The sequence below is a fragment of the Oceanobacillus manasiensis genome (assembly GCF_000724085.1).
Classification (GTDB): Bacteria; Bacillota; Bacilli; order Bacillales; family Amphibacillaceae; genus Oceanobacillus_B; species Oceanobacillus_B manasiensis.
In genome coordinates, this window is the sequence record NZ_CCDL010000002.1 from 1 (window position 1) to 461,373 (window position 461,373).

General features: G+C 37.6%; 475 protein-coding genes, 7 tRNA genes, 1 rRNA gene, 1 other RNA gene, 3 riboswitches and 6 other annotated features (1 of these 493 only partly in view). Of the genes, 401 read left to right on the forward strand and 83 right to left on the reverse strand.

Annotated elements, in window-relative coordinates:
- The first annotated feature begins 44 nt into the window (after positions 1–44).
- Positions 45–160 (forward strand): 5S ribosomal RNA (gene rrf / locus BN985_RS09145).
- Between the two features lie 83 nt (positions 161–243).
- On the opposite strand, the gene BN985_RS09150 is transcribed toward rrf, so the two are convergent.
- Both BN985_RS09150 and BN985_RS09155 read right to left on the reverse strand, forming a co-directional pair.
- Entirely contained in the window at positions 244–444 is a 201-nt protein-coding gene (locus tag BN985_RS09150) for a hypothetical protein (protein WP_042223126.1), read from the reverse strand.
- A 98-nt stretch (positions 445–542) separates the two neighbouring features.
- A complete protein-coding gene (locus BN985_RS09155; protein WP_042223129.1) occupies positions 543–1,793 on the reverse strand; it encodes a BaiN/RdsA family NAD(P)/FAD-dependent oxidoreductase in 1,251 nt (416 codons plus the stop codon).
- Positions 1,794–1,981: 188 nt separating this feature from the next.
- On the opposite strand from BN985_RS09155, the gene BN985_RS09160 reads away from it, so the two are divergent.
- The 5 genes from BN985_RS09160 (at position 1,982) to BN985_RS09180 (ending at position 6,732) form a co-directional block, all read left to right on the forward strand.
- A complete protein-coding gene (locus BN985_RS09160) occupies positions 1,982–3,604 on the forward strand; it encodes a putative polysaccharide biosynthesis protein (RefSeq protein WP_042223130.1) in 1,623 nt (540 codons plus the stop codon).
- An 11-nt stretch (positions 3,605–3,615) separates the two neighbouring features.
- Positions 3,616–4,332, forward strand: a complete 717-nt coding sequence (locus tag BN985_RS09165) for a pseudouridine synthase (RefSeq protein ID WP_042223132.1) — start codon at positions 3,616–3,618, stop codon at positions 4,330–4,332.
- A gap of 13 nt (positions 4,333–4,345) precedes the next feature.
- Positions 4,346–4,924, forward strand: a complete 579-nt coding sequence (gene thpR / locus BN985_RS09170; protein WP_042223134.1) for an RNA 2',3'-cyclic phosphodiesterase — start codon at positions 4,346–4,348, stop codon at positions 4,922–4,924.
- Positions 4,899–5,834 (forward strand): hypothetical protein, encoded by a 936-nt coding sequence (locus tag BN985_RS09175; protein ID WP_084157514.1) that lies wholly within the window; start codon positions 4,899–4,901, stop codon positions 5,832–5,834. Before thpR ends, BN985_RS09175 begins: the two co-directional genes overlap by 26 nt.
- Before the next feature lie 79 nt (positions 5,835–5,913).
- Positions 5,914–6,732, forward strand: a complete 819-nt coding sequence (locus BN985_RS09180) for a phosphotransferase family protein (RefSeq protein ID WP_042223137.1) — start codon at positions 5,914–5,916, stop codon at positions 6,730–6,732.
- Here BN985_RS09180 and BN985_RS09185 read toward each other — a convergent pair.
- Positions 6,719–7,009, reverse strand: coding sequence for a YtzH-like family protein (locus tag BN985_RS09185; protein ID WP_332257480.1), 291 nt, complete (start codon positions 7,007–7,009; stop codon positions 6,719–6,721). The genes BN985_RS09180 and BN985_RS09185 overlap by 14 nt on opposite strands.
- A gap of 73 nt (positions 7,010–7,082) precedes the next feature.
- On the opposite strand from BN985_RS09185, the gene trmB reads away from it, so the two are divergent.
- Positions 7,083–7,727 carry a tRNA (guanosine(46)-N7)-methyltransferase TrmB gene (trmB, locus tag BN985_RS09190; RefSeq protein WP_042223139.1) on the forward strand — a complete coding sequence of 215 codons (645 nt, stop codon included), beginning with the start codon at positions 7,083–7,085 and terminating at the stop codon, positions 7,725–7,727.
- A gap of 105 nt (positions 7,728–7,832) precedes the next feature.
- Positions 7,833–8,678: a YtnP family quorum-quenching lactonase gene (locus tag BN985_RS09195; RefSeq protein ID WP_042223141.1), complete on the forward strand. Its 846-nt coding sequence runs from the start codon at positions 7,833–7,835 to the stop codon at positions 8,676–8,678.
- Between the two features lie 55 nt (positions 8,679–8,733).
- On the opposite strand, the gene BN985_RS09200 is transcribed toward BN985_RS09195, so the two are convergent.
- On the reverse strand, positions 8,734–9,048 hold the full coding sequence (locus BN985_RS09200) for a PepSY domain-containing protein (protein ID WP_042223142.1): 315 nt from the start codon (positions 9,046–9,048) through the stop codon (positions 8,734–8,736).
- 252 nt (positions 9,049–9,300) lie between these two features.
- On the opposite strand from BN985_RS09200, the gene BN985_RS09205 reads away from it, so the two are divergent.
- On the forward strand, positions 9,301–10,371 hold the full coding sequence (locus BN985_RS09205) for a M42 family metallopeptidase (protein WP_042223144.1): 1,071 nt from the start codon (positions 9,301–9,303) through the stop codon (positions 10,369–10,371).
- Positions 10,372–10,448: 77 nt separating this feature from the next.
- Positions 10,449–10,952 carry a DUF84 family protein gene (locus BN985_RS09210; RefSeq protein ID WP_042223145.1) on the forward strand — a complete coding sequence of 168 codons (504 nt, stop codon included), beginning with the start codon at positions 10,449–10,451 and terminating at the stop codon, positions 10,950–10,952.
- Positions 10,953–11,029: 77 nt separating this feature from the next.
- Here BN985_RS09210 and BN985_RS09215 read toward each other — a convergent pair whose 3' ends face one another.
- Complete coding sequence (locus BN985_RS09215) at positions 11,030–11,470, reverse strand: YtoQ family protein (RefSeq protein ID WP_042223146.1); 441 nt, start codon at positions 11,468–11,470, stop codon at positions 11,030–11,032.
- A gap of 262 nt (positions 11,471–11,732) precedes the next feature.
- Between BN985_RS09215 and BN985_RS09220 the strand changes: the two genes are divergently transcribed.
- From BN985_RS09220 to BN985_RS09255, 8 genes are all read left to right on the forward strand, one after another.
- The gene (locus tag BN985_RS09220; RefSeq protein ID WP_042223148.1) at positions 11,733–12,047 is read left to right on the forward strand and encodes a thioredoxin family protein; all 315 of its coding nucleotides are present in this window, start codon (positions 11,733–11,735) and stop codon (positions 12,045–12,047) included.
- A gap of 62 nt (positions 12,048–12,109) precedes the next feature.
- Positions 12,110–12,916 (forward strand): DUF1444 domain-containing protein, encoded by an 807-nt coding sequence (locus BN985_RS09225; RefSeq protein ID WP_042223150.1) that lies wholly within the window; start codon positions 12,110–12,112, stop codon positions 12,914–12,916.
- A 17-nt stretch (positions 12,917–12,933) separates the two neighbouring features.
- Positions 12,934–13,536: a YtpR family tRNA-binding protein gene (gene ytpR / locus BN985_RS09230; RefSeq protein WP_042223154.1), complete on the forward strand. Its 603-nt coding sequence runs from the start codon at positions 12,934–12,936 to the stop codon at positions 13,534–13,536.
- A 150-nt stretch (positions 13,537–13,686) separates the two neighbouring features.
- Positions 13,687–15,960, forward strand: a complete 2,274-nt coding sequence (locus tag BN985_RS09235; protein WP_042223156.1) for a DNA translocase FtsK — start codon at positions 13,687–13,689, stop codon at positions 15,958–15,960.
- 70 nt (positions 15,961–16,030) lie between these two features.
- Positions 16,031–17,140, forward strand: a complete 1,110-nt coding sequence (locus BN985_RS09240) for a nicotinate phosphoribosyltransferase (protein ID WP_042223157.1) — start codon at positions 16,031–16,033, stop codon at positions 17,138–17,140.
- Positions 17,141–17,271: 131 nt separating this feature from the next.
- Positions 17,272–18,576: a UDP-N-acetylmuramate--L-alanine ligase gene (murC, locus tag BN985_RS09245; RefSeq protein ID WP_042223160.1), complete on the forward strand. Its 1,305-nt coding sequence runs from the start codon at positions 17,272–17,274 to the stop codon at positions 18,574–18,576.
- 333 nt (positions 18,577–18,909) lie between these two features.
- Positions 18,910–19,311 carry a DUF948 domain-containing protein gene (locus tag BN985_RS09250; protein ID WP_042223162.1) on the forward strand — a complete coding sequence of 134 codons (402 nt, stop codon included), beginning with the start codon at positions 18,910–18,912 and terminating at the stop codon, positions 19,309–19,311.
- A gap of 29 nt (positions 19,312–19,340) precedes the next feature.
- Positions 19,341–19,772 (forward strand): YtxH domain-containing protein, encoded by a 432-nt coding sequence (locus tag BN985_RS09255; RefSeq protein ID WP_042223164.1) that lies wholly within the window; start codon positions 19,341–19,343, stop codon positions 19,770–19,772.
- Positions 19,773–19,921: 149 nt separating this feature from the next.
- Here BN985_RS09255 and BN985_RS09260 read toward each other — a convergent pair whose 3' ends face one another.
- On the reverse strand, positions 19,922–22,048 hold the full coding sequence (locus BN985_RS09260) for a cell division protein FtsA (protein WP_042224048.1): 2,127 nt from the start codon (positions 22,046–22,048) through the stop codon (positions 19,922–19,924).
- A 132-nt stretch (positions 22,049–22,180) separates the two neighbouring features.
- On the opposite strand from BN985_RS09260, the gene BN985_RS09265 reads away from it, so the two are divergent.
- The 4 genes from BN985_RS09265 (at position 22,181) to motS (ending at position 26,054) form a co-directional block, all read left to right on the forward strand.
- The gene (locus BN985_RS09265) at positions 22,181–23,254 is read left to right on the forward strand and encodes a bifunctional 3-deoxy-7-phosphoheptulonate synthase/chorismate mutase (RefSeq protein WP_042223166.1); all 1,074 of its coding nucleotides are present in this window, start codon (positions 22,181–22,183) and stop codon (positions 23,252–23,254) included.
- 138 nt (positions 23,255–23,392) lie between these two features.
- Positions 23,393–24,385 carry a catabolite control protein A gene (ccpA, locus tag BN985_RS09270; protein WP_042223168.1) on the forward strand — a complete coding sequence of 331 codons (993 nt, stop codon included), beginning with the start codon at positions 23,393–23,395 and terminating at the stop codon, positions 24,383–24,385.
- A 72-nt stretch (positions 24,386–24,457) separates the two neighbouring features.
- Positions 24,458–25,282: a flagellar motor protein MotP gene (gene motP, locus BN985_RS09275; protein WP_042223170.1), complete on the forward strand. Its 825-nt coding sequence runs from the start codon at positions 24,458–24,460 to the stop codon at positions 25,280–25,282.
- Complete coding sequence (motS, locus tag BN985_RS09280; RefSeq protein ID WP_042223172.1) at positions 25,272–26,054, forward strand: flagellar motor protein MotS; 783 nt, start codon at positions 25,272–25,274, stop codon at positions 26,052–26,054. Before motP ends, motS begins: the two co-directional genes overlap by 11 nt.
- A 32-nt stretch (positions 26,055–26,086) precedes the next feature.
- On the opposite strand, the gene BN985_RS09285 is transcribed toward motS, so the two are convergent.
- The 4 genes from BN985_RS09285 to BN985_RS09300 form a co-directional block, all read right to left on the reverse strand.
- A complete protein-coding gene (locus BN985_RS09285) occupies positions 26,087–27,241 on the reverse strand; it encodes a histone deacetylase (RefSeq protein WP_042223174.1) in 1,155 nt (384 codons plus the stop codon).
- Complete coding sequence (locus BN985_RS09290; RefSeq protein ID WP_042223176.1) at positions 27,238–27,891, reverse strand: acetoin utilization AcuB family protein; 654 nt, start codon at positions 27,889–27,891, stop codon at positions 27,238–27,240. The genes BN985_RS09285 and BN985_RS09290 overlap by 4 nt, the downstream gene beginning before the upstream one ends.
- Positions 27,892–28,548 carry a GNAT family N-acetyltransferase gene (locus BN985_RS09295; RefSeq protein ID WP_042223179.1) on the reverse strand — a complete coding sequence of 219 codons (657 nt, stop codon included), beginning with the start codon at positions 28,546–28,548 and terminating at the stop codon, positions 27,892–27,894.
- Positions 28,549–28,820: 272 nt separating this feature from the next.
- On the reverse strand, positions 28,821–31,799 hold the full coding sequence (locus tag BN985_RS09300; protein ID WP_042223182.1) for a transglycosylase domain-containing protein: 2,979 nt from the start codon (positions 31,797–31,799) through the stop codon (positions 28,821–28,823).
- 117 nt (positions 31,800–31,916) lie between these two features.
- Positions 31,917–32,130 (forward strand) — a binding site (T-box leader).
- Between the two features lie 176 nt (positions 32,131–32,306).
- On the opposite strand from BN985_RS09300, the gene tyrS reads away from it, so the two are divergent.
- Positions 32,307–33,578: a tyrosine--tRNA ligase gene (tyrS, locus tag BN985_RS09305; RefSeq protein ID WP_042223183.1), complete on the forward strand. Its 1,272-nt coding sequence runs from the start codon at positions 32,307–32,309 to the stop codon at positions 33,576–33,578.
- A 214-nt stretch (positions 33,579–33,792) separates the two neighbouring features.
- Here tyrS and rpsD read toward each other — a convergent pair whose 3' ends face one another.
- Positions 33,793–34,395: a 30S ribosomal protein S4 gene (gene rpsD, locus BN985_RS09310; RefSeq protein ID WP_042223185.1), complete on the reverse strand. Its 603-nt coding sequence runs from the start codon at positions 34,393–34,395 to the stop codon at positions 33,793–33,795.
- Between the two features lie 338 nt (positions 34,396–34,733).
- Here rpsD and BN985_RS09315 point away from each other — a divergent pair, with 338 nt between their 5' ends.
- On the forward strand, positions 34,734–36,563 hold the full coding sequence (locus BN985_RS09315; RefSeq protein WP_052360664.1) for a sensor domain-containing diguanylate cyclase: 1,830 nt from the start codon (positions 34,734–34,736) through the stop codon (positions 36,561–36,563).
- 77 nt (positions 36,564–36,640) lie between these two features.
- Here the strand turns inward: BN985_RS09315 and BN985_RS09320 are convergent, their stop codons facing one another.
- Positions 36,641–37,126 carry a GAF domain-containing protein gene (locus tag BN985_RS09320; protein ID WP_042223187.1) on the reverse strand — a complete coding sequence of 162 codons (486 nt, stop codon included), beginning with the start codon at positions 37,124–37,126 and terminating at the stop codon, positions 36,641–36,643.
- 125 nt (positions 37,127–37,251) lie between these two features.
- On the opposite strand from BN985_RS09320, the gene refZ reads away from it, so the two are divergent.
- The 6 genes from refZ (at position 37,252) to BN985_RS09350 (ending at position 44,346) form a co-directional block, all read left to right on the forward strand.
- Complete coding sequence (gene refZ / locus BN985_RS09325; protein ID WP_042223189.1) at positions 37,252–37,884, forward strand: forespore capture DNA-binding protein RefZ; 633 nt, start codon at positions 37,252–37,254, stop codon at positions 37,882–37,884.
- Positions 37,885–38,095: 211 nt separating this feature from the next.
- Positions 38,096–39,787 carry a septation ring formation regulator EzrA gene (gene ezrA / locus BN985_RS09330; RefSeq protein WP_042223191.1) on the forward strand — a complete coding sequence of 564 codons (1,692 nt, stop codon included), beginning with the start codon at positions 38,096–38,098 and terminating at the stop codon, positions 39,785–39,787.
- Positions 39,788–39,915: 128 nt separating this feature from the next.
- On the forward strand, positions 39,916–41,055 hold the full coding sequence (locus tag BN985_RS09335) for a cysteine desulfurase family protein (protein WP_042223193.1): 1,140 nt from the start codon (positions 39,916–39,918) through the stop codon (positions 41,053–41,055).
- Positions 41,056–41,061: 6 nt separating this feature from the next.
- Complete coding sequence (gene thiI / locus BN985_RS09340) at positions 41,062–42,264, forward strand: tRNA uracil 4-sulfurtransferase ThiI (RefSeq protein ID WP_042223195.1); 1,203 nt, start codon at positions 41,062–41,064, stop codon at positions 42,262–42,264.
- 96 nt (positions 42,265–42,360) lie between these two features.
- Entirely contained in the window at positions 42,361–42,561 is a 201-nt protein-coding gene (locus tag BN985_RS09345) for an alpha/beta-type small acid-soluble spore protein (protein ID WP_036572074.1), read from the forward strand.
- A gap of 180 nt (positions 42,562–42,741) precedes the next feature.
- Positions 42,742–44,346, forward strand: coding sequence for an amidohydrolase (locus BN985_RS09350; RefSeq protein WP_042223197.1), 1,605 nt, complete (start codon positions 42,742–42,744; stop codon positions 44,344–44,346).
- A 53-nt stretch (positions 44,347–44,399) separates the two neighbouring features.
- Here the strand turns inward: BN985_RS09350 and BN985_RS09355 are convergent, their stop codons facing one another.
- On the reverse strand, positions 44,400–45,200 hold the full coding sequence (locus tag BN985_RS09355) for an NAD kinase (RefSeq protein ID WP_042223199.1): 801 nt from the start codon (positions 45,198–45,200) through the stop codon (positions 44,400–44,402).
- A 147-nt stretch (positions 45,201–45,347) separates the two neighbouring features.
- Between BN985_RS09355 and BN985_RS09360 the strand changes: the two genes are divergently transcribed.
- The 5 genes from BN985_RS09360 to BN985_RS09380 all read left to right on the forward strand — a co-directional run bounded on the left by BN985_RS09360 (position 45,348) and on the right by BN985_RS09380 (position 49,377).
- Positions 45,348–45,935, forward strand: coding sequence for a DUF2953 domain-containing protein (locus BN985_RS09360; RefSeq protein WP_052360665.1), 588 nt, complete (start codon positions 45,348–45,350; stop codon positions 45,933–45,935).
- Between the two features lie 14 nt (positions 45,936–45,949).
- Positions 45,950–46,402 (forward strand): GerW family sporulation protein, encoded by a 453-nt coding sequence (gene ytfJ / locus BN985_RS09365; RefSeq protein ID WP_042223201.1) that lies wholly within the window; start codon positions 45,950–45,952, stop codon positions 46,400–46,402.
- 146 nt (positions 46,403–46,548) lie between these two features.
- Entirely contained in the window at positions 46,549–47,049 is a 501-nt protein-coding gene (gene tpx / locus BN985_RS09370) for a thiol peroxidase (protein ID WP_042223203.1), read from the forward strand.
- Between the two features lie 153 nt (positions 47,050–47,202).
- On the forward strand, positions 47,203–48,189 hold the full coding sequence (locus tag BN985_RS09375; protein WP_042223206.1) for a class I SAM-dependent methyltransferase: 987 nt from the start codon (positions 47,203–47,205) through the stop codon (positions 48,187–48,189).
- A gap of 6 nt (positions 48,190–48,195) precedes the next feature.
- Positions 48,196–49,377, forward strand: coding sequence for an acetate kinase (locus BN985_RS09380; RefSeq protein ID WP_042223208.1), 1,182 nt, complete (start codon positions 48,196–48,198; stop codon positions 49,375–49,377).
- Between the two features lie 102 nt (positions 49,378–49,479).
- Here the strand turns inward: BN985_RS09380 and BN985_RS09385 are convergent, their stop codons facing one another.
- Positions 49,480–49,908 (reverse strand): universal stress protein, encoded by a 429-nt coding sequence (locus BN985_RS09385; protein WP_042223210.1) that lies wholly within the window; start codon positions 49,906–49,908, stop codon positions 49,480–49,482.
- 217 nt (positions 49,909–50,125) lie between these two features.
- On the opposite strand from BN985_RS09385, the gene BN985_RS19225 reads away from it, so the two are divergent.
- Both BN985_RS19225 and ald read left to right on the forward strand, forming a co-directional pair.
- The gene (locus tag BN985_RS19225; protein ID WP_182858829.1) at positions 50,126–50,287 is read left to right on the forward strand and encodes a hypothetical protein; all 162 of its coding nucleotides are present in this window, start codon (positions 50,126–50,128) and stop codon (positions 50,285–50,287) included.
- Between the two features lie 175 nt (positions 50,288–50,462).
- Complete coding sequence (gene ald / locus BN985_RS09390; protein ID WP_042223212.1) at positions 50,463–51,581, forward strand: alanine dehydrogenase; 1,119 nt, start codon at positions 50,463–50,465, stop codon at positions 51,579–51,581.
- A gap of 49 nt (positions 51,582–51,630) precedes the next feature.
- On the opposite strand, the gene BN985_RS09395 is transcribed toward ald, so the two are convergent.
- Entirely contained in the window at positions 51,631–52,728 is a 1,098-nt protein-coding gene (locus BN985_RS09395; protein WP_042223214.1) for a M24 family metallopeptidase, read from the reverse strand.
- A 144-nt stretch (positions 52,729–52,872) separates the two neighbouring features.
- Here BN985_RS09395 and BN985_RS09400 point away from each other — a divergent pair, with 144 nt between their 5' ends.
- From BN985_RS09400 to BN985_RS09425, 6 genes are all read left to right on the forward strand, one after another.
- Positions 52,873–53,385: a DUF4178 domain-containing protein gene (locus tag BN985_RS09400; protein WP_042223216.1), complete on the forward strand. Its 513-nt coding sequence runs from the start codon at positions 52,873–52,875 to the stop codon at positions 53,383–53,385.
- Between the two features lie 11 nt (positions 53,386–53,396).
- Complete coding sequence (locus BN985_RS09405) at positions 53,397–54,062, forward strand: PspA/IM30 family protein (protein WP_042223218.1); 666 nt, start codon at positions 53,397–53,399, stop codon at positions 54,060–54,062.
- 79 nt (positions 54,063–54,141) lie between these two features.
- Positions 54,142–54,777, forward strand: a complete 636-nt coding sequence (locus BN985_RS09410; RefSeq protein ID WP_042223219.1) for a DUF4247 domain-containing protein — start codon at positions 54,142–54,144, stop codon at positions 54,775–54,777.
- A 17-nt stretch (positions 54,778–54,794) separates the two neighbouring features.
- Entirely contained in the window at positions 54,795–55,190 is a 396-nt protein-coding gene (locus BN985_RS09415; protein WP_042223221.1) for a DUF350 domain-containing protein, read from the forward strand.
- Between the two features lie 102 nt (positions 55,191–55,292).
- Entirely contained in the window at positions 55,293–56,843 is a 1,551-nt protein-coding gene (locus BN985_RS09420) for a polyamine aminopropyltransferase (protein WP_042223223.1), read from the forward strand.
- Between the two features lie 72 nt (positions 56,844–56,915).
- Positions 56,916–57,596, forward strand: a complete 681-nt coding sequence (locus tag BN985_RS09425; protein ID WP_042223224.1) for a metal-dependent hydrolase — start codon at positions 56,916–56,918, stop codon at positions 57,594–57,596.
- Between the two features lie 72 nt (positions 57,597–57,668).
- On the opposite strand, the gene BN985_RS09430 is transcribed toward BN985_RS09425, so the two are convergent.
- A complete protein-coding gene (locus tag BN985_RS09430; RefSeq protein WP_042223225.1) occupies positions 57,669–58,562 on the reverse strand; it encodes a PulJ/GspJ family protein in 894 nt (297 codons plus the stop codon).
- Positions 58,563–58,625: 63 nt separating this feature from the next.
- Here BN985_RS09430 and BN985_RS09435 point away from each other — a divergent pair, with 63 nt between their 5' ends.
- From BN985_RS09435 to BN985_RS09490, 12 genes are all read left to right on the forward strand, one after another.
- Positions 58,626–59,066 (forward strand): prepilin-type N-terminal cleavage/methylation domain-containing protein, encoded by a 441-nt coding sequence (locus tag BN985_RS09435; protein ID WP_042223226.1) that lies wholly within the window; start codon positions 58,626–58,628, stop codon positions 59,064–59,066.
- Between the two features lie 2 nt (positions 59,067–59,068).
- Positions 59,069–59,506: a hypothetical protein gene (locus BN985_RS09440; protein ID WP_042223227.1), complete on the forward strand. Its 438-nt coding sequence runs from the start codon at positions 59,069–59,071 to the stop codon at positions 59,504–59,506.
- A gap of 16 nt (positions 59,507–59,522) precedes the next feature.
- On the forward strand, positions 59,523–61,148 hold the full coding sequence (locus BN985_RS09445) for a GspE/PulE family protein (protein ID WP_042223228.1): 1,626 nt from the start codon (positions 59,523–59,525) through the stop codon (positions 61,146–61,148).
- 12 nt (positions 61,149–61,160) lie between these two features.
- On the forward strand, positions 61,161–62,201 hold the full coding sequence (locus BN985_RS09450; protein ID WP_042223229.1) for a type IV pilus twitching motility protein PilT: 1,041 nt from the start codon (positions 61,161–61,163) through the stop codon (positions 62,199–62,201).
- A 1-nt stretch (position 62,202) separates the two neighbouring features.
- Positions 62,203–63,402 carry a type II secretion system F family protein gene (locus tag BN985_RS09455; RefSeq protein WP_042223230.1) on the forward strand — a complete coding sequence of 400 codons (1,200 nt, stop codon included), beginning with the start codon at positions 62,203–62,205 and terminating at the stop codon, positions 63,400–63,402.
- A gap of 44 nt (positions 63,403–63,446) precedes the next feature.
- Positions 63,447–63,529: riboswitch (cyclic di-GMP riboswitch) on the forward strand.
- Positions 63,530–63,565: 36 nt separating this feature from the next.
- The gene (locus BN985_RS09460; protein WP_042223231.1) at positions 63,566–63,934 is read left to right on the forward strand and encodes a prepilin-type N-terminal cleavage/methylation domain-containing protein; all 369 of its coding nucleotides are present in this window, start codon (positions 63,566–63,568) and stop codon (positions 63,932–63,934) included.
- Positions 63,935–64,019: 85 nt separating this feature from the next.
- Positions 64,020–64,775 (forward strand): prepilin peptidase, encoded by a 756-nt coding sequence (locus tag BN985_RS09465; RefSeq protein WP_042223232.1) that lies wholly within the window; start codon positions 64,020–64,022, stop codon positions 64,773–64,775.
- Between the two features lie 12 nt (positions 64,776–64,787).
- On the forward strand, positions 64,788–65,693 hold the full coding sequence (gene pilM, locus BN985_RS09470; RefSeq protein ID WP_042223233.1) for a type IV pilus biogenesis protein PilM: 906 nt from the start codon (positions 64,788–64,790) through the stop codon (positions 65,691–65,693).
- A 5-nt stretch (positions 65,694–65,698) separates the two neighbouring features.
- On the forward strand, positions 65,699–66,253 hold the full coding sequence (locus BN985_RS09475; RefSeq protein ID WP_042223234.1) for a PilN domain-containing protein: 555 nt from the start codon (positions 65,699–65,701) through the stop codon (positions 66,251–66,253).
- Positions 66,234–66,773: a hypothetical protein gene (locus BN985_RS09480; RefSeq protein ID WP_042223235.1), complete on the forward strand. Its 540-nt coding sequence runs from the start codon at positions 66,234–66,236 to the stop codon at positions 66,771–66,773. The genes BN985_RS09475 and BN985_RS09480 overlap by 20 nt, the downstream gene beginning before the upstream one ends.
- A gap of 95 nt (positions 66,774–66,868) precedes the next feature.
- Complete coding sequence (locus BN985_RS09485) at positions 66,869–67,096, forward strand: hypothetical protein (RefSeq protein ID WP_042223236.1); 228 nt, start codon at positions 66,869–66,871, stop codon at positions 67,094–67,096.
- 72 nt (positions 67,097–67,168) lie between these two features.
- Positions 67,169–68,476, forward strand: a complete 1,308-nt coding sequence (locus tag BN985_RS09490; protein ID WP_042223237.1) for a DRTGG domain-containing protein — start codon at positions 67,169–67,171, stop codon at positions 68,474–68,476.
- A gap of 52 nt (positions 68,477–68,528) precedes the next feature.
- On the opposite strand, the gene BN985_RS09495 is transcribed toward BN985_RS09490, so the two are convergent.
- A complete protein-coding gene (locus tag BN985_RS09495) occupies positions 68,529–68,930 on the reverse strand; it encodes a YtpI family protein (protein ID WP_332257482.1) in 402 nt (133 codons plus the stop codon).
- 73 nt (positions 68,931–69,003) lie between these two features.
- Here BN985_RS09495 and BN985_RS09500 point away from each other — a divergent pair, with 73 nt between their 5' ends.
- A complete protein-coding gene (locus BN985_RS09500; RefSeq protein ID WP_042223239.1) occupies positions 69,004–69,948 on the forward strand; it encodes a DHH family phosphoesterase in 945 nt (314 codons plus the stop codon).
- 88 nt (positions 69,949–70,036) lie between these two features.
- On the opposite strand, the gene BN985_RS09505 is transcribed toward BN985_RS09500, so the two are convergent.
- From BN985_RS09505 to BN985_RS09515, 3 genes are all read right to left on the reverse strand, one after another.
- On the reverse strand, positions 70,037–70,228 hold the full coding sequence (locus BN985_RS09505; protein WP_042223240.1) for a hypothetical protein: 192 nt from the start codon (positions 70,226–70,228) through the stop codon (positions 70,037–70,039).
- Between the two features lie 73 nt (positions 70,229–70,301).
- On the reverse strand, positions 70,302–70,820 hold the full coding sequence (ytrI, locus tag BN985_RS09510) for a sporulation membrane protein YtrI (RefSeq protein WP_232225580.1): 519 nt from the start codon (positions 70,818–70,820) through the stop codon (positions 70,302–70,304).
- Positions 70,793–71,125: a YtrH family sporulation protein gene (locus BN985_RS09515; RefSeq protein WP_042223242.1), complete on the reverse strand. Its 333-nt coding sequence runs from the start codon at positions 71,123–71,125 to the stop codon at positions 70,793–70,795. The genes ytrI and BN985_RS09515 overlap by 28 nt, the downstream gene beginning before the upstream one ends.
- A gap of 138 nt (positions 71,126–71,263) precedes the next feature.
- On the opposite strand from BN985_RS09515, the gene dnaE reads away from it, so the two are divergent.
- The 8 genes from dnaE to BN985_RS09555 all read left to right on the forward strand — a co-directional run bounded on the left by dnaE (position 71,264) and on the right by BN985_RS09555 (position 81,995).
- Complete coding sequence (gene dnaE / locus BN985_RS09520; protein ID WP_042223243.1) at positions 71,264–74,617, forward strand: DNA polymerase III subunit alpha; 3,354 nt, start codon at positions 71,264–71,266, stop codon at positions 74,615–74,617.
- Between the two features lie 104 nt (positions 74,618–74,721).
- The gene (locus tag BN985_RS09525) at positions 74,722–75,960 is read left to right on the forward strand and encodes an NAD(P)-dependent malic enzyme (RefSeq protein WP_042223244.1); all 1,239 of its coding nucleotides are present in this window, start codon (positions 74,722–74,724) and stop codon (positions 75,958–75,960) included.
- 12 nt (positions 75,961–75,972) lie between these two features.
- Positions 75,973–76,617, forward strand: a complete 645-nt coding sequence (locus BN985_RS09530; RefSeq protein ID WP_232225581.1) for a FadR/GntR family transcriptional regulator — start codon at positions 75,973–75,975, stop codon at positions 76,615–76,617.
- A 125-nt stretch (positions 76,618–76,742) separates the two neighbouring features.
- Positions 76,743–77,603, forward strand: a complete 861-nt coding sequence (accD, locus tag BN985_RS09535; protein WP_042224053.1) for an acetyl-CoA carboxylase, carboxyltransferase subunit beta — start codon at positions 76,743–76,745, stop codon at positions 77,601–77,603.
- Positions 77,600–78,556, forward strand: coding sequence for an acetyl-CoA carboxylase carboxyl transferase subunit alpha (gene accA / locus BN985_RS09540; protein WP_042223245.1), 957 nt, complete (start codon positions 77,600–77,602; stop codon positions 78,554–78,556). The genes accD and accA overlap by 4 nt, the downstream gene beginning before the upstream one ends.
- Positions 78,557–78,730: 174 nt before the next feature.
- Entirely contained in the window at positions 78,731–79,690 is a 960-nt protein-coding gene (pfkA, locus tag BN985_RS09545) for a 6-phosphofructokinase (RefSeq protein WP_042223246.1), read from the forward strand.
- Positions 79,691–79,712: 22 nt separating this feature from the next.
- Positions 79,713–81,476, forward strand: a complete 1,764-nt coding sequence (gene pyk, locus BN985_RS09550; RefSeq protein ID WP_042223247.1) for a pyruvate kinase — start codon at positions 79,713–79,715, stop codon at positions 81,474–81,476.
- A gap of 132 nt (positions 81,477–81,608) precedes the next feature.
- The gene (locus BN985_RS09555) at positions 81,609–81,995 is read left to right on the forward strand and encodes an FxsA family protein (protein ID WP_042223248.1); all 387 of its coding nucleotides are present in this window, start codon (positions 81,609–81,611) and stop codon (positions 81,993–81,995) included.
- An 11-nt stretch (positions 81,996–82,006) separates the two neighbouring features.
- Here the strand turns inward: BN985_RS09555 and ytvI are convergent, their stop codons facing one another.
- Entirely contained in the window at positions 82,007–83,116 is a 1,110-nt protein-coding gene (gene ytvI / locus BN985_RS09560; RefSeq protein WP_042223249.1) for a sporulation integral membrane protein YtvI, read from the reverse strand.
- A gap of 263 nt (positions 83,117–83,379) precedes the next feature.
- Here ytvI and citZ point away from each other — a divergent pair, with 263 nt between their 5' ends.
- From citZ to BN985_RS09670, 22 genes are all read left to right on the forward strand, one after another.
- Positions 83,380–84,495: a citrate synthase gene (gene citZ / locus BN985_RS09565; RefSeq protein WP_042223250.1), complete on the forward strand. Its 1,116-nt coding sequence runs from the start codon at positions 83,380–83,382 to the stop codon at positions 84,493–84,495.
- Positions 84,496–84,569: 74 nt separating this feature from the next.
- Positions 84,570–85,841, forward strand: coding sequence for an NADP-dependent isocitrate dehydrogenase (gene icd, locus BN985_RS09570; protein ID WP_042223251.1), 1,272 nt, complete (start codon positions 84,570–84,572; stop codon positions 85,839–85,841).
- A gap of 280 nt (positions 85,842–86,121) precedes the next feature.
- A complete protein-coding gene (mdh, locus tag BN985_RS09575; RefSeq protein WP_042223252.1) occupies positions 86,122–87,060 on the forward strand; it encodes a malate dehydrogenase in 939 nt (312 codons plus the stop codon).
- Between the two features lie 199 nt (positions 87,061–87,259).
- A complete protein-coding gene (locus BN985_RS09580; RefSeq protein ID WP_042223253.1) occupies positions 87,260–87,736 on the forward strand; it encodes a MaoC/PaaZ C-terminal domain-containing protein in 477 nt (158 codons plus the stop codon).
- 382 nt (positions 87,737–88,118) lie between these two features.
- Entirely contained in the window at positions 88,119–88,814 is a 696-nt protein-coding gene (locus BN985_RS09585) for a response regulator transcription factor (protein ID WP_042223254.1), read from the forward strand.
- Positions 88,811–90,187 carry a two-component system histidine kinase PnpS gene (gene pnpS, locus BN985_RS09590; protein ID WP_042223255.1) on the forward strand — a complete coding sequence of 459 codons (1,377 nt, stop codon included), beginning with the start codon at positions 88,811–88,813 and terminating at the stop codon, positions 90,185–90,187. Before BN985_RS09585 ends, pnpS begins: the two co-directional genes overlap by 4 nt.
- Before the next feature lie 161 nt (positions 90,188–90,348).
- Positions 90,349–92,988 carry a DNA polymerase I gene (polA, locus tag BN985_RS09595; RefSeq protein ID WP_042223256.1) on the forward strand — a complete coding sequence of 880 codons (2,640 nt, stop codon included), beginning with the start codon at positions 90,349–90,351 and terminating at the stop codon, positions 92,986–92,988.
- A 15-nt stretch (positions 92,989–93,003) separates the two neighbouring features.
- On the forward strand, positions 93,004–93,834 hold the full coding sequence (gene mutM, locus BN985_RS09600; protein WP_042223257.1) for a DNA-formamidopyrimidine glycosylase: 831 nt from the start codon (positions 93,004–93,006) through the stop codon (positions 93,832–93,834).
- A gap of 12 nt (positions 93,835–93,846) precedes the next feature.
- Entirely contained in the window at positions 93,847–94,452 is a 606-nt protein-coding gene (gene coaE, locus BN985_RS09605; RefSeq protein ID WP_042223258.1) for a dephospho-CoA kinase, read from the forward strand.
- Between the two features lie 126 nt (positions 94,453–94,578).
- Complete coding sequence (locus tag BN985_RS09610; RefSeq protein ID WP_042223259.1) at positions 94,579–95,610, forward strand: glyceraldehyde-3-phosphate dehydrogenase; 1,032 nt, start codon at positions 94,579–94,581, stop codon at positions 95,608–95,610.
- 268 nt (positions 95,611–95,878) lie between these two features.
- On the forward strand, positions 95,879–96,259 hold the full coding sequence (speD, locus tag BN985_RS09615; RefSeq protein WP_042223260.1) for an adenosylmethionine decarboxylase: 381 nt from the start codon (positions 95,879–95,881) through the stop codon (positions 96,257–96,259).
- A 297-nt stretch (positions 96,260–96,556) separates the two neighbouring features.
- Positions 96,557–96,946 carry a hypothetical protein gene (locus tag BN985_RS09620; protein WP_042223261.1) on the forward strand — a complete coding sequence of 130 codons (390 nt, stop codon included), beginning with the start codon at positions 96,557–96,559 and terminating at the stop codon, positions 96,944–96,946.
- 40 nt (positions 96,947–96,986) lie between these two features.
- Positions 96,987–97,469, forward strand: coding sequence for a transcriptional regulator NrdR (nrdR, locus tag BN985_RS09625; RefSeq protein ID WP_042223262.1), 483 nt, complete (start codon positions 96,987–96,989; stop codon positions 97,467–97,469).
- Between the two features lie 30 nt (positions 97,470–97,499).
- Positions 97,500–98,822: a replication initiation and membrane attachment family protein gene (locus BN985_RS09630; RefSeq protein WP_042223263.1), complete on the forward strand. Its 1,323-nt coding sequence runs from the start codon at positions 97,500–97,502 to the stop codon at positions 98,820–98,822.
- 27 nt (positions 98,823–98,849) lie between these two features.
- Complete coding sequence (gene dnaI, locus BN985_RS09635; protein ID WP_042223264.1) at positions 98,850–99,779, forward strand: primosomal protein DnaI; 930 nt, start codon at positions 98,850–98,852, stop codon at positions 99,777–99,779.
- Between the two features lie 185 nt (positions 99,780–99,964).
- On the forward strand, positions 99,965–100,822 hold the full coding sequence (ytxC, locus tag BN985_RS09640) for a putative sporulation protein YtxC (protein WP_042223265.1): 858 nt from the start codon (positions 99,965–99,967) through the stop codon (positions 100,820–100,822).
- A gap of 53 nt (positions 100,823–100,875) precedes the next feature.
- Positions 100,876–101,099: a binding site (T-box leader), on the forward strand.
- Between the two features lie 53 nt (positions 101,100–101,152).
- Positions 101,153–103,096, forward strand: a complete 1,944-nt coding sequence (thrS, locus tag BN985_RS09645; protein WP_042223266.1) for a threonine--tRNA ligase — start codon at positions 101,153–101,155, stop codon at positions 103,094–103,096.
- Positions 103,097–103,505: 409 nt separating this feature from the next.
- Positions 103,506–103,630 (forward strand) — a sequence feature (ribosomal protein L20 leader region).
- A 72-nt stretch (positions 103,631–103,702) separates the two neighbouring features.
- Positions 103,703–104,206, forward strand: coding sequence for a translation initiation factor IF-3 (infC, locus tag BN985_RS09650; protein ID WP_042223267.1), 504 nt, complete (start codon positions 103,703–103,705; stop codon positions 104,204–104,206).
- 31 nt (positions 104,207–104,237) lie between these two features.
- Entirely contained in the window at positions 104,238–104,435 is a 198-nt protein-coding gene (rpmI, locus tag BN985_RS09655) for a 50S ribosomal protein L35 (protein WP_042223268.1), read from the forward strand.
- 60 nt (positions 104,436–104,495) lie between these two features.
- Complete coding sequence (gene rplT, locus BN985_RS09660) at positions 104,496–104,852, forward strand: 50S ribosomal protein L20 (RefSeq protein ID WP_036572175.1); 357 nt, start codon at positions 104,496–104,498, stop codon at positions 104,850–104,852.
- A gap of 226 nt (positions 104,853–105,078) precedes the next feature.
- On the forward strand, positions 105,079–105,354 hold the full coding sequence (locus tag BN985_RS09665; RefSeq protein ID WP_042223269.1) for a DUF1294 domain-containing protein: 276 nt from the start codon (positions 105,079–105,081) through the stop codon (positions 105,352–105,354).
- Between the two features lie 105 nt (positions 105,355–105,459).
- Positions 105,460–106,032 carry a TVP38/TMEM64 family protein gene (locus tag BN985_RS09670; protein ID WP_042223270.1) on the forward strand — a complete coding sequence of 191 codons (573 nt, stop codon included), beginning with the start codon at positions 105,460–105,462 and terminating at the stop codon, positions 106,030–106,032.
- Positions 106,033–106,076: 44 nt separating this feature from the next.
- Here the strand turns inward: BN985_RS09670 and BN985_RS09675 are convergent, their stop codons facing one another.
- Positions 106,077–106,469, reverse strand: coding sequence for a hypothetical protein (locus BN985_RS09675; RefSeq protein WP_042223271.1), 393 nt, complete (start codon positions 106,467–106,469; stop codon positions 106,077–106,079).
- Positions 106,470–106,693: 224 nt separating this feature from the next.
- Between BN985_RS09675 and dut the strand changes: the two genes are divergently transcribed.
- The gene (gene dut, locus BN985_RS09680) at positions 106,694–107,128 is read left to right on the forward strand and encodes a dUTP diphosphatase (RefSeq protein ID WP_042223272.1); all 435 of its coding nucleotides are present in this window, start codon (positions 106,694–106,696) and stop codon (positions 107,126–107,128) included.
- A gap of 89 nt (positions 107,129–107,217) precedes the next feature.
- Entirely contained in the window at positions 107,218–108,303 is a 1,086-nt protein-coding gene (locus BN985_RS09685) for a M42 family metallopeptidase (RefSeq protein ID WP_042223273.1), read from the forward strand.
- Between the two features lie 107 nt (positions 108,304–108,410).
- Here BN985_RS09685 and BN985_RS09690 read toward each other — a convergent pair whose 3' ends face one another.
- From BN985_RS09690 to sspI, 6 genes are all read right to left on the reverse strand, one after another.
- The gene (locus BN985_RS09690) at positions 108,411–109,058 is read right to left on the reverse strand and encodes a lytic transglycosylase domain-containing protein (protein WP_042223274.1); all 648 of its coding nucleotides are present in this window, start codon (positions 109,056–109,058) and stop codon (positions 108,411–108,413) included.
- Positions 109,059–109,132: 74 nt separating this feature from the next.
- A complete protein-coding gene (locus BN985_RS09695) occupies positions 109,133–109,801 on the reverse strand; it encodes an ABC transporter ATP-binding protein (protein WP_042223275.1) in 669 nt (222 codons plus the stop codon).
- Positions 109,785–110,930: an ABC transporter permease gene (locus tag BN985_RS09700; RefSeq protein ID WP_042223276.1), complete on the reverse strand. Its 1,146-nt coding sequence runs from the start codon at positions 110,928–110,930 to the stop codon at positions 109,785–109,787. Before BN985_RS09700 ends, BN985_RS09695 begins: the two co-directional genes overlap by 17 nt.
- Complete coding sequence (locus BN985_RS09705) at positions 110,927–112,138, reverse strand: ABC transporter permease (protein ID WP_198029996.1); 1,212 nt, start codon at positions 112,136–112,138, stop codon at positions 110,927–110,929. The genes BN985_RS09700 and BN985_RS09705 overlap by 4 nt, the downstream gene beginning before the upstream one ends.
- A 34-nt stretch (positions 112,139–112,172) precedes the next feature.
- Entirely contained in the window at positions 112,173–113,756 is a 1,584-nt protein-coding gene (locus tag BN985_RS09710) for a flagellar basal body-associated FliL family protein (protein ID WP_042223278.1), read from the reverse strand.
- Positions 113,757–114,254: 498 nt separating this feature from the next.
- Entirely contained in the window at positions 114,255–114,476 is a 222-nt protein-coding gene (gene sspI / locus BN985_RS09715; RefSeq protein ID WP_042223279.1) for a small acid-soluble spore protein SspI, read from the reverse strand.
- A 170-nt stretch (positions 114,477–114,646) separates the two neighbouring features.
- On the opposite strand from sspI, the gene BN985_RS09720 reads away from it, so the two are divergent.
- From BN985_RS09720 to pheT, 3 genes are all read left to right on the forward strand, one after another.
- The gene (locus BN985_RS09720; RefSeq protein ID WP_042223280.1) at positions 114,647–115,384 is read left to right on the forward strand and encodes a TrmH family RNA methyltransferase; all 738 of its coding nucleotides are present in this window, start codon (positions 114,647–114,649) and stop codon (positions 115,382–115,384) included.
- A gap of 418 nt (positions 115,385–115,802) precedes the next feature.
- Complete coding sequence (gene pheS, locus BN985_RS09725; RefSeq protein WP_042223281.1) at positions 115,803–116,837, forward strand: phenylalanine--tRNA ligase subunit alpha; 1,035 nt, start codon at positions 115,803–115,805, stop codon at positions 116,835–116,837.
- 15 nt (positions 116,838–116,852) lie between these two features.
- Positions 116,853–119,279, forward strand: a complete 2,427-nt coding sequence (gene pheT, locus BN985_RS09730; protein ID WP_042223282.1) for a phenylalanine--tRNA ligase subunit beta — start codon at positions 116,853–116,855, stop codon at positions 119,277–119,279.
- A 176-nt stretch (positions 119,280–119,455) separates the two neighbouring features.
- Here pheT and rnhC read toward each other — a convergent pair whose 3' ends face one another.
- Positions 119,456–120,391, reverse strand: a complete 936-nt coding sequence (gene rnhC, locus BN985_RS09735) for a ribonuclease HIII (RefSeq protein ID WP_042223283.1) — start codon at positions 120,389–120,391, stop codon at positions 119,456–119,458.
- 148 nt (positions 120,392–120,539) lie between these two features.
- Between rnhC and zapA the strand changes: the two genes are divergently transcribed.
- The 12 genes from zapA (at position 120,540) to uvrC (ending at position 133,930) form a co-directional block, all read left to right on the forward strand.
- Positions 120,540–120,803, forward strand: coding sequence for a cell division protein ZapA (zapA, locus tag BN985_RS09740; protein WP_042223284.1), 264 nt, complete (start codon positions 120,540–120,542; stop codon positions 120,801–120,803).
- 2 nt (positions 120,804–120,805) lie between these two features.
- Complete coding sequence (locus BN985_RS09745) at positions 120,806–121,360, forward strand: CvpA family protein (protein WP_042223285.1); 555 nt, start codon at positions 120,806–120,808, stop codon at positions 121,358–121,360.
- A gap of 204 nt (positions 121,361–121,564) precedes the next feature.
- A complete protein-coding gene (polX, locus tag BN985_RS09750) occupies positions 121,565–123,283 on the forward strand; it encodes a DNA polymerase/3'-5' exonuclease PolX (RefSeq protein ID WP_042223286.1) in 1,719 nt (572 codons plus the stop codon).
- A 26-nt stretch (positions 123,284–123,309) separates the two neighbouring features.
- Positions 123,310–125,658: an endonuclease MutS2 gene (locus tag BN985_RS09755; protein WP_042223287.1), complete on the forward strand. Its 2,349-nt coding sequence runs from the start codon at positions 123,310–123,312 to the stop codon at positions 125,656–125,658.
- A gap of 21 nt (positions 125,659–125,679) precedes the next feature.
- Positions 125,680–126,087 (forward strand): DUF350 domain-containing protein, encoded by a 408-nt coding sequence (locus BN985_RS09760; protein WP_042223288.1) that lies wholly within the window; start codon positions 125,680–125,682, stop codon positions 126,085–126,087.
- Between the two features lie 173 nt (positions 126,088–126,260).
- Positions 126,261–127,970, forward strand: coding sequence for a long-chain-fatty-acid--CoA ligase (locus BN985_RS09765; protein ID WP_042223289.1), 1,710 nt, complete (start codon positions 126,261–126,263; stop codon positions 127,968–127,970).
- A gap of 135 nt (positions 127,971–128,105) precedes the next feature.
- Complete coding sequence (locus BN985_RS09770) at positions 128,106–128,693, forward strand: TetR/AcrR family transcriptional regulator (RefSeq protein ID WP_042223290.1); 588 nt, start codon at positions 128,106–128,108, stop codon at positions 128,691–128,693.
- Between the two features lie 19 nt (positions 128,694–128,712).
- On the forward strand, positions 128,713–129,486 hold the full coding sequence (locus BN985_RS09775; protein WP_042223291.1) for an enoyl-CoA hydratase: 774 nt from the start codon (positions 128,713–128,715) through the stop codon (positions 129,484–129,486).
- Between the two features lie 28 nt (positions 129,487–129,514).
- On the forward strand, positions 129,515–130,288 hold the full coding sequence (locus tag BN985_RS09780; RefSeq protein ID WP_042223292.1) for an electron transfer flavoprotein subunit beta/FixA family protein: 774 nt from the start codon (positions 129,515–129,517) through the stop codon (positions 130,286–130,288).
- Between the two features lie 29 nt (positions 130,289–130,317).
- A complete protein-coding gene (locus BN985_RS09785; protein WP_042223293.1) occupies positions 130,318–131,292 on the forward strand; it encodes an electron transfer flavoprotein subunit alpha/FixB family protein in 975 nt (324 codons plus the stop codon).
- A 448-nt stretch (positions 131,293–131,740) separates the two neighbouring features.
- The gene (trxA, locus tag BN985_RS09790) at positions 131,741–132,055 is read left to right on the forward strand and encodes a thioredoxin (RefSeq protein ID WP_042223294.1); all 315 of its coding nucleotides are present in this window, start codon (positions 131,741–131,743) and stop codon (positions 132,053–132,055) included.
- Positions 132,056–132,142: 87 nt separating this feature from the next.
- Positions 132,143–133,930 (forward strand): excinuclease ABC subunit UvrC, encoded by a 1,788-nt coding sequence (gene uvrC, locus BN985_RS09795; protein WP_042224055.1) that lies wholly within the window; start codon positions 132,143–132,145, stop codon positions 133,928–133,930.
- A gap of 133 nt (positions 133,931–134,063) precedes the next feature.
- On the opposite strand, the gene BN985_RS09800 is transcribed toward uvrC, so the two are convergent.
- On the reverse strand, positions 134,064–134,501 hold the full coding sequence (locus tag BN985_RS09800) for a DUF2507 domain-containing protein (protein WP_042223295.1): 438 nt from the start codon (positions 134,499–134,501) through the stop codon (positions 134,064–134,066).
- Positions 134,502–134,817: 316 nt separating this feature from the next.
- Between BN985_RS09800 and BN985_RS09805 the strand changes: the two genes are divergently transcribed.
- The 4 genes from BN985_RS09805 to BN985_RS09820 all read left to right on the forward strand — a co-directional run bounded on the left by BN985_RS09805 (position 134,818) and on the right by BN985_RS09820 (position 138,528).
- Complete coding sequence (locus BN985_RS09805) at positions 134,818–135,438, forward strand: succinate dehydrogenase cytochrome b558 subunit (RefSeq protein WP_042223296.1); 621 nt, start codon at positions 134,818–134,820, stop codon at positions 135,436–135,438.
- Positions 135,439–135,466: 28 nt separating this feature from the next.
- Positions 135,467–137,230, forward strand: coding sequence for a succinate dehydrogenase flavoprotein subunit (sdhA, locus tag BN985_RS09810; RefSeq protein ID WP_042223297.1), 1,764 nt, complete (start codon positions 135,467–135,469; stop codon positions 137,228–137,230).
- Positions 137,231–137,232: 2 nt separating this feature from the next.
- Complete coding sequence (gene sdhB, locus BN985_RS09815; RefSeq protein WP_042223298.1) at positions 137,233–137,997, forward strand: succinate dehydrogenase iron-sulfur subunit; 765 nt, start codon at positions 137,233–137,235, stop codon at positions 137,995–137,997.
- 87 nt (positions 137,998–138,084) lie between these two features.
- The gene (locus tag BN985_RS09820) at positions 138,085–138,528 is read left to right on the forward strand and encodes an acyl-CoA thioesterase (RefSeq protein ID WP_042223299.1); all 444 of its coding nucleotides are present in this window, start codon (positions 138,085–138,087) and stop codon (positions 138,526–138,528) included.
- A gap of 138 nt (positions 138,529–138,666) precedes the next feature.
- On the opposite strand, the gene BN985_RS09825 is transcribed toward BN985_RS09820, so the two are convergent.
- Positions 138,667–138,891 carry a helix-turn-helix domain-containing protein gene (locus tag BN985_RS09825; RefSeq protein WP_042223300.1) on the reverse strand — a complete coding sequence of 75 codons (225 nt, stop codon included), beginning with the start codon at positions 138,889–138,891 and terminating at the stop codon, positions 138,667–138,669.
- A gap of 353 nt (positions 138,892–139,244) precedes the next feature.
- Here BN985_RS09825 and BN985_RS09830 point away from each other — a divergent pair, with 353 nt between their 5' ends.
- The 8 genes from BN985_RS09830 to BN985_RS09865 all read left to right on the forward strand — a co-directional run bounded on the left by BN985_RS09830 (position 139,245) and on the right by BN985_RS09865 (position 144,586).
- Positions 139,245–139,649, forward strand: coding sequence for a MarR family winged helix-turn-helix transcriptional regulator (locus BN985_RS09830; protein ID WP_198030008.1), 405 nt, complete (start codon positions 139,245–139,247; stop codon positions 139,647–139,649).
- Between the two features lie 22 nt (positions 139,650–139,671).
- The gene (gene racE, locus BN985_RS09835; RefSeq protein WP_042223302.1) at positions 139,672–140,502 is read left to right on the forward strand and encodes a glutamate racemase; all 831 of its coding nucleotides are present in this window, start codon (positions 139,672–139,674) and stop codon (positions 140,500–140,502) included.
- A 299-nt stretch (positions 140,503–140,801) separates the two neighbouring features.
- Entirely contained in the window at positions 140,802–141,869 is a 1,068-nt protein-coding gene (locus BN985_RS09840; RefSeq protein WP_042223303.1) for a GerMN domain-containing protein, read from the forward strand.
- A gap of 157 nt (positions 141,870–142,026) precedes the next feature.
- Positions 142,027–142,776: a ribonuclease PH gene (gene rph / locus BN985_RS09845; RefSeq protein ID WP_042223304.1), complete on the forward strand. Its 750-nt coding sequence runs from the start codon at positions 142,027–142,029 to the stop codon at positions 142,774–142,776.
- 13 nt (positions 142,777–142,789) lie between these two features.
- Positions 142,790–143,398 (forward strand): XTP/dITP diphosphatase, encoded by a 609-nt coding sequence (locus BN985_RS09850; protein WP_042223305.1) that lies wholly within the window; start codon positions 142,790–142,792, stop codon positions 143,396–143,398.
- A 59-nt stretch (positions 143,399–143,457) separates the two neighbouring features.
- Positions 143,458–143,967, forward strand: a complete 510-nt coding sequence (locus BN985_RS09855; protein WP_042223306.1) for a metallophosphoesterase — start codon at positions 143,458–143,460, stop codon at positions 143,965–143,967.
- Positions 143,968–144,429: 462 nt separating this feature from the next.
- Positions 144,430–144,503, forward strand: a tRNA-Gly gene (locus BN985_RS09860).
- Positions 144,504–144,512: 9 nt separating this feature from the next.
- A tRNA-Arg gene (locus BN985_RS09865) sits at positions 144,513–144,586 on the forward strand.
- A gap of 235 nt (positions 144,587–144,821) precedes the next feature.
- On the opposite strand, the gene BN985_RS09870 is transcribed toward BN985_RS09865, so the two are convergent.
- The gene (locus BN985_RS09870) at positions 144,822–145,172 is read right to left on the reverse strand and encodes a hypothetical protein (RefSeq protein WP_052360666.1); all 351 of its coding nucleotides are present in this window, start codon (positions 145,170–145,172) and stop codon (positions 144,822–144,824) included.
- Positions 145,173–145,681: 509 nt separating this feature from the next.
- Here BN985_RS09870 and BN985_RS09875 point away from each other — a divergent pair.
- The 8 genes from BN985_RS09875 (at position 145,682) to BN985_RS09910 (ending at position 155,674) form a co-directional block, all read left to right on the forward strand.
- Entirely contained in the window at positions 145,682–146,668 is a 987-nt protein-coding gene (locus tag BN985_RS09875) for a tetratricopeptide repeat protein (protein WP_042223307.1), read from the forward strand.
- A gap of 145 nt (positions 146,669–146,813) precedes the next feature.
- Positions 146,814–148,100 (forward strand): trigger factor, encoded by a 1,287-nt coding sequence (gene tig / locus BN985_RS09880; protein WP_042223308.1) that lies wholly within the window; start codon positions 146,814–146,816, stop codon positions 148,098–148,100.
- 345 nt (positions 148,101–148,445) lie between these two features.
- On the forward strand, positions 148,446–149,723 hold the full coding sequence (gene clpX / locus BN985_RS09885; protein WP_042223309.1) for an ATP-dependent protease ATP-binding subunit ClpX: 1,278 nt from the start codon (positions 148,446–148,448) through the stop codon (positions 149,721–149,723).
- Positions 149,724–150,058: 335 nt separating this feature from the next.
- Entirely contained in the window at positions 150,059–152,392 is a 2,334-nt protein-coding gene (gene lon / locus BN985_RS09890) for an endopeptidase La (RefSeq protein WP_042223310.1), read from the forward strand.
- Positions 152,379–152,960, forward strand: coding sequence for a ribosome biogenesis GTP-binding protein YihA/YsxC (gene yihA / locus BN985_RS09895; protein ID WP_042223311.1), 582 nt, complete (start codon positions 152,379–152,381; stop codon positions 152,958–152,960). The genes lon and yihA overlap by 14 nt, the downstream gene beginning before the upstream one ends.
- 425 nt (positions 152,961–153,385) lie before the next feature.
- Complete coding sequence (locus BN985_RS09900) at positions 153,386–154,198, forward strand: transporter substrate-binding domain-containing protein (protein WP_042223312.1); 813 nt, start codon at positions 153,386–153,388, stop codon at positions 154,196–154,198.
- A gap of 51 nt (positions 154,199–154,249) precedes the next feature.
- Entirely contained in the window at positions 154,250–154,918 is a 669-nt protein-coding gene (locus BN985_RS09905; protein WP_042223313.1) for an amino acid ABC transporter permease, read from the forward strand.
- Positions 154,919–154,933: 15 nt separating this feature from the next.
- The gene (locus tag BN985_RS09910) at positions 154,934–155,674 is read left to right on the forward strand and encodes an amino acid ABC transporter ATP-binding protein (protein WP_042223314.1); all 741 of its coding nucleotides are present in this window, start codon (positions 154,934–154,936) and stop codon (positions 155,672–155,674) included.
- A 43-nt stretch (positions 155,675–155,717) separates the two neighbouring features.
- On the opposite strand, the gene BN985_RS09915 is transcribed toward BN985_RS09910, so the two are convergent.
- Positions 155,718–156,200 carry a LiaI-LiaF-like domain-containing protein gene (locus tag BN985_RS09915; protein ID WP_042223315.1) on the reverse strand — a complete coding sequence of 161 codons (483 nt, stop codon included), beginning with the start codon at positions 156,198–156,200 and terminating at the stop codon, positions 155,718–155,720.
- A 228-nt stretch (positions 156,201–156,428) separates the two neighbouring features.
- On the opposite strand from BN985_RS09915, the gene hemA reads away from it, so the two are divergent.
- The 8 genes from hemA to BN985_RS09955 all read left to right on the forward strand — a co-directional run bounded on the left by hemA (position 156,429) and on the right by BN985_RS09955 (position 165,396).
- Complete coding sequence (gene hemA / locus BN985_RS09920; protein WP_042223316.1) at positions 156,429–157,799, forward strand: glutamyl-tRNA reductase; 1,371 nt, start codon at positions 156,429–156,431, stop codon at positions 157,797–157,799.
- 18 nt (positions 157,800–157,817) lie between these two features.
- Complete coding sequence (locus BN985_RS09925; protein ID WP_042223317.1) at positions 157,818–158,636, forward strand: cytochrome C assembly family protein; 819 nt, start codon at positions 157,818–157,820, stop codon at positions 158,634–158,636.
- Positions 158,637–158,657: 21 nt separating this feature from the next.
- Entirely contained in the window at positions 158,658–159,587 is a 930-nt protein-coding gene (gene hemC, locus BN985_RS09930) for a hydroxymethylbilane synthase (protein WP_042223318.1), read from the forward strand.
- Positions 159,587–160,351 carry a uroporphyrinogen-III synthase gene (locus tag BN985_RS09935; protein ID WP_042223319.1) on the forward strand — a complete coding sequence of 255 codons (765 nt, stop codon included), beginning with the start codon at positions 159,587–159,589 and terminating at the stop codon, positions 160,349–160,351. The genes hemC and BN985_RS09935 overlap by 1 nt, the downstream gene beginning before the upstream one ends.
- Before the next feature lie 5 nt (positions 160,352–160,356).
- Positions 160,357–161,340 (forward strand): porphobilinogen synthase, encoded by a 984-nt coding sequence (gene hemB, locus BN985_RS09940; RefSeq protein ID WP_042223320.1) that lies wholly within the window; start codon positions 160,357–160,359, stop codon positions 161,338–161,340.
- A 48-nt stretch (positions 161,341–161,388) separates the two neighbouring features.
- A complete protein-coding gene (gene hemL, locus BN985_RS09945) occupies positions 161,389–162,678 on the forward strand; it encodes a glutamate-1-semialdehyde 2,1-aminomutase (RefSeq protein WP_042223321.1) in 1,290 nt (429 codons plus the stop codon).
- Positions 162,679–163,045: 367 nt separating this feature from the next.
- Positions 163,046–164,203: a stage VI sporulation protein D gene (gene spoVID / locus BN985_RS09950; protein WP_042223322.1), complete on the forward strand. Its 1,158-nt coding sequence runs from the start codon at positions 163,046–163,048 to the stop codon at positions 164,201–164,203.
- Between the two features lie 179 nt (positions 164,204–164,382).
- Positions 164,383–165,396 carry a phosphotransferase gene (locus BN985_RS09955; protein ID WP_042223323.1) on the forward strand — a complete coding sequence of 338 codons (1,014 nt, stop codon included), beginning with the start codon at positions 164,383–164,385 and terminating at the stop codon, positions 165,394–165,396.
- Here BN985_RS09955 and BN985_RS09960 read toward each other — a convergent pair.
- Positions 165,393–165,581, reverse strand: coding sequence for a hypothetical protein (locus BN985_RS09960; RefSeq protein WP_042223324.1), 189 nt, complete (start codon positions 165,579–165,581; stop codon positions 165,393–165,395). The genes BN985_RS09955 and BN985_RS09960 overlap by 4 nt on opposite strands.
- Positions 165,582–165,719: 138 nt before the next feature.
- Positions 165,720–165,963 (forward strand) — a binding site (T-box leader).
- Between the two features lie 155 nt (positions 165,964–166,118).
- Between BN985_RS09960 and BN985_RS09965 the strand changes: the two genes are divergently transcribed.
- On the forward strand, positions 166,119–168,764 hold the full coding sequence (locus BN985_RS09965; RefSeq protein ID WP_042223325.1) for a valine--tRNA ligase: 2,646 nt from the start codon (positions 166,119–166,121) through the stop codon (positions 168,762–168,764).
- Between the two features lie 172 nt (positions 168,765–168,936).
- Here BN985_RS09965 and BN985_RS09970 read toward each other — a convergent pair whose 3' ends face one another.
- Both BN985_RS09970 and BN985_RS09975 read right to left on the reverse strand, forming a co-directional pair.
- Positions 168,937–169,812, reverse strand: coding sequence for an ATP-grasp domain-containing protein (locus BN985_RS09970; RefSeq protein WP_042223326.1), 876 nt, complete (start codon positions 169,810–169,812; stop codon positions 168,937–168,939).
- A complete protein-coding gene (locus BN985_RS09975; protein WP_042223327.1) occupies positions 169,805–170,722 on the reverse strand; it encodes an ATP-grasp domain-containing protein in 918 nt (305 codons plus the stop codon). The genes BN985_RS09970 and BN985_RS09975 overlap by 8 nt, the downstream gene beginning before the upstream one ends.
- A gap of 78 nt (positions 170,723–170,800) precedes the next feature.
- On the opposite strand from BN985_RS09975, the gene BN985_RS09980 reads away from it, so the two are divergent.
- The 27 genes from BN985_RS09980 to yajC all read left to right on the forward strand — a co-directional run bounded on the left by BN985_RS09980 (position 170,801) and on the right by yajC (position 192,829).
- Positions 170,801–172,078, forward strand: a complete 1,278-nt coding sequence (locus BN985_RS09980; RefSeq protein ID WP_042223328.1) for a bifunctional folylpolyglutamate synthase/dihydrofolate synthase — start codon at positions 170,801–170,803, stop codon at positions 172,076–172,078.
- Between the two features lie 136 nt (positions 172,079–172,214).
- Positions 172,215–173,120 carry a hypothetical protein gene (locus BN985_RS09985; protein ID WP_042223329.1) on the forward strand — a complete coding sequence of 302 codons (906 nt, stop codon included), beginning with the start codon at positions 172,215–172,217 and terminating at the stop codon, positions 173,118–173,120.
- A gap of 182 nt (positions 173,121–173,302) precedes the next feature.
- Entirely contained in the window at positions 173,303–173,992 is a 690-nt protein-coding gene (gene radC / locus BN985_RS09990; RefSeq protein WP_042223330.1) for a RadC family protein, read from the forward strand.
- Positions 173,993–174,098: 106 nt separating this feature from the next.
- On the forward strand, positions 174,099–174,362 hold the full coding sequence (locus tag BN985_RS09995) for a hypothetical protein (protein ID WP_042223331.1): 264 nt from the start codon (positions 174,099–174,101) through the stop codon (positions 174,360–174,362).
- A gap of 409 nt (positions 174,363–174,771) precedes the next feature.
- Positions 174,772–175,812, forward strand: coding sequence for a rod shape-determining protein (locus tag BN985_RS10000; protein ID WP_042223332.1), 1,041 nt, complete (start codon positions 174,772–174,774; stop codon positions 175,810–175,812).
- Positions 175,813–175,824: 12 nt separating this feature from the next.
- Complete coding sequence (gene mreC, locus BN985_RS10005) at positions 175,825–176,712, forward strand: rod shape-determining protein MreC (RefSeq protein WP_042223333.1); 888 nt, start codon at positions 175,825–175,827, stop codon at positions 176,710–176,712.
- Entirely contained in the window at positions 176,709–177,248 is a 540-nt protein-coding gene (gene mreD / locus BN985_RS10010; RefSeq protein WP_042223334.1) for a rod shape-determining protein MreD, read from the forward strand. The genes mreC and mreD overlap by 4 nt, the downstream gene beginning before the upstream one ends.
- Before the next feature lie 105 nt (positions 177,249–177,353).
- Positions 177,354–178,037, forward strand: coding sequence for a septum site-determining protein MinC (gene minC / locus BN985_RS10015; RefSeq protein WP_042223335.1), 684 nt, complete (start codon positions 177,354–177,356; stop codon positions 178,035–178,037).
- Positions 178,030–178,827: a septum site-determining protein MinD gene (gene minD / locus BN985_RS10020; protein WP_042223336.1), complete on the forward strand. Its 798-nt coding sequence runs from the start codon at positions 178,030–178,032 to the stop codon at positions 178,825–178,827. The genes minC and minD overlap by 8 nt, the downstream gene beginning before the upstream one ends.
- A 116-nt stretch (positions 178,828–178,943) precedes the next feature.
- A complete protein-coding gene (locus BN985_RS10025) occupies positions 178,944–179,717 on the forward strand; it encodes a M23 family metallopeptidase (RefSeq protein WP_042223337.1) in 774 nt (257 codons plus the stop codon).
- Entirely contained in the window at positions 179,701–180,567 is an 867-nt protein-coding gene (locus tag BN985_RS10030; RefSeq protein ID WP_042223338.1) for a site-2 protease family protein, read from the forward strand. Before BN985_RS10025 ends, BN985_RS10030 begins: the two co-directional genes overlap by 17 nt.
- A gap of 79 nt (positions 180,568–180,646) precedes the next feature.
- Positions 180,647–180,722: a sequence feature (ribosomal protein L21 leader region), on the forward strand.
- A 14-nt stretch (positions 180,723–180,736) separates the two neighbouring features.
- Positions 180,737–181,045, forward strand: coding sequence for a 50S ribosomal protein L21 (gene rplU / locus BN985_RS10035; protein ID WP_042223339.1), 309 nt, complete (start codon positions 180,737–180,739; stop codon positions 181,043–181,045).
- A 12-nt stretch (positions 181,046–181,057) separates the two neighbouring features.
- Positions 181,058–181,381, forward strand: a complete 324-nt coding sequence (locus BN985_RS10040; protein WP_042223340.1) for a ribosomal-processing cysteine protease Prp — start codon at positions 181,058–181,060, stop codon at positions 181,379–181,381.
- A 14-nt stretch (positions 181,382–181,395) separates the two neighbouring features.
- Positions 181,396–181,686: a 50S ribosomal protein L27 gene (gene rpmA / locus BN985_RS10045; protein ID WP_036572294.1), complete on the forward strand. Its 291-nt coding sequence runs from the start codon at positions 181,396–181,398 to the stop codon at positions 181,684–181,686.
- A 228-nt stretch (positions 181,687–181,914) separates the two neighbouring features.
- Positions 181,915–182,454, forward strand: a complete 540-nt coding sequence (locus BN985_RS10050) for a Spo0B domain-containing protein (RefSeq protein ID WP_052360667.1) — start codon at positions 181,915–181,917, stop codon at positions 182,452–182,454.
- A gap of 11 nt (positions 182,455–182,465) precedes the next feature.
- On the forward strand, positions 182,466–183,746 hold the full coding sequence (obgE, locus tag BN985_RS10055; RefSeq protein ID WP_042223341.1) for a GTPase ObgE: 1,281 nt from the start codon (positions 182,466–182,468) through the stop codon (positions 183,744–183,746).
- 35 nt (positions 183,747–183,781) lie between these two features.
- A complete protein-coding gene (gene pheA, locus BN985_RS10060; protein ID WP_042223342.1) occupies positions 183,782–184,636 on the forward strand; it encodes a prephenate dehydratase in 855 nt (284 codons plus the stop codon).
- A gap of 176 nt (positions 184,637–184,812) precedes the next feature.
- Positions 184,813–185,739 (forward strand): SafA/ExsA family spore coat assembly protein, encoded by a 927-nt coding sequence (gene safA, locus BN985_RS19345; protein ID WP_052360668.1) that lies wholly within the window; start codon positions 184,813–184,815, stop codon positions 185,737–185,739.
- 295 nt (positions 185,740–186,034) lie between these two features.
- On the forward strand, positions 186,035–186,778 hold the full coding sequence (gene nadE / locus BN985_RS10070) for an NAD(+) synthase (RefSeq protein ID WP_042223343.1): 744 nt from the start codon (positions 186,035–186,037) through the stop codon (positions 186,776–186,778).
- Positions 186,779–186,847: 69 nt separating this feature from the next.
- Positions 186,848–187,354, forward strand: a complete 507-nt coding sequence (locus tag BN985_RS10075) for a YhcN/YlaJ family sporulation lipoprotein (RefSeq protein WP_042223344.1) — start codon at positions 186,848–186,850, stop codon at positions 187,352–187,354.
- 185 nt (positions 187,355–187,539) lie between these two features.
- Entirely contained in the window at positions 187,540–188,271 is a 732-nt protein-coding gene (locus BN985_RS10080) for a YebC/PmpR family DNA-binding transcriptional regulator (protein WP_042223345.1), read from the forward strand.
- Positions 188,272–188,441: 170 nt separating this feature from the next.
- On the forward strand, positions 188,442–189,047 hold the full coding sequence (ruvA, locus tag BN985_RS10085; RefSeq protein WP_042223346.1) for a Holliday junction branch migration protein RuvA: 606 nt from the start codon (positions 188,442–188,444) through the stop codon (positions 189,045–189,047).
- A 15-nt stretch (positions 189,048–189,062) separates the two neighbouring features.
- Positions 189,063–190,064 (forward strand): Holliday junction branch migration DNA helicase RuvB, encoded by a 1,002-nt coding sequence (gene ruvB, locus BN985_RS10090; protein ID WP_042223347.1) that lies wholly within the window; start codon positions 189,063–189,065, stop codon positions 190,062–190,064.
- Positions 190,061–190,258, forward strand: a complete 198-nt coding sequence (locus BN985_RS10095; RefSeq protein WP_042223348.1) for a DUF2905 domain-containing protein — start codon at positions 190,061–190,063, stop codon at positions 190,256–190,258. The genes ruvB and BN985_RS10095 overlap by 4 nt, the downstream gene beginning before the upstream one ends.
- Before the next feature lie 15 nt (positions 190,259–190,273).
- Complete coding sequence (queA, locus tag BN985_RS10100) at positions 190,274–191,302, forward strand: tRNA preQ1(34) S-adenosylmethionine ribosyltransferase-isomerase QueA (protein WP_042223349.1); 1,029 nt, start codon at positions 190,274–190,276, stop codon at positions 191,300–191,302.
- A 90-nt stretch (positions 191,303–191,392) separates the two neighbouring features.
- Positions 191,393–192,532: a tRNA guanosine(34) transglycosylase Tgt gene (gene tgt / locus BN985_RS10105; protein WP_042223350.1), complete on the forward strand. Its 1,140-nt coding sequence runs from the start codon at positions 191,393–191,395 to the stop codon at positions 192,530–192,532.
- Between the two features lie 39 nt (positions 192,533–192,571).
- Positions 192,572–192,829 carry a preprotein translocase subunit YajC gene (gene yajC, locus BN985_RS10110; RefSeq protein WP_042223351.1) on the forward strand — a complete coding sequence of 86 codons (258 nt, stop codon included), beginning with the start codon at positions 192,572–192,574 and terminating at the stop codon, positions 192,827–192,829.
- 164 nt (positions 192,830–192,993) lie between these two features.
- On the opposite strand, the gene BN985_RS10115 is transcribed toward yajC, so the two are convergent.
- A complete protein-coding gene (locus BN985_RS10115) occupies positions 192,994–193,377 on the reverse strand; it encodes a TIGR04086 family membrane protein (protein ID WP_042223352.1) in 384 nt (127 codons plus the stop codon).
- A 142-nt stretch (positions 193,378–193,519) separates the two neighbouring features.
- On the opposite strand from BN985_RS10115, the gene BN985_RS10120 reads away from it, so the two are divergent.
- On the forward strand, positions 193,520–194,812 hold the full coding sequence (locus tag BN985_RS10120) for an ArsB/NhaD family transporter (protein WP_042223353.1): 1,293 nt from the start codon (positions 193,520–193,522) through the stop codon (positions 194,810–194,812).
- Positions 194,813–195,108: 296 nt separating this feature from the next.
- Here BN985_RS10120 and spoVB read toward each other — a convergent pair whose 3' ends face one another.
- A complete protein-coding gene (gene spoVB, locus BN985_RS10125) occupies positions 195,109–196,662 on the reverse strand; it encodes a stage V sporulation protein B (RefSeq protein ID WP_042223354.1) in 1,554 nt (517 codons plus the stop codon).
- A gap of 130 nt (positions 196,663–196,792) precedes the next feature.
- Between spoVB and BN985_RS10130 the strand changes: the two genes are divergently transcribed.
- The 7 genes from BN985_RS10130 (at position 196,793) to dtd (ending at position 205,832) form a co-directional block, all read left to right on the forward strand.
- A complete protein-coding gene (locus BN985_RS10130; RefSeq protein WP_042223355.1) occupies positions 196,793–197,095 on the forward strand; it encodes a post-transcriptional regulator in 303 nt (100 codons plus the stop codon).
- A gap of 95 nt (positions 197,096–197,190) precedes the next feature.
- On the forward strand, positions 197,191–199,443 hold the full coding sequence (gene secDF, locus BN985_RS10135; protein WP_042223356.1) for a protein translocase subunit SecDF: 2,253 nt from the start codon (positions 197,191–197,193) through the stop codon (positions 199,441–199,443).
- Positions 199,444–199,660: 217 nt separating this feature from the next.
- The gene (locus tag BN985_RS10140) at positions 199,661–199,990 is read left to right on the forward strand and encodes a LapA family protein (RefSeq protein ID WP_042223357.1); all 330 of its coding nucleotides are present in this window, start codon (positions 199,661–199,663) and stop codon (positions 199,988–199,990) included.
- 68 nt (positions 199,991–200,058) lie between these two features.
- Positions 200,059–202,377, forward strand: coding sequence for a single-stranded-DNA-specific exonuclease RecJ (recJ, locus tag BN985_RS10145; protein ID WP_042223358.1), 2,319 nt, complete (start codon positions 200,059–200,061; stop codon positions 202,375–202,377).
- A complete protein-coding gene (locus tag BN985_RS10150; protein ID WP_042223359.1) occupies positions 202,367–202,879 on the forward strand; it encodes an adenine phosphoribosyltransferase in 513 nt (170 codons plus the stop codon). The genes recJ and BN985_RS10150 overlap by 11 nt, the downstream gene beginning before the upstream one ends.
- 260 nt (positions 202,880–203,139) lie before the next feature.
- On the forward strand, positions 203,140–205,344 hold the full coding sequence (locus BN985_RS10155) for a RelA/SpoT family protein (RefSeq protein WP_042223360.1): 2,205 nt from the start codon (positions 203,140–203,142) through the stop codon (positions 205,342–205,344).
- Positions 205,345–205,388: 44 nt separating this feature from the next.
- The gene (gene dtd / locus BN985_RS10160) at positions 205,389–205,832 is read left to right on the forward strand and encodes a D-aminoacyl-tRNA deacylase (RefSeq protein ID WP_042223361.1); all 444 of its coding nucleotides are present in this window, start codon (positions 205,389–205,391) and stop codon (positions 205,830–205,832) included.
- Positions 205,833–205,994: 162 nt separating this feature from the next.
- Here dtd and BN985_RS10165 read toward each other — a convergent pair whose 3' ends face one another.
- Positions 205,995–207,038, reverse strand: a complete 1,044-nt coding sequence (locus BN985_RS10165; protein WP_052360669.1) for an N-acetylmuramoyl-L-alanine amidase — start codon at positions 207,036–207,038, stop codon at positions 205,995–205,997.
- A 112-nt stretch (positions 207,039–207,150) separates the two neighbouring features.
- Between BN985_RS10165 and BN985_RS19230 the strand changes: the two genes are divergently transcribed.
- From BN985_RS19230 to ssrS, 4 genes are all read left to right on the forward strand, one after another.
- The gene (locus BN985_RS19230) at positions 207,151–207,324 is read left to right on the forward strand and encodes a hypothetical protein (protein WP_198029997.1); all 174 of its coding nucleotides are present in this window, start codon (positions 207,151–207,153) and stop codon (positions 207,322–207,324) included.
- A 51-nt stretch (positions 207,325–207,375) separates the two neighbouring features.
- Positions 207,376–207,594 (forward strand) — a binding site (T-box leader).
- Between the two features lie 101 nt (positions 207,595–207,695).
- Positions 207,696–208,985 carry a histidine--tRNA ligase gene (gene hisS / locus BN985_RS10170; RefSeq protein ID WP_042223362.1) on the forward strand — a complete coding sequence of 430 codons (1,290 nt, stop codon included), beginning with the start codon at positions 207,696–207,698 and terminating at the stop codon, positions 208,983–208,985.
- Positions 208,978–210,753: an aspartate--tRNA ligase gene (gene aspS / locus BN985_RS10175; RefSeq protein WP_042223363.1), complete on the forward strand. Its 1,776-nt coding sequence runs from the start codon at positions 208,978–208,980 to the stop codon at positions 210,751–210,753. The genes hisS and aspS overlap by 8 nt, the downstream gene beginning before the upstream one ends.
- A gap of 80 nt (positions 210,754–210,833) precedes the next feature.
- A non-coding RNA gene (gene ssrS, locus BN985_RS10180) (6S RNA) lies at positions 210,834–211,023 on the forward strand.
- Positions 211,024–211,249: 226 nt separating this feature from the next.
- Here ssrS and BN985_RS10185 read toward each other — a convergent pair.
- Both BN985_RS10185 and BN985_RS10190 read right to left on the reverse strand, forming a co-directional pair.
- Positions 211,250–211,912 carry an RsfA family transcriptional regulator gene (locus BN985_RS10185; protein WP_042223364.1) on the reverse strand — a complete coding sequence of 221 codons (663 nt, stop codon included), beginning with the start codon at positions 211,910–211,912 and terminating at the stop codon, positions 211,250–211,252.
- A gap of 214 nt (positions 211,913–212,126) precedes the next feature.
- Entirely contained in the window at positions 212,127–213,401 is a 1,275-nt protein-coding gene (locus BN985_RS10190) for a replication-associated recombination protein A (RefSeq protein ID WP_042223365.1), read from the reverse strand.
- 237 nt (positions 213,402–213,638) lie between these two features.
- Between BN985_RS10190 and cymR the strand changes: the two genes are divergently transcribed.
- The 15 genes from cymR to greA all read left to right on the forward strand — a co-directional run bounded on the left by cymR (position 213,639) and on the right by greA (position 228,722).
- Positions 213,639–214,058, forward strand: coding sequence for a cysteine metabolism transcriptional regulator CymR (cymR, locus tag BN985_RS10195; protein WP_042223366.1), 420 nt, complete (start codon positions 213,639–213,641; stop codon positions 214,056–214,058).
- An 88-nt stretch (positions 214,059–214,146) separates the two neighbouring features.
- On the forward strand, positions 214,147–215,289 hold the full coding sequence (locus BN985_RS10200) for a cysteine desulfurase family protein (RefSeq protein ID WP_042223367.1): 1,143 nt from the start codon (positions 214,147–214,149) through the stop codon (positions 215,287–215,289).
- A 15-nt stretch (positions 215,290–215,304) separates the two neighbouring features.
- Complete coding sequence (gene mnmA / locus BN985_RS10205; protein WP_042223368.1) at positions 215,305–216,417, forward strand: tRNA 2-thiouridine(34) synthase MnmA; 1,113 nt, start codon at positions 215,305–215,307, stop codon at positions 216,415–216,417.
- A gap of 15 nt (positions 216,418–216,432) precedes the next feature.
- A complete protein-coding gene (locus BN985_RS10210) occupies positions 216,433–217,095 on the forward strand; it encodes a tetratricopeptide repeat protein (RefSeq protein ID WP_042223369.1) in 663 nt (220 codons plus the stop codon).
- A gap of 19 nt (positions 217,096–217,114) precedes the next feature.
- The gene (gene recD2, locus BN985_RS10215) at positions 217,115–219,427 is read left to right on the forward strand and encodes an SF1B family DNA helicase RecD2 (protein ID WP_042223370.1); all 2,313 of its coding nucleotides are present in this window, start codon (positions 217,115–217,117) and stop codon (positions 219,425–219,427) included.
- Between the two features lie 66 nt (positions 219,428–219,493).
- Positions 219,494–219,682, forward strand: a complete 189-nt coding sequence (locus tag BN985_RS10220) for a hypothetical protein (RefSeq protein ID WP_198029998.1) — start codon at positions 219,494–219,496, stop codon at positions 219,680–219,682.
- A gap of 48 nt (positions 219,683–219,730) precedes the next feature.
- The gene (locus BN985_RS10225; RefSeq protein WP_042223372.1) at positions 219,731–220,819 is read left to right on the forward strand and encodes an AI-2E family transporter; all 1,089 of its coding nucleotides are present in this window, start codon (positions 219,731–219,733) and stop codon (positions 220,817–220,819) included.
- A gap of 425 nt (positions 220,820–221,244) precedes the next feature.
- Complete coding sequence (gene alaS, locus BN985_RS10230) at positions 221,245–223,884, forward strand: alanine--tRNA ligase (RefSeq protein WP_042223373.1); 2,640 nt, start codon at positions 221,245–221,247, stop codon at positions 223,882–223,884.
- 178 nt (positions 223,885–224,062) lie between these two features.
- Positions 224,063–224,332 carry an IreB family regulatory phosphoprotein gene (locus BN985_RS10235; protein ID WP_042223374.1) on the forward strand — a complete coding sequence of 90 codons (270 nt, stop codon included), beginning with the start codon at positions 224,063–224,065 and terminating at the stop codon, positions 224,330–224,332.
- Positions 224,333–224,746, forward strand: a complete 414-nt coding sequence (gene ruvX, locus BN985_RS10240) for a Holliday junction resolvase RuvX (RefSeq protein WP_042223375.1) — start codon at positions 224,333–224,335, stop codon at positions 224,744–224,746. It begins immediately after the preceding gene.
- Between the two features lie 14 nt (positions 224,747–224,760).
- A complete protein-coding gene (locus tag BN985_RS10245; RefSeq protein ID WP_042223376.1) occupies positions 224,761–225,048 on the forward strand; it encodes a DUF1292 domain-containing protein in 288 nt (95 codons plus the stop codon).
- Positions 225,049–225,300: 252 nt separating this feature from the next.
- Positions 225,301–226,419 carry an endolytic transglycosylase MltG gene (mltG, locus tag BN985_RS10250; RefSeq protein ID WP_042223377.1) on the forward strand — a complete coding sequence of 373 codons (1,119 nt, stop codon included), beginning with the start codon at positions 225,301–225,303 and terminating at the stop codon, positions 226,417–226,419.
- A gap of 353 nt (positions 226,420–226,772) precedes the next feature.
- Positions 226,773–227,411 (forward strand): O-methyltransferase, encoded by a 639-nt coding sequence (locus BN985_RS10255; RefSeq protein ID WP_232225582.1) that lies wholly within the window; start codon positions 226,773–226,775, stop codon positions 227,409–227,411.
- Positions 227,412–227,426: 15 nt separating this feature from the next.
- A complete protein-coding gene (gene udk / locus BN985_RS10260; protein WP_042223378.1) occupies positions 227,427–228,065 on the forward strand; it encodes a uridine kinase in 639 nt (212 codons plus the stop codon).
- Positions 228,066–228,245: 180 nt separating this feature from the next.
- Positions 228,246–228,722 carry a transcription elongation factor GreA gene (greA, locus tag BN985_RS10265; RefSeq protein WP_036572387.1) on the forward strand — a complete coding sequence of 159 codons (477 nt, stop codon included), beginning with the start codon at positions 228,246–228,248 and terminating at the stop codon, positions 228,720–228,722.
- Positions 228,723–228,784: 62 nt separating this feature from the next.
- On the opposite strand, the gene BN985_RS10270 is transcribed toward greA, so the two are convergent.
- A complete protein-coding gene (locus BN985_RS10270) occupies positions 228,785–230,224 on the reverse strand; it encodes a zinc ribbon domain-containing protein (RefSeq protein WP_042223379.1) in 1,440 nt (479 codons plus the stop codon).
- A 779-nt stretch (positions 230,225–231,003) separates the two neighbouring features.
- On the opposite strand from BN985_RS10270, the gene BN985_RS10275 reads away from it, so the two are divergent.
- From BN985_RS10275 to BN985_RS10290, 4 genes are all read left to right on the forward strand, one after another.
- Positions 231,004–231,729 carry a DUF4352 domain-containing protein gene (locus BN985_RS10275; RefSeq protein WP_042223380.1) on the forward strand — a complete coding sequence of 242 codons (726 nt, stop codon included), beginning with the start codon at positions 231,004–231,006 and terminating at the stop codon, positions 231,727–231,729.
- 412 nt (positions 231,730–232,141) lie between these two features.
- Complete coding sequence (locus tag BN985_RS10280) at positions 232,142–232,828, forward strand: YrrS family protein (protein WP_042223381.1); 687 nt, start codon at positions 232,142–232,144, stop codon at positions 232,826–232,828.
- A gap of 24 nt (positions 232,829–232,852) precedes the next feature.
- Positions 232,853–233,542 carry a 5'-methylthioadenosine/S-adenosylhomocysteine nucleosidase gene (gene mtnN / locus BN985_RS10285; protein ID WP_042223382.1) on the forward strand — a complete coding sequence of 230 codons (690 nt, stop codon included), beginning with the start codon at positions 232,853–232,855 and terminating at the stop codon, positions 233,540–233,542.
- 70 nt (positions 233,543–233,612) lie between these two features.
- On the forward strand, positions 233,613–233,843 hold the full coding sequence (locus tag BN985_RS10290; protein WP_042223383.1) for a YrhC family protein: 231 nt from the start codon (positions 233,613–233,615) through the stop codon (positions 233,841–233,843).
- Between the two features lie 20 nt (positions 233,844–233,863).
- On the opposite strand, the gene sigK is transcribed toward BN985_RS10290, so the two are convergent.
- The 9 genes from sigK to BN985_RS10335 form a co-directional block, all read right to left on the reverse strand.
- Complete coding sequence (gene sigK / locus BN985_RS10295; protein WP_042223384.1) at positions 233,864–234,568, reverse strand: RNA polymerase sporulation sigma factor SigK; 705 nt, start codon at positions 234,566–234,568, stop codon at positions 233,864–233,866.
- 134 nt (positions 234,569–234,702) lie between these two features.
- Positions 234,703–236,172 (reverse strand): UDP-N-acetylmuramoyl-L-alanyl-D-glutamate--2,6-diaminopimelate ligase, encoded by a 1,470-nt coding sequence (locus BN985_RS10300; RefSeq protein WP_042223385.1) that lies wholly within the window; start codon positions 236,170–236,172, stop codon positions 234,703–234,705.
- A gap of 127 nt (positions 236,173–236,299) precedes the next feature.
- Positions 236,300–236,689, reverse strand: coding sequence for a monovalent cation/H(+) antiporter subunit G (mnhG, locus tag BN985_RS10305; protein ID WP_042223386.1), 390 nt, complete (start codon positions 236,687–236,689; stop codon positions 236,300–236,302).
- Complete coding sequence (locus BN985_RS10310; protein WP_042223387.1) at positions 236,670–236,981, reverse strand: monovalent cation/H+ antiporter complex subunit F; 312 nt, start codon at positions 236,979–236,981, stop codon at positions 236,670–236,672. The genes mnhG and BN985_RS10310 overlap by 20 nt, the downstream gene beginning before the upstream one ends.
- Entirely contained in the window at positions 236,978–237,454 is a 477-nt protein-coding gene (locus BN985_RS10315; RefSeq protein WP_042223388.1) for a Na+/H+ antiporter subunit E, read from the reverse strand. Before BN985_RS10315 ends, BN985_RS10310 begins: the two co-directional genes overlap by 4 nt.
- An 8-nt stretch (positions 237,455–237,462) precedes the next feature.
- A complete protein-coding gene (locus tag BN985_RS10320; protein ID WP_042223389.1) occupies positions 237,463–238,944 on the reverse strand; it encodes a Na+/H+ antiporter subunit D in 1,482 nt (493 codons plus the stop codon).
- Positions 238,937–239,275 carry a Na(+)/H(+) antiporter subunit C gene (locus BN985_RS10325; protein WP_042223390.1) on the reverse strand — a complete coding sequence of 113 codons (339 nt, stop codon included), beginning with the start codon at positions 239,273–239,275 and terminating at the stop codon, positions 238,937–238,939. The genes BN985_RS10320 and BN985_RS10325 overlap by 8 nt, the downstream gene beginning before the upstream one ends.
- Entirely contained in the window at positions 239,275–241,596 is a 2,322-nt protein-coding gene (locus BN985_RS10330) for a Na+/H+ antiporter subunit A (protein ID WP_042223391.1), read from the reverse strand. Before BN985_RS10330 ends, BN985_RS10325 begins: the two co-directional genes overlap by 1 nt.
- Before the next feature lie 284 nt (positions 241,597–241,880).
- Entirely contained in the window at positions 241,881–242,027 is a 147-nt protein-coding gene (locus tag BN985_RS10335) for a sporulation histidine kinase inhibitor Sda (protein ID WP_036572456.1), read from the reverse strand.
- Between the two features lie 570 nt (positions 242,028–242,597).
- On the opposite strand from BN985_RS10335, the gene BN985_RS10340 reads away from it, so the two are divergent.
- The 11 genes from BN985_RS10340 (at position 242,598) to BN985_RS10390 (ending at position 251,267) form a co-directional block, all read left to right on the forward strand.
- Positions 242,598–243,113: a YqeG family HAD IIIA-type phosphatase gene (locus tag BN985_RS10340; RefSeq protein ID WP_042223392.1), complete on the forward strand. Its 516-nt coding sequence runs from the start codon at positions 242,598–242,600 to the stop codon at positions 243,111–243,113.
- A gap of 2 nt (positions 243,114–243,115) precedes the next feature.
- A complete protein-coding gene (yqeH, locus tag BN985_RS10345; RefSeq protein WP_042223393.1) occupies positions 243,116–244,219 on the forward strand; it encodes a ribosome biogenesis GTPase YqeH in 1,104 nt (367 codons plus the stop codon).
- 11 nt (positions 244,220–244,230) lie between these two features.
- Positions 244,231–245,073: a shikimate dehydrogenase gene (gene aroE, locus BN985_RS10350; protein WP_042223394.1), complete on the forward strand. Its 843-nt coding sequence runs from the start codon at positions 244,231–244,233 to the stop codon at positions 245,071–245,073.
- Between the two features lie 4 nt (positions 245,074–245,077).
- Positions 245,078–245,368 carry a ribosome assembly RNA-binding protein YhbY gene (yhbY, locus tag BN985_RS10355; RefSeq protein WP_042223395.1) on the forward strand — a complete coding sequence of 97 codons (291 nt, stop codon included), beginning with the start codon at positions 245,078–245,080 and terminating at the stop codon, positions 245,366–245,368.
- A 15-nt stretch (positions 245,369–245,383) separates the two neighbouring features.
- Positions 245,384–245,950 carry a nicotinate-nucleotide adenylyltransferase gene (locus BN985_RS10360; RefSeq protein ID WP_042223396.1) on the forward strand — a complete coding sequence of 189 codons (567 nt, stop codon included), beginning with the start codon at positions 245,384–245,386 and terminating at the stop codon, positions 245,948–245,950.
- Positions 245,940–246,515, forward strand: a complete 576-nt coding sequence (gene yqeK / locus BN985_RS10365; RefSeq protein WP_042223397.1) for a bis(5'-nucleosyl)-tetraphosphatase (symmetrical) YqeK — start codon at positions 245,940–245,942, stop codon at positions 246,513–246,515. The genes BN985_RS10360 and yqeK overlap by 11 nt, the downstream gene beginning before the upstream one ends.
- Positions 246,516–246,866: a ribosome silencing factor gene (gene rsfS / locus BN985_RS10370; protein WP_042223398.1), complete on the forward strand. Its 351-nt coding sequence runs from the start codon at positions 246,516–246,518 to the stop codon at positions 246,864–246,866. It abuts the gene before it with no gap.
- Positions 246,867–246,869: 3 nt separating this feature from the next.
- Positions 246,870–247,628, forward strand: coding sequence for a class I SAM-dependent DNA methyltransferase (locus BN985_RS10375; RefSeq protein WP_042223399.1), 759 nt, complete (start codon positions 246,870–246,872; stop codon positions 247,626–247,628).
- Positions 247,629–247,738: 110 nt separating this feature from the next.
- Entirely contained in the window at positions 247,739–248,332 is a 594-nt protein-coding gene (locus tag BN985_RS10380) for a helix-hairpin-helix domain-containing protein (protein WP_042223400.1), read from the forward strand.
- A 73-nt stretch (positions 248,333–248,405) separates the two neighbouring features.
- Positions 248,406–248,981, forward strand: coding sequence for a ComE operon protein 2 (locus BN985_RS10385; RefSeq protein ID WP_042223401.1), 576 nt, complete (start codon positions 248,406–248,408; stop codon positions 248,979–248,981).
- Between the two features lie 3 nt (positions 248,982–248,984).
- Positions 248,985–251,267, forward strand: coding sequence for a DNA internalization-related competence protein ComEC/Rec2 (locus BN985_RS10390; protein WP_042223402.1), 2,283 nt, complete (start codon positions 248,985–248,987; stop codon positions 251,265–251,267).
- A gap of 183 nt (positions 251,268–251,450) precedes the next feature.
- Here the strand turns inward: BN985_RS10390 and BN985_RS10395 are convergent, their stop codons facing one another.
- Positions 251,451–251,585, reverse strand: coding sequence for a YqzM family protein (locus tag BN985_RS10395; RefSeq protein WP_036572483.1), 135 nt, complete (start codon positions 251,583–251,585; stop codon positions 251,451–251,453).
- Between the two features lie 311 nt (positions 251,586–251,896).
- On the opposite strand from BN985_RS10395, the gene holA reads away from it, so the two are divergent.
- Positions 251,897–252,913 carry a DNA polymerase III subunit delta gene (gene holA / locus BN985_RS10400; RefSeq protein ID WP_042223403.1) on the forward strand — a complete coding sequence of 339 codons (1,017 nt, stop codon included), beginning with the start codon at positions 251,897–251,899 and terminating at the stop codon, positions 252,911–252,913.
- A gap of 55 nt (positions 252,914–252,968) precedes the next feature.
- Here the strand turns inward: holA and rpsT are convergent, their stop codons facing one another.
- Positions 252,969–253,235: a 30S ribosomal protein S20 gene (rpsT, locus tag BN985_RS10405; RefSeq protein ID WP_042223404.1), complete on the reverse strand. Its 267-nt coding sequence runs from the start codon at positions 253,233–253,235 to the stop codon at positions 252,969–252,971.
- Positions 253,236–253,456: 221 nt separating this feature from the next.
- Here rpsT and gpr point away from each other — a divergent pair, with 221 nt between their 5' ends.
- From gpr to BN985_RS10600, 39 genes are all read left to right on the forward strand, one after another.
- Positions 253,457–254,557, forward strand: a complete 1,101-nt coding sequence (gpr, locus tag BN985_RS10410) for a GPR endopeptidase (protein ID WP_042223405.1) — start codon at positions 253,457–253,459, stop codon at positions 254,555–254,557.
- A gap of 107 nt (positions 254,558–254,664) precedes the next feature.
- Positions 254,665–255,852, forward strand: a complete 1,188-nt coding sequence (gene spoIIP / locus BN985_RS10415; protein WP_042223406.1) for a stage II sporulation protein P — start codon at positions 254,665–254,667, stop codon at positions 255,850–255,852.
- A 3-nt stretch (positions 255,853–255,855) separates the two neighbouring features.
- A complete protein-coding gene (locus BN985_RS10420; RefSeq protein WP_042223407.1) occupies positions 255,856–256,176 on the forward strand; it encodes a hypothetical protein in 321 nt (106 codons plus the stop codon).
- Between the two features lie 281 nt (positions 256,177–256,457).
- A complete protein-coding gene (gene lepA / locus BN985_RS10425; RefSeq protein ID WP_042223408.1) occupies positions 256,458–258,266 on the forward strand; it encodes a translation elongation factor 4 in 1,809 nt (602 codons plus the stop codon).
- 75 nt (positions 258,267–258,341) lie between these two features.
- A complete protein-coding gene (hemW, locus tag BN985_RS10430; RefSeq protein ID WP_042223409.1) occupies positions 258,342–259,499 on the forward strand; it encodes a radical SAM family heme chaperone HemW in 1,158 nt (385 codons plus the stop codon).
- 152 nt (positions 259,500–259,651) lie between these two features.
- Positions 259,652–260,683, forward strand: coding sequence for a heat-inducible transcriptional repressor HrcA (gene hrcA, locus BN985_RS10435; protein WP_042223410.1), 1,032 nt, complete (start codon positions 259,652–259,654; stop codon positions 260,681–260,683).
- Between the two features lie 82 nt (positions 260,684–260,765).
- Positions 260,766–261,347 carry a nucleotide exchange factor GrpE gene (gene grpE, locus BN985_RS10440; protein ID WP_042223411.1) on the forward strand — a complete coding sequence of 194 codons (582 nt, stop codon included), beginning with the start codon at positions 260,766–260,768 and terminating at the stop codon, positions 261,345–261,347.
- 30 nt (positions 261,348–261,377) lie between these two features.
- A complete protein-coding gene (gene dnaK / locus BN985_RS10445; protein WP_042223412.1) occupies positions 261,378–263,210 on the forward strand; it encodes a molecular chaperone DnaK in 1,833 nt (610 codons plus the stop codon).
- Positions 263,211–263,447: 237 nt separating this feature from the next.
- Complete coding sequence (gene dnaJ / locus BN985_RS10450) at positions 263,448–264,575, forward strand: molecular chaperone DnaJ (protein WP_042223413.1); 1,128 nt, start codon at positions 263,448–263,450, stop codon at positions 264,573–264,575.
- Positions 264,576–264,669: 94 nt separating this feature from the next.
- Positions 264,670–265,608 (forward strand): 50S ribosomal protein L11 methyltransferase, encoded by a 939-nt coding sequence (prmA, locus tag BN985_RS10455; RefSeq protein WP_042223414.1) that lies wholly within the window; start codon positions 264,670–264,672, stop codon positions 265,606–265,608.
- A 202-nt stretch (positions 265,609–265,810) separates the two neighbouring features.
- Entirely contained in the window at positions 265,811–266,581 is a 771-nt protein-coding gene (locus BN985_RS10460) for a 16S rRNA (uracil(1498)-N(3))-methyltransferase (RefSeq protein ID WP_042223415.1), read from the forward strand.
- The gene (gene mtaB / locus BN985_RS10465; protein WP_042223416.1) at positions 266,569–267,915 is read left to right on the forward strand and encodes a tRNA (N(6)-L-threonylcarbamoyladenosine(37)-C(2))-methylthiotransferase MtaB; all 1,347 of its coding nucleotides are present in this window, start codon (positions 266,569–266,571) and stop codon (positions 267,913–267,915) included. Before BN985_RS10460 ends, mtaB begins: the two co-directional genes overlap by 13 nt.
- Positions 267,916–268,035: 120 nt before the next feature.
- A complete protein-coding gene (deoC, locus tag BN985_RS10470; protein WP_042223417.1) occupies positions 268,036–268,707 on the forward strand; it encodes a deoxyribose-phosphate aldolase in 672 nt (223 codons plus the stop codon).
- 141 nt (positions 268,708–268,848) lie between these two features.
- The gene (rpsU, locus tag BN985_RS10475) at positions 268,849–269,025 is read left to right on the forward strand and encodes a 30S ribosomal protein S21 (protein WP_010650937.1); all 177 of its coding nucleotides are present in this window, start codon (positions 268,849–268,851) and stop codon (positions 269,023–269,025) included.
- 14 nt (positions 269,026–269,039) lie between these two features.
- The gene (locus BN985_RS10480) at positions 269,040–269,486 is read left to right on the forward strand and encodes a GatB/YqeY domain-containing protein (protein ID WP_042223418.1); all 447 of its coding nucleotides are present in this window, start codon (positions 269,040–269,042) and stop codon (positions 269,484–269,486) included.
- Between the two features lie 242 nt (positions 269,487–269,728).
- Positions 269,729–271,057 carry an NfeD family protein gene (locus BN985_RS10485; RefSeq protein WP_052360671.1) on the forward strand — a complete coding sequence of 443 codons (1,329 nt, stop codon included), beginning with the start codon at positions 269,729–269,731 and terminating at the stop codon, positions 271,055–271,057.
- A 37-nt stretch (positions 271,058–271,094) separates the two neighbouring features.
- Entirely contained in the window at positions 271,095–272,087 is a 993-nt protein-coding gene (gene floA / locus BN985_RS10490; protein ID WP_042223419.1) for a flotillin-like protein FloA, read from the forward strand.
- A gap of 31 nt (positions 272,088–272,118) precedes the next feature.
- Positions 272,119–272,634 (forward strand): hypothetical protein, encoded by a 516-nt coding sequence (locus tag BN985_RS10495; protein ID WP_042223420.1) that lies wholly within the window; start codon positions 272,119–272,121, stop codon positions 272,632–272,634.
- Positions 272,635–272,780: 146 nt separating this feature from the next.
- A complete protein-coding gene (gene yqfC / locus BN985_RS10500; protein ID WP_084157523.1) occupies positions 272,781–273,062 on the forward strand; it encodes a sporulation protein YqfC in 282 nt (93 codons plus the stop codon).
- Between the two features lie 19 nt (positions 273,063–273,081).
- Complete coding sequence (yqfD, locus tag BN985_RS10505; protein WP_042223422.1) at positions 273,082–274,305, forward strand: sporulation protein YqfD; 1,224 nt, start codon at positions 273,082–273,084, stop codon at positions 274,303–274,305.
- 2 nt (positions 274,306–274,307) lie between these two features.
- Complete coding sequence (locus tag BN985_RS10510; RefSeq protein ID WP_042223423.1) at positions 274,308–275,276, forward strand: PhoH family protein; 969 nt, start codon at positions 274,308–274,310, stop codon at positions 275,274–275,276.
- A gap of 107 nt (positions 275,277–275,383) precedes the next feature.
- On the forward strand, positions 275,384–277,525 hold the full coding sequence (locus BN985_RS10515) for an HD family phosphohydrolase (RefSeq protein ID WP_042223424.1): 2,142 nt from the start codon (positions 275,384–275,386) through the stop codon (positions 277,523–277,525).
- 1 nt (position 277,526) lies between these two features.
- Positions 277,527–277,991 (forward strand): rRNA maturation RNase YbeY, encoded by a 465-nt coding sequence (gene ybeY / locus BN985_RS10520; RefSeq protein ID WP_042223425.1) that lies wholly within the window; start codon positions 277,527–277,529, stop codon positions 277,989–277,991.
- Positions 277,981–278,340 carry a diacylglycerol kinase family protein gene (locus tag BN985_RS10525; protein ID WP_042224065.1) on the forward strand — a complete coding sequence of 120 codons (360 nt, stop codon included), beginning with the start codon at positions 277,981–277,983 and terminating at the stop codon, positions 278,338–278,340. The genes ybeY and BN985_RS10525 overlap by 11 nt, the downstream gene beginning before the upstream one ends.
- A gap of 230 nt (positions 278,341–278,570) precedes the next feature.
- Positions 278,571–279,473 carry a GTPase Era gene (era, locus tag BN985_RS10530; protein WP_408634688.1) on the forward strand — a complete coding sequence of 301 codons (903 nt, stop codon included), beginning with the start codon at positions 278,571–278,573 and terminating at the stop codon, positions 279,471–279,473.
- Between the two features lie 94 nt (positions 279,474–279,567).
- The gene (locus tag BN985_RS10535) at positions 279,568–279,711 is read left to right on the forward strand and encodes a YqzL family protein (protein ID WP_084157525.1); all 144 of its coding nucleotides are present in this window, start codon (positions 279,568–279,570) and stop codon (positions 279,709–279,711) included.
- A gap of 43 nt (positions 279,712–279,754) precedes the next feature.
- Positions 279,755–280,498: a DNA repair protein RecO gene (gene recO, locus BN985_RS10540; protein WP_042223427.1), complete on the forward strand. Its 744-nt coding sequence runs from the start codon at positions 279,755–279,757 to the stop codon at positions 280,496–280,498.
- 386 nt (positions 280,499–280,884) lie between these two features.
- Entirely contained in the window at positions 280,885–281,763 is an 879-nt protein-coding gene (gene glyQ / locus BN985_RS10545; protein ID WP_042223428.1) for a glycine--tRNA ligase subunit alpha, read from the forward strand.
- Positions 281,764–283,848, forward strand: coding sequence for a glycine--tRNA ligase subunit beta (glyS, locus tag BN985_RS10550; RefSeq protein WP_042223429.1), 2,085 nt, complete (start codon positions 281,764–281,766; stop codon positions 283,846–283,848).
- A 193-nt stretch (positions 283,849–284,041) separates the two neighbouring features.
- A complete protein-coding gene (locus tag BN985_RS10555; RefSeq protein WP_042223430.1) occupies positions 284,042–284,671 on the forward strand; it encodes a helix-turn-helix transcriptional regulator in 630 nt (209 codons plus the stop codon).
- 21 nt (positions 284,672–284,692) lie between these two features.
- Positions 284,693–285,496: a pyruvate, water dikinase regulatory protein gene (locus tag BN985_RS10560; protein ID WP_042223431.1), complete on the forward strand. Its 804-nt coding sequence runs from the start codon at positions 284,693–284,695 to the stop codon at positions 285,494–285,496.
- 508 nt (positions 285,497–286,004) lie between these two features.
- Positions 286,005–287,822, forward strand: coding sequence for a DNA primase (dnaG, locus tag BN985_RS10565; protein ID WP_042223432.1), 1,818 nt, complete (start codon positions 286,005–286,007; stop codon positions 287,820–287,822).
- 29 nt (positions 287,823–287,851) lie between these two features.
- Entirely contained in the window at positions 287,852–288,976 is a 1,125-nt protein-coding gene (gene rpoD, locus BN985_RS10570; protein WP_042223433.1) for an RNA polymerase sigma factor RpoD, read from the forward strand.
- A 99-nt stretch (positions 288,977–289,075) separates the two neighbouring features.
- Entirely contained in the window at positions 289,076–289,606 is a 531-nt protein-coding gene (locus tag BN985_RS10575; RefSeq protein WP_052360672.1) for a hypothetical protein, read from the forward strand.
- Between the two features lie 103 nt (positions 289,607–289,709).
- Positions 289,710–290,105, forward strand: a complete 396-nt coding sequence (gene cccA, locus BN985_RS10580) for a cytochrome c550 (RefSeq protein WP_042223434.1) — start codon at positions 289,710–289,712, stop codon at positions 290,103–290,105.
- Positions 290,106–290,198: 93 nt separating this feature from the next.
- Entirely contained in the window at positions 290,199–290,924 is a 726-nt protein-coding gene (locus tag BN985_RS10585) for a tRNA (adenine(22)-N(1))-methyltransferase (protein WP_042223435.1), read from the forward strand.
- The gene (locus tag BN985_RS10590; protein WP_042223436.1) at positions 290,902–292,017 is read left to right on the forward strand and encodes a Nif3-like dinuclear metal center hexameric protein; all 1,116 of its coding nucleotides are present in this window, start codon (positions 290,902–290,904) and stop codon (positions 292,015–292,017) included. Before BN985_RS10585 ends, BN985_RS10590 begins: the two co-directional genes overlap by 23 nt.
- A 31-nt stretch (positions 292,018–292,048) precedes the next feature.
- Positions 292,049–293,362, forward strand: coding sequence for a DEAD/DEAH box helicase (locus BN985_RS10595; RefSeq protein WP_042223437.1), 1,314 nt, complete (start codon positions 292,049–292,051; stop codon positions 293,360–293,362).
- Between the two features lie 23 nt (positions 293,363–293,385).
- Entirely contained in the window at positions 293,386–294,279 is an 894-nt protein-coding gene (locus tag BN985_RS10600; RefSeq protein WP_042223438.1) for a deoxyribonuclease IV, read from the forward strand.
- A 40-nt stretch (positions 294,280–294,319) separates the two neighbouring features.
- On the opposite strand, the gene BN985_RS10605 is transcribed toward BN985_RS10600, so the two are convergent.
- On the reverse strand, positions 294,320–294,604 hold the full coding sequence (locus BN985_RS10605; protein ID WP_042223439.1) for a DUF2624 domain-containing protein: 285 nt from the start codon (positions 294,602–294,604) through the stop codon (positions 294,320–294,322).
- Positions 294,605–294,766: 162 nt separating this feature from the next.
- Between BN985_RS10605 and BN985_RS10610 the strand changes: the two genes are divergently transcribed.
- Positions 294,767–295,165: an MATE family efflux transporter gene (locus tag BN985_RS10610; protein ID WP_042223440.1), complete on the forward strand. Its 399-nt coding sequence runs from the start codon at positions 294,767–294,769 to the stop codon at positions 295,163–295,165.
- A 96-nt stretch (positions 295,166–295,261) separates the two neighbouring features.
- On the opposite strand, the gene BN985_RS10615 is transcribed toward BN985_RS10610, so the two are convergent.
- A complete protein-coding gene (locus BN985_RS10615; RefSeq protein ID WP_042223441.1) occupies positions 295,262–295,570 on the reverse strand; it encodes a hypothetical protein in 309 nt (102 codons plus the stop codon).
- A 71-nt stretch (positions 295,571–295,641) separates the two neighbouring features.
- On the opposite strand from BN985_RS10615, the gene BN985_RS10620 reads away from it, so the two are divergent.
- The 11 genes from BN985_RS10620 to phoU all read left to right on the forward strand — a co-directional run bounded on the left by BN985_RS10620 (position 295,642) and on the right by phoU (position 304,507).
- Positions 295,642–296,268: an NfeD family protein gene (locus tag BN985_RS10620; protein WP_042223442.1), complete on the forward strand. Its 627-nt coding sequence runs from the start codon at positions 295,642–295,644 to the stop codon at positions 296,266–296,268.
- 232 nt (positions 296,269–296,500) lie between these two features.
- Positions 296,501–298,129: a Na/Pi cotransporter family protein gene (locus BN985_RS10625; RefSeq protein ID WP_042223443.1), complete on the forward strand. Its 1,629-nt coding sequence runs from the start codon at positions 296,501–296,503 to the stop codon at positions 298,127–298,129.
- A 324-nt stretch (positions 298,130–298,453) separates the two neighbouring features.
- Positions 298,454–298,530: transfer RNA gene (locus BN985_RS10630), tRNA-Met, on the forward strand.
- Between the two features lie 19 nt (positions 298,531–298,549).
- A tRNA-His gene (locus BN985_RS10635) sits at positions 298,550–298,625 on the forward strand.
- A 17-nt stretch (positions 298,626–298,642) separates the two neighbouring features.
- A tRNA-Ile gene (locus BN985_RS10640) sits at positions 298,643–298,719 on the forward strand.
- A 9-nt stretch (positions 298,720–298,728) separates the two neighbouring features.
- Positions 298,729–298,821, forward strand: a tRNA-Ser gene (locus tag BN985_RS10645).
- Positions 298,822–299,229: 408 nt separating this feature from the next.
- A tRNA-Phe gene (locus BN985_RS10650) sits at positions 299,230–299,305 on the forward strand.
- Between the two features lie 239 nt (positions 299,306–299,544).
- Positions 299,545–300,156 (forward strand): superoxide dismutase, encoded by a 612-nt coding sequence (locus tag BN985_RS10655; RefSeq protein ID WP_042223444.1) that lies wholly within the window; start codon positions 299,545–299,547, stop codon positions 300,154–300,156.
- A 130-nt stretch (positions 300,157–300,286) separates the two neighbouring features.
- The gene (locus tag BN985_RS10660; protein ID WP_042223445.1) at positions 300,287–301,558 is read left to right on the forward strand and encodes an MFS transporter; all 1,272 of its coding nucleotides are present in this window, start codon (positions 300,287–300,289) and stop codon (positions 301,556–301,558) included.
- Positions 301,559–301,629: 71 nt separating this feature from the next.
- The gene (locus BN985_RS10665; RefSeq protein WP_042223446.1) at positions 301,630–303,726 is read left to right on the forward strand and encodes a peptidoglycan D,D-transpeptidase FtsI family protein; all 2,097 of its coding nucleotides are present in this window, start codon (positions 301,630–301,632) and stop codon (positions 303,724–303,726) included.
- Between the two features lie 124 nt (positions 303,727–303,850).
- Positions 303,851–304,507: a phosphate signaling complex protein PhoU gene (gene phoU / locus BN985_RS10670; RefSeq protein WP_042223447.1), complete on the forward strand. Its 657-nt coding sequence runs from the start codon at positions 303,851–303,853 to the stop codon at positions 304,505–304,507.
- A gap of 34 nt (positions 304,508–304,541) precedes the next feature.
- Here phoU and BN985_RS10675 read toward each other — a convergent pair whose 3' ends face one another.
- Positions 304,542–305,117, reverse strand: a complete 576-nt coding sequence (locus BN985_RS10675) for an MltG/YceG/YrrL family protein (RefSeq protein WP_042223448.1) — start codon at positions 305,115–305,117, stop codon at positions 304,542–304,544.
- 39 nt (positions 305,118–305,156) lie between these two features.
- A complete protein-coding gene (locus BN985_RS10680; RefSeq protein WP_042223449.1) occupies positions 305,157–305,372 on the reverse strand; it encodes a hypothetical protein in 216 nt (71 codons plus the stop codon).
- Between the two features lie 372 nt (positions 305,373–305,744).
- Between BN985_RS10680 and rpmG the strand changes: the two genes are divergently transcribed.
- The 6 genes from rpmG to BN985_RS10710 all read left to right on the forward strand — a co-directional run bounded on the left by rpmG (position 305,745) and on the right by BN985_RS10710 (position 310,299).
- Complete coding sequence (gene rpmG, locus BN985_RS10685; RefSeq protein WP_011066322.1) at positions 305,745–305,894, forward strand: 50S ribosomal protein L33; 150 nt, start codon at positions 305,745–305,747, stop codon at positions 305,892–305,894.
- A gap of 67 nt (positions 305,895–305,961) precedes the next feature.
- Positions 305,962–306,504, forward strand: a complete 543-nt coding sequence (locus BN985_RS10690; RefSeq protein WP_042223450.1) for a 5-formyltetrahydrofolate cyclo-ligase — start codon at positions 305,962–305,964, stop codon at positions 306,502–306,504.
- A 76-nt stretch (positions 306,505–306,580) separates the two neighbouring features.
- Positions 306,581–306,775, forward strand: coding sequence for a hypothetical protein (locus BN985_RS10695; RefSeq protein WP_042223451.1), 195 nt, complete (start codon positions 306,581–306,583; stop codon positions 306,773–306,775).
- 105 nt (positions 306,776–306,880) lie between these two features.
- Entirely contained in the window at positions 306,881–308,419 is a 1,539-nt protein-coding gene (locus BN985_RS10700) for a rhomboid family protein (RefSeq protein ID WP_042223452.1), read from the forward strand.
- A gap of 45 nt (positions 308,420–308,464) precedes the next feature.
- Positions 308,465–308,959, forward strand: coding sequence for a GNAT family N-acetyltransferase (locus tag BN985_RS10705; protein WP_042223453.1), 495 nt, complete (start codon positions 308,465–308,467; stop codon positions 308,957–308,959).
- A 128-nt stretch (positions 308,960–309,087) separates the two neighbouring features.
- Positions 309,088–310,299: an ISL3 family transposase gene (locus tag BN985_RS10710; protein WP_084157556.1), complete on the forward strand. Its 1,212-nt coding sequence runs from the start codon at positions 309,088–309,090 to the stop codon at positions 310,297–310,299.
- Between the two features lie 105 nt (positions 310,300–310,404).
- On the opposite strand, the gene BN985_RS10715 is transcribed toward BN985_RS10710, so the two are convergent.
- On the reverse strand, positions 310,405–311,271 hold the full coding sequence (locus tag BN985_RS10715) for a hypothetical protein (protein ID WP_042223455.1): 867 nt from the start codon (positions 311,269–311,271) through the stop codon (positions 310,405–310,407).
- 130 nt (positions 311,272–311,401) lie between these two features.
- Here BN985_RS10715 and BN985_RS10720 point away from each other — a divergent pair, with 130 nt between their 5' ends.
- The 4 genes from BN985_RS10720 (at position 311,402) to BN985_RS10735 (ending at position 316,449) form a co-directional block, all read left to right on the forward strand.
- Positions 311,402–312,868, forward strand: coding sequence for a spore germination protein (locus tag BN985_RS10720; protein ID WP_042223456.1), 1,467 nt, complete (start codon positions 311,402–311,404; stop codon positions 312,866–312,868).
- Positions 312,869–312,978: 110 nt separating this feature from the next.
- The gene (locus BN985_RS10725) at positions 312,979–313,191 is read left to right on the forward strand and encodes a YqgQ family protein (protein WP_042223457.1); all 213 of its coding nucleotides are present in this window, start codon (positions 312,979–312,981) and stop codon (positions 313,189–313,191) included.
- Position 313,192: 1 nt separating this feature from the next.
- Positions 313,193–314,173: an ROK family glucokinase gene (locus BN985_RS10730; RefSeq protein ID WP_042223458.1), complete on the forward strand. Its 981-nt coding sequence runs from the start codon at positions 313,193–313,195 to the stop codon at positions 314,171–314,173.
- A gap of 368 nt (positions 314,174–314,541) precedes the next feature.
- Positions 314,542–316,449: an LTA synthase family protein gene (locus BN985_RS10735; RefSeq protein WP_042223459.1), complete on the forward strand. Its 1,908-nt coding sequence runs from the start codon at positions 314,542–314,544 to the stop codon at positions 316,447–316,449.
- A 145-nt stretch (positions 316,450–316,594) separates the two neighbouring features.
- On the opposite strand, the gene BN985_RS10740 is transcribed toward BN985_RS10735, so the two are convergent.
- On the reverse strand, positions 316,595–316,771 hold the full coding sequence (locus BN985_RS10740; protein WP_084157526.1) for a DUF2759 family protein: 177 nt from the start codon (positions 316,769–316,771) through the stop codon (positions 316,595–316,597).
- A gap of 165 nt (positions 316,772–316,936) precedes the next feature.
- Between BN985_RS10740 and BN985_RS10745 the strand changes: the two genes are divergently transcribed.
- Positions 316,937–317,563 carry an MBL fold metallo-hydrolase gene (locus BN985_RS10745; protein WP_042223460.1) on the forward strand — a complete coding sequence of 209 codons (627 nt, stop codon included), beginning with the start codon at positions 316,937–316,939 and terminating at the stop codon, positions 317,561–317,563.
- Positions 317,564–317,607: 44 nt separating this feature from the next.
- Here the strand turns inward: BN985_RS10745 and BN985_RS10750 are convergent, their stop codons facing one another.
- From BN985_RS10750 to comGA, 8 genes are all read right to left on the reverse strand, one after another.
- The gene (locus BN985_RS10750) at positions 317,608–317,850 is read right to left on the reverse strand and encodes a DUF2626 domain-containing protein (protein ID WP_042223461.1); all 243 of its coding nucleotides are present in this window, start codon (positions 317,848–317,850) and stop codon (positions 317,608–317,610) included.
- 201 nt (positions 317,851–318,051) lie between these two features.
- Entirely contained in the window at positions 318,052–318,432 is a 381-nt protein-coding gene (locus tag BN985_RS10755) for a hypothetical protein (RefSeq protein ID WP_042223462.1), read from the reverse strand.
- On the reverse strand, positions 318,401–318,859 hold the full coding sequence (locus BN985_RS10760; protein WP_042223463.1) for a ComGF family competence protein: 459 nt from the start codon (positions 318,857–318,859) through the stop codon (positions 318,401–318,403). The genes BN985_RS10755 and BN985_RS10760 overlap by 32 nt, the downstream gene beginning before the upstream one ends.
- Positions 318,804–319,154 carry a type II secretion system protein gene (locus BN985_RS10765; RefSeq protein WP_042223464.1) on the reverse strand — a complete coding sequence of 117 codons (351 nt, stop codon included), beginning with the start codon at positions 319,152–319,154 and terminating at the stop codon, positions 318,804–318,806. The genes BN985_RS10760 and BN985_RS10765 overlap by 56 nt, the downstream gene beginning before the upstream one ends.
- Positions 319,141–319,560 carry a competence type IV pilus minor pilin ComGD gene (comGD, locus tag BN985_RS10770; RefSeq protein WP_042223465.1) on the reverse strand — a complete coding sequence of 140 codons (420 nt, stop codon included), beginning with the start codon at positions 319,558–319,560 and terminating at the stop codon, positions 319,141–319,143. Before comGD ends, BN985_RS10765 begins: the two co-directional genes overlap by 14 nt.
- A gap of 13 nt (positions 319,561–319,573) precedes the next feature.
- Complete coding sequence (gene comGC / locus BN985_RS10775; protein ID WP_042223466.1) at positions 319,574–319,879, reverse strand: competence type IV pilus major pilin ComGC; 306 nt, start codon at positions 319,877–319,879, stop codon at positions 319,574–319,576.
- Between the two features lie 236 nt (positions 319,880–320,115).
- Positions 320,116–321,159, reverse strand: coding sequence for a type II secretion system F family protein (locus BN985_RS10785; RefSeq protein WP_042223468.1), 1,044 nt, complete (start codon positions 321,157–321,159; stop codon positions 320,116–320,118).
- Positions 321,110–322,132: a competence type IV pilus ATPase ComGA gene (gene comGA / locus BN985_RS10790; RefSeq protein WP_042223469.1), complete on the reverse strand. Its 1,023-nt coding sequence runs from the start codon at positions 322,130–322,132 to the stop codon at positions 321,110–321,112. Before comGA ends, BN985_RS10785 begins: the two co-directional genes overlap by 50 nt.
- A 148-nt stretch (positions 322,133–322,280) precedes the next feature.
- On the opposite strand from comGA, the gene BN985_RS10795 reads away from it, so the two are divergent.
- Positions 322,281–322,454 (forward strand): YqzE family protein, encoded by a 174-nt coding sequence (locus tag BN985_RS10795; RefSeq protein WP_084157529.1) that lies wholly within the window; start codon positions 322,281–322,283, stop codon positions 322,452–322,454.
- 69 nt (positions 322,455–322,523) lie between these two features.
- Here BN985_RS10795 and BN985_RS10800 read toward each other — a convergent pair whose 3' ends face one another.
- Together BN985_RS10800 and BN985_RS10805 are read right to left on the reverse strand one after the other, a co-directional pair.
- Positions 322,524–323,303, reverse strand: coding sequence for a YqhG family protein (locus BN985_RS10800; RefSeq protein WP_042223470.1), 780 nt, complete (start codon positions 323,301–323,303; stop codon positions 322,524–322,526).
- Positions 323,293–324,945 carry a DEAD/DEAH box helicase gene (locus BN985_RS10805; protein ID WP_052360673.1) on the reverse strand — a complete coding sequence of 551 codons (1,653 nt, stop codon included), beginning with the start codon at positions 324,943–324,945 and terminating at the stop codon, positions 323,293–323,295. Before BN985_RS10805 ends, BN985_RS10800 begins: the two co-directional genes overlap by 11 nt.
- Before the next feature lie 152 nt (positions 324,946–325,097).
- Positions 325,098–325,210: riboswitch (glycine riboswitch) on the forward strand.
- 3 nt (positions 325,211–325,213) lie between these two features.
- Positions 325,214–325,310, forward strand: a riboswitch (glycine riboswitch).
- A 145-nt stretch (positions 325,311–325,455) separates the two neighbouring features.
- Between BN985_RS10805 and gcvT the strand changes: the two genes are divergently transcribed.
- The 3 genes from gcvT to gcvPB are packed head-to-tail and all read left to right on the forward strand — an operon-like array spanning position 325,456 to position 329,380.
- A complete protein-coding gene (gcvT, locus tag BN985_RS10810; protein WP_042223471.1) occupies positions 325,456–326,568 on the forward strand; it encodes a glycine cleavage system aminomethyltransferase GcvT in 1,113 nt (370 codons plus the stop codon).
- A 12-nt stretch (positions 326,569–326,580) separates the two neighbouring features.
- A complete protein-coding gene (gene gcvPA / locus BN985_RS10815) occupies positions 326,581–327,930 on the forward strand; it encodes an aminomethyl-transferring glycine dehydrogenase subunit GcvPA (protein ID WP_042223472.1) in 1,350 nt (449 codons plus the stop codon).
- Positions 327,923–329,380: an aminomethyl-transferring glycine dehydrogenase subunit GcvPB gene (gene gcvPB, locus BN985_RS10820; RefSeq protein ID WP_042223473.1), complete on the forward strand. Its 1,458-nt coding sequence runs from the start codon at positions 327,923–327,925 to the stop codon at positions 329,378–329,380. The genes gcvPA and gcvPB overlap by 8 nt, the downstream gene beginning before the upstream one ends.
- Before the next feature lie 58 nt (positions 329,381–329,438).
- Here the strand turns inward: gcvPB and BN985_RS10825 are convergent, their stop codons facing one another.
- Positions 329,439–329,810, reverse strand: a complete 372-nt coding sequence (locus tag BN985_RS10825) for a rhodanese-like domain-containing protein (protein ID WP_042223474.1) — start codon at positions 329,808–329,810, stop codon at positions 329,439–329,441.
- Between the two features lie 205 nt (positions 329,811–330,015).
- Between BN985_RS10825 and mntR the strand changes: the two genes are divergently transcribed.
- Positions 330,016–330,435: a transcriptional regulator MntR gene (mntR, locus tag BN985_RS10830; RefSeq protein WP_042223475.1), complete on the forward strand. Its 420-nt coding sequence runs from the start codon at positions 330,016–330,018 to the stop codon at positions 330,433–330,435.
- 265 nt (positions 330,436–330,700) lie between these two features.
- Entirely contained in the window at positions 330,701–331,591 is an 891-nt protein-coding gene (locus tag BN985_RS10835) for a patatin-like phospholipase family protein (protein WP_042223476.1), read from the forward strand.
- 14 nt (positions 331,592–331,605) lie between these two features.
- Here the strand turns inward: BN985_RS10835 and BN985_RS10840 are convergent, their stop codons facing one another.
- The gene (locus tag BN985_RS10840) at positions 331,606–331,986 is read right to left on the reverse strand and encodes an SA1362 family protein (RefSeq protein WP_042223477.1); all 381 of its coding nucleotides are present in this window, start codon (positions 331,984–331,986) and stop codon (positions 331,606–331,608) included.
- Positions 331,987–332,234: 248 nt separating this feature from the next.
- On the opposite strand from BN985_RS10840, the gene BN985_RS10845 reads away from it, so the two are divergent.
- From BN985_RS10845 to spo0A, 26 genes are all read left to right on the forward strand, one after another.
- Entirely contained in the window at positions 332,235–332,750 is a 516-nt protein-coding gene (locus BN985_RS10845; RefSeq protein WP_042223478.1) for a YqhR family membrane protein, read from the forward strand.
- Between the two features lie 118 nt (positions 332,751–332,868).
- Positions 332,869–333,930: a M24 family metallopeptidase gene (locus BN985_RS10850; protein WP_042223479.1), complete on the forward strand. Its 1,062-nt coding sequence runs from the start codon at positions 332,869–332,871 to the stop codon at positions 333,928–333,930.
- A gap of 31 nt (positions 333,931–333,961) precedes the next feature.
- On the forward strand, positions 333,962–334,519 hold the full coding sequence (gene efp, locus BN985_RS10855; protein ID WP_042223480.1) for an elongation factor P: 558 nt from the start codon (positions 333,962–333,964) through the stop codon (positions 334,517–334,519).
- Between the two features lie 169 nt (positions 334,520–334,688).
- On the forward strand, positions 334,689–335,666 hold the full coding sequence (gene spoIIIAA, locus BN985_RS10860) for a stage III sporulation protein AA (RefSeq protein WP_042223481.1): 978 nt from the start codon (positions 334,689–334,691) through the stop codon (positions 335,664–335,666).
- Positions 335,611–336,123: a stage III sporulation protein SpoIIIAB gene (gene spoIIIAB, locus BN985_RS10865; protein ID WP_042223482.1), complete on the forward strand. Its 513-nt coding sequence runs from the start codon at positions 335,611–335,613 to the stop codon at positions 336,121–336,123. Before spoIIIAA ends, spoIIIAB begins: the two co-directional genes overlap by 56 nt.
- A gap of 120 nt (positions 336,124–336,243) precedes the next feature.
- Positions 336,244–336,450 carry a stage III sporulation protein AC gene (gene spoIIIAC / locus BN985_RS10870; RefSeq protein WP_042223483.1) on the forward strand — a complete coding sequence of 69 codons (207 nt, stop codon included), beginning with the start codon at positions 336,244–336,246 and terminating at the stop codon, positions 336,448–336,450.
- A gap of 6 nt (positions 336,451–336,456) precedes the next feature.
- Positions 336,457–336,849 carry a stage III sporulation protein AD gene (gene spoIIIAD / locus BN985_RS10875; protein WP_042223484.1) on the forward strand — a complete coding sequence of 131 codons (393 nt, stop codon included), beginning with the start codon at positions 336,457–336,459 and terminating at the stop codon, positions 336,847–336,849.
- A gap of 41 nt (positions 336,850–336,890) precedes the next feature.
- Entirely contained in the window at positions 336,891–338,072 is a 1,182-nt protein-coding gene (gene spoIIIAE / locus BN985_RS10880; protein WP_042223485.1) for a stage III sporulation protein AE, read from the forward strand.
- A gap of 10 nt (positions 338,073–338,082) precedes the next feature.
- Positions 338,083–338,706: a stage III sporulation protein AF gene (gene spoIIIAF / locus BN985_RS10885; protein ID WP_042223486.1), complete on the forward strand. Its 624-nt coding sequence runs from the start codon at positions 338,083–338,085 to the stop codon at positions 338,704–338,706.
- Positions 338,703–339,332, forward strand: a complete 630-nt coding sequence (spoIIIAG, locus tag BN985_RS10890) for a stage III sporulation protein AG (protein ID WP_052360674.1) — start codon at positions 338,703–338,705, stop codon at positions 339,330–339,332. The genes spoIIIAF and spoIIIAG overlap by 4 nt, the downstream gene beginning before the upstream one ends.
- 15 nt (positions 339,333–339,347) lie before the next feature.
- The gene (locus tag BN985_RS10895) at positions 339,348–339,929 is read left to right on the forward strand and encodes a SpoIIIAH-like family protein (protein ID WP_042223487.1); all 582 of its coding nucleotides are present in this window, start codon (positions 339,348–339,350) and stop codon (positions 339,927–339,929) included.
- A 304-nt stretch (positions 339,930–340,233) separates the two neighbouring features.
- Positions 340,234–340,821, forward strand: coding sequence for a hypothetical protein (locus BN985_RS10900; protein ID WP_042223488.1), 588 nt, complete (start codon positions 340,234–340,236; stop codon positions 340,819–340,821).
- A gap of 156 nt (positions 340,822–340,977) precedes the next feature.
- Positions 340,978–341,475: an acetyl-CoA carboxylase biotin carboxyl carrier protein gene (accB, locus tag BN985_RS10905; protein ID WP_042223489.1), complete on the forward strand. Its 498-nt coding sequence runs from the start codon at positions 340,978–340,980 to the stop codon at positions 341,473–341,475.
- Positions 341,476–341,488: 13 nt separating this feature from the next.
- A complete protein-coding gene (accC, locus tag BN985_RS10910) occupies positions 341,489–342,847 on the forward strand; it encodes an acetyl-CoA carboxylase biotin carboxylase subunit (protein WP_042223490.1) in 1,359 nt (452 codons plus the stop codon).
- 31 nt (positions 342,848–342,878) lie between these two features.
- Positions 342,879–343,277, forward strand: coding sequence for an Asp23/Gls24 family envelope stress response protein (locus BN985_RS10915; RefSeq protein WP_042223491.1), 399 nt, complete (start codon positions 342,879–342,881; stop codon positions 343,275–343,277).
- A gap of 175 nt (positions 343,278–343,452) precedes the next feature.
- Positions 343,453–343,833 (forward strand): transcription antitermination factor NusB, encoded by a 381-nt coding sequence (nusB, locus tag BN985_RS10920; protein WP_042223492.1) that lies wholly within the window; start codon positions 343,453–343,455, stop codon positions 343,831–343,833.
- An 18-nt stretch (positions 343,834–343,851) separates the two neighbouring features.
- Complete coding sequence (gene folD / locus BN985_RS10925) at positions 343,852–344,703, forward strand: bifunctional methylenetetrahydrofolate dehydrogenase/methenyltetrahydrofolate cyclohydrolase FolD (RefSeq protein WP_042223493.1); 852 nt, start codon at positions 343,852–343,854, stop codon at positions 344,701–344,703.
- Positions 344,703–346,055: an exodeoxyribonuclease VII large subunit gene (xseA, locus tag BN985_RS10930; RefSeq protein WP_042223494.1), complete on the forward strand. Its 1,353-nt coding sequence runs from the start codon at positions 344,703–344,705 to the stop codon at positions 346,053–346,055. Before folD ends, xseA begins: the two co-directional genes overlap by 1 nt.
- The gene (locus BN985_RS10935; RefSeq protein ID WP_042223495.1) at positions 346,045–346,278 is read left to right on the forward strand and encodes an exodeoxyribonuclease VII small subunit; all 234 of its coding nucleotides are present in this window, start codon (positions 346,045–346,047) and stop codon (positions 346,276–346,278) included. The genes xseA and BN985_RS10935 overlap by 11 nt, the downstream gene beginning before the upstream one ends.
- 59 nt (positions 346,279–346,337) lie before the next feature.
- Positions 346,338–347,162, forward strand: a complete 825-nt coding sequence (locus tag BN985_RS10940; protein WP_042224071.1) for a polyprenyl synthetase family protein — start codon at positions 346,338–346,340, stop codon at positions 347,160–347,162.
- Between the two features lie 746 nt (positions 347,163–347,908).
- Complete coding sequence (locus tag BN985_RS10945; RefSeq protein ID WP_042223496.1) at positions 347,909–348,520, forward strand: hypothetical protein; 612 nt, start codon at positions 347,909–347,911, stop codon at positions 348,518–348,520.
- Positions 348,517–349,344: a TlyA family RNA methyltransferase gene (locus BN985_RS10950; RefSeq protein ID WP_042223497.1), complete on the forward strand. Its 828-nt coding sequence runs from the start codon at positions 348,517–348,519 to the stop codon at positions 349,342–349,344. Before BN985_RS10945 ends, BN985_RS10950 begins: the two co-directional genes overlap by 4 nt.
- A 51-nt stretch (positions 349,345–349,395) precedes the next feature.
- On the forward strand, positions 349,396–349,845 hold the full coding sequence (gene ahrC / locus BN985_RS10955; RefSeq protein WP_042223498.1) for a transcriptional regulator AhrC/ArgR: 450 nt from the start codon (positions 349,396–349,398) through the stop codon (positions 349,843–349,845).
- Between the two features lie 33 nt (positions 349,846–349,878).
- Positions 349,879–351,594 (forward strand): DNA repair protein RecN, encoded by a 1,716-nt coding sequence (recN, locus tag BN985_RS10960; RefSeq protein WP_042223499.1) that lies wholly within the window; start codon positions 349,879–349,881, stop codon positions 351,592–351,594.
- 565 nt (positions 351,595–352,159) lie between these two features.
- Positions 352,160–353,452 carry a SpoIVB peptidase gene (gene spoIVB, locus BN985_RS10965; RefSeq protein ID WP_042223500.1) on the forward strand — a complete coding sequence of 431 codons (1,293 nt, stop codon included), beginning with the start codon at positions 352,160–352,162 and terminating at the stop codon, positions 353,450–353,452.
- A 274-nt stretch (positions 353,453–353,726) separates the two neighbouring features.
- Complete coding sequence (gene spo0A / locus BN985_RS10970; RefSeq protein WP_042223501.1) at positions 353,727–354,503, forward strand: sporulation transcription factor Spo0A; 777 nt, start codon at positions 353,727–353,729, stop codon at positions 354,501–354,503.
- Between the two features lie 89 nt (positions 354,504–354,592).
- Here spo0A and BN985_RS10975 read toward each other — a convergent pair whose 3' ends face one another.
- Together BN985_RS10975 and BN985_RS10980 are read right to left on the reverse strand one after the other, a co-directional pair.
- Complete coding sequence (locus BN985_RS10975) at positions 354,593–355,939, reverse strand: aspartate kinase (protein WP_042223502.1); 1,347 nt, start codon at positions 355,937–355,939, stop codon at positions 354,593–354,595.
- Between the two features lie 223 nt (positions 355,940–356,162).
- Positions 356,163–356,405 carry a DUF2627 domain-containing protein gene (locus BN985_RS10980; RefSeq protein ID WP_042223503.1) on the reverse strand — a complete coding sequence of 81 codons (243 nt, stop codon included), beginning with the start codon at positions 356,403–356,405 and terminating at the stop codon, positions 356,163–356,165.
- A gap of 135 nt (positions 356,406–356,540) precedes the next feature.
- Here BN985_RS10980 and BN985_RS10985 point away from each other — a divergent pair, with 135 nt between their 5' ends.
- From BN985_RS10985 to BN985_RS11030, 10 genes are all read left to right on the forward strand, one after another.
- Complete coding sequence (locus BN985_RS10985; protein ID WP_042223504.1) at positions 356,541–358,604, forward strand: sigma 54-interacting transcriptional regulator; 2,064 nt, start codon at positions 356,541–356,543, stop codon at positions 358,602–358,604.
- A 115-nt stretch (positions 358,605–358,719) separates the two neighbouring features.
- Positions 358,720–359,631 carry a phosphate butyryltransferase gene (gene yqiS, locus BN985_RS10990; RefSeq protein ID WP_042223505.1) on the forward strand — a complete coding sequence of 304 codons (912 nt, stop codon included), beginning with the start codon at positions 358,720–358,722 and terminating at the stop codon, positions 359,629–359,631.
- A gap of 12 nt (positions 359,632–359,643) precedes the next feature.
- Positions 359,644–360,738, forward strand: coding sequence for a branched-chain amino acid dehydrogenase (gene bcd / locus BN985_RS10995; RefSeq protein WP_042223506.1), 1,095 nt, complete (start codon positions 359,644–359,646; stop codon positions 360,736–360,738).
- 11 nt (positions 360,739–360,749) lie between these two features.
- Entirely contained in the window at positions 360,750–361,883 is a 1,134-nt protein-coding gene (gene buk / locus BN985_RS11000) for a butyrate kinase (RefSeq protein WP_042224073.1), read from the forward strand.
- Positions 361,867–363,288, forward strand: coding sequence for a dihydrolipoyl dehydrogenase (lpdA, locus tag BN985_RS11005; protein WP_042223507.1), 1,422 nt, complete (start codon positions 361,867–361,869; stop codon positions 363,286–363,288). Before buk ends, lpdA begins: the two co-directional genes overlap by 17 nt.
- 12 nt (positions 363,289–363,300) lie before the next feature.
- Positions 363,301–364,314 carry a thiamine pyrophosphate-dependent dehydrogenase E1 component subunit alpha gene (locus tag BN985_RS11010; protein ID WP_042223508.1) on the forward strand — a complete coding sequence of 338 codons (1,014 nt, stop codon included), beginning with the start codon at positions 363,301–363,303 and terminating at the stop codon, positions 364,312–364,314.
- A gap of 15 nt (positions 364,315–364,329) precedes the next feature.
- The gene (locus BN985_RS11015) at positions 364,330–365,313 is read left to right on the forward strand and encodes an alpha-ketoacid dehydrogenase subunit beta (protein ID WP_042223509.1); all 984 of its coding nucleotides are present in this window, start codon (positions 364,330–364,332) and stop codon (positions 365,311–365,313) included.
- A gap of 20 nt (positions 365,314–365,333) precedes the next feature.
- Positions 365,334–366,605 carry a dihydrolipoamide acetyltransferase family protein gene (locus tag BN985_RS11020; protein ID WP_042223510.1) on the forward strand — a complete coding sequence of 424 codons (1,272 nt, stop codon included), beginning with the start codon at positions 365,334–365,336 and terminating at the stop codon, positions 366,603–366,605.
- Positions 366,606–366,718: 113 nt separating this feature from the next.
- Positions 366,719–367,150 carry a BrxA/BrxB family bacilliredoxin gene (locus BN985_RS11025; RefSeq protein WP_042223511.1) on the forward strand — a complete coding sequence of 144 codons (432 nt, stop codon included), beginning with the start codon at positions 366,719–366,721 and terminating at the stop codon, positions 367,148–367,150.
- 153 nt (positions 367,151–367,303) lie between these two features.
- Positions 367,304–368,287 (forward strand): aromatic acid exporter family protein, encoded by a 984-nt coding sequence (locus tag BN985_RS11030; protein ID WP_084157530.1) that lies wholly within the window; start codon positions 367,304–367,306, stop codon positions 368,285–368,287.
- 140 nt (positions 368,288–368,427) lie between these two features.
- On the opposite strand, the gene prli42 is transcribed toward BN985_RS11030, so the two are convergent.
- Entirely contained in the window at positions 368,428–368,538 is a 111-nt protein-coding gene (prli42, locus tag BN985_RS19040) for a stressosome-associated protein Prli42 (protein ID WP_156960123.1), read from the reverse strand.
- Between the two features lie 180 nt (positions 368,539–368,718).
- On the opposite strand from prli42, the gene mce reads away from it, so the two are divergent.
- From mce to BN985_RS11050, 4 genes are all read left to right on the forward strand, one after another.
- Positions 368,719–369,192: a methylmalonyl-CoA epimerase gene (gene mce / locus BN985_RS11035; RefSeq protein WP_232225583.1), complete on the forward strand. Its 474-nt coding sequence runs from the start codon at positions 368,719–368,721 to the stop codon at positions 369,190–369,192.
- Positions 369,179–370,720 (forward strand): acyl-CoA carboxylase subunit beta, encoded by a 1,542-nt coding sequence (locus BN985_RS11040; protein ID WP_042223513.1) that lies wholly within the window; start codon positions 369,179–369,181, stop codon positions 370,718–370,720. Before mce ends, BN985_RS11040 begins: the two co-directional genes overlap by 14 nt.
- A gap of 22 nt (positions 370,721–370,742) precedes the next feature.
- Entirely contained in the window at positions 370,743–371,870 is a 1,128-nt protein-coding gene (locus BN985_RS11045; RefSeq protein ID WP_042223514.1) for a M20/M25/M40 family metallo-hydrolase, read from the forward strand.
- A 175-nt stretch (positions 371,871–372,045) separates the two neighbouring features.
- Positions 372,046–373,299 (forward strand): DNA polymerase IV, encoded by a 1,254-nt coding sequence (locus BN985_RS11050; protein WP_042223515.1) that lies wholly within the window; start codon positions 372,046–372,048, stop codon positions 373,297–373,299.
- 61 nt (positions 373,300–373,360) lie between these two features.
- Here the strand turns inward: BN985_RS11050 and BN985_RS11055 are convergent, their stop codons facing one another.
- Genes BN985_RS11055 through BN985_RS11070 form a run of 4 tightly spaced genes read right to left on the reverse strand, consistent with a single transcriptional unit; the run spans position 373,361 to position 377,462 of the window.
- The gene (locus tag BN985_RS11055) at positions 373,361–374,731 is read right to left on the reverse strand and encodes an aldehyde dehydrogenase (RefSeq protein ID WP_156960124.1); all 1,371 of its coding nucleotides are present in this window, start codon (positions 374,729–374,731) and stop codon (positions 373,361–373,363) included.
- Between the two features lie 13 nt (positions 374,732–374,744).
- A complete protein-coding gene (gene rnz / locus BN985_RS11060) occupies positions 374,745–375,671 on the reverse strand; it encodes a ribonuclease Z (RefSeq protein ID WP_042223517.1) in 927 nt (308 codons plus the stop codon).
- A gap of 19 nt (positions 375,672–375,690) precedes the next feature.
- On the reverse strand, positions 375,691–376,704 hold the full coding sequence (gene namA / locus BN985_RS11065) for an NADPH dehydrogenase NamA (RefSeq protein ID WP_042223518.1): 1,014 nt from the start codon (positions 376,702–376,704) through the stop codon (positions 375,691–375,693).
- Positions 376,705–376,730: 26 nt separating this feature from the next.
- Positions 376,731–377,462 (reverse strand): glycerophosphodiester phosphodiesterase, encoded by a 732-nt coding sequence (locus tag BN985_RS11070; RefSeq protein WP_042223519.1) that lies wholly within the window; start codon positions 377,460–377,462, stop codon positions 376,731–376,733.
- Between the two features lie 69 nt (positions 377,463–377,531).
- On the opposite strand from BN985_RS11070, the gene BN985_RS11075 reads away from it, so the two are divergent.
- From BN985_RS11075 to BN985_RS11090, 4 genes are read left to right on the forward strand one after another with little or no spacing between them, the layout of a single operon-like run.
- On the forward strand, positions 377,532–379,169 hold the full coding sequence (locus BN985_RS11075; protein ID WP_042223520.1) for a M20/M25/M40 family metallo-hydrolase: 1,638 nt from the start codon (positions 377,532–377,534) through the stop codon (positions 379,167–379,169).
- A gap of 60 nt (positions 379,170–379,229) precedes the next feature.
- Positions 379,230–380,204, forward strand: coding sequence for an MBL fold metallo-hydrolase (locus tag BN985_RS11080; protein WP_042223521.1), 975 nt, complete (start codon positions 379,230–379,232; stop codon positions 380,202–380,204).
- Entirely contained in the window at positions 380,179–380,976 is a 798-nt protein-coding gene (locus BN985_RS11085; RefSeq protein ID WP_042223522.1) for an SDR family NAD(P)-dependent oxidoreductase, read from the forward strand. The genes BN985_RS11080 and BN985_RS11085 overlap by 26 nt, the downstream gene beginning before the upstream one ends.
- A gap of 19 nt (positions 380,977–380,995) precedes the next feature.
- Positions 380,996–381,319 (forward strand): iron-sulfur cluster biosynthesis family protein, encoded by a 324-nt coding sequence (locus tag BN985_RS11090; protein ID WP_042223523.1) that lies wholly within the window; start codon positions 380,996–380,998, stop codon positions 381,317–381,319.
- Positions 381,320–381,359: 40 nt separating this feature from the next.
- On the opposite strand, the gene BN985_RS11095 is transcribed toward BN985_RS11090, so the two are convergent.
- The gene (locus BN985_RS11095) at positions 381,360–382,274 is read right to left on the reverse strand and encodes an aldo/keto reductase (RefSeq protein ID WP_042223524.1); all 915 of its coding nucleotides are present in this window, start codon (positions 382,272–382,274) and stop codon (positions 381,360–381,362) included.
- Positions 382,275–382,416: 142 nt separating this feature from the next.
- Here BN985_RS11095 and BN985_RS11100 point away from each other — a divergent pair, with 142 nt between their 5' ends.
- The 20 genes from BN985_RS11100 (at position 382,417) to BN985_RS11195 (ending at position 399,205) form a co-directional block, all read left to right on the forward strand.
- A complete protein-coding gene (locus BN985_RS11100; protein WP_042223525.1) occupies positions 382,417–382,962 on the forward strand; it encodes an NUDIX hydrolase in 546 nt (181 codons plus the stop codon).
- The gene (locus BN985_RS11105) at positions 382,963–384,138 is read left to right on the forward strand and encodes an endonuclease Q family protein (protein WP_042223526.1); all 1,176 of its coding nucleotides are present in this window, start codon (positions 382,963–382,965) and stop codon (positions 384,136–384,138) included.
- 92 nt (positions 384,139–384,230) lie between these two features.
- Positions 384,231–384,869 carry a stage II sporulation protein M gene (spoIIM, locus tag BN985_RS11110; RefSeq protein WP_042223527.1) on the forward strand — a complete coding sequence of 213 codons (639 nt, stop codon included), beginning with the start codon at positions 384,231–384,233 and terminating at the stop codon, positions 384,867–384,869.
- 111 nt (positions 384,870–384,980) lie between these two features.
- The gene (fur, locus tag BN985_RS11115) at positions 384,981–385,439 is read left to right on the forward strand and encodes a ferric iron uptake transcriptional regulator (protein ID WP_042223528.1); all 459 of its coding nucleotides are present in this window, start codon (positions 384,981–384,983) and stop codon (positions 385,437–385,439) included.
- 237 nt (positions 385,440–385,676) lie between these two features.
- The gene (locus BN985_RS11120) at positions 385,677–385,889 is read left to right on the forward strand and encodes a YqzK family protein (protein WP_042223529.1); all 213 of its coding nucleotides are present in this window, start codon (positions 385,677–385,679) and stop codon (positions 385,887–385,889) included.
- Between the two features lie 4 nt (positions 385,890–385,893).
- Positions 385,894–386,787, forward strand: coding sequence for a site-specific tyrosine recombinase XerD (gene xerD / locus BN985_RS11125; protein ID WP_042223530.1), 894 nt, complete (start codon positions 385,894–385,896; stop codon positions 386,785–386,787).
- A 121-nt stretch (positions 386,788–386,908) separates the two neighbouring features.
- On the forward strand, positions 386,909–388,090 hold the full coding sequence (gene deoB / locus BN985_RS11130; protein WP_042223531.1) for a phosphopentomutase: 1,182 nt from the start codon (positions 386,909–386,911) through the stop codon (positions 388,088–388,090).
- Positions 388,091–388,102: 12 nt separating this feature from the next.
- Complete coding sequence (locus BN985_RS11135) at positions 388,103–388,927, forward strand: purine-nucleoside phosphorylase (protein ID WP_042223532.1); 825 nt, start codon at positions 388,103–388,105, stop codon at positions 388,925–388,927.
- Between the two features lie 15 nt (positions 388,928–388,942).
- Positions 388,943–390,247: a pyrimidine-nucleoside phosphorylase gene (locus BN985_RS11140; protein ID WP_042223533.1), complete on the forward strand. Its 1,305-nt coding sequence runs from the start codon at positions 388,943–388,945 to the stop codon at positions 390,245–390,247.
- Positions 390,248–390,442: 195 nt separating this feature from the next.
- Positions 390,443–391,624, forward strand: coding sequence for a D-alanyl-D-alanine carboxypeptidase family protein (locus tag BN985_RS11145; protein WP_042223534.1), 1,182 nt, complete (start codon positions 390,443–390,445; stop codon positions 391,622–391,624).
- Between the two features lie 106 nt (positions 391,625–391,730).
- Entirely contained in the window at positions 391,731–392,084 is a 354-nt protein-coding gene (gene spoIIAA, locus BN985_RS11150) for an anti-sigma F factor antagonist (RefSeq protein ID WP_042223535.1), read from the forward strand.
- Positions 392,081–392,521 (forward strand): anti-sigma F factor, encoded by a 441-nt coding sequence (gene spoIIAB, locus BN985_RS11155; RefSeq protein ID WP_042223536.1) that lies wholly within the window; start codon positions 392,081–392,083, stop codon positions 392,519–392,521. The genes spoIIAA and spoIIAB overlap by 4 nt, the downstream gene beginning before the upstream one ends.
- A gap of 13 nt (positions 392,522–392,534) precedes the next feature.
- A complete protein-coding gene (sigF, locus tag BN985_RS11160; protein ID WP_042223537.1) occupies positions 392,535–393,287 on the forward strand; it encodes an RNA polymerase sporulation sigma factor SigF in 753 nt (250 codons plus the stop codon).
- A 393-nt stretch (positions 393,288–393,680) separates the two neighbouring features.
- Positions 393,681–394,298 (forward strand): stage V sporulation protein AA, encoded by a 618-nt coding sequence (locus BN985_RS11165; RefSeq protein WP_042223538.1) that lies wholly within the window; start codon positions 393,681–393,683, stop codon positions 394,296–394,298.
- Complete coding sequence (locus BN985_RS11170) at positions 394,276–394,704, forward strand: stage V sporulation protein AB (RefSeq protein WP_042223539.1); 429 nt, start codon at positions 394,276–394,278, stop codon at positions 394,702–394,704. The genes BN985_RS11165 and BN985_RS11170 overlap by 23 nt, the downstream gene beginning before the upstream one ends.
- A 25-nt stretch (positions 394,705–394,729) precedes the next feature.
- Positions 394,730–396,211, forward strand: a complete 1,482-nt coding sequence (locus BN985_RS11175; protein WP_042223540.1) for a spore germination protein — start codon at positions 394,730–394,732, stop codon at positions 396,209–396,211.
- A gap of 100 nt (positions 396,212–396,311) precedes the next feature.
- Positions 396,312–397,619, forward strand: a complete 1,308-nt coding sequence (gene lysA / locus BN985_RS11180) for a diaminopimelate decarboxylase (protein ID WP_042223541.1) — start codon at positions 396,312–396,314, stop codon at positions 397,617–397,619.
- Positions 397,620–397,687: 68 nt separating this feature from the next.
- Entirely contained in the window at positions 397,688–398,125 is a 438-nt protein-coding gene (locus tag BN985_RS11185) for a peptidylprolyl isomerase (protein WP_042223542.1), read from the forward strand.
- Between the two features lie 36 nt (positions 398,126–398,161).
- Entirely contained in the window at positions 398,162–398,617 is a 456-nt protein-coding gene (locus tag BN985_RS11190) for a M50 family metallopeptidase (protein ID WP_042223543.1), read from the forward strand.
- Between the two features lie 228 nt (positions 398,618–398,845).
- On the forward strand, positions 398,846–399,205 hold the full coding sequence (locus tag BN985_RS11195) for a GNAT family N-acetyltransferase (RefSeq protein WP_042223544.1): 360 nt from the start codon (positions 398,846–398,848) through the stop codon (positions 399,203–399,205).
- Between the two features lie 94 nt (positions 399,206–399,299).
- Here the strand turns inward: BN985_RS11195 and BN985_RS11200 are convergent, their stop codons facing one another.
- Positions 399,300–399,383 (reverse strand): YjcZ family sporulation protein, encoded by an 84-nt coding sequence (locus tag BN985_RS11200; protein WP_042223545.1) that lies wholly within the window; start codon positions 399,381–399,383, stop codon positions 399,300–399,302.
- Positions 399,384–399,530: 147 nt separating this feature from the next.
- On the opposite strand from BN985_RS11200, the gene BN985_RS11205 reads away from it, so the two are divergent.
- From BN985_RS11205 to BN985_RS11280, 16 genes are all read left to right on the forward strand, one after another.
- Entirely contained in the window at positions 399,531–400,268 is a 738-nt protein-coding gene (locus BN985_RS11205) for a segregation/condensation protein A (RefSeq protein ID WP_042223546.1), read from the forward strand.
- Positions 400,269–400,270: 2 nt separating this feature from the next.
- Complete coding sequence (gene scpB / locus BN985_RS11210; RefSeq protein ID WP_042223547.1) at positions 400,271–400,867, forward strand: SMC-Scp complex subunit ScpB; 597 nt, start codon at positions 400,271–400,273, stop codon at positions 400,865–400,867.
- Between the two features lie 155 nt (positions 400,868–401,022).
- On the forward strand, positions 401,023–401,892 hold the full coding sequence (locus BN985_RS11215) for a superoxide dismutase (protein ID WP_042223548.1): 870 nt from the start codon (positions 401,023–401,025) through the stop codon (positions 401,890–401,892).
- Between the two features lie 145 nt (positions 401,893–402,037).
- Positions 402,038–403,138: a D-alanyl-D-alanine carboxypeptidase family protein gene (locus tag BN985_RS11220; protein WP_042223549.1), complete on the forward strand. Its 1,101-nt coding sequence runs from the start codon at positions 402,038–402,040 to the stop codon at positions 403,136–403,138.
- Position 403,139: 1 nt separating this feature from the next.
- A complete protein-coding gene (locus BN985_RS11225; RefSeq protein ID WP_042223550.1) occupies positions 403,140–403,727 on the forward strand; it encodes a nucleoside recognition domain-containing protein in 588 nt (195 codons plus the stop codon).
- Complete coding sequence (locus tag BN985_RS11230; protein ID WP_042223551.1) at positions 403,728–404,258, forward strand: spore maturation protein; 531 nt, start codon at positions 403,728–403,730, stop codon at positions 404,256–404,258.
- Positions 404,259–404,636: 378 nt separating this feature from the next.
- Positions 404,637–405,371, forward strand: a complete 735-nt coding sequence (locus BN985_RS11235) for a pseudouridine synthase (RefSeq protein WP_042223552.1) — start codon at positions 404,637–404,639, stop codon at positions 405,369–405,371.
- Between the two features lie 63 nt (positions 405,372–405,434).
- On the forward strand, positions 405,435–406,013 hold the full coding sequence (gene resA / locus BN985_RS11240) for a thiol-disulfide oxidoreductase ResA (RefSeq protein ID WP_042223553.1): 579 nt from the start codon (positions 405,435–405,437) through the stop codon (positions 406,011–406,013).
- Positions 406,014–406,041: 28 nt separating this feature from the next.
- The gene (gene resB, locus BN985_RS11245) at positions 406,042–407,685 is read left to right on the forward strand and encodes a cytochrome c biogenesis protein ResB (protein WP_042223554.1); all 1,644 of its coding nucleotides are present in this window, start codon (positions 406,042–406,044) and stop codon (positions 407,683–407,685) included.
- A gap of 17 nt (positions 407,686–407,702) precedes the next feature.
- The gene (ccsB, locus tag BN985_RS11250) at positions 407,703–408,896 is read left to right on the forward strand and encodes a c-type cytochrome biogenesis protein CcsB (RefSeq protein ID WP_042223555.1); all 1,194 of its coding nucleotides are present in this window, start codon (positions 407,703–407,705) and stop codon (positions 408,894–408,896) included.
- A gap of 135 nt (positions 408,897–409,031) precedes the next feature.
- On the forward strand, positions 409,032–409,745 hold the full coding sequence (locus BN985_RS11255) for a response regulator transcription factor (protein ID WP_042223556.1): 714 nt from the start codon (positions 409,032–409,034) through the stop codon (positions 409,743–409,745).
- Positions 409,745–411,511, forward strand: coding sequence for an ATP-binding protein (locus BN985_RS11260; RefSeq protein ID WP_042223557.1), 1,767 nt, complete (start codon positions 409,745–409,747; stop codon positions 411,509–411,511). The genes BN985_RS11255 and BN985_RS11260 overlap by 1 nt, the downstream gene beginning before the upstream one ends.
- Positions 411,512–411,557: 46 nt before the next feature.
- Positions 411,558–411,992, forward strand: coding sequence for a DUF4430 domain-containing protein (locus BN985_RS11265; protein ID WP_042223558.1), 435 nt, complete (start codon positions 411,558–411,560; stop codon positions 411,990–411,992).
- A 3-nt stretch (positions 411,993–411,995) separates the two neighbouring features.
- Positions 411,996–412,493, forward strand: a complete 498-nt coding sequence (locus tag BN985_RS11270) for a DUF6580 family putative transport protein (protein WP_042223559.1) — start codon at positions 411,996–411,998, stop codon at positions 412,491–412,493.
- Positions 412,494–412,696: 203 nt separating this feature from the next.
- Complete coding sequence (gene sigX / locus BN985_RS11275; RefSeq protein ID WP_042223560.1) at positions 412,697–413,230, forward strand: RNA polymerase sigma factor SigX; 534 nt, start codon at positions 412,697–412,699, stop codon at positions 413,228–413,230.
- Complete coding sequence (locus tag BN985_RS11280) at positions 413,231–414,391, forward strand: hypothetical protein (RefSeq protein ID WP_042223561.1); 1,161 nt, start codon at positions 413,231–413,233, stop codon at positions 414,389–414,391.
- A gap of 110 nt (positions 414,392–414,501) precedes the next feature.
- Here BN985_RS11280 and BN985_RS11285 read toward each other — a convergent pair whose 3' ends face one another.
- Complete coding sequence (locus BN985_RS11285) at positions 414,502–414,756, reverse strand: ferredoxin (protein ID WP_042223562.1); 255 nt, start codon at positions 414,754–414,756, stop codon at positions 414,502–414,504.
- A gap of 146 nt (positions 414,757–414,902) precedes the next feature.
- Between BN985_RS11285 and BN985_RS11290 the strand changes: the two genes are divergently transcribed.
- From BN985_RS11290 to BN985_RS11325, 8 genes are all read left to right on the forward strand, one after another.
- Entirely contained in the window at positions 414,903–415,973 is a 1,071-nt protein-coding gene (locus tag BN985_RS11290) for a helix-turn-helix domain-containing protein (protein ID WP_042223563.1), read from the forward strand.
- Positions 415,960–417,492: a RecQ family ATP-dependent DNA helicase gene (locus BN985_RS11295; RefSeq protein ID WP_042223564.1), complete on the forward strand. Its 1,533-nt coding sequence runs from the start codon at positions 415,960–415,962 to the stop codon at positions 417,490–417,492. The genes BN985_RS11290 and BN985_RS11295 overlap by 14 nt, the downstream gene beginning before the upstream one ends.
- Positions 417,489–418,076: a CPBP family intramembrane glutamic endopeptidase gene (locus BN985_RS11300; protein WP_042223565.1), complete on the forward strand. Its 588-nt coding sequence runs from the start codon at positions 417,489–417,491 to the stop codon at positions 418,074–418,076. Before BN985_RS11295 ends, BN985_RS11300 begins: the two co-directional genes overlap by 4 nt.
- Positions 418,066–418,374, forward strand: a complete 309-nt coding sequence (locus BN985_RS11305) for a hypothetical protein (protein ID WP_042223566.1) — start codon at positions 418,066–418,068, stop codon at positions 418,372–418,374. Before BN985_RS11300 ends, BN985_RS11305 begins: the two co-directional genes overlap by 11 nt.
- 323 nt (positions 418,375–418,697) lie before the next feature.
- Positions 418,698–419,282 (forward strand): genetic competence negative regulator, encoded by a 585-nt coding sequence (locus tag BN985_RS11310; RefSeq protein WP_042223567.1) that lies wholly within the window; start codon positions 418,698–418,700, stop codon positions 419,280–419,282.
- Between the two features lie 77 nt (positions 419,283–419,359).
- Positions 419,360–420,283, forward strand: coding sequence for a D-alanine--D-alanine ligase (locus tag BN985_RS11315; RefSeq protein WP_042223568.1), 924 nt, complete (start codon positions 419,360–419,362; stop codon positions 420,281–420,283).
- Between the two features lie 114 nt (positions 420,284–420,397).
- The gene (locus tag BN985_RS11320) at positions 420,398–421,678 is read left to right on the forward strand and encodes a Glu/Leu/Phe/Val family dehydrogenase (protein WP_042223569.1); all 1,281 of its coding nucleotides are present in this window, start codon (positions 420,398–420,400) and stop codon (positions 421,676–421,678) included.
- Between the two features lie 151 nt (positions 421,679–421,829).
- Positions 421,830–422,810, forward strand: a complete 981-nt coding sequence (locus BN985_RS11325) for a YpdA family putative bacillithiol disulfide reductase (protein ID WP_042223570.1) — start codon at positions 421,830–421,832, stop codon at positions 422,808–422,810.
- 26 nt (positions 422,811–422,836) lie between these two features.
- Here BN985_RS11325 and BN985_RS11330 read toward each other — a convergent pair whose 3' ends face one another.
- Positions 422,837–423,811, reverse strand: coding sequence for an asparaginase (locus BN985_RS11330; RefSeq protein WP_042223571.1), 975 nt, complete (start codon positions 423,809–423,811; stop codon positions 422,837–422,839).
- An 83-nt stretch (positions 423,812–423,894) separates the two neighbouring features.
- Here BN985_RS11330 and prsW point away from each other — a divergent pair, with 83 nt between their 5' ends.
- The 37 genes from prsW to BN985_RS11515 all read left to right on the forward strand — a co-directional run bounded on the left by prsW (position 423,895) and on the right by BN985_RS11515 (position 455,633).
- Positions 423,895–424,572 carry a glutamic-type intramembrane protease PrsW gene (gene prsW, locus BN985_RS11335; protein ID WP_042223572.1) on the forward strand — a complete coding sequence of 226 codons (678 nt, stop codon included), beginning with the start codon at positions 423,895–423,897 and terminating at the stop codon, positions 424,570–424,572.
- A gap of 183 nt (positions 424,573–424,755) precedes the next feature.
- Entirely contained in the window at positions 424,756–425,535 is a 780-nt protein-coding gene (sleB, locus tag BN985_RS11340) for a spore cortex-lytic enzyme (RefSeq protein ID WP_232225590.1), read from the forward strand.
- Between the two features lie 15 nt (positions 425,536–425,550).
- Positions 425,551–426,894: a germination protein YpeB gene (ypeB, locus tag BN985_RS11345; RefSeq protein WP_042223574.1), complete on the forward strand. Its 1,344-nt coding sequence runs from the start codon at positions 425,551–425,553 to the stop codon at positions 426,892–426,894.
- A 96-nt stretch (positions 426,895–426,990) separates the two neighbouring features.
- Positions 426,991–427,647: a flagellar brake protein gene (locus tag BN985_RS11350; RefSeq protein WP_042223575.1), complete on the forward strand. Its 657-nt coding sequence runs from the start codon at positions 426,991–426,993 to the stop codon at positions 427,645–427,647.
- A gap of 178 nt (positions 427,648–427,825) precedes the next feature.
- The gene (gene cmk, locus BN985_RS11355) at positions 427,826–428,509 is read left to right on the forward strand and encodes a (d)CMP kinase (protein WP_042223576.1); all 684 of its coding nucleotides are present in this window, start codon (positions 427,826–427,828) and stop codon (positions 428,507–428,509) included.
- Between the two features lie 333 nt (positions 428,510–428,842).
- Positions 428,843–429,973 carry a 30S ribosomal protein S1 gene (rpsA, locus tag BN985_RS11360; protein WP_042223577.1) on the forward strand — a complete coding sequence of 377 codons (1,131 nt, stop codon included), beginning with the start codon at positions 428,843–428,845 and terminating at the stop codon, positions 429,971–429,973.
- Positions 429,974–430,135: 162 nt separating this feature from the next.
- Positions 430,136–430,735: a YphA family membrane protein gene (locus BN985_RS11365; protein WP_042223578.1), complete on the forward strand. Its 600-nt coding sequence runs from the start codon at positions 430,136–430,138 to the stop codon at positions 430,733–430,735.
- Entirely contained in the window at positions 430,732–431,622 is an 891-nt protein-coding gene (locus tag BN985_RS11370; protein ID WP_042223579.1) for a YIEGIA family protein, read from the forward strand. Before BN985_RS11365 ends, BN985_RS11370 begins: the two co-directional genes overlap by 4 nt.
- A 2-nt stretch (positions 431,623–431,624) precedes the next feature.
- On the forward strand, positions 431,625–431,810 hold the full coding sequence (locus BN985_RS11375) for a capping complex subunit for YIEGIA (protein WP_042223580.1): 186 nt from the start codon (positions 431,625–431,627) through the stop codon (positions 431,808–431,810).
- Positions 431,811–431,894: 84 nt separating this feature from the next.
- On the forward strand, positions 431,895–433,205 hold the full coding sequence (der, locus tag BN985_RS11380) for a ribosome biogenesis GTPase Der (RefSeq protein WP_042223581.1): 1,311 nt from the start codon (positions 431,895–431,897) through the stop codon (positions 433,203–433,205).
- 13 nt (positions 433,206–433,218) lie between these two features.
- Positions 433,219–434,259 carry an NAD(P)H-dependent glycerol-3-phosphate dehydrogenase gene (locus BN985_RS11385; RefSeq protein WP_042223582.1) on the forward strand — a complete coding sequence of 347 codons (1,041 nt, stop codon included), beginning with the start codon at positions 433,219–433,221 and terminating at the stop codon, positions 434,257–434,259.
- 59 nt (positions 434,260–434,318) lie between these two features.
- Positions 434,319–434,579 (forward strand): stage VI sporulation protein F, encoded by a 261-nt coding sequence (locus tag BN985_RS11390; protein ID WP_042223583.1) that lies wholly within the window; start codon positions 434,319–434,321, stop codon positions 434,577–434,579.
- 369 nt (positions 434,580–434,948) lie between these two features.
- Positions 434,949–435,146 carry a DUF2768 domain-containing protein gene (locus tag BN985_RS11395; RefSeq protein ID WP_042223584.1) on the forward strand — a complete coding sequence of 66 codons (198 nt, stop codon included), beginning with the start codon at positions 434,949–434,951 and terminating at the stop codon, positions 435,144–435,146.
- A gap of 18 nt (positions 435,147–435,164) precedes the next feature.
- A complete protein-coding gene (locus BN985_RS11400; RefSeq protein WP_042223585.1) occupies positions 435,165–435,890 on the forward strand; it encodes a hypothetical protein in 726 nt (241 codons plus the stop codon).
- A 201-nt stretch (positions 435,891–436,091) separates the two neighbouring features.
- Positions 436,092–437,570: a stage IV sporulation protein A gene (gene spoIVA / locus BN985_RS11405; protein ID WP_042223586.1), complete on the forward strand. Its 1,479-nt coding sequence runs from the start codon at positions 436,092–436,094 to the stop codon at positions 437,568–437,570.
- A 419-nt stretch (positions 437,571–437,989) separates the two neighbouring features.
- Positions 437,990–438,262: an HU family DNA-binding protein gene (locus tag BN985_RS11410; protein ID WP_036572809.1), complete on the forward strand. Its 273-nt coding sequence runs from the start codon at positions 437,990–437,992 to the stop codon at positions 438,260–438,262.
- A 150-nt stretch (positions 438,263–438,412) separates the two neighbouring features.
- Positions 438,413–438,637 carry a trp RNA-binding attenuation protein MtrB gene (gene mtrB, locus BN985_RS11415; RefSeq protein ID WP_042223587.1) on the forward strand — a complete coding sequence of 75 codons (225 nt, stop codon included), beginning with the start codon at positions 438,413–438,415 and terminating at the stop codon, positions 438,635–438,637.
- A gap of 102 nt (positions 438,638–438,739) precedes the next feature.
- Entirely contained in the window at positions 438,740–439,522 is a 783-nt protein-coding gene (locus BN985_RS11420; RefSeq protein WP_052360675.1) for a heptaprenyl diphosphate synthase component 1, read from the forward strand.
- A gap of 4 nt (positions 439,523–439,526) precedes the next feature.
- The gene (menG, locus tag BN985_RS11425) at positions 439,527–440,234 is read left to right on the forward strand and encodes a demethylmenaquinone methyltransferase (RefSeq protein ID WP_042223588.1); all 708 of its coding nucleotides are present in this window, start codon (positions 439,527–439,529) and stop codon (positions 440,232–440,234) included.
- 59 nt (positions 440,235–440,293) lie between these two features.
- Positions 440,294–441,265 (forward strand): heptaprenyl diphosphate synthase component II, encoded by a 972-nt coding sequence (gene hepT / locus BN985_RS11430; protein ID WP_042223589.1) that lies wholly within the window; start codon positions 440,294–440,296, stop codon positions 441,263–441,265.
- Positions 441,266–441,348: 83 nt separating this feature from the next.
- On the forward strand, positions 441,349–441,795 hold the full coding sequence (ndk, locus tag BN985_RS11435) for a nucleoside-diphosphate kinase (RefSeq protein WP_042223590.1): 447 nt from the start codon (positions 441,349–441,351) through the stop codon (positions 441,793–441,795).
- 80 nt (positions 441,796–441,875) lie between these two features.
- A complete protein-coding gene (locus BN985_RS11440; protein WP_084157532.1) occupies positions 441,876–442,649 on the forward strand; it encodes a CheR family methyltransferase in 774 nt (257 codons plus the stop codon).
- Between the two features lie 100 nt (positions 442,650–442,749).
- Entirely contained in the window at positions 442,750–443,919 is a 1,170-nt protein-coding gene (gene aroC / locus BN985_RS11445; protein WP_042223591.1) for a chorismate synthase, read from the forward strand.
- Positions 443,919–444,998 (forward strand): 3-dehydroquinate synthase, encoded by a 1,080-nt coding sequence (gene aroB, locus BN985_RS11450; protein ID WP_042223592.1) that lies wholly within the window; start codon positions 443,919–443,921, stop codon positions 444,996–444,998. Before aroC ends, aroB begins: the two co-directional genes overlap by 1 nt.
- Complete coding sequence (gene aroH / locus BN985_RS11455) at positions 444,995–445,369, forward strand: chorismate mutase (protein WP_042223593.1); 375 nt, start codon at positions 444,995–444,997, stop codon at positions 445,367–445,369. The genes aroB and aroH overlap by 4 nt, the downstream gene beginning before the upstream one ends.
- A gap of 3 nt (positions 445,370–445,372) precedes the next feature.
- Positions 445,373–446,479: a histidinol-phosphate transaminase gene (gene hisC / locus BN985_RS11460; RefSeq protein ID WP_042223594.1), complete on the forward strand. Its 1,107-nt coding sequence runs from the start codon at positions 445,373–445,375 to the stop codon at positions 446,477–446,479.
- Positions 446,476–447,576 (forward strand): prephenate dehydrogenase, encoded by a 1,101-nt coding sequence (locus BN985_RS11465; RefSeq protein WP_198029999.1) that lies wholly within the window; start codon positions 446,476–446,478, stop codon positions 447,574–447,576. Before hisC ends, BN985_RS11465 begins: the two co-directional genes overlap by 4 nt.
- 29 nt (positions 447,577–447,605) lie before the next feature.
- Complete coding sequence (gene aroA / locus BN985_RS11470) at positions 447,606–448,889, forward strand: 3-phosphoshikimate 1-carboxyvinyltransferase (RefSeq protein WP_042223596.1); 1,284 nt, start codon at positions 447,606–447,608, stop codon at positions 448,887–448,889.
- Positions 448,890–449,094: 205 nt separating this feature from the next.
- On the forward strand, positions 449,095–450,363 hold the full coding sequence (locus tag BN985_RS11475) for a tetratricopeptide repeat protein (RefSeq protein ID WP_042223597.1): 1,269 nt from the start codon (positions 449,095–449,097) through the stop codon (positions 450,361–450,363).
- A 41-nt stretch (positions 450,364–450,404) separates the two neighbouring features.
- Positions 450,405–450,980, forward strand: coding sequence for a ReoY family proteolytic degradation factor (locus BN985_RS11480; protein WP_042223598.1), 576 nt, complete (start codon positions 450,405–450,407; stop codon positions 450,978–450,980).
- Positions 450,981–451,201: 221 nt separating this feature from the next.
- Positions 451,202–451,663, forward strand: a complete 462-nt coding sequence (locus BN985_RS11485) for a YpiF family protein (RefSeq protein WP_042223599.1) — start codon at positions 451,202–451,204, stop codon at positions 451,661–451,663.
- Positions 451,664–451,820: 157 nt separating this feature from the next.
- Positions 451,821–452,333 (forward strand): QcrA and Rieske domain-containing protein, encoded by a 513-nt coding sequence (locus BN985_RS11490; protein WP_042223600.1) that lies wholly within the window; start codon positions 451,821–451,823, stop codon positions 452,331–452,333.
- A gap of 6 nt (positions 452,334–452,339) precedes the next feature.
- Complete coding sequence (gene qcrB, locus BN985_RS11495) at positions 452,340–453,014, forward strand: menaquinol-cytochrome c reductase cytochrome b subunit (RefSeq protein WP_042223601.1); 675 nt, start codon at positions 452,340–452,342, stop codon at positions 453,012–453,014.
- Between the two features lie 15 nt (positions 453,015–453,029).
- Complete coding sequence (locus tag BN985_RS11500) at positions 453,030–453,806, forward strand: menaquinol-cytochrome c reductase cytochrome b/c subunit (RefSeq protein ID WP_042223602.1); 777 nt, start codon at positions 453,030–453,032, stop codon at positions 453,804–453,806.
- 165 nt (positions 453,807–453,971) lie between these two features.
- Positions 453,972–454,553, forward strand: a complete 582-nt coding sequence (gene lhaT / locus BN985_RS11505; protein ID WP_042223603.1) for a lipoprotein heptaprenylglyceryl N-acetyltransferase LhaT — start codon at positions 453,972–453,974, stop codon at positions 454,551–454,553.
- A 68-nt stretch (positions 454,554–454,621) separates the two neighbouring features.
- A complete protein-coding gene (locus BN985_RS19495; protein WP_042223604.1) occupies positions 454,622–454,882 on the forward strand; it encodes a sporulation protein YpjB in 261 nt (86 codons plus the stop codon).
- A gap of 64 nt (positions 454,883–454,946) precedes the next feature.
- Positions 454,947–455,633 carry a zinc metallopeptidase gene (locus BN985_RS11515; protein ID WP_042223605.1) on the forward strand — a complete coding sequence of 229 codons (687 nt, stop codon included), beginning with the start codon at positions 454,947–454,949 and terminating at the stop codon, positions 455,631–455,633.
- 85 nt (positions 455,634–455,718) lie between these two features.
- Here the strand turns inward: BN985_RS11515 and BN985_RS11520 are convergent, their stop codons facing one another.
- Complete coding sequence (locus BN985_RS11520) at positions 455,719–456,594, reverse strand: YitT family protein (protein ID WP_198030000.1); 876 nt, start codon at positions 456,592–456,594, stop codon at positions 455,719–455,721.
- A gap of 278 nt (positions 456,595–456,872) precedes the next feature.
- Here BN985_RS11520 and BN985_RS11525 point away from each other — a divergent pair, with 278 nt between their 5' ends.
- The 6 genes in view from BN985_RS11525 to BN985_RS11550 are tightly spaced (at most 35 nt apart) and all read left to right on the forward strand, a layout consistent with a single transcriptional unit that may run on beyond the window.
- Complete coding sequence (locus tag BN985_RS11525; protein ID WP_042223606.1) at positions 456,873–457,172, forward strand: nucleotide pyrophosphohydrolase; 300 nt, start codon at positions 456,873–456,875, stop codon at positions 457,170–457,172.
- Between the two features lie 35 nt (positions 457,173–457,207).
- The gene (dapB, locus tag BN985_RS11530) at positions 457,208–457,999 is read left to right on the forward strand and encodes a 4-hydroxy-tetrahydrodipicolinate reductase (protein WP_042223607.1); all 792 of its coding nucleotides are present in this window, start codon (positions 457,208–457,210) and stop codon (positions 457,997–457,999) included.
- Positions 458,000–458,010: 11 nt separating this feature from the next.
- Positions 458,011–458,433, forward strand: a complete 423-nt coding sequence (gene mgsA / locus BN985_RS11535) for a methylglyoxal synthase (RefSeq protein ID WP_042223608.1) — start codon at positions 458,011–458,013, stop codon at positions 458,431–458,433.
- A complete protein-coding gene (gene bshA / locus BN985_RS11540) occupies positions 458,430–459,551 on the forward strand; it encodes an N-acetyl-alpha-D-glucosaminyl L-malate synthase BshA (RefSeq protein WP_042223609.1) in 1,122 nt (373 codons plus the stop codon). Before mgsA ends, bshA begins: the two co-directional genes overlap by 4 nt.
- 17 nt (positions 459,552–459,568) lie before the next feature.
- On the forward strand, positions 459,569–460,771 hold the full coding sequence (locus BN985_RS11545; protein ID WP_042223610.1) for a CCA tRNA nucleotidyltransferase: 1,203 nt from the start codon (positions 459,569–459,571) through the stop codon (positions 460,769–460,771).
- Positions 460,747–461,373: the 5' portion of a biotin--[acetyl-CoA-carboxylase] ligase gene (locus BN985_RS11550; RefSeq protein ID WP_042223611.1), read on the forward strand. 357 nt of this gene lie beyond the right edge of the window; only the first 627 of its 984 coding nucleotides appear in the window; the start codon lies at positions 460,747–460,749; its stop codon lies beyond the right edge, outside the window. The genes BN985_RS11545 and BN985_RS11550 overlap by 25 nt, the downstream gene beginning before the upstream one ends.

Consider the following 461,373-nt stretch of genomic DNA (forward strand, 5'->3'; position numbering starts at 1 on the left):
AGGGTATAAGGTATACCTAATAGGGTTCATGAAGGACCTGTAGGTCTGGTAGTAATAGCGGAGAGGTCACACCTGTTCTCATGCCGAACACAGAAGTTAAGTTCTCCAGCGCCGATGGTAGTTGGGGCTTTGCCCCTGCAAGAGTAGGACGCCGCCAGGCAAATTAAAAAGGGTTAAGTACAACTATGTACATAACCCTTTTTTTAGTATGAAAAAATAGCGTGCCTTTTTGGCACGCTATTTTTAACTCATTCCGTAAGGACCGAGTTGCTCGGTATTATTTCCCTCTTGTACCTTGCTATCTCCACTCATCTGTGTAACCAATGGAACCATTTTTTCAATGGTTTGACTGAAATTTTGATTATTTTTCGTCATCGTATAGTACGTTGCAGCACCTACTCCGACGGAAGCCAATAAAGGTAACCACATTCCGTTTTTCTGCATGTCTAACCATCCTTTCTAGAATCCAAATGTGTTATCAGACATACTTAGCTTAAACGTAATACGATAAGTCATACAAGGTAGCAAATACCAAATGAATATTAGTCTGCAGCATTGCTGCCAGCAAGCCGTCCTGTAACTAATGCAGAAGTAATATTATATCCACCTGTATATCCATGAATATCTAATATCTCCCCGCAAAAGAATAACCCATCCATTAACTTAGACTGCATTGTATTGGGAACAATCTCCTTTATAGACACCCCGCCACCTGTAACAAACGCTTTTTCGAGTGGTAAGGATCCATTCACCTTAAATGTAAATTGTTTCATGTCAGAGATTATATTTCTGATACCCTCATGAGGGATATTTGCCCCGTTTTGTTCAGCTGCAATTCCGTTAATTTGTAATAGATAATCTAGAAAGCGTTCGGGTACTAAACCTTTTAATATTGTCTTTATCGAGCGTTTCGGGTGTTCTTTTATTGCCTTTAATGTTTCATCCAATAAGACATGCTCTTTCTTTGTGGGTATTGCATCTAGGTGCATTTCTACTTGGTCACGGCCCTTCATTAGTTCTTTTACCACAAATTGCGAACAGCGAAGAACGGCAGGCCCTGAAACGCCAAAATGGGTGAAAAGCATGTCCATCTGGTGTGTAATGATAGGCTTGCCCTTTTTGTTAAGAACAGAAAGCGAAATATCCCGAAGTGACAATCCTTGTAAAGCTTTATTCTGGATAAACTTTTCCTTAGAAGTAAGGGCCACTTCTGTTGGATAAAGCTCTGTTATAGTATGACCAGCTTTTTTCGCCCAGGCATAACCATCTCCTGTACTTCCTGTATGAGGTACAGCTTTACCTCCGACTGCAATTACCACAGAGCTTGTAGAATAAGCATGTTTGTTTTTTAGAATAACTTGATGAGGCTCCTCAAATGAGAAATGAACAGCTTCCACTTCGGTTTCTAATTTTATGTTTACCTTTAGTTCTTCAAGTTTGTTTATCAATGCATCTACTACTGTTTTCGCAGAATTTGATACAGGAAACATCCGACCGTGATCTTCTTCTTTCAATTCTACTCCTAGCTTTTCAAAAAACGAAATAATATCATAGTTATTAAAGACAGAAAATGCACTATATAAAAACCTTCCGTTACCTGGAATATGTTTTATAACTTCCTCTTCTGGTAAGCGATTCGTCACATTACAACGTCCACCGCCAGAAATCGCCAATTTCTTACCTAATTTCTTACCTTTTTCAATAAGCATGGTTTTAGCACCTTTTTCGGCTGCAGCAATGGCCGCCATTAAACCTGATGGGCCTCCGCCAATTACGATTACATCATATTTCAATTTCTTCATTCCTTTCCTATGTATCATACCACTCGCATAAGATGATCTCAATGAACAAAGTGCGATAGTAAGGTGTTTTCGTGTACAAACATTTTTAGAATTCAGGTCTCTAGAAAATATCGTTATTAGAAACCTACCTATGTATGATAAAATAACAGGTAGAATAGAAATTAGATGCAGGTGAAAAAATGTCGAATATTATCAGAGGCACCATGTTGTTAACAGGTGCTTCCTTTTTATCAAAACTACTTGGCATGCTTTATGTCATTCCATTTAATGCTTTGGTCGGAGAGAGGGGGGGAGCGCTATTTCAATTTGCGTACATACCCTACAGTATATTTATCAGTATTTCAACCATAGGCGTCCCTCTAGCTGTTTCAAAGTTTGTTTCCAAGTATAATTCGGTAGGCGATTATGAAACAGGAATGAGGATGTTCAAAACAGGAATGACTATGATGGCGGTGACAGGGCTGCTTTCTTTTCTAGCTCTGTTTTTTAGTGCGGAATTACTTGCTAATCAAATGATTACAAGCAAGGAGCCTGAGGGTATTACAGTGCAAGATGTGACCTTCGTTATTCGGATGGTCAGTGTTGCGTTAATTGTCATACCTGCGATGAGTATTGTCAGAGGTTTCTTTCAAGGGAATAATTCGATGGGACCAACTGCTGTTTCACAGGTGGTCGAACAAATTGTTCGTATTGTAGTTCTGTTAGGTGGAGCCTTTGTGATTTTGAATTTTTTAAATGGTTCCATTACAACGGCGGTTGGTTTTGCGACATTCGCTGCCTTTATTGGTGCTTTAGCGTCCTGTGTAGTTTTATATATTTACTGGCGAAAGCGAAAGTCACACTTCACAAAGCAAATGGAACAGCAGAAGTTTACGTACGATGTACCGACAAAGGATCTGTTAGCCGAGTTGTTTCGTTATGCAGGGCCATTTGTACTAGTTGGTTTAGCTATCCCCTTATATCAACTAGTTGATTCCTTCACTTTTGAAAGAGCAATGGTTGCATCAGGTAGAAAGGATATATGGGAATTCTCTTTTGCTGTTATTAGTAATTATGGTCATAAGCTTGTTATTATACCGATAACACTGGCTACCGGTTTATCGCTTGCGATCATTCCTGCCATGACCAAATCTTTCACTCAAAAAAATACGGAACTACTGACTAGACAGATTAACCAAACGCTGCAAATTGTAATTGTTATCGTTATTCCTGCTGTCATCGGTCTGTCTTTGCTTTCCGGCGAAGCATATGGTTCATTGTTTGGTGCAATGGGTCAGGTAGATGTCTCAGGCTCTTTATTAGGGCTTTATGCACCAGTTGCACTGTTTTTTGCATTGTACAGTGTAACTTCTGCCATATTACAAAGTGTAAATCAGCAGAATTATGCTGTCATTAGTTTGCTTGTTGGTTTGTTAGTAAAAGTTCTATTTAATATCCAGCTTATTCATATGTTTGGTGCAAAAGGGTCTATTTACGGTACCGCCCTAGCTGCTATAATAGCTGTTGCACTTAATATATATCGTATTAATACATCTATTGATTTTTCATTTAAGCAAACATTCAAGAGAACATTGCTTGTGTTGATTTTTGTGATATTTATGGCCATTACAATCTGGCTGACCAAGCTTATAGCAGGTCCGTTTATTCCTTATGAGGAAACTAGAGCTGGGGCTACCATAATGCTAGCGTTAGGTGTGTTAACTGGTGGTACTGTTTATATGTGGTTTGCTTACCATTCCACTTTACTTGAACGTGTACTGGGGAACCGGGTCCGTGTTTTGGATCGAATTTTCCGTAGATAGGAGAGACAAGGATGCGAGTTGATAAACTTCTTGCGAATAGTGGATACGGTAGCCGTAAGGAAGTGAAAAGCCTGTTGAAAAGTAAACAGGTAACATTAAACGGCGTAACTGTTAAAGATGGAAGTACTCATCTAAATCCAGATACTGACAATCTTGAAGTGAATAACAAAAAAGTAAATTACGAAAAATATATCTATCTCATGATGAATAAACCGCCTGGCTATCTTTCTGCAACAAAAGATGCACGTGATAAAACAATTATTGATTTACTAAATGAGGAAGCAAAAGTATATCAGCCTTTTCCTGTAGGGCGTCTTGACAAAGATACGGAGGGATTGCTTCTCTTAACTAATGATGGCCAGCTTGCACATGATTTAACTTCCCCAAAAAAGAATGTTAAAAAAAAGTATGCTGCTACGATTGATGGGGAAGTACTTGATGAGCATGTTGAGCAATTTCGTGCAGGTATAGTTTTAAAAGATGGGTACCAGGCAAAGCCTGCAGAGTTAGAAATAATCCATGCTGACAAAACATCAGAGATCATTGTTACGATAACAGAAGGAAAATTCCATCAAGTTAAGCGCATGTTTGAGGCGATTGATCAAAAGGTCCTTTACTTGAAGCGTTTAAAGATGGGGGAATTGGAATTAGATAAATCCCTTGAACTTGGCTCGTATCGACCACTTACTGAACAGGAAAAAGCCTATTGCTTGTCCATTAAACGTTAGATGAGGTGTATAGATGGGAAATCATTATTTTATCGCTGTTCCTTTGCCTAATAGCATAAAGGGAGAGTTGGCAAAACTTCAAGAGAGTCTTAAACAAGAACTTACGTATAGGCAATGGCCATACCCTGAAGATTTTCATATAACCCTTAAGTTCTATGGTGATTTACCCGATAATAAAGTACAAGAATTAAAAGATACTCTACAACGAATCCAAAACCTAGAGGCTTTCTCAATAGAAGTGGGCGGTGTTGGCTATTTTGGTAATCCGTCAAAGCCGCGTGTGTTATGGACAGGGGCTCGAAAGACAAATGAACTTCAGACCCTCTATACAAGAGTTGAGGAGATCTCCAAAGAATGTGGTATAGCCAATGAAAATAGACCATACCGTCCTCACATTACGATTGCTAAAAACTGGTTAGGAGAAGCAAAAAAAGAGCAAGTTAATAACCTGGCAAAAATAAAAAATGAAGAAAAGATCTTGACAGTGGATAAAATAGTACTATATCAAATTTTTCCGCAACAGCAACCCAAATACCATCCGGTTGCCAGCTTTGAATTAAAGGGAGATGGTGATACTGGCTCAGTTAATTAAATTGCATGATTATATTACACGCTATGAATGGGACACATTTCGATATCCCAGTCAGTATATTAGGTTAAAACAGGATAATTGGAATAAATTATATGATCGATGGCTTCACCCACATGAAGAGCAGGAAAGTATAGAAATTCAAGAGGAAAGCAGCTCCCGGCTCAATAAACTAAAGTCTTTGCTGAAGAAAGATACCGTAACCACAGAAGAACTGAATCAGAAGCCACAAGAGATACTTCCGGATACTGAGGCAGAATTAAAGCAATACTTTTTAGATGAACTATTTGACTTCCAACTTAAGTGGGCCACTTCTACTGTTACAGAGCGTTCTATTATGAATAAAAAATACAGTGAAGACCCTCTATTAAAATTTTTCCTGCAACGGTTCCCAGATTCTTATTTGCTTCTTTACTTTCCCATTTTCTCGATTAAAAAAGCCCCAATGGACGGAGAGATTCTGCTAGTAGGTCCATTGGGAATTGAGATAATATATTTAGCGGAAACCACAGATGGGGCGACTTTTGTTGCTGGAGAAGAAAGAACTTGGACGATACAAGGAGAAGAAGATAGTAGAAAAATTCTAAACCCATTAATCGCATTGAAACGTACGGAACAAATCGTAAGAAGTATTCTTCGTACCAAGGATATTGATTTCCCCGTACACAAAACGGTACTATCAAGAACAAACTTAATCATAAATCATTATGAGCCGTACCAAACAAGAATGATTGATAAACGAACATTCGAGGAATGGTTTAAAGAAAAACGTAGTCTTTCTTCTCCGCTGAAAAGCCGTCAGCTTAAGGCTGCAAGCACTTTACTAATGCATTGTCGTACAACATCCGTTAAGCGCCCTGAGTGGGAAGAAGAGGCAATAACGTTTCGATTTGCAGATGATGATAAAAAATAGAAATAAAAAGTTGTATTTTTAAATCAATCCCTATAAAATAAGTAGTTGAACGCTATTTTTTGAAAGATGTGAGGAATATATGGTGAACTGGCTGAAGCAAGTTCTAGGAAAAGGCTGGGAAGTAACTCCAGCTGGTGGGCTAACTGGCGACGCATATCTAGCAACAAAAGAAAACAGGCGGTTGTTTCTTAAGCGAAACTCTTCCCCTTTTTTAGCTGTATTATCAGCAGAGGGTATTGTCCCTAAATTAATATGGACAAAACGAATGGAAAACGGCGACGTTATTACAGCCCAGGAATGGCTTGATGGAAGAGAACTGAAACCTGCTGAGATGCAGCGCTACCAGGTAGCTGAGTTGCTTCGTAAAATTCATGATTCCTCTGAATTATTGCATATGTTAATGCGCATTGGTAAAAAACCCGTTTCCTCGGACGAGGGATTTCTTTATATAACAGAACGACTGGAACAATTAGGGATTGCAGAAAAGTATGCATCTGTTGCTACTGCAATGCATTATCTAGAACAAATGCTGCCTGTTACGAGATTCCAACAACAGGTTGTTTGTCATGGTGACTTAAATCATAATAATATTCTTTTAACGAATGAAGGTCACCTTTATTTAATTGATTGGGACAATGCGCTAATTGCTGATCCTGTAATTGATTACGGGATGGTATTAAAATGGTATATACCACAGTCAGAATGGGATAATTGGCTGCATCAATATGGCATATCAATGAATCGAGAGCTTGTTGAGAGAATGTTTTGGTATTTACTTATGGATGCATTGCATTACGTTTGCTGGCATAGCGAGCGAAATGAACAAACTAAAGTTTCAGAAAGACTTAGAAATCTCGATGAGTTAAATAATTATATTGAAACATCTATTTTGCTGTAAATTGGTGAATAGCATTAACCCAATGTTCAATATTTGCTTGGTTCGCGGTTATATGATCAGGGACATTTGGAGAGTTTTCTCCCTGGTTACCATAATTATATATATCAGGTAATAATTGGGTTAGTTCTGTATTTGTAATACGATTGTCTGCTAACATGGATTGAACCAATCTTTTAATTTGTTGGTATTCTGCTACATTTCCGCAACATTCTCCCGATTGTTCGTCTAGAATGTCCAATAGTAGTACTAATTGATGGTTGGTTGTTAAAGACATCATGAATCACCTCTTCACTTATTTTCAGCAATTTTATTATTTCTATACCCATTATAAATAAAGAAAGGTGCTATCTATGCGTCAACGAAACAAGCCTTGGGCAGATACATTTCTACAAGAAAATGAACATTTAGTAATACCACAAGCTCAGCAACATAGGGGTAAGTGGAAAGAACTTTTTGGGAACAATAACCCTGTACACGTAGAGATCGGAACAGGAAAGGGCCAATTTTTAGTTGGAATGGCTGAACAACATCCAGATATTAATTTTATCGGTATAGAGCTTGCTAAAAGTATTGTTGTTACGGCAGCTCAAAAGGTGTTGGATGCTGAACACAAGAATATTTTATTGCTTAACGAAAATGCAGCTGATTTCCGGGAAATTTTTGCAGATGGGGAAATAGCCTGTATCTATCTGAATTTTTCAGATCCATGGCCAAAAAATCGACATGAAAAAAGAAGGCTTACATTCCGTAGCTTTTTAGAACAATATCAAGAAGTTCTGGCTTCAGACGGAGAAGTTATCTTTAAAACGGATAATCGAGGTCTTTTTGAATATTCTCTTGTTAGCTTTTCTCAATTTGGAATGAAATTAGATGAAGTGAGACTAGATCTTCATGAGATCGAGGATCCTTTAAATGTTATGACCGAATACGAAGAGAAATTCTCTGCAAAAGGACAACCAATTTACAGATGTCGTGCTTATTTCTCAGACAATTAAGAACCTCCTAGTAGGTTCTTTTTTTGTTTTTATAAAAATGGTAGCGTTTGCAGGTTTTCTGGGATATTTGGTAAACTTATTACGATAAAGATAGGGGGAAGGGTAATGGAAAAACTACAAGTGGGCAGAGCGACATTGACTTGGTTACATGGCGGAGTGACACATATGGATGGTGGGGCGATGTTTGGTGTCGTGCCTAAAGCTTTATGGAGTAAAAAATACCCCGTCAATCAAAAAAATCAAATAGAGTTGCGTACAGATCCGATACTACTGCAACTTGATGGGAAAAATATTTTAATTGATAGTGGAATTGGAACGGGTAAATTTACTGATAAGCAAAAACGAAACTTTGGTGTGCTTGAAGAATCTTTTATTGAACAGTCGTTTGAAGAATGTAATTTATCAGTCTCAGATATTGATGTGGTTCTTATGACACACTTACATTTTGACCATGCCTGCGGATTGACAATAAAAGAAGGGGACACCTTTACGTCCGTATTTAAAAATGCAGTAATTTATACAACAGAAACAGAATGGAAGGAAATGAAAAACCCTAATATCCGTTCTGTTAACACCTATTGGAAGGAAAACTGGGAGGCAATAACAGAACAAGTTCAGACCTTCTCTAAAGAAGTTGAGATTGTAGAAGGGCTACGAATGATACATACGAGTGGGCATAGTGACGGACATGCTATTATTTATTTTCAAGATGGAAAAGACAGTTTTCTACATATGGCAGATATAATGCCTACACACGCTCATCAAAATAAGCTCTGGGCACTTGCCTATGACGACTATCCTGTCACAAGCGTTCATGAAAAGGAGAAGTGGATGGCCACAGGATATGCCGATAGATCATGGTATACCTTTTACCATGATGCATTATACAGAGCTATAAAGTTTAACGAAGATGGTGAAAAGATTGATTGTGTGGAAAGGGAAAATAGTTAGAGAAGTAATAGAAAAACCAGACAAGTTATTCTACATGTCTGGTTTTGCTATTTTACTATGCAGTTTGTGTTGCTCCTAGAACAGCGCCTGTATCCACGTCAACATGAAACTCATATTGTTTGTTTTCTCCGTCAATGGTACGGGTTACACCACCACGGTACGCATTATAGAGCAAGCCGTCTTTTTCAATTTCTTCTGGTTTCATATAAATCCAGGATCCACTTATAGGGCCTTGCTTTTTAAATGTTTCTTTTGCATGTTTTAGTGCTTTTTCGGGTGTAACCTTTTGATAGTTATCAAATTGTTGTTTTGCCATATAGCCGACAACTGCACCGATTCCAGCGGCAAAGACTACTCGTCTTACACTCATTATTAATCACCTCATGCCAAATTTTGTTTCTTCATCTCGTATATTATTTTCAATTAATAGTATACCTTATCCATTTGAAAATATAAAACAATAAATCTATAAGGTGAATTCTTAACGAAGAGGTATTTCTACTGTTTTGCAATCAAAGGGTGATCCTTTTAACCATTTAGGTGCTAGATAAAAGTGAATAGTGGAAAGAGACCGACATTTTCCGTTATACTAGCTATATTACATATCTAAAGGTGGGGTAAAATGAAACAGGATACACTAGAACTTTTTAGAAACTTGACTGAGTTACAGGGTGCACCAGGAAATGAACATGCTGTAAGGTCTTTTATGAAGCAAGAGCTAACAAAATATTCGGATGAAATTATACAAGATAATCTTGGTGGTGTGTTTGGAGTGAAAAATGGGGATGAGAACGGCCCCAAAGTAATGGTCGCAGGTCACATGGATGAAGTCGGCTTTATGGTCACACAAATAACCAAAAACGGTATGATCCGGTTTCAAACCCTTGGTGGCTGGTGGAGTCAAGTTCTTCTAGCACAGCGAGTTCAGGTTATTACCGAAAATGGTCCAGTAGTGGGAGTTATTGGATCTATTCCACCACATAATCTAACAGATGCACAACGTCAAAAACCGATGGAAATAAAGAACATGCTAATAGACATTGGAGCGGATGACAGGGAAGATGCAGAGAAAATAGGTATTAAGCCTGGACAGCAAATTGTCCCATTGACTCCTTTTACACAGATGGCTAATGAAAAGAAAATACTTGCTAAAGCTTGGGATAATCGCTACGGATGTGGATTATCCATTGAATTACTAAAAGAACTCCAAGGTGAGAAGCTGCCGAACCAACTTTTCTCAGGTGCAACTGTTCAGGAAGAGGTAGGTCTTCGCGGTGCTCAAGTAGCTGCTAATATGATTAACCCAGATATTTTTTACGCACTAGATGCTTCCCCGGCAAATGATGCGTCTGGTGATAAGGAAGAATTTGGACAGTTAGGTCAAGGAGCTTTATTACGTATCTTTGACCGTTCAATGATCACACATCAGGGTATGAAAGACTTTGTACTTGATACAGCAGAGTCCAATAAAATACCATATCAGTATTTTATTTCCCAAGGAGGAACAGATGCTGGACGTGTCCACTTGTCTAACAATGGTGTACCTTCAGCTGTCGTTGGGATATGCTCTCGTTATATTCACACTTCTGCTTCTATAATCCATGTTGATGATTATGCAGCAGCAAAAGAATTGATTGTAAAGCTTGTTAAACAAACGGATGCTAACACAGTAGAGCAGATTAAAAAGGCATAATTATAAACATAAAAGGCTCTGCTCGGATAACGATGCAGAGCTTTTTGACGATGCTATTTTTTTTGAAGGAGTATAATATGAAAATTGTAGTAGGATCAACGAACCCAACAAAAGTAAAAGCAGTTAGGGAAGTATTTACGTCACATGACATAGAACCACAAGCTGTCCCATCACACGTGTCTCCACAGCCAATGTCTGATGTAGAAACTCGCAAGGGAGCAATAAATAGGGCAAGTCAGTGTGTTTTAAGCGAGGGGGCAGATATAGGTATCGGCCTTGAAGGTGGCGTAATGGAAATAGATGGTCAGCTATTTGTATGTAACTGGGGAGCTCTAGTTACGAAGAATCAAAAATTATATACGGCAAGTGGAGCCCGCATCGTTTTACCAATTGAGTTTGCTAAGCAGTTAAAGGCTGGCAAGGAACTTGGAGACTTAATGGACACCTATGCCAGTAGGGAAGGTGTTAGAAAAAAGGAAGGTGCGATAGGTATATTTACAAACGATCATGTTAGTCGTCAGGAGATATTTGAGCATGTCTTAACACTGTTGCGTGGTCAATGGGAGTATTGGTCTTCATAATAAAAGCAGCGGAATTCCGCTGCTTTTTATTTTTCCTGATTAAACTGGAAGTTAAAGCTCAAAAATGAAGTTTCACTTTAGGCATAGATATAGGCAAGTACATCTAGAGCTTGGTCAATCGTCTCGACTGTCACGTTAGCTTTATTGCTTAATTCTTTTAATGGATGGATTAAAGATTCTGGTCTGACGATAATGGTTGGTTTGTTCAGGGCAAGGGCGGTACTGGCATCCATTGCTGTATTCCATTGTTTATATTGCTCTCCAAACAATGCAATAACAACATCTGACTTGTTCATTAGCACTTCAGTACGCAAATTATTAACACTAGAAGCAGCATCGTCTTTGTATAAATTGCTTGGCTGTTTACCTAAAATATCTTCCCCAATATTATCTGATTTCTCATGATTTGTTTGGGGATAGACAAATTGAAGTGGAAGGCTTTTGTCCTCTGCTTTTTGTTTCAATTTGTTTCGCCAATCATCATGAATTTGCCCTGCTAAATAAACGGTTAGTTCCATTACAATCCTCCTCTAATTTTTAAATGTCTTTACTTTTCTTTATCCTAACGAAAATGTTAGCACTTGCAAAGAAATTAGTCCTCGTTTTCTTTAAATAGAGTGAAACTTCATTTTATTCGTTTCTATGATAAGCAGCATCAGACTATATTTTCGATCGAATGTGGCATAGTAGGTAAGAATTATAAATTTGTCTATTATACATAGCCTTGATAATTGAATCTAAAGCAAAAGAAAGATATGATATGTAAGGGAGTTGATATAAATGAAAAATCTTGAAACAGTAGAGCAATTTAATGAATGGAAAAATAAAGAGAATGTTATCATGTATTTTACTGCTGGATGGTGTCCGGACTGTGTAGTAATTGAACCGGTTCTTCCAGAGATAGAGGAAGAATTTCCTGCCTATACGTTTATAAAAATAAACCGGGACAATTTTATTGAAATCTGCCAGGAACATGACGTTTTTGGGATTCCTAGCTTCCTTGCTTTTTCTAATGGGAAAGAGACAGGAAGGTTTGTCAACAAGAATCGTAAAACAAAAGAAGAGATAGTGGAATTTATACAGGGACTTTCGTAAGCAATATACTAAATCTTTCCCTGTCCTAAGATAGAGGAAGTTTGGGCAAAGGAGGATGTAATATGAAAATGACATCTTTGAAACTAAAACAGATCTTGCAAGAACGCTTGTCGAACTCACAATATCACACGTCCTATAATCGGGATAAGGATACTTTTCGAGTAGAGTGGAAAGAATCACGACAGGGTATTACCATTACATTGCCTAGTGTTGTGGCAAAATATAATCAGCGTGGCGAAGAAGCAATCGAAGAACTCGTTGAACATATCACAGAGGCACTAAAAATTATGAATGAGGAACACCATTTAGCTGGAAAGGAAAAAAACATCTTTCCAGTTATTAGAGCGACCTCATTTCCTAGTAAAACAAAAGCTAATAAAGAGCTGATTTACAAGGAACATACTGCAGAAACTCGTATCTACTATGCCTTGGATTTAGGTAAATCCTATCGTCTAATTGACAGGGAATTGCTTGATAGTGAAGGATGGACAGAAGATAGAATTAATGAGATAGCAACATTTAATTTGCGATCTCTTGACTGTGATTATAAAAAAGACACGGTAGCCGATAATGACTTTTATTTTATCGCGAAACAAGATGGCTATGATGCAAGTAGAATATTAAATGAAGCTTTTTTAGAAGAGATGAAAGCAAACTTTACAGGAGAAATGGCTGTGGCTGTTCCTCACCAAGACGTTATGATTATAGCCGATATTCAAAACAAAACAGGCTATGATGTTTTGGCACAAATGAATATGAAGTTTTTCGCAGAAGGGCGAATACCGATCACGTCTCTACCGTTTATTTATGAAGACAAGCAATTAGAGCCGGTATTTATTCTTGCAAAAAATAAACCAGAGAACCAATAGGGAAGGATAGTTGTTAAATGGACGTATTTTATAATCCAGATGGAATTGGTGATATCCTCATCATACCACTAAAAACGGGTAATCGATATGAGCTTACACATGAAAAGACAGGAGATATTACAAGAATAACGGATTCAGAAGGGGAAATATTAGGTTACAATATTTTTCAAGCTTCTAGTCATTTCTCTAAGCTGACAAACGGAAAAAATACTATGACAGAAGATTTGCTAAATGAACTTAAGGATTTATTTTCAAAAGAGAATGTGACAGACTCATTAGACTTTGATCTCTCGCCAAAATTTGTAGTAGGTCATGTCTTAAGTAAAGAACAACATGAAAATGCAGATAAACTTAGTGTTTGTCAAGTAGATGTTGGGACTGAAACATTACAAATAGTCTGTGGGGCACCTAATATTGATAAAGATCAGTATGTAGTGGTTGCAAAGGTCGGTGCTACGATGCCAAGTGGGTTGCAGATTAAACCGACAGAATTACGTGGTGTACCATCGAATGGTATGATATGTTCGCAAAAAGAGTTGGGCCTACCAAATGCTCCAAAAGAGAAAGGAATTTATGTCTTGGAGAAAACTTATAAACCAGGGGATACGTTCACTTTTTAACTGGGAGACTATGTGTCAAAACACATTGGAAAGCCAAACGAGAACAACCTTTGTTAATACATAGGTTGTTTTTCTTTTTGAGATCTACAATCCAAATAAAAACTGTTAGAATGGTATTATACGACTTATGTATGAAATGAGTGATTAAACATGTGGGATCAGTGGAAAAAAAAGATAAAAGCAATCTTTGCAGAAGAGGAAGAGAAGGAACAACCAGAGAATAAACAACAGAACAGGCAAACACAGGATTTGCAGGCAAAGATGATGTATCAATATCCAAATAAACCAGCTTTTCGATTTCCTGTAATCCCAGATCAACGTGACGAATCCGTGTCAGACTCGACTGTTTCCTCAAAACCTGAAGTGAGGAAAAGAGAGGTAAATGTTGAACATAAACGACCTATAAAAAAAGAAGAAAGTAATACAAATTACGGAAACAAAGTCCAAAAGAAAGACATTGACACTCCATTTAAACGGACAGAGGTTCCTTCGCCAATTTATGGGTTTCAACAACGCAAAAAAAATAAACATATTGAAGATGTTCCTGCATTCAAGCGGAAAGAGGAAAGAGATACACCACAATTACCAGTTATAAATGAAGAAGTGGATAAGGCGGAAGAAATACAAAAAACAGAGTTTGAAGATAGAGAAAACGTAGTGGAACAAGTGGCGGCAACTATGGAACAGATTTCACCTGTAGAAAGTGAGCAGAAAAAGGAATCTGCAGATAAGTCGCTTGAGGAATCATTTTCACAACCCAACTCTGTGCGCGAAGAAGATCTGTCGGAATCGTCTTTACCTAAAGAAAAAGAGAGCAGGCGTCGAAACAGTACAGGATCTGGAAATAGAACATCTAGTCAAGGTCCATTTAATGTAATCATGACACCAAGGGATAAGAAGCAACTATTCGAAAAAAGAAAACAACAGGAACAACAAATGAAATTGAAAGCAATGAACAACACTTCTACGACTACAGAACCTGTCGTGGAAGAGAATGTTGGCTCTACCAATGCTTCCATTCCTGTTCACCTTTTAAATGATCCAATTCAAAAAGAAGATTCGGATCATGAGTGGATAGAAGGACAACAACAATTACTTGAACAAACATTAAAGCACTTTAATGTTCGAGCTAAAGTAGTAAATGCTACACAAGGACCTTCTGTTACTCGATTTGAAGTACAACCAGAGCTTGGAGTAAAAGTGAGTAAGGTGAAAAACCTTAGCGATGATCTGAAATTAAATATGGCTGCTAAGGATATCCGAATTGAGGCACCAATACCTGGTAAAAATACTATCGGAATAGAAATTCCTAACCCCAATCCAGAGATGGTTGGATTACAAGGAATATTTGAATCAAAAGCATTTAAAGAAAACGCATCGCCCTTAACCATTGCCCTTGGGTTAAGTATTGAAGGTCACCCGTTAATAACAAACATTCAAAAAATGCCACATGGGTTAATTGCTGGTGCGACAGGTTCTGGAAAAAGTGTCTGTATTAATACTATTTTAATTAGCCTTTTGTATAAAGCCAGCCATGAGGATGTTAAGTTTCTACTTATTGACCCTAAAATGGTGGAATTAGCTCCTTATAACGGGATTCCTCACCTTGTTTCTCCTGTTATTACAGATGTCAAAGCAGCTACTGCTGCCTTAAAGTGGGCGGTTAGTGAAATGGAATCACGTTATGAACGCTTTGTTCAAGAAGGAGTGCGAGATCTTGAGCGGTTCAATCAAAAAGTATTGAAACAGGGAAGACAAGCTGAAAAAATGCCATACATTGTTATTGTTATCGATGAGCTTGCAGATTTAATGATGATGTCTCCACAGGATGTTGAGGAAGCAATTAGTCGTATAGCACAAAAGGCCAGAGCTTGTGGAATTCATTTGCTATTAGCTACACAACGCCCGTCAGTTGATGTTATAACTGGTTTGATTAAATCAAACATTCCAACCCGTATAGCGTTTAGTGTATCTTCTCAAGTGGATTCACGAACAATTCTAGATACAGCTGGCGCAGATAAATTGCTAGGTAAAGGGGATATGCTGTTTATCGAGAATGGGGCAGGGAAAAGCATTCGGCTGCAGGGTCCTTTTGTTTCAGATGAAGAGATTGAGCGGGTTACAAGTTTTGCTAGAGGGTTAGCTGAGCCGAACTATTTATTTGAACAGGAACAGCTCCTGGAGCAGCTTGCAACAGATGAAGAAGAAGATGAACTAACGGAAGAGGCCATCCAGTTTGTCTTAGAACAGAATAGTGCAAGCACTTCACTTCTCCAACGACATTTTAAGATTGGTTATAATCGTGCAGCCCGTCTAATTGACGCGCTTGAAATGAAAGGGATAATATCCGGGCAAAATGGTAGCAAGCCACGAGATGTCTTGGCAACGAAAGCGCAGATTGAGGAATGGCAGCTGAACGATTAGCCTTGTTTCCTATAACCTTTTTCTATATGATAAGAGAAAACAGATTACTAGAAGTAAGGAGAAACAACTAATGAAGGAAATCTCACAGAAATTACAAGGGAAAATCAACCGTTTAACGAATAAAACGTTTAAATTTGATGAACGAATTCGTGAAGGTTGGTTCTCCGCAGTATATTTTTTAAAAACAAAGGAAATAGCAGAAAACAAACTACCGGATAATAGTGTCACAATGCAATTTTTTCAAAAGGAGAACGCAGTATTATGTGGGACGGATGAAGCGATCGCATTGCTACATACTTTTGCAAAAGAACCCGAGACACTAGAAATACATTCTCTTAAAGATGGTGACAAAATCAGTCCATTTGAAACGGTGCTTACAATCACTGGAGCATATCAACAATTTGGTTTTCTGGAAGGAATTATTGATGGAATATTGGCAAGAAGAACATCTGTCGCCACAAATGTATACAATGTCGTAAAAGCAGGCAGAACCTCCGGTAAGCAGAAACCTGTCATCTTTATGGGGGATAGGGATGACCACTATACACAGCAGGCTGGAGACGGTTATGCTGCATTCATTGGCGGATCATCTGCACAGGCTACACATGCTATGAATGAATGGTGGGGAAAAGAAGGGATGGGAACAATGCCGCACGCAATGATTCAGATGTTCCGCGGTGATATTGTTGCAGCCTCAAAAGCCTATCATGAAATGTATCCAAACGATGATCTTGTCGCACTTGTTGATTATAATAACGATGTTATAACTGATTCTTTAAAGGTTGCGCATGAATTTGGCAGGGATCTAAAAGGCGTACGTCTAGATACTTCCAGAACCCTTGTTGATAAGTATTTTTTGAGGAATCACCATGTTATGGGAACCTTTGACCCTCGTGGTGTAAACCCTGAACTTATTTTTGCACTTAGAAAAGCATTAGATGATGAAGGATTTGATTACGTAAAAATTATGGTTAGCGGTGGATTCACTGAAGAACGTATTACCTCTTTTGAAAAAAACGGAGTGCCTGTTGATTTGTATGGAGTTGGTGGCAGCCTATTAAAAATTAACATAGGGTTTACCGGTGATAACGTATTACTAAACGGGACACCTGAGGCAAAAGAAGGTAGGCGCTATCGACCAAATCCCCGACTTGAGAAGGTAGAATTTCAGGAAATATAAGTGTATGGCCGTTGTAGCAACTTATTATTTAATTCCTTCTCTCATTTTGATATAATAACAAAATAGGTGTGAAAATTTATCAGCAAGTTAGTTAAATAATCCTTTTTACGCACAATTTGGAGGTTCTTTTTATGACAACTTACCATTTTATTGGTATAAAGGGGACGGGAATGAGTGCTCTCGCCCAGATTCTTCATGATTCAGGGGAAAGAGTACAGGGCTCCGATGTGGAAAAGCATTTTTTTACACAGGAAGCATTGGAGGCTAAAAACATTCCGATTCTCCCATTTTCAGCAACAAATATTAAAGAAGATTGTACAATAATTGCAGGGAACGCTTTTTCTGATGACCAAATTGAAATTAAAGAAGCAAAAAGACAAGGTTTAACATTCTATAGATATCATGAGTTTCTAGGAGAGTGGCTAAAACAATATACAAGCATAGCTGTTACAGGTGCACATGGTAAAACGTCAACAACTGGGCTACTGGCACATGTTTTAGATGAAACGTTTCCGATATCCTATTTGATTGGTGATGGTACTGGCAAAGGACACGTCGATAGCCGCTATTTTGTTTTTGAAGCGTGCGAATATCGTAGGCATTTTCTTAGATATGAACCTGACTATGCTATTATGACCAACATTGATTTCGATCATCCAGATTATTTCACAAGCATAGATGATGTATTTGAAGCATTTCAATCTATGGCAGATCAGGTGAAAAAGGGAATTATTGCTTGTGGAGACGATGAAGAGCTTCAGAAGATTCAAGCAAAGGTACCGGTTGTTTATTACGGATTTGCTACTACAAATGATTTCCAGGCCCAAAATGTGGTTGAAACGGATGCAGGAACGACATTTGATGTCTTTGTACGAAACACGTATTATGAAACATTTACAATACCGATGTACGGGAACCATAATGTTTTAAATGCACTATCTGTTATCGCGATTTGTCATTATGAAGAGATTAATGCCCAAGATATTAAAAAAATGGCAACTTTTGGTGGTGTTAAACGTAGATTTACGGAGAAAACGTTAGCCAACCAAGTATTGATTGATGATTACGCTCACCATCCAAAAGAAATTACGGCAACCATCGATTCAGCAAGAAAGAAATATCCAAATAAAGAGGTTGTCGCTATCTTTCAACCACATACGTTTACAAGAACAAAAACGTTTTTGGACGAATTTGCTGAGAGCCTTTCACTAGCCGATCATGTGTATTTATGTGATATATTCGGATCTGCAAGGGAAGAAGCGGGTAAATTAACGGTAAATGATTTACAAAAACGAATTGAAGGTAGTTCTGTCCTACAGCTTGACAATACAGATGTATTAGAACAATACGAGGATGGAGTACTTGTTTTCATGGGCGCTGGAGACATACAAAAATTCCAGCAAGCATATGAAGAAAAGAAAAACGTACGTAATTAATTGGGAAATAAAGAATCTGATTTTCAGGTTCTTTTTTCTTTTGGTTAAAAAGAGGAAATAGCAATTATGTTCATAGCATAAACCTGATATACATGTAGATATTAATATTAGCAATGATATTAAAGGATTCGTTACATATTTGTCGAATTAATTGTTATAGACATTTAGTTAAGCATGTTTAGTACTTTTATGTTAGGGTATTTATAATAAAGGATTATTGTTGGTATAATTAATACGATTAATTTATACTTAAATGGCTTAATGGTTTACCTTATTAACTATATCCAGTCCAGTAGCCATACTAATCATGACAGAAGGGGTTGATACTACAAAATGGAAATAATGCTTTATATTGCTGCCTTGATTGCCGCGGTAGCGTTTGCAGTACTTGTAATTTATGCAATTATTACCATGAAAGCAGCAAAACAAACAATGGAAAATGTTCAGAACTCACTGGACGGATTAAATACGCAAATGAAGGGTATTACAGATGAAACAACCCAGCTTTTAACAAAAACAAACAGACTTGCTGATGATGTACAACAGAAGTCTTCTAAGCTAAATGGTGTTTTTGATGGTGCGAAGGGATTAGGGGAGACTGTGAGAGATTTTAACAACTCTTTAAAACAGTTATCTGGAAGTATTTCTCGTACAGCAAATCAAAACCCTGAGAAAGCAGCACAAGCAGTGAAATGGGCTTCTACCCTAATGGAATTTTGGAAAAAGAAAAAATAAATAGATAACTATTACAAGGAGGATATCGCATGGCTGAGAACAACAATATTAACACTAAAGACTTCATCATCGGTACATTAATTGGAAGTATGGTAGGTGCTGCTGCAGCACTATTGTTAGCGCCTAAATCCGGTAAGGAATTGAGAAGTGATATTAATGAAGGAGCGGGCCAGGTAAAAGAACGTGCTTCTGAATGGAAAGATACTGCACAGGAAAAAAGCGCAGGCTGGAAGGATAAGGCATATACTACGAGTGCAGAGCTTAGACAAAAGGCCATGGACACTACCTCACAGCTATCTAAAAGTGCATCAACAAAAACAAAAGAGATGACTAGCTCTGTAAAGACAAAGCTAAACAAAAAAAAATCAAAAGAAGAACAAGCACAACAGGCAGCTGAAGATGTAGCAGACGCAATTCAAGAGGCTACAGAAGAATTAGAAGCAGCAAAGAGACAAGGTTAGTTATAAAAAAATAATAATGTACAAATGCCGAGTGATTTTTTTAGTTTCAAGCTAAAATAACCACTCGGCATTTTATAATTCAAGTATTTAACTGGATAAAACGACTTAAGGATTGAATAGAATGCTAGATTCTACTCATTTTGGTCCAATCACCACGTGATTTGAAGCTGATCACCATCTTTTATTTCCCCATCGAAGGAAGCAGGTCTTTCATTTACATATAGTTTGAAATCCCCGCTGACTTTACTAATATCAATATCAATGTACCGGAAAATATCCTGAAAAATAAAAGCTTCTTCTATCTTAGGCTCCATTTTTATATGATTTTGGTCTTGTAATTCAGTATCTGGTCCAATCTGCTCTCCATTTCTTTTTATCGAATAACAGGGTCTTTCCATCTTGATAAACTGCCCATTAAAGTGCACATGTATAGTTTTTGAAAGTTCTTTACCTAACACGGAAAACAGGTCGGATACTAGTGGCGTAGTAGCTGGTTCTATATTCAATTTATCATTATTATGAAGAAGCTGGGTATCATCTGTTTGGTTATGATTAACAAATATCCTCGTTTTCCCCATAGGGAGTGTCACTTTTTCGTTATTTACATATACCGAAAAAGCGTTAGTCTGTTGGACTTTTTCCTTGCCGGTAATTCGTATTAAATCTTTTACCGTTGTTTCATGTTCATACGTGATGATATCTCGATCTTTTATCTGATAGGTTTTCGCTTGCTTCCTACCATTTACATAGTAATTAGCATAACACTTAATAGGTTGTTTGTTGAAGTAGATGACTTTTGTAGGAAGTTCACCTATAAGCTCTTCCAACGTCATTTGTGCAGGTAAACCGTCTTTTCCTCTCTCGATTTGTACACATTCGTTATTTTGAATCATGTGATCAACAGTTGCCTTTTTCTGATTAACAAACAACTGTGGAGTCTGCCCAAGTTGACCAGGTATCGTAATTTCCTTCCCGTTAACAGTGACCATCATAGCTGTTCCGGGACGACCATACATCTTATGTATGTCTAAACCAGCCTGAATGAGAGTATCCCCTACAGTTAGCTGTTTCATTTCAAACATACGAACTTTTTGTTTATTTACATTTACTGTTACATAATGTACAGGATTTTGTTTGGCTGCAATTGCAATTCCTATTGGTGTTACAAAATCTGGTCCCTTCGGCAATGCTTCAGATGGAACTAGGTTTTGAATCGCATCGATTCCTCTAACTGCCACGCGGTTTTCCGGTAATTTTAATTTATGTGCAAGGAGTTTGGTAATCTCAGGAGTCAGACTACCACCACCAACTAACATGACAGCTTTGGGAGGGGTAGCGTTTAATAAAAGTATTTCTTCAGATATTTTTGATGCAAGGTTTTCTACCTTACTACGTATTTCTTCAACCAAAGAATCATACGTAATGGTCGTTTCAAATCCGAGAATATCTGCAACTATTGCTTCACCTTTATTAACAATATCCCTTTTCGTTTGTTCAGCTAGAGGAAAGTCAAGTAGATACGCGTCACTTATTGCTTCTGTGATTTCATCACCAGCGACTGGGACCATGCCATAAGCAGCAACTGTCCCAGCATTTGTGATTGCTATATCACTTGTACCCGCCCCTATATCAACAAGAGCTACATTGAGCCTCCTCATTGACTCAGGAACGAGGACATGTATAGCTGCAATTGGTTCTAAAGTAAGAGCCTCCATCTCGAGCTCAGCACGTCCTAAAGCTGCCAACAGAGATTCCACTACAATTTTAGGGAGAAACGTGGCAATTATTTCTACCATAGCTTTCTCCCCACTCTGATCAATTAGGGAGCCAATTTTCTCTTCATCAATTTGATAATGTAATATCGAATAGCCAACACAGTAATAATGATGGTATTCCTCAGATTTACTACCATGTGCTAGTTTAACTTGTGCAGCTTGGACGGCACTTAATTCTAAATGCTTTATCGTTTCCTCTTCCATAATCGGCTGTTGATTTAGCTCAATTGTAGCAGTTGCCTGTGTAGTTTTTAGTGCTCTTCCGGCTGCAGCTACACAAACTTTTTGAAGAGTTCCGTGAGTCTGTTCAAGCTTTTTTTTTACCTCACGGATAATATCCGATACGGCTACTACATTATGTATTTGGCCATCCCGCATTGATCTTTCGGTATGCTCCTTTGTATAAAAATCTACTACTTTATAATTGGTATCTTCTTTTTCTAATATAATCCCCGTTACGGAACGTGTACCGATATCTAAAGCAAAAATACGATCGTCCATCATTAAATAACCCTTTCCCTCATAAACTGACTCTATTATAAACTTTTATAAACTTTTTATCGACAAAGAAAAAGATATTAGCTATAATTGTCTCTAATTATTAAAAAACTGCAAATACAAGGGGAGTAGTATATGAGTGAAATGGAACAATTAAGAGAGCAAATGGATAGTGTGAATCTAGAAATCTTGAAGCTTATTAACCAACGTGCTGAGATTGTACAACAAATCGGTCAGGTGAAAGCAAAGCAAAGCATGAATCGGTTTGATCCAGTACGTGAAAGAGATATGCTGAATCAAATTACTAACAAGAATGATGGTCCATTTCAAAAAAGTACAATTGAACACATTTTCAAAGAGATTTTTAAGGCGAGCCTTGAATTGCAGGAGGATGACCATAGTAAAGCATTATTAGTATCAAGGAAGAAAAAGCCTGAGGATACAGTGATTACAATTAATGGAGCGGCTATTGGGGACGGGAACACCCACTATGTGATGGGTCCATGTGCTGTAGAGAGCTACGATCAGGTAGATCAGGTTGCAGAGGCTGTGAAAAACAAAGGCATTAAGCTATTGAGAGGTGGCGCATTTAAACCACGTACATCTCCATATGATTTCCAAGGCCTTGGTATAGAAGGATTACAAATTTTAAGAAAAGCTGCCGATAAGCATGGCTTAGCTGTTGTTAGTGAAATAGTAAATCCTGCACATCTTGAAGAAGCACTTGAATACTTAGATGTGGTTCAAATTGGAGCGAGGAATATGCAAAACTTTGAACTGTTAAAAGCAGCCGGTGATTTAAATAAACCAGTCTTATTAAAACGAGGATTGTCAGCTACGATTTCCGAATTCATTAATGCAGCAGAATACATTATCTCCAGAGGAAATGGAAATATTATTCTATGTGAGCGTGGAATCCGCACATATGAAAAAGCTACACGAAATACACTTGATATCTCAGCAGTGCCTATACTGAAGCAAGAAACACACTTACCAGTAATGGTGGATGTAACCCACTCTACTGGTAGAAGAGACATTTTGCTTCCAGCTGCTAAGGCGGCTATTGCAATAGGGGCTGATGGAGTAATGGCAGAGGTTCATCCAGATCCTGCAGTGGCATTATCGGATTCTGCTCAACAGATGGATATACCAATGTTCAACTCCTTTATGGATGATATTATGAATGTAGCAAGTAAATTTAATCGATAAAGAAAATCAAACTGGGTATCGATTTAAAGGCTGAACCATCACCATGATGATTCAGCCTTTAAATTTTTTGTAATTTTATTCATTGTAGAGTATGATAAAAAAATATAGGATGTATAGTTAATTAGGAGGTAAATGAAATTGAATATTACAATATATGATGTAGCGAGAGAAGCAAACGTCTCTATGGCAACAGTATCTCGTGTCGTAAACGGGAATCCGAATGTGAAACCTACCACAAGGAAAAAAGTGCTTGCAACAATAGAGCGTCTTGGTTACCGTCCAAACGCTGTAGCAAGAGGACTAGCAAGTAAAAAAACAACTACTGTCGGTGCTATTATCCCCGATATTTCAAGTATCTTCTTTGCTGAGCTGGCTCGAGGAATAGAAGATATTGCCACCATGTATAAATATAATATTATATTAAGCAACTCCGATCAAAATAAAGAAAAGGAATTAGGCTTAATTAATACGATGCTAGAGAAACAGGTAGACGGAATTATTTTCATGGGTGGAGATATTTCCGAAGAGCATGTGCAACAATTTAAAACATCTTCTGTACCAGTGGTATTGGCTGCTACCTATGATGAAGGTGGAGAGATTCCATCAGTCAACATTAATTATGAAGAAGCAGCTTATGAAGCAACTAAATACTTGCTTGAACGAGATAGCTTACCTGCTTTTGTTTCAGGCCAAGAAGATTCACATATTAACCTTCTTAAATACACTGGCTACAAGAAGGCCTTAAAAGAAGCATCCGTAGAGTTAGATGAATCGCTCGTGGTAAAAGGAGACTATTCTTATGACTCAGGAATTGATGCCGTTAATCAACTGCTTGCACTGGACAAAAAGCCAACCTCTATTTTTGTAGCTTCCGATGAAATGGCACTTGGTGTCATCCATGGCGCACAAGATAAAGGATACAACGTACCAGAAGATATAGAGGTCTTTGGGTTTGATAATACGAGACTATCTACAATGGTAAGACCAACCTTATCTACAATCGTACAGCCAATGTATGATATTGGGGCTGTAGCAATGCGTTTATTGACGAAGTTTATGAATAAAGAAGAAGTAGAAGATAAAAAAGTTGTGTTGCCACACCGAGTTGAAAAAAGAAACTCAACAAAGTAAAAAAGATGCCGATATAAAGAATAGAGAGAATCTTCATTCCCTTATTCCATAGTGACTTTGAGGAGAGAGAATATGAGAAAACGCGATATATTAACTCCTATCGGCATCACGTTAGGTTTTATCATGATCATGCTTGCAATCATGTCAAAAGGTGGTACAAGCGGCGCTGCATTATTCTTGGATGTTTCGTCTATCTTTATTGTAATCGGCGGTTTAGTTGCGTCCATGCTGATTAATTTTAAAATGGAGGAAATAAAACTTACTAGAAAAATTATTAGTGAGGCCTTTCACAAGAAGGATCAGCGTCTTCATGAATTAATCAATATGTTTATAAGATTATCCGAGCGAGCCCGTCGGGAAGGGATCCTAGCTTTGGAAAATGGACTGGAAGAAGTAGAAGAGCCTTTTGTAAAAAAAGGGGTGCTACTAGCTGTTGATGGGATGGAACCAGAAGTGATCAGCGATATTATGAACGCGGAAATAACGGCAATGGAGGACAGGCACTATAAAGGAAGAAATCTAATAGAAAAAGCTGGGGAGTATGCACCGGCTTGGGGAATGATTGGTACCCTAGTAGGTCTAGTGCTTATGCTAAATAATTTACAAGACCCTGCCAGTCTAGGTCCGAGTATGGCTGTCGCTCTCCTTACAACCTTATATGGTACTGTCTTAGCAAATTTAGTTTTCGTTCCTATGGCAAATAAATTAGAGAGCAAGACAGAAGAAGAAGTTTTTATCAAACAGGTTATTATTGAAGGGGTTATGGGTGTTCAGTCTGGACAAAATCCACGTATTCTCGAAGAAAAACTATCTGCATTTCTTTCCAGTGATATCAAGAACAAGCAGGCAGCTGTTGAAGATCCAGGATTTGTAGGAGAGAGAGTCAATGAAGCGTAGGCAGATAAGACGGAGCAAAAACAAAGGTGCACCGAAATGGATGGTTACATATTCAGACATGGTAACCTTAATCCTTGTGTTTTTTATTCTGCTATTTTCCATGTCGCAAATTGACTCAGTCAAATTTGAAGCGATCTCAGAATCATTTCGCAATCGGATGATATTTGACTTTTATCCCTCTCCCGTTCCTATGGAAAATCCTACAGAACATACACGAGACGAGGAAAGTGGAAAGAATTCCAATGAATTTGAGAATCCCACACAGTTGGAAAATAAAACCGATGATGATGATACAACCCGACAGGATTCCTTAGACAATCTTATGGAAAATGTTGAAAAATACTTAGAAGAAAATGAATTAAACAATGTAATTTCAGCTAACCGTACAGAGCAAGGAGTAGTTCTTGTACTACAAGAAAGTATATTTTTTAATTCAGGAGAAGCAGAAATACTGGAGAGAGGGCAACCTTTTTTAACAAAAATTGCTTCCATGTTAGACAGTCTTCCGAACAATGTTAAAGTAGAAGGACATACAGATGATAGACCGATAGAGAGCTTTAGATATCCATCTAACTGGGAACTTTCTAGTGCAAGGGCAAGCAGTGTTATTCGTTATTTAATAGAAGAATATGACTTCGACGAATCACGCTTTACTTCGGTAGGTTATGGAGATACGAGGCCTATTGTCGATAATACGTCCGAAGAGAACTGGGCAAAAAACCGTCGTGTAGAAATTGTAATATTAGAAGAAAGTAAGGGAGATGATGAATAAGCATCTCCCTATTTCTATGTCAATTAAAGTATTTACATTATCTTTTTTGTATACTTCAACATGCTTTGTAAAAGCTTTTTATTTTTTTCAGTAATTTCTTCCTTACGAGGAATAGATACAATTTCTTTGTCGTCCTGCCAGTATTCTGGAAGGGTGGTAGGTGCTTCTTCACTCCATTGTTTCAACCAGCTACTAGGAAGCTTGCCAGTAAGGTGTTGCCCCTCTTGCATAACATTCCATAGTTGGCCCCATGCTCTCGGTACAACCCGCCACATATCATACCCTCCACCGCCAAGTGCAACCCATTTGCCGCCACAATAGTCATGTGCAATTTCATGCGCTATCTTAGGGATGTATTCAAAAGTCTTCATTGTACTACATAAATGGGTTAATGGGTCGTAACAATGTGCATCAGCTCCGTTTTGTGTCACGATAATATCAGGTCTAAAAAATTCTGCTACTTCTTTGATAGCGCTATCATAAACAGAGATAAAAGAATCGTCCTCTGTAAAAGCGTCCAATGGTAAATTAAATGTATAGCCATGCCCTTGCTTTATTCCGCGTTCATTCACATTTCCGGTTCCGGGAAAAAGGTATCTACCAGTCTCGTGGATGGAAAGGGTGCAAACATTTGGATCATCGTAAAAACCCCATTGTACACCATCACCATGATGAGCATCTGTGTCTACATATAACACTCTTAAATCATATTTTTCACGAAGGTATTTTATTGCCACCGCTCCATCGTTATATATACAAAACCCAGCTGCTTTTCGTTTAAATCCATGATGTAAGCCGCCACCTAAGTGAAGGGCATGCATTGTCTGGTTTTGCATAACTGCATCAACTGCAGTAAGTGTACCGCCTACAACATAACTTGCTGCTTCGTGCATGTTTGAAAAGATTGGTGTATCTTCCGTTCCAAGACCAAATTGTAATGCTTCTGATTCTAAGAGTTGAGACTTGCCCGCTTTTTTAACTGCTTGAATGTATGCTATATCATGAAAAAGTGCGATTTCCTCTTCGGTTGCCATTCGTGGAGATATAATCGATTGTGATGGTAGTAGATTTGCAGCTTCGAGTAGTTCCTTTGTTAGCATAACACGTTTTTGGTTTAGCGGATGATCTTCATGAAAATGGTAGTTTAGTGTATTTTCCGAGAAAACGAAACCTGCAGAACATTTCATTGTTTTGGCCCCGCGATATTATTAGGCCACATTAAATCATAGCCTGCGTCTCTCAAATCCTGAATTACAGGTAAGGGATTCATCGTTTGAATTCGGAAAACAAGTATTTTGTAGCTAGGATCGTCTCTATACGGGTACACTAAAACAGAAACAATATTTACTTTTCTTTTACCAAATATAGAAGTGACTTCAGGAAGAATACCTGGTCTATGGGGCACTCTAACTTCGATATGGGAAGAAGGAACATTTGTGCCGGTAAGCTGAATTAATGTTTGCAGCATATCTTTTTCTGTAACAATGCCAACAAGTCTATTATCCTTTCTTACTACAGGTAGACAAGCAAATTCTTCATCATAAAAGATTCTTGCGATTTCTTCCACAAAGTCAAGTGGATGAACGGTAACTACTGGACTACTCATTATGGTGTGAATCTCATTTTTCAATTCTATTGCTTGTGTACTGTTCTTAAATATGGAGGGAGCTGCATCGCGAATATCCCTGTCAGAGATAATCCCAATTACGTCCTTATTTTTATCTACAATTGGAATATGGCGAATACGGTTCAATTGTATGATGTGCAATGCTTTTTCAATTGTATCTGCCGGTGATAATGTAATCACATCTCTATTCATGATTTCCTCAACTAGCATCTATAGTCCCTCCCTCATATTTCGATATTGATGACGTTGTAAAAACCGAAGTTTATCAAATGTTTCGATGGAGTCTTCCGATACGTTTTGGCCTATTCTTACCATTAAGCAATTTGCCGGATGTGATATAATTTCAGGATCATCTGTTGGAGCAGGAAGAAGTCCGCCTGTAGCCATCATTTTTTCCATCACCTTACGGTAGTCCCAAATACTAAGTTTCGTTCCATCTAAATCCCAGTGCCAATAGTATTCTGTTGATATTATAATATAGTTTTCCATATAGTCATCCATCATGGAAACCTCCAGCAAACCTGAGGCTACCTTAGCGCCTCGATATGATGGCACTACCTCAATGGCTCCAAGCTCAAGGAGATCCTCCATTTTAAATTCAGACCATCGCTCTAAAGGATCAGGATGCAAATAGGTGACATAACCGATAATCGTATCCTCGTTACGAGCGACAATAATTCTTCCTTCAAGAAAATCTGCAATACTTTTTAAAGCTTCAAATTGATTTGGAGCAGGTCTGAATGCAGTGAGATGTTCATGAAAGCGGTAGTTTCCTAGCTCTTCGCTAGATAGGGGACCTTCAATCGTAATCCTTTCCTCCTGACTACTTTCACGGCTTAAAGCATGGTAGGTTTTTGTATGTTCCAACTTAATCACCACCTATTCTGTAAAACTTATACGCTTACATTCATTATACTAGAAAAAGGAACTTTTTTCTCACTTTAACTGGCAGGAAGAACCGCACTAAGTACAGTTTCACATTGTCCCGCTTTGAATTTGAAAAGTGTAAAACTTATTTTTTTGTAATGAAAAAATTAAAATCCCTCGTGCGTAAGCCTACACAGTTATGCATAAAAAAGCTGAGCGAATTCGAATCTCCCAGGGAGTTCCAAACACGCTCAGCTTGTTGATGAAGAGGATTAGCTATCGCTACCGTTTTCTTCTTCCTCGTTCTCATTTTGGTTATTTTCCTCTTCTTCACTGCTTTCATTTTCGTCCTCATTATTGCTATCGTCCTCTTGTTGCTCATCTACATTTTCTTCGTTATCATTACCTTCATTATTTGATTCCTCATTAGTTCGATCGCTTTCTTCATCTGTATCAGGTGTTTCGGGTTCTGGTTCAGAAGTATCACCGACCAGTATTTCCTTTGAGGCTGAGGATTCTCTGCCAAAATAGTCAACAGCTTTTACATGGTAGACAGCAGCGTCATCACCAATGGTATAACTTGTATCAGTAGTACTTCCTATACGGCTAAACTTTCCTCCAGCACCTGTAGCACGATATACCCGATAGCCTACTACATCATTACTCCCGGATTTTTTCCAAGTCAGTTTATTACCAGATTTGCTTAACGAGGTTGGAGCGGAAGGTGCTTTGCCGTCATCCTCGATAGCATCTCCTACTTCTGCTCCTGGGATCCCAATTTTTTCCCATTTTTCTCTCTCCGTTCGAGGGTACAATTGTGTTAGGTCTGAAAGTTTATCATAACCATTTCTTTTTAGAAAATCAGGACTAAACATTAGACCATCCCCTGTTACAAATTCGTCAGGAGTATTTGGACCTGCTAGTACTGCTTTGCCATTTACGATTACAGATGTACCACTCACTAGGCTATCATCTTTTTCAGTAGGCACAAACTTCTCGTTAAATAGATCTGATTTAACCAATCCGGCTTTTTCGCACAGGTCAGATGGAAGCATTCCAGAAATCGCACAATAACTCCGTTGCACGATACCATCTGGACGTTTGAATGTTTCGCTAGGTGTTACTAACTCTGGATTAATTGCAGCTGCACTATTGATCAGTTCAGCCCAAAGTTTAATGTTTCGATGACTATAACTCGTACTACCATTATTAATAGAACGTGGTTGGTCATATCCAATCCAAGTACCAAATGTAACGTTTGGATTTGTTGCAACAAACCAGGCATCTCTGTAATCATTTGATGTTCCCGTTTTACCTGCCCAGTCCACGTTACCGTTTGATAGCTGTGGTTTCAGGTATCCAGCTGTTCCAGAATTAATGACATCGCGCATCATATCTATGGTTAAGTACGTTGTTTGCGGACTGAAAACTTCTACTGGTTCTGCTTCATGCTCATAAACAACATCGCCATCTTGATTTGTTATCTTTTCAATCATATACGCGTCAGCAAATTTGCCGTTATTACCAAAGGTAGCATATGCATTAATATTTTCCTCTATGGTTACATCTGCTGTACCAATTGATAGGGTAGGATAAGCATGCTGTTCTTCAGTTAATGTGCTGATACCCATCTTCTCAAGGTATTTAGTTGCAGGATCCAGGTCGATGATTTTAGAATAAATCTCTGCTGCAGGCACATTATACGAGTGCTGCAAAGCGGTTCTGGCAGAGACGATACCATGATAACCACCACCGTAGTTTCCGGGTTTCCCAGCTGGCCAGCCAGGGATTTGCTTTTTCACATCAGCAAAGGCGCTACCTGGTTGTATTACTCCTTCTTCCATCGCTGGCGCATAATCTAACAGAGGTTTCATTGTACTACCATTGGAACGAACCACATTATCCGATATATAGTTTATATTGTTATTTTCATCATAACCACGTCCACCGACAAAGCTGATGATTCTGCCAGTACTGTTTTCAATAAGCATTCCACCAGTCTGAACTCTTTCCTGTACTTCTTCCATTTCGCCAGTTTCACTATTTTCTCTTCTGACAGTCACTGTAGGGCCATAGTTTTCATATTTTGTAGCAACATCCTGAAAGACCTCATAGATTTCTTTATCGATGGTTGTGTGAATATTGTAACCATTTTTTCGTAAGTTTCTTTCAGCCTTTACTTGATAGTCTTCCTTTAAATCACTATCTTTCTCAAGGTCTTCTTCAGTGTAGCCATCTTTCTCGGCAAGTTGCAGCATAATAACTTCTGTTGCCTTTTTTTCCACTTCGAATGTTAAGTAAGGATATTTCTCAACAGTGGAAGGGGAAGCTTCTCTAAAATCAGCTACAATATCATAATCGATGCTTTCATCATATTCTTCCTGTGTGATATAACCCGATTCAAGCATTCGATTAAGTACAGTTTTCATACGGTTAATTCCTCGCTGCAAGCTGTCTTTGTCTTTTACATCTCCACCATTAAGGAAGGGAGTATATGCTGAGGGACTTTGCGGTAGCCCTGCAAGATATGCAGCCTGTGCAATATTAACATCTTTTGCATTGACCCCAAATATGCCCTGTGCAGCAGTTTGTACACCAGCAATGTTGTTGCCTGAAGCGTCTCTTCCATACGGTACAATGTTTAAGTATGCTTCAAGGATCTCATCCTTTTCAAAAAAACGTTCCAATCGTAAAGCAAGCAGTATTTCTTTTGCTTTTCTTTCGAATGACACTTCGTTAGTCAAGATTTGATTTTTTATTAGCTGTTGTGTCAAGGTACTACCACCGGTTTTTACCTCTGAATTTGTAACCTCCTGCAATACAGCACGTAATATTGCCTTAGGCACAACACCTTGATGTTTTTCGAAGTTTTCATCTTCTGTGGCAATAACGGCGTTGAGTAGGATTGGAGAGATATTTTCTAGAGTTACCTCTTCTCTATGTAAGTCCGACCTAACATCCCCAAAATACTTTTTATCAGCAAAGTATAGCTTGGATGTCTCCTCATAATTATAAATATCCTGTTGCATTGTTTTATAAGGGAGAACAGGCTCATCTTTAACTAATGATGCAAAATACCCTGCAGCTACTCCACCAGCAAAAAACATACCAATAAAGCCAATAATTAAGAAAAATAACAAGACATTCCATCCAACGTCATAGGAAATCCGTGAAGAACGTTGAAGTTTTCCTGATTTCCAAAAAGATTTAATTTTCCCTTTATATTGATGAAGCCGTTGTTTCCAATTCATCGCAAAACCTCCTAAAATACCCTTCTATTATACCATACTAATAGAGGGGGAGTAACGAATTTTTCATTCTTCCATTGCTTTTCTCAAACAAGTATGGTATGAATAGTAATTATATAATTATTTGCCTTGAAGGAACGAAGTAGTCATGCAAATCCCTTTTTTAGAGAACCGACGGTTGGTGAAAGTCGGGAAACATTTGCAGGCAAATTACATTCTGGAGCAATTTTGATTGTTTTTAGCAATCAAAACGGTGACATCATCGTTAACAATCCGAAGTGGCAAATTTTAATTTGCAACAAGGGTGGTACCGCGTTTAGAACTCGTCCCTTTTATAGAGGGAGGGGTTTTTTGTTTTTACACTTTGGAAAGTATAAAATTTTAATTAGGAAGCATTGACAACGAAGTTGAAATTTTGAAAACCGAAGTATAAGAAATACTTACACTTTCGCTTAAAGACGAGTGGATGCGAGTTTTTCTAATCTAGATTATTGATGGAGTGTGACGAATATGGATATTTTGCAGGATTTAGAAACAAGAGGATTAATTCATCAGACAACAGATCGGAAGGCACTTGAAAAGCAGCTAAGCGAAAAGCAAGTGACACTTTATTGCGGGTTTGATCCGACAGCAGATAGTCTGCATATCGGGCATTTGCTACCTATTACCATGCTTAGACGTTTTCAAAAAGCAGGACACCGACCTATCGCGCTAGTAGGTGGTGGAACAGGGATGATTGGAGATCCGAGTGGTAGAACAAGCGAACGCTCTCTTAATGAGAGTTCGGTCGTAAAAGGATACAGCGAAAAAATTAAGCAGCAAATTGCAGGATTGCTTGATTTTGATAAAGGAGAAAATCCTGTTATAGCCAGAAATAACCATGACTGGCTCTCAAACATGACAGTAATTGATTTTCTTCGAGATGCAGGGAAGCATTTTGGAATTAATTATATGCTTGCAAAGGAATCCGTCTCGGCGCGTATTGAGCAGGGGATTACGTTTACAGAATTTAGCTATATGATCTTACAGTCACTTGACTTCTTAAAGCTTTATGAACAGGAAAACTGTACACTACAAATTGGTGGTAGTGATCAGTGGGGGAATATAACAGCTGGAATGGAGCTTATTCGTCGCTCGCGTGAAAACCAGGAAGAAGAGATGAAAGTATTTGGTTTGACTGTACCACTTATTACGAAGGCGGATGGTACCAAGTTCGGAAAAACTGCTGGTGGAGCAGTGTGGCTTGACCCGGAAAAAACGTCTCCATATGAATTTTACCAATTCTGGTTAAATACAGATGACAGAGATGTTATTAAATTCCTTCGCTACTTCACCTTTTTATCTGAAGAAGAAATGGAGCAGCTAGAAAACGAAATAAAAACTCAACCAGAAAAACGGGAAGCACAGAAACGTCTTGCTGAAGAAATGACGATTATCGTTCATAGCCAAGAAGCATTGGAGCAGGCGAAGAAAATTTCCGCATCCTTATTCAGCGGGGATTTAAAGAACCTATCTGCAGCAGAGATTAAACAAGGATTTAAAGATGTACCAACACACGATATATCAAAAGAAGAAGTTGGACTAATCGATTTTTTAGTTCAAGCTAAAATCTCATCTTCAAAAAGACAGGCAAGGGAAGATATTCAAAACGGGGCCATTTACATAAATGGGGAAAGAGTACAAGACTTACAGTACACTGTTGGTCAAGATGACCGTATTGAGGATGAATTTACAATCATACGAAGAGGTAAGAAGAAATATACGTTGATTCGTTACAGTTAATAAGAATATCTTTAAAAATGCACGGAGGTTGCTGACTTATCAGCAGCTTCCTTTTTCTTATGGTGGATAATGATTACTCTCAAGTTAGGATAATATCGATAATAGCGTTGGGAAAACCTTTACTCGAAAAGGAAATGTAAACAAAAAACCCTTGAAAAGTTGATTTAACAACAATTCAAGGGGATTTCTTTTGTTAACCTGTAGACTTAATAGATTAACGAGAATAGAATTCAACGATAAGTGCTTCGTTGATTTCAGCTGGAAGTTCAGAACGCTCAGGGTAGCGAGTGAACGTACCTTCCATTTTATCAGCGTCAAATGTTAAATATTCAGGTACGAAGTTGTTTACTTCCATAGCCTCTTTAACGATATCTAGGTTTTTGGATTTTTCACGTAAACCAACTACTTGACCTGGTTTAAGACGGTATGATGGAATATCAACACGTCCTCCATCTACAGTAACGTGACCATGGTTTACAAGCTGACGAGCTTGTCTGCGAGTACGAGCAAGACCCATACGATAAACGATATTATCAAGACGAGAATCTAGAAGGATCATGAAGTTTTCACCATGAATACCTTTCATTTTCCCAGCTTTAGCAAACATAGTACGGAATTGACGTTCGTTCAATCCATACATAAAGCGAAGTTTTTGCTTCTCTTGTTGTTGCAACCCATATTCTGAGATTTTTCTGCGTTGGTTTGGTCCATGTTGACCAGGAGCGTAAGGACGTTTATCTAATTCCTTACCAGTTCCAGTTAATGAAATGCCAAGACGACGTGATTTTTTCCATACTGATCCAGTAAAACGAGCCATAGGACATTTCCTCCTTTTTATTTTATTTGCATAAAATAAGTGAGCGTGTTCCTGTACGTTGTCCATTTTGTTTTCATGTACCATCGCTCCAGCAGCTAAGAGTTACGCGATACACCTCAAAGTTTGAGGAACAAAATGGGTTCAAGCGTCGGTTCACATAGGCTACTTTATTATTTTACACAAGGAATAGTATATCTTTTCTAAGTATAGAAGTCAACATTTATTTAGAAAATGAAATTCACATACTATTTGATAGGAAAATAGAACTAGTTCGTTTATAATTAAAAAGAGTAAATTAGACTGCAAACTTAACCGAAATTAAGATAATAGGTGATATTATGAAAAAAACAGAGTTGCTTGTGGACAGATTACGTAGTTTGTATTTTGATTTGGTGACAAAGCCCCTCGAGCAAAGTGATGCTATTGTACTCTGTCACATTACTGAATGTATAAGTGAGATCTTACCTATTTCCAATTTAGAGTTTTATATGTTTAACGAGTGGCAGAGAGAATACGAGCTTTGTAATTTTGAAAGAGCTACCAAGGAAGTACCTCTTGATAAACAAAGATTATCAGAAGGCTTTATGTCAGGAGAAACGATTTACCTCAAACTATTACCCGAAAAGCAAGTATCCTTTATAGACCTTGAACCGAAAAATGGTCCGAAAGCGATATTATGTATTGAACATAAGCTCCCTATAATGAAAGAAGCGTTAGAAATGGTTAAAGTGGAGACGGAGAAGTTAATCTCTGTCTTACAATTAGATGGAGTACGTATGACCAGAAACCGAGCGTATTTGTTTGAATTAACTTCCCAGTTACTATCAATGACTTCCAAGGAAAAAATACTAAGTGAGATCATTCATGGGCTTTCCAATCTATATCCAGAACTTTCTTATAATCTATTACTTTCACAGGATACGGAGGTTGATTCGGGACTCCCAGTAAAAAAGATAGAGTACAGTGATGGTGTAACCAAGCGTGTAAGTACAATGGCATTTATAACTGGAGAGGTACAGTTAGAAAAACAATTAGATGATGCGTGTTGTGCTCTGTATGCACCACTTATAGGAAAACAAGGAGTCTACGGTGTTTTACAGGTGATTAGTTACAAAGGAATGTATTTTCCAAAAAAAGAAGTTGATTTTATTTCACAAATCGCAAGTACAGCAGGTAAGGCAATTGAAAATGTAACCCTATATGAAAAATCAAATCTACTTGTGTCAGATCTAAAATTAATTAATGATGCAACACATAAATTAAACTCGAATCTTGAAATGAAAGAAATAATTAGACATGTTAGAGATAAAGTGATGGATGTTTGTCACGCTACCGAAGTTGGATTTATTTATTATAATGAAAAAAACGAAAAAAAGTATGACGTTTTAGGAGGGAGCACAGCATATTTTAATTCCGCCGAAGGAAAGGAATTCGCTGAATACTTGCTAAATTACCCCGTGTGTAGTGGGGAGCCGATTTTTAAAGGTGATTATAATGAAACAGAAGATTTCCCTTACCGATCTCTAATGGTTATTCCAATGAGCCATTCGGGCACGGAACATGGTCTAGTTGTAATTATGCACCAGGAACCGTATTTCTTTTCATTTAGTACGTTTAAACTAATGCAAACACTTATCCAGCATTCAGCCTTAGCACTAACTAATACTATTTTAAAAGAAAAGCTTGAAAAGGCAGTAATAACAGATTTTCTAACTTCGCTATATTCACGCAATTATTTAGAAGAACAAATAATTTGTCATATGGAGACAGGAGAGAAGGGAACCTTAATACTCTTTGATATAGATGACTTTAAATCTATAAATGATACGTATGGTCACCATGTCGGAGACGAAGTTCTCCAGCAGGTCTCAAATCTCATTATTAGTATTGTTAGCAAACAGGATATTGCGGCAAGGTGGGGTGGAGAAGAGTTAGCTGTCTATATGCCGACCCTTGCTATTGATGAAGGTGTACAAGTTGCAGGTATAATTCGAAGTCAAGTAGAGAAATATACACATCCAACTGTAACGCTATCTTGTGGCGTTTCTTCATGGAATTACGAAATAAGCGATACAGTAAGCGAGCTCTTTATCAGGGCTGATAAGGCGCTGTATAAGGCGAAGAACACAGGAAAGAACAGTGTTGTAAAATATAGAAAAACACTGTAAGTTGTCACGAAAAGCCGCACGATCTTATTGATCGAGCGGCTTTATTTATCTTACCGGATTGAAAATAGAAATTCTTATCAAGCTGCTAAATGCTTTTCTAGAACGCTAACAAACTGTTCTAGATATGTTTGATCCAGTTCATCAAAACGATCAAAATTAGGACTATCTATGTCAAGTACGCCATAAATACTATCATTTAGTAGAATGGGAACAACGATCTCCGAGTTGGAAGCACTATCACAAGCAATATGTCCAGGAAAAGCGTGAACATCTGCAATGCGTTGAGTCGCTTTTTCTTTAATAGCCGCACCACATACTCCTTTTCCATACCCGATACGGATACATGCTGGTAAGCCTTGGAAAGGCCCTAATACAAGTTCGTCTTCTTTCCAGACATAGAATCCTACCCAGTTTACATCTGAGAGAAATTGATTCAATAATGCAGAGGCATTTGCGAGTAAAGCAGTAGCATCACGCTCACCTTCACTGAGAGCATCCAACTGTTTAATTAGTAATTGGTAGTCCTTTTCTTTTTTTCCTGAGTATGCTGTTGATTGAAACATATGCACACTCCTTTCATCATAGTTTATTGAATCAGTAAATTCGACATCGTTAATTATTTTGTCGAGCAAAAAATGCAGGATAACCCGTCTCTTTGTCGTAAAGGACATGTAAGGAGTTGAATAGGATGAAACAAAACACATCAAAACAAAAAGTGATTGACGCTGCCTCGTCCCTGTTCTTTCAAAAAGGCTTTCACGGTACATCGGTTCGTGATATTGCAGAGCGTGCTTCTGTTAACGTGTCGCTCATAAGTTACTATTTTAAAGGAAAGCAAGGCCTATTAGAATACGCAGTTTCCCATTACTATGAAGCATATTTGAAAGCGATAGAAGAAGCTTTGCTCGAAACAGAACAGCTATCTGCACTTGATCAATTGAAAGAGTTAATTTCAACTATTATACATTATAAACAATTGCATCATCAATTCTCCTGTTTTATTCATCGAGAGTTATCACTAGATTCCGTATTTGTAAGGGAAATGGCGGTAACATATTTAGCAAAGGAAAACTTCTACGTCAGTAAGACATTTGAAGCTGTAATTCTTGTTAATAAAAGAACAGACCCAGAGGAACGCAGTTTTTTACTAATGCAGTTTAAAGGAATGCTAACCACCCCTTATATATTACATAATGAATGGAAAAATCAAGTCATCGGTCAATACTCTCATAGACAATTTGCTGAAAAATATGTAAAGAGTATTCATCACTGGATCGACTTTGTCGCAAAAGAACCTACTGGCAAGACAACATCTCCCTAAAAACCTGTTTCTTCTATGACAATATGATAAAAAATGAAGCATTATATGTCGAAGCTGCAAATTATTTGTTTTTTTTTAGCCAAAAACACTACTAACATGGTATTATTAGTACTATCATAAAAAATAACGGATTTTATAAAAGCTACCTGTTCTTCAAGAGGCTCTTCAATGTTTCATCCTCTTAAATAGGAATATAGTTAGGAGGCAATTTATGGCATACTTCATAGGAATTGTACTAGTTATCATCACATTAATAATTATCGGTCTTATTCTTAGAAAACGTGTATATGATCTCGTGGACCGCTACGAGGCTTGGAAAATGGACATCATGGGACGGAATATTGCCTCACAGCTGGGAAGAATTAAGACATTAAACTTATCTGGCGAAACACAGGAAAAATTTGAATCCTGGAAGGAACGCTGGGAGCATATCTTAACAAAAGAACTTCCTGATATTGAAGAACATTTATTTGATGCAGAAGAAGCTGCAGACAAGTATCGCTTTTCTAAAGCTAAAAAGACATTAAGTAATGTAGAAGAAATTTTGCAAACGATCGAGTCGAACATCGAAAAGCTGCTTAAAGAAGTAGATAATCTATTAGAATCAGAAGAACAAAGCCGAAAAGAAATGGATGATTTAAGCCCTAAGATAAAAGCAATGAAAAAGTCACTTTCACAAAATCGCTATCAATTTGGGAAGGCTGAACAATATTTTGACAAAGAGCTAGATACACTACAGGAAAAGACTATAGTTTATGAACAATTGACACAGGCTGGCGATTATATGGAAGCTAAACAGATTGTTGATGAGCTTACGATCGAAATTCATTCATTAGAGGAACAATTTGATGCATTTCCTACTTACTTTAAAAAATGTAAACATGAGCTACCAGCACAATTAGATCAATTATTTTCGGGTCTTAAGGAAATGAAGAATGAGGGCTATCATGTTGAGCATTTGGCATTTGAGAAAGAGATACGTACATATCAAGAACGACTCGCAAGTACTGTGGAAGCAATGGAAAAAGGCGAAACAAAAGAAGTCGATAAGATAATGGAAGAAATGGACGAACGTATTAAGGAAATGTATGAATTGCTGGAAAAAGAGGCACTTGCAAAGAGCTATCTTGATACACAGGTTCCGAGTTATCAACAGGCGGTAGAAGATATGAATCAAGCTTTTCTAGAAACGAAATCAGAAGTAGAGCAATTAAGAAAAGCTTATCACTTTGAAGATGGAGATATGGAACGTTATATGTCTCTTGAAAAGTCAATAGGAAAGTTAAGTTCAGAGCTTGAAGAACTATCAGAAAAGCTTACAAATGACAAAACGTCACACTCTGAACTACGAGACCTTGTAGAAGAAGGGTATTCTCAGTTGGAGGGAATGAAAGAAAACCATGAAGCCTTTAAGGTGCGAATCCGAAACCTTCGTAAGGATGAGCTTGAGGCAAAAGAAAAGTTGACGGAAATGCGAAACCAATTGTATGATATACAACGTAAATTAAAGAAGAGCAATGTACCTGGAATACCGACATTTATTTGGAATTCCATGGAGACTGCTTCTGAGAAAAATAATCGTGTTATTAAGACATTGGAAAAGCAACCGTTGGATATGTCAGCAGTACAGCAAGCGTTAAGCGATGCAGCAATCTCCGTCGAGCAAGTAGCAGAACAAACAGATATGATGCTAGAACAAGCTTATCTTACCGAACAAGTTATTCAATATGCAAATCGCTATCGCAGCCAATATCCATTACTGGCCGCAAAGCTCACTGAATCTGAACGTTTATTCCGTTCCTATGAATATGAATTATCATTGGAGCAAGCAGCAAAGGCTATAGAAGAAATTGAGCCTGGTGCATTGAAACGTATAGAAGAATTTCAACTGACTGCAAATTAACAATAAGAAGTTTTAAATAAATATTCATTAAGAAGAAAAGGATATTATAGAAAATATCCTTTTCTTCTGTGTTTAAAAGATTAAACGTACAAAGACTACGACATGTTTCACTGTAAGGAGTATGTAAGATGATTTATTTAGATAATAGTGCAACAACAAAGCCTGACCCTGGGGTGCTAAAAAGTTTTGAACAAATATCAAGCCACTACTTTGCAAATCCCTCTTCTATTCATCCTTTTGGTGGGGAAGCTGAAAAATTGTTAAATATGGCTAAAAAACAAGCAGCGGAACTGCTGAAGGTGAGGCAGGAAGAAGTGGTCTTCACCTCTGGTGGAACTGAGGGGAATAACATGGCCATTAAAGGAATTGCCTTACAGCATCAACAACGGGGGAAGCATGTCATCACAACAGAGATTGAGCATCCCTCTGTATTCGAGGCATGTAAGAGCCTAGAAACACTCGGATTTGATGTTACGTACTTACCAGTTGACCAATCTGGAGTCGTATCTGTAAAAGATATTCAAAAAGCAATTAGAGAAGATACCATCCTAATAAGTGTTATGCATGTGAATAATGAATTAGGTAGTATTCAACCAATAAAGGAAATAGCTGATCTTGCTGCAACCTATCCAAAGATATTTTTCCATGTGGATGATGTACAAGGACTGGGAAAAGTTCCACTTAGTCTATCACATCCAGGCATTAATTTATGTACCATTTCCGGTCATAAAATAAATGGTCTTAAAGGTACAGGGATATTATATGTAGATAATCGAACTACATTATTTCCCCTGTTTCATGGTGGTGAACAAGAGCGTAATCTACGTTCTGGTACCGAAAATGTGGCAGGTAGTGTCTCCATAGTGAAAGCACTTCGTCTCATTAAGGATAAAGAAACATCAATGCTTGACCATTTGTATGAAGTTCAAGCGTTTCTTCTTCATCGTTTGAAGGATATCTCTGAGGTAGACATAAACACTGCGGAAAAAGCAGCTCCACATATTGTTAATTTCTCTGTGCCGGGTATTAAACCAGAAGTAATCATTCATATGCTTGCTGAAAAGGAAATTTTTATTTCCACTAAATCGGCTTGCTCTTCAAAACAGTCAGATGAAAGTAAAATTTTAGCAGCATGTGGTTTCTCGCGCGCTCGAACCATCTCTGCTTTACGAGTAAGTTTATCGTTTGAGACTACTAAAGAAGAGATTCAACACTTTATAGATAATCTAAAAAAGGCAATAAATCAATTTAAAAAGGTAATGGAGTAGATAATAATGGAATATGATCACATATTAATTCGCTATGGCGAAATGGCTTTAAAAGGAAAAAACATCAAAAAATTTACTGTGAAATTACAGGAAAATGTTCAGCAAAAGCTTAAAGCCTTTCCTAAAGTAAAGGTGAAACGTACCCAGGGGAGAATGTTCATTATTCTAAATGGGGAAGAACCCACACCAATTATTGAGAAGTGTAAAGATATATTTGGTATACAAAGTTTAAGCCTTGCAATAAAGGTGAAAAATGAACCTGAAGCAGTGAAAGAAGCAGCTCTTTTTGCTCTGCAAAACAGTGAAGACGTTAAAAAGTTTAAAGTGACAGTTAAACGAATAGACAAGAACTTTCCTATTCGTTCTCAGGACCTAAACCAAGTTCTAGGAGGACATCTTTTATCCAATACGGAAGGATATACTGTGGATGTTCATAATCCTGATTTAGAAATTAAGGTAGAGATTAGACTAGAAGCAACGTATATTACGTCAAGTGTTGTTAAAGGACCTGGAGGCTTGCCTGTAGGAACTTCTGGTAAGTCACTGCTTTTATTATCTGGCGGTATTGACAGCCCTGTTGCCGGGTATTTGGCAATGAAACGTGGAGTTCAATTGGAAGCTATTCATTTTCATTCACCACCCTTTACTAGTGACCGTGCAAAACAGAAGGTAATGGACTTAGCAAAACAGCTAACCGCTTTTGGTGGTTCGATTAATATCCATGTCGTTCCGTTCACAAAATTGCAACAAGAAGTATTCAAGGAAATTCCAGATGGATATGCCATGACAATTATGCGACGTATGATGATGCGGATAAGCGAGAAAGTATGTGAGCAGGAGTCCATTTTATCAATGACGACAGGAGAAAATCTAGGTCAGGTTGCAAGCCAAACGATGGAAAGTATGAATACAATTAATGAAGTGACCAATTATCCTGTTATCCGTCCACTCGTTACGATGGATAAATCAGATATAATAACGATTTCTCAGCAAATTGGCACGTACGACACCTCTATTTTACCTTATGAGGATTGCTGTACTATCTTTGTGCCAAAGGCTCCGAAAACAAAACCCAAAAGGGATAAAGCAAACTACTATGAATCAACAAAGGATTTTTCTTCTCTAATAGAGGAAGCAGTATCAGGAATAGAAAAAGTTAAGATTACTGCTGAAACAACGATAGAACCAACATTTGAAGATTTGTTTTAGGGGAAACTAAATTTCTTCTAAGATATACCAGTAAAAGTCGTGCATGGTTTTCCTTCTAGTAACACATTCTATAGTTACCAAGGGAGGTGAACTAACATGGCAAGTAACAATTCTTCAAATCAATTATTAGTTCCTGGTGTTCAACAAGCGTTGGACCAAATGAAGACTGAAATCGCTAGTGAGTTTGGTGTACAACTTGGTGCTGATACAACTTCTCGTGCCAACGGTTCTGTTGGAGGAGAAATTACAAAACGTCTTGTACAAATGGCTGAACAGCAATTTGGCGGACAGAAATAACAATTAAAATTTTATAATTTATGGTTTGGACTGTCCGGAATCGGGCAGTCCTTAATTTTGGGCGAAATGAAAGAAAGAATAATTTTAAAAATTAGATAGAAAAAGCTATATTACTTGCTAAACTGAAATATTCTTCTTAAAGTAGAACTTAATAAACATATCAAGAGAGGGAGAGCATCTATGGGTGTACTTTGGTTCGGTGGGAACATTTACACAATGGAAAAAGAAGGAACAGCAGTGGAAGCAGTATACACGGAGGAAGGCGTAATTAAGGCTGTTGGAACATATGAAAAGCTATATCATAGCTATTCAGCCTATATAGAACGGGAAGAGAACCTTCAGGGAAAGACAATGCTTCCAGGTCTCGTTGATAGTCATTTACATATTATCGGCCATGGAGAAAAATTACTTCGTTTGGATTTATCTCAAATGAAGTCAGCAGAAGAGGTAGTGGAAGCACTGAATAATCGTACGGCTAATTTAAGTGAAGGTGAATGGCTAATTGGTGAGGGGTGGAACGAAAACCAGTGGCAAGATCCTTCCATTATACATAAAGAAGTACTTGATAGTATCAGTCCTCATAATCCCATGATGTTATCTAGGGTTTGTAGGCATGCCATACTGGCGAATACGAAGGCAATGGAGCTAGCAGGAATAACAGAGGAAACTTCAGATCCACAAGGCGGCATTATTGTAAGGGATGAATTCGGAGAGACCACAGGTTATTTTCTAGATACAGCACAAGAGCTTATAAAGGATGCGATGCCAGGTGTTTCACAAGATTATCTTGAACAGGTTATCAAAATAGCGACAGATGATCTCATGTCTAAAGGGTTAGTAGGAGGGCATAGTGAAGATTTAAATTATTATGGTGGTTTTAATAAAACGTACGGGGCATTCAAAAAGGCTATAGATGGGGAAAATAGAAAATTCAAGGCACATTTACTTGTTCATCATGAAGTGATGGCAGATATGATTGAGGAAGGGCTTGGCTATCTTGGAGGAACAGAATATGTGGAATTAGGTGCTGTTAAAATTTTTTCTGATGGTGCGCTCGGTGGCAGAACAGCCTGGTTAACAGAAGAATATGCTGATGAAAAAGGAAATAAAGGTGTAGCCATTCATAACCACGAAAAGCTAGAGGAAATTGTTAAAGAGGCGCGAAGATATGAACTACCAATTGCCGTCCATGCTATCGGAGATCAAGCTGTTGATGCTATAACAGATGTCATAAAAAAGCATCCATTAACAAACGGAGCAAGAGACAGAATTATACACGGACAAATCTTGAATCAGCATTCTTTAGACATGCTAAAAGAGCTTCCTGTTGTCGTCGACATCCAGCCATCCTTTGTCTCTTCTGATTTCCCTTGGGTGATAGAGAGAATAGGTGATGAACGACTGGCTTTATCCTATGCATGGAAAACCATGATAAGAGAAGGTGTGGAGTGTGCTGGAGGTTCAGATGCACCAATAGAGGAAGTATCTCCATTACTTGGTATAGAGGCAGCTGTAACAAGGAAATCAGGTATAGATCATAAGGTTTATTGCGCTGAGCAATGTTTAAGTGTGTTTGAAGCTGTAAAACTATATACGTTAGGAAGTGCCTACGCCATTAACCAAGAGGAAGCGAGAGGCAAAATTGCCACAGGTTTTAGCGCAGATTTTACAGTGCTTGAAGAAGATATTTTCCAGGTGAATCCAGAAACTATTCATGCAATCACGATAGCTAAGACAGTGATCGATGGAGATATCGTCTACCAAAACAACCCCACTCTGTTATAGGAGAATGGGGTTGTTTTTTTGAATTATTTTGGTGCTAATTTTAGTAAAATATATTACAAGAATGTTCGTTTTACCCGATCCCAATAAGAATTGTTTTTTAGTTTCACTGTTTTTATTGCTTTGTCACTAAGTGTTACGCTCAGATCACGGATATTTCGAATAGAATAGGCTTCATTGTCTAATCCGATAATAGGATAGTCATTTCCATCTTGTATAATCTCTAATGATAATTTCCTATCGCTGTTAAGTACAAAAGAAGATCCAAGTGTCCGATATCGGTTGTTATTTATCGATGCTAGCTCAGATACTTGAAAACAAGGAATTTTAGGGTCAATAACTGCGCCGTTCGTTGACTTGTTATAGCCTGTACTACCTGTTGGCGTGGCAATGATTAGGCCATCCCCCCTGAAGGTTTCAAAATACATATCGTCAATTTTTACATCCATTACAATCGATTTGATTAATGTAGAACGTACACTAAGCTCATTTAGACATTCGAAATATGTTTCGCCATTAACTTCCACATTGATAACTGGGAAACGGCGTACTTCCATTTCTGCATGTCTCATCGTATCTAGCATGTCATCAAAGTTATCCATATTAAAATCGCAATACAGGCCAGACTCGTTAGAGCGAGTGATACCTGTGTAGAGGCAATCATCGCGGAATCCTGTTTTTCGAACGGCTTGTAAGAACATGCCATCTCCGCCAATACTTACAATAATATTTGCATTTTTTGCGTCATCCACAATATTGAAGCCGTTTTCTTTTGCTAGGTCAAATAATGCTTCTAGTTTATTCTGTAGTTCCTCATCCTGTTTGTAGTAAAAAAAGATATTTCTACGCTGCTCCATTTCCTTCCATACCTCCCATGCGGATTAAATACAAATATATCATACCATTTCATAACAAATTAACCAAAAAGAGTGACAGTTTATGAGTAAAATTGGAAAGGTGTAGCAAAATAGTTATAGCTAACCAAATGTGAAATGAGGTTTCTAATGATCTGGGCGATACTTTCTATTATATTATTTATCTTACTAGTGCTAATTACGCGGGTCTACCTAACTGCTAACCTTATCTATACTACGGATCATCATTGGTTAGAGCTGCAGATCCATGTGCTCCATATATGTTTATTTCGCAAAAAAATACCTTTAGACCCAAACTCCTCCCAGGACGCTTCTTCCAATGTTTCCTTTTCCAAAATGAGAGGTATTTTAAAAAATGAATTTTATATTTTTAAGGAACTTGGTAAATCAGCGAAAAAGGTATTGAATCGCATGCACTTTCATAAGCTAGTCTGGCATACAGAGGGAGGGACAAGCGAGGCTGGTAGTACAGGACTCGTAGCGGGTGGAGTATGGTCCATAAAAGGAGTTATTGTTTGTTATTTGATGCAGAACAGTACGATGAAATGCAAGCCAATTATAAAAGTAGTGCCTCATTTTCAGCAGCAATGTTTTTATACAAGGGTAGAATGCATTGCATCTATAAGAATTGGGCAAGCTATTCACGCTCTCGTTCATACATTTAGAAATACAGTAATAAAGGGAGACATCTCATTTCACCCTAAAACAGAGGTATAGGAGGCAACTCAACTATGGAAGAACATCCAATTCAAGGATTAATGACGACTGCAATGGAAAATTTAAAGGACATGATCGAAGTAAACACTATTATTGGAGATCCAGTCGAATCTCCTGATGGGAGTGTCATTATCCCAGTTTCTAAGCTTGGCTTTGGTTTTGCAGCTGGTGGTAGTGAATTTAGTGCTGGAAAATCACAGGGAGATAGTGATGTAGAGTTACCATTTGGTGGTGGTAGTGGTGGTGGTGTTTCCATTACACCGGTAGCATTTTTGATCGTAAGTGAAAGAGGAATCAAAATGGTGCACCTTGACCAGAATACCCACATTTATGAAAAGATGCTTGATTTTGCTCCACAGGTAGTCGAAAAGGTTCAGCAAATTATTAAGGATTCCACGCAAGGAAAGAAACCGAAAGAACAACAGTCAAAAAAGTCAAAAGAGGCCCCGTCACAGTACGACATTTAAATGGTTGGGCTTTCAATTTACAGAGTTAATTGAATGTAATGGTTTTCAGTAATTTATTCTGTTTTTATGGCATAAATTGTTGGACATGACCTGTATTTATATTCATAATACTAGAGGAATACAATTATTTAGGAGGAATGCTTCATATGGCAAATGTTACATTCCATCAAGACCCTGTCACATTAATTGGGAATGAAGTAAAGGTTGGGGACAAGGCACCAGATTTTAGTGTGCTTAACAATGACCTTAATGCTGTATCCCTTGGTGATTATGACGGGAAAGTAAAACTTATCAGCGTCGTTCCTTCGATTGATACAGGGGTATGTGCTGAACAGACAAAAAGGTTTAATGATGAAGCGGATAAGATAGGTAATGTGAAAGTTTTAACAGTAAGCATGGATCTCCCTTTTGCTCAAAAGAGGTGGGTCAACAAGCATGAAATTAACAGCCTCGACACCCTATCTGATCACCGTAAAGCTGATTTCGGTCATAACTATGGTGTATTGATAGAGGAATTGCGATTGTTGGCGAGATCGATTTTTGTTGTAGATTCGAGCAACAACATCACATATGTTGAATATGTCAGTGAAGTTAGTAACCACCCTGACTATGATGCTGCATTGGATGCTGCGCGGAAAGCAAAATAATCGACTCAATCTCTCTCGATCTTATTTGAGAGAGATTTTTACTGTGAAAACTCTTTCAGTAAAAAAACGTTAATTGAAAAGCTGCCACTGCTTTGTACATAACCATTTGTTTTGGTACAATAGAAACGCTTTAGGAACGAATGGAGGATTGTAATGGGGAAATCAAATGTAGAGCTATTATATGAATGGCTGGATCAGACAACGAACCTTATTCAACAACAACGTCATGAACCTTATTTGGACAGCCTGGCACTGACAATGGAACTTTTGTTTTTGCAGGAAATACCAGAGGATCAAGATGACATTAATTCACATAAATTACAGCAGTCCATAGCAGATCTAGATCTTGCCGCTTTTTCAAAGGAAGATATCCGTAAAGCGACACAGCTGGTTATGTTAAAAGGTATGAAGGATTCTACACAGCAGCAACATCTAATGACACCAGAAACGGTTGCATTGCTTGTTGCGTACTTTGCAGAAAAGGTAATGCTTGCAAATGAGAAGGTGCGAGTGTTTGATCCGGCAGGTGGTACAGCTAACTTGCTTACAACAGTTCTCGATCGATTAAATCAACCTGTTGAGGCATTTGCTTCAGAAGTGGATCCAACTTTGATACAGCTTGCTGTAATGAATGCGAATCTGCAAGAAAAGCAAATCGAGTTCTTCCATCAGGACAGCATTCGACCATTTTTACTGGATCCTGTTGATTTGGTAGTGGGAGATCTGCCTGTGGGCTATTACCCAGACGATGTGCAGGCTGCTCAATACGAATTGAAGGCAGAGGAAGGACATTCATATGCCCATCACCTGTTTATTGAACAAGGACTGAATTATACTAAACCAGGCGGTTATATGATATATGTCGTGCCTGATTTCTTGTTTGATAGTGATCAATCGGACAAGCTCCACCGATTTATCCAGGAGTATGCCCACATTATTGGGGTTGCGCGGTTACCGGAAAGTGTCTTTAAATCTGAGAAAAATGTAAAAAGTATTCTCATTCTGCAGAAAAAATCGCAGGACACTCGTCCGCCAAAACAGCCTTTGCTAGTGCAAATCCCATCATTGAAAAACACGAACGCAATGGCAGATATTTTAGGACAAATGAATAATTGGTTCCAAACGTATAATAAGGAGTGAGCAACAATGAGTAATGTATTAGCAATTAATGCTGGTAGTTCATCTTTGAAATTCCAATTGATTAAAATGCCCGAGGAAGAAGTAATGGCAAAAGGGTTAGTAGAACGTATAGGTCTTCCAGAAGCTATTTTCGCTATTGAAGTAAATGATAACGAGGACAAATTTGTCGGTGATATTCCAAACCATGAAGTGGCCGTAAAGAAATTGTTGGCTTCATTAACAGATTCTGGTGTTATTTCGTCACTAGATGAATTAGATGCTATTGGCCATAGAGTAGTGCATGGTGGAGAAAAATTCAGTGATTCTGTTAAGCTAACTGACGAAGTTATAAAAAGTATTGAAGAAGTTTCAGAATTAGCTCCACTGCATAACCCTGCCAACTTGACTGGTATTCATGCATTTAAAGAAATTTTACCGAATGTACCGATGGTAGCAGTATTTGATACAGCATTCCATCAAACAATGCCCGAATCATCTTACCTATACAGTCTTCCATATGATTACTATGAAGACTATGGTATACGTAAATATGGTTTCCATGGTACATCTCATAAGTATGTATCACAGCGTGCTTCGGAACTAATGGGAGTGCCACTTGATCAATTAAGACTTATTTCTTGTCATTTAGGTAATGGAGCAAGTATTGCTGCCATTCAAGGTGGAGAATCTATAGATACATCTATGGGCTTCACACCACTAGCTGGTGTTACGATGGGAACACGTTCTGGTAACATTGATCCGGCCCTTATTCCATATATTATGGAAAAAACTGGTAAGACAGCGGAAGAAGTAATGGACGTATTAAATAAAGAAAGTGGTATGCTTGCATTGTCTGGTTTCTCCAGTGATTTGCGTGATATTGAGCAACAATCAGGAGAAAACAAGCGTGCGGAACTAGCACTTGAAGTATTTGCTGGCCGTATTCACAAATACCTTGGTTCCTATGCTGCTAAAATGTCTGGTGTAGACGCGATTATCTTTACAGCAGGTGTCGGGGAAAATAGTGCAACAATCCGTGAGAAGGTGTTACATGGTCTAGAATTTATGGGGGTATATTGGGACCCTGCATTAAATCAGATTCGTGGAAAGGATCAGTTCATTAACTATCCGCATTCTCCAGTTAAAGTAATTGTTATCTCAACTAATGAAGAAGTTATGATCGCTCGTGACACATTGCGATTAGCTTAAATTTTCTTAAAGGTTTTGCCATCATGTGAGGTGGCAAAACCTTTTTTTATGGTTCGTAATAATTATAAGTCAATTAATCGTTTTTCGATTTTTAGTATCTGTTTAGCGAACAACTAACACGTCACAAGACGCATATCGGGTTATACTTTCAGAAACACTGCCAATTAGAAACCTTTCCACAGCACTCATCCCTGTAGCACCGCAAATAATGAGATCTGCATCAAAATCCTGCGCAATATCTTTTGCAATTTTTATTTTTGGAGAGCCATATGCTATCGAACGTGTAATGTCGGTGAGACCAGCAGTTTGAGCATTTTCTACGTAAGTGTCAAGTAATTCTTTAGCATAGCTGTCAGCTCTTTCGGAAAGGGTGCGATCATAGGCCTCTGCAGAAGCAAAAGTACGGGAATCCACCACATGTGCAAGGATTAAGCTTGCGTGATTGCGTTTTGCAATTTCAAGTGACTTTTTAAAAGCTTTTTCAGACGCTTGAGAGCCATCTACAGCTACCACAATGTTTTTATATTCCATGCTACATATCCCCTTTTTCTTTTAGTATATACCCTTACATTTCGAATCACAATTGAAATCTTCTATGTTGCAATAATTTTCGTTTAATTTTCAAAAGATGAAACAGAGCAAGAAATTGGTGCCTGCGTATTACCTATACATAATTGGGTTTACTGGAAAGAACTATGCAAGATAACATTCCGTAAGGGTGGACACCCTATAAATGGAGGTGATAATCTTGAGCAAACAAAAGAAAGATAATTCTCCAGAAAATATTTTTGAAGACGAAAAGGGCGTAGCAGCTGTGCAAAACCAACTAAATGAAAGTTATCAAAGTGGGGTTGTAGAACAGTTGCATAACAACAAAAATATTCACACCTTTAATAATCGCAGAAGATAACCTTTAACAATAAGTGGGGGAGAACAAAAACCCCCACTTATTAAAGTTTCACTTAATTCTTCTTTCCCTTTGCTAATAAATTTGGTAATGTAGTTTTAGGTACATAATGTAGTATAATCAAAGTGTTGTAAGTGCTTTCATAATTATTTATTGCAGAAATTGGAGGGCTAGATCGATGAGAATTGGGATCCCAAAGGAAATTAAAAACAATGAAAACAGAGTAGCTATGGCGCCATCGGGGGTACACACTTTATCTGAAGCAGGTCATGAGGTATATGTGGAAACAGAAGCAGGCCTGGGGTCTGGCTTTACAGATGGTGATTATAAAGAAGCTGGTGCAATTATTGTAGGTTCTGCACAAGAAGCTTGGAATCAAGAAATGGTTATGAAGGTTAAAGAGCCACAACGAGAGGAATATGACTATTTCTATGAGGGGCTTATCCTCTTCACCTATTTACATCTTGCTGCAGAGCCTGAATTAACTAAGGCCTTAATTGAGAAAAAAGTTGTCGGAATAGCGTATGAAACCGTGCAATTGGACAATCGTTCGCTACCACTCCTTACACCAATGAGTGAGGTAGCAGGAAGAATGGCTTCTCAAATTGGTGCACAATTTTTAGAGAAACCTAAGGGAGGAAAAGGCATTTTATTAGCTGGGATCCCTGGAGTTAAAAGAGGTAAAGTCACCATTATTGGGGGCGGAGTAGTTGGCACAAATGCGGCGAAAATAGCTGTAGGATTAGGAGCAGATGTCACCATTATTGATCTTAGTCCAGAACGCTTACGCCAGCTTGATGATATTTTTGGTTCTAAAATAAATACAATGATATCAAACCCTTTAAATATTGGACTAGCCATTTCTGAATCAGATCTTGTAATTGGTGCTGTTCTAATACCGGGCGCTAAAGCTCCGAAGCTTGTAACAGATCAAATGGTAAAACAAATGCCTGAAGGGTCTGTAATTGTAGATGTTGCAATTGACCAAGGTGGTATTTTTGAAACGAGTAACCGTATTACCACACATGACGATCCAACATACACGAAGCATGGTGTGCTCCATTATTCTGTTGCAAACATGCCTGGTGCTGTTCCACGTACATCAACCATAGGTTTAACGAATGTAACAGTACCGTACGCCCTACAGCTGGCAAATAAAGGTTACAAGAAAGCATGCTTGGACAATGAAGCTCTATGTAAAGGAGTCAATACTTTAGATGGCTTTGTGACGTACGAAGCAGTTGCTGCTTCACACGGTCTTGAATTTGATGATGCACACTCATTACTGGAAAGCTAAATACAAAAAGCAAAGCCTGTAGGATGTCCTGCAGGCTTTGCTTTATTAATTAATCAAGTATCTGTAATTCCTTTGGATAGGCTGTCAATACTTCAGCACCCTTGTCTGTCATGTATACCATGTCTTCGATTCGCACACCACCTTGTCCTGGTACATAAATACCTGGTTCAATCGTATAACACATGCCGGATTTTAATGGCAATGTATTATTGCTATGCATCGATGGATATTCATGAGTTTCAATGCCAAGTCCGTGTCCTAAACGATGTGTGAAATAGTCGCCATAGCCTGCAGTTTCAATATGTCCTCTCGCAATTTGGTCAAGCTGACCGACAGAGGTCCCGACCTTTGAAGCTTCAATGGCTTTTTGTTCAGCTTGCAATACCGTTTGGTAGATGTTTTCTTGTTCTTGCGTTATAGATTTATACGCTACTGTTCTCGTAATATCTGAACAATATCCTTCAAAAATAACTCCAAGATCAAATAAAACAATATCCCCTTTTTCTATCTTTTTCATATTTGGCGTACCGTGAGGAGAAGCCGTTTTTGTCCCAGATAACGCCATTGTATTGAACGACATTTCTTGAATACCTTGTTTTTTTAGCTCGTATTCGATTTTGGCAATCAGTTCTAATTCACTTACACCTTCCTGAATTGCTTTCACTCCTGTTTCAACACCGAAATCGGCAAGTGCTGCTGCTTGTTTTAACAAGGTATACTCTTTTTTATCTTTTATCACTCTTAAGTTTGCCAATATCTCTTTTCCATCACGAATTGCTGTGTTGGATAGATACTCCTTAATGGCTTCATATCTTTCCAATGTAATATGATCATGTTCCAGTCCAATGGAGGCTGGTACTTGATTCGATGCTTTAAGTCTTTTCGAGAAAAGCTCCCAAGGATTTTCGTGGTCACGGTAACTAATTATTTCAAATTGCCAACCTGCCTCTTTTGCATCTTCTACTTCCATTGCTGGTACAATAAGGATTGGATCCATAGTGTGGGATACATAGACTGCAATTAAACGCTCATGGGGCTCCGTATAGTAATTGCTTAAGTAATAAAAGTTTGCCTTCGATGTTACAAACATACTATCAAGGTCTTGTTCCTTCATGCTTTTTAATAATGCGTCTATTCTACTTGTCATATATAGGCACTCCTTCATATGTAATGATATACTAAAGTATAACAGACAATCACAAATGTAAAAAAAATTATATTTTGAAACCAATTTCTCTTTAGAACGTAATACCTACTAGCAACAAAAGATATAATGATGTGAGGTGAGTGAATGGGGCTATTTTCCAAGATCTTTTCAAAAAAAAAGAATGAAACTGCTGTACCGGAAGAAAGAACGGTGCTTTCCATCAAAATCGGCGACATTATTACCTATGATCTCACAGACTATGAGGTCGTTGGGAAGATAACATATAGAGATGGGGGCTATGAATGGTATAGTTATCAATTACTGGAGGGAAATGATACTATATGGTTATCAGCAGAAATGGATGATGAGCTTGAACTTGGCATATATAGGAAAGTTCAGTTTCCGATCCAGAAGCCATTCCCGAAAGAAATTACGTACGAGAACAGCACCTATTACCTGGAGGAAACAGGATCAGCAAGGGTAACTGGAGAAGGAAGAAGCAATTCTTTAACCGGTTCAGAAACACAATACGCTGAATATATGGATACAAAAGAAGAAAGCTATCTCAGCTTTGAGTCATGGGGAACTGAAATAGAAGCCAGTCATGGCTACTCCATTGAAGCTTATGAAATAAAAATATTAGCAGGATCTAAATAGGAGGAGAATATATGTTTAAATTTTTTGGTCGTATGAAGACAGTGGTAAGTTCAGAATTAAATGCAATGCTTGATAAAGCCGAAGATCCGGTGAAAATGCTTGATCAGTTTATGAGAGATATGGCAGAGGATATTCGCGAAGTTGAAGCGGCTGTTGCCAAGCAAATAGCGAATGAAAAAATGTTAAAGAGAAAAGCTAATGATGCACAAGCAATGGTTGATAAAAGACAAAAGCAAGCAGAGCAAGCGATTGAGGCAGGGAATGAGGATCTAGCAAGACGTGCCCTGCAAGATAAGAAAGACCATGAGGCTACTGCAACAACGTTGAATGAGTCCTGGGAGCGAGCACAACAAGACGCTACATCACTTCGTTCCAAACTTGATGAAATGAAAAAAGAATACCAGGAAATGAAGTTGAAAAAGGATTCGTTAAAAGCACGTGCTGAATCTGCAAAAACAAGAACCAAAATGAATCGTACAATGTCATCTATTGGGAATGATGAGTCTAAGCGTGGTTTTGAGCGTATGGAAGAGAAAGTAATGCAATTTGAAGCAGAAGCTGAAACGAGTGAAGATATGTCACAAGCAAGCCGTACATTGGATGATGAATTTGAAGATTTGGATAAAAACGGCGTAGATGATGAGTTAGCAGAACTAAAAAGAAAGATGGGTAAATAAACTAGTTAGTGGATGGCAGGAGCGGCCTCGCTGCTCCTGCCAACTTGATTAACTACTATACAGGGAGAGGGGGATCTTATTGTCCAAAAAATGGCTGTTACTAGGAATTGTAATCATTATGTTATGTATACTTGCAGCATGTGGACCTGGAGGAATGGAACAAGATGCCAATGTTAGTGCCGGAGATATGCCAGATGAACCAAGCAAAGCAGATCTTACTGCAGACATAGAAGCAGATAACAGTAATGAAATTGATGATTTAGTAGAGGCGCATTTCCCTCTGCTTGATGTAGTGAATGGTGATACATATGACGCTGAGGTTTACGCCACACAACGTTTTAATAAAGAAGAGCTTGTATCATTGTTTTCTTCTGCTATAGAGCCAGAAAATATAAGTGAAGAAAAAGATAATCAACAAATTATGGTTTATCCAGATGATTTTGTTACATTAAAGCACAGTGAAAACGATGATAATGTGATTTTGATTGAAGTTGCCAGTGAGGAATTTGTACGAAATAATTACTCACCAAGTTTTCTGCAGACATATTTTACCTATCGACTACTCGATAGTTTCCTTGGGAATGGCTGGAGTAATCGTAGGGCACGTGCTTGCCAATCAGGAGATTGCTATGGTGGATATACAAGTGGAGGCTACGGAACGCCAAGTCGTGGAAGTGGAACATTTCGTGGAGGCGGTCCAGGTTCCGGAAAATAATAAAAGGAGGGTTTTGCATGCAACCATTTATTGATTCACTCATGTATTTTGCAATATCGGTCGTAATCGTATTAATCGGACTTATTATATTTGAGAACATGACAAGAAAATATAAAGACATGGAAGAAGTTAAGAACGGCAACCAGGCAGTAGCGTTATCTATTGCCGGAAAAATTATTGGGATCTGTATTGTATTAGCATTTGCCATTTATCACAGTATTCAGATACAGGAAACCATTATTTGGGGACTGTTTGGTGTGCTACTGCAAATGATTGCTTACGGGATATTTGATCTATTTACTAGAAAGTTTTCTGTGGAGGAGCAATTACGCCAAAATAACCTTGCTGTAGGTATTATTTCCATGGCGGTGTCTATTGGCTTGGCTTTAGTTATCGGTGCATCTATAACATAGTATTATTGTGACAGTTATAAACATATCAAAATGGCTTCCGCTGGAACATGTCGCGGAAGCCTCATTTATTTACAGGGAAACAAGGAAGTGGAGTGATCAAATTTGAATGATGCAGCTGTGAGAAAGAGTACAATTATTTATTGGGCATCGGGGATTGTCTCCATTTGCGGCATAATATTTGAAGTCTTGTTCGGTGCATTGGGTTCCTATATATTAGGTGATGGCGTAAAGCAATACACGTTAATCATTTCTCTTTTCCTTACTGGTATGGGGATTGGAGCAAGTTTAAGTGAAAAAGTGATGAAAAACCTTATTATATCTTTTATCTGGGTTGAGTTTGGAGTTGCGATAATTGGTGGCTTCTCCAGTTTTACGATGTTTGGGATCACTGCTATTGCACCTGATGGAACAGATGCGTTTTATCTTTACTTTATCACTGCGTTAGTGGGTGCATTGACTGGTTTTGAATTGCCAATATTAATCAGGAAAGCAAACGAGATTGGTGTATCCCTTAATCGAAGTACTGCAAGAGTCTTATTTTCTGATTATGCCGGAGGCCTTGTTGGTGGACTTTTATTTGTTTTCTTACTGCGTCCACAATTTGGCATGGTAAAATCAGCATTCTTAGTTGGTTGTATTAACGTAACCGTTGCTTTAATCGTGTTATGGCTGTTCCGTAAAGAAATTAGGAACTTTTCTGTTCATGCCGCTTGTGGTGGAATCATTGCATTGTCATTAATTCTTGGCCTGTTTTTTGGAGAAGAGCTTGCTTTTAGCTTTGAACAGAAGCTTTATAAAGATCCAATTTTACATATGGAGGAAAGCAACTATCAAAAAATAATCCTTACTCAGGATCAGGATGATGTGAGACTTTATTTAGATGGTTCGTTGCAGCTGAGTTCAACAGATGAGCATCGTTATCACGAAACACTTGTTCATCCTGCGATGTCCTTTGTGAATGAGCCTAAAAACGTGCTGATTTTAGGTGGCGGGGACGGTGTCGCAGCAAAAGAAGTGCTAAAATATGATTCTTTAGAAAATCTCACATTAGTGGATCTTGACCCAGCAGTAGTGGAGCTCGCAAATGAAAATCGCCAATTATTAGAGTTGAATGAAGGGGCATTAATGGATCAAAGGGTTACTGTTCATAACATGGATGCCTATGAATACCTCGAGGATAGCGAAGAGTGGTTTGATGTGATTCTTATTGATTTGCCAGACCCAAATAATGAGAGTTTAAACAAGCTATATACAAAGGAATTTTACTCGTTGGTAAGGAACCATATGACGGCAGAAGGGGTAATGATGGCGCAGGGGACGAGTCCCGTTTTCGCAAGAGAGGTATATTGGACGATCTCTGAAACCATTGCTTCAACTGGGCTGAATACGGAAAACCTTCATGTAGATGTTCCTAGTTTTGGAAATTGGGGTTTTGTCATGGCGAGCAGAGAAGAGATTAAACTTGAAGATGTCACAATTGAACCGGAAACAAAGTTTTTGGATAAGGATATGTTAGGTAGTTTAACGCAGTTTGGGAAAGACGAAGATGCCAGTATGGTAGATAAAGACGGTGAGGAAATCACACTGAAACCAAACACCTTGATAGATCCTCATTTAATTCAAATTTATGAACGTGCATGGGAAAATTACTAAACGGGTAAAGGAATAGAGAACTCTTTATAGAAGTAGTAGGGAGACAATCTTTAATAAAAGGAGCGAAATATGATGAAAGTATCTTATCATGGACATTCTGTAGTTAAGGTTGAGACCGGAACAAAAACGATTCTCTTTGATCCATTTATCTCAGGTAATGAGGCATGTGATTTGGATGCAGACACGATTAAGGCAGATGTTATTTTACTCACACACGGACACAATGATCATGTGGGTGATACGTTTGAAATTGCCAAAAGAAGCAATGCCTTGGTTATAGCGCCAAACGAACTTGCAGAGTACTTAGGGAATAAAGGGTTAAAGACACATCCGATGCATATTGGTGGGAAACACAATTTTGATTTCGGACAAGTGAAATTCACCCAGGCATTTCACGGATCTGCATACACCCAAGAGGATGGTTCAACAGTTTACACAGGTATGCCAGCAGGTATTTTACTAACAATAGATGGCAAAACCATCTATCATGTGGGAGACACAGGCCTATTCTCTGACTTGAAATTAATTGGTGAGATGAATGATATCGATGTCGCATTCGTACCAATTGGTGACAACTTTACCATGGGGCCAGAAGATGCCCTCGTTGCGACGAAATGGATAAACGCTAAAACCACCGTGCCAGTGCACTACAATACCTTTCCTGTAATCGAACAAGATCCTGACGCATTTGCTGAGAAAGTAAGTGTAGGAGAAGGGAAAGCGATGAAAATTGGCGATGTTTTGGAGTTGTAGATAAAACCATAATGAAAGGCTTGGATGTTGTATCCAAGCCTTTTTTCACGATATAAATTTCCAAATTTCTTATTATGGAAGATAATGTTGCCAGCCATTTATTGTAATGGTTGCCCCTTTATGGAGTGCTAACCTTTTTTCATCCCTAATTACTATTGGTCCCCCCGTTTTTAAGCGACTGTCTTTCTTTAATTTAAGATCATGATTAAATGTTCCAGCCCCGCCAATATCCAAAAGGCTATTTTTAGCAAGGTCTACTTTTCCATCAAATTGTGCAGATCCACGTACTATTAAGGTTACACCATCATGCTGAAGGGAGAGAGACTCTGTTGCATGTAATGCCCCAGTTATTTCATACGTATCATTTGGACAAATTCCTTTCATTAATTTAACTTTCTTTGTCAGCATCAAGGAACCTTCTACTTTACATGATAGCGTGTCGCCAGGTTCTTCATCTGGCTCTGGTTCAGTTTCTTCTTCAGGGTCTGGTTCACTAGGCTCTTCTTCCGGATCCGGATTGCTAGGTTCCTCTTCTGGTTTTTGTTCTATCGGTATATCTAGAGAAACAGTTTTTTTCTTCCAGCTTGTTTTTATTTCGGTAGAACCGCCTTGATCACTAGTGGCAGTTATCACAATTGGTAGTGTATTCTGTCCCTCTTTAATAATAATACAACCCTCTTCATCAACATCTAGTATATCTTCACTGTCAAATGATATAGTAATTCCTTTTAGGGGATCTCTAGCACAGATTCTCTCTTCTCCTTTAAAAAAATCATGCTTCATTTCAGCAGCTATAACATTTAATGTCTGTTTTGTTCTTATATCGCCTTCTGATTTTTCTTCCGCACTAAACATCTGTGTGAAAATTGTGGAAGATAGTGCAATAACAATTGCTAGTAACCCGATGGCAGCAAGAAGTTCGACGAGTGTGATTCCTTTTTCATTATTAAGTTGACGAAAATTCATATTTTCACATCCAATTAAGTGCTATAATAGGATAAAAGTCACACGTGAGGCGTGAATATTGTAATGTATAAAAAAACATTTGATAATAATAGTGGTTTTACCCTTATAGAAATTATAGCATCAATCGCACTGCTCGCACTAGTTATAACTTTACTCTTGCCAATATTTCCACAAATTTTGCAGTGGACTAGTAATACGGAAAATAAACTTACTGCTAGTAATTTAATAGGACAAGTGGCCTATGATTTAGAAAAGGAAAGTATCGATTTTTCTAATATAAATGAATGTGAAGAAAAAACAACTGGACATGAAACACAAATCTCTTCAAGTTATAAAATTAATAGCAAAGATTATATAGGTACATACCAACTGTGCGAGGGGACCGAGGAAGAAATGTTTTTAGGGCTCTACCGAGCAAGAATAAAAGTGTATGAGAAAGGTGGAAAGACTCCTATAAATGAGTCCTTTACATACTTAATAGAAAATGAAGAAGGTGTGGATTAGCTATGGGCTTAAAGGGTGAAAAAGGTGCAGCACTTGTATTAACACTTTTAATAATTACTTTAATATTACTATTTATAACAACATTGTCTGGACAAGTTATTCAAACAACTAAGCAGATTACAACAGTGGAAAAACGAACTGACGCAGAATTAGTAGCACAAATGGGGATTGATTATGTACAAGCTGTATTGGATATGTACACATATAATGAAGAACAGAATGCCTTAGAATATTTACAAGAAAGATTAGAAGGCACTTTGTCAATATCTAGTTTAGAGCACCCAGAAGTTATTCTTGGGGATGGTAGACGGTTTGAAATTAACTTGCCTGACCCACCAGCTAAAGTAGAAGATGGTTTAGAGGTAGAGTACAAGATTTATGGCACTGCTCAAGGTCAAACAGTTAGAACAGATGATACCATCACCATTAATAAAGAATAGAAAGGACTGAACCACAATGATCACACGTAAACGCCTAGGTGACTTACTCCGCGATGCGGGACTCGTTAATGAACAACAAATTAATGAGGCACTGGAAAATAAAAAAAGCAATCAAAAGCTTGGTGACGCGCTCTTAGAACACGGATTTATTACAGAGAAACAGCTCATTGAAGTGCTGGAATTCCAGCTTGGTATTCCGCATGTTTCGTTATATAGGTATCCGATTGATGAAAATGTCCTTCAATTTGTAACAAGGGAGTCAGCCCAGCAAAATTTAATTATGCCATTACAAATTAGTGGGACGGAATTAATGGTTGCGATGAAGGATCCAATGGATTACTTTGTTATCGATGATTTGGAAATGGAAACAGGGTTTAGTATTTCCCCGGTAATAGCTGCCAAGGATGATATTCTTTTTGCCATCAACAAATACTACTATAAAAATGAACCCGAAATGATAGAAAATCAGAATAATGGTGAAGCTGAGGCGCCAATTATTCAATTATTTGACCAGCTGCTTACGACTGCTGTTCAGCTGAAAGCAAGTGATATACATATCGATCCCCAGGAGGCTGCGGTTCAGGTACGCTACAGAATTGACGGGAAGCTGCAAACAGAAAAAATTGTTGCCAAGCAGATGCAAAATGCACTCATTGCTCGCATAAAGATTTTGGCTAACTTAAATATTACCCAGACAAGACTACCTCAGGATGGAAGAATTAGAACAACGGTAGGGCTAACACCAGTTGATTTACGGATTTCTTGTTTACCCACAGTGTTTGGAGAAAAAATTGTAATCCGGCTTCTAGACTTAAATCAAGCATTAAAGAAGGTTAATGAGTTAGATTTCTCACAGGCAAACTTGAAAAAATATGAAGATTTGATACACCGTCCTTCAGGCCTGGTGTTATTGACAGGCCCTACAGGTTCGGGAAAAACTTCCACTTTATATGCCGCGTTACATCAATTGAATTCTGATGAAGTTAATATTGTAACAGTAGAAGACCCTGTAGAGTATCAATTAGAGGGGATCAACCAGGTACAAGTGAACAGTTCTGTTGGTTTAACCTTTTCAAGTGGCTTACGTTCTATTTTGCGGCAGGATCCTAACATCATTATGGTGGGAGAAATTCGCGACCAGGAAACAGCAGAAATTGCGATTCGTGCTTCCTTAACAGGTCACCTCGTTTTTAGTACCTTGCACACGAATAGTGCTGTGGATGCAATTCCTCGATTAATTGATATGGGAATTGAGCCATATTTAGTTGTTTCTTCTTTGTCGGGTGTCGTCGCCCAGCGGCTAGTTCGTAAGCTGTGCAGAGATTGTTTGATAGAGCGTCCAGCAACAGATATGGAAAGAGAGATCTTTGAGAAAAATGAAATGAATGTAGAACACGTCTACGATAGTGAAGGGTGTTCGGTTTGCCACCAGAGGGGCTATCGAGGAAGAATTGCTGTCCAAGAGGTTGTCGTCATTGATGATACAATCAGAGGAATGCTCTTGAATAGTGGCTCAATGAATGATATTAGAGCGTATTTAGACAAGCAAGGGACGGCTTTTCTTATAAAAGATGGGCTACAAAAAATTAAAGAAGGTAAAACGTCGATGGAAGAAATTATGCAAGTATCCATTCGACTATAGGGAGTTGATAGAATGCGAGAAATAATTGAAGGATGGCTTACAGATGCTTATAATCAGAATGCATCTGATGTACATTTAACCATCGGAAAAGCGCCCATTTTCCGGGTGAATGGTAGGTTAATGGAACAGGACATGCCTCGAATTAAGCCATCTGAGACGAAACAAATCCTGCAAGCCATCCTACCACAAGATTTATGGGACACATTGGAGAGGAATAGAGAATTAGATTTTTCTTACGGTATACAGGGTGTCTCCCGTTTTCGTATAAATACCTTTTATCAGCGCGGAGAACTGTCATTGGCGATTCGAATTATCCCGAATCACATCCCATCAATTGAGGAACTAAATCTTCCTGTTGTTGCAAAAGAAATTGTCCAAGAACCCCAAGGGCTTGTGTTGGTTACTGGTCCTACAGGAAGTGGAAAAAGTACGACGCTTGCTTCCATGATTCATTATATTAATCAAACAATGGAAAAGCATATCATCACATTAGAAGATCCGATTGAATACATGCATTCCCATAATAAATCAATTATTGATCAACGTGAGATTGGGTTTGATACGAATAGTTTTGTAAATGGTCTAAGGGCTAGTCTTCGACAGGATCCCGACATCATTTTACTTGGAGAAATGCGAGACTTAGAGACCATTTCGACTGCTATTACTGCTGCAGAAACAGGTCATCTCGTATTAGGAACATTACATACTACAGACGCCGTTTCAACAATCGAGCGAATTATTGATGTTTTCCCGCCAGCACAGCAGACGCAAATACGAATTCAGCTGTCTACTATTTTAAAGGCAGTCATTTCTCAGCGATTACTAGTAACAAGAGACGGATCTGGAAGAAGAGCAGCAACAGAGGTGCTTCGGAATACTTCAGCTGTCAAAAACCTAATACGAAACGAAAAGTTACATCAAGTTCAAAATGTGTTACAGACTTCTAGAGACCAAGGGATGCATACATTGGAGATGGAATTAAGACGACTTCTGCAAGAAGACCAAATTTCCATGGAAGCTGCAGCGCCGTATATGCAAGGAGGGAACTCCTAGTATGGACTTTCAATATGTTGGCAAACGAATGTCCGGAGAGCGGATAAAAGGAAAAATTGATGCCGATTCCAAACAGTTAGCGTTAAATGAGCTGGAGAAACAAGGTCTACTCATTACGCAAATTGAGGAAACAAAACCTTGGAACAAAGATATTATTTTAAACAAGCGTGTTAAAAACAAAGATTTTGTTCTGTTTCTGAGACAATATTCCACATTGATTCATGCTGGTATACCCATTTCTGAAGCAACCATTACAATGTCAAAACAAACCGATAATTATGCGCTTCGTACAACTTTAGAAGATATGGTAAAACAATTGGAGCAGGGAGTCTCTCTATCTACTGCAGCAGCAAAGCATCCTAACATTTTTCCCATGTTAATCGTAAACATGATTCATGCAGGAGAAGTGAGCGGTAAGCTAGATGAAATTCTTAACCAAATGGCAGATTACTATGAAAAAGAATATCGAAATAAACAAAAAGTAGTTTCTGCACTGCTTTATCCAAGTGTAGTAGGTGTCATAACCTTGATGTTGAGTATTTTTTTACTCGTGTTTATCGTGCCGCAATTCGTTACCATGTTTAATTCCTTTGGAGAAGAAATACCACCTTACACGCAATTTATTTTGAACCTTAGTGATTGGCTAGCGGTATATTGGTGGAGCATTGCCCTCTTAATCGTATTATTAGTTTTTCTTGGCAAATATATGCTAAGATATGATAGTTTTCGCTATCGAATTGATACATATAAGCTGCGCTTTCCTTTCCTTGGCGTGCTTGCACATAAAGGCGCATTAGTGCGGATGACGCAAACACTAAGCACATTGGTGAACAGTGCTGTTCCTATTTTGGAAGCAGTAGAAATAACGGAAAAGGTTGTTGGGAACAGGGTGATTCAGGATGTGTTATCTTCCTCTAAGGAAACCCTTCAACAAGGTGAATCGATTACAAAGCCGATGAAAAATCACTGGGTAATACCACCTTTAATTATTCAAATGATGCAAATTGGCGAAAGAACAGGTACATTGGACCAGATGCTAGCAAAAGCGGCTTCCTTTTATGAAGAAGAAGTAGAGCAGCTGTCAAACCGGATTAAAACATTGATAGAGCCACTTATGATCATCGTACTTACTGTCATAGTAGGGGGCATTATATCTGCAGTCGTTATTCCAATGTTTTCTATGTTCGAAAATTTACAATAAAAATGTGGTAAATTGTAGTTTTATATAATATAATAGAACTAGGTAAATAGACGGATGCTTTGAAGGGTTATCTCTATCTGGGCACTTTGATAATCTGGAGCAAGTAGTGCAACCGACCTGACTGTGTTACTAAATATACATATTTAGAGAGGCGGGGATTTTTATGCTTACACGCATGAAAAAAATGTTGAAAAAAGAAAAAGGATTTACGTTGGTAGAGTTACTAGCTGTAATTGCAATTTTAGCTATTATACTAGCGATTGCTATTCCATCAGTAGGGAAGATAATTAGTAATTCAGAGGCAAAAGCGGAGAAAGCAAATGTGGAACTAATTAAGAATGCTGCTAGGCTTGCTGACGTTTCTGATCCTGAAAAGGAAGGTGATTACACAGTAAGTGTAGCTGATCTTAAGAGTGCAGGCTTTTTAGATTCTAGTGAAAGCGATGAAGATGAACTGGTTGGTTTTGTTAAAGTAGAAACATCTACTAATGGTGTTAAAACGTATACTTACAGTAAAACAAAACCTGAATAAATTTCACAACACAACCAACGCCCTTGCCCCAAAAGCAGGGCGTTTTCTTCAATATTCAATATCTTTAACATGAAGGAGTACATAAATGGATAGTGTCATGATTCTATTGTTTTTCGGTTTAGGCTTGCTCTTTGGGTCTTTTTTTAATGTGGTCGGACTTCGGGTCCCAAAGAAGCTTCCTTTTGCAAATGACCGTTCCAGATGTCCACAATGTAATCATCAACTAGCTTGGTATGATAATATACCGCTTATTTCATTCGCTATTCAACAAGGCAAATGCCGATATTGTAAGGGCAAGATATCATACATATATCCAGTCGTTGAATTTTTAACAGGCTTTTTCTTTGCCCTAAGCTATATACAAATAGGGCTGGAGATGGAACTCGTTACAGCATTGCTACTCGTTTCCTTGCTCATGATCATCCTTGTATCCGACCTTGCTTATATGCTCATACCAAACAAAGTTCTGTTGTTTTTCTTACCATTTCTTGTGATGATGCGCTTTCTTGTGCCGCTTGATCCATGGTGGAGCAGTATAGTGGGAGCCGTGGTAGGGATAGCAGTACTTATGCTTGTTATTATCATTAGCAGAGGAGGCATGGGCGCAGGGGACATGAAACTTTTCGGCGTACTTGGCATTGTGCTTGGACTACAAGGTACCTTGTTGGCTTTTTTTCTTTCCTGCATTATTGGCGCAATCATTGGTGTGATATTAATCGGATTGAAGATCGTTGATCGAAAACAGCCCGTACCTTTCGGGCCATATATCGTGATTGCTTCCTTTATCACCTACTTCTTTGGCGAAAGATTAATAGACTGGTATTTTACATTACTTTTATAAGGACGTGACAGCATGGGCTTTATATCTAATGGTAGGGTTAATATTGTAATTACAAATCGAAAATTACGATATACCTTTCATAAAAATAATAAGTTAGAAGGATTACAAGAACATGGTGAATTGGAGCTCCCTCCATCCGTTTTAGAAGAGGGGAAGATAATGGATAAGGCTGGATTTTCTGAACTAATAAGAAAACTTGTCCAAGAGCACAAATGGAAAAGGAAAAAGCTTTTATTTGCAGTACCTGATGATACGGTGGTCATCCGGCAAATAGAAGTCCCTGCAGCTTTATCAAGAGAAGAAGCTAGGGATTATATCGAGACACAGCTTGGAAATAGTATCTATTTACCCTTTGCTAATCCTTCCATAGCAATAGATTTTCTTGAAAAACAAGGTGATAAGCAACATATCTTATTATTTGCCTATCCAAAAGAGAAAATAAATGATTTTGTAGAGGTGTTTGAACAACAAGGGTTGCGTCCAGTAGTGGCAGACTTAACCTCCTTATCTGTTTATCGATATTACATGGCTACACGGAAGGAAACAACAACACAGAATCACATTTTGCACGTTCACTGGAACGCGGAAGCACTTGTGCTGACAGCTTTCAAAGAAAATAAGCCAATTTTCACAAGGCATATGAAAATGGAAAAAGCTATGGAAAACTCCGATATGGACCGGACAATTAATGAGTATTTAATAGAAATAAATCGCATCATAGATTTCTATCAATATTCCATTACAAAAGGCACTTCCCAAATAGAGCTTCTTTTACTATCTGGTGATTACGCTGGTCTACCAGCGTTAAAACAACGCTTTATAGAAGGTGAAACCTTAGCAGTTGAGGATTTTTCAAATGGTGAGCTACCATCCAAATATACAGACGTATTAGGTCTGGCTATGAAGAATGAGGTTTAAACGGTATGAGTACAGAAATAAACTTTATTAAAAAGCAACCAAATAAAAAGCTATTCTTCATCATATCTGGAGGGGCTTTCCTTATTTTAGCCTGTTGTATAATGGCCTTTTTGCTTGTCCAGAAAAACAGTATAGATAAGGAAATCTCTGCTGCTGAAACACAATTAACAGAGTTGGAAATCACCATTGCTGAGCAACAAAACGATGCAGCGGGAACAAGAGAAATGGAGCAACTAATTGTTGAAACCCAAAGAATTAGAAGTGAAGCTTCACCTACTATACCTCTTTTCCATGCTGTGACCGATTTATTGGTATCGAGCGAACAGCTGATAAGCTATGCAAACGATTCTATAACTTCTTTTGTTGTAACAGCAAGCTACCCTAGTATGGAGGAAGTTGCAGATTTTGTGGCAGAAGCTTCTGACTTAGCCTACGTAACAGAGGTACAACTAACTAGTGTTGTTGCAGTAGAAGAAGACTATGAAGCTGTGTTGACGGTACAATTGCATGAGGAAATGCTGAAGGAGGAGCTTGGCACACATGATGAAATCATTGAATAAAACGCATATACTCGTGTTGGTCGGCTTGCTCGTTGTATTAGGATTAGTGTATTTAGTAGGATATCACTATTTAATAAAGCCACAAAAAAGTGAAGCAGAAAATCTACATAATCAAGTGTCAATGTTTGAAAACCAGGTTGCGCGTAATGCTGATGACAACAAAGAAGAAGCGACAGGAGATTCTGAAGCTATTGCACAACTTATTCCCAACCGTCTCGCAATCGATTCCTTATTACGAGAAATACATGGGTTGGCAAATTCATCTAATGTTCAGATCGATTATATAGGCTCAGCAACTGGAAATGGTGAGGGAGCTGATGAAACAACTGAGGAGACGTCAGAAGTTCAGGAAGCTACATATTCACTAGATGTTACAGGAGAGAGCTTAAAAGATGTAAATCAGTTCTTAGATGCAATGCTAGAAGGAGAAAGATTAATTACGATTGAAACTTTAAATGTGGACGAAGATGGAGAGTCTTTTTTTGCATCCATTTCATTTTCTACTTACTATGCCGAATAGCCTTTAAAAGGCTATTTTTTTTGCCTTTTTTCGTTCTCAACTAATGTTCTGTTTGGTGGACTTTTTTCATACATTGGTCAATAGGAGGAGATATAATGCGACATTATGCTATTTTGCGATTATTGCTTGCAGCGTTTTTACTTTATTTTGCATGGCCGGTAATCCCCTATGCCAACACAACAATAGAAATGGTTTTTTGGGGAGGTTGGCTAGGGTTTCTATTCTTAGTAGTAGGTTCAAACCTTGCTACGTTATTAAAAATGACTAAGCCACCAATTATGGAACAGCAGGAACCTCAACAGCGCAGGTCCCATAACTATTGAGTTTACTAACAATCAACTGTATAATAAAGTTTAAATAATGTACTAGTACAGTTGAAGGTTGGTGGAACACCATTGGCAACGAAACACGAGCAGATTATCCAACATATTCTATCCCTTTCTGTTGGTCACAAAATTTCAGTGAGGCAAATTGCAAAGGAATTAAATGTTAGTGATGGGACAGCATATCGAGCAATTAAAGAAGCAGAAAACCAAGGGATTGTAAGCACCATCGAACGGGTAGGGACCATACGAATTGAGAGGAAAAATAGAGAGAACTTTGAGAGGCTCTCCTTTGCTGAGGTTATTAATATTATTGATGGACAAGTTCTTGGTGGCAAAGCTGGTCTTCATAAAACATTAAACAAATTTGTGATCGGGGCTATGCAGCTAGATGCCATGATGCGGTATACCGAGGCAAACTCTCTTTTGATTATAGGGAACCGTGTGGAAGCACATGAATTGGCATTGAATGAAGGCGCTGCAGTCCTGATTACCGGTGGGTTTGATACAGAGGAACATATAAAACGACTGGCAGATGAAAAAGAATTGCCGATCATTTCCACAAGTTATGATACGTTTACTGTTGCTGCCATGATTAACCGGGCTATATATGACCAACTCATTAAAAAGGAAATTGTCTTTGTCGGAGACATTTTCACACCTTATGAAGCATCCTGGTTCCTCCAAGCAGGGGATACAGTTAGTGACTGGTATAAGTTAAATGAGCAATCAAGCCATACAAGATTTCCGGTTATTGATGACAGCAATAGGGTATTAGGAATGGTGACCTCTAAAGATGTGGTAGCGAAGGAAGCAGATATGCTTATAGAGAAGGTGATGAGTAAGAATCCTCAGGTGGTGCAGGCAAAAACGTCACTAGCATCGGTAGCTCATATGATGGTTTGGGAAGGCATTGAGGTAGTGCCTGTAACCGATCAGGCTTCTCGGTTACAAGGGGTTATTTCCAGGCAAGATGTGCTTAAAGCACTACAGCAGATACAGCGGCAGCCTCAGGTCGGAGAGACAATTGATGACATAGTATCAAGATCATTAATTGATTCTGACGATGACATACCTGAATACCATGCGGATGTAACACCACAGATGACGAATCAACTTGGAACGCTTTCTAATGGAGTGTTTACCGCCTTAATCACGGAAGCGAGCAGTCGGCTGTTAATGTATTACAAAAAAGGAGATTTGGTCGTAGAAAATCTAACGGTGTATTTTTTAAAGCCTATGCAAATTGACAGTAAGCTAGTGATTAAACCAAAGTTGTTAGAAGCGGGAAGAATGTACGCGAAAATAGAAATTGAAGTATACAATGAACGTAAAATTGCAGGGAAAGGGTTAATCATGGCCCAATTAATTGATCGCTAAAGACTAAAGCTTTGAGCGGAATTTCTAAGGTAATCATTAAAAAAAGCTGACTCTATTCGTCAGCTTTATAACCTGCAGGATTTAACCGCCGGTATTCGTTTTTGTAATGCCTTGCTTCCTTAAATCCAGTATAAAGTTGTAGACCGCCTAATACGAAAAATAGAAGTCCTATAAAAAGAGATAACTGGGTTAGATAGTAAACATATTGATTAACACCAAAGAATAGTACGAAGCTACCTAGGCACATACGAGACCTTGCGTTAAAATAGACTTGTGTAAGCCGATCCCTCGTTTTTAAGATCGCAACCTTATAGTACACATAGAACACAACGGATAGGATGATAATAACCGGGAAAATAAACATAATTTCACTCCTAGATGTATGTATAATTGGAAAGTATATTAATTTCGTTAAATAATGCTCCAAACCAAGCACAACTGTATGGGCTGGCAAAGCACCTTCTTCTATTGTAACTTTTTTATGCATGTTTAGCCAGAACGAAATGAAAACTGTGGAGGTAACAAATATGTCGATTCAGCAAATAATAGACACGATTAAATCCTATGATACCATTATTATTCATAGACATGTTCGTCCAGACCCAGATGCACTTGGGTCGCAAGGTGGACTTAAAGAGATCATCCAAGCTTCTTATCCGGAAAAAAACGTGTACGCTGTAGGAGAAGTTGACCCCTCCTTAGAATTCTTATTGAAAATGGACGTGATAGCTGATGACGTATACAAGCAGGCGCTTGTTATCACGTGTGATACAGCAAATACAGATAGGATAAGTGACTCTCGGTATAACCTTGGAGATAAATTAATTAAAATTGATCACCATCCAAATAATGACGCGTACGGTGACATTTTGTGGGTAGATACCCAAGCCAGTTCCACTAGTGAAATGGTTTATGAGTTGTACCTTCACGGTAAAGACCAGGGATTACAATTAAATGATAAATCTGCTGCATCTCTCTATGCTGGTATTGTTGGGGATACAGGGAGATTTTTATTTCCTAGTACAACTAAAAAAACCTTTGAATATGCTTCAGACCTTGTAACATATGATTTTGACCGAAGCTCACTTTATGATGGGATATACAATGTTAAACAAAACATAGCAAGGCTTCGGGGTTATGTTTTACAACGTTATGAACTTTCACCAAATGGATTAAGTACAATTAAGTTGACCCAGGATATTTTAGCTTCCTTTAAAGTAGACCCAATTGAAACAGGGCAACTTGTGGGCATACTTGGCGAAGTGGAAGGAATAAAAGCATGGGTGTTTTTCATTGAGGAAGAGGATTTAATTCGTGTAAGATTAAGATCCAAAGGGCCAATTGTGAACGAGGTTGCAGCAAAATACAATGGCGGAGGCCATCCTATGGCATCTGGGGCCACGGTATATAGCTGGGAAGAAGCAGAGCAAGTCGTTCAAGATTTAGAGGAAGTATGCAAGGCATTTAAGTAAGAGCCAAGCCTTAATTATCTTCATTACTTAAACGGAAACGAAGCCAGACAGTTCCATTGACTGTTTGGCTTTTACGTTAAGTAATGTTTTACTTCTCACCTGAAATTGGAATGATCCAGCATCCCTTTTGGGTTTCATCATAGTGAACCTGTAGCTGCTCTTTTTCGATGCAGCGTTTCAACATTCTAATGAGCTCATTTGATTCAGCATAAGCAGTGTGTCCATTTCTCAATTGGGCAAGCTTTACATCGCGCATTTTATTATAAGGCAATATTAGCATGGAGAACCACCCTTTCTTATTATGTATAATATATGTAGTGGGATGGTTAATGGGCACTGTCCGCTTTCAAAATCTAATTCAAAGCTTCTACTTCTAAGAAGGCCTTCACTGTTTCAGAAATGACTAGCATTCGAACGGTAAATTGGTAACGAAGATCGTCTACGGTAAACTCTTTATTTTCTATTGACGAAATGAGAAGCTGGTCGATTTCTTCGACAATGGACACACTTTGCCCAGTAATATGGCTTATCTCATCCTTTACTAGCTCTTGAAGCTTTGGAACAACAAGGCTGTCCAGCGATAATTCCTCTGCGTTCTCAATCTTTATTTCAATAACAGACACCTTAACAGGGGCCTTTAAGTTCTCCGTATCCTTTAAAAGGGCTTCGTTCTGGTTTTTTAAATCATTCACCCGAGAAGTAAGCTCAAGATTTTCTTTTAATTTATTTTCATACATGCTGCCAAACATGAAAATAAAAACGATGTAAGCGATAATACCGCCAACAAGGGCACCTGCAATAAAACGTTGCCAAGTATTTTTTTTATGGTAGGGAGGAACATGCATTAGGACACTTCCTCTTGGATAAGCCATTCAATAAGCACTACTGCAGTTTTTACGCCACCCATGGCACATAAAATCAAGACAATCTGCCGGAAAATATCCATGGTTGATCCATCAAAAATCCCTCTTTCAAAATTGCTAAGCGCGTCGAATGTTCCTCCAATCGCTGCAGCAATAGCCCAAATTCGTAGCTTTTTTGCAATAGTACCTATTGCCGAGAGAGGAGCATCTCCTGTAGCAAATTCACCAATACTTCCAATAATAGATCCACCCACCATTACACCGAAGGCGATGAAGAAGCAATGTATGGCAGTAGCAAAAAAACGTTCTTCCATGAAAACGACTCCTTCCAAGGCATGTCCCTATTATTTTATGAAATGTAATGAAGGGTTATGATTAATTATCAACATTTACGTATGCATGTTCTATATAGATTGTTATAATAGGAATGAAAGAATAGAAGGCGGGATACTATGTCATATACCCATTTGCAAGTAAGAAGTGGATATAGTTTTTTTAATAGCACCATCACGATTGAAAAGCTCGTAAAGAAAGCGAATGAATTAAAATTTGATGCACTTGCATTAACGGATGAAAATGCGCTGTATGGGGTCATTCCTTTTTATAAAGAATGTAAGAAGAAAGGGATAAAGCCGATTATTGGCATGATTATCCAAATAGAAGATGAAGAACGTAACCAAGAGCAATGTATTTTGCTAGCAAAAAATAATACAGGCTATCAAGCACTCATAAAAATAAGTACTTGGCTTCAGCAAGAGGAACGAGAAACAATTGATGTGGCAACCTTACGTCATTTAGTAGAAGATGTGGTTGCGATATTCACACTTACCAACTCTACCTTTAGAACACGGATGGAAACAGATACGGTTGATCAATTACAAACCTACATAAAAAAGTGGGAAGGTCTTGTTGAAAAGGGTGACTTTTATTTAGGAATCCAGGAAAGAGATATTCCAAGCATGGAAATTCTTCAGGAGCTGCAGAAACAATATGGGTTAAGTGTCACAGCATTACATGACGTACGATACCTGAATGCAAAGGATGATACCGTATTTGATTGCTTGCAGTCCATGAAAAGTGGAGATAGCTGGGAAGTCAGTCAGCATGGTTCTGATCCTTTAGAGAGACATCTCAAATCCTCTGAGGAAATAGCTAACACCTTTCAATCTGTTTGGCCAGAGGCTTTACTTGAAACGAAGAAGATTGTTGAAAAATGTAATGTAACCATACAATTTGGGAAGCGATTATTGCCGTCCTTTCCACTTCCGTCCAGTACAGACGCAGAAACATATTTAAAAACGGTATGTTTTGAGAATTTGCCTAAGAAATATAACCCGGTAACCGAAGAAGTCAAAACTCGGTTGGAAGAAGAATTACGGATTATCGCAAATATGGGATTTAATGATTATTTTTTAATTGTGGCTGACTTCATTGAATATGCAAAAGTAAATGGAATTATGGTTGGTCCGGGCAGGGGATCGGCAGCAGGTTCTCTAGTTGCCTATTTACTTGGGATTATAGATGTAGACCCTATTAAATATAACCTCTTATTTGAGAGGTTTTTAAACCCTGAAAGACAAACAATGCCAGATATAGATATAGACTTCTCCGATACAAGAAGAGATGAAGTCATGGAATATATAAGGGATAAATACGGGGAAGACCATGTAGCTCAAATTATTATCTTTGGAACGTTTGGAGCAAGATCAGCCTTAAGAGAAGTGATGAAGACAATGGAAATAGATCAGCAGGATTCTGCATATCTATTAAAACACATTCCGTTGCAATCCAAGCTGCCCATTCCAGAACTTGTAAAGCAATCAACTGAACTTGTTTCCTATATAAAACAATCGCCTACTTTGAAAACACTATTTTCTATAGCTGCAAGATTAGAGGGATTGCCTCGCCATGTATCGACACATGCTGCGGGGGTAGTCATAAGTGAACAAGCCCTTGTAGAACATATTCCCTTAAGGTCAGGTACAGGCGATATAATGCTCACACAGTTTCCGATGAATGAGCTTGAGGAGTTAGGCTTACTTAAAATAGATTTACTAGGCTTAAGAAATTTGTCCTTGATCGAGCGAGTTACTCGCAATATTCGCTATTCTTATAAAAAGCAGGTTGATGTTCATAACTTGGAACATGGTGACGAAAAGACATTCGCTTTATTAAGACAAGGAAAAACGAATGGCGTCTTTCAGCTTGAATCACAGGGCATGCAGCAAGTATTGCATAATTTGCAGCCTACTTCTTTTGAAGACATAGTGGCAGTAAATGCTCTTTATCGTCCAGGTCCAATGGAATATATTCCAACGTATATTAAAAGAAAGAATGACATAGATTCAATTAGTTATCCACACCCAGACTTGGAGCCCATACTGTCAAACACGTATGGTGTACTCGTCTATCAAGAACAAATCATGCAGATTGCAAATAGAATTGCTGGCATGTCCCTAGGTGAGGCGGATATTCTACGTCGTGCTATAAGTAAAAAGCAAGAACATGTTTTACAAGAGCAAAGACAGATATTTGTACGAGGCTGTGTGCAAAATGGGTATGATGGGGCCATTGGTGAGGAAATTTTCACCTGGATCGTCCGATTTGCGAATTATGGGTTTAATCGCAGTCATGCCGTAGCCTATAGTATAATATCCTACCAACTTGCTTATTTAAAGGCACACTATCCTGCAGCTTTCTTCACGGAATTGTTAAGTTCTGTTGCCAATCAGCAGGAAAAAATGCACCAGTATATACAAGAAATTAAAGATTTGGGAATAAGTCTTGCAGCACCCTCCATTAACTCCAGCTTTGGTCGCTTTTCCGTGGAAGGTTCTGATATACGGATGGGGCTTTCTTCGATTAAAGGAGTAGGTAATCAAGTAGTACAAGAGATTATTCGTGTTAGGAAAGAGGCTCCTTTTAAAGACCTCTTTGATTTCTGTCTACGTGTATCTCAAAAGGTAGTGAACAGAAAGACTATAGAATTACTAATTATGGCGGGGACATTCGATGAGACAAAGCCAAACAGAGCCAGTCTTTTAGCATCTATTGACCGTGCACTTGATCAAGGCGAATTGTTTAAGGAGTTTCAAGACCAGCCAAGTTTATTTCAGGATAAGATAGAACTAGAGGCAGATTATGTCGAAATAGAGGACTTCAGCCCCCTGAAAAAATTGTCAGATGAAAGGGAACTTCTCGGAATTTATGTATCCAGTCATCCATTACATACATACCGAGAGTTACTTAGAGAAAATGGACAATTGTCTATATCTGCGGCATTTTCTATAGAAGCAAAAAAGGAAATACAGAGTACAGTTATGATTCAAAGCATTAAAACAATACGCACCAAGCGTGGTGAAAATATGGCATTCCTTACACTGAATGATGAAACGGGGGACATAGATGCAGTGGCGTTCCCAGAGCTATACAGAAATAGTAGAAAGTTGATGGAGGAAGAAAGTATGGTTACGGTTAAAGGAAAAGTGGAGGAACGTAACGGTACGAAGCAATTATTATTAAGCAGTTTAACTTCCTTTGATGAAATAACCTTACAGAACGTTAAAAATCACGAGAGACTATTTATTAGGACTACAGGTGAGGAAAATGAGAAAGATCTTCATGCAATTCGCGAAATTGTAGTGGAGCATCCTGGTGCAGTTCCCATTATTGTGTACAGGCAAAAGCAAAAAAGGTCATATAAGCTAGACAGTGAATACTTTATTGAGCCTTCGTATAAATGCTTAAAAGCTTTAAAGCAATATTTCGGTGAGGAAAATGTTGTACTGGATAAACAAGCAAAATAAACTATACTTTACAGAGCTTAACCATCTGTTATAATGTAATGGTTAAGGGTGGTCTGACCACTTTACGGCGATTTCTACTGCAAATAAAGGAGCGATAATCTAATATGGCAAGCTTAAGAGACGAAGCATTGCACATGCACAAAGTGAATAAAGGAAAGCTAACTACCCAGTCTAAGGTACCTGTTACAAATGCAGAGGAACTTAGTTTGGCCTATTCTCCAGGTGTAGCTGAACCTTGTAAAGAAATTTACGATCGCAAGGAAACAGTCTATGATTACACAATGAAAGGGAACATGGTGGCAGTAGTCAGTGACGGATCTGCTGTATTAGGATTAGGAAATATTGGACCAGAAGCTGCATTGCCGGTTATGGAAGGGAAATCAGTCCTTTTTAAAAGCTTTGCAGGAGTCGATTCATTTCCTATTTGCCTGGCGACACAGGATGTAGAAGAAATTGTTCAGACTGTAAAATTAATGGAACCAACCTTTGGCGGAGTTAATCTTGAGGATATCGCCGCACCGAATTGTTTTATTATTGAAGATCGACTAAAAAAGGAAACGAACATACCTATTTTTCATGATGACCAGCACGGAACAGCAATTGTTACAGTTGCTGGATTAATTAATGCACTAAAACTAGTTGGAAAAAGCTTTTCTGATATTAAAGTTGTTGCCAACGGGGCAGGTGCTGCTGGGATTGCAATTATTAAACTTTTATATAACTTCGGCGTTCGTAATATGGTTATGTGTGATTCGCGTGGTGCTATATTTGAAGGGCGTTCCTATGGTATGAATGACATTAAAGAACGTGTCGCGACCTTTACTAATCAAGATAAAAAAGAAGGCAGTTTGGAAGAAATGCTGGAAGATGCAGATGTCTTTATCGGCGTTTCTGTTGGAGGAGCCTTGTCTAAAGAAATGGTAAGTAAAATGAATGATGATGCTATCATTTTTGCCATGGCTAACCCAGAACCAGAAATCATGCCAGAAGATGCTAAAGCAGCTGGTGCAAGGGTTATCGGTACAGGCCGTTCTGACTTTCCAAACCAGGTGAATAATGTATTGGCATTTCCAGGGATTTTCCGCGGGGCTTTAGACGTTCGTGCGACCAGAATTAATGAGCGCATGAAGGTAGCAGCAGCAAACGCGATTGCTTCGTTGATTTCAGACGATGAGCTCAATGAGGATTACGTGATCCCTGCTCCGTTTGATTCCCGTGTTGCACCAATTGTTGCAAAAACAGTTGCCAAGGCAGCAATGGAATCAGGGGTTTCCAGAATTGATGTAGATCCAGAGGAAATTGCAGAGAAAACAAGAAGGCTAACGCAAATAGATAATAAATAGGTGGTAGAAGGAGTGGGCAGCTCAGTGGTTATGTCATCGAAGCAAAAGGTATACCAGGGCGTTTTACAGAAGATACGTCAATACATTGATCACCAACACTTAATGCCCGGGGATAAACTTCCTTCAGAAAGAGAGCTCGCTGATACACTGCAAGCAGGCAGATCCTCCGTAAGAGAAGCATTGCGAGCGATGGAATTGCTTGGCCTTATAGAAACAAGAAGGGGAGAAGGTACGTTTCTCAGCACTTATCGCCCTTATGAAACAGTTGAGCTATTATCGTCGTTCATTTTAAAAGAAGCCAGAACAAGGAAGGACTTGTTTCTTGCCAAGAAAATACTTGAAAAGGAAGCGGCAAAGCTAGCATTTAGCCGGATAGACGGTCAGGATTTGGACAAGCTGGAGCATCTACTTCACGATTCACTGATGGGACCGACTGATCGACATGTCGCTTTCTTTAAATATTTATTTGCAAAATCGGAAAATCTATTATTGGCTAGGGTTTGGCAACTAATGGAAGAGTTCTCCCATACGATTAACAAGCTTTACTACAACAAAGTTTTTTACATAGAGCTAGTACAGCTGTATTCTACGAAGAATTACCAGTTAATCGAACCATTATTTGATTCATTCGCAATAGTAGACGATCAAATGGAATAATTTATATTTACTATTCATTTTTATAATTTTAATAAAGACGTTCATAAAGCTGAGCAAGCTCGGCACTAGCACTTGACAGGAATAAAGGTATGATGCCAAGTGGTGTAGAAAAAGGAGGAGTTACCTTGCTTAAAGATCTTTTTGGCAAGCGAAAGAAATATGCGACCATTCCAAATCACCAGGCAAAAACAGATGTGCCGGAAGGTTTAATGCAAAAATGCGATGGGTGTCACAAAATTTTTTACCGCAAGGAAATGAAGAAAAACTTAAATGTTTGTCCTAACTGCGGTCATCATCACACGTTATTGGCATGGGATAGAATAGAGTGTCTTTTTAATATGGATTCTTTTGAGGAATGGGACAAAGATTTAATTACGAGTAATCCTTTACAATTCCCAGGCTATGAAGAAAAAATGGAACAAGACCGCCTGAAAACTGGGTTGAACGAAGGGATTATAACAGGTAAAGGATTTATAGAGGACCAAGCTGTTGCAGTAGCTGTAATGGATTCAAGTTTTCGCATGGGAAGTATGGGCTCCGTCATTGGCGAAAAGATTGCAAGAGCAATTGAAAATGCTAGAGAACAATCCTTACCTTTTATCATATTTACTGCTTCTGGCGGGGCTAGAATGCAAGAAGGTGTTCTTAGTCTAATGCAAATGACGAAAACATCTATAGCAATCAAGCGTTTTAGTGATGCTGGTGGTTTAATGATCTCTGTTATGACACACCCAACAACAGGTGGAGTTTCGGCTAGCTTTGCTTCACTCGGAGACTATAACTTTGCTGAACCAGGCGCACTCATTGGATTTGCCGGAAGAAGAATTATTGAACAAACAATTCGGGAGAAATTACCTGATGACTTTCAAACGGCTGAATTCCAATTAAAGCATGGCCAATTGGATAAAGTGGTTCATCGCCATGAGATGAAAGCTTTATTCACAACGCTACTTGACATGCATAAGGAAGGCGGCGAAATTTCATGAAGCAAGTAATGGAATTTGAAAAACCAATTGTTAACTTGAAAGAAAAAATTGCGGAGTTAAAAAATTTCACGAAAGATAGTGAGATTGATTTAACAGAAGAAATAAACACCTTGGAAAAAAGATTGTCCGTTCTTGAAGATGATATTTATGGAAATCTTAAACCATGGCAGCGTGTTCAGATGGCACGTCATCAGGACAGGCCTACTACATTAGAATATATCGAGAAACTATTCAGTAATTTTATTGAATTTCATGGTGACCGTTTATTTGGTGATGACGAAGCAATTGTTGCAGGTATCGCCTATTACAAGGATCGTCCAGTAACGGTCATTGGCCATCAACGGGGGAAAGACACCAAAGAAAATATAAGACGTAATTTTGGTATGCCACATCCTGAAGGTTATAGAAAAGCATTGCGGCACATGAAGCAAGCAGAGAAATTCAACCGTCCAGTTATCTGTTTTATCGATACAAAAGGAGCTTATCCAGGGAAAGCTGCAGAGGAACGGGGACAAAGTGAAGCAATTGCCAGAAACCTAATGGAGATGGCAGGCCTAAAAGTGCCTATTATCTGTATTGTAATAGGTGAAGGAGGAAGCGGCGGAGCACTCGCTCTTGGGGTAGGTGACCACATCCACATGCTGGAAAATTCTACATATTCTGTGATCTCCCCGGAAGGAGCAGCCGCACTTTTGTGGAAAGACTCGGGATTAGCACAAAAAGCTGCTGAGACAATGAAAATTACCTCTTATGATTTGAAACAACTAGGAGTTATTGATAATATAATTCCAGAACCAAAAGGTGGGGCGCATAGAGATGTAGATCAGCAAGCTGTCTACATGGACCACATCATTGAGGAATCGCTTAGAGTATTAAAAGATCACACACCAGAAGAGCTATTAGAAAAGCGCTGGGAAAAGTATAAGCAAATTGGAGACTTTGCAACATTGTGAGCTTAAATTTGTCTTAGATTATGATAATACTTGAAAGAGGTTGACTTTGAAGTCAACCTCTGATTGTTTTCATCAACAAAGTGGAATCAGTATAATTAATTGCTATTTTTCCTTTTTCCCATTATCTTTGATAGTGAAGGAATAATTAGCAGTAAGGACAGAGGTGGCACAAAAATGAAGAGAATAGGTGTATTGACAAGTGGTGGAGATGCTCCTGGAATGAACGCGGCAATTCGAGCTGTCGTTAGAAAAGCCATTTACCATGATATTGAAGTGTACGGTATAAAGTATGGTTATCAAGGTTTAATGGAAGGTAATATTGAAAAAATGGAGATTGGCTCTGTAGGAGATATTATTCACCGCGGAGGCACTATTATTTATTCAGCAAGAAGTGAAGAATTTAAAACAGATGCTGGCCAACAAAAAGGCATTGAGCAACTTAAAAAGTTTGGTATTGAAGGATTAATCATCATTGGTGGAGATGGAAGCTTCCGAGGTGCCCAGAAGTTAACAGAAAAAGGATATCCTTGTATTGGTATACCAGGTACAATAGATAACGATATTTCTGGAACTGATTTTACAATTGGTTTTGATACAGCACTAAACACAATCATCGAAGCGATTGATAAGGTGCGGGACACGGCTACTTCTCATAAAAGAACGTATATAATTGAAGTTATGGGTAGAGACGCGGGGGACCTTGCGTTATGGGCAGGTCTTGCTGATGGTGCAGAGAGCATCCTTATCCCCGAAATAAAAGACGATTTCAATGAAGTAATTGAACGATTAAAACGTGGACATGAGCGTGGTAAGAAGCATAGTATTATCGTCCTTGCGGAAGGTGTAGGCAGTGGCTTCGATTACGGGAAAAAAATTGAAGAAACCACAGATTTGGAAACAAGGGTAACTGTACTAGGATATATACAACGTGGAGGATCGCCTACTGCTTCTGATCGAGTACTGGCAAGCAGACTTGGTGGCTATGCAGTTGATTTACTTCTCAAAGGGGAAGCTGGGCGTATGGTAGGTATCCAAAATAATAAATTGGTTAACCACGATATTTTGGAAATTCTATCACAGCCACACACCATTGATAAAGACATGTATCAGCTTTCCAAAGAATTATCTATATAAGGAACATTAGGAGGTAAGTAGAATGAGAAATACAAAAATCGTTTGTACGATAGGACCAGCTTCTGAGTCTATTGATAAGCTAGAGCAATTAATTGAGTCTGGAATGAATGTAGCGAGACTTAATTTTTCCCATGGAGATTTTGAAGAACATGGTGCACGAATTAAAAATATAAGACAGGCTGCTGAAAACACAGGTAAAACAGTAGCGATTTTATTAGATACAAAAGGCCCAGAGATCCGTACAGGAAAATTCCGCGATGGCGAAGCAGAGCTAGTACAAGGAAAAGAAGTATATGTGTCCATGAACGAAGAGCTTGAAGGCACTGCAGAAAGATTCTCTGTTACATACAGTGGTCTGGTTAATGATGTGAACGAAGGCTCTAAAATCTTATTAGATGATGGGCTAATTGAATTGGAAGTTTTAAGTGTTGATCATGAAAATAACGAGCTTAAAACAGTAGCGTTAAATTCAGGAACTATCAAAAATAAAAAAGGTGTCAATGTTCCAAATGTATCTGTGAATTTACCAGGTATTACGGATAAGGATGCCAGTGATATTACATTTGGTATTGAGCAAGATGTAGATTTCATTGCAGCATCTTTTGTTCGTCGTCCATCTGATATTTTAGAGATTAAAGAGTTACTTGATAAACATGATGCCGCACATATTCAAATAATCCCTAAAATTGAAAACCAAGAGGGTGTTGATAATATTGATAGCATCCTAGAAGTGAGTGACGGTCTTATGGTCGCTCGTGGTGATTTAGGTGTGGAGATACCTCCTGAAGATGTACCCCTTGTTCAAAAGCAATTAATTAAAAAGTGTAACACAGCTGGTAAACCGGTTATTACTGCAACACAAATGCTTGATTCCATGCAACGTAATCCTCGTCCAACAAGAGCAGAAGCTTCTGACGTAGCAAATGCTATTTTTGACGGTAGTGATGCGATTATGCTATCTGGAGAAACAGCTGCTGGAATTTATCCTGTAGAATCTGTTCAAACCATGAGCAATATTGCAGTGAAAGCTGAGACAGCACTAAACCATGAAACCATCTTGAAAGATCGCTCCAAACATGTTGATATGACGATTACAGATGCAATTAGTCAATCTGTAACACATACAGCAATGAATTTGTCTGTAAGTGCAATTATTACACCAACTGAGAGTGGACATACTGCAAGAATGATTTCTAAATACCGTCCTCAAGCACCAATTGTTGCAGTAACCTTTGCAGATCGTGTTAAACGACAACTTTCCCTTGTGTGGGGAGTACATGCTGTACCTGGCGAAAAAGCGAATTCTACAGATGAAATGTTAGACATTGCTATTGAAAAAGGTTTGGAAACAGGCGTTGTAGAGCATGGTAGCAGAGTGATAATTACAGCAGGTGTTCCAGTAGGACAAAGTGGTACTACGAATCTGTTGAAAGTACATGTAATTGGAGATGTTATTGCAAAAGGACAGGGCATTGGAAAACGCAGTGCTCACGGAAAAGCTGTTCATGCAAAAAGCTCTCAAGAAGCCATTGATAAGGTGGAGGATGGAGACATTCTTGTAACATATGGCACAGATAGAGAGATGATGCCAGCAATTGAAAAAGCCGGTGCGATTGTAACAGAAGAAGGAGGCCTAACCTCACATGCTGCAGTCGTAGGATTAAGCCTTGGAATTCCGGTAATCGTAGGTGTGAAAGATGTCTTTGATTTTGTTTCAGACGGACAAGTTATTACTGTTGATGGTACAAAAGGAGATATCTATAAAGGACATACAAGAGTCCTTTAATTCATTAGGAAAAAAGAAGGGATTACCTTCTTTTTTTCATATGTCAAAAGGTATTTGATTCTACAATATGTTGGTAGAGCGCCCAAAAATAGGCGCTCTACGCTTTTATATTACAATAAGGGAGGGAATGACATGCGTTGGTTATTACTCAGCATGCTCCTGTTATCCGGGGTGGAAATAGGTGTGTTTATTTGGGTAGGTGGGATGATTGGTCCATGGTGGGTTGCGCTTTTGATTATCCTTACTGGTATTATTGGGGTTTCTCTCGCAAAACAACAGGGTGTGGAAACTTGGAAGAAAGCCCAGATCTCCATGAGAAATGGAGCAGCCCCAACCTCTTATATTATTGATGGTATTTGTATCTTGATTGGTGGGATTTTCCTGTTCACGCCTGGTTTTGTTACGGATATCGGTGGTTTTATCCTTGTTATTCCATTTACAAGAGCTCCTTTTAAGACTTATATAGGCAAATTGATAAGTAAGATGATGAGTAATAATACGATTATCTATCGAAAATGATAAGTGAAACTTTACCCTTTTAAAATAAAGTGCCATATCCTTTGAGGAATTTCAGCTTTGTAAAAAGCATTTACTAGAATTAAAAGTATGGGTGCTATTAGGAACCCAAGCATACCTAGCATTTGTACACCAACAAATAAGATAATGAGTGCTGCAAGTGGGTGTAAACCAATGCTTGTAGCCAGTACTTTTGGCTCTAGAATCTGCCTTAAAATAACTATTATCATATAAATGATAATTAATCCGATTGTCAGTGGGAAGTTCCCTGTCATATATAAGTATAAAATCCAAGGAATAAACAAAATTCCGGTCCCCACATATGGCAAAAGATCAACACATGCTGCCAAGAAAGCAATGGTTAGTGGATGATCAACTTGAAGTATGATAAGGCCAATAAGTATAATCACAAATGTTATAAATATAAGCGTAATTTGTGCTTTTATATATCCTACAGTCGCTTTTTTAAGTTGTATCATAATCTGTTTCCCTGAATCATTGAAACGGTTTGGAAGAATAGACTTTACTTTGATTCTCAACGTATCCCAGTCATTCGTTATAATATAGGCAGCGAAGACAATGAATATTATAATCGTAACTGAATTTGGAAGCGTACTTATAAAAGCGGGTATAGTTAATAGTAGCTGTTGCAGAAACTCTGCAGCAGCTACTGCTATATTATTAGCGAAATCTGTAATTTTTTCTCTGATAGTAATTTGTTGCTCCTCGTCTAAGGTATGAAGTAAAGAAGCTAATTTTTGATAAAAGGGTAAAAGATAGGTTGTGGTAAGGTTGTCCAATACCTCTGTGCCCTTAGAGAAATAGCCAGGAATTTTATCTGCAATGGATATGACCCCATGTACGATTTCATTTACTAAAAAAAAGATGAAGCTTATAAACGTAAGAAAACCAGCAACAAGGACAGTTAATGTTGCTATAACACGTGGGAATTTAAATCGCTTCTGTAAAAAAGTCACTGCAGGATGCATACCTAGCGATAATGCAACTGCAATGATAAGTGGGTAGATGAATTTTGCTGCATAATGAAAGATCAAGAGAAGAACCGTACAAAGTATGATGACAATAAAGAAGCGCATTAGTTGATAAGGAAGCTGCTTGTACATAAAACGACCCCATTCAATAAAATAATACATACTTAAATTTATGCGAATATCCGATGAATTAGAAGTAATTAGTAGGTGTAATTGTAAGGAAAATATTAACTTTTTTTAAATTTAATCTGTAATTTAATCGGTTTCAATTCACATTACATTCGAAATACTTTATAATTAGCCTTGGGGATGACAATATTTACACTATGAAAATATTGTCGATAATAAATGGTCCTAATGATTGGAACAATTAATAGAAAAAGGAGAGGTTTTCAATGACAACAACGAAAGGGCTTGAAGGCGTTGTAGCAACACAATCTTCCATAAGCTCCATCATTGATGATCAACTAACTTATGTTGGTTACAAAATCGATGATTTGGCAGAAAACTCTAGCTTTGAAGAAGTTATTTATCTACTATGGAATCAAAAACTACCTAATAAGTCAGAGTTGGATGCTTTTAAGTCAGAAATAGCAGAAAACATGACATTACCAGATGCAGTTATATCACATTTACGTTCCTATGACCTATCTACTGTTCATCCGATGGCTGCATTACGTACAGCAATTTCTCTACTAGGATTGTATGATGAAGAGGCAGATGTAATGGACGAAGAGGCCAATAAGCGGAAGGCATTGCGAATTCAAGCAAAGATATCAACAATTGTAACTGCTTTCGCAAGAATTCGTCAGGGTAAGGAGCCAGTCCAGCCTAAGCATGACTATAATTATGCTGAAAATATTTTATATATGCTAAATGGCAAGGAACCGGAAGCTATTGAGGTTGAAGCGATAAATAAAGCGTTAGTTCTTCACGCAGATCATGAGCTTAATGCCTCCACCTTTACAGCCAGAGTATGTGTTGCGACATTATCTGACGTATATTCAGGTATTACGGCAGCAATTGGCGCATTAAAAGGGCCATTGCATGGTGGTGCCAATGAACGAGTAATGCAAATGCTTACAGAGATTGGCGAAGAAGAAAATGCGATCCCTTACATTAAACGGATGTTAGATAACAAAGAAAAAATCATGGGCATGGGGCACCGTGTATACCGTGATGGCGACCCACGTGCAAAATACTTGAGGGAAATGTCCAGACAGCTTACAGAGCTTACAGGACAATCCAAATGGTACAATATGTCACTCGAGATTGAAGAATATATTAAAGAGCAAAAAGGTCTCCCTGCAAATGTAGATTTCTATTCTGCTAGTGTTTACCATAGCTTGGGAATCGACCATGATCTATTCACACCAATCTTTGCTGTGAGTCGTACATCAGGATGGCTTGCACATATTCTTGAGCAATATTCAAATAACCGACTGATCCGTCCACGTGCTGACTATAATGGACCAAGATCACCAAAATACGTACCAATTGAAGAAAGATAGACAAGATAGCTAGACACATATACTAGGGAATACGTTATACTAGATTTGATAAATGATACAGGAGGTTTATTACAATGACACAAGGAACAAAAATCACAGTTGAAAACGGCAATATGAATGTACCTGACGTTCCGGTAATTCCATTTATTGAAGGTGATGGTACAGGACCAGATATTTGGGCTTCAGCGAGTAGTGTAATTGAGGCTGCTGTTGAGAAGGCTTACAATGGCACTAAAAAGATCGAATGGTTGGAAGTGCTAGCAGGTCAAAAAGCATTCGACCAGACAGGGGAATGGCTACCAAAGGATACACTTGATAAAATTAATGAATACAAAATTGCAATTAAGGGACCGCTTACTACACCAATTGGTGGTGGTATTCGATCATTAAACGTTGCATTACGTCAAGAACTTGACTTATTCACATGCCTGCGTCCTGTACGTTATTTTGAAGGTGTTCCATCACCAGTTAAACGACCAGAAGATGTAGATATGGTAATCTTCCGTGAAAATACAGAAGATATCTATGCAGGGATCGAATGGCAAAAAGGTTCGGATGATGTTAAAAAGGTTATTGAATTCCTTAAAAACGAAATGAATGTAAGCAACATTCGCTTCCCTGAAACATCTGGTATTGGTGTAAAGCCAGTATCTGAAGAGGGTACTAAACGTCTGGTACGTTCAAGTATTGAATATGCTCTGAATGAAGGACGTAAGAGTGTTACTTTAGTACATAAAGGTAACATTATGAAATTTACTGAAGGTGCTTTTAAAGCATGGGGATATGAAGTGGCAGAAGAAGAATACGGTGATAAGGTCTTCACTTGGGCCGAATATGATCGTATTGTTGAAAAAGACGGGAAAGACGCTGCCAATAAAGCACAAGACGAAGCTTTAGCATCAGGCAAAATCTTGGTTAAGGATTCCATTGCCGACATTTTCTTACAACAGATTTTAACGAGACCGAAAGAATTTGATGTTGTAGCTACAATGAATCTAAATGGTGACTATATTTCAGATGCCCTTGCAGCACAGGTTGGTGGAATTGGTATTGCACCAGGAGCAAACATTAATTACGATACAGGGCATGCCATTTTTGAAGCTACTCATGGTACAGCACCTAAATATGCAGGACTGGACAAAGTAAATCCGTCTTCTGTAATTCTATCAGCTGTATTGATGCTTGAACACTTAGAGTGGAGAGAAGCAGCTGACTTGATCACGAAGGCTATGGACAAAACAATTGCTTCAAAGGTAGTAACATACGATTTTGCTCGACTTATGGACGGAGCAACTGAAGTAAAATGTTCTGAGTTTGGTCAAGAACTTATTAAGAATATGGACTAAATATAAGCTATAGAATCTCTGAGGTCGGGACATAACAAAAAGTTTTAGCCAAAAGACGGATGATAGCTAGAATAAGCGTAAGAAATATACGGAGACTCCTATGGGAGGAAGGCCTAGGCGAGACCCCGGAATGCGAAGCATCCGGAGGCTCACCAGCCGCCCATGGAAAGCGGAGTATATTTCTGAAGCGGTTTTTCAAAGTTCATTCTTTCGGATTTATCTTTTGCGTAAATACTTTTGTCCGGCCCTCACTGCAAATATTGTAAAAGGGGACGTTATAATGGCTATAAAAAGAAGTAAAGTATCAGTAATCGGGTCAGGATTCACTGGAGCAACAACTGCTTTAATGCTAGCACAAAAAGAATTGGGAGATGTCGTACTCGTAGATATTCCAGATATGGAGGATCCAACAAAAGGGAAAGCGTTGGATATGCTTGAGGCGAGCCCAGTGCAAGGCTTCGATGCGAATATTATTGGAACATCTAACTATGAGGAGACAAAAGATTCTGATCTTGTCATTATTACGGCAGGTATCGCAAGAAAGCCAGGCATGAGCCGTGACGATTTAGTTAATACAAATGCTAAAATCATGAAGACCGTTGCAAAGGAAGTAGTTAAATATTCACCTGACACTTACATTGTTGTATTAACAAACCCTGTTGACGCTATGACGTATACAGTCTTTAAAGAATCTGGCTTACCTAAAGAGCGTGTTATTGGCCAATCAGGTGTATTGGATACTGCTCGTTTCCGTACCTTCGTTGCACAAGAATTAAACCTTTCTGTTAAAGACGTAACAGGCTTTGTATTAGGAGGACATGGTGATGACATGGTTCCATTAATCCGTTATTCCTATGCAGGAGGAATTCCATTAGAAAAGCTTATTTCCAAAGAACGCCTTGATGCTATTGTAGAACGTACGCGCAAAGGTGGGGGAGAAATTGTAGGTCTTCTGGGTAATGGAAGTGCTTATTACGCTCCTGCTGCTTCCCTTACAGTTATGGCAGAAGCTATTCTTAAGGATCAGCGTCGGGTCATTCCATCTATCGCTTACTTAGAAGGGGAATATGGATATAACGACATTTACTTAGGAGTGCCGACTGTTCTCGGTGGAAAAGGTATCGAAGAAATAATTGAACTTGATTTGACGGATGAAGAAAGAGCTGAGCTTGATAAATCAGCAGATTCAGTTAAAAATGTCCTTAGTATTTTAGAATAGAAACTTAAAACCCTTCCCCTGTGTTATATACTATATAGCTGGGAAGGGTTTTTTAGATGACTAAACACAATCCGATTAAAGGCTATCAAATGTTTGAGTCATTTCATGTTTTCTTTGTAGGCTCTTTGTTCATTTAGTCTGGCGAAATCAGCTAAGGTTTGATATAATAGAAAGCGCTTACAAATCGGAGGTGGTTGCAATGTTAGGGAAGAAAAGAAAGTTAGGGATGATGATGAAAGATATTAAAATTGGGGAAACGTACCAAGCAATCAAAGTAATTGAAGATAAAGAATTGTTGCTCTATCTTGGGTTAACAAATGATGCCAACCCATTATATATACAACACGATTATGCCTCACAGACTCCATATAAAGCACCAGTTGTTCCATCCGTATTACTTTTTGGAATGATATCCTCAATTGTGTCTATGCACCTTCCTGGACCAGGTAGTCATATTACACAGCATGAGATGACTTTTCCAAAGCCTGTTTTGCATCAGTCAGAAGTGAGATTTAACTTAGAAGTAATAGCTATAGATGAAAGGGATCATACTGTTTCCATTAACGTAACAGGGTATGATATGGATGGAGATACGGTTATCGTTGGAAAGTTACAAGTTTGTCCACCCTATAAGCCTAATTCTTTGACTGCTACATCGCTCGAGAACTTTTTTTAATAAATATATATAAATAGTAAGGTCGAACATTTTCTTCTGAATTGTTCGGCTTTTTTAGTTAGTTGCTGTTAAAGTTACTATAAAAACTGGGATTCATTTAATTGCATGTCTCTATGAAGAACCAATAGACTAGCGAGGCTCTATAACCTTAACTTTCTCTAAGTATTACAAATATGTCTCGCTATCTAAGAGATATTTCCCTCCTCAAGAAACAACAAAATACTTTCATAAAAAAGGCTATAATTTAAATTTTTTTGTAAATTTTAATTAACAAAGACTTTAATATATTCACTTTGTCGCTTATTCATTGTAAGATGAGAATAGATCAAACATGATCAAATCGTAAAATTCACGATATTCTCTAGAGAAATGGGGATTTATAATGAAGCAAAATATTTTGATTGTAGATGATGAGAAGTCTATTGTGACACTTCTCAATTTCAATATTGAGAAAGCGGGATTTCAGACAGATGTGGCATATGATGGGGCGGAAGCGATTAAAAAGGCGGAAGCTAACGATTATGATCTAATTATTCTTGATCTCATGCTACCTGAAATGGATGGTATGGAAGTATGTAAGTATCTACGTAATAACAAAATTGACACACCTATTTTAATGTTAACTGCCAAAGATGAAGAATTCGATAAAGTACTTGGACTGGAGCTGGGCGCGGATGATTATTTAACAAAGCCATTTAGTCCCAAAGAAGTTATTGCTAGAATGAAAGCTATACTAAGACGGTCAAAAAAGGAGAGCAAAACAAACTACTCTTCTTTGAAGGTTGGGGAACTAATTGTCTATCCTGAGCGCTATGAAGCGGAAATTGGGGATAAAATAATTACTTTTACAAGGAAAGAATTTGAATTGCTCCATTATTTGGCTAACAATAAAGGAAAGGTAATTTCACGTGATCAACTATTAAGTGGTGTATGGGACTATGACTTTGTTGGAGATACAAGAATAGTAGATGTTCATGTATCGCATTTGCGAGATAAAATTGAACCTGATACCAAAAAGCCAAAATATATTAAAACAGTTCGAGGTCTTGGATATAAATTGGAGGAGCCTGTTACATGAAGGCACTATTTAAGAAACCACTAGCTACTTATTTATTTGGCATTTTTCTTGTGGTTTTCGCTACAGGACTTGTCCTGTATCAGATTGTGGATAACATATTGGTTTTAGGTTCTGTCCTGCTTACCCAGTTTATTATACTTACATTATTTCTACTGCATCTTTATGAAAGGTACATACGTCCAATAAAGAAAGCGACACGAACTGTCGAAGAAATAGTCAAGGGAAATTATCGAGCAAGATTCCATTATCCGAGCGACGATATAATTGGTGTGTTAAGTGCAAAAATAAATTCTCTTGCCCGAAATATTGGGGAATTTGCTAGACACGAGAAAATGCAATCAGAGCAATTATCAACTGTAATTGATAACACGCAAAGTGGCCTAGTTCTTATTGATGCAAAAGGGTACATCCACTTTGTAAATCGTAAATTTATTAACATTTTTGGTGGGGTGCCTAAGGACTATAAAGGACACCTTTATTATGATATCTTAGAAAATGAAATTATTCATGAAACAGTACAAAAGACATTTTTATATGAAAAAAATGTTAAAGAAGCATTTACCCGTTATAAAGGTATTGAAAAAATCTATTTAGAGGTTGTTGGAGCTCCGATTTTCAATGAAAAAGGGATACTTAAAGGTGCTGTGTTAGTAATCTATGATATTACTGAAATGAAAAAACTGGAGTTAATGCGTAAGGACTTCGTTGCCAATGTATCGCATGAACTGAAAACACCTATCACATCCATTAAAGGATTCGCGGAAACACTGCTGGATGGAACAATAGATGATAAGGAAGCCAGTAAGGAATTCCTCGGTATTATTTATAATGAGAGTGAGCGATTGCAATTATTAATTGAAGATCTTCTTGTGTTATCTCGCTTGGAGAAGGAAGATTTTCAGCTTGTATTATCTGAAATCAATTTGAGGCAAATTATCGGGGAAGTTGCCATATTAATGAAGCATAAGTTAGATAAGAAACAACTCTCCTTATCTCTCGATATTAGTGAAAATGCCATCTTAAAAGCGGATAAGGAAAGGTTAAAACAAGTTATTATTAACCTAATAGATAATGCGATAAACTATACACCAGTAAACGGTCAAATTTGGATCAAAGGTATAGATACAGAGGAAGAAGTTATCATTGAAGTAAGGGATACAGGTATCGGTATCGCACAAGAGGCATTACCACGTATATTTGAACGGTTTTACCGTGTTGACAAGGCGAGGAGCAGAAACACTGGGGGCACCGGCCTTGGGCTAGCTATAGTAAAGCATATAGTTGAAGTCCACAGAGGTGATATTCGAATTACTAGTGATTTGAATAAAGGAACAACCGTTTCTGTAATATTTAAAAAAGAATTGTTCGATTGATGAACGATATAAAAAATTATACCTGAAGAAAGAGGATGACCTTTATTGATAAAGGGTCATCCTTTTATTTCATATAAGACTATCCTGTATATTTTTTCACTTTCACCGAAGAGAATGATACTATAGACATAATGAAGATTCAGGAATGGAGGATTATTACGATGTCTGAAAAGCTTGTTTTAATAGATGGAAATAGTATTATATATCGTGCTTTCTTTGCACTTCCCTTACTAAACAATGACAAAGGTGTTTATACAAATGCCGTATATGGATTTACAACAATGTTACTAAGGATATTAGAAGAAGAGAAACCAACCCATATGCTGGTTGCATTTGATGCTGGGAAGACCACTTTTCGTCATAAAACCTATAAGGAATATAAAGGTGGTCGTCAGAAAACACCTTCTGAGCTATCTGAACAATTCCCTCTTTTGAAAGAAGTACTGGATGCCTTCCACATACCACATTACCAGCTGGAAAATTATGAGGCAGACGATATTATAGGTACGCTTTCCAAAACGGCTGAAGAAAATAAATGGGATGTCACCGTTATCTCAGGAGATAAAGACTTGCTTCAGTTGGTTTCCGATTCGGTAACTGTCCGCTTGACAAGAAAAGGGATAAGTGACGTAGAAGAGTATAATCCAAGCTTCTTAAAAGAGAAAATGGAGTTAAGCCAGGATCAGATTATTGATTTGAAAGCACTCATGGGTGATAGTTCTGATAACATTCCAGGGGTCCCAGGTGTAGGTCAAAAAACAGCTACCAAGTTGCTGAAGCAATACCATACCTTGGAGGCACTGTATGAAAATGTCGATGAGGTAAGTGGAAAAAAACTTCAAGAAAAGCTAATTACATACAAAGATGAAGCATTTATGAGTAAAGAGCTTGTGACAATTAATCGCACATCACCGATAACAGTTAAGGTAGAAGATATTGTGTTTAACGGTTATCAGCCAAGTGACGTCAGTGGAATATTCAAGGAATTAGGTTTTCAGTCATTACTGGACAAGCTTGAAGGTGATGTACCAGCGAAGGAACCTGCAGAAAGTGAATTACAGGACATTGAATTTCAAGTTATAGAAGAAGTGGAACAGGCGATGTTTTTAGGGGATGAAGCGATCGTCGTGGAGACACTTGGTGAAAATTACCATCAAACAGCCATTGAAGGTTTTGGTGTAGTAAATCAGGAAAGGGCATATTTTATTCCAACAGAAATTGCCGTTAAGTCAGAAGCATTTAAAGCTTGGTTGGAGGACAGTAGTAAAAAGAAATCTGTGTTTGACGCGAAAAAAACATTAGTTACACTTCTTAGAAATGGCATACACATGAAAGGCATCACATTCGATATGCTTCTTGCATCATATTTACTAAACCCATCAGATAATAATCACGATATTCCGGCGATCGCAAATAGAATGGGGAAACAGGTCGTACTATTTGATGAAGAAGTATATGGTAAAGGCGCGAAACAAAAAATCCCGGAACAGCCTATCCTGGCAGAACATGTTGTTCGTAAAACAAAAGCGTTATTCGAATTAACGGATAAAATGAATCAACAACTAATAGATAATGAACAAAAGGAATTATGTACCGAACTTGAAATGCCACTAGCTTTAATTCTTGGTGAAATGGAGCATTATGGGGTAGAAGTAGACGTTGAGCGATTAGAAGAAATGGGTGTTGATTTAAAAGCTAGGCTAGCCGATTTAGAAAGAGAAATCCATGAACTTGCGGGTGAAACTTTTAACGTAAATTCACCAAAGCAATTGGGTCCTATTTTGTTTGAAAAACTACAATTACCTGTAGTGAAAAAAACAAAGACAGGGTATTCAACTGCTGCAGATGTATTAGAAAAATTAGAGCAGGAACATGAAATTATACCGAAGTTATTGCTATACCGTCAGTTAGGTAAACTCCAGTCAACTTATATCGAAGGGTTATTGAAAGTAGTAAACAAAGATACAAATAAAATCCATACACGTTTTAATCAGGCACTAACACAGACAGGACGATTAAGTTCTATTGATCCAAATTTACAAAACATCCCGATCAGACTAGAAGAGGGGAGGAAAATTAGAGAAGCTTTCATCCCTTCTAAAGAAGATTGGATCATGTTTGCGGCCGATTATTCTCAAATTGAATTACGTGTACTAGCCCATATAGCAAATGATGAAAAATTAGTTGCTGCCTTTAAAGAGGACACCGATATTCATACTCAAACAGCTATGGAAGTTTTTCATGTTGACAAAGATAGCGTAACAAGTAATATGCGCCGCCAAGCCAAGGCAGTAAACTTTGGAATAGTATATGGAATAAGTGATTTTGGCTTATCACAAAGCTTAGGTATCACTCGAAAGGAAGCAAAACAATTTATTGAACGCTACCTGGAAAGTTATCCTGGAGTAAAAGCTTATATGGAAGAAATTGTTCAAGAAGCAAAACATCAAGGCTATGTCACGACATTAATGAAGCGGAGAAGGTATCTACCAGATATTACAAGCAGGAACTTTAATTTGCGTAGCTTTGCAGAGAGGACAGCAATGAATACACCTATCCAGGGAAGTGCAGCAGATATTATTAAAAAAGCAATGATTGATTTACACGAGAAGCTTAAAGAAGAAAAATTACAGGCTCGAGTCCTTTTGCAGGTTCATGATGAATTAATTATTGAAGCTCCAAAAGAAGAATTAGAAAAGTTAAAAGAAGTAGTACCAGAAATGATGGAAAATACTGTGGATCTTAATGTACCTTTAAAAGTAGATTATGCGTACGGTTCCAGCTGGTTTGATGCGAAATAAGGAGAGACGAACAAGATGCCTGAATTACCAGAAGTAGAAACAATAAGAAAGACACTTAAACAATTTGTAATTAATAAAACAATTAAACAGGTTGATGTTTATTGGCCAAATATAATAAAACAGCCAGATGATGTGCAACAGTTTCAAACATTACTAACTGGACAATCAATTACAGACATAACAAGAAGAGGGAAGTTTTTGCTTTTTCAGCTTGATGATTATGTAATGGTTTCCCACTTGCGGATGGAAGGAAAGTATAGTGTAGAACCACCTGGCGAACCAATAAAAAAACATACCCATGTTATCTTTCGTTTTACAAATGGAGAAGAGCTTCGATATAACGATGTTCGCAAATTTGGAACCATGCATTTATACCAACGTGGTGAAGAGCTTCAAAATAAGCCATTAAATCAATTAGGCCCAGATCCATTTGATGCTGCCTTTACATTTGATTATTTTTATCAAAAGCTTAAGAAAACAGAGCGGGTCATTAAATCCGCTCTCCTTGACCAAACAATCGTTACAGGTCTTGGAAATATTTATGTGGATGAAACGTTATTTAAAGCGGGAGTACATCCATTAAAAAAAGCAAGCAAGCTAACAAAAAAAGAAGTAAAGGCTATCCAGGAGCAAGCAATTGAAACGTTATCTGAAGCTGTTGAGCTAGGTGGAACAACTATTCGTTCCTATGTAAATGGTCAAGGTCAGATGGGAATGTTTCAACAATCGCTTTTTGTATACGGTCAGGAAAATAAAGCGTGTAAAAAATGTGGAAAACCGATTATGAAAATGAAGGTTGGAGGACGTGGTACACACGTTTGTAGCAGCTGTCAAAAAAATGAGTAAGGTAGGATAATTATGACGCTTATAATTGGACTAACTGGAAGTATAGCCACTGGAAAAAGCACTGTTTCGCACATGTTTGAAGATCTAAATATTCCAGTTATTGATGCAGACAAAATATCAAGAGAAGTTGTAAATCCACATGAGGCTGCATACAATAAAATTGTAGATACATTTGGTGAGCGTATACTACAAGATGATAAAATGATTGACCGGTCAAAGCTAGGGTCCATTATTTTTAATGATGAATCAATGCGCAAGAAGCTTAATAACATTGTGCACCCAGCGGTACGAGAAAAAATGATTACCAAGAGAGATGCATATGTAAAAGAGGGTCTTCCTATTGTCGTTCTGGATATTCCCTTACTATTTGAAAGTAAGCTAACACATCTAGTTGATAAGACGGTTGTTGTTAGCGTTAAAGAAGAGGTTCAGCTTGAGCGATTAATGAACCGAAATAATTATACAGTGGAAGAGGCTACCCAACGCATACAATCTCAACTTTCTATTATTGAAAAAGAAGAAATGGCTGATATTGTAATTGATAATAATGGTACAAAGCAGCAAACGTATGAACAGCTCGAACAGTTGCTGCAACAATGGAAATCAATATCCACTTGAATAACAGCAAAAACCTGACTATTTTGTCAGGTTTTTTCTTTAAATATGACACTCTAATTACGTTTTGTGTTATACTTATTTAGAAATACACATTATAAAAGTATAGCTTAACGGGAGGTTGTCACAATGGGGAAGACTAGAGTCGCGATTAATGGGTTTGGAAGAATTGGCAGAATGGTTTTTCGGCAACTAATAGTGGACAAAGAAATAGAAGTTGTTGCGATCAATGCCAGTTATCCTGTAGAGACATTGGCACACCTAGTTAAATATGATAGTGTACATGGTATTTTTTCCGGTGAAGTGAAAGCGCTTCAAAACGAAATGCAGGTAAATGAAAAGAACGTTAAAATTGTAAATTCAAGAGAACCTGAAAAGCTTCCGTGGGATAGTTTAGAAATTGATATAGTTATTGAAGCTACAGGTAAATTTAAAACAAAAGAAACGGCTGGAAAACATATTCAAGCAGGAGCTAAAAAGGTGGTCATTACGGCACCTGGAAAAGACCTAGACAGAACAATTGTTATGGGAGTTAATCAGAGCGAATATGACCCTCATACCGATAAAATTCTATCTAACGCTTCTTGTACAACAAACTGCTTAGCACCTGTTGTGAAGGTGTTGGATGATCATTTTGGTATTAAAAATGGTCTTATGACAACCGTTCATGCTTTTACAAATGATCAAAAAAATATTGATAATCCACATAAAGACCTTCGGAGAGCGAGAGGGTGCACACAGTCCATTATCCCAACCTCTACAGGGGCTGCTAAAGCACTAGGAGAGGTTCTGCCACATTTGAATGGTAAATTACATGGCATGGCACTTAGAGTACCAACCCCAAATGTTTCTTTAGTAGACTTAGTAGTAGACTTGGAAGAACAAGTCACAAAGGAACAGGTAAACAAGGCATTTGCCGATACTGCAAATGGAGATATGAAGGGTATTTTGCATTATAGCGAAGAACCACTTGTCTCCATTGATTACACGACAACAAATTATTCAGCTATTGTTGATGGTCTTTCCACAATGGTAATGGAAGGGAACAAATTAAAAGTACTAGCATGGTATGACAATGAGTGGGGGTATGCAAGACGAGTTTGTGACCTTGCAAAATATGTTGGCAAATATATGTATAACACTTCCGCAGTTGTTTCATAGTTTCACTTTATCTATCGGAGGGGGCAACCGGTACGATGTAAGACATAACGAAAATAATTAAAGATATAGAATTCATAACAGTTATCAAGTTTTAACTTTCCCTTTTTAAAAACGTGTTGCAAATCGGCAAAAAAACATATATACTTTTCGTTGTACTTCCTGATTAAATGGTTTATCCGCTTAAAGGGTTAGGACCTCATCGGACTAACTTTCCCCCGTGGCGGTTGTTGGAAATCAGGAGGGATCACCATAAATAAGGGGGATTTATATGGACACAATGGGAAGACACGTTATTGCCGAACTATGGGAATGTAATATTGATAAATTAAATGATATGGGATTAATAGAAAGAATCTTTGTAGATGCTGCACTGAAAGCAGGTGCGGAGATCCGTGAGGTAGCATTTCACAAATTTGCACCACACGGAGTGAGCGGTGTTGTAATTATTTCAGAATCACACCTAACCATTCACAGTTTTCCAGAACACGGTTATGCAAGCATCGATGTCTATACTTGTGGAGACATCATTGATCCGAATGTTGCTGCAACCTACATTGCAGAAGCACTTGAATCAAAAACGTTTGAAAAGGTCGAAGTGCCCCGTGGTATGGGACCTGTGAAAGCCGGAAAATTTCAAAGTGTATTATAATAAAAAAGGTTGACTGATTCAGTTATCGTATACTGCTAATTGGTCAACCTTTTATTTTCCTTATAAATCTACGAAATACTTTCTGTGAATTTTCCTGCCAGAAAAAGTCCGATTCGGTCAACTACGCTTTGACGGGAGAGGCCCTCCTTACAGAATGAACATCACTTTATACACTCACTCTAGAGGATTTAGCTGAAACATGTTAAGATTAATAGTAATCTATTAACAATGTATCTATTACATAGTTCAGTATTGTTTTATTCAGTAAAAGAATATATTCATGATGAGGTGTACGAGATGGGTGTTAGGAATACGATTGGAAAATATTTAAGTAATCATGCGGAAACAAAGGAAAATCACTGGGACGAATCCCTAAACACACATTACTACAAAACAACAAAAGACAAAGGGTTGCGTACTCTAGAAGATATAGTTAAAAACTCTCCATCCTATGAAATTAATGCTGTTTCAGCAGAACATGGGGAAATTAGTATGTATGTAAAAAAAGGAAAGAAGGCATTTGTGGTAGCGACCGTTATCATGGTGAGGCCATATTATACAGCTGTTGATTTTTCTGTTACAACAGAGTCTCTTCTACCTTTTGATCTTGGCTATAGTTCAAAATTAATCAAAACACTATACAGTGAAATGAACAAACATTTGCAGCTAATAACAGATAAAAAATAGAGATTCTTTATGATGAAACATAAAGGGGGGACATCACGACATGAGATGCTCAAATTGTGAATATAAGAGTACCAAAGTGTTGGATTCACGGCCGATAGAAGAAGGCCGTTCTATCCGAAGACGACGAGAATGTGAAGCATGTGGTTTTCGTTTTACTACGTTTGAAAGAATAGAAGAAGTACCGATGGTCATTGTGAAAAAGGATGGAACTAGGCAGGAATACAGTAGAGAAAAGCTTATTCGTGGTTTAATTAAGGCATGTGAGAAGCGACCAGTTCCCATTGAAAAAATTGAAACAATAGCAATCGATGTAGAAAAAGAGCTTCGTAATACAGGTATGTCCGAAATTGACAGCAACGAAATAGGTGAAATGGTAATGGACAGGCTTTCGGAAGTCGATGAAGTAGCCTATGTCCGTTTTGCATCTGTTTATCGCCAATTTAAAGATATTAGTGTGTTTTTTGATGAGTTAAAAGATCTTATCAAAACAGACAAGAATGACGGTTCAGGATCTAAACCGTAGTAAACTGGTTTAAGCGAAAGGGTTATTATGATGAACTATATTGGTAAAATTTTGCCTATCGAAGGTTATTACGTGGTGGTTAAATCGCCTTTGCCTGAAGACTATGCAAAATCATTGACCCATTTGTATCAGCCACTTATCGGGATACAGGCTGTTACATTATATTTGACATTGTTACATGAAGTAGAATTACAAAAGGAAGGTTTACCTCAGACACATCACACGTTAATGAACTATTTAAATCTCCCTCTTGATGAAATATATCAGGCAAGGTTGAAGCTTGAAGGAATCGGCCTGTTAAAAACATACGAGAACAAGGAAGAAACTGAAAACAACTATACCTATGAAATCCAAAGCCCGTTCTCTCCACAAAGTTTTTTCTTAGATGGGATGCTTACACAATTACTTTACCATCACATTGGTAAGGATAAATTTGAGCTGTTACAGGAACATTATACTAAACAATTTATACAAAAAGGGACGAATATTACGGTATCCTTTAATGAAGTATTTCAGACCTTTCAGCCACAGGCTCCTGCCAGTCACGTGAAATCAAATAAGGAATCAGCTTCAAATGAAGAAGTAGTTGATTTTACGTGGATTGAACAAATGCTTAGGCAGCGCATGATACCAGCAAAGCGTGTTTTGACTGGTGAGAACAAACGATTAATTACGCAAATGATGCAACTTTATGATTTAGAAACGTTTGAAATAGAAAAGTCTCTTTTATGGGCACTAACAGAGGATAATGAATTAAACATAGACGAATTTAAAACAGCTTGCCATGATCTGTTTAAATCCAAATACAAGGAAACGGATATTCAATTAACTGAAAAGCAAGCTCCAACACAGATGCCAACCCAGAAAGTGACGACGAAGGAAGACCAATTAGTGATGGAACTTGAAAAGATTTCACCCAAACAGCTATTGGAGGATCTCTCAAGCGGAAATCACGCTTCAGACCAGGACATGAAAGTGATCAGGGAAGTTATGACAACACAGGGGCTGCCTTCCCCAGTCATGAATGTATTAATTCATTATGTACTACTACAGACCAATATGAAGCTATCAAAAGCGTATTTGGGGAAAATAGCCAGCCATTGGTCGCGAGCCAATTTGAAGACAGCAAAAGAAGCAATGGAATTTGCTAAGAGGGAATCAAAGAACCTTCAAAAAGGAAATCAATCTACCTCAACGTACAAAAAAACAGTCTCTAAGGAGATTATTCCTGATTGGTTTAAAGATCGGAAGAAAAAACAGCCTACAACTGACACGGAACAGAATATAGATAAAGAAAAAGAGCAAAAGGAGATTGAAGCTTTATTGCGTCAATTCTCTAGTGAAAATGGATAAAAATAATCATTTGCAAGGATGATTGAGATGAAACCAGTACAGTCTGAATTAAAACGTTGGATGGAACAAAACAAGAATTTCCAAGAGAATTATAACCGAATTAGACAGGAAGTATTAACTGATCCGGAAATTAAGGAATTTCTAGCTTCACATCCAGAACTTACACAACAAGAAATTAATAAGAACTTAATAAAGCTTCATGAATATAAAACACAGTCCAAGCAGTGTGATCGCTGTAAGTCTTTTGGTGGGTGTCAGAACATGTTACAGGGCTACTCCCCGATTTTACATGTGGAAAGTAAGGAAATTCACCTTACCTATGAAAAATGTCATAATAGACTTGATCATGAGAGACAGCAAAAGCAGCAAAAATTAATTAAAAGTCTTTACATGCCCAAGGAAATTATGCAAGCAACAATCGCAGATATTGATAGTGATCCTGTGCGAAGCGAGGCAGTTAGAGAGCTTCTTCAATTTGTAAGACAGGTTCAGGAAGGCCTACCCAAAAAAGGAATCTATTTTTATGGTCCATTTGGAGTAGGGAAAACATATTTTCTTGGGGCTTTAGCAAACAAGCTTAAAGAGCAAAATATTTCTTCTACTTTAATTTATATGCCAGAATTTGTAAGAGAAATAAAAGGTTCCTTCAAGGATGATTCAATTAACGATAAAATTGACTATTTTAAAAAGGCAGATGTCTTAATGCTCGATGATATTGGAGCAGAACTACATTCAGCCTGGTTCCGTGATGAAATTCTTGGTTCCATCTTGCAATATCGCATGATGGAAGGCCTACCCGTATTTTTCACCTCTAATTACAGTATGGATCAGTTAGAGGGGCATCTGGCTACTACTAGAGGTGGCGTGGAGCAAGTAAAAGCAGGTAGAATAATGGAACGAATAAAACAAGTAAGCAAAGAAGTACGAATCGCAGGTGACAACCGAAGAGATGCGTAACTAAAAACGCAAAGCGTTACGCTAAAACGAGTGATTTCACTACTTAAAAAAGGTGTTGATAGAGTTTACAAACTCTGTCAGCACCTTTTTTAGTTACTATATTGACTAGTTTCAGTTGTTTACTCATTTTTTGTTCTCCTCGTCCATATAATGTAACAGTTTGGTGTTGGTGAGGGTGATGATGATTGCTTGAAGTATATTTTGAGTCTGATAAAGAAGTAATCCGATTTTGTGAACAGCTTTTCCGTTATAATAAGAAGATTGAGTTACACTGGAAAACGAATAAAGATTGGGGGAATCATTTATTATTTGAAAAAGAAATAAATACAAATGAATTATTTGATGCCGTTTCAAAAGCAATGGTTGAAGTATTTGTTACTCACCGTTTAACAGCAATGATTAATGCTATTATTGAAGGTTATTATTATTATACGGATCGTGATGAAAAAGAAAAAATACTTGAGTTGACACAATGGATTTTTGCCGGGGAAGATGATGACAGTCTCCGGGTTAGGAAGGATAAAGACCCAAGACAACTATTAATGTCACTTTTTATCTCAAACATTAAAAACACTTCAACGGTGCATTATGATTCCATTGTGAAGTTTCGTTTAAACTCATTTAAAGACAAGCTTGTTCATTATGTTGGCCTAGCAATAGATGAATTTAAACGGGAAGAGGATCATCAGGAGTTTGTTTATCAGCTTCGGGAATATGTTGAGAAAAAAAATCCAAGCTTTAAAATAATTCACATCCTACAAGGCGATCCTTTTTCTTTTTTTAAACAGAATGGAAAACGATTATCGAAAATGGAGCTACGTATGCTAATGCAAAAAGAACCTTTGTATATTGTCGGGCTTGATGAGGAAGAACTTAATTTGGCACCGCTTGTAGCAATGGCCCCAGAAAAAATTAAAATTTATGGAGACCATCCGTCAGAACCTAAAACGTTAACCGTTATTAATGTTTTTCAGGAAAGAGTGGATTTTGAGCCGTATAGTAATTTTCCTTTTTCTTTTTACTTAAACAATCGACAAAAATAGGCTTGCATTTCTGGATAGCAACAGATATAATACTGATTATAAATTAACTTAACTCAAAGGTATTGAGAAGGATATGGTTAGTTGAACTGCGTTAGTACAGAGATGGGAGCCTTGGCTGTAAGCTTCCTCTATACCATCAGCTGATTACCCCCTTTGAACCCTGCTATCGAATTGAAGTAAATAGCAGCGTATAATCTGCGTTAAAGATGTTATAAGCCGTAATGAATTATTACGGGAACTTGGGTGGAACCACGACGTGTCAGCGCTCGTCCCTTTGCAACAAAGCAGAGGGATGGGCGCTTTTTAATTGTATAGAAGGAGTGAGCAAAAATGGCAGAAGAAATAAACATTATTTTCCCTGATGGAGCAGAAAAAAAGTTTGCAGCAGGAATTACAGGTGAAGATATTGCAGGATCTATTTCCAGTGGATTAAAAAAGCAAGCAGTTGCAATCAAATTGGACGGAGAGCTTGTTGACTTAAAAAGAGAACTTCATCATGGTGGCAAAATAGAAATCGTCACTTATAAAAATGAGGAAGGTATCGAAGTAATGCGCCATTCTACTGCGCATTTAATGGCTCAGGCTATTAAGCGTTTATATGGCGATGTTAATTTTGGTGTTGGACCAGTAATTGAGGAAGGGTTCTATTATGATGTGGAAATGGATCACTCCATTACACCAGAAGATCTTCCGAAGATAGAAAAAGAAATGAAACGTATAGTGGATGAAAGCTTGGAAATTGAAAGAATTGAAGTGTCACGTGACGAGGCTAAGGGAATGTTTAAAGACGACCATCTTAAACAAGAATTAGTTGACGCTATTCCTGAAGGGGAACAGGTAACTATCTATAAACAAGGTGAATTTTTTGATCTTTGTCGTGGTATTCACGTCCCAGCTACAAACAAAATCAAAGCATTTAAATTGCTAAGTATTTCTGGTGCTTATTGGCGTGGAGATAGTAATAACCAACAGTTGCAACGTATTTATGGAACAGCTTTTGAAAAGCAAGGTCAAGTGGACGAGTACCTTCAAATATTGGAGGAACGTAAAGAAAGAGACCATCGTAAACTAGGCAAAGAGCTTGAGATTTTTACTGTGTCACAAAAAGTAGGACAAGGGCTTCCTTTATGGCTTCCAAAGGGCGCTACCATTCGCCGTAACATAGAACGTTATATTGTAGACCTTGAGGAACGTCTAGGCTATGATCATGTGTACACACCTGTACTGGGAAGTGTTGATCTTTATAAAACAAGTGGACACTGGGATCATTATCAGGATGACATGTTCCCTGTAATGGAAATGGATAACGAAGAATTAGTTCTTCGCCCTATGAACTGCCCACATCATATGATGGTATATAAAAACCAACTATATAGTTATCGTAATCTGCCTGTAAGGATTGCAGAGCTTGGAACAATGCATCGTTACGAAATGTCAGGAGCTCTAGCTGGCTTGCAGCGAGTCCGTGCGATGACATTAAATGATGCTCATATTTTTGCACGTCCGGATCAGTTGAAGGATGAATTTATCCGAGTAGTAGAGCTTGTACAAAAGGTGTATGAAGACTTTGGAATCAAGGATTATTATTTCCGTCTTTCTTACCGTGACCCAGAGGATAAAGAGAAGTATGTGGATAATGATGCCATGTGGGAAAAAGCACAAGCAATGTTGAAAGAAACAATGGAAGAAATGAATGTAGAGTATGTAGAAGCTGAAGGAGAAGCAGCATTTTACGGACCAAAGCTTGATGTTCAGGTGAAAACGGCTCTCGGCAAAGATGAAACACTTTCCACAGTTCAATTGGACTTCCATTTGCCAGAACAATTTGACCTAACTTACATTGGAGAAGATGGAAAAGAGCACCGTCCTGTTGTTATTCACCGAGGTGTAGTATCAACGATGGAACGCTTTGTTGCATTTTTAATTGAGGAATATAAAGGAGCGTTCCCTACTTGGCTAGCTCCAGTTCAAGTAAAAGTAATCCCTGTATCCCCACAAGTACATCTTGACTATGCGAAAAAAGTGGCCGATGAGCTTCGTTTAGAAGGGGTACGTGTATCTCTTGATGAAAGAGATGAGAAAATTGGTTACAAAATTCGTGAAGCGCAAACTCAAAAAGTTCCATTTGCACTCGTCCTTGGTGACAATGAGATCAATGAAGGTGCCGTAAATGTAAGACGTTACGGAGAAAAAGAATCCAACACTTTATCCTTTGACACATTTAAGCAGATGATTAAAGATGAGATAGCAGAGAAAAAACTTTATAAAAAGTAATTAAAAAAGAGGCCTGGAATAAGTTTTTATAGTCGCTCGTTAAGAATATGATTCGTGATGTTTAAACATTATAAGTGATTCGAAAATCCGCAATCAAGCGGAGGAAAATACGTAGACTCCTCGGGGAGGAAAGGCCTAGCTAAGACCCCGTAGTGCGTAGCACAAGGAGGCTTAGCAGCCGCCCCGGGAAAGCGTAGTTTTTTCCGTAGCGCCGTATTAATACTTTCATATATAATGTTTAGTGCGTATCTTTCTTAGCGAGTGGTGCTATATTATGTTTCTGCCTCTTCCTTAATGGGTGAGTCTATGATACAATATAACTTGTTCAATAAATCAATGTTGTTTACCATGTGTTGACAGCAGTTTTATAAAATGCTATGATAATAAAGTTGAAAACATTATATGATCTTAAGACAAGAAGAAGCACCCGCTTCTCACCTGCTCGACACCCTCTGGTAGTTGACTGGTTCCGAACTTTTTTAAAAACGATTGGAGACGTGTGGGTGCATTTAGTACCGACGCTTTTTTAATGTATATCGATTCGCTTGTCAATAAAGATCAGAAACACGCAAATAATTTTGGAGGTGGCTGGCTATTAGCAAAGATATGAATGTTAATGAGAAAATCCGTGCTAGGGAAGTACGTCTTATTGATTCAAACGGTGATCAGCTTGGAGTAAAATCTCGTCAGGAAGCACTGGAGATTGCTCAAACAAGAAACCTGGATTTAGTTTTAGTTGCACCGAATGAAAAACCGCCTGTTTGTCGGATTATGGATTTCGGTAAATTCCGTTTTGAACAACAAAAGAAAGAAAAAGAAGCACGTAAGAAACAAAAAATCATTAATGTTAAAGAAGTACGCTTTACTCCAGGGATTGGCGATCATGATTTTGAAACAAAACTCAAGAACGCTAGAAAATTCCTCGAGAAGGGTGACAAGGTAAAAGCAGCAGTCCGTTTCCGTGGACGTGCTATTACTCACAAGGAGCTTGGCCGTGAAGTGTTGGATCGTTTTGCTGAAGAAGTAAAAGATATTGCAACAATCGAAACCAAGCCAAAAATGGAAGGTCGTAATATGTTTATGATGATCGCTCCAGTTAACGAAAAATAATATTTGGACAGCTTACGAGGAGGAAATCACTATGCCAAAAATGAAGTCCCATAAAGGTTCTCAAAAACGTTTTAGAAAAACGGGTACCGGAAAACTTAAACGCGCACATGCTTACACAAGCCATATGTTTGCAAACAAATCTCAAAAGCAAAAACGTAAACTTCGTAAAAGTAACGTTGTATCTGCAGGAGATTTCAAACGTATTAAAACAATGCTTCCTTACAAATAAGTTAAGAAGCACCTACGAATAAAAAGACTACTATGATATGTATTTTAGGAGGGAATTTATATGCCACGTGTAAAAGGTGGAACAGTAACGCGTCAACGTCGTAAACGCGTCCTTAAATTAGCAAAAGGTTATTATGGTTCAAAGAGAACGTTATTTAAAACAGCAAAACAACAAGTAATGAAATCAGGTCAGTATGCTTATCGTGACCGCAGACAGAAAAAACGTGACTTCCGTAAACTATGGATTACACGTATTAATGCTGCAGCTCGTCTAAATGACCTTTCTTATAGCAAATTAATGCACGGTTTAAAAGTTGCTGGTATTGATATTAACCGTAAAATGCTTTCAGACCTTGCTATCAATGATGAACAGGCATTTGCCCAATTAGCTGAAAAAGCTAAACAAGCAGTTAAGTAATAACAATAGGTGAGCCATTCTTTAGGAGTTAATTCACCATTCGAATCGGCTTACATGAGAGAAGACCAAATCTTTTATTCTATAAGAGATCTGGTCTTTTTTTACAGGCTGATATCTATCTTTTTGTCCTTCATAATTGTTTTTTTATGGAAGGATAGAAACATCACGTGCACACAGATCAATAATACATAATTAACATTTAGTATTTAGAAGGAAGGTTTATCTTATGGATGAATGGAAAGGAATGCTGTTATATCTTGTAGTAGCTAATATCATAACATTTATTATGATGGGACTAGATAAGCAAAAAGCTAGAAAAAAGCAATACCGTATACCAGAAAGGACTTTTTGGTTGTTAGCTCTCGTTGGTGGATCGCTAGGCGCAATTTTTGGAATGCGGCGCTATAGACATAAAACCAAACATAAGACATTTGTTTGGGGAATGCCTATTTTGCTTCTAGTCAATATAACTTGTGTCTTTTATATCCTATTTTTTTATTAATCCGTCATATGTACTCTAGTGAGTCATAGGGGATCTAGTGCTTTCATATAATGAGGTGAGGAGGTGGGTAAAGAATACACGGGCTCTGAATTGAGGAGGTTAGTTATGGAGCTGTTTGGAAACTACTTGATGGCGTTTATTGAAACAGGAGGATTTTTAGCACCTTTGTTATTCATCAGCTTTCATTTATTAAGGCCGTTATTTTTCCTTCCAGTTGTTTTCATTTGTATCTCCGGAGGGGTGCTGTTTGGTGCAGTTGCTGGTAGTGTCTATTCTTTAATTGGTATCACGTTATCTAGTGTAATGTTTTACTACATGATTCGTTGGATGCCAGGAACCTTTGATAAATTAGTTCGTGTTAAACAAAAATTGATTGGAAGAGAAACTTCATTTACACCTTCGCAAATTGCCTTGCTTAGGCTTGTGCCCTTTATACATTTTCATTTACTTTCCCTATGCTTAATGGAAGTATCGGCTAACTTTAAAGATTATACAAAATCTGCGTTATTAACTAATATTCCATTAGCCTTTGTGTATACGTCCATTGGTCAGTGGATTTCTAACTTAACCCCTCTTCATATCTTCATATTCTTAGCTGCTCTACTGCCATTTCTTTATCTATTAAGACGTAAAGAGATCATCATTAAATGGAACGATTTTTTTCATCCAGCAACATAAATAAAGTAGAGGCTGGGACGTTATGTCCCAGCCCCATATTATTTCTATTCAATACTCGTTAGGAGCAGTTGGTTGATAGGGTGTTTCCATTCAATACTTGCAAAAGGGTACCTCATTAGTATCTCTTTCTCCATAAAATAAAGGTCATCCCTTGTAAGTCCTTTTAGCTCAATCGGGTCTCGTACAGTAACATGGATATTAACTACTTCAAAAGCATCCTCTGTCGTGCCTAAATACTTTTCACCTTCGAATAGACAACCTTTATAGACAAACTGTACATTTTTTTTGCTATTTTGAGGTTCATCCAAGAAGAAAAAATCATTGGTTTCCTTAGCAAGACGCAACCGCCGTGAAGGATTGCGAAAATATTGTATTAACGTATAAACAAGGAGTGCCAGTGCGATGATAACTAGTACCCGAAATAGGATCACAATCATAAAGATACACGTCTCCCTACAGATTAATACTTGATATACGAATGATCAGCAAAAAAGGTTTCACTTTTTTGTATAAAAATAAAATACTTTATTCCATACTGTAGTGTTTAATATTTTCTGTCCAAACATGTTAGAATGGATTGGATGAAGTGTAAATGCACACGTGTCTATTTATAAGAAATAGGGAATATATAGCTATTGGAAAGCGAGAGAAGAGGTTTAATATGACGTATACAGTAAAAGTAATGTTAGTTGATAAGGAAGCAAAATTACCTTACCGAGCTAACGAAGGTGATGCAGGGATGGATCTGTTTTCTATTGAGGAAAAGACAATTAAACCTGGTAAGACAGAATTGATTAGAACAGGTATTAAACTAGAACTTCCGCATGGAACAGAGGCACAGGTTAGGCCCAGAAGCGGCTTAGCTCTCAAACATTCTATAACCGTATTAAATAGCCCTGGAACCATTGATGAAGGATACAGAGGGGAAATAAAGGTCATCTTAATTAACCATGGATTAGAGGACTTTAGTGTAAATAAACAAATGCGGATTGCTCAAATGGTCATAGCTCCAGTAGCACAAGTAAGTCTTGTTAAGACAGAAGGTTTAACCGAATCAGCTAGAGACATAGGCGGTTTTGGATCCTCAGGGAGCTGAATTAATATAAATGTTTTCTGTTTTGTTATTTTTCAAAAAACGGTTATACTAAAGAAGTACATTATAATACAGGAGGTACGTATACATATATGACAAAATTAGATGAAACACTAACCATGTTAAAGGATTTAACAGATGCAAAAGGTATTTCTGGTAACGAAAAAGAAGCAAGAGAAGTAATGGAAAAGTATATTTCGCCGTATGCAGATGAGGTGTATACTGATAATCTTGGAAGTCTGATTGCTAAAAAAACTGGAAATGAAAATGGTCCAAGCATCATGGTTGCTGGCCATTTGGATGAAATTGGCTTTATGGTAACACGTATTGATGATAACGGATTTGTTTACTTTCAGACAATAGGCGGATGGTGGAATCAAGTTATGCTTGCACAACGTGTGACCATTATGGGGAATAAGGGAGACGTAACGGGTGTAATTGGTTCAAAACCGCCACATATCCTATCTGCAGAGGCACGTAAGAAGCCAGTAGACATTAAAGATATGTTTATTGACATTGGTGCTTCAAGTAAAGATGAGGCAAAAGAATTTGGGGTAAAACCTGGAGATTCCATTGTTCCTTATTTCGAATTTACTCAAATGAACAATGACAAATTGCTGATGGCGAAGGCTTGGGACAATCGAATAGGCTGTGCTATTGCAATTGAAGTTCTAAAACAATTAAAAGATACTGACCACCCAAATGTAGTATACGGAGTAGGAACTGTTCAAGAAGAGGTTGGTTTGCGTGGGGCTAAAACAGCTGCGAATACAATAAAACCGGATATTGGATTTGGTGTGGATGTAGGTATTGCTGGAGATATGCCGGGTGTATCAGACAAAGATGCCGACAGCAAGCTAGGAGAAGGTCCGCAGATTGTACTTTACGATGCTTCTATGATCTCTCACAAAGGGGTAAGAGACTTAGTGTTAGCAACAGCTGATGAGAACAATATCCCATATCAATATACTTCAATCGCTGCAGGTGGTACTGATTCGGGATCAATTCATTTAACTGCTAACGGTGTGCCGTCATTATCAATCACAGTAGCTACACGCTATATTCATTCTCACGCGGCAATTTTACACCGTGACGACTTCGAAAATGCAGTAAAGATTATTGTAGAAACGATTAAAAAACTAGATGCAGATACAGTGAAAGATATTGTTTTAAGTTAAATAAATGGAAGTTGATGCATATAAAGTAAATGAAAGCTGATATGAATTAATGAAAAAACAAGAACCTTCTACCAAAGGTTCTTGTTTTTCTTTTAAATATAAAATCTTTATGCTAAATAGCTACTCATTACTTTGGTTACATAGTTTTGTGTTTCTTTGAAGGGTGGGATGCCTTGATGTTTGTCTACATTACCAGGTCCGGCGTTATATGCTGCTAAAGCTAACTCTAAATTCCCATTATATCGACTAAGCATTTGGCTTAAATATTTAGCTCCACCTTGTATGTTTTGTTGTGCATCAAATGGGTTGGTTACCCCAAGGCCTCTTGCGGTCCCAGGCATGAGCTGCATGAGACCTTGTGCCCCAGCAGTACTGCGTGCATTCTGGTTATAGTTCGATTCGTTTTTTATAACAGCGTGGATTAGCTTTCCATCAAGACCAAATTTGGTAGCTGCCTCTTGTACATATGTATCATATTGTGAAGCACCAGCAGAAGCTCCAACACCAATAGAACCAGCTGCAATAGATGAGGTAGTGCTCGATTGTACAGCGGTATTTAAAGTATTCAAATTAGAAAAGGTTTTATTTAGATTAGGGCTTTGAATCGTCGCTTGGTTAATTCTTTCCTGAAGCATTTGTTTAAATGCTAATTCCATCATGGGGGAACCATTAGAGAAAGGACTTGGGCCTGATGATGATGTTATCGTACCCATTGCCTGTGATTGGATTATTTGTTGTAACTCTCTTATCTCCATAGGAACTGCCCCCTTTCTTTTAAGGTAGCTTACATCATTATTTTACTATAATCTACCTATTATGCAATATATATTTAAACGGGGATAATAGACTTTCCAGCTTTTTGTAGTAAGTCCTGGTAGAAAGGATCTTCCCCAATGCATACAATGCGATCGCATAATGTAATGATTTCATCCATGTCATGTGAAGTGTATAGTATGATTTTACCTTTATCTGAAGCTAACCTTTGTAAATAGTTACCGATCTCTTTTCGCGATTTTAAATCAATTCCTACTGTTGGTTCATCAAGCAATAGTAGATTTGGATCATGGATTAAACTAATAGCTATGTTTAGTTTACGTTTCATACCACCAGATAATGATGTTACGGGCTCTTTCCATCTATCAAGCTTCATATCTAGACAGAGCTTTTTTAATTGGTCCTTCGTTTTATTACCCCAGGCTAGCTTTTCAAAAAAGACCATGTTTTCTTCTACTGTAAATTCATCCCATATAGCTATATCTTGGGGGACGAATCCGATTTCTTTTCGCAACTTTTTCTTGTTTTCATAACTTTTATCATATAATGTAATGGACCCACTTGTTGGTCTTTGTAAGGTTGCAAGTATTTGTAGCAAGGTTGATTTCCCTGCACCGTTTTCTCCAACCAATCCGATTACTTCTCCTTCTTTAACATTAAAACTAACATCATTTAATACGCTACGTGATCCATAGTTTTTTGATAAGTTATGCACCTTTAACATTTCTCTTCTCCTTTCGTACAAACCATATACCAATTAGAGAGCCAAACACAATGAACCAGCCATACCCAATTTCTCTAGATAGAAAAGGTGCCAGTGGATTAGCTATCTCAAGCCATGGATATTGAGTCATAAGCCCTTCGTTTGGAAGAATGGCGCCACTTATGATAGCTATTATTAGTGTAAGAATAAACGAGATACCGTAATAGGTTGGCAGTCTAGTTGACAATATGGCTAATAAAAATGCCCCCATTAAAAGGATTAAGCGAAATGATAGGATCGAACCAATTAAATCTTGGGTAATTACTTCTCTCATATTGAATTTAAATAAGATGAGTGTCATGATGTCAACAATTATAAATAACAACAGATACAACCCAGCATTCTTTAAAAGATAAGATTTTAGGGAGATATGCATAAAGGAAAAACGTGGTGTCAGACTCTTGCGCCGTTCCTTTATAATCCAATCCATAATCATACATGTTGAAAGGAATGCAAATACAGCCCATAATCCCCAGGGGTTGAAAAGGACAAATTGATTTGCATCTGCCTCTGTATCAGCATTAAAAAACCTAAAGGTAGTGTAAAGTAGGTTTTCTTCTTTTTCTATATCCTTGCTTTTTTCTATTATTTCACCCCAAGTCCAATTTTGAGTACTATTGGAATATTGCTTATTTAATTCTTGGATGGTGTAAGCAGCTTTTGTTCTGCCTGTATCCTGTTGCACATAGGAGATAATCATTTCAGCAATAGGAGTGTAGGCGAAAGATAGATCTGATCGATAGCTCTTAATTAATCGGTTTCTGCTACCTTTCATAATTTGTTCCTCATATCCATCCTGTATGATAAATACACTATCAAGCTTGTGTTGTTGCAGTTGGTATAATGCTTCCTCCTCTGACAATTGATAAACCTGAATGATAGGTGTTCGCTTAATAGAATCAACTAATGTAGTTGCAAGAGGAGTAGTTTCTTCTAATACAATGCCGACAGGAACTTTACTATCCTGCTGCAGCGAATTGGTAAGTCCCATTATAGCTACAGTGGCAATGACAGGAAAGGCTAGCCAAAAAATAAGGGAGACCCAATGTTTCTTCAAATGAATGAGACGTGTTTGAACAATTGCTTTCATTCTTGTAATCGCTCCTTTCCTAATGCTGTGCCGACAAAAACAAAGAGGCTAGCAATAGTTAAAAGTAAGAGCGGGAAATAGTCTATATAGTCTCTATTAGCTAATACAATTTCTTGTATCCAATGGAGTGCTTCCACAGGTGCGATGTATTCTAGCGTCTCCTGTAAAGACACTGGAAAATAAATTGTCGGAATGACTGCTCCGCTTATTAGCAGGTATAACCCGCTTAAAATACTTTGTGTAAGCAGGCGTAATTTATGGGAGAAGATACATACATCCACAAAACCTAAAATGAAGAGAAACTGAGCACCATAGAGCATGCTAATCAGCAGAATAGATCCCAAATCTTTAATTGTTAAATCCCAATTGAGCAATGTATGAAAAACAAAAAGGGCTATTGCCGAGAAAAATGTGGTCAATGTTAGTGTGACAATCATTTTTGCGATTGTCTGTTGTAACATTGTTACACCATATAACTTCATTCGCTGTCGTAGGCGTTCTGTATTTTCCTTCGATAGAAAATTATATATGACGAACAACCATAGTGTTAAAAACGTAAACCAAAGTGACAAGCTGTAATAATTTAACGGATTTGAAGTGGCCGCATTATTAACTTGGTTTTCATTTACTATTCTGTCTTTTCCGATTGTATAAAAAAAGTATTCCTTAAAATTCTCAAATAGTAGATCGTTTCTTGTTTCTCCATCGATCTCTAATTGCTTTGCATAATGATTAATTGTAAGAATATTAGCCTGAGCGGCGCTTATGTGCCTTGCTACACTATCTATTAATTCTCTTACTAATTGGCTTTGAGCTGGCTGGTTTGGATTTCCGATTATTGGAAAGTCTACAGATTTTCCTTGATAAAGATTCTCGGTAAAACCTTGTTGGATAACGATATAGGTGCTTAATTCGTCCGCTTCTATCATTTCGTTTGCTCGTTGTTTTTCCATGCCTTCTAGTTCAAGAAAAGAACTTAGGGGAGTCTCTTCAATTAATTGGCTGACTAGCTGTGTTTCTTCCGATTGATCAAGATCCACAATGCCTACTTTTACGGGCGCTTGCTCTTCGTTAATAAAAAATTGAAGAATAACAAATAACACGAGACCTGATAATAGAACGGGGAAAAGCAAAAGAAGAGGAAGTGAGAGCCACTTCCTCTTAAACTGCAGTACGTTATTTGTTACAAATAATTGTACATTCCTCATGAAATGCATTCTAGCACTTCCATTTCTTTAAATATTAAAACCCTGATCCTTGGAACATAAGGTTTGATAACCACTGTTGCATTTGAGGTGTTACATCTGTATTGAAGTATTGTGATATTTCGTCTATGCTCATACTTCCAATATCTTTTACATTATCCTCATTTGGTAGTTCGACACTATCTATTGTTGTGCCTTCCACAGCGGCATGTAAGGCAAACATATCTTGGTTCATATCTGGAGTACTTACAGAGAAGGAGTGTTCGGAATTCATTTTATCACCTTCATAATTTGCGTTTCCAGACCAGATTAGGCTACCTTCGCCGTTCATTGGATCCTCCATGGAGAAAATACGCTCAAAATCTCTCGCACTTCCATCTACTGTTTCATTCCCTTTATAAGAAAGAACAGTTTCTCCGAATGTTAGGGCAAGGGAGTCGGTTGCTTGATTATCTTCCCAAGCTAGGTCACCAGTAAAGTTCATCGTACCTTCAGAATATCCATCATCAAAGCTGAAATCGTAATTAAAGGTTTGCTGTGTATCTTCAAGTAGTTGTGTCCCTTTAACAGCAAAAGCAACTGTGCTATCATTTTCTGTTGTACCTAGTTCCACCGAGAAGTCTCGTTGGGCAATTACATCATCTTTTACCCAGATTGTGGAGTTTAATCCGTCAGGAATACTTAGCTTATCGATTTCATTTATACCTTCTTCTAATCCGGATTCAAAATCATTGATTAGCTGGTCAACATCAGGGGACATAGCTGTACCACCAAACTGTTGCAGACTCATTTGTTCGCGAATCATTTCTTTCAGTTTTTCATCATCTTTCATTTTTTCTAATGTTGTAACAATAATTTCTTTAACCTGATCTTCCGTGAGATGCATCGTAATTTTTTCAGTATTTAAAGATTGATCTTGAATTTTAATTGTTTCGTCCGCTTGTTCGAAAGCATCTTCAGGAAGCTCGTCATAGATCATTTTTCCGTATTCCTCTATAAAATAATCTAATTCTTCCGAGTTTGTTCCTTCAAATAATGCTTCTAGATTCATAGATTCTTCGCCAGTAAAGGATTCAGGATCTACTTCTTTTAATAACGGCCCAAGATCTTCATCTTTTAACTGTAGTATTTCTTCGATAAACGGTAGGCCGAGAAGGATTTTTTCTGCAGTTACATGAACATTAATTCCGTCTATTTCCATCCCACCAAATGAGGCAGCAATTTCTGTAGATAGGAGTTTTTCTTCCATATCCGCAGCACTCTTTAAGGTAATCGTCGAGTTGTTAATGATCTGACTCGGGTCCATCCCCATTCCATAACCTGTTCCACCACCATATGGATCATTGTATTCTGCGGATAATTCTACAGTTGATTCAGTAGGATTTTCTTTTGATGTTTCTAACCAATCCATTTCTGGTTGATATCGTTCTTCGAATTTCTCGCTTATGTAGTCAAGTGAGTTTTTCTCCGCTAAAAAGTATTGTGCCTTGGAAGAATTCTCTAGTAATATGAATGCAGCGACACTCCCTCCAATTACTAATACTGCGGCAACGATAATTGCAATTAGGCCTTTGGATACTCCTTTCTTTTTCTCTGGAGTATTGTTTACTGTTTCATCCATTATCTTGCTCCTCTCCTTTAGTGCTTTATTCCGGCTTTACTGCCAGTAAAGGCACGGTTCGTTTAACTAATAATTGGTGGGGGTGACAGAGCAACCACCGCCAACTGAAGTCTTACTTTATCATTATATATGTTTGGATAAATAAAACATAACGATAAAGTATCTTCATTATTTTTAGCAGATTAAAAAAATATAGTCAAATGGTTTTACAAACGGAAGGAAATAGATTGTCATAGCAAGGCTTGTAATACTTTGACTTCAAGATAATTTGGAGGGTAATTAGTCCTTTCCTTGTTACATTTTATGGAAATAAAATTGGTAATTTCAAGAAAATAATACAAAGCTCATAGGTCTAATTATTCATTTTAAAATTTTAAAAAAATAGATGCGATTCGCATCTATTTTTTAGTAGTTGTTTCATTAATATATGGCTCTATTGTCGTTTCGGCTTACTTTAAGTCCTAAAACTAGGAGACTCTGCACAGTCTTTTTTAGAATTTAGCTGTTTGTGGCGTTTTTAACTCCTTGTTCTAGCGCATCGATCATTTCTTGCTTATCCTGTTCATCGGATGCTTTCCAAATTAACTCAAATAGTACTCCCAAACCAGGGAGCATTTTTTCTTCTCCGTCTTGAATAGCATCAACAATGGTTGCTTCTAGTTGGGATTGATCGTTTGTTGCAATATTTGTGAGTATTGCTTTCCGTAGATTTAAATCCATTCTTTTCACCTCTTTTTATAAATTAAAGCTAGGGATAGTTTGACCCAGATGTGAAAAAATATGTATGATGTTAAAGACAGAAATTACGCTTATAATGCCCTATTATATATTACGTAATAAAAAACAACCGTTTTGGTCAAAATTAAATAATTATGAAGGATGAAAATCAAATGATTACCTCAGCAAAAAACGATAAAATAAAAGCGATACGTAAGCTACATAAGAAGAAGGAAAGAACAGAGTCCGAGACTTTTATAGTCGAAGGCCATCACTTGGTGGAGGAAGCACGTAAAAGCAATTGGACTATATTAGAAATAATTGCCCAGGAAGGTATACAGCTACCTGAATGGTGTGGATCGTTACCTGTTACTATTGTAACAGAGCAAGTATTTCAGCAAGTGTCTCAGACAAAATCTCCTCAAGGTATTGCTGCGGTCTTAAAAATCAATGAAGCAGAAGTAAATTTAGATGCTCATCTGCTATTAATTGATGCTATTCAGGATCCAGGGAATTTGGGCACCATTATTCGTACTGCAGATGCGGCAGGATTCGGCGGTATAATTCTTGGGGAGGGAACCGTTGACCTTTTTAATGATAAGGTAGTTAGATCTACACAAGGTTCTCTATTTCATATCCCAATAAAGGTAGCTTCATTAGATACAGAAGTGGAGCAATTAAAACAAAATGATTACAAAATATGGGCTACAGCTTTGCAAAATGCACATAATTTCAGTGAGAGCAATAGGGATAAAAAGGTAGCGCTTATACTAGGAAATGAAGGGGCCGGAGTTCAGCGTTCTTTACAAGAGGCAGCAGATAAGGTCGTTAAAATTCCAATTCATGGAGAAGCTGAATCACTTAATGTTAGTATTGCAGCAGGGATTTTAATGTATTATATTAAAGGATAATGTTGCACAACTATTTTAAATTGCATATAATAAGTGTATTCTTAATAGAAAAGCGTAGAAAGAGCTAGATAGCAGACTCATGTGGGAAAGGGAAAGGATGCCCTAGACTGAAAGCATCTTAACCATACTATCTGTTATTATTTCACTCTTGAGCTGACACCGGGACCCTGTTATTCACCTTACAGGTAAAGGTGATCCGGAACAGTCCGTTATCATGTTTGAGCAGGATGCATGTTTATAGTGCGTCAATTAGGGTGGTACCGCGAATTAATAGCCTCGTCCCTGTTTTATGGGATGGGGCTTTTTGTATTCTTTTTTAGATGTGCAGCTTCCTGTTGCTAAATGCAATGTAATATAAGAAGGGCATTTATTAGAGAACGAAGGTGGCACTTGAGATGATAAAAGGAGGTAGAACAGAATGAAGGAGCAATTAGAAGCAATTAAACAAGAAGCACTTGGAAGAATTGTAAGTGCTGAAGAGTTAAAGGAATTACAGGATATTAAGGTTGCATACTTAGGTAAAAAGGGTTCGCTTACAACGGTTTTGCGGGGAATGGGTAAGTTGTCTAAAGAAGAGCGCCCAGTTGTAGGAGAGTTAGCTAATCAGGTGCGTGAATCCATTACTTCAGCACTTGAAGAAAAAGGGCAAAAACTTGAAGAACTTGAATTAGAAAAGCAATTGGAAGAGGAAGCAATAGACGTTACCCTTCCAGGTCGTCCAGTTAGTGTGGGGGGAGAGCATCTCCTAACGAAAATTGTAGAAGAAATTGAAGATTTATTTATTGGAATGGGCTATGAAGTAAGAGAAGGTCCCGAGGTGGAAACAGATTACTATAACTTCGAAGCATTAAATTTACCAAAAGGTCATCCAGCAAGAGACATGCAGGATACTTTCTATGTAACCAATGAGCTTTTAATGCGGACACATACTTCACCAGTGCAGGCGAGAACAATGAAGCAATTTGATGGAGATCAGTCCGTGAAAATGATTTGTCCAGGAAAAGTGTACAGAAGAGACACAGATGATGCGACACATTCTCATCAATTTACTCAGATAGAAGGACTTTATGTAGGTAAAGACGTCCGAATGAGTGATTTGAAAGGGACGCTTGATCAGTTTGCGAAAAAAATGTTTGGAGAAGATCGTGAAATCAGATTGCGTCCTAGTTTCTTCCCTTTCACTGAGCCATCAGTAGAGATGGATATTTCTTGTAAAGTATGTAATGGGCATGGATGCTCTGTTTGTAAGGGGACTGGCTGGATTGAAATTTTAGGTGCAGGTATGGTTCACCCAAATGTATTAGAAATGGCTGGGTATGATCCGAAAGTTTACACTGGATTTGCTTTTGGGATGGGGCCAGAACGTATTGCCATGTTGAAATATGGCGTGAATGATATTAGACAGTTCTATACAAACGATAAAAGATTTTTGAAACAGTACCATAACGCGTAAGGAGGTAAAAAAATAATGTTAGTATCACTTAATTGGTTAAAGAATTATGTAGACATTGGAAAAATAAGTCCGGAACAGTTGGCTGAAAAAGTAACGAAATCAGGCATTGAAGTGGAAAGCGTAGAATATATTGCAGAAAAAAGTGAGAATGTAGTTGTGGGATACGTGCAATCCTGTGAACAGCATCCCAACGCTGATAAGCTTAATTTATGTCAAGTGGATACTGGGGAAGACACACTTCAAATTATTTGTGGAGCTCCGAATATTGCTCAAGGGCAAAAGGTTGCTGTTGCAAAACCAGGAGCGGTTTTACCAGGTAACTTCAAAATTAAGAAAGTTAAATTACGTGGTGTTGAATCTAACGGTATGATTTGTTCCTTACAAGAGCTAGGAATTGAAGAGAAATATGTACCCAAAGATGCAGCGGATGGAATCTTTGTTTTCCCGGATGATGTTACAGTAGGGGAGAGCGTTGAACCTTTATTAAACCTTAATGACGCTGTTTTAGAATTTGAACTTACACCGAACCGTGCAGATTGTCTTTCCATGTTAGGCGTATCCTATGAAGTTGCTGCATTGCTTGATCAACCACTTCAACTCCCTAGCGAAGAAGTTATTAGTACAGAAGAGTCTGCAGAAGATTATATAAACGTAGAAATTGAAGCGAAAGACTTAAATCCTTACTATGGTGCTTTTGTTATTAAGGATATCGAAATAAAAGACTCCCCGCTTTGGATGAAAAATCATTTAATCGCTGCTGGTATTAGACCGATAAATAATGTGGTGGATATTACGAATTTTGTCATGCTAGAATATGGCCAACCTTTACATGCATTTGACTATGATCAATTGGAATCAGACAAAATTGTTGTACGTCGCGCTGCAAAAGGGGAAACATTGGTAACATTAGACGAACAGGAGAGAACTCTTTCAGAAGATCATCTCGTCATTACTAATGGTAAAAAGCCGATTGCGTTAGCAGGCGTGATGGGTGGAGTGGATACAGAAGTTAATGAACAAACAACTACTGTATTGCTTGAGGCTGCTTATTTTGTTTCCTCCACGGTAAGAAAAGCTGTGAAAGATACTGGTTTGCGTAGCGAATCAAGTACACGTTTTGAAAAAGGAATCGATCCGAACAGGGTAAGAGAAGCAGGCCTGAGAGCATGTCAACTCTTAACACAATATGCAGGTGGAAAAGTACTTTCAAATGTTGTAGAAAGTGACGAGCTTGATAGAACTGAAAAAGAAATCAAACTTGTGACACAAGAGGTTAATAAGCGACTAGGTACTGCGGTGACTGCAGAAGATATCGCGACCATTTTTCGTAAGCTTCGCTTTGATTATGAGCAGAACCAAGATGAATTTACGGTATACGCACCAACACGCAGAGGCGACATTACGATTTTTGAAGATTTACTAGAAGAAATAGCGCGTATTTACGGGTACGATAATCTACCATTTACATTACCAGAAGGTGCTTCTCATGCTGGCGCTCTTACCGAAACACAACAATTAAAACGAGATGTTAAGCGTTACTTACAAAGTGCTGGACTTATGGAGACAATTACGTATTCTCTTACAAGCTCCTCGAAGATTGACCAATTAATCAGTCCAGAGATTCAAGCTTTAGATCCAAAACCAGTGGCGCTCTCTATGCCTATGAGTGAGGATCATAAATATTTAAGGTTAAGTATACTGCCTGAACTACTAACCACTATTTCTTATAACCAGGCAAGGAATCAGACAGATCTGTTTTACTTTGAGCTAGGTAAAATCTTTGTTTCTAAGGAAGAGATTGTAACAAGTCAACCATCAGAGCAATTACGAGTGTCTGGTGCCCTTTCTGGAAAATGGCTTGATCATCCGTGGCAACAAGAGAAAAAAGAGGTTGATTTCTATGTAGTTAAAGGCATAATTGAAGGATTGTGTGATTACCTTAAACTACCAGTATCCTTTAAAAAAGCAAGCATTCCACATACGCATCCAGGTAGAAGTGCTGCCATAATAATTAATGGAAAAGAAATCGGTTTTCTTGGTCAAGTACATCCTGCCTTGCAAAAGCAGAATGGCCTTAAAGATACCTATGTATTTGATGTGAATATGGAAGAGGTTATTGCAGAACATAATGCAGTCCCTTCATATAGTCAAATACCTAAATATCCTTCTGTTACTAGGGATATCGCCTTTATTATGGATAAGCAAATTCCTGCGGGTGATGTGAAGCAGACAATTGTTGATTTAGGTGCCCCACTAGTTAAACAAGTAGATATATTTGATGTCTATCAAGGTGAAAATATTGGGGGAGACAAAAAATCCGTAGCATATAGCCTCGTCTACCAGGATCCTGAAAAAACTCTAACAGATGAAGAGGTAGAAGCGTCTTATACAAACATTCTTAATAGTGTAAATGAAAAATATAATGCGTTTGTAAGATCATAAGATTTATCTAAATAAAAGCCGGCAAGGAATCAATCTTTTAAAATTGATATCTTGCCGGCTTCTCTAATTTAAAATTAAGCTAAGAAGTAATTACAATGTGTTTAAAAACGTTAATCCTCAGGTGAAAGGAAATATTCACATTCGTTAAAAGAGTGGTTAAGACTAGTTGTTTTCACCTACAAATAGGCTTTTGCCTTACTAGTGTTTGCAAAATGGGTCTTAGCGTACAAGTTTAATGCTTCTTCACCGTGTTCTGTAATCAGCTTGGCAATGACCTGGTCAACTTTTTTAGAAGCACCTTTTGGAATGGTTATACCAAGCATATCGGATAGACGGTCTATCTCATCTAGAAAACGACTTCTAGCAATAATTGAACCTGCTGCAACAGCAATGGAATAGCTTTCCGCCTTGGTCATAAAAAAGGTCTTCTCAGCAAGTGATTGTTTTTCAGAAGCGATGTGGCGCTTATAAATTGCAGGTTCACAAAACTGGTCGATTAAAACACCTTCCAATGGTTTGCCTTCCACTTTTTTTAGAAGGCTTTTAATGACAGAGTGGTGTAGCATTGCTTTCATTTTTCCTTGAGACCAACCTTTAGCCTGAAGCTTGTTATACTTCTCGTTTGCTAGCACCATGAGCGTATACGGTACATTCAATTTTACAATTTCCCTTGAAAGCTTTCTGATCGTATCATCGTGCAGATTTTTCGAATCTTTAACGCCCATTTTCTTTAGTTGTTCAATTTGGCTTTCCTTCACATAAACACCTGCTACGGTGATAGGTCCGAAATAATCCCCTGTTCCTGCTTCATCAGTTCCAATATGGCTCTGAATGAATAAAGTAGATGGAGGGGCATAGATAGATTGCTGCGAACTTGGTTTTTTTTCGTTTTTTGTCGCTATTTGCACATCAACTTTTGCCCACTTTCCTGCTTCCGTTTCTGGACTCTTACCTTGAAATAAAACCTTTCCAGATTTGTAGGCTGTTATGACTGCATGCTCTGTCTTTGCCCGGAAAATGGCTCCTTGGGGGGTGTTTGTCAGGGAACTCTGGTAATGGGTTTTCATGTTTTGAATTGTATTATCTGGTAACGTGTACACAGATTGTGGCATTTACTCAACTCCTATTTCTCCGATAGATTGACTATAGCAAAATCTGAGGCATAAGAAAACGTCTGTAACCCATGATATCTCGGTTTCCTTATTCATTAACTTCATGTTAATATAAGATGTACAATTTTTTAGGCAGGAGGGTAATCCCGTGACCCAAAATAATAAATCGAGGATCACTGTTGATATACATAATAAATCATATACGATTGTTGGGGAAGAATCTGCGAGTCAGGTTCGCCTTGTTGCCAGCCTTGTTGATCAAAAAATGAGTGAAATTCAAGAGGCTAATAGGCACCTTGATACAACTAAACTTGCGGTACTTACAGCGGTAAATACAATGAATGATTACCTGAAATTAAAAGAGGATTATGCAGCATTATTAGGCTCATTAAAAAAGAAAGAGGATAACTAGATATGTTTGATCTTATCATACTGATTATATTAGTTTTTGGTTTATTAATGGGATTGAAGCGAGGATTTATACTTCAGCTATTCCATTTACTAGGGTTTATTGTGGCACTAATTGTTGCAGCCCTTTACTACGATAAGTTGGGGCCCAAGTTAACTCTATGGATTCCGTATCCAGAATTATCGAATGAAGGAGCATGGGCAGAATTTTTACAAGCACTTCCGCTAGAAAGCGGATTTTATAATGCAATTGCCTTTGTTGTCATATTTTTTGCAGTAAGAATAATATTACAGATTATTGCTTCGATGCTTGATGTCGTTGCATCTTTGCCTGTCTTAAATTCAGTAAATAAATTACTTGGTGCAGTGCTAGGTTTTGTAGAGGTTTATCTTCTACTGTTTATTGTGTTATATATTATGGCACTCACTCCGATTGAAAGCATTCAATCATGGATAAATGACTCTTCAATCGCTTTGGCAATGTTAGAGAATACTCCATATCTATCAGAAAAGCTTAAAGATCTTTGGTTTAATACTGTGGCTCAATTAGACTTGAAATAGAAACGTATGTTAAAAAAGTAGTAGAGGTACCATAGCAGACTGGTTCAAGTAGTAGTGATACAGTTGTATGTCATGTACAATAGGTATTAACTAGTTTGGATCAGTCTTTTTTAGATCGAAATCTGTTAAAGTTATATTTAAAGGTGAAATAAAAAAATAAATTAAACGGTAATAAAAGACTATGGATAAATGTAGGTGAGGATAATGAAAGTAAATAAAAAAGATGTTATTAAATTACTTGAGAAAATAGCTATCTATATGGAATTAAAGGGTGAGAACACTTTTAAGATATCTGCATATCGAAAAGCAGCCCAAGGTCTTGAGACGGACGAAAGATCCCTTTCAGCCATTGAGGATTTTCAAAAAATTAGTGGTATTGGTAAAGGAACCAGTGCAGTAATTGAAGAATATGTAGAAAAAGGTACATCGGAAACGTTAGCTCAATTGAAAAAGGAGGTTCCAGAAGGACTAATTCCGTTATTGGACCTCCCAGGGCTTGGTGGGAAAAAACTAGCCAAGCTATATCAAGAGCTTGGTGTAAGGGATGCTGCATCTTTAAAAGAATCCTGTGAAAATGGACAGGTCGAGGCCTTAGCTGGTTTTGGAAAAAAAACCGCCGAAAAGATTCTTTCAGCTTTAGAGGATGCTGGAAAGCGTCCCGAACGTCTACCAATTGCCATCATGCTTCCTATTGCAGAAAAGATTGAAGCATATCTTAGTCAGGTTAAGGAAATAGACGAGTTCTCCCGAGCTGGTAGTCTACGAAGGATGAGAGAGACCGTTAAAGATATTGATTTTATCATTGCAACGGAACAACCAGAAATGGTTAGAGAGGCCTTACTAAATATAGAGAATGTAAAAGAAGTGATAGCAAAAGGTGATACGAAGGTGTCTGTTACACTTGAAGACATTTACGATATTAATGTTGATTTTCGCTTGGTTGCACAGAGCGAATTTGCTTCCACTTTACATCACTTTACAGGATCAAAAGACCACAATGTTGCGATGAGACAGCTTGCTAAATCCCGTGGAGAGAAAATTAATGAGTATGGGGTCGATGTGGAGGAAACAGGGGAGACATTACACTTTCCTACAGAAAAAGCATTTTTCAATCACTTTGGCATGCCCTATATTCCTCCAGAGTTAAGAGAAAACACAGGAGAAGTCGAGGAGTTTCACGCTTCTAATAGTCTTCTTGAACTTAGTGATATACGTGGTGACTTGCATATGCATACAACAGCAAGTGATGGCGCACAGACACTAGAGGAAATGGTGGAAGAGGCAAGAAGAAAAAACTATCGCTTTATCGCGATTACCGATCATTCTAAGTACTTACGGGTGGCAAACGGTCTTGATGAAGACCGCTTAAGGAAGCAACGAGAAGAAATAGAAAAATTTAAAGAGACATATAAGGACATCCATATTTTTGCAGGAGTGGAAATGGATATACGGCCAGACGGAACTCTGGATTTTTCTGACGACTTTTTGAAGGAAATGGACTTTGTGATAGCAGCAATCCATTCCAACTTTAATCAGTCGCAAGAGAAAATAATGGAACGGTTGCAGTCAGCACTTGAAAATCCTTACGTGTCATTAATCGCCCATCCTACAGGAAGACTTATTGGAAGACGTGAAGGTTATAAAGTAGACGTTGAACAACTTATCAAAAAAGCAAAAGAAACAAATACTGCTTTAGAAATAAATGCTAATCCAAATCGCCTTGATATAGCTGCTGAATGGGCAAGAAAAGCCCAAGAAGAAGGGGTGACCCTTGCAATAAATACAGATGCACATAACTATCAAATGCTGGAACATATGCAGTATGGAGTAGGGATTGCAAGAAAAGGTTGGATTGAAAAAGACACCGTAATGAATACGTGGTCCGTTGAAAAGCTTCAAGATTACTTTTCAAGAAATAAATAAGTAAGAGAAAAAGGAGTCACACTTTTATGAATGAACGAATCCTTCGGGTAATGGAATTCGATAAAATTATAGATCAATTAAAAGACCATGCTGCTACATCTTTAGGTAAACGTCTTGCTGGACAAACAAAGCCATCGACTGATATGGAAGAAGTCATACAACGACAGAAAGAAACGGATGAGGCAGCTCAAATTGTTCGTCTTAATGTGGAAGTACCACTTGGAGGCGTTTCTGATATACGTGCAAGTATTAAACGTTCCGTGATTGGTGGTAGTCTAGGAACAGATGAATGCCTGAACGTTGCCAATACTATTTACGGTGGAAGACAAGTAAGAGACTTTGTAGGAAAGCTAGAAGAAAAGTATCCTATACTAGAAGAACTTGTAGAACAAATCACCCCATTAAGAGAACTTGAACAGTTTATAAAAAGCTGTATTGATGACCATGGCTATGTAATGGATAGTGCCTCCCAAAAATTGCGCAGTATCCGTTCCTCTATCAGAACCTATGAAAGCAGGCTACGAGATAAGCTGGACAATTATACAAGGACAAATAGTAATATGCTTTCAGATGCTATCATCACTATTCGTAATGACCGTTATGTATTGCCTGTAAAGCAAGAGTACAGAGGAGCAATAGGTGGCATTGTACATGACCAATCATCATCAGGACAGACACTGTTTATGGAACCCAAAGCAGTAGTAGACCTAAACAATCAACTACAAGAAGCTTCGGTAAGAGAAAAGCAAGAAATCGAAAGAATACTGCAGGAAATTACTGAACAAATTGCGATAGAGGAAGCACCATTATTAATCAATGTGGATGTATTATCAGAGATCGATGTCATGTTTGCTAGAGCAAAATTAGGTAAACAAATGAACGCCTCCATGCCAAAAATGAATGATAATGGAGTTATTAAAATGCAACAAGCAAGACATCCACTCATTTCAAAGGATGAGGTGGTGCCAAATGATGTAGAAATCGGTGAAACGTATACTTCCATAGTCATAACAGGACCGAATACAGGTGGGAAAACAGTCACTTTAAAGATGATTGGGTTATGTACCTTGATGGCGCAATCTGGTTTACAAGTTCCCGCTTTGGATGGATGTGAACTTGCCGTATTCCAACATGTGTTTGCAGATATTGGTGATGAACAATCTATTGAGCAAAACTTAAGTACCTTCTCTTCCCATATGACTAACATTGTAGATATTTTAAAAAAGGTTGATTATAAGACACTCGTCTTATTCGATGAGCTAGGTGCAGGTACTGACCCTCAAGAAGGGGCAGCACTTGCTATGTCCATCTTAGATGATGTTATAAGTAGAGGAGCCAGAGTAATCGCCACAACACATTACCCTGAATTAAAAGCCTATGGGTATAACCGAGAACAAGTTGTGAATGCTTCTGTGGAATTTAATGTGGAGACACTTAGACCAACCTATCGTCTATTAATCGGTGTCCCAGGCCGCAGTAATGCCTTTGAAATATCGAAAAGATTAGGCTTGGAGAGCGATGTCATTGAACAGGCGAAAGGGCTAATCGGAGTCGATTCAAAGAGTGTGGAAAACATGATCGCATCCTTGGAAGACTCACAGCTTTCAGCTGAAAAAGAATATGAAGAAGCACATCGAACGCTTCTCGAGAGCGAGGAATTACATCAGGAAATAAAAAATGCTTGGAAGCAATTTGACCAGAAGCGGGAATCCCTTTATCAAAAGGCCGAGGAAAAAGCAGAGAAGGCATTAGCTAAAGCACGTGAAGAAGCGGAACTCATCGTGGGTGAAATTCGGAAAATGAAGACGGAAACGAAGTTGAAGGAACATGAATGGATCGAAGCAAAAAAAATGCTAGAGGACGCACAGCCTAAGCTGCAGAAAAAACAAAAGGAAAAGCAAGCCTCCACAGTGGCGTCCCAATCTAAAAAGGAAATTAAAGTAGGGGACGAAGTAAAACTTCTAACACTAAATCAGAAGGGTACGATAGTGGAAAAAGTTAGTGATAAAGAATATCTCGTTCAGGTAGGGATTATGAAAGTGAAAATGAAGCGTGAGGATCTTCAGCCACTAGGCAAGCAAAAGCAAAACTATGAAAAACCCCTAACAACAATCCGTGGATCAAATTACCATGTTAGTACAGAACTGGATCTCCGCGGAGAGAGATTTGAGGATGCTCTTTTAAAACTGGAAAAATATATTGATGACAGCTTACTTGCCGGATACGGTAAGGTATCAATCATACATGGTAAAGGAACAGGCGCTTTACGCAATGGTGTAAAAGAATTCGTCAAGAAGCATCCGAGAATTGCGGGGCAGAGACCTGGAGAAGCGGGAGAAGGAGGAAGTGGAGTTACCGTCATAGAATTACGTTAGTGACAAATAGGAGGTAGTGCTGTGAGTACATTTTGGGAAAATGTTATTGTTATAACGGCTGCTAGATACAGTGTGGTTATATTAGCCACACTTGTATTTCTAGCCATATTTGAAACCGTAACATCTTATAGAAATTGGGAAGAGATTAAAAAGGGAAATTTAGCAGTGGCAATGGCGACCGGGGGGAAAATCTTTGGGATAGCTACCATTTTTCGATTTTCCATTGAGCATAATGACACGGTGCTTCAAAGCATTGGCTGGGGTACGTTTGGATTTTTACTATTATTATTTGGATATGTTATTTTTGAATTTCTAACTCCAACGATTAAGGTTGATGAAGAAATTGGAAAAGGAAATAAGGCAGTAGGATTCATTTCTATGGTAATTTCTATCGGATTAGCATATGTCATTGGTGTAAGTATAGAATAGGGGAGCGTTATTATGATATTAGACAGACTGGCAAAAATATTAATCGTTGTGGCAATCATTTTTCTAATTGTCGGTATTTATTATTTGTTAAAATAAAAGTTACATAAAATTTTCAAAAATTGAAATTTAACGCTATAATGAAAATAGTATAGTAATAAAGGAGGAGATAAAGAATGGGGCAAAGTAAAATATGGTTGAAGCATTATCCCACTGAAATACCTACCAGTATTACGTATGACAGGAAGCCCTTGCATGTATTTTTTGAGGAAAGTGCTTCCCGATTCGCAAAAAAGAAAGCGCTTTATTTTATGGGTAAGGAGATGAGTTACGAAGCGTTATATGACGAAACAAAAAAACTCGCATCCTTTTTTCAGAAGAAGGGATTAAAAAAGGGCGATAAGGTTGCCATTATGCTTCCAAACTGTCCACAAGCGGTAATTAGCTATTATGCAACACTCATGGCGGGAGCTGTCGTAGTGCAGACGAACCCACTATATAAAGAAAGAGAGCTAGAATACCAGCTTAATGACTCAGAGGCTAGCTTTATCATCAGCTTGGATATCCTTCTACCTAGAATTACCAATGTACTTCCTAAAACAAACGTCACCCATTCGATCATTACAAGCATAAAAGATTACTTACCATTTCCCAAAAATATGCTTTACCCTTTTATTCAAAAAAGACAATATAACATGGTTGTTAAAGTAGAAGAAACTGAGAGCACACATAGCTGGCAAAAGGCAATTTCTGAATCGGATGGTTCTTATGATAAGGTGGACGTTGATCCTGTTGAAGATATAGCCTTATTGCAATATACTGGAGGAACAACTGGCTATCCTAAAGGCGTTATGCTAACTCATTACAACTTAGTATCCAATGTGCAAATGTGCGATGCTTGGTTATATAGGACAAAGGGTGAAGAAGATGTAATTCTCGGTGTTTTACCATTCTTTCACGTTTACGGGATGACCACGGTTATGAACAATGCTATTATGTTAGGTTCTAAAATGGTTTTACTTCCTAAGTTTGATGCAAAAGAAGTATTAAAGACAATCGATAAACAAAAGCCCACGCTTTTTCCTGGGGCACCTACCATCTATATAGGCTTACTTAACCATCCTGACCTATCCAACTATGATTTATCCTCAATACAAGCCTGCATTAGTGGATCTGCTCCACTACCTATCGAAATACAAGAGCAATTTGAAAGGATTACAGGCGGCAAATTGGTGGAAGGCTATGGTCTCACAGAAACTTCCCCTGTTACACATGCCAACTTTGTATGGGAGAAAAGAATTAATGGAAGCATTGGTGTTCCATGGCCAGACACAGAGTGTAAAGTTATGATATTAGAAACAAATGAAGAAGCTGATATCGGAGAAATAGGTGAAATTGTAGTAAAAGGACCACAAGTAATGAAAGGGTATTGGAATAATCAGGAGGAAACAGATCTGGTATTAAGAGATGGTTGGCTTTATACAGGAGACTTAGGGTATATGGATGAAGAAGGTTATTTCTATGTAGTGGACCGTAAAAAAGATATGATTATTGCAGGTGGATATAATATCTATCCTAGAGAAGTGGAAGAAGTTTTATATGAGCATAAAGATATTCAGGAGGCAGTGGTAGCTGGGGTGCCAGACGCTTACCGGGGTGAAACAGTAAAAGCTTACATTGTTCTCAAAGAGGGTGCAACCCTAAATGAGGAAGAACTAAATCATTTTTGTAGAAAGCATTTGGCAGCTTATAAAGTACCAAAGGTTTACGAGTTTAGGGAAGAACTCCCGAAAACAGCGGTCGGAAAGATACTTAGACGTAGCTTAGTAGATGAAGAAAAAGAAAAACGTTTGAAGGAAGAAGCAGCGCAAGTTAATAAAGCATGAGCCTTTCTGGCTCTTGTTGGGAAAAATTTGGACAACCTATATTGTTGACAGGATTCTTCTTAGATCGTACAATGAAATAAATATGAATGACGATTCATTCATTTGGTTATTTCTTGTACAGATTGGGAGATTAAGATGAATAAACGAAAACCAAAGTATAATCAAATTATTGAGGCAGCAGTAGAAGTAATAGCTGAAAATGGCTATCATGCCTCCCAGGTTTCAAAAATAGCGAAAAAGGCTGGTGTTGCCGACGGTACCATCTATTTATATTTTAAAAACAAAGAGGATATATTAGTATCTGTTTTTGAAGAGAAGATGGGACAATTCATTGAACAAACAGAGAAATCCATTGAGCAAATGGAAAATGCTAACGTAAAGCTTTTAGCACTTATTGAGATGCACTTCCAGCAATTGGCAAGCAATCAGCATTTGGCTGTTGTAACTCAGTTAGAACTTCGTCAATCAAATCCGGCCTTAAGGGTAAAAATTAATCAAGTTTTAAAGCCGTATTTGACTGTCATTGACAATATAATTAAGGAAGGGATGCAGGAAGGATTGTTTCGTGAAGATCTCATTTTGCCACTTGTTAGGCAAATGATATTCGGTACACTTGATGAGACCGTTACCAACTGGGTTATGAAGGAAAAGAAATATGATTTGGTTAACCAGTCGAAAGACGTGCATCGGTTACTGTCGAACGGCCTTACTGTATCGAAGTAAACAAAGGGGGCGAGTATAGATGTCTGTATTAGCTTATGAGGTAAGTGATGGGGTAGCATATTTAACAATTCAAAGTCCACCAGCTAATGCGCTTTCTAGTACATTGTTACAAGATCTGGAAGAAAAATTGCAGAAAGTGGAAGCTGATGAGAGTGTGAAGGCTATTGTGCTAAAGGGAGAAGGCAGATTTTTTTCAGCAGGGGCTGATATAAAAGAGTTCACTTCTTTTCAGAATTCAAGTGATTCAAAAAATCTTGCTCAAAAAGGGCAGCAGCTGTTTAATAAAATTGAACATTTTCCAATACCAGTCATCGCAGCGATCCATGGGGCAGCGCTTGGTGGAGGCTTGGAACTAGCAATGTCTTGTCATATTCGGATTGTTACCAAGACTGCTAAGTTAGGATTGCCTGAGCTAACGTTGGGTATTATTCCCGGATTTGCAGGGACCCAGCGTTTACCACAGCATGTAGGAAATGCCAAGGCATATGAGATGATCTTATCAGGTGATCCAATTTCGGGAGAGGAAGCATACCATTTTGGTCTTGCCAATAAGGTTGTGGAAGATGAAGAATTGGAAAAGGAAACTACTAAACTGGCAGAAAAAATAGCCCAGAAAAGCAAGCCTTCCATTCAGTATGTTATGAGTCTAGTTCCTTATGCAAAAACAGAACTCTTTGACAGAGGGTTAGAAGCAGAAGCAAAGGCTTTTAAAGAGGTCTTTAACTCACACGATGCGAGGGAAGGTATTCAGGCATTTTTGGAAAAACGTAAACCAAACTTCACAGATAAGTAATCCACTTTTAATTAAGGAGGAACAAAAATTGGATATATATGTATTACTAAAAAGAACGTTTGATACAGAGGAAAAAATTAATGTGTCATCAGGAAAAATTGAAGATGACGGAGCGGAGTTCATCATTAATCCGTATGATGAGTACGCAGTCGAAGAAGCGATAAACCAACGTGATGTGCATGGTGGTGAAGTTACAGTTGTAACAGTTGGAGAAGAAGAATCTGAAAAACAGCTTCGAACAGCTCTAGCTATGGGTGCAGATAAAGCTGTATTGATAAACACAGAAGAAGATTTGGATGAAGGGGATCAATATACAACTTCCCGAATTTTAGAAGCATATTTTAAAGACAAAGAAGCAGATCTTATACTCGCTGGCAACGTGGCTATTGATGAAGCGAGCGGACAAGTCGGGCCTAGATTAGCGGAACTGTTGGGGATCTCATTTATTACTACAATCACCAGTTTAAAGATTGAAGATAATAATGCTTTCATAGAAAAGGATATTGAAGGTGACGTTGAAGTCGTTGAGTCTTCACTACCTTTATTGGTTACTTGTCAGCAAGGATTGAATGAACCAAGGTACCCATCACTCCCAGGAATTATGAAAGCTAAAAAGAAGCCGCTTGAAGAATTGGAAATAGACGACCTAGATCTTGATGAAGACGACATTGAAGCAAAAACAAAAACGGTCGAAATCTTCCTTCCACCAGAAAAAGAAGCGGGCAGAGTACTTGAAGGAGATATAGGCGACCAGGTTGAAGAGTTAGTTTCTTTACTTAAAAACAATGCTAAAGTGCTATAAAAGCGATCAGTCAGAAAGGGGAAGTCGCAATGAGTGATAAATGTTTAGTAATAGGAGAAGCAAGAGAAGGCACACTACGAAATGTGTCTTTTGAAGCAATAGCAGCAGCTCAGAAGCTTCAATCAGATGGAGAAATTATTGGAGTAATATGCGGAAATACAGACTTAGAAAACCAGGCAAAGGAAATGATTTATTACGGTGCTGATAGAGTAATTACATTAAAACACGAAAATTTGGAAGCGTATACTTCCGAGGGATATGGTCAGGCACTACTTAAAGTAATTAAAGATGAAAACCCATCAGGCATTGTTATGGGCCATACTTCAGTTGGAAAGGATCTAACACCGAAGCTTGCAAGTAAACTTGACAGTGGATTGGTTTCCGACGTAGTAGATTTGGAATTGGACAATGGTAAAGCTGTTTTTACACGGCCAATCTACTCTGGAAAAGCCTTTGAAAAGAAAATAATTACAAGCGGCTTAACCTTCATAACGATTAGACCAAACAACATTCCTGCACTAGAACGGGATGAAAGCCGAAGTGGTGGCATTTCTACGAAAGAGATAGATATTGCAGGTATTCGTACTGTAATCAAAGATGTTATTCGGAAAGCAGCTGAGGGAGTGGACCTTTCAGAGGCAAATGTAATTGTTGCTGGTGGGCGCGGTGTTAAAAGTGAAGAAGGCTTCAAACCATTGTATGAATTAGCTGAAGTGCTTGGAGGAGCAGTTGGAGCTTCACGTGGAGCTTGTGACGCGGAGTATTGCGATTATTCTTTGCAAATCGGTCAGACAGGAAAAGTCGTTACACCAGACCTGTATATTGCAGTAGGAATTTCAGGGGCAATTCAACATCTAGCTGGAATGTCGAACTCTAAGGTCATTGTCGCTATTAATAAAGACCCAGAAGCGAATATCTTTAATATTGCAGACTATGGAATCGTTGGTGACCTCTTTGAAATCATACCATTGTTAATTGAAGAAGTTAAGAAAATAAAACAATAAAAATTACTGCCAGTTATTATGCGCTTCGCTTTTCTTATGTAGCTATGAGCGCCAAAAACTAGGTAACTTTGCGACTCGCCCTACGATAAAGAAGACTTGCCGATTGGTGACAACCAGAGGCCTAGTCGCACTTATACCCGGAGGGTGAAAGTCATCATCGGTTCGTTAATAAAGGTCGGTAGACTAAAACCGGCCTTGCCGGCCAACGTCGACATACCCCTTTTGCAGGGGCATGATTCCTTTATCTCGGTTGCTTCGGTCCAGTTACTACGTGGGCCCGGAGGAACCGGGTCATGCCGACGTTGACCCAGGACGGGTCGGTCCTAGTCGGCGTACCTTAGTACGGCGCTCTTCGCTTTTCCTATGTATAAGCAAAGTATTCGCAAGGAAATAATAACGATGGTATACTCGGTGTATGATTCAAAGCTTCACATAAGGAGGAATTAGAATGGCAATAACAAACGTAACAGATCAAAACTTCGCTAAAGAAACTTCTGAAGGTCTAGTACTAGCTGATTTCTGGGCACCATGGTGTGGACCTTGTAAAATGATTGCACCAGTATTAGAAGAAATTGATGGCGAAATGGAAGATAAAGTACAAATCGTCAAACTTGATGTTGATGAGAACCAGGAAACTGCTGGTAAATATGGTGTTATGAGTATCCCTACACTACTTCTATTCAAAGATGGTAATGTAGTAGATCAAGTTATCGGTTTCCAACCTAAAGAAGCGCTTGTAGATCTAATTAACAAGCACGCTTAAAAATGGTATAGTAACTATAAAGAAAATCAAAATCCCTTGTTGCCTATGTAACAAGGGATTTTCTAAGTGATAAAAGGAATGGATAACATGAATCAGACAATTAAAGAAAAACTGTCCGTCCTGCCATTGCAGCCGGGCTGTTATTTAATGAAGGACAAACATGCTACCGTAATTTATGTTGGAAAATCAAAGGCTTTACGTAATCGTGTCCGCTCTTATTTCACAGGTGCTAATGACCGAAAAACACAGCGGCTAGTTCAAGAAATTGTTGATTTCGAATATATAGTAACTTCTTCTGAGATTGAAGCACTTATATTGGAAATGAATCTAATTAAAAAGTACGATCCCAAGTTTAATGTGATGCTAAAAGATGATAAATCCTATCCTTATTTGAAAGTAACTTCTGAAAGACATCCTAGATTACTTATAACTCGAAAGGTTAAAAAGGATAAGGGTAAATATTTTGGACCATATCCTAACGTGATTTCTGCACGGGAAACGAAGAAGCTCCTTGATCGTATGTATCCACTAAGAAAGTGCAATAATCCGCCAGGTCGGGTTTGTTTATACTATCATTTAGGGCAATGCAAAGCCTGCAGCGAAAATCCTCCGACAAAAAAAGAGTATTTTTCAATTGTCCAAAGTATTTCGTCCTTTCTACATGGTGGGTATAAAAAGATTAAGGCAGAACTCAAGCAGAAGATGCTACAAGCCAGCGAGCAGCTTAATTTCGAGCGTGCAATGGAACTTAGGGACCAAATTGAACATATCGAAATTGTCATGGAACAACAGAAAATGACCCTGAATGATACTGCAGATCGTGATATTTTTGGGTACAGCTATGATAAAGGCTGGATGTGTGTTCAAGTATTCTTTATTAGGCAAGGAAAGCTGATCGAGCGTGACGTTGCAGTCTTTCCTTTCTTTGACGATGCAACAGACACCTTCATTAGCTATATTGGAAGGTTTTATTTACACCAAAATCATCCTAAACCGAAGCAGATACTTGTGCCCATTGGAATAGATAATGATCTTGTGAAAGAGCTATTAGAAGTGGATGTCCACACACCGTATAGAGGTCGAAAGAAAGAATTGGTGGAATTGGCATCCAAAAATGCAAAAATTGCTTTGGAAGAAAAATTTTCTATTATTGAACGTGATGAGGCGCGTACCATTGTGGCTGTGGAACAATTAGGTCAAACACTTCATATTGAAACCCCACACCGAATTGAAGCTTTTGATAACTCCAATATTCAAGGGACGGATCCAGTTTCAGCAATGGTTGTCTTTATAGATGGCAAACCGAATAAAAAGGAATACAGAAAATACAAAATTAGAGATGTAAAAGGTCCAGATGACTATGATACGATGCGTGAAGTAATTCGTCGCAGATACACCAGAGTGCTCAAAGATGGGCTGCCACTGCCTGATATGATTATAGTAGACGGTGGGAAAGGGCAAATGAGTGCGGCACTAGATGTGCTGGAAAACGAACTAGGGCTAGATATTCCTTTATGTGGATTGGCTAAGGATGATCGGCACAAAACGAGTGAACTATTATACGGATTTCCACCAACTGTTATACCTTTAGAACGTCAATCTCAAGAATTTTATCTCGTTCAAAGAATTCAAGAAGAGGTCCATCGCTTTGCAATTACATTCCACAGACAATTAAGGGGTAAAAACCTGTTTCAGTCAGAGCTCGATAAAATACCTGGAATTGGTGAAAAGCGAAGGAGATTGCTGCTAACTCACTTTAAATCTATAAAAGAAATTAAGAAAGCTACCGTAAATGATATTACAAAATTAGGCATCCCAACAAACAATGCGAAGGATATTCTTGCACACTTGACGAAAGAAGAGAAAGAAGAATAAAGCCCATATATTTTTTAATTCTAAATATAAAAGCCACGAAGCTCTTATAAAGTGTCCCTGTCTTAAGGTACATTTATATGATTCGTGGCTTTTTTCAATTATAGTATCTTTCTGACCAATAAGGTTTGTACAATTAATTCATATATAAAATATTAAATTGAACCTGGTGGATTTTCCGGTGAATTTCTTCAGTACATTCACACTCTTTTCCTACAACCGTTTGTACAGCTTCAGCAAGAAAACCTGCTTCGAGACGAAAATCTGTATTTAAGGGGGATTGTAGTCGTTGAGCCACACTGTCAGCCATCAACTGAAAAATTAGCTCTTTCTTTTTTTCTTTTATAAGTTCTAGTTTACCCCAACCCAGTTTCTCTACAATATCGTAAATATCTTCCATTGTCTCAAAAGAAAACTTTCGAGAAAGTTTTCGGCCCATAAAGTACAGCAATGTATCTGATTCATTACCAAATAGTTCAGGTAAACCAATATAGCGAAGTATATCATATAAGGCGACGGTGATTTGAAGATTAGTTAATAAAGTATTATCAAGTGTATCTTGTTCCTTTGACATAAATGTCATCCTTTCCAAGTAGGTAACCTGCTTGTTATGTAAGTAAAAGTAAATTGCTAGTCTTATTATCTATATAATTAGCGATTTTAGCAAGTCTACCGCGGGAAGTTCTTCATAGAATTTTTAACATAAGCTTAGAAGACTTTCTTTAGTTTACGGTAACGTTTTCTTGACGCTTTTTCTAGTTAGAAGTACAATAAATATGTTGCAAATTGTACATTATTCAAATAAATAATATAACTTCTTAAAAATATTATTATTTGGTAATGTTACTAGCTATGAAAATCGTAAACTTTGAAACTAAGGGGGGTAACACATGGCAGAGCATCGTGAGTTTTTTTACAGGAGATTACACTCACTGTTAGGCGTCATACCAATTGGGCTTTTTCTAGTACAGCATTTGGTAATAAATCATTTTGCTGTGTATGGTGAAGAAAGTTTTAATAAGGCAGCAGGTTTTATGCATGGACTACCATTTAGATTATTACTTGAAACCGTAGTCATTTATCTGCCAATTCTGTTTCATGCAATCTTAGGGGTATATATTGTATTCGTCGCCCGTAATAACATGAAAAGATACAACTACTTCAGAAATTGGATGTTCTACCTACAACGCTTCACGGGCATAGTTACACTTGTTTTTATCGCCTGGCACGTATGGGAAACACGGATTCAGCTTGGAATGGGCAATGTAGATCTTGATTATAGCTTAATGGAAAATATTTTAACCAATCCAATTATGTTTTGGTTTTATATTGTTGGTGTCATTTCTACTACTTTCCATTTTGCAAATGGTTTATGGAGTTTTCTAGTAACATGGGGCTTTACACAGTCACCAAAATCTCAAAAGATCGCTACATATGCAACATTGCTAATTTTCTTAGCGACAAGTTATTTAGGGGTAAGAACATTAATTCAATTTGCTTACGGGGTTTAATTTATAGAAATAGGAGTGAGTGTTCATTATGAGTAATCGCAAAATTGCTGTTGTAGGCGGTGGACTTGCCGGCTTAATGGCAACAATTAAAGCAGCTGAAGCGGGTGTGAATGTAGATCTATTCTCTATTGTACCTGTTAAACGTTCTCACTCTGTTTGTGCACAAGGTGGTATCAATGGTGCAGTTAATACAAAAGGAGAAGGAGATTCTCCTGATATACACTTTGATGATACTGTCTACGGAGGAGACTTCTTGGCAAATCAGCCTCCTGTAAAAGCAATGTGTGATGCTGCACCAAGTATCATCCATATGCTAGATCGTATGGGAGTTATGTTTAACAGAACACCAGAAGGACTACTTGACTTTCGCCGTTTTGGAGGTACACAGCATCACAGAACTGCATATGCTGGAGCTACCACAGGGCAGCAGTTGTTATATGCATTAGACGAACAGGTTCGTCGTTATGAAGTAGAAGGTCTTGTGAATAAATTTGAAAGCTGGGAATTCGTTGGTGCCATCATTGATGATGAGGGAACTGGAAGAGGAATCATGGCACAGGATATTAAAACGCACGAAATTAAATCCTTCCCTTCCGATGCCACAATAATTGCAACTGGTGGCCCAGGAATCATCTTTGGTAAGTCAACGAACTCTATTATTAATACTGGTTCCGCTGCTAGTGTGCTTTATCAACAGGGCGCAAAATACGCTAATGGCGAATTTATCCAAATTCACCCAACCGCTATACCAGGTGATGATAAGCTACGTCTAATGAGTGAGTCTGCTCGTGGGGAAGGTGGCCGGGTTTGGACTTATAAAGATGGAGAGCCTTGGTACTTCCTTGAAGAAAAATATCCAGCCTATGGGAACCTTGTACCACGTGATATAGCAACGCGTGAAATTTTTGACGTTTGTGTGAATCAAAAACTTGGTATCAATGGTGAAAACATGGTTTATCTGGATCTTTCGCATAAAGATCCTAAAGAACTTGATGTAAAACTTGGTGGGATAATAGAAATCTATGAAAAGTTCGTTGGTGAGGACCCGAGAAAAGTACCTATGAAAATCTTTCCTGCGGTACACTATTCAATGGGTGGTCTTTGGGTCGATTACGATCAAATGACGAGCATTCCAGGAGTCTTTGCGGCTGGTGAATGTGATTATTCCCAGCATGGAGGGAACCGTTTAGGTGCCAACTCTCTGCTTTCCGCAATTTATGGTGGGGCGGTTGCTGGCCCTAACGCAATTAAATACATTGACGGACTGGACAAACATGTAGATGATCTTTCTCCAGAGCTATTTGAGAGAAGTGAGAAGGAAGAGAAAGAAAAGTTCGAAGCACTTATGAATATGAAAGGTACAGAGAATGCTTATCAAATTCATAGAGAATTAGGCGAATGGATGACAGACAACGTAACAGTAGTTCGAGATAATGAAAAACTATTAAAGACAGATGAGAAAATAAAAGAGTTGCTAGAGCGTTGGGAGAACATCAATATAAATGATACGTCTCGGTGGAGCAATCAAGGTGTAATGTTTACCCGTCAGTTAAAGAACATGTTGCATTTAGCACGTGTTATAACAATCGGGGCATATAACCGTAATGAAAGCCGCGGAGCACATTACAAACCAGAATTCCCTGAACGTAATGATGAAGAGTGGTTGAAAACAACAATTGCGGCATTTAATCAAGAAACAAATGACCCTGTATTTACATATGAACCTGTAGATACTTCGTTGATCAAACCACGAAAGCGCGATTATACGAAAAAAAGTGAAGGGAGTAAGTAATAATGGCTGAACAACAAACTGTAACGTTTATTATTACCAGACAGGATAGTCCAGAATCTGCTCCTTATAAAGAAACCTTTCATGTACCATATCGTAAGAACATGAACGTTATCTCTGGCTTAATGGAGATACGACAAAACCCTGTAAATGCGGATGGTAAACAAACTACACCAGTATACTGGGACATGAACTGTTTAGAAGAAGTTTGTGGAGCTTGTTCGATGGTTATTAACGGAACAGCCACACAATCGTGTGCTGCGCTTGTAGACAAATTGGAACAACCAATCCGTCTTGAGCCGATGTCGACTTTTCCCGTTGTAAGAGACCTTATTGTAGATCGTGAACGCATGTTTGATGCTTTGAAACAAGTAAAAGCTTGGATACCGATAGACGGAACGCATGATCTAGGACCTGGTCCACGTATGCCTGAAAAGAAACGCCAGTGGGCTTATGAACTTTCAAAATGTATGACGTGTGGTGTTTGTCTAGAAGCATGTCCGAATGTTAACGATAAATCCAACTTTATCGGACCTGCGGCGCTATCACAAGCACGTCTTTTCAATGCACATCCAACTGGGGAAATGAATGCAAGCGAAAGATTAAATGGCTTAATGGATGATGGTGGCATTGACGGTTGTGGTAACTCACAAAACTGTGTGCAAGTTTGTCCAAAAGGTATCCCTTTAACCACATCGATTGCAGCAATGAACCGTGCAACGAACATTCAGGCATTTAAAAACTTCTTTGGAAGTGACCATGCACATTAAGTTGTAGTAAAGCCCCCTTTAGCCTTTATGGGCACAAGGGGGCTTTACGTTATATTTCTTAAATTAAGTAGAAGGGAGTCAGTAATTATGAAAGCGATACCATATATCGATGATATGGAGAAATGGAGGAAGTCATTCTCCTTTTCCACACCTATAAAAATACGTTTTTCCGAGACAGACATGTTTGGACATGTTAACAATGTCTCCCCCTTTATATATTTTGAACAAGCTAGAATAGAGTTTTTAAAATCTGTAGGTTTATTTAACAGCCATTCTAAGGAAGATAATGGCATACCAGTGGTAGCAGATCTACAGTGCAATTATTTACAACAAATGTATTTTAACGAGGACTTAACCATGTATGTAAAGGCAAATCATATTGGCAATACATCTATCGATATTCATTATATGGGCATCGTGAATGAAGAGATAGCACTGACTGGGAGAGGCAGGCTCGTGCATGTACATCCAAAGACCGGACGACCATTGTCTATTAGTGAGGATATGAAAGAAAATCTGTTAAAAAAATAAATTTCACAAACATTAAGGTTCAGGTTATAACCCGTAAGTTAGTGTACATATCATTGAAAATGCCCTTTTGTCTCGGATACCTAACGTGTACCTGAACCATACAAAACCGACTTCCAGTGGAAAGTCGGTTTTTAAAAACTAGAGCTTTAATTCCCCCATACGAAGGAGCTCTACAACAGCTTGTGATCGCCCCTTAACTCCTAACTTTTGCATAGCATTTGAAATGTGATTGCGGACAGTTTTCTCGGATATAAATAGCTCCTGAGCAATTTCTTTCGTTGTTTTATCCTGTACTAACAATTCGAATACTTCCTTTTCTCGTTTTGTTAGTAGTTGCTTCGGCTTAAACTCATTGTCCTTCAAATGTTAACCCCTCCTTGCTCTTATAGAGCTGCCTGTTGAAGGGAAATTATTTAGTCCCTATAAAGTATGAATGAAACAGTAAAACGGTGCGTACGATTCCAACTTCTTCAATGTGAAATAGGTTAAATTTTGATATAATAGGTTAATCGTTTATTTTTACAACATTTGTAGCTATAATGGGAACGGTGGACAAGTTTATCAAGAAACATTACGGTTGTTTTCTGAATAATATAGGTTATAATACCGTTTGATTTATAGTTCTATAACTTTTATTAGCATGGAAAGATCATTAGGAGGTTACATTATTGAAAACCGATGCATCTGCACTCACAATAAATAAAATTGAAAGACGTATGCGCTATATATCAGGTATTATTAAACAAAACGGACGTAAGATTTTAAACAATTATCCAATTACTTCGCCCCAATTTGTGGCACTTCAGTGGCTACTTGAAGAAGGCGATTTAACAATTGGCGAATTATCAAATAAAATCAGTTTAGCTTTTAGTACAACAACAGATCTCGTGGATCGTATGGAAAGAAATGAGCTTGTAGAACGAGTTCGAGATTCAAAGGATAGAAGAGTGGTCCGAATCCATGTGTTAAAAAAGGGTGAAACTATTATTGAGGAAGTCATCCAGAAACGACAAGAGTATCTTGGGGAAGTGCTTGATAAATTTTCTCTAGAACAAACAGAACAATTAAGTGAACTACTCGATTTTTTACATGAAGAAATGATACTGGTAGACAAAAAATAATAGAAAAGTAGAGGGGATATCTGTGGAGCAGGCAATCGGGGTCATCGACTCTGGGGTAGGGGGACTTACGGTGGCATATGAATTGATGAGGCAGCTGCCTAAAGAAAAATTGATCTATCTTGGAGACACAGCTAGATGCCCATATGGTCCTAGATCGGAAGAAGAAGTGAAACAATTCACTTGGGAGCTAGTAGATTTTTTATTAGAGAAAAATATTAAAATGCTTGTGGTAGCGTGTAACACAGCAACAGCTTTTACACTGCAGGAATTGCAAGGAAAATTAGATATACCGGTTATCGGGGTTATTCAACCGGGTGCAAGGGCTGCAATTAAATTTACGAGAAATAATAATATTGGGGTTATTGGAACAGAAGGAACCATTCGCAGTGAGGCTTATACAAAGGCGCTTGAAAGCATCCATTCGAACATTAAAGTGAATGCACTAGCCTGCCCATTATTCGTACCGATGGTAGAGCAGGGGATCTTAACAGGAACTAAAGCTCAAGAAGTTGTAGAGTCATCACTTTTGCCACTAAGGGATGATAAGGATATGGATACACTAATACTTGGTTGTACTCACTACCCCTTGCTAAAACCAACTATACAAGATGTGATGGGAGAGCAAGTGACAGTAATTTCTTCCAGTGAAGAGACGGCCAGGGAAACAAGTACTATATTAGATGTTCATAAGATTATTAATACAAGTGAGGTCATTCCAGTTCATCAATTTTATACTACTGGAGAACTGGAAATATTTGTTGAGATTTCTAAAAGTATATTTCAAGACCCATATTTACAAATGGTTACGATAAAACAAGCACAGATTGGCCTAGGTCAAACCCAGAACTCCTGATTTATTAGGTTTCTGGGTTTTTATTTTGCAATAACTAGCATTATCCCCCACTTCAACCATGAACGGGGGGATTAAGCATTCTAAATGAGGGATCAACTGTGTCTGAATCGTTCAATTAACAATTGGTGGGGAGGTAGGTGGCGCCTACCAATTGAAGTTTAACTTTATTTTTAATGCAAGGTTTGTCGGGAACTATAATTTCTAAGACTACCTTTTAGCGTAATTTTTATTTTGTTTTGGTCTATTTTCTTTGGAGGCTCGTATACATAATAGTACAAACCATCCTAGGGGGGAAAGACATGCATAAGCGCGGAATATTAATAACGGGAAGTATAACGATGGCTATTTTATTATCAGGTTGTTTTCAAGGAGAACAATCACTGGAGGATATGGATCCTCCACAAAACGCCGAGCCTGTTGATAGTCTAGAAAACGGTGAGAAGAATGAAGATGAGTCAGTTGAAGGGGAAGGAACAGCTGTAAATGAGACGGTGCCAAGAGAGTTGTACTTAGTGGATGCGAACGGTATGGTAGCGGCACAAACAATCGAGCTACCTAATCCTGAATCAAAAGAGGTAGCGTCTCAGGTTTTAGAATACTTGGTTAAAGGTGGACCGGTTACTTCCATGCTACCAAATGGATTTCAGGCTGTGCTGCCAGAAGGAACACAAATTCTTGGCGTAAACCTTCAGGAAGATGGAACTATCGTAGTCGATTTCTCTAAGGAATTTGAAGATTATGAAGCAAAGGAAGAGCTTCAAATTCTTGAATCGATAACCCATACACTGACCCAGTTTGAAAATGTGAATACTGTTCAATTACAGATTAATGGACATGAGGTAAAAGAAATGCCGGTAAATGGAACACCGATCGGCGAAGGATATTCTAGGGCAAATGGGATAAATGTAACAGACACAGACACAGTCGATTTGATTAACAGTAAGGCTGTAACCATGTACTATCCAACTGAGCATAATAAGAATCGTTATTACGTACCGGTAACGCAATATGTTGAAACAAAGGACGAGGATATGTACGCCTCGATTGTACAGTCATTGTTGGAAGGCCCTGGCTTTAATACAAATGTACAGCACGTCTTTAATCCCTCTGCTTTGCTGACTGGAGAGACAAAGCTTAGTGACGGAGTGCTTAACCTTACATTTAATGAAGACATCCTTGTTAAGGATGGGAATGGTGTCATCTCGGACGAGGTTATGGAAACTATTGTTAGAACACTAACAGAACAGGATGGGATTGAAGCTGTTGATGTAAAAGTTGAGAATATTGAACAACTTGTGAATGAAAACGGCGAGACATATGAGGAACCTGTAACCAAACAGCAATTCATTCCAAGTGAGAAGCTATAAGAAAAGAGGCTGAGCTTTATAGCCTCTTTTTTGTTTACTCTTCGTTCTAACCGCTAAGTTTTTAAGCGGTCGCTCGCTACTTTTTATAGAATGTATTAACGTGTTTCTTTGGTGCAAAATATGTTAAGCTTATGGTTGAAACAAGGAGGAGACATACATGAGAAACGATGAGAGAAAAATAAATAGTTTACGTTCTGTAAACATTACAGCAGATTATATATCACACCCAGAAGGATCTGTTTTAATTGAAGTAGGTAATACAAAAGTAATATGCAATGCAAGCATTGAAGACAGAGTTCCACCATTTCTTCGAGGACAAGGAAAGGGATGGATTACTGCCGAATATGCAATGCTACCTAGAGCTACAGAACAACGCAACATTCGTGAATCATCCAAAGGAAAAGTTAGTGGAAGAACAATGGAAATTCAGCGTCTAATCGGGAGAGCATTACGATCGGTTGTGGATTTGGATAGCATCGGCGAGCGCACTGTTTGGGTAGATTGTGATGTGATTCAAGCAGATGGTGGCACACGAACTGCGTCGATTACAGGAGCTTTTGTAGCGGTTGTCTTGGCTTTCGGTAAGCTATTAGATAATAAAAAAATAAAGAAAATGCCTGTCACCCAGTTTCTTGGTGCAATTTCTGTTGGTGTTTTACCTGATGGTACGGAGATTTTGGATTTGAATTATGAAGAAGATTCTCAAGCGAATGTTGATATGAACATTGTCATGACTGGAAAGCAGGAATTTGTGGAGATACAGGGTACAGGTGAGGAAGCAACCTTTACAGCAAATCAATTACAAACAATGCTGCAACTTGCTAGTGAGGGCATGGAAGAGATCTTTAAGATTCAGCGTGAAACGATAGGGGAACTAGCTGGAAGAATTGGAGAGACATTAGAATAATGGAGTGAATGGTATGGAACAAGTTCTCATAGCGACAAGGAATGCGGGAAAAGCAGCTGAATTTAAGCAATTCTTTTCCCGTTATCAAATCACCGCATTGTCTATGCTTGATCTAGAAGAAGAGTTGCCGGATGTGGAGGAAACTGGTGTCACCTTTGAAGAAAATGCAGCACTAAAAGCCGAGGAAATCTCTTCAAAGCTAGGTATACCTGTGCTTGCAGATGATTCAGGTTTAATGATTGATGCACTTTATGGAGAACCAGGAGTTTTCTCAGCGAGATATGCTGGCACTGATAAAAATGACCGTGCAAACATACTTAAAGTATTGCAAAAACTGCAAGGAGTACCGGAGTCTGAGCGGACTGCCCGATTTGTTTGTGTTATTGCATTATCTAAACCTGGGGAAAAAACGGTTTTTCGCACTGGCTATTGTGAGGGAAACATTGCAGAAGAACAAAGTGGAGAAAATGGATTTGGTTATGACCCAATCTTTATACCAAGTGACCAGAAAAAGACAATGGCTGAGTTAACTGCCGAAGAAAAGAATCGTATTAGTCATAGAACAAAAGCGATAGAGCAGTTTGATGAATGGATAAAAGGGTATAAGGAAGGACAAGCCTAATAAACGAAACCTATTTTTCCTTTTTCGTTTTAAAGATCATACATAGATTGGGTGGTATAATGACAAAGGTACTTATTATAAGTGATAGTCATGGTTTAACAGATGAATTACTTCAAGTAAAAAATGAGCATAAGTTGGAGTACATGATTCATTGTGGTGATTCCGAACTGGATATGGATACTATAGAAATGGATGGTTTCTTTAAAGTAGCAGGTAACTGTGACCTTGATACAAGGTATCCAGAGGAACAAACATTAGAAGTTAATAACGTTAAATTCCTTGCTGTGCATGGACATTTGCATAATGTGAAGCAAAATTTGCTTACTGCAGGATACCGTGCTGAAGAATTGGGGGCAAATGTCATCTGTTTTGGACATACACATGTAGCTGGTGCGCAACAAGAGAATGACCAATTATTTATAAATCCTGGAAGTATTCGTCAACCTAGAGGTCGCTTAGAAAAGACTTATGCAATTATGGAATGGGAAAACCCTCAAGAAATTGAGGTTACATTTTACACGCTGGACGGAAATGAAGTAAAAGATTTATTCTACAAAGCTTCCTTATAAGCTAGAATTAAGAGACCTACCAGGCTCAATTATTCCGACTGTCTGGTAGGTTTTAAACTTTTTTTTATAAAGTGTTGACAAATAATCCATTTATGCATATAATATTTCTTGTCCGTTAAAAAAGTAACTAACAAAAACGGCGATAAATTACATAGGTAATGCGGGTGTAGTTTAGTGACGAGCAAAGCTACTGCCGAGTACGCATCGAGTTGCCTCGAAGCACAAACAACTGAGAATAAGCTAGTAGATGTAGAGGCAGTTAAATTATTATAAAGAGCGTACAAAAATCAGGATATTTTTTACATAATCATGCGGGTGTAGTTTAGTGACGAGCAAAGCTACTGCCGAGTACGCAACGAGTTGCCTCGAAGCACAAACAACTGAGAATAAGCTATTAGATGTAGAGGCAGTTAAATTATTATAAAGAGCGTACAAAAATCAAGATATTTTTTACATAATCATGCGGGTGTAGTTTAGTGGTAAAACCTCAGCCTTCCAAGCTGATGATGAGGGTTCGATTCCCTTCACCCGCTCCATACATACTTGTCCCAGTAGCTCAGCAGGATAGAGCAACAGCCTTCTAAGCTGTGGGTCGCAGGTTCGAATCCTGCCTGGGACGTCAAAGAGAAGCCTCACAAACATTTTGTTTGTGAGGTTTTTTATGTATCAATAAGTTATTCTTATAGAAACCAGTTACAAAATAATAATCTGGTTATTCTAACTGCTTTAGCTTTATAACCATTTCGTTCCCATGTTAAATAAAAATCTAATTCTATTAAGTAGATTTAGAAGAGAGCCTGCTTTCTTTTCAATAAAGAAAGCAGGCTCAGCTTCATTTCACATAAGAACACAAATTAATTTCTGTATTTTTTGTTACGTTGATTTGCACCGAGTACATTGTTTCTATTTCTGCATTTTCTCTTAGGTTGTTGTGCTGCTTCTTCCTCTTCTTCTTCTTCCACTTCTTCAGCTTCTGCATCTGCTTCTCCATTTTCGCCAGCAGCTCCAACGCCCCAACCATTAACATAAACTTTTACGATGTTATAATTATTGTTTTTGTTTTTCAAATCATTCTCATTGTCATTATCGTTGTCCACGTCGATGTCGCTGTCGAAATCCACGTTTGCATCTGCATTCGCTTTAGCAAAGTAATATTCTTGGTTTCCATTATGATCAAAGCTTCTATTTTGACTTTTTCTTTTCATTATTTTTCCCTCCTTTAATCTTGATAATGTATCTTATTCGATATAAAACGTTTTGGAATGGCAAGTGGCTTATGGCAAACGCTTGTTTTTTAATAGGGTGATAGAAAACACTAGTTAAGTGTGTTAGAATTCCTAGAAAAGCTTAAAACTTGGTATATATGACGATAGTAAACCTGTTGGTCAAATTCCATGGTATAATAATTATGATGAACAGTGAAATTACTATCATAAGAGCTTTTCTAGATAAATGGTTACTCTTCATCGAACAATATGTCTATCTTTTAAAAAATAATCCTATTTAATGACGCGATAAGCAATATTGAAGTTTTAACCAGTAGTATTAGTGCATCGTTAACGACGCACCGTGTTTTCGTAAATGTAGAGTAGATCTTTGAAATAGCAGATAAGATTATTATTCATATAAAAATAGGTTTATTTTTTTGGAATCAGGGTATGTATCTCTATTGACTGTTTCATAATAGAATGAATACATTGAAAGGAGGAAATAGATGCAGCAACAATCAGAAAAGGAGAATGTCATTCTCTTTCCAAAGTGGAAAGACGTTTTGGAAGAGGAGAGCGTACAGGCTCTAAAAGAAAAAAGATATGAAGAAGCACTTACAAAGTTGGATCAACTGTTGAGTTATCATGTAAGATCCCATGAAATTATTATAGGGAAACTTATTTGTCTAATAGAATTAAACCGACATACCGAAGCACAAAACATATGTGAAGAACTACTTACTGAGAAAGATGAACATTATTATCACTATGTACATATTTATTTGACGATTTTATTTCAGACTAATCAATATGAACTGTTAATGGAGCAAGTCGAGTATGAATTGGAAATGGGCGAGATTCCACCACAAATGGAAGAACAGTTTCAACAGCTGTATAAAATGAGCAGTAAGATGAAGGCAGATTTAACTGTTGAAAGGTCAAGTACTCACCTAAGTGGATTAACTCAAGCAGTTGAGGAAGAGAATCATAGTGAACAGTGGAGAATATTAGAGAATTTAAGGCAGATGTCTGCATTGCCCACTAAAAATATTCCTCAAATGCTTACTGATGAGAAAGTTCACCCCGTAACCAAGACGGTTATAATACAATGGCTGGCAGAATCTGATTATGATCAAGATGTAAGCATACATAAGTTTGGAAGAGAACTTACCGTAATACCTTCTGTTTTAGAGAAGCTTGAAGATATTACAATATTGCACCAAGCTAAAAGCTTATTAGAAGAAACGGAGCAAAAAAATCCAACACTATTTGAAATGCTGGAAAAACTGTTATTTCGTTATTTATATGTTCAATATCCAATACTCCCACCATCAGAGGAAGTTTTTCAGCTGGCAGAGGCTATTAAACATGTTGGGCAGGAATACCTTGGTATACATATGGAAGAAGATGCACCACAATCCGACAAAATGCAGCAGTTTAGTAATGAGATAAAAATCTGTGACTCCCTTTATTTAAGTATTATTGAAGAGTAGGATTATGCGGGCTTGAAATGCTTGAAAGGCATAGTAATTATGTTATAATAAGATGGTTGTAAATTTAGATCATTATATAAGTAGTTATATTAATGAACGTGTAAAATGATTGGAAACAATAGATTAGATTTTGGAGGGAAATTTTATGTCAGTAAAATGGGAAAAACAAGAAGGAAATGAAGGGGTACTTACATTTGAAGTATCTGCAGAAACATTTGATCAAGGCTTAGATCAAGCTTTTAAAAAAGTTTCCAAGGATGTTCAAATTCCTGGATTCCGTAAAGGGAAAATCCCACGTAAAATCTTTGAAAACCGCTTTGGTGTAGAAGCATTGTATCAAGATGCTGTAGACATTGTACTACCAGATGCGTATGTAAGTGCTGTTGAGGAAGCAGGTATTGATCCAGTAGCACAACCAGAAATTGACATCGAGACAATCGAACAAGGTCAGCCGCTTGTTTTCACTGCAAAAGTAACTGTTAAACCTGAAGTAACTCTAGGTGAATACAAAGGTCTTGAGGTAGAAGAACAATCTGTTGAAGTGACAGATGAAGATGTAGACCATGAACTAGAGCATCAGCGTCAGCATCATGCAGAGCTAATTGTAAAAGAAGAAGGTAGCGTTGAAGAAGGCGACACTGTTGTTATGGATTTTGAAGGTTTCCTTGATGGCGTAGCTTTTGAAGGCGGAAAAGGTGAAGATCATTCATTAGAAATTGGCTCAGGTCAATTTATACCTGGATTTGAAGAGCAGCTAGTTGGAAAAACACCTGGGGAAGAAACGGAGATCGAAGTTACATTCCCTGAAGATTACCATGCGGAAGAACTTGCAGGTAAAACAGCTACATTCAAAGTAAAACTAAATGAAGTTAAAACGAAAGAGCTTCCAGAACTTGATGATGAGTTTGCTAAAGATGTAGACGAAGAAGTGGAAACTCTTGAAGAATTAAAGAACAAGAAAAGAGAAGAGCTAGAAACTCAAAGAAAACAAGACGCAGAAAATCAAACAAGAGAAACTTTAATTGAAAAAGCTTCTGAGAATGCAGAAGTTGAAATCCCAGAAGCAATGGTTAACACAGAGCTTGACCAAATGGTTAAAGAGTTTGAACAGCGTCTACAAGCTCAAGGGATGACCCTTGAGATGTATTCACAATTCTCTGGTCAAGATGAGAATGCTTTAAAAGAACAAATGAAAGAAGATGCTGAAAAACGCGTTAAAACAAATCTTACACTTGAAGCAATTGTCTCTGAAGAGAACCTTGAAGTTACCGATGAAGATGTTGAAGCAGAGCTTGAAAAAATGGCATCTATGTACGGAACTGAATTGGATCAGCTGAAGCAAATGCTTGGTGGAAATACGGATGCTATAAAAGGCGATCTGAAAATGCGTAAAGCAATTGAATTTCTTGTTGAAAATAGCAAAACTGTCTAATTAAGATATTGTTAGTTTAGACATAGGTCGATAGGTAAATACTAAAACAAGGTGCTGTGAAGTAGCACCTTGTTTTCTCATATAACTCCCCATTTATTTTCTTACTTTTTAGAATAAGAATTATGGTGGATTATCTTTTTTAATAAGAATACTTAATTGTAACAAGCTACATATAATATAAGTAGTATGATTTGACTTTTATGAATTATTATCCATAATTAGATTATGCTAACGTTATGAAAGTGTATCGTTTTGTTTTTTAAAATTGATCTGATATGATGACTATGAAGTTGAATCCTGAAAATTCCATTCAGGTGGAGATTTAAACTTTTAGGGGTGAAATTAATGTTTAAGTTTAATGAAGAAAAAGGACAACTGAAATGTTCGTTTTGTGGAAAGAGTCAAGAACAAGTACGTAAGCTAGTAGCCGGACCAGGCGTTTATATATGTGACGAGTGTATAGAACTTTGCACAGAGATCGTGGAAGAAGAATTAGGTACAGAAGAAGATACTGAGCTTAAGGAAATTCCAAAGCCTAAAGAAATCTGTGAGATTCTAGATGATTACGTTATTGGACAGGACAAAGCAAAGAAAAATCTTTCAGTTGCTGTGTATAACCACTATAAACGGATCAATTCACCGAAAGTCACTGGTGATGATGTGGAATTATCCAAAAGTAATATTTCAATGATTGGTCCAACAGGAAGCGGGAAGACACTTCTTGCTCAAACATTGGCAAGAATTATTAATGTACCGTTTGCAATGGCGGATGCTACATCACTAACTGAAGCAGGTTATGTAGGGGAAGATGTTGAAAACATACTCCTTAAACTGATTCAGGCAGCGGATTACGATGTGGAAAAAGCTGAAAAAGGTATCATTTATATTGATGAAATTGACAAAGTAGCACGTAAATCTGAGAATCCTTCTATCACTAGAGATGTTTCTGGTGAAGGGGTACAGCAGGCGTTATTAAAAATTCTAGAAGGTACTGTAGCGAGTGTCCCTCCACAAGGAGGACGTAAGCATCCACACCAAGAGTTTATTCAAATTGACACAACGAATATCCTGTTCATCGTCGGTGGAGCATTTGATGGTATTGATCAGGTGATTAAACGTCGTCTTGGTAAGAAAGTTATAGGATTTGGTTCTAATGAAAAACAGAAGGATTTCGAAATGGGAGAACTACTCTCAAAAGTGTTACCTGAAGACTTACTGAGATATGGCCTCATTCCTGAATTTATAGGTCGTATACCAGTAATTGGTAGCTTAACCCCACTAGATGAAGAAGCTCTTGTTGAGATTTTGACTAAACCTAAAAATGCACTTGTGAAACAATATGAAAAACTATTCTCTATTGATAATGTAGAATTGGAAATTGAAGAAGAAGCATTAAGAGAAATTGCAAGAAAAGCGATAGAACGAAAAACAGGAGCACGTGGTCTACGGTCCATTATTGAAGGAATTATGCTTGACGTAATGTTTGAGCTACCTTCAAGAGATGATATAGAAAAATGTGTTATTACGAAAGACACCGTAATGGAGGAAAACGGCAATCCAAAACTTATCTTCCGCGATGGAACCGTCAAAGAAGGAAACAAGGAGCCGAAGGAAAGCGCGTAAAACTTTCTTAAGCTTGTTGCTGACTTACGATATACGGACTGGGTAACACAAGACTGTCTTGAGTGATTTAGTTGCCAAGACAGTCTTTTTTTGCATATTACTACATAGACACCTTGCATAGTTGTTACACTTTGGATATAAGATAAATACACCCGCTTTTCACTTTTTACAGCGTTATTTTTCTGATTAGCTAGAGTTCAGGTAGGGAATGCTAAAACAAAAGCAAATGTATTGGATTTCACGTTTACAAATGGTTCAGCTTTATATAAACTTTAAGAACACATAGAAGGCTTTAACTTGATCTTTACATATTATAGAAATACGGAGGTCGTTTCATGACAAAAGAGACAATTCAGCTCCCTCTCCTTCCATTGCGTGGATTGCTGGTCTTCCCATCAATGGTAATCCATTTGGATGTGGGAAGAGATAAATCTATTGCAGCACTTGAGCAGGCAATGATGGGGGATCAGACAATTTTCCTTGTCGCACAAAGGAAAATAAGCATGGATGATCCTGAACCCCAAGATATATATTCAATTGGTACAGTGGCAGTAGTAAAGCAAATGTTAAAGTTACCTAACGGTACAATGCGCGTATTGGTTGAAGGAACTCATCGTGGTGAGATTATTCAATTCTTAGAAAATAGTGGCGATGCTTTTGAGGTAGAAATCGAAAAGCGTGAAGATATTCATGGAGAGATGAACGAAGAAGAAGCGCTTATGCGCTCATTACTTGGGCTTTTTGAACAATATGTATCTGTTTCTCGAAAAATAAATAAAGAAACCTTTGCGACGGTTGCTGATATAGATGAGCCATCAAGATTAGCTGATATTATTACCTCTCATTTATCCCTAAAAATAAAAGAGAAACAGGAACTGCTTGAAATGGAAAACGTAGTAGCTAGGCTTAAGTACCTTATTAAGCTTATTACAAATGAAAAAAAGGTTCTTGATCTTGAAAAGAAAATTGGTCAGCGTGTAAAGACTTCAATGGAAAAGACACAAAAAGAATACTATTTGCGTGAACAGATGAAAGCTATCCAAAAAGAGCTTGGAGAAAAAGATGGTAAAACAGGTGAAGTTGGTCAGTTAAGAGAAAAAATAATTAATTCTGATATGCCTGAAAATATTATGGAAGTAGCATTAAAAGAATTAGATCGTTATGAAAAGGTGCCTCAAAGTTCTGCGGAGAGCTCAGTCATTCGAAATTATTTAGAATGGTTAATTGCTTTGCCGTGGACCCAGCAGTCTGAGGATACTATAGAGATAAACAAGGCGGAAGACATTCTTAACACAGACCATTATGGTTTGGATAAAGTTAAGGAGAGAATATTAGAGTACCTTGCTGTACAAAAATTAACAAATTCGATTAAGGGGCCAATCCTATGTCTTGTGGGTCCTCCTGGTGTTGGAAAAACTTCACTAGCGAAATCTATTGCACGTTCAATAAATCGAAATTTCGTGCGTATTTCATTAGGAGGCGTCAGGGACGAAGCGGAGATTCGCGGACATCGCCGTACGTATATCGGTGCAATGCCTGGGCGAATTATTCAAGGAATGAAAAAAGCAAAGACCATTAATCCCGTCTTTCTTTTAGATGAGATTGATAAGATGTCCAATGATTTCCGTGGGGATCCGTCTTCAGCAATGCTAGAAGTACTTGACCCTGAACAAAACAGTAACTTTAGTGATCATTTTATTGAAGAAACATATGACCTATCAAACGTGTTATTTGTTGCGACAGCGAATTATGTAAACAATATACCAGGACCATTACTTGACCGGATGGAGCTTATTTCTATTGCAGGTTATACTGAGGTTGAAAAGCTGCATATTGCGAAAGAACATTTATTACCAAAGCAATTAAGAGAAAATGGACTTAAAAAAAGCACTTTACAAATGAGAGATGAAGCTCTATTAAAACTAATCCGAAGATACACTCGAGAAGCTGGTGTAAGAAATTTAGAAAGACAACTTGCTACAATTTGCAGAAAGGCAGCTCGAGTCATTATTTCTGAAGAGAAAAAGCGTGTCATTGTAACCGAGAAGAGTCTTGAGGAATTATTAGGTAAACCAATGTATCGTTATGGAATAAGAGAAAAGGAAGATCAGGTAGGAACAGCAACAGGACTTGCATATACTGCTGCAGGCGGAGATACGCTGTCTATCGAAGTATCGCACTATCCTGGTAAAGGAAAGCTCACATTGACTGGAAAACTTGGTGATGTGATGCAGGAGTCAGCACAGGCTGCATTTAGCTATATTCGCTCACGAGCGAAAGAACTAAAAATAACTCCTGATTTCTATGAAAAGTACGATATTCATATTCACGTGCCTGAGGGAGCAACACCTAAAGATGGTCCGTCTGCAGGTATTACAATGGCCACAGCCTTAGTGTCAGCTCTTACTGGACGGGCTGTTAAGAAAGAAGTCGGGATGACAGGGGAAATCACGCTACGTGGCAGAGTCCTGCCAATCGGTGGTTTAAAAGAAAAATCGTTAAGTGCACATCGTGCAGGGATTACGACCTTTATTATTCCTGCTGACAATGATAAAGATATAGAGGATATTCCGGAGAGCGTGCGAAGCGAATTAACCTTTATCAAAGTATCCCACTTAGATGAGGTACTGAAGTATGCACTGGTGGAGGAGAATAATGAAAGTAAATAATGCAGAAATCGTAATAAGCGCAGTAAGTCAAAAGCAATATCCAGGTGATCGCCTTCCAGAGATCGCATTGGCTGGAAGATCAAACGTTGGTAAATCTTCCTTCATAAATAAGCTCATTAATAGAAAGAATCTTGCCAGAACCTCATCCAAACCTGGTAAAACCCAGACCCTTAATTTCTATAAGATAAATGAAGCATTCTATTTTGTAGATGTACCAGGATATGGCTATGCCAAAGTATCCAAAAAGGAAAGGGAAAAATGGGGAGTTATGATGGAGGAGTATTTCGAAACACGTGAAACCCTTCAGGCAGTTCTTTTAATAACAGATGTTCGTCATGAGCCAACGAACGATGATATCCAAATGTATCATTTTCTTAAGCATTATGACCTTCGGGTGATTATAGTTGCTACAAAGTTAGATAAAGTACCTAAAAATAAACGTGCAAGCCATGTGAAAAGAACAAAACAAGCGTTTGAAATGGATGAAGCAGATTATCTTCTGCCCTTTTCTTCTGAAACCGGAGAAGGAAAAGATGATGCATGGAGATTGCTAAGTCAATTCATATAGTATAGTTAAATAAAGTGTTTAAGGTTTACAGGAATAGCTAAACGATTTCGAACTTATTAAAAGGGTTCGAATGCGTTTGGCTTTTTCTTTTTTTGTGATGATTACTCACTTTAACAAAAGGTTAACCAGAAGTTATTGAAAAAATTTTTCTGAGTGTCTAAGATACAAATTAACGACTTTTTTAGAATTTTTTAAGTATTTAGGAGTATTCAGGAGGTAAATCGGGTATGTATAAGAAGGGAAGAGATAATAACACCATAGGAAAATATTTATACATACATGTGGTGAAATGAATGGATAGGGGGTTGGTAGTAAGAAGCTTAAATTGCTATAATTTTAGTTATCGGTGCGCCACAATAAAGCGAAAACAAGTGTGTATCCGGAATAAAAACAACGTAGTATGTTAAAGAGAGGGAGATTAACGAATGAAAAGACTGAATATTGCGATTTTTTCTGTTTTACTTTTTTTATTATTGGCAGCTTGTGGATCAGAAGAGGGTAGTACAAGCACTGGTTCAGGAGAAGCAGCAGCAGGTGGAGACTATAATCTGATAAAGGATGGCAAGCTTACATTTGCTGCTTCAGGAGAGTTTAAGCCGTTTAGTTACATGGAAGGCAGTGAGATGATTGGTTACGATATCGCAGTTGGGGAAGCAATTGCTGAAAAACTGGGATTAGAACCGGTACAGCAAAAGGCTAAATTCTCGGGTATTGTTACAGGTGTAAATGAGGGGCGTTACGATATTGCGGTAGCTAGTCATACCATTACGGACGAGCGGAAAGAGCAGGTTCATTTCACTGAACCCTATTATTACTCAGGTCCGGTTATTTACACACGTCCTGACAGTGATATAACTTCGGTAGATGACCTTAATGACAAGGAAATATCTGTATCAAGAGGCTCTTCTTATGTATCTATAGCGGAAGATTATACGAATAATATTCCTCAAGTTGACAGTGATGTAGTAGCACTACAGTCATTAGCAAGTGGCCATCATGATGCTGTCATTACTGATGATATAACAGGTATCACGGCGATCGAAAATGGGCTGGAAATTGAAAATCGTGGCCAACTTGGTGTTAGTAATCAAGCAATTGCCGTTAACAAAGAAAATGAAGAGTTGCTTAAAGCAATTGATGAAGCACTTCAAGATATGAAAGACAGCGGGGAACTGGCAGAGCTAGCTGAAGAGTGGATCGGTGAAGATATTACAGAAGAACCAGAAACAGTGGAATAAAGAGAAAATGTGCGCATACTGTGCGCACATTTGCAGCGAATAAGGAGATGAATGTTGTTGTCGCCACTTTTAGAATTTTACGATATATTCGTAGGAAGTTTTGATTTATTTTTAGAAGGATTATGGATTACCTTCAAATTATCAATCGCTTCACTATTAATTGCATTTGTGATTGGTTTATTTATTGCTATCTTAAAAATTTCGAACATTAAAATCTTACAATGGATTGCAGATGCGTATATCTGGATTGTACGTGGTACGCCATTGGTAGTTCAAATCTTTATTTTGTTTTACGGACTAACAGATATATTTTTAATACCAATGTTCTGGGCGGGCGTCGCAGGTTTGGCATTTCATAGTGGTGCATATATTGCTGAGATCATTCGTGGGACAATCCAGTCAATTGATAAGGGCCAGCGGGAAGCAGGTCGCTCTCTAGGTATGACAAGTGGTATGACTATGCGGAGAATCATTTTACCGCAAGCGTTTCGCAGAGCAGTCCCCTCCTTGGGGAATCAATTCATTATTGGCATAAAGGATTCTTCACTTGTTTCCTTTATCGGAATGCAGGATTTATTTGGTGTGGCAAGTTCAATGGGGTCAAATACGTTTAACTATTTACCATATTTCATTACGGTTGCCATCTACTACCTTTTCATTGTTTTAATTCTTACATTAATAGTAAATAAAATTGAGAAGAAATTAGCACAGAGTGATTGATTCAGGAGGTCAACGATGAGTGAAGTAAGAGAGATGATTCGAGTAGATAAGCTTAATAAATCCTTTGGGGATTTACATGTACTGAAGGACATAGATATGACAGTTAAAGAAAGTGATGTTGTCGTTTTAGTTGGGGCTAGTGGCTCAGGTAAGAGTACATTATTGCGCTGCTTAAATTTCCTCGAAATCAAAAACAGTGGGACTATAACGATTGAGTCAGAGAAAGTTGAGAAAGAAACTCACAATTTAAACAAGATTAGAGAAAAAGTTGGAATGGTATTTCAACATTTTAACTTATTTCCTCATAAAACGGTTCTCGGTAATGTTATAGAAGCACCTATACAGGTGAAAGGGCTTAGTCGACAGCAGGCAGAAAAGGAAGGGAAAGAAATGCTGGATAAAGTTGGCCTAGGAGACAAATATAATGTTTACCCGTCAACATTGTCTGGCGGCCAAAAGCAACGTGTTGCGATTGCTCGTGCGCTTGCCATGAAACCTGATGTAATGTTGTTTGATGAACCAACTTCTGCACTAGATCCTGAGTTAGTAGGAGAAGTACTGGCTACCATGAAAGAGTTAGCGGTGGAAGGAATGACAATGGTCGTCGTAACACATGAAATGGGCTTTGCCCGGGAAGTTGGAGATTGGGTGGTATACATGCATGATGGTAAAATTGTGGAAACTGGCAAACCATCTGATTTATTTGATCATCCACAAGAGGAGCGGACAAAAGCATTTTTAAGCTCAATCTTATAAGGGAGTTAAAAAAGGGGAAATCAGCTAACAAGGCTGATTTCCCTTATTTCCTTTTCATAAGTAAATACAATCCAATTACAATTAATACAACCGGCCAAAACTGCTCCAGTGTATCAATCACCAGATAGAACCAATCAAACCAAGGGGGAAGTGAAACCGAGAATATAAGCAGGATAGAAAGGGCAGTAAGAATGACACCTGGGAAAAGCCCTTGTTTCACTTTTGTACGTCTGACAAGGAAGGCAATGCCGATAATTAGAAGGTATACAGCCCAATGATCTATCCAAAAATCATAATGCTGAATGCCGTGTAAATGAATGCCGATGCCAAGTAAAATGGTACCACTGAATAGATTATGATAGCTTTTGGAAGTATAACTATGTATAAGAAGAGCTAAACCGATAATAATGATAATGGTCTGCCAAGAATAGAAATCGGTTATAATCGGAAGTTTTAATTGTCTCAGTAAGAAAAAGATACCGATTCCTATTAGTATATATGCTGGAAGTGCGTTTTGTTTTTTCACTATCTCACAAACCTTTCCTTATATAGGTTGATTCCTTGCCTATTCATTCTTATTTATGATACAGTACATTCGTACTAATTCATATACGTTATATCCTAACACATTGTTTCAGAATCTGTTCACATTTCTCTACGATGTGACTGGATACACATGTTATAATATAGTTAATATGTCTAAAGCCATGGCACGAAAATGGACTGGCTTGAAAGTTTTTTGGGGGTAGATGTGATGCATATACTGAAGGTTGGGTTTAACTACAAAACAGCCCCAGTCGAAATTAGGGAAAACCTTACTTTTTCTGAGGATGCACTCTCAGATGCAATGGTAAAGTTAAATGAACAAAAGAGTGTATTGGAAAATGTTATTGTTTCCACTTGTAATCGTACGGAAATATACGCTGTAGTGGATCAAGTCCATACAGGACGTTATTATATTAAAAAATTTATGACTGACTGGTTTGATATTGATAAAGCAGAACTTTCCACCTATTTGCGAATTGCTGAGGACGATGCTGCTATTGAACAGTTATTCCGTGTCACAACTGGTCTCGATTCCATGGTCGTTGGGGAGACGCAAATCCTTGGTCAGGTAAAGCATGCCTTTTTAACTTCCCAAGAGGGCGATACAACGGGAACCGTTTTAAATGAGTTGTTTAAGCAAGCGATCACATTTGGGAAACGCGCACAGAAAGATACAGCTATAGGACAAAACGCTGTATCAGTTAGTTATGCTGCAGTCGAGCTTGCTAAGAAGATATGTGGTGATTTGCAGAACAAGCATGTAGCAATTCTTGGTGCTGGAAAAATGGGTGAGCTTGCTGCTAAAAACCTGCAAGGTTCTGGAGCAACGGAAATTACGGTATTAAATAGGACATTGGAAAAAGCAGAATTGCTTGCAGAAAAATTTGCAGCAAAAGCTATTCCATTAAATGGGTTATCAGATGTCCTGCTTGATGCTGATATCTTGATTACGTCAACAGGTTCCGATGATGTAGTAATGACTAAGAGTATGCTTGCTCCGATCCAGAAAAAACGCAAAGGCAGTCCGCTATTTTTAGTGGACATTGCGGTCCCAAGAGATTTGGATCCTGCGATAAGTGAATTGGACAATGTATTCTTATATGATATAGATGATTTACAGCATATTGTGGATGAAAACCTTGCATCAAGGAAGGCTGCAGCAGAGCAGATCGAGATAATGATTGAAGGGGAAATTGTTACTTTTAAAGAATGGTTAAAAACACTTGGAGTGGTACCTATTATTTCCGCGCTACGCCAAAAAGCTCTTTCTATTCAAGCTGAAACGGTACAAAGTATTGAGCGGAAGATCCCGGACTTAACAGAAAGGGAGAAAAAAGTAATTAACAAACATACCAAAAGCATCATTAATCAGCTTTTAAAGCAGCCAGTTACACAAGCAAAAGAAATGGCTGGCAGCGGCAAATCAAAAGAATCATTGGATCTGTTTGTAGAGATATTTGGAATAGAGGATGAGTTACAGGAAGAACTTGCGAAACAGGTAAAAAAAAATAGTACTTCCAACAAAATAAATAAGAACGAAGTATCCTTTCCAATGCTGGACAGTATGACAACCATTTGATGAAAGGATTTTCAGATGATGTTTGAGCTGAAATGGGTTTATGAATTCATTTTAATTATTTATGGACTAAGTTTGATTGGGTACTTTATTGATTTCATTCAGAACAACCGGAAGGCAAATAAAACAGCTTTCTGGTTGCTTTGTATGGTATGGGTTATTCAAACGTTATTCTTGCTGTTTGAAGTCATTTCAGATCATAATTTACCAATTTTTACGTTTACAGATAGCCTTTTCTTTTATTCCTGGGTTCTCCTCACATTATCACTTATCGTTAATGCATTATTTGCGATTCATTTTATTTTGTTTTTCATTAATTTATTTAGTTTCTTTATTCTATTACTCTATATTTCCACAAAAGCCCAGGAAAGTTTCACAACAGGTGGAGTGCGAATAGTAAATGAGATGCTGGCGGCCCATATTTCCTTGGCTATTTTATCTTACGGCTTCTTTACGCTTTCCTTTTTTTGCTCACTTATGTATATTGTGCAATATCGAATACTAAAGGAGAAGAAAGGTCTAAAATGGATATGGCGTCTAGGTGATTTAAAAATGCTGGACCGGTACGCGCTACTCGCCATTACGATAGGAGTTCCTTTGTTATTAATTGCCATCATACTAGGCGTTGTGTGGGCCTATGTGTCCAACTCAGAGTTTTATTGGTTTGATCTGAAAACAGCGGGATCCATTCTTGTATTGCTCGTCTATATCGTGTATCTATTATTGCGGGTAGGCCGTGGATATAATGGGAAGCGCATTGCAATATATAATTCTGCAGCATTTCTGATGTTATTGGTAAACTTCTTTTTATTTAGTTTACTTTCAAATTTTCACTTTTAAGGTTCATATAGGAGGATATTTATGCGAAAAATTGTAGTCGGTTCAAGGAAAAGTAATCTAGCCCTTACTCAAACAAACTGGGTAATTGAACAATTAAAGAAAGCGGGCGTACAGAATGAGTTTGAAGTAAAAAAAATAGTAACGAAGGGCGATCGAATTCTCGATGTTACGCTATCTAAGGTTGGAGGAAAAGGGCTATTTGTAAAAGAAATCGAGCAGGCAATGTACGACAAAGAAATTGACTTTGCAGTACATAGTATGAAAGATATGCCATCAAGCATGCCAGAGGGGCTGACGATCTCTTCTATACCAGTTCGTGAAGATCACCGTGATGCCTTTATTTCAAAAGGAAACGTTGCTTTAAAGGATCTTCCAGAAGGGGCGACCATCGGTACAAGTAGTTTAAGACGATCGGCACAAATGCTAGCTGAACGTCCTGACGTAACAATTAAATGGATACGTGGGAATATTGAAACACGAATTCGTAAGTTGCAGGAAGAGGATTATGATGCCATTATTCTGGCTGTTTCCGGCTTGAAGAGGGTGGGCTTGAGTGAAGAACTCATTACAGAATACCTTGAACCGGAAGTATGTGTACCAGCTGTAGGACAAGGGGCACTTGCAATAGAAAGTCGAGAAGATGATCAAGAGCTGCATACACTTCTAGATCTAATTAATGATCAATATACAACAAGGACGGTAACAGCAGAAAGAACTTTCCTTCATTTATTAGAAGGTGGTTGCCAGGTTCCAATTGGCGGATATGCTTATTTGGATAAGGACGAGATAATACTGACAGCATTGGTAGGAACACCAGACGGTACAACCATCTTGAAAGAGGTTGTACGAGGCACAGACCCTTATAAAGTTGGGGAAGAAGCTGCACGTCTACTTGCCGACCAAGGGGCTAAAGAAATAGTGGAGAGGGTAAAAGAGGAGCTGGACAGCTAATGTCTTTTTCCCTTAAGCAAAAAAACATTTTGGTTACAAGGGGAGCAGAACAGGCGGATCTCTTTGCTGATAAAATTACCCAATACGGGGGGAATCCAGTGGTCGTTCCTCTGTTAGAAATCGTGTGTAAAGAATCAAATTTTACTTGGGAAGTATTGAGAAATCTATCCCAATATGACTGGATTTTGTTTACAAGTGCTAATGGAGTCGATTGTTTTTTTGAGTTAAGGAAAAAGCTAGAGAACGCTTCTGCTTGTATTTCCTCCAAAATTGCGACAGTAGGGGAAAAAACAAGTAGTACTCTGAAGCGATATGGGTATGAGGAAACCTTTACACCAAAAACATATAATGCGGACTCAATGGCGAGCGATTTTCTAAAGAGATTTCCTGATCCTGGGAAATTGTTACTGATTCGGGGCAATCGATCCAGGAAGGTGTTACCTGAGAAATTTCGCCAAGCTGGGTTGGATTTTGATATGCTGGAGGTATATGATACACATTTCAGTTATAAAAGAAGACCACAGCTCATCGAAGCAGTAAGTGAGAAAAAGTTAGACTATGTTAGCTTTACTAGCCCGTCAACCGTTGAAGCTTTTTGTGAAATGGTGGAGATTATTCCATATAACATCCCCTGTGTATGTATAGGGAGCACAACGAGCAAAAGGGCAAGCGAGCTTGGGTTTCAATATATTTTAACACCAAATAAATTCACTATTGATGGAATGATAAAAAGCATACATGATCACATTTCAAGGAAGGGATAGATAATATGTCAAATACATCTGAGTTCAAACGACATCGCAGGCTACGTAGTTCTGCTTCCATGCGTTCATTAGTAAGGGAGACAAAATTGAGCACCGATGATTTTATATACCCTTTATTTATATTAGAAGGAACAAATATTAAAAACGAGGTTCCTTCTATGCCTGGAGTTTTTCAGGTAACCCTGGATCGTTTAGAAGAAGAACTTACAGAGATTTATGATTTAGGAATTAAAGCAATTATGCTGTTTGGTGTACCGAACGAAAAGGATGAAGAAGGAACAGGCGCATTTATTGCTGATGGAATTGTACAACAAGCTACGAGAAAGGTTAAAGAAGCCTATCCGGAAATACTCGTTGTTGCAGATACATGTCTCTGTGAATACACGTCACATGGCCATTGCGGTCTAATTCATAATCATGATGTTGATAACGATGCTTCCCTTCCACTGTTAGCGAAAACAGCTGTCTCACAGGCTGAAGCAGGTGCAGATATCATTGCACCATCTAACATGATGGATGGTTTTGTTGCCGTTATTCGTAAAGCATTAGATGAGGCTGGGTATACAAATATTCCGATCATGTCTTATGCTGTAAAATATTCATCCGCTTTTTATGGTCCATTCCGTGATGCTGCGGACAGTACACCGCAATTTGGGGACCGTAAAACGTATCAAATGGACCCTGCAAACCGCCAGGAAGCATTAAGAGAAGCTGAGTCGGATATTGCAGAGGGTGCAGACTTTTTAATTGTAAAACCCGCCCTTTCTTATTTGGATATTGTACGTGATGTGAAAAATTATACGAATTTACCTGTCGTAGCATATAATGTGAGCGGCGAGTATTCCATGGTCAAAGCTGCTGCCTTAAATGGCTGGATTAACGAAAAAGAACTTGTGATGGAGAAATTGACTTCTATGAAGCGTGCAGGTGCAGATTTAATTATCACATACTTTGCAAAAGATGTAGCAAAATGGTTGAATGAAAAGTAAGAGCGACCTGCAGGTCAGGAAAAATTTCGGATAGAGGTGATTGTCATTATGCTTAATTTAACAAATTCACAGGATGCGTACAAAGAAGCAGTTGATCTTATGCCAGGAGGAGTAAATTCTCCTGTACGTGCTTTTAAATCAGTTGGTATGTCACCAGTGTTTATGCAATCAGGAAAAGGTTCCAAGATTTTTGATATCGATGGAAATGAGTACATTGACTACGTGCTTAGCTGGGGCCCCCTAATTCTCGGTCATGCCGATGAGCGGGTAGTTGGGAAGCTAAAAGAAGTAGTTGAAAACGGGACAAGCTTTGGTGCACCAACTATACTAGAAAATAAGTTGGCTCAACTGGTGATTGACCGTGTACCGTCTATCGAAATGGTAAGAATGGTTAATTCTGGTACAGAGGCTACTATGAGCGCGTTAAGACTCGCTAGAGGATATACTGGAAGAGATAAGATACTTAAGTTTGAAGGAAATTATCATGGCCATGGTGATTCCTTGCTTATAAAAGCCGGTTCTGGTGTAGCTACCTTGGGTCTACCGGATAGTCCAGGGGTGCCAAAGGGAATAGCGGAAAATACGATCACAGTACCTTATAATGATATGGAAAGTGTTCGCTATGCATTTGAACGTTTCGGTGAAGATATTGCAGCAGTTATTGTTGAGCCAGTTTCTGGAAACATGGGGGTTGTTCCTCCACAAGAAACGTTCTTAGAGGATTTACGTTCTATAACTGAAGAAAATGGTTCCCTGCTTATCTTTGATGAAGTAATGACAGGTTTTCGTGTTGGTTTTCATTGTGCTCAAGGGCATTTTGGGGTCACGCCAGATTTAACCTGTCTCGGAAAAGTGATAGGTGGCGGCCTTCCAGTAGGAGCATATGGTGGAAAGCGTGAAATCATGGAGAAAGTCGCTCCAACCGGGACTATTTATCAAGCAGGTACCTTATCAGGTAATCCACTTGCAATGACGGCAGGGCTTGAGACACTGAGTGCGTTAGATGAATCATCCTACGAGCAAATTAACAAAAAGGTAGATCGCTTAATAGAAGGCTTTAAAAATGCTGCAAGAGAGCATGAGATCCCACTCCAAATTAATAGGGCGGGATCTATGGTTGGTGTATTCTTTACAGAAAAAGATGTTATAAATTATGAAACAGCCCAATCTGCAAACTTAGATTATTTTGCTCAATATTACAGGGCCATGATGGAGCAGGGTGTTTTCCTTCCACCTTCTCAGTTTGAAGGATTATTCCTTTCCACCTCACACACTGATGAGGATATTGAAAGAACGATTAAGGCTGTTAATCATGCATTTGCATCAATAAAAAAGTAGTAAGTTTAACTAGATATAAAATATCTTACAGGCTATGCCAATTGGTTATTCGAATTCTCTCTAGAATTCGAAACCTCTTGGCTTTTTTGTTGTCTAAGAAACGTTAAAGAAAAGGTTTTAAATAAGTTTAAAAATGGATGGACAAGAAAGTTTGTGTTCTCTCTATAAAAACATGATAGACTACTGTACAGTAAGTGGTTGGCATGGACTCCCGAGCATTCTAATTTGTGTTATTTATTATAGTGGTTCTAAGCTTTTTTTCCTGGAAAAATCGGAATCAGGTAAATGAAGCATATCCCTAAATCATTGTTCATATAGATGAATAAGACATATAAACATATGGAATATGTTGAAGGGAGGAAGCTAGGTGTCAAATGATCGCGCAGTTTTTAGCTTTGAATTGAATGAAGTTCTTTCATTTGAAAGAGGGCAAGAAGTAGCAGAAATGAAAGGCATCTCGTTAGAACCTGATATTTCGATCCAGCCTTTTAATGAATATATTTCCATAAGGGGAGTTATTGAATTAAAAGGTGAATATCAGAAGGTTGCTTTACAAAAAGAGGATACGATTGAATTAGAAGACTATCAAGCAAAACGTTTTGTGGAAAAAGTTGAGGAACTAACGGATGGTAGAGTGGAATTTACACACCGCTTTCCTGTTGAAATTTCTGTTCCTACCTATCGTGTAAACAACCTTGACGATGTTTCAGTCTATATTGATTCCTTCGATTATGAGATTCCGGATGATAGTAGTCTCAAGTTATATTCTACTATAGAGATATACGGAATTAGTGAAATGAAGGAAGCACCTAGAAGTAAAGAAACTGACACATATGAAGTAGAAGAGGTTAGCTCACAGGAAGAATCAAGTGATGATACTGAAAAATCAGATTCAGTGTTTATGAACCATGAAGAGCAGGAACAGAGGGAAGAACCATTTCTAGAAGATGTAGAAGATACGCAGGAAGAAGAAGCAAGTCTTGAATTGGAACGAGAAGAGTTGGATTTTCAGTTTGAGTTTAAAGAAAAGGGAGAGACATCATCAGAAGAAGTAAAGTCTACTCCGTTTACTCCTCCTGAAATTCCAGAGCTTAATCAAGCGATAGAAGAAGAAAAAGAGGAAGATAGATGGAAATACAAAGAGACCAAGTCCTTTAGTGAATTTTTTAACAAGCCTACAACTGAAGAAGAAAGTAGTAGTGAAAATGATGCGGATCTAATGGAAACGGAAGAAGTTGGTGAAACAGATACTGAAGAATCCACAGTAGAATACGAAGCAAATGAAAATTCAGACAGTCGCGAAGATCCTGTTTCGGATGTTAGTTACCTATCAGACATGTTCCGTGGCAACGAAGAGGAACAGTATACCAAGATGCGTCTTTGCATTGTTCAGGAAAAGGATACAATTGAATCGATTGCAGAGAGGTATCAAATTACAACACTTCAGCTTATTAAGCAAAATCACCTTGATGATGCTTATGAAGTATCGGAAGGGCAACTTCTATACATTCCAAGAAAAAGATAAAGCTACATCACTGCCCCTTGACTAACAAACAAGGGGTAGTACTTTTTACATGTATTTTAACCTCTAAAAAGTTTTGTTTAGGGATTTAATTACAGACGAATCTTAATGTCTAAATATACAACAAAACGCTCCTTCGCTAAAGAAGGGCGGAAGCACTATTCCTAAGGTGGTGAAATAGGTTGGAAATCGAAAAAATATTGAAGTTGTATTCTGTATATCCTTTAACAGTAGAAAACATTACAACACATCTATGGAAAATATATGATGGAAATCGCTCCTATGCGCTTAAAGAAAGTAAGCTGTCTTCGGGCGCGATAGCAAATTGGGAAAGAGCCCTTAAACTGGCAGATTACCATCAACTATCTTCTTTTTTGCCAGTATATATGACAAGAAATGGGCAGTTATATCAAGAGCATCTCGGTAAATATTATTATTTGATGCCATGGATTGAACAAGATAGCAACAGAGGTGATTCACGAAACCTGGCAGATTTTTATAGTAGTATTGGTTTGGTGCATGCCAAAACGAAACAATCTAAACAAATTGATAAAGACACTTTTATACGAGAATTCGGTACATACGAGCAGGCTTGTGAAACGCTGTTTAATGAACTAAACAGAACGGTTGCCCGTTTTGAACAATCACACTATATGTCACCTTTAGAGCTCATGGTGTGCACGCAATTCCGTGATATGGAGTTGGTGTTTCAGAATCTGACGAAGCGTTTGAAACAACTCGTATATGTGTCTGATGATGAACAATTAACTTGGAATACTAGCATGTGTCACGGTCAATTAAACAGAGATCACTTGTTGTATCATCACCATACACAGTTTATAAATTGGGAGCAAGCACGTTATGAAAATGCCACGATGGATCTAGTACACTTCTTTCGTGCAGAAACACTTGACTACGATGCCCCAACTTCTGCTTACACAGAGCAATTTGATTCTTACATAAAGGAAAATAAACTATCTGAAAAGGAATTACAGCTTTTGACAATTCATTTATTACACCCATTTTCCTATTGTCGACTAATTCAGGAATATGTTGAAAATGCTTCAAGCCAATCGATGATCGTAACGACTCGACAACTACAGCGAGCATACAGACAGTTGACCTTTGGTCTGGAATGGTCTGATTATGTGGAAAAACAGTATGAGACAATCACATTTGATGACCTAGAAGGTTAAATCCACTCTAAATAAAAGGCAATAAAAACACCAACTATTAAACCAAGTAAAAAGACATCCAATGTTGTAGGGAAAAATAATGTTCGGACTAATTGAAAAAGCAAGATAGGCAGAGTCACTTTTTCAGCTACAATTAAACAATTTCTTGCCCAAGGGGGTAGTTTGTAGCGATAATAACGAGCCAATATGATCATCTCCTTTCTATTCCTTCACTTTTTACGTATGTTTTAATATACTATGTATAAACATAGGGTATTTGTGCAACCATGCTAAATAATAGTTGACGTAAAAACAGCTTAACTATAAAATGTATCTAGATATTATAAAAGGCAATGATGGAGAAGAGTACGGAATGAACTGTCTAAAGAGAGGGAAATACTTGGTGAAAGTTTCCCGGCTGAGCTTATTCTGGAAGGTCGCTCCTGATGCTGCATCTTTGAACACGATGTGTTAGTAGAAGAATGCCGGTTACAAACCGTTATCAATTAATGAAGTGTACAGGTCTGTCTGCGAGTGGCCTGTAAACAAAGGTGGTACCACGGAAATTAAAACCTTTTCGTCCTTTTTAACAGGATGAAAAGGTTTTTTTACGTTAGAAAAGTATTTTAGCTAGGTAGATATGACGACGTAGTTAAATTCTTGGAGTACCAAGTAAAGAAAAACGAGCACATTCGCTACTAACGAATGCCAGTTTTTCTAAAATGAAAAAAGGAGGAGTTAGTATGAGTCAAGAAGAAAAACAAACACTTTCTGCAAAGTATAATCCCCAGGAAGTAGAGGAAAACAGATATCAATTTTGGTTAGAAGGAAAGTATTTTGAAGCAGAGGGAGGAGCGTCTGAAAAAGAACCTTACTCCATTGTCATTCCACCACCAAACGTAACTGGAAGGCTTCATCTTGGCCATGCATGGGATACAACCATGCAGGATACTATTTCAAGAATGAAGCGAATGCAAGGATATGATGTTCTATGGCTTCCAGGTATGGACCATGCTGGTATTGCAACACAAGCAAAAGTAGAAGCAAAACTAAAGGAGCAAGGGACAAATCGTTACGAGCTAGGAAGAGAAAAATTTCTTGAAACTGCTTGGGAATGGAAATCCGAATATGCAGACTTCATTCGATCACAGTGGGAAAAGTTAGGCTTAGGACTAGATTATTCTCGTGAACGTTTTACGTTGGATGATGGCTTGTCTGAGGCAGTCAAAGAAGTATTTGTTAAGCTTTATGAAAAAGGCTGGATTTATCGCGGTGAATATATTATCAATTGGGATCCAAAAACGAAAACAGCATTATCAGATATTGAAGTTATTTACGAGGAAGTTCAGGGGAAATTCTATCACTTTCGTTATCCAATAAAAGATAGCGACGAATATATTGAAATTGCGACTACACGTCCAGAGACAATGCTCGGAGATACAGCTGTTGCAGTACACCCGAAGGATGAGCGTTATAGTCATTTAATTGGGAAGAAAGTAGTATTACCTATTGTGGGCAGGGAAATAGAAATAGTTGCCTATGACTATGTAGATAGAGAATTTGGTTCAGGAGCTGTCAAAATAACTCCTGCACATGATCCAAACGACTTTGAAATAGGTAATCGTCACAACTTAGAAAGAGTTCTTGTCATGAACGAAGACGGCACGATGAATGATAAAGCTGGAAAATATGAAGGCTTAGATCGTTTTGTCTGCCGTAAACAGATTGTCAAAGATCTACAGGATATGGGCGTGTTATTTAAGATTGAAGAACACACACATCAGGTGGGGCATTCTGAGAGAAGTGGAGCAGTTGTAGAGCCTTATTTGTCCACACAGTGGTTTGTAGACATGCAGCCATTGGCTGATGCTGCTGTGGAAATGCAACAAACAGAAGATAAAGTCAACTTTGTACCAGATCGATTTGAACGCACTTACCTGAATTGGATGGATAATATTCGAGACTGGTGTATCTCTCGACAGCTATGGTGGGGCCATCGAATTCCTGCATGGTATCATAAAGAAACAAATGAATTGTATGTAGGAAAAGAAGCTCCTGAAGACAGTGAAAACTGGGTACAGGATGAGGATGTACTTGATACATGGTTCTCTTCTGCATTGTGGCCATTTTCTACAATGGGCTGGCCAGATACAGATTCAGACGATTTCAAACGATATTTCCCAACAGGTGTATTGGTAACTGGATATGACATTATCTTTTTCTGGGTTGCTCGAATGATCTTCCAGTCAAAGGAATTTACCGATGTGAAGCCATTTAATGACGTACTTATTCATGGTTTGATACGAGATGCAGAAGGACGTAAAATGAGTAAGTCCCTTGGGAATGGCGTTGATCCAATGGATGTAATTGAAAAATACGGAGCAGACTCTCTACGGTACTTCTTATTAACAGGATCAACCCCTGGGCAGGATCTGCGTTTTCACTGGGAAAAAGTTGAATCAACCTGGAATTTTGCCAATAAAGTATGGAATGCTTCCAGATTTTCACTAATGAACATGGAAGGCTTTGCTTATGATGATATTGATTTGTCAGGAGAAAAATCACTCGCAGACAAATGGATATTAGCAAGGCTTAATGAGACAATTGGACATGTAACAAAAAATAATGAGAAATATGAGTTTGGGGAAGCAGGACGACACCTTTACAATTTTATTTGGGATGATTTGTGTGATTGGTATATAGAGATGGCAAAACTTCCTTTATACGGTGAAGATGAAGAACGGAAGAAAACCACTCGTTCCGTACTTGCGCATGTTTTAGATCAAACGATGCGTATGTTACATCCATTTATGCCGTTTATTACAGAAGAGATTTGGCAACAGCTTCCACATGAAGGACCTTCTATCACCATTGCACAGTGGCCTATAGAAAACCCTGAATTTGATGACGAAAAAGCAGTAAATGAAATGAAGCGACTTGTAGCAATTATTAAATCAGTACGGAACATTCGGGCAGAAGTAGACACACCAATGTCTAAACAAATTAAGTTATTAACCCAAACTGAATCTGCTACGATAACAGCTGAATTGGAAAATAACCGCGATTATCTTGAACGATTCTGTAATACAAGTGAGCTAGAAATAGCTGAGAAAGTTGCGGTGCCTGAGAAGGCTATGAGTGCAGTGGTAACAGGAGCGGAGCTCTTCCTCCCACTTGAAGGTTTAATTGACTTTAATAAGGAAAGAGAACGGCTTGAAAATGAGCTTGCTAAATGGACAAAAGAAGTAGAACGTGTTCAGAAAAAGCTAGCAAACAAGGGATTCGTAAGCAAGGCTCCAGAACATGTAGTAGCAGAAGAGAAACAGAAAGAAACTGATTATCTAGATAAGCAGGCAAAAGTAAAAGCTAGATTGCAGGAATTAAAATAATTTAAACAAAATCCAGTAATATAGCTGAAATTATATCCGAACTATGATTAAGTTTTCATTAATCTAGTTCGGATTTTTTGAGTATCGGACTTATAATTAGCGAGTATTTCGGAACAATAATTAGAAACCTTTCTATATCTACATCGCCTGTCATTTGACTCAATAAATTGAGTTAAGTATAATCCCTGTTTTTCATTATTTCATCCTTTATAAATTGAATGTAGATTTGTAGTATGTTGATATCACTTACAGCGCTAAGTGTCCTTGAACCGACAATATCTTCTATTTCATTAAAAAGCAGATTACCTTCCTCATCAAGTAAGAAATCAATCCCAACCATCCCAAAATCAAAATATGAAATGATCCTCTCAATTTGTATTCGTTCCTGCTCATTTAACAGGTATAGTTCGGCAGATCCACCAAGCTTATAGTTAGCGCGAAAGTCACTATCGCTCTGCCTTAAAACCGCCCCGACTATTTTCTTTCCTACTACAAATACACGTATATCCTTACCGCGTTGTACATTGCATGGCTGGACCAACATGTAATCCGAATGTATATAGGAAATGGATTGCTTAAACATAAATTCATCTTCTATCATGTACACCTGCGAACCACCTCTACCATGCGGCTCTTTTAAGACGAACGGATAATCAAGAGGAGGTACTTCGTTCTGAGTATCTTCCTTTTTAAGAAAAAAACTGTCCAGCATTGGGATGTCTAAACGCTGTATGGTGAGATGAGCCAGGGCCTTGTCATTCGCAATTTCTGACACGGTCGATGAGTTAAAGACATGGCAACCTCCTTCCTCCAAGTGTTTGCTTAAGAAGGGATCGATTGTTCGTACAACTGCGAAGACAGGGAAAGAAATCATGTTGCCTTTCCACCATGTAGTAGGCTGATTATCCTTAATTCCAATGGTAAGGTCTTCTCGATAAATGAGGGAAAGCGAGATATTTTGCTGGGAAGCTTCTGATAAAAACCAATCTATGTACGATCGGTTTTCATCTGCTTTGTCCTTATTATAAATAAGCCATCCACTAAGCATGGTCTTCACCAATTTTGTTATGCTCAAGAACCATTAAAATATATTGCATTATATAATCAGCAACGTTAATGCCGGTACAGTCGAACATATTACGTATATGGGCATTAGAATTAATTTCGCAAATGATGGGCTGTCCATCAACACCCAACAACAGGTCAACTCCAGCAAAATTTGCACCAATAGCTTTAGTAGCTGCTACTGCTAATTTTTCTTCTTGTGCTGAAGGCACGTATGCTTGCATGCTACCACCTGCAGATACATTCGCACGAAAATCATTTTTCGATTGGCGTTTCATGGCAGCAACTACTTTATCCCCCACAACATGTAGTCTGAGATCTTTTCCAAAACTGGAGGAAATAAACTCCTGATAAAGATAAGGTTTCCCTTGAAGTTCAAGTGCTTTATTCATTAACTCTTTCTCATCTTTAATAAGATAGACTTGTTCGCCAAATGAACCAAAAGCCTCTTTCATTATTAAAGGGAATCCTAGTGCCTCCGAAACCCCATGTAAGTCTTCTAAATTGGTATTTCCTTTCATGAAAACCTTTGGAGCCACAAACGTTTGGGGAATGGGAAGGTCGTATTTGGCTAATTCTTGAAATGTGGCAATTTTATCATCACTTATCTCAATGGACCGAGATGGATTAAACACTGGTATACGAAGTAATTCCAATTGCTTTGCCAAGTAGATGTCTTTATCTGCAAAAACGACATAATCGGGCAATTTTGGCGACCCATCTGATAGAATTTTAAGCTCATTAGTTTGTAATGAAACTAATAGCTCATTGTTTTTGTAAATACTTGTAGTGCTTCCTTGCTTTAGTGCGGAACTTTGTATCCATTCAGCAAAATCTAAAAATTTGTTTCCTTTTAAACTTCCGTTATAAATTATCCAACCATGTAAATTCATGAAGATGTTCCTTTCTGCTATACTAATTCTAGTTTAAATTTATACAACTAATACTTTAATTAGAGGTAGGGGATAAATATGTTTACTACATTTGATCAGGTGATTAATTTTATTGAAAGTAGAAAGAGCTATGGGATTAAGCCCGGTCTTGATCGAATCAAAACACTACTTCATTTATCTGATGAACCACAAAAAAGTATGAAAGCAATTCATATTGCGGGTACGAATGGCAAAGGATCAACCTCTCAATATATAAGAGACGCACTTATAGCAAATGGTTACAACGTAGGGCTTTTTTGTTCACCCAGCCCTAATTTAACAGGGCATATTTGGAATCAAGAAGGACCCATAACCGAAAGAGAGTTTCTTATTGAGTTAAATAGACTTTATTCAAGTATAAAGAAACTGGATCAGCAAGGTATGCATCCTACAGAATTTGAAATCATTACAGCACTTGCGTTTCTTTATTTTTCCCAGCATAGCGATATTGCAGTTATAGAGGCTGGGATGGGGGGGAGAGAAGATACTACCAATTGTTTTGAGCCACTCTTATCCATTATAACAAATGTGGCAATGGACCATACTGGCTTTTTAGGTGATCACTTGAAAGATATTGCTTACCATAAGGCTGGGATTATTAAATCAGATGTACCGGTTATAACGGGTGAACTGAAGCCAGATGCGAACCATGTAATTGTAAATGAAGTAGACCTGCGTCAAACTGCTTTATATCAACTCGGATCTGATTTTACAATTCATACTGCATCAATAGAAAACGGGGTTCAGAATTTAGAGTGGAAGGATGGTACTGATTATTCCCAAAAATTAAAATTACAGATGAAAGGGTCCCAACAGGCAGAAAATGCAGCATTGGCAATAAAGGCAATTTCGTTGCTTATACGGGAAGGTTACGCAATTGAGATGCCTAGAGCGTTAAACGCTATCAGTCATACGACAGTACCGGGAAGATTTGAACTAGTTAATGAATGGCCAAACGTTATTTTGGATGGTGCTCATAATCCAGATGGAATCAATTCTTTTCTTTCTTCTGTTCTGAACTATTACCCTAACAAGGAAAGACATCTTTTATTTGGTGTGTTTAAGGATAAGGATATGGAAACAATGCTTGACTTGCTCAGCCCTCATTTTACATCTATCACCCTAACAACTTTTGACCACCCTCGAGCAGCTGAGAAAAACGATCTTCAAGTTTATCTTAATAGAGATCGTTCTTTGCAATATGCCCACTGGCATAATGCAGTCAAATTTATGAATGAGACTAACCAAGTATACTTTATTACAGGTTCGCTTCATTTTATTATGCAAGTAAGAAATTTTTTTGAAATCAAATCTTGAATGTAACGGATACTCTTAGCATCTTTCTCGATATATGTCTAAAGATTTTCTGCTAGTGTGACAGGATTCTTCTTACTTTGCAAACTTCGTATGCTAGAGTGTGTATATCTACCATTCCAGTAACGGAGGGGAAAATGTGGACAAGGATAAACTAGTCGTTTTGTGGGAAGACGGAAAGCAGGTCAAAATAAAAGTCAACACCACTTCAAGAAAATTATCTGAGCCTCAATCAAAAGAAGAAACCGCTGCCTCTGTAGAAAGAATTCAGAGGCCTGAGGAGGTCCCACTTTATACGAGGAAAGTGACAAATCAATACGAATCAAAATCGAATAAACGTAACCGGTGGGTAGCTTTAAAGCCAATTTTGATTACCATTGCTTCTGCGTTGGGGGTCGGGACGCTTTTGGGAGTAATTTTGCTACAAATGTTCAGCTCAATTGATCCAGAGCTACCTACAAACAGTAATGCTGCTGTCCCGGCAGAAGTAGAAACCGCAGATGAAGAGAATAAAAATGCCGAGATAGCATTTGAATCGATGAGTGCTTTTGTTCTCCAAGCAGGGGTTTTTTCGGGTAGGGAGAATGCTGCAGAGTGGGCAGAAACATATAAAGAATCTGGTGTGTCGACAGTTTTGTGGGAAAAAGACAACCAGTTCTATCTCTTGGCTGGTATTGCCCAAGATAAAGAAGGGGCAATAGAGCTTCGGGATGAAATTACTAAAGACGGCTTAGAATTCTATGTTAAACAATGGAGTACAGAAGCAGGAAAGCTAAAAGTATCTGAGGAGAATAAAGGCTGGTTAGAGCAGCTTCAAACAAACTGGTTGGAAGCGAGGAATGAGCTTACCAATGAACGACCATTGGATAAGGAAGTCTGGGAAAATCTTAATCAAGCTTTACCTACCGATCCCAGTCCTTTCACCTCGCTAGCAGATGAAGTGAGAAACACAGCTAAACTAGCAGAGAGTCTAACAGCGCAGGAAGCACAACATCAACTACTACTGCTTTGGAACCTCTATACCAACGCAGTGGAAATGCAATAATGGGATTGGTATAAAGAATTGAATTATCTAGTAATTCACCTAGCCCATAAACCCATTTTATCTAGCAGAAAAACCATATTTGCCAGGAGGAATAATGACTAAATCATCATTTCGGGTAGTTGTTCTACTCGCTAGGAGATATATAATGGAGGATATCAATAGCAAAGGAAGGATGATAGATAATGACAGTTTCCTCCATTATGATAAAAAATGTTCCAAAAAATGATCGTCCCCGTGAGAGGCTGCTGGAAAATGGTGCAGATCACCTATCAAATCAAGAGTTGCTGGCTATTTTACTTGGTAGTGGCACGAAAGCTGAATCTGTAATGGCCCTTTCTAATCGCGTTCTTATGCATTTTGAAGGGCTTAAGTTGTTACATGACGCGACCATTGAAGAGTTAACAGCAATAAAAGGTATAGGTACTGCCAAAGGTGTCCAGCTCCTATCCTCTATTGAATTAGGCAAAAGAATGAGTCAATACAAGCCAGAAGTTCGTTATGTCATTCGCTCTCCAGAAGATGGTGCTAACTATGTTATGGAAGAAATGCGAACCTTGAGACAAGAACATTTTGTTGTATTATTTTTAGATACAAAGAATCAGGTTATCCATCGCCAAACAATATTTATTGGAAGCTTAAACGCTTCTATTGTTCATCCAAGAGAAGTTTTCAGAGAAGCTGTCAAACGATCAGCTGCCTCCATTATTGTAATCCACAACCACCCTTCAGGCGACCCCACCCCATCTAAAGAAGACATTCATGTAACGAGAAGACTAGTTGACTCTGGGAAAATGATTGGTATTGAGCTTTTAGACCACCTAATTATTGGAGATAGAAAGTTTGTCTCTTTAAAGGAAAAAGGATATGTATAAAGGGAGAGGTAAATTAATTTTACTGAATTAGTAAATATGTTAACGGGAAATGCCCAACTCGAATATTCTATTTATAAGTTGATGATTGACATAGGGGTTGGCAGAAATGAACGAGAAATACAAAAATGTTGCGAAAAAGTCTGAGGGCGAACAGGAGTTACAGCTGGCTGCAAGTTTAAAAATCGCCTGGATTGCAGGAATATTCAGTACATTAGGGGATGCTTTAGGAACATATGCCGCCACATTGGCTATTGAAGAAGCAGTAGAGGAAGACGCTATGCAGAAGGCAAAAGATCAACAATTAGAAAAAAGACTTGAGCATTTAGAAAAACAATTAGAGACAATTCAAGAGTCGTTAGGGTCGAAATGAATAACCTTAATAAACATCCATCAGCATTAAAAAGATGAAGGTCTGGGTCCGAAAAACTTTTGGACTCAGACCCTTATTTCTTTAATAATTAATTTAGGTTAGAATTTTCAATAATTTTAATGGATACATAAGGTGGCATTAAAATCACTATTTAATATACACCGTAATTTGAAACATCTTAAAAAAGCTAATATAGGATATGGATAACACTATCTATTTTATTAATTTTCTCGTATAATTATATTGACGAACATATAGACAGCGCCATTTTTCGATTTTCATTTGAAAGTGGCGCTTATTAAGATTGTTACCTAACAGTCTTATGCTAGTGATGTATTTAAGGTTAGAACCCTACAGTACATAACATATAAATAATTGATATAGTGTAATATTGGAGAGGAAGATTTGATTGGGAATTTTTAATTTATCTCAAGATTTAGGGATAGACTTGGGTACTGCTAATACGCTTGTATTTGTTAAAGGAAAAGGCGTGGTAGTACGTGAACCGTCTGTTGTATCAAAAAACATTCAAACAGGAGATATAGAAGCTGTTGGAAACTCTGCACGTAATATGATTGGCAGAACACCAGGTAATATTACTGTTATCCGTCCAATGAAGGATGGAGTCATAGCAGACTATGATACGACAGCAGTTATGATGAAATATTATATAAAAAAAGCAATGAAGAATCGGTCTTATTTTGCAAAAAAACCAAATGTTATGGTCTGTGTTCCTTCTGGCATAACGATGGTTGAGGAGAGAGCTGTCATTGATGCGACTAAACAGGCAGGTGCAAAAGAGGCATATCCTATTTCTGAGCCATTCGCTGCAGCAATTGGAGCAGGTCTCCCGGTATGGGAACCAACTGGAAGTATGATTGTAGATATTGGCGGAGGGACAACGGAGGTAGCTGTTATTTCTTTAGGTGGTGTGGTGACAAGTCAGTCCATCCGTGTTGCAGGTGATGATATGGACGAAGCCATTATATCTTATATTAAGAAGAATTATAGCCTATTAATAGGAGAGCGATCTGCTGAATCGATTAAAATGGATATTGGAACTGCAGGTGAAGTAGAGGGAAATGATGAGATGGATATACGTGGTCGAGATCTGTTGACTGGATTACCAAAAACCATCACCATTACTGCAAAAGAAATTGCCCATTCACTTGAAGATACGGTAACAGCTATTGTAGAATCAGTGAAGACAACACTCGAGAAGACGCCTCCTGAACTTGCAGCTGATATTATGGACCGTGGGATTGTTCTTTCGGGTGGAGGATCTCTACTAAAAAACATTGACCAGGTGATCAGTGATGAAACAAAAATGCCTGTATTTGTAACAGAGGATCCGCTGGAAAGCGTAGCAATTGGTACTGGTAAATCTCTAGATTACATTCAACATTTTCGTTCCCATCCAAATGTATCATCACGTCCGACAATAGATTAAGCAGGTGTTAAGATGTCTTTTTTACGTAGAAGAAAACTATTTATTTTTTTGATAGGGTTTATTGTTCTAGTCGCTTTAATTGGTTATTCACTAAGAGACAGGACGAATTTGACAATAGCCGAACAATTTATACATGACACAGTGGGGTTTGCACAGAAAATTGTACACACTCCAGTTAACTTTATAACCGAGATCTTTACAAATATTGATGATCTTCGTGATACATATACGGAGAATCAAGTATTAAAAGAAAAATTAGCAGAATATAAAGGGCTAATTTACGAAGTACAAGGATTAAAAGAAGAGAATGAAGAACTTAGAGAAATTGCCGATTTAAAAGAATCTGATCTGTTGCGTAACTTTACACCTATCCAGGCAACAGTCATGTCTAGGTCACCGGAACGCTGGATCGAACAGGTTACCATTAATAAAGGTAATGATGATGGTGTTGCAGAAAATATGGCTGTCATTACACCGGACGGAATGATAGGAAAGGTGCTTACAACATCTCCTTCTACTGCCAAGGTCCAATTATTGTCTGGATTTGATCAATTTAATCGTATCTCAGCTTCTGTTTCCCGTGAAGACGGTAGTGAAATAGTAGGGATGATAGAAGAGTATGATCAAGATTCCGGATCCCTTTTGTTTCGCATAATTGAAGAGTCTGAGAAAGACCTTGAAGAAGGTGAGTTAGTATTCTCCTCTGGTCTGGGTGGTGTTTTCCCTTCTGGTCTCCCTATTGGTGAAGTAAAAGAAGTTGTTCCGGATCAATATGGTTTAACTCGAACAGCTCTAGTAGAACCAGCAGCCGATATGTACGATATAAATCAGGTGATTGTTGTTGACCGAGCAATGAAAAATGAAAGTGACACGGAAGTCAGTGAGGAGGAAGCTGAATGAAACGCTTATACCTCCCACTAATTCTCTTTCTTTTTCTTGTTTTGGAGGGTGTGGCATTGGATCTATTGCCAGGAAGACTCTTGACAGGAGATTTGCTTATTGTGCCACACTGGGTCCTGATTTTTTTAGTGTTTATCACGATTTTTTATGAAAATGAGAGAACCTACTATTCTTTCATCTATGCCCTCGTGTTTGGTTTGCTAATTGATGTTGTATATACAGGTATATTGGGTGTATATATGTTTTCTTATGCCTTTGCTATATATATTGTCCACCTATTAAACAAATTGGTACACGCTAATATCCATGTGAGCATTTTATTGGGCGTTGTGGCGGTAGTCCTTTCTGACATTTCTATAAATGTTATTTATTTGGTTGCTGGGGTAAACGATATGATATGGCAGGATTATTTTATGACTCGTTTGCTGCCTACACTCATTTCCAACCTTGTTTTCTTGGTAATACTTTATCCTTTGTTTGTAAAACGCCTTACTACATGGGGGCAGGAACAATTATCAGGAAACAATACATTATAAAGAGGTTTGTTTTAATATTTTTAATCGCTGTGGAGGTTTTGTAACGAACATAGCGTTATGTAAGTTGAAACTATTGCTAAGGTAACAGTAATGAGGTGAGTAATCGTGCTTGATAAAAAACAATTTATAACAATAAAGGGTACAAAGGAAGGACTCACTTTATTTATTGATGATTCCTGTACTTTTGAACATGCTTTAAACGAATTGCGAGAAAAAATACATGCAAGTCGGCCAAAGCATGATGAACCGGTTGTATCTGTGAAAGTAAAGCTTGGTAATCGATATGTACAGGAAGAACAGAAGGAAGTATTACGTGAAATCATTGCCAAAGATGAGAGATTTACAATAGACTCAATTGTTTCTGATGTGGTACGCAGAGAAGAGGCCTTGCTCTGGCAAGAGGCGAGTGAGGTCAAGACAGTAAATCGTATCATTCGTTCAGGCCAGGTACTTGAGGTTACCGGTGATCTACTTTTAATAGGTGATGTAAACCCTGGAGGAAAAGTTGTCTCGACAGGTAATATCTACATAATGGGAAGGCTGAATGGGATCGCTCATGCAGGAATAAATGGTGACAAACAAGCATTTATTACCGCTTCCTATATGAAGCCAAGTCAGCTTAGAATTGCAGAATATATCAGTCGTGCTCCAGATTATGAATCTGATGGTGTGTATATGGAATGTGGTCTTATAGATGAAGAACAAGATAAAATTGTAATAGATCGACTACAAGTTCTTTCACATAAAAGCGAAATAAGCGGATTCGGAAGGAGAATGCAAAATGGGTGAAGCAATTGTAATTACATCGGGTAAGGGTGGTGTAGGAAAAACAACTACAACTGCTAACATTGGTACAGGTTTAGCGCTTATGGACAAAAAGGTGTGCTTGATTGATACTGACATTGGCTTACGGAACTTAGATGTGGTGATGGGACTTGAAAATCGTATAATTTACGATATTGTTGATGTAATTGAGGAGCGTTGTAAGCTAAAACAAGCCTTAATAAAGGACAAGCGTTTTGATTACTTATCGCTATTGCCTGCAGCTCAAACTAGCGATAAATCTGCTGTAACAGAAGAGGGCATGAGAAAAATCGTTGCAGAGCTGAAGCAGGAGTATGATTATGTAATCATCGACTGCCCTGCAGGTATTGAACAAGGATTTAAAAATGCTATTGCGGGTGCGGACAAAGCAATTGTAGTAACAACTCCAGAAAAGTCTAGTGTTAGAGATGCTGACCGAATTGTTGGCCTATTAGAACAGGAAGATATTGACCCACCACTTCTAGTTATAAATCGTATTCGTAACCATATGATGAAAAACGGCGACATGATTGAAATAGATGATATTGTACAAATTTTATCCATTAATTTAATAGGAATTGTGGTCGACGATGACGATGTTATAAAGGCATCGAATAGTGGGGAGCCCGTGGCTCTTCAGCCAAACTCAAAAGCATCTATTGCATATCGTAATATTGCTAGGAGAATTCTCGGCGAAACGGTGCCACTCCAATCCCTTGAGGATGAAAAAGGTGTCTTTCAGAAAGTGAAAAAGTTTTTAGGTATCCGTGCATAATAGTAAACTAGTAACCTGAGCTTACGAGTATTATACTTGTGGACTCAGGTTTTTAACATATCTGGCAAAAATCCCTCATAAACTTGTACAAAAGATTGTGAAGGATTGTGAGGACAATGAATAATGGTGTAAAAAAAGTTAGGCAATCTATTAATCAACGAAAAAAAGCACGCGGCATGTCAACAGCGAAAGAAGGGGCAAAGAGGCATGTTTTACCTGTTTTTCCCCAAGATGAAGAGAAACATGGATACATGCCTATTTACGATGGTCAGGGGGCTGTAGGGGACAAAAAGAACAAGGTGATAACAGCTGTTTTGCTAAAAGGAATATTATCTATTATGTTATTTTTTGGTGTTGCGCTCATCTGGGAGACTAATGCCCCTCAGTTGCAATCAACGAAAGAATGGACAAGCGGTGTTCTCACAGAGGAATTTCCGTTTGCAAAAGTAAACCAGTGGTATCAGGAATCATTTGGGACCCCATTGGCTTTACCGCCAAATAGGGACACTTCAGAGAGTGTTACAGAAGGAGCGTTGGCTTTACCTGTATCTGGAAATGTAACAGAGTCCTTTCAAGCTAATGGGACAGGGATTAAAATTGCCCCGGAAAATACATCAGCAGTTTCAGCTTTGCATGATGGCGTGGTTGTTTTTGCTGGAAATGATAGCAATACAAATAAAACGGTTAAGATACAGCATGCGGATGGAAGTGTATCCACTTATGGCGAGCTTAGTGATTTAAATGTTCATTTGTATCAATTTGTTAAAAATAATCAAGCAATCGGACAATTTACTCCACAACCGAATAGTACTACCCTTTATTTTTCCATTGAAAAAGGTAAGGACTATATTGACCCTGTGCAGGTAATTAAAGTTGACGACAGCGAGTAAGTACTTGCCAAAAATTCATTTTCATCCAATTTTGCTTGTATTCTTCTTTATATCTTTTTTGACTGGTACCTTTGTAGAAATGACGGTTATTTTACTTATTGTCTTAATCCATGAACTTGGGCATTTTACTATGGCTAAAAGATTTGATTGGAGAATTGGCGTGATTATGCTTTGGGTGTTTGGTGGGGTAATGAAAACAGATGAGCATGGCACCAAGCCGATTGTCGAAGAAACACTTGTGACAATTGCTGGACCATTGCAACATGTTCTGATTTATGCAGGAATATTTGCTCTTTCGTATAGTGGGCTGGTGCCAACCTCATTTATAGATATAATGTTATACTATAATACAGTTATTTTACTATTTAATTTACTACCTGTATGGCCGCTTGATGGTGGAAAGCTATTATTTTTGTTTCTTGCTAGGTTTCTCCCATACAAGCGGGCTTATCATATAATTATACTCTTTTCAATGACCCTGGCAGTAATCTTTCTAACTGTACAACTAATACTTCCATCTTTTACATTAAGCACCTTTCTAATCGCGCTCTTTTTGTTTATGGAAAGCCAATCGGAATGGAAACAGCGTCAGTATGTATTTATGCGTTTTCTATTAAAACGTTTCGAGAAAAAGCCTATTGTCTTGAAGAATCAGCCACTCTATGTTTCACCGGATAGTTCTTTAATGAGCGTTTTCTCAGCCTTTAATCAGGAAAAAAAACATACGATCTATGTGACAAATAAACTGGGCAAGCATACAGTGTTAGAGGAAGACGAATGTTTAAATGCATATTTTAAAGAAAAAAAATATCATCTTTCGGTTGGAGAAATTGCAGAGAATAGTGCATGAAATAGAAAGAATTTGTCATGCATTGTCTTGACAGACTTCCTTGTTAGATGGTAACATTAATACGTTATTCATCGTAGCACCAGTGCTACAACCGCACAGAACAGGTTTGGATAAACTCTTAAGAGAGTACCTGAATGGCGAGTCTGAGTTAATTAAGGAGGTGCAAGGTATGTACGCAATTATCGAAACAGGCGGTAAGCAAGTTAAAGTTGTGGAAGGCCAAGAAATTTACGTGGAGAAAGTAGTAGCTGATGCAAATGAAGCTGTAACTTTCGAAAAAGTTCTATTCGTAGGTGGAGACGATGTGAAAGTAGGTGCACCATATGTTGAAGGTGCAACAGTCACTGCTAAAGTGGAAAAGCATGGTCGTCAGAAAAAGGTAACAGTATTCAAATATAAGCCTAAAAAGAACTATCACCGTAAACAAGGTCATCGTCAGCCTTATACAAAATTAGTTATTGATAAAATCAATGCATAAAGGTTTTTCTCTATGATTCAGGTAACAATTAATCGTATGGACAATCGAATAACTGCATTTAAACTTTCTGGACATGCAGATAGTGGCCCTTATGGCTATGATCTTGTATGTGCAGGGGTCTCAGCAGTTTCAATTGGTACAGTAAATGCTGTTGTGTCACTATGCGGTGCTGATTTACTAATCGAGCAGGGTGAGGATGGCGGATATCTTTATGTCCAGATTCCAGATGAAGTGCGCAACATGGAACAGGTTCAACTCCTGTTTGAAGGTATGCTGGTCTCATTACAATCTATTGAGAATGAATATGGGGAATTTATTAGAATTCGTACATTATAAGGAGGTGCAGTGGTATGCTACGTCTTGATTTGCAGTTTTTCTCACAGAAAAAAGGTGCTGGTAGTACAAAGAACGGTCGTGATTCAGAATCCAAACGTCTTGGTGCTAAACGTGCTGATGGCCAATTCGTAACAGGGGGTTCTATTCTTTACCGTCAACGCGGTACAAAGATTTACCCAGGTGAAAACGTTGGTCGTGGTGGAGATGACACACTTTTTGCAAAAGCTGACGGCGTTGTTAAATTTGAACGCTTTGGTCGTGACCGTAAGAAGGTTAGTGTTTATCCAGTGGCACAGGAAGCATAACATTTTGCATTTACTCAAAAACTCCAACTTTCTTAAGGTTGGAGTTTTTTTAATAGAGGAAGTAAGGTAATTCATCTCCTTTTATATGAGCTTTATACATCATTAGTTCGCTAGTAAGTTCGCAAAAATCGGTGCGCAGTGTTTTTCTAATTACATATAGTACTTTCTCTGGATAGGAAGTCTACTGGTTTTTTGCTATACTTTTTATATGTAATGGAGGGGGAAGACATGAACGAGAAAGATGTTATCTTATTACTTCAGCATTATCGTCATGATTTAATGAACCATTTACAGATTATTCATGGTTATTTAAGTATGAATAAAACAGACAGGGTAGAGAGTAAAGTTCAGGAAAGTCTGGAATATTATAATGAAGAAAGAAAACTAATGCATTTACAGGGTACTTTATTAACATTGTGGGTTATTCAATTTAGCAGCTATTATAATGATTTTCGTCTTACGTACCAAATACATACCGAAAATAAGAAAATAATGCAGTCTGATGAACAATTGGTAAGAATATGCAACCGAGTGATATCACTTATTAGCCAGATGCATGCGGGAATGGAACTATTTGAAGTGCATCTACTTCTCGAGGAAACGGAAATTCCAGAATTTTTACGTGTCAAATTGTCTATTGATGGGAATTTTATAAATAAAGAGGAAGTAATTGATAAGCTTAATAACATGGAAGTAGATTTTCAAATGAGTACAGAAAATACCAAAGACGGAATCGTGTGTATCTTTACAATTCCGTGTGAAATATGAGGTGAACAGCAATGTTTGTAGATCAGGTTAGTGTGTATGTGAAAGCTGGTGACGGAGGGAATGGACTTGTCGCCTACCGTCGGGAAAAATATGTACCAAAAGGTGGTCCTGCTGGCGGTGACGGCGGGAATGGTGGAGATATTGTTTTTGAAGTAGATGAAGGATTAAATACCTTAATGGATTTCCGATATAACCGTCACTTTAAAGGCAAGCGTGGAGAAAACGGAATGAGTAAAACACAGCACGGAAAAAATTCTGCACCTTTAGTTATACCCGTGCCCCCAGGAACTTCCGTAATAGATGAGGAAACAGAAGAGGTTATTGCCGATTTAATAGCCCATAAGCAGAGAGCGGTTATTGTAAGAGGTGGTCGTGGAGGCCGGGGGAATACGCGGTTTGCCACACCTAGAAACCCTGCTCCAGACATGGCGGAGAATGGTGAGCCAGGACAGGAACGGAATATAAAAGTCGAACTAAAGCTAATTGCTGATGTAGGGTTGGTCGGTTTTCCAAGTGTTGGTAAGTCGACGTTTCTATCTGTAGTAAGTGCTGCGAAGCCAAAAATTGCTGATTATCATTTTACTACACTTGCTCCAAATTTGGGTGTGATTGATACCAGTGACCATCGTAGCTTCGTTATGGCAGATTTGCCAGGTTTAATTGAAGGAGCCCATGAGGGAATTGGACTAGGCCATCAGTTCTTGCGCCATGTTGAGCGGACTAGATTAATTGTTCACGTTATTGATATGGCTGGGACGGAAGGAAGAGATCCTTTCGAAGATTTTGTGAAAATAAACCAGGAACTTAAAGAGTATGATATGAAACTAACAGAACGTCCACAAATCATTGCGGCAAACAAAATGGACATGCCGGGTGCTTCAGATAACTTGACTTTGTTTAAAGAGCAGCTTGGTGAAGACATACCCGTATACGAAATATCTGCTTTGACAAAAGAGGGCTTGCGCGATATTTTATTCGCAATTGCAGACCAGTTGGATGCTATTCCAAAAGTAGCTCCAAAAATGGAGGAAGTTGAGGAAAAGGTAATTTACCGTTATACGAAGGAAGATGCACCATTTAAAATTACGCGTGATGATGACGGGGCATATGTGCTTTCTGGAGATAAGATAGAGAAGTTATTTAAGATGACAGACTTTGCAAGAGATGAAGCTGTCCAGCGTTTTTCTAGACAAATTAGAGGAATGGGTGTAGACAAGGAACTTCGTGAACGTGGTGCAAAAGATGGCGATATAATTAGACTGCTTGACTTTGAATTCGAATTTATTGAGTAATAAATATAGTATCCGGGGAAATAGGGGGAGAAACTTTGTCAGCAACAATTGGTTATTTAGGACCTAAAGGAACCTTTACAAAACTAGCTGTCGACACAGCATTTAACGGAGAACATAAAGAAAGCTTTGCCACCATTCCAGAATGTATTGATGCAGTGCAACAAGATCAGATAGATATAGGGGTTGTTCCACTAGAAAATGCAATCGAAGGTACGGTTCAACTTACAATTGATTATTTGGTACACCAAGTGAGGTTACCGATTATGGCTGAGATAGTTGTTCCTATACAACAACACCTATTAGTGCATCCTGATTTTAATGGAAGCCTACGTGATATTACCGAGGTACACTCTCATAGTCATGCGATAGCGCAATGTCACCAATATCTTCATCAGTCGTTGCCTGAGGCGAAGATCCAATACACAACCTCTACGGGAAGAGCAGCTGAGATTATTAGTAAAAGTAATTCTCCGATTGCTGCGATCGGGAACAAATTGGCTGCAGAAGTGTATGGTCTTAAACTTGTAGAGGAAAATATTCATGACTATTCAAATAACCACACACGTTTTGTGGTACTCAGTAAAGATGAAAATAAACTAAAAATTAAGCATCCCGTCAGCACAGAAAAGACAAGCATGCTTATTTCATTACCTAGTGATCAAGCGGGGGCATTGCATCAGGTGTTGTCTGCGTTCGCTTGGAGGAAAATGAGTTTGTCCAAAATTGAATCCAGACCAATGAAGACAGGTCTGGGCAACTATTTCTTTATAATTGACGTTGATCAGGCTTATGATGATGTTTTATTCCCTGGTGTTAAAGGGGAACTTGAAGCGTTAGGATGTAATGTAACCATTATGGGTACATATCCTGTTTATAAGTTAACGATTTAAATACAGCCAAAAAGCCACCTATTACCGTGAGAGGCGGCTTTTTTGGTTAAAAAAAGTTGTCACAATCGATCAATCCAAATAGTTTTGCAAAATATGTTTCAACTTTTTCTATATGCTTGCATATCTTGATATAGAGTAATTAGCCCAGTTCTATATCGAAAGGAGATCGGTTCGTTTTGAAAATACACATTGTTCAAAAAGGAGATACACTCTGGGAGTTATCAAAGAAATACGGGGTGAATTTTGAGGAACTAAAACAAATGAACAGTCAATTGTCGAGTCCAGATATGATCATGCCCGGAATGAAAATAAAGATTCCTAGCGGCTCTAAAGCAGTAAAACAAGAAAGTATGCCAAAAAAGGAAACGGTTAAGCAATCATACAAGGACACCTCCCCGAAACCAATGCCGGTAATGAAAGAAGACGAAAAAGAAATGCCTAAACCGCAGATGCCTCAAATGCCACAGATGCCACAGATTCCAAGCCAGCCGATTATGCAAATGCCCATTTTAGAACAAGAATTTCAAAATTACACAACAATTAACTTCCCGGAGCCTCAACATCATGAAAAACCAAAGAAAGAAGTAAAAAAAGAAATGCCAAAAGAGAAACCAAAAGTTGAAGCTCAAAGCTATCACACCCCAAAACCACAAGTACAAATGCAGCCGCAGATGCAACCGCAACCGCAACATGTACCAACGCATATGGTACCAATGTGTTGTCACATCGTACATCCATGTTATCCACCTGTTCCGTTTCAAGTAATGGCACAGGTTTCGGATTGGCCAAATGGTCATGTCCATGGTATGGATCATCATGGCATGGCACCTGCTCATATGCACCATATGCAACCTATGCACCATATGCATATGCATCAAGGGAAAGAGGACTGTGGGTGTTCGGGGCCCAAAATACATGGTGCTCCGCAACAAACCATGTTTGATCCAATGCAACAGCAGATGCACATGGGGCAGCAACCATTTCAACCACAAATGTATCCACCACAATTTGAGGGAATGTCAAACTTTGCTCCAACACCCCCTGGCTATCCTGATTTTAGTAACCGCGATAAAGATAAAAAGGAATCACCCAAAAGTGAATAGATTTAACTCTAGAGGCGACGTTTGTATCGTCTCTTTTTTATTATTTTCATGTAAAAGGTCAGTTTTTTACATATTTGTTTAAAAAACCTCTCGTCGTATAAGACAAATTGTAACTTCTTTCACATGTTTCTATATCCTTTTATGTTTGTTTTATTAAGAGACGGGAATAAAAGTCTGTAGGAAATAGTATAGACTATTTAAATGCGGAGCATTTATTTGTCTGGCATTATTTTTTTAAAAAATAATGAAATAGTGATAAAATGTACAATATTGAACATTAAAAGGAGAGATTGCAGTGGAAAAACAAGTAGACCAAATTGTACAATGGTTACGTGATCAAGTGGAACAAGCTGGAGTTAATGGCCTTGTTGTAGGGATTAGTGGTGGATTAGATTCTGCCGTTGTATCGCACCTAATTAAACGAGCTTTACCAGATAATTCTTTAGGTGTTCTACTACCAATTTACACAAGCGATGATAATTTAGATGATGCTAAGCAAGTTGTTGAGAGTAGTGGAATTCAATCGATGACTGTAGATTTAACTGAAACGCATAAGATCATGTATTCTGAAATTAAGAATAGGTTAAATGAAAGCGATGAATTTATAGAAGAAAACGATAGGTTAGCTGGTGCGAATCTTCGTGCACGCCTCCGTATGAGCACATTATACGCACTTGCTACAAATTATAACTATATGGTAGTAGGAACAGATAACGCTGCAGAATGGTATACAGGCTATTTCACTAAGTATGGTGATGGCGGAGTAGATATTCTTCCAATCGTTGAATTTACAAAGCAGGAAGTTCGTGAAATGGCAAGTTACCTTGGGGTGCCTGGGCATATTGTAGAGAAGAAGCCTAGTGCTGATCTATGGGAAGGACAAAGTGATGAAGATGAGATGGGTACAAGTTACGACACCATTGATGCTTATCTTCAAGGGAAAGAAATCCCTGACAAAGATAAAGAAATAATTGAGTCCCTGCATAAAAAATCTGCACACAAACGTGATGGTTTACCACAATTTAAACGAGAGCAATAATTCTTTCCCTAAAATTAACTGTGTAAAAAAGCCTTCGTTATCCAAACTATGGATAAAGGAGGTTTTTTTATGAAAAGGAAAGTAATTGTGGGATTGATACTAACAATTCTAACTGGGTGTAATTTAGGGATGGAAGAGCAAGGGCAACAACGTAATGATCAACAAAATACAGAGTATGTACATTATGAAACAGAGAAGGAACGTAAAGAACAAGGAGAGGGGCCTTCTATAGGTGAGCGTGGGGGCTATCCGCAAAGCCAGCAAGAAGGAGCCAATGATGCGGATTTCAAACGAGGATATTCAGATCAATACACCAACGAAGAAGCTTTATGGCTATCCGAAGAATTGGAAAATCGTAAAGATATTGTTACAGCACAGGTTGCTTCGACAGAAGATCAAATTTTAGTTGGACTTGTACAGCGCGAATATGCTGGAGAAGACGTCCCTCAACAGGTTAAGAAAGAAATACAAAGGTTGCTCCCAGATAACAAAAAAGAAATTATTGTCTTCACAGATAATGCGTATTGGGAGTATATGAAAAACCGCGATGCAAAGCCAGATGGTAACACACCTTAATACTGTTTATTCGTTATTAAAGATTTATTATTTATAGCTAGCCCTTTCCCCTGGCATAGCTGGCAGTAAAGGTTCGTTGCGTCCAACTAACACTTTGTTACCTTCCACAAAATGAAGTTTCACTTTATGAAATCTCTTTTTTTTGATATAGTAAAAAAGGAAATTTCTAGAGAGGAGAATGTCCGATGGCTGGTCATTCTAAATGGAAGAACATACAAAGAAGAAAAAATGCACAAGATGCAAAAAAAGGTAAAATTTTTATGCGCCACGCAAAGGATATATACACTGCAGCGAAGCAGGGTGGCGGCGATATTTCGACAAATGCGTCTCTTCGCTTGGCGGTAGATAAGGCCAAAGCCGATAATATGCCGAATGATAATATTGATCGAGCGATTAAAAAGGCTACTGGGACACTTGATGGTGCTAGTTTTGAGGAAATAACGTATGAAGGGTATGGACCAGGTGGCGTGGCGGTTATCGTTAACGTCTTAACTGATAATAAAAACCGTACGGCAGCAGAAGTTCGTCATGCTTTTAAAAAAAATGATGGGAATCTTGGGGAAAACGGCAGTGTTTCCTTCATGTTTGATCGCAAAGGCTATATCATTATCGCAAATGAAAATGATGAAGTAGATGAGGATGAGCTTACACTAGAAGCCCTTGAGGCAGGAGCTGAAGACATAACTACAGAAGAGGGCGCTTATGAAATTTTCACCGAACCAGAAAATTTCCAAGCGGTTTTGGAACACTTAACAGAAAAGGCTTATGAAATAGCTGATTCAGAAGTAACACTTATTCCACAAACCTACAGTGCTGTTAATGAAAACGATGAAAGCAAAATGTTATCACTTATTGAAACGCTAGAAGAGAGCGAAGATGTTCAGGACATTCATCATAATCTAGAGGAATCTAATTAATTTAGTTGTGCATTAGCGTTAATATAAAAGACACTTAAGTGGGAGCTTCTAATTCCTGAAAGGAAATAGAAGCTTCTTTTCATGAATAGAAATCGAGTGAAGGGACTGTAAGTTTCACTCTACATGAAGTTATGATAAAATAATGAATGGAATGTAAAGGAGTAAAGTGAATGATTGCATATATTAGAGGAATGCTTACATATATTTTAGATGATTCAATAATCATGGACGTTCAAGGTATTGGCTACGAACTATTTTGTGCCAATCCTTTTGTATTTCAGTCATCATTACATAAAGAGGTAAAGATTCATACCTATCATCATGTTCGGGAAGACGCTCAGATATTGTACGGTTTTAAGACTGAAGATGAAAAATTTTTATTTACTAAGTTAATCTCTGTGTCTGGCATCGGCCCCAAAGGTGCACTGGCAATTCTAAGTGGTGTAGATGTAGCAGGTATCGCGGCAGCAATCGAACGTGAAGATGACAAGTTTTTAACAAGCTTTCCTGGTGTTGGAAAGAAGACAGCAAGACAAATTATCCTAGATTTGAAAGGGAAATTGACGAACGTCCTTTCGATCACCGAAGTGGAAACCGAGATGACTAGCGCAAATCAAACGAACCCAGAAGGTTTAAAAGAAGCTGCCGAAGCATTAAAGGCACTAGGATATACGGATAGAGAAATAAAAGGTGTTATGCCAGAATTAAAGGCAACCGAAAGTAAAACAGCGGATGAACTTATTAGAAAAGCATTATCTCTACTAATGAAAAAATAGGAGAGGGGGAGAATAATGGAAGATCGTATGGTTACAGGAGAATTTCAGGAAGAAGATTCCGTCGAACTCAGTCTTCGTCCTTCTGCCCTAAACCAGTACATTGGTCAGCATAAAGTTAAAGAGAATCTTAATATTTTTATTAAGGCAGCTAAAATGAGAGAAGAACCACTGGATCATGTTCTATTATATGGCCCTCCAGGTTTAGGGAAAACGACATTGGCAGCTATCATTGCCAATGAAATGGGAGTGCAATTTCGTTCAACGTCTGGACCAGCCATTGAGCGAGCTGGAGACCTTGCAGCAATATTATCTTCCTTAGAGCCTGGTGATGTTCTATTTATTGACGAGATTCATCGACTTCCACGGTCAGTAGAGGAAGTTCTATATCCTGCAATGGAGGATTTTTTCCTAGATATCGTTATTGGCACTGGGCCAAGTGCCAGATCAGTGAGGATCGATTTGCCTCCGTTTACCTTAGTTGGTGCTACCACACGGGCAGGATTATTATCAGCACCATTGCGAGATCGCTTTGGTGTGCTCAGCCGCTTGGAATTTTATGAAGCAAAAGATTTATGCTCGATCATTGAACGGACCGCTGAGATTTTTCAAACTTCTATTTCAAAGGAAGCTGCAGCGGAGGTAGCTAGACGTTCTAGGGGAACGCCTAGGATAGCGAATCGCTTGTTAAAGAGGATCCGTGATCTTTCCCAAGTAAAAGGGGAGACAGAAATAAGCGTGGACACGACTGGAGCAGCTTTAAAAATGTTACAGGTGGATGATGAAGGACTTGATCACATTGATCATAAATTGCTTAAAGGAATGATCGAAAATTTTCAGGGTGGTCCTGTTGGATTAGATACTATAGCCGCAACAATTGGAGAGGAATCCCAAACTATTGAGGATGTATACGAGCCTTATTTGTTACAAATTGGATTTATACAAAGAACACCAAGAGGAAGAATTATTACCCCAAAAGCTTATCAACATTTTGGAATGAAGGTGCCTGGTGCAGAATGAATATAGGTAAATTACTAATCATTTCAGGGATAGTTATTGTCTTGGTAGGAGTTATATGGACTTTCATTGGCAAATTACCTGGTGATTTTAGCTTCAAAAAAGGAAATGTGACAGTTCACTTTCCAATTATGACTTCCATTATCGTAAGTATTATACTTTCTGTAATATTTTTCGTTATAGGAAGGTTTCGTTAAGTAAGGAGATGTAGCATGAATATAGAAGATTTTGATTTTCATTTACCAGAAGAATTAATTGCACAAACACCACTTGAGGATCGTACGTCTTCAAAATTGCTTGTATTAAACAAAGAAACAAAAGAAATCTCACATAAAAGGTTTAAAGAAATTAAGGATTATTTTAAACCTGGTGATTGCCTTGTGTTGAATGACACCCGCGTATTGCCTGCAAGGCTTTACGGTGCAAAAGAAGACACAGGGGCGAATATTGAGGTACTTTTATTACACCAAGAAAAAGGGGATACGTGGGAAGTACTTGCAAAACCAGCAAAAAAAGTGAAGCAAGGTACTGTTATATCGTTCGGGGATGGAAAACTGCGTGCTACGTGCGTAGGGATAAAAGAACACGGGGGGCGCATTATGGAATTTTCCTATAAAGGAATTTTCTATGAAGTTTTAGACGAACTGGGAGAAATGCCACTTCCCCCATATATTAAAGAAAAGCTACCTGAAAAGGAAAGATACCAAACGGTTTATGCGAAGGAAGAAGGATCGGCTGCAGCCCCTACTGCAGGCCTGCATTTCACCAATGAATTGCTTAGTGAACTTGAGACACTAGGTGTAACGGTGACTTTCATCACGTTACATGTTGGGCTAGGCACATTTCGCCCAGTTAGCGTAGAGAATATAGATGATCATCAAATGCATGCGGAATTCTACCAAATGTCGAAAGAAACAGCTGATACTCTAAATCAGGTAAAAGCCCAGGGTGGTAGAGTCATCTCAGTCGGTACGACATCTACGAGAACATTGGAAACAATTGCAAGAGACCATGATGGCACATTTGTTGAAACAAGTGGGTGGACAGACATATTTATTTATCCACCGTATCAATTTCGTGCAGTAAATGGTCTTATCACTAACTTTCATTTGCCTAAGTCCACCTTAATAATGTTAGTTAGCGCCTTAGCAGATAAAGAATCCATTTTACATGCTTATGAAGAAGCAGTGAAAGAAAGGTATCGTTTCTTTAGTTTTGGCGATGCCATGTTAATTATATAACCACAACCATGTTCACTATATAAATAGTGATTACTGCATGAAAAATAAACCTCTTCATGCGCTTAATATATAAAAAAGGACGAATACTTTATGACACCTATAACATATGAATTAATTAAAACATGCAAACAAACAGGTGCGAGATTAGGACGAGTTCATACACCCCACGGCTCCTTTGATACTCCAACCTTTATGCCTGTTGGAACACTCGCAACCGTGAAAACGATGAGTCCCGAAGAACTTCAAGAGATGAATGCAAATATCATCTTATCCAATACGTATCACCTATGGCTTCGACCTGGAGAAGATATCGTAAGGGAAGCTGGAGGCCTTCACAAGTTTATGAACTGGGATGGGGCTATATTAACTGATTCTGGCGGTTTCCAAGTGTTTAGTTTAAGTGATATGCGTGAGATCAAAGAGGAAGGGGTCCATTTTAGAAATCATCTAAGTGGAGAGAAACTTTTCCTTTCACCAGAGAGGGCAATGGAGATTCAAAACGCACTTGGGTCAGACATCATGATGGCTTTCGACGAATGTCCGCCATATCCAGCAACCTATGACTATATGAAGTCCTCTGTAGAACGAACCTCTCGATGGGCAGAACGTTGTCTTGAAGCGCATCAACGCAAAGATGTACAAGGCTTATTCGGTATTATTCAAGGTGGGGAATATGAAGATCTACGTAAAATGAGTGCGCAGGATTTAGTTTCCTTAGATCTACCTGGTTACGCTATTGGAGGTCTATCTGTTGGAGAACCAAAAGATGTAATGAACCGTGTATTAGATTTTACTACACCACTCATGCCATCTAACAAACCTCGCTACTTGATGGGGGTAGGTTCACCTGATTCCTTGATCGATGGAGCTATGAGAGGAATCGATATGTTTGATTGTGTGCTTCCAACAAGAATAGCGCGAAATGGGACATGCATGACGTCAAATGGCAGGCTTGTTGTTCGAAATGCGAAATATGCAAGAGACTTTGGACCGATCGATGAGAACTGTGATTGTCATGTATGTAAAAATTATTCAAGAGCCTATATCCGCCATTTGATAAAATGTAATGAAACATTCGGATTTAGGCTTACTACTTATCATAACCTCTATTTTCTGTTAAAATTAATGGAGCAAGTCCGAACAGCAATTGCTGAAGATAGACTTGGTGATTTTAAAGAAGAATTCTTTGAACAATATGGTCTAAATAAACCGGATGCAAAGAACTTCTAAAGAGGTTTTTATATATATTGAAAGGGGGGGAATACAGAGATGGAAATGCTTATATCACTTTCACCGATTATCCTTATGTTTGTAATCTTCTATTTCTTGCTAATACGTCCACAACAAAAACGTCAAAAGCAAGTAAAGCAGATGCAATCAGATTTACAAAAAGGTCAATCCGTTATTACAATTGGTGGCTTCCATGGTGTTGTTCACGCAATTGATGAAAGCACTGTTGTCATTCAGGCTGGTGACGGTACAAAGCTGACATACGATCGTTCAGCTATCCGTGAAGTAAAACAATAGTAATAGTCCTAGGTGCCACCATAGGCATATCTCCTGTGGTGGAATGGCTTTAAGAAACATTATGTAGAGAGTACATAGAAAAACGAAGTTAACAGAGTTTCTGTTAACTTCGTTTTATTTTTAGGCTCTTATTTAGAACTCTTATTCTAACAAAACAATTTTTGTTAGTTTTCAACTTGCTCCCCCGTAATATTTACCCCTATGATTCCTCCAAACAATGCTACTAGAATATATGCAGCATGATGGATGGTCTGTTCTAAGTCGAAGGAGACCTGATAGCCTAAATACTGTACTAGAAATGTAAACAGCGTAAATCCTATTCCAGTTAATGCTCCAATAATCCAGCCCTTTGCTTTACTTTTGGCTCCCGCAACCATTCCACCAATGAATAATGAAATTAATCCTATTACTAGTGTCACCCATGTTAATGCTGGTTCATTGAACGTAGAAAAACGAAGCAATAATGCAAGGATAAAACTGGCAAGCAAAATAAGCCCTAACACGATAATCCACCCATATAACAAGGCGGTAAATTGTTGTCTTTTCACTCAAGATCCCTCCCTAAGATTGTCCACTTACATTAATAGTATTCAAGAAAAATTTAAATAGACGAAAAATATTTTAGCTTTTCTTCTCATAGGAATAGTATGAAAGGAATATTTATTTTGAAATGGTGAAAGTAGGTGAGAAATGGATGTCGTTCTAGCAACTGTAATCTTCATAATAAGCTATTTTTTCATCATGTCTGAGAAATTTAACCGTGCAGTCGTGGCATTATCCGGTGGAGCTCTATTACTTTTAACTGGGATATTTACTACACAAGAACTATTTACAGAGTATATTGATTGGGCAACGATTGCATTATTATTTTCGATGATGGTACTAATTTCGATTACAGAAAAAACCGGCCTATTTACTTTTATTGCGATACGCTTTGCACAGCGGGTTGGAGGAAGACCTATTCCATTACTTTTTGGTGTAGGGCTACTAACCGCTTTAGGATCAGCAATGCTAGATAATGTGACTACCGTACTGATTTTTGTACCAATCATCTTAAAGATCACGAAATTATTAAATATAGTAGCTTTACCTTATTTATTAATGATTATTTTTAGTTCAAATATTGGCGGAGCAGCAACATTAATTGGTGACCCTCCAAACATTATGATAGGACAAGCTGTAGACCATCTAACCTTTTTGTCCTTTTTCATTCATGTCGGGCCAGTAGCCTGCATCATGTTCATTTTCATGGTTCTCTTTATTTATCTTTGTTTCAGAAAAAAGCTTAAGAATTCAATAATTGATGCAAGGGAACTTGATAAAATGGATGCTTCATCACATTTACATAAGACGCCTATGCTTTATAAGTCAATTGGTGTCCTCGGAGTAACGATAACAGGCTTTTTGCTTCATGCTTTTGTGCATATTGATCTTACCGCCATTGCATTGTCGGGAGCACTTCTACTACTATTCCTCACACAGAACGAACTAGAAGCTGAAATTATTTTTGAAAAGGTAGAATGGGTAACGTTATTCTTTTTTATTGGCTTATTTACGCTTGTTGGAGGTCTCCAGGAAGTTGGAGTTATTGATGAAATGGCAAGAGCGATTGTTCTTTCAACGGAAGGGGATTATGTGAATACGGCTTTACTGGTTCTATGGGTATCAGGAGTCTTTTCAGGTGTAGTGGATAATATACCGTTTGTAGCAGCAATGATACCAGTAGTACAAGAGTTTGAAAGTTATGGAATGGTATACTTGGATCCGATTTGGTGGTCTCTATCTCTTGGGGCCTGCTTAGGTGGGAATGCGACCTTAATTGGTTCTTCTGCAAATGTTGTCGTTGCTGGCCTAGCTGAACGAGCGGGTGAAAGAATTTCTTTCCTGCGTTTTATGTTATTTGGAGTACCACTCGTTTTATTGTCTCTGATTATTTCCACCTTTTATATTTATGTACGGTATCTATTACCATATAGTAGTTGAAAAAAACCTGCCAGCTGGCAGGTTTTTTATATATAGAAAATGGTCCATTTAATTAGTTTACCTGTTGGATTCGGGTCATGGCGACGTTGACCCAGGACGGGTCGGTTTTAGTCGGCGTTCACCAATACGGCACTCTTCGCTTTTGTATCGTCTAGCTCAGAGTGCCAAAAACTAGGTGACTTCGTGTTGTTCTGTGCGATAAGTCATCATTGATTCGTACCTCATCATGATTCCTTTATCTCCGTCTCAACACTCCAGCCACTACGTTTTTAAGCGGCACTCTTCGCTTTTGTTGTTTACTTTAACCATTTTCGGAATAGGGGCAGCTGTATTAGCTCTTCTCTTGAGACAAATCGAAGGATAAAGAGTGTGATAATATAAAAGATAACAAGCGCGATAAGAGCGAGGGAAAACAGTATTAGATTAGGCCCGAGTGTTTCGTAAATATTCCTAATCCAAGACCCAATCATCCAGGTTACAACAATTAAAAGAACCATTTTACAAATATCTTTAAACGGAATGGAAAATTGGATAGCCTTTTGTAAAGCAGCAAAATGAAGTAAAGTAACGAGCACCACGCCCACTGACATTGCAATGGCAACACCTTCAATCCCGAAACTTGGATTCGAGGCGAGTAAAAATAATATACTTAGCTTACATATTGCTCCAATCAAGCTGTTCCACATAGCTGGCTTTGCTAAATCAAGAGCCTGTAAAGCAGCTTGTAATGGTGATTGAACATAGAGTAAAATAAAGAAAGGTGCCATTAATACTAATAAGTTGCTGGCCTTGTCCGTACCATACATATACGTGAGTATAGGGGAGGAGAATAAACATAGCACCACTGTTGCAATTGCGCCAGATGCAAAAGACAGTCGAATCGATTGATGAATCCGGTAATGGACTAATCCTTTGTTTAAATTGGCCTCGGCTTCTGAAATAGATGGAACGAGCGCTATGGATAAAGAATGTGTGATAAACGTTGGCAAAAACAATAGTGGAAATACATAGCCTGTAAGCTCTCCGTATTGCTTTGTCGCTAGTGAACTAGAAATTCCAGCAATAGCAAGACTTTGGGCAACAAGAATTGGTTCTAAGAAATTTGTAAAAGAGCCAATCATCCTACTACCAGTGCTTGGAAGGGCAATCGAGAAAAGTTCTTTTACAGTAGAGCGGCTTGATTTTAAATAGCTGAAAAACTTTGTACGTATTTTAATTTTTTTCTTTCTTTTAAAAACATAGATCATATATAACAGGGAAATAAATTCTCCCAGAATGACACTAATCATAGCACCAGCTGCCGCAAATTCTACCCCATATGGTAACAGGATTTTTACGAAAGTAGCCACACATGTTATTCGAACTATTTGCTCAATTACCTGTGCATAGCTCTGTGGCTTCATGTTCTGCTTCCCTTGAAAATATCCTCTTAAGACGGAAGATATAGCAACAATAGGGATAATTGGGCTAATGGCAAGTAAAGGGTATAGTGTCCGCTCATCTGTTAAGAGAGAGGTTGCAACAAAAGGCGCAACAAACATTAGACCTATAGTAAATACAACACTTGTAATTCCCGTAGCAATTAACGAGACGATTAAGATTCGCTTTACTTTCTGTGAGTCATTTTTAGCTTCCGCTTCTGCTACCCTTTTGGAAATTGCGACAGGAAGCCCCAGTTGAGTTAGCGTCATTACCATAAATAGTGTAGGGAGGGCCATCATGTAAAGGCCGACACCTTCCTCACCCATTAGACGTGCTACGACAATTCGATTGATAAAACCTAAAAATCGGGTGATCATACCAGCTAAAATTAAAATAAGTGTACCTTGAAGAAATGTTTGTTTGGTCATTATAGCCGACCTGCCTTCTCAAATAATAATTTTTCATATACAATGATATATATGCTTGCAAGTGGGCCAAGCATGACAAGAAGGAATAAACTAGAAATAGATTCTATTCTCCGTGTAAGGAGGGACACAAATGGAAATTGTACAAACTGTATCAGAATGGAAAGCCATGATTTTACCAACATTAGAGAGCAAAGCTAACGAATTTCAAATGATGGGTTATACGAGAGCTAACGCTGAGGAAGTCTGGGATTGTTTAGTTAAAAAGGTTTGGAAAGGTGATCCAGAAAAAAGAATATACGAAGTCGTGCAGGATATTTTCCACCTTGGTTCTGGTACTTATATTAGCTATCTAACTGTAGCGGCTTACCAGGATGATAATTTATTTGCATCCATTTCCGCATTGACTGGAGAAGATCAAAAAGATGGTGGTTAGTCTTACATATTTTAAAAAAGGTGTAATTACTTAAAAATAATTTGTAAAAAGTATTGGTTGGATTACTCCAGCCAGTTGTTTGGAGGCATAGATAAATGAAAAAGAGAGGCAGAATCGTCGCCTTTTTTCTGATCGTACTTATTTTTGGAGGTCTGATCGGATCAACGGTTACTGGTGTAACAAAGGATATTAATTTAGGGTTGGATCTTCAAGGTGGTTTTGAGGTGCTCTATGAAGTAGAGCCGGTTGATGAAAGCCAGGAAGTAGATAATAAATTACTGGAATCAACGGTGCAAACATTGAATGATCGAGTTAACCGTCTTGGGATCAGTGAAGCGAGCATTGATATTGAAGGAGAAGACAGAATACGTGTACAACTTGCGGGTGTACAAGATCAAACAGAGGCAAGGGAAATCCTGTCTACCTCTGCAAGGTTATCTTTCCGAGATGTCAATGACACGGAATTACTAGATGGGAATGACGTGAAAGAAGGAAGTGCGAGACAGGATTTTGATCAGAACACAAATGCTCCAATCGTTACTTTGCAATTAAAGGATGCATCTAAATTTGGAGAAGTCTCAACACAGATTAAAAACATGGGGGCACCAGATAACTTACTAGTTATCTGGATGGATTATCAGGAGGGTGATTCCTTTGCAGAAGAGTCTGCGAAAGAGGATCCCAAATATATTTCCGCACCGAGCATTAGAGAGACACTAAACACTACAAATGTTATGATATCCGGGGATTTCTCGGTAGAATCTGCTAAGCGTTTAGCTGATATCATAAACTCCGGTTCATTGCCTGTTCATATGACGGAACTTTACTCTGAATCCGTGGGAGCACAATTCGGTGAAATGGCACTAGATAAAACAGTTTTTGCTGGCTTTGTTGGTGTAGCATTGGTTTTTATATTTATGATCATCGTTTATCGATTACCGGGATTTGTAGCGGCAGTTAACTTAAGTATTTATATCTATTTAATTCTTGTTATCTTTGAGCTTATGAATGGTGTGTTGACGTTGCCAGGAATTGCCGCGCTTATTTTAGGTGTTGGTATGGCAGTGGATGCCAATGTTATTACATTTGAACGAATTAAGGAGGAATTGCGTACAGGTAAGTCTGTTATTGCAGCATTTAAAACAGGCTCTAAAAACTCCTTGTCTACTATTTTTGATGCAAATATAACAACGTTGATAGCAGCATCTGTTCTCTTTATCTTTGGTACAAGTTCGGTGAAAGGTTTTGCCACCATGCTGATCGTAAGCATCGTTGTAAGTTTCTTAACTGCCGTGTTTGGCACGAGATTGCTATTAAGTCTATGGGTGAAAAGTAAATTACTAAACAAACGAATAGGTTGGTTTGGGGTTAAAAAAGATTCGATTCAGGATATCTCAGTTAAAGATGAGCCTGAACCAGAATTCATGAATAGAAAACCTAACATTGTGAAGCATCGTAAAAAATTCTTTGCTATCTCCATTGCTATGGTAGTTGTTGGAATAGCATCATTACTTCTGTTTAAGTTAAATCCAGGGATTGATTTTACTAGTGGTTCTAGAGTAGAAGTAATGTCGGAGAACAGCCTGACAGAAGAACAAGTTACAGCTGATCTTGAAAATCTTGGCTTAGAAGCTAGCATCGTAATTTCTGGGGACAATAACGAGCGGGGTGTAGCTAGGTTTGATGAGGTGCTTTCAGAGGATAAGGTCACCGAAGTAACGACATATTTTGAAGAAGAGTATGGAAGTGCACCTAATGTAAGTGTGGTATCTCCGCTAGTTGGTAAAGAATTAGTTAAAAACGCGTTGTATGCTGTTTCGATCGCTTCTATATTTATCATTATTTATGTAGCGTTTCGTTTTGAATTATTTTTTGCAATTACAGCGATCATTGCATTACTACATGATGCATTTTTCGTCCTTGTTATCTTTAGCATCACTCGTATTGAGTTTGATGTTACTATTGTAGCTGCTATTCTAACAATTGTCGGGTATTCGATTAACGATACCATTGTAACCTTTGATAGAATAAGGGAGAACCTGCGCAAAGAGAAGCGGGTGAAAACCTTTAAGGATCTTGCAGTTATTGTGAATAGAAGTCTTGTACAAACCTTAACAAGAAGTATGAACACTACTATTACCACATTGATTGCAGTTCTGGCATTCTTGTTCTTAGGAGCATCACCTATAACAGGATTTGCTATTGCATTAGCAGTAGGATTATTAGTTGGAACATACTCTTCTCTATTCTTAGCTGCGCAAATCTGGTTAGCATGGAGAGGGAAAATGATTAATGAAAAACCTGTTGATTTTACGAAGAAGAAACGAGTAGAAGGGCCACAGGTATAAGATAACTGATATTTACGTAGCGTATTTTCAGAGTCGAACAGGATTGAAGTTTCACTAGACTTCGTTCCTGTTCGATTTTTTATTTTAAGACAAATAATGTATAATAAATGGATTCGATTTTCCCCTGGTGTCGTTATAGAAATTAGTCCTTTGCTTAAATATATTTAATAGAGGGTATGATACTTAGGAAAACAATATAAGTAGAAGGAGGTATAGCATGAAAGGGCAAGGATATGTTATTCTGGCAATTATTTTCGTAATTATTGTAGCAGTATTTGCAGTAACCAATGTAAATCCAGTGGAAGTTAATTATTTATTTTGGACAGCGGAATCCCCGCTTATACTTATTATCCTTTTCTCAGTTTTAATGGGAGGAATTATTACTGCTGCAGTTGGTGTTATTCGAATGTTTCGCTTACAGCGTCAAGTTAGAAGTTTGCAAAAGGAAAATGAAACCCTGCATACACAATTGCAAGAAAAAGGCTTAGATTCTGGTGATAACTTTCAGAAAGATTCTGATATAAACCAAGCAGATGAAATAAAATAGCACTGGAAGAAAACAGCATTGCTACCCTTGGCTTACTCTTGTATAATAGATTAGTCAGGGGTGAATTTATGTTACAAAGTAAGGCAAAATGGAAGAGCAATAGAATAACTAATATAGAAGATCAATGGATGGATGACTCCACGTTATCGCCAATTGTAAAAGAACTTTTATTACAACGTGGGATAGCCAGCGGAGAAGCTGCCAGACAATTTCTATCACCTGATATAAGTACATTACATAACCCTGCAGAACTTGATTCAATTGATGTAGCTGCGGCTCGTGTTCACCAGGCTATTGAGCAACAAGAGAAGATTCTTGTGTATGGGGACTATGATGCTGATGGAGTTAGCTCTACGACCGTGCTACTCCTTGCATTAAAAGAGCTAGGTGCTGAGTGTGATTACTATATTCCGAACCGTTTCACAGAAGGCTATGGCCCTAATGAAGCAGCTTTTAGAGAGATCAAAGCACAGGGCTATACACTTGTTATAACGGTAGATAATGGCATAGCAGCAGTACATGAGGCATCAATAGCCAAAGAAATAGGTTTGGATTTAATTATAACGGATCACCATGAAGTACAGGATGAACTTCCTGATGCTTACGCTATTATACATCCGAAGCGTTCCACTGCTAATATATTTTCTGAGCTGGCAGGTGTAGGTGTTGCTTTTAAATTTGCAGAATACTTATTAGGATATTTTCCTAAACAATTTCTTTCTTTTGTGGCTATTGGCACAATTGCAGATCTTGTACCACTGATAAGTGAGAATCGTGTTTTAGCTTATCATGGTCTTCGGGCACTTTCTCAAACCGACAATATAGGTTTACAAGCGCTGATGCGTGTTTGCAAAATTGAGGGGGACGTGTCTGAAGAAGATGTTGGCTTCTTAATTGGTCCGAGAATCAATGCTGTAGGTAGATTACAGGATGCCGATCTTGCTGTGCAGCTTTTGATGACTGAAGATATAATGGAAGCTGAAGAGATTGCTACAGAGATTGATCAGATTAATGTAAAAAGACAACAAATTGTAAATGATATAGTAAAAGAAGCCGAAAAAATGGTGGATCCAAATCAAGAAAAAGGTGTCATTATTGTAGCAAAAGAGGGCTGGAATGAAGGTGTACTAGGTATTGTTGCATCAAAGCTAGTACGAAAATTTGATCAGCCTGCAATTGTATTAACTAAAAAGCCGGAAACCTCCCAAGTTAAAGGTTCTGCTCGAAGTATCCCTGCTTTTGATTTATTTAAAAATTGCATGACTGTTAGGGACTTATTTACTCATTTTGGGGGGCATTCACAAGCGGCTGGTATGACATTACCACTTGAGAATTTGGAGGAACTGCAAATTCGGTTAAATGAACTTATCCGCAACGAATTAACAGAAAGTGATTTTAAACAGCTGTTAGAAATCAGTAGTGAAGTGAATATACTAGATGTTAATGAGAAGCTTGTTGACGAAATAGGGAAACTTGCTCCTTTCGGTATGAAAAATCCTAAACCAATTTTTCAATTAACTTCTATCCCCTCAGAGTTAAGACAGATAGGGAGTACGAAGCGGCACTTAAAACTATTGTTTAAGGAAGATGGAAAGAATTTAGAAGGAATAGGTTTTGGATTTGGGGAACTGTTCCCACATATATCTCCTAATACTCCGGTTACGATTGTTGGCGAACTTGGAATAAATGAGTGGAATGGCATAAGGAAACCCCAAATTGTATTGCAGGATATGGAAATTAAGCAGTGGCAGTTATTTGATCACCGTGGGAGAAAGAATATAAATCTCACCCCATATATTGAGCACCACAACTCCAACCTAGTAGTTGGTAATCCGCGAATTGATTTGGGGAGCGAAGTACAATATATTCAATATGACGCTATGGAAGAGGTGCCTGCTACAGATGCACTCTATATCTATGAAATGCCAAAGGATCTTTCTAAATTAAAAGAGTTAATACAAAAAGCTAAGCCGCAAAATATTCACGCGTGTTACTATATCGAAAACAGTGCATTCTTAAATGCATTACCTTCACGTGAAGATTTTAAATGGTATTATGCTGTTTTATTAAAGAAAAAGATACTAGACCTAAATACGGATATAAACGTTATCATGAATGCTAAAGGCTGGAATAAAGAACGCATCTTTTTCATTTCTGAGGTGTTTTTTGAACTAGGCTTTGTTAAAATAGATAACGGTGTTATTACAGTTAATTCGAAACCAGCTAAAAAAGATCTTTTGGAGTCTACCGCATATCAGGCACAATTAGAACAAGCTGAAATAGAAAAGACTTTGTATTACTCAAATTACAACGAATTGAGAAACTGGTTCAATAATTGTATGGACCATGTGGAAAGCCCCAAGGAGGAACTAAGTTATGGATTATAAACAGTATGTAAAAATAGTGGAAGATTGGCCTAAAGAAGGTATACGTTTTAAAGACATTACACCTTTGATGGATAATGGTAAAGCTTTTAAATCAGCTGTTGACGAAATTGTGTCGTTTGCAAAAGAGAAGGAAATTGATATCGTAGTAGGTCCAGAAGCACGTGGATTTATTGTTGGCTGCCCGGTTTCTTATGCATTAGAAGTAGGTTTTGCACCAGTAAGAAAAGAAGGCAAGCTTCCACGTGAAGTAATAAAAGTAGATTATGGTCTTGAGTATGGAAGCAATGTACTGACTATTCACAAGGATGCAATCAAACCAGGTCAACGTGTTTTAATTACGGATGATCTGCTTGCAACCGGCGGTACAATTGAAGCAACCATTAAGTTAGTTGAAGAATTAGGTGGCATTGTAGTTGGGTGCGCTTTCATAATAGAGTTAAGTTACTTGGATGGAATGCAAAAACTTGACGGATATGAGGTACTCTCTTTAATGAGCTATTAATTACTAGAATGAAGAACAGGTCTGATGGAATAAACTCATCAGACCTGTTCTTCTAAATTTTACAGCTATTTAACTCAAATAGGGTTTTACTTTAATCATTGTACTTACGACATGGAAAAGCATATAATATGCATTATATGGTTTTTGCAAACTGTTTTATATGTTATATTAACATGAAGCTAATTGATTCAATGAATGAAACATTAACTATATTTAAACTCAATTAAAATAGAACGAACTTTTCTAAACAAGGTGATTATATGGCAAAGGATAATATAGTATCAATAGAAGACATCATAAAAAAAGTGCGCGATTATCTAACAGATGAAGATGCTACTTTTATTCGGCATGCTTATAAGTATGCAGAAAATGCACATGCAGAGCAGTTCCGTAAATCAGGAGAACCATATATTATACATCCTGTTCAAGTAGCAGGAATTCTCGCGGACTTAGAGATGGATGCTGAAACAATCGCTGGAGGATTTTTACACGATGTAGTGGAAGATACTGATGTTACGGTAGATGAATTGGAGACTGCTTTTAATAAAGAAGTAGCCATGCTAGTGGATGGGGTTACAAAACTAGGTAAAATCAAGTATAAATCCAAAGAAGCGATACAGGCAGAAAACCATCGTAAAATGTTCGTAGCAATGGCAAAGGACATTCGGGTTATTCTAATCAAACTTGCAGATCGTCTTCATAATATGAGAACCCTAAAACACTTGCCTCAGGAAAAACAACGCCGAATTTCTAATGAAACCCTTGAAATTTTCGCCCCATTAGCACACAGGCTTGGGATTTCAACAATTAAGTGGGAATTAGAAGATACGGCACTTCGTTATTTAAATCCACAACAGTATTATCGAATTGTCCAATTAATGAAACAAAAAAGGGATCAACGTGAATCCTATATAGAGGAAGTAATGAACGAGGTATCTGACCAATTGGCTGACGTTAATATACATGCCGAAATGTCTGGAAGACCGAAACACTTATATAGCATTTACCATAAAATGGTGGAACAAAATAAGCAGTTTAATGAGATCTATGACCTCCTTGCTGTCCGCATTCTTGTGGATAGTATTAAAGATTGTTATGCAGTCCTTGGAATTATTCACACATGCTGGAAGCCTATGCCAGGCCGGTTTAAGGATTACATTGCAATGCCTAAGCCAAACTTGTACCAGTCCCTTCACACAACAGTAATAGGACCAAAAGGTGATCCTTTAGAAGTCCAGATTCGTACAAAAGAGATGCATGAAATAGCAGAGTACGGAATTGCAGCACATTGGGCTTATAAAGAAGGAAAACAGGTTCATAATAGCAAGAAATCATTTGAAGAAAAGCTCACATGGTTTAGAGAGATACTTGACTGGCAGAATGAAACACATGACGCAGAAGAGTTTATGGAAACATTAAAAGTCGATCTTTTCGCTGATATGGTTTATGTTTTTACACCTAAAGGTGATGTCATCGAGTTGCCATCAGGGTCTGTTCCACTTGATTTTGCTTATAAAATTCATACAGAAATAGGTAATAAAACAATTGGTGCGAAAATCAATGGTAAAATGGAACCTTTAGATTATGTATTAAAAAATGGCGACATCATTGAAGTCATGACTTCTAAACACTCTTATGGCCCATCACAGGATTGGCTCAAAATCACACAAACTTCTCAAGCGAAAAGCAAGATAAAGCAATTTTTCAAAAAGCAACGACGTGATGAAAATATTGCCAAGGGGAAAGAAGCGGTAGATCGGGAAATTCAGGCTTTAGCTTTGGAACCGAAAGAAGTACTGACACAAGAAAATTTACAAAGAGTATATGAGAAATTTAATTTTATGAATGAAGATGACATGTATGCTGCTGTAGGGTATCAAGGTATAACAGCTGCACTTATCGCTACAAGGCTTACTGATAAAATTAGACAAACGAAACAAAAAGAGCAAGATTTAGCTCAGACAATTGAAGAAGTAAAAACGACAGAGGTTAAAGAGAAAAAGCCACATAAACGTGATTCAGGTGTACGAGTAGAAGGTGTTGATAATTTATTAGTTCGTCTTTCTAAATGCTGTAACCCTGTTCCAGGAGATGAAATCCTTGGTTACATCACAAAGGGTAGAGGTGTATCTGTTCACAGGTCTGATTGTCCGAATGTGCAAACAGAAGAGGCTAAACAACGCTACTTGCATGTAGAATGGGAAAAGAACCATTCTGTTCAAAAGCAATATCATGTGGAATTGGAAATCTCCGGCTACGACCGTCGTGGACTTGTAAATGAAGTATTACAGGCAGTGAACGAAACCAAAACCAATATTACGTATGTAAACGGTAGATCAGATAGAAATAAAATGGCGCTAATCCAGATAACGATATTAATTCATAATACCGGTCATTTACGCAAGATTGTAGAGCGAATTAAACAGATAAAGGATGTATATACCGTTACTAGAACCTTGCAATAAACCATGCGAAAGCACACTTTAAAAAGCTTGATAGGGGGATAGTAATGAAAGCAGTAATACAAAGAGCCAGAGAAGCCAGCGTTTCTGTAGATGGCGAGGTTGTTGGAAGAATTGACAACGGCCTCGTAGTATTAGTAGGAATAACGCACGATGATACTATAGAGGATGCTAAATACCTTGTGAAAAAAATTAGTTATCTCAGAATATTTGAGGATGACGATGGGAAAATGAATTTGTCATTAAAAGATATTGATGGGAGTCTCCTCTCTATTTCGCAATTCACTTTATATGGGGATACAAGAAAAGGTAGAAGACCAAATTTCATGCAGGCTGCCAAGCCCGATGCTGCATTAAAGCTTTATAAACAATTTAATGAGCTTGTTAGAGAAGAGAATATTCAGGTAGAAACAGGTAAGTTTGGCGAGATGATGGATGTACAATTAACAAATAGTGGCCCAGTAACGCTTCTTATTGATAGTAAAGAGTAAGCGTAATAAAGGATCTTAAGGAAAAAATTATGAAAAAGCAAAAGCTGAACGATTGTTCGAGTAATCATTCGAATTCGTCCAGCTTTTTTTATATCTTATCGTCTGTACCATACATTTTTTAGCGTTGTATTTTCCTTAAGCCAATAATAAATCGTCTTTCGATCACTCATTTGCAAAGTATTTACCTAAGCCGTTAACAATACCGGTTACTAGTTTCTTTTGGTAAGCAACGGTTCCTAGTAAGGATTCTTTTTCAGGATTGGAGAGGAAACCAAGTTCTAGCAATACAGATGGCTGCAAGGTTTGTCGGATGACAAGAAAATTGCCATGTGCTACCCCTCTGTCTTTTGCCTCCGTCTCCTTCACTATTCCTGACTGAATATAAGAGGCAAGCACTTCATTTTTTCCTTTATAAAAATAGGTGTTGATCCCAGTGACATCAGGATGTTCAGGTATGCTATTGTAATGAATGCTAATAAAAGCGTCTGTATCTATCATGTTGGCATAGCTTACTCTACTTCCGAGTGAAATAAATTCATCTTCGGATCTGGTCAGCAATACTTCTGCCCCGAGCATCCTAAGTTCACTTGCCAATTCCTGTGCAGTGAGAAATGTTATATCCTTCTCCAACACGTCGGTAGCGCCAATCGCTCCCACATCTCGTCCCCCATGTCCAGCGTCGATAACTATGGTTTTATTTTTAAAGTCCGAAGTTGATGAAACAGATCCCTTTTCTATAAGTCGTTTCGAAATAAAGCCGGTTAAGGAATCATTGGTTACCTCGATCCACTCTTTCTGTTCGTCCAAAACATCAAATGAATCCCCTTTTTCAGCAAAGCCCACTATTTCTCCATCTGTGGACGGTTCGGAGCGGATATGAGTATTGTCATGAGGGATTGATAGGCTACTTACTGACTCAGAACTAGCTTCAGTGATTTCATCCTTTATCAACGCTGTAAATGAGCTTGATACCCACCCCTCTGCATTTTCAAGTTTAATTTTCACCCAATCTCCTTGCTCTTCAAGTAACTCGTAAGTATCTCCGGAAACTCCGCTCCCGATTACATCATGTTCCGTACCAGGACCGCTCCGTATATTTATTTCGTCCCCTGTAAGTTCTACTTCATCAGCTGTTATTGTAAAAGGAAAAGCAACCCAAATTACTGCTAAACTGATAAAAGCGAACCATTTTTTATCTATACGCAAAATAGTTCCTCCTAAATTATGTACTCTTACACAAAGTATAATAAAAACAGACCGTTTAGGCAAAACTAATGTTAAGCAAGGAAATTTTAGACGATCTTGGAGGGGAAAATGCATGCGATATGGTGAGAAACAATGGACTTCAACCAATAACAAAGAATGGGTTGGTGTGAATCTGCATCAATTTGTAGAGATGGAAGGACACGCTAATCATATGGAAATAGCCCAAGAATTTGGAATTTCCTTGGGTGAAGTGAAAATGCTGAAGAAAAAATTGAATCGTGCTTGACAATCCTCCATGTAGCAATTAATATAATAATCATTCCATAATACACGAATATTAGAACCGATGACGGAAAAAGTAGTGGAGTTCCACATAAACAAGAGAGAAAATGCCATAGGCTGAGAGCATTTTCACTTGATGGCTCAACGAAAGACACTCCCGAGGCTTTATGCTGATATGTAAGTATAAACGTTTTGCAGGCGTTAACTGTGAAGAGCGGGTGCAGCATAATTGCATCAACTAGGGTGGCAACGCGGGTAAACTCCCGTCCCTTATTTATAAGGGACGGGAGTTTTTTATGTTTTTTTAGAAGATACGCGAGCTTCACAGAAAAATAATAGTGTTTTATTAAATGATCTTATATAGGAGGATTAGCAATGAATATGAAGGCTCCAAGAGGTACCGTGGACTTACTTCCAGAAAATACGAGGAAATGGCAGTATGCCGAGAAGAAAATAAAAGATATTTGTGATCGTTACAATTTTAACGAAATCCGAACACCAGTTTTTGAGCACACCGAAGTATTTCAACGCGGTGTAGGCGATTCTACAGACATTGTCCAAAAGGAAATGTATACCTTTGAAGATAGAGGAGGTCGGAGTCTAACCCTCAGACCAGAAGGGACAGCATCTGTTGCCCGTGCATATGTGGAAAACAAATTATTTGGTAATCCTATCCAGCCAACAAAACTATATTATTTCGCGCCAATGTTCCGTTACGAACGCCCACAAAAAGGAAGAATGCGTCAATTAAACCAGTTCGGGGTAGAGGTGCTTGGAAGTGCTGATCCTGCAGTGGATGCAGAGGTGATTGATTTGGCCATGACTTGTTATAAAGAAGTCGGATTGAGTTCCCTGAAATTAGTCATAAATTCACTCGGTGATAGTGAAAGCAGAGACAACCACCGTAACGCGCTAGTAGAACACTTCACACCTGTAAAGAATGAACTATGTGAAGATTGCCAAACAAGACTGAAACAAAATCCACTAAGGATTTTAGATTGTAAAAAAGACAGGGAACACCCTGCGATGAAAAATGCTCCATCTATCTTAGACTACTTAAATGATGAATCAAGGGAATACTTTGAACAGGTTAAAAGCTATTTAACTATGATGGACATTGAGTATGAAGTTGATAAAAATCTTGTTAGAGGACTTGATTATTATAATCACACAGCTTTCGAAATCATGAGTGAAGCGGAGGGCTTTGGTGCAATTACAACTTTAGCGGGTGGCGGCAGATATAATGGCCTTGTTGAAGAACTAGGCGGTCCTGACACACCGGGAATTGGCTTTGGAATGGGATTTGAACGCCTTCTAATGGCACTTGAAGCTGAAGGTAAGCAAGTCGCAATAGAGGAGCAATTAGATTGTTATGTTGTCGCTTTGGGCGAACAAGCTGAAAAAGAGTCTGTAAGAATTCTTCATGAACTTCGAGCTGTTGGAATCAAAGCAGAAAAGGATTACCTCGGACGTAAAATGAAGGCGCAATTTAAATCTGCTGACCGCTTTAACAGTAGCTATGTGCTAGTGCTAGGAGATGGGGAGTTAGAGAAGCAGATGATAAATGTTAAAAACCTGGAGACAGGCGATCAAATAGAAGTCAAGCTACAAGAAGTTGTTTCATACATGAAAGAAACGTTGCAGGGAGGCACAGGAAATGAGTGAAAGAGTTTATGCAGGAACGCTACGCGATGCTCATATTGAGCAATCCGTATTACTAAAAGGTTGGGTACAGAAAAGACGGGATCTTGGAGGCCTCATTTTTATTGATCTTCGTGATAAGTCAGGACTCGTACAAGTTGTTTTTAATCCAGATATTTCAAAGAATGCATTGGAGACTGCCGAGGCAGTAAGAACGGAATACGTAGTTGAAATAAAAGGAAATGTAGTAAAAAGAGACCCATCCACGGTAAACCCGAATATGAACACTGGAACAATCGAAGTACTTGCAAATGAACTAACTATTATTAATAAAGCAAAAACACCTCCTTTTGTTATCCAGGATGAAACAGATGTATCAGAGGATTTGCGATTGAAGTATCGTTACATGGATCTGCGCAGAGGGCCACTTCAAGAAACATTTAAGCTGCGTCATAAAACAACACAGGCAGTGAGAAATTATTTAAATAACAATGATTTTCTTGAGATGGAAACACCGATTTTAACAAAAAGCACACCAGAAGGAGCAAGAGACTATCTTGTGCCAAGCAGGGTTCATGCAGGAGAATTTTATGCTTTACCCCAATCTCCCCAATTGTTTAAGCAGTTAATTATGATGGGTGGATTTGAAAAGTATTACCAAATTGCACGCTGTTTTCGGGATGAAGATCTAAGAGCAGACCGTCAACCAGAGTTCACACAGATTGATATTGAAACATCCTTTATGACAAGTGATGACATTATGGCTATGACAGAGGAAATGATGAAACAGGTCATGAAAGAAGTCAAGGACCTTGATATCTCTCTACCACTTCCAAGAATGCCATATAATGAAGCGATGGCTAGGTATGGATCTGATAAACCAGATTCACGCTTTGGAATGGAACTTACACATGTGACAGATGTGTTAGCAAACTCTGACTTTAAAGTGTTTAAAAGTGCTATCGAATCTGGTGGGAAAGTTTGTCTGTTAAACGTAAAAGGGCAGGCAGCTAATTATTCAAGAAAAGATATTGATAAACTAACAGAATTTGTTAAGGTGTATGGTGCAAAAGGAATGGCCTGGCTGAAAGCAGAAGATAATGCATTAAAAGGACCAATTGCTAAGTTTTTAACTGAAAATGAAGTAGAAGGGCTTAAAAAGGCGGCAGAGGTTGAAGATGGAGATTTACTTCTATTCGGATCTGATAAAACCAGTATCGTATACGACAGTCTTGGTGCTCTACGCTTAAAACTTGGAAAAGATCTCGATCTTATTGACAATCGTTTATTTAACTTCCTATGGGTAACAGATTGGCCACTGCTTGAGTATGATGAAGAGCTTGGTAGATATTTCGCTGCACATCATCCATTCACCTCACCTGTTGAGGAAGATGCTTCCTTGCTGGAGACAGACCCAGGAAATGTCCGGGCCAATGCTTATGATCTTGTATTGAACGGTTATGAGCTTGGAGGTGGATCCGTTCGTATTCATAAAAAGGAACAACAACAGCAAATGTTTCGTGTCTTAGGTTTTACTGAGGAAGAAGCAAATGAACAATTTGGTTTCTTAATGGAGGCACTGGAATATGGTGCACCTCCACATGGTGGTGTGGCACTAGGATTGGATAGAATTATAATGCTATTGGCAGGAAGAACGAATTTACGGGACACCATCCTGTTTCCGAAAACAGCTTCTGCATCTGACTTACTTACAGAAGCACCTAGTCGAGTAAGCCATGTGCAGTTAGATGAGCTTTCAATTGGATTAACTGAAAAAGCAACTACAGAATAAGTGTAAGATCTAAAACAATATAATTCCGTTGAAAAGCAATGGGATGTATGTTAAGATAAATTTACAATTGAATGAAGCGAATAATCCTGATGTGTTCGTCTGAATAAAGTGTTTGACCGAACAACTGATTATTTGGGAGCTTGTTTTCGTTTCTGTATTGCGTGCATGCCTCCCTTTTGTGGCGAGGAAGCATAACACATGCAGAACAGAGCACCCACCTGCCATGAGCGGGATCAAAACTTGTTACCGGACGGCACAATCGGGATTACATAAATAAACCCCCTGTAGATTTTCTACAGGGGGTTTCGTTTTTCATCATATCATTCTATGAGGGGATCAGCAGTGTCCACTCTCATAGCCTAGAAACGATGCGACTTCTCAAAACGCCCAACGATAAAGAAGACTTTTCGACTGGTGAAATAGAGGTCTAGTCTCCCTTTATCCTAGTTGATTCGTTCCACTTGCTACGCTTCTAAACTGCCGCTTACTCTATTTATTAATTTCCTTGCGCAAGCTGCTGGAGGTTTCCATTTTTGTCCATCCGGAATGTGGGGGAAGATGACACTCCGCTTTCCTCCAAGACAGTCATTTTTCTGGCCCTATCCATAATCTGGATAAACACCTGGTAATCCTCTTGAACTGTTGCTAGCTGACTTTCTGTTTGTTTTAATTGCTGACTTAATTCTTTTACTTCTTCTTTTAGTTTCGTATTCTCTTGTTGCATTTGTGCAAGAGAAGCTTTTGATTGATTAGAAGCATAGTAGTCTTTTTTTACATCTTTTAAAAAGCGTATCACAGTATCCATTGTGATTGGCGCATTTTCAACTACTGATGGTGTTTGCTCTAGAGGTTGGTAGTCACTCTCGGTTGAGGGTGCAGTGATCTGTGCAACGGGTTTAATAACACGTGTAGAATGCCCAGCCAATGCACGTTTCTTCTCTTTTCTCTGTCTTTTTGCCAGATCAATAGCATTGTCATACTTTGTACGAACCTCTGCATTCCAGCGAAATCCACATGCAGCTGAAGTGCGGTTTAATTTGTCCCCAACCTCTTCAAAAGCATTTAATTGGGTGCTACCTTCTCTAATATGACGCAAAACAGTCTCTGCTAACAATAAGTCATCCTCATGTGACCAAGCATCTTGTCTTACCTTAACCATTTGGTTCAACTCCTTCATCGATAAAAATAATCATAGATTTCTTGTTTTATAATGTTAGCTTTACCGATAAGGAGTATTTTTATACCTTTATTATGAGTACTAATCTAAATAATGTAAGCTTTTAAACAACATTTTTTCTATTCGTGGCCTCTATTGCAGAGAGGAGAAAACAGGTAGAACACTATAAAAGCTACTTGAAAGCAATAGAAGTTTCTTATTTTTTCTCGCTTTGAAGTTTCTCATGAACTTGTTTCATGGCCGCCTCGAATTTTCCTGTAGATTTCGGATGATAGTAGTGTTTGTTTTTAATAGAATCTGGTAAGTATTGCTGGTCTACCCAAGCTTGTTCATAATTATGAGGATACTTATAATCAATCCCACGTCCAATCTTGTTAGCCCCCTGATAATGTGAATCTTTTAAATGTGCTGGGATTTCTCCGCTTTTTCCTGCATGAATATCGGCAAGTGCTTCATCCAACGCTTTATAAGCTGTGTTCGATTTGGGGGAAAGACATAATTCTACTATAGCAACTGACAAGGGAATACGAGCTTCTGGGAAGCCTAAACGCTCTGCTGCCTGTACTGCTGCGATTGCACGCGGACCAGCTTGTGGATTGGCAAGACCGATATCTTCATAGGCAGTCACAATCATTCTACGTGCAATACTGTCAAGATCTCCTGCTTCAATTAACCTACCTAAATAATGGAGCGCCGCATCGACATCACTACCACGTATTGATTTTTGAAATGCTGAGAGCACGTCATAATGGGCGTCACCACCTTTATCATGAGAAAAACTTTTCTTCTGCATACACTCTTCCGCTATATTTAAGTCAATTGCGATTTGCCCGTCGCTGTTTGCAGGAGTGGAAGCAACAGCGAGTTCAAGGCCATTTAACGCTGAACGCATATCTCCATTAGCACTCCCGGAGAAATGACTTAATGCCTCATCTGTTAGCTCTATTGATAGGTCACCAAAGCCTTCCTGGTCATCTTGAATTGCTCTCATGATGGCTACCTTGACGTGGTCCTGGGATAACCGATGAAGCTCGAATAAATGACACCTACTCCTGATCGCTGGATTAATCGAATGGTAGGGATTGCTCGTTGTGCAGCCAATCAGTGTAATCAAATTACTTTCTAGGTGAGGAAGTAGAAAGTCCTGTTTGGCCTTATCCAATCGATGTACTTCATCTAAAATTAAGACAAGCTGACCACGCATTTTTGCTTCTTCTACAGCAATTTCCATATCTTTCTTCTTATCTGTCACAGCGTTAAGTTTTTTTACAGGTAATCCAAGGCTTTTAGCAAGAGCCTGGGCCATAGAAGTTTTTCCAGTACCGGGTGGGCCAAATAATATCATGGATGCTAATCGGTTAGCTTCTACCATTCTAAAAATTATTTTTCCTTCTCCTACCAAATGCTCTTGTCCAATTATTTCATAAATGTTTGCAGGCCTCATCCGATAGGCAAGTGGTTTCTGTTTCATTTATACCGCCCTCTATAGTAAAATAGTAAATTCTTCTCAAAAAAGCTACATATTCTATTGCTTTATTCTACCTCAGTAGACCAGTCAGACACCTACCGGTTAAAGTGTTACATGAGTAATAGATATGTCTAATCTTAGCTTAAGCATGATGCCGATAAAATGCAAGAAAGACAAGATTCGTGCTATACTATCATGTATAAATAGGATAGCATTGTACTTAAAATAGAGGTGTAACAAGTGAAGATATCAACTAAAGGAAGATATGGTCTAACCATTATGATTGATTTAGCTAAAAAGCACGGTAATGGGCCGACCTCATTAAAAAATATTGCAAAAGAAAATGATTTATCAGAGCACTATTTGGAGCAGTTAGCATCCCCCTTAAGAAACGCGGGGCTTATTAAAAGCATTCGAGGTGCATATGGAGGATATATCCTGGCAAAGGAACCAAACACTATTAATGCAGGAGACATCATCCGAGTTTTAGAAGGGCCAATCACCCCAGTAGAAGGCATTGAAGACGAGGAGCCTGCAAAGCAAGCACTGTGGATGCGAATTAGAGATGCAGTGAAAGATGTTTTGGATACTACAACACTAGAGGATTTGGCGAACCATAATGGGGAGCAGCCTGAAGAAGGCTACATGTTTTATATATAAGGTGAAACTTCAGTTGGTGCGGGTATTACTCTCTCACCATCTGTTAGGTGAACCAATTTGAGATAAATTGTTGGAAGGATCGATTACAATGGAACAAATTTATTTGGATCACGCTGCCACAAGCCCGATGCACGAAGATGTAATTGCTGCTATGAATCCGATATATACAGATGTTTTTGGTAACCCGTCCAGTGTTCATTCGTTTGGCAGAAAAGCGAGACAGCAACTGGATGAAGCAAGAAGGGTATTAGCAGGAAGCATCCATGCTAATGAAAAAGAACTCACTTTTACAAGTGGTGGTACAGAGGCAGATAATATGGCTTTAATTGGGACGGCCTTAGCTAACCAGCATAAAGGAAAACATATTATCACGGTAAGCCAGGAACATCATGCAACATTGCATACTGCAAATAAACTGGAGCAAATGGGGTTTGAAGTTACCTATTTACCGATTTATGAGGACGGTAAAATAGCTGTTGAGGATTTACGTTCCTCTCTTCGTGAGGATACGATTCTAGTGTCTATTATGTTTGTAAATAATGAGACGGGAATTATACAGCCAATTGAAGAAGCCGCAAAACTAGTGAGCCAACATCAGGCATACTTTCATACAGATGCAGTCCAAGCATATGGACTACTGGACTTGAATGTAAAGGAAATGAGCATTGATATGCTCACCGTTTCTTCCCATAAAATAAATGGCCCTAAAGGAATCGCCTTTCTTTATGTGAAGGAAGGTATTGCAATACAGGCATTGCAATTTGGTGGAGAACAGGAACGGAAACGTCGTCCAGGAACAGAAAATGTTCCGGCTATTGTTGGCTTTAAACGAGCAGTTGAAATAGCTATGGAGAAACGGCAGGAGAGAAATAAACTTTATCGAAGCTTTAAGGATCACTTCGTACAAACACTAAAAAATAATGAAATAGATTTTGCTATAAATGGCGATCCGGAATCTGCGATTGCTTCTATTATAAATATTAGTTTTCCTGGAACCAATGTCGAAGCGCTTCTCACTAATTTTGATCTGAGCGGAATAGCTGCTTCAAGCGGCAGTGCTTGTACGGCAGGTTCAGTTGAGCCCTCCCACGTACTTAGTGCGATGTTTGGAGAAGGACATCCATGTACAACTAATTCTATACGATTTAGCTTTGGCCTTGCGAATACAAAGGAAAATGTAGAAGAAGCTGCAGAAAGAGTGTCCAAAATAGTAAAACGGTTAGTTTCATAAAAAGGATGAATGAAAATGAAAAGAAAAGAAGATACAAGAGTTGTAGTAGGAATGAGCGGTGGAGTAGATTCCTCTGTTGCAGCTTTATTATTAAAACAACAAGGTTATGATGTAGTCGGGATATTTATGAAAAACTGGGATGACACCGATGAATTTGGAGTTTGTACAGCAACAGAGGATTATGATGACGTTGTACGAGTGTGTAACCAATTAGATATTCCTTACTATGCGGTTAACTTTGAGAAACAATATTGGGATAAAGTATTCACTTATTTCTTGGATGAATATAAAGCTGGTAGAACACCAAACCCAGATGTGATGTGTAATAAAGAAATAAAGTTTAAGGCTTTTCTAGATCACGCTATTTCACTCGGTGCAGATTATTTGGCAACAGGTCATTATGCACAAGTACGTGAAACAGATGGACGAGTTGAAATGCTTCGTGGTGTGGACGACAATAAAGATCAAACATACTTCTTAAACCAATTGACAGAAGAAGTGTTAGAGAAAGTGATGTTCCCACTAGGGCACCTTCCAAAATCTGAGGTTAGAGAAATAGCGAAAAAACATGATCTAGTAACGGCAGATAAAAAGGACAGTACAGGAATTTGCTTTATTGGCGAACGGAATTTTAAAGAGTTTTTGAGTGAGTACTTGCCAGCACAACCCGGGGAAATGAAGACATTATCTGGAGAAACAAAAGGAAAACATGATGGCTTAATGTACTATACAATTGGTCAACGTCAAGGCCTTGGAATTGGTGGAGCTGGAGATCCTTGGTTTGTCGTCGGTAAAAATCTGAATGATAACATTCTCTATGTTGAGCAAGGATATTCTCATGAGTCCCTGTACTCTGACGGACTAATAGCAACTGATTTAAATTGGATTAACAAGGATAGAGTAGAAAACACATTCACATGTACGGCTAAATTTAGATACCGTCAAAAAGATAGCAAGGTTACGGTTTCAGTGCTGGAAGATGGTAAAGTAAGAGTTGATTTTGCTGAAATGGAACGTGCTATTACACCAGGGCAAGTTGTTGTATTTTATGATGGTGAAGTTTGTCTAGGTGGCGGTACCATAGATGAGATTTTAAAAGATGAAAAAGCACTAAATTATGTTGGATAAGTAAGGGGTTTTACGATGGATAAAAATAAGCAGGCCATTGCTCATATGCAAGAGAATAAGTTTGAAGAGGCAGCCGCTCTTTTTACGGAAGTAATCGAAGAGAAGCCGAATGATCCTGTTGGATACATTAACTTTGGTAATTTACTATTGCACGTAAATGACCAAGAACGTGCCCAACGTTTTTTTGAAAAGGCCATCGAACTAGATGAGCAGGCTGCTACTGCTTACTATGGCTTAGGTAATTTATATGTTGAACAAGCTAATTACGGAAAAGCACAGGTGAATTACCAAAAGGCTATTGAACTTGGTTTAGAAGAAGCAGACGTGTACTATATGCTTGGTATGACATTCTTGCAACAGGAGCACGATAAGCTAGCACTTCCTTATTTGCTTAGAGCGTCTGAACTGGCACCAGAGGATGAGGAAATTCTCTTTCAATACGGACTGGCACTAGCACAAAGTGATCACATCTCGGATGCTGGTTCGGTTTTCGGCAAAGTCATCCGTTTGAATGGTGCACATAGTGATGCACACTATAACCTTGGAGTTATTGCGCTATTTGAAGATAAGATAAATAAAGGGTTGGAGCATTTTGAACGTGCGCTTGAAGCTCAGCCGGATCATGTTCTGGCACAGAACGGAAAGAAAAACGCAGAACAGTTATTAAGTGAAATGTAAGATTGTGGGGTTGTGTTAAATGGAAATGGGCAGGCATTCCGAGGAAGAAAAAGTTGGCTATATAAAAGGAGAACTAGTCTACACCATTTTTCATAATGAGTCAGAGCATTTTTCTATTGCCAAAATTAGAATACTGGAAACAGATGAAGATTTTCAAGAGAAGGATGTTGTTGCAAAGGGATATTTTTCAACTCTCCAGGAAAATACACCTTACTTTTTTTACGGAGAATTTGAAAAGCATGCTAAATTTGGACTGCAGTATAATGTTCATTCCTATAAAACGTTCATTCCAGATACGAAGGATGGGTTGGTAGCATATCTTTCCAGCGATATTTTTTACGGGATTGGCGAAAAAACAGCCGAAAAAATAGTAGGAAAGCTTGGAGAAAGTGCTATCTCAAAAATCCTGAATGATCCCAAGGTTTTAGAGGGGGTCCCAGGGATAAAAAAAGAGAAGGCGGAATCTCTTGCTAGAACACTGCAGGAAAACCAGGGCTTTGAACATGTCGTTGTTCATCTTGCAACCTATCATATTGGTTTGAAAATGGCACAGAAAATTTATCAGGCTTATAAAGAAGAAGCAATTGACATTTTGGAAGAGGATCCTTATCGTTATGTGTTTGATATTGAAGGGTTTGGATTTCAAACCGCTGATGAGATAGCCGGAAGAAATGGGCTTGCCCCCACACATCCTAATCGTATTGGAGCAGGCTGTATTTATGTGTTGCAAAAAAGCGTTCAGGAAGGCAACGTTTATATGCCAATGGATGAATGTACGGCGCGAGTTCTCGATTTGCTAGCAACAGTGGACTTAACACATGATGTCATTCACAACAGACTGACAGAGTTAAACACAGAGAAAAAGATTATCCTTCAAGAGGGCAATGTTTATTTGCCTTCACTTTATTATGCAGAAGATGGTTTTGCTGCACAGGTAAAACGAATTATGAGTGAAGAGACGGATCATGAGACACCAACCGCAGAATTAATGAAGATCATCGGATCGATGGAAGAAGAGGAAGTGTTAAGCTACGGAAAAGAACAGTTTGAAGCGATCAATCAGGCAATCCATTCTAAAATGATGATATTGACTGGTGGGCCGGGGACAGGGAAAACAACCGTAGTGAAAGGTATATTAAATGCGTATGCCACCATTCATAATCTCTCGTTAAATAAAGAGGATTATGAAGATCGATCAGATTATCCGTTTATCCTTACAGCACCAACTGGCCGTGCAGCAAAGCGATTAACAGAATCAACAGGGCTCCCCGCTGTTACCATTCATCGCCTGCTTGGCTGGGATGGGGTAAGTGGTTTTGAAAAAGGAGAAAGCGAACAACTTGATGGGAAATTTTTAATTATCGATGAATTTTCTATGGTAGATATTTGGCTTGCAAATAGTTTGTTTAAAGCAATCCCTAAGGACATGCAGGTATTAATTGTTGGAGATGAGGATCAGCTACCGTCGGTAGGGCCGGGCCAGGTACTGTCTGATTTGCTTAGTAGTGGATATATTCCCTTTGTGCGCTTAACAGAAGTTTATCGACAAAAAGAAGGTTCCAAAATCATTCAACTTGCCCACGAGATTAAAAATGATCAGGCGACTAACCTGGAAAATGATAAAGATTTTAGCTACATCTCTTGCTATGAGCCACAGCTACTAGACGTCATTGTAAAGATTTTCTCTAAGGCAATGGGTAAAGGTATTGAGGTACGAGATATCCAGGTGCTTGCACCAATGTATCGGTCTCAGGCAGGCATAACAATGATTAACAAAGAGCTTCAAAAGTTAATAAACCCAAAAACTCCACAAAAGCGGGAGGTCCGCACACAGGATGCAGTGTTCCGCGTAGGAGACAAAGTGATTCAGCTCGTTAACCAACCTGAGGACGGGGTATATAATGGAGACATCGGTGAGGTTGTGGCCATTTTTACAGAAGATGAAAACACAGATAATGTGGAACAACTTGTCATCGTTTATGATGAAAAAGAAGTGGTGTATGAAAGGAAAGACTATACAAATATTATGCATGCCTACTGTATTTCAATTCATAAATCACAAGGTAGTGAATTTCCGATCGTTATTTTGCCAGTAGTGTCTGCATATAACCGTATGCTACGAAAGAATTTATTGTATACAGCAATTACTAGAAGTAAACAATCTCTTATTATTTGTGGGGAGCAGCGTGCGTTCGTTCGCGGCATTGAAACAATGGACACTAACAAGCGCTATTCTGCTTTAAAAGAACAACTGCAAGCAAGACTTGAAAAACCGTTGGATGTCAGTGAAGAACACGAAGAAGACAATATTTCGCCCTATGATTTTATGTAATGTATATTTTCAAGCAATTCGGGAAAGCCTAGCTTAATAAGTTTTATGTTGAAGGGGCTTGAGGTAATGCGTTGTCCGAATTGTAATGGCAGGGATATTGGCAAAATTGGTGTACAGCAGTATTATTGCTGGACGTGTTTTATTGAAATGTCGATTGTTAACGATGAGTTAACCGTTCACCAGGTTGAAGCGGATGGCTCGCTTAGTTCGTTAGATGATCTATTTTCCCAGGAAGAAAGAAAAATACAATGGTAGCCACCTCACGTATGAAATGGTGTATGTAATATGTGAGGGGGACTGACTATGTTCAAAGACAGGAAGGGATTAACTATTCTCTACTGGTTAATCTTTGGTATTTTTCTTTTTTTATTTGTATATTTAATGGTAAAGTTATTTCCATTATATGGAGCTGTGTTTTCATTTTCATGGCATTTATTCGCCCCATTTATAATTGCTTGTTTTATAGCATACTTACTTTTCCCTGTCATTAATCGTATTCATAGACTCGGAATACCACGTGGCTTGGCAATTTTACTGATATATTTATTATTCTTTGGCGGTGTAGGCTATCTAATCTATCGAGTTTTCCCCGTCATCTTATTACAAATTAAAGATTTGAATGAACAGCTGCCTCAATTTATCAGGATGTACGAAACTCTTATCTATCAGATGTATGAATATACTTCCTTCTTACCTGAAGCAGTACATGATAAGATTGATGAACTTATCATTAGACTCGAAGGTTATGTGAATGAATTGCTTTCCAATATCGTAGAAAGCACGACAAAAATATTTGATATGATGGTAGTAATAACGGTTATTCCGGTTCTTGTATTTTATTTCCTCAAAGATGACAATAAAATCAAATCCTACATTAAAAAATATATACCTGCAAAGCATAAATCTAGGGCTGGTAAGATGGTAAGAGCTGTAGATGAAACTATCGGTAATTATATTCGAGGACAGTTAATTGTTTGCCTATTTGTAAGCATAACCTCTTTTATACTGTTTCAACTGCTTGGCCTGCAATATGCTCTGCTACTAGCAATTATAATGGGCATTACAAATATCATTCCTTATTTTGGACCTATAATTGGTGCATTGCCAGCGGTTGCGATTGCCTTAACAATGTCAGGAAAAATGGTGTTATTTGTTATTCTATCGGTGTTCGTATTACAATTAATTGAAAGTAACTTACTTGCACCATATATTGTTGGGAAGAGCATTAACATGCACCCAATTGCCATTATTTTTGCATTACTACTAGGTGGTCAGCTGTTCGGTGTACTTGGTATGATTCTTGCTGTACCATTATTTACGACGTCTAAGGTCATCATAAAACATCTGTTTTATAGCGATCATGACGTCAATGATAGAGAGAAAGGACCTTAGTTATTGACCATTATAAGAATGCCCTGCGCTTTTGCTCTTGACATTGCTTATAAAGTTATCTATACTATCGCTGAACTCTAATAAAAAGGAAGTAGTAAATAGGAATTTTTATTTTCTTTTCTACACTGCTTTTCTTTCAATACTTATAAAACCATTACGTTGAAGGTTCTCAGTACATGAAGGTCGATTGATAAGAGAGGGTTTCCCCAGGCTGAAAGGAAACCTGAATAGAGACGCATGGAATGCTAAACCAGAGTACGGTTAATCCCCGTCGGTTTCATACCGTTACCATGATGAAGTGATAAGCAGGCTAATAGCTTGTTTATAATAAGGGTGGTACCGCGATTTAGACTCGTCCCTGCATGTATGCAGAGAGGAGTTTTTTTGTTTTTAAGTAAAAAAACAAACACATAGGAGGTAAAATGATGAAACAATTAACATCAGCAGAAGTAAGACAAATGTTTATTGATTTTTTTAAGGAAAAAGGACACCGTGTAGAACCAAGTGCATCACTTGTTCCGCAAGAAGACCCGACACTGTTATGGATCAATAGTGGTGTAGCTACACTCAAAAAATATTTTGATGGTAGAGTGATACCGGATAATCCCCGTCTTGTAAATGCACAAAAATCTATTCGGACAAATGATATTGAAAACGTTGGGTTCACAGCTAGACATCATACATTTTTTGAAATGCTTGGTAATTTCTCAATTGGAGATTATTTTAAAAATGAAGCTATCGAGTGGGCATGGGAGTTTCTAACAAGTAGTAAATGGATTGGATTTGACCCTGAATTGCTTTCCGTTACGGTTCACCCGGAAGACGATGAAGCCTATAATATTTGGTTGAATGATATAAAGCTACCAGAACAGCGTATTATTCGATTGGAAGAAAATTTCTGGGACATAGGTGAAGGACCAAGTGGCCCGAATACAGAAATTTTCTATGATAGAGGTGAAAAATATGGAAATGACCCAAACGATCCGGAACTTTATCCAGGTGGGGAAAACGATCGTTACTTAGAAATATGGAATTTAGTGTTCTCCCAGTTTAACCATAATCCTGACGATACGTATACACCACTACCTAAGAAAAACATTGATACAGGTATGGGATTAGAACGAATGGTTTCCGTAATACAGGATGTGCCAACAAACTTTGAAACAGATTTATTTATGCCAATTATCCAAAAAACAGAAGAGCTTTCTAATACGAAGTACGGAAAAACATCTGAAGCTGATACAGCATTTAAAGTAATTGCCGACCATGTCCGTACAGTTAGTTTTGCAATTGGAGACGGAGCAGTCCCTTCAAATGAAGGAAGAGGCTACGTTTTAAGGCGATTATTGCGTCGTGCTGTGCGGTTTGCGAAGGAGATTGGCATAGAAAAACCATTCATGTACGGTCTTGTCGGAACAGTAGGCAACATCATGAAAGATTTTTATCCTGAAGTATTAAAACAGCAGGAACTTATTGAAAACATCATAAAAGTAGAAGAAACAAGGTTCCATGAAACGCTAAATGATGGGCTTGAAATACTAAGTACTATAATTGAAAAGGAAAAAACGAAGGGGAGCAATGTGTTTCCTGGTGTAGAAGTTTTCCGTTTATATGATACGTATGGTTTTCCAAAAGAATTAACAGAAGAGTACGTAGAAGAACAAGGGTTTACGATTGACCTTGAAGGCTTTGAAAAAGAAATGGAGAAACAACGAGAGCGCGCTAGAAATGCCAGACAAAAAGTAGACTCCATGCAAGTTCAAGATAGTCTACTAGGAGATATTGAAGTAGAAAGTGAATTCGTTGGTTATGAAGAGTTAGAAAAAGAAACAAGTCTTGCTGCTATTATTAAGGAAAATGAAAGAACAGAATTAGCAAAAGAGGGAGAAGAAGTGTTTTTACTACTTGATCGTACTCCTTTCTATGCTGAAAGTGGCGGACAAGTAGCTGACAAAGGTTGGCTCTACTCAGAAAATGGAACTGCCTACGTTAAAGACGTGAAAAAAGCTCCAAAAGGACAGCATGTTCACCATGTTACTATAACGGAGGGAGAGTTTCATACAGGAGATGTTCTAAAGGCTAAGGTTGATAATCCTTTCAGAGCTGCTGTAGTTAAAAACCATACTGCAACACACTTGTTACATCAAGCATTAAAGGATGTGCTCGGAGATCATGTTAATCAAGCAGGTTCCTTAGTAAGCACAGACCGTTTACGCTTTGACTTTTCTCATTTTAATGCAGTTTCGGAGAATGAATTACAGCAAATAGAAACAATTGTTAATGAGAAAATATGGGAGTCAATTCCAGTGCGTATTGAGAGCATGAAGAAGGAAGAAGCTAAAGAAATGGGTGCAATGGCCTTATTTGGTGAAAAGTACGGGGATGTTGTTAGAGTAGTACAAATGAAGGATTATAGTATTGAACTATGTGGTGGTTGTCATGTTGCCAATACTTCTGAAATCGGATTGTTCAAGATCAGTTCAGAAAGTGGTATCGGGGCTGGCACAAGAAGAATTGAAGCAGTTACAAGCAAGCATGCTTATACTTTCCTTAATAACAAGCTACATGTATTACAACAGGCAGCTAACCAATTGAAATCAGCAGATGAAAATGTTCCTGAGCGTATTGAGGGGCTCTTCCAAGAGATTCGTTCATTACAGAAAGAGAATGAATCATTAAACGCGAAAATCTCCAATGCGGAAGCTACTTCGATTTTAGACAAGGTGGAAAATGTTCAGGATATTCCATATCTTGCTCAAAAAGTAAGCGTAAAGGATATGAACCAGCTACGAAATATGGTGGATGAACTAAAACAGAAATTGGGCACAGGAGTTATCTTATTAGCTGCTGAAAACGATGGAAAAGTTCAACTAGCGTCAGGTGTTTCGAAAGATTTGATTGAACGTGGCTTACAGGCAGGGCAACTTATTAAATTAGCTGCTGGAGTTTGTGGTGGCGGCGGTGGTGGCCGCCCAGATATGGCTCAAGCAGGTGGAAAAGATACAAGCAAAATTGGTGACGCACTATCCATAACAAGTCAATACATTGCTGATAACCTGAAATAATTTTCTTTCAGCTTGTAACAAACGATGTGAATAAGTATAATGAAACACACAGATATGTTAGTATGAACTTAATGGTGATTGACAGGTTCGGAAAAATCTGGTTACAAGCTGATTGCTACAAAGTATATCGAACTAACAATGTACTAAAAAAGCGTTATTCTAAGATCGAGGTGTCATGATGAGTTCAATTGATAAAACGATGAAATTTAATTTTTCGGAGGAACCTTTTGATGAGGATATCAAGGAAATCCTTTTCACGGTTCACGAAGCATTACGCGAAAAAGGGTATAATCCAATCAATCAGATTGTGGGCTATTTACTATCTGGTGATCCTGCTTATATCCCACGATATAATGATGCAAGAAATTTGATTCGTAAAATTGAACGAGATGAAGTCATTGAAGAGCTGGTCAAATTTTATCTTGAACAACAGCAAAGGAACAACTAAATGAAAATATTAGGACTAGATGTAGGTTCCAAAACGATTGGTGTCGCTGTAAGTGATGCATTGGGCTGGACAGCTCAAGGGCTAACCACCATTCAATGGAACGAACAAGATATTACTTCTGCAGATACAAAGCTTGCAGAGATAATAGCAGAGCACGAAATTGGAAAAGCTATCATTGGCCTACCAAAGAATATGAATGGATCGATTGGAGAACGCGGAGAAGCATCACAGCGGTACGCAGCACATATGGAAGAGGTCCATAACATTGAAACTGTATTATGGGATGAGCGTTTAACTACTGTAGCTGCGGAACGTGTTCTTCTGGAAGCAGATATGAGTAGAAAAAAGAGGAAAAAGGTAATTGATAAGATGGCAGCCATTATGATATTGCAAGGCTATCTTGATCGAAAATAAAGGAGTGAATCTAAATGGCATTAGAAGAAAAAGAGCGAATTATTATACCAGATGAAAATGGGGAAGAGCATTTATTTGAGGTTTTGTTTACCTTTGATGTGGACAAGACAAGCCATTCTTACATCGCTGTTACTCCTGTGGAACAAGCAGAAGACGAAGAAGTTGAAGTATATGCTTTCCGCTATGAAGAAAAAACAAAAGATGATGATGACTTATCGCTATTTCCAATAGAATCGGACGAGGAATGGGAAATGGTTGAAGAAATGCTTCACACACTAGCAGATGAAGAAAACAATGAGTAGAACAAGTAAGAAATAAGGAAGCAGTTGATATCCTGCCAAAGGGTATCAGCTGTTTCTTTATTTTGTCAATAAGGCATCTAAATTAAAGACGTTAGTAAAATTCGTCTTTTTCACATATTCTAACTATTTTTACGGGGTAATTGTAAGCATTCTAGACTTAGAAAAATAAACAGTATCTGTCGAATCTTAGGATTATAATGGCATATCATCGTATATTTTAGTATAATATACCGGATGAGAGGGGGATACTTGATGTCCAAGAAGAAAAAGAATGGCAATTTTAAGGACAATCTCATTACTCGAAGTGAAGAAGCTAAAACTGTAAGAAAAATAGTAGCAATTATCATCATTTCATTGCTTCTTATTCTTGTTATTGGCGGTATATCTGGTTATTTGTATGTTAAATCGGCTTTAGAACCGGTAGATTCTTCTAGTGATGAAGAGGTCAAAGTTGAGATACCAATTGGTTCTTCAACCTCTACAATTGCCACAATTCTTGAAGATAATGGGGTAATAAAAGATGATCGTATATTTCGTTTTTACATAAAGTTTAAAAACGAATCAGACTTTCAAGCTGGGGAGTATACATTCACACCTTCTATGTCAATTGATGAAATAATTGAATCACTCAAAGAGGGCCGTGTAATTGCTGATCCGGTACATACTGTTACTGTTCCTGAAGGTAAAACGATTGAGGAAATTGCTGAAATATATGCTAAGGAACTTTCGTTTACAGAAGAGGACTTTTTGAATGCAGTAAATGATACAGAATATATTGAACAACTGATCGAAGCATATCCTTCGATATTAACAGAAGATATACTGGACCCAGAAATAAAAACACCTCTAGAAGGATATTTGTTTGCCGCAACGTATAATTTCTATGTAGAATCGCCTACCGTAGAAACAGTGATCGAAGAAATGCTGATTAAAACAGACAATATCGTTGCAGAATACCGAGAAGCGATTAATGAGTCGGATTTTAGCATCCATGAGGTGCTAACCTATGCATCACTTGTTGAAAAAGAATCTGGAAATGAGGAGCAACGCAAGAAAATTTCTGGGGTATTCGTTAATCGGATGGAAGAAGGGATGAAGCTTCAGACAGACCCTACTGTTCTATATGCTTTAGGAGAACATAAAGATAAAGTACTAAATAAAGACTTGGAAATTGAATCGCCTTATAATACGTACTATGTAGACGATCTCCCTATAGGCCCTATTGGCAATTTTGCAGAGAGCTCACTGGATGCTGCATTACATCCAGAGGATTCAAATTTTCTCTACTTTTTACATGATGGTGATGGCGAAATCTATTACGCTGAGACATACGAAGAGCATTTGCAATATAAGGATGAACATATTAATTAAATCTAAAAGAGGTTGTTCAAAAAGTCCGGTAAAAATGACACATCGGTACTGATGACCTTCGACTAGATTCCGACACGTCCTGTGTCGAACGTCGAAGTCACCACATCCTGTGGAAGCTCGTTGGCTTGCTTTTTTGTTCCTCACGTATTAATTGCATACGTTCCGGTACTCAAAGCTACGCCGCCTCGAACTTCTCGGTCCTTTATATCCTCCTTTTTGAACACGCACTAATAGGGAGTGTGAATGAGACGTTCACATTTCCCTTTTTTAAACAAAAACTCATATAAATTTTTATAGCAAGGTTAAAAGTTTATAATGTGATGTTTTAGAGTATAAGAAAAAGAGGTAGTTGCATGTATTTAAAAGAAGAAATGAACAACTATTTAATTGACCTGTTACCAGATAAGGAAGCATGGATAGAAGAAATGGAAGCCGAGGCACTTACTGATCGTGTCCCGATTATGGATAAAGTCAGTATGCATTTTGTAACCCAATTAATTCGGATGTATCAACCAAAAAGAATATTAGAGGTTGGGACGGCCATAGGTTACTCTGCATTACGTATGCTACAAGCAAATCCTGAAACAAGCATTATAACGATTGAGCGTGACGAAAAAAGATATAAACAGGCTGTTGAAAATATCCATCAGCAGGGAAAGGAAGACAATATCTCCGTTATTCTTGGTGATGCCTTAGAAGAAATTGCTAAATTGGATGGGATGTTTGATTTAGTATTTATTGATGCGGCGAAAGGACAATACAAACGTTTCTTCGAGCTTTCTAAGCCCCTGCTGTCTTCGAGTGGCGTTATTCTTTCAGATAATGTATTATTCAAAGGGTATGTTGCAGAGCCTGAAAAGGCAACAGGTCGACACATAAAAATGGTGGAGAAAATAAGAGATTACAACAAGTGGCTTATGCAGCATCCAAACTTTTCAACGTCTATAGTCCCCATAGGGGATGGTGTGGCAATTAGTGTACGTAAGCCCTGAAAGGAGTAACAAAGAATGCAAGATAGACCAGTAGTAATTGGAGTAGCAGGGGGGAGTGGCAGTGGAAAAACCTCTGTTACCAGATCTATATCCCAGCGCTTTACCGATAAGACAGTGCTCGTTATTGAACAGGATTATTATTATAAAGACCAAAGTGATCTACCACTAGAGGAACGGTTAAACACAAACTATGACCATCCCTTAGCTTTTGATAATGACTTATTGATTGAACATTTACACGAGTTATTGAGAAATAAACCAATAGAAAAGCCTGTTTATGATTACAAGCTACACACACGTTCAAGTGAAGTAATTCCTGTAGAGCCTAAGGAAGTTATTATCTTAGAGGGAATCTTAATTCTAGAAGACCCTAGACTGGTTGATTTAATGGATATAAAGGTATTTGTCGATACAGATGCAGATTTACGTATTATTCGTAGACTATTAAGGGATATTAAGGAGCGCGGTAGAACACTTGATTCCGTGATTGATCAATATATCCAAAATGTCCGACCATCTCACTTGCAGTTTATTGAGCCAACCAAGCGTTATGCCGACATTATTATTCCAGAGGGTGGGCAAAACCATGTTGCGATAGATCTTATGGCAACTAAAATTGAGAATATACTAGAAAAAAACAAGCAGCCTAAGTAAATCTTTGTAACCTCAGGAAGACAAACTAAGGAAAATTTTAGAAAATAATAAGAAAAGTATTGAAAATATAAATAAAATCTGCCATAGTATTGTTTAGTATATTTTTACTTATCATGAGAATTATTCTCAATTGATATAGCTAATTATTTCCAAGGAAGTCAGAAAAGGAGTGTTTTTTTAATGGCAATAGAGAAAAGCTTTTATATGACACAAGAGGGGAAAGAAAAGTTAGAGCAGGAATTACATCATCTAAAAACAGAACGTAGACAAGAGGTTGTGGAACGGATTAAAGTTGCTCGTGACTTCGGTGACCTTTCTGAGAACTCCGAGTACGATGCAGCAAAAGATGACCAAGCCTTTGTTGAATCCCGAATAGCCCAAGTTGAAAAAATGATACGTAATGCCGTTATAATAGAAAATGATAACGATAACCCGGACATTGTTTCACTAGGTAAATCTGTAACGTTTCAGGAATTGCCAGATGGTGATGAAGAAACCTACACCATTGTTGGTAGTGCGGAAGCCGACCCATTTGAAGGGAAGATTTCAAATGATTCCCCAATGGCAAAGAGTCTATTAGGACATGAAATAGGTACAGAAGTTTCTGTAGCAACTCCTGGTGGAGACATTCAGGTGAAAATTACAAAAGTAGAATAGATAAAAGCGAAAAAGCGGGGGCATCCCCGCTTTTTTGCTTTAATATTTATAAGTGCATATACCTACAAATCAAATGCTTTTTCAACACTTGGAGTAATTACAAAATACTCGGTTTCATAAGTATCCAGCTTCCATTGCTCTGCATCCTCGTCGTAAACTAACGTAAGTTCTTTACTGCGTGTAAATTCTTCTTTTTCCCTGTCAACTAGTAACCAACCAAGGTCCTCCCCTGGTTCATAAAAAATATAGTGGGCTCTCATTGTAATCGTGTAGGAATCTAATTCCTCGTCGAAAACTGGGTTAGAGATTTTTGAGAGATCATATTCCGCACGTATAAGTTTACCTTCATATTCAGGATACTTTTTCGCGATTTCTGCCTGTCTCTTTTTTAGTGTTTCCTTCATCTTATCGGTAACACCCGTTTCCATTATGGAGACGTCCTTTTCAGCCAATGCCTGATGGTATTCTGCTATTGTAGTGTTAAGCTGTTCCATTATATCTGTTTGCATTTCAGGTGTTAACGCATTTACTGTATCTAGTCCAACATAGCGCCTCTCTAAAGGTTCTTCCTCACTGCTAACCTCTCCCCACGGGAAATCTTTATGGAAGGAATAAGAAACCGACCCATCTGTTGGTAATATTCCAACAGTCTGTTCTCCCTCTTGAATTTTAATATCGGTTTTCTCCCCGTTGATAGCTAACGTATAGCCATCTAATAAGGATTCAACAGAGATCTCGCTTATTGGTAACTTAAAAGACTCCTCTACAGTGTCCTGTCTCATCGTAAAAAGCTCTAATTCTACTTTTTCCTCTACTTGAGAATAGTCATTTTCAAAATTTGCCATTACTTCATAGGATCCAGGCATAAACGGCCCATACGTATCCGTAAAGTCTTCTTCAGTTGATGTTCCCGCCACTTCTCCGTTTATAAGTAATTGGACATCTTTATTTTCTGTATTTAACTTTAGGAATGCTGGTACAACTTGTAACTGGTAACTATCAAATAGGAGCCATTCCTTACCGTCTTGCTTGATATTAACGGTTCCATACATATCATCTAAGTATGCAGTTCCATTTATCTTTTCAGACGTAGACTTAATAAAATCGACCTGGTTATGTAGTCTATTTAAAAGCTCCTCATACTCAGTAGGGTGATCTTTTAAATAGCTTATGAATAAGGCAGTATTCTCTTCCGTAATTTCAAGAGAATCATGTGCGGGTGTCAACAAATTAACTAACTTGGCCGCATCTTCCTGTTCTACCGACTCTTCAAAGGAAGCAACAGTATTTTCTGCTGTGAATTTTTCTTTTGCAACTAAAAAGAAGATGGTAAGTATTGAAATGGGGACAAGAACGGAGACTAATATGATTATAGTCTTTTTATTTCTTCTTCTTTTCATTTTTTCTTCTTTTGCTTTTTGTTCTGTAAGATCTGCTCCACACTCCGGACAAAATTTATTCGAATTGCTTTTTAAAATAGCATTACAATGGTTGCATTTCACTTGATAAACCCCTCCTTAAACGAATTGTAATAGTATGTAATTAATCGTAACATAAACAAGTTGATTAATTATGAATCAATTTTACTGTTTAGAAGTTTTTTACCTGGGTATATATTATTAATCTAGAAAGTCCCTAGCGTTATGTAAAAGGGTAATAGGTAATAACTATTACAAATTAATTGTCCTACATCATGAGAAAAATCTTCAATTTTCCCCAATAAAAAATTACATTTTTGTTACAATCCCGGTTTATTTTTGCAGTGAAACAAAACTAGATAATAAGAATCAGGCATATGGTCTTCATGCTCTTCCATATAATTACAATCGTACATTTCCGACTAACTATTCAAAACAATTGATTATTCAGTCAAAGAGCGTTTTTTTGTTAAAAATGCTCTTGATCCGAACTTTGTACGTAAAATTTATTTTATTATATGTCTTTAAGTTGACTATTATAAACTAATCCAAAAAAGTATCTTGAATTTAAGATAATAAACTAAAGACAATGGGTACATGGAACTGTTTTTGTTTAAAGCTCTTAATTTCATGTGACAAATTTAGTAATATTTAGAAGTAACAAAGACGATAGTGAAACGACGGTGGTGAATTTATGAAAAAGTTACGAATAGTCATATTGGATGATAACAAAGATTACTTGGAGTCATTAATAGCATATGCTGTGTAGGTTAGTTGAAACTATACAGCATTTTTTCTTAATTGAGACTAGTAGACAAAATTTAAGTATACTTAAAAAAAATTTTAGTAAAGAGGTGGTAATAATGAAAAGTAAACTAACGAGTTTTTTAATAATTGTAAGTAGTATATTGATATTGGGTGCCTGTGCAAATGAAGAGGATACGAAAGCCAATGAGGATGAGCAAAATTTAAATGAAACGATGGAAGGAAATAGTAATAAAGGTGAGGATTCTTCGGATTACGATGCGAGTGAAGCTAGTACTGAAGATAACAATAAGTTAGAGGAAGATCCTGAGAAATCCGAAGTAGTTCTTGATAATCAGAGTGATTCTGTTGAAATTAGTGAAACGACAGCAGGGTATGGGATTGAAACTCCTGATCAAATAGGATTAAAAGTAGGGGATACTGGTTATTTTGAAGATACAGCAGGTACTTATGATATAACAGTAAATTCTGCTGAGTTGTTAGATGAATTAGATGGTGAGGAGTCTCAAGCAGATCACTTCTTTTTAATGAATATAACAATTAAGAATACTGGAGAAGAAACATGGAATGCACAAGATTTTCTATATGGTTTTAGAGTGACAGATGATTTAGAGAGTACTGGTTATGGTGATTATGCAGAGAGTTTTGATAGTGTGGAACAGATGACTGATGACATTGCACCAAATGAGGAGTCTACTGGTCAATTTGTAACAGAAGTCTATGATGGAGATACGTATTATTTTAAATTGAGATCAGGTATAACAGAAGGAGCCGGAGATAGTAATAACGTTGTTTGGGAGATTGCAAAAGAGGAATTACAGTAATTGATTTTGTAAGTTTAACACACTTTAGATAGTTAGTTTAGACTATTTAGAGGAGAGTGTGTTTTATTATGTGGTTTAAAGTGAAGTGTTTAAATTAATGGTATTGGGGTTGTTATTTATTAGTTAAAGGGGTATTAGGTTGTTAATAGTGAAAATAGAAATAAGAGAAGTCAGTATGTGACTTTTATATTTTAAAGGTAACTATTATTTCAGAAAAAAAGTTGGCAATATTGCTGCGGAAACCAGTAACCAGGTTATCTGGACTATTCCTGCAGATGAAGCAAAGTAGTAAACTACTTATTAGAAGAAGTATGATAGACACTAATTAAAATAATTTTGTAATATCCCTATCATATTACTCTATATTAAAAATATGATACTATAGTAGAGTAAAACATAGGGAGGGAAAGCCGTGAGTGATTTTGATAAAGATTCGAGAGTTAATAAATTTGAGAAAAGAAGGAAGAATACAAAATCCATTACTGTTTTAATGATAGGAGGTTCTCTTCTTCTTTTAGTTTTACTTGGTATGTGGATTTTTGGTGGTGGCAACGACGATCAACCGCCAGAAGAAGAATCTACCAATACGGAGGAAACAAATGAATCAAATAATAACGACACTGAGGAATCAAATGAAGAGCAAACCGAAACAGATGAAAACAACTCCTCTAATTCAGATGAACAAGGAAACGAAAGCAACGAAGAGGAATCAAATGATGAAACGGATGAAGAGGAGAGCCAGTCTGCTAATGATGTCGAAACAGAACAGGTTGAGCCTACCGGGGAAAATGTAAAAGAAGCTTACACTGGAAATTGGGAGCCTGTTGGAACAGAACAAGAGGGGCCTCATACTACAAACTATGATAGTGGCTCGCAGGATAGACAGGAGATAGCAAGGGCTGTTGAACTAGCCACAGGACTTAATGCTAGTACGTTGACTACACATTGGGTCGGAAATGATGGAGATCAAAAAGTAGTGACTACTGTTTATAATGAGGATCAGTCAGAGATTTATCGTGTTTATTTATCATGGGTTGATAATGAGGGGTGGCAACCAACCAAAGTAGAAGCCTTGAACAATTTACCACCTATTAACTAATTCGCACAAATTGGAGGCATAATCATGACAATAGGTATTATCGGCGCAATGGATGAAGAAGTTGCATTACTTTTACAAAATGTAATGAATCAACAGGAAGAAACCATTGCCGGTTGCAAATTTGTAAAAGGACAATTAAACGGGAAAGAAGTTGTTATTCTTCAATCAGGTATCGGGAAAGTGAATGCAGCAATGGCGACTACCATTATGCATGAGAGATATGCTCCCACGCATATTATTAATACCGGTTCAGCAGGAGGGTTCGCTGAGAAATTGGAAGTAGGCGATGTTGTTATTTCTACACAAGTAGTACATCATGATGTTGATGTAACGGCTTTTAATTATGCTTACGGACAGGTTCCCAGCATGCCGGCAATGTATGATGCCGATACAGATCTTGTATTAAAAACGAGTGCTTCAGTAAAAGAAATAGGTCTTAATTATCAAGAAGGGATCATTGCTACAGGCGATTCCTTCATGCAGGACCCAGAGCGAGTAGCATTCGTTAGAGAGAAGTTCCCTGAGATGATCGCAGCAGAAATGGAAGCTGCCGCTATCGCACAGGTCTGCTATCAATACGGAAAGCCATTTGTTGTTATTCGTGCTCTTTCAGATATTGCTGGGAAAGAATCGTCTGTTTCCTTTGACCAGTTCCTTGAGAAGGCAGCGAAAAACGCAGCTACTTTAATTATGACCATGCTCAAAAGTATGTAATTTGTCCATTATTTACCTTCCAACTATATGCATAATTTATGTTATGATGCGTTATAGAGGAGGGGACGTATTGGATAAACAAAAGAAATTAGAGTTGAAATCAAAGGATTATCACAGATTTATTGCTGTATTACTAATATTAAGCAGTTATCTTTATATGGGTGCCATTATAAATACGTATATGAAACCCTCAGGCAATGGGGATTTGTTATTCGTATTGTCACTTGGTGGTATTGCAACGGGTATAATCTTAGCTATAAAGCAACTTAATATAAAAAAAGAAATAGAAAATGAGCGCTGATTTGAATCAGCGCTCATTTTCTAACTTCTACGTTCTTTACGGTAATACTCATGAAACACTTTCATCAAGGCCCGTTTTTCAATACGTGATACATAACTTCTGGATATATTCAGCATCTTGGCAATCTCTCTCTGCGTCATTTCTTTATGATCATTTAAGCCATAACGGTAGATAATGACTTCCTTTTCCCGCTTATCTAAGATCGTAAAGTATTCCTGCATCTTGGCAATTTCCATATTTAACTGGATGTATTCAATAATATTATCATTCTCAGCCTCTAGAATATCAATAAGGCTAATTTCGTTTCCTTCTTTATCCTGCCCGATCGGATCATGGAGGGAAACATCCTTTTTCACTTTTTTTAATGCCCGTAGATGCATTAAAATTTCATTTTCTATACAACGGGCTGCATATGTCGCAAGCTTTGTGCCTTTATCAACAGAAAAACTCTCCACACCTTTGATTAAACCAATTGTGCCTATGGAAATCAGATCTTCAACATCCTCACCTGTATTCTCAAACTTTTTTACGATATGTGCCACTAAGCGTAAATTATGTTCAATAAGTTTGTTACGAGCAGTCTCACTTCCTTCTTTCATTTCCTTCAAGTATTTTATTTCATCTTCTGGAGGGAGTGGTTGGGGGAAGGCATGGTTTTTTACATAAGAGACAAAGAAAACAGCTTCTTTTATTAGAAGAGCAAGCACGCTTAATATTCCGGACAAATATATCCACCTCCTAAAAGTGCTGGCTGGGCTATTGCCTATAATTCGATTTTATGTAGAATAAGTGGTTTTCGTGTCTGTCCTTCTAAATATAATAAAAAAAGCACTTCCGGAAAGAAGTACTTTGTAGTTCATCATTTATTATATTTTCGATTTAAGTATGATGTTACTATCGTTTCATCACTGTGGGGGTGCTTTGTATTTCCTATGATCTGGTAATGTTCTTTACCTTTCCCAGCGATAATTAGGATGTCACCAGGTTCGCTAATTTCTACCGCATGTTCAATGGCCTCTTTACGATCAGAAATCATACTATAATTCTCATGTTGCATGCCTTTTTCCATATCGTGGAGAATGTTTGTAGCATTTTCGTTCCGCAAATCGTTAATGGTTAAGATGACGATGTCAGCAAGGGATGCTTCTTTCGCCATCAGGGGCCGTTTTTCTTTATCTCGGTCACCACCCGTTCCGGCAACATAGATAAGGCGGTTTCGTTTAAAAGTTGATACGGTTCTAATTGAACTTCGAATAGCGTCAGGTGTATGTGCATAATCTATATATACCTTTAATGGAAACTCATGCTGTATTCTTTCCATTCTGCCTTCAATCGGATTGATGGACTTAAGTAGATCCACTGCCGTTGAAAGAGGAACACCTTTGACAAATAATGCTGCCAATGCTGCGAGAACATTGTAAACATTAAATTCCCCAAGCAACTTAGTCTCTACCTCTATTTCTCCGTCAGGGCTAAGTAAAGTGAACAATGTTTTATCCTCAAGATAACGAATATGCTTAGCTTGAAAATCAGCTTTTTCCAAAATACTATAGGTTAACACCTCAGCAGGGGTCATGTTTTCATAGATCTTTGACCAGGAATCATCTTTATTTAGGATCGCATATTTGGACCTTTTTGCATTATTACCTAATTGAGCAAACAATAAGCCTTTAATATAACCATATTGCTCCATGCTCTGATGATAATCAAGATGGTCTTGTGTTAGATTGGTGAAAATAGCTATATCAAAATCAATCCCCCAAACACGTCCTTGGGCTAGTCCATGTGAGGATACTTCCATTACCACATCTTCTACGCCTTGATCATATGCCTCCTTTAATAATTCCTGGTTTCCTAAGACATCGCACGTTGTGTTGTCTGTATGTTTCACCTTGCCATCAATTGTTATTCCGTTTGTTCCAGCCAATGCTGTTTTTTGTCCTAATCCTTTAAGTAAGTTATTTATAAGGCTTGAGACACTTGTTTTACCGTTTGTACCGGTAACGCCGATAATTTCCATGTTTGTTGACGGATAGTCATAAAATCTATTTGCTAGATGTGCAAGTGCTTTGGCAGTATTAGATACAATAACCAATGCTGTATTTGAGAATTCTATATCTGGTTTTTCTTCTACTACTATAGTGGTGGCCCCACGGTCAATGGCTTCTTGAATAAATTGGTGCCCGTCTACAGTATATCCTTTTATACAAACGAACATAGTATCCTGTTTAACTTTTCTAGAATCCTGTTCAATTGATTGGATGTTTCCTGGAAGTGACCCCAGAATTTGTTTAACTTGGAGACATTCTATTAAGTGTAGTGTATTCATTTGCCGTCACCTCAAATCCTTCTTCGTTGTCTTATTTTATCCGTTAGTAATAAAATCTATTTATAATTCTTTTTTCTTGAATTGGTATTACATATTAAATAAAAAAGCGACTAGTAAATAGTCGCTTTTAATTTGTATCAGAGGGATGTTGCTTAATATACTCATCTTTTGCTTCTTGATAGGCATCCCCACGGTTCTTCAAAAAAGGTTTTATACCATTTGCATGTGCTGCTCTGCCGATCATATGGGCTGAGACAGGTGCAGTTAACAGGATAAATACAATAGCAAGTAAAAGCTTTCCACTTACAATAGAGTGCGCTGCATAAAGAAATAGAAAGGCACCTATTAATATGAAGGCCACGCCTAAAGTAGCAGCTTTAGTTGCAGTATGCAATCTTGTATAAACATCTGGAAACCGCACAATTCCTATTGATGAAGACAGAATAAAGAATGTACCTGCCAACAGGGAGAGAATAACGAGTATATTAATAATGATATTAATCCATGTCTCTATCAATGATTACACCCTTTTCTAAGTATTTAGCAATAGATAATGTTCCAAGAAATGCTAGTATTCCAACCAGTAGAACGACATCATTTAGTCTAGATGTTACTAAATAGACTGCCATAAGCCCCGCCATAGCCATGATATTTATTCCAATAGCATCTAAAGCTACAGCACGATCTGGCTGAGTTGGCCCAACAATAACCTGATATAGCAACAGTAGGAGAGAGATTGCGATCCCTGCAAAACAGACTAGGACTGCAATATCTAATATATTCTCAGTTATTGATAAAACATCTGTCATCTTGACACCTCCAGGATTGCTTTCTCAAAGGTATTTTTTATTTCAGATATAGACTTTTCACTGTCCTGAATATGCATGGCATGAATATATATCTTCGTATTATCATGAGAAATTGCAACAGATAAAGTACCAGGAGTTAAAGATATTAGATTTGCAAGCAATGTAATTTCCCAGTTACTTTTTACATCTATAGGCAATGCAAAAATTCCTGGCTCAAAGTCCTGCTTTCGTTTATAAACAAGTTTAACAATTTCCCAGTTTGAAGATAACAATTCTTTTATAAATAAAAGAACCAATGCACCTATTTTCAAAAATCGTTTTAAATAGAAAGTATCTGGAACAAAACGGCGTAAAACAAAGAGCAAAAGTAAACCTAATAAGTATCCAGCGATAAAACTTGGTGCAGAATACGATTCACTTAAGAACATCCATAAGAACGCAATGATTAAATTTATAACAATTTGAAATGCCATTTAGTTCACTACTCCTTTAACACAGAATCGATATAAATTTGTGGATCCATTAGGTATGCAGCTATCGAGTCTGCAACAGGATAGAAATACTCAGCACCAACACCCATAATGACTGAAAGGGATAGTAGAAAAACAATTGGTGCAACCATGCCTTTGGTTGACTTTTTCTTTATCTGACCCATTGCATCTTTGTCGCCCCAGAAAGCATTGATAAATATCTTCGCAACAGAGTACAAAATGAGTAGGCTTGTTAAAAGCCCAATGAGAATGATCATAATATGTTCGCCCTCGAATGCTCCTTGTAGTAACAAAAGTTTACCAATAAAACCACTGAACGGTGGAATACCGGCAAGAACAAATGCGGAAATAAATAATAACCAGCCGAGGAGCGGATAGGTATGAATAAGACCACCCATTTTCTTTAAATCGGAGGTACCAGCAACGTAAGTTATTACTCCAACGAGTAAAAACAGTGCTGATTTAATGACCATATCATGGATTAAATAGTATACAGATCCACTTATTGCTGTCTCATTCATCACACCAATACCTAGTAAGATGAAACCAATAGCAGGGATAATATTGTATGCTACGATAAGTTTAATATTGGAGGTTGATAGCGCACCAATTATTCCGAATATCATGGATAGTCCAGCAAACCAAATGAATATTTCATGTGTTAACTCCACACGGTGAACAAAAATAAGTGTGAAAACACGGAAGATCGAGTAAATACCTACTTTTGTTAACAGAGCACCGAATAGTGCCGAAATAACTGGGTTAGGAACAACATAAGATTTTGGAAGCCAGTAGTAAAGGGGGAACAATGCCGCCTTTGTAGCAAAAACAAAGAATAGTAAGATACCAACAGTAGTTAGTATTCCTTGCTGATCTGCTTCCTGAACACGTTGTGCAATTTGTGCCATATTAACTGTGCCTAATGCACCGTAAACGAAGGCGATTGCTGTTACAAATAGCATTGAAGAAAATAAGTTAATAAGCAAGTATTTAAGTGATTCCCTTAATTGTACTTTGTCTCCACCAAGTACGATAAGTGCATAAGAAGCCATTAACAAGACTTCGAAGAACACGAAAAGGTTAAATAAATCTCCGGTAATAAATGCTCCTGTAACTCCTGAGATCAGGAAAAAGAAAAAGGGATAAAAATAATATTTTTCTTTCTCGCCAAGCCCAGCGGAAGGGGCATAAAAAGCACAGGCAACTGCGATAATGTTTGTAGTTAAGACAAGGACGGCTGCAAGTGAGTCAACTACTAAAACAATTCCATATGGTGCGATCCAGTCTCCTGTTTCCATTATAATTGTACCATTATTGATAACTTCCCACATGATATATCCAGTTAAACCTAGCCCAACAAGGGAAAAAACCTTTGTTAAAGCGCGGGAAACGTGTACTTTTGAATTGAAGAATATTAATATAATAGCTGCCACAAGTGGCAGTATGATTGGTAGAACTGCTAAATTACTCATTGGCCTTACCCCTTAATTGTTCCATATTATCTGTTTTATTTTCTTGTGTTGTCCGATATGCCAGTACAAGAAGCAGACTGGTCACACCAAAACTGATTACAATGGAAGTTAAAATTAATGCTTGTGGAAGGGGATCTGTATATTCAGATACCCCATCCGTGAGAATTGGTGGCTGCCCCGTTTTTAGCTTCCCCATCGTTAAAATAAATAGATGAGCACCATGTGAAAGTAGCGCAGTTCCAATAACAATACGTAATAACTGCTTTTGCAGTAAATTGTAAATGGCTGTAGCAAATAGTATACCTGATAAGATAAGGATAATTATCTCCATTATTCTGCCTCCTTGTTTTTCTTAAGTTTAATGAGGCTAAAGATGGCAAGTGCAGCAATACCTAGCACTGCAATTTCAAAGAGTGTATCAAGACCACGCATATCTACTAGAATCACGTTAACGACATTATCGCCGCCTCCCAATTTATAGGATGTCTCCAAGAAGTAATCTGAAATAACATCAAACAAGTTGGTACTATGAGCAGATATACCAATTAGCGTCATCATAGCCCCGAAGCTAATTGCTATTACTGCATTCATTAGTTTTGAACCGCCAGAGTCATCCGTTTTACGCAATTTTGGCAGATGATAGAAGCATAAAATAAACAAGGCTACAGTAATTGTTTCAACAACAAACTGTGTAAGCGCAATGTCTGGTGCACGGTAGATAACAAATAATAGAGCAACTCCGTATCCAACCACACCAAGTATTAGAAGTGCAGCCATATTATGTTTCGTGAAAATAGTTGCAATCGCAGCCACTGCCATAATAATAACGACAGACACTTCAATAACAGTAATGTCAGCAAGGTTACTAGCCGAAAATGTAAATCCATTTGTAAACAACATAATACTTGTCGTAACAACAATCATTGTCACAAGAATTAAGGACATGTATAGCTTTAATGAACCAGTCATATAAGAATTTGTAATTCCCGCAGAGTAGGTATCCAGCTTACTAATGAGACTATTATAAACACGATTAAAGCTTAATTTACCAGGAAGAACCTTGTAAATGCCGCTCCATTTTTTCCTGGTTAAGAACAGTGCTAGCCCTAGTACGACCACTATGAGAGACATTATAAGTGGTGGATAAGCCCAACCGTGCCAGAAACTTATTTTATGGTATTCTGCATTACTGTTAACTGCTTCAGCAGCATGTTGAATAAAAGGTGCATTAATCATACTAGGGAATAATCCGATTAAAATTACTCCAAGTACGAGAATAATTGGTGATACTAACATACCAAAAGGTGCTTCATGCGGTTTTTTCGGTAATTGATTAAGTTGTTTTGGACCTGTGAAAACACCGAAAAAGAAATACATAGAGTATACAAACGTAAAAATACTTCCAAGAACTGCTAAATAGGGAATCAACTCTGCTAAAAGAGAAGCACTCTCTAAATCCAATGTAGCATCAAAGAACAATTCCTTACTATAGAAACCATTTAGGAACGGCAAGGGAACACCAGCCATAGAAAATGTTCCAAATAAAGCCAACGTAGCAGAGATAGGTAGGAGTGTAAATAATCCACCCAGTTTCCTAATATCTCTTGTACCTGTTTCATGATCGATGATTCCTGCTACCATAAAGAGGCTTCCCTTAAATGTAGCATGGTTTAGAATATGGAAGACTGCTGCAAAGACTGCGGCAGTTGTACCAAATCCAAGCATTGCCATAATCATACCTAATTGACTAATAGTAGAAAATGCAAGAATGGCTTTAAGATCTGTTTGTCTAACTGCCATGTAAGAACCCCAGCAAAGTGTAACAATCCCGACAAGACTTACCGTGATAAAAAAGCCTTCATAACCAGAGAATATTGGTGAAAATCTTGCAATCAAAAATATTCCTGCCTTTACCATCGTCGCAGAGTGCAAGTAGGCACTAACTGGTGTAGGTGCCTCCATAGCATCCGGCAACCAAATATGAAATGGAAATTGAGCAGACTTGGTAAAAGCACCCAACAGAATTAAAGCCAGTATTAACGGCAAATAATCACTTGAAAGTATAACATCCGCTTGGCTAATCATTGCTTGAATGCTTGTTGTGTTCGTTATAACTGAAAGTAAAATGAATCCACCAAACATACTTAATCCACCAAAAATGGTGATTAGCATGGATTTCAATGCGCCATACCTTGATCTTTCTTTAAAATGCCAATACCCAATAAGCAAGAAAGAAGAAATAGAAGTTAGCTCCCAGAATGTATATAAGACAAATACATTATCTGAAAGAACTACACCAAACATTGCCGTCATAAAAAGTAATAAATAAACGTAAAAATGACCTAATCGCTCTTGTTTATCCAAATAGAAAATGGAATATAGAACAACAAGAGAACCAATGCCGCTTATCAATAGAACAAATAATAAGCTTAAACCATCAAGATAGAAATCTAAATTAATGCCTAGTGATGGAATCCAATTGTAGGTTTGTCGAATAGGTGTGAAGTCTTCCCCTACGAATCTAATGAAATAAAGGAAGATAAAAAAGGGAACAAAGAAAGTAAATATTCCAGTATGTATCTTACTTTTAGCCTTGCTAATTGTTGGAATAAAACAAGCAACAAGAAGTGGTATTAATACAGCAAATATCATCTAATGGTACTCCTCCTTAAATTTATCTTAGGTGTTTTCTTTATATGAAAATCCTCTGTTCTATTATTGAGAAATTGATTTTCAAATGGCAACAAGCTCAATTGGATATACTTCATTTTAGTGGGTTTATTCTCTTGTTATATTGGGGATAGCTGTAGCCTGGGTGGGTTCCAATATTCAATGAATAGTTTAACACAATATAAATCCAAGCAAAATAAATAACCCCTGTTATTTCGCAAAATAATAGGGGTTAACGCGTTTCTTCATATTTAAATATAAAATTTTTAAACGGGTCTTTTTTCTGTGATTTTATGGGATAATCTTCTTCTGTGTATTTCTTCTTCAATTAAGTTTAAAAAGTCAGGGCTTAAATTTAATTCATTTGCTGTGTAATACGATTCAATTAACAGTTCATCTGACAAATGTTCCATCAACTTAGCCCTCCTAAAGTTTGTAATTTTCCCAATTAGGTTATTAATAACTTACCACTTTATATATAGCAGGACAAGATGGAAGTTATCTACAAATGCTTGTAGATAAAGTGTGTATAATTACTTTTTTTTGTAGACAAATGTTGTAGTGGCAATCATTTTAATGTTAGTAAAGTTATCCACAAACGCGGTTTATAGGGATATTTGTCGAACGATTCTTGGAATGTTTACTTCTATATACATTATTCTGCAAAGATTCATTTGCTTTATGTAAATAAAATAGATGAGTACTGCAAAATTCCATGAAAATACTCTAATGAAGGTTTTCTTTGAATTTATGCCTAATTAACCGGGTACGTTTTTTTTTCAGTTGAAGGACTTTAAAATCAGGGAAATTATAGTATCAAACTGCAAGCAAGTGTCCAATTTTGTCCACCGTGAAATTAGTTACAGATAAATAAATTCGCCCATGATTGAAGTTTCGCTTTATAGAATGTTATTATAAGATAGGTTTACAATGGCGATTCGTATGAAGTTCGAACTGATGATAGAGAATATGAGGTGTGAAGGTTGTTAAAAAAGTTTTTGCCAAATGAACATGTAAAAAGCGTTTTTGATATTAGTCCAGAAGTATTAAAAAGCAAAGGTATTAAAGGAATAATTACAGATCTTGATAACACGCTGGTCGCATGGGACGTAATGGATGCTACTCCAGAAGTAATTGAATGGTTTAAACAAATGAAAGAAAATGACATTAAAGTAACCATTATTTCAAACAATAAGCAGGAACGAGTGAAAGTATTCTCGGAACCATTAGACACGCCATTTGTTTTTAGTGCAAGAAAGCCGTTAAGTAAAGCTTTTAAATCGGTAGCAAAACAAATGGGTATGAAAAAAGAAGAAATTGTAGTAATTGGAGATCAGTTGCTTACAGATGTGTTAGGTGGGAATATTGCTGGATTTTATACCATTTTAGTGGTTCCAATTGTACAAACTGATGGGAAGATTACAAAGATTAATCGAAAAATTGAACGAAGGATTTTACATTATATGAGGAAAAAGGGAAAAATCACTTGGGAGGAATAAGGATGGAAGAATTATATTGTCAGGGCTGTGGTGTCCTTATTCAAACAATAGACCCGCAAGCCCCTGGATACACACCAACTTCATCATTGGAAAAGGAGAATATCCTTTGTAAACGTTGTTTCCGCTTGAAACATTACAATGAGATTCAAGATGTTGCAATAACAGATGATGATTTCTTGAAAATGGTAAGTTCAATAAGAAATGCAAATGGCCTAGTTGTACATGTTATCGATATTTTTGATGTGCATGGTAGTCTAATTAAAAGTCTTCCAAGAATTGTTGGAAATAATCCAATTGTTTTAGTTGGTAATAAGGTAGATCTATTGCCTAAATCGACGAACAAGAGGAAACTCGAGCATTGGTTACGCGCTTCAGCTAAAGAAGCTGGTATAAATGTAAAGGAAGTTTGTCTCATTTCTTCGACAAAGGGCTATGGAATGAAGGAATTAGCAGAAGTTATTGAGGAACAGCGAGAACAACGGGATGTGTATATAGTAGGTACTACGAATGTTGGTAAGTCCACATTTATAAATCGCTTGATTAAACAATCTACAGGATATAGTGAAGTAATTACGACCTCTTATTTCCCTGGTACAACGCTAGGATTTATTGAGATCCCACTTGATGATCATACATCGCTGATTGACACTCCGGGTATAGTGAACAGACAGCAAATTGCACATTATGTCTCTGATCAAGACCTAAAGCTTATTACACCGAATAAAGAAATTAAGCCAAGAGTATATCAATTAAACAGTGGTCAAACTCTTTATTTTGGCGGTTTAGCAAGGTTAGACTTTGTTAAAGGTAAACGAACTTCCTTTATATGTTATTTCTCTAATCAGATTCCTATACACCGAACTAAATTAGAAAACGCAGAAGAATTATATGAGCAACATATTGGGGACCTCTTATCTCCACCTGATGAAAAGACGTTAGAAGTTTTACCTGAATTAAAAGAGAGTGCATTTAAACTAACAGGCGGAGACAAAACGGATGTTGTATTTCCAGGTTTGGGCTGGGTAAGTGTTGTTGCGGATGATATAACAGTAACGGTTCATAGTCCAAAAGAGGTATCTGCCTCTATTAGAAAATCTTTATTGTAGGGGGGTAGCATATGGACTATCAACTTGGTTTGATTGGTTTCCCAATTGAACATTCTCTTTCGCCATGGATTCACGAGTCATTTATGGAGCAAGTAAATGTAAAGGGGAGTTACAGACGTATTGAAATCCAACCTGATACAAATTTCCAAGAGCAGTTTTCCATGTTGAAGGAAAAAAAATTAGATGGTTTCAACATAACAGTACCTTATAAACAAGAGATTCTCCCGTTTCTAGATAAGATTGACCCTGTAGCAACTGATATAGGTGCTGTTAATACAGTTAGTGTAGAAAATGGATGTTGGGTAGGATACAACACCGACGGAATTGGATATCTACGTTCGCTTGAAAAAGCCTATCCAAAAATAATGAAGCAAGAAAAAGCTCGTATCTTATTGCTTGGTGCGGGAGGTGCCTGTAGGGGAATATATCATGCATTTTTAAATGCAGGCTTTAGTCATATTGATATTGCAAACAGGACAATAGAAAAAGCGGAAAATATTACAACACTAAAAAATGAAGAAACAGTAACTAAAGTAATGACGTTGGAAGAAGCGGAAAGTCTTATTGACCGCTATGATCTTATTATTCAAACATCGTCAGTAGGTATGAAGCCTGAGACCGATAGATCAATAATTCAACTGAAAAAAATAAAAAAGGGTGCAATCGTAAGTGATATTGTCTACCAGCCAATTCAAACAGCATTTTTACATCAAGCCAGAAATCTTGGTGCATTAATCCATAACGGACACACAATGTTATTGTACCAAGCCCAGTATGCATTTGAGATATGGACAGGCAAACGTGTACCAATAGGTGATATGGAAAGTAAATTAAAATTAATATTGGAGGGGTAACATTATGTTAACAGGAAAGCAGAAACGTTTTCTACGAGCTGAAGCAAACCAGATAAAACCCATTTTCCAAGTCGGAAAAGATGGGGTTAATGATAATATGATAGAACAAATTGGAGATGCACTTGAAAAAAGGGAATTACTTAAGGTTAGTATCTTACAAAATTGTTCCGAAGATAAACATACTGTCGCTGAAAAATTAGCAGAGGGTACTGGTGCAGAAATAGCGCAAATAATTGGAAACAATATTGTTTTATATCGTGAGTCTGAAGAGAATAAGCAACTAATACTTCCCTAAAGAGGGGTGTGCACAATGAAAAAGATAGGAATTCTTGGGGGAACGTTTGACCCTCCTCATTTAGGTCATCTTTTGATTGCTGAGGAAGTGCGTGAGAAACTTGACTTGGAAGAAGTCTGGTTTATACCTTCTTTTACTCCGCCACATAAAGAGGATTTGGGTACTACTCCAAATGATCGAATGAATATGGTTAAATATGCAATTAGTAATAATCCTTTTTTTAAACTGAATACAATAGAAATAGAAAGGTCAGGAAAGTCCTATACTATTGATACGATAAAGCGTTTGAAGGAACTTCATCCTGATCATGATTTCTATTTTATAATCGGTGCTGATATGGTGGAATTTTTACCTAATTGGTTTAAAATTGAGGAATTAGTTAACTTAGTGCAATTTGTAGGGGTAAAAAGAGCTGGTTCTAGCTTAGTTACTGATTGGAATGTACGGTCAATAAAAATTCCTGGAATTGACATTTCTTCAACGGAATTAAGGAAAAGAGTAAAAGAAAAACAGCAGATTACCTATCTGACAACAGATTCAGTTCAGGCGTATATTAAGGAGAATCATTTATATGAAAATTAGTAAGGCCATGGAGCTTGTAGAGCCTCAGCTAACGAAGGAAAGGTATGAACATTCGCTTAGGGTAGCCAAAACAGCGCGTTACCTTGCGAAGTTATATGATGGTCCTGAAGAAAAGGCAGAGCTAGCCGGGGTTTTACATGATTATGCTAAATACCGCTCTTTGGAAAAGATGGCAGAGGAGATTAAAACATTTAACTTACCGGCAGATTTATTGGACTTCCATTCTGAATTATGGCATGCGCCAATTGGGGCTATTCTCGTTGAAGAGGAATGTGGTTTGAAAGACGAGGATATTCAGTATGCTATTAGGTACCATACGACTGGGAGAGCTAATATGTCGAAGTTAGAGAAGATTATTTTCCTTGCAGATTATATTGAACCAGGTAGAAATTTTCCGGGAATAGAAGAAGTTAGGGAAGTAGCCGAAACAAACTTGGAATATGCATGCTGGCTAGCGGTGCGTAATACAATCAATTATCTTATTAGCAAGAGAGCTAAAGTCTACCCAGATACATTCCATGCTTACAATGATCTAAGTAAACACATAAATGGAGGTAATGAATGAATGGAAAATAAAGAAATTGTAAAATTGGCTGCAAAAGCTTGTGATGACAAACGTGCAGAAGATATAGCAGCACTAGATATGAATGAGGTTTCCTTAGTTGCAGACTACTTTTTAATATGTCATGCCAATACAGAAAGGCAAGTTCAGGCGATTGCCCGTGGAATAAAAGAAACAATGGACGAAGCAGGAGTTTCAGTAAACCGAATTGAAGGTTTGGAACAAGCTAGATGGGTTCTTGTCGATTTAGGTGATGTTGTATGTCATGTTTTCCATAGAGATGAACGCATCTATTATAACCTTGAAAGGCTTTGGGGAGACGCAGATCGCCTTGAGTTTGATCACGAGGATTGATATATGGCGTATAAACAGATGGCCAATGTATACGATCGCCTTATGGAGGATGCACCGTATGATAAGTGGCTAGAATTCACAGAATACATCATCAAAAAGTATAACAAATCTGTTCAACACATAGCTGACTTAGGCTGTGGTACTGGAGAGATTACTAAACGACTTGCGATGAATGGATATCAGGTAACTGGAGTTGATTATTCATCTGACATGCTGACTTTTGCTGAGCAGAAGTGCAGTAATGAAGGTTTAACAGTACAATGGCTTAACCAGGACTTAAAAGAATTGCAAGGACTTAAGGATTTGGATGCTGCTATTAGTTACTGTGATGTGATTAACTATATTACAGAGGAAGAGGATTTGACGGACGTCTTTCAAAGAGTTGCTGATAGCTTAAAGGAAGATGGGTTGTTTATCTTTGACGTTCACTCCGTCTACCAAGTAGAAAATAATTACGTAAACCAATCCTTTGCTGATGTAATGGAAGATGCCTCTTATATTTGGTTTTGCCACCAGGGAGATGTGCCAGGTGAGATGTATCATGAGTTAACTTTTTTCCAGTCTCAAGAACATAATACGTACACTAGATTTGACGAAATGCATCACCAACGGACATATACACCGAATTTTTATATAAATTTATTACAACGGACAGGCTTTAAAAATATAAAAGTATACGGGGATTTTCAGGAAAATAACGAGCTCGAACTAGAATATGCTGAAAGAATCTTTTTTTCGGCTGAAAAAGGGACGGATAATTAAATTATCCTCCTCTTTTTTTATTAAAAGGATTAATAAGTTGTGTATCGAATATAGAAGGGAGCATTCATTATACTATTTCAAAAAACCTTACAAAAAGGAGGTGGTTTATCGTGCTCGATTTAGTTAAAAAGGCAGGGATCTTTATTGTTGCTGCAAGTGTAATGGTGCTGTTTTTGTTTCTCTCTAAGGATAAATCCTCTAAAGTTGATAACACGCTCCACCAAGTTCACTCCTCCCCAATTGAAAACTCTCCTGAAAATACGGAAGGTGATTCGCAAGAACCAGAATCAATATTCATCGATATAAAAGGTGAGGTAAACCAACCTGGGGTTATTGAAGCTGCTCCTGGTGACCGAGTACACGACATGGTTCAAAAAGCTGGAGGATTTACAGTAGATGCGGATCAAACCCAAGTAAATCTTGCTCAGAAAGTCCATGATGAAATGAGTATTCTTGTCCCTGAAATAGGAGAGCAGGCTGAAGGTCAGCAGAGTAATGGTTCTAACACAGAGAAAGTAAAGTTAAACTATGCCAGCAAAGAAGAGATCGAGACACTAAGTGGTATTGGACCTTCTAAAGCGGAAGCTATTATAGCTTATCGTGAAGAAAATGGATACTTTCAATCATATGAAGACTTACTTAATGTTTCGGGTATAGGGGAAAAAACAATAGAGCAGCTACAAGAGTATATTCAAATACCATAGATAGTTTATTGAGGTACGAAAATAATTAAAAAAATAACTACTAATAGCTTAAAAGTCAAAGGGGACCTGAATGATGGAAAGAATTTCTTGGGATCAATATTTTATGGCTCAGAGCCAGCTGCTTGCACTCAGAAGCACGTGTACAAGATTAATGGTAGGCGCTTCAATTGTAAGGGATAAACGAATTATCGCAGGTGGTTATAATGGGAGTGTGTCTGGTGGAGTGCACTGTATTGATGAAGGCTGCTATGTAGTTGATGGTCATTGCGTTCGTACAGTTCATGCCGAAGCAAATGCATTGTTGCAGTGCGCGAAATTTGGGGTACCAACTGAAGATGCAGATATATATGTCACCCATTTTCCATGTCTTCAATGCTCCAAACAGTTAATTCAGGCAGGTATTAAAACGATCTATTATAAAGAAGATTACCGAAATAATGAATATGCAATTCAGTTATTTAAAGAAGCTGGTGTCTCCCTGAAGAAGGTTACAGTAGATTATTTAGCTGTTGATCTAAATTATCGTGAAAAACAAGACTATGTTGATGAGCTACTTGATAGGTTGTCGGAGAGTAAGAACACAAAAGAAGTAGAAAAACTAAAAGAAAGAGCGGATGTATTATTTTCCGCATCTCCAAATAGGAACTAGAACTTGAAGGGAAATTGGCACATTGTTGCACTTGCTGTTACGGTAAGTATTATTACTGTCTTGACAGCAAGCTATCTTTTCGCCATTTGTTATATAGCCTGGATAGGTTTTTTGTTTTTACAAAGAAGGCTGGGTAAGATGGTTCTACTATTGGCTTCAGCCTTTCTTTGTTTTTTTCTACTTTACATTCCAAAAATACATGATTTGTCACCTGTTTTTTCTGAAGAGTCGTTTCCTGAACAAACCTTTAATGGTCAAATTATCGGACCAATAGAAGAAAGCTCTTCTAGAATTCAATTCACCCTCAAAGACACCCCCAGCAATAAAACCTACCTTATTCTCTATTTTAAAAATGACACCACAGAAATCGCAAGATACCCTCACTTACGAACGGGAGCAACTTGTAAATTCCAAGGTATACCAGAACGCCCTGATCCAAGTACTAATCCAGGAGAGTTTGATTTCAGAAACTACTTAGCATCAAAAAAAATAACATATCAAGTATATTTGGAATCATTGCAAGAGATTACCTGCACTGGTCAAAATTTATTACATCGCTTCTACACCTTACGTAAGAATATAACCACATATTTAGATAAAAGAGTGTCAACAGGTACAAGTTCGTGGATGAAGGGACTGGTGTTAGGGGACGATTCTGCCATAGAAGAAGAGACAATAGAATTATTTCAAAGATGGAGTTTGTCCCATCTTCTGGCCATCTCTGGATTGCATGTTGGTCTATTTGTTGGGTTTCTTTATCTTGTGTTTATTAAATTTAACGTGCTTACAAAAGAAAAAGCGCAATGGCTCATTCTTTTTATACTTCCTGGATATGCGGTTGTAGCCGGTGGTGAACCATCGATATGGCGTGCTAGTATGATGGTGGTATGTTTTGTCATTTTAAGAAAGTTAAATAGTACATTTAACTACACGGATGTCCTCAGTTTCGTATTTATCTCGTTCGTTATTCTTAACCCTTATTTGGTTTATCAAGTTGGGTTTCAACTCTCTTTCCTTGTTACTTTTGGCCTACTTCTTTCCCAAAGATGGATCGCCACGTCCAATTCGCTGATTGTACAAGGATTTAAAATTAGCTTTGTAGCCCAAATGATGATCCTTCCTATGTTACTTCATCATTTCTATACCTTCCAGCCGCTTTCTATTTTGGTCAATACGCTAATCGTTCCTTATTTTTCCTTATTAGTCATACCATCTATGTTTATGTTTGTAATTGTTTCACCCTTTCCTATTATTCAGGTTTTGGACAAAATATTTCTTATGGCACAAAATCTTTTATTAACTTTTTTACATTTTTTAGACAAGCATTTTAATTACCCTTGGACTATAGATGGTATGTCAATTGAGGCAGTTGCTGTTTATTACATGTTAGTCATTTGGTTTATGTATTTTGTACAATTAAAACACAATTTGAAAGCATTTTTTTCAGGTACGTTAATTACGGTTTTGATATCATATTTTGCGGCTATACCTTATTTTTCATCATATGGAATTATAACAATGCTTGATATTGGGCAGGGAGATGCCTACGTTGTTGAATTACCATATCGCAGAGGAGTTTTTCTAATAGATGCAGGCGCAGGTGTAACATTTCCTGAACGAATACCAACCAATTCGAAATATAAAAAAATCATACAACCCTATTTAAAATCGCGAGGAATTACCAAGCTCGATGCAATTATTGTGACACATAAGGATGTGGATCATTCAGGCAGTGTAAACTATTTGGCAGGGGAATACAAAACAGACATGATTATAGTGAGTGATTATTATGAAATTGAACAGGCATCAAAAGACTTATGGGCACAGGAAAATATTGCAGTTCATCACGTTAAACAAGGTGATCAAATTAATGTGGGCGGTCAAATCCTACATGTGATGGCACCAAACAAAGACAAAGGATCTCCAAATGAAAATTCAATTGTATTACTAACAGAATTTGGTGGTCAATCATGGCTATTCACAGGGGACATTGGCAGGGAGGAGGAAAAGGAATTTATCAATACTTATGAACATTTATCAATTGATGTTTTAAAAGTGGCGCATCACGGTAGTAGTTCCTCATCGGATGAAACATTTTTAGAACAAATAGAGCCGGCATTTGCATTGATATCAGCTGGTAGAAATAATAGGTATGGCCATCCAACTGAGGAAGTCATCGCTGGATTGGAGAAGGTAGGAGCCATGATTTTACGAACAGACAAAGATGGTGCTGTACAATTTGTATTTAACCGAGAAGCAGGAACCTTTTATAAATTCTTACCATAGGATAACGTATAAGCATGAACAAAAGCACAGTGTGGTGTAAGAATGAGCTAGCCTGGAAATGCATCAGTAGATGATTCAAATGTACATTATTATAAACCAAGAAAAAAGAGACTGTAGCAGATCAGTCTCTTGGTTAATCAGCACGGCGTATGGCTGATATTCTACTGGTTCTTTCATTCACGTCTAACGGCCGGCTACGCTAATAATGACACCGATCGCAAAAATTAAAGTGAAGAAAATAAATGAAAAAGCAAAGCCTTTAATGGAGTCAACTACATCATTGTTTTTTGATTGTACATTTTTTTCAAAATCATTCACTTTTACCCCTCCTATATCACCATTTAGTATAAATTAAAAACGTTAAAAAATCCACTTATGGCTAAATATTTGTTACAGATGATTTATACGTCTCCAATTATAGAAAGACTTAACAACCATACTTTCACCATTGATGGATATTCTATAAAGGAGAACAAATATCGTTTTGCCGATAGTTCCTAGGCCTTGAAGCAAAGCGTTTATATAGATATCGGAGGGAAATAATGAAGTATATTTCCCTCTAAAAATTCCTTGCTATTCCACCTTTGAAGACGTACCATTATGGTATACATAGTAGTGGAGTGAGTGGAATGAGTTATCAGGAAGTCATGAAAAGTTTGAAAAAAGAAGTTTCTCCGGTTTATATGATTTACGGAACGGAAACCTATTTTATCGAGAAGCTTAAAAAGGAACTAATAAAGCAGGTGTTAGGACAAGATAAAGAAAATCTTTCGATATATGAATTAGATGAGACACCGATTCAAGAGGTCGTCACAGATACGGAAACTTATCCTTTTTTTGGGGGTAGGAAGTTAGTCTTTGCAAACAACCCAGTCTTTTTAAAAGCAAAGCCTGATAAAATATCGTTTGAACATGAAGTAAACGTGTTGGAAAAATACCTATCTCATCCAGTTGACTATACTGTTCTTGTGTTAATAGCACCGTATGAAAAAATAGATGAGCGAAAAAAAGTAAGTAAGCTGCTTAAAAAGCAAGCAACAGTAGCAATCTGTAATCCGATTAAAGAGTATGAGGTAAACAAATGGATTAAAGACTTGGCAGTTCAATTTAATATAACCATCGACCAAGATGCTTTGGAAATATTTGAAACGGAGCTGTCTACAAACTTACAAATGCTTGAAAATGAACTAACGAAGCTAGCGTTATATGTTGGAGAGAATGGGATCATCACAAGAGAGGTTGCAGAAAAGCTAATTGCACATACTGCTGACAATTCTTCACTTCGCCTAGTAGATGCCGTTATTGAGGGAGACCTTTATAAGGCGATCGCTATTGCTAAAGATTTGCAGAAATTAAAAGAAGAGCCGATTGCCTTAATTGGCTTACTCAGTTTTCAATTTCGTACTATTTTAAGAGTGAAACTATTGAAGCAGAAGGGTTACACACAGGCTCAAATGCAAAAACAGCTTGGTGTACACCCATATGTAATTAAAATAGCTTTAAGCAGGGAGCGACGATTCCAATTACACGTATTACAACTAATTATGGATAAGCTCGCTAATGCGGATGCTGCGATGAAAGTAGGCGGGATGGAAAAAGAGCTTACGCTAGAATTACTGCTGTATGATTTGGTTCAAATTAGATGATAGTTTATGTAAGGTAAAAAAACGATCCTAAAAGGATCGTTTTTAATTTTGGTTATTATGCACCAATATTATTCACTTTTTTACTCAAACGGGATTTTTGACGATCTCCGTTATTTTGATGAATAATTCCTTTTTGAACAGCTTTGTCAATGTGTTTAACTGTTGTTTGTAAAGCAGCTTGTGCGTTTTCCGCATCATTTGCTTCAATCAACTTTTCAACACGTTTGATTTGAGAACGCATTTCTGATTTTTGAGCGTTATTTTGCAAGCGTTTTTTGTTGCTTGTGTCTACGCGCTTCATTGCAGATTTAATATTAGCCATTATTTCACCTCCTAATAGTACTTCAACTTACATGTCTTTCTTGTGTATCCGTATCTAATTTAAGTAAAGGCAATGCCTTCATTACTTTGTTAGTGGACAAGAGACATTTTACCAAAGGAACCGATTGTTTTCAATAGCTTTGTTGTCTTCTTCGGCAATTTGTATGATTTACATGAAATTGTTAATTCTAATAACTAATGAGTTTCGAAAGGATGAGATGGATGAGAGAGCAAGAAAAAGTTGCATTCCAGGTTCGTACAGATTTAGCAGTTGAAGCAAAGGACATGTACGTGGAGCAAGATCAAACTGATGAGAAAAAACTTACAGGCGTTACCATTAAAGAGAGAGAACAAGATAATATTAAAATCTCCTATGTTGATATTGACGAGGTTGGCGCTGAAATGTTAGGAAAGAAACCTGGATCTTATATTACTATTTATGCTGATGGCGTAAAAAAACAGGATACGGCGAGACAGGAAGCAGCAGCTAAAATTTTGGCTAAGGAATTAGAAGAGCTCATTGCGAAAAATAATATAGCACCAGATAGTACTGGCTTAATAGTAGGATTGGGAAATTGGAATGTTACACCCGACGCATTGGGGCCTATGACAGTGGAGAAGATTCTTGTCACAAGTCATCTATTTAAGCTACAGCAGGAGACGGTATCAGAAGGGTATCGTCCTGTTGCTGCCGTAACTCCAGGGGTAATGGGTGTTACTGGAATTGAAACAAGCGATATTATCTTTGGAATCGTTGAAAAACTAAAGCCTGACTTTGTGCTAGCAATTGATGCACTTGCTTCACGTTCTATCGAAAGAGTAAATGAGACCATCCAGTTGTCGGATACGGGTATCCACCCCGGATCAGGAGTTGGGAATAAAAGAAAAGAGCTTAGTAAGGACACCCTGGGGGTCCCTGTGATGGCAATAGGTGTTCCTACAGTAGTTGATGCCGTAACAATCGCCAGTGATACGATTGACTTTCTTTTGAAACATTTTGGAAGGGAATTTAACGAAAAAGATCGTCCCTCTAAAGCATTAGCACCCGCAAGTTTGAATTTTGGTAATAAAAAATTTACCGAAGAAGACCTTCCAGATGACGAAAAAAGACAGACCTTTCTTGGAATTGTCGGCACACTTTCTGATGAAGATAAGAGAAAACTGATATCAGAAGTACTGACACCAATTGGACACAATCTAATGGTGACACCTAAAGAAGTTGATGGTTTTATGATCGATATGGCAAGTGTTATTTCAAATGGAATAAATGCAGCACTTCATGAAAAGGTTAATGTGGACAATTTTGCTTCCTATTCGAGGTAGAGACGTTACCCTCTATTAAGATAGTTTCCTTATGAAAGAATTAGTTCTACTTCCGAATACCAACTCATAGAGTTAACTATAGAGTTGGACTTCGGGAGGTTAGGGGTATGCTGAAGAAAACAAAAAGGTTCCAGTCTATATCTAAAAGAAGTGGTCTCTACTTGCTTGGAATTCTAGTGCTTTTTATTGTTATTGGAGTACTTACTACAATTAAGCCAGCATATAGATTATCATCAGAGGCTATAACAAATTTAACAAGTGATATAGATAGCTCTACCTTTCTCTATCTATTAGGAATGGAAAATAGAGTTTTTAAAGAGGCTTATCCAGATGACAAAAGCATGCCAAAGATTTCTTCAACCCTATTACAAGTTGCAACAAGCGTGAAGCCTAATGACCCAAGAAGCTTACTTGGTAATGAGTTACCTGGTTTTTCTGAGTTTGACAGACGCATTTTGATCGCGGGAGAAGGAACAAATTATACAAACCTACCGATTGAGTCATCTCCTCCTTTAGAAGATGTACTAAAGGACCGTGAGGCAGTAGTAGACGAGAGTGAGACAGACGAAAATCAAGAGGCACAAGAGGACAAGGAAAAAGATGAAGAAAAGGAAGTAACTCCTACGACAGGTGACAGAGATGTTGTTTATATATATAACACACATAACAGAGAGTCTTTCTTGCCACATCTTCCTGGTGTGACAGATCCTAATCAAGCAAACCATAAAGAAGTGAATATCACGAAGGTTAGTGAACGTCTTGCGCAATCATTAGAGAAAAATGGCATTGGTACCAGTGTAGACGATAGCGATATTAGTAGTATTGTAAATAATAAAGGTTGGGGTTATGGAAAGTCATATGATGCCTCAAGAGAAATAGCGGAAGAAGCTCTAGCGACAAATAAAGATATCCAATATGTTTTTGATTTGCATCGAGACTCCCAGCCAAGGGAAATTACGACAAAAACAATAGATGGAAAAGATTATGCTCGGATTATGTTTGTAGTAGGTATGGAACACGTTAACCACGAGAAAAATTTAGAAATTGCTTCAGAGTTACATCATCTTATTGAAAAGAAGTACCCAGGGCTTAGTCGTGGAGTGATACCAAAGGCTGGGGCTAGAGTAAATGGTGTTTATAACCAAGATTTGACTGAAAATGCTTTATTAGTTGAATTTGGCGGTGTAGGAAACAATCTAGATGAACTTTATCGATCAGCTGATGCAGTTGCCGATGTATTTGGTGAATTTTATTGGGATGCCGAAAAGGTCGACGCTAATGCGGAGGGGGAGTAAGTCATGTTACGTTCTATTATTGTCGTGTTATTGTTAGCAGTTTTCTTTTTGACAGGAATGTTATATGGCTTACATAAGGACGAAGCATCAACCCTTCTAGAGCCAAAAGCAGAACAACTTGATGAGCCTGAGGCAGAGGTTACTGCTACTTCGGATGAAGATGAGGAAGAAATAGAAGAAACTAAAAAACCTGCCTCTACCATTCAGATGGCTGAGCCTTCAAACCTTACGCAAAAAACTGCGTCTGTATTGGAGGCTGGCGTGAAAGGATTCTATGAAGCCATTGTACAAATTATGTACCACATCTCTCAGATATTTTTTTAATAAGAAGCAAAGGGGAAGCCCAAACCCCTTTGCTTTTTTACTTTATGGTTATTTGATGGAGTTTAATATTTCTTGAATATACGGCAGGCTATTGCTATAATCAATGCTAGTCCTTATCGTTGTAGGAAGTGAGATTCAGATATCTAAAAAGCTGACTTATTTAGTTTGAAGTAGTTTTAATTATGAAAAACACGGAAGAAATGTTCCTTATAAAAATTCAACGATAAATTTGGAGCTTTTATCTATGCTAGATAAAAGTCGTGTAGGAGTGAACACCAATAATGGCAAAAAAACAGAGAAATGTCCGTAACTTTTCCATTATCGCCCATATTGACCACGGAAAATCTACGTTGGCCGATCGGATTTTGGAAAATACCAAAGCGATAACGCAACGTGAAATGAAGGATCAGTTATTGGACGCGATGGACCTTGAAAGAGAACGCGGTATTACAATTAAATTAAATGCAGTTCAGCTGGAATATACGAGTAAAAGTGGAGAAGAATTTATATTTCATCTAATTGACACCCCGGGCCATGTAGATTTTACATATGAAGTTTCTAGAAGTTTGGCTGCCTGCGAAGGAGCAATCCTAGTAGTGGATGCAGCCCAAGGGATTGAAGCACAAACATTGGCCAATGTTTATCTAGCATTAGATAATGAACTAGAAATAATTCCAGTAATTAATAAGATTGACCTCCCAAGTGCGGATCCAGAGCGTGTGAAGCAGGAGTTAGAAGATGTTATCGGAATTGATGGGGATGATGTTATTCTAGCTAGCGCTAAGTCGAACATAGGAATTGAAGATATTTTAGAAAGAATTACGGAAGCAGTACCAGCGCCAGCTGGGGATGCGGAAGAGCCACTTCAAGCCCTTATTTTCGATTCTCTTTATGATTCATACCGTGGGGTTATTGCGTATGTGTGTATAAAGGAAGGCTCGGTAAAGGTTGGAGACAAAATACAAATGATGGCAACTGGTAAAACCTTTGAAGTAAATGAGCTTGGTGTGTTTGGACCAAAGCCAATTAGTAAAAAGGAACTTTCAGTTGGAGATGTTGGTTTCCTAACAGCCTCTATAAAAAATGTTGGAGATTCTAGAGTCGGGGATACCATTACGCTTGCTAACAGACCTGCTGCAGAACCATTACCAGGTTACCGGAGACTAAACCCAATGGTGTTTTGTGGTCTCTATCCAGTTGATTCTAATGATTATAATGATCTTAGAGAGGCGCTTGAACGACTTGAATTAAATGATTCATCTTTACAATACGAGCCGGAAACTTCTCAAGCATTAGGCTTCGGCTTCCGCTGTGGTTTTCTTGGTCTGCTGCATATGGAAATTATCCAGGAACGGATTGAAAGAGAATTTAGTATCGATCTTATCACGACAGCTCCAAGTGTAATTTACGAAGTAGAACAAACAGATGGAGAATTAATGGAGGTAGATAATCCATCTTTAATGCCAGACCCACAACAAATAAGCGAAATTCGAGAGCCATTTGTTAAAGCGACCATTATGGTACCTAATGAGTATGTAGGAGCTGTTATGGAAATTACCCAAAAGAAGCGCGGACAATTTATTGATATGGAATATCTAGATGATATTCGCGTCAATGTGGTCTATAACATTCCGTTATCGGAAATAGTATATGATTTCTTCGATCAGTTAAAATCACAAACAAAAGGATATGCTTCTTTTGATTACGAATTAATAGGGTACAGAGAATCCACACTTGTTAAAATGGATATACTTCTCAATAGTGAAACAATCGATGCGCTTTCTTTTATCGTTCACCGAGATTTTGCTTATGAAAGAGGTAAGCAGATTGTAGAAAAATTAAAAGAACTTATTCCACGTCAGCAATTTGAGGTTCCAGTTCAAGCTGCAATTGGTAATAAAATTGTAGCGCGGTCTACCATTAAAGCAATGCGTAAGAATGTACTTGCTAAATGTTATGGTGGCGATATTTCGCGAAAACGTAAGTTATTAGAGAAACAAAAAGAAGGTAAAAAACGAATGAAGATGGTAGGCTCTGTAGAAGTCCCACAAGAAGCGTTTATGGCCGTCTTACAAATGAATGATGATTAATCGTGAAGGAGGGAGAACTTGTGGCTATAGAAAGCCCGCGAGTTTCCCTTTTCCTTTTACATTGGAGGATTTACATTGAAAAACGAAATTCAATCGGTATATATTCATATTCCGTTTTGTGAGCAGATTTGTCACTATTGCGATTTCACAAAATTTTTCTTTAACGAAAAGCTGGCTACGGAGTATATAGAAGCATTAGAAAATGAAATTAATATAAATGTGCCAGGTGAGAAGAATAAGGTGAAAACGATTTTTATCGGGGGAGGGACACCTACTGCATTAACCTTAACGCAGTTAACCTCTTTATTGAATATTATAAATAAGAAGTTTGATGTTTCGAGCTGTGAAGAGTATACGATTGAGGCGAACCCAGGGGATTTTGACAAAGAAAAAATTCAATTGCTGGCTGCGTACGGTGTTAACCGTATCTCTTTAGGAGTTCAGGTGTTCGATGACAATATGCTGGAAGAACTGGGCCGACTGCATAAGGTGAAGGATGTTTACAAAACAGTAGATGAATTGAAGCAACACGGTTTCTCAAATATTAGCCTTGATTTAATTTATGCCCTACCTAACCAAACTGTAGGTCAATTTGAAAAATCGCTAGCAGAAGCCATGGCATTTGGTCTTCCGCATTTATCTACGTATGCATTACAAATTGAACCTAAGACAGTTTTTTATCAAAAGCATAAAAAAGGAAAACTGCATAGACCAGCACAAGATGAGGAAGTTGAAATGTATCAGATACTACGGGATTCAACGAAAGCTCATGGAATAGAGCAATATGAAATAAGTAACTTTGCAAAACCAGGCTATGAAAGTAAGCATAATTTAACGTACTGGGGAAATGATTACTATTACGGATTCGGAGCGGGGGCATATGGCTACCTGCCAGGTAAGCGATACGGAAATATTAAACCACTTCCTGCTTATACTAAACAAGCAATGAAAGATGGCCGTCCTGTTCTTCATGTAGACTCAATTAGTAGGAAAGAGAGAATTGAAGAAGAAATGTTTCTTGGTCTCCGAAGAACAAAAGGTGTCAGTAAGAAGCATTTTCAAGAGAAGTTTGGTATAGCCCCAGCAGACCTATACAACAATGCCATTGAGGATCTTATCCGCAGAGACTGGTTAGCGGAAGATAAGGATTGGCTTCGTTTAACAGACGATGGACTTCTTCTAGCAAATGAAGTATTTGAACGGTTTTTACTAGACGAGCCTGTAACCATTTAATTAGTAATGGGTGCCAACTGTTCTTAAATGGTTAGTGCTTATGTGGAATTTAAATTTTGTAATGCATGGTCGTTGACAAAGAAATTATGATTTGATAATTTAATATTAGAATTAGCACTCGCGGCTACTGAGTGCTAACAGGGGTGATCATCATGTTAACAGAAAGGCAACTATTAATTCTGCAAGTCATTGTTGATGATTTCATCGAGTCAGCTCATCCTGTTGGTTCTAGAGCTATTTCGAAAAAAGAGGATATACCATATAGTGCTGCTACAATACGTAATGAAATGGCAGATTTAGAGGAACAAGGTTACTTGGAAAAGACACATTCTTCTTCAGGTAGAGTTCCATCTGAAAAAGGCTATCGCTATTATGTTGATCATTTAATTTCACCATCAGGCCATGCACATAATGGAGATGTTATCAGCCCTATGATAAAGGACGGTTTTTTTGAGTTTGAACAGATTGTTCAAATGTCTGCAGAAGTGCTATCAGAATTAACCAATTACACTTCTATTATTTTGGGGCCGGAGTTATTTGAAACAAAACTTAAACAAGTGCAATTAATTACATTATCTGCACATACAGCTGTAGCCATCCTTGTTACGAATACTGGACATGTGGAGCACCGTTCTTTCTCAATTCCGGTTGAAATAAAATCGTCTGACCTAGAGAGAATGGTGAATATTCTAAATGAGAGGCTTCATGATGTTCCAATCTTAAAGCTTCAGGAGATATTCAACACTGAAATTGCGGCAATGATGAAAATGTATGTTGAGGATTTTGATAGATCCTATAATTACCTCAAAGCGGCATTTTTATCTGATCATCCAGTCAAACTTTATATTGGGGGGAAATCCAATATATTAAGACAGCCTGAATTTAATGATGTGGATAAAATTCGCTCTTTCTTTACTATGATGGATAAAGAAGAGGAAATAATTAGCCTGCTTAAACATACAGACCACGGTATTAATGTCTCAATTGGGAAAGAAAACGAAGTAGACGCGATTAAGGATTTCAGCTTAATTACCTCCTCCTACCAGTTAGGGGATGGACAGCTTGGAACGATTGCATTACTTGGCCCTATGAGAATGGAATACAAAAAGGTCATTTCACTACTAAACGTTGTATCGAATGAAATGACAGATGCTTTGCACATGTGGTATAAAAACAATGAGTAAACAGTTGAAGTGCAGACCATTTTGTCTACAGTTCACTTAATGGTATAGTTTAACAGGATGATTTAATAGGAGGTGGCACATAGTGGAAAATGAAGGTAAAAACATTGTAAAAGATGATGAAACTGAAAATAATGAATCAGAACATATAGAAGTGATTGATTCAGAAGAAAGTATTATGGAAGAAGCTCAAAATGGGGGCGAAAGCTCTGATCCTTTACAACAAGAAGTGGACAAATTAAATAAGGAAAAAGAAGAAATCTACGGGCGCTTAATACGCCTGCAAGCTGAATTCGATAATTATAAAAAAAGAACACAAAAAGAAAAGGAAGCTGACCGCAAGTACAAATCACAAGACTTAGTAAATGATTTATTACCGGCAGTGGACAACTTTGAAAGAGCTCTTCAGGTGGAAAGTTCTGAAGAAAATGCGGGGCTGGTTGAGGGAATTACAATGGTTTACCGTCAACTAAAAGATGCATTGAAGACAGCTGGAGTGGAAGAAATTGAAACTACCGGTAAGGAATTCGATCCTAGTCTTCATCATGCTGTCATGCAAATTGAAGATGCTGAAATAGAAGCGAACACTGTAGTTGAAGAACTACAAAAAGGTTATATGCTTAAAGACCGTGTTATTCGACCAGCAATGGTTAAAGTGAATAAATAAAGAGAAGCGCAGTTAAGGAGGAAATGGAAGATGAGTAAAATAATTGGAATTGATTTAGGTACTACTAACTCATGTGTGTCTGTAATGGAAGGTGGAGAAGCAGTTGTTATCCCTAACCCGGAAGGCAACCGTACAACACCATCTGTTGTTGCGTTTAAAAATGGTGAACGCCAAGTAGGGGAAGTTGCTAAACGTCAAGCAATCACAAACCCAAACACCATTCAATCTGTAAAACGTCATATGGGAACAGATTATAAAGTTAAAATTGAAGACAAAGAGTATACACCACAGGAAGTATCAGCAATTATACTTCAGCATATTAAATCCTATGCAGAAGACTATATTGGCGAGACAGTAGAAAAAGCTGTTATTACGGTACCTGCTTACTTCAATGATGCAGAGCGTCAAGCAACAAAAGATGCTGGTAAAATTGCTGGGTTAGAAGTAGAACGTATTATTAATGAACCAACTGCTGCAGCACTAGCATATGGTATTGATAAAGAAGATCAAGATCAAACTATTCTAGTATATGACCTTGGTGGCGGTACATTTGATGTATCTATTCTTGACATCGGTGACGGTACATTTGAGGTAGTTTCAACAGCAGGTGATAACAAACTTGGTGGAGACGACTTTGACGATGTAATTATTGATTACATGGTTCAAGAATTTAAAAAAGAGAATGGCATTGACCTTTCAAAAGATAAAATGGCAACACAACGCCTTAAAGATGCAGCTGAAAAAGCGAAAAAAGATCTTTCTGGTGTGTCTCAAACCCAAATTTCACTACCATTTATTACAGCTGGTGAAGCAGGTCCACTTCATTTAGAAATGAACATGACACGTGCTAAATTTGAAGAACTTTCTTCAGAATTAGTTGAACGTACAATGGTTCCAACAAGAAAAGCATTGAGAGATGCGGATCTTTCTTCTAATGGTATTGATAAAGTAATTCTTGTTGGTGGTTCTACACGTATCCCAGCAGTACAAGAAGCAATTAAACGAGAAATTGGTCAAGATCCTTCTAAAGGAGTTAACCCTGATGAAGTTGTAGCTTTAGGTGCAGCTATTCAAGCTGGAGTGCTTCAAGGCGATGTGAAAGATGTTGTTTTACTTGATGTAACACCTCTATCTCTTGGTATTGAAACAATGGGATCTGTTTCTACTAAATTAATTGAGCGTAATACAACAATTCCAACAAGCCATTCACAAGTATTCTCAACTGCTGCTGACAATCAAACTGCTGTTGATATCCATGTACTTCAAGGCGAGCGTGAAATGGCTGCAGATAATAAAACACTTGGCCGTTTTCAACTAACAGATATTCCACCAGCACCAAGAGGAGTACCTCAAATAGAAGTATCTTTCGATATTGATGCAAATGGTATCGTTAATGTACGTGCTAAAGATATGGGTACGAATAAAGAGCAATCTATCACCATTAAATCTTCTTCAGGTCTATCTGATGAGGAAGTAGAAAAAATGGTTCAAGAAGCAGAAGAGAACGCGGAAGCAGATAAAAAGCGTCGTGAAGAAGTAGAACTGCGTAATGAAGCAGATCAGCTTGTGTTCACAACTGATAAAACAATTAAAGATCTTGGAGACAATGTATCAGAGGAAGAAAAACAAAAAGCAGAAGCTGCAAAAGAAGAATTAAAAACTGCATTAGAATCTGAAGACCTTGAACAAATCAAAGAGAAAAAAGAAGCATTGCAGGAACAAGTTCAACAGCTTTCTGTTAAAATGTATGAGCAAATGCAGCAAGATGCTCAAGCTCAAGAAGGCCAAGAAAATAGTGGCGATGACGTAGTCGATGCTGACTATCAAGAAGTAGATGATGAAGAAAATAAAGAAAATAAATAATGCAGGTATTCCTTGCTAATAGCTTGGAACAATCTTTCCTGTAATCCAAAGTCAAAGTCAGGATTCTCTTGACTTTGACTTTTTTAAACGTTAAAGAAGTGAAAATTTCACCTATAAATAATTTTGTTGTTCAAGTGGTGAGTATGCAGTTGTATGAAAAAGGGCGATTTGCCATACGAGTTAACTTGATGATATGATAAAATTTATGCAATAGAGTGTGTCGGGAGAGTGATGGAGTTGAGTAAGCGAGATTATTATGATGTGCTTGGAGTAAGTAAAGATGCACCAAAGGAAGATATAAAGAAAGCTTATCGTAAATTGGCACGAAAATATCATCCTGATGTCAACAAGGAAGCAGATGCATCAGACAAATTCAAAGAAGCTAAAGAAGCCTATGAGGTACTTAGTAATGAGCAAAAACGCGCCCAATATGATCAGTTTGGTCATGCTGATCCACAAGGACAAGGATTCGGCGGATTTGGTGGCGGAGCACAAGACTTTGGTGGCTTCGGAGATATCTTTGACATGTTCTTCGGCGGCGGGGGTAGACGAAGAGATCCGAATGCACCGCAACAAGGCGCTGATTTACAATATACAATGGTGCTAGATTTTAAAGAGGCTATATTTGGTAAGGAAACAGATATTACAATTCCTATGGAAGAGAATTGTGATACATGTGATGGATCAGGTGCTAAGCCTGGGACAAAAGCAAAAACATGTTCCCACTGTAATGGTTCAGGCCAATTGAATATGGAACAAAATACACCGTTCGGTAGGGTTGTAAATAAACGAGTATGTAATTATTGTAATGGTTCAGGAAAAATAATCCCTGATAAGTGTAATACTTGTGGTGGAAGTGGGAAAGTCAAAAAACACAAAAAGATCCATATTACAATTCCAGCAGGGATAGATGAAGGTCAACAAATAAGAGTATCTGGTAAGGGAGAGACTGGTGTAAACGGCGGACCTCCAGGCGACCTATATGTTGTAGTACAAGTAAGAAGAGACGAATTCTTTGAGCGTGAAGGAGACCATATCTTCTGTGAACTTCCATTAACCTATGCTCAAGCAGCTCTTGGTGATGAGATAGAGGTTCCTACAGTTCATGGTAATGTGATGCTTAAAATACCAGCAGGTACCCAAACAGGTAAAACTTTCCGTATGAAAGGGAAAGGGGCACCAAACGTTAGAGGCTATGGGCAAGGGGACCAACATATTAAAGTGAAAGTAATTACCCCAACCAACTTAACTGAGCGCCAGAAAGAAGTATTAAGAGAGTTTAATGATATAGCGGGAAACGAAGCTATAGATGAGCAAGAAAGCTCTTTGTTCCAACGTTTTAAAAAAGCGTTTAAGAGTGAATAACGGTGCATTATGCACCGTCTACATAATTTAGGGAAAGTAAACACGATGCTTGGTGCAGAGGATACTTATTCCTAAAAGAAATGGGTGAGCAGTAATGAAATGGTCTGAGGTTTGTATTCATACAACAAACGAGGCAATCGAGCCAATATCTAACATTCTTCACGAAACAGGGGCAAGTGGTCTAGTAATTGAGGACCCGATGGACTTAGTTAAAGCACATGCTTCTCCGTTTGGTGAAGTTTTTGAGCTAGATCCAAAAGAATATCCGGAGGAAGGTGTTTACATAAAGGCATACCTCCCAGTCAATAGCTTTTTTGGAGAAACCATTGAAGCAATCAAACAGGCAATTAATGAATTAATGCTGTATGATATTGATCTTGGAAAAAATCAAATCTCCTTAAGTGAAGTAAATGAGGAAGAGTGGGCTACTGCCTGGAAGAAGTATTATAAGCCTGTGAAGATTTCAAAAAGGATTACTATTACACCGACATGGGAAGAGTATGAACCTGTATCAAGTGATGAAATTATTATTGAGTTAGATCCAGGAATGGCTTTTGGAACAGGTACCCACCCAACCACAGTGCTTAGTATTCAAGCCTTAGAGCAGTTTTTACAAGAAGGGGATCGAGTAATAGACGTTGGTTCAGGATCAGGGGTATTAAGCATTGCAGCAGCTTTATTAGGTGCAGAGAATGTAGATGCCTTTGATTTAGATGATGTTGCTGTGACGAGTACCCGGTTAAATGCAAAGCTGAATAAGTTAGAAGATAAAATTATTGTAAAGCAAAACAATCTTCTAGACCATTTAAATGACCAAGCTGACGTAATTGTTTCGAATATACTCGCTGAAATCATTGTACGCTTTGTTGAAGAAGCTTGGGCCAATTTGAAGCAAGGTGGATACTTTATTACATCAGGTATCATTCAAAATAAAAAACAACTCGTAAAAGATAAATTAGAGAACCAAGGTTTTACCATCATACAAGTCAATGAATTAGAAGACTGGGTTTCTATTGTAGCAAGAAAAGCGTAGTACGCCTGTTCCAAGGAACACCGACTAAAAACAGGATAAGGCGTTTGCTTTTTTTCCTTCCTAATACCCTCACTTCAACAAATGGAGTGGTATTGAGGGTTTTCTAGGATGGTTTACGTAGGCACATTCGTTTATCTAACGTTGGAGATAAGGCCCACTCCAAATGAAGTTTCACTTTATTTTATTAAGGTAGGTGTATGGTATGCAACGTTACTTCGTGCCTGAGGAGAATTGGTATCCAGAGTCTGTAACGATCTCAGGGGATGATGTCCATCATATTAACCGAGTTGTTCGTCTTAGAGAAGGGGATAAGATAATTTGCAGCCATCCTGCTGGACATGCTGCGCGCTGTACAATAACTTTTGTTGAATCAGATAATGTACATGTCACTATTGAAGAATGGCTTGAAAGTTCAGTTGAATTACCACTTGAGGTTACGATTGCACAGGGGCTTCCTAAAGGTGATAAGTTGGACCTCATTGTTCAAAAAGGAACCGAATTAGGTGCTAATGCTTTTATACCTTTTCAAGCTGCGCGCTCTGTGGTGAAGTGGGATGATAAAAAACTTCAAAAAAAAGTAGAGCGACTTGAAAAGATAGCTAAAGAAGCAAGTGAGCAAAGTCACCGTAACCTTATCCCATTAGTCGAGACAAAAACGTCATTATCTGAACTGATTGAAGTAAGTAAACAGTATGATATAAAGATTTTCGCTTATGAAGAAGAAGCTAAAACTGAAAGTTATCAGTCGTTCAGCACCATTCTACAAGGAATGGAGGTTGGGCAAAAATTATTAGTACTAATTGGTCCTGAGGGCGGTATATCGGGAGAAGAGGCGGAACAGTTAAAAGCAAGTGGGTTTCATCCTGTTCGGCTAGGACCCCGTATATTACGTACAGAAACAGCAGCCCTATACACGCTTGCGAGTATTTCTTATCATTTTGAAGAATTGAGGTGGAATGAATGCCAACAGTAGCATTTCATACATTAGGTTGTAAGGTGAATCATTATGAAACAGAGGGCATATGGCGTATGTTCATGGATAATGGCTATGAACGTGTAGATTTTGACCATGATTCTGATGTTTATGTAATTAATACATGTACTGTAACCAATACAGGTGACAAAAAAAGTAGACAGGTGATTAGAAGAGCAATTCGAAAAAACCCAGAAGCTATCGTTTGTGTAACGGGCTGTTATGCACAAACATCACCTGGTGAAATTATGGAAATTCCAGGGGTAGACGTTGTGGTCGGTACACAAGACCGCAAAAACATGATTAAGTATATTGAAGAGCATAAACAAACTCGAGAGCCGATCAATGGTGTAACAAACATTATGAAAAACCGAGTATTTGAAGAAATGGACGTACCTGAATTTACAGACAGAACACGTGCGTCATTGAAGATTCAAGAGGGGTGCAATAACTTTTGTACTTTCTGTATTATTCCGTGGTCTCGGGGACTGCTTCGCTCAAGGGACCCTGAAAGTGTCATTACCCAGGCACAAAACTTAGTGGACGCAGGATATAAAGAAATTGTGCTAACTGGTATCCATACAGCAGGGTATGGAGAGGATCGCAAAGATTATAATTTTGCAATGCTACTTAAAGACTTAGAAACAAAGGTAGACGGCTTAAAGCGTATTCGTATTTCTTCCATTGAGGCTAGCCAGATTACAGATGAAGTGATAGAGGTGTTAGACCAATCGGAAAAAATCGTCCGCCACTTGCATATTCCTCTTCAATCAGGCTCTGACACGGTGCTTGCTAGAATGCGCAGAAAATATTCTAGTGATTTTTATAAAGAGAAAGTTATGAAAATACGTAAAGCATTGCCAGGCCTTGCTATTACCTCAGATGTAATAGTTGGTTTCCCTGGTGAAACAGACGAAGAATTCCAGGAGACTTATGATTTCATTAAGGAGGTTGGTTATTCTGAGTTACACGTCTTCCCTTTTTCTAGGAGAACAGGTACACCAGCCGCTAGAATGGACAATCAAGTGGATGAGGATTTGAAAAACAAACGTGTACATCAACTAATTGAGCTGTCAGACCAGTTGGCAAAAGAGTATGCATCTGAGTATGAAGATCAAATACTTGAAGTAATACCTGAAGAGCGTGTTCAGGATGAGAATCATCCAGGAATGCTTGTAGGTTATACAGATAACTATCTGAAAGTACGTTTTGAAGGAACACAGGATATGATTGGTAAACTGGTTCGAGTGAAAATCAGTCAATCGGGCTACCCTTATAACGAAGGGACCTTTGTTAGGATAATGGATGATGTTTCAGCAGTAGCAGCAAATTAAGAAAAACTCGGTCTTTTTGACCGAATTTCCTAATTCGCTGTTCTCGAAAAAATAGATTTCTAATAAGGTAAATGCTATGATATAACAAAGCATGTACGAACAATGAGGAAGGATGACATAATGAGTAAAAATTTAGCAAGCTATATAGATCACACTCTTTTAAAACCTGCTACAACTCAAGAACAAATTAAAAAGATTGTAGAAGAAGCAAAAGAACATCATTTTGCATCTGTTTGTGTTAACCCTTACTGGGTTCCACTATGCTATGAGTATTTAAAGGACACAGATGTAAAAGTGTGTACAGTTATTGGTTTTCCACTAGGCGCAAACTCTACGCAAACAAAAGTATTTGAAACAAAACAAGCTATTAATGATGGTGCCACAGAAGTTGATATGGTAATCAATGTTGGTGCGTTAAAAGCAAACCAAGATGAGGTAGTAGAAGCGGATATTAAATCAGTGGTTGATGAGGCTAGAGGAAAAGCTTTAACAAAAGTTATTATTGAAACTTCCCTTTTAGAGGAGGAAGAAAAAATACGCGCATGTAAACTAGCTAAGCAAGCTGGAGCTGATTTTGTTAAGACTTCTACAGGATTTTCTGGTGGTGGAGCTACAGTAGAAGATATTAAACTCATGCGTGAAACAGTAGGACCAGAACTGGGTGTAAAGGCTTCTGGCGGTGTTAGAGATCTTGAATCAACACAGTCTATGATTGATGCCGGTGCAACAAGAATTGGAGCAAGTGCGGGTGTCGACATCATTAAAGGAAACGCTGGCACTTCAGACTATTAGAGTTTTTATGCGAATCTTTTACAGAATGTAAATAATTTGTTGACCTATAACTAGGAATATATTATACTTTAACAAGGCATGTGAAGCAGATTACATATGCCGGTACAATCTTTTTTGTGCTTCGGAGGGAGGGAAATTAGCATGTCAAATACAACTCGCGTTCGTAAAAACGAGTCTCTTGAGGATGCTCTTCGTCGCTTCAAGCGTAGTGTGTCAAAAAGTGGTACACTGCAGGAATATCGCAAGCGTGAACATTATGAAAAACCTAGTGTTAAGCGTAAGAAGAAATCTGAAGCTGCTAGAAAGCGTAAATTCTAAAGTGGGTGCAAGAGATGGGATTACTTGAACAGCTGAATCAAGATATGAAGCAGGCAATGAAGCAGAAGGATAAAGAAAAACTTAGCGTTATCCGGATGGTTAAATCTTCATTGCAAAATGAATCAATTAAGCTTGGTAATGACTCACTTAATGAGGATGAAGAATTAACCATCCTGTCAAGGGAGTTAAAGCAAAGAAAAGATTCCCTCCAAGAATTCAAATCAGCTGGACGCGAAGATCTTGTTAAAAAACTTGAAGTTGAAATCAATATTTTGCAAGAATATATGCCGAAACAGCTTACGAATGAAGAGCTGGAGGCGATTGTTCAGTCAGCGATTCGGGAAGTAAATGCTACATCTAAGAAAGATATGGGTAAAGTTATGAGTGCTGTTATGCCTAAAGTTAAAGGTAAGGCTGATGGCTCCCAAATAAACAAACTCGTACAACAGCATTTGAACTAATTTAAATTAAAAGAACCCTGCTAATTATTAATTAGTGGGGTTTTTTTGTGTGCAATTCTAAAACCTTGTGCATGCTTGATGAATACAACCTCATCTATAATAATCCCTACGTAATTTTGTTTAAAATTTACAAACAATCACTGATGTATGATACTATTTAAGGGAGTAATCTTAAAAAATGAAACTTTCCACCCTGCTTTCTCGTATACTAAGGGTAACCGTTAAGGGAGGTGAATCCTATATTGTCTAGAAAGTTGCTTCTATCATACATATTGTTGCTGGTAACTGTGCTGGTTTTCTGTAGCCCTTTTCTTAAAAATGAGGTGCACGCGGAAAATGGAGCAGGTAAAACGGTTTACGTTATACCAATTGAAAAAGAAGTAGAGCGTGGCTTAGAAGCGTTTTTGGAAAGGACAACAGAGGAAGCAGTCGAACAGGGTGCAGATCATATTATCTTTGAAATAAACACCCCAGGAGGTCGTGTGGACTCTGCTGGGCAGATTGCAGGCCTTTTACAGTCGTTGGAAATACCCACAACTTCTTTTGTAGTAAATGAAGCATTATCCGCTGGTTCATATATTGCCTTAAACACGGATACAATATACATGCGTCCACAAGCGACTATGGGAGCAAGTGGCGTTATTACCTCGGACGGTAATGCTGCGAATAAAAAAGCCCAATCTGCATGGCTTGCCTCAATGCGCAGTGCGGCGGAATCTAAAGGTAGAGACCCTTTATATGCGGCTGCTATGGCTGATCCTAGTATTGAATTAGATGAGTATGGTGCAGGAGAAGGAGAGTATTTAACTCTAACACCTACAATTGCAACGGAAGTAGGCTACTCAGAAGGAACTGTTGATGATCGAGTTGAATTATTAAATGAACTTGGTCTATCAGATTCTACCGTTGTGGAAAAGGAAACGACGATTGCTGAAGAGGTAGCCAGGTTTCTAACCAATCCGGTTGTTATCCCAATCCTACTTTCTGTAGCCAGTCTTGGCCTCATTGTGGAACTCTATTCACCAGGATTTGGAGTGCCAGGATCAATGGGTATTATTGCATTAATACTATTCTTCTATGGACATTTTGTAGCTGGTTTAGCTGGCATGGAAGCTATGATTCTCCTCATCTTAGGAGTTGTTTTGCTTATCGTAGAGTTTTTTGTACCCGGAGGTATTCTCGGTTTGTTGGGAATAGGGGCTATTATTGGTTCCCTTTTAATGTCCGGGTATGATCTAGGGCATATGTCTATGAGTATTGCAATTGCTTTTACCGTTGCAGTCTTGGCGTCAGTCATCCTATTCAGAAGAATTGGGATGGATAAGGGGGTGTTTCGTCATATTATCCTAAGAGACCAGACTACTACGGAACTAGGCTATGTATCTACAGCAAATCGCTTGGAATTGTTAGGGCTAGAAGGGAAGTCTGTTACACCCTTACGCCCTGCTGGTACCGCAGTTTTTGATGATGAACGCCTTGATGTTATATCAGAAGGTAGTTTCATTGAAACGGACCGAAATGTAAAGATTGTAAAGGTTGAAGGAGCTCGTATTGTAGTTAGAGAAATCTAATTTATAATAAATAAAACATTTAACAGGAGGAAATTATATGGAATTACAAGAACTAATGCCGTTAATTATTATAGCGGTAATATTGATTGCTGTAGCAATTTTATTTACATTCATACCAGTGATGCTATGGATTAGCGCACTTGCTGCAGGCGTGAAAGTGGGTATCTTTACACTTATAGGTATGAGACTTCGTCGAGTGGTACCAAATCGTGTTATTAACCCGTTAATCAAAGCACATAAAGCTGGACTTAACGTGAAAACAAACCAGCTAGAGAGTCACTACCTCGCTGGTGGTAATGTGGACAGAGTAGTAAATGCACTAATTGCTGCTCATAGAGCTAATATTGAACTACCTTTTGAACGAGGTGCAGCCATTGACCTTGCTGGTCGTGACGTATTAGAAGCTGTACAAATGAGTGTAAATCCTAAGGTAATTGAAACACCATTTATTGCTGGTATCGCGATGGATGGTATTGAAGTTAAAGCGAAGGCAAGAATTACTGTAAGAGCAAATATTGACCGTTTGGTCGGTGGTGCTGGAGAAGATACTGTTATTGCCCGTGTTGGGGAAGGTGTCGTAAGTACAATTGGTAGCTCAGAAGCACATACAAAAGTACTGGAAAATCCAGATTCAATCTCACATAATGTTTTAAATCGTGGATTAGATGCAGGAACGGCCTTTGAAATTCTCTCCATTGATATTGCTGACGTGGATATCGGGAAGAATATTGGGGCTATCTTGCAAACGGATCAGGCAGAGGCTGACAAAAACATTGCCCAAGCGAAAGCCGAAGAACGCCGTGCAATGGCTGTGGCACAAGAACAGGAAATGGTGGCCAGGGTCCAAGAAATGCGCGCTAAAGTTGTGGAAGCTGAAGCAGATGTACCATTGGCTCTTGCTGAAGCATTACGTTCAGGAAACATTGGTGTAATGGACTACATGAACTATAAGAATATTGATGCTGATACAGATATGCGTGATTCGATTGGTAAACTTTCTGAAGATAACGATGATAACGACCAAAATTAAACGCTTTGGTAATAAAGGAGGCGTTTCGTAAATGGATGCTATATCAAGCTTGTTAGAAGCAATTTTTGGCAATATGTTTATCCTAATTGCTATTGTTGTCGGAATTATTGGCTTTTTCAAAAATGGATCTGATAATAAGGGCGATCATCAGTCTCCCAATCAGTCCCGGCCAACTTCAACACCGTCAGGAAGAACGAATTTACCGAGCCAGAGAACAACTACTAATTCTAACACTCAACATGGCACAGTAGATACTTCTTCTATCGATGATCAGCATCAAAGTCAGCTAGATCAGCTTGCTGATAGGTATGCTACTGCTAAACGTTCAGCAGAAAACATCTCCAATCATCAGCATAGAACTTCTCCTTTAAAAGAAGAGAGAGGTAACAAAGAAGAACAACTATCTTCTAGTCAGAAGAAATTTAAGAAGCAGATCAATCGAAATCTGACAAAGCAAGGTTTGGCAAATGGGATTATTATGGCAGAAATACTTGGACCTCCAAGAGCTAAAAAGCCTTATCGAAATGTAATTTCAGAAAGAAAATAACAGAAAACCCAGAATGAGGAGTATCCTTGTTCTGGGTTTTTTTTACGTAATATAATTCAGCCTGTTCAGTCGATTGATTTCTATGTTTTTCAGTTCTTATTAAAATAATTTAAACATAAATATGTAGAGGAGAGGGGGCTGCATTAGTGAAAAAATTGCAACAAGGGATTCGCCCATGGTTAATTAAATATCTTGCGCTTCCTTCTGACATAGTGCTTGAACTTCCACGCATCACCATTATTGGACAATTGCATGTGTACATTGAAAATCATAAAGGGCTGGCCACATATTCCGAAACAGAACTAAAGTTAAAAGTGAATAAAGGATTTATTCAAATAAACGGGTCGTCCTTTGTACTGAAGATGATGTTGCCGGAAGAGATTTTATTAGAAGGCACCATTCAAGAAGTGAAGTTTGTACCAGAATAAAGGTGTTGAGGGGGAAAAAATGAAACAAATACAAGATTCCTATCTGACAGGTTATGTCACAATATTGGTAACAGGTGAAAAGCCTGAGCTTTTTTTTCAACATTGTACAAGCGCAGGATTAACAGTATGGAATGTTAGAAAGAAAGCACCTAATCGTTGTGAAGGCAACATAAGACTACGTGATATTAAATATATTCGTAAACTAAATAAAAAAACCAATTACAAGTTAAAATTCATCGATAGAAAGGGTTATCCCTTTCTATTACGGAGGTTTATTAGGCGAAAGGAACTATTACTTGGAGTCCTCTTAAGTTTTTTTCTAATTTTATTTCTTTCTAATATCCTTTGGGAGGTCAAAATAACGGGAGTTCCTAAAGATATTGAAGAGAAGATTAGCAAGCAGCTTCAAAGTGATGGTATACATCCAGGTGCATGGATCTTTTCATTAAAGTCGCCCAATGAAATTCAACAAAAATTAGTTAAAGATGTACCCGAATTATTATGGGTTGGTGTGGAGCAAAAAGGGACAACCTTCTCTTTAGAAGGAGTTGAGAAGATCATAGTCGAAGAAGAAGAGCCACTAGGACCCAGGGATTTGATAGCAACTAAAAAAGGAATTATCAAAAAGATGTACGTCTCTAATGGGCTCCCAAAAGTACAGGTGAATGATTATGTAAAACCAGGTGACAAGCTTGTCTCAGGTGTAATAAATGAATCCTCTACGGATGATAATAATGAGGAAGAAGAGGAGAAAGGAAAAAAAGAGCTTGTAGCTGCTGATGGGGAAATTATAGCAACGACTTGGTATGAAGTTAACGTAACTGCACCATTGCAAACAAGCCATGAGAGTCTAACCGGAAACAATGAGAAAAAATTTTTCCTGAAAGCAGGAAAATTTCAATTGCCAGTATGGGGATTCGGTACACCAGAGTACAAGCATATTCACAGAGAAATAAATGAATCACCAATAAAATTTTTAAAATGGGAGTTGCCTGTTCATTTTATTGAAACCACTTTGAATGAGAAAACGTATACTAAAGTAGAACGTTCTCAGAAGGAAGCGGTAAATGCAGGGATAGAGCAAGCTAAAAAGGAATTAGCCTTGCAGCTGGGCCCTGATGCAGTAATCGTTTCCGAAAAAGTTTTGCATGAAACAATCGAGAATGGTAAAGTTATATTAAACTTATATATTAACGTTGAAGAAAACATTGCAAAAGCCCAACCTTTAACCCAAGGAGATTGATTATGTCAGAGAACTTAACTGAAATTGATTTACAACTCAACAGTCCAAATGAAGCGTTAGCATTGTTTGGAACAAATGATAAATATCTTCTTCAATTGGAAGAGCAACTAAATGTCTCCATTGTAACTAGGGGAGAAGTCGTTCGTGTATCTGGTGAGGAAACCAATATCACGCTCGTACAAAGTATTCTCTTAACAATGCTTTCACTTATCAGAAAAGGATTAACCATTTCTGAACGTGATATTGTTTATGCTGTTGACCTTGCGAAAAAAGGTAAAATTGATCAATTTGAAACATTATTTGAAGATGAAATTACCAAAAACGTTAAAGGGAAATCGATTCGTGTCAAAACACTCGGTCAAAAAAAATACATTGCTTCAATTAAAGCGAATGATCTAGTGTTTGGTATAGGACCGGCTGGTACAGGGAAAACATATTTAGCTGTGGTGATGGCTGTACATGCTTTAAAAAACGGCAACATCAAGAAAATTATTTTAACTCGGCCTGCTGTAGAGGCTGGGGAAAGTCTTGGGTTTTTACCTGGAGACCTTAAAGAAAAGGTCGATCCTTATCTTCGTCCGTTGTATGACGCCTTACATGACGTTTTGGGTACAGAACATACACAACGTTTGATTGAACGAGAAACAATTGAAATTGCTCCCCTTGCTTATATGAGAGGGAGAACATTGGATGATGCTTTTGTAATTCTGGATGAAGCACAAAACACTACACCAGAACAAATGAAAATGTTCTTAACAAGATTAGGATTTGGTTCCAAGATGGTGATAACTGGTGATGTTACACAGATTGATCTTCCAAAAGGAAAAAAATCTGGATTACAGGCAGCCTCACAGATGCTTGAACAGGTAAAAGGTATTTCTTTTACCTACCTGGAACAAACGGATGTTGTCCGTCATCCTCTAGTTCAGCGTATTATAAATGCGTATGAAAAAGGGGAAACAAGGCAGTAAGACCCTGAAAAGGGTCTTATTGTCTATGGTGTGAAATTTTAATCATTAGATAAACAATTATATCAAGGAATAAGTTTTTCTAATGTTTGGGATGTGGGGGGGAGAAATTGAAAAAGAAAACGGGGCGTAAGAGAGAGTTTTATCAAAATTTAAAAAAGAACTGGCTCCTCATTTTAATATCTACAATGCTGATAGGTGTATTCTTCTTTTTTATAACACTGGGTAACATACATACCGAAACATACAATATAGAACGGTTTGCAAACGCAAGTGAAACGATCCGTTCCCCAATCACCATAGAAAATGAACAGGAAACACAGAGGAAAACGAGAGAAACTGTCCAATCTGTAGAAGATAGATTTAACATTTCTGAAGAGATTACAGAGGAGCGCTTATCCTATACGAAAGAGGTTTTTGAAGCGGTTTCAAAACTGGAAGAAGAGGCTCCAGACAGTGAAAAAAATAATGAAGAGGTCACTAGGGTACCACTTACCAGTCAAGAAAAGGTGCAACGTCTTAAACAGATACTTTCAGATGAGATTACAGAAGAATTAAATGATGGTGTATTTGCCAGTCTTGTTGATATGTCTGAAGCACAAAGAGAAGAAGGTCAAGAAGTTCTCTTAGAAGCGTTAGAAGAGACGTTTGAAACTGGTGTAAGAACGGAGAGCTTAGCTAGTGCACGGTCAAATGCGAATGAGATTATAACATATTCTGCACTAGATGAAGAGGTAACAAAAGTGTTATCAAATTTAGCAGGATTTGCTATTGTAGAAAATTCTATTTATGATGCTGAGAGTACAAGTGAGGCCCGTAAAAATGCTGCTAGTAGTGTAGAGCCAGTTATGATAAGAGCAGGAGAAGTAATAGTTCGAGAAGGTCAAACAATTACCAATGAAGTGTACGAAGAGATGCAGCTAGTTGGGTTGATGAATAATGAGCGGAATATTTATCCAGTTATTGGCTTAGGTATATTAATCATTTTATTGTCTAGCTTTGTTGCATACGAGATGAATTGGGTTACCAAAAAATTTAATGCAGATAAGCGCAAAATTGCTTCCATATTGCTTATTAGTGTCATTGTTGTTTCTTTAATGAAAATTGTTAGTCTTTTTACCACACAAAGTAATCAGTTATTCTTTGTAGTCCCTCTGGCCACAGGGGTACTGCTTATTAAGCAATTAATTCATGAGCGCACAGCTATTGTATTGAGCGTAATATATGCAATACTGGGAAGCATTATCTTTAACTATCAAATACCAGGCTCTCTTAATATTGAAGCAGGTGTTTATTTTCTGCTATCACAGTTAGCAGCTATCATTTTCCTTATGAATGTCAAGGATCGACTAGCTATTTTAAAGGCTGGAGCAGGGATGTCTGTAGTAAATATTGTAACCCTACTATCATTTGTATTTCTCTCCTTCGAAAAATATGCTATAGGAGATATATTCATCCAAGCGGCATATGGCGTTGGAGCAGCTTTTTTGTCTGCCGTATTGACAATAGGATTATTGCCGTTTTTTGAGACGGTCCTTGGTATTCTTTCTGATATTAAGCTATTACAACTTTCAAGTCCTAACCAACCATTATTGAAAAAGCTCTTAACTGAAGCGCCAGGAACTTATCATCATTCCATCATGGTTGCTAATCTCAGTGAGACAGCATGTGAAGCTATTGGGGCAAATGGTTTGCTAGCAAGAGTTGGGGCATACTATCACGACATGGGAAAAACCGTTAGACCACACTATTTTATTGAAAACCAACTTGCTATTAAAAATCCGCATGATGTTATAAGTCCAAAACAGAGTGCTGAGATCATTATTAGTCATCCTTATGATGGAGCAGAAATGCTTCAAAAATATCGCATACCAAAAGAAATTATTGCCATAGCCTCTCAACATCATGGTACAACACTACTGAAATACTTTTACTACAAAGAGAAGGATAAAAATAAGGAAGTATCAGAATCCAGCTTCCGCTATCCTGGTCCAAAACCTCAAACGAAAGAAGCAGCTATTATTTGTATATGTGATTCCGTAGAGGCAGCAGTAAGATCATTAAAAGAGCCAACTGAAGAGAAGATTGAGGAGATTGTGGCCTCCATTATTAGGGATAGAATGACGGATGGCCAATTGGATGAAAGTCCATTAACACTAAAGGATTTAAATTTAGTGCAACGTACTATTTGTGATACACTCAAAGGGATATTCCATTCAAGAATACAATACCCAATGAAGGAGGCAAAATAATATGTATATCGATTTTCATGATAGCACTAATACTGTAGCGAGCGACTATATTGATATGCTTCAAAAACTTATAACATTTGCAGCAAAAGAGGAAAAAATCTCATCTGAGGCCGAAATGTCTATTAATTTTGTGGACAACAATGAAATTCAAGAGTTAAATAGGAATTATCGACAAAAGGATGTACCTACAGATGTAATATCCTTTGCGATGCAAGAAACAGTTGAAGGTGAGTTAAACATCGTTGGTGATGACATGCCGATTATACTTGGAGATGTTGTCATATCAGTTGAAAAAGCGAAAGAACAGGCTGAGGAATATAATCATCCACTCGAACGTGAGTTGGCTTTCCTCACACTCCATGGATTTCTTCATTTATTAGGCTATGACCATATTAAGAACGAAGACGAAGTGGTCATGTTTAAAAGACAGGAAGAAATTTTGGGTGCTTTTGGCATTGAAAGGTAATCGAAAATCCATAGGTTTTAAATATGCATGGAATGGTGTTTTGAGTGTGGTGAAAACGGAGAGGAATTTTCGAATTCACCTACTAGCAGCATTTATTGTTATATGTGCTGGTATAATCATGCAATTGAGCCAGGTAGAATGGTTATTTATCGTAATAGCTATTGGCAGTGTGTTAACGGCTGAATGTCTGAATAGCGCTGTCGAAAAAATGCTCGATTATCTTAAACCAGAAATTCATCCGAAGGCAAAAGTCGTCAAAGATTTGTCCGCGGGTGCAGTGCTTCTTACTGTATTGATGTCGGTCGTAGTAGGGTTGATTGTTTTTATACCTAAAATAGCGGGTATGTAAAGTCCTAAGTAGGGCTTTTTTTCACGTGTAATATAACCTTGTGATAGATAATTAGCTCCTATAAAAAAACGGCTCGTATTTGTTTAAGTATTTAATAGAAATTAGGACTTTATAAGAAAATGTGTACTTTTTTGCAGAAGATAGAAAGTTTTTAAAGGTTTTGTCGATTATATGAAAGTAGCTAGTATTTGTAGTATGATAATAAAAAGAAATCTCGTCTTGGAGGAAACATCATGGAAAATTTCAAATCAGGATTTGTTGCAATCATCGGAAGACCCAATGTAGGAAAGTCCACGTTTATGAACAGAGTAATTGGACAAAAAATAGCTATTATGAGTGACAAGGCACAAACAACTAGAAATAAGATCCAAGGGGTGCTCACACAGGATGACGCACAAATTGTCTTCATTGATACACCAGGGATTCATAAACCAAAGCATCGTCTTGGAGATTTTATGGTGAAGACAGCGGAAAACACGCTTAATGAGGTGGATTCCATTTTATTTATGATTAATGCAAAAGAGGGGTATGGTAGAGGGGATCAGTATATCCTTGATATGTTACAAAAGGTAAATCGCCCGGTGTATCTTGTTATAAATAAAATAGATTTGATTCACCCGGATGACCTTTTCCCTCTAATTGAGCAATACAAAGAGAAATTGGAATTTGAAGAAGTCATCCCTATCTCGGCACTTGAGGGAAACAATGTTACACATTTACTAGATATTTTGAAAGGTAATTTGCCTGAAGGGCCGCAATATTACCCGGAAGACCAGGTAACCGATCATCCAGAACGGTTTATTATTACAGAACTTATTCGGGAGAAAGTATTACAACTAACGCGAGAAGAGATTCCTCACTCCATTGCAGTTGTCATGGAAAATATGGAGGAAAGAGACAACAACTCGCTCTATATTCAAGCAACAATTGTGACAGAAAGAAAGACACAAAAAGGAATTCTCATTGGTAAACAAGGAAGTATGCTGAAGAATATTGGAAAATATGCCAGACAGGATATTGAAGCATTACTCGGATCCAAAATATATTTAGAGCTATGGGTAAAGGTGAAAAAAGACTGGAGAAACAAACAAAACCAGCTAAATGAGTATGGGTTTAGAAGCGATGAATATTAAACATGGAAAATTTTTATACTAATTGTTTTAGCACGTGTGGTCATTCTAATTAATGAGTTACATTTTCAAACTAAAAAGAAAGGTGGGGTTTCTTGTGATCGACTTAACCTGGAGAGTTTTTAGTCAAACGGGAAACATTGAAACCTATTTGTTAATGAAAGAGTTGGAAAATGAACCAAACAATAATATTATGAGTCAGACGGAACAAGAAGAAGCATCAATGGATTCACAGCTTTAGTAGACTAAACATAGGCACATTCCGTTAGAAAAGGGGAAGGTATGTGTTAGAGAAAATTAAAGGCTTTGTAATTAAAACTACAGATTATGGAGAAACACATAAGATCGTTACAATTTTTAGTAAAAACGCAGGTAAAATCTCTGTCTTGGCGAAGGGTGCAAAAAAGCCTAAAAGCAGAATGGCTGCCGTAACGCAGCCATTCATATATGGAGAATTTTTTGTTTACCTTAACAGTGGTTTAAGCACTCTACAACAGGGTGAGGTAATTCATTCACTGCGTAGAATAAGAGAAGATATTGTGAGGACTGCTTACGCCGCTTATATCTCGGAATTGCTTGATAAATTAATGGATCAAAAAAGCCCAGACATCAATATATATGATGAATTTGACCATACTATGCATTGGATCGCAGATAAAGAAGATCCAATCATCCCAATTATGATGTTAGAATTGAAGTTGTTTCAAAAAGGTGGCTTTGCTCCAACGGTTGATCGCTGTGCTAACTGTGGTCAAAAGAGAAATCCATATGCCTTTTCAATCCATGAAGGTGGATTGCTCTGCAGACAGTGCCGCTATGTAGATGGTGCTGCAGTAGAGCTTCCAGATTCAGTCTCAAAACTACTCTATGTGTTTTCGGCAGTTAACTTGGATCAGGTAGGCTCTATTTCGGTAAAAGAGGAAAATAAATTGCTACTTCGTCAATTGTTGAATAATTATTATGATACATATGGAGGCTTCTATTTAAAATCAAGAAAATTTCTCTCGCAAATTGATTTATTTTCTTAACCCTTGACAAAAAAGCAAAGAATGACGTATGATTTTTACATATTTCAATGTGAATAATAGCTGCATTGATAGAGATTAGTACTTTTTGCTTCTGTGAACAGCGAATTCGGGATCGTGTAAGCCGAATGACAGTACATAAAGGAATGGCACCTCTGGAGCAGCCCAAATAAAGTGGCTCATTCTTACTTGAGCAAATAGGGTGGAACCGCGGCTAAAACCCGTCCCTATGTCTATATAATTAGACATAGGGACGGGTTTTTTGTACTTTAGGAATTTTATCTTGGAAGCTTTACTGCAGTTGAAATTCTAAAATCCTAAGTAAGGAAAGGTACAATTTCGTTACAAGTGAGACTATTACTACAATTTTTAAATGGAGGTATGTGAGGATGAATATTCAAGAAATGATTTTGACCTTGCAAAAGCATTGGTCAGACCAAAATTGCATCATCATGCAAGCATATGATGTAGAAAAGGGTGCAGGTACGATGTCACCAATGACATTATTACGAAGTTTAGGACCTGAGCCTTGGAATGTAGCATATGTTGAGCCGTCAAGACGGCCAGATGACGGGAGATATGGGGAAAATCCTAATCGACTTTATCAGCATCATCAATTTCAGGTAATTATGAAGCCATCACCTGATAATATCCAGGAACTATATTTAGAGTCACTTGAGAAGTTAGGGATCGACCCATTAAAACACGACATTCGTTTTGTGGAAGATAACTGGGAAAACCCAACCTTGGGTGCTGCTGGTCTTGGTTGGGAAGTGTGGCTAGATGGGATGGAAATTACGCAGTTTACTTACTTTCAACAAATTGGTGGTTTGGAAGCAAGCCCAGTGACTGTTGAACTTACTTATGGAATTGAGAGACTTGCATCCTATATTCAGGATAAAGAAAACGTTTTTGATCTGGAATGGACAAATGGCGTAACGGTAAAAGATATCTTTTTCCAACCTGAATATGAACATTCTGTCTATACATTTGAGGAGTCTAACACAGATATGCTGTTTCAGTTATTCGAGATGTATGAGCAGGAAGCAAAGGTGACGATGGAAAAAGGGCTTGTATTTCCTTCTTATGATTATGTTCTTAAATGTTCTCACACCTTTAATCTTTTAGATGCGAAAGGTGTCATCTCTGTAACAGAAAGAACGGGGTACATTGGAAGAATTCGTAATCTCGCTAGAAGTATTGCTAAAGCTTATGTAGCGGAACGGGAAAGACTAGGCTTTCCTATGCTTCAAAAGGAGGAGAAGTAAATGGCTAAGGACGTTTTACTAGAAATTGGACTTGAAGAATTACCTGCCCGTTTTGTGGATGATGCAGAAACACAACTAAAAGAAAAAACAGCTAATTGGTTAAAAGAACAGCGTATTTCTTATGCAGCCATTAGCAGTTATTCTACTCCGCGCAGACTAGCAGTTCATATTACAGGAGTAGCAGAAGAGCAGGAGACTATTGAAGAAGAAGCAAAAGGACCAGCCGAGAAAATTGCCAAGGATGAAAGTGGTAATTGGACAAAAGCAGCTATAGGGTTTACAAAAGGACAAGGAAAAGATGTTTCAGACATCTATTTAAAAGAAGTTAAAGGTACGAACTATATATATGTCTCCAAGGTTATTAACGGCAAGTCGACTGATGAGCTGCTTCCAGCCTTAAAGTCCATTATTGAATCTATTCAATTTGGTAAAAACATGCGTTGGGGCACTCAAACATTGCGTTATGCAAGACCAATTAGATGGATTGCCGCTCTATTTGGTAATGAGGTAATATCTTTTGAAGTGGCAGGTGTGGCTACAAATAATGTTACATATGGCCATCGCTTTTTAGGAGACAAAGTTACGTTAAACCATCCAAATGAATATAAGACAAAGTTAGAAAATAGCTATGTAATTGTTGATTCGGGTGCCAGAGAGAAGTTAATCCTTGAAGCAATAGAAGCAGCAGAATTAGAGCATGGCTACAAAATACCTGTTGATAAAGAGTTACTTACAGAGGTACGAAACCTTGTGGAATACCCTACATTATTTATCGGGTCTTTTGAAGATCAATATTTAAAGCTTCCTTCAGAGGTGCTCATTACTTCTATGAAGGAACATCAACGGTACTTCCCTGTTAAATCAATGAAAGAAGAGCTTTTACCGTATTTTGTTGGTATTCGTAATGGGGATACAAATGCACTGGAGACAGTAATAAAAGGGAATGAGAAAGTACTTCGTGCTCGTTTATCAGATGCTGCCTTTTTCTACAATGAAGACAAGAAACATTCTATAGATTTCTTCCAAGAAAAATTAGATAGAGTAGTTTTCCAGGAAAAACTTGGAACAATCGGAGATAAAATGAAGCGTGTTACAGGTATTACAGAACTGTTATCGGAGCGATTAAACAGCGTAGAGGTATTAAGGAAAAATGCTCTAAGAACAGCTGAGATCTGTAAGTTTGACCTTATGACCAACATGGTAAATGAATTTACCAAGCTACAAGGTATTATTGGCGAAAAGTATGCACGACATTTTGGAGAAGAAGAAGAAGTTTCTATAGCGATAAAAGAACATTACTTACCTGTACAGGCAAATGGTGCGTTACCAAAGAGTGAGATTGGCGCAATGGTTAGTGTTGCAGACAAGTTAGACACGATCGTTGGTTGTATAGCCATTGGACTTACACCAACAGGTTCACAAGACCCGTATGGTTTAAGACGACAAGCGTTAGGAGTAATGCGGATACTAGAAGCACGAGGATGGGATATTACGCTTGAAGAAATGTTGGATTTCACCTTGCAGTTAATAAAAGAAACAGGAATTGACACGAATGATGACTTGGAAGTAAAACAAGAGCTGCATACCTTTTTTACTGCTCGAGCTAGTTTTATCTTAAAAGAAGAAAGTGTGGAACAGGATATAACACAGGCTGTCTTGCATGAGAAGATTGGCGATGTATCGTACACTATTTCAAAAGCAAAAGTACTTTCTGAAAAAAGAAGTGAGGAAGCGTTTAAGCCAGTTCAGGAGGCGCTGGTACGTCTTTTAAATCTTGCGAAAGAAATGGACGCAACTGATGTGGACCCTAACTTATTTGAGACTGACTCAGAAAAAGAGTTATACAACTCTTATCAAAATGTTAAAGAAACATACAATGAGAAAAAAGATAGGAAAGAGGCAAAAGATGCCTTGGATGTACTTTCAACCCTTTCTGAGTTCATCCATGAGTTTTTCGAACATAACATGGTTATGGCGGAGGATGAGCAAATTCGCGCAAACCGCTTAGCACTTGTGCAGAAGATCGCATTGCTCATTAGAGACTATGCAGATCTTGCGAAGATCGAGTGGAAACAAAACTTCTAGAATTGTCTTGCCTTAACTGATAGTAAACCCTCACTTCAAGAAATCAAATGGTAATGAAGGGCTTTAAGCGGGAAGCAGGAGCCCTTCTTACCAAATGTAGTTTCATTTTAATAGTTTCTATATTTTCTTTTTCCTTTAGTATAAGCTATAATATGAGGCAAGTATGCAATATTGATCGCCAGGTGGTGGCATAATGGAATTATCGAAAAGACAGGAACGTATTATAGAGATAGTGAAAGAAGAGGGGCCAATAACAGGAGAAAACATTGCGGTAAAGTTAAGCCTGACACGTGCAACGCTAAGGCCAGATCTGGCCATCCTTACGATGGCTGGGTTTCTTGATGCTAGACCACGTGTTGGCTACTTTTTTACAGGCAAGACAGGTTCTGAACTACTTACAGAACAAATTAAAAAGTTTAAAGTTCAGCAATTTCAACATGTGCCAATAGTAGTAAAGGAAAGTGTATCAGTTTACGATGCTATATCTACCATGTTTTTAGAAGATGTGGGAACTCTGTTTGTTGTAGACGAACATTCCTGTCTAACAGGTGTTTTATCTCGTAAAGACTTGTTGCGCGCAAGTATTGGGCAGCAGGACTTAAACAGTGTCCCAGTACATATTATTATGACAAGGATGCCAAATATAACAATTTGTAGAAGAGAAGACTTATTAATTGATGTGGCTATGAAATTAATTAATAAACAAATAGACGGAATCCCTGTTGTAAGGGATACAGAGTCAGGGTTAGAAGTCATTGGCCGAATTACAAAGACGACCATCACCAAGGTGTTTGTCGAGCTCATTATGAATGATCAAGTATAATTATTGACGGGGGGCATTTGGATGACATTGGCACCGACTGTATACGTTATTTCAGACTCTGTTGGAGAAACCGCTGAACTTGTAATAAAAGCGGGACTTAGTCAATTTAATAATGGTGAGTACAAAATTCAACGGATTCCTTATGTGGAGGATACTGGTACGATTGATGAAGTATTGCAATTAACAAAAGAGAACAAAGGGTTAATTGGTTTTACTTTAGTCGATCCGTTTTTAAGAAAATACGTGAACGACCAGGCAAGAGAGATGGATATAGAAGCGATAGATATTATGGGGCCTATGCTTGCTTCGATGGAGCGTGTATTTGATAATTTACCAAGAATGGAAGCAGGACTGGTCCACAAATTGGATGAAGATTACTTTAAAAGAGTTGAAGCCATAGAATTTGCTGTTAAGTATGATGATGGCCGTGATGCCAGGGGAATTGCTAGGGCTGACATTGTGCTAATTGGAGTCTCAAGAACATCAAAAACACCCCTGTCACAATTTCTTGCCCATAAGCGGTTAAAGGTGGCTAATGTGCCAATCGTTCCAGAGGTTGACCCTCCTGAAGAACTATTTGAGGTACATCCCGATAAATGTATTGGATTACGAATCAGCCCTGAAAAATTAAATGAAATAAGAAAAGAACGACTGAAGGCGCTAGGCCTTGGTGGACAGGCAACATATGCCAACATAGAAAGGATCCATCAAGAACTTGGCTATTTTGATGATGTGGTTAATCGCATTGGCTGTAAAGTTATTGATGTTTCTAATAAGGCTGTGGAAGAGACTGCAAATAATATTTTACATTTAATACAGGATTAAAGAAATAGTCAGAACATCATGGTTTCCAAACAACCTAACATTCTATATTCATAATAGAATGTTTTTTGTTGTTAAAAAGTCACATAAAATTACTAGGCTAAATTCTAGCGTTTTTGGCTAAAGTGTATTATAATCGTAATTTGTGTAAAGATATATATAGAAACAATCGTTCTATTTATATGTCTGTTGCATATTCTGAAAAGTAAAACATTCAATTAAAAGAAGGATTCTTTATGGAATATGTAGAAATAATGTAAAGTAAGCAACTTTTAAGTGCGTTTTAATTTGTAAAGCCTTGTTACAGGATCGTCAAAATCACGGAGCTTCATACAGTTTTTTTGTGAAGTTAATAAAAACAAAATAAACTGCACGCTTCCTGTGTAATCTATCCTTCTATGTAAAATATACCGAATGAAGGAATTTTTTCTCGGTATAGAAAAAATATTGTCGAAAATTGAAGGATTCTCTTTCGTGCACGACGAATAGTAATGATAGTATGGTGATGTCAATGGCAAATCAAATTCCCGAAACAGTTATTGAAGAAATACGACAAGCAAATGATATTGTGGACGTTATCGGGGACTATGTTCAATTAAAGAAACAAGGTAGAAATTATTTTGGACTCTGCCCTTTTCATGGGGAAAAGTCTCCATCCTTCTCTGTTACCCAGGAAAAGCAGATCTTTCACTGTTTTGGATGTGGTAAAGGGGGGAATGTCGTAACCTTTCTGATGGAAATGGAAAGTTATTCTTTCTATGAAGCACTACAGTTCTTAGCAGAAAGGGCTGGCAAGGAATTACCTGATACAGGGGTTAAAAAAGAATCTTCTCTATCAGATGAAAGCCAAAACATACTTTCCGCATTTGAATGGGTTACGAAACTTTACCATCATTTATTAAGATATGCGAAGGATGGTAAAGAAGGATACCATTACTTACAAGATCGGGGACTAGAAGAAGAGGCAATAGATGCTTTCCAATTAGGTTTTGCACCGAATGTAAAGGATTTTACTGCTGAATTTCTAGAAAAAAAGGGGTTCCATAGACAAATCCTTGTCAAAGCAGGTTTAGTTTCGCTTATGAATGATAATAGTGTAAGTGACCGCTTTCGAGGTAGGGTAATCTTTCCTATCCGAAATCATTTAGGGAAAACAGTTGCTTTTGGAGGGCGTGCTCTTGGCAAAGATCAAGAACCAAAATATTTAAACAGCCCAGAAAGTGATTTATTTCAAAAAGGAAAGCTACTATTTAACTTTGACCAAGCTAGAAAGTATATCCGCAAAGAAGGCGAAGCAGTTTTATTTGAGGGGTATATGGATGTTATTTCCGCTTACCAAGCTGATGTTAGAAACGTCGTGGCTACGATGGGGACATCCTTGACTGATTATCAAGCGAAATTGTTAAAACGCTATGTAGATACGGTTATTATTTGCTATGACGGAGATAATGCTGGTGTGGAAGCAACAAGTAAAGCCGCTGAACTATTGCGATCAGTTGGTTGTGAAGTGAAAATAGCAAGGTTAAAGGATGGACTCGATCCAGATAGTTTTATTCAAACACATGGCAAAGAAGCATTTAAGAATGAAGTAATAAAAGCAAGTGAAACCTATGTTACTTTTTATATGAGATATCACCGTAAAGCGTATAATTTAAATCTTGAAGGTGACCGTATAAAGTATATAGAAAAAATGCTTCAACTACTTGCAATGATTGATAGTCAAGTGGAACGGGAATATTACTTAAAAGAGTTAAGTAAGGAATTTGATATATCACTGGATACGCTAGCTGGTGAGTTACAGACATATCAGAATAGAAGCGGAAGACAGAAGGATAATAGCGAAAAGAACAGATATACTAATAATGGAAAAAGATCTGTACGTAATCAAAAATTACTACCCGCTTTCCAAAATGCTGAAAAAAAACTTATTACTTATATGCTACAGGATGCATCCATTGCTGAAAATGTACGTGAAGAGCTGGGCGCCGCGTTTAATGTAGATGACCACAAAATTATAGCAACTCATTTATATGCTTTTTACGAAGACGGTCATACAGCAGATGTAAGTCTTTTTATTGAACGGCTTACAGACCCAAGATTAAAGCAAATTGTGGTTGAAATTGCAATGGCCCCTGTATATGAAGATATCAGCGATAAGGAGATCAGCGACTATGTCAGGGTGATCCGCGCCCAAGCAAACGATGTTACGGACATTCAATCGCTAAAAGATCAGCAAGTAATGGCTGAGAGGCAGAATGATCCATTAAAAGCAGCTCAAATTGCTAAACAAATTATTGAAATACAAAAACATTTAAAGAATACGAATTAATTTTACGTAGTCTGGAAGGAGGGGGACTCATGGCCGAAAACAAGCCTTCAGAAACCAAAGAAAATAATGAGCCTGAACTAACCATCGAACAAGCGAAAGATCAATTGCTTGAGATGGGGAAAAAACGTGGTGTTCTAGCTTATGAAGAAATAGCAGACCGCCTATCAAATTTTGTTATCGAACCAGATCAAATGGATGAATTTTATGAGTACCTTGGAGAACAGGGTGTCGAAGTTATTGGTGAATCTGAAGAGGATCCAAATATGCAACAAATCGCCAAGGAAGAAGAATTTAATCTTAATGATTTGAGTGTCCCGCTAGGAATCAAGATTAACGACCCTGTACGTATGTATTTAAAAGAAATTGGACGAGTTGATCTATTATCAGCCGCTGAAGAAATCGACCTAGCAACAAGAATTGAGAACGATGAAGATGAAGCTAAAAGGCGATTGGCAGAGGCAAACCTTCGCCTAGTTGTAAGTATTGCAAAACGTTACGTTGGACGGGGTATGCTTTTTCTCGATTTGATACAAGAAGGAAACATGGGTCTGATGAAAGCAGTTGAGAAATTTGATTACCGTAAAGGATTCAAATTTAGTACGTATGCAACTTGGTGGATCCGACAAGCTATAACACGTGCAATAGCTGACCAAGCTAGAACAATCCGAATTCCGGTACACATGGTAGAAACGATCAATAAGCTTATCCGAGTTCAACGTCAATTACTACAGGACTTGGGCAGGGAGCCTACTCCAGAGGAAATTGGAGAAGAAATGGAACTGTCGCCTGATAAAGTTCGTGACATTCTTAAAATTGCACAGGAACCTGTGTCATTAGAAACCCCTATTGGGGAGGAAGATGATTCACATCTTGGAGACTTTATAGAGGATCAGGAAGCTGTATCACCATCCGATCATGCGGCTTATGAGTTATTAAAAGAACAACTTGAAGATGTGCTTGATACACTTACCGATCGTGAAGAGAATGTTTTACGTTTACGTTTCGGTCTCGATGACGGAAGAACCAGAACGCTTGAAGAAGTTGGGAAGGTATTTGGTGTAACACGTGAGCGAATTCGCCAGATTGAAGCTAAGGCACTTAGGAAACTAAGGCATCCAAGCCGTAGTAAACGATTAAAGGATTTTCTCGACTAAATAATAGTACGGTCATTGTTCATTTTAGGAGTTCAATGGCCTCTCCTATTATAAAAAAGAAATATGCTTGTAAAGCATTCTTTTATAGGAGCGTGAGATATGAGAGAGGAAAGAATTAATACCATTGTAACCGAGATACATTATTGGAAAGAACATCAACTACTTCCAGATAAATACTGTGACTATCTCCTAGCTCTATATACTAATGGAGAAGGAACTTCAAACACGGTTAACAACTCAGCTAAATTTTCTAGTAAAGTATTACAAATTATATTTGTCTCTATTTTGTTACCGTTCTCATTCTTTGTACTTTATTTTACGCAAATAGAGCTTGCTTTGCAACTTGGTATGTTGTTACTTTTTCTTTGTTATAGTGGTTGGACGTATGTCACTATGAAAAACAGGAATAATACGTTATATCACCTTGGTTTGATAACAAGCCTTTTTCTAGCATTCTTAAGTTTGTTGACTATAGGAAAACTACTTCATTTACAAGGCATTTATCTTAGCTTTGTGTTTGCGTTAAATTTTAGTGCTTGGATCTTTCTAGGTGTAAAGAACAGTCTAAGATATCTAGTTATTATCGGCATAATTGCTCTACTATTTACTTGCCTTTACACTATTTTGTGAATTTTAATAGGTAAACTCTTTAAACAATTTGGTTTTTCGAGTAAAATATAAATAGTCTTTTATAGCGAAATAGATTATGGGGATTACATAAGGAGGAAACGCAATGAGAAAAAACCCAGTTATCCCGTATGCATTAATAGCTCTTTTAGGGATACTTGCTGTAATTGTTATATCAATTATTGGTATAGACCAAAGGGAACAAATTCAACAAGCTGAAGAAGGGGAACAAACCGAAGAAGGTGGAGAGTCCTCTGAGGGAGAATCAGGCGAAGGGGAAACATCTGATGACCCAGAAGCAATTTTTGAATCCAATTGTGCAAGCTGTCACGGCGCTGATTTGTCTGGTGGAGCAGGTCCAGACTTGACTCAAGTAGGTAGCCGTTTATCAGAAGATGAAATTCAGGATATAATTATTAATGGCCAGGGCTCTATGCCACCTGGAATGGCAACGGATCAAGAAGCTGAAGTCTTGGCTTCATGGCTTGCGGAAAAACAGTAGTTTATATCAGATAGTTAAGCTTTCTGCCAATTACGACAGAAAGCTTTTCTTATTACATAGAAAAATAAGACACAATAGAAAGTTGAGATAGTTATGTCATTTAATGTGAATTTATCTGAAAGATTAAAGCAGGTAGCTTCTTTTTTGCCAACAGGAGCATTGTTCGCTGATATTGGGTCTGATCATGCATACTTACCATGCTATGTTTGTCTACAGGATCAAACTTCCCAAGCGATAGCTGGTGAGGTGAATGAGGGCCCTTATGAAAGTGCACTAAGAACTGTACAGCAATTTAAAATGGATGACCGGATAGATGTGCGTTTAGGGAATGGTTTGGCTGTTCTAGATCAACAGGAAGTAAATCAATTAGTTATAGCGGGAATGGGTGGCTCGCTAATCCGTAATATTTTGGAAGAAGGCAAGGACAAGCTTGATGCAGTCAATCACATTATTGCACAGCCAAATATTGATGCCAGAAGCGTAAGAAAATGGTTTATAGAAAATGGTTATGTATTAGAAAATGAGGGAATTTTAGAAGAAAACGGCCATATTTATGAAATTTTATCAGCTAAGAGAGATATAAGAAAGTCCCCCTATCAAGAAGAAATTAAAGAAAGACAGCTGCTCTTTGGCCCATATTTGATGAGAGAAAAAAACACTGCCTTTTTTAATAAATGGCTCCACGAATATGAAAAGCTACAACGTGTCCTCGTGCAAATGGAGGAAGCGAAGGTAAAAGATCAAGCAAAGGTACTACAATTCAATTTAGAATTAAAATGGATGGAGGAGATAATCAATGAAATCGATAATCAAAAATAAACATATTTTTGTAGCGATGGAAAGGCTTGCTCCAAAATCACTAGCCTATGACTGGGACAATGTGGGATTACAAGTGGGCTCTTATGATGCGCCTGTTTCAAAAATTATGGTTACGTTGGATGTACTAGAAGACGTTGTAGACGAAGCGATAGCAAAGAATGTAAGTTTAATAATAGCTCACCATCCTCTGCTATTTAAACCAGTTAATCAACTTCATACTGAAACTGCTCAGGGGCGTGTGTTAAAAAAGCTTTTACAGCATAATATTTCCGTTTACGCTGCACATACAAACTTAGATATTGCTGAAGGTGGCGTGAATGATGTACTATGTGAAAAACTAGGAATAACAAATACAAAGCCTCTTATCGTAGAGGGAGCAGAACAGCTAAAAAAGTTAGTAGTTTACGTTCCCCAGACCCACCAACATCAAGTTAGGGATGCAATGGGGAACGCAGGTGCTGGGTATATCGGAAATTACAGTCATTGTACCTTTCAGACATTGGGAGAAGGAACATTTAAGCCATTAGCAGGCACAGATCCGTATATCGGTTCTCAAGATAAAATGGAGTTTGTACAAGAGGTAAGAATAGAAACAATTGTCCAAGACAGTCTGTTGCAAAAAGTACTTGCTGCAACCAAAGCAGTACATCCTTATGAAGAAGTAGCCTACGATATCTTTCCACTCAAGACTGAGGGACAGAAGTACGGGCTGGGGCGTATTGGTAAGCTGAATAATGGCATGTCACTTCGTGAATTAAGTATGCTAATAAAGGAACGATTGGACCTTCCGGGAACACGTGTGACAGGCGACTTAGATAGTCAGGTGAAAAAAGTTGCCGTACTAGGTGGGAGCGGAGAAAAATATATCCGTGCAGCACGTAACGCTGGTGCAGATACCTTTATTACTGGTGACTTGACCTTTCATTCTGCTCAGGATGCTTGGCAAATGGGACTTTCACTCATTGATCCGGGACATTACGCTGAAAAAGTAATGAAAGAATCCATTCTGCAATATTTGGAGAAGGAATTTTCAACTACTGATATTAAATTACTGGCATCCTCAACCAACACAGATCCGTTTCAATTTATTTAAAATACAACTAGTATAAAGGAGTTCTATACAAATGGTACAAAACAGTTTTAAAGAATTTACCTTTCATCCAATAATGCATGATGTTATAGAGAGATTAGGATTTAAAGAACCTACTGAAATACAGAAGAAAGCTATACCATCAATTTTAAAAGGTACAAGTGTAATTGGACAGTCACGCACTGGTTCTGGTAAAACACATGCGTTTTTACTACCTATGTTTAACCAAATAGACACGAACAAAAGAGAGGTACAATTTGTTATTACCGCTCCTACAAGAGAACTTGCTACACAGCTTTACGATGAAGTAAAACGTATAATTCATTATGCAGATAGAGAGAAGCAATGGGTTGCAAAATTATTAATTGGTGGTACTGACAAACAAAAGATGGCTGAAAAATTAAAACAGCCCCCCCATATTATTGTAGGAACACCTGGAAGAATTCTTGATCTAGTAAAAGATGATGCCATTTCCATTTATTCTGCAAAATCCTTTGTAGTAGATGAAGCAGATCTAATGTTGGACATGGGTTTTATAACAGATGTTGATCAATTATTGGTACGATCAGCAAAAGACATACAGCTATTAGTATTCTCTGCAACTATACCGCAACGCTTACAGCATTTCTTTAGAAAATATCTGGAGAACCCCTTATATGTAAAGGTTCAGGATCATTTTTCGCCTGAGACAATGGAACATCAACTCGTTGCCTTAAAACACCGTGATGAAGCGCAGCTTATCTTAGAGATTTCCCAAACAATTCAGCCTTATTTAGCAATAATATTTACCAACGGAAAAGAGAAGGCAAACCAATTAGCAGATTCATTACTACAGAAAGGATTAAAGGTTGGTCTTATCCATGGAGGTTTAGCACCGAGAGAGCGTAAACGTGTGCTCAAAGAAATTCAAAACCTTCGTTATCAATATATTGTAGCAACAGACTTAGCATCACGTGGGATTGATATCAAGGGTGTTAGTCATGTGATTAATGCTCAGCTACCAAAGGAAGAGGACTTTTATATCCATCGTGTGGGACGAACAGCTAGAGCAGGTATGGAAGGCACAGCGATTAGTATTTACCAGGATGACGATATTAAGCTGATTCAAAAACTAGAACAAAAAGGTCTGACATTCACCTATACAGATATACGTAAGGGCGAGTGGATTGAAGCTAAGCCATGGAATAAACGTACACTCCGTTCTAATACAACGACTGATGCGGAAAAAGAAGCATGGAAACGTGTGAAAAAAACCAAAAAAGTAAAACCTGGTTATAAAAAGAAAATGAAGAATCAGCAGACGAAGATAAAAAGAGAAATTGCTCGTAAAAATAGATTTAAAAAATAAATTACACGGGAGAGGTGCTTAAGTTGTTAAAGATTGGATCACATGTTTCAATGAGTGGGAAAAAGATGCTGTTAGGTTCAGGTGAACAGGCCGTTTCTTATGGAGCTAATACGTTTATGATTTATACAGGGGCCCCGCAGAACACTAGAAGAAAGGCAATCGAAGAACTAAACATTGAAGCAGGTCGCCACTTTATGGACCAACATGGAATACAAGATATCGTGGTGCATGCTCCTTATATCATTAACATTGGGAATACAACAAAGCCACAAACATTCGAGCTTGGTGTAAACTTCCTAAGCAATGAAATAGACAGGACAGCAGCAATTGGTGCGAAACAAATTGTACTACATCCTGGTGCCCATGTCGGTGCTGGAACAGAAGAAGCTATAAAGAAAATTGTCGAAGGACTAAATGAAGTACTAGATAAAGAAAAAGATGTACAAATCGCGCTAGAAACAATGGCAGGTAAAGGGTCTGAGATTGGAAGGACCTTCGATGAAATTGCCAAAATCATCGATGGTGTGACCCATAATGAAAAACTGTCCGTATGTATGGACACCTGTCATATTCATGATGCAGGCTACGATATTGTTAATGATTTTGACAATGTACTTAATGAATTCGACAAGATTGTTGGCGTCGATCGTATCAAGGTTGTCCATGTTAATGACAGTAAAAATGAAAGAGGGGCACACAAAGACAGACACGAAAACATTGGTTTCGGTCATATTGGCTTTACAGCTTTACATAAAGTCATACACCACCCTCAATTAGAAGAACTACCAAAGATTCTAGAAACACCATTTGTAGGAGAAGATAAAAATAATAAATATGCTCCTTATAAACATGAGATTGACATGATTAAATCCGGTGAATTTAATAGTAATTTAAAAGAAGAAATAATGGGAAACTAAAAAAATGCAGGAATGCTATTTAGCATATTCCTGCATTTTTTTATTCAAATAAATGTTCCATACCATAGGATGTAATCAGCTCTTTAAAAAGCTTGTGTGCTTTCCTGGCAGTCGATATATCTGTTCTTTTCGCCAATTCTTGAAGCATTAAGTTACGACCTCTTTCCGTAAATGGGTCAACGTCATGTGTTTTTAAGTAATTGGCAATGGAATTAGCTTCCTCGTTTGTAATTGTAAATCCGTATTGTTTAGCGTGTTTCAATAAATCTTCCTGCGATAGCTGTTTTAACTTGGAAGTTATCATTTGTTTTATAAAAAATGACATATCATTTCCCCTTTATATTGTTCTATTTAGTAACATATGCCTTAAAAAGGAATGTGGTTACTGGAAAAGTATTTATCTGATACCAGAATGTACCATAGGTATTTCGGATATTTATCCATAGACTAAGACAGCACCTCAAGTATATAAAGGAGGTTCCTAACAATGGATGAGTTTAAATCATATCAAGATAAGAACCAAGTTGAACAAGCCCCTAATCATGGTGAAAACCGTAAAAACCAAGATTATGTTGGAGTTGAACCGGACAGCACAAGAGACGAAGAGTACGCTGCTGAGTTAACCGCAGATGATTATAATGCCTCCCTCATGGAAGATGCTAATGCAGATTCAGATATGGAAACTGATGTGAATTACACTTATGGCTGGATTGGAATTGCGCTATCGGCCATTTCATTTTTCATGTGGCCAGTTATTATGGGAGCGGCAGGGATAATTTTCGGTTTTGTTTCAAGAAGCAAAGGTGCTGACACACTTGGAAATATAGCGATTGCAGCTGGAGCTGTTTCAATCGCCATAACGTTATTTATACTGCCATTCATCTAAATAGAAATATGGCTAAGGGCTGAACTTTTCAGCCCTTTTTTTATTATTAAAGGGAAGTGTCATATGGGGGTTCTATACGTTTAATTAGAAGCTTATTCATTCATAAACAGGAAAGTAATAATATTGGTCAATTTTAATTTGAAAAGGGTCTACGTCCGGATTAAGTAGTTTAAAATCAGTAATTACATTTTCTACATTTAGTTGGGATATGGGAGAGTTAATTTTCTCGATGACCGAAAGAACAGTGTCACTATGCTGTACTTTTATTTGTTTCGCAGTATAATTTAAATTAATTCTGTTATCATTAGGAATGGTTGGCAAACTTCCTTGTGTTAAATCCGTATAGACTGCAGCTATAAGGAATAAACATAATATATATACTGACCATCTTTTAAAGAAAGACATATTTATTACCCCCATTTTGAAACTAAACAGTTTTTCAAACGTACTATTAGATGTAGGGAGGAGGATTTCTCTTGGAAATATTAAATTGGGAATGGATTGCGCTTGTCATTACTGGGTTTGGAACGTTATTTCTAATCGGTGAAGTACTTGTTAATATGCGTGGTTTTTTTGGATTATTAGGAATTGGATTTATAACGGTTTATTTTGGAGCTTATGTTGATTCAGATTCTGTTATTCTTATGCTTATTATTTACTTTATAGGATTATTACTTATCATTATTGATGGGAAATTACTAAATGATGGCACCCTTGCAACAATTGGACTTGCAGCTATGCTAACAGCAGTAGCATTACCTGCCCCTAATTTGACATCTGGTCTATATGCTGTTTTAGGCGTATTATTAGGTAGTGGCGCATCTTTCTTATTTTTAAAGGTATTTAAACGACGGGCAATGTGGAATAAGTTAACCTTAAAGGATCAGCTTTCAACAGAAGCAGGGTACAATTCGATTAATGAGACATATTCCTTACTTGTAGAACAGGAGGGTATTACCCTAACTGATTTGAGGCCAGTAGGGACCATACGAGTCAATAATAAAGATTATAGCGCTGTATCAAACGGGCAATGGATACCAAAAAATACTCCAATCAAGGTTGAAATGGTCGATGGAACGAAAATTTTAGTAGAAAAAAAATAATACAACAAATAAGGAATCTTTTATAAACCAATTGGTTTGTAAAAGATTTTTTATTTATCCTGTGATTGTATTAGAACAATAGGAGTAGGGAATTTAATAATAGGGAAACGTTATATGGTTTGTAAATTTAATGTTAAGATTGCAAACAAATCCTTTACAAACTATTTATATTTATTAATAATAGTTTAAGTATGCGACAAATTTCTACATGAGTGAAGGGTGGTAAAAAGGATTGGAATTAGATCTGCAAACACTGTTATTTGAATTTATCGGAGGGTTAGGGATCTTTCTTCTTGGTATTAAATATATGGGAGAAGGGCTGCAAAAATCAGCAGGAGATCGTTTAAGAAACATTCTTGATAAATTTACAAGCAATCCTTTTATGGGTGTTTTAGCTGGAATTATTGTAACTATCTTGATTCAAAGTAGTTCAGGTACAACTGTTTTGACAGTTGGTTTAGTAAATGCAGGATTTATGACTTTTAGGCAAGCAATTGGCGTAATTATGGGAGCAAATATCGGGACAACCGTTACAGCGTTTATTATTGGAATTGACATAGGAGAATATGCTCTGCCAATTATAGCACTCGGTTGTTTCTTACTGTTTTTCTTTAAACACACACTAGTTAATGCAATTGGGCAAACTGTATTTGGTTTTGGAGCATTATTTTTTGGTCTTGAATTGATGAGTAGTGGCATGTCACCACTAAGAAGCCTAGAATCATTTCAACAGCTAACTGTTAATATGAGTGATAGTCCAATACTTGGTGTTGTGATTGGTACAGTATTTACATTAATTGTCCAAAGTTCGAGTGCCACCATTGGGATTCTTCAAGGTCTATTCTCAGAAGGTGCAATTGAACTTAGAGCAGCTATACCTGTGCTTTTTGGGGACAACCTTGGCACGACGATAACAGCAGTTCTTGCGTCTATTGGTGCATCGGTAGCAGCAAAGCGTGCTGCATACACGCATGTTATTTTTAATCTGGTTGGTGCAACCATATTTATTGTTTTTCTCGGAGTTTTCACCCAGATAATTACTTATCTGCAAGGACAATTTAACTTGAATTCGGAAATGACGATTGCTTTTGCCCATGGAACCTTTAATATTACGAATACAATTGTCCAGTTTCCGTTTATAGGTGCGCTAGCGTGGCTTGTAACAAGAATTATACCTGGGGAAGATACGGTTGTAGAATACAAACCAAAACACTTGGACCCCATCTTTATTCAGCAGTCCTCTACATTGGCCTTAGACCAAGCGAAGGCTGAGGTTATCCGAATGGGGGAATATGCTTACCAAGGTTTAGAAGAAACAAATCTTTATTTGAATAACCATTCACAAAAGAACTCTGAGATGGCAATGCAGGTAGAAGGTGCATTAAATAATCTTGACCGTAAAATCACCGATTATTTAGTGAATATCTCTGCAGGCTCTTTAACAGAGCTAGAGAGCATCAAGCACACTGCCCTTATGAACTCTGTACGTGATATTGAACGAATTGGAGATCATTTTGAAAATATTATAGAATTAATTGACTATAAAATCTCTAATAAAGTAAATCTTACTGATAAAGCTAATGAAGACCTTAACGAGATGTTTGATCTAACGATTGATACGGTGAAACAAGCTATTTTTGCGCTCGAAAAAACAGATCGAGAGGAAGCTTTAGCTGTAGTTCAAAAAGAAGATCAGATAGATAAAATGGAGCGTAACTTTAGAAAGAAACATATTATACGTATGAATGAAGGGTTATGCAGTGGTTCTGCTGGTATTGTATTTGTTGATATTATAAGCAACTTAGAACGAATTGGGGATCATGCGGTTAATATCGCAGAAGAAGTGCTAGGAGAAGATTAATAATGAACAGAGGGAGAGTCTAATGGACTCTTCCTTTTTCATTAGTAGCACTTTCTAATTAATAATAAATTCCACATGGAAATGTCTAAATAGAATGAAATTAAATTTCTTGTTGAAATTGAGTTGGTTAAGTGATATATTATATATTGTCGTTTCCGAGGAAATACTACATAGTTTGTAAAAAAGATTAAATTTATTTTAAAAAAGTGATTGACAGATTTTGTCGAACGTGGTAAATTATATCTTGTCGCCGAAACAATGCGTAACAAAAACAGCTTATAGAACGGTTACTATAGTGACTACTTTCAAAGAATTTGAAAACATGGCGGTGTAGCTCAGCTGGCGAGAGCGTACGGTTCATACCCGTGAGGTCGGGGGTTCGATCCCCTCCGCCGCCACCAAATATATTATAAAGTTATGGCGGTCGTGGCGAAGTGGTTAACGCACCGGATTGTGGCTCCGGCATTCGTGGGTTCAATCCCCACCGGTCGCCCCATAAAAAATTATAGCAAAGGACCCTTAGCTCAGTTGGTTAGAGCTATCGGCTCATAACCGATCGGTCGCAGGTTCGAGTCCTGCAGGGTCCACCATAAAAACTCGGAGGTATACCCAAGTCTGGCTGAAGGGATCGGTCTTGAAAACCGACAGGCGGGTCAAACCGCGCGGGGGTTCGAATCCCTCTACCTCCTCCATACATATTTTTGTATCCTACATAAAGAAGAGTAAATATGTAATAATGGCTCGGTAGCTCAGTCGGTAGAGCAAGCCGCCACTTCAACGAAAAACTACTATGTGTAGGCTTGCGAGGAGTGCGACTTCACCGAATGAACATGCAACACGACGAGCAGACGTACTTCGAAGTAGAAACATCAAAGCTTCAACAAAGTGAAGGAAGCAATAGAATAATTTAATTCATAATGGCTCGGTAGCTCAGTCGGTAGAGCAAGCCGCCACTTCAACGAAAAACTACTATGTGTAGGCTTGCGAGGAGTGCGACTTCACCGAATGAACATGCAACACGACGAGCAGACGTACTTCGAAGAAGAAACATCAAAGCTTCAACAAAGTGAAGGAAGCAATAGAATAATTTAATTCATAATGGCTCGGTAGCTCAGTCGGTAGAGCAAGGGACTGAAAATCCCTGTGTCGGCGGTTCGATTCCGTCCCGAGCCACCATTTAAACTAATGTACAGGCAGATGCCTGTTTTTTTGTGTCTTCAGATATAGCCAAGTTGCGAGAGACCAAGTTAGTGATTATATATAGTGGGCATCAGAGCCAAGTAATATATTGGTTATGGGTAAAACTGGTATACATGCATATTAGTTGCAACTAGATGGAGGCTTTGATACTCTTTTCATAAAGGGTGGATACATTCCTTTTAATAAAACTATTTATTAGAGGAGGAACATTAACTATGGCAAAATTTGAATTACCAGAACTACCATACGCATACGATGCTTTAGAACCAACAATCGACAAAGAAACAATGAACATTCACCACACGAAGCATCATAACACTTATGTAACGAAGCTAAACGGCGCATTGGAAGGACATGCGGATCTTCAAAACAAATCGTTGGAAGATCTTCTAGCTAACCTTGAAGCTGTTCCAGAAAGTGCTCGCACTGCAGTACGCAACAATGGTGGCGGACATGCCAATCATACTCTATTCTGGAACGTATTATCACCAAACGGTGGTGGCGAACCATCAGGGGAGCTTGCAGAAAAAATCAACAGTAAGTTTGGAAGCTTTGATAAATTCAAGGAAGAGTTTGCAAATGCTGCAACAACTCGCTTTGGTTCCGGCTGGGCATGGCTAGTTGTGAACAATGGAGAACTTGAAGTAACAAGCACACCAAATCAAGATACACCTTTAATGGATGGGAAAACTCCTTTATTAGGCCTTGACGTTTGGGAGCATGCTTACTATTTGAAATATCAAAACAAACGTCCGGATTATATTTCTGCATTCTGGAACGTAGTAAACTGGGATCAAGTTACAAAAAATTATAATGAAGCTAAGTAAATAACGTTTTTAATTGAAAGAGCGCAGGGGGTAAAGCCCTGCGCTCTTTTCTATATATTCATAAAGGCAAACTGCATATCTCCATTCCTTTTGACCAAACTAATAAAGGATTCATGAAGGGGTATGATTCATGCGAAAAGTTATGCAGTATTACCAAGAAAAATTAAATATAAATAAAGATCTGCTTTTTTTATTAGTTATTGGAGGATTATATTCATTAGGAATTTTCTTATCCAATACTTTTGTAAACATATATTTATGGAAGCAATCGGGTGATTATATTACGATCGCTATCTATAATTTAGCCATCTTTCTGTTCCAGCCTGCTACATTTATCTTAGCTGGAAAACTTGCTAAGAAAGTGGATAGAGTAGTTGTTCTACGTTTAGGTGTGATTTTTTTATCGATTTTCTTTCTGAGTGTTCTACTTATAGGAGAAGAAGCCTCAAAATATAACTTTTTACTAGGAAGCTTGCTCGGGATCGGATATGGCTTTTATTGGCTTGCCTTTAACGTTCTGACTTTTGAAATTACGGAACCGGAAACCCGTGATTTTTTTAATGGGTTCTTAGGTGTCCTCCAGTCATTCGGTGGAATGATTGGACCGATACTTGCAGGTATCATCATTGCTCGTATGGAAGCAAATATTGGGTATACCGCCATTTTCTCCATTTCCTTTATTTTGTTTATACTTGCTGTTGCTTGTAGCTTTTTTCTAAATAGACGAAGAGCAGAGGGCAGTTTTTATTTTAAAAGAATTTTACAAGAGCGTCATCATAATAAAAATTGGAGAAGAATTTTGTATGCTCACACTTTTCAAGGCTTGCGTGAAGGGATATTTGCTTTTGTAATCTCAATATGGGTCTTTTTAATAACGCAAAGTGAACTCTCACTAGGTATGTTCAATCTAGTTTTGTCAGGTCTCTCTTTTGTTTTTTATTTCATTGCAACAAAGTTTATTAAAAGTAAGCTTAGAAAAAAGGCAATTCTGCTTGGTGGATTAATTCTTTACTTTTCCACTTTTATCATCTTGTTTGACATTAACTATACACAGCTGATTATTTATGCAGTATTCATTGGTATTGCCTACCCAATTATTAATGTTCCATACGTTTCCATGACGTATGATGTGATTGGCAAGGCATGGAAAGCGAAGGAGATGCGGGTAGAATATATTGTGGTCCGGGAGCTATTTGTTAATGTAGGCCGAGTTGCGTCTATAGCAGTTTTTTTGGCAGCAGTTATACTTTTTCCAGCAGAGAAGGTGATCCCAATATTACTTATTATTCTTGGGAGTGGACACCTATTCATTTACTTTTTTGTTAAAAACATTTACCTTGGAACAAAACAGAAGAAAGAGGTCTTAATAAAAGATCAGCTAACGGATGAAAAAAACCGATAGAAGCCCTTAGAATATAGAGCGAGACGTGGTATAATTAAAATAGACAACTATTTTATTATGGGGGAGAATTAATGGGTAATAAGAAGAGAAGGAAGAAAGCTCAGCTTCCTTTCCGGATTAACATATTGTTTTTTGTCGTTTTCCTTATGTTCTCCGTACTGGTTCTGCAACTCGGCGTTGTACAAATACTTAATGGAGAAGCATTTCAGGAGGAAATTGACCGAACGATTCAAGATACGACAAAAATACCTGTGCCACGAGGAAAAATATATGATAGTAATCATAGGGTGGTTGTCGATAATAAACCACTTTACTCGATTACTTATACACCAGCTAAAGGCACACAGGCTGAAGAAAAATTAGATGTAGCCGAAAAGCTTGCTACATTTATTTCAATGGATAGTGAAGATGATCTTGCTGGTATTACAGATAGAAATAAGCAGGAGTATGTGTACCTAAAAACAAAAGAAGATGCAGAGGAACGGGTCACACCTGAAGAAAAAAAGGAACTTAGTAATTCCGAGTTTTATCAGCTCGTGCTAGAACGTATTCCAGAAGAAGACTTAAAAGGTATTTCGAAGGAAGAATATGAAGTTATTGCAATAAAAAAAGAGCTAGATAAAGCTTATTCTCTAACACCGCAAATTGTAAAAAATGAGGATGTTACAGCAGAGGAATATGCCAAGGTTGCTGAACACCTTGATGAATTACCAGGGGTAAATGCTACGACGGATTGGGATAGAGACTACCCATATGGATATACATTCAAAAATCTGCTTGGCTCCATAACTTCACAGGAGCAAGGTATCCCTGCCGATAGTGAAGCTTATTATATGACAAGAGGTTATAGCAGGAATGACCGTGTTGGCAAAAGCGGTTTGGAAGAGTATTATGAAGAGTCACTTCGTGGCAGAAAAGAACAAATTCAATATACGACCACTAAGTCTGGCCGGGTCATTGACACTAAAACAATTGTAGAAGGTCAACGCGGTAAAGACCTTGTTTTAACTGTTGACTTGGAGTTTCAGGAAGAGGTTGACAAAATTGTTCGTGAAGAATTAAAGGCTGCTAGAAGTAAGCATCCGCACGCAAATAGGTATTTGAAAGACGCTATTGCTGTTGTCATGAATCCCAAAACTGGTGACATTTTAGCGATGAGTGGTCAAACGTACGATGAAAAAAATGACGAATATAATAACTCTGAATATAAAGCAATGCAGGATGCTCATCGTCCAGGTTCCATTGTTAAAGGAGCGACTGTTTTAGCTGGTTATGAATCAGGTGTTATAACTCCCGGTCAAGTATTTAATGATCGAACTATCAACATAGCAGGAACGCCGTCTAAAAGTTCCTATTCGAATTTAGGCCCAGTTAATGATTATGAAGCTTTGAGACGCTCATCCAATGTCTATATGTTCTATATTGCCCTAAAAATGGGAGGGGAAAATAGGTATCCTTTTCCAAATGAAAGTAAAGCAGCTTTTGATACGGCAGCATGGCAACAAATGAGAAATTACTTTCAACAATTTGGATTGGGTGTAAAGACAGGTATTGATTACCCATTTGAATCAACAGGATACTCTGGAAAAAGTGCAAGGGATCCCGGCCTTTTAATGGACTTTGCAATTGGCCAATATGACACTTTTACTACGTTACAAATGGCACAATACGTTTCTACAATTGCAAATGACGGTTACCGAGTTAGCCCCCATTTTTTAAAGGAAATTCGAGAACCTGGAGTATCCGATGAAAAACTGGGTTCAATCTCTAAAAGTGTAAATACGAAGGTATTAAATCGTATTCAAATGGATCAGGATTTAATTGCCCGTGTGCAAGAAGGGTTCCGACAAGCATTTCAGGAACAGAGAGGTACAGGAACTAGTCATTTTGGAGATAAAGATTACAACCCTGCTGGAAAGACAGGAACTGCAGAAGATGAAGTATATGAAAATGGAGTGAAAACGGATGTAGAAAATCTCTCACTTGTTGGTTACGCTCCGTTCGATGATCCAGAAGTTGCCTTTGCAGTAATTGCACCAAAAACTGGAATAGTAAAAAACCAATATAGTATTAATAAAGAGATTGGCTCTCGCATTCTCGATACGTATTTTGATCTGAAAGAAGAACGTGTAGAAAAAGAAATAGAAGAAAATGAAGAAGAAAACTAAGCATGAAAAAGCTCTCCTAAATGGGAGAGCTTTTTTGTTTACAAAAAATTAATATGTGGTAAATAGTTGGTTAACATTTACCTGTTAGGCTAGGAATATGCTGGATCAAAAAGGGGGAGATTTCATGACGACTCGTGGTCTGTTTCATCATGAATTAGAAGAAATTAATAATGATATTGTCCGTTTAGCGGATCTGACGGAGAATGCATTATTAAATGCAATCAATGCATTATTTAATAAAGACACAGAGCAAGCAAAACAAATAATTGAACAAGATCTTAATATTGATAAGCTGGAAATTGATATTAATGATAAAACAATTCTACTTATCGCCAAACAACAGCCTGTAGCAACAGATTTGAGAAGGCTAATTATTGCATTAAGAATTGTTACAGATTTAGAACGTATGGCAGATAATGCTAAGAACATTGCAACTTCTACCACATATTTAGGCGAAGGAGACGGGGTAGTTTTACCCGAAGGTCTTAAGAAAATGAAAGAAATCGCCATAGAAATGCTTCACACTGCTTTGAAGGCTTTTAAAGAAGAGGATGTAACACTTGCAAGTAGCCTTTCGGAGATGGACGATAAAGTGGATCGGTTGTATAAGTTAATTATAAGTGAATTGCTTGGTGAAACAGCTACTAACCCTGATAAAATTCAGTATGTGATGCAGGTCGCTTTTTGTGCAAGATACTTAGAACGCTATGCAGATCATATTACAAACATCGGGGAAAGTATTCTTTTTCTTGTTAAAGGTGAAAATTATAACTTAAATTAAAAAACAGTATGGCAGTTTACACCTGCCATACTGTTTATTTTGTTATTGCTTCTGCCACTTCATATTGACTCATACCAGTTTTAAGCTCATATTCCCCAATTTGCACTTTAAGGTGATAATCATTATCTATTAGGTATTCGTTAAAGTTCCCAGCATCTTTAATAATCTTATTTTTCTCTAAAACGGAACTGATATCAGAAGACGCCATTCCTTCTTTAATTGATAATGTGTAGGAAGTATTTTCCTCTTCCTCTTCCTCTTCTTCTTCACTGGAGCTTTCAACATCAGAATCATCAGTATCGTCTTCTTCTTTTCCTTCATTGTTAGAAGAATCTTCTTCATTGGATGGATCTTGTCCATTTTCTTCGTTACCTTCTTCAGAGGTAATCTCAGATGAGGCTGTTTTACTGTCATCCCTCCCTACAGAGGCTGCAATGTATTCTTCTTTGTTTAAGACGTAGTAGCCTTTTTGTTCTACAAGGTCAATAAGGTCCTCAGCAGCTAAATCTTCCACAGAGCTATCAGGTGAACCGAAAAAGAAGATTCCGCCTAGTAACAGTAATCCAGCAGTAAATAACCCTATAGCAAACGAGCGTACACTTTGTTTCATTGGTTTCTCCTTTATAAATACAGATTGTTACCTTTAAAATTAGTTGCTTTTTGTTAAGTCTTCTGAAATGTTTTCAGTAAGTAATTCCTCTTCCAAAATCTTAATTTTTTTCTTCATTTGATATGTATCTTGCATTGTTGAGATAGAGAACTGTTCAAGTTGGGTTTCCAACTCTTCAATTCGGTCATTCATGAAGAAAGACAGAACGAATAACACAATAGCAACCACAAGAATAGCAATGACTGCGAATAACATTTTTCAACCTCCTTATTCTAAGCAAATGCTTAATTTGAGTCATTTCGCTTTTATTCTACATTACTAGTTATATCATATAAACAGTGACTAGACCATAGTAAATATATGGTTTCGAAAGGGAACCAACGTGGATGGTTTACGTATAAATCAAGCACTGCGGTAAAATTTCAATTAGCTATTTTCTTTTGTATATAAACCCGAGCCATCACTCATTCTGTTTAAAAAAAGCTTCCTTCAGAACGTAAATATAATTATTCAAAGAAATTTTTTGTTGCTTCTTGATAGTTTAACGAAATTCTGCTATTATTATTAAGTCTGAAATGAATGCAGAACTGCCTATAAGCAAGTTTCTTATAGTTTGGAGGGAAAAATATGCGCGTAAACATTACACTAGCTTGTACTGAAACAGGTGATCGTAACTATATTTCGACTAAAAACAAACGTACGAATCCTGAACGTATTGAGCTTAAGAAATATAGTCCACGTCTTAAAAAACACACTTTACATCGCGAGACTAAATAATTAACAACCAACAGAACTCCTGTCATATTTGGCAGGGGTTTTATTTCTATAGAAGGAGCTGATTGCTTTGATAAAAGCGGAACTGCGTGCTAGTTCAATAGAATTCCTAAAAAATATAAGTGACGAAGACAGATACATAACAGAACAATCACTAAAGCATCAGTTTGTCTCCCATTTCCTCTGGGAGCAAGCATCTACTATAGGTATAACCATCTCCCAAGCTATAGAGTGGGATACAAAACCCATTATTAAGGCGGCATGGGAAGCTGGAAAGACTGTATGTGTTCCTAAATGTTCTCCAAAGGCTAAAACTCTAACCTTTTATAAGCTAGATTCATTCGAGCAATTAGAGGTTGTTTACTATAATCTTCTCGAACCGAACCCTGATCTGACATCACCAGTTGGAAAAGAAGAAATAAATCTATTAGTAGTACCAGGCCTTACTTTTGACAAACAAGGTTACCGGATCGGTTTTGGTGGGGGATATTATGATCGTTATCTTGCCGATTTCTCCAATTCAACGATTTCACTTATCCATTCTAAACAGTTAGTTGATAGGGTACCAAGAGAGTTATTTGATATTCCTGTGGAACATACTATCATTGCATAAAGGATATATACTTCATGTATAAATATTCTAAGACCTCCCCAAACTAAGATCACATTACAAAAAGAGGGTGAGAGGTTTGCGAATAACAACAATAGTATTAGCAATTTTAGGCATCATTGGCATTGTGTATAAGTGGCGATACCGTATTATGAATACATTGTTAGCAATCAGTTTCTTACGAAGACTTGCTGTTACTTTATCCATGAATATGCCTACTATTCGGTCAAAAATATTACCAAGTTTGTTCGGAAAGCAAACAAATGAAATGTGAGATCAAGAAGCTGCTCAGTCAGCTTCTTTTTGTGTGCTAGCTAAACCCCTTTATAGGATATGGAGGTAAAAGTTTGGTATGATGTAAGAGCAGGGGGGGAAGAGCATGTATGTAAATGAACAATATTCAATGTATCAAATGGCATATCATCTTGTAACAAAGCATCAATTTGAGTTGTTGTATATAAATAATAAGGAAGAGGAAATTTGGCTAGAACAAAATAAAAAGCGAAACTCTAACGTAATTAGACTTGTACATAAGGGATTCGACTGGAAAAATCATTTGCGAAATGATATTGCAGTAGCCTTTCAACATGGCAAAGCTTTAAAAAAAGTTATTTCTGGTAAATTTATTACTATACATAATGTTTATTTTTCGTCCCACCCGCCCGTTGATGAATGGGAATTTCTAAAAAAGCCTATGCAATTAAATGAGAAGAACGCAACAAAGATGCATGTCTACTATATAACTGATGAAAATAGTCGTGAGGAAAAATCTCGATTATATCGTTCAATTAATGTAGTGGAACCTCTAGAGCAAAGTACCAATGAAGAGATGGAGACAGCTGTTTTAACTATCAAGAAAGCATTAGAGGATTCGATAACAGCAAAGAAAAAAGAAATCCAAGATGTATTTTTTTATGGAAAACCTTTCTTTACCTATATATTGCTAGCTATTAATTTATTTTTATTTGTCTGGTTGGAATCCAGAGGTGGCAGTGAAGATATTCGCAATCTTATAGCTTCAGGGGCAAAATATAATCCGGCTATTATAGCAGGAGAATGGTGGAGGATCATAAGCTCCATGTTCTTACATATTGGAGTTCTACACCTGATGATGAACATGCTGGCAGTATATTATTTAGGTTCTACTGTTGAAAGAATTTACGGATCGATAAGATTTATAATTATTTACTTCTTGGCTGGTATTGGAGGTGGAATTGCAAGTTTCGCTTTCTCTTTTAATGTATCAGCTGGAGCTTCAGGAGCATTGTTTGGCTTATTTGGAGCTTTGTTGTTTTTTGGACTTATTTATAAGAAAATCTTTTTCCAAACAATGGGCCGAGGCGTACTAATCATTCTTGCTATCAATATCGTATTTGGTTTTCTTGTACCGCAAATTGATTACAGTGCGCACTTAGGCGGGCTTACTGCAGGGTTTATTGTTTCTGCTATCATCCATTTGCCAGGTAAGAGAAGGGTTTTCTCACAACTTAGTGCATTAATTATCTATATTCTGCTCATTAGTGGGCTCATCATTTATGGGTTACAACATAATGAAAATAGCCAGGAATATCATTTAATGCATATAGACCAGCTTTTACAAGAAGAAAAGTATCAGAAGGTTGTGGAAGTTGCTACAGAAGCACTTACAAAAGATGGTGAGCTGAAGGCAAATCTACTTTTCCAAAGGTCATACGCATATATCCAACTGGATCGCATTGAAGAAGCACAAACAGATCTCGAGAAAACAATTGAATACAACAGTAGCCTTGCAGAAGCTCATTATAACTTAGCAATAATATATACAAACAAATCGGAAATGGTTAAGGCGAAAGAAGCAATTGAACGTGCCAATCAACTTAACCCAGAAGATGAAAATATTACGAACTTACATAACCAATTAATGCAGGAAATCCCTTAATTATTTGTCTAGCAAGAGAAGGGAATAACAAAAGGAGGTAAATCGTTGCAAATTGTTGAAGTAAAAGATATTGCTACATATCAAGAAGAGCTGGCAACTTTGTTTCAAAAAGTAGTAGCTGAAGGGGCTGCACTAAATTACTTGCATCCGATGCAGTACAATATAGCAATCAATTATTGGAAGGATGTTGTTTCCGAGCAGGTTCGTTTATTTATTTGTCTGCTTGATGGTAAAGTTGTTGGTACAATACAATTACACCTCGCAGACAAAGAAAATGGACAGCACAGAGCTGAGATGGCTAAGTTAATGACAGATCCTGATACTCGGAGGAAGGGTGTAGCTAGAAAACTGCTACAGCATGCTGAACAAGCAGCCAAGCAAGAAAAGAGATCTCTTATTTTGTTGGATACAGCAAAGGGATCCTCAGCTAATATCCTTTACCAATCAGAAGGGTATATATTATTCGGGCAAGTGCCAGCTTATTCTCAGGACGCCTTTGGTAACTACAAAGATAATAATTTCTATTATAAGGAAATATAGGCTCTAAAATATTTGTTGGGGTACAGAGAAAATTTCACCAAATAAAAACACGCAAACTCCGAATTTTGTTAGACTTGTTTTAACCACAAAACAAAAACAAAAGGAGTTGCGTGTAAGTGAATTTTAACATGTCTTTACCAGATTTAGAAGACTTTCGCATAAAAAAAACAGTTGAAAATGGTGGAGTTTTTCAGCTTCATGTGGAACTAGATGCCAAGCCCCATAGTTGTCCAGCGTGCAGCACCCTTACAGAAAAGGTTCACGATTACCGCATTCAAAAGATACAGCATACGAAACTATTTGTGAGAGAAACACTGATCCTTTACCGTAAGCGTCGCTATAAATGTAGGAAATTAGGTTGTGAAAAGCGCTTTTATGAGAACAATTCGTTAGTAGAACGCTATCAGCGTCAGACAAAAGAATTTAAACAGGCTATTGCAATGGAACTTATCCATGGGAAGAATTTTCGAGCTATTGCCTCTCGATTTAATACTTCCTCGACGACTGTAATGCGTAGGTTTGATGAAGTGGGTTCAACCTTTTTGAAGGAGACGAAGGAGTTGCCTTCTGTTATCGCTATTGATGAGTATAAGGGAGATTCTGCTGGAGAAAAATTTCAAACCATCATTGCGGATCCAGTGAATCGGAAGCCCCTTGAGATCCTGTCGGATAGAAAAAAAGAAACAGTAGAAGCCTATTTAAAAGAACATGGACAGAAAGTTGAAGTAGTGGTAATGGATATGAGCCCTTCATTCAAGGCAGCCGTTGACCAAGCACTAGGAAAACCAATTGTAGTAGCTGACCGTTTTCATTTTTGTCGTCATATTTATTGGGCACTTGAGCGCGTCAGAAGAAAAGTACAAAAAGAATTTAGCGACTATGATCGTAAAAAGTGTAAGCAAATGAAGCATGTATTTAATAAGAAGAGTGAAACGTTAACAGATAAGCAACGCTGGTATCTGGAACGATACTTAAAAATGTCGGATACATTGCGAAATGCATATCAGTTAAAGGAAGCATATCGGTGTTGGTTTGAAGAAGCGAAGGCCCTAGGGCCTTCTAATTTAACAGCAGTAAAAGAGCGTTTATATGAGTTTTACGACTTAGTGAAAGCATCTGGGATCGAAGAATTCAAGAAGGTTGTGGGAACCTTCCAAAACTGGCAAAAAGAAATTATGAATAGTTTCGCCTTTAACTTACATAATGGCTACGTTGAGGGTATTAACAACCAGACGAAAGTAATAAAAAGGAACGCTTTTGGTTATCGTCGATTTGATCGGTTTAGATTGAGAGTCTTATTACATCACCAATATAAAAATATAAATGGGCGAGTCGCATAAAGAAGGAGTGAGCGTTAGCTCACCCCAACATTTGACTTAGAACCGAAATATAATGAACGAAGCTTGCAGATTAGTGAAACTAAAAAAAGTGCCATGGGCACTTTTTTAGTTTTTCGTGAGTTTATATTTCTGTATAAGTTGCTTCTTGTTACCGTTTAACTCATAGAGCACAAGTAAATGGTCGAGATCTTTACTAAAGAGGACTATTGGAATATAGCTGATGGGTTGTTTGTTGGTTTGTTTTGTAGCAGGTACTATATAATTTTTATATAGACCTTCCCACAGTTGACCCATTATCTTATCCGTTTCTTGCTGTGTTAATGAGGGTAAGGGCTTGGTTTGATAGGTAGATAGGTTTGTCAAAGGGACTGAAAGATAGTTAGAACTATCAATGTCAAAATGGGTGAATAGCTGGTTCCAATGAAATATTAATTGTTGACGTGTTGTTTTGTCTAATAGGTTTTTCCATTCCACCTCATAGTTATTTTGAGGTGTTTTAAATGATTCTAAGCTAGTAGTAGGAGAGTCAATAACATATAACCGATCAGACGATATTTGTTGTATGCTTTTAATCGTTTTGTCTTGATTATGAATTTCACCGTGATGGAAAGTGATCGCTTGGAAAAAGCTGCTATCTTCATGAAATAGTCTTTCTTTTATGTTAATGGTGTCCGTATTTTGCTTCCATTTGCTACGCACACCATGCAGTCTTCCATTATCATACAATAGAGAAGTATCCTGTCTTAGATAAGTTGGTGTATCACTCTTGGAATTTGCTGACCAAATAATTTCATATGAATCATTTCCATTTTCTGAGAACAATGAGATATCTGTTTTAGCCTCTTCTATTTGTTGGTCATTTGCCAGAGGAAAATAAGTGATCGCTGGCATTGTATGCATGTTTACAATATAAATTATGGCCGCTGAACTGATTGAAACAATTATGATCGAAAGTAATCCCCATTTATTCATCTATTATTCACCCTCTAGAGTAGCTTGTCTACTCCATTGTATGAGAATGGAGTAGAAGTTATGTTATATGTATAGAAAACACCCCAACTAGTAACACTACCGTTATGAATAAAAAGAGTTGGGTGAAGATATGTCAGAAAAAGAGAATAAAGAAAAAATTATGTACTCAAGCTATGATAAAAATGTAGACTATTTATCTGATCGACTTGGTGTAGACAAAAGCTTTGATATTATCAAATTGGATTTGGAGTATGCCGGTAGACGGATGGCACTTTTTCTAATTGATGGATTTGCTAAAGACGATATTTTGCACCTATTGATGAAGTTACTTGCAAAATTAGAGCCTGAAGACATTGAACCAGACCCATTAGCCAAATTACTAAAAACTTATATTCCCTATGTAGAAATTGAACAGGTAGATGATCTAAATCTTGCTACAGACCAAATATTAGCTGGTCCTTCTGCATTAATCGTAGAAGGTATTAACAAAGTAATCATGATTGATGCAAGAACATATCCAGCAAGAACTCCCGCGGAGCCTGATTTGGAAAGGGTGGTTAGAGGGTCCAGAGATGGTTATGTGGAAACGCTTGTATTCAATACTGCTTTAACCAGAAGAAGGGTCCGCGATCGGACACTTAGAATGGAATATACACAAGTTGGACGCCGTTCAAAAACAGACATTTGTATTTGTTATATTGAAGATATTGCGGACATGAAAAGGGTTAACCACTTGAAAGAAGTATTAGATCAAATTGATACGGATGGACTACCGATGGCAGAAAAAACCATTGAAGAATTTCTTAGTGGGCGTTACTGGAATCCATATCCGACCGTTCGGTACACAGAAAGACCCGATACTGCAGCGTCCCATCTTTATGAGGGGCATGTATTGCTAATCATAGATGGCTCCCCTAGTGTTATGATTACACCGGCAACGTATTGGCATCATATGCAGCATGCTGAAGAGTATAGACAGAAACCTTTGGTTGGAGCCTATTTACGTTTGATAAGATTTATCGCTGTATTTGCTTCCATTTTTATATTGCCACTTTACTATTTATTTTCCGTGAATCCCGAACTTCTACCAAAGGGACTAGAGTTTATCGGACCAAACCAAATGGGTGTTATACCTATATTAGTTCAATTTATTATAGCGGAAATCGGTATAGATGTCTTACGGATGGCTGCCATTCATACGCCTTCTTCTTTAGCAACTGCTTTAGGCTTAGTGGCAGCCATCTTAATTGGACAAATCTCTGTAGAAGTAGGATGGTTCTCAAATGAGGTGGTATTGTATTTAGCAGTTGCTGCAATAGGGACGTATGCAACACCTAGTTATGAAATGAGTTTGGCAAATCGGCTGGTCCGTATCTTTTTGTTAATTTGTACTTCGTTATTTGGCGTGATGGGCTATGTAACTGGGATTACGTTATGGATACTTTATCTTGCCAGAATGCAGTCCTTTCATATACCTTACTTCTGGCCTTTTTTACCATTTTCACACCGACCATTTCGGGATATTTTCGTACGAGCTCCAATTCCATTGAAAAACAGAAGACCAGTCTTTTTAAATCCGCAGGACCCCGATCGCTAACAGGGTCCTGCTTTTTTTAATAGGAACAATGATTATTAAACTACATAATCCATTATTATTCTAATTCCTATTACAAAAGAAGTTTGGTATAATTAAATTTGGTGATTTTTATGAAAACAATTTATGATGTTCAACAATTACTTAAACGCTACGGGACATTTATATATACTGGAGACCGGTTGGGTGACTTGGAGTTAATGGACATGGAACTAACCGAATTGTATAAATGGGGATTTATTGATGGGAAAGATTATACAATTGCAAAACTACTTATAAGAAACCAACTATCACAAATAGAAAAAGAAATAAGGGGGAAAACGTGACATGGCACAAGGTAAATGGATTGCAGGGGTAGATATCGGGGGAACTACTGTTAAAATTGGCATAATCTCTACGGATGGTGTTATCCATAAGAAATGGGAGATTAATACAGATAAATCAGATGGCGGAATACACATTATAGAAGATATTTGGGCTTCGGTTAATAAGCAACTAGACGAATCTGGCATTCCTCTAAGCAACGTATTAGGGGTTGGTTTAGGAGCTCCAGGTTTTATTGATGGAGATACAGGATACATCTTTGAAGCTGTTAATATTGGCTGGAAGAACTATGATTTGCCGAAACATTTGAAAGCAATTTCAGGGGTTCCGGTTTTTGTAGAGAACGATGCTAACGTAGCTGTTTTAGGGGAGAACTGGAAAGGCGCAGGTCAACAAGAGAAAAATGTTATCGCTATTACGCTAGGGACAGGAGTAGGCGGTGGAGTCATTGCAAATGGAGAGATTCTAAATGGTGCAAATGGTATGGCGGGTGAAATTGGCCATATGACCATCGAAAAAAACGGAAGACTTTGTAATTGTGGTAGGTCTGGATGTCTAGAAACAATAGCCTCTGCTACTGGAATTGTGAGACAAGCGATGGAGTATATTGAATCAGATAAAAGCAGTGGGAAATTGGTTGAACATGTTGAAAAGCATGGCGTCCTTACAGCAAAGGACATCTTTGACTATGCTGCACAAGGAGAAGAAAAAGCTATATCCATTGTTAACTATACCACGGATGTACTAGGCTTGATGATTGCCAACATGGGGACACTTATTAACCCATCTAAGGTATTAATCGGTGGGGGTGTTTCAAAAGCCGGTAGTCAACTATTAGACAAAATCAAGGAGTCCTTTGATAAATACGCTTTAGAGCGGGTTAGCTCAATCTGTGAAATGAGAATCGCGGAACTTGGAAATGATGCTGGGATTATAGGAGCAGCATTTCTAGTTAAACAAAAAGTACTTCACGTTTCCTTCTAAAGCTAAACACTATTATCTATAACTTTCAAATATTGCTTGAAAAATTTCATGATTTGCTGAAACTTTTATTATATTCATTACGTCGTATAGTTATATAGGTTTTACAGAAATCATACATGGAATTCACCTTCTGTTTATAAACTAGAAACGAGGGTATCTATAATTAAGTTATTATTTTAAACGTAGTTTTATCATCAAAGAGGAAACGTTCAGTACCTATGTGTATAGACAACTCAATTTTATATCCACATATTCTAATGAGTTATCTGAACATATTACTTGCTGACGATACAACAATTATAATGAGCCAATAATTAAATAAGTAATAACTTTGAAATAGTTGAAAGGGAAATGCAGGTGGAAATAAAATGACTTTTAATCAAAACAAAATACCTTTGTTTATCATAGCAACAATATTATTTGGTATAAAGACATACATTGTGTACCGCTTTATGTTCAATATTGACCTTGAAAATATCATGCAAGAGATAATTCTTTTTATAAATCCATTTGTTTCAGCTTTTTTAATCTTTGCAATTAGTGTCTGGTTCACCAAAACTTCACGACAAATGAAGTATATTCGCTACACTTCTATACTTGCTACGGTTTTAATCTTTTCAAATATAGTGTTTTATCGTTCGTTTGCAGATTTTATTACTATTCCTCAACTTTTACAAGGAAGCAACGCTGCAGACTTAGGGAAAAGTATCTTTACACTTATGGAGCCTTACGATCTTTTATTATTTGCTGATGTAGCATTTATTTGGTACTTAAGTAAGTATAGAGTGGAGCTTTTTACAGTAGACTTTGCACGAAAAGGGAAAGTCTTCGCCTTAGCATTGTCTCTTGTATTGCTTTCAGGGAATTTTTTACTAGCAGAAATGGAAAGGCCACAGCTATTCACTCGTGCATTTGATCGTGAATACCTTGTTAAAAACATAGGTTTATTTAATTATCATATTTACGATGTAGCTGTTAATACAAAGGCCAGCACGCAAAAAGTTTTCGCGGACGGTAATGAAATTCCTGAAATCAAGGATTATGTAGAGAATAATATAAAATCAAACCAAAAATCCGATATGTTTGGGATAGCAAAGGGTAAAAACGTTATTTTTATTAATGCAGAGTCTATACAAAGTTTTGTAATAAATAATAAAGTTAACGGAGAAGAAATCACCCCATTTCTAAACAGCTTAACAGAAGATGAAGATACGTATTACTTTGAAAATTTCTATCATCAAACAGAGCAGGGGAAAACATCCGATTCGGAATTTTTAGTTGAAAACTCTCTATACCCACTGTCACGCGGAGCTGTTTTCTTTACTCATTCACAGAACGAATATAATGCTTTGCCTAACATAATTGCAAAAGCAGGTTATAATTCAAATGTTTTTCATGCGAATAATAAAACTTTCTGGAATAGAGACCAAATGTATGAAAGTTTAGATATAGATAACTTTTATGGTGAAGAGGCTTTTGAAGTAACAGATGATAACTCTGTGGGCTGGGGGTTAAAGGATAAACCTTTTTTCGAACAATCTATTGATCATTTGCAGTCATTAGAAGAGCCATATTATTCAAAATTTATTACATTGACTAATCATTTTCCGTTTGAGTTACCTGAAGAAGATAAATCAATTGAAGCTTATGATTCTAATTCCACAACACTTAATAACTTTTTTCCGACAGTGCGGTATATGGACGAATCAATTGAACAGTTTTTTAATCAATTAAAAGCTGCAGGATTATATGAAGAGTCGATAATTATTATAATGGGTGATCACTACGGAATAAGTGCCAACCATAATCGCGCCATGAGCCAGTATCTTGGAAAAGAAGAAATTACACCATTCGATCATGTTCAATTACAACGTGTACCGTTTTATATCCACATTCCTGGTCATGGTAAAGGCGAGGTACGCTCCACAGTCTCAGGGCAGATCGATGTTAAGCCAACCATATTAAGCTTATTAGGTATTGAAAATGAAGATGACATTTACTTCGGAAATGATGTTTTCTCAGAGACTCGAAAAGATTATGTAGCTTTAAGGAACGGGGATTTTATAAGCGATGATTATATATCCACTAGTGGGATGTGTTATGATCGCCAAACAGGAGACCCTGTAAATGAAAGTAGTGATCCTTCACTTGATGTTTCTATGAGCGAAAAAGAGAATGCTTGTACACCCATAATAGAAAAAGTGGATCAAGAGCTAGCATATTCAGATGATCTCATTTACGGTGATCTATTTAGGTTTATCGAGCTCGAGGAATAAATGTGGTGAAATAGCCCTCAGGTTGCTGAAAAGCTCCAGGGCTCTCCCAATTGTTACGCTATATGACTTTTGGAAAGTGTGTATAAGGCATAAAAAAAGCCGAACGATAAAGATCGTTTGGCTTTTTTTATATTTCAGTAATGCTTTAACTCATTTTCGCGATTTCTGTTATGATGGTTGCAATAGAGAAGAAACCGAAAGCAATAGCTGTAATTGCTGAAAATGCTAAAGCAAAAAAGTTTTTGTATTTAAGCTGACGAATAACAGATACAACTGCAAGTAAAGCAACCAATAATAATAATATTGCCAAAACGATATGCATTTTAGTTAACCCCCTTGTTCAGTTCATAAAATTGATAGGTGAATACATTTTATATTATTATGTAACTAAGCCAATATAATATTTATTTTATAGTATTTCGTACCATTTGTCGAGAAATACATGAATCCGAATTAGTAATAGTCACAATTAGGTGGAGGGATAATTTTGAACATAAAAACGTTACCACTAGGACCTATCGGAACGAATTGTTATATCGTATATAAAGAAAAGAAAGCTTTAATTATTGATCCTGGTGGAAGTCCTCAGGAAGTAATTTCGTTCTTGGAAGAGCTAAACCTTCTTCCTGAAGCTATTCTGTTGACGCATGCACATTTCGACCATATTGGAGGAGTAGAAGAATTAAGAGAAAGATACCGATTAGATGTTTATCTGCACTCCGAGGAAAGCAATTGGTTAGAGGATCCTTCCTTAAATGGTTCACTTGGGTTAATGGGTCAAGAGGTAACAACTTATAAGGCAGAACAAAATTTACAAGAAGGGGAAATGGAAATTGCTGGTTTTACCTTTGAAGTCAGGCACACACCAGGACACTCTCCCGGAAGTGTAAGTTTTGTTTTCCATGAATATACCACGGTATTTGGTGGGGATGTTTTATTTAGGCAAGGGATTGGAAGAACAGATTTAATTGGCGGAGACATGAAGGTTTTAGAAAAAAGTATTCGTAACAAGCTTTATGATTTGGATAATGCATATACAGTCTACCCAGGTCATGGGCCAAAAACGACTATAGGATTTGAGAAAAAACAGAATGCTTTTTTCCTTGCTGATTAAAAAAACAGGGCATCTGTCAAGATATTGACTGGATGCCCTGTTTTTTAGTGTCCGAAACCAGGTACTAGTATAAACTCCGAGTACCATGTAAAGCCGATAAAAAATACCGTACAATAAGCCCCGAATAAATACATATACATACGTTCAGATAATTTCAAATAACTTACTGCAAGGAAAAATGCCGTTTGAACCAGGAAAAGAAGAGCTGCTCCATGCATATCACCGACAAAAAACATGACGGTAAAGATGCCAGTCCAAAAGGCAAGCACGCGAAACATACGATCCATGCTTCCCCCTCCTTCTAGGTAACCTTTTCATTGTTATTATAAACGACCTTCTGCAACTTGTAAACGAATCTTGCTAAACAAAAGAAAGATTTGCAAAATAAAGCACTATCAGTACGTAACCGATTCCACTTCCACACTCATACAAAAGCCTTCTTTCTTTAAGTATGCCCAATTTTTCCAAAGATATGGTTGATATAATTTTTAGTCTAATAAACCGTATAACGAGAGTGGATACACAATACTTTTTACTGAATTTGAATCAGTAGTAATGGTGAAAATTACTTGGCATAACTCTTCATTTATTTTTTTAGCATAGACCTCGACATCTCCATGTGGTAGTTCATAAAAGGTATGATCAATAAATATTCTAGAGTTTTCCATCTCATTGATTAGAAGTTCTCTTGAGGCTTGAAAGAGTGTTTCTATTTTAGTTTGTTCCATTAGCATGTTTGTCATCAACATTTGATTTCGATAAACAGATGTTGCATGAAACAGAAGAAGGAAAATAACTGTTATAAACAGTAGCACGGTTGGGAGGATGAATCCTTTTTCATTGGTTGTACCATATAATATTCTTTTCATAAATTTCTCCCTCTCCCAAAATAACAATAATAGTAAATCCATGTTCAGCGGGTGCAAATTGAAGTTTTTTTATATTCCTTAGATAAATTTCATGTCCAGCCCCGTTAACCCTCCGACGAATTAAATTATCATATTTCTCAATTGTGGTAACAAAACCATCTATAAGGTCTAATTTTATTACACTTCCTGATTCCTTCAGTCTATAGCTTGTCGCATTTTTTACATCGTCTTGTAAGAAAGAAAAAAATTGCTGTACGGCAAGCTCTTGTTCATAAGATGGTATTTTAGAAGCTTGTATTAAGGTACTCATAAAAGGAAGACATAGGGCGAGAAAGCTAATAGCTAACAATGAGTTAATTAAAGTGAACCCACTATTTCTTTTCAGGAAGACCGTATAAACAGATTTCTTCTGCTTCTTCTCTAACATTTGTCCATACTACACATCCTTTAATTAATCCATCTTCTTGTTTGAAATGGTATGATGCTTTTACGGTGTTTTCATGGGAATCTTCATATAGGAAGTGAGGAAGGCTTTTACCAGGCCACCAGAGAAAAGACTGTAGCTTATCAAATAGTTGTTCGTCCATATATCTTCTGTCAGCAAGCACTTCGCCTTCGTCCTTCAATAATTGTATAAGAGGTATAAGAGTAATTACTACGCTTAATAGGATTGTTACTGCAATTAGCACTTCAATTAAAGTAAAAGCTTTATTGCTTTTCAAGATAAAATCTTCCTTTGCCAAAGGGAAATACCATTCTATATGTGTTGAGAGATGAGTTGACATAAAGTGTCCTTGGGTTTTTAATATTTCCATTGTTATTGAAGGTGATATTTCGTTCATTTCTTGTATTGATTGTTAATCCTTCTGGATAGATGCGTATAATGCTTGGTTGTTCATCTGATGTAATACGATAGCTTTCTTCATTAAATGTTATTCGATTCATATCAGCTGATAATGTAGAACGTTGCTGGATATACATAACATCAGATTCTAACATGCTAAAAAATTGTATTTCTTCTTGTTCTTTTAAGAGCTTAAATTGTAATGGAAGGGCAAGTGAAATCATGATACCAAGCATGCTTAGTACAACGAGCATTTCAATAAGTGTGAAGCCGTCCGCCTTCATAGTACACCCCTCTCTATATACTAGGTGCTGTAACCTTGCCACCTTCATAGTCTAAAGGACGGTTATTGCTACAAGTTGTTTGTTCAGCAGTAATATAATCACCAACAAGAGTATCTAGCGTTTCTGGATATTCTCTTTCTGTTAGGTAGAAAGCATCAACTTGTGCCTGAACTACCGCTACTAATGCATCACATCCTGTGGAGTCCACTTCCTCACTTTTACCGCTAAGGCTGGGAATAAAGAGCAAAATTAAGACTGAAATAATCATTAAGACGATCAACATTTCAATTAGTGTAAAGCCATGATCATTTTTTAACATAGTAAATCTCCTTATATAGTATATTTAGGCATTTGCCTATTTTCTCTTTCATTTTTAAAGTCCGAGCCAGTTTAACACGTTCCTTTTTTACTACAGGCGGAAGCTTTCCGTGGGGCATTGTTTTAGCCCTCACAAAGAACCTGCTCTGTGTGGGCTCAAGTCTCATGCTATTCCCACAGGAGTCGCTTCCTATTGTTTGTTTTAGGTAATTTCTATAGACATATCACCGCAGGTCTTTATATGGTTTTAATTAACTCATACATTGGCCACATAATCGATATATAAATAAAAATAATGAACCCTGCTAATACAAGGAAGAAGACTGGTTGTATAAATGTTATAATTTTTAAGGCTTTCTGTTTCATATCCTCCATCAATATCTCAGTAAACATATCCAGGTCTTGGACTAAGTGCTCTGTACTCGTGTCTTGGTTAAATAATAAAGAAAGTTTTTTATCAAACAGAGGTAAAGTAGAGAGTATGGAAGAGATGGAATAACCCTTAGATAATTCATCTTTTATAAACGAAGCATAATAAGAAATAACGCGTTGCTTTTTAAGTTTTGACATTTGGTTTACAACTTCAAGATAGGAGATACCGGTTTTTAGAAGACTACTAAAATGTGCGGCAAAGGTCATCGACGTCTGTACCCTGCAATAACCTCGATAAAAAGGAATAGTTTGTGAAATCCTAAGTAGTGAGCGGGTGGTTATTTTTCTTGAGTAAATTGGCCATAAAAATATAATGAGCATGCTAATCGCACCTATCGCGAATAGAAGATAGACTATATAGTCTACAAGAAGCATGAATAGGATGAGGGTAGATGAAGCAGTACCTGACTGGAAAAGGTTAGTAAATGAAGGGAGTACGATTTGTTTCATTAGGAATAGAAGTATACAAAAAATGAATAGTAGTAAGAGGGGATATCTTGTTATTTGTTTAAGTTTTTTAAAATAAAAGATTCTATCTCTAAAGGAATCAGCAGCTTTTTTAATGCTTACCTCTAAATTTCCAGTTGTCCTGCTCAAGTATAGGTGGTTGACTATATGCGGGTGGAAATTGGCCTTTTCAAAAGCCTCATCAATTGTCGCGCCGGCTGCTAATGCTGGTATGATCGTATTAGCTAATGGTACAAATTTACCTTCCCATTTGGTTCGTTCGAGTGCGGGCATAAGGGCATACCCTATTGACAATAGTCGGCTTAAACGAGATAGAAATGCTACCTGCGTTTCATGGGCGGGCTTGTAATTCTTTATAAACAGTTTCTGATATATAACCATAAGCAAATGCCTTCTTTCTTAAATGCTCGAAGGAATGAAGTTGTGCCAACATGTTTCTGCTCCTTTTACGAATTGAAATTTCTAACTGTTCGCCTTCAAGTAACTCCATTATAGCCCCACGACGCATAGTAGTTTCGTTTATTTGCAAAGGGAGTAATTCAAGTGAAGCTACCGCAAGGAGTGACTGCTCCAGGTCATTTTGCTTAAGACCCATTTCGAGTAGTCTGTGAATAGTTCCTGTTGTATTTTTTGCGTGAAGGGTACTAAACACTAAATGTCCAGTCAGGGAGGCATCAAAGGCAAACTTAGCAGTAAAGTCATCACGGATTTCGCCAACCATTATTATATCAGGATCATGTCTTAATGCTGCTTTTAATCCAGCTTGATACGTCACACCAGCTTTTTCATTTACTTGGACTTGCAGCATGTTATCCATTTTTCTTTCAATTGGATCTTCTAAAGTAATGGTTTGATAAGACTTTTCATTAAGAATAGCCTGAAGTAAAGCGTATAACGTGGTGGTCTTTCCACTTCCTGTCGGGCCAGTAAATAGTATAATGCCGGCACGATTTGCAACCCATTGTTTCAACTTCTTAAGCTGATATGGAAAGATAAAAAGCTGATCGAGTGTCAACTGATTCTTCTCTGAAAGGAGTCGTATTGCCAAGCTTTCGTGCTCTTTCACAGGAAGTGTGGAGAGCCGTAAGGATATTAATTTATCTTTTGTTTGATGGGTAAGTGTTCCATTTTGTGGTTTTCTTATTTCTCCAATATCCATGCCAGAGGCAAATTTGTAATAAGATAGTAAGGAACGATAGGTTGAAGGAGGAAGGGAAGTATAGAAGACACGTTTACCTTGAATTCGAAAATAAATGTCTGTACCTGATTCATATGGAGAGAAGTGAATGTCTGTGGCTAACTGGCGAAAAGCTTCGTTGAAGAGTTTTTCGGATAGTGGGGCGGTATAATTCAAAAATTCTCACCTCCTATAATTTATTGCGCCATATACAGAAGATTCGACATGGATTTTTAGTTTCCTTCTTTTAATTTAAAAATTCTCAAGAATAATTATAGATTCATTTGGAAAAGCTAAGTAAAACAAGGTTTGGGAGGTGTATGACATGTCAGGCAATGATTATCTTAAATTTGTGACAGAGCAGGTAGTAGCCTATATAGACTTGCCTCCAGAGGAAAGAAAGAAAAGAAAAAAACAGGAAAAGACACCCAACCAACTATACAGCTCGCGCTGGCTCGGTGTATTACCTTTTGCATTAAAAACCTTTATGCGTAAATAAAGAAATAAAAGTTAAACAACGTACCTAGGTGCCTGGCAGACAAGGATGACAATCCTTGTCTGCTGTTTTTTATAATTTGGTTAAATAGAACATTCCACCATTAATCACTTCATAAGATATGACAGGTCGATATCTCTCTTCAATCTCCGCAATTTCTTTTTCCATTGTTTCTGTTTCAATATCGGTTTGTTCAACATAAAAGTGTTTTAGCGTGTCGATATCTTCTTTCATTGCTAAAAGGGAAGCTTGTGCCCACTCATGAGTTTGGTTTTCAATATAGTTGTCTATTACTGCCTCCATTCGTTTAAAACCACTGTTCAGGCGAATTATTGGTGATATTGTATAACAATAGTCAGAAATAGTTTGCTGTAGAGAGATGGTTCGAAGTGTATCCATCATTTCTGCTCTCATTTCACCTGTCACCATTTGTAAACCTAGAGAGAAGATTTCTTCTTTTTTCTGCTTGCCCTTATAGCTTATTTTTATATTGACGACAAGCCAAGGATACATAGGGGTGTTAACTTGTGTATTGACACGCTGAAAGAGCTTTGTGTACTTCTCGTTTTGCTTTAAGTTACGAAGGATTTGTTGCAGGCGAGGGCTGCCAAAATGAATCCATTCACCCTGTTCTTCTCGTTTGTCAGGGTTTGTTATAAATGTAAGTTGTTTTGGCTCACCCTCACGGCCCATCTTTTTAATATAATGCCAATAAAATGGTCTGTTCATTAATGCTCGGTCCATTTCTTCAGTTAGCTGAACCTGCAGGATGCCATTCTTATTACTGAGCAACTGACAGTGATGGGCTCGGAAATAACCAGCGAGAAATTCATTTAAGTTTTCAATTGCCATATTGTTCCTCCTCAGATTCAGCATGGAAAGTGTTCTTTAAGACATGTGAAAGGTTATCAAGCTTAATTTTTGCTTCCCCCATTGACTCTGATTCGGAATATATTGTTGCAATTTCTTTTTCCATGTTGGTTATTTCGAGTTCAGCTAATATATTATCAAGGTGTCCGATAACCTTCTCAAATAGTTCTATTTTTTCATAAAGTAATGTCATAATATGTTCTTCAATTGTTTCTCTAATGGCAAAATTATATATGTGTACGTCATTTTCTTGTCCGTACCGATGGATTCTACCAATTCGTTGCTCTAATCGCATTGGATTCCATGGTAAGTCATAATTAATCATATAGTTACAAAATTGTAGGTTAATTCCTTCTCCTCCTGCTTCAGTTGCGATTAGCACTTGAGCATGATTTTCAAACAATTGGCGCATCCAATCTTTTTTTCCGCGTTTGAAGCCACCGCGAAATGGGACAGAAGAGATATCATGCTGTTGTAAATACCATTGCAAATACAATTGGCTAGCACGATACTCTGTAAACACAATTACTTTTTCGTCTCCAATATCTTTTATCAACTCAACCAGCTTCTCAGCTTTCTTATGGTGCGGGAGTGCTTCAATTTTACTGTTGATGGTTTGAAGTATTTCATTGGGATTATTTATATCATGAATTTTTGCCAAAGAAAGGTAGCATGCCTCTCTTGAGGAACAGAACTCTCTTAAATAGGTTATTTTTGCGAAAGAGCTTTTGTGAATACTATTCTCCAGTAACTGGTATACTTCTTTCTCAGGTTCAGAGAATTCTAGCCAGACTGTTTCGATATTCCGTTTTGTATTTTTAATGGTAGTTTCCGCCCTTGTGTTCCTAACCATTACCTTTTGCACTAATTGCTTAAGAAATAGATCGTCTTTCATCTTTGTTCTATCTTTGCCAAATTTAGTGAGAAAGTCATCATAATTTCCAAGATGTCCTGGTTTAAGAATAGAGACGAGGTTAAATATTTCTACAAGCTTGTTTTGTACTGGTGTAGCGGTTAGTAGTAAGCAATATTTCTTTTTTAAAGAGCGGACGAACTCGTAGTTTTTTGTTTTGTGGTTCTTTAGCTTATGTGCTTCATCTATTAGAATTAAATCGTAATCAATATCAAGTATTTTCTCTCTGTGTGGAGAGCGCTTTGCTGTGTCCATTGATGAAATTAAAATGTCGTATTCTTCCCACGCATAGTTTCTCCGATGGCCTATAGCGGGTATGTAAAACTTTTCATTTAATTCTCTTTCCCATTGGTTAACAAGGGAAGCGGGAACTAAGATTAAAATCTTTTTAACTAATCCTCTAATCATATACTCTTTCATGACTAACCCAGCTTCTATCGTCTTTCCAAGTCCTACCTCATCTGCTAGAATGGCCCGCCCATTCATCTGTTCAATAACCTGTTGAGCTGTTGAAACCTGATGATCCATAAAATTCACATGCGGTAAGAAATCGAGCGATCGAAGACCATGGAATTCAGGTGTCATCGATGTTAATTCTGCTTCGTATGCCATCGAAAATAATTCCCAAGAAGACAAAGCTTCTCCTTTTTCTAGCTCTGCTTGTAATTGACCGATATAGTTAGAATCCTTTTGGATTGATATTTCATTCATAAGATACTTCCTTTATAAATAGTTTTATTAAGAGTTTCTTCATAATTTCTACTTTATAAAACATTTCTATGCTATAATGAATTTGAAATTAGAGCATTCCCTGTAATAAGTAGTACATAGTATATCCAACTTCAACTATTTCATAAAAGCGAATGATTACATGGGGAGAGATTATCGTTCCGTTTCGCAGATCAATTTGGAACGATAACGCCGAAGGAGCAAGCAATCATGCGAATCTCTCAGGCAAAAAGACTCTTGTAGGACGCACCTCTGGAGAGAGTTTACATAAGTAAACCACCCACGAAGCAAGTAGCTGTATGTACATAATAGGGACAGCTATGCAACTTTCTGGTCTAAGGACAGAGATTTCATTGATTACCAGTGGAATCTCTGTCTTTTTTTGTAAGCTTGGAATTAATGCAATATCCAAGTTTACGAAAAGAATTCATCTTCTCTAGAGATGAACTAATCTAAATTTTCGATTAAAAGTGATGAAAAGGAGTGAAGTTAATGACTGATTTACAGCGCACCCCATTGTATTCCGAGTATAAAAAAAGCGGGGCAAAAACAATTGATTTTGGTGGGTGGGACCTTCCAGTTCAATTCTCAAGCATTAAACAGGAACATGAAGTTACAAGGACGAAAGCAGGGCTGTTTGATGTATCGCACATGGGCGAAATACACGTAACAGGGCCAAAAAGTAAAGAATACCTCCAGGGGATCACTACAAATGATGTTACAAAACTTGTTCCAAATCGAGCGCAGTATACACTTATGTGCTACTCAGACGGTGGAACAGTAGATGATTTTATTATTTATATGCTTGCAGAAAATGATTATCTACTCGTTGTAAATGCTGCAAACACGAATAAAGATTATGAATGGTTAGTAGAAAATAACACCTACTCAACAAAAGAGGTTTCGATCAACAATGTATCCGATGATTATGCACAACTAGCCTTACAGGGACCATTGGCAGAAAGAATTTTACAGCAACTGACGGACACTGATTTAGGCGCAATAAAATTCTTCCGATTCGCACAGGACGTTAAGATTGGCAACATACCAGAGTCTGCCCTTGTTTCAAGAACAGGGTATACAGGGGAAGATGGATTTGAGATTTATATTGATAAAGATTATGCATCCGATTTGTGGAATCTCTTATTAGAAAAAGGGGCAAACCAAGGACTTGAACCAATTGGTCTTGGAGCAAGGGACACCTTGCGTTTTGAAGCAAATCTAGCACTCTATGGGCAAGAGCTATCCACAACCATTTCCCCGATCGAAGCTGGCTTAACATTTGCTGTGAAAGTGGATAAGGGAGACTTTATTGGTCGTGAAGTTTTAAAGAAACAGGTAGAAGAGGGACCTGATCGTAAACTTGTCGGTATTGAAATGATAGACAAGGGCATTCCGAGACATGGTTACAAAGTTCTCTATGAAGGAGAAGAAGTCGGGTTTGTGACATCAGGTACACAATCTCCAACACTGAAAAAAAACATTGGCCTGGCACTAGTCAAACGAGAATTAGCTCAATTAGACCAACAGTTGACTGTTCAAGTAAGAAACAGAGAATTAGACAGTGTTGTAATCAAAACACCTTTTTATAGAAGAGAGAAATAGGGAGGGACCGAGATGGAATTTAGATATTTACCGATGACAGAATCAGACAAACAGGAAATGTTGACGACAATTGGTGTGGACTCTACGGAGGAATTATTTGCTGATATACCAGAACAAATTCGTTTTAGAGGAAATTTAAACTTAAAAAAGCCAGCAAATGAAGCACAATTAAAGAAGGAACTTGCCGATATGGCAAATAAAAATGTAAATCTTAAAACACATGCTTCTTTTTTGGGAGCTGGTGTTTATGATCATTATATTCCTTCTGTTGTAGATCATGTAATTTCACGGTCCGAATTTTATACAGCTTATACACCCTACCAGCCAGAAATTTCCCAAGGTGAACTACAGGCAATTTTTGAATTTCAAACCATGATATCCGAATTAACGGGATTACCTGTAGCCAATTCGTCTATGTATGATGGCGGAACATCACTAGCCGAAGCGGTTAATTTGAGTGCAGCTCATACAAAACGGAAAAAAATTCTCGTTTCCAAAGCAGTACATCCAGAATCACGCGCTGTTATCGAAACATATGCAAGAGGGCCAGAACTGGAAATTGTGGAGATTGACTGTGAGAATGGTTATACGAACTTACAGCAATTAGCAGAAGCAATTGATGAACATACTGCAAGTGTCGTGGTACAATATCCAAATTTCTTTGGTCAAATAGAACCATTGGAAAAAATTAATGAGCTGGTAAAGAGTCAAACCAAAACAATGCTTATTACTTCAAGCAACCCGCTTTCACTTGGCTATTTGACACCACCAGGGGAGTTCGGCGCTGATATTGTGGTAGGTGATACGCAGGTCTTTGGTATACCCGCACAATTCGGTGGGCCACATTGCGGATACTTTGCGACCACGAATAAACTAATGCGAAAAGTACCTGGACGTTTAGTAGGCCAAACTGTTGATGAGGACGGTGTACGTGGGTTTGTTTTAACTTTACAGGCAAGAGAGCAGCACATTAGAAGAGATAAAGCGACGTCGAATATCTGCTCCAACCAGGCATTAAACGCACTTGCAAGCTCTGTTGCCATGAGCTCGATTGGAAAACACGGCTTACGGAAAATGGCTGTTTTAAATATGAAAAAAGCTCGGTATATGAAACAGAGGTTGAAAGAGGCAGGATTGCGAGTTGTACACGAAGGAACGTTTTTTAATGAATTGGTCGTGGATCTTGGGTCCAACGTGAGTGAAATTAATAAACAGCTTTTAAATAAAGGGTTTATTGGTGGATACGATTTGGGACAAAATTATCCTGAACTTAAAAATCATATGTTGATTGCTGTTACAGAGAGCCGTACAAAAGAGGAGATAGACATCTTTGTGAAGGAATTGGGGGATTTGCATGAATAACAAGGATTTTCCGTTAATGTTTGAACGTAGTAAGGAAGGACGTACAAGCTATAGTTTACCTGAATTAGATATCCCGGATTTTGATCTCGATACTGAGATAGAAAGTAATTATATCCGAACTACTCCAGCAGATTTACCTGAAGTAAGTGAATTGGACATTATGCGCCATTATACAGGGTTATCAAATCGTAATTACGGTGTGGATTCAGGCTTTTACCCACTAGGTTCTTGTACTATGAAATACAATCCAAAAATGAATGAAGATGTAGCACGGTTTGATGGGTTTAGTCATATCCACCCATATCAGGAAACAGAAAGTGTTCAAGGTGCAATGGAAATGATGTATGACCTGCAGTCTTCTCTTAAGGAAATTACAGGGATGCATGAAGTTTCTTTGCAATCAGCAGCTGGAGCTCACGGTGAGTGGACGGCCCTCATGATGATCCGTGCTTTCCATGAAGCAAATGGGGACATGAATCGGACAAATGTTATTGTGCCAGACTCAGCTCATGGTACAAATCCTGCATCTGCAACAGTAGCCGGGTTTAAGGCTATAACAGTAAAAACCAACGAAAATGGACTAGTTGATTTAGATGACTTAAAACGTGTTGTGGATGAAAAAACAGCTGCACTTATGCTGACAAATCCAAATACGCTTGGGTTATTTGAAACGGAGATAATAGAAATGGCTGAGATCATTCATGAGGCAGGTGGGAAATTGTACTATGATGGTGCAAATCTTAATGCCATAATGGGATATGCCAGACCTGGGGATATGGGATTTGATGCAGTCCATTTAAACCTTCATAAAACATTTACAGGCCCTCATGGCGGAGGTGGTCCTGGATCTGGACCAGTAGGTGTATCGGAGGAACTTGCTGCGTATTTGCCAAAACCTCTACTTACCAAAAAAGAAGAAAAATATGTATTTGATTACGACCGTCCTTCTTCTATTGGAAGAGTAAAGCCTTACTATGGCAATTTTGGAATCAACCTTCGTGCTTACACGTATATTCGAACAATGGGTGCTGAAGGACTTAAGAAAGCAAGTGAATATGCAGTGCTTAACGCAAATTATATGATGAGAAAGTTGCAGAAAGAATATGATTTGCCATATGACCAGCATTGCAAGCATGAATTTGTATTATCCGGGAAGCGACAAAAGAAGCTAGGTGTTCGAACACTCGACATAGCTAAAAGACTGCTTGATTATGGCTACCATCCACCAACCATTTACTTTCCACTTAACGTAGAAGAAGCAATGATGGTCGAGCCTACAGAAACGGAATCAAAAGAGACATTAGATGCATTTATAGATTCTATGTTAGCTATTGCCAAAGAGGTAGAGGATAATCCAGAAATAGTTCAGGAAGCCCCGCATAATACAATTGTGAATCGAATGGATGAAACACTTGCGGCAAGGAAACCAGTTTTAAGGTATCAAAAGTAGAAAAATTTTCTGTGGGAACAAATAAAAATCCTGAGGGCATTTGCACCTCAGGATTTTTTTATTTGGATTTAATTTTACCTGTCCATTTCTTGAATCCGCCTTTTAGCTGATAAATATCTGTATAGCCTTTTTTATTTAGAAGTTGAGCCGCACGAGCTGATCGTGACCCGCTTTGGCAGTATAGATATACAGGCTTGTCAGGCCTCATCTCGACTAAACGTTGTTTCATTTGTGTCAGTGGTATATTTCGTGAGCCAAGGATATGACCCTTGTCAAATTCCTGTGGTTCCCTGACATCGATTAATTGTGCTTTACGATATCCTTCTCTGAACTGCTGCTCTGTAAGTACCTTTAAGTAGTTCTTCTGTCTAAAGTAGCGAAAAACGCCAACAACTAATAAAGCAACAATAGCGATAATTATAAATTCCATGCTAGTTTTCCCCCGTCTGTCCTTTTACTTCCTCTCTATTATATGCGCAATAGATATTTTTTTCAAAGTATTTTCGTTGGTTTGAAACCAGAGGAGAGTGTACCCATATTTACCACCTACTTGTATAACACTATTATTTCATGTATCATTTAATAGAAACAGTTTTGCATTAGATAAAAAAAGATTCTTGAAATGAGGAATGCACATGCCTACACCAAGTATGGAAGATTATATAGAGCAAATATACAACTTAATGGAATCGAAAGGGTATGCGAGAGTTTCCGATATCGCTGAGGCATTAGCAGTACATCCATCATCCGTAACTAAAATGGTACAAAAGCTTGATAAAGATGATTATTTAAATTACGAAAAGTATAGGGGATTCGTCCTCACAGCCAAAGGAAAAAAAATTGGTGAAAGACTTGTTTTCCGTCACGAATTACTCGAAGATTTCCTCGAAATTATTGGAGTCGAAAAAGAAAATATTTACGAAGACGTAGAAGGAATTGAGCATCATCTTAGTTGGAATTCCATAGACCGAATAGGAGACCTTGTAAACTATTTTAAACTAGATAGCAAACGGGTTAGTCAATTAAGAGAAATTCAAAAGCAGTCTGATAAGTAAAAACCTTTGAAGAGTGAAAAACAGACTAATATGAAAGTAAATGCTGGATAATTGCATGAATTCTAATAGTTTCTGCCGCCTTGGAAGCTATAGTCTGAATGAATATCCAGTATTTTTATGTCCTTGCTTTAGACTGCTTTGTGATATTTAAAATTAAGCGAGAATCTAATGCGCAATTAAAGGATCTTAAAATTATAGTTCTATTATGCTGTCCTAATGCTTAAAAATGTATTAATAATAGTGTCAGGCATAAAGGGGAGGCGCAATGAAGATTGATTGTGTATTTTCAGGTGGTGGGGTGAAGGCCTATGCTTTTCTTGGCTCTTTAGAGGTGATGGAAAGAAAAGAACTCAAGCTTGAGCGAGTAGCTGGAACTTCAGCAGGAGCTATAATTGCTTCACTATTGGCAGCAGGATATAATACGAATGAAATTCGTCTAAAGTTAGATGAACTTGATCTGAAAAAGTTTTTGGACCCTCCATTGTTAACTAAATGGTTACCATTTAGCAAATGGTTCTTCCTTTATTTCCAGCTCGGTATCAACAAAGGGGATAAACTAGAAAACTGGTTATATGATCAACTTGCTGAAAAAAATGTCTATACATTTAATGACCTGCCGAAAGATTATTTAAAAGTAGTGGTAAGTGATTTAACTCTAGGCAAGCTTGTTGTCCTGCCAGATGATTTGGAAAGGGTTTATGGTCTTGATCCGCTTCTTTTTCCTGTTGCCAAAGCGATTCGTATGAGTGCAGGGTTTCCTTATTTCTTTATGCCTAAAAAGCTCCCAGGGAAGCGTAATACAAAAAGTATAATAGTGGATGGTGGGCTACTGAGCAATTTTCCGCTTTGGATTTTTGACAAACACCGAGAAAAGCAGGAAAGACCTATCCTCGGTGTTAAGTTAAGTGAATCTGTAGAAAAGATCGAACCCCGAAAAATACGTAATGCCCTAGATATGTTTCAGGCACTATTTTCTACAATGAAAATGGCGCATGACACACGGTATATATCCAAGTCACAAGAAAGAAATATTATATTTATTCCGGTCGAGGGAATCGAAACAATGAACCTATCTATTAGTGAAGAAACAAAGGAAAAACTTATTATTAAAGGCAGAAATAGTGCAGAACTATTCTTGCAAAATTGGCCTAATTAAAAATGACCCTTACTTTAAAAAGTAGCGCGGTCATTTTTTTTCTGCTTATTTCCTTCAATTACCCTTAGATGGGAAGCGCGTTTTGAAACTTTTTTTCTAGTTGGCGCCCCAACTGTTCTTGTTACTTTAGCGTTTGTTTGATTTACAGACCGGCTATCATTATATTTTGCTTTAGATTGCTTTACTGCCTGCTTATATTTTTTCATGTCATCAGTCGAAGTCCGTTTACGCAAAAATAGAAAATAAATAACACCGAAAAAAACAATTCCCATCCCGATCATGACAAATAGGTTAGTAATAAATCCACTCGTATTTGTCAGAAGTTGAGATACTAGACCTATTGCTGCTAACCCAATAATGAGATAAATAAATATGGAGATTTTATTACGTAGCATTATCTTTCCTCCATTCTAATTTGAATTTCTTATATACCATTTAATGTCTTCTATATACTGATCAATTCTATATGTTCTTATTATTGCCTATAACACTAAAAATATTCAACTTTAGTAGAATGATTTCTTTTCTTTTCTTTTATTTTACTTGATTTCAGACCTAAAAACCAGTTCCGTAGAAAGAAAACATCTGACTATTTTGGATTGCAATATTGCATATTGGTCATAATATTACACGAGGTGATCAAATGAGCGATAACAAACAATTAGATCAAAATAAAAGAGAAGAGCCATTAACTTTACTTAGTCGATCAGCAATAACCGGTTTTGTAGGTGGTGTTTTCTGGGGGCTATTGGCTACACTTTTAGCTTACTTTAATTTTACAGAGGTTGCTCCCAAGGCCTATGTTTTACGGTCGTGGACCACGGCATCTTGGACGAATGGATGGCTTGGAACTGTCATCACTATTCTTATTCTAGGTGGTATTTCTATACTGGTAGCATTTATCTATTACCTTTTCATGAGAAAAATAAACACCATGTGGATGGGGGTTGCTTATGGTGCTATTTTATGGGGGATCGTATTCTTTGTACTGGAGCCAATTTTTACTAATATTAAACCTATTCGGGAGTTAAATCAAGAAACGATCGTAACGACTATTTGTCTTTATGTTTTATACGGAACATTTATTGGGTATTCCTTATCATATGATTACCATGATAAAGTCATGAAAGCGAAGAATGAGAAAAACATGCAAGCATAACAAGCTAAAATAGACATGAAAAAACGTAAATACTTATTAATTGTAATGGTTTATGATAAACTGAAATCATCCGTCATTTTATGTATAAGAATGAAAAAAGAGAAGGGGATGATGTTTAGTGGAAAAACTAACTAAATTACGTGAACTATTAGAAAAAAATAAGTTAGATGCAATACTTATTACTAGTTCTATTAACAGGCGTTATGTTTCTGGTTTTACAGGTACTGCCGGGGTAGCACTTATCAGTAAAGAGCATGCACGCTTTATAACAGATTTTCGTTATACAGCCCAAGCCACTGAGCAAGCTACAGGTTTTCAAATTGTAGAGCATAAACAGCTAATTGAACTTGAAATAAGAGATCAATTAAAGGATATGGGAATCAAACATCTTGGCTTTGAAAAGGATCATGTCACCTTCGCCCAATATGAAAATTATAATAAAGTATTTGAAGTTGAAATGAAGCCTGTAAGCGGTCTTGTAGAAGAAATGAGACTTATTAAAACAGCTGATGAACTAGCTATCATGAAAAAAGCTGCTAAGATTGCGGATGATGCTTTTGTACATATTCAGTCATTTATAAAGCCTGGTGTTAAAGAAATTGATGTCTCAAATGAACTGGAATTTTTCATGAGAAAACAAGGAGCCGTTTCATCAAGTTTTGATATAATCGTAGCCTCTGGACTGCGTTCCGCTCTACCACATGGTGTGGCATCGCAAAAAGTAATAAATTCCGGTGAATTAGTAACACTTGATTTTGGTGCATGGTATGAAGGGTATTGTTCAGATATCACGCGTACTTTTGCAGTAGGGCAAATTAGTGATGAACTTACTAACATTTATAATACAGTCTTAGAAGCACAACTTCTTGGCGTAGAGGGAATAAAACCAGGCATTACTGGCAAAGAAGCAGATGCTTTAACTAGGGATTATATTACTGAAAAAGGATATGGAGAATATTTTGGCCACTCAACTGGACATGGACTTGGACTAGAGGTACATGAAGGTCCGGGATTATCTTTTAGAAGTGATAGCAAGCTTGAAGCAGGTATGGTGGTAACGGTCGAACCAGGAATTTACGTTCCAGAAGTTGGTGGCTGTAGAATTGAAGATGATATTATTGTAACAGAGACGGGTAATGAACGCCTCACACATTCACCAAAAGAACTAATACACTTATAAGCCTAGCAATTGATGAGGAGGAAGAAGTAATATGATTTCAGTAAATGATTTTAAAACAGGACTGACAATTGAGGTAGATAATGATATATGGCAGGTTTTAGAGTTCCAACATGTTAAGCCAGGAAAGGGTGCAGCTTTTGTAAGGTCTAAGTTACGTAATCTGCGGAATGGAAATATTCAAGAAAAAACATTTCGTGGTGGAGAAAAAGTAAGCAAAGCACATATTGAAAATAGAAAGATGCAATACCTTTATGCTTCTGGTGATTCCCATGCGTTTATGGATTCGAATTCTTATGAACAAATTGAGCTTACAACAGATCAAATCCAACATGAATTGAAGTTTATTAAAGAAAACATGGAAGTTCACATTATTACTTATGATGGCGAAATATTGGGTGTAGACCTTCCAAACAATGTGGAATTAGAAGTTATTGAGACAGAGCCAGGAATAAAAGGAGATACAGCAAGTGGTGGGTCTAAACCAGCAAAACTAGAAACAGGCCACTCTGTGCAAGTTCCATTTTTTATCAATCAAGGAGACGTGCTTATCATCAATACTTCTGATGGGAAGTATGTTTCAAGAGCATAATCTTTTATGAAATCGATAATCTAATAGAGGCTGTACCAATTAAATTTGGTACAGCCTCTTCTTTTGTTGTCTAATTATACATTCTAAGGTGAACAAACTTTGAAAGTCATAAACGACTAACTTTATCATACATTTAGTAATAAGTTATTAAGCAAAGTGAGGATCTTTTATGGAAGAAATAATCCGATTGTTTCCAAATGGTTTGCAAGCATCCATTCAAAAAAAGATTGCTGGTAGGTGGAATGAGTTACAGGAGATACGTTGTCGATTGAACAGACCAATAGAGATCATCTTAAATTCAGCAAACGAATGGTGTACAGCGATAACACTGACTAAACAGGACTTTACCTATATGGTAAATCAACTTAGTGAATTTTCATTATATCGAATGGAAGATGAACTCCGTGAAGGTTATATAACGATTGAGGGAGGTCACAGAATAGGCATTGCCGGGAAGGTTAACACCATACAGGGAATAGTTAAGGCAATACAGTATATTACATTTCTAAATATTCGTGTAGCAAAAGAAAAAGTTGGTTGTGCAGATAAACTTATGTCTTACATTTTTCAGGGTGATTACCTTAATACGTTATTTGTTGGGGCACCTCAAACCGGCAAAACGACCCTTCTTCGAGACACAGCCAGGCAAATTGCTACAGGATGGAAGCAAATCACAGCTAAAAAGGTCGGTATTGTTGATGAACGTTCTGAGATCGCTGGCTCTATAAAAGGTGTTCCTCAACATAATGTAGGTAATAGAACTGATGTCATGGATGCTTGCCCAAAAGCAGAAGGCATGATGATGATGATACGATCCATGTCACCAGAAGTCCTGGTTGTAGATGAAATTGGTAGCCAAAAAGATGTACAAGCATTGCTTGAAGCGATAAATGCCGGCGTTATTATTATTAGCACTATTCATGGAAATAGTCTTGAGGAATTAAGAAAACGACCATCTTTATATCAACTTTTTGACCAACATGTTTTTCAACGATTCATTTTATTGGACAGGAAGCTAGATCCCGGACAAATTAATACAGTTTATAACGAGTATGGGGAGATTATTTCTAAGGTAATGGAGGACAGGCCACATGCAATGGATTGGGGCACTTCTTCTCGTCATGACAAGCACATGGGTAGGATTTGATTGGAGTAATAAACTCTCTAATAGACCGAAGCATATCAGGCAAGTAAAGAATGCGCTACAGATTTTGGAGGCAGAGATTTTATATAGCCAACTGCCACTCCATGAGGCATTCTCGGTTATTGCGAGCCAGATACCAAGTCCAACAAGTAAGTTCTTTGATTACTTATATGAAGAGCTACAACACGACAAGAGAGATTTATTCTATGTTTGGGAACAAGCCATAGAAGTACTAACAAAATACTCAAGCATAGGTAGTAATGAGCAAGAAATATTAAAGCAATTTGGAAGAACTTTGGGGCAGCATGATTTTCACCAGCAACAAAAGCATATTCAACTAACACTTAGTCATCTAGAACGAGAATTAGAAGAAGCAAGGGATCACCATTTGAAATACGGCAAGATGGCGAAAAGCCTCGGAGTTTTGTGCGGACTGTTTGTTGTTTTACTTCTTTTATAAGAAATACATGAAGTCCCGAACTGATGAGTCACGTGGGTTTTATACGATATTTTCCAAATAACCAAGGTAAAACATGATCCACCTTTATGGACACGCATTATTAGTGAAAGGAGCCAGTCCATGTTTACAGATGCATCCGTTCTATTTCAGATAGCTGGCATTGGTATTATTGTTGCGCTTATTCATACCATTTTAAAACAGATGGGGAAAGAGGAAATTGCTCAATTTGCTACACTGATAGGTTTTATAATAGTACTAGTTGTGGTTATCAACGGACTATCAGATCTCTTCCAGCAAATTAAATCAGTCTTTCTCTTTCAAGGGTAATCGTTAATGGATATTGTCCAAATCGTTACACTTGGTATTGTTGCTAGCATTTTATATATCATTTTAAAAGAGATAAACAGCTCCATGGCGTTTTTTATCATCTTGATTACCGGCATAATCATCTTCTTTTCGGTTATCCAGCAGATTAGCAGTATCTTTCAGCTGATTCAATCATTGGGAACAAAAGCGAACGTGGAAGGTATGTACATGGATACCATTCTAAAAATAATAGGAATTGCTTATATTGCTGAGCTTGGGGCGGGGATTACAAAGGATGCTGGTTTAGGTTCAGTAGCTGCGAAAATTGAACTGGCAGGGAAAATATTTATCCTTTTACTTGCGGTTCCGATTATTAGCGCTGTAATCGAAGCCATTATACGTTTTCTACCTACAACGTAGTCAGATCCCTCCATTTCCTTTGAAGGGGGAAGTTATAGTGAATGAAGCCAAATAAGAAGTCGATCCTTTTCCTAACTGTTTTTTTCTGTTTATTGTTTGGACAAGCTTCGATAAGTGCATCGCCTGCGGTTAGTGAAGAAGATCCTAGCGATAAGGTACTTGAAGAAGTCTCCTTAACAGAGGTACAGACCTATTGGACAGACTTGGTAAGTGAGTATGGCGGTTATCTTCCTGAATTGGAGAAGACGAGTGTATATGAATTTATTAAAGATAACGGTGAACTCTCTGTTAAAAATGCAATAAATGGGCTGTTGCAATTTTTGTTTCATGAACTCATTATAAACGGAAAATTGTTAGGTCTATTAATTATGCTTATCTTGTTTTCGGTTCTTTTACAAACGATGCATAATGCCTTTGAAAAAAGCTCTGTTAGTAAAATTGCCTACTTTGTGGTCTATATTGTTTTAATATTTATTGCATTGAACAGCTTTTATCTCGCTGTTTCCTATGCCAAGGAAGCCATTGATACGATGAGTAGCTTCATGATTGCCTTACTCCCATTAATACTTGGATTAATGGCTACCTTTGGGAACATAGTTTCGGTTTCGTTTTTTCATCCAATCATTATTTTCCTAGTAAATTTTAGCGGTATTCTCGTCTCCACTATCATTTTACCGCTATTATTTTTATCAGCTCTCCTGCTGATTGTTAGTAGTCTTAGTGAAAATTATAAAGTAACACATCTTGCAAACCTGTTCAAAACAGTTGGGTTAGGGATACTTGGTGTCTTTTTTACGATATTTCTTGGGGTTATGTCCGTCCAAGGTGCCACCAGTGCAATACAGGATGGTGTTGCAATGAAAACTGCGAAGTTTATTACAGGTAATTTTATCCCTGTAGTTGGCAGAACATTCACGGACGCAGCAGACACCATTCTCAGTGCCTCTTTACTATTGAAAAATGCAGTAGGATTAGTCGGTTTACTACTCATTGTATTTATTGCTTTATTCCCTGCATTAAAAATTTTTGCGATCGCGCTCATTTATAAAATTGCAGCAGCAATATTACAGCCCCTAGGCGATGGGCCAGTTATTTCAAGCATTAATACGATCAGTAAATATATCGTATATATTCTAGCATGCCTGCTGGCTGTGTCGTTTATGTTTTTATTAGCGATTGTAATTATAGTCATAGCTAGTAATTTAACGCTGCTTTTACGATAGGATGATGAAAATGGATGCTTTAATTCAATGGGTTACCCAAATTATCATATTTGTACTACTAGCTACCATAATAGATCTATTAATGCCCTCCACCTCCATGAAGAAATACATCAAGTTAATTGTAGGGTTAATTTTAATTTTGATCCTGTTAAAACCTGTTTTCTATTTATTTCAAATCGATATTGGAAGCCAGTTAAACCGTTCATTTCAGCAGGTGATACAGCAGGGAAATGAGGGGGAAGATGTAAAAAGTTTAATCGAATTTCAAAAAAGTGAAATAGAAACATCACAGTCTGCATATATTTTAGAACAAATGGCTGTCCAACTTACGGATCTTGCACAGGATCCATTACTGGTGGACTATCAGGTCGAGATTACAGATATAAGCTTCTTGTTTTCACAGGAAGGGGAGATATCATTCGAAGTTCTCGATGAGGTCATTGTTAGTATAAGAGAAATAGAAGAAGATGGGGAGGGAGCAGTGAGTATAGTTGAAGATGTGGTAATTAACACGGAAGAGCGAGCAGTCACAAAAGATAATGAAGAAGAAAAACAAATAGTAAGTCTGTTAAGAGATGTTTGGGATTTACAAGAGAAAGATCTGACCATCATTTGGGAGGGAGGGGCATCTTGAAACAACTACTGGATAAACTTTTTAAAAATGGAGCCAAAGGTTCTTCAAAAAAGACAGGCTATATGCTTATTCTTGCACTTGGTGGTCTGATGTTAATCATTGTAGGAAATTTATTTACTTCTTCCAATGAGGCACCACCACAGCAAGAGATAACGCACAACCTGGGTGATGAATCTGAAGAAACTGCTAAACAGGTTAAATCAAATGAAGACATGACCACTTCGGACATCTCGGAATTGGAAGAAAGCTATAAAAAAGACTTGGAATCCATGCTAAATAATATAAAAGGTGTATCAGAAGCCGAGGTAATGGTTAATCTTGAATCAACTAAAATTAAAGTCTATGAAAAAAATCTCATTTTTGGCCAGCAATCAACAGATGAATCAGACAAAAATGGTGGCACAAGAAAGGTACAGGACAGTACGGAAGAAGCACAAACTGTATTAGTCAGGCAAGGTGAAGGGGAAGTTCCATTGCTTATCCAAACAAAAAAACCTGAAGTAAGAGGGGTATTTGTTGTCGCCAAGGGAGCCGATCACGCTTCAGTTAAAAATTGGATAGTAGAATCAACATCCCGCGTACTTGATGTTCCAACACATAGAGTTTCAGTAATGCCAAAGAATTAAAGGGAGGAAGAAATAATGTTAAAAAAGCAAACTGTTTGGTTATTAACAATGTTAAGTCTCATGATTGTACTGAGTGTGTATTACATGACCTCACCTGATAGTGAAGATCTCGCCTACCTAAATAATGGACAAGGTGATTCTGAAGAAGCCGCTTCAACTGATCCGTCTGATCAAGATGGTGATGCAACAGAAGATGGAACAGAAGTGGATAGTATTTCCAACTTAGGTGAAAATGAATTATTTACTACGATTAGAATGGAGCTAAACGATAAAAGAAGTATGACAAAAGATCGTTTAAAAGATATTGTTGCTTCAAGTTCAAGTTCACCTGAAGAAAAAGATGATGCTTTGAAAGAAATTGACGTAATCGAAGAGGTATCAACGAAAGAGACAATTTTGGAAAAGAGTATTTTAGATTCTGGTGAGTACCCAGATGTTCTTGTTCGCTCTGAGGATAATAAGGTCCATGTACATGTGAGAGCAGATGAATTGTCACCAACTGAGGCTAATAATATCATGCAATTAGTTAGAGACGAATTTGACAGAGACATGGTGGTTGATGTTAACTTCCAGCCAGCAAGCAGTGAAGAAGAGTAATAAAGAAAAAATCCGGATATCAACTTATGTCCGGATTTTTACTTGTTTTAATATTAAATTGTATCTTTAAAGGAGTTCATCTAAGGGTGAATTTTTCGTTTGATGAATGTCACTAAATGTATGAGCCTGTCTATACATTGATAATCAGCATAGCCAGTTACTTCTTTAAAAAAATTTTAATATTTTCAATAAATATACTACATAGTGTTCTAGTTTTCTCATTAAATCGTTTATACTTATATTAAAGGTTACAAATTAATAAAAAATAAGAAAGGCAACGCGTTCTTAAGGAAGGGGATTTCTTTTGACATTAGTAATAAGTATTATATTTTTAATGATCGTAGTATATCATGCTGTGCGATTCATCCACTTGCTAATTAAGATGAGGAAGAAAGTAGTCTTTCCGGTTAATGAAAATGAAATTTCATGTGTAAGGAAACACCCATTAAAGCCAGTTTCTCCCCCAACATATAAAAAGCAGAGATTTGGTATTATTTTATACGTGGTATTCCTTTTGTATTTGCTAGGTCTTCTAATTGCTGCGCTGGCCTTTAATAACCTGGCAATCTTAATAATCTCGATAGTTATATTTATTAACTTTCATGGTTTATTAAATATGTGTGCGATCATCGAGGACGGGGTCATAATAGGAAGTCGCTTTGTCCGCTGGAAACATATTAAATCTTTTCAATTTAAGCAAATAGATATGAACCATCGCTATTATGGTCATGATAAAAAGGTAAATGAATCGGGATATGAATTAGTCATTAAGCGACGATATTTCGTTTCACATTGTATTGTGGTATCCGAGGAAATGAAAGATAGGGTTTCAGATCTTCTAAGAGAACAAGGAAAGATTGAAGAAGAATCATTGCAGCCACAAGAAGTGTAGGTAAGCATCATATCAGCCTTTTTACATCATTTCGAATGTATCAGCCTGAAGCAATAGTGGAATTATCTTGATGTTTCCCATACATTTATCGTACTATATTAAGAGGAGTTATTAGTACCTAATATTAAAGTTATAGAAATGAAAGGGTGCCTGAAAATGTTAAAGGTAGAAGAAATACGTGAGATAATCAAATTAATTGATGAGTCATCTATTGATGAATTTTCCTATGAAACAAACGGAACTACTGTAAAGATGAAAAAAAATAAAGAGACAGGAGCGCCAACAGTTTCAGCACCTGCACCTACTGTGTCAGCACCAGTCTCCGCTAAAAGTGAAGAAGTAGTAACTACAACTGAAATTCCAGCTCAGCCTGAGCAGGAAGTATCGAAAAATGAGGAAGAAAGCAAAGCGTATGATTATGAAATTGTTTCACCAATGGTAGGAACATTCTATATTGCTCCGACCCCTGAAAGTGATCCTTTTGTAAAAAACGGTAGCAAGGTAGAACCATCTACTGTAGTGTGCATTGTGGAAGCAATGAAATTATTTAACGAAATTGAAGCCGAAGTAAAGGGAGAAATTGTGGAAATTCTTGTAAACAATGGCGAACTAGTAGAATATGGACAGCCGTTGTTTAGAGTAACCACGAAGTAAGGGGATGTATGGTGTGATTAAGAGATTATTGATTGCTAATAGAGGAGAAATAGCTGTAAGGATTATTCGTGCCTGTAAAGAAATGGGCATTGAAACAATTGCTGTGTACTCCGAAGCAGATAAGGAAGCATTGCATGTCCAAATGGCAGATGAAGCGTACTGTATAGGACCAACTTTATCGAAGGACAGTTACCTCAACTTTACAAATATTATGAGTGTAGCAACATCTACTGAAGTTGACGCGATTCATCCAGGATATGGTTTTTTAGCAGAGAATGCTGACTTTGCAGAGATATGTAGAGCTTGTAATATTACGTTTGTTGGGCCAACTCCAGAAGCCATTCAGAAAATGGGAATTAAGGATGTTGCAAGAGAAACAATGAAGCAAGCAAACGTTCCCATTGTTCCTGGCTCTGACGGTATTATTGAAAATGAAGAGCAAGCAAAAGAATTGGCTATGCAAATTGGCTACCCAATTATAATTAAAGCAACTGCTGGTGGTGGCGGTAAAGGGATTCGTGTTGCGCGAACTGAAGAAGAGTTAGTGAAAGGTATTCAGATTACCCAAAATGAAGCTGAAACAGCATTTGGGAACCCTGGCGTATACCTAGAAAAGTACATTGAAGATTTCCGACATGTAGAAATTCAAGTGTTGGCAGATCGACACGGAAATGTAGTACACTTAGGGGAGAGAGACTGTACCATACAGCGTCGTCTTCAAAAACTGGTTGAAGAAACACCATCCCCAGCTTTAACCGAAGATATACGGAAAAAAATGGGTGAAGCATCTGTGAAAGCGGCGATGGCGGTTAATTATGAAGGTGCAGGTACCATTGAATATATCTTTGACAGAAGCACAAAAGAGTTTTATTTTATGGAAATGAACACCCGGATCCAAGTAGAACATCCAGTGACAGAGCAAGTAACTGGCGTAGATCTAATTAAAGAACAAATAAAAATTGCCAATAACGAAGAGCTCTCCTTTAAACAAGAAGACATTGAGTTTAATGGATGGGCAATTGAATGTAGAATCAATGCAGAGAACCCTTTTAAAAATTTCATGCCTTCAGCAGGTGAAATTGACATGTATTTAACACCAGGTGGGTTAGGTGTAAGGGTAGACTCAGCTGCGTATCCAGGTTACTATATACCGCCTTATTATGATTCTATGGTAGCCAAACTAATAACGTTTGGTGCAACACGTAAAGAAGCGATTGATCGTATGAGAAGAGCACTTGATGAATTTGTTATTGAGGGAGTGCATACAACGATTCCATTCCACCGTCAGTTGATGGAACATGAAGTTTTCACACAAGGTGATTTCAATACAAAGTTTCTTGAAGATCACCCGATCTTGGAGAAAAGTGAATAGAAGAAAGAATTAATAAAGGAGTGGTGAGACGATGAGTGAACAGCCTTTGTTAAACGTAAGTGATGATACAAGTCTTGGAGACGTGGAAATTGCACCAGAAGTGATTGAAGTTATTGCTGGTATTGCAGCCGCTGAAACAGATGGTCTTTATGCAATGCGAGGAAACTTTGCATCTGGTGTAGCAGAACGCTTTGGTAAAAAAGCACATAGTAAAGGTGTAAAAGTAGAGCTTACAGAAAATGGCATTTTGATTGATCTCTACGTTATCTTGCATTATGGTGTCTCCATTCCACAGGTTGCTCAAAATATACAGACCAATATTCGTCAAGCACTTAAAAATATGACAGCATTAGAAATTGATGAAATAAATATTCATGTAGTTGGCATCCAAATGGATATTAAAGAAGAGCATGACCATTCCGGAGAATAAGGAAATGCTTTGGACAGGATCAGAAAGTAACTTCTTCTGGTCCTGTTTTTTATATTTCTAATTCCATTTTTAGGAAAGGAATTGTTAGTACATAGTTTATTTGATTGATTGTAGCATTGGAATTTTAATCATGTTATGATTTGTAGAAGATAAGGATAAAAGGAGCTAATTTAGAATGAATAGACATACAGCAAGGGAGAAAGCATTTCAAATACTCTTCCAATTAGACATAAATGATAATGAACCGAAACAAGCTATTGCTGAGTTTCTTGAATCAGAAGAGAACGATGCTTTTTTATCAATGCTTGTGGAAGGTGTGGCATCACACAAAACGGAATTAGACCAGCTCATTTCCGATAACTTAGAGAACTGGAGTTTACAACGGATTGCCTCTGTAGAAAAAACCATTATAAGAATTGCTGCATTTGAAATGAAGTATCTAGAAGACATCCCAGTCAACGTGTCTATAAATGAAGCCGTAGAACTAGCTAATACATACGGTGATGATAAATCAGGAAAGTTTATTAATGGCGTATTATCAAAGATAAATAATTAAATAAAGGGGAAGTAATCAATGGCTGCAGAAATTATTAGCGGAAGAGACTTAGCACATGAAATGAGACAGGAAATGAAACAGAAGGTAACAGAGCTAAATGAGCGTGATATTTATCCAAAATTGAGCGTTATTCTGGTTGGAGATAATCCTGCTTCAAAAAGCTATGTTAATGGCAAAAAGAAGGCGTGCAAAGAGACAGGAATTCTTTCAGATGTAATAGAATTGGCTAGTGACACGACAGAAGCACAATTGCTGCAGCAAATTGAAATTCTTAATGAGGATCCAACAGTACACGGTATTCTTGTTCAATTACCACTTCCAAAGCAAATTAGGGAACAAAAAGTAATTGACACCATTTCTTATGAAAAGGATGTAGATGGTTTTCATCCAATAAACATTGGTCGAATGATGACTGGAGAGGATGCGTTTTTACCATGCACACCGTTCGGCATTATAACAATGTTAAAATCAAAAAACATTCAAATTGCTGGAAAACACGCAGTCGTGGTAGGGCGAAGCAATATTGTTGGTAAACCAGTGGGCCAATTACTTTTAAATGAAGATGCTACTGTTACATATTGTCACTCTAAAACAAAAAACCTAAAGCAAATAACACAGCAAGCTGACATCCTTATTGCTGCAGTAGGCAAAGTTAATGCCATTGGCTCAGAAGATATTAAGGAAGATGCTGTTGTAATTGATGTTGGTATTAACCGACTAGAAGATGGCTCATTGACAGGGGATGTAGATTTTGAAGCAGCTAAGGAAAAGGCTTCATACATAACACCGGTTCCACGGGGAGTTGGCCCTATGACGATTACGATGTTGCTTGAGAATACAATCAAAGCAGCAAAAGGACTGACGAAATAGTGAACGACAAGTATTTAACTGTCACTGCATTGACAAGGTATCTGAAACGAAAAATGGACACAGATCCCCACTTGAGAAATGTATGGCTTAGAGGGGAGATCTCAAACTTTAAGCAGCATAGTCGTGGTCATATGTACATGACTATCAAAGATGATCAAGCAAGAATGCAGTCTGTCATGTTTGCTGGTAATAATCGAACGTTAAAATTCAGGCCAGAAAATGGAATGAATGTGTTAATAAAAGGTGAGATAAGTGTTTATGAAGCACATGGGCAGTATCAGCTGTACATCCAACACATGGAACCAGATGGAATAGGTGCATTATATCTTGCTTATGAGCAACTGAAAGAAAAGTTGAGCAAACAAGGATACTTTAATTCGGAATATAAAAAAACACTGCCATTGTTTCCTGAACGTATTGGTATCATCACATCACCTACTGGTGCTGCGGTTAGGGATATAATTACCACAATTAAGAGACGATACCCCATTGCAGCGTTAACTGTTATCCCAGTTTTGGTTCAAGGTCCCAATGCAGCTAAATCTGTAGTGGAAGCCATTAATATTGCGAACAATCGTCACTCTTTTGATGTTCTAATTGTTGGAAGGGGCGGCGGATCAATAGAAGAACTGTGGTGCTTTAATGAGGAAATTGTAGCAGAAGCTATCTTCAAGTCAGAAATTCCGATTATATCAGCGGTTGGTCATGAAACAGATAATACCATTAGTGACTTTGTTGCCGATGTACGAGCACCCACCCCAACAGCTGCTGGAGAAATTGCTGTACAGTCTCAAGTGGAGCTACAGGAAAGCATTAGAAAAAATCATAGAATTTTACAAAGGGAACTAGAAAGACTTCTACTTACGTACCAAAACCGCTTGAAACAATTGAGACAGTCATACGCATTCAAGTACCCAGAACAACTTGTTAAACAGAAAGAACAAGCATTAGATACAGCTGTAGAGTCTCTAACGAAGGCACTCTCTTACCAATTCAAAAGCTTGCAAGAGCGATATAAGAATTTGCATAATCGAATTGCCCTCCAACATCCAGAGGAGAAAATTGACCGAGCAGGTGCCCGACTTGCTGAGATAAGAAAAAGACAGAACATTAGTATGTCACAAATACTGCATAAAAAAACAATACAGTGGAATAGCCTAGTTGATAAGCTGACTTTACTGTCACCTTTAGAGACAATGAAAAGAGGGTTTGCGCTTCCTTATGATGCAAAGGGAAGGTTAATTAAGTCCATTACAGATGTTGAGAAAAAGGACTTTATTGAATTAACGCTATCCGATGGCAAGTTAAGCTGTCAGGTGCAGGATATCGAGGAGGAGAACAATGTCAGATAAACAAGAGCTTTCATTTGAAGAGGCAATGAAGGAATTAGAGAACCTTGTTGAGAAATTGGAAGAAGGGGATGTCCCATTAGAAAAAGCCATTACTTACTATCAGGACGGAATGAAACTATCCAAGATTTGTAATGACAAGTTAAAAAACGTGCAAGAGAAGATGACAACGATTATGAATGAACAGGGAGATTTAGAGCCGTTTCTAGTAGAGGGGGAAGAATAAAGTTGACGGATTTAAATTTGTATATCCAGCAAAACAAGGATTTGGTACAAAAAGAATTAATGAAACAACTGGAAAAATTAGCTGTTCCTGAGGTTTTAAAGAAATCCATGCTTTATTCAATAGAAGCCGGTGGTAAGAGACTCAGGCCTATTCTCCTCCTAGCAAGCTACGAGGCGTTTGGGGGTAAACTTAATAAAGTTTTGCCAACTGCTGTGGCTCTTGAAATGGTGCATACCTATTCCCTTATCCATGATGACCTACCGGCTATGGATAATGATGACTTTCGTAGAGGAAAGCCAACAAATCATAAAGTTTTTAACGAAGCAACGGCGATTCTTGCTGGGGACGCACTACTTACATATAGCTTTGAAATAGTTGGCACAGATACAGGTCTTTCTAATGAACAAAGAATACGTCTAGTTAGGATGCTTGCGGAAGTAAGTGGACCTGCCGGCATGGTTGGTGGGCAATTACTTGACATGGAGGCAGAGGATCGCCCTCTAGCTCTTGAAGAGTTAGAACGAGTTCACACGCTAAAAACTGGGGAGCTACTAAGGTTTGCCGTTTTTGCCGGTGCATATATTGCCGGTGCGAATTCAAAACAGTTAGCAGCATTAGAGAAATTTGCTTACTATCTAGGTCTTATCTTCCAAGTTCAAGACGATATACTTGATGTAACGGGTGACCAAGAAAAGTTAGGAAAGCCTGTTGGCAGTGATGAAGGGAATCAGAAAAGTACATATCCTAAATTACTGGGGATTGATGGCGCCCAAACGAGGAAAAATCTTTATGTAGAAGAGGCTAAAAAAGCTTTGAAGCATGCTGGAGCAGAATATTCTATACTGATGGAACTAACTGATTATTTTAGCAATCGAGATCATTAAGGCATCAAGTAGTAAAGGAACCAGCTTGCAAAGTAGTAGCTGTTAAATTAATAAACTCAACATCTAAAAAAATGAAATAGAATATGATTTATGCTATAATATAAATATAAAGGAATGGTGCAGTATTCTAGTCAGCCCTCCGTTCCTGAAGGCGGGCCTAAAAATCCGCCAAAGGGCACATCGATGAAGTTCCTTGTGTAGGCTTGAGGCGCCCAGCCTTGGGTCTATGCTGGGAGTTAAGGTTTTTGGGCGATCCACAAAGGCATGTGGGCGTTGACCCGATTACCGCGGAGGCCCATCTCTGTAGTAGCAACTAAGCCTAGGTGTTATTATGGACTGGGGTATGAACCTGTACAATATGGTAAGGGACATCATGTTTACAGCGTAGCCTGCCTTGAGTGGTGTTTGAGGGGATTAGAGTTCAAATAGCGAGTCAGATGGCCACTGGCTTGACTATTTTCATCTCTATGAAATCGGCACTGCAAAAGAGGCTAGGGGACGGCTAAAGGCTGCTGAGGAAATCTCCTAGACTGTTCAATGACTTTTAAAAGGGATTATAGTGTGGACTAAGTGGTAATCCAGTCTAGCTATTGGTGACAAAGCTAAGTTCATTTTAAAGGGGAACCGCCTACATGGCAACATGAGGTAATGATCTGGGAAAACCTACTGGACCTAAGCCACAGTTTTTACCTTTTAAATGACCATTCCTTACTACATATTATATATTAATTAAATTGAGGTATGAAATGAATCCCAATATAAAGCGTTCTTTAAAGTTTAGTTTAACTATTGCCGTTATCACATTTGTGCTAGCGGCTATTTTTTCAGTTATCTCCTCCTCCATACTTGGGGGAGTAATGTGGTTTGTGGGTTTACTAATCGTCTTACTAATTGTTCTCATTGGTATCTTGTTTGATATGATGGGTATTGCTGCAACTGCAGCAGATGAGACGCCGTTTCATGCGATGGCTGCTGAAAGAGTGCCAGGGGCAAAGGAAGCTGTAATGATTGTGAGGAATGCTGACAGATTTGCTAGTTTCTGTAATGACGTAATCGGAGATATTTCTGGAATTATTAGTGGTACAGCATCTGCAATTGTTGTCTTGCAAATCGCCAATCTCTTTGGAGAAGGCGACGGATCTACACTTCAAATAATTCTTTCCGTTGTATTAACAAGTATCGTTGCAGCATTAACTGTTGGTGGAAAAGCGTTAGGTAAATATTTTGGTATTAACGCATCTACAAGAATCATTTTTTTTGCTGGAAAAGTGGTAGCTTTAATGGAAACTAAGTTGAAGATTTCAATTTTTTCTAAATCATCCAAAAATAAGACACGTAATAAAGGACAGACAAGATGACAAAAACAAGATTAGATATATTACTGGTGGAAAGAAATTTAATTGACTCAAGAGAGAAAGCGAAGCGAGTCATTATGGCTGGATTGGTGTATTCAGAGCAGGAACGCCTTGATAAGCCTGGCATGAAAGTAGATAGTACCATTCCGCTTACTGTTAAAGGTAAGCTCATTCCATATGTTGGAAGGGGTGGGTTAAAGCTAGAAAAAGCATTAAAACACTTTGCTATATCAGTGAAGGATAAAATAATGGTCGATGTAGGTTCATCTACTGGTGGTTTTACTGATTGCGCCTTGCAAAATGGATTGAAGCAAAGTTATGCAATTGATGTTGGTTATAATCAGCTTGATTGGAAACTACGGAATGACAGCCGCGTTGTGGTAATGGAGCGAACAAATTTCAGGTATGTGACAAAGGATATGTTGAAGGAAGGAACACCCAATCTCTCCACGATAGATGTCTCCTTTATATCGTTAAAGCTTATCCTACCTGTATTACATCAATTACTTGCTGCAAATAGTGATGTAATCGCGTTAATTAAACCTCAATTTGAGGCTGGAAGAGAGCAAGTAGGAAAGAAAGGAATTGTGCGCGACAAAAAAGTTCACAAACAAGTACTTAAGGAAATTGTTGCCTTTGCAACAGAGGAAAAGTACGAATTAATTGATTTAACTCACTCTCCAATTACTGGAGGAGATGGCAATATAGAATTCTTAGCACATTTCGGTTGGCAAAAAGAAAATAAAGGAAAAACTACTCCCGCTGTCGAAATTGAGGATATAGTGGAGAAAGCACACCAAGAGTTCCATACATCACAAGAGAAATAACGGGCTACTGAGGTAGGCCGTTTGTGTTTATAGAAAGTAAAGAGGTGTTATATGAGTAAAATACAACGTCATATCAAAATCCGTGAGCTAATTACAGAAAATGAAATTGAAACGCAAGATGATCTAGTTGATCGACTTAAAAGCTTAGACTATAAAGTAACACAGGCAACCGTGTCTCGAGACATTAAAGAACTTCATTTAGTGAAAGTTCCTGCATCCAACGGAAAATACAAATACAGTCTTCCTGCAGATCAACGTTTCAACCCATTAGACAAATTAAAAAGGCTTGTAATGGACGCGTTTGTTAAGATTGATCACGCAAGCCATATGATTATATTAAAGACATTGCCGGGAAATGCCCAAGCAGTTGGTGCTTTAATTGATAATCTTGATTGGGAAGAGATTATGGGTACCATTTGTGGTGATGATACATGCTTAATTATATGTAGAACAGAGGAGAAAGCAGCACTTATTAAAGAAAGATTTTTAACAATGCTCTAATGATTACTTCTAAAATGGAGATGAATGTTATATATGTTAACGGAATTATCTATTCGGGATTTTGCAATTATTGATCAAATTTCCATTACGTTTAATGAGGGGCTTACTGTATTGACAGGTGAAACTGGAGCAGGGAAGTCTATTATAATAGATGCAGTTCAGTTATTAGCTGGCGGCAGAGGTTCTATTGAATTTGTTCGCCACGGTGCAAAAAAAGCAGAAATTGAGGGCTTATTTATCCTTGATAGAAAAGAGCACCCCATACATCAGGTGGGCAAGGATTTCGGCATTGATATAACCGATGATCAAGTTGTACTGCAACGGACTATTACATCAAATGGAAAAAGTATTTGTCGCGTTAATAGCAAGCTTGTTACGTTAGGCATCCTCCGTGAATTTGGAAAAACGTTAATTGATATTCACAGTCAACATGAGACACAGTCACTAATGGATCCTGAAAGTCATTTAGAATTACTCGACCTTTATGACCCAGAATCAATGAAACGGACAAAAAAGGAATATAGTTACCTTTATGAACGTCTAGGTAATTTAAAGGCCCGCTATAAAGACCTTAGTGAAAATGAACAAGAGATGGCACATCGATTGGATTTGCTTGAGTTCCAACTTCAAGAGTTAGAACAAGCCAATCTTGAGCCAAATGAAGATACCATACTTGAAGAAGAGCGAAGTTCATTAGCTAATTTTGAAAAAATCTATACGACCTTGCAGGATTCATATAATGCTTTATATGGAGAGCAAAAAGGACTTGAATGGGTAAATATTGCACGTAACGCTTTAGATGTTAGTAGTGATTTTGATAACTTTATAAAGGAAAAAGCCGAAGAAATTTCAAATCACTACTATGCTTTAGAGGAATTAACCTACTCCATACGTAATTATAGTGAATCACAGCAATATAGCCCTGAACGACTAAATGAAGTGGAAGCAAGACTTAATGAAATAAACCGATTAAAGAAGAAGTATGGACCTACTGTTAACGACATTTTGAACTATATGGCAAAGATTGAGGAAGAAATTGAAGAAATAACAAATAAAGACTCCCATCTTGTGAAGCTTGCTGAACAAATTGATGAAGTCGAAAAAGATGCATATCTAGAAGCGAAGCAATTACATGATATACGTGTTAAAAGCGCCGATGCATTGATGGCCGAAATTGAGAATGAGTTAAAAGATCTATACTTGGAAAAAGCAACATTTTCTATATTTTTTCAGCAGTCTACACACGAAACAGAAGTAAGTGAACAGAGGGCAAAGCTGCATAAAAATGGTTTTGACAAAATACGCTTTCTAATCTCTACAAATACTGGAGAGCCATTAAAGGATCTGCACAAAGTTGCTTCTGGCGGAGAATTGTCTCGTATTATGCTGGCACTAAAAAAAATCTTTGCAAAACATCAGGGTGTCACAAGCGTTATCTTTGATGAAGTTGATACTGGAGTAAGTGGGCGCGTAGCTCAAGCAATCGCTGAAAAGATTTATCAGCTATCGAACAGTTCCCAAGTACTTTGCATTACTCACTTACCACAGGTTGCGTCTATGGCCGATACACATAAACTAATTGAAAAAGCTGAAAACAATAACCGTACTTCTACAGATGTGAAAGAATTGACAACCGATGAGCAGGTGGTTGAACTAAGCAGAATGATTACTGGAACAAAACTAACTGAGACTGCGAAAGAACATGCCAAAGAATTATTGGATATGGCGCATACATTTAAATCCAAATAAATAGGATAATTTTACTTAAAAAGTCAGATGATATATTAACTGGCTTTTTTATTTTGCCTATTTGGAGTCGACCCATGTAAAAATACATAAAAAAGAACATGGATAATTAAAATAGTGGCATTTATCCCTCTTATATTTGCAAGTAGGTCGTTTACTTACTCCATTACGTTTATGTGGTATTAATTGCCCACTATCACTTTCTCCCGGAGCAATCGTCCGTAAGACTCCCGCTTCAAAACATGGTAGTTTTTAGTGGGAGTAAACGGACTAACATGCCGATTCGTTCAACTAACAATCAGTGGGGGAAGAGCGAAAACCCCCACTGATTGAAGTTTCACTTAATACATATACAAATTTCTTCCTTATTTAGAAACTTGTTGTATGAGTCTTTTTGTAAGATCCAACCTATTAAAGGTTATGCAGGAATTACGTTTTTAAAAAAGGTAATGTTACACATCTTACTTAGGTTTCACCAGTTTAAAACACGTCTAGTTCGGTCAAATTAGAAGTACAGAAATAAATAAAATGCTGGTATGGGTTAGGAACGAGGAGAGTGAATGAAAATTTGAAACCACAAAAAAATAAATTACGATTATGGGTTGGTTCTATATTGTTTGCTTTCGTGTTATCCATACCCTTTATCTCCCCTGTAAAGCAATACCTATCCATTCCCAATGAAATTGTTACCTTTCATAACGCGGCTTCAATTGAGTTGCCTGGTTTAGGAGAAAATTATCACATTACAGCAAGTAGTCAAGTAGTTCAGGCAGTCGATAATTCTGTCTTTGAGACAATGGATCCAGGAAACAGTCAGTTAATGTATGAAGTTGCAGGATTACCAATTAAAAAGGTAAACGTTTCTGTTTTAGATGATATGAAGGTAGTTCCGGGAGGTCAATCAATTGGTGTACAGCTTCACACTCAAGGAGTTTTGGTTGTAGGTCATCACCTAGTGAATGTAGCGGATAAAACGCTATCTCCAGGTGAGGAGGCAGAAATCAAAGTAGGAGATATCTTGCTGGAAATTGATGGAGAACCAATTAAAGATATGAAAGAAGTCAGACCACTCGTTAAAAAAGCTGGTCAAGAAAGTAAGTCATTAAATGTAAAATTAAAAAGAGGTAAAGAAATAATGGATACAAAATTGACCCCGGTGTTAGACGATAAAGAAGACGATTATAAAATTGGTCTTTATATCCGGGATTCAGCAGCAGGGATAGGAACAATGACATTTTACGAGCCAAAATCTAAAAAATACGGTGCACTAGGTCATGTAATATCTGATATGGATACAAAGAAGCCCATAGAGATACATGATGGCACTATTGTTAAATCAACTGTAACTGCCATTGAAAAAGGTAATAACGGTGTGCCAGGTGAAAAACAAGCAAAATTCTCTGTTAAAGAAAACCAAATCGGTTCAATAACAAAGAACAGTCCTTTTGGCATATTTGGAAAGTTAGAGGAGAGCATTAAAAATGGCAAAAATGACAAACCTCTGCCAGTTGCTTTATCTCATGAAGTTAAAGAAGGGCCAGCAAAAATATTAACCGTACTTGAGGATGAGAAAGTGGAAGAGTTTGATATTGAGGTAGTAAGCTCTGTTCCACAAAAGTTTCCTGCGACGAAAGGAATGGTAATCCAAGTTACGGATAAAGAGCTTTTGAAAAAAACAGGCGGGATTGTCCAAGGTATGAGTGGAAGTCCTATAATCCAGGATGGAAAGATAATTGGAGCTGTGACACATGTCTTTGTTAATGATCCAACATCAGGGTATGGTGTTCATATTGAATGGATGCTACAAGACGCAGGAGTAAATATTTATAAGCAAACAAAAGAAAAACAGAAGGCTGGTTAGAAAAGTGACTTGTATGGATTATTCCATTCAAGTCACTTTTTTCTGTTTAATGTAAAAATTATTACTTGGCTGTGCTATACTATAGATACTTAAATATTTTTCGACAAAGTGCTGTAATAATTTATCGAAATATATCGTAATACGCAGTAAAACAGTGATATTTTTAGCATTTGCAAAAAAAACCAAAGTTTTTTAAATAAATAAAGGATATTTAAAAGTTGTGTAGAATAAGTAAGAATAAGAAGAGTTTACTACATAAAGGAGGAGCTTTGGAGTGGATAAAATTTCGGTTTGTTTGGTGGATGATAACAGAGAATTAGTACAATTAATGGAGGATTACTTTGAAGAACAGGAAGATATTGAGGTAATTGGGACAGCATATAATGGCAGAGATTGTCTTACAATGCTCGAGGATCTTGATCCAGATGTCTTGATATTAGATATTATAATGCCACATGTCGACGGCCTTGCCGTTTTAAATACAGTTAGAGGAATGGATGGGAAGAAGCCAAATGTTATCATGCTTACAGCATTTGGTCAGGAGGAAGTTATGAAAAAGGCGGTAGATTTAGGCGCTTCTTATTTTATACTGAAACCATTTGATTTAGACAACTTAGCTGAACAGGTAAGACAAGTTCAAGGGTCTAGCTCCATGCCATCTAGTTCGAAAAAGGTTGTACGCAAAGAAAAGAAAAAGCAAGACCTTGAAGCAAGTATCACAAATATTATTCACGAGATTGGTGTGCCCGCACACATAAAAGGATATATGTATTTGCGAGAGGCAATTACGATGGTATATAACGACATAGAACTACTTGGCTCCATAACTAAAGTTCTTTATCCGGATATTGCTAAAAAATTTAACACGACAGCCTCTCGTGTAGAAAGAGCTATTCGCCATGCGATCGAAGTAGCGTGGAGCAGGGGGAATATAGATTCCATTTCAGCACTTTTCGGATATACGATTAGTATCACAAAGGCCAAGCCAACGAATTCTGAATTTATCGCAATGGTTGCTGATCGATTGAGGTTAGAGCATAAAGCGAGTTAAGTTGGGGAAAGAATAAATAAAAAAGATGATTCGCTTTTTCAGGAATCATCTTTTTTGAATGAGTTTTTGCAAAGAATTGCAGGTTATATTTAGTCAAAGAATACTTGGTATAAAGATTTTACAGCTCTATTTAAATCTACTGCTTTAATACCAAACATCATGGAAACCTCTGAAGAACCTTGGTTAATCATTTCAATATTTACATTTGAAGTGGCTAGCGCTGTAGTTGCTTTCTGCGCCACTCCGATTGTACTGACTAACCCTTCGCCGACCACCATAATCATGGCCAAATCTCTATGCATGATTATAGTATCAGGATGAAGTTCGTCATAAATACGTCTCTTGATAATTTCTTCTTTGTCTCTTGTTAGCTTACTATCACGAATAATGACTGACATATCATCGATTCCAGATGGCGCATGTTCAAACGAAATTCCTTCATCTTCTAGGATGTTTAACAACTTTCTACCAAATCCGATTTCCCTATTCATAAGATATTTACTTACATACAAGCTGCTGAAACCAGTATCACTGGCGATTCCAGCAACACATTTTTCATTTGGTTTCTTTTCCGCTACTATAAGTGTTCCGGGTAAGTGTGGCTTATTCGTATTTTTAATGCAGACGGGGATTTGTTCTTTAAAAGCTGGAATAAGGGCTTCATCATGGAAAACGGAGAAACCGGCATAAGAAAGCTCCCTCATCTCTCTATATGTTAGCGTCTTAATTTCTTTCGGATCATCTACAATGGTAGGATTTACCGTATATACTGAATCAACATCTGTGAAATTTTCATATAGTGTTGCTTTCACACCTGCTGCCACAATAGAACCAGTAATATCTGAGCCGCCCCGTGAAAAAGTCATGAGCTCATTTTGCTCTGTGTATCCGAAAAATCCAGGTATAACTAATATTCCGACTTTTTCGCGTAACGCATAAATCTTTGAAAAGCTATCATCGAGAATTTGTGCATTCCCTGGGTCATTGCTAACGATGATTCCTGCGTCCTTAGGGTTAAGGTAAGAAGCTTCTAGGCCAATGGAGCGCAAATAAGCACTAAGAATTTTTGCAGAGCTATCTTCCCCGATTGATTTTAATGCATCTAGCTTTGAGATAGAAGAAATAGGCTTTCGTATTGCTTCGTTAACTGTTTTTTCAATGTCCTCAAGTAAGCTTGGTTCCAACATTAGATCTTCTATTATCTCTCTAAACCGACTAAGAACTTTCTCATAGCTTTCCTCATAGGATTCGCCATTTATGTATGCTTCCCCGAGCTGGATTAGTAAGTCTGTTACTTTTACATCGTCTGTTGCTCTTTTTCCTGGAGCTGAAACGACAATGATCTTTCTGGCAGGGTCGTCCTTAATTATGTTACCAACCTTCTGAAGTTGGGTAGCTGTTGCCATCGAGCTTCCCCCAAATTTTGCTACTTTCATATAAAGGCCTCCTGAAGCAATAATTTTTATATTAAATCATAACATATGACAACTAAAATAGACACAATAAAATGTGTCTATACAAAATTTGCATCACGTTACTAAAATGCCAATAAAAAACAAATCAAAAAAATGGTTTGAAAATACACAATTCATTATCTTTTAAAAACTCCATATGTAGGTGTTTACGTTACAAATTTCTCTTCTACCCAAAAAAAGATGGCTATTTCTCCATCTTTTTTTTACGTTCTTTGGTTTTCTGTCTTTTACGATCTCTGTAAACAATAAAGCCTCCGATAAAAGCTAAACCGGAAATGAAAAAGAGAAGGCCAGCAACGAATTGCACAGCTGTATGTAAAAAAAACGGATAGAATTCAGAAAAAAGTGCGTCTCTCATCAGTTTAATACCAAAAGCAGTAATAATACCTGGAATGAAGAGAACAAGTATGGCTAGTGTTCTGCCCATTATGAATTTCCCCTTGAGTTTTCTATTATTCATATTATAGCAAAGAACGGGCTTAAAATGTAATATAATTAATTTGCCAAAGTATGCAGGATAGCGTATTATATAACTGTGCAAATTAATGCAAGGTGGGATGAAATGAAGCGTGTACTTATCGTTGGGGCAGGTAAAGGCGGTAGTATTCTGTTAAACATACTATATCAAGCTAAACAGATGGACATCGTAGCAGTAATTGATGTTAATAAAGAAGCTAAAGGATTAGAGCTCGCGAAAAAGTATGGTATTGAGATAGGTTATGATTGGAAAAAATGGATTGATAAAGAAATAGATATTATTATAGAAGCAACAGGTAATGAACAGACCCTGGGTGAGATAGTGGAGAAGCGAAAAAGGACCACGGTCGTCATCCCGGGAAGTGTCGCATACATAATTTCTGAGCTTTTTAACGAAAAAGAAGCCTTATTAGAACAGATAAAATTGCAAATGAACAATCAACATCTTATATTAAATAACATTCGAGATGGAATGATTGTTGTTAATAATCAAGGTGTCGTTCAATTTTTAAATAAAAGTGCTGAACAAATTGTTGGATTACCCAAAAACCAAGTAGAAGGAAAATATATACAGTCTGTCATACCTAATACACGCTTACCAAAGATTCTTCGTAATAAGCGTAAAGAGGTCAATCAGAAGTTGATTCTTGATAATGAAAAACAAATTATTACTACAAGAATTCCTGTTATCGACGCAGATCAAAATTTAATTGGTGCATTTGCTGTTTTTAAAGATATAACAGAGGTAGTAAACCTTGCAGAGGAAAATACTGATTTAAAAGAAATTAAAACAATGTTAGAGGCAATTATTCAGTCATCTGACGAAGCAATTAGTGTTGTGGACGAAAACGGAATTGGATTGATGATTAATCCAGCATATACCCGGATAACTGGATTGAAAGAAGCTGATATTATCGGAGAGCCAGCAACTGTTGATATTTCAGAAGGGGAAAGCATGCATCTAAAGGTGCTTCAAACCCGCCGAGCGGTCAGAGGTGTAAGAATGAAAGTTGGCCCAGGACGGAAGGATGTTTATGTAAACGTCGCACCAATTATTGTGGATGGAAAGATTAAGGGCAGTGTCGGTGTATTACATGATGTTTCAGAAATTCAATCACTAACTAGTGAGTTAAAACGGGCAAGACAAATCATTCGTAATCTTGAAGCGAGATACACGTTTCGTGATATTCTTGGAAGCTCAGTTGAAATGAAACTGGCTTTAGAACAAGCAAAAGTAGGAGCAAAAACTCCTGCAACTGTATTGTTAAGAGGTGAGTCAGGTACAGGGAAGGAATTGTTTGCGCACGCTATTCATAATGAGAGTGATAGGAAGCATAATAAATTTATCAGAGTAAATTGTGCGGCTATTGCAGAATCGATTTTGGAAAGTGAGTTATTTGGTTACGAAGAAGGTGCATTTTCAGGTGCAAAGCATGGTGGGAAAAAAGGATATTTTGAAGAGGCAAATAATGGGAGTATCTTTCTAGATGAAATAGGGGAACTATCGTTAAATATGCAGGCGAAATTGTTGCGTGTTTTGCAAGAACAGGAGATTGTAAGGGTTGGTGGTACAGAACCTATTAACATAAACGTCCGGATCATTGCAGCCACTAATGTAAATCTCGAAAAAGCTATCATCCAAAAATCTTTTCGAGAAGACCTGTATTATCGACTGAACCGTCTCCCTATTTACATCCCAAGCCTAAAGGATAGGTTAACAGACCTTCCAACACTTGTTCAGCATATCATTTTCAAGATAAACGAGGATTACGGACGGAATGTTAAGTCAATCTCTGATCAAGCATTGAACAAATTAAAGAAATATCATTGGCCCGGAAATATTAGAGAATTAGATAACGTAATTGGACGTGCCATGATTTATATGGATATGTCCCAAGAGGTGATAGAAGCAGCTGATCTTCCTGAACTTCAGCTTGATCGGATAGAAACAGATTCCCGGAATTTTCGACCTAAGCAAGGGCAACCACTACAAGAGGCAACTGAAAAGTTTGAGCGAACGTATATTTATGAAACGTACAAGCAAAACAATTTTAATAAAACAAAAACAGCAAAGGATTTGAAAATTTCCATTCGTAACCTTTATTACAAAATGGAGAAGTATAAGATTGAAAAAAATGACATGCAATAACTTGCATATTTGCATACTTTCGTATAATCTGAATGCTGTTTTTACGGGCTAATGACGTTTAACAAAGTTGGCATGAAATTTGCTACATATATAATGGGCAGACAGGAGGTCAATCATGGACACTTTAGAAAACTTAAAGTCGACTATTCTTAGTAATGAAGACAGAAAAACCGTATCTGTTGCAAATGCTGCAGATAGAGAAGTATTGCAAGCTGTACGTGATGCAATCGAACATGGGTTATGCTCCTTTATCCTTTTTGGTGCATCGGAGAATATAAAACAGGCAGCGGAAGAGATTGGTCTTAATTTAGAAAACGAATATGTAAAAATAAAAAATACTTCCACACCGGAGGATGCAGCTTTGGCTGCAGTCAAGGCTGTCTCTCAAAAAGAAGCGGATGTTTTAATGAAAGGGAATATCGCTACAAAAACATTATTAAAAGCAGTTTTAAACAAGGACTTTGGCCTTCGGACTGGAAACATCTTATCACATGTGGCGCTTTTTGAGGTGCCTGGACGAGATCGTTTAGTATTTTTAACAGATCCTGCGATGAATATTGCACCCAATCTGAAAGAGAAAACCGAAATTGTCAACAATGCTGTAGCAGTAGCAAGAGGCATTGGGGTGAAGGTTCCAAAGGTTGCTGTATTAGCTCCAGTTGAAACGGTAAACGAAGCAATGCAATCAACCATTGATGCAGCATTACTTACTCAAATGCAAAAACGCGGACAAATAAAGAATTGTATCGTGGATGGCCCATTAGCATTTGATAACGCCGTATCAGTTGAAGCCGCGGAACACAAGGGTATTGAGTCAGATGTTGCAGGGAATCCAGATATTTTGTTAGTACCGACGATTGATGTAGGTAATACGCTTTACAAATCATTTATCTATTTTGCCGGTGCGAAAGTAGCAGCGATTGTCAGTGGTGCAAAAGCACCTATTGTTTTACCATCAAGGTCTGATAATGCAGAGAGTAAGTTATATTCCCTGTCTTTAGCTTTAGCTACTTTAACTACTTTTTAGGAGGAATAAATTATGGAAATCTTTACTTACATGGAAAAATATGATTACGAACAACTTGTTTTTTGTCAGGATAAAAGCTCTGGATTAAAGGCAATTATTGCCATACATGACACAACCTTGGGCCCCGCACTTGGAGGAACGAGAATGTGGACCTACAAATCAGAATCTGAAGCAATTGAAGACGCGCTTCGCCTTGCAAAAGGCATGACATATAAAAATGCCGCTGCTGGATTAAATCTTGGAGGCGGAAAGACAGTTATTATTGGAGATCCAAAAAAAGATAAAAATCCAGAGATGTTCCGCGCATTTGGAAGATATATTCAAGGATTAAACGGACGCTATATTACGGCAGAGGATGTTGGTACAACGGTTCATGATATGGATCTAATCCATTTGGAGACAGATTTTGTTACGGGTATCTCACCTGAATCTGGTTCATCTGGTAACCCTTCACCTGTTACAGCATATGGCGTATATAAAGGAATGAAAGCTTCAGCTATGGAAGCCTATGGAAGTGACTCATTAGAAGGTAAAACAGTTGCTATCCAGGGAGTCGGGAATGTAGCCTATGCGCTCTGTGAATTTCTTCATGAAGAAGGCGCTAAGCTTATCGTGGCGGATATTAATAAACAATCTGTTGAGAGAGCTGTTGAGGCATTTGGCGCGACTGCAGTAGATCCTGAGGATATTTATGATGTAGAGTGTGATATTTATGCACCATGTGCATTAGGAGCAACAGTTAATGATGATACGATTAGCCGCATAAAAGCTAAGGTTATTGCTGGTTCAGCAAATAATCAGCTCAAATCTTCTAAACACGGTGACATAATTCATGAAAAAGGCATCGTCTATGCACCAGACTATGTGATAAATTCTGGTGGTGTTATTAATGTTGCAGATGAACTTGTTGGCTATAACCAAGAGCGAGCAATGAAGAAAGTTGAAACAATTTACGATAGTTTAACAAGGGTATATGAAATTTCTAGAAGAGATAATATTCCAACATATGTCGCTGCTGATCGTATGGCGGAAGAACGTATAGAAGCAAAAAGAAATTCAAGAAGTCAGTTTTTATTAAATGACCATCATATCCTAAGCAGAAGGTAATTATGTGTGCAATGGAGGTTAATACTTTGCAATCAACTTATAGAAATTTAGTCATTAATCCTGGCTCTACTTCTACTAAAATTGGTGTTTTCGATAATGACATTTGTGTTTTCGAGAAATCGATTCGTCATAGTGGGGAGGATCTTAGTCAATATCCGAACATAATGGATCAATATGATTTTAGAAAAAACGTCATCCTCGAGCAATTAGAATACGAAGGCATTAATATTTCTAAATTGAGCGCTGTATGTGGCAGAGGTGGTTTGTTACAGCCTATTGAAGGTGGAACATATGAAGTGAATGATATTATGCTACATGACCTGCAAACTGGTTATAATGGCGAACATGCTTCAAACCTTGGAGGAATTATTGCCAATGAAATTGCTAGTGGATTGAACATTCCTGCATTTATTGTTGACCCAGTGGTAGTAGATGAACTTGCTGACATCGCCCGCTATTCGGGCGTACCAGAAATACCAAGGAAAAGTATTTTCCATGCTTTAAACCAAAAAGCTGTTGCAAGAAAAGCTGCTCATGATGCAGAGAAAGCATATGAAGAGATGAGCTTGATCGTCACGCATATGGGCGGTGGTATTACCATAGGGGCTCATAAAGGTGGCAAAGTAATAGATGTAAACAACGGACTACATGGGGATGGCCCGTTCTCTCCGGAACGAGCGGGAACGGTTCCAGCAGGGGATCTCGTTTCACTATGCTTCTCTGGTGAATATTACGTTGATGAAATTATGAAAAAAATAGTAGGGCAAGGTGGCTTGATGGCATACCTTGAAACAAATGATGCAGTAGAGGTAGAAAAGCGAATTGAAGCTGGAGATACATACGCAGAAGAGGTGTATGAGGCGATGGCTTATCAAATTGCAAAGGAAATAGGTTCAATGGCTTCCGTACTTCAAGGCAGAGTGGATCTCATCGTCCTTACAGGCGGGTTGGCCTATGGCAAAACCTTTACCGAGATGATTATGAAACGGGTAAAGTGGATTGCTGATACGGTCGTATACCCCGGTGAGAATGAACTAGAGGCACTTAATGAAGGTGTTCTTCGTATACTCCGGGGGCAAGAAGAACCGAAAGTTTATCCTAATGATGACAAAGAGGAGCGATTCTTGTATGGCAAAAGAATATGATTTGGTCATTCTAGGTGGAGGGACTGGCGGTTATGTAGCTGCTATACGTGCCTCCCAACTTGGAATGCAAGTAGCTATAGTTGAAAAAGGAGAATTGGGTGGAACATGCTTACATAGAGGCTGTATTCCATCAAAAGCTCTTTTGAGAAGTGCAGAGGTATTTAGACAGACAAAAGAAGCTGCCGAGTATGGTGTTGAAACGAAGGATCCAAGTTTAAACTTTAATAAGGTCCAGGAGCGAAAGAATAAAATCGTGGATACATTGCATAAAGGTGTACAGGGACTAATGAAAAAAGGGAAAATAGATGTGTTCCAAGGATATGGCCGTATATTAGGTCCAAGTATTTTTTCTCCCATGCCTGGTACCATTTCCATTGAATATGCAAATGGAGATGAAAATACCATGATCGTCCCTAAAAATGTTCTCATCGCAACTGGTTCTAAACCTAAATCACTTCCGGGATTAGAGATGGATGGGAAGTTAATTATGAGCTCAGACGATGCTTTGAAAATGGAAACTCTTCCTGCGTCCATTCTCATTGTAGGAGGCGGCGTCATTGGAGTAGAATGGGCTTCTATGTTAACAGACTTTGGTGTAGATGTAACCGTTTTGGAATATGCAGAGCAAATTTTGCCAACAGAAGACAAGGCGATTGCCTTAGAGGTTGAAAAGCAATTGAAAAAAAGAGGCGTTACATTTGTTAAAGGAGCAAAGGTTCTTCCTGACAGTCTAGAAACTGGTGACAACATAACCATTTCTGCTGAAAAAGGTGAAGCGGTGGAATCCTACACTGCTGAAAAAATGCTTGTGTCAGTTGGTCGTGAAGCAAACACTACAAATATCGGAATAGAAAACACAGATATAGCAGTAGAAAAGGGTTTTATTAAAACAAATGCATTTTACCAAACAAAAGAGTCTCATATATATGCTATTGGTGATGTAATTGGTGGCATGCAACTAGCTCATGTTGCATCACATGAAGGGATAGTTGCTGTTGAGCATATGGCTGATGAAAACCCTCTTGCGTTAGAATATGATAATATTCCTTCTTGCATCTATTCAAGCCCTGAGGCGGCAAGTGTAGGTCTAAGCGAGAAACAGGCTACTGAAAAAGGGTATGAAGTAAAGGTTGGAAAGTTTCCTTTTAAAGCAATTGGTAAAGCTTTAGTTCACGGGGAATCAGAAGGCTTTGTCAAAATAGTCGCAGACAAGAAAACCGAAGACTTGCTTGGTATTCATATGGTTGGTCCGCATGTAACAGATCTTATCTCAGAAGCTGGACTTGCAAAAGTGTTGGATGCTACACCTTGGGAGCTTGGTCATACAGTTCATCCACACCCTACATTGTCAGAGATCGTAGGTGAAGCTGCTTTAGCAGTAGAAGGAAAGCAGATACATGGGTAAAAGATAGTTTAAATGAAAAAGGAGGCTATTAAATTGGGAAAAGAACGTCATGAAGCGTTAGGATTGACTGATGATCAAGTTATTGAAATGTTTAGAACCATGCTGCTTGCCAGAAAATTGGATGAGCGCATGTGGCTTTTAAACCGTGCCGGTAAAATTCCGTTTGTTATTTCATGTCAAGGACAGGAGGCAGCACAGGTAGGGGCTTCCTTTGCTCTAGACCGGGAAAAAGATTACACTGCACCTTATTATCGAGATATGGGTGTCGTTCTGGCATTCGGTATGACTGCGAAAGAATTGATGCTATCAGGTTTTGCAAAAGCAGAAGACCCTAACTCAGGCGGAAGGCAAATGCCTGGACATTTTGGGCAGAAAAAGAACAGGATTTTAAGTGGTTCATCCCCTGTAACTACCCAATTACCACATGCAGTCGGTGTGGCCCTTGCTGGTAAAATGGAGAAAAAGGACTTTGTTTCCTTTGTAACACTTGGCGAAGGGTCATCTAACCAGGGAGATTTCCATGAAGGATTAAACTTTGCAGGGGTACATAAACTCCCTGTTATTACAATGGTAGAAAACAATAAATATGCCATATCTGTTCCGATAGAAAAACAAATTGCGAGCAAAAACGTTTCTGACCGTGCGATTGGTTATGGGATGCCTGGAGTAACGGTTGACGGAAATGACCCGTTAGCTGTATATGAAGCTGTGAAAGAAGCAAGAGAAAGGGCGATCAATGGAGATGGCCCGACACTTATTGAAGCAGTTTCATACAGACTAACTGCACATTCAAGTGATGATGATGATCGACAGTATCGGGAAAGTGATGAAGTAGATGAAGCAAGGAAAAAAGATTCTATTATCACATTTGCTGCTTACTTAAAGGAAAATGGTGTGTTAAGTGATGAAGCGGAAAAAGAAATGATAGACGAAATTAACTCCATTGTTAATGAAGCAACTGACTATGCTGAGAACGCAGCATACGCTGAAGCGGAACATGCTTTAAAATATGTTTATGAAGAGTAGGGAGGGAATAGAAAAATGCCAGTAATGTCTTACATTCAAGCAGTTACAACTGCATTAAAAGAAGAAATGCAACGAGATGAAAAAGTTTTTGTTTTGGGGGAAGATGTCGGTAAAAAAGGCGGCGTATTCCGAGCAACAGATGGTCTTTATGATGAGTTTGGAGAAGCGCGCGTTCTTGATACGCCGCTTGCTGAGTCAGCTATAGCGGGTGTAGGTATTGGTGCAGCAATGTACGGAATGCGTCCTGTTGCAGAAATGCAATTCGCTGACTTTATTATGCCTGCAGTCAACCAAATTATTTCAGAAGCTGCAAAAATGCGCTACCGGTCTAATAATGACTGGAATGTGCCTATGACTATTCGCGCGCCATATGGTGGAGGAGTTCATGGAGCACTTTATCATTCCCAATCTATTGAAGCGGTTTTTGCTAATCAACCTGGGTTAAAGATTGTCATGCCATCCACCCCTTATGATGTGAAAGGATTGTTAAAAGCAGCTATTAGGGACAATGATCCCGTCCTTTTCTTAGAGCATAAAAGAGCTTACCGTTTACTTAAAGGCGAAGTTCCAGAAGATGACTATGTACTCCCAATCGGCAAAGCAGATGTGAAGCGAGAGGGTTCTGATATTACAGTTATTACGTATGGTTTATGTGTCCATTTTGCTCTACAAGCTGCTGAAAAGCTGGCAGAAGAAGGAATTGACGCTCATATTCTAGATTTGCGAACCGTGTATCCATTAGATAAAGAATCAATCATAGAGGCGGCTCAAAAAACGGGTAAAGTACTTCTTGTAACCGAAGACAATAAAGAAGGAAGTATTATTGGGGAAGTTGCAGCAATTGTCGCAGAAAATTGCTTATTCGATCTCGATGCGCCAATTAAGCGCCTTGCTGGCCCAGATGTCCCATCCATGCCATACGCACCGACAATGGAGAAATTTTTTATGATGAACCCGGATAAAGTAGAAAAAGCGATGCGAGAACTTGCGGAATTTTAAACTTGAAGGAGGATTGAATAATGGCTTCAGAAAAAATTAACATGCCTCAATTAGGGGAAAGTGTAACAGAAGGAACTATCAGTTCATGGCTAGTTCAAGTAGGCGACAAAGTAAATAAATATGACCCAATTGCAGAGGTACTTACAGATAAAGTGAATGCCGAAGTACCTTCTTCCTTTACTGGTACGATAAAGGAGCTTGTTGCAGAAGAAGGCCAAACCATAGCTGTCGGTGAACTAATGTGCTACATCGATACAGAAGACGGTGAAGGCGATACACAACCTACGAATAAAGAAACGGATGAGGCTCCAAAAGAAACTACAGAGCAACCGAATCAAGATCAATCCATGAAAAAACGTTATTCCCCTGCAGTGCTCCGCCTAGCACAAGAGAATGATATTGATCTTGACCAAGTTACTGGTTCTGGTCAAAAAGGTAGAATAACGCGGAAAGACATTGAAAACTACTTATCAAATGGAAAACCAAAAACTACAAGCAGTAATCAAGAAGTGTCTTCTAAGCCTTCTCAAGCTCAGTCAGAAACAGTTGTAGAAAAAGCTACTTCCTCCGCATCTGTTTCAGATGTGCAACAAGGAGATATTGAAATCCCTGTAACAGGGGTTCGTAAGGCAATTGCTCAAAATATGGTTCGGTCAAAACAGGAAATCCCACATGCTTGGATGACAGTAGAAGTGGATGTAACAGACCTAGTCACCTATCGAAGCAAAATTAAAGATGAATTTAAGCAGAAAGAAGGGTTCAGTCTTACATTTTTTGCTTTCTTTGTAAAAGCAGTAGCACAAGCATTGAAAGAATATCCACAGCTAAACAGTATGTGGGCTGGAGATAAAATTATTCAGAAAAAGGCAATTAACCTCTCGATAGCTGTTGCAAAAGATCAAGAATTATTTGTTCCAGTTATAAAAAATGCTGACGAAAAAAGCATTAAAGGAATTGCTAAAGATATTTCGGAACTTGCAGGTAAAGCGAGAAAAGGTAAATTAACAGGGGACGACATGAAAGGTGGTACATTTACGGTCAATAATACCGGTTCTTTTGGCTCAATTAGTTCAATGGGTGTCATTAACCATCCACAGGCCGCCATTTTACAAGTAGAATCGATCGTAAAGCGCCCAGTTATTGTCGACAATATGTTTGCAGCTAGAGATATGGTTAATCTATCTTTATCCCTTGACCATAGAGTATTAGATGGATTAGTTTGTGGACATTTCCTATCATATTTGAAAAAAGCCTTAGAAAATATGAATGAAAATACGATGAGTATTTACTAAACAAGATACCATTATATCTTAAACGTGTTAATAAATTGATAATTCAACTGAAACTTGGTATGCTGATTACAAGATTTGATAGAATTAATTTTACGTAAGGGGTTTGATGTCGTATGGATTTCAACATTTTTATGAATGATGTCGTCAATGCAGCACGTGAAGATATAACAGAAGCAGGATACGAAGAGCTGAAAACACCAGAAGATGTAGACCAAGCAATTGCCCGTAAAGGGACTACACTAGTTATGGTGAATTCGGTTTGTGGGTGTGCCGGTGGAGTAGCCCGACCAGCAGCAGCTAATTCAGTTCATTATGACAAACGACCAGACCATTTAGTTACCGTTTTTGCTGGTCAAGACAAAGAAGCTACAGAAAAAGCTCGCAGCTATTTTGAAGGCTATCCTCCTTCTTCACCTTCCTTTGCATTCTTGAAGGACGGAGAGATCGTAACCATGTTGGAAAGACATGATATAGAGGGACATAGCGCGATGGATGTCGTTGGCAGATTGCAATCCATATTCGAAGAACACTGTGAAGAAATCTAACGCAGACTTTGCTTAATATTCAAGTAAGGCTGCACATGAAAAGAGGCTGTCGCTATTCAATTAGGTCAGTCTCTTTTTTTTTACGTTTCATCTATTAAGAAAAAGTAAACAATGGATTATAAGAGAAGAGAGCGAGTAAAAGGAGTTATAAAAGTGAAGATAGGCTATAGAACAATAAAAACAGCAATTGGTACACCTCTCGCTATATCTATTGCTCAATTTCTTGGTTTAACAAACTTTGTTTCAGCAGGAATTTTAACTATTCTTTGTATTCAACCTTCAAGGAAACAATCTTTCCTTAGCGCTTGGAACCGTTTTTTAGCATGTGTTCTAGCGAGTGTATTTTCTCTAGTTTTTTTTGAAATACTTGGGTACCATCCAGTATCAGTAGGTTTAATGTTAGCTTTATTTATACCTACCACCGTCTATCTAAAAATCACACAAGGTATTGCTACAAGCTCGGTTATCATCCTAAATTTATACAGTGCTTCAGGAATTGATCTTGCTTTCTTAACAGATCAGTTTGTGTTAATTATTGTAGGGATCGGTACAGGACTTTTATTAAATTTATATATGCCAAGCTTGGATAAAAAGATAAAAAACAAGCAGGATCGAGTTGAAAGCAATTTCCAAACGATCCTTTATGAAGTAGCTCTATATGTACGTAACAATGAGATAAATTGGGACGGAAAGGAAATTACAGAGACTGAACAATTATTAGAGGAAGCTTTTGATTTAGTAGAGCGTGACAAGGAAAATCATCTACTGCGCAATAAGCACCCCTATAAGGACTACTTTTATATGCGAAAGCGCCAATTTGAACTATTGAAGAGGATGTTACCTCTCGTAACAAAATTACCAAATAAAATAACAATCTCTGAAAAAGTTGCTGTTTTCTTTGAAAGTTTATCAAAGGCTGTTCATCCAGGAAACACAGCTATATTGTACTTAGAAGAATTAAATAAATTACAGAAGGAATTTGATGAGGAAGACTTACCAGAAACGAGAGAGGAATTTGAAACACGCGCTAATTTGTTCCGTCTACTTCATGAAATAGAAAATTATCTTTTACTAAAACAGAAATTCAAAAAGAGCGATATCCAAAATAAAAAGGAAAGTAGGAAAGCTAAAGCATAGCACCCTAATTTTGAAAGGCCAACTAAGCACGACTTAGAATGAACCCGGCATGGCTAGGATCCTCTGTCAGTACTTATGAAATGAAATATAGACTACATTAAAAAAGACTGAAATCATTTCTGATTTCAGTCTTTAATCAATTATATAAACATCGCCAGCCCAGCAGTTAATGTGGAAAGCACCATTGCAATAATCATAATGTACACAATAAGTGTAGTTCTCTTTTGACGTTTTGATTTTCTTGAAGCCATGTTTTGTCCCCCTTTAAACCCATCTGTTATTTGTATTTTATCGTGAATAGTGAGTTTGGACAAGTATAATTGTGAAAAGAATGCAATCTTGCAAAAGATCTAGTTATTCTCCATAAATTAGTAGCATATGATTCTTCTTATAGTAAAGATGTGGTTATTAATTTGAGGGGGGAATTGTTTATGGAGCTTTTTTCAGATACTGCAATGAGTTTAGACAGCGCTTTGCTTCCTTTACCTAAAATTTCACATATTGGAATAGCAGTAAAATGTATTAAGATGGTATTGCCTTTTTATATAGAGAATTTTGGGTTGCGTATGGAAAGCTTAGAAATCGTTCCTTCAGAAGATGTTAAAGTTGCCATATTAGTAGCTGAAAATATTCAAATCGAGTTACTGGAGCCCAATAGTCCGGACTCACCGCTGGCAGCATATATAAACAAATATGGAGAGGGACTTCACCATATTGCATTTGAAACGGACAGTATTGAGAAGAAGCTTATGGATTTAAAAGCTAATGGCGTGTCTTTAGTCAATAATGTTGTTAAAGGTGGAGCTAGAAACAGTAAAATTATATTTATTCACCCTAAAGCAGGAAATGGAACGTTAATTGAAGTTTGTGAATATGTAGGTCGTGAAAATAATGAGCATATTTAAATACATAAAAGAACTAGCAAATAAACGAGAGGAAGTGGAGGCGGGTGGTGGAGAAGAACAAACTTCTAAACAACATGTAAAAGGGAAGTGGACAGCCAGAGAGCGGCTAAACTATTTACTAGATGAAGGTAGTTTTGTAGAGATACAGCCATTCTTAACTGAGCGAAAGAATACAGAAAATAAAGTATCACTTAATGGGGATGGTGTTGTAGGGGGCTATGGAAAGATAAACGGTAAACCCGTTTGTGTTTATGCGCAAGATTTTACTGTATATGGTGGATCATTAGGTGAAATGCAAGGGAAAAAGATAGCATCTATCTTAGATCTTGCTGGGAAAAATCGTTTCCCTTTTATTGGCTTGATTGATTCTGGTGGAGCACGTATCCAGGAAGGCGTTTCTTCTTTAGACAGTTATGGTCATATTTTTTATAGAAATGTGCTTTACTCTGGTATAATCCCACAGATTTCTGTCATAATGGGACCAAGTGCTGGAGGGGCAGTTTATTCACCAGCTCTGACAGATTTTATTGTAATGGTAGAAAAGACCTCTCAGATGTTTGTAACTGGTCCTAAGGTTATGCAGGAAGTAACAGGGGTACAAATCAATCCAGAGGAGCTAGGTGGTTCTGCAGTCCACAGTCAAAAAAGCGGAAATGCCCATATCGTGAAGGCGACTGAATCGGAAGCATTGGATGCAGTAAAAGATCTTTTAATGTTTTTTCCTCCTGATCACAATCCTGAGAAAGTAGTCATATCACCTCCTGATAAAACCGATGAACGTCCAAAGTTACTTGAATTAGTACCTGCTGATAGTAAGACAGCTTATGACATTAGACGAATAATCGAGCAAATAGTAGATATTGATTCTTTCATAGAAATCCATGAAAAATTTGCGAAGAATGTGGTTGTTGGGTTTGCAAAATTGAAAGGTAGTACTGTTGGCCTGGTGTGTAACCAACCCAAGTATAGAGCTGGTGGCTTAGACATTGATGCCAGTGATAAGATAGCTCGTTTTATACGATTCTGTGATTGTTTCCATATTTCTATCATTACATTAGAGGACGTAACTGGTTTTCTTCCTGGAGTAAGGCAAGAACATGAAGGTATTATTAGGCATGGTGCGAAAATCGTGTATGCCTATGCCGAAGCAACTGTACCAAAGATCACCGTTATTTTGCGAAAGGCTTATGGTGGTGCATATGTGGCTCTTAATAGTAAAGCGTTAGGTGCAGATATGGTCTTTGCTTGGCCCCAGGCTGAAATAGCTGTCATGGGGCCAGAAGGTGCTGTTAGTATATTAAACAATGAAGAAATAAAGATCGGTTCTAATCCACAGGAAGCAAGGGAAGAAATGATAAAAGCTTATCGAGAAAAGCATGCAAATCCTTATACGGCTGCAGCGTTAGGGATGGTCGATGATGTAATATTTCCAGATCAAACACGCATAAAACTTATTCAGTCATTGGAAATCATGTATAATAAACAAGAGGAAAGACCTAAGAAAAAACATGGTAACATACCATTATGACATTATTGGAGGATTTAAATTTATGACAGTAAATCAAGAAAGATTAATCAATGAATTTTTTGAGCTTGTGAAGATTGACTCAGAAACCAAATATGAAACAGAAATCGCTCGTGTTTTAAAGCAAAAGTTTTCTGAACTTGGTGTGGAAGTAGTGGAAGATGACACTACAGCTGAGACTGGTCATGGAGCTGGAAATCTAATCTGTACCTTGAAGGGAAAGAAGACAGGAGTAGATCCAATTTATTTTACTTCTCATATGGATACAGTAGTACCAGGGAAGGGAATTAAACCTTCGATCGAAGGTGACTATATTGTTTCGGATGGAACAACAATTCTTGGAGCTGACGATAAAGCAGGCTTAGCTGCCATGTTAGAGGCAATTCGCATACTTAAAGAGAACAATACAGAACATGGTGATATTCAATTTATTATTACAGTGGGTGAGGAATCGGGCTTAGTCGGAGCTAAAGCCTTGAACCCAGAGCATATTGTTGCAAAATATGGCTATGCGCTTGATAGCAATGGTGATGTAGGTGATATTATTGTTGCCGCTCCTACTCAAGCTAAGGTGTTTGCCGTAATTAAAGGAAAAACAGCACATGCCGGTGTAGCACCTGAAAAAGGTGTTTCTGCAATCACATTAGCATCGAAGGCAATTGCAAAAATGCCATTAGGAAGAATTGATAAAGAGACGACAGCAAATATAGGTAGATTCGAAGGTGGCAAACAGACTAACATTGTAGTTGATCATGTTGAAATTCTTGCTGAAGCAAGATCGCTTGTGCCAGAGAAAATGGAAGCACAAGTTGCAAAAATGAAAGAAGCGTTCGAACAAACAGCCCAGGAGTTTGGTGGTTCGGCTGAAGTTCAAATTAAGGTTATGTATCCAGGATTTAAGCAAGAAGCAGGGGACCAAGTGGTAGAAGTAGCTCGACGTGCAGCTAAAACTATAGGACGCGAAAGCAAGCTTTTACAAAGCGGTGGTGGAAGTGACGCCAATGTAATCGCTGGTCATGGAGTGCCTACCGTAAATCTTGCAGTTGGATACGAAGAGATCCATACAACTAACGAACGAATTCCGGTAGCAGAACTTGTAAAAATTACGGAGCTAGTAGGCTCCATTATTACAGAAGCAGCTAAAGAAGTGTAATAGAGTAGAATAGAAAGAGCTATGAAATACGGAAATCTTATTAAATCTTGATAGAGAAACTCTTTTTAAGGAGAGACCTTAGGAGGGTTTCTCTTTTCTCACTTTCATACCTTATTAGCGTTTCAATCACGTGTTCTTCATATGTTATAATAAGGACTAGATAAAAAAAGGGTGTATGAAATTGACAGCAATTAATCCTCAAAAAGGAAGGGTTATTTTCCATATTGATATGAACTGTTTCTATGCGTCTGTAGAGGCGGCGTATAACACTGCTCTAAAAGGAAAACCTTTGGCTATCGCAGGAAACCCGGAGGAACGCAAAGGGATTGTAGTGACAAGCAGTTATGAAGCGCGTAAAAAGGGTGTAAAAACTACCATGACGATTTGGCAAGCGAAGAAAAACTGTCCAGAACTCATTATTATGCCACCGAATTTTGAGCGATATCGAGCAGCTTCTAGAGAGCTATTTCGTATACTGTCTGAAATTACGCCAGATGTTCAGCCCGTCTCTATTGATGAAGGGTATATGGATATAACAAATGTAAACAGTGAACTTTCACCGTTAGATTTGGCAGATGAGCTACAAAAAAGAATCCTTGATGAATTAGACTTACCTTGTAGTATTGGAATTGCGCCTAATAAATTTCTAGCTAAAATGGCTTCCGATATGAAGAAACCACTTGGCATAACCGTTTTAAGAAAGAGAGAGTTGCACTTAACATTGTGGCCTCTTCCCATCGGAGAGATGTATGGTGTAGGAGAAAAGACTGCAGCGAAATTGGTAGAAAAAGGAATCGAAACGATCGGTGATTTGGCAAATTATGATGCTTATGAATTAAAACAAATGTTAGGTATTAATGGAGAAAGACTAAAAAACAGAGCCAATGGGATTGATAATAGACCGGTAGACCCTGAAGCAATATTTGAATTTAAAAGTATTGGCAGCTCTCAGACTTTACCCTTTGATACGGTTGATGAACAGGAGATTAGAAAACTTATAGCGGTTCTGTCAGAAAACGTAGAACGAAGAATGGGGCGAAAAAATGCAGCTGGTCAGAGTATTCAAATTATGATTAGATACCAAGACCGCAAAACGATTACACGAAGTAAAAAGCTTTATCGATATATTGACGCCAAAGATGAAATAATGCATGAAGCCGAAGAGCTATTTCATAAGCATTGGAATCAGGAACCTGTTCGATTGCTTGGTATTACAGTACAAGATGTGGAAGTGAAAAAGAATATAGCAACTCAATTGGATTTATTTACTTATGAAAGAGAAGCAGAAAAAGAAAAATTATATCAAGCAATAGAAGGGTTATCAGAGAAATATGGCAAGGATGTATTTAAAAAACTAGATGCTGTTAATGACGATGATCAACCAAGAACTAGCTTTCAAAAAGACTTTCTAGATGACTATAAAAAATAAGCTCTCATTTTTCGTTATATGAAAAAATGAGAGCTTATTTATTGTATAGAGCTTGATCGCTTTATTTCATAACACGTTTGATTACGGCTTTTCCAATCTTACTGCCAGGGTAACGAAACGGAACATCAAATTTAGTGGATTGCTTTAAAATACTTTTCTGGTGAGAAAATGTTTCAAAGCTAGATTTACCATGATATTGACCCATTCCACTATTTCCCACACCACCAAATGGCAAATGAGGATTCGCTAAATGGAAGATAGTATCATTTATACTGCCACCACCAAAGGAAAGGTATTGAATAACTTGCTCTTGTGTCTTTATATTTTCCCCGAAATAATATAAGGCCAATGGCTTTTCTTGTTTGCGAATCATTTCAACTGCTTCTTCTACATTTGTAAAAGTAAGTACAGGCAACACTGGTCCAAATATTTCATCCTGCATGACGCGATCATTCCATGATATTTTATCAAGTATGGTTGGTTCAATCATAAGCGATTGTCTGTCTGTATTTCCACCATGGAGCAGGGTACCATCTGATAAATAGCTTAATATGCGGTCGAAATGTGTCTCATTAATAATTCTTGTGAAATCAGGGTTATTTAATGGTTCTTTTCCGTAAAAGGACTTAATATATTTTTTCATTGCTTTCAATAGCTTAAACTTCACTTTTTCATGAACATAGAGGTAATCAGGTGCAACACAAGTTTGTCCAGCATTTGTAAATTTCCCCCATACAATTCGTTTTGCTGCTAAGTTGATATTTGCATCTTTATCTACAATAGCGGGGCTTTTACCACCTAGTTCCAATGTGACTGGAGTAAGATGTGCGCTAGCCTGCTTCATAACGATTTTGCCGACTTCTGTACTTCCAGTAAAGAAAATATAGTCAAAACGCTGACGAAGCAGTTCTTGATTTGTTTCTTTTTCTCCTTCAATTACAGTGATATAGGAAGGGTCAAATGTTTGTTTTATCATACTTGCCAATAGGGAGGAAGTTGAACTTGCGTGTTCAGATGGTTTTATAACAACACAATTCCCAGCAGCTATAGCTCCAATTGCTGGAGCAATAGCTAGTTGGAGTGGGTAGTTCCACGGCGAGATTATTAAACTTACCCCATAAGGTTCGCTTATAATATAGTTCTTTGTTCCTTTATGCGTAATAGGAGCTGTCACTTTCCTTGGCTCCATCCAATTTATTAAGTTTTTTAATGTGAAATCAATTTCGGAATAGAGAAAACCAAGTTCCGTTGTGTAAGCTTCTTGTTCAGACTTATTTAAATCCTCTTTTAACGCCTGGTAGACCTCTTTCTCATGCCTCTTCAACATTTTCTTCAACTTCTCTAGTGAGGCTTTACGAGTTTGATAGTCTCTCGTATTTCCATTTAAATAAAAAGCTCGTTGATCTTCGATTATTTGATTTATAGTAGCGATGTTGATCTCCCCCTTATGAGTTTACACCGATGTCCATTTTATAAAAGTCTGTAGCGAGCACTGTATTCTGAAAGATTTGCTTCGCCTCTTGAAGTAAGCGGTCATTCTCTTCTTTTTGGTATCTGGAAGAGATATGTGTCATGACCAATTTCTTTACATTTGCTTCTAATGCAGCATTAGCTGCTTGTGTGGTGGTGGAATGAAAGTAATCCCACGCCATTTGTGCCTTATCTCTATCAAAGGTTGTTTCATGAACGAGTACGTTAGCATCTTTAATGAAATCGTGATGTGAAGATAGAGCACGTGTATCTCCAAGTATAGCCAGAACTCTTCCTGGCTTATTTGGCCCAATGAAGTCTCTCCTATTTATTTGCAGTCCATCATCGGTCTCTACATATTCATTTTCTTTAATCTTGCGATAAAGGGGACCTGGGGGAATGCCTATTTGTTTTAGCTGTTCCACAAGAAGTTCTCCAGGTTTATCTTTTTCTACAATACGATATCCATAGCTAGTAATGCCATGATCAAGTTTTTTTGCATAAACAGTAAACTGATCATCTTCGACTACTTTTCCCTCTGTAATTTCATTAATAATGATAGGATACCGAAGGTGGGTGCCGCTAACCTTCAAAGAAATATCAATATAATCTTTTAAACCTTCAGGTCCGTAAAGAATGACTTCATCTTCGCCGCCTTGAAAAGATCTACTACTTAAAAGACCTGGTAATCCAAATATGTGGTCACCATGTAGGTGGGTAATAAAGATCTTATTAATTTTTCTAGGTTTAATTGATGTATTTAAAATTTGATGTTGAGTTGCTTCACCACAATCAAAGAGCCACACACTGTTTTGCTCTTGGAGTAATGTTAAAGCGACGGATGATACATTTCGCTCCTTTGAAGGAACACCTGCACCAGTCCCAAGAAAAACGAGTTCCATAATTTTATCCTCCGTGGTTTTACCAGCCGCGTTCGTATTGTTTAGGGGCAGGCAATTTTTCGTTTAGTTCAACTGCTGCTGTTCTAGGCCAATACGGGTCCCTGAGCAATTCCCTTGCTAGGAAAACGAGGTCAGCTCTTTCATTTTGAATTATTTCTTCTGCTTGGACCCCTCTAGTAATCAAGCCCACAGCACCTGTCTGGATATTAATTTCTTTTCTTATTGTCTCACAGCGTGAAAGCTGATAACCGGGATAGGTAGAGATTGTCGCTGGCACAATACCACCAGAGCTGCAATCAATTAGATCGATGCCTTGATCCCGCATTCTACTTGCATAGTATAGAAAATCGTTTAAACTATTTCCACCATCAGCATATTCGTCTGTAGAAATACGAACAAATAAAGGACCATCCCATTCTTGTTTTACTGCATTAATGATTTCCTCGAGAAAACGGTATCGATTTTCCCTGCTTCCTCCATAATTATCTTCTCGCAAATTGGTTAATGGTGATAAAAATTGATTGATTAAATAACCATGAGCTGCATGAAGTTCAATGATGTCAAAGTTTGCTTGTTTAGATCTTTTGCTTGCATTCTTGAATGCTTCGATTGTTTCTTCAATGTCCTCTAACGACATTTCTTTAGGAGTTTTATAGGATTCACTAAACGCTTTAGCGGTTGGGGCATAGATAGTTGAATCCAATTGTGCTTTTCTTCCAGCATGGGCAAGCTGTATAGAGGATTTGGAGCCATAATGGTGGATTTGTTTATTAAGGTCTGTAAGTCCTTCTACTTGCTCATCATTCCAAATACCAAGGTCTTGTGGAGAGATACGGCCTTCGGGTTGAACTGCCGTCGCTTCTAGCATAATTAAACCAACCTGACCAACGGCCCTAGAAGTATAATGTGTTACATGAAAGGGGGTAATCTTGCCATCTTCATCCCTACAGGAATACATGCACATCGGTGCCATTACAATTCGGTTTTTTAAACTAACGTTTTTAAAGTCAATTGGTGAAAATAATTTCGTCATGTTACTTCCTCCTTAAAATAAGACAATTATGTAAATAATCTGCGATAATCCTTAGCAATATCTGGAACGTCTGTGAATACTGCATCACATTTCTGATTAAAACAACGTATTAAATGTGCAGGTTTGTTCACAGTATAAACTCGAACTTGAAGTTGCTGTTGTTTGCTATCCTCCATTAAAGAGGAACTTAATAAACGATATTTTATATGAATGGAAGATGCACCAAGCTCTTTTACATAGTTGGTAAAGTATTTTATTCGCTTGGAAGTTAAAAAGGCGATATCAACCTCTTTTGTTAGATCATGTACACGTGTCACGCTCTTTGGATTAAAGGTAGATAGTGTGGTACGATTTAATAACTGATACTTATCTAATAAATCTAGTACAATTTTCTCTAAGCCCTGATAATCTATTTTATTATTTTTAAGCTCAATATTTAAGTCTAACGGTTTGTCTTGGATCCAATCAAGAAAATGCTCGAGTGATACAATCTTAGTCCCCATAAATTTATTGGAAAACCATGACCCCATATCAAGTGTGGTTAATTGTTTAAAAGTAATGTCCTTGACAAAACCTTTTCCATTAGACGTTCGCCGCACACTTTCATCATGTATTAACACTGGTACGTTATCCTTTGTTAACTGGACATCTGTTTCTATTCCATCAGCACCAAGTTTCAGGGCAAGTTCAAAAGCAGGCATCGTATTTTCAGGTGCATATTTACTTGCCCCCCGATGTGCAAAAATTTTAGTTTGCAATGGTTTCACCTCTATATTTGATTTTGTTTTATTTCCACGAAAAAGTCAATTTAGACAGGGGGATTAGATATGAAAAAATGGCAAACGAAAGAAGAGTTGACAGATTTACTTTGTTCCATCGTGCAATATCAAAGCATAACAGGTTCAAATGCAGAGATCGCAATAGCAGAATATCTTTATCACATACTATCCCAGAAAGAATATTTTCAACAAAACACGAATCACTTAAATCTCCACCCTTTGGAAGACGGCAGGAGACTGCTAACCGCTCTAGTAAAGGGGAAGAAACAGAAAAAAGAAACGATTATTCTGCTAAGCCATTTTGACGTAGTAGGTGTGGAAGATTTTGGCTCCTTACGAAATCTGGCTTTTCACCCGTTGGAACTTACACAAGAACTTACCAAATTAAAACATCAACTTCCAGAGTATGTACAAAAGGATTTGGAGGAGGGTGATTGGTTATTTGGAAGAGGGACGATGGATATGAAGGCAGGATTGGCACTTCACTTAGCAATGGTAGAACGTGCTATGTGTGGAGAATTTGACGGTAATGTGTTACTTCTTTCTGTACCAGATGAAGAAGTGAATTCAAGCGGGATGCTTACAGCGCTCCCTATACTAAAGCAATTAAAGGAAACAGAGAATATTGAATACAATGCTTGTTTAAATGGTGAGCCAATGTTTAGTAAATACCCTGGTGACCCTAATCATTATGTTTATACCGGTTCCATCGGAAAAGTGCTTCCTGGTTTTTATTGTTACGGTAAAGAATCACATGTTGGTGAGCCATTTGCGGGTATAAATCCAAATTTAATGATTAGCTTTTTATCTCAGCAAATGGAACTAAATGAGGCTTTTATAGAGCAATTAGATGAGGAAATTACGCCACCTCCTGTCAGCTTAATGCATCGTGATCTTAAAGAAGAATATTCTGTTCAAACACCCCAATCAGCAATAGCTATGTATAACGTACTTTATTTAAAACAAAGCTTTGAAGAGTTGAATAAAAAGCTTTTAGATAGTGCTAATCAAGCTGCAAGGCAAACGGAAGCATATGTACAAGAAAAAGCAAAGCATTTTGCGAAGGTAGCGAAGGATTTTACTATGCCTGCATCAAAAGTAAATGTGTTTATGTATGAAGAGTTATATCAAGAAGCGGTTAATAGGTATGGCCAGGAAGAAATAAACCGTCGGCAAAACCTGTTAGGGAGCCAACGAGAACAGGGAGACCGTGACTTTTCGACTTTACTTGTACAAGAATTAGCAGCGATGTGTAATGACTTAGCACCCTTGATTGTCTTGTTTTACAGTCCACCATTTTATCCTGCAGTGTCTTCTCATCATGACCCCTATATTCAACATGTTATGCAGGATATTATACAATTTGCAAAAAAAGAGGATAATATTGATTTAGTTAATTCTGAGTTTTTTACAGGTTTATCTGATTTGAGCTTTGTGGGACCTGTGACTTCAAACAGCAGAATAAAACAGCTTACAACAAACATGCCTTTACAAAATAACGGATTTGTTTTTCCAGAAGACGTTATGGATCAATTAGAAATGCCTGTTTTAAATATAGGGCCATTAGGCAAAGATGCTCACCAGTGGACAGAGAGGCTTGAACTTAATTACAGCTTTAAGTCATTACCTACCATAATTTCGAGAGCAATTCAGCAATTGCTGGCAGGTTCTCCGAAAAGACAATAGGTTGAAAATAGTGTAAACTAACTAGAATGAATGACTATTCAGTTTCGGAGGAAGTAAAAGATGAAAATTATTAATAATTCATTATTTCAACTAACAGTACCGACTCCTTTTGCTGTAGGTGATGTCCATTTATATTTATTAAAAGGAGATTCATTGACCCTTATTGATGCCGGGGTGAAAACGAAAAAAGCCTTTGAAGCTATACAAGTACAATTAAAGGAAATTGGATACCATCCAAGGGATATTGAACAAATTATATTGACACATCATCACCCTGACCATACTGGGCTAGTGGAGGCATTCCCGCGCGCTAAAGAAATAATGGGTAATGGTCTTGTTGACCTTTGGTTAAGAAAAGATGAACAATATTTTAAGAGATATGAAGACTTCTTTAAAGATTATTTTCGTCGATGTGACATACCACCACACTTTAAAGGGATTGGGAAGAAATTACGTTCCTTAATGCATTATGCTGGTGAGGGGAATTTAACTAGTTTCCTAGATGAGGGAGATAGATTACCAGGACACCAAAATTGGCAAGTTATTAACACGAAAGGGCATGCACAGAGTCATATATCTTTTTATAACGAAACAGAGAAATTATTTATTGGCGGAGATCATTTAATGAAAAACATTTCTTCAAACCCTGTGATTGAAGCTCCAGTCCTTGAAGGAGAGCAAAGGGCTTCTCCCTTGTTACAGTATCGAGATAGCCTTCGAAGATGTGAGTCACTTGAGATTAGCCACCTTTTACCTGGTCATGGAGAAATTTTCACAAATGTATCTGAGGTTGTTCAAGCTCGTTTTGATAAACAGGAAAAGCGAGCTGCTCACGTATTTGAATTGCTTCAATCTGGCAAACATACTGCTTTTCAGCTATGTCAAAGCATATTCCCGACAAGGTATGAAACACAGATTGATTTAACCTTATCCGAGGTTGTCGGGCAGCTTGATTATCTTCAAGCGAGAGGGATGATTAGGAAAAGCGCAGAGGGGGAAATGGACTTTTATGAAACTGCGACCGCTGGAGAATAAAAAGATCATTGTAACTGGTGCCTCTAGTGGAATTGGGGAAAGAATTGTGTGGCACATTGCTGCGAGTGGAGGAATTCCTCTCTTGGTTGCACGTTCCACAGACAAAATGAAGAAACAATGCGAGACCATTATGCAGACATTTAATACCGATTGTTGCTATTACACTTCTGACTTATCGAATACAAGTGAGATGGAAAGAACAATTGAATTAATCTTTCAGGATCATGCTAAAATAGACGGCCTTATTAATAATGCAGGTTTTGGTAAATTTCAGCTAGTAGAAGATATGTCTATGCAGGACGTGGAAAACATGTTTCAAGTTAATGTTCTTTCTTTAATACATTTCACAAAAATGCTTCTACCACATTTTCAACAGAATCAACATGGGCATATTGTAAACCTTGCATCGCAGGCTGGAAAGATTTCGACTCCTAAATCAGCTGTGTATGCTGCTACAAAACACGCAGTAATTGGATTTACCAATAGTTTGCGTATGGAGATTGAAAAAGATAATATCTTCGTTACTACTGTAAACTTAGGTCCTGTGGATACAAACTTTTTTACACAAGCAGATCCAGATGGGTATTACAAAAAGAGTGTTAGTCGATATATGCTAAATCCAGATCGTGTTGCGAGCAAAGTTTCGCGGCACCTGTTCAAACAAAAGCGGGAAATTAATATGCCTGGGTGGATGGAGATAGGCAGTAGACTGTATCATTTGTTCCCAAGTGTAATGGAGAATCTCTTAAAATCACAATTTAATAAAAAATAATGAAGAATGGAAGGGTAAAATGAAACTTCATATTACAACATCTGCAAAAGAGGAATTGGAAAAAAGGAATGATAATAAAAACCGTTATGTGGTTCTCTGGTATGATACCGAGGGGTGCGGTTGTGGAGTTAACGGAGTACCTACCGTAAGATTTACAGACGACTATACTGAAACTTTTACAGAGATAGAAAGTGACAGTTTTCCAGTGCTTATACAGAAACATCAAATAGTATTCTTTGCTGAATCAATGAAACTTGACTCTATAAATGGCATGCTTCGTTTATCAAGCCCTGAAGGAATACTAAATCCATTTATTGCACCACAAAGTATATGTGAAATTTAGAAACCCAGTGGGAAATAGTTCTCCCCACTGGGTTATTATTTTAGCGATGATTTACATATTGAATTGGTTTAATACTTTGTTGAATTTCTAAATAAGTATCGTTGGCGAGTTCATCTAATGATAAAGATGTATTTGCCTTTACTTGGCCCACAGAGCTTGCACCAAATACAGCACTAGCTACAGCGGGATGCTTGAGTACATATTGTAAGGCAATTTCTTGCATGCCTTCTTCAGAGCTAATGTTTGCTAATGTATTATAGTAATTCTGTAAATCGTTATAGGAGTGATTTAGATACCCTTCCTGGCCTTTTTCCTCTATCTTATGTTTAGCCTGATTACTAAGCATTCCTTTGGCTAAAGGACCTCTTGCAAGGACGCTGATCCCATTTGCATGTAGAAGATCAAGGACTTCCTCTTCAGGGCGACGGTCTAAGATACTATATTGCATCATAACTGCATCAATAGTCGAACGTTTGACATATTCTCTAATAACGTTTGGACGAATAGAGGAAATGCCATAACTTCGTATGTATCCTTCATCCTTTAGACGTTCGAATGCCTCAATCGATTCATCAATCGGATCGTCAATGGTGCCACCATGTAGCATGTAAAAATCAATATAATCTGTTTGCAGACGACGTAGACTATCTTTTACTCCTTCGGTTATATGCTTTGCTGAAGGATCCCAATACCAGTCCTCTGTTTTTTTATTAAAATGATTGCCTACTTTAGTAGTAAGCACGACTTGATCACGTTTTCCTTTAATTGCTTTTCCTACAATTTCTTCATTTGTCCCGAAATCATATAGATCAGCAGTATCGAGATGTGTTATACCACGATCGATTGCAATATCAATCATATTTTTTGCCTGGTTTAGATCTGTTCCAAGTGACATACAACCTAATGTAAGGGGTGAAATTGAAATACCGGACTTACCCAATTGATTTTGTTTCATGCGAATCATCCTCCCAATTTACTTCTATTCCCATTTTAAAAAGTCGATAAACACAATACAACTATTTTGCGATGGAATTAATAATGACTTATAATTTAACATAGAAGAAATATCTATAGTGTTAAAGAAAGAAGGATTATATATGAAAAAATTTGAAGAGAAAACAATTGAAACAACTTCCATATATGAAGGAAAAGTTGTTGATTTACGAGTGGATGAAGTTAGCCTGCCGAACGGAAAAACAGCGAAAAGAGAGTTGATTAAGCATCCAGGCGCTGTTGCTGTAATTCCTATTACAAAAGACCAAAAGATTGTGTTTGTAGAACAGTATCGTAAGCCACTTGAAAAGTCATTGGTAGAAATACCCGCAGGAAAAGTGGAAGTTGGGGAAGCGCCAGAATTAACAGCTAGGCGTGAACTGGAAGAAGAGACAGGTTATACAACGAAGGACCTTTCCTTCGTTACTTCTTTTTATACTTCACCTGGCTTTGCTGATGAATTAATGCATATTTATATAACGGACGAGATAGAAAAATTGGAGAACCCAGTGGGAAGTGACGAGGACGAATTTGTTGAGGTTCTTGAGTTAACATTAGATGAAGCGAAAGAGTTTGTTGAGCAAGAGAGAATACATGATGCAAAGACAAACTATGCGATACTTTATTTGCATGCATTGGGGAAATATTAAATGTTATCTAATTACTTTGTTGATATGCATATCCATATAGGAAGAGATATTGACAATAAGCCAGTTAAAATAACTGGCGCAAAGTCATTGACTTTGACGAATATTTTGAAAGAGTCGAGTAGAAATAAAGGAATGGGTATGATTGGTGTTATTGATTGTCATGCTCCAGCCGTTCAGCGAGAAATAACCACTTTAATTCAATCCGGTAGAGCATGGGAATTAAATGATGGCGGAGTGCAATTTGAAGAAGTAACCCTATTGCTTGGTTCTGAGATTGAGGTTTATGATTCAACTTGTCAGGGGCCAATTCATGTATTATGCTTTCTTCCGAATTTAAAGAGGATGGAAGAATTCACAATGTGGCTCTCAGATAGAATGACAAATATTAGTCTAAGCTCACAACGATATTATGGAACTGGAAAAGAGCTGCAGTATAAAGTAAAAGAGTTAGAAGGAATTTTTATTCCAGCTCATGTTTTTACCCCCTTTAAAAGTTTGTATGGTAAAGGAGTAAAAACATCGCTTACAGAAATATTAGAACCAGACCTAGTTGATGGAATTGAACTTGGTTTAAGCTCTGACACAGAAATGGCTGATCAGCTTGCTGAACTTCATTCCTATACTTTTTTAACTAATTCTGATGCACATTCGCTAGCAAAAATTGCCCGCGAATATCAAGTAGTCAAAATGGAAAATCCTTCGTTTAAAGAGTTTCTGTGGGCGTTACACAATATTAAGGGCCGAGAAATTACAGCAAACTATGGGATGAACCCTGCGCTAGGAAAGTACCATCTTACAATATGTAATGAATGTGAACAACAAACACCAGCCAATTCAGTGTATTGTAGCCACTGTGGTTCCAAGAAAATAATTAAGGGTGTGGCAGACAGAATCCGGGAATTGAGCAATGATAAGTTGAATAAGCAAGTGCGTCCACCTTATAACTATCAAGTACCGTTGGAATATATTCCTTCACTAGGGAAGAAAACATATGATAAGCTTCTGGGAAAATTCGGTAATGAAATGAATGTTATCCATAAGGCTAGTAAAAAGGAAATGGAAGAAATCGTTCAAGGAAAAATTGCCAAATCTATCATTCAAATGCGAGAAGGTAAATTAGGTATCCAAGCAGGTGGTGGAGGGAAATATGGAAAAATAATAACGGATAAACCATGATTTTTACGAAGCAATAATAGTAAGTTGGTATTTTTAACTGGAATTCTTCATAGTTTTTAGTATAGCAGTATCTCTTGAATGGAGGATTCCTAATGTATAAAAATAGAGCTATCATTACAGACCACTTAAAAGACCATGCCACCATCTATTTGTTTATGATTATCCTGTTTATGACTGGAATAGTTTTTGGAGCTATTCTAGTTAATAGTATGAGTATAATCCAAAAACAGGATTTATTTTTTTATTTGGAACGTTTTTTTGGTCAGCTTCATGATCAGCAGATAACCGAAAACACAATTATCCTAAAAAATAGCTTTCTTTATCATGTGAAATACTTACTTCTACTATTTATACTTGGTTTGTCTGTAATTGGGCTTCCAATAGTATGGATATTATTGTTTATTAAAGGTCTAGTTGTTGGATTTTCGGTAGGGTTTATCGTGAATCAGTTAGGAATGGACGGGTTTTTATTGGCTACTTTTTCCATTGCTCCCCAAAATCTTTTAATTATACCTATCTATATTGTTGCGGGTAGTTTAGCAATGATTTTTTCATTGAAGCTACTAGGCAAGTTATTTACTCGTAAAGTTTCACAACCGGTCTTCCAGCCTTTTGGAAGATACGCAGCAATCTTCGGTTTTCTTTTGTTATTATCCTTTGTAGCTGCTTTGTTAGAGACGTATGTAGCGAATGAAGCAATGACATATATAGTTAAATCATTTTACCAATAATGAAACTTAAACTATAATAATTATAAATATAAAATAATAATTACATTTTATTTTGACACGTTCTAATTCGATGCCTATAATAAAGATGGGATACGAGGGAGGGAACCTGCCATGGAACATCGCATAGATCAAATAAAAAAACAGCTCCATGCACAGAGCTACAAGCTTACTCCACAACGGGAAGCCACGGTACGGGTTTTGCTTGAAAGAGAAGAAGACCATCTGAGCGCAGAAGATATTTATCTACTGGTAAAGGAAAAAGCTCCTGAAATCGGATTGGCAACAGTCTATCGTACATTAGAGTTATTATCAGAACTAAAGATTGTAGATAAGATAAATTTTGGAGACGGTGTGTCTCGTTATGACCTAAGAAAAGAAGGTGCAGAACACTTCCATCACCATCTTGTTTGTATAGAGTGCGGTTCAGTTGAAGAAATCGAAGAAGATCTTTTGGGCGATGTAGAAAAAATTGTCCAACGTGATTGGGGCTTCCAGGTGAAAGATCATCGTTTGACATTTCACGGAATTTGCAAGCAATGTCAGGAAGGATCTGTCCAATTAAAGAAATAAATCGAGTGCCTTTTTTCAGCTGAAGAAAGGCATTTTTTAACGTTGTTTAATGCCATAAGACTTTTGACTACCGCATCTTGAACTTTTGTTCTCGCGAAAGCATTTACAAACGTTATTAAAAAGGGTAAATTGTAGTCAGTGTTCTTTTTTAACTTCTATGTTTCTATGTATAATGTTAATCTTTTTTGGCATATCTTCTAATAATAGAAGATTATAGAAAAGTCCAGAAGGGGAGTTATGCATTTGAAACGATTAGTATGGGATACGCTAAAAGTTTTTATTATCTTTACTGCTTGCACTTGTTTATTTTATTTCGGGCTTAGGGCTATGCATTCTGAATACGAAGAATTTCATCGATATGATCAGCCGGATGGCCCAGCCGTTAAAGTTTTTCAAACAGAATCAAGCTTGCTAGACAGATTAAATCTATTTTTTCGCTTGGGGGAGTAAGCTGATGCTGGAACACGCATTAGAGGATTTTTTTCATTTTTTACAAGTGGAGAAAGGACTCTCAGATAATACACTACAATCTTATAAGAGAGATCTTTCTCATTATCTAAATTACACGGAAAAAGTGCTAGAGAAAAGTGATTGGAAGGATATTAGACGATCAGATATTGTAGGCTTTTTACATATTCTAAAGGATGATAATAAATCCTCCGCTACAATTGCCAGACATGTATCATCCGTTCGCTCCTTTCATCAATTTCTTGTCAGGGAACAACTAGTAAATCAGGATGCCAGTTTAAATATAGAAACACCAAAGAAGGAACAGAAGCTTCCAGATGTATTGTCATTAAAAGATGTAGAAACGCTTTTACAAATACCAAGCTCATCGCCATTGCATATTCGAAACAAAGCAATGTTTGAATTGCTTTATGCTACTGGATTAAGAGTGAGCGAACTTCTCTCCCTAAAAATTGGAGATTTGCATTTAACGATGGGTTTTGTCCAATGCTTTGGTAAAGGATCAAAAGAACGGATTGTGCCACTAGGCAATGTCGCCATTGATGCTATTGAAAAATACTTGCGACAAGCAAGGCCTATGTTGGTAAAAAACAAAAAGGACGATCAGTCTGTTTTCGTCAACCAGCATGGACGCCCTTTAAGTAGACAAGGTTTTTGGAAAGTATTGAAAGCAGCTGCACAAACAGCGGGCATTAAGAAAAGTATTACGCCTCATACACTACGACATTCCTTTGCAACACATTTGCTTGAAAATGGAGCTGATTTACGTGTAGTGCAGGAAATGTTGGGACATGCTGATATTTCGACTACCCAAATTTATACCCATGTCACAAAAGCTAGATTAAAAGATATTTATGATTCATACCACCCTAGAGCTTAATAACCGTTTTAGTTGTCAGACATCCTACAAGCGCAGTCGAATCTCTAATGGCATACATAGCTAACAAAAATAAACATATAACTGCAGAAATATGGGAAGATAATCTACAGGAGGTATCAGTATGAGAAATTTCAAACGTGTATTTTTAATTGTAATGGATTCAGTGGGAATTGGTGAAGCACCTGATGCTGAAAAATTTAATGATAAGGGTGCAGATACACTAGGACATATTGCTGAACGTATGAATGGACTTCATATGCCAAATATGGGTTTACTTGGTTTAAGTAACATTAGAGAAATTAGAGGAATTAACAAGGCTGTAGAACCAAAAGCACATTATACTAAAATGCAGGAAGCCTCTAATGGGAAAGACACAATGACAGGACATTGGGAGATTATGGGACTACACATCGAGCAGCCCTTCCGTACATTTCCAGATGGATTTCCAGATGAACTAATAAAAGAGTTAGAAGAGAAGTCGGGCCGTAAAATAATTGGTAACAAACCTGCATCTGGTACAGAAATTCTTGATGAACTTGGACAGGAACATATGGAGACAGGGGCTCTGATAGTCTACACTTCTGCAGATTCCGTTTTGCAAATAGCAGCTCATGAAGAAATAGTACCCATTGAAGAACAATACCGTATTTGTGAGATGGCCAGAGAATTAACGCTGGATGAAAAATATATGATAGGTCGAGTGATAGCCAGACCATTCATTGGTACACCAGGTGCTTTTGAGAGAACTTCTAATCGGCATGACTATGCTTTAAAACCTTTTGGTCATACTGTAATGAATGAGTTACAGGAACAGCAATATGACGTCATTGCGATTGGGAAGATTTCTGACATATATGATGGAGAAGGTGTTACAGAAGCCATTCGAACTACAGACAATGAAGATGGGATGACTAAATTGGTAGAAAGTATGGAGAACGATTTCACTGGGATAAGTTTTCTGAATTTAGTTGATTTTGATGCGAAGTTTGGTCATCGTCGTGATCCGATAGGGTATGGGAAAGCATTAGAAGCATTTGATGCCAGACTACCAGAAGTGTTAGAAAAAATGGAAGAGGACGATTTATTATTAATAACAGCTGATCATGGGAATGATCCTGTGCATCACGGAACAGATCATACTCGGGAATATGTACCATTATTGGCTTACCATACAGAAATCAAAGAGGCGAAACAACTGCCTATAAGAAGAACGTTTGCAGATATCGGTGCGACCATCGCAGATAATTTTGAAGTCAAGTCACCAGTACATGGAGAAAGCTTTTTAAAAGAAATTAACAAATAGGGGGAAGACATGATGAATCAAACAGAATTAAAGGAAGCTTCAGCGTATATACAAACAAAATTGGAAGCAAAACCAACACTAGGACTTATTCTTGGGTCAGGTCTAGGTGTGTTGGCAGAAGAGATTGAAAATCCGGTAAACATACCTTATGAAGAAATCCCTCATTTCCCTGTATCTACCGTTTCCGGCCATAAGGGGCAACTTGTAGTCGGCACTTTGGAAGGGAAGCAAGTTATTGCAATGCAAGGAAGATTTCATTATTACGAAGGATATACTATGGATAAAGTAACATCCCCAGTCCGGGTTATGAAGCAGCTCGGAATTGAAGCAATTATTGTAACAAACGCGGCAGGTGGTGTTAATGTAAGTTATAATCCTGGGGATCTAATGATTATTACGGATCATCTAAACAATATGGGTACTAACCCTCTAATAGGTAAGAATGACGATAATCTGGGTGTGCGTTTCCCGGACATGTCGCAAGTCTACGATAGAGATTTCATAAAGCATGCACAAGCATGTGCTAATGAATTGGGACTTGAAGTTCGTAAAGGTATTTATGCTGGAAACACTGGACCATCCTATGAAACGCCAGCCGAAGTAAGAATGTTGCGCACAATTGGAGCAGATGCTGTAGGTATGTCTACAGTACCTGAAGTAATTGTTGCTAACCATGCAGGATTACGTGTGTTAGGAATTTCTTGTATCTCTAATATGGCAGCTGGAATATTAGATCAGCCATTAACTCATTCAGAGGTTATAGAAACCACTGAAAAAGTTAGAGAAGACTTTTTACAATTCGTAAAACAGATTGTTCATACTTTACCACTATCATAAAAAGAGGTGACCATAATGAGAATGTATGATGTTATTGAAAAAAAGCGAGATGGTCAAGCACTTACGAAAGAAGAAATCGATTTTTTTATTGAAGGATATACTAAAGGAGAAATTCCTGATTATCAGGCGAGCGCTCTATTAATGGCTGTATACTTCGAAGATATGACGGATGAGGAACGCGCCAACCTAACGTCGGCTATGGTTGAATCAGGAGATCAAATAGATTTGTCTGAAATTGCTGGTACAAAGGTGGACAAGCATTCTACAGGAGGGGTTGGTGATACAACGACCCTTATTCTTGCTCCATTGGTCGCATCTGTTGGTGTGCCCGTTGCCAAAATGAGTGGAAGAGGACTTGGTCACACAGGTGGAACAATTGATAAGCTTGAAGCAGTACCTGGTTTCCATGTTGAAATCAGCAATGAAAAATTTATTGAACTTGTGAATCAAAATAAAGTTGCAGTAATCGGTCAGTCTGGAAACCTGACTCCAGCTGACAAAAAGCTGTATGGCTTACGTGATGTTACAGCAACGGTTAATTCGATTCCTCTTATAGCAAGCTCTATCATGAGTAAAAAAATTGCCTCCGGAGCAGACGCCATCGTACTTGATGTAAAAACAGGTGCCGGAGCTTTTATGAAGAATTTAGAAGATGCTAAGAAGCTTGCTGAAGCAATGGTTACCATAGGAAATCGGGTGGGCAGGCAAACGATGGCAGTCATATCAGATATGAGCCAGCCGCTTGGTTTTGCAATAGGTAATGCACTTGAAGTTAGGGAAGCTATCGACACTTTAAAGGGTGAGGGGCCGGAAGATTTAACGGAACTTTGTCTAACCCTAGGTAGTCAAATGGTTGTTTTAGCTAAAAAAGCTAAAAATATGGAAGAAGCAAGAGCGAAATTAAAGGAAAGTATAGAAAATGGTAAAGCCTTTGAGCATTTCAAAACCTTTCTTGATTCACAAGGTGGAGATGCAACAGTAGCTGACCACCCTGAAAACCTGCCACAAGCAGATTACAAAATAGAATTACCTAGTTTATCAACGGGGACTGTTTCTAAAATTGTTGCAGATGATATTGGAACCGCTGCTATGATGCTTGGAGCAGGTCGTGCGACCAAGGACTCAACAATAGATCTTGCAGTAGGAATAGTCCTTCACAAGAAAATTGGCGAGAGGGTAAAAGAAGGAGAAGCTTTATTAACCATTCACGCTAATCAACAAAACGTTGAGGAAGTTCGTACAAAGCTATATGATAGCATTGTAATAGCAACGGAAGATGTACCAAAACCAACATTAGTTTATGACACCATAACAGAGTAACAATAAATAGAATCATTATTCTAAGGGCATGACTTTATATAAAGTCATGCTTTTTTGAGTGTTTTTGAAGATAACTATTAAATTTAGTAGAGGCTTATCAATGAAAGAAGGCTAATGTTGAGAGATGCCCTAGTAGGTATAAATTTAAGGTTGAATGTTAATCCTATCTATATATTGATTGTTGGAGGGTTAGCTATGAAAAAAATTATATCGTCAAGTATTGTGCTTTTAATGTTATTTACTATGATAATTCCCGTATACGCTTCCGCAGAGGAAAAAGACAATAACACTAGCAAGGTGAACCTTGCTGCTGGCGCAAATTCAGCCATTTTACTAGAACGTGATACCGGTAAGCTTTTATTCGACAAAAACGCACATGAGAAGCTTCCTCCTGCCAGCATGACTAAGATCATGACTTTGCTGTTAATTATGGAGGAGTTAGAGCAGGGCAGTTTGAAGTTAGATGAGACGGTCCGTGTTAGTGAACGCGCAGCCTCAATGGGTGGATCACAAATATTCCTCGAAGCAGGTGAGGAAATGACAGTTAATGATCTTTTAAAAGGTATTGCTATAGCTTCCGGTAACGATGCTAGTGTCGCAATGGCTGAAAGAGTTGCAGGCAGCGAGGAAGAATTTGTTAGCTTAATGAATAAAAAGGTAGAACAATTAGAGCTTAAAAATACGAAGTTTCAAAACACAACTGGACTTCCTGCTGATGATCATTACAGTACAGCCTACGATATGGCTATAATTGCAAAAGAATTACTAAAATACGAATCTATAACAAATTACACATCTGTATATGAAGATTATTTGAGAAAAGGGCAAGAAAATGAATTCTGGCTAGTTAATACAAACAAACTTGTTCGGTTTTACCCAGGTGTAGACGGGCTTAAAACTGGGTTCACAAATGAGGCTAAATATTGTTTAACTGCAACGGCAGAAAAAAATGGGATGAGAGTAATTGCCGTCGTAATGGGAGCAGAAACAACAAAAGAGCGTAATGCATCAGTCTCTGAAATGCTTGATTATGCTTTCAATAAATTCCAAACAAATAAACTTTATGCAAAAGGGGATGTTATTACAACATTACGCCTTCTTAAAGCGGAAAAGAAATTAAATGATGTGGTGGCCTCTGAATCAATAAGTACTTTACACGCAAAAGGAGATTCAATTGATAACATTACAACAGAAGTTAAATTAAAAGAAGACCTCGTTCTTCCTATAAAAAAGGGTGAGCATGTTGGAACATTAATTGTAAAAGATGGAGAGAATGTGTTATCTGAATCGCAACTTACGGTAAAAGATACAATTGAACAAGCAAGCTATTATACACTAATGAAAAGATCGCTGCAGAAATTGGTGAAGTTTGACTAAAATCCACTGATTTCGTACCTTTCCTTCTTCTTTTGTCATCATGCAGGATTTCCTGGAATCAATAGCGAAAAAGATGTTATGAAGGATAAACAAGGAGGAATAAAAGATGGGTCTTCAGGCAAATTTTGCAGTCAAAGAGGAAGTACTTATCGTACGATTGTCCGGAGAACTGGACCATCACGAGGCAGAAGGGCTTCGTGATCAATGGAAGGAAACAATGTATACCAATTCTGTGAAGCACGTAATACTTAATTTGGAAGATGTAAGCTTCATGGATAGCTCAGGACTAGGTGTAGTTCTAGGGAGATATAAAGAGGTGTTACAGTTAGGCGGAGAGATGGTTGTCTGCTCAGTATCGCCACCAATTAAACGACTTTTTGAGATGTCCGGTTTGTTTAAAATCGTTCGACTTGAGGAGAACGAATCTTTTGCCTTAATGACTTTGGGGGTGGCTTCATGAGAAATGAGATGTCATTAGAATTTTCAAGCATAAGTGAGAACGAGGCTTTTGCACGTGTTACCGTAGGATCTTTTATAACTCAAATGGATCCCACAATGGATGAATTAACTGAAATCAAGACTGTTGTGTCTGAGGCTGTCACCAATTCAATTATTCACGGTTACAATAGTGATCCTGGACAAAAGATCGTTATTTCCTGTTCTATCTCGGAAGATGAAATAGAACTTACCATTAAAGATGATGGCATAGGGATAGGTGATGTAGAAGAAGCGAGGCAGCCACTTTATACATCAAAACCAGATCTTGAACGTTCCGGTATGGGGTTTACTATAATTGAAAACTTTATGGACACAGTAGAAGTTATTTCGATACCCAATAAGGGAACCACCGTGCATATGACGAAGCAGCTAGCCAAAACAAAGTCTGTTTGTAAGTAGAGGTGGGGTGCCTATGAAAGTAAATGTCGAGCGCCAAAAACGGAAAGAAACACTTACTGATGAGCAGGTAAAGGAATATATTAAACGTAGTCAGCAAGGCGATAAGTTGGCTAGAGATATTCTAGTTGAGAAAAACGTACGACTTGTTTGGTCTGTTGTACAACGATTTATGAATCGAGGCTATGACCAAGATGATTTATTTCAGATCGGTAGTATCGGGTTAATTAAATCAATTGATAAGTTTGATCTTTCTTATGATGTACGTTTTTCTACCTATGCCGTTCCCATGATTATTGGAGAGATTCAACGATTTATACGGGATGATGGAAGTGTAAAAGTAAGTAGGTCTCTAAAAGAGACAGGTAATAAAATCCGCAAGAAAAAAGACGAACTAACGAAGAAGTTCGGTCGTTCGCCAACGGTTAAAGAATTAGCGGAGGCCATGGAGCTCTCTCCCGAGGAAATTGTTCATGCCCAGGAAGCCGCAAAATCACCTCACTCTATTCATGAAACAGTTTTTGAAAATGATGGAGATCCGATTACCTTGCTTGATCAGATAGCTGATCAGGATACAAGGTGGTTTGATAGAATTAGCTTACAGGAAGCTATACGCAGTCTTAATGAGAGAGAGCGTCTCATCGTATATCTCCGGTATTACAAAGATCAAACCCAGTCAGAAGTTGCAGAGCGACTAGGTATTTCACAAGTACAAGTATCACGACTAGAAAAGAAGATTTTACAAGACATGAAAGTTAACTTAGACTAAACATAATCAGGATTACGTTACAGGGTAAAGATAAATGAAGTAAACTATAAAATAGTGTGGGTTTCTACCTCTCCCTCCAATTATTAGTTGAGCCAATCGAACTTTCACTGGCGATTACGGGGAATATATTTACAAGAATGCTGAACGAGCATTTGAATTCTACTAGAATGAATTCGAGTGTTTGCTCAGTTTTTTTTGTGTGCATTGAGATGGGTGAGGCTCTTGATTCGGACAAAGAGATCTAGAATAGAAGTGAATTGGGAATGTGCTGTTTTTTAACCCATATTTTATACTTTCTTATAATTAAGGATACATCCATAGAATTACCAATCATAAAAATCACAGTTAAGTAAATAATAAATTTTAAACGACTCTGGTAGAGGATGATAAACGATGAGCGAAATAGTTTACCTACGTATGAAAAAGCATCTAGAAGTGACATCACTTATGGAACTGAAGCTAAAAGATATCGTATATATTTCCGCCAAGCCCGTTTTAAAGAAAAAATTAGAACCTGTATCTATTTATCGGCTTTCCAAAAATGATCAATCGATCGTTATAATAGATGGTTTTGTCATTATTGATCATTTAAGTCGACTGTTTAAAGATATGGAATTTCAACTTATTGGGCCAAATCAAACAATAGTCCGCATTATTAAGAAAAGTAAATCTCCTTCTATTTTATTTGCGACTATCGTTTGGCTTATTTTGTTTATTGGTACTGCGATGACTTTAATGAACTTTCACTACGATGTTAGTATGCAGGAGGTACAACAAAAGCTACATTTTTTATTGACAGGGGAGGAAAATGAATACCCTTTATGGATACAAATTCCTTATTCTCTAGGATTAGGCTTAGGGATGCTCTTATTCTTTAACCACTGGTTTAACAGACGATTTAACGAAGAACCGAGCCCGCTTGAAGTGGAAATTCATAAGTACCAGCAAGATCTTGACAACTATGTTATTCAATATGAGAGCGAATTAAATGATCGTAAACCTTTTAACTAATTTATTACAAGTGATTATTGGAATTTCAAGCGGTATGGCGGTAGGTGGGGGATTTGTTGCCTTTTTGACGGTCCTAGGTGTGATACCAAGATTAATTCAATTAAGTAAAACTGGTCGGATGTTAAAAGTGTACATTGGATGTGTTATTGCAGGTAGTATGTTTGGGACCTATCTTTCTTTTTCGTCAGTAAATTTGGAGCAGCCACTTGTATTCATAGTAATTTGGGGGCTTTTCCATGGAATATTTAACGGAATGTTGGCTGCGGCCCTAACTGAAGTTTTGAATGTTTTTCCAATTCTTTCTAAGAGAATTGGACTGGAAGGCTATCTCCTGTGGATGCTGATGGCTATTGTATTTGGAAAAGTAGCAGGATCGCTTTTTCAATGGATATATTTTGTAAAGTAATTCAGCAGCTGGAAGGTGGGAAAGTATGCGTCAAAAAGATGATAAAATAGGAATCTCACTAAATATAAATGAAAACAAAGAGTATATGGAAAAGCGTCTAGGAATGGATGTGTCATTTGACCTTGGATTTAGAGAAGTTATCATATTAAAAAGAAAAGTACATGTCTATTACTTAACGGGTTTATGTGACTCCATAATTATTCAAGATCTTTTGAAAGAATTGGTTAATTTAAACGATCACGAAACCAATAGCAGAAAACTACCTGAAATTGTAGAAAACCGCCTGTTACATCAGCAAGTTGACAGGGCTAAAACGATGGATGAATCAGTGGATCAAATGCTATCAGGTCTTATCGTTGTATTTATCGATGGAGAGAAGTTTTCCTTTATAGTTGATGTTCGTCATTATCCAGGGCGAACACCTGAAGAACCCGATACAGAGCGCGTAATACGGGGATCTAGAGATGGGTACACTGAAAATATTATTGAAAATACGGCCCTTACAAGAAGAAGATTACGGGACGCAAGGTTACGCCATGAAATGCTTAAGGTAGGGGAAAGATCGAAGACAGATGTTTGTTTAAGCTATGTGAAGGATATAGCGGATGAGGGATTAATTCATTTAATTAAGAAAAAGATAGAAGAAATTGAGATAGACGGCATCAGCATGGCGGATAAAACGATAGAAGAGTTCATTATTGAACGTAAATGGAATCCGTACCCGCTCGTTAGGTATACAGAAAGACCAGACGTTGCAGCGAATCATTTATTGGAAGGGCATGTACTCATCCTTGTTGATACATCTCCAAGTGCAATCATTTTGCCAACAACATTCTTCCATCATTTACAACATGCCGAAGAATATAGACAGGCACCAGCAATTGGTACGTTTGTTCGATGGATTCGTTTCTTAGCAATCCTTGCTTCCATGTATCTCTTACCATTATGGCTGCTCTTTGTACTTGACCCCACAATCCTTCCGAAAGCATTAACATTTATTGGACCTAACGAGGAAGGAAACATTCCAATTATGCTACAAATAGTTATGGCGATAATTGGAATAGAATTTCTCCGGATGGCTGCTATTCACACACCGACCCCTTTATCGACATCAATGGGTTTAATTGCGGCAGTATTAATCGGGCAAATTGCTATTGACGTAGGGATGTTTACCCCAGAAGTAATTCTTTATGTTTCCATCAGTGCTATTGGATCTTATGTAACACCAAGTTATGAGTTAAGCGTAGCGAATAAAGTAGTTAATATTCTGTTGGTTATTATTACAGGTTTCTTAGGTGCTGTAGGCTTTGTGATAGGCGTGTCGCTTCATCTCATCTATCTGGTTAATTTAAAATCAATTAAAACCCCTTATTTATGGCCGTTTTTGCCATTCAATCCGAGAGCTATGCTACAGATTATCTTCCGTATACCTGTTCCATATTCGAACAGTAGGCCAAGTATAGTTCATCCTAAAAACAACTACAGGCAGCCGAAGGGTAAAAAATAAAATCACTTCTTATAAAGAGCTGGCATTACTCATGCTGGCTCTTTTCATTTTAGCTTTATTATGATAAAGTTTTTAATTATATTATAACGGAGGACGCTTCATGATCATTGATAGACACCCATTCGCTGTAAATAGTAAAGGACATTTAAAAATTGGTGGAGTAGATGCCATAAGCTTGGCAAACGAATATGGTACACCTTTATATGTGTATGATGTTTCCCTTATTCGTAAAAATGCGCGCTCATTTGTGGATACCTTCAAAGAAATAGGTGTAAAAGCAAAAGTTGCGTATGCTAGTAAAGCATTTTCTTCCATTGCAATGCTTCAAGTTATTAAGCAGGAGGGGCTTTGCCTTGATGTTGTTTCAGAGGGAGAACTTTATACTGCTCTCGAAGCAGGATTTCCAACGGAAAGAATTCACATGCACGGAAATAATAAGAGTAGACAAGAGCTTGAAATGGCTATTGAGCAAAATATCGGATGCATTGTCCTCGATAATTTTTATGAAATAGAAATTCTAGGTGACCTTTTAGAGAAACAAAATAAAGAGATGGATGTATTAATGCGCGTCACACCTGGAGTTGATTCTAAGACGCATCAGTATATTATGACTGGAAACGAAGACTCGAAATTTGGTTTTAATTTAAAAAATGGTCAAGCAGAAGAAGCTTTTAAATTGCTTCAAAAGTACCCTGCTATTCGTTTTAAAGGACTACATTGTCATATTGGATCACAGATCTTTGAAACCGATCGTTTTTTAAGTGCGACTGAGATATTATTTGCCGAGCTGGCTAATTGGAAGAAAAAATATGATTTCATACCAAAAGTTCTGAACTTAGGTGGAGGATTCGGTATTCGTTATACTGCCGATGACAAACCTATTCCATATGAGCAATATGTCTATGCGCTTGTTGAAGAGGTAAGAAGACAAGCTGGATTATTGGAGATCCCTTTACCTGAAATTTGGATGGAACCGGGTCGGGCGATTGTGGGAAACACTGGAGTTACTTTGTATACTGTTGGTTCTATGAAATCAATTCCTGGTGTGAGAGAATATATATCAGTTGACGGGGGTATGACAGATAACATACGACCGGCTCTGTATGGTGCTAAATATGAAGCGATTATAGCAAATAAAGCTGAGCAAGCTCCAGTAAAAAAAGTATCTGTAGCTGGAAAATGTTGTGAGTCTGGAGATATGCTTATCTGGGATTTACCAGTCCCAGAAGTAGAATTTAATGATGTGCTTGCTGTTTTTTCTACCGGTGCTTATGGTTATTCAATGGCAAGTCACTACAATCGATTTGCTAAGCCTGCAGTTGTCTTTGTAGAAAATGGAAATGCAAAGCTTGTAGTTAAAAGAGAGAGCTATCAAGACGTTGTAAAGAATGATTTGTCCTATTTGTAATTACTTTTCAATTAATAGATTAAGTGATAAACTTATCGTGGTTTATTAAATTTAAAGGAGATGTAAGGATGTCTAAAAAAGGATATTTTCTAATGGAAAATGGCAATAAAATTGAATTTGAACTATACCCAAATGAAGCTCCAAAAACTGTAGCTAACTTTGAAAAACTTGTTAATGAAGAATTTTATAATGGCTTAACGTTTCATCGTGTAATTGATGGATTTGTGAGTCAAGGCGGGTGCCCTGTAGGGAATGGTACCGGGTCTGCTGGCTATACTATTGACTGCGAAACTGACAATAACCCGCATAAGCATGTGGAAGGAAGTCTTTCTATGGCACATGCTGGTAAAAATACTGGTAGCTGCCAATTCTTTATTGTTCATGAGCCACAACCACATTTGAATGGAGTGCATACTGTATTTGGACAGGTTACATCTGGTATTGAACATGCGAAAGCGATGAAGAATGGGGATGTAATGAAAGAGGTTAAAGTTTTTTCTGAATAATTTTTTGGCTAAAACCTTACTTAGGAGTTCGAATAAGTGGATATTGATCTCATTATTTTTCTCCTGTTTGTAGCAGCGCCACTGAGTATTTTACTGCACGAAACAGGTCATGCAATAGCAGGTTTTATTTTTAATGCTGAACGTATAAACTTAATAATTGGTCGGGGGAAGAGGTTTATCACTTATTCCTTCGGCAAACTCCACTTTACTCTCCATGTGGTATATTTTATGGGGGGCTATGCTGAGAATGAACGCACAGCGCCTTTTAATCGTTTCGAAAAGTTTATAATTAGTTTCTTCGGACCATTGATGAATATCGTTATTTTTATTTTAGCTTGGGAGTTACAGAGTCACTATACTAGCGAGTATTTACGTTTATTCGCTTTTTTTAATCTCTGGTTGGTAATCATTAACCTGATCCCTTTCACATGGAAAAACAAAAAATCTGATGGTTACAACTTGCTTCTAACCCTTATACAAAAAGGCAACTAGAAATGTACATGTATGCATTTCTTTTAAATTGTTCATGATGGTACATAATAGACAAAACGAAATAGCTGATTTGACAACTGTTGTCTTATCGTGCATAAATATATATATAAACACCATTTAGGTAACTGAAACTCAGGATACAAATCAGCCGTAATGGTTCATAAAAATAACAACAAAATAATGAACAGAGTAAGTCCTCTGAAAGTATTTTGTTAATGAGGGGTATCTATGTTAATTCGTTACAAAAAAAGTCTGGAGAAGATTGCGATGGGTCTTCTATCCTTTATGCCTGATGAAAAGGATGTAAAAAAACTCCAGAACACGATAAAAGAATACGAGACGAATTCTGATTGGCATCTTTTCTTATGGAAAGAAGCTGATGATGTATTGGGAGCTATTGGAGTTAGATTAGAAGAGAATATCAATGCTGTTATTCAGCACATTTCTGTCAATCCATCTCACAGAAACCAGGGAATTGGCAAGAAAATGGTAAACGAAGTTACAAAACTTTATGATGAAAAGTACGCTGTTTGTGCTGCTGAAGAAGTTCAGCAGTTTTACACAAAATGTGATGAGGATATAGACTAATTGACACCATGTAAAAAGCCAGCCTGAGGGCTGGCCTTTTTCTTCTTCTAATAGGGAAATATTTTAGTGTTGCAGAAATGTGTTTCGCTTTAACTTACAACCAAGCAGCACCTACGATAATTAATAGAATAAACAATACTACGATTAACGCGAAACCTCCGCCATAACTGTTACCCATAATGAAATTCCTCCTTTTTCTTCTTAACATAAATGTTTTGTGATAACATTTATCTTACGTTAATAACGTATGTCGGAATGCATCAAGTTGTATGGGCGGATGTTACATTGCTTTTTTATTTTCATTTTCATGAGAGGAAGTATACTTATGAGCCAAGCTTATCAAGTTAAGCTCGATGCATTTGAAGGACCGCTTGATTTGTTGCTACATTTAATTAATAAATATGAAATTGACATAAATGATATACCGGTAGCGCAGATTACTGAACAGTATATGAACTACATACACACAATGCAAAAGCTGGATTTAAATATTGCCAGCGAATACTTAGTAATGGCGGCAACCCTGGTCGCTATTAAAAGCCAGATGCTCCTGCCTAAACAGGAGATAGATGAAGAAGTAGATGAATATATGGAGGATCCTAGAGAAGAACTAATGCAACGATTAATTGAGTATCGTAAATTTAAAGATGCAGCAGAAAAATTAAAAGAAAAAGAAGAAGATGCTAGTCAGTTGTTTACAAGGTCTCCTGTGATTTTTGAAAAACTTACCCAAAATCCACATAAAGTAGTTAAAGGAGATTTAACTATATATGATATGCTTGGCGCTTTAGGAAAAATGATGGAACGAAAGAAATGGAAAGAACCATTAGACACTAAAGTTCAAAGGGCAGAGATACCAATTGAGCAGCGGATGGATGAAGTTATAGAGCTTGTTCGTGAGCGTCGTGAGGGTATCTACTTTGATGAACTATTCTCTTATCGTTCACGAACACATATTGTCGTTACCTTTATGGCATTGTTGGAATTAATGAAGTCTAGGAAAGTGTTTTGTGAACAAGAAAGCCATTTTGATGCTTTACTTGTTCACTATATGGAGGAATAACAGTGGAAATTCAAGAGATAAAAGCAATACTGGAGGGCCTTTTGTTTGCTAGTGGGGATGAAGGGATAACGGTAAAACAGCTAGCAAACATTTTGGAAATCACAGAAGCCTCTGTTCAAACTATACTGGAAGAATTAAAGTATGATTATGAGCATAGAGAACGGGGGATTATGTTGATGCATTCACATGGTGCCTATCACCTTACGACTAAACCTGAACATAGTAAGTTTTATCAAAAGTTTATAGAAACACCTCATTCCACACGTATGTCTCAGGCAGCGTTGGAAACATTGGCCATTATTGCTTATCAGCAACCAATTACTCGTACAGAAATTGAAGAAATTCGTGGTGTGAAAAGTGATCGCCCAGTGCAAACGCTTGTAGCGAGGATGCTGATTGAGGAGGTCGGAAGGAAGGACAGTATTGGACGACCGATTTTGTTTGGCACAAGCAAAGAGTTTCTGACATTTTTCGGTTTAACTTCACTTGAAGATCTTCCCCCGTTACCAGAAGGACAATCTAATAATGAATTTGAAGAGGAAGCAGATTTATTCTTCGAGCGATTTAACGAACAGTTCGATGAAAATGAGCCCTCATGAAAATAGGCTTGCACTACTAAAAACTACACCCTAGAGATGAGATTTAAGGACCTCAACTCTAGGGTTTTACTGTGTTTAATAAATAACCTGAAGTCTAAGTATTTCTTTTTTCACCATTATTACGTAATAGGCATATGTTACATCGAGGTGATGGGATGAATACTACTCAAAACTATTTAAATGAATTACTGGTTTGGGGAGAGGAAGTACAACAAAAAATTGATAGTCTTAACCTTAGTAGTGATGAAAAGGACGACATTAAACAACAACTAAAAAACTGGACAGAAGATGTAAAAGCAAACACCACCCGTGAGCTTACTAGTCATGCTGAGGTGATTACATCATTGCAAGAAGAAGCTCAACGCATTGTCTTTTCTATGAATCAAAATAAAGGTTCTAATAACCAAATTAGCTATGGAAAGCACACGCTTCCTCCGTTACCCTATAATTACAACGCACTTGAACCATATATTAGCGAGGCAATAATGCGACTACATCACGATGTACATCATCAAGCTTATGTAGATGGTCTAAATAAAGCGGAAACTGAATTGTACGTAAAACAACCTGATAAGAGTCTAATAAAGCATTGGCTTCGCGAACAAGCTTTTCATGGTTCTGGGCACAATCTCCATACTATTTTTTGGTTTAATATGACACCTAATTCAGAGAAAAAGCCTTCCGGAGAAATACTAAAGCAAATGGAAAAGGATTTTGGATCATGGAAAAAGTTTAAGACTCTTTTTAGTAATACGGCATCCTCAGTAGAAGGGGACGGGTGGGCCATTTTATATTGGAACCCGAGAAATGGAAAACTTGGTGTACAATCTTTTGAAAAACACCAATTGTTTCAAATAGCGGATATTATTCCATTGCTAGTTTTAGACGTTTGGGAACATGCCTACTATCTGCAATATAAAACAGATAAACAATCATACATTGAAAACTGGTGGAATGTTGTAAACTGGCAAGATGTCAATGATAGGCTCATTAAAGCTAAGAAGGTAAAGTGGGACCTTTATTAAGTTTTAAAACTTTATTTTGAATATACTTTTTTCAAACAAGCAGGTACCTCTCACAGTTAATTTAGTTATAATCTGTAGCAATGTCATAACTGATTTAGACATGCATAGACTATACAGACACTTAATCTGTGGGAGGAAGCCTGCTATGAGATTTATATCTATACTTCTTATTTTTGTAATCATTGGATTAATATACCCAACTACTGGACAAGCAGCACCTGGAGTATCAGCTAATAATGCAATATTAATTGAACAATCTACGGGAAGGATTTTGTTTGAAAAACAGGCACATGAAAAAGAATCTATCGCTAGTATCACGAAAATCATGACTGCAATTATTGCGATAGAATCTGGGAAAATGAACGAAGAAGCTACTACAAGCAGAAAAGCAATACATACAGAAGGATCTTCTATCTACCTGGAGCAAGGGGAGAAGATGCTAGTGGAAGACCTTGTTTATGGGTTAATGTTACGTTCGGGTAACGATGCTGCAGTAGTAATAGGGGAACATGTTGGAGGTAGTGAAGAAGGATTTGTCCATCTTATGAATGAGAAGGCAAAATGGCTTGGCATGACAAATACACATTTTGACAACCCACATGGGCTTGATTCAGATACACATTATTCCACTGCGTATGATATGGCTATTCTTATGCAGTACGCTATGCAAAATGAGCAATTTCAAACAATAACTGGGGCAACAACTTACCTGTCTAAAAGCAGAACTTACAGCTGGCAGAATAAAAATAAACTGCTAACGCAATTCTATGAATACTGTATTGGTGGAAAAACCGGCTATACGAAAAAAACTGGAAGGACACTGGTCAGTTCAGCTGAAAAGAATGGCATGAAGTTAATTGCCGTTACTTTAAATGCACCTGATGATTGGCGTGATCATATAGGTATGTTTGAATGGGGATTTGAAAATTATTCACTAGAAAGTATTGGTGAGAAAGGTAAGTCTGCTTATTCGTTGCCAGATATAGAGGAACCTGTCATTGGCCAGATTATTTCTGGGATAAACTACCCTCTTGCTGAAAAAGAGCGGGAGAAAGTAACCGTTCGAAATTACATTTTAAAACACCCAACAATGGCCGCCAATGATATCATCGGAAAGAAAGTCTATTATTTTGAAGAAAAGCAGATTGGTGAAGTGTTTATTTACAAGGGGAACGAGAAAAGAAACGAGGCCAATCTCCTTAGTGATACGCTAAATATCTTTCAAAACGTCGTAGGATGGCCATAAGATGGTTAATTATATATGGGCAGGTATGGCAATTATCGGGATAATATATGCCATGTTTGCAGGGACAATGGATAAAGTAAATGAAGCCATTTTTCAAAGCTCAAGTGAGGCTGTTACATTATCAATCGGTCTCATTAGTGTACTAGTTTTTTGGCTGGGTATTATGCGTGTTGCAGAAAAGGCAGGAATATTACAAGTACTTGCAAAAATCTTTCGTCCGTTGGTTCGCAGACTATTTCCAGAGATACCGAAGGACCATCCAGCAATGGGATATATCCTATCCAACTTAACAGCAAACCTTTTTGGTTTAGGCAATGCTGCTACACCAATGGGAATTAAGGCTATGGAACAAATGAAGCAATTAAGTGGTACAGATACAGCATCTCGTTCTATGATTACTTTTTTAGCCCTTAATACCTCTAGTCTCACCATTATTCCTACAACCGTAATTGCAATTCGAATGCAGTATAACTCAGTATCACCGACGGAGATTGTAGGTACTACTATTATAGCTACACTTATTTCAACTGCTAGTGCAATTTTGATTGATAGGTTTTACTTTTACCGAAGTATCCGGAGGGGAGAATAAATGGGGATTATAACCTCTGTAAGTGTTTGGCTTATACCGTCCTTTATTTTAACAGTCTTATTAGTGGCGTCTTGGAAGAAAGTACCAGCTTATGAAACGTTTGTAGAGGGAGGGAAAGAGGGTGTTAAAATGGCCTTTTCATTGCTCCCTTTTTTGGTTGGTATGATCGTTTCGATATCCATTCTACGTTCTTCCGGAGCGTTAGAGGCTTTCATCGGGCTAATTACACCGTTTTTAACCCTAATAGGTTTTCCTCCTGATATTTTACCATTAGCTATAGTAAGACCTATTTCCGGTACTGCAGCACTTGGCATGACAACAGAGTTGATTAACACACACGGACCCGACTCTTTCATTGGGAGGCTTGCCTCAACGATGCAAGGGAGCACAGATACAACCCTCTATATATTAACAGTCTATTTTGGGGCGATTGGTATTCGAAAAATGCGTTATGCTGTAAAGGTTGGATTATTAGCAGACGTGGTAGGTGTCATTGCATCGATCATCGTGGTAACGTTAGTGTTCGGTTAATTGTATATCTACTTTAAATTAATGGGAGCACGTCATCGTCAAGGTGACGTGCTTTTTGCATGAAATTCTATGTGAATTTGTATGACATGCCATAAGATCACGTGCTTAAATGCCTGAATGAATCAGAGATACTTTTTGCTCCTACTCTTTTATGGTCGCCACTACCTAAAGCATTTGTTTGAAAATTTATAAGCCTTGATATTGATTTATGTGTTTAAGAATTATTTTTAGTTTATAATATATGGTACAATTGCTTGGGAACGTTTTAACTCACGCCTGCTGGTAGCATGGCGACCGTCATATTATTTTAGGCAAGTAAGTTAACGTTAGAATTACGCCATTAATTAATGGTTCGATAAGAAGGAAATGGTGATATAAATGTCAAACATGAATGAACGTCTTCAGAAGGTTATTGCCCAAAGTGGCCTTACCTCAAGAAGAAAAGCAGAAGGATTAATAACTGAAGGAAAAGTTAAGGTGAATGGCCTTGTCGTAACCGAGCTTGGCACAAAGGTTACGTCGAGTGATACCATTGAAGTTAATGGTGTGCCTTTGGAAAAGGAAGAATTAGTATACTACTTGCTTTATAAGCCTCGCGGCGTTATTTCTAGTGTGAAAGACGATAAAGACAGAAAGGTTGTCACAGACCTGCTTGTAGATATACCAGAGCGCGTTTATCCTGTTGGTAGATTGGATTACGATTCTTCAGGAGTCTTGCTTTTAACAAACGACGGGGAAATCGCTAACATGCTAATGCACCCCAAATATGAGGTTGACAAAGTATATGTTGCAAAATTGAAGGGTATACCGACTAAGACGGATCTGGCTAAGCTTAAAAAAGGTGTGCAATCGGAAAAGGACCTTTTAAAGGCAGTTCAGTATAATGTACTTTCTGTCGATAAGAAAAAGAATTCTATGCGACTTGAACTAACTTTACGTGAAGGAAAGAATCGCCATGTAAGAAGAATGATGGAGGGCTTAGGTTACCCTGTTGAAAAGCTAAAACGGGAATCATACGGTCTTTTAAATCTGGATGGGCTGCAACCAGGCAAATATCGAGCATTAACACCAAAAGAAGTCAAGCAGATGAGAAATTTGGCGTTGAAATTGTAAGATAATAGTCAAAATTAGCTTCCAGGTAAAATGGTATAATAGTAACTTGGAGGAGTGATCTAATTGAGCCTGGATAAAGTAAAAAAAACAAAAAGAAACAAAAAGAGAAATCGCTTTATATTCCGTATAAGTATTCTTGCTATATTGGTCGTTGTACTCATATTTGCATTGGTTTCTAATTTGCAAAAAGATAATACGATTTATAAAGTAGGAGATCAGGCACCTGACTTTATGTTAAATCAGATCAGCCATAATAATGACTTAGAATCCTTTAGACTTAGTGATTACGAGGGTAAAGGTGTCATGTTGAACTTCTGGGGAACTTGGTGCGAACCGTGTAAAAAGGAAATGCCTTATATGGAACAACTGTATCCTGAGTATAAAGAAAAGGGAGTGGAGATCATTGCGATAAGCCTTGATTCTACCAAGTTAGTTGTTAACAGGTTTATTGATGATTATAATGTAACATTTCCAATTCCATATGACGCTTCGGGTGAAGTGAAAGACCTTTATAAAATTGGGCCAATACCAAGTACCTATTTTATAAACCCAGATGGCACAATTGAACATATTGTAAAAGGAGCATTGTCATTGGAGTCCTTAGAAAAACGTTTACAGGATATTCAACCAGATGCATCGTAACAGTGATTAAAAATTGTGAGGGATTTTTATGAAAAAAATTAAGTGTGAATGTGGGCATTTAAACCCAGAGGGTACGATACTCTGCGAAGCTTGTGGGAAGCCAATTGAGGGAAATCAACACATAGATGGCAATGATAAGAAGAATCTACTAAATATGAGGTATGATGGTGCAGCCAGACGCTCCCAAACTCATAATAAAGCTATTGTTGATAAAATATGGAGCTTCTTTTCATCAGTAAAAGTTGGTGTGTGGCTCATTTTTATTGCATTGGTTGCTTCAGCCATTGGCTCGATATTCCCTCAAGAAATATACATACCAGCAGATGCACCGAATAGAGACCCAGATGTCTTTTATCAAGAGAGATATGGAATTTTTGGTCTTATATTTTACCAATTAGGTTTCCATAATCTATATAGCTCATGGTGGTATATGCTATTGATAGGGTTAATAGGGATATCACTTGTCATCGCTAGTCTTGATAGGTTTGTCCCGTTATTTAAGGCTCTTAGACAGCAAAAGGCAAAGCGTCATGAGTCCTTTTTAAGTAGACAGCGATTGTTTAGTGAGACGAAAAATGTGTCAGAGGAAGACTTGAATACATTAAAAAAGAACCTTAAGAAACAGCGTTATAATGTTAAGGACCAAGAAGGATATTTGCTTGCAGAGAAAGGACGATTCTCAAGATGGGGTCCTTACGTAAACCACATTGGGTTAATCATTATACTGCTTGCTGCCATTTTACGTTCAACGCCTTTTTTCTATACGAATGAATATGTATGGGTTAGAGAAGGAGAACAATTAGTAATACCAGGGACAGATGGGGAATATTACATTGAGAACCATGATTTTGTCCTGGAAACATATGATGAAAACGATGAGCGATTCAGTGATGCTATTTCATTAGAGGGTGCTGCTGTTCCTAGTAATTATCAAACAGATGTCACCATTTACAAAGCTGAGGACAACCCTGTACCAGGAGCTGAACCAGAGCTGAATCAGATTGCAGAAGGTTCAATACGAATGAATCACCCTGTGAAATTTGATGGATATTCTGTTTACCAATCTGGATACCAAGCAAACGAATTTGAAAAAATGTCGTTTAAAATTCATGAAGTGAATGATCCTGAAGAAGAAGCTATCGATTCCTTTACGATTAATTTAGCAGACCCGGAATCAGAATATGAATTGGAAAATGGATTCAAGGTGGAATTACGTAATTATTATCCAGATTATTATTTACGGGATGATGGAACCCCTGCCTCCGAAACGAATTATCCAAGGAATCCTGCATTTGTTTTATTTGTATACCCACCAGACAGTGAGACACCTGAGATAAGTTTTCTTGGTATTGGTAAGAATATCGATGCATCTGGTGAGAACCAATATAACGTTGGTATAACAGATTTCCAAATGCGAGATGCAAGTGGGTTAACTGTAAGAAAAGATTACTCTCTTCCATTTTTTGGCGTTGGCGCTGCGATTTTTATGATTGGTGTAATCCAGGGAATGTACTGGCAACATAGAAGGATTTGGGTGAATCCTAAAGACGGTGGTGTATTATTAGCTGCACATACGAATAAGAATTGGTTTGGTGTTAAAAAAGATATTGAAAAAGCAATTTCAGGGACAAGCATTAAAAATGTAACAGATCAACAAGAATTAGATGAATAGTTAATAGGAGGTTTGTTATGAGTGAATTAATAGAGTGGAGTAGTGCACTTTTATACACTGCTTTCGTTTTATATTTAATTGCGACAATTTTCTTCTCGGCAACAATTCGAGATAAGCGGGGTAATACCAAAAAGGGAAAAGCTGGCAGCATTGGAATTACGCTAACTATTATTGGCTTCCTAGCGCAAGTTGGCTATTTTATTACTAGATGGATGGTAAGTGGACATGCTCCAGTTAGTAATTTATTTGAGTTTATGACATTTTTTGGAATGACAATTGTTTTGGCATTCATTGTCATTTATTTTATTTACAAGCTTTCTGTACTTGGGCTGTTTGCATTACCTGTGGCTCTCATTATTATTGCGTATGCAAGCATGTTCCCAACAGAAGTATCGCCTTTAATTCCTTCACTACAAAGTCACTGGCTATATATTCATGTAACGACTGTGTCTTTAGGACAGGGGATTTTAACCATTAGCTTTGTTGCGGGGTTAATCTATCTGATCAAAAAAATTGATCAGACTGTTAAAAGTAAGCATACAACATGGCTAGAAATTGTGATGTATTCTCTAATATTATTTGTTGGGTTTATCGTGATCACGGTAGTTTTCAACTTTATGAACTATAGTGCACAATTTGATTATCCTAATAGTGGAGGTAATACCGTCACAACGGACTATCATTTACCTGCAATAGCTGGACCGACAGATGGTACGCTGCTGACTGAAGGGGTAATGGAGCCATTATTTGAGACACCAGCTTGGATGCATGGTGCTGATTCAGGTAGAAAGTTTAATACTCTAATATGGTCCTTTTTAACAGGATCTGTTATCTATCTCTTGTTAAGGCTCACATTGCGCAAGCGACTTGGGGCAGCAATTCAACCTTTATTAAAAAATGCAAAGCTTGATTTATTGGATGAGATTACATACCGAGCTGTCGCAATTGGCTTCCCTATTTTTACGCTCGGAGGTTTAATATTTGCTGCGATTTGGGCAGAAGAAGCGTGGGGCAGATTTTGGGGATGGGACCCGAAAGAAGTTTGGGCACTCATTACTTGGTTTTTTTATGCGGCTTTTCTCCACTTACGCCTATCAAGAGGGTGGCATGGAGAAAAATCTGCTTGGCTGGCAGCAGTAGGATTTGCTATTATTATGTTTAACTTAATTGTAGTGAACCTTGTGCTTGCAGGATTACATTCTTACGCGTAAGTAAACTCACTCAAGACTTAACAAGGTATCCATAAAGGAATACCTTGTTTTACTATCAATGCACAAGTTTTATTTTATACATTTATTTTGACATCGTTTATACTCTAAATTAGAGATTTGATAGGGGGAAAAGTTATGCCACTTGGAAAGATTTTAATCGTTGATGATGAAGAGCGTATACGCAGATTAATACGAATGTATTTAGAGCGAGAGGAATACGAAGTGGAAGAAGCTGATAATGGTAAAGACGCGCTCGAACTTGCGCTTACCAATGACTATGATGTTATTTTACTCGACATAATGATGCCAGAAATGGATGGAATCGAAGTATGTCAGGAATTAAGGAAAGAAAAAAACACCCCTGTCATGATGCTTACTGCAAAAGGAGAGGAAGCAAATCGAGTTCAAGGGTTTGAAATTGGTGCTGATGACTACATAGTTAAGCCATTTAGTCCTCGAGAAGTAATACTCCGGGTAAAGGCACTACTACGCAGAGTATCTCCATCTTCCGTCAACCAAGGGAACGAAGCTGCAAAAAATGTGTTGGTTTTTCGACATCTAGAAATTGATGATGATGCACATAGGGTTTTAGCAGAGGGACAGGAAGTTAATTTAACACCAAAAGAATATGAATTATTATGTTTCCTCGCAAAGTCACCGGACAAAGTATTTAATAGAGAGCACCTCTTAAAGGAAGTATGGCAATATGAGTTTTTTGGTGATCTGCGGACTGTTGATACACATGTTAAGCGATTAAGAGAAAAGCTTAATGCCGTGTCCTCAGAGGCAGCGAAAATGATTGTTACAGTATGGGGCGTAGGTTATAAATTCGAGGTAGAAGATAGCTAATGTTTTGGAAAAGTGTCGTTGGAAAGCTTGCTATAACCATACTTTTACTTGTTTCTTTTGTTTTGTTTATCTTAACCATTTTGCTGTTACAATTTTTTGAGAGCTTCCATATTGAATCTGCTGAAAGTGACATGTTACAAACTGCTACAAAGGTTTCCGTACTTATTGAACAACATGAAAGTAAAAACTTAATTGCTGAAACGACGGAAAGGGTTAAAGATCCTGCGAGCCGTGTTGCCATATTATATGATAATAATGAAGTATGGGTGTCCAAGGGCGGAGACGAAAACTTATCAAGGCTTGAAGATACATGGCTGCAAAAAGAAAATTTAATGGAAGAACTTGAGAATAATGAAGAAATTCGCAGACAAATGGTTTTGCCTGATAGTAACACGGAAGCGATGATCGTGGGAATCCCTACTTCAGATAACCAAGGAGCAATCTTTGTCTACCAGTCTTTAGACGTTATTGATCAAACCAAGGCAGAAACGACGAAAATCATCTTTCTTGCAGCAGGAATAGCTATTGTCCTGACTGTAATTTTTGCTTTCTTTCTCTCTACTAGAATTACATCACCACTAATTAAAATGCGCGAGGCTGCTTTTGATCTTACAAGAGGTGAGTTTGACACGAAAGTTCCAATTTTGACACACGATGAAATAGGAGAACTTGCCTTAGCTTTTAACCGTATGGGAAGGCAGTTGAAATTTCATATTAATGCTTTAAGACAAGAAAAAGAGCAGCTCTCAAGTATTGTCAGCTCTATGGCAGATGGAGTCATTACTTTAAATCGAAATGGAGACATGATTGTAACTAATACACCTGCCGAAAGGTTTATTGAAAGCTGGTATTATGAAAATAACCGTACTGTAAGTAAAGAAGAGCGAAAGCTACCGGATGAATTAAACCTGATCTTGTTACAAGTAATTGAAAGAGAAACAGAGGTACTTCATGAGATTAGTCTTCAAGGTCGAAATTGGGTAATGCTAATGACACCACTTTATGATCAAGCCTTTGTTAGGGGGGCAGTAGCGGTTATTCGAGACATGACAGAAGAGAGACGTCTTGATAAGCTACGTAAGGACTTTATTGCGAATGTATCGCATGAATTACGAACACCTATATCAATGCTCCAAGGATATAGTGAAGCAATCGTTGATGATATAGCTGAAACGAAGGAACAAAAAAATGAACTTGGTCAAATTATCTACGAGGAATCACTACGAATGGGTAGGCTGGTAAATGAATTGCTTGATCTTGCAAGAATGGAAGCGGGGCACCAACAATTACAAATAGAAGAGATTGAGGTAGAGCCATACCTCAAACGGATTGTAAAGAAGTTTAGTGGTCTTGCAAGTGAAGGAAAAATACAGATCGATTTAAAAGAGGACATTGTAAAGGCCACAGCAAGCTTTGACCCTGACAGAATGGAACAAGTTCTGATCAATCTTATAGACAATGCAATCAGGCACACATTCGAAGAGGGACATGTTACGGTGTATGCTACCAATAATGAAAATGAGCTTTCCATTGAAATTAAAGATAGTGGTAGTGGCATCCCTGAGGAAGATCTCCCATTTATTTTTGAAAGGTTTTATAAAGCAGATAAATCAAGAGCGCGAAATAACAAGAAAAAAGGTACAGGATTAGGACTTGCTATAGCTAAAAATATAATTGACTCTCATCACGGTATCATTACAGTAAAAAGTAGAGTGAATGAGGGAACTACATTTATAATAAGAATGCCTCACAAAAGGAACAATTAAATTTAATTTATTTATGAAAAAAAGAAATTAGTATGGAGGAGATAAGATGCATAAACAATTATGGAAAATGGTTGCGTTCTTACTTGTCTTTGTTCTTCTCACCGCTTGTGGCTCTGGATCAGAGGAAGATACCGCTTCAGAAACGGATGCCGAACAATCTGAGAGTAATCAGACATCAGAGCAGAATGAAGATACAGTTAAAATTACCTTAACCAAAGATCAGGGTGAGGAATATATACATGAAAAGGAAATACCAGTAGAAGAAGGAGAGAATCTTTTAGAGGTTTTAAAAGATAATTTTTATGTTGAAACGGATGGAAGCGGCCAATTCATTACTTCAATAGAGAGAGTATCCTCAGAAGATGACGAGGAAAGGGCTTGGATTTATACCGTAAATGGTGAACGTGTTAATGTAGGTGCAGCCGATTATGAACTCCAGGCTGGAGACGAAGTAGTATTTGATTTTCAAAAATGGGAATAAGCTGTGACTAGTTATAAACTAACCTTGTTAGCATCAATAGCTTCCTTGGCTGTATTAGGCAGATATGTATTTGCATTTCTGCCTAATGTACAGCCTGTAACGGCACTTATTATTCTGTGTGGTTTTATGCTAGGACCTGCTTCTGCAGTATTGCTGGCAATTATCGTTACGTTTGTTTCGAATATGCTTTTAGGGATGGGTATCTGGACTATTTGGCAGCTTATATCATGGGTACTAATTGGGGTGATTAGTGGACTTCTCCGAAAACAATTAAGTAAAGCGCCGCTTTTCTTGATCGCCATTTACGCTGCCTTTTGTGGCTATTTTTACGGACTCGTAATTTCGCTGACGAATTACCAAATTAGTGGGCACTTTTGGCCATATTACCTTGCAGGCTTGCCATTTGACACCCAACATGCAATTGGAAATGCTATTTTCATCATGTTATTCTATCCAATCTTTCACTATCTTTTTAAACAATACGAAAGTAAATTTCTCTAGTTTGAAGATTATAACCATCTTTTTTGGTTATAATCTAATTTTTTTAAATGGTCTACACTTACTTAGTGGGATCATTTTTTCATTTATACTTCTACCTTAGTATGAATTGACTTGCTTAAACCTGTCTTTCTGACATATAGTGTAGCTATAATGTAACTTTTGACAGGGAACAAACGACTATCTATTAGAACGGGGGATCTTTAATGAAGGTCGTTTTTGATGAAATTTATGATCAGTATCACCAGGATTTATATCAATTTGTATTTTATATGGTAAAGGATAAACAGATAACAGAGGATTTAGTGCAAGAGGTTTACTTGAGGGTTCTCAAATCTTCTGAGGGGTTCAGGGGAGAGAGTAGCATAAAAACGTGGCTCTTTTCCATTGCAAGGCATGTTAGTCTCGATTACTTTCGTCGCAAGCAACGAACTCGAGATCGAATTGCGGAATACTTTAATTGGGGTGAAAAAAGCCATACCTTACAAGACAACCAGCCGCTTCCTGATGAATTGGTAATAAAAAATGAGGAAATAAAAAAAATATATAAGTACCTTGATTATTGTACAGTTGATCAAAGAAGTGTCCTTATACTAAGGTATATTCAGTCGTTATCTATACAAGAAACTGCGGACATTCTAAATTTCACTACTAGTAAAGTAAAAACAACGCAACACAGAGGGCTTAAGGTATTAAAAAGACATATCTCCGAATATCGAGAGAGAGGAGAGGAGATCTAATTGCAATCTAAAGAACAAAAGTATAGAGACATCAGTGAACAGCTTTCACAAATGCCACCTGTTTCAGATCCGCGTGCAAAAGAAGATGTTAAACAACAGATCCTTTCTCAATTTAACCAAGAAGAAAGAAAGAGGGACAAGAAGAGCAACAGAAACAGATGGGTACCTCTATTAAGCACACTGCTTGCAACCGCTATTTTGATTTTTGTTTCTTTTCTCTTCTACAATAATTATAATATACCCCAGAATGACGTAGCAGAAAGCGGTGACTCGATGAGATACGCTTCTGAGGAAGAGGCAGCTATAGAGGAGAGTGCGGAGCAAGAGAGTACTACACAATCTGATGAAACAATGGAGGCAAACAATACGGGTATGTTTGTTCAGCAGAAGACCGATCAATCAACAGTTGTTCATGGTGCGACAAGTGATCCACAATTACAGTATGTCATTCCTATTTCGTTTATTGTGCCTGAACAGAATGATAAAGAAATATACTATAATGAACTTGAATCGTATATAACAGAACATGTACTAACTACTTCTACTTATTTATTTAAGGGGGTAACGTTTGAGATAAATGAGGAAAACAATGAGGTTATTCTTGATTTACCCAAGGGTTTTAACGTAAGCGAAGGTTCAACGGTGCCTAATATGTTTGAGGATCAATTAAGTGCAATGTTTACTCCATATGGGATCCAGAAAGCCGTCTTTAAAAATCCAGGTGGTGTAGACCTCGGTCAATTTGGTAAAATAACCGAACTACCGTTAACTAAAACAAAAACTGCTTATAAGTTATACAGTAACGATCAAGATAATTTGCTTGTAGAACTACCACTCAAGGAATATACCACTATAGAGGAAGCGTTTATGGAGATGCAAAATGGAGATGAAGACTTTGACGTTTTTTCTACCATTCCGAAGGACCTAGATTTTTCAGTTGCCGAACATGATACACAACTTGAAATTACAATAAATAACGATGTCACCAATACGAATGTTCGAACAAGTACCATTATGGTTGAGGCGATCCTAATGACTGCTAAAAGCTATGGGTATGAACTAGTAAAGTTCCATACTAACTCTGGAGATGAATTAGGTTATTATGATGTATCAGAAGTTCTTCAAGTTCCCGAATCGGTAAACCCAATCATGCTTCCTTAATCGTGAAATGGAGAAAGAGCCGTACAAATTTGTACGGCTCTTCTTTTGTGTAATGAAGTGATTGTAATTACTATGTACTGTATAGCGTCTAATATATCATTTAAGAATATTTATCCTTCTTCATATCTTAAAGGGTTCCCGTGAAAAGGTTCTGTGGAAACTTTTACCGAATCAGTTGGGCAACCCTCAAACGCATCTAACATATCTTCTTCTAAATCTGAATCCACCTCTAGCATTCCAGAGTTGTTATCAAGTTTAACAAATGCAATTCCTTCATCATCATAGTCATATATTTCTGGCGCAGCAGCCCCACATGCTCCACAGGCAATACAAGTTTCTATATCTACAATGGTGTATTTTGGCACTTCTACACCTCCAACTTTTTAGGATATTCATATTTCATTCTAAAACGGTTCTATCCTAATTACAATTAGAACTGCTTGCCTTTCTTTTCATGCTGGCATTCTTTATAATGGAATTAGATCTTTCTTGTAAAGGGGGAAGGGGAATTATGCTGCTAAAAGGAATTATCCTAGTGTGTTGTGATAGGCTATCTGATGAAAGAACAGATTCTGCAATCTATCACATCCTTACAGGAAAAAGGTCTGTTCAAACTGTTCAAGATATTCATTTATATCAGTTAACAACGTACTATAATATTCACAAAAAATTAGACCGAGAAGTGTACAACCGAATATTGAATGAATTAAATGAAGAGGGGTTTTTGATACGTGATCAGGCTTATTCAACTCTCCAATTGACAACCAAGGGAAAAATGTGGCTACACGATAAAAAAGATCAATATCCTATACATTATTTTAACGGTTTAAAGTTCAAGGATACTGCTGACATGTTTCTAGATCGGTTAACATTGGTTATCCAAACGTTTTCTAATGTAGGAATGAAACGTTTCTCTTTCATACCTGTAGTTGATAATCACCTGGCCGAAAGCTGGGTGAAGGAGCAATATAATTTAAATAAAGCGAGAATTCCCTCCTATTTACGAGACTTACATAGTGAGCTTTTTCATTTACTCCTTGAATTAAAAGAGAAGGAAGCCACCATCTTTGTTGACAGGTTAAGTGGTCATCAGTATTATGGCATGAGCTGGGAGCAATTAGCGAATTCCTATGACATGATAATGGAAGATGTACAACTTCTATTAACTGGAATCTCGCACCAAATGTGTTCTAAGATTATGGATAAGGAAGTTACTTTTCCATTGCTATACAACATGATAATGGAAGGAAGCAAGAAACGTCTTTTAACTGATTCTGCTTTTAAAACTTTTCAACTGCTTGAGAAGCAATATTCTATCGAGAATATTGCTTTAGTAAGGAATTTACGAGTAAATACTATCCAGGATCACCTTGTTGAAATTGCACTTTATCAAGAAGATTTTCCAATACAGAATTATGTCCCTGCTGCAACTCAAAAGGACATTTTGATGGCGATTCAGAAAGCAACATCAAATAAATTAAAAGAAATAAAAGCACTAACAGAAAAGGAGACAACGTATTTTCAAATACGTTTATTTATGGCTGGTTACGAGCAAGCGGGTGAAAAAAATGTCCACATTTAATTTAGAAAAAGAGCTTAATATACATTTTGGCTATCAATCTTTTCGTTTAGGCCAAAAGGAAATTATTGAGGATGTTATGACCGGAAATGATGTAATGGGAGTACTTCCGACAGGATCTGGTAAATCTATCTGTTATCAATTGCCAGCGATGCTTTTAGAAGGTATAACAGTCGTGGTTTCGCCACTTATATCATTAATGATGGATCAGGTGAAACAATTAAAAGCTATAAATATTAAAGGTGTAATTGCAGTTAATAGTTTTATGGATATAATGGAGCGGAGAACAATATGGAATGAAATACATCGCTACAAATTAATATACATATCACCTGAATTGCTTCAGAGACCTGAGGTCCAACGGAAGTTAAAACAGGTTGGTGTTCGTCTTTTCGTTGTAGATGAAGCACATTGTATCTCACAATGGGGACATGAATTCAGACCCGATTATTTAAAGCTAAGAAAGATTATTTCCAACTTGGACGACCCTGTTGTACTTGCATTAAGTGCTACTGCCACTACAGGTGTCCAACAAGATATTCTAGGATACCTAGATAAACCCAATATGAAAAAACATATTTATCCAATTGACAAACCGAACATTGCATTTAATGTGGAACATATGTCTGGGGACAAAGAAAAGCAGGATAAGATTGTTTCATTATTAAAATCTTACTATGTACCGACTATTATTTATTTTTCTAGCAGGTTAGATGCCGAGAATATCTCCGCCCTGTTAAGTATGAAAACAGATCGTCGTGTTGCGTTTTATCATGGCGGGATGGAGCCTCAAGATCGTATCATAATCCAACAACAATTTATGAACGGCCAATTAGATGCCATATGTTGTACGAGTGCCTTTGGTATGGGTATAAATAAAAAGGACGTACGGTTAATCGTCCATTACCATTTGACCCCACAGTTGGAAGCATATATCCAGGAAGTTGGCAGAGCAGGACGCGATAATAAATCTAGTGTGAGTTTGTTATTATTTTCCGAAGGGGATGTATATTTACCAAAGAATATAATGAAGTCAGAGCTGCCAACAAACAATGAAATCGCATTGATTTTTAGACAGTTAAAAGCAATGCATGATGAAGGGAAGACTCTATCAATTAAGGATCAAGAGAATTTTTTAATGTTTCAAATCTCTGAACCTAAGTGGAGGTTTTTAAGGTATCAACTTGAAAAACATGATATCCTAAGAGCAAATAACATTAAATTCGATCAAGAGATTTGGAAAGCAGCCTACCTAGCAATTCGCAATAAGTGTGAGGAAAGACTTAATATTAAGGAAAAACAACTTCAATCTGTTATTAATTGGATTTATTATACTGGTTGCTTAAGGAAGAAGCTTTATCAAGATTTTCAACATTCATCTACTTCAGCTATGGATCAATGCTGTAGTAATTGTGGATTTTCTTGGGAGAATTGGCAACCAGAACAATTACAGCAAGAACAAGGAAAAGTGTATTCTTGGGAAGAAAAGTTAAAAAAGTTACTTTTGGTTAACATAGAATGAGTCAACGAGATTTAATATTACGAATGTCAGATAAAGAATTAAGGAAGCAAGTTATTTTTTCACAGCTTACCCTCCTTACAATTGGATTCTTTTTAAGTTTGTGGTTTTTCCAGTCCCTTACGGATTGGTTTCAATACTTCATTTGGGATACAAAACAGATATTTTATTATGGATTTATACCTGGCGTGATTATTGTGTTAGTTGATCTTATTTTAATACGCCTATTGCCGCCTACAACTTTTGATGATGGTGGTATTAATCAGAAGCTATTTAAGGGACAGCCTCTTTCTTTCATAATAATACTTTCTTTGCTAGTAGCCATCAGCGAAGAGATGTTATTTAGAGGTGTAATTCAAACAACCTTTGGTTATTATTTTGCCAGTGTTCTGTTTGCACTAATTCATATTCGATATTTAAAAAAACCAGTTTTACTGGTTTCCATTATCATGGTTAGTTTTTATATTGGTTATTTATTTGAACAAACTGGAAATTTGCTAGTAACCATAACGGCACATTTCATAGTGGACTTTCTGTTGGGTGTAGCTATTCGCTATTATAAGGGAGGAATAATTGGTGAAGCATAATACAAATGAGACCGATGATCAGGCTGATGAGCTACGAAGAATCTTTGAGGAACTAGAGAGTTCAGTTGAAACGGCTGAACCAGCAGAAGAAGAAGAAAAACAGCATAAAGAGGATGAAATAGATCTACTTAACTTACCTCCCAGGAAAGAAATACATGGTCAAAACTCAAAGCGTACTAAATTTAGAATGAATGGTTCCTTAATGAGATTGACGACGGTCGTCATCTTCTTACTTTTAATCCTGGCAGGGGTGTATTATGTATGGCAGGATGAAATAATCACATTTTTCATAAGCTAAACAGGTTCAAGCATATAAATTATTTAAGTTAAGAGAGAACTACCAGCATAACAAAAGAAAACGTTAGAGAATGCTGGATAAAGTTAGGTTGGATGCCTATTTTTAATGAGGTTGGTATAATGTAAAACCCTTTTTATAGCCGATTTCCACTATAATATGAAGGTTTTTTAAGTCCAAATTACAGGGCGAACGTTTGAAAATAGTGAAAAATACCTCTGTCAAGTTCAACAAAATTAAGAAAAGCATATAGTATAGAGAAACAGCTTTGTGAATGAATAAAAGCAATCGCTTTAGACAGATGATTATTTGGAGGAGGATGCTGTATGCGCATAGAAAGAGTGTCTGATGACCAGTTCACCATTTTTTTAACATTTGATGATTTAATTGAACGCGGGTTTACAAAGGAAAACCTGTGGCACGATGCTACAAGCGTCCAGAACCTGTTCAGTGATATGATGTACGAAGCGAGTTCAGAGCTGGATTTTGAGTTAGAAGGTGAACTTCTTGTCCAGGTCCATCTTATGCAGGCACAGGGCATGCACGTTATCGTCACGCAAAAGTTCGAAAATTTAGATTGGGATGAGGACTTCATTGAAATGAAAGTGACATTGGATGAAAGCAAAGAATTAATCTTTTCATTTTCAGACTTTGAAAACATTATTCAGGTTGCTTCTTATTTAAGCCAAATCGGAATTTCTGGCGGTCAAGTTTACTTTATGCAAGGAACCTATTATATGCTTCTTGATGATAATGACCTAGAAGAAAAAAATAAAGAAGACGTTATAGCAATAATGTCGGAGTATTCAAGTCCCAGCATTATTACATCTTACCGTTTACTGGAATATGGGAAGCAGATATATGTCTCAGATGCTGTTAAAAACATTATGAAATCTTTTTACACAAAATAAATGATAGAACATGTCTGTTTAAAATGATACGATGGTATATGGTTTCTGCTAGAGAACTGAAATAAGGAGTGCACCGAATGAAGATTGCTGTACTATATGGAGGAACCTCTGGAGAAAGAGAAGTATCACTCTCCTCAGGAAAAGGGATTATACGGGCGTTAGAAAACAACGGCCATGACGTGACGGGAATTGATTTTCACCCTGGTAGATTAGAGGAAATACTAAGATTAAATGTGGATCTTGTGTTTATTGGTCTTCATGGGAAATTTGGTGAGGATGGCCGTCTCCAGGGGCTGTTAGAAATGGTAGGATTGCCATACGTAGGTTCAGGTGTCTTAGCATCTGCACTTGCAATGGATAAATCGAAGGCAAAGCAGGTCTTTGAATTAAACGGCATTCCTATAGCGAAGAGTAAAATGTACTCAATAACAAATGAAACGAACATGAAAGAATTAGAAGAAGAAGTCAACCAATTATTTAAACCCCCTTTTGTGATAAAACCAAATCGGGAAGGGTCCACATTGGGGTTGACGATTGTGAAAGAAGCAGATCAAATATTAGAAGGTTTAAACAATGCCGCACTAAGTGATGACATGGTTTTAGTCGAAGATTTTATCAAAGGAAGAGAGATTACAGTAGCTGTGTTTGACGAGGAAGCATTACCTATTATAGAAATCATCCCTAAAAATGCTTATTACGATTATGAGTCTAAATATGCCCAGGGTGGAAGTGAGCACATAATCCCGGCGGAAATTGACCCAGAGACTACTAAAATTATTCAAGAGTTAGCAGTTAAAGCACATAAAGCACTAGGTTGTAAAACCTATTCAAGAGTTGATTTTATATTAACAGAAGAAAATCGACCTATAATTCTAGAAGTAAACACTTTACCTGGTATGACACCTACCAGTCTTTATCCTGATGCTGCTAATGAGATAGGGCTTGATTACGATTCTATGATCGAATCCTTTGTTAATCGATCAGTAGGTAAAAGAAACTAGAAAGAGCATCTAACAATATTAGTATATTTTATTGCATATTTACTATGAACGTGTATACTAATTTTTGAGTACAGCTATTATAAACTATTTACAGATATTATAGGAGGTAAATTCATGGTAGCCGATAACGCAGCAGATTCTACCAGAGAAAGTAATAAAAAGCCGGATGTATTAAAATCCACACAGACTGTTGTAAAAACTGCATTGGAAAAGTTGGGTTACCCTGATGAAGTTTTTGAACTTCTAAAAGAACCTATACGTATGATGACGGTTCGAATCCCAGTACGAATGGATGATGGTTCTATAAAGATTTTCACAGGATACCGTGCACAGCATAATGATGCAGTTGGCCCTACAAAAGGTGGGGTAAGATTTCACCCTAATGTTTCCGAAATAGAAGTGAAAGCACTCTCTATTTGGATGAGTTTGAAAGCAGGGATAGTGGATCTTCCATATGGCGGCGGAAAAGGTGGTATCGTTTGTGATCCCCGTGAAATGTCCTTTAGAGAACTAGAGGGAGTCAGTAGGGGCTATGTACGTGCTATTAGTCAAATTGTGGGGCCGACCAAAGACATTCCCGCACCAGATGTTTTTACAAACTCACAAATCATGGCATGGATGATGGATGAGTACAGTCGTATAGATGAATTTAATAATCCTGGTTTCATTACTGGTAAACCTATCGTACTTGGTGGTTCTCATGGAAGAGAATCTGCTACAGCCAAAGGGGTTACAATTTGTATTAATGAAGCAGCTAAAAAGAAAGGTATTGAGGTAGAAGGCTCTCGAGTTGTTGTCCAAGGGTTTGGTAACGCTGGAAGCTTTTTGGCAAAATTCCTTAACGATGCAGGAGCGAAAGTTGTCGGAATATCTGATGCATATGGTGGTTTACATGACCCAGATGGATTAGATATCGATTATTTGCTTGACAGAAGAGACAGCTTTGGTTCTGTAACAAAGCTTTTCAATAATACAATTTCCAACCAAGAATTATTAGAGTTAGATTGTGATATTCTGGTACCAGCTGCTGTTGAAAATCAGATAACCGAACAGAACGCAGATAAAATTAAAGCAAGTATAGTTGTTGAGGCCGCAAACGGTCCAACAACGATGGGAGCAACAAAAATCCTGAGTGAACGTGGTATTTTACTTGTTCCTGATGTACTTGCCTCTGCTGGTGGTGTGACTGTTTCTTATTTTGAATGGGTACAAAATAATCAAGGATATTATTGGACTGAAGAAGAAATCGATAAAAAGCTACACGAGATTATGATTAAAGGATTTAATTCCATATACAATACAGCAGAGACTAGAAGGGTCGATATGCGTCTTGCTGCATATATGGTTGGTGTTAGAAAAATGGCAGAAGCATCAAGATTCCGTGGTTGGGTTTAATTAATTTTCATTGGCCGATCAAGAAAACAAAAGTATGACAAAAAAACTCTTATCCTGTATTATTAGATAAGAGTTTTTTTACGCTGTTTCTCATTTTAAAAAGTTTGCAAAGAAGACAATTAGATAGATTCTCCAAAAGGAAGTGCATATTGTGCAACATGAAAAAATAATCATTGTGGGCGGAGGACCATGTGGCATGTCCTGTGCTCTCGAAATGAAAAAACTTGGGCTCACCCCATTAATAATTGAAAAAGGAAATATAGTTAACACGATACATCAATATCCTACACATCAAACATTTTTTAGCTCAAGTGATAAACTAGAGATAGGAAATATCCCTTTCATCACTGAAAGACAAAAGCCTGTTCGAAATGAAGCACTGGCATACTATAGGGCCGTGGCAAAGCGCGAGCAATTACGTATAAATTCCTTTGAAAAAGTGACAGAAATCGTAAAGCGAGATGGCATATTCCACTTGTCCACTGATACAATGAATGGTCAAAACCATAACTATTCTGCTGAGTATGTTATTATCGCGACAGGTTACTATGATCAACCTAATTATATGAATGTTCCAGGTGAAGAATTAAATAAAGTGTCTCATTATTTTAAAGAAGGACATCCTTATTTTAATAAGAATGTAGTAGTTATAGGGGGTAAAAACTCCGCTGTCGATGCAACACTAGAACTTCATAAAGCAGGGGCGAATGTAACTGTCTTATACAGAGGTGCAGAATACTCCAAAAGTATTAAACCATGGATTCTTCCCGAATTTGATGCATTGGTAAGAAAAGACATTGTTAAAATGGAATTTAACGCGGAGATAGTTGAAATAACGGAAGAAAATTTCCATTATCGGGTTGGAGAACAGAAAAAAACAATTAAAAATGACTTTGTATTTGCAATGACCGGATACAAACCAGATCTAGATTTTATTAAAGACACTGGAATTGATGTGGATGCAGTAAATGGAGCGCCTATCTATAACGAAGAAAGCTATGAAACAAATATAGACAACTTATTTATAGCTGGTGTTGTAGCAGCAGGCTATAATAATAACAAAATTTTCATTGAAAATGGACGTTTTCATGGAGAAGCCATTGCTTCCATTATTAAGGGTAAAGAAGAGTAGCTTAAGAGCTACTCTTCTTTCTTACACTAATTTTCTTGTTCAAATATTTCTTTGAGCATAGTTAAATCCTTAGTCTGTGCCAATGCGATCTGTAGTTTTATTCGAGCCTTTGGACCTGTTAAGCCATTGGAAAAAATGATTCCTAACTCTTTTAGATTTCTTCCTCCACCTTCATATCCATATGTTGGTTGAACAATTCCTTGAAAGCATCTTGATACAAGTACAATGGGTAGTTGTGAATTAATAATTCTTTTTAGTGAAGGTACTAATTCCTTAGGTAGGTTTCCTTGACCGAGTCCTTCGATCACTAGTCCATCCGGCTGTGCTTTTAACACTGCCTCTAACAAGCCACTATCCATTCCTGCATATGCTTTTAATAAAAAGACACGTTTATCAATAGCATCTACATTATAACAATATCGTGATGTAATGGTATGATGAAAAATAATTGAATCTTTCGTAACAATACCAAGGGGGCCAAATTGCGGGCTTTGAAAGGTAGCAATATTACTTGTAGAAGTTTTTGTTACATTTCTAGCTGTATGTACCTCATCGTTCATTACTACAAGCACTCCCTTTTTTGTTGCATTATCATCACTAGCTACGCGAATGGAGCTTATTAAATTATATAACGCGTCAGAACCTATCTCATTACTTGATCGCATAGCACCTGTCAAAATGATTGGTTTGTCGGTTTTTATAATAAGATCGAGAAAATAAGCTGTTTCCTCCAATGTATCTGTACCGTGTGTCACAACAATCCCTTCGTATGATGGGAGCTCTTTTTTTATCCGAGTTGCAAGCTGTAACATGTGCTTAGGTTCAATATGAGGTGAAGGAAGAGAGAACTCGATCATTTCCTCCACATCAGCATACGGATTAAAATAATAGGTTAGTTCGGATAATGGATGCTTTGTAGCTGTTGTGACTTCTCCTGTACTTTTGTTCTCGACCATTGATATTGTGCCACCTGTATGTATAATTAAAATTTTCTTTTTCATAATAATCTCCCTTATAAATGTTGTTTTCTTTATCCTTCTTTAGTGATAACATAATGGTAGAAAAATCGGAAAGGGGTCTTTTGATGTTTGCTATCTTATCAGCAGGAATTGCACCAGCAGTTGCACTTATGTCCTTCTTTTATTTGAAAGACCGTTATTCTGAACCCCTTCCATTGCTGATCAGAACATTTATTATTGGATGTTTACTTGTTTTTCCGATTATGTTCATTCAATACATTCTTACTACAGAAGGTTTTACAAATAATTATTTTGTTGAATCCTTTCTGTATATCTCTTTAACAGAAGAGTTTTTTAAATGGTTTTTATTTATCTACACAATCTACCACCATTCAGAATTTGACGCTCATTACGATGGTATTGTTTACGCTGTAGCAATTAGTCTAGGGTTTGCAACAGTGGAAAATGTATTGTACTTGCTTACAAACGGAATAGAGTATGCATTCAGCCGAGCTATTTTTCCTGTTTCTTCCCATGCCCTAATAGGTGTAATAATGGGCTACTATTTCGGTAAGGCAAAAATAAACAAGCAGCATAAAAAACGTAATATTGTAATGGCATTTATTATACCGTTTCTTCTCCATGGAACATATAATTATATCTTAAAAATTGTTCCTACTAATTGGATTCTCTTCTTGATACCTTTCATGATTCTATTATGGATCAATGGGTTACGACGTGTAAAGATAGCCAGTGAAGCTACACCACTTACAATATTTCAGAAGAAGAAGCAAGGAGCTTAACATCCTCTGTCTGTAAAATGACAGGGGATTTTTTGTATTTCATTCTACTCCTTATAACCTAAATCTTATAGGTATAAGAATCATGGTGAATAAAAAGCAGATTTCTTCAGAAAATAGGCTTACAACACTATGAAATAATCAGGAGGATACCATATGAAGTATAAAAAGTTCCTATTCTTTATTATGATACCTATTTTATGTATTACGCTTCAAGCATCTAACCCGGAAAGCTCACAGGCTTTTAGCTCTCAAGTTATTCAGCAGGGGGCTGTTGGAGAGGATGTGATTGAATTACAGTCTAGGTTACAATATCTAGGATTTTATAATGGAAAGATTGATGGTGTCTTTGGCTGGGGAACTTATTGGGGGTTAAGAAACTTTCAATATGAGTTTGGTATGGAAATAGATGGTATAGCTGGCCAGTCGACGAAGGAAAAATTAGTTCAAGCAAGTAATTATGATGAGCAATATGTAAAAGAACAAATTAATCAAGGAAATAAATTTACCCATTATGGCGGGACAGATAATAAAAATCAATCTGATCAAGGAGGAGGGGGAAGTGCTACTGAGGATAATGCTTCTACTTCAGTTAACGTACCTCAAGGCTATTCACAAAATGACATTCAACTCATGGCTAACGCTGTATATGGCGAAGCTAGAGGGGAACCATATGTTGGTCAAGTAGCAGTTGCAGCTGTTATTTTAAACAGAGTAGAAAGCCCTACATTCCCAAACAATGCATCTGGCGTGATATTTGAACCAAGAGCCTTTACAGCTGTAGCCGATGGACAAATTTGGTTGACCCCAAATGAGACGGCGAGGGAAGCTGTTCTAGATGCAATAAACGGATGGGACCCAACCGGAAATGCACTTTATTACTTTAACCCAGATACTGCTACATCGAGCTGGATATGGACAAGGCCACAGATTAAAAAAATCGGAAAACATATATACTGTAAATAGAAAGGTGTGATGGCAATGATTAGATGGATCATAATTGCAGTTTTGGCAATTGGTATAACTGGAACTGCTTTTTGGGGCTACCAAGAACATCAGGAAAAAAATGCTGTATTGATACAAGCTGAAAATACGTATCAAAGATCCTTTCATGAGCTTTCCTATCACGTAGATTTATTGCATGACAAAATAGGGGCTGCTTTAGCAATGAACTCAGGTCAAAGACTGTCTCCACAAATGGTAGATATCTGGCGATTAACTTCTGAGGCGCTATCTAATGTAGGACAACTACCTCTAGGACTTTTGCCATTTAATAAAACAGAGGAATTTTTATCAAATATAGGTGATTTCACCTACCGAACTGCAGTACGAAATTTAGATGATGAACCACTCTCTGATAAAGAAACAAATTCTTTTGAAGCGTTATATAAGCAATCAGGAGATATCAAAGAAGAACTACGACAAGTGCAACATGTAGTTCTTGATAACAATTTACGATGGATGGATGTACAGCTTGCCCTAGCAAACGGAGAAGAACAGGTGGATAACACGATAGTTGATGGGTTTAAAACAGTAGAAAAGACAGTAGAGGGCTATTCTGAAAGCAATGTAGACTCTCCAATCATTGGAACATCTTCACAAGAACATACCTACAAGGGGATTACTGGAAATAAAATTTCCGAGGAAGAGGTTCTAGAGAAAGGTAAAAAAATCCTTGATGTAAAGGATGCAAATAAACTTAATGTGACCAGAAGTGGAGATGGGGCAGATGTCCCGACGTACAGCATCTCCTATAAGGATGACCGTAAAAGCGCGTATATGGATATAACTGAGCAGGGCGGACATCCAATCACAGTGCTTGTAAAGCGACCTATCAAAGATAAACAGATAAGTCTTAATGAAGGTATGGAAAAAGCACAGAACTATTTGGCTGAATACGATTTTAAAGACATGGATCTTTTTCAGAGTAGCCAATATGACAATATAGGTGTTTATTCTTTTTTATACAGCCAGGATGGAGTAAGAGTTTATTCTGATGCTTTAGAAATAAAAGTTGCCTTGGACACGGGAGACATACTTGGTTTCACAGCGAGAAATTATTTGATGAACCATACGGAAAGAGATATACCAAGCCCTACTTTAACAGAAGATGAAGCGAAGCAAGCGGTAAACCAAAATGTTGAAATTCAAGAATCTTTCTTAGCGGTTATTGACAATGACCTTGGAGAAGAAGTCTTAACCTATGAATTTCTAGGTGTAATGGGGAACGAAACATACCGTATCTTTATTAATGCAATGGACGGGCGAGAAGAGAAGGTAGAAAAGCTGGATGGAGCAGAAGCCAATTATGCTATGAACAGCTAAAGAGAAAGACATTAGTCTTTCTCTTTTTACCTTTTTCTGTGATAATAGGTATATCGAATTAGTGTAGTGATATTTTACCAGTATGGGGGGATATTAATGAAGATCGGAAGTGTACTTACTTTAGAATTGAAAAAAGCCGGTAAGAAAAATGAAACCTTTCGGTGCAAAATAATCGAAAAAAGCGAACATTATTTATTTATAGATTATCCTATACATGAAAATACAAAAAAGACGACTTTTATACCTAAAGGAACAGCGTTACAAGCATCCTTTATGGATGAGGAACAGAATCTGTACGGATTTAAGACGGAAATTGTTGCCAAGGTAAAACTAACAATTCCTGGATTAGCCATTAAACTCCCTGGGGATGACCTTAAACGAATTCAAAGAAGAGAATTTGTTAGGGTTGCTGCATCAATAGATGTAGCCGTCCATTTTAAGGACGGTGCTTTTCCACCTATTGTTACAGTGAGCACAGATATAAGCGGGGGCGGGCTTTCTGTTATCGTTCCACATGGTAAAAAGATTGTTGAAAATGAACCTCTTGATCTATGGCTAACATTAGATATGCAATCAGGAGAGTATTTCTATATTAATACAAAAGCCGAATTGGTATTCGTAAAAGAACAAGAGTCGTTAGTCCGTACAGCCTCACTGAAATTCATAAATCTACTAAAAGAAGATCAACACAAAATAATCAGGTTTACCTTTGAAAAACAAAGGGAATCTCGAAAAAAGGAACTCTCCGTTTAATGGTCAATTACTAAATTCAATTAGACCTATATTTTGATGATATGTTATGATTTATAAAGAATAGTGAAGTGCTTGGCTTTTGCCGGTGCTTTATCTCTATCAGATAGAAATTACATACGTTGGGCCCTATAAGGCACGCTGATAGACGAATGAGATTTGAGAGGAATGAACTTTCTAAATGAAAAATGAAATGATAGCCATCGCTATTGATGGTCCTGCAGCAGCAGGAAAAAGTACTGTAGCAAAGATTGTTGCAGAAAAACTTAGCTGTATATACATTGATACTGGGGCGATGTATAGAGCATTAACATTAAAAGCGATTAATAATCAGGTTGATTTACAAAACGAAGACCTTTTGGTCGCCTTGCTTGCAAACACAACAATTAAATTAAAACAAAGCGCAAGAGGGCAACTAGTTATGCTTGATATGAAGGATGTTACGGAAGCAATTCGCTCCCAGGAAGTTACTAACAACGTATCCTATGTTGCGATGCACCCAGCAATTCGTAGTGAAATGGTAGCTCGTCAGCAAGCACTTGCTTCACACTCGAGTGTGGTGATGGATGGCCGAGATATAGGAACCCACGTACTTCCTAATGCTGAAGTAAAGGTTTTTCTCGTTGCCTCTGTCGAAGAACGGGCAAAAAGACGCTTTGAAGAAAATACTAAAAAAGGCTACAAAGTGAACCTCGAAGAATTAAAACAAGAGATTGAACAAAGAGATATGATTGATTCACAAAGAGAAGCAGCCCCACTAATTAAAGCTGATAATGCAGTGGAAATAGATACCACATCTCTAACGATTAACCAAGTAGCTGAAAAAATATTAAATGAGGCATATGAGGTTCTTCAACATTCCTAAGTTTCAGTTGCATAAATTAAATAAATTGAAGCGTGTACGAAGACTAAAGTTGGTTTAAAAATTGTAAAAATAGGGAATTTATTATTACTCAAACATTACTGCGTAACATTCTACAAGGAATTTTGTATTGTAGTGTTCAAATTTTTTTAATTGACTTAGTCATAGTGGGAATAAGAAAGAAATTATCAGAATCAAACAACATTACTTGACAAATAATTATAATTATTAGAAGTTATAGAAAAGGAAGTTTCTATTTAATTCTAAATTTTATTAGATAGAGTTAAATGTGACGTTTAATGCGTGGCTTTGATTTGTACTTAGGAGGGCTAGGATATGACAGAACAAAACAATGAATTACCAGAATTACAAGTAGGTACTACCATTACTGGAAAGGTAATCAAGGTTGAGGAGAAACAAGTACTTGTGGACATTGGTTACAAAACAGAAGGCATTGTACCGATTGGTGAGCTATCTAGCTTACATGTGGAACAAGCTAGTGATGTCGTAAATGAAGGAGACGAACTCACACTAAAAGTTAAAAAAATAGATGACGATGAAGTAGTCCTATCTAAAAAAGCTATTGATGCTGATCAAGCATGGGTAGAACTTGAAGAAAAATACAATAGCGGTGAAATTTTTGAAACGGAAGTAAAAGAAGTTGTTAAAGGTGGACTGGTTGTAGATGTAGGGGTTAGAGGATTTATACCTGCATCATTAGTCGAAACCTATTTTGTGGAAGATTTCTCTGAATATAAAAATAAAATGCTTACTGTTAAAATTGCTGAATTGGATAAAGATCAAAACCGTATTATTCTATCTCATCGTGCGGTATCGGAGGATGAAGCGAAAGCTAAAAAAGGAGAATTGCTTCAGTCTTTAGAAGCTGGCCAGGTACTTGACGGTACAGTTCAGCGTATTACTAACTTTGGTGTATTTGTTGATCTCGGTGGAGTAGATGGTCTTGTTCACATTTCTCAGTTGGCTCACAAACATGTTGAGAAAGCTTCAGATGTAGTAACGGAAGGTGACAAACTAAAAGTAGAAGTACTTTCTGTGGATATGGATAATGAGCGAATTTCCCTATCTCATAAAAATACAATACCTGGTCCGTGGTCAGATATTGAAAATAGATTCTCTGCAGGAGATACTGTAGAGGGGACAGTTCAGCGACTTGTTAACTTCGGTGCATTTGTTGAAATTGAGCCAGGTGTAGAAGGCCTTGTGCATATCTCTCAAATTGCCAACCGACACATCGGCACTCCACAAGAAGTACTTGAAGTGGGCCAAAAGGTTAATGTTAAAATTCTTGACGTAAATGAAAATGAAGAGCGTATTTCATTGAGTATTAAAGAGCTTGAACAGGAACAAGCTGAAAAAGAATATAAGCAATATGAAAAAGATGATGAACAATCTGGTTTCCAATTAGGTGATTTCATTGGAGACAAATTAAATAAATATAAATAATTTATCTTAAAAAAGCAGACGTCTTCCAAATTGGAAGACGTCTTTCTTTTTGTTTTAAATGTAATCTTTCTTAAGTTTCACTTCTCAACCGCTCTAATCTTCATTAATTTTTGTATAACGGCCCTTTAAAGTATCCATAATGTTAAGGGTAGGTGAAGATAAATGATTAATGAAGTTTACTTTTATTGGATTGGTTGGATGCTGTGGATCTTGACAACCTTTTTTATGAGTTACGGAAGAGAAAGAGACCTATATACAATATGGCTTATGAGTCTTATGATTTTATCAAATACTAATATCCACATCGGTTTAACACAAATTAATGCCTCCACATTTCCTATAATGCTTGGTTCCATTATTCTTCTTCTGAACCTTCAACGTCAAATTTACTTAACAGTATGTACCGTTACCATAATACTTGGCTATACTTCCATACTTTTTTGGGAAATAGTAGCTCCCGTGTGGCTTTTTCTGCCCAGAGAATTGTTAATACCACTTCTTCTAGGTTTGACCGCACTTATACTTGTCAACGAGCTCAAGAGTCGTATTTGTGTTATTCTCTTGGGCGCAACTATGGGTGAATATGTTTTCAGCTTCTATTTATTTTCTTATGGTATGACAAGAGGAGTTGGAGAACTTCCTTTTTTAGGTAATATTATGATGACAATTGTAATTATCGTATTTTTAGACATAATACGTAAAAGTAGAGTGAAGAAAGTGAAAAATCATGATTTACCTATAGACTTGGAGGTAGCAAAATGAATGAATATACATACCCCATTATCTTTGGAGTGATAGTGGGTACGATTGCGCGTATGCTTATGTTACGAACCGATTATCGACAATACCCCACTTATTTACATGGAAAAGTAATTCATCTGTCACTGGGGTTTATCGCAGCCGCGCTTGGCGCAGTAGCGGTACCAGCTATTATGGAAATGGAATTCACCGCTGTAACATTTCTAACTGTAGCGGCGACCCAATTTAGGGAAGTTAGAAATATGGAGCGTAACACACTTAGTGAGGTAGATGAGTTTGAATTGGTGCCCCGTGGGAAAACATATATCGAGGGTATAGCAATTTCATTTGAAAGTAGGAACTATCTTGTTATTGTAACGGCATTTATTGGCACACTCTTGTATATTGTATTAAATATTTACATTGCTTTAGCTGGTGCAATCATTTGCTTAATTGTAAATAAAGCACTAATGAGTGGTTCCACCATCAAGGATATTGTCAATATCGATTATCATGAACTTCATTTCGAGGGAGCAGGTCTTTATGTCGATAATATTTATATTATGAACATTGGGCTACCGGAAAGACAAAAAGAAATTATGAAATATGGGATGGGATTTGTGCTTACACCAAAAAACATGAATGTCATTACAACAATTGGAAATTTAGGTCAGCGACAGGCGATTCTTCATGACGTTTCTGTTTCACTAGGTGTTGTCAGGGATTCTGGCACGCCGGCTTTGACACCATTAATTAAAAGAGATTTAGATGATGGTCGTATAGGTGTGTTTATCCTTCCACAATTACGAGAAAAACAAAAAGCAATTGAAGTAATTGGGGCTGTACCGGTATTGGAAAATGCTATCCGAATGCCTTCAGAATCAAAATCCCATAGTAAGGAGAAACATTAGGTATGATGATTGAAAAAGCAATTCTTGCCGTTGTGACAACAAATAAAACAAAAGTTGGCGGTGGAGCGCCTATTTTTTATTGTAACGATGCAGATGAGTCTGCAAAGGTGGCTGCAAACCTAGAAGCGATAACAGATGGGATAGCCCATTCCCTCTCCAATGAGATGTATATTATCGTAAAACATTAAAAATAAATTGTTAATATGTGCTACTTTTGCTAGAATGAATAAATGTTAGAAAATAAGAAAGTAAAGAGAGAGGATGCTCCTTTCATGAGGAAATCTGTTGTAGCAATTGTAGGTAGACCAAATGTCGGAAAGTCGACAATATTTAATAGACTAGTCGGGGAAAGAATTTCTATTGTAGAAGATATACCCGGCGTTACACGAGACCGTATTTATGCAGAAGCTGAATGGCTCACTTCTAAATTTAATCTAATCGATACTGGTGGGATTGAGATTGGGGATGAACCACTCCTTGTTCAGATGAGACAGCAGGCAGAGATTGCAATTAATGAAGCTGATGTGATTATCTTTCTTTTAAATGGACGAGAGGGTATAACAGCAGCTGACGAAGAGGTAGCTAAGCTATTATTTAAATCTAATAAGCCAGTAGTACTTGGTATAAACAAAATTGATAATCCAGAAATGCGTGAGTCCATTTATGAATACTATTCCTTAGGGTTTGGAGAGCCGTTTCCTATATCAGGATCTCATGGATTAGGTTTAGGAGACTTATTAGACGCTGTGGTGGGCCATTTCCCTCAACGATCTGAGGAAGTTTATGATGAAGAAACGATTTATTTCAGTTTAATTGGACGGCCAAATGTTGGGAAGTCTTCCCTAGTCAATTCTATGTTAAATGAAGAACGCGTTATAGTGAGCGAAATAGAAGGTACCACAAGAGATGCGATTGATACTACTTTGACTCGAGATGAACAAGATTACGTTATCATTGATACTGCTGGTATGCGAAAAAGAGGGAAAGTGTATGAAACGACGGAAAAATACAGCGTTTTACGTGCACTAAAAGCAATTGAACGCTCAGACGTGGTGCTTGTATTAATTGATGCTGAAACAGGCATTAGAGAGCAAGACAAGAAGATTGCGGGTTATGCGCATGAGGCAGGAAGAGCTATTGTCATTGTAGTGAATAAATGGGATACCGTGGAATCAAATGAGAAAGCTATGAAGGAATTTGAAACAAATGTCAGAGCGCATTTTCAGTATTTGGATTATGCACCAGTAGTCTTTTTATCCGCAAAGACTAAAAAACGATTACACACCCTTTTACCTGCTGTGAAATTAGCAAGTGAGAACCACGCAAAACGGGTCCCAACAAATGTCTTAAATGACGTTATTATGGATGCTATTGCAATGAACCCTACACCTACCTTGAAAGGAAAGAGACTTAAGGTACTTTATGCAACACAAGTTGCCGTCAAACCACCAAGTTTTGTAGTATTTGTTAATGAACCCGAATTAATGCACTTTTCCTATGAACGTTTTCTTGAAAACAAGATTCGAGATGCCTTTGGTTTTGTAGGCACACCTATAAAACTGTTTGCTAGGAGAAGACAATAAGGAGGAACGATTTATGGAGAAAGTAGCAGTTATTGGAGCAGGGAGCTGGGGAACAGCCCTAAGTATTGTTCTTGCAGATAATGGTCATGAGGTACGCTTATGGACGCACCGACTTGAGCAGGCAGAAGCAATAAACAAAGAAAAGCGGAACGAAAAATATCTAAAAGAGGTAGAAATCCCTAAAAAAATTAGAGCATACAATAACTTAAACGAAGCTGTTGAAGGGGTAGCTACAATTATTATCGTGGTGCCTACTAAAGCAATTCGTGAAGTGTGTAAGCAACTACAGACGGCTTTAAAACAAAAAGTAACTATTATTCACGCAACAAAGGGGATAGAACCTGTAACGCTTAAGAGAGTTTCACAGTTAATTAGTGAGGAAATGGAGCAATATTCGGAAGAGGAAATTGTTGTGCTATCTGGGCCAAGTCATGCTGAGGAAGTAGCATTAAGACAACCAACTACCGTAACAGTTTCTTCAAATAACGCTAAGAATGCCTCATATGCACAGGATTTATTTATAAATGATGCTTTTCGTGTGTATACGAGCCCAGACATACTTGGGATTGAATTGGGTGGCGCTTTAAAAAATATCATTGCATTAGGTGCGGGGATCTCTGACGGACTTGGATATGGAGATAATGCCAAGGCTGCCCTTATTACGAGAGGGTTAGCTGAAATTGCCAGATTGGGCACCTCACTTGGTGCTAATCCTTTAAGTTTTCTAGGCTTACCTGGTGTAGGAGACCTAATTGTAACGTGTACAAGTGTTCATAGTAGAAACTGGCGTGCTGGAAACCTCTTAGGGAAAGGTTATAAGCTTGAAGATGTACTCGAGAAAATGGGGATGGCAGTTGAAGGGGTTAGAACCGTTAAGGCTGCCTATCAATTTGCTGAAGAGCAAAATGTAGAAATGCCGATTACAAAGGGTATTTACCAGATCTTATTCGAAGAACAAGATCCCAAAAAGGTTGTTGAGCAACTAATGAGTAGAACGAAGCGAGAAGAAATGGACGACCTTGCTTCTCTCTTAAATGAGCGATATAGCCAATAACACGGATTACGCCTCTTTGCATATACTATGTTGAATAAAACATGCAAGGAGGAGTATAGGTGAATAATTTTCAAAAAGGTCTTTTTGATAAAATACAGAAAAATGCCAATGTAAATCCAGATGATGTATATAAAGTTGCAGATGCTGTAAAAAATGCTGATTTTTCTGATGAGCAAACAGTAAGAAAGTTGGTTCGTCATTTGGCCAAGTTGGCTAATAAGTCAATACCAAAGGAAAAAGAAGATAAAATAGTTGAAACCATTACAAAGAACAATGTCCCAATGGATATGCAATCATTAAACAAATTATTTAAAAAGTAGTGAAGTATAGGCAATTGAGGATACCGTAATGCTTATAACTGCATACACTAAATCGCACAAGCATTCACAATAGAGCTGTAGCGGACATTATTTAGTCAATCCGGGATAAGGCTAGCCCTCTTTATCCCGGCTTTTTATTATGTTCTTAAAGTTATAAGCTTCAATCTCTAAGTGGGCCAAAAAAACGGGTTATGTCGAAATATCCACCAATACGGATTACATCTATTCAGTTTTCCACCATACAGACGTTCTTCGCTCTTCTAAATTCAAAAATTTTTGAAAAACGCTTTTCTATCCCTCGTTTGATCCCTCTGTGATATAATATGGGGTACATGGTTTGATAAGAGAAAGCATACAGGAGTGAAAAAGATGTCTACGTCAATGCTTAAGATGTATATATCATTCGTTGGAATGATATTTTTATTTCTAGCTATTGGGCTAATTCTTCTTAGTCGCTATAAGCTTAGAGGTGTTTTTGCAGTTATTGTGTCGTTTCTTGCATACATATTTTTAGTTTTAGGTGCCCTTATCATTTTTTATATTGTATTTAGTGGGCCAACAGGATAGCACATAGGGAGGTTCATAATGAAACATAACTACATACTAGTTTTTACAATGGTTAGTGTACTTGCCGTGTTAAGCGGTTGCTTATATCCCCAAGGAGAACTAGCGAAGAACCAACCCCCTAATGAAGCACAATTGGAAATGGTTCAAAGCGCAGTGGAAGAGTATCGGGAAATGAAACAGGGTCTGGTACCTATAAAGACAAAAGATAATGATATACCAATATTTCAAAAATATTTGGTGGATTTTTCTTTATTAAAGGAAAATGGTATTCTACAGGAAATACCAGCTACTGCTTATGAAAATGGTGGTCTATACCAATATACATTAATTACTCCTGATGAGGACCCGAGAGTAAAACTGATTGATTTGCGGATTACGGAGCAAATTAGAAGTATTAATGTGAAATTAGATATATATAGAAATGAACATATCTATCCACCATTTAAAGAAGAAATAGAAGATGGGATATACACAATTGATTATGAAAAGTTGGGGTATGAAAACCCGCCACACGTTGTTAGCCCATATTCACAGGAAAATCTTCCTATCATTATGGATGTTAATGGACAGCTCTATGTCGATTATCGGATTGATCTTCTTAGAGCATTAGATGACTATGAACACTCATATGAGGAGGGAGATGACATTCGTTTCCTGCTAGCAGAGAACACGCCCTTTGCTCCAGCCTATTCTCTCCCTTATACTGTCCGTTCAGGTGAACCAGTATTTATGAATGACAAATAAATATCATAAACATGCCCTTGTAACATATATTGTTACAAGGGTTTATTTGTATACCGACATATACTTGAAGCGAAGGGAATGAATAATAATTCTTTTACACATATTTAAGTCATAATTTGATAGGACAACATCATAGACTTGTAATGTCAATTAATCGTTGTCTGTACGTAATTAAATGCAAGAAGATCGGGAGGGGATCTTTTGGAAAGAGTTGATATTTTTAAAGATATTTCAAAACGGACAAATGGAGATATTTACCTCGGTGTTGTAGGTGCTGTCCGTACAGGAAAATCAACATTTATTAAAAAGTTTATGGAGCTGGTTGTATTACCTAGTATTGAGGAAGAAACAGACCGTGCTAGAGCGCTTGATGAGCTACCGCAAAGCGCAGCAGGTAAAACAATTATGACGACAGAGCCTAAATTCATTCCAAATCAAGCTGTAAAGCTTAATGTGGAAGAAGGACTTGATGTCAATGTTAGACTAGTTGATTGTGTAGGTTATGCGGTAGAGGGTGCAAAAGGGTATGAGGATGAAGATGGCCCAAGAATGATTAACACACCTTGGTATGAAGATCCGATACCATTCCATGATGCAGCAGAGATTGGTACAAGAAAAGTTATTCAGGAGCATTCAACTATAGGTGTTGTTGTTACTACAGATGGCTCCATTGGTGAGATACCTAGAAGTGATTATATTGATGCTGAAGCAAAAGTGGTCGATGAATTAAAAGAAGTAGGCAAACCATTTATTATGCTTGTGAATTCTGTAAAGCCAACAAGCCAAGAAACGGAGTTGCTTAGGCAGGATCTAGCAGAAAAGTATGATATACCAGTACTGGCCATGAGTGTTGAAGCAATGACAGAACACGATGTACACAATGTATTAAGAGAATCTCTATATGAATTTCCCGTATTAGAGGTAAATGTAAATCTTCCTAGCTGGGTAATGGTACTAAATGAGAAACACTGGTTAAGAAAGAATTACCAGGAAGCAATACAAGAAACGGTAAAGAACATAAAGCGATTAAGGGATGTCGACCAGATTGTAGGGGAATTTAGAGATTTCGAGTACATTGAGAAAGCAAATCTGGCAGGTATGGAGATGGGTGAAGGAGTCGCAGAGATTGACTTACATGCCCCAGACTACCTGTACGATGATATTCTTAAGGAAATTGTAGGAGAAGAAATACGAGGTAAGGACCACCTCCTTCAGTTAATGCAGGATTTCGCACATGCAAAAAGAGAATTTGATCAGGTTTCTGGTGCACTGAAAATGGTGAAGCAGACAGGTTATGGTATTGCTGCACCGTCATTAGAAGATATGATATTAGATGAGCCAGAAATTATTCGCCAAGGGTCTCGCTTCGGCGTTCGCTTAAAAGCAGTAGCACCATCGATTCATATGATAAAAGTAGAGGTAGAATCAGAGTTTGCCCCGATTATAGGTACAGAAAAGCAAAGTGAAGAGCTAGTACGGTACCTCATGCAAGATTTTGAAGAAGACCCATTATCAATTTGGGAATCTGATATTTTCGGAAGATCATTAAGTTCTATCGTGCGTGAAGGGATCCAAGCTAAAATTGCTCTCATGCCAGAAAATGCAAGATACAAATTAAAAGATACACTGGAACGAATTATTAATGAAGGTTCAGGTGGATTAATAGCAATTATCCTTTAGCAGCTAAATTTAGCTGCTTTTTTGTTTGCATCTAAATTGTTTATCGATTGTGTTAATCAGTAAATTTAACTCTCCCATTATATTTTTTCTGTAACAGCAGGAAAATAAAAACATACGTCGTATATGTATAATAAGCTTTAAAATCAGAGTTACACTGCAAATCAGACAAGTTGTTTAAATTGGGTTTATTTGGTAAAGAATACACGTATAAATTGGGTGATTTTTACTTTTATTAAATAAATACATAGAAATTCAGCGCTAATTGTTGAATTTTGTAGCGAACTCGGTTAATATAAGCCTTGTCATCAAAAGAAAGTGATGGCTTTAAGTATAAAAAAAGGCAGATTGGTAAACAAATGATGATAGTTTCATTTTGTTAGCTAATCTCGATTGAAATGATTTGGGAGGAGGTGAATGTCATGAACAAAACAGACTTAATTAATGCTGTAGCAGAAAAAAGCGATCTTTCTAAAAAAGATGCGACAAAAGCAGTTGATGCAGTTTTCGAATCTGTCATGGATTCACTAAAAGACGGTGAAAAAGTACAACTAATCGGATTTGGTAACTTTGAGGTACGTGAACGTTCAGCTCGTAAAGGGCGTAACCCACAAACTGGAGAAGAGATTGAAATCCCTGCAAGTAAAGTTCCTGCTTTTAAACCAGGTAAAGCCCTTAAAGACAGTGTAAAATAATTTTACATAGGGCGAAGGGAGAGGATACGCTTAGGCGTATCCTTTTTTTCTTCATTTTATCTTTTTATACTTAATAGGTAGTACCTGTTTGTTTGACAATACAGGATAGATGGTAGATTATTTTAATGAGAATGCTAAGGAGGAATAAATATGGATGATTCAACAGCTAAATCAGACTTTTTCGTTATAAAGGCCTTGGAAGATGGTGTCAGTGTAATTGGATTGACTAGAGGAACAGATACTAGATTCCATCATTCCGAAAAGCTTGATAGAAATGAAGTGATGATTGCCCAGTTTACAGAACATACCTCCGCGGTAAAAGTTAGAGGCAAGGCAATCATACAGACTAGCCATGGGGAGATCGAAAACTCATAGCTACTATTTTATCGGGTTGCTTGATTATCGATATCGCGCTTAACTTATGCTATAATAACAAAAGCATTACTGAAACAATGAAAGGGCTATGGTGATATTTTAATGACTGCAAGATTGGACATTTACCACCTAACAAAGCTAATCCGCGAAAAAATGAAACATTCATACCTATATAAACATATTGAGAAGCCCGTACTTGATCAATCTAAGCTTATTCTTTTAACGGATATAATAGATCACACAACCCTAACTAGTTCACAAAAAGAAAGCTATATCATTACTACAATGCTCGTTCAAGTGGCACTAGATACACATGAAAAAGTACCTGTCACTAGGAATGTAGATGAAAACAGAGATTCCAAAGTAGCTGGTCAACTTAAAGTGCTAGCTGGTGACTATTATAGTGGTCTCTATTATTTACTTTTATCAGAAATAAAGGAAATAGAACTTATACATAAATTGGCAAATGCCATTAAAGAAATAAATGAAAATAAAATGCGGTTATACTATAATGAAGCAGCTACCTTTGTAGAGTACCTTGACATCCTTGCAAACATAGAATCATTACTTATTTCAAGTGTGGCAGATTTCGTTAATGACACTACGTATAAAAGTATTTGCAAGGAATGGGTCTTAACAAACAGGTTAATACAGGAGAAACAAAACTACATGGAATTTGGTATGTCACCACTACTCGACGCGGGAAAGTATTTCACAGATAAAACCACAAGCGAAAACGAACTTTCTATGGTAAACGACATAATAGAAAAAAACTTAAATAAGCTTTCTCTTTTCATGGGGAACGATATACATAGGGAAACCATGCTTGGACATGCAATCCAGCATACCCTTAAAGAATACAGTACTATATCGGAAGAAGGATAGACATATGAAGCCAGAACAAACAAAAGAAGAACGGGTACATCACGTTTTCGAAAAGATATATGGAAAATACGACAAAATGAATTCCATCATTTCCTTTCAGCGTCATAAATCCTGGCGGAAAGATGTCATGCGCAAAATGAATATGCCAGAAGGATCACATGTGCTTGACGTTTGCTGTGGTACAGGAGACTGGGCAATATCTTCAGCAACAACTGTAGGTCCAACTGGAAAGGTTATCGGATTGGATTTCAGTGAAAATATGTTGTCAATCGCAAAGGAAAAGAAGAAAGAGTTACAATTAAGTCAACTGGAACTTATACATGGAAACGCAATGGAGCTACCATTCGAAGATAATTCATTTGATTATGTCACGATAGGATTTGGCTTGCGCAATGTACCTGATTATGCAACAGTGCTGAAAGAAATGTATCGAGTAGTTAAACCTGCCGGAAAAGTAGTGTGCTTGGAAACCTCTCAGCCTACTTTACTAGGTTTTCGTCAGCTATACTATCTATATTTCCGTTTTGTCATGCCATTACTAGGTAGGTTAATGGCTAAGAGCTACAAGGAATATGCATGGTTACATGAATCTGCAAAAGACTTTCCAGACAAACAAAAACTCAAACAATTATTTTACCAGGCAGGCTTCTCTCAAGTAGAAGTGAAGAGTTATACTGGCGGGGTAGCTGCAATGCATATGGGCCATAAATAATAAAATGTAAACTGAATTAATAAATTTATACTTTTTAAGTGAAGTTAAAGGTGACACAAATGAAGCTAGCAAGAATTTATAGTTTTTTAAAAAAAGATTTGGATATAATTGAGGATTCACTCAACAAGGTTTTTCAAGCGGAGCATCCTGTTTTGCATGATGCCTCAACAGAGCTTTTAAAAGCAGGTGGAAAAAGAATTAGACCTGTTTTTGTAATTCTCTCAGGGCAATTAGGACAGTATCAGTTAGAGCGGGTTAAAACGGTTGCCGTTTCGTTAGAACTTATTCACATGGCTACTTTAGTTCACGATGATGTTATTGATGATGCTTCCTTAAGAAGGGGGCAGCCAACTATACGAGAGCTATACGGTAATAGGGTTGCGATGTACACAGGCGATTATATATTGGCTAGAGCACTTGAAGAAATAACACAAATTAAGGATCCATCTGTTCATCAGCTTCTTTCTCGGACAATTGTGGAAGTTTGTGTCGGAGAAATTGAACAGATTAAGGACAAATACAATTGGGAGCAAGGGTTGCGTGATTATTTACGACGTATAAAAAGGAAGACAGCACTTCTAATTGCGACTAGCTGTCAACTGGGTGCAATAGTTTCCGGTTTATCGAGAGCTGAGGCTAATAATCTTTATAAATATGGCTATTATATTGGAATGTCCTATCAAATTATTGACGATATATTAGATTTCACTTCTAATGAAAAAGAATTAGGCAAGCCTTCAGGGAGTGATCTATTACAGGGGAATATAACATTACCTGTCTTATACGCGATGAAGAACGAAGCCTTTTATAATACTATTAATACAGCTAAACATTCTAAAGGAGCTATTCATAAAGAACAGATTGGTGAAATTATATCTGCTTTGAAAAATACAGATGCCATTGAGCAATCGTATCGTTTAAGCGAACTTTATTTACAGAAAGCGTTAAGGTCTCTGGAAAATCTGCCAGAAGGTCGTGCAAAACATACCCTACAAGAAATTGCTAAGTATATCGGTAAAAGACGCTCTTGATAAATCTATTGTTATTTTTCAAAAAATTTGATAGAATTTTTAAGGTAGTCTATTAAGCCTATACATATTAGAGGGGTGAAATGATGGAGAAGACTTTTTTAATGGTAAAACCTGATGGTGTACAACGTAACTTAATTGGCGAGATTTTAAATCGCTTTGAAAAAAAAGGCTTTAAACTCGTTGGGGCAAAATTAATGTTAGTTACAGAGGACTTGGCAAAAAGTCATTATGCTGAGCATAAGGAACGTCCTTTCTTTGGGGAACTGGTTGAGTTTATCACCTCGGGTCCAGTGTTTGCTATGGTATGGGAAGGGGAGAAAGTAATTCCCACTGCAAGAGAGTTAATGGGTAAAACAAATCCTCTTGAGGCTTCACCAGGCACAATTCGAGGTGATTTTGGAATGTCAGTCGGTAAAAATATTATCCATGGTTCTGACTCTCCTGAGAGTGCTGAACGAGAAGTCGCGTTGTTCTTCAATGAAAGCGAAATCATTTCTTTTGACAAACAGGATAGTGCTTGGATTTATTAAGCAATAAGCAAAAGCCTCCGTTTTATATACGGAGGTTTTTCATATTAAAAAAACAAAGCTTTTGTGAAAGAGGAATAAACATGATAGATGAATATGTTGGTTTCACCGCAAATATTAAATCAAAACTTGGAATTGATCTCAATTTATATAAAGAGGCACAGATGAAGCGACGACTTACTTCTTTACGTAATAAACGAGGGTTTTCAAATTTCAAGTCTTATTTTGAGGCAATGAATCAAGAAGAAGTTTTACTTAATGAGTTCATAGACCGAATTACCATTAATGTATCTGAATATTACCGTAACCCTAAACGCTGGGTAGTATTAGAAAAAGAAATATTTCCGGCTTTGTTAAAAAAGACAAAGAAACTATCTATCTGGAGTGCTGCATGTTCAACAGGTGAGGAACCCTACAGCTTGGCAATTCTTTTAAATGAACATTTTCCTCAGCTAGATTTTCAAATTACTGCTACTGACATTGATCTGAACGCTTTAGAAAAAGCAAAACAGGGAGTATATAGCGAACAATCTTTAAAAGAGCTGCCTAACAAGTTAAAAGAAAAGTTTTTCCGTGAGCAACATGGCTTATATTCAGTGAAACCAGTACTCAGAGAAAAGATCTTATTTAAACAGCATAATTTATTAGCGGATAGCTATCCAAAAAACATGGATTTAATTGTGTGCAGAAATGTTTTAATTTATTTCACTGATCCAGCAAAGGAAACAATATATCATAATTTCAGTGCCTCACTAAAAAAAGGTGGCTTTCTGTTTGTAGGAAGTACTGAACAGATCTTTAATCCTACTTCTTACGATATGAACTTAAAGGACACTTTTTTTTATGAAAAACTATAAGAAAGTCTTTTTTAGCATAAATAAACCATTTCCTAATTTTTTTACCACAATTCAGCAAGATGTGTTATAGTAGTTAGAAAAATCTTAAAGGAGTATGTATATGCGCTACTTAACTGCAGGAGAATCACACGGAAAGCAATTAACTACTATTATTGAGAATATCCCGGCTGGAATGCCACTACAAAAAGAAAATATTAATGAATCTTTACTTCGGAGACAAAAAGGCCATGGACGTGGCAAAAGGATGCAGATTGAAAAAGACCTTGTGGAAATTACAAGTGGTGTAAGACACGGGTTTACACTTGGTTCTCCTTTATCTTTAGTTATACATAATGATGATTTCAAGCATTGGGTCGATATTATGGGTGACGATCCTATAGAAGAAGACGCAAAAATCAGAAGAGTCATTACAAGACCAAGACCTGGGCATGCTGATTTGAATGGTGCCTTAAAATATGGCCATCGGGACATACGTAATGTACTAGAACGCTCTTCAGCGCGGGAAACAGCTGCCAGAGTTGCAGCAGGAGCTGTAGCCAAAACATTACTTAGACAACTAGGTATTGAAATTTCTTCATATGTTAGGGAAATTGCTGGAATTGTAGCAGAGGAAAAACCTGATCTTACAATGGAAGAGAGACAAAATATTGCAGAAGACTCCCCTGTAAGAGTCCTGGATAAAGAGATAGAACAGCCTATGATGGATGCAATTGATCAAGCGAAGAAAGAAGGGGACTCGATCGGTGGTGTTGTTGAAGTCTATGTGGAAGGCATGCCTGCCGGTATAGGTTCCTATGTACATTTCGATAGAAAGCTTGATAGTAGAATTGCAGGCGCTGTGGTAAGTATTAATGCGTTTAAAGGAGTAGAGTTCGGTCTTGGCTTTGAAGCTGCTCGACTTAATGGTAGTAAGGTACATGACGAGATAGCTTGGGATGAACAAAAGGGGTATTATCGTAAAACAAACCGTCTTGGAGGGTTTGAAGGTGGAATGACCACAGGAATGCCTCTAATTGTAAAAGGTGTCATGAAACCAATCCCGACTCTTATGAAAAAACCATTGCAAAGTGTTGACATTGATTCTAAAGAACCTTTCAAAGCAACAGTAGAGAGATCTGATGCATGTGCCGTTCCTGCAGCAGCAGTCGTTATGGAACACGTGGTGGCCTTTGAATTGGCTAATGCTATCACGGAGCAATTTACAAGTGATCAATTCTCTCAACTGAAGAAAGCAATGGAGGATTATAGAGAAGAAATTAGGTGTTTTTAATGGAAGAGATCGTAGTCAAATCAAGCATGCACGATTACACCATTAGCATGGGAGAAGGAATACGATCTCAGCTCAATGGTTTTCTCAAAAAAGATTATTCATCTATTTTAATCGTGACAGATGATAAAGTTGGAAATTTATATTTAGATGATGTTTTAGCAGGATTTAATTTAAAAGAGAACATCTTTTACACAATAATTAAATCAGGAGAACAATCGAAAGACATTGACACGTTTTATCGCTTGCATACCATTGCTCTGGAAAAGGGGTTGGATAGAAATTCTTTAGTGGTAGCACTAGGGGGCGGGGTTATAGGTGATCTAGCAGGTTTTGTTGCTGCAACATTTATGCGAGGTGTAGATTACGTCCAAATGCCAACGACTATACTAGCGCATGACAGTAGTGTAGGGGGCAAGGTTGCCATTAACCATGCATATGGGAAAAACCTTATAGGTAACTTTTATCCCCCTGTTGCAGTTGTTTATGATATGGAAACATTAACAACACTTCCCAAAGAGGAAGTGCGGTCTGGTTACGCCGAATTAGTCAAAGAAGCATTGATAACAGATCAAGCCAGTTTAAACAGTGTTCTAGAGGCCAATTTAAATAGACTTGCAATTAGCCAGTTAAGCATTCATTTAAATTCAGGAATTAGGACAAAATCCTTTATCGTACAACAAGATGAAAAAGAAGCAGGTGTGCGAAAATACCTCAACCTTGGTCATACACTTGGACATGCGCTTGAATCCTACCACGGTTATGGAAAACTAACTCATGGTGAAGCAGTAGCTATCGGAACATTATTTGCACTGCATATTAGTGAAGACATTTTTACCATCAAGCTTCCATATGAAGAGGTTTATAGTTGGATGAATTTAAATTACTACCCATTAAACGCTAATTTAATTGAAGATTCAGATGCTTTAATAAAAAAAATGAAAGCAGACAAAAAAACGGTGGATACTAAGATTCAAATGGTATTATTGGAATCTGTAGGAAAACCAGTAAATAGAATCGTTTCAGATGAAGCACTAAAAGACTATTTACATTCATTTTCAAAAAGGTTGGTGAAAGCATGACACGTGGCATAAGAGGTGCAACAACAGTAAAAGAAAATGAAGCAACTACCATGATTGAAAATACACGTCGTCTTATAGAAGAAATGGTTCAAACCAATAACATAGTCCCAGAAGATATTTCTCATGTGTTTATATCAGTTACAGGAGATTTAAATGCTACCTTTCCGGCAAAAGGTTTAAGAGAATTGCCTGGTTATATGTATGTACCTGTTATGTGTATGTCGGAGATTGACGTACCCGGAAGTCTAACTAAGTGTATTCGCATTATGATGGTTGTCAATACACAAATCGACCAATCTGGCATCAATCATATTTTTCACAATGAAGCAATAAAGCTACGTCCTGATCTAACAGAGAAAGGGGCTACCTGACTCATGCAAGGAAAAAAAATACTAGATAAGTTGACTCCGTATCAACAAGGAAAGCAAATGAAAGAAATTAAGGAAGCTTATGGATTAGAGAAAATTGTAAAACTTTCATCGAATGAAAATCCATACGGCTTTTCACCAACTGTGAATGCATTTTTCAAAGAACAGCCTATTGACTTTCATATATATCCAGATGGCTATACCGCTGAGTTACGGACAGCTATAGCGGAAAAGTGTGATGTGTCCGAAAATCAAATTCTTTTTGGCAGTGGATCGGAAGAAATTGTACAAATGTTGAGTAGAGCTTTTCTATATCCTGGTGTCAACGTAATTATGCCGACACCTTCTTTCCCTCAATACAAACACAATGCTTTGATTGAAGGAGCGGATATTAAAGAAATCTCTACAATTAATGGGTATCATGATTTAGGTGCAATGCTTGAAGCAATTGATGAACAAACAAATGTCATTTGGCTTTGTTCTCCAAACAACCCAACTGGTAGTGTTATCGAGAAAGAGCAACTATACGACTTTCTTGATAAGTGTCCGGAACATATTGTGGTGGCGTTAGATGAGGCATATTATGAGTATATGGAGAGTGAAGAGGATCCTGAGGCGATCAAGTTACTCTCTCGCCATCCTAACCTCATTATCTTACGAACGTTTTCTAAAGCGTATGGATTGGCGGGGCTACGAATCGGATATGGAATCGCCAATGCTAAACTTATTCGAAAACTTGATGTTATTCGTGGTCCATTTAATACCACTTCCATTGCACAAAAAGCTGCACTCCTGGCATTAACTGATAACACTTTTATCAAAGAAACGTATTCAAAAAATCATGCAGTCAGAAAATCATTCGAGGCATTCCTTGATGAACTTGGCTGGGGATATATTCCGTCCCAAACGAATTTTATGCTCGTTTCCACACCTGTAAGTGGAATGGATGTGTTCCAACATTTAATTGAAAGAGGGTTTATTGTTCGACCGGGCGAGCTTCTAGGTTGTCCAGGAACAATTAGAATGACATTAGGGACAGAGGAAGACATGGAAGGAATTAAACAAATATTAAAAAGCTATAACGATCAACTAAAGAAGGAGCATACATTGTGAAACGAGTAATCGTAGTGGCAGGCTTAGGCTTAATTGGCGGATCCATTGCGAAAAGTGTGATTCGTGATAAAAATTATTATGTTATAGGTTATGACACCAATGATGAGACGCTCCAATTTGCTTTGGAGATGGGAATGGTTCATGAGTCAGCTACAGACTTAATGACAGTAGCCAAAAGAGCTGACTTTATTATACTTGCAGCACCAATTTCACAAACAATTGAATTAATGAAGCAGCTTGATAAAGTGGAGTTTGAGAAAGACATTATCGTTTCAGATGTCTCTTCTGTAAAAAGGCCCGTAATGGAAGCAGCAGAAAAATTAAAAAACCAACGCTTACACTTTATTGGTGGACACCCTATGGCGGGGTCACATAAAAAAGGGATTCAAGCAGCAAAGGCGCATTTATTTGAGAATGCTATCTATGTACTTGTTGCTGCAAAAGCAGTACATACGAATCAAGTTAATCAATTAAAGGGAGTCTTAGCATCTACGAATAGTAAGTTTATCAAACTTAATGCACAAGAACATGATGAAATGACAGGGGTAGTGTCACATTTTCCACACCTTATTGCCTCTTCACTAGTCCATCAGGCAAGAAAGTGGCAAGAAAAACATTCTTATTTGCCTAATCTTGCTGCTGGAGGATTCCGTGACATAACGCGAATCGCTTCAAGTAATCCAGTTCTTTGGCAAGATATATTCCACCATAATCGAGAAAAAATGGTTCAATTACTAGATGAGTGGATTACGGAAATGTCATTTCTAAAACAACTTGTTGAGGAAAAAGATAAGGAGACGATGGTCACTTATTTAGATAATGCTAAAACTTATCGCGATGGGCTTGGAAATAAAGAGAAGGGTGTTATCCCTTCTTTCTACGATCTTTATGTAGACATCCGTGATCAAACAGGAGCCGTTGCGAAGGTAACACAACTACTAGCGGACCATTCTATCAGTATAAATAATATACAAATACTTGAAATAAGAGAAGGAATCACAGGTGCACTAAGGTTATCTTTTTCCTCACAGACATTTTTAGTACAGGCTAGTGAACTATTAACTGAGCATGGTTATGAAACGATGGTTGAGAAATAAACACTATAAGAACAGGAGGCATATCTATTATGGAAAAGCGATTGAAATCTGTAAATAATCCTCTCCAAGGCGAAATAGAAGTACCTGGAGATAAATCAATCTCCCACCGTGCTGTAATGTTTGGTTCTATGGCTCATGGCGTCACACATGTGCGCCACTTTCTAGAAGGGGAAGACTGTATGCGAACAGTAAAGGCCTTTCAGGATATGGGTGTTTCCATTAGCAAGAGGGAGGATGAACTTATAATAGATGGCAAAGGGATCACAAAACTTACAGAACCGGAAAAACAGTTGGATTTTGGAAATTCAGGAACCACTGCCAGATTAATGCTCGGTGTCCTTGCGGGAATGAATTTTAACACAGATATTTATGGCGATGCTTCCTTAACAAAACGACCAATGGATAGGGTAGTTAACCCGTTAAAACAAATGGGTGCAAAAATAGAAGGACAAGATTCTGGTAGATTTTTACCATTATCGATTATAGGCCAGTCGTTAACCGGGATCGATTACACGCTTCCTGTTAAAAGTGCTCAAGTAAAGTCAGCAGTATTGCTTGCAGGTTTGCAGGCAGAGGGAGAAACTACTGTTAGAGAATCTAATCTAACCAGGAATCATACCGAGACAATGCTACAGGCTTTTGGGGCTTCTATAAAAACGGAAGGCCTAAAAACAACTGTAACAAATCATAATAAATTAGTTGCTACAGACGTATACGTCCCCGGGGATATTTCATCGGCTGCTTTCTTTTTAGTAGCTACAGCTATCGTGCCTGGTAGTAAATTGACATTGCGACGTGTTGGTTTAAACCATACACGAACTGGAATACTGGATATCATTCAAAAGATGGGTGTTAAAATAACAATCCTAAATGAGAAGACTCTAGGCGGTGAAAGCTTTGGGGATATTGTCGTAGAAGCTGGTAATCTAAAAAGTGTAACAATTGAAGGTGATATGATTCCAAGGTTAATTGATGAAATCCCTATACTTGCTTTACTCGCAACACAAGCTAAAGGAACGACAGTGATAAAGGATGCAGAAGAATTACGCGTTAAGGAGACAGATCGCATAATGGCAGTTTCTAGTGTCTTAAACAACTTAGGAGCTTCTATAGAAGCTACTGAAGATGGTATGCTCATCCATGGCAAGACTGAACTACAGGGAGGGGAAGCTGCTTCCTTTAATGACCATCGTATCGCCATGATGAGTGCAATTGCTTCATTAATTACAGTTAAAGATGTTATCATTGATGATATATCCTCTATTGCAATATCATATCCAAGCTTTTTTGAGGATTTGGAGCGGATCAAATAATTTATTAACCCTATATTGTCATAAAAGAATCTGCTACATGCAGGTTCTTTTATTTACACAGTTAAAATCTAAGCCAAGATAGTTACTAAGTGCAAGCTAATAGATACATTGTTAAACTACTAGTAAAATTATCAACCTCTGGTTTTCTAAGTGTGTAGCATTTGGTTATAATGATAAAGGCCGGTCAGGAAAGGATGCGTAATATATGGAAACAATCATGGAAGCTGTTAAATTAATGGAAGCAAAGCAATCAGAAAAAGCAATGCAACTTTTGGAAAGTTATTTGCCAACTGCGGACTCTGAAGAAAAGTATACAATTGCAGAATTATATATTCAGTGGGGATTTTTAGACGAGGCAATCCAAATCTTGGATGAGCTACTGCAACTGTTTCCGGAAGAGAGTGAGTTAAAAATTACGTTAGCTGATATCTATATTGAATTAGAAAATGACGAAGCAGCCATCGAATTATTGAATGAGATAAAAGAAGATGATGAAGCTTATGTTCAGGTACTAATTCAGTTAGCTGATCTTTATCAAGCACAAGGATTGTTTGAGGTAGCTGAGCAAAAACTATTAAATGCCAAACAGGTTGCTCCTAATGAGCCTATTATTGACTTTGCACTAGCTGAGCTTTTATTTTCTATTGGTGAATATCGAGGCGCTACCACTTACTATGGTAAAGTAGCGAGCATGGATATTAAAGAGCTAGCAAATGTATCAATAGATGACCGTAGAGCAGAATCACTTGCGGCATCAGGCGAATATGAGAAAGCATTAGAAATTTATCAGAGCCAAGAGATGGAAAACTCGGACTCACTTTTCAAATATGGTATTACAGCAAATCAAGCTGATCGTAAAGACATAGCTATTAAAGCATGGGAACGTGTTGTAGAAACAGATCCGTATTATCATACGGTGTATCATAAGCTTGCAGCTGCATATGAAGAGGAAGGTATGGAAAAAGAAGCATACGAAACGGCGATAAATGGACTAAAATATGATGAATTTAATAAAGAGCTTTATTTTATGGCAGGGCAGTTAGCACACAAGCTTGATAAAAATGAAGAAAGTGAGAAATGGATACGCGAAGCAGTGGCAATAGACCCAGACTATAAGGAAGGAGTCCTATTTTTAATCGAACTGCTAAAAAATAATGAGAATTTTAAAGGAATTATTGAGCTTGTTGGCGAAATTAAAAGTACAGGAGCCAGTGACCCACTATATGAATGGGAACTTGCCCGAGCTTATAATGAAGCAGAATTATATAAAGATGCATTAAACCATTATAAGGAAGCATATAATAGCCTTAATCAAGACAGTGACTTCATGAAGGAGTATGGTTATTTTCTTACAGAGGAAGGGAGGATCCAGGAGGCAATACCAATTTTAGAAGCCTACATGGTGCAACAACCCTTGGATGATGATGTGGAAGGATTTTTAAGTCGCTTAAAACAAGCGAATACAGAAGCGTAATGTAATGCAAGAACAGATAATTGAAGGGGGACTGAAAATATATGCAAACTCCTATTTCCATACAAGATAAAAAAGGATTTCTTCAGTGGTTTCTTAATCATTATCAACTGAAAAAAAGAGAAAGTGTATGGATCTTAAATTATTTGGTCAATCATGATGAAATTCTGGCAAATGTTCATTTCGTAAGAGAAGCAAAGTTTTGTCCAAGAGGTATCATTATGACGAGCCACTGTTCCGAAGAGACACCTTTTCGATTTTACAAAAACCAATTGGTGACCACAGATGCTGAAAAATCGTTCCATGACATTCGCCTTAACCATAATGAACCTCTATATTTGCAATTAAATTTCAAGAAATCTTATCAAAATGCAGCATACGTGGCAGTATTGGAAGAAAATCCGTATATTCCGGACGAATATTTTATCACGGAAAAAGATCAACAGATTGCTGAAGAGCTTTTAGAACAATCCATATATACATTTAAGCGAAGTTATTTAACCCAAGAGATCGACATAGCTCTAGACAGGATGGATCAGAAGAGATTTCTACAACTTTCAAATGAATTAAAAAAACTAGAAGACTCTTTTTCCCAAAATCAACCATTGCAAGAGCAATAGGTTGATTTTTTTTATTCCATTAAGATAAGATTTATGTAAGCTTAATCATATCAATCGTTATTTTAATGATATTATAACTTGTTAAGTTGCTGGTTAAACGAAGTACTTTTAGTATTTACTAATTTCGATTAATCTAAATGTTAGAAGATATGTAGAGTGTGATCTACGTAAACAACTTACTACAAAAATGAGAAAGATTAGTGAGAGGATGATGAATAACAATGAAATGGAAAAAGAATGATATAGCGCAGTATATAGAGGCGAAAGAGTACATAGACAGCGTGCTTATCCCCCTTGTACCTTTTCAGGTGTCAGACGAAAATGCATTAACAACAAGCACCTTTCAGAGTGAGGTGATTTATATCCTTGCTAATGAAATTGAAAAAGAGCTAACAGGGAGGGTATTGTTAACACCAACTTATCATTACTTAAAAAATTCTAATAAAGAGACAGAGGTAGACCGTCTGAATTATTGGGTTCAGGATGTTAAGCAGCAGCCGTTTGAACATGTTTTTTTCATTACCTTTGACTCAGGGTGGAAAAAGCTAGAAAAAGAGTTGGACGGAACATTGCTCTGGCTTCCTGGAAGTAAAACTGGAAACCTGCAATCTGTTGAAATGAGAGCACTTATTAAAGAACAAGTAGAACAGTTAGGAGAATTGATCCGGTCCTATTGGGTATGATATAGATGTATGCATTTTCATCTTAAACAGTTAATTTTGTTATTAGGCTGAATATTTATTGACCGGACAAGCAGTTTGCGCTATCATGGTAATGTCCTAGTAATATGATAATTAACTAATAATTGTCCCGTGATTAACGTAAAGAGGGGGGAAACAGATGAGTGAGAAAAAGCAACAAGTATCCCGTAGACAGTTTTTAAATTATACGCTTACAGGCGTTGGCGGATTTATGGCTGCTGGTATGCTAATGCCCATGGTTCGTATGGCAGTAGACCCAGTCCTTAAAGAGACTGGACATGGTGGGTTGACCAATGTCAGTCTTGCAGTTGAGGATATCACCACAGATCCACAAAGGATCGATTGGAAGGTCGAACAAGTGGATGGATGGTACGAGTCTGAGGTTAGCAGGTCTGCGTGGGTATTCAAGGATGAAAATGATGAAATTCAAGCTTTTTCCCCGATATGTAAACATCTAGGATGTGTCGTATCTTGGGAAGGTAATGAATCCTATCCGAATGAATTCTTTTGTCCTTGCCATAATGGACGCTATTATAAGAACGGGGAAAATGTACCAGGGACACCACCACTAGCACCGCTTGATGTTTATGAACAAGAAGTTAGAGATGGTATGTTATTCCTTGGTGATGCAATTCCTAAAGGGGAGGCGTAATAATTTATGCTACAAAAAATTTATGATTGGATCGACGATCGTATAGATATTACGCCAATATGGCGCGATATAGCTGATCACGAGGTCCCAGAACATGTAAACCCTGCCCATCACTTTTCTGCTTTTGTATACTGCTTTGGCGGACTGACATTCTTCGTTGTAGTCATTCAAATTCTTTCAGGGATGTTTTTGACTATGTATTACGTTCCAGATATCGAGAATGCTTGGAAGTCCGTATATTACTTACAGACAGAAGTGGCACATGGACAGATTGTTCGAGGAATGCACCATTGGGGAGCCAGTGTTGTAATTGTCATGTTATTACTACATACATTGCGGGTATTTTTCCAAGGGGCTTATAAAAAACCACGTGAGCTTAACTGGATTGTCGGAGTATTAATTTTCTTTATTATGCTAGGCCTTGGTTTTACAGGCTACTTATTACCATGGGATAATAAAGCTTACTTTGCAACACAAGTTGGACTGGAAATAGCGGAACAAGTTCCGTTTATTGGAATGCATCTGAAGACATTATTGGCTGGTGATCCGTCCATTGTAGGAGCGCAAACATTAACAAGATTCTTTGCAATCCACGTATTTTTCTTACCAGCAGCTCTATTTGGATTAATGGCTGCTCACTTTATACTAATACGAAGACAAGGTATCTCAGGACCATTATAAAAAGGAGGGAAAGCTGTGCATAAGGGAAAAGGCATGAAATTTGTAGGGGATTCTCGTATTTCTGCGGAAAGAAAACCTAACGTACCAAAAGATTATTCTGAATATCCCGGAAGAACAGAAGCTTTCTGGCCCAACTTTTTATTAAAAGAATGGTTGGTAGGTGCTGTCTTCCTTGCTGGATTTTTAACATTAACATTGGCACATCCTTCGCCTCTTGAAGGTGTAGCTGACCCGACGAATGCCGCTTATATCCCATTGCCGGACTGGTATTTCTTATTCTTATACGAATTGCTTAAATATGAATTTGCCAGTGGTAGTTGGACCATTATGGGTATTCTTGTTTTACCAGGCTTAGCATTTGGTGGTCTATTACTAGCACCATTCCTTGATAATGGTCCTGGTAGAAGGCCACATCAGCGACCAGTTGCCGTTGCAATGATGATACTTGGTCTTGCATCTGTTATTTGGTTAACCTATGAGTCAGCTGCTCACGTAAATTGGGAAGAACGGGCAGAAGCGAATAAACCTATACCTACATCTGAAGTAGAAATTGATACAGACGATCCAGGGTATGCGATTTATGAAAATAGTTGTCTACAATGCCATGGAGAAGACCTACAAGGTGGAGCTGCTGCTCCTGGCTTGATCGGCACAGAGCACTCAGCCGAAGAAATTGCAACTATTGCGGTTGAAGGAATTGGCTCCATGCCACCTGATCAATTCCAAGGAACTGATGAAGAGCTACAACAACTCGTTGACTTCATTGTTTCAGTTAATGAACAGGCGGAATAATATTTCTTAAATAAAACACCTTTACCATTTAAACTGGTGAAGGTGTTTTTTTACACGTGAGGAATACATAAAATTTTGAATCACTAGAAAAACGTACACTCGCTAAAAGACAAGCGAACGTGAGTTATTTTCATCTATTTGAAACCAAAGATAAAAGGAGAAGCTATGATTAACTACATATTACGTGATAAACGCTTTTTAGTTATATTATTTCTCATAAACTTATTCGGGACCATATATGGATTTATGTGGTATGAGAGTCAGCTTGCAATAACCCCAGAAATATTTCTCATCTTTGTACCTGACAGCCCTACTGCCAGCCTGTTTTTTACTATTTTTCTGTTGTTTTTTATCTTTGGTAAAAATGTTCCATATATAGAAGCGCTTGGCATCATAACATTATTTAAGTATGGCATATGGGCAGTTGTAATGAATCTTTTAACACTTGTAGTAGATGGTTCGCTTTCACCTGCGGGTTATATGCTAATGGCATCTCATGGTGCGATGGCCATACAGGGACTACTATATGCACCCTTTTACAAGTTAAAGCTTCGCCATATTGCTGTAGCAGCGATCTGGACATTGCATAATGATGTGATTGATTATGTTTTTGAAATGATGCCGATTTATTCATCCCTGACCGATTATATGAACGAAATAGGTTATTTTACGTTTTGGTTAAGCATTCTTTCGATATTTATCGCCTATAGATGTACTATATCTAAAAGCAACGCTTTAAAAGCTTAAATAGTTGTTATATATTTAGCTTCAAAACAATATATTAGTTGTAGAAGATATATACAGAGGTGATCTCTATGGCTAAGAAAAGAATTTGCTGGTTAGTGCTTATCCTCATAGGGATTAAAATAACATTGCTGACTACTTCAATCCGTATCATGGCCTATACACCTAGCGCAACAGCACAGCAAACGGATATGAAAGCTGATTTTTCTTTATTGTTTTGGACAATCGGAATTGTAGGTGGATGTATTGCTATTACATTAACTTATGTAAGCTGGAGAAAATATAAAGGGGAAGAAAAGAAGAGAAAGCAACAAGACAATATAATTGACTAAATCGACATTTTTGACTAAAATTGACCTTAAGGAAATTACTTTACAAAACATGGAGGAATGTAGAATGTTTGGCGGGCTTGGTGGGTATCTCATTTACCTTGCGCTCATTATGATTATCCCATTATGGGCACAATCAAAAGTTAAAAGTACGTACAAAAAGTATTCAAATAAAGCAACTTCCTCTGGGATGACTGGAGCACAGGTTGCAAGAAAAATATTAGATGATAATGGATTATATAATGTTTCCATTCAAGAGACCAAAGGAATGCTATCAGACCACTATGATCCTCGCAAGAAAGTAGTTCGCTTATCTTCAGGTAACTTCCATAGTCCTTCAATGGCAGCTGCTGCAGTAGCTGCTCATGAAGTGGGACATGCTATTCAAGATGAACAGGAATATGCGTTTTTAAAATTTAGAAGTGCACTTGTACCTGTAGCCAGCCTGGGATCAAATTTATCGTTCTTTTTAATCCTAATAGGTTTCTTTACTGGTATGATGGAACTGTTTCTATTCGGGATTATTTTTATGGCAGCAGCTGTTTTGTTCCAGCTTGTAACATTGCCAGTTGAATTTGATGCTTCTAATCGAGCGATGGGACAGCTTGTTTCGACAGGAATTATTCGAAATAATGAAGAGCGGGAAACCAAAAAAGTATTAAATGCTGCCGCTATGACATACGTAGCTGCTGCACTTGTAGCTGTAGCTGAGCTTCTTCGTTTCATTCTTATGTATGCAGCTTCAAGAGATTAAAATAAGCTTATAGCACGACACGAATATGTTTTCCAACCACTAAAAAGCCTAGCGGCCATTAATACGACCGCTAGGCTTTTCTTTTTTAATCATCATTTAAAGGATTTTTATTTTCATCTAATGTAAATCCTTCGCCTAATACATCATGGACAGTACTAACTGCTACGAAAGCATGGGGATCAATAGAATTAATTATAGATTTTAACCTGACTATTTCGTTCCTTGCAACGACACAATATAGCACGTCTCTTTTCTCTCCTGAAAAACTGCCTCGGCCATCCAAGACTGTAACACCACGATCCATTTCCTTAAGTATTTTTTCTGCAATTGCCTCACTTTGACTTGAAATAATAGTAGTCCCTTTTGCTGAATAGGCACCTTCTTGAATAAAGTCAATAACCCTTGCACCGACATATACTGCGACGAGAGTGTACATTCCCTCAACAAGATCCAGAATAGCGAAAACCGAAGTCGCAATAACGACAAAGTCAAAAAGAAACATTGTACGGCCCATACTCCAGCCGATATATTTATTAACAAGCCGAGCGATGATATCTACACCACCAGTAGTACCACCAAATCTAAAAATAATGCCGAGTCCTACACCGATAAACACTCCAGCAAACAAAGCTACAAGCGTCATATCATTCTGAAGTCCAATTTGAAATTGATATGCCTGGAAGATGCTTAGAAACACAGAGACAGCAGATGTTCCGATAATAGTGTAAAGAAACGTATTACGTCCAAGAAACTTCCATCCTATAAAAAATAATGGGATATTTAATAATATATTTGTAATAGCAGGATCCCATCCCCATATAAAGTATAGAAGAAGGGTAATACCTGTAAACCCACCTTCACCTAAGTTGTTTTGCATATTAAAATGTACGATTCCAAAAGAAAATATAGCAGACCCTAATAAGATGAATAGTATATTTTTTATCTTTAATCCAAACAACATGTACAACTCCTCTCTTTAATCTTTAATATTAAATTTCTTCCAACATAATTAGCAATAAGACTCCAATTCAATTGGAATAACTCCCAATAATGATTTAATTCGTTCACCTAACAGTTAAGGAACTTTCAACAAATGCAGTTTCACTTTATATCAATGCCCTAAATAAGGTAAGTCAGAGTAAAAAGTTTGTCAAATCATACCCTATTAGCTAACATGTTAGATAGGATAATGCTAAAGGGGTTTTTAATATTCATACAAATGACTATACCACAAAAGAAATGCAAAAACGTGTCGATGATTATATTTCCCAATTTAAAGAGGGCTATTTCTCTCCATTGAGTTTAATGGCAAGACTCTCCGAAGAAGTGGGAGAACTAGCACGTGAAGTTAACCACTATTATGGGGAAAAGCCAAAGAAGGATAGCGAACAGGCAAAGACAGTAGAAGACGAGTTAGGGGATATTTTATTTGTACTTTCCTGTTTTGCTAATTCACTAGATATTGATTTATCAGAGGCATTCAATATGTCACTTACAAAAATAGAGACAAGAGATAAAGATCGCTGGACAAAAAAGTAAACAACTTAGGTTACCAGTTAGGGAGGAAACAGACTATGAAGAAAATAATTATCGCAGGCCCACGTGGTAAAATGGGCTCTGAAGCAGTAAAACTTGTTCAATCACAGGACGATATGCAATTGGTTGCTTGTATTGATCGTAAAAATAACGGTAAGAGGCTAAAAGACGTAGACGGGTTGCCTGCATTAGATGTGCCCATTTTTGAAGATGCCCAAGAGTGTTTCGGTCAGGTCGATGCAGACATATTAATTGAATTAACTATTCCTGAACAAGGGTACAGGCATACAAAAGCAGCAATGGAGCATGGAATTCGCCCAGTTGTTGGTACTACAGGCTTTACTGAGGAACAAATTGATGAGCTAAAGTGGCTGGCTAGTGAGAGAAATATAGGATGTATTATTGCTCCCAATTTTGCAATTGGCGCTGTCTTAATGATGAAGTTTTCCCAATTAGCTGCACAATATTTTCAAGATGTCGACATAATTGAAAAGCATCATGATAATAAGCTGGATGCTCCCTCTGGGACTGCTGTAAAAACAGCTGAAATGATAAAGGAATCTCGTGAATATAAACAGCAAGGACATGCAAACGAGAAAGAGACCTATCCTGGAGCAAGGGGAGCAGACTATGATGGAATGCGAATACATAGTGTCCGCTTACCAGGTTTAGTTGCACATCAAGAGGTTATTTTTGGAAGCCCTGGTCAAACCTTAACGATCAAGCATGACTCGCTTAACCGTGCATCTTTCATGGATGGCGTTAAACTAGCAGCAGACAAAGTTATGGAAATGCAGGAAGTTATATATGGATTGGAAAATGTCTTATAGGGGGAAAAACGATGAATATAGCTCTAATTGCACATGATAAGAAAAAACAAGAAATAATAGGATTTACCATTGCTTATACTTCCATTCTTAAAGAACATAATTTATTTGCGACTGGAACAACTGGAAGTAAAATTACAGAAGCAACCGGTTTACCTGTTCACTTATTTCAATCTGGACCTCTTGGAGGAGACCAGCAGATCGGCGCGATGATCGCAAATAACGACATGGATATGGTTATTTTCTTTAGAGATCCATTAACTGCCCAACCCCATGAGCCAGATGTTAGTGCACTTATGCGTCTTTGTGATGTCCATCAAATCCCTTTGGCCACTAATATAGCAGCTGCTGAAATCTTTATTCGAGGGCTAGATCAAGGAGACTTAGACTGGAGAAAAATTATTAACCAGAGAGAGGAAGAGGAAAAACAGGGATGAAGAAGATAGGAATTACCTGCTATCCCACTGTAGGTGGATCTGGTGTTATTGCCACAGAACTTGGGATACGCTTGGCGGAGGAAGGGCATGAAATCCACTTTATCACATCAAGTTTGCCATTCCGTTTAAATAAAGTATATCCAAATATTTTTTATCATGAAGTAGAACTAAATCATTATCCTGTTTTTCAATATCCTCCTTACGATCTCGCATTGGCAACAAAAATGGCAGAGGTGATAGACAGAGAGAAGCTAGATATCCTACACGTACATTACGCTATGCCACATGCTGTTTGTGCTATTCTTGCTAGAGATATCGCTGAGCATGATGTAAAGATTGTCACTACACTGCATGGTACTGATATAACGGTTTTGGGAATAGATAATACGTTCCAGAAAATGATTAAGCATGGCATCGAACAATCTGATGCTGTTACAGCTGTTTCTGCAGATTTGGTAAGACAAACAGAGGAAATGCTACAAGTAAATAAAGAAATTGAAGTGATTTATAACTTTGTGAATGAGAATGATTACTATAAACAAAATATGCCGCATTTAAAAGAACAATATGGGATTAAACCTGAAGAAAAAGTAGTAGTTCATATCTCCAATTTTCGAAAAGTAAAACGTCTGGAAGATGTTATTAAGACTTTCTATCAAATTCAAACATCTGTTAAGAGCAAATTGCTTTTGATTGGGGACGGGCCTGAATATACCAATGCAGTTCATTTGGTAAAAAAATTGGATATAGAAGATCAGGTCTTGTTTCTAGGTAAACAAAAAAATATTCGTGATCTCTTGTCGATATCTGACCTTAAACTTCTTTTATCTGAAAAAGAAAGCTTTGGGTTGGTTCTTTTAGAAGCGATGGCTTGTGAAGTTCCTTGTATTGCAACAAATGTAGGTGGCATACCAGAAGTGGTCAATAATAATGAGACAGGCTACATCGTAGAACTCGGTAATACAGAGAGAGCTGCTGAGCTTGGAATTGCATTGTTACAAGATGAAGTGAAGTTAGAACAGTTTTCGCAAAATGCACTTCAAAGAGCAAAAGAGTATTTTAACTCAGATCGCATTCTCCAACAGTATTTGGAACTTTATAGTAGAGTATTAAATTAAACAATAGTGGTGATAAGATGCTTGACAGTCCATTTAAAGAAGCAATAGCTGTACTAAATCACATCGAGGAACACGGCCATGAAGCGTATTTTGTTGGTGGATGTGTTCGTGATTACTTACTTGGGAGAGAAATTAGGGATGTGGATATCGCCACATCTGCAACCCCACAATTCATTCAGAAGATATTTGATAAGGTCATCCCAGTAGGAATCGAACATGGAACTGTAATCGTCCGTCACCAACAAACATCCTATGAGGTGACGACCTTTCGTATCGACGGCACTTATTCAGATAGTAGACATCCTGATCATGTAGCATTTATTAGTAAAATCGACAAGGATTTAAAAAGGCGAGATTTTACAATTAATGCGATGGCAATGGATAAAAAAGGAAAAGTCATTGATTTGTATCAAGGCCGAGAAGATATAAGTGATAAAGTTATTCGTACAGTGGGGAATGGTTATGATCGGTTTAAAGAGGATCCATTACGGATGGTTCGAGCATTGCGTTTTGCAAGTCAACTTGGTTTTACACTTGATTCAGAGACCCAAAAACAGATCAAAACTTTAAGAAGAGAAGTAAATACCATTGCTGTAGAGCGTATAGCCATGGAAATGGAAAAGTTTTTCGCTGGCAATTACATTGCGGATGCTATAAAGGAATTACAATTAACTGGGCTTCATAAAAATCTCCCTGTTCTAAAGCAAAAGCCTGCTATGATAGATGCACTTCAGAGGGAGCAAAAGCCTTTATTTACTCTTGCAGAAATGTTCGCGTTTTTTCATTTGCTAGATCCGACTGTTAGCATTATGACTTGGATAAGAGAATGGAAGGCCTCCAATCAAACGAAACGTGATACCATAAAGCTTGTTGAAGCAGTAAGGGAGTTTCAAGAATCTGGGATACAAAACTGGATTGTCTATAAATTGCCAGGTGAGTTGTATGAGGGGTTTATTCGTGTATTAGTGGCTCTTTCCTGCCAAGCTGTACCATCTTTGCAGGAGATGTATAATATGGAAGACGACTTGCCCATCATGTCTCGGCAGCAGCTTTGCTTTAATGGAAATGATTTAATAGAGCTATTTCCTCAAATTGCGAAGGGGCCTTGGATGCAAAAAATACTCATTGAAGTAGAATACCTTGTGGTAATAAAGGAATTGACCAATGACAAAGAAAAAATAAAGGAATGGTTGAAATGGAATCCACCAGAAATAAGTTAATTAGATTGCTTGCAGACGCGAAAGAAAACTATATTTCTGGTCAGCAGCTTTCTGATCAATTACATATTTCCAGAACTGCTATTTGGAAGCACATGAAAGAACTTGAAAAAGATGGGTATGTTATCGAGGCAAAACCTAAAACGGGGTATAGAATTAAACAATTTTCTGAAAATGTAAGTGCCAATACTCTAAAATGGGGTCTTAACACATCATGGATGGGGAAAGAAATTATCCATAAACCAATAGTCACCTCAACACAACATGTTGCACATCAAGCAGCACGCGAAAATACACCACATGGAACAGTCGTCATAGCTGATGAACAATCCAATGGCAGAGGAAGAATGGATCGTGTTTGGCATTCCGAAAAAGGAAAAGGTATATGGATGAGTATCATTTTACGACCGGAATTACCCCCATATATTGCTCCTCAGCTAACTCTAATGACAGCAACTGCCATAGCTGAGGTGCTTGATCAACATGATACATTAAAACCTAAGATAAAGTGGCCTAATGACATTCTTATTCAAAATAAAAAAGTTGCCGGGATTCTGACAGAGATGCAGGCTGAACAGGACAGGATTCAATACGTCGTAGTAGGT

Excerpts from the sequence above, each read along its gene's own strand:
- BN985_RS09405 (WP_042223218.1), top strand. The coding sequence starts at position 53,397 with ATGTTTAAATTTTTTGGTCGTATGAAGACAGTGGTAAGTTCAGAATTA.
- rnz (WP_042223517.1), bottom strand. The coding sequence starts at position 375,671 with ATGGAACTCGTTTTTCTTGGGACTGGTGCAGGTGTTCCTTCAAAGGAG.
- BN985_RS10335 (WP_036572456.1), bottom strand. The coding sequence starts at position 242,027 with ATGGAACATTTGTCAGATGAACTGTTAATTGAATCGTATTACACAGCA.
- BN985_RS09800 (WP_042223295.1), bottom strand. The coding sequence starts at position 134,501 with ATGTCAAAGGAACAAGATACACTTGATAATACTTTATTAACTAATCTT.
- hepT (WP_042223589.1), top strand. The coding sequence starts at position 440,294 with ATGAAGCTAGCAAGAATTTATAGTTTTTTAAAAAAAGATTTGGATATA.
- BN985_RS11315 (WP_042223568.1), top strand. The coding sequence starts at position 419,360 with ATGAAGATTGCTGTACTATATGGAGGAACCTCTGGAGAAAGAGAAGTA.
- ccsB (WP_042223555.1), top strand. The coding sequence starts at position 407,703 with ATGAGTGAATTAATAGAGTGGAGTAGTGCACTTTTATACACTGCTTTC.
- xerD (WP_042223530.1), top strand. The coding sequence starts at position 385,894 with ATGCTGGAACACGCATTAGAGGATTTTTTTCATTTTTTACAAGTGGAG.
- queA (WP_042223349.1), top strand. The coding sequence starts at position 190,274 with ATGAATATAGAAGATTTTGATTTTCATTTACCAGAAGAATTAATTGCA.
- dnaE (WP_042223243.1), top strand. The coding sequence starts at position 71,264 with ATGTCATATACCCATTTGCAAGTAAGAAGTGGATATAGTTTTTTTAAT.
- BN985_RS11290 (WP_042223563.1), top strand. The coding sequence starts at position 414,903 with ATGCTGCTAAAAGGAATTATCCTAGTGTGTTGTGATAGGCTATCTGAT.
- fur (WP_042223528.1), top strand. The coding sequence starts at position 384,981 with ATGGAACATCGCATAGATCAAATAAAAAAACAGCTCCATGCACAGAGC.
- rsfS (WP_042223398.1), top strand. The coding sequence starts at position 246,516 with ATGGAAAATAAAGAAATTGTAAAATTGGCTGCAAAAGCTTGTGATGAC.
- BN985_RS10275 (WP_042223380.1), top strand. The coding sequence starts at position 231,004 with ATGAAAAGTAAACTAACGAGTTTTTTAATAATTGTAAGTAGTATATTG.
- folD (WP_042223493.1), top strand. The coding sequence starts at position 343,852 with ATGGCTGCAGAAATTATTAGCGGAAGAGACTTAGCACATGAAATGAGA.
- BN985_RS09185 (WP_332257480.1), bottom strand. The coding sequence starts at position 7,009 with ATGATGTCTTTAACAACCAACCATCAATTAGTACTACTATTGGACATT.
- BN985_RS10835 (WP_042223476.1), top strand. The coding sequence starts at position 330,701 with ATGAAGATTGATTGTGTATTTTCAGGTGGTGGGGTGAAGGCCTATGCT.
- prmA (WP_042223414.1), top strand. The coding sequence starts at position 264,670 with ATGAAATGGTCTGAGGTTTGTATTCATACAACAAACGAGGCAATCGAG.
- BN985_RS09350 (WP_042223197.1), top strand. The coding sequence starts at position 42,742 with ATGGGTGTACTTTGGTTCGGTGGGAACATTTACACAATGGAAAAAGAA.
- BN985_RS10795 (WP_084157529.1), top strand. The coding sequence starts at position 322,281 with ATGTCAGGCAATGATTATCTTAAATTTGTGACAGAGCAGGTAGTAGCC.
- dtd (WP_042223361.1), top strand. The coding sequence starts at position 205,389 with ATGAAAGCAGTAATACAAAGAGCCAGAGAAGCCAGCGTTTCTGTAGAT.
- resB (WP_042223554.1), top strand. The coding sequence starts at position 406,042 with ATGAAAAAAATTAAGTGTGAATGTGGGCATTTAAACCCAGAGGGTACG.
- BN985_RS11235 (WP_042223552.1), top strand. The coding sequence starts at position 404,637 with ATGTCAAACATGAATGAACGTCTTCAGAAGGTTATTGCCCAAAGTGGC.
- BN985_RS09375 (WP_042223206.1), top strand. The coding sequence starts at position 47,203 with ATGGGGAAATCAAATGTAGAGCTATTATATGAATGGCTGGATCAGACA.
- BN985_RS10740 (WP_084157526.1), bottom strand. The coding sequence starts at position 316,771 with ATGCATATCGTTTTGGCAATATTATTATTATTGGTTGCTTTACTTGCA.
- BN985_RS11075 (WP_042223520.1), top strand. The coding sequence starts at position 377,532 with ATGAAAAAATGGCAAACGAAAGAAGAGTTGACAGATTTACTTTGTTCC.
- BN985_RS09620 (WP_042223261.1), top strand. The coding sequence starts at position 96,557 with ATGGGTGTTAGGAATACGATTGGAAAATATTTAAGTAATCATGCGGAA.
- thrS (WP_042223266.1), top strand. The coding sequence starts at position 101,153 with ATGGCAGAAGAAATAAACATTATTTTCCCTGATGGAGCAGAAAAAAAG.
- BN985_RS10665 (WP_042223446.1), top strand. The coding sequence starts at position 301,630 with ATGGGTAATAAGAAGAGAAGGAAGAAAGCTCAGCTTCCTTTCCGGATT.
- greA (WP_036572387.1), top strand. The coding sequence starts at position 228,246 with ATGGCAATAGAGAAAAGCTTTTATATGACACAAGAGGGGAAAGAAAAG.
- BN985_RS09900 (WP_042223312.1), top strand. The coding sequence starts at position 153,386 with ATGAAAAGACTGAATATTGCGATTTTTTCTGTTTTACTTTTTTTATTA.
- BN985_RS10330 (WP_042223391.1), bottom strand. The coding sequence starts at position 241,596 with ATGATATTTGCTGTATTAATACCACTTCTTGTTGCTTGTTTTATTCCA.
- BN985_RS10985 (WP_042223504.1), top strand. The coding sequence starts at position 356,541 with ATGAAGCGTGTACTTATCGTTGGGGCAGGTAAAGGCGGTAGTATTCTG.
- motS (WP_042223172.1), top strand. The coding sequence starts at position 25,272 with ATGAAGCGTAGGCAGATAAGACGGAGCAAAAACAAAGGTGCACCGAAA.
- BN985_RS11370 (WP_042223579.1), top strand. The coding sequence starts at position 430,732 with ATGAATGAATATACATACCCCATTATCTTTGGAGTGATAGTGGGTACG.
- hemL (WP_042223321.1), top strand. The coding sequence starts at position 161,389 with ATGCTTAATTTAACAAATTCACAGGATGCGTACAAAGAAGCAGTTGAT.
- prsW (WP_042223572.1), top strand. The coding sequence starts at position 423,895 with ATGTTTGCTATCTTATCAGCAGGAATTGCACCAGCAGTTGCACTTATG.
- BN985_RS11095 (WP_042223524.1), bottom strand. The coding sequence starts at position 382,274 with ATGAAACAAAATCAATTGGGTAAGTCCGGTATTTCAATTTCACCCCTT.
- BN985_RS11050 (WP_042223515.1), top strand. The coding sequence starts at position 372,046 with ATGAAATTGACAGCAATTAATCCTCAAAAAGGAAGGGTTATTTTCCAT.
- BN985_RS10715 (WP_042223455.1), bottom strand. The coding sequence starts at position 311,271 with ATGAATAAATGGGGATTACTTTCGATCATAATTGTTTCAATCAGTTCA.
- yajC (WP_042223351.1), top strand. The coding sequence starts at position 192,572 with ATGGAAATGCTTATATCACTTTCACCGATTATCCTTATGTTTGTAATC.
- BN985_RS09840 (WP_042223303.1), top strand. The coding sequence starts at position 140,802 with ATGCATAAGCGCGGAATATTAATAACGGGAAGTATAACGATGGCTATT.
- tyrS (WP_042223183.1), top strand. The coding sequence starts at position 32,307 with ATGGATATTTTGCAGGATTTAGAAACAAGAGGATTAATTCATCAGACA.
- BN985_RS09785 (WP_042223293.1), top strand. The coding sequence starts at position 130,318 with ATGAGTGATAAATGTTTAGTAATAGGAGAAGCAAGAGAAGGCACACTA.
- BN985_RS10150 (WP_042223359.1), top strand. The coding sequence starts at position 202,367 with ATGGATTATAAACAGTATGTAAAAATAGTGGAAGATTGGCCTAAAGAA.
- BN985_RS09805 (WP_042223296.1), top strand. The coding sequence starts at position 134,818 with ATGGCAGAGCATCGTGAGTTTTTTTACAGGAGATTACACTCACTGTTA.
- bshA (WP_042223609.1), top strand. The coding sequence starts at position 458,430 with ATGAAGAAGATAGGAATTACCTGCTATCCCACTGTAGGTGGATCTGGT.
- BN985_RS11365 (WP_042223578.1), top strand. The coding sequence starts at position 430,136 with ATGATTAATGAAGTTTACTTTTATTGGATTGGTTGGATGCTGTGGATC.
- BN985_RS10735 (WP_042223459.1), top strand. The coding sequence starts at position 314,542 with ATGACTTTTAATCAAAACAAAATACCTTTGTTTATCATAGCAACAATA.
- BN985_RS09235 (WP_042223156.1), top strand. The coding sequence starts at position 13,687 with ATGTGGGATCAGTGGAAAAAAAAGATAAAAGCAATCTTTGCAGAAGAG.
- BN985_RS09250 (WP_042223162.1), top strand. The coding sequence starts at position 18,910 with ATGGAAATAATGCTTTATATTGCTGCCTTGATTGCCGCGGTAGCGTTT.
- yhbY (WP_042223395.1), top strand. The coding sequence starts at position 245,078 with ATGTTAACAGGAAAGCAGAAACGTTTTCTACGAGCTGAAGCAAACCAG.
- BN985_RS10940 (WP_042224071.1), top strand. The coding sequence starts at position 346,338 with ATGAAACAACTGGAAAAATTAGCTGTTCCTGAGGTTTTAAAGAAATCC.
- aspS (WP_042223363.1), top strand. The coding sequence starts at position 208,978 with ATGAGTGAAAGAGTTTATGCAGGAACGCTACGCGATGCTCATATTGAG.
- BN985_RS09695 (WP_042223275.1), bottom strand. The coding sequence starts at position 109,801 with ATGTTAAAGGTGCATAACTTATCAAAAAACTATGGATCACGTAGCGTA.
- minD (WP_042223336.1), top strand. The coding sequence starts at position 178,030 with ATGGGTGAAGCAATTGTAATTACATCGGGTAAGGGTGGTGTAGGAAAA.
- BN985_RS11260 (WP_042223557.1), top strand. The coding sequence starts at position 409,745 with ATGTTTTGGAAAAGTGTCGTTGGAAAGCTTGCTATAACCATACTTTTA.
- BN985_RS11300 (WP_042223565.1), top strand. The coding sequence starts at position 417,489 with ATGAGTCAACGAGATTTAATATTACGAATGTCAGATAAAGAATTAAGG.
- dnaG (WP_042223432.1), top strand. The coding sequence starts at position 286,005 with ATGGCAAATCAAATTCCCGAAACAGTTATTGAAGAAATACGACAAGCA.
- BN985_RS10915 (WP_042223491.1), top strand. The coding sequence starts at position 342,879 with ATGAGTGAACAGCCTTTGTTAAACGTAAGTGATGATACAAGTCTTGGA.
- BN985_RS09440 (WP_042223227.1), top strand. The coding sequence starts at position 59,069 with ATGGGCTTAAAGGGTGAAAAAGGTGCAGCACTTGTATTAACACTTTTA.
- rpsU (WP_010650937.1), top strand. The coding sequence starts at position 268,849 with ATGTCAAATACAACTCGCGTTCGTAAAAACGAGTCTCTTGAGGATGCT.
- BN985_RS09345 (WP_036572074.1), top strand. The coding sequence starts at position 42,361 with ATGGCAAGTAACAATTCTTCAAATCAATTATTAGTTCCTGGTGTTCAA.
- hemA (WP_042223316.1), top strand. The coding sequence starts at position 156,429 with ATGCATATACTGAAGGTTGGGTTTAACTACAAAACAGCCCCAGTCGAA.
- BN985_RS10095 (WP_042223348.1), top strand. The coding sequence starts at position 190,061 with ATGAATATAGGTAAATTACTAATCATTTCAGGGATAGTTATTGTCTTG.
- BN985_RS11515 (WP_042223605.1), top strand. The coding sequence starts at position 454,947 with ATGTTTGGCGGGCTTGGTGGGTATCTCATTTACCTTGCGCTCATTATG.
- BN985_RS09980 (WP_042223328.1), top strand. The coding sequence starts at position 170,801 with ATGTTTACTACATTTGATCAGGTGATTAATTTTATTGAAAGTAGAAAG.
- BN985_RS09220 (WP_042223148.1), top strand. The coding sequence starts at position 11,733 with ATGAAAAATCTTGAAACAGTAGAGCAATTTAATGAATGGAAAAATAAA.
- BN985_RS09455 (WP_042223230.1), top strand. The coding sequence starts at position 62,203 with ATGGACTTTCAATATGTTGGCAAACGAATGTCCGGAGAGCGGATAAAA.
- BN985_RS11100 (WP_042223525.1), top strand. The coding sequence starts at position 382,417 with ATGAAAAAATTTGAAGAGAAAACAATTGAAACAACTTCCATATATGAA.
- hemC (WP_042223318.1), top strand. The coding sequence starts at position 158,658 with ATGCGAAAAATTGTAGTCGGTTCAAGGAAAAGTAATCTAGCCCTTACT.
- pfkA (WP_042223246.1), top strand. The coding sequence starts at position 78,731 with ATGAAGAGAATAGGTGTATTGACAAGTGGTGGAGATGCTCCTGGAATG.
- BN985_RS11485 (WP_042223599.1), top strand. The coding sequence starts at position 451,202 with ATGAAATGGAAAAAGAATGATATAGCGCAGTATATAGAGGCGAAAGAG.
- BN985_RS09255 (WP_042223164.1), top strand. The coding sequence starts at position 19,341 with ATGGCTGAGAACAACAATATTAACACTAAAGACTTCATCATCGGTACA.
- BN985_RS09500 (WP_042223239.1), top strand. The coding sequence starts at position 69,004 with ATGTCGATTCAGCAAATAATAGACACGATTAAATCCTATGATACCATT.
- sigF (WP_042223537.1), top strand. The coding sequence starts at position 392,535 with ATGAAAGTAAATGTCGAGCGCCAAAAACGGAAAGAAACACTTACTGAT.
- yihA (WP_042223311.1), top strand. The coding sequence starts at position 152,379 with ATGAAAGTAAATAATGCAGAAATCGTAATAAGCGCAGTAAGTCAAAAG.
- BN985_RS10760 (WP_042223463.1), bottom strand. The coding sequence starts at position 318,859 with ATGTTAGAGAAGAAGCAGAAGAAATCTGTTTATACGGTCTTCCTGAAA.
- BN985_RS11015 (WP_042223509.1), top strand. The coding sequence starts at position 364,330 with ATGCCAGTAATGTCTTACATTCAAGCAGTTACAACTGCATTAAAAGAA.
- namA (WP_042223518.1), bottom strand. The coding sequence starts at position 376,704 with ATGACGAAATTATTTTCACCAATTGACTTTAAAAACGTTAGTTTAAAA.
- BN985_RS10845 (WP_042223478.1), top strand. The coding sequence starts at position 332,235 with ATGAGCGATAACAAACAATTAGATCAAAATAAAAGAGAAGAGCCATTA.
- thpR (WP_042223134.1), top strand. The coding sequence starts at position 4,346 with ATGGGAAATCATTATTTTATCGCTGTTCCTTTGCCTAATAGCATAAAG.
- rpoD (WP_042223433.1), top strand. The coding sequence starts at position 287,852 with ATGGCCGAAAACAAGCCTTCAGAAACCAAAGAAAATAATGAGCCTGAA.
- BN985_RS11520 (WP_198030000.1), bottom strand. The coding sequence starts at position 456,594 with ATGTTGTTTGGATTAAAGATAAAAAATATACTATTCATCTTATTAGGG.
- BN985_RS09720 (WP_042223280.1), top strand. The coding sequence starts at position 114,647 with ATGATTACCTCAGCAAAAAACGATAAAATAAAAGCGATACGTAAGCTA.
- BN985_RS09875 (WP_042223307.1), top strand. The coding sequence starts at position 145,682 with ATGCAGCAACAATCAGAAAAGGAGAATGTCATTCTCTTTCCAAAGTGG.
- ytpR (WP_042223154.1), top strand. The coding sequence starts at position 12,934 with ATGGACGTATTTTATAATCCAGATGGAATTGGTGATATCCTCATCATA.
- rpmI (WP_042223268.1), top strand. The coding sequence starts at position 104,238 with ATGCCAAAAATGAAGTCCCATAAAGGTTCTCAAAAACGTTTTAGAAAA.
- BN985_RS09965 (WP_042223325.1), top strand. The coding sequence starts at position 166,119 with ATGAGTCAAGAAGAAAAACAAACACTTTCTGCAAAGTATAATCCCCAG.
- spoIIAB (WP_042223536.1), top strand. The coding sequence starts at position 392,081 with ATGAGAAATGAGATGTCATTAGAATTTTCAAGCATAAGTGAGAACGAG.
- BN985_RS10075 (WP_042223344.1), top strand. The coding sequence starts at position 186,848 with ATGAAAAGGAAAGTAATTGTGGGATTGATACTAACAATTCTAACTGGG.
- BN985_RS10710 (WP_084157556.1), top strand. The coding sequence starts at position 309,088 with ATGTCTTTACCAGATTTAGAAGACTTTCGCATAAAAAAAACAGTTGAA.
- BN985_RS11025 (WP_042223511.1), top strand. The coding sequence starts at position 366,719 with ATGGATTTCAACATTTTTATGAATGATGTCGTCAATGCAGCACGTGAA.
- sdhA (WP_042223297.1), top strand. The coding sequence starts at position 135,467 with ATGAGTAATCGCAAAATTGCTGTTGTAGGCGGTGGACTTGCCGGCTTA.
- spoIIAA (WP_042223535.1), top strand. The coding sequence starts at position 391,731 with ATGGGTCTTCAGGCAAATTTTGCAGTCAAAGAGGAAGTACTTATCGTA.
- sspI (WP_042223279.1), bottom strand. The coding sequence starts at position 114,476 with ATGGATTTAAATCTACGGAAAGCAATACTCACAAATATTGCAACAAAC.
- uvrC (WP_042224055.1), top strand. The coding sequence starts at position 132,143 with ATGAATCAGACAATTAAAGAAAAACTGTCCGTCCTGCCATTGCAGCCG.
- gcvT (WP_042223471.1), top strand. The coding sequence starts at position 325,456 with ATGACTGATTTACAGCGCACCCCATTGTATTCCGAGTATAAAAAAAGC.
- BN985_RS11175 (WP_042223540.1), top strand. The coding sequence starts at position 394,730 with ATGCGTCAAAAAGATGATAAAATAGGAATCTCACTAAATATAAATGAA.
- rpmG (WP_011066322.1), top strand. The coding sequence starts at position 305,745 with ATGCGCGTAAACATTACACTAGCTTGTACTGAAACAGGTGATCGTAAC.
- yqeH (WP_042223393.1), top strand. The coding sequence starts at position 243,116 with ATGGAAGAATTATATTGTCAGGGCTGTGGTGTCCTTATTCAAACAATA.
- lpdA (WP_042223507.1), top strand. The coding sequence starts at position 361,867 with ATGGCAAAAGAATATGATTTGGTCATTCTAGGTGGAGGGACTGGCGGT.
- BN985_RS09215 (WP_042223146.1), bottom strand. The coding sequence starts at position 11,470 with ATGGAACTAACCGTTTATTTAGCAGGGCAAATTCATGATGATTGGCGA.
- BN985_RS09200 (WP_042223142.1), bottom strand. The coding sequence starts at position 9,048 with ATGAGTGTAAGACGAGTAGTCTTTGCCGCTGGAATCGGTGCAGTTGTC.
- BN985_RS09855 (WP_042223306.1), top strand. The coding sequence starts at position 143,458 with ATGACAAAGGTACTTATTATAAGTGATAGTCATGGTTTAACAGATGAA.
- BN985_RS09665 (WP_042223269.1), top strand. The coding sequence starts at position 105,079 with ATGGATGAATGGAAAGGAATGCTGTTATATCTTGTAGTAGCTAATATC.
- BN985_RS11410 (WP_036572809.1), top strand. The coding sequence starts at position 437,990 with ATGAACAAAACAGACTTAATTAATGCTGTAGCAGAAAAAAGCGATCTT.
- sdhB (WP_042223298.1), top strand. The coding sequence starts at position 137,233 with ATGGCTGAACAACAAACTGTAACGTTTATTATTACCAGACAGGATAGT.
- BN985_RS11420 (WP_052360675.1), top strand. The coding sequence starts at position 438,740 with ATGACTGCAAGATTGGACATTTACCACCTAACAAAGCTAATCCGCGAA.
- aroA (WP_042223596.1), top strand. The coding sequence starts at position 447,606 with ATGGAAAAGCGATTGAAATCTGTAAATAATCCTCTCCAAGGCGAAATA.
- obgE (WP_042223341.1), top strand. The coding sequence starts at position 182,466 with ATGTTTGTAGATCAGGTTAGTGTGTATGTGAAAGCTGGTGACGGAGGG.
- BN985_RS10220 (WP_198029998.1), top strand. The coding sequence starts at position 219,494 with ATGCGTTGTCCGAATTGTAATGGCAGGGATATTGGCAAAATTGGTGTA.
- BN985_RS09485 (WP_042223236.1), top strand. The coding sequence starts at position 66,869 with ATGCGACATTATGCTATTTTGCGATTATTGCTTGCAGCGTTTTTACTT.
- BN985_RS10235 (WP_042223374.1), top strand. The coding sequence starts at position 224,063 with ATGAGTTCAATTGATAAAACGATGAAATTTAATTTTTCGGAGGAACCT.
- BN985_RS10080 (WP_042223345.1), top strand. The coding sequence starts at position 187,540 with ATGGCTGGTCATTCTAAATGGAAGAACATACAAAGAAGAAAAAATGCA.
- BN985_RS09160 (WP_042223130.1), top strand. The coding sequence starts at position 1,982 with ATGTCGAATATTATCAGAGGCACCATGTTGTTAACAGGTGCTTCCTTT.
- BN985_RS09515 (WP_042223242.1), bottom strand. The coding sequence starts at position 71,125 with ATGGAAGAACGTTTTTTTGCTACTGCCATACATTGCTTCTTCATCGCC.
- spoIIIAF (WP_042223486.1), top strand. The coding sequence starts at position 338,083 with ATGGATGCTTTAATTCAATGGGTTACCCAAATTATCATATTTGTACTA.
- pheT (WP_042223282.1), top strand. The coding sequence starts at position 116,853 with ATGTTAGTATCACTTAATTGGTTAAAGAATTATGTAGACATTGGAAAA.
- BN985_RS11330 (WP_042223571.1), bottom strand. The coding sequence starts at position 423,811 with ATGAAAAAGAAAATTTTAATTATACATACAGGTGGCACAATATCAATG.
- motP (WP_042223170.1), top strand. The coding sequence starts at position 24,458 with ATGAGAAAACGCGATATATTAACTCCTATCGGCATCACGTTAGGTTTT.
- aroC (WP_042223591.1), top strand. The coding sequence starts at position 442,750 with ATGCGCTACTTAACTGCAGGAGAATCACACGGAAAGCAATTAACTACT.
- BN985_RS09705 (WP_198029996.1), bottom strand. The coding sequence starts at position 112,138 with ATGAGGAATGTACAATTATTTGTAACAAATAACGTACTGCAGTTTAAG.
- BN985_RS11140 (WP_042223533.1), top strand. The coding sequence starts at position 388,943 with ATGAGAATGTATGATGTTATTGAAAAAAAGCGAGATGGTCAAGCACTT.
- BN985_RS09610 (WP_042223259.1), top strand. The coding sequence starts at position 94,579 with ATGGGGAAGACTAGAGTCGCGATTAATGGGTTTGGAAGAATTGGCAGA.
- BN985_RS09300 (WP_042223182.1), bottom strand. The coding sequence starts at position 31,799 with ATGAATTGGAAACAACGGCTTCATCAATATAAAGGGAAAATTAAATCT.
- BN985_RS11080 (WP_042223521.1), top strand. The coding sequence starts at position 379,230 with ATGAAAATTATTAATAATTCATTATTTCAACTAACAGTACCGACTCCT.
- deoC (WP_042223417.1), top strand. The coding sequence starts at position 268,036 with ATGAGTAAAAATTTAGCAAGCTATATAGATCACACTCTTTTAAAACCT.
- BN985_RS11135 (WP_042223532.1), top strand. The coding sequence starts at position 388,103 with ATGAATCAAACAGAATTAAAGGAAGCTTCAGCGTATATACAAACAAAA.
- BN985_RS09355 (WP_042223199.1), bottom strand. The coding sequence starts at position 45,200 with ATGGAGCAGCGTAGAAATATCTTTTTTTACTACAAACAGGATGAGGAA.
- rph (WP_042223304.1), top strand. The coding sequence starts at position 142,027 with ATGAGAAACGATGAGAGAAAAATAAATAGTTTACGTTCTGTAAACATT.
- BN985_RS11205 (WP_042223546.1), top strand. The coding sequence starts at position 399,531 with ATGAGCCAAGCTTATCAAGTTAAGCTCGATGCATTTGAAGGACCGCTT.
- prli42 (WP_156960123.1), bottom strand. The coding sequence starts at position 368,538 with ATGGCTTCAAGAAAATCAAAACGTCAAAAGAGAACTACACTTATTGTG.
- BN985_RS11085 (WP_042223522.1), top strand. The coding sequence starts at position 380,179 with ATGAAACTGCGACCGCTGGAGAATAAAAAGATCATTGTAACTGGTGCC.
- BN985_RS11400 (WP_042223585.1), top strand. The coding sequence starts at position 435,165 with ATGAAACATAACTACATACTAGTTTTTACAATGGTTAGTGTACTTGCC.
- BN985_RS11255 (WP_042223556.1), top strand. The coding sequence starts at position 409,032 with ATGCCACTTGGAAAGATTTTAATCGTTGATGATGAAGAGCGTATACGC.
- ndk (WP_042223590.1), top strand. The coding sequence starts at position 441,349 with ATGGAGAAGACTTTTTTAATGGTAAAACCTGATGGTGTACAACGTAAC.
- mreC (WP_042223333.1), top strand. The coding sequence starts at position 175,825 with ATGTCTTTTTTACGTAGAAGAAAACTATTTATTTTTTTGATAGGGTTT.
- rplT (WP_036572175.1), top strand. The coding sequence starts at position 104,496 with ATGCCACGTGTAAAAGGTGGAACAGTAACGCGTCAACGTCGTAAACGC.
- murC (WP_042223160.1), top strand. The coding sequence starts at position 17,272 with ATGACAACTTACCATTTTATTGGTATAAAGGGGACGGGAATGAGTGCT.
- comGD (WP_042223465.1), bottom strand. The coding sequence starts at position 319,560 with ATGAAGGCGGACGGCTTCACACTTATTGAAATGCTCGTTGTACTAAGC.
- BN985_RS09480 (WP_042223235.1), top strand. The coding sequence starts at position 66,234 with ATGATGAAATCATTGAATAAAACGCATATACTCGTGTTGGTCGGCTTG.
- BN985_RS11320 (WP_042223569.1), top strand. The coding sequence starts at position 420,398 with ATGGTAGCCGATAACGCAGCAGATTCTACCAGAGAAAGTAATAAAAAG.
- BN985_RS11195 (WP_042223544.1), top strand. The coding sequence starts at position 398,846 with ATGTTAATTCGTTACAAAAAAAGTCTGGAGAAGATTGCGATGGGTCTT.
- accA (WP_042223245.1), top strand. The coding sequence starts at position 77,600 with ATGAAGCAAGTAATGGAATTTGAAAAACCAATTGTTAACTTGAAAGAA.
- BN985_RS11225 (WP_042223550.1), top strand. The coding sequence starts at position 403,140 with ATGGTTAATTATATATGGGCAGGTATGGCAATTATCGGGATAATATAT.
- BN985_RS09580 (WP_042223253.1), top strand. The coding sequence starts at position 87,260 with ATGTTAGGGAAGAAAAGAAAGTTAGGGATGATGATGAAAGATATTAAA.
- BN985_RS10700 (WP_042223452.1), top strand. The coding sequence starts at position 306,881 with ATGTATGTAAATGAACAATATTCAATGTATCAAATGGCATATCATCTT.
- BN985_RS09315 (WP_052360664.1), top strand. The coding sequence starts at position 34,734 with ATGAAAAAAACAGAGTTGCTTGTGGACAGATTACGTAGTTTGTATTTT.
- ytvI (WP_042223249.1), bottom strand. The coding sequence starts at position 83,116 with ATGTACAAGCAGCTTCCTTATCAACTAATGCGCTTCTTTATTGTCATC.
- BN985_RS10935 (WP_042223495.1), top strand. The coding sequence starts at position 346,045 with ATGTCAGATAAACAAGAGCTTTCATTTGAAGAGGCAATGAAGGAATTA.
- mgsA (WP_042223608.1), top strand. The coding sequence starts at position 458,011 with ATGAATATAGCTCTAATTGCACATGATAAGAAAAAACAAGAAATAATA.
- BN985_RS11120 (WP_042223529.1), top strand. The coding sequence starts at position 385,677 with ATGCATTTGAAACGATTAGTATGGGATACGCTAAAAGTTTTTATTATC.
- BN985_RS09935 (WP_042223319.1), top strand. The coding sequence starts at position 159,587 with ATGTCTTTTTCCCTTAAGCAAAAAAACATTTTGGTTACAAGGGGAGCA.
- BN985_RS09975 (WP_042223327.1), bottom strand. The coding sequence starts at position 170,722 with ATGAATTTACATGGTTGGATAATTTATAACGGAAGTTTAAAAGGAAAC.
- BN985_RS09820 (WP_042223299.1), top strand. The coding sequence starts at position 138,085 with ATGAAAGCGATACCATATATCGATGATATGGAGAAATGGAGGAAGTCA.
- yqiS (WP_042223505.1), top strand. The coding sequence starts at position 358,720 with ATGGACACTTTAGAAAACTTAAAGTCGACTATTCTTAGTAATGAAGAC.
- BN985_RS09770 (WP_042223290.1), top strand. The coding sequence starts at position 128,106 with ATGAATAAACGAAAACCAAAGTATAATCAAATTATTGAGGCAGCAGTA.
- rpsD (WP_042223185.1), bottom strand. The coding sequence starts at position 34,395 with ATGGCTCGTTTTACTGGATCAGTATGGAAAAAATCACGTCGTCTTGGC.
- BN985_RS09525 (WP_042223244.1), top strand. The coding sequence starts at position 74,722 with ATGGCAAGCTTAAGAGACGAAGCATTGCACATGCACAAAGTGAATAAA.
- hemB (WP_042223320.1), top strand. The coding sequence starts at position 160,357 with ATGTCAAATACATCTGAGTTCAAACGACATCGCAGGCTACGTAGTTCT.
- BN985_RS10840 (WP_042223477.1), bottom strand. The coding sequence starts at position 331,986 with ATGCTACGTAATAAAATCTCCATATTTATTTATCTCATTATTGGGTTA.
- gcvPB (WP_042223473.1), top strand. The coding sequence starts at position 327,923 with ATGAATAACAAGGATTTTCCGTTAATGTTTGAACGTAGTAAGGAAGGA.
- BN985_RS10660 (WP_042223445.1), top strand. The coding sequence starts at position 300,287 with ATGCGAAAAGTTATGCAGTATTACCAAGAAAAATTAAATATAAATAAA.
- BN985_RS09400 (WP_042223216.1), top strand. The coding sequence starts at position 52,873 with ATGGGGCTATTTTCCAAGATCTTTTCAAAAAAAAAGAATGAAACTGCT.
- BN985_RS10675 (WP_042223448.1), bottom strand. The coding sequence starts at position 305,117 with ATGAAACAAAGTGTACGCTCGTTTGCTATAGGGTTATTTACTGCTGGA.
- BN985_RS09775 (WP_042223291.1), top strand. The coding sequence starts at position 128,713 with ATGTCTGTATTAGCTTATGAGGTAAGTGATGGGGTAGCATATTTAACA.
- spoIIM (WP_042223527.1), top strand. The coding sequence starts at position 384,231 with ATGTATAAAAATAGAGCTATCATTACAGACCACTTAAAAGACCATGCC.
- BN985_RS09205 (WP_042223144.1), top strand. The coding sequence starts at position 9,301 with ATGAAACAGGATACACTAGAACTTTTTAGAAACTTGACTGAGTTACAG.
- BN985_RS09180 (WP_042223137.1), top strand. The coding sequence starts at position 5,914 with ATGGTGAACTGGCTGAAGCAAGTTCTAGGAAAAGGCTGGGAAGTAACT.
- speD (WP_042223260.1), top strand. The coding sequence starts at position 95,879 with ATGGACACAATGGGAAGACACGTTATTGCCGAACTATGGGAATGTAAT.
- lepA (WP_042223408.1), top strand. The coding sequence starts at position 256,458 with ATGGCAAAAAAACAGAGAAATGTCCGTAACTTTTCCATTATCGCCCAT.
- dnaI (WP_042223264.1), top strand. The coding sequence starts at position 98,850 with ATGAAACCAGTACAGTCTGAATTAAAACGTTGGATGGAACAAAACAAG.
- BN985_RS19230 (WP_198029997.1), top strand. The coding sequence starts at position 207,151 with ATGCGATATGGTGAGAAACAATGGACTTCAACCAATAACAAAGAATGG.
- BN985_RS09320 (WP_042223187.1), bottom strand. The coding sequence starts at position 37,126 with ATGTTTCAATCAACAGCATACTCAGGAAAAAAAGAAAAGGACTACCAA.
- BN985_RS09285 (WP_042223174.1), bottom strand. The coding sequence starts at position 27,241 with ATGAAATGTTCTGCAGGTTTCGTTTTCTCGGAAAATACACTAAACTAC.
- BN985_RS10785 (WP_042223468.1), bottom strand. The coding sequence starts at position 321,159 with ATGGTTATATATCAGAAACTGTTTATAAAGAATTACAAGCCCGCCCAT.
- secDF (WP_042223356.1), top strand. The coding sequence starts at position 197,191 with ATGAAAAAGAGAGGCAGAATCGTCGCCTTTTTTCTGATCGTACTTATT.
- lon (WP_042223310.1), top strand. The coding sequence starts at position 150,059 with ATGACAAAAGAGACAATTCAGCTCCCTCTCCTTCCATTGCGTGGATTG.
- comGC (WP_042223466.1), bottom strand. The coding sequence starts at position 319,879 with ATGTTAAAAAATGATCATGGCTTTACACTAATTGAAATGTTGATCGTC.
- BN985_RS11350 (WP_042223575.1), top strand. The coding sequence starts at position 426,991 with ATGAAGATCGGAAGTGTACTTACTTTAGAATTGAAAAAAGCCGGTAAG.
- BN985_RS10155 (WP_042223360.1), top strand. The coding sequence starts at position 203,140 with ATGGCAAAGGATAATATAGTATCAATAGAAGACATCATAAAAAAAGTG.
- rplU (WP_042223339.1), top strand. The coding sequence starts at position 180,737 with ATGTACGCAATTATCGAAACAGGCGGTAAGCAAGTTAAAGTTGTGGAA.
- BN985_RS09380 (WP_042223208.1), top strand. The coding sequence starts at position 48,196 with ATGAGTAATGTATTAGCAATTAATGCTGGTAGTTCATCTTTGAAATTC.
- BN985_RS09290 (WP_042223176.1), bottom strand. The coding sequence starts at position 27,891 with ATGCTAGTTGAGGAAATCATGAATAGAGATGTGATTACATTATCACCG.
- dnaK (WP_042223412.1), top strand. The coding sequence starts at position 261,378 with ATGAGTAAAATAATTGGAATTGATTTAGGTACTACTAACTCATGTGTG.
- thiI (WP_042223195.1), top strand. The coding sequence starts at position 41,062 with ATGGAATATGATCACATATTAATTCGCTATGGCGAAATGGCTTTAAAA.
- BN985_RS10245 (WP_042223376.1), top strand. The coding sequence starts at position 224,761 with ATGGCATTAGAAGAAAAAGAGCGAATTATTATACCAGATGAAAATGGG.
- BN985_RS09850 (WP_042223305.1), top strand. The coding sequence starts at position 142,790 with ATGGAACAAGTTCTCATAGCGACAAGGAATGCGGGAAAAGCAGCTGAA.
- hrcA (WP_042223410.1), top strand. The coding sequence starts at position 259,652 with ATGTTAACAGAAAGGCAACTATTAATTCTGCAAGTCATTGTTGATGAT.
- BN985_RS09415 (WP_042223221.1), top strand. The coding sequence starts at position 54,795 with ATGCAACCATTTATTGATTCACTCATGTATTTTGCAATATCGGTCGTA.
- BN985_RS10460 (WP_042223415.1), top strand. The coding sequence starts at position 265,811 with ATGCAACGTTACTTCGTGCCTGAGGAGAATTGGTATCCAGAGTCTGTA.
- nusB (WP_042223492.1), top strand. The coding sequence starts at position 343,453 with ATGAATAGACATACAGCAAGGGAGAAAGCATTTCAAATACTCTTCCAA.
- BN985_RS09670 (WP_042223270.1), top strand. The coding sequence starts at position 105,460 with ATGGAGCTGTTTGGAAACTACTTGATGGCGTTTATTGAAACAGGAGGA.
- lhaT (WP_042223603.1), top strand. The coding sequence starts at position 453,972 with ATGATTAACTACATATTACGTGATAAACGCTTTTTAGTTATATTATTT.
- BN985_RS09710 (WP_042223278.1), bottom strand. The coding sequence starts at position 113,756 with ATGGATGAAACAGTAAACAATACTCCAGAGAAAAAGAAAGGAGTATCC.
- BN985_RS11310 (WP_042223567.1), top strand. The coding sequence starts at position 418,698 with ATGCGCATAGAAAGAGTGTCTGATGACCAGTTCACCATTTTTTTAACA.
- BN985_RS10225 (WP_042223372.1), top strand. The coding sequence starts at position 219,731 with ATGTTCAAAGACAGGAAGGGATTAACTATTCTCTACTGGTTAATCTTT.
- BN985_RS11090 (WP_042223523.1), top strand. The coding sequence starts at position 380,996 with ATGAAACTTCATATTACAACATCTGCAAAAGAGGAATTGGAAAAAAGG.
- BN985_RS10130 (WP_042223355.1), top strand. The coding sequence starts at position 196,793 with ATGGAAATTGTACAAACTGTATCAGAATGGAAAGCCATGATTTTACCA.
- BN985_RS10360 (WP_042223396.1), top strand. The coding sequence starts at position 245,384 with ATGAAAAAGATAGGAATTCTTGGGGGAACGTTTGACCCTCCTCATTTA.
- tig (WP_042223308.1), top strand. The coding sequence starts at position 146,814 with ATGTCAGTAAAATGGGAAAAACAAGAAGGAAATGAAGGGGTACTTACA.
- mtrB (WP_042223587.1), top strand. The coding sequence starts at position 438,413 with ATGGATGATTCAACAGCTAAATCAGACTTTTTCGTTATAAAGGCCTTG.
- BN985_RS10980 (WP_042223503.1), bottom strand. The coding sequence starts at position 356,405 with ATGGGCAGAACACTAGCCATACTTGTTCTCTTCATTCCAGGTATTATT.
- accB (WP_042223489.1), top strand. The coding sequence starts at position 340,978 with ATGTTAAAGGTAGAAGAAATACGTGAGATAATCAAATTAATTGATGAG.
- BN985_RS10555 (WP_042223430.1), top strand. The coding sequence starts at position 284,042 with ATGGAATTATCGAAAAGACAGGAACGTATTATAGAGATAGTGAAAGAA.
- ruvX (WP_042223375.1), top strand. The coding sequence starts at position 224,333 with ATGAAAATATTAGGACTAGATGTAGGTTCCAAAACGATTGGTGTCGCT.
- BN985_RS10750 (WP_042223461.1), bottom strand. The coding sequence starts at position 317,850 with ATGGATCGTATGTTTCGCGTGCTTGCCTTTTGGACTGGCATCTTTACC.
- BN985_RS10210 (WP_042223369.1), top strand. The coding sequence starts at position 216,433 with ATGGATAAAAATAAGCAGGCCATTGCTCATATGCAAGAGAATAAGTTT.
- BN985_RS09700 (WP_042223276.1), bottom strand. The coding sequence starts at position 110,930 with ATGAAAGCAATTGTTCAAACACGTCTCATTCATTTGAAGAAACATTGG.
- ruvB (WP_042223347.1), top strand. The coding sequence starts at position 189,063 with ATGGAAGATCGTATGGTTACAGGAGAATTTCAGGAAGAAGATTCCGTC.
- rpmA (WP_036572294.1), top strand. The coding sequence starts at position 181,396 with ATGCTACGTCTTGATTTGCAGTTTTTCTCACAGAAAAAAGGTGCTGGT.
- BN985_RS09360 (WP_052360665.1), top strand. The coding sequence starts at position 45,348 with ATGATCTGGGCGATACTTTCTATTATATTATTTATCTTACTAGTGCTA.
- spoIIP (WP_042223406.1), top strand. The coding sequence starts at position 254,665 with ATGCTGAAGAAAACAAAAAGGTTCCAGTCTATATCTAAAAGAAGTGGT.
- BN985_RS11040 (WP_042223513.1), top strand. The coding sequence starts at position 369,179 with ATGAGCATATTTAAATACATAAAAGAACTAGCAAATAAACGAGAGGAA.
- BN985_RS09225 (WP_042223150.1), top strand. The coding sequence starts at position 12,110 with ATGAAAATGACATCTTTGAAACTAAAACAGATCTTGCAAGAACGCTTG.
- ytrI (WP_232225580.1), bottom strand. The coding sequence starts at position 70,820 with ATGGCTTATCCAAGAGGAAGTGTCCTAATGCATGTTCCTCCCTACCAT.
- mreD (WP_042223334.1), top strand. The coding sequence starts at position 176,709 with ATGAAACGCTTATACCTCCCACTAATTCTCTTTCTTTTTCTTGTTTTG.
- BN985_RS10895 (WP_042223487.1), top strand. The coding sequence starts at position 339,348 with ATGTTAAAAAAGCAAACTGTTTGGTTATTAACAATGTTAAGTCTCATG.
- BN985_RS10310 (WP_042223387.1), bottom strand. The coding sequence starts at position 236,981 with ATGACAGATGTTTTATCAATAACTGAGAATATATTAGATATTGCAGTC.
- BN985_RS11045 (WP_042223514.1), top strand. The coding sequence starts at position 370,743 with ATGACAGTAAATCAAGAAAGATTAATCAATGAATTTTTTGAGCTTGTG.
- BN985_RS11295 (WP_042223564.1), top strand. The coding sequence starts at position 415,960 with ATGTCCACATTTAATTTAGAAAAAGAGCTTAATATACATTTTGGCTAT.
- glyS (WP_042223429.1), top strand. The coding sequence starts at position 281,764 with ATGGCTAAGGACGTTTTACTAGAAATTGGACTTGAAGAATTACCTGCC.
- pnpS (WP_042223255.1), top strand. The coding sequence starts at position 88,811 with ATGAAGGCACTATTTAAGAAACCACTAGCTACTTATTTATTTGGCATT.
- BN985_RS09970 (WP_042223326.1), bottom strand. The coding sequence starts at position 169,812 with ATGCTTAGTGGATGGCTTATTTATAATAAGGACAAAGCAGATGAAAAC.
- aroE (WP_042223394.1), top strand. The coding sequence starts at position 244,231 with ATGGACTATCAACTTGGTTTGATTGGTTTCCCAATTGAACATTCTCTT.
- mdh (WP_042223252.1), top strand. The coding sequence starts at position 86,122 with ATGGCTATAAAAAGAAGTAAAGTATCAGTAATCGGGTCAGGATTCACT.
- BN985_RS09675 (WP_042223271.1), bottom strand. The coding sequence starts at position 106,469 with ATGATTGTGATCCTATTTCGGGTACTAGTTATCATCGCACTGGCACTC.
- BN985_RS09925 (WP_042223317.1), top strand. The coding sequence starts at position 157,818 with ATGTTTGAGCTGAAATGGGTTTATGAATTCATTTTAATTATTTATGGA.
- gpr (WP_042223405.1), top strand. The coding sequence starts at position 253,457 with ATGAGAGAGCAAGAAAAAGTTGCATTCCAGGTTCGTACAGATTTAGCA.
- gcvPA (WP_042223472.1), top strand. The coding sequence starts at position 326,581 with ATGGAATTTAGATATTTACCGATGACAGAATCAGACAAACAGGAAATG.
- pheS (WP_042223281.1), top strand. The coding sequence starts at position 115,803 with ATGAAGGAGCAATTAGAAGCAATTAAACAAGAAGCACTTGGAAGAATT.
- BN985_RS09460 (WP_042223231.1), top strand. The coding sequence starts at position 63,566 with ATGCTTACACGCATGAAAAAAATGTTGAAAAAAGAAAAAGGATTTACG.
- deoB (WP_042223531.1), top strand. The coding sequence starts at position 386,909 with ATGAGAAATTTCAAACGTGTATTTTTAATTGTAATGGATTCAGTGGGA.
- BN985_RS10325 (WP_042223390.1), bottom strand. The coding sequence starts at position 239,275 with ATGGAGATAATTATCCTTATCTTATCAGGTATACTATTTGCTACAGCC.
- BN985_RS10800 (WP_042223470.1), bottom strand. The coding sequence starts at position 323,303 with ATGGCAATTGAAAACTTAAATGAATTTCTCGCTGGTTATTTCCGAGCC.
- holA (WP_042223403.1), top strand. The coding sequence starts at position 251,897 with ATGAGTTATCAGGAAGTCATGAAAAGTTTGAAAAAAGAAGTTTCTCCG.
- dapB (WP_042223607.1), top strand. The coding sequence starts at position 457,208 with ATGAAGAAAATAATTATCGCAGGCCCACGTGGTAAAATGGGCTCTGAA.
- pilM (WP_042223233.1), top strand. The coding sequence starts at position 64,788 with ATGGGCTTTATATCTAATGGTAGGGTTAATATTGTAATTACAAATCGA.
- BN985_RS09765 (WP_042223289.1), top strand. The coding sequence starts at position 126,261 with ATGGGGCAAAGTAAAATATGGTTGAAGCATTATCCCACTGAAATACCT.
- BN985_RS10315 (WP_042223388.1), bottom strand. The coding sequence starts at position 237,454 with ATGGCATTTCAAATTGTTATAAATTTAATCATTGCGTTCTTATGGATG.
- BN985_RS09260 (WP_042224048.1), bottom strand. The coding sequence starts at position 22,048 with ATGGACGATCGTATTTTTGCTTTAGATATCGGTACACGTTCCGTAACG.
- refZ (WP_042223189.1), top strand. The coding sequence starts at position 37,252 with ATGAAACAAAACACATCAAAACAAAAAGTGATTGACGCTGCCTCGTCC.
- BN985_RS10805 (WP_052360673.1), bottom strand. The coding sequence starts at position 324,945 with ATGAATGAAATATCAATCCAAAAGGATTCTAACTATATCGGTCAATTA.
- polX (WP_042223286.1), top strand. The coding sequence starts at position 121,565 with ATGAAAGTAAATAAAAAAGATGTTATTAAATTACTTGAGAAAATAGCT.
- ypeB (WP_042223574.1), top strand. The coding sequence starts at position 425,551 with ATGATTAGATGGATCATAATTGCAGTTTTGGCAATTGGTATAACTGGA.
- BN985_RS11265 (WP_042223558.1), top strand. The coding sequence starts at position 411,558 with ATGCATAAACAATTATGGAAAATGGTTGCGTTCTTACTTGTCTTTGTT.
- BN985_RS10255 (WP_232225582.1), top strand. The coding sequence starts at position 226,773 with ATGTATTTAAAAGAAGAAATGAACAACTATTTAATTGACCTGTTACCA.
- BN985_RS09475 (WP_042223234.1), top strand. The coding sequence starts at position 65,699 with ATGAGTACAGAAATAAACTTTATTAAAAAGCAACCAAATAAAAAGCTA.
- bcd (WP_042223506.1), top strand. The coding sequence starts at position 359,644 with ATGGAAATCTTTACTTACATGGAAAAATATGATTACGAACAACTTGTT.
- BN985_RS11475 (WP_042223597.1), top strand. The coding sequence starts at position 449,095 with ATGGAAACAATCATGGAAGCTGTTAAATTAATGGAAGCAAAGCAATCA.
- hisS (WP_042223362.1), top strand. The coding sequence starts at position 207,696 with ATGAATATGAAGGCTCCAAGAGGTACCGTGGACTTACTTCCAGAAAAT.
- BN985_RS11170 (WP_042223539.1), top strand. The coding sequence starts at position 394,276 with ATGATCGTAAACCTTTTAACTAATTTATTACAAGTGATTATTGGAATT.
- buk (WP_042224073.1), top strand. The coding sequence starts at position 360,750 with ATGGAGGTTAATACTTTGCAATCAACTTATAGAAATTTAGTCATTAAT.
- BN985_RS09995 (WP_042223331.1), top strand. The coding sequence starts at position 174,099 with ATGAACGAGAAATACAAAAATGTTGCGAAAAAGTCTGAGGGCGAACAG.
- yqeK (WP_042223397.1), top strand. The coding sequence starts at position 245,940 with ATGAAAATTAGTAAGGCCATGGAGCTTGTAGAGCCTCAGCTAACGAAG.
- BN985_RS11440 (WP_084157532.1), top strand. The coding sequence starts at position 441,876 with ATGATAGATGAATATGTTGGTTTCACCGCAAATATTAAATCAAAACTT.
- mce (WP_232225583.1), top strand. The coding sequence starts at position 368,719 with ATGGAGCTTTTTTCAGATACTGCAATGAGTTTAGACAGCGCTTTGCTT.
- BN985_RS09450 (WP_042223229.1), top strand. The coding sequence starts at position 61,161 with ATGCGAGAAATAATTGAAGGATGGCTTACAGATGCTTATAATCAGAAT.
- BN985_RS11490 (WP_042223600.1), top strand. The coding sequence starts at position 451,821 with ATGAGTGAGAAAAAGCAACAAGTATCCCGTAGACAGTTTTTAAATTAT.
- BN985_RS10495 (WP_042223420.1), top strand. The coding sequence starts at position 272,119 with ATGGATGCTATATCAAGCTTGTTAGAAGCAATTTTTGGCAATATGTTT.
- BN985_RS10140 (WP_042223357.1), top strand. The coding sequence starts at position 199,661 with ATGAAAGGGCAAGGATATGTTATTCTGGCAATTATTTTCGTAATTATT.
- BN985_RS10975 (WP_042223502.1), bottom strand. The coding sequence starts at position 355,939 with ATGAAAGTAGCAAAATTTGGGGGAAGCTCGATGGCAACAGCTACCCAA.
- BN985_RS10605 (WP_042223439.1), bottom strand. The coding sequence starts at position 294,604 with ATGTCATTTTTTATAAAACAAATGATAACTTCCAAGTTAAAACAGCTA.
- citZ (WP_042223250.1), top strand. The coding sequence starts at position 83,380 with ATGACAACAACGAAAGGGCTTGAAGGCGTTGTAGCAACACAATCTTCC.
- cccA (WP_042223434.1), top strand. The coding sequence starts at position 289,710 with ATGAGAAAAAACCCAGTTATCCCGTATGCATTAATAGCTCTTTTAGGG.
- BN985_RS09445 (WP_042223228.1), top strand. The coding sequence starts at position 59,523 with ATGATCACACGTAAACGCCTAGGTGACTTACTCCGCGATGCGGGACTC.
- hisC (WP_042223594.1), top strand. The coding sequence starts at position 445,373 with ATGCAAGGAAAAAAAATACTAGATAAGTTGACTCCGTATCAACAAGGA.
- BN985_RS09175 (WP_084157514.1), top strand. The coding sequence starts at position 4,899 with ATGGTGATACTGGCTCAGTTAATTAAATTGCATGATTATATTACACGC.
- BN985_RS11385 (WP_042223582.1), top strand. The coding sequence starts at position 433,219 with ATGGAGAAAGTAGCAGTTATTGGAGCAGGGAGCTGGGGAACAGCCCTA.
- BN985_RS09690 (WP_042223274.1), bottom strand. The coding sequence starts at position 109,058 with ATGGAGATAAGAGAGTTACAACAAATAATCCAATCACAGGCAATGGGT.
- BN985_RS09830 (WP_198030008.1), top strand. The coding sequence starts at position 139,245 with ATGCGCTATATATCAGGTATTATTAAACAAAACGGACGTAAGATTTTA.
- ruvA (WP_042223346.1), top strand. The coding sequence starts at position 188,442 with ATGATTGCATATATTAGAGGAATGCTTACATATATTTTAGATGATTCA.
- BN985_RS11395 (WP_042223584.1), top strand. The coding sequence starts at position 434,949 with ATGTCTACGTCAATGCTTAAGATGTATATATCATTCGTTGGAATGATA.
- BN985_RS09165 (WP_042223132.1), top strand. The coding sequence starts at position 3,616 with ATGCGAGTTGATAAACTTCTTGCGAATAGTGGATACGGTAGCCGTAAG.
- tpx (WP_042223203.1), top strand. The coding sequence starts at position 46,549 with ATGGCAAATGTTACATTCCATCAAGACCCTGTCACATTAATTGGGAAT.
- BN985_RS09385 (WP_042223210.1), bottom strand. The coding sequence starts at position 49,908 with ATGGAATATAAAAACATTGTGGTAGCTGTAGATGGCTCTCAAGCGTCT.
- BN985_RS09425 (WP_042223224.1), top strand. The coding sequence starts at position 56,916 with ATGAAAGTATCTTATCATGGACATTCTGTAGTTAAGGTTGAGACCGGA.
- spoIIIAA (WP_042223481.1), top strand. The coding sequence starts at position 334,689 with ATGGAAGAAATAATCCGATTGTTTCCAAATGGTTTGCAAGCATCCATT.
- BN985_RS09555 (WP_042223248.1), top strand. The coding sequence starts at position 81,609 with ATGCGTTGGTTATTACTCAGCATGCTCCTGTTATCCGGGGTGGAAATA.
- BN985_RS10025 (WP_042223337.1), top strand. The coding sequence starts at position 178,944 with ATGAATAATGGTGTAAAAAAAGTTAGGCAATCTATTAATCAACGAAAA.
- ald (WP_042223212.1), top strand. The coding sequence starts at position 50,463 with ATGAGAATTGGGATCCCAAAGGAAATTAAAAACAATGAAAACAGAGTA.
- BN985_RS11020 (WP_042223510.1), top strand. The coding sequence starts at position 365,334 with ATGGCTTCAGAAAAAATTAACATGCCTCAATTAGGGGAAAGTGTAACA.
- BN985_RS09505 (WP_042223240.1), bottom strand. The coding sequence starts at position 70,228 with ATGCTAATATTGCCTTATAATAAAATGCGCGATGTAAAGCTTGCCCAA.
- rpsA (WP_042223577.1), top strand. The coding sequence starts at position 428,843 with ATGACAGAACAAAACAATGAATTACCAGAATTACAAGTAGGTACTACC.
- BN985_RS10610 (WP_042223440.1), top strand. The coding sequence starts at position 294,767 with ATGGATGAGTTTAAATCATATCAAGATAAGAACCAAGTTGAACAAGCC.
- BN985_RS10595 (WP_042223437.1), top strand. The coding sequence starts at position 292,049 with ATGGTACAAAACAGTTTTAAAGAATTTACCTTTCATCCAATAATGCAT.
- polA (WP_042223256.1), top strand. The coding sequence starts at position 90,349 with ATGTCTGAAAAGCTTGTTTTAATAGATGGAAATAGTATTATATATCGT.
- BN985_RS10560 (WP_042223431.1), top strand. The coding sequence starts at position 284,693 with ATGACATTGGCACCGACTGTATACGTTATTTCAGACTCTGTTGGAGAA.
- BN985_RS10200 (WP_042223367.1), top strand. The coding sequence starts at position 214,147 with ATGGAACAAATTTATTTGGATCACGCTGCCACAAGCCCGATGCACGAA.
- mutM (WP_042223257.1), top strand. The coding sequence starts at position 93,004 with ATGCCTGAATTACCAGAAGTAGAAACAATAAGAAAGACACTTAAACAA.
- BN985_RS11165 (WP_042223538.1), top strand. The coding sequence starts at position 393,681 with ATGAGCGAAATAGTTTACCTACGTATGAAAAAGCATCTAGAAGTGACA.
- recD2 (WP_042223370.1), top strand. The coding sequence starts at position 217,115 with ATGGAAATGGGCAGGCATTCCGAGGAAGAAAAAGTTGGCTATATAAAA.
- BN985_RS09240 (WP_042223157.1), top strand. The coding sequence starts at position 16,031 with ATGAAGGAAATCTCACAGAAATTACAAGGGAAAATCAACCGTTTAACG.
- spoIIIAC (WP_042223483.1), top strand. The coding sequence starts at position 336,244 with ATGTTTACAGATGCATCCGTTCTATTTCAGATAGCTGGCATTGGTATT.
- BN985_RS10420 (WP_042223407.1), top strand. The coding sequence starts at position 255,856 with ATGTTACGTTCTATTATTGTCGTGTTATTGTTAGCAGTTTTCTTTTTG.
- der (WP_042223581.1), top strand. The coding sequence starts at position 431,895 with ATGAGGAAATCTGTTGTAGCAATTGTAGGTAGACCAAATGTCGGAAAG.
- BN985_RS10575 (WP_052360672.1), top strand. The coding sequence starts at position 289,076 with ATGAGAGAGGAAAGAATTAATACCATTGTAACCGAGATACATTATTGG.
- BN985_RS09265 (WP_042223166.1), top strand. The coding sequence starts at position 22,181 with ATGAGTGAAATGGAACAATTAAGAGAGCAAATGGATAGTGTGAATCTA.
- BN985_RS10590 (WP_042223436.1), top strand. The coding sequence starts at position 290,902 with ATGAAATCGATAATCAAAAATAAACATATTTTTGTAGCGATGGAAAGG.
- BN985_RS11220 (WP_042223549.1), top strand. The coding sequence starts at position 402,038 with ATGAGATTTATATCTATACTTCTTATTTTTGTAATCATTGGATTAATA.
- BN985_RS11230 (WP_042223551.1), top strand. The coding sequence starts at position 403,728 with ATGGGGATTATAACCTCTGTAAGTGTTTGGCTTATACCGTCCTTTATT.
- BN985_RS09745 (WP_042223285.1), top strand. The coding sequence starts at position 120,806 with ATGTTTGATCTTATCATACTGATTATATTAGTTTTTGGTTTATTAATG.
- BN985_RS10120 (WP_042223353.1), top strand. The coding sequence starts at position 193,520 with ATGGATGTCGTTCTAGCAACTGTAATCTTCATAATAAGCTATTTTTTC.
- ahrC (WP_042223498.1), top strand. The coding sequence starts at position 349,396 with ATGAGTAAAATACAACGTCATATCAAAATCCGTGAGCTAATTACAGAA.
- spoIIIAE (WP_042223485.1), top strand. The coding sequence starts at position 336,891 with ATGAAGCCAAATAAGAAGTCGATCCTTTTCCTAACTGTTTTTTTCTGT.
- yqfD (WP_042223422.1), top strand. The coding sequence starts at position 273,082 with ATGAAACAAATACAAGATTCCTATCTGACAGGTTATGTCACAATATTG.
- BN985_RS09395 (WP_042223214.1), bottom strand. The coding sequence starts at position 52,728 with ATGACAAGTAGAATAGACGCATTATTAAAAAGCATGAAGGAACAAGAC.
- BN985_RS10615 (WP_042223441.1), bottom strand. The coding sequence starts at position 295,570 with ATGTCTTTCTTTAAAAGATGGTCAGTATATATATTATGTTTATTCCTT.
- BN985_RS10510 (WP_042223423.1), top strand. The coding sequence starts at position 274,308 with ATGTCAGAGAACTTAACTGAAATTGATTTACAACTCAACAGTCCAAAT.
- BN985_RS10755 (WP_042223462.1), bottom strand. The coding sequence starts at position 318,432 with ATGAAAAGAATATTATATGGTACAACCAATGAAAAAGGATTCATCCTC.
- ezrA (WP_042223191.1), top strand. The coding sequence starts at position 38,096 with ATGGCATACTTCATAGGAATTGTACTAGTTATCATCACATTAATAATT.
- mtnN (WP_042223382.1), top strand. The coding sequence starts at position 232,853 with ATGACAATAGGTATTATCGGCGCAATGGATGAAGAAGTTGCATTACTT.
- BN985_RS11375 (WP_042223580.1), top strand. The coding sequence starts at position 431,625 with ATGATGATTGAAAAAGCAATTCTTGCCGTTGTGACAACAAATAAAACA.
- trmB (WP_042223139.1), top strand. The coding sequence starts at position 7,083 with ATGCGTCAACGAAACAAGCCTTGGGCAGATACATTTCTACAAGAAAAT.
- aroB (WP_042223592.1), top strand. The coding sequence starts at position 443,919 with ATGGAAGAGATCGTAGTCAAATCAAGCATGCACGATTACACCATTAGC.
- BN985_RS11215 (WP_042223548.1), top strand. The coding sequence starts at position 401,023 with ATGAATACTACTCAAAACTATTTAAATGAATTACTGGTTTGGGGAGAG.
- BN985_RS10730 (WP_042223458.1), top strand. The coding sequence starts at position 313,193 with ATGGCACAAGGTAAATGGATTGCAGGGGTAGATATCGGGGGAACTACT.
- clpX (WP_042223309.1), top strand. The coding sequence starts at position 148,446 with ATGTTTAAGTTTAATGAAGAAAAAGGACAACTGAAATGTTCGTTTTGT.
- BN985_RS10680 (WP_042223449.1), bottom strand. The coding sequence starts at position 305,372 with ATGTTATTCGCAGTCATTGCTATTCTTGTGGTTGCTATTGTGTTATTC.
- BN985_RS09630 (WP_042223263.1), top strand. The coding sequence starts at position 97,500 with ATGAACTATATTGGTAAAATTTTGCCTATCGAAGGTTATTACGTGGTG.
- BN985_RS10190 (WP_042223365.1), bottom strand. The coding sequence starts at position 213,401 with ATGAAACAGAAACCACTTGCCTATCGGATGAGGCCTGCAAACATTTAT.
- rnhC (WP_042223283.1), bottom strand. The coding sequence starts at position 120,391 with ATGCCACAATCTGTGTACACGTTACCAGATAATACAATTCAAAACATG.
- sleB (WP_232225590.1), top strand. The coding sequence starts at position 424,756 with ATGATACCTATTTTATGTATTACGCTTCAAGCATCTAACCCGGAAAGC.
- mtaB (WP_042223416.1), top strand. The coding sequence starts at position 266,569 with ATGCCAACAGTAGCATTTCATACATTAGGTTGTAAGGTGAATCATTAT.
- BN985_RS09870 (WP_052360666.1), bottom strand. The coding sequence starts at position 145,172 with ATGAAAAGAAAAAGTCAAAATAGAAGCTTTGATCATAATGGAAACCAA.
- ytfJ (WP_042223201.1), top strand. The coding sequence starts at position 45,950 with ATGGAAGAACATCCAATTCAAGGATTAATGACGACTGCAATGGAAAAT.
- cmk (WP_042223576.1), top strand. The coding sequence starts at position 427,826 with ATGAAAAATGAAATGATAGCCATCGCTATTGATGGTCCTGCAGCAGCA.
- sigX (WP_042223560.1), top strand. The coding sequence starts at position 412,697 with ATGAAGGTCGTTTTTGATGAAATTTATGATCAGTATCACCAGGATTTA.
- lysA (WP_042223541.1), top strand. The coding sequence starts at position 396,312 with ATGATCATTGATAGACACCCATTCGCTGTAAATAGTAAAGGACATTTA.
- ybeY (WP_042223425.1), top strand. The coding sequence starts at position 277,527 with ATGTATATCGATTTTCATGATAGCACTAATACTGTAGCGAGCGACTAT.
- floA (WP_042223419.1), top strand. The coding sequence starts at position 271,095 with ATGGAATTACAAGAACTAATGCCGTTAATTATTATAGCGGTAATATTG.
- dut (WP_042223272.1), top strand. The coding sequence starts at position 106,694 with ATGACGTATACAGTAAAAGTAATGTTAGTTGATAAGGAAGCAAAATTA.
- BN985_RS09430 (WP_042223225.1), bottom strand. The coding sequence starts at position 58,562 with ATGAATTTTCGTCAACTTAATAATGAAAAAGGAATCACACTCGTCGAA.
- spoIIIAB (WP_042223482.1), top strand. The coding sequence starts at position 335,611 with ATGCAATGGATTGGGGCACTTCTTCTCGTCATGACAAGCACATGGGTA.
- spoIIIAD (WP_042223484.1), top strand. The coding sequence starts at position 336,457 with ATGGATATTGTCCAAATCGTTACACTTGGTATTGTTGCTAGCATTTTA.
- BN985_RS09210 (WP_042223145.1), top strand. The coding sequence starts at position 10,449 with ATGAAAATTGTAGTAGGATCAACGAACCCAACAAAAGTAAAAGCAGTT.
- BN985_RS10050 (WP_052360667.1), top strand. The coding sequence starts at position 181,915 with ATGAACGAGAAAGATGTTATCTTATTACTTCAGCATTATCGTCATGAT.
- mntR (WP_042223475.1), top strand. The coding sequence starts at position 330,016 with ATGCCTACACCAAGTATGGAAGATTATATAGAGCAAATATACAACTTA.
- BN985_RS11145 (WP_042223534.1), top strand. The coding sequence starts at position 390,443 with ATGAAAAAAATTATATCGTCAAGTATTGTGCTTTTAATGTTATTTACT.
- BN985_RS11525 (WP_042223606.1), top strand. The coding sequence starts at position 456,873 with ATGCAAAAACGTGTCGATGATTATATTTCCCAATTTAAAGAGGGCTAT.
- BN985_RS09910 (WP_042223314.1), top strand. The coding sequence starts at position 154,934 with ATGAGTGAAGTAAGAGAGATGATTCGAGTAGATAAGCTTAATAAATCC.
- BN985_RS10385 (WP_042223401.1), top strand. The coding sequence starts at position 248,406 with ATGGAAAGAATTTCTTGGGATCAATATTTTATGGCTCAGAGCCAGCTG.
- BN985_RS09685 (WP_042223273.1), top strand. The coding sequence starts at position 107,218 with ATGACAAAATTAGATGAAACACTAACCATGTTAAAGGATTTAACAGAT.
- BN985_RS10480 (WP_042223418.1), top strand. The coding sequence starts at position 269,040 with ATGGGATTACTTGAACAGCTGAATCAAGATATGAAGCAGGCAATGAAG.
- trxA (WP_042223294.1), top strand. The coding sequence starts at position 131,741 with ATGGCAATAACAAACGTAACAGATCAAAACTTCGCTAAAGAAACTTCT.
- BN985_RS09465 (WP_042223232.1), top strand. The coding sequence starts at position 64,020 with ATGGATAGTGTCATGATTCTATTGTTTTTCGGTTTAGGCTTGCTCTTT.
- BN985_RS10040 (WP_042223340.1), top strand. The coding sequence starts at position 181,058 with ATGATTCAGGTAACAATTAATCGTATGGACAATCGAATAACTGCATTT.
- BN985_RS10655 (WP_042223444.1), top strand. The coding sequence starts at position 299,545 with ATGGCAAAATTTGAATTACCAGAACTACCATACGCATACGATGCTTTA.
- BN985_RS10585 (WP_042223435.1), top strand. The coding sequence starts at position 290,199 with ATGTCATTTAATGTGAATTTATCTGAAAGATTAAAGCAGGTAGCTTCT.
- menG (WP_042223588.1), top strand. The coding sequence starts at position 439,527 with ATGAAGCCAGAACAAACAAAAGAAGAACGGGTACATCACGTTTTCGAA.
- aroH (WP_042223593.1), top strand. The coding sequence starts at position 444,995 with ATGACACGTGGCATAAGAGGTGCAACAACAGTAAAAGAAAATGAAGCA.
- icd (WP_042223251.1), top strand. The coding sequence starts at position 84,570 with ATGACACAAGGAACAAAAATCACAGTTGAAAACGGCAATATGAATGTA.
- BN985_RS09435 (WP_042223226.1), top strand. The coding sequence starts at position 58,626 with ATGTATAAAAAAACATTTGATAATAATAGTGGTTTTACCCTTATAGAA.
- nrdR (WP_042223262.1), top strand. The coding sequence starts at position 96,987 with ATGAGATGCTCAAATTGTGAATATAAGAGTACCAAAGTGTTGGATTCA.
- udk (WP_042223378.1), top strand. The coding sequence starts at position 227,427 with ATGCAAGATAGACCAGTAGTAATTGGAGTAGCAGGGGGGAGTGGCAGT.
- BN985_RS09905 (WP_042223313.1), top strand. The coding sequence starts at position 154,250 with ATGTTGTTGTCGCCACTTTTAGAATTTTACGATATATTCGTAGGAAGT.
- pyk (WP_042223247.1), top strand. The coding sequence starts at position 79,713 with ATGAGAAATACAAAAATCGTTTGTACGATAGGACCAGCTTCTGAGTCT.
- BN985_RS11105 (WP_042223526.1), top strand. The coding sequence starts at position 382,963 with ATGTTATCTAATTACTTTGTTGATATGCATATCCATATAGGAAGAGAT.
- BN985_RS11545 (WP_042223610.1), top strand. The coding sequence starts at position 459,569 with ATGCTTGACAGTCCATTTAAAGAAGCAATAGCTGTACTAAATCACATC.
- BN985_RS09150 (WP_042223126.1), bottom strand. The coding sequence starts at position 444 with ATGCAGAAAAACGGAATGTGGTTACCTTTATTGGCTTCCGTCGGAGTA.
- qcrB (WP_042223601.1), top strand. The coding sequence starts at position 452,340 with ATGCTACAAAAAATTTATGATTGGATCGACGATCGTATAGATATTACG.
- BN985_RS10950 (WP_042223497.1), top strand. The coding sequence starts at position 348,517 with ATGACAAAAACAAGATTAGATATATTACTGGTGGAAAGAAATTTAATT.
- infC (WP_042223267.1), top strand. The coding sequence starts at position 103,703 with ATGAATGTTAATGAGAAAATCCGTGCTAGGGAAGTACGTCTTATTGAT.
- recJ (WP_042223358.1), top strand. The coding sequence starts at position 200,059 with ATGTTACAAAGTAAGGCAAAATGGAAGAGCAATAGAATAACTAATATA.
- BN985_RS09585 (WP_042223254.1), top strand. The coding sequence starts at position 88,119 with ATGAAGCAAAATATTTTGATTGTAGATGATGAGAAGTCTATTGTGACA.
- phoU (WP_042223447.1), top strand. The coding sequence starts at position 303,851 with ATGACGACTCGTGGTCTGTTTCATCATGAATTAGAAGAAATTAATAAT.
- BN985_RS19495 (WP_042223604.1), top strand. The coding sequence starts at position 454,622 with ATGGCTAAGAAAAGAATTTGCTGGTTAGTGCTTATCCTCATAGGGATT.
- recN (WP_042223499.1), top strand. The coding sequence starts at position 349,879 with ATGTTAACGGAATTATCTATTCGGGATTTTGCAATTATTGATCAAATT.
- BN985_RS09755 (WP_042223287.1), top strand. The coding sequence starts at position 123,310 with ATGAATGAACGAATCCTTCGGGTAATGGAATTCGATAAAATTATAGAT.
- glyQ (WP_042223428.1), top strand. The coding sequence starts at position 280,885 with ATGAATATTCAAGAAATGATTTTGACCTTGCAAAAGCATTGGTCAGAC.
- BN985_RS10375 (WP_042223399.1), top strand. The coding sequence starts at position 246,870 with ATGGCGTATAAACAGATGGCCAATGTATACGATCGCCTTATGGAGGAT.
- BN985_RS10185 (WP_042223364.1), bottom strand. The coding sequence starts at position 211,912 with ATGGTTAAGGTAAGACAAGATGCTTGGTCACATGAGGATGACTTATTG.
- mltG (WP_042223377.1), top strand. The coding sequence starts at position 225,301 with ATGTCCAAGAAGAAAAAGAATGGCAATTTTAAGGACAATCTCATTACT.
- BN985_RS11200 (WP_042223545.1), bottom strand. The coding sequence starts at position 399,383 with ATGGGTAACAGTTATGGCGGAGGTTTCGCGTTAATCGTAGTATTGTTT.
- BN985_RS10300 (WP_042223385.1), bottom strand. The coding sequence starts at position 236,172 with ATGAATACACTACACTTAATAGAATGTCTCCAAGTTAAACAAATTCTG.
- BN985_RS11185 (WP_042223542.1), top strand. The coding sequence starts at position 397,688 with ATGTCTAAAAAAGGATATTTTCTAATGGAAAATGGCAATAAAATTGAA.
- spoVB (WP_042223354.1), bottom strand. The coding sequence starts at position 196,662 with ATGACCAAACAAACATTTCTTCAAGGTACACTTATTTTAATTTTAGCT.
- BN985_RS09195 (WP_042223141.1), top strand. The coding sequence starts at position 7,833 with ATGGAAAAACTACAAGTGGGCAGAGCGACATTGACTTGGTTACATGGC.
- BN985_RS10825 (WP_042223474.1), bottom strand. The coding sequence starts at position 329,810 with ATGGAATTTATAATTATCGCTATTGTTGCTTTATTAGTTGTTGGCGTT.
- BN985_RS11480 (WP_042223598.1), top strand. The coding sequence starts at position 450,405 with ATGCAAACTCCTATTTCCATACAAGATAAAAAAGGATTTCTTCAGTGG.
- BN985_RS10725 (WP_042223457.1), top strand. The coding sequence starts at position 312,979 with ATGAAAACAATTTATGATGTTCAACAATTACTTAAACGCTACGGGACA.
- efp (WP_042223480.1), top strand. The coding sequence starts at position 333,962 with ATGATTTCAGTAAATGATTTTAAAACAGGACTGACAATTGAGGTAGAT.
- BN985_RS10320 (WP_042223389.1), bottom strand. The coding sequence starts at position 238,944 with ATGAGTAATTTAGCAGTTCTACCAATCATACTGCCACTTGTGGCAGCT.
- BN985_RS10720 (WP_042223456.1), top strand. The coding sequence starts at position 311,402 with ATGTCAGAAAAAGAGAATAAAGAAAAAATTATGTACTCAAGCTATGAT.
- alaS (WP_042223373.1), top strand. The coding sequence starts at position 221,245 with ATGAAACAATTAACATCAGCAGAAGTAAGACAAATGTTTATTGATTTT.
- BN985_RS09335 (WP_042223193.1), top strand. The coding sequence starts at position 39,916 with ATGATTTATTTAGATAATAGTGCAACAACAAAGCCTGACCCTGGGGTG.
- coaE (WP_042223258.1), top strand. The coding sequence starts at position 93,847 with ATGACGCTTATAATTGGACTAACTGGAAGTATAGCCACTGGAAAAAGC.
- tgt (WP_042223350.1), top strand. The coding sequence starts at position 191,393 with ATGACACCTATAACATATGAATTAATTAAAACATGCAAACAAACAGGT.
- BN985_RS11010 (WP_042223508.1), top strand. The coding sequence starts at position 363,301 with ATGAAAAAGGAGGCTATTAAATTGGGAAAAGAACGTCATGAAGCGTTA.
- mnmA (WP_042223368.1), top strand. The coding sequence starts at position 215,305 with ATGAAAAGAAAAGAAGATACAAGAGTTGTAGTAGGAATGAGCGGTGGA.
- BN985_RS10945 (WP_042223496.1), top strand. The coding sequence starts at position 347,909 with ATGAATCCCAATATAAAGCGTTCTTTAAAGTTTAGTTTAACTATTGCC.
- radC (WP_042223330.1), top strand. The coding sequence starts at position 173,303 with ATGACAGTTTCCTCCATTATGATAAAAAATGTTCCAAAAAATGATCGT.
- rpsT (WP_042223404.1), bottom strand. The coding sequence starts at position 253,235 with ATGGCTAATATTAAATCTGCAATGAAGCGCGTAGACACAAGCAACAAA.